The 461,373-nt window shown below is 55.9% G+C and carries 328 protein-coding genes, 3 tRNA genes, 2 pseudogenes and 1 riboswitch (2 of these 334 running past the window's edge); of the genes and pseudogenes, 72 read left to right on the top strand and 261 right to left on the bottom strand.

The annotated features are described in order from the left end of the window. From E0E37_RS08805 to E0E37_RS08750, 13 genes are all read right to left on the bottom strand, one after another. Positions 1 to 1,068, bottom strand: partial view of an L-cysteine desulfidase family protein gene (locus tag E0E37_RS08805; RefSeq protein ID WP_130862662.1) — the 5' portion only. The gene continues 189 nt to the left of window position 1, outside the view; only the first 1,068 of its 1,257 coding nucleotides appear in the window; it begins with the start codon at positions 1,066 to 1,068; its stop codon lies beyond the left edge, outside the window. Positions 1,069 to 1,152: 84 nt separating this feature from the next. Then, entirely contained in the window at positions 1,153 to 2,331 is a 1,179-nt protein-coding gene (locus E0E37_RS08800; protein WP_130862661.1) for a sigma-54 interaction domain-containing protein, read from the bottom strand. A 90-nt stretch (positions 2,332 to 2,421) separates the two neighbouring features. Further along, positions 2,422 to 3,165: a PAS domain-containing protein gene (locus tag E0E37_RS08795; protein ID WP_165445292.1), complete on the bottom strand. Its 744-nt coding sequence runs from the start codon at positions 3,163 to 3,165 to the stop codon at positions 2,422 to 2,424. Between the two features lie 70 nt (positions 3,166 to 3,235). Continuing rightward, complete coding sequence (locus E0E37_RS08790; protein ID WP_130862659.1) at positions 3,236 to 4,264, bottom strand: uroporphyrinogen decarboxylase family protein; 1,029 nt, start codon at positions 4,262 to 4,264, stop codon at positions 3,236 to 3,238. Positions 4,265 to 4,505: 241 nt separating this feature from the next. Then, entirely contained in the window at positions 4,506 to 5,912 is a 1,407-nt protein-coding gene (locus E0E37_RS08785; protein ID WP_130862658.1) for a YfcC family protein, read from the bottom strand. A gap of 353 nt (positions 5,913 to 6,265) precedes the next feature. Then, positions 6,266 to 6,391: a hypothetical protein gene (locus E0E37_RS19000; protein WP_281275519.1), complete on the bottom strand. Its 126-nt coding sequence runs from the start codon at positions 6,389 to 6,391 to the stop codon at positions 6,266 to 6,268. Positions 6,392 to 7,402: 1,011 nt separating this feature from the next. Next, on the bottom strand, positions 7,403 to 7,969 hold the full coding sequence (locus tag E0E37_RS08780) for a zeta toxin family protein (RefSeq protein ID WP_130862657.1): 567 nt from the start codon (positions 7,967 to 7,969) through the stop codon (positions 7,403 to 7,405). Then, positions 7,962 to 8,357, bottom strand: a complete 396-nt coding sequence (locus E0E37_RS08775; RefSeq protein ID WP_130862656.1) for a hypothetical protein — start codon at positions 8,355 to 8,357, stop codon at positions 7,962 to 7,964. Before E0E37_RS08775 ends, E0E37_RS08780 begins: the two co-directional genes overlap by 8 nt. 446 nt (positions 8,358 to 8,803) lie before the next feature. Further along, positions 8,804 to 10,120: an aspartate kinase gene (locus E0E37_RS08770; protein ID WP_130862655.1), complete on the bottom strand. Its 1,317-nt coding sequence runs from the start codon at positions 10,118 to 10,120 to the stop codon at positions 8,804 to 8,806. Positions 10,121 to 10,401: 281 nt separating this feature from the next. After that, the gene (gene metK, locus E0E37_RS08765) at positions 10,402 to 11,589 is read right to left on the bottom strand and encodes a methionine adenosyltransferase (RefSeq protein ID WP_130862654.1); all 1,188 of its coding nucleotides are present in this window, start codon (positions 11,587 to 11,589) and stop codon (positions 10,402 to 10,404) included. A 291-nt stretch (positions 11,590 to 11,880) separates the two neighbouring features. After that, positions 11,881 to 12,001, bottom strand: a riboswitch (SAM riboswitch). Between the two features lie 203 nt (positions 12,002 to 12,204). Continuing rightward, entirely contained in the window at positions 12,205 to 12,885 is a 681-nt protein-coding gene (locus E0E37_RS08760) for an HAD family hydrolase (protein ID WP_130862653.1), read from the bottom strand. A 126-nt stretch (positions 12,886 to 13,011) separates the two neighbouring features. Beyond that, complete coding sequence (locus E0E37_RS08755) at positions 13,012 to 13,809, bottom strand: ZIP family metal transporter (RefSeq protein WP_130862652.1); 798 nt, start codon at positions 13,807 to 13,809, stop codon at positions 13,012 to 13,014. Between the two features lie 94 nt (positions 13,810 to 13,903). Continuing rightward, positions 13,904 to 14,608, bottom strand: a complete 705-nt coding sequence (locus E0E37_RS08750) for a pseudouridine synthase (RefSeq protein ID WP_130862651.1) — start codon at positions 14,606 to 14,608, stop codon at positions 13,904 to 13,906. A gap of 367 nt (positions 14,609 to 14,975) precedes the next feature. Here E0E37_RS08750 and E0E37_RS08745 point away from each other — a divergent pair, with 367 nt between their 5' ends. Further along, positions 14,976 to 15,428: a hypothetical protein gene (locus tag E0E37_RS08745; protein WP_130862650.1), complete on the top strand. Its 453-nt coding sequence runs from the start codon at positions 14,976 to 14,978 to the stop codon at positions 15,426 to 15,428. A 19-nt stretch (positions 15,429 to 15,447) separates the two neighbouring features. Then, entirely contained in the window at positions 15,448 to 16,488 is a 1,041-nt protein-coding gene (locus E0E37_RS08740; RefSeq protein ID WP_130862649.1) for a DUF4349 domain-containing protein, read from the top strand. Positions 16,489 to 16,599: 111 nt separating this feature from the next. Here E0E37_RS08740 and E0E37_RS19165 read toward each other — a convergent pair whose 3' ends face one another. Beyond that, a complete protein-coding gene (locus tag E0E37_RS19165) occupies positions 16,600 to 17,016 on the bottom strand; it encodes a DUF3795 domain-containing protein (RefSeq protein WP_334295420.1) in 417 nt (138 codons plus the stop codon). Between the two features lie 307 nt (positions 17,017 to 17,323). Here E0E37_RS19165 and E0E37_RS08730 point away from each other — a divergent pair, with 307 nt between their 5' ends. The 5 genes from E0E37_RS08730 to E0E37_RS19245 all read left to right on the top strand — a co-directional run bounded on the left by E0E37_RS08730 (position 17,324) and on the right by E0E37_RS19245 (position 21,037). Further along, complete coding sequence (locus tag E0E37_RS08730) at positions 17,324 to 18,484, top strand: biotin--[acetyl-CoA-carboxylase] ligase (protein WP_130862647.1); 1,161 nt, start codon at positions 17,324 to 17,326, stop codon at positions 18,482 to 18,484. Between the two features lie 58 nt (positions 18,485 to 18,542). After that, positions 18,543 to 19,088, top strand: coding sequence for a biotin transporter BioY (locus E0E37_RS08725; RefSeq protein ID WP_130862646.1), 546 nt, complete (start codon positions 18,543 to 18,545; stop codon positions 19,086 to 19,088). 96 nt (positions 19,089 to 19,184) lie between these two features. Further along, positions 19,185 to 19,697 carry a sigma-70 family RNA polymerase sigma factor gene (locus E0E37_RS08720; protein WP_130862645.1) on the top strand — a complete coding sequence of 171 codons (513 nt, stop codon included), beginning with the start codon at positions 19,185 to 19,187 and terminating at the stop codon, positions 19,695 to 19,697. Beyond that, entirely contained in the window at positions 19,690 to 20,661 is a 972-nt protein-coding gene (locus E0E37_RS08715) for a DUF3298 and DUF4163 domain-containing protein (protein WP_165445291.1), read from the top strand. Before E0E37_RS08720 ends, E0E37_RS08715 begins: the two co-directional genes overlap by 8 nt. A gap of 70 nt (positions 20,662 to 20,731) precedes the next feature. Beyond that, entirely contained in the window at positions 20,732 to 21,037 is a 306-nt protein-coding gene (locus E0E37_RS19245) for a pentapeptide repeat-containing protein (RefSeq protein WP_130862863.1), read from the top strand. Positions 21,038 to 21,290: 253 nt separating this feature from the next. On the opposite strand, the gene E0E37_RS08705 is transcribed toward E0E37_RS19245, so the two are convergent. The 6 genes from E0E37_RS08705 to E0E37_RS08680 all read right to left on the bottom strand — a co-directional run bounded on the left by E0E37_RS08705 (position 21,291) and on the right by E0E37_RS08680 (position 28,316). Next, complete coding sequence (locus tag E0E37_RS08705; RefSeq protein WP_246019685.1) at positions 21,291 to 22,403, bottom strand: IS3 family transposase; 1,113 nt, start codon at positions 22,401 to 22,403, stop codon at positions 21,291 to 21,293. Positions 22,404 to 22,414: 11 nt separating this feature from the next. Then, positions 22,415 to 22,816: an HTH domain-containing protein gene (locus tag E0E37_RS08700; protein ID WP_130861771.1), complete on the bottom strand. Its 402-nt coding sequence runs from the start codon at positions 22,814 to 22,816 to the stop codon at positions 22,415 to 22,417. A 674-nt stretch (positions 22,817 to 23,490) separates the two neighbouring features. Then, positions 23,491 to 24,630 (bottom strand): DHHW family protein, encoded by a 1,140-nt coding sequence (locus E0E37_RS08695; RefSeq protein WP_130862642.1) that lies wholly within the window; start codon positions 24,628 to 24,630, stop codon positions 23,491 to 23,493. A 52-nt stretch (positions 24,631 to 24,682) separates the two neighbouring features. Then, positions 24,683 to 26,245 (bottom strand): MBOAT family O-acyltransferase, encoded by a 1,563-nt coding sequence (locus E0E37_RS08690; RefSeq protein ID WP_130862641.1) that lies wholly within the window; start codon positions 26,243 to 26,245, stop codon positions 24,683 to 24,685. Positions 26,246 to 26,553: 308 nt separating this feature from the next. Further along, positions 26,554 to 27,282 carry a hypothetical protein gene (locus tag E0E37_RS08685; RefSeq protein WP_130862640.1) on the bottom strand — a complete coding sequence of 243 codons (729 nt, stop codon included), beginning with the start codon at positions 27,280 to 27,282 and terminating at the stop codon, positions 26,554 to 26,556. Between the two features lie 470 nt (positions 27,283 to 27,752). Next, positions 27,753 to 28,316, bottom strand: coding sequence for a helix-turn-helix domain-containing protein (locus E0E37_RS08680; RefSeq protein WP_246019675.1), 564 nt, complete (start codon positions 28,314 to 28,316; stop codon positions 27,753 to 27,755). Between the two features lie 285 nt (positions 28,317 to 28,601). Between E0E37_RS08680 and E0E37_RS08675 the strand changes: the two genes are divergently transcribed. From E0E37_RS08675 to E0E37_RS08665, 3 genes are all read left to right on the top strand, one after another. Next, on the top strand, positions 28,602 to 29,348 hold the full coding sequence (locus E0E37_RS08675; RefSeq protein WP_130862639.1) for an NfeD family protein: 747 nt from the start codon (positions 28,602 to 28,604) through the stop codon (positions 29,346 to 29,348). Positions 29,349 to 29,493: 145 nt separating this feature from the next. Continuing rightward, the gene (locus E0E37_RS08670; RefSeq protein WP_330548562.1) at positions 29,494 to 31,029 is read left to right on the top strand and encodes a flotillin family protein; all 1,536 of its coding nucleotides are present in this window, start codon (positions 29,494 to 29,496) and stop codon (positions 31,027 to 31,029) included. 466 nt (positions 31,030 to 31,495) lie between these two features. After that, positions 31,496 to 33,010, top strand: a complete 1,515-nt coding sequence (locus tag E0E37_RS08665) for a glutamate synthase-related protein (RefSeq protein WP_130862637.1) — start codon at positions 31,496 to 31,498, stop codon at positions 33,008 to 33,010. Between the two features lie 344 nt (positions 33,011 to 33,354). Here the strand turns inward: E0E37_RS08665 and E0E37_RS08660 are convergent, their stop codons facing one another. Together E0E37_RS08660 and galU are read right to left on the bottom strand one after the other, a co-directional pair. Further along, positions 33,355 to 33,525 (bottom strand): 4Fe-4S binding protein, encoded by a 171-nt coding sequence (locus E0E37_RS08660; RefSeq protein ID WP_130862636.1) that lies wholly within the window; start codon positions 33,523 to 33,525, stop codon positions 33,355 to 33,357. A gap of 96 nt (positions 33,526 to 33,621) precedes the next feature. Beyond that, positions 33,622 to 34,506, bottom strand: a complete 885-nt coding sequence (gene galU / locus E0E37_RS08655) for a UTP--glucose-1-phosphate uridylyltransferase GalU (protein WP_130862635.1) — start codon at positions 34,504 to 34,506, stop codon at positions 33,622 to 33,624. Positions 34,507 to 34,722: 216 nt separating this feature from the next. Between galU and E0E37_RS08650 the strand changes: the two genes are divergently transcribed. Then, complete coding sequence (locus tag E0E37_RS08650; RefSeq protein WP_130862634.1) at positions 34,723 to 35,931, top strand: hypothetical protein; 1,209 nt, start codon at positions 34,723 to 34,725, stop codon at positions 35,929 to 35,931. 5 nt (positions 35,932 to 35,936) lie between these two features. Here E0E37_RS08650 and E0E37_RS08645 read toward each other — a convergent pair whose 3' ends face one another. Further along, a complete protein-coding gene (locus E0E37_RS08645; RefSeq protein ID WP_130862633.1) occupies positions 35,937 to 36,734 on the bottom strand; it encodes a DUF368 domain-containing protein in 798 nt (265 codons plus the stop codon). A 257-nt stretch (positions 36,735 to 36,991) separates the two neighbouring features. Between E0E37_RS08645 and murJ the strand changes: the two genes are divergently transcribed. Further along, positions 36,992 to 38,620, top strand: coding sequence for a murein biosynthesis integral membrane protein MurJ (gene murJ, locus E0E37_RS08640; RefSeq protein ID WP_130862632.1), 1,629 nt, complete (start codon positions 36,992 to 36,994; stop codon positions 38,618 to 38,620). A gap of 58 nt (positions 38,621 to 38,678) precedes the next feature. Then, the gene (locus E0E37_RS08635) at positions 38,679 to 40,235 is read left to right on the top strand and encodes a ClC family H(+)/Cl(-) exchange transporter (protein ID WP_130862631.1); all 1,557 of its coding nucleotides are present in this window, start codon (positions 38,679 to 38,681) and stop codon (positions 40,233 to 40,235) included. Between the two features lie 207 nt (positions 40,236 to 40,442). Here the strand turns inward: E0E37_RS08635 and E0E37_RS08630 are convergent, their stop codons facing one another. From E0E37_RS08630 to E0E37_RS08545, 18 genes are all read right to left on the bottom strand, one after another. After that, positions 40,443 to 41,288, bottom strand: a complete 846-nt coding sequence (locus E0E37_RS08630; protein ID WP_130862630.1) for an N-acetylmuramoyl-L-alanine amidase — start codon at positions 41,286 to 41,288, stop codon at positions 40,443 to 40,445. Between the two features lie 129 nt (positions 41,289 to 41,417). Continuing rightward, positions 41,418 to 42,197 carry an IclR family transcriptional regulator gene (locus E0E37_RS08625; RefSeq protein WP_130862629.1) on the bottom strand — a complete coding sequence of 260 codons (780 nt, stop codon included), beginning with the start codon at positions 42,195 to 42,197 and terminating at the stop codon, positions 41,418 to 41,420. Positions 42,198 to 42,220: 23 nt separating this feature from the next. Beyond that, complete coding sequence (locus tag E0E37_RS08620; protein ID WP_130862628.1) at positions 42,221 to 43,501, bottom strand: tRNA nucleotidyltransferase/poly(A) polymerase family protein; 1,281 nt, start codon at positions 43,499 to 43,501, stop codon at positions 42,221 to 42,223. A 295-nt stretch (positions 43,502 to 43,796) separates the two neighbouring features. After that, the gene (locus tag E0E37_RS08615) at positions 43,797 to 45,551 is read right to left on the bottom strand and encodes a cobalamin-dependent protein (protein WP_130862627.1); all 1,755 of its coding nucleotides are present in this window, start codon (positions 45,549 to 45,551) and stop codon (positions 43,797 to 43,799) included. A gap of 81 nt (positions 45,552 to 45,632) precedes the next feature. After that, the gene (locus E0E37_RS08610) at positions 45,633 to 47,036 is read right to left on the bottom strand and encodes a glutamate mutase L (RefSeq protein WP_130862626.1); all 1,404 of its coding nucleotides are present in this window, start codon (positions 47,034 to 47,036) and stop codon (positions 45,633 to 45,635) included. A gap of 103 nt (positions 47,037 to 47,139) precedes the next feature. After that, positions 47,140 to 47,883, bottom strand: coding sequence for an SDR family NAD(P)-dependent oxidoreductase (locus E0E37_RS08605; protein WP_130862625.1), 744 nt, complete (start codon positions 47,881 to 47,883; stop codon positions 47,140 to 47,142). A 17-nt stretch (positions 47,884 to 47,900) separates the two neighbouring features. Continuing rightward, positions 47,901 to 49,184, bottom strand: a complete 1,284-nt coding sequence (locus E0E37_RS08600; RefSeq protein WP_130862624.1) for a hypothetical protein — start codon at positions 49,182 to 49,184, stop codon at positions 47,901 to 47,903. 195 nt (positions 49,185 to 49,379) lie between these two features. Beyond that, positions 49,380 to 50,828 (bottom strand): Na+/H+ antiporter NhaC family protein, encoded by a 1,449-nt coding sequence (locus E0E37_RS08595; RefSeq protein ID WP_130862623.1) that lies wholly within the window; start codon positions 50,826 to 50,828, stop codon positions 49,380 to 49,382. A 369-nt stretch (positions 50,829 to 51,197) separates the two neighbouring features. Beyond that, on the bottom strand, positions 51,198 to 52,277 hold the full coding sequence (locus E0E37_RS08590; RefSeq protein WP_130862622.1) for an electron transfer flavoprotein subunit alpha/FixB family protein: 1,080 nt from the start codon (positions 52,275 to 52,277) through the stop codon (positions 51,198 to 51,200). A 13-nt stretch (positions 52,278 to 52,290) separates the two neighbouring features. After that, positions 52,291 to 53,082 carry an electron transfer flavoprotein subunit beta gene (gene etfB, locus E0E37_RS08585; RefSeq protein ID WP_130862621.1) on the bottom strand — a complete coding sequence of 264 codons (792 nt, stop codon included), beginning with the start codon at positions 53,080 to 53,082 and terminating at the stop codon, positions 52,291 to 52,293. Positions 53,083 to 53,106: 24 nt separating this feature from the next. Next, positions 53,107 to 54,255: an acyl-CoA dehydrogenase gene (locus tag E0E37_RS08580; protein WP_130862620.1), complete on the bottom strand. Its 1,149-nt coding sequence runs from the start codon at positions 54,253 to 54,255 to the stop codon at positions 53,107 to 53,109. Then, complete coding sequence (locus E0E37_RS08575; protein WP_207302937.1) at positions 54,252 to 55,592, bottom strand: acetyl-CoA hydrolase/transferase family protein; 1,341 nt, start codon at positions 55,590 to 55,592, stop codon at positions 54,252 to 54,254. The genes E0E37_RS08580 and E0E37_RS08575 overlap by 4 nt, the downstream gene beginning before the upstream one ends. Before the next feature lie 137 nt (positions 55,593 to 55,729). After that, positions 55,730 to 56,923, bottom strand: coding sequence for a DUF362 domain-containing protein (locus E0E37_RS08570; protein WP_165445289.1), 1,194 nt, complete (start codon positions 56,921 to 56,923; stop codon positions 55,730 to 55,732). 104 nt (positions 56,924 to 57,027) lie between these two features. After that, entirely contained in the window at positions 57,028 to 57,906 is an 879-nt protein-coding gene (locus tag E0E37_RS08565) for a thiamine pyrophosphate-dependent enzyme (RefSeq protein WP_130862618.1), read from the bottom strand. Between the two features lie 13 nt (positions 57,907 to 57,919). Beyond that, on the bottom strand, positions 57,920 to 59,122 hold the full coding sequence (locus E0E37_RS08560) for a transketolase C-terminal domain-containing protein (protein WP_207302936.1): 1,203 nt from the start codon (positions 59,120 to 59,122) through the stop codon (positions 57,920 to 57,922). 5 nt (positions 59,123 to 59,127) lie between these two features. Continuing rightward, a complete protein-coding gene (locus E0E37_RS08555) occupies positions 59,128 to 59,376 on the bottom strand; it encodes a 4Fe-4S binding protein (RefSeq protein WP_130862616.1) in 249 nt (82 codons plus the stop codon). Positions 59,377 to 59,391: 15 nt separating this feature from the next. After that, complete coding sequence (locus E0E37_RS08550; RefSeq protein WP_130862615.1) at positions 59,392 to 59,934, bottom strand: pyruvate ferredoxin oxidoreductase subunit gamma; 543 nt, start codon at positions 59,932 to 59,934, stop codon at positions 59,392 to 59,394. A gap of 124 nt (positions 59,935 to 60,058) precedes the next feature. Next, a complete protein-coding gene (locus E0E37_RS08545) occupies positions 60,059 to 61,510 on the bottom strand; it encodes a 4-hydroxyphenylacetate 3-hydroxylase family protein (RefSeq protein ID WP_130862614.1) in 1,452 nt (483 codons plus the stop codon). 358 nt (positions 61,511 to 61,868) lie between these two features. Between E0E37_RS08545 and E0E37_RS18695 the strand changes: the two genes are divergently transcribed. Further along, a complete protein-coding gene (locus E0E37_RS18695; protein ID WP_246019674.1) occupies positions 61,869 to 62,285 on the top strand; it encodes an indolepyruvate ferredoxin oxidoreductase subunit alpha in 417 nt (138 codons plus the stop codon). Positions 62,286 to 63,344: 1,059 nt separating this feature from the next. Here the strand turns inward: E0E37_RS18695 and E0E37_RS08535 are convergent. After that, positions 63,345 to 63,998 (bottom strand): YczE/YyaS/YitT family protein, encoded by a 654-nt coding sequence (locus E0E37_RS08535; RefSeq protein ID WP_130862613.1) that lies wholly within the window; start codon positions 63,996 to 63,998, stop codon positions 63,345 to 63,347. 314 nt (positions 63,999 to 64,312) lie between these two features. Here E0E37_RS08535 and E0E37_RS08530 point away from each other — a divergent pair, with 314 nt between their 5' ends. Continuing rightward, a complete protein-coding gene (locus tag E0E37_RS08530) occupies positions 64,313 to 65,731 on the top strand; it encodes an alanyl-tRNA editing protein (protein WP_130862612.1) in 1,419 nt (472 codons plus the stop codon). Between the two features lie 372 nt (positions 65,732 to 66,103). Here the strand turns inward: E0E37_RS08530 and E0E37_RS08525 are convergent, their stop codons facing one another. The 16 genes from E0E37_RS08525 to proC all read right to left on the bottom strand — a co-directional run bounded on the left by E0E37_RS08525 (position 66,104) and on the right by proC (position 83,995). Further along, positions 66,104 to 67,423 carry a TRAP transporter large permease gene (locus E0E37_RS08525; RefSeq protein WP_130862611.1) on the bottom strand — a complete coding sequence of 440 codons (1,320 nt, stop codon included), beginning with the start codon at positions 67,421 to 67,423 and terminating at the stop codon, positions 66,104 to 66,106. Further along, positions 67,423 to 67,938, bottom strand: a complete 516-nt coding sequence (locus E0E37_RS08520) for a TRAP transporter small permease (protein ID WP_130862610.1) — start codon at positions 67,936 to 67,938, stop codon at positions 67,423 to 67,425. The genes E0E37_RS08525 and E0E37_RS08520 overlap by 1 nt, the downstream gene beginning before the upstream one ends. A 94-nt stretch (positions 67,939 to 68,032) precedes the next feature. Next, complete coding sequence (gene dctP, locus E0E37_RS08515) at positions 68,033 to 69,049, bottom strand: TRAP transporter substrate-binding protein (protein ID WP_130862609.1); 1,017 nt, start codon at positions 69,047 to 69,049, stop codon at positions 68,033 to 68,035. A 240-nt stretch (positions 69,050 to 69,289) separates the two neighbouring features. Beyond that, complete coding sequence (locus E0E37_RS08510; RefSeq protein WP_130862608.1) at positions 69,290 to 70,663, bottom strand: sigma-54-dependent transcriptional regulator; 1,374 nt, start codon at positions 70,661 to 70,663, stop codon at positions 69,290 to 69,292. Next, a complete protein-coding gene (locus tag E0E37_RS08505) occupies positions 70,650 to 72,671 on the bottom strand; it encodes an ATP-binding protein (RefSeq protein ID WP_130862607.1) in 2,022 nt (673 codons plus the stop codon). Before E0E37_RS08505 ends, E0E37_RS08510 begins: the two co-directional genes overlap by 14 nt. A 145-nt stretch (positions 72,672 to 72,816) precedes the next feature. After that, positions 72,817 to 73,677 (bottom strand): IclR family transcriptional regulator, encoded by an 861-nt coding sequence (locus tag E0E37_RS08500; protein ID WP_130862606.1) that lies wholly within the window; start codon positions 73,675 to 73,677, stop codon positions 72,817 to 72,819. A 115-nt stretch (positions 73,678 to 73,792) separates the two neighbouring features. Further along, positions 73,793 to 74,902: a pyridoxal phosphate-dependent aminotransferase gene (locus E0E37_RS08495; RefSeq protein ID WP_246019673.1), complete on the bottom strand. Its 1,110-nt coding sequence runs from the start codon at positions 74,900 to 74,902 to the stop codon at positions 73,793 to 73,795. A 61-nt stretch (positions 74,903 to 74,963) separates the two neighbouring features. Beyond that, on the bottom strand, positions 74,964 to 76,424 hold the full coding sequence (locus E0E37_RS08490) for a 4-hydroxyphenylacetate 3-hydroxylase family protein (RefSeq protein ID WP_130862604.1): 1,461 nt from the start codon (positions 76,422 to 76,424) through the stop codon (positions 74,964 to 74,966). A gap of 17 nt (positions 76,425 to 76,441) precedes the next feature. Continuing rightward, the gene (locus E0E37_RS08485; protein WP_130862603.1) at positions 76,442 to 77,332 is read right to left on the bottom strand and encodes a thiamine pyrophosphate-dependent enzyme; all 891 of its coding nucleotides are present in this window, start codon (positions 77,330 to 77,332) and stop codon (positions 76,442 to 76,444) included. Then, on the bottom strand, positions 77,322 to 78,503 hold the full coding sequence (locus tag E0E37_RS08480; RefSeq protein WP_130862602.1) for a transketolase C-terminal domain-containing protein: 1,182 nt from the start codon (positions 78,501 to 78,503) through the stop codon (positions 77,322 to 77,324). The genes E0E37_RS08485 and E0E37_RS08480 overlap by 11 nt, the downstream gene beginning before the upstream one ends. Then, positions 78,503 to 78,805: a 4Fe-4S binding protein gene (locus tag E0E37_RS08475; protein ID WP_130862601.1), complete on the bottom strand. Its 303-nt coding sequence runs from the start codon at positions 78,803 to 78,805 to the stop codon at positions 78,503 to 78,505. Before E0E37_RS08475 ends, E0E37_RS08480 begins: the two co-directional genes overlap by 1 nt. Continuing rightward, a complete protein-coding gene (locus tag E0E37_RS08470) occupies positions 78,805 to 79,353 on the bottom strand; it encodes a 2-oxoacid:acceptor oxidoreductase family protein (protein ID WP_130862600.1) in 549 nt (182 codons plus the stop codon). Before E0E37_RS08470 ends, E0E37_RS08475 begins: the two co-directional genes overlap by 1 nt. A gap of 471 nt (positions 79,354 to 79,824) precedes the next feature. Further along, complete coding sequence (locus E0E37_RS08465; RefSeq protein WP_130862599.1) at positions 79,825 to 81,015, bottom strand: DUF362 domain-containing protein; 1,191 nt, start codon at positions 81,013 to 81,015, stop codon at positions 79,825 to 79,827. Between the two features lie 68 nt (positions 81,016 to 81,083). After that, entirely contained in the window at positions 81,084 to 81,407 is a 324-nt protein-coding gene (gene ppnP / locus E0E37_RS08460; RefSeq protein ID WP_130862598.1) for a pyrimidine/purine nucleoside phosphorylase, read from the bottom strand. Between the two features lie 277 nt (positions 81,408 to 81,684). Beyond that, entirely contained in the window at positions 81,685 to 83,181 is a 1,497-nt protein-coding gene (locus E0E37_RS08455; protein ID WP_130862597.1) for a sodium-dependent transporter, read from the bottom strand. A 13-nt stretch (positions 83,182 to 83,194) separates the two neighbouring features. Next, the gene (proC, locus tag E0E37_RS08450) at positions 83,195 to 83,995 is read right to left on the bottom strand and encodes a pyrroline-5-carboxylate reductase (RefSeq protein WP_165445288.1); all 801 of its coding nucleotides are present in this window, start codon (positions 83,993 to 83,995) and stop codon (positions 83,195 to 83,197) included. 489 nt (positions 83,996 to 84,484) lie between these two features. Here proC and E0E37_RS08445 point away from each other — a divergent pair, with 489 nt between their 5' ends. Beyond that, on the top strand, positions 84,485 to 85,387 hold the full coding sequence (locus E0E37_RS08445; protein ID WP_130862595.1) for a LysR family transcriptional regulator: 903 nt from the start codon (positions 84,485 to 84,487) through the stop codon (positions 85,385 to 85,387). Between the two features lie 456 nt (positions 85,388 to 85,843). Here E0E37_RS08445 and E0E37_RS08440 read toward each other — a convergent pair whose 3' ends face one another. From E0E37_RS08440 to E0E37_RS08390, 11 genes are all read right to left on the bottom strand, one after another. Further along, positions 85,844 to 86,749, bottom strand: a complete 906-nt coding sequence (locus E0E37_RS08440) for a LysR family transcriptional regulator (protein ID WP_130862594.1) — start codon at positions 86,747 to 86,749, stop codon at positions 85,844 to 85,846. Positions 86,750 to 87,841: 1,092 nt separating this feature from the next. Then, positions 87,842 to 88,711, bottom strand: a complete 870-nt coding sequence (locus E0E37_RS08435; RefSeq protein ID WP_165445287.1) for a YitT family protein — start codon at positions 88,709 to 88,711, stop codon at positions 87,842 to 87,844. A gap of 223 nt (positions 88,712 to 88,934) precedes the next feature. Further along, entirely contained in the window at positions 88,935 to 89,591 is a 657-nt protein-coding gene (locus E0E37_RS08430) for a 3-oxoacid CoA-transferase subunit B (RefSeq protein ID WP_130862592.1), read from the bottom strand. Next, positions 89,579 to 90,268 (bottom strand): CoA transferase subunit A, encoded by a 690-nt coding sequence (locus E0E37_RS08425; protein WP_130862591.1) that lies wholly within the window; start codon positions 90,266 to 90,268, stop codon positions 89,579 to 89,581. Before E0E37_RS08425 ends, E0E37_RS08430 begins: the two co-directional genes overlap by 13 nt. 190 nt (positions 90,269 to 90,458) lie before the next feature. After that, a complete protein-coding gene (gene kamE, locus E0E37_RS08420) occupies positions 90,459 to 91,229 on the bottom strand; it encodes a lysine 5,6-aminomutase subunit beta (protein WP_130862590.1) in 771 nt (256 codons plus the stop codon). Continuing rightward, the gene (gene kamD, locus E0E37_RS08415; protein WP_130862589.1) at positions 91,229 to 92,785 is read right to left on the bottom strand and encodes a lysine 5,6-aminomutase subunit alpha; all 1,557 of its coding nucleotides are present in this window, start codon (positions 92,783 to 92,785) and stop codon (positions 91,229 to 91,231) included. Before kamD ends, kamE begins: the two co-directional genes overlap by 1 nt. Before the next feature lie 133 nt (positions 92,786 to 92,918). Further along, positions 92,919 to 94,574: a lysine 5,6-aminomutase reactivase ATPase KamC gene (kamC, locus tag E0E37_RS08410; RefSeq protein WP_130862588.1), complete on the bottom strand. Its 1,656-nt coding sequence runs from the start codon at positions 94,572 to 94,574 to the stop codon at positions 92,919 to 92,921. 13 nt (positions 94,575 to 94,587) lie between these two features. Then, the gene (gene kamB / locus E0E37_RS08405; protein WP_130862587.1) at positions 94,588 to 95,616 is read right to left on the bottom strand and encodes a lysine 5,6-aminomutase reactivase subunit KamB; all 1,029 of its coding nucleotides are present in this window, start codon (positions 95,614 to 95,616) and stop codon (positions 94,588 to 94,590) included. 232 nt (positions 95,617 to 95,848) lie between these two features. After that, positions 95,849 to 97,105 carry a lysine 2,3-aminomutase gene (gene kamA, locus E0E37_RS08400; RefSeq protein ID WP_130862586.1) on the bottom strand — a complete coding sequence of 419 codons (1,257 nt, stop codon included), beginning with the start codon at positions 97,103 to 97,105 and terminating at the stop codon, positions 95,849 to 95,851. 137 nt (positions 97,106 to 97,242) lie between these two features. Then, positions 97,243 to 98,310: an L-erythro-3,5-diaminohexanoate dehydrogenase gene (gene kdd / locus E0E37_RS08395; protein ID WP_130862585.1), complete on the bottom strand. Its 1,068-nt coding sequence runs from the start codon at positions 98,308 to 98,310 to the stop codon at positions 97,243 to 97,245. Positions 98,311 to 98,756: 446 nt separating this feature from the next. After that, the gene (locus E0E37_RS08390) at positions 98,757 to 100,910 is read right to left on the bottom strand and encodes a sigma-54 interaction domain-containing protein (protein ID WP_246019672.1); all 2,154 of its coding nucleotides are present in this window, start codon (positions 100,908 to 100,910) and stop codon (positions 98,757 to 98,759) included. 282 nt (positions 100,911 to 101,192) lie between these two features. Here E0E37_RS08390 and kal point away from each other — a divergent pair, with 282 nt between their 5' ends. Continuing rightward, positions 101,193 to 101,591: a 3-aminobutyryl-CoA ammonia lyase gene (gene kal / locus E0E37_RS08385; protein ID WP_130862584.1), complete on the top strand. Its 399-nt coding sequence runs from the start codon at positions 101,193 to 101,195 to the stop codon at positions 101,589 to 101,591. A gap of 142 nt (positions 101,592 to 101,733) precedes the next feature. Here the strand turns inward: kal and E0E37_RS08380 are convergent, their stop codons facing one another. Continuing rightward, the gene (locus E0E37_RS08380) at positions 101,734 to 103,026 is read right to left on the bottom strand and encodes a GGDEF domain-containing protein (protein WP_130862583.1); all 1,293 of its coding nucleotides are present in this window, start codon (positions 103,024 to 103,026) and stop codon (positions 101,734 to 101,736) included. A 332-nt stretch (positions 103,027 to 103,358) separates the two neighbouring features. Here E0E37_RS08380 and E0E37_RS08375 point away from each other — a divergent pair. Continuing rightward, positions 103,359 to 103,434 (top strand) — tRNA-Ala (locus E0E37_RS08375). Positions 103,435 to 103,916: 482 nt separating this feature from the next. Here the strand turns inward: E0E37_RS08375 and E0E37_RS18995 are convergent. Then, positions 103,917 to 104,048, bottom strand: coding sequence for a hypothetical protein (locus tag E0E37_RS18995; RefSeq protein WP_281275518.1), 132 nt, complete (start codon positions 104,046 to 104,048; stop codon positions 103,917 to 103,919). A gap of 300 nt (positions 104,049 to 104,348) precedes the next feature. Here E0E37_RS18995 and E0E37_RS08370 point away from each other — a divergent pair, with 300 nt between their 5' ends. Then, positions 104,349 to 104,726, top strand: a complete 378-nt coding sequence (locus E0E37_RS08370) for a hypothetical protein (protein WP_130862582.1) — start codon at positions 104,349 to 104,351, stop codon at positions 104,724 to 104,726. A 90-nt stretch (positions 104,727 to 104,816) separates the two neighbouring features. Here the strand turns inward: E0E37_RS08370 and E0E37_RS08365 are convergent, their stop codons facing one another. The 6 genes from E0E37_RS08365 to E0E37_RS08340 all read right to left on the bottom strand — a co-directional run bounded on the left by E0E37_RS08365 (position 104,817) and on the right by E0E37_RS08340 (position 112,416). Then, positions 104,817 to 106,715 carry a RocB protein gene (locus E0E37_RS08365; RefSeq protein WP_130862581.1) on the bottom strand — a complete coding sequence of 633 codons (1,899 nt, stop codon included), beginning with the start codon at positions 106,713 to 106,715 and terminating at the stop codon, positions 104,817 to 104,819. 49 nt (positions 106,716 to 106,764) lie between these two features. Continuing rightward, a complete protein-coding gene (locus E0E37_RS08360; protein ID WP_130862580.1) occupies positions 106,765 to 107,640 on the bottom strand; it encodes a dimethylarginine dimethylaminohydrolase family protein in 876 nt (291 codons plus the stop codon). 363 nt (positions 107,641 to 108,003) lie between these two features. Next, complete coding sequence (locus E0E37_RS08355; RefSeq protein WP_165445286.1) at positions 108,004 to 108,930, bottom strand: 2-hydroxyacid dehydrogenase; 927 nt, start codon at positions 108,928 to 108,930, stop codon at positions 108,004 to 108,006. Between the two features lie 36 nt (positions 108,931 to 108,966). Further along, complete coding sequence (locus tag E0E37_RS08350) at positions 108,967 to 110,376, bottom strand: sodium:solute symporter family protein (protein WP_130862578.1); 1,410 nt, start codon at positions 110,374 to 110,376, stop codon at positions 108,967 to 108,969. A 73-nt stretch (positions 110,377 to 110,449) separates the two neighbouring features. After that, positions 110,450 to 111,613, bottom strand: a complete 1,164-nt coding sequence (locus E0E37_RS08345; RefSeq protein ID WP_130862577.1) for an aminotransferase class I/II-fold pyridoxal phosphate-dependent enzyme — start codon at positions 111,611 to 111,613, stop codon at positions 110,450 to 110,452. 32 nt (positions 111,614 to 111,645) lie between these two features. Beyond that, positions 111,646 to 112,416 carry a dimethylarginine dimethylaminohydrolase family protein gene (locus E0E37_RS08340; RefSeq protein WP_130862576.1) on the bottom strand — a complete coding sequence of 257 codons (771 nt, stop codon included), beginning with the start codon at positions 112,414 to 112,416 and terminating at the stop codon, positions 111,646 to 111,648. Positions 112,417 to 112,708: 292 nt separating this feature from the next. Between E0E37_RS08340 and E0E37_RS08335 the strand changes: the two genes are divergently transcribed. Beyond that, positions 112,709 to 113,365: a GntR family transcriptional regulator gene (locus E0E37_RS08335; RefSeq protein ID WP_130862575.1), complete on the top strand. Its 657-nt coding sequence runs from the start codon at positions 112,709 to 112,711 to the stop codon at positions 113,363 to 113,365. Between the two features lie 134 nt (positions 113,366 to 113,499). Beyond that, entirely contained in the window at positions 113,500 to 114,516 is a 1,017-nt protein-coding gene (locus E0E37_RS08330) for a DUF7309 domain-containing protein (protein ID WP_130862574.1), read from the top strand. A 170-nt stretch (positions 114,517 to 114,686) separates the two neighbouring features. Here E0E37_RS08330 and E0E37_RS08325 read toward each other — a convergent pair whose 3' ends face one another. From E0E37_RS08325 to E0E37_RS08295, 7 genes are all read right to left on the bottom strand, one after another. Next, positions 114,687 to 115,988, bottom strand: a complete 1,302-nt coding sequence (locus E0E37_RS08325; RefSeq protein ID WP_130862573.1) for an FAD-dependent oxidoreductase — start codon at positions 115,986 to 115,988, stop codon at positions 114,687 to 114,689. 64 nt (positions 115,989 to 116,052) lie between these two features. After that, on the bottom strand, positions 116,053 to 116,814 hold the full coding sequence (locus tag E0E37_RS18690; RefSeq protein WP_207302935.1) for a class I SAM-dependent methyltransferase: 762 nt from the start codon (positions 116,812 to 116,814) through the stop codon (positions 116,053 to 116,055). Beyond that, a complete protein-coding gene (locus E0E37_RS08315; protein ID WP_165445285.1) occupies positions 116,815 to 117,687 on the bottom strand; it encodes a Cof-type HAD-IIB family hydrolase in 873 nt (290 codons plus the stop codon). A gap of 860 nt (positions 117,688 to 118,547) precedes the next feature. After that, on the bottom strand, positions 118,548 to 118,970 hold the full coding sequence (trxA, locus tag E0E37_RS19295; protein ID WP_456298049.1) for a thioredoxin: 423 nt from the start codon (positions 118,968 to 118,970) through the stop codon (positions 118,548 to 118,550). A 215-nt stretch (positions 118,971 to 119,185) separates the two neighbouring features. Then, positions 119,186 to 119,860, bottom strand: a complete 675-nt coding sequence (locus E0E37_RS08305; RefSeq protein ID WP_130862570.1) for a Crp/Fnr family transcriptional regulator — start codon at positions 119,858 to 119,860, stop codon at positions 119,186 to 119,188. Positions 119,861 to 120,006: 146 nt separating this feature from the next. Then, entirely contained in the window at positions 120,007 to 120,975 is a 969-nt protein-coding gene (locus tag E0E37_RS08300) for a hypothetical protein (RefSeq protein WP_130862569.1), read from the bottom strand. A 127-nt stretch (positions 120,976 to 121,102) separates the two neighbouring features. Further along, a complete protein-coding gene (locus E0E37_RS08295; protein WP_165445284.1) occupies positions 121,103 to 122,395 on the bottom strand; it encodes a D-alanyl-D-alanine carboxypeptidase family protein in 1,293 nt (430 codons plus the stop codon). Positions 122,396 to 122,694: 299 nt separating this feature from the next. Between E0E37_RS08295 and E0E37_RS18885 the strand changes: the two genes are divergently transcribed. Next, positions 122,695 to 122,865 (top strand): DUF6194 family protein, encoded by a 171-nt coding sequence (locus tag E0E37_RS18885; protein WP_330548566.1) that lies wholly within the window; start codon positions 122,695 to 122,697, stop codon positions 122,863 to 122,865. Between the two features lies 1 nt (position 122,866). Here the strand turns inward: E0E37_RS18885 and E0E37_RS08290 are convergent, their stop codons facing one another. The 3 genes from E0E37_RS08290 to E0E37_RS08280 are packed head-to-tail and all read right to left on the bottom strand — an operon-like array spanning position 122,867 to position 125,230. Continuing rightward, positions 122,867 to 123,763: a DMT family transporter gene (locus E0E37_RS08290; protein WP_130862567.1), complete on the bottom strand. Its 897-nt coding sequence runs from the start codon at positions 123,761 to 123,763 to the stop codon at positions 122,867 to 122,869. After that, positions 123,760 to 124,467 (bottom strand): SMC-Scp complex subunit ScpB, encoded by a 708-nt coding sequence (gene scpB / locus E0E37_RS08285; protein ID WP_130862566.1) that lies wholly within the window; start codon positions 124,465 to 124,467, stop codon positions 123,760 to 123,762. The genes E0E37_RS08290 and scpB overlap by 4 nt, the downstream gene beginning before the upstream one ends. Then, entirely contained in the window at positions 124,457 to 125,230 is a 774-nt protein-coding gene (locus E0E37_RS08280) for a segregation and condensation protein A (protein ID WP_130862565.1), read from the bottom strand. The genes scpB and E0E37_RS08280 overlap by 11 nt, the downstream gene beginning before the upstream one ends. 331 nt (positions 125,231 to 125,561) lie before the next feature. On the opposite strand from E0E37_RS08280, the gene E0E37_RS08275 reads away from it, so the two are divergent. Then, positions 125,562 to 127,103 carry a Na+/H+ antiporter NhaC family protein gene (locus tag E0E37_RS08275; protein WP_130862564.1) on the top strand — a complete coding sequence of 514 codons (1,542 nt, stop codon included), beginning with the start codon at positions 125,562 to 125,564 and terminating at the stop codon, positions 127,101 to 127,103. Between the two features lies 1 nt (position 127,104). On the opposite strand, the gene E0E37_RS08270 is transcribed toward E0E37_RS08275, so the two are convergent. The 9 genes from E0E37_RS08270 to E0E37_RS08230 all read right to left on the bottom strand — a co-directional run bounded on the left by E0E37_RS08270 (position 127,105) and on the right by E0E37_RS08230 (position 138,968). Beyond that, complete coding sequence (locus E0E37_RS08270; RefSeq protein WP_130862563.1) at positions 127,105 to 127,947, bottom strand: ComEC/Rec2 family competence protein; 843 nt, start codon at positions 127,945 to 127,947, stop codon at positions 127,105 to 127,107. 31 nt (positions 127,948 to 127,978) lie between these two features. After that, positions 127,979 to 129,004 carry a glycoside hydrolase family 5 protein gene (locus E0E37_RS08265; RefSeq protein ID WP_130862562.1) on the bottom strand — a complete coding sequence of 342 codons (1,026 nt, stop codon included), beginning with the start codon at positions 129,002 to 129,004 and terminating at the stop codon, positions 127,979 to 127,981. Beyond that, positions 129,001 to 130,212 carry an alginate O-acetyltransferase AlgX-related protein gene (locus E0E37_RS08260; RefSeq protein WP_130862561.1) on the bottom strand — a complete coding sequence of 404 codons (1,212 nt, stop codon included), beginning with the start codon at positions 130,210 to 130,212 and terminating at the stop codon, positions 129,001 to 129,003. Before E0E37_RS08260 ends, E0E37_RS08265 begins: the two co-directional genes overlap by 4 nt. 15 nt (positions 130,213 to 130,227) lie before the next feature. Next, the gene (locus tag E0E37_RS08255; RefSeq protein WP_130862560.1) at positions 130,228 to 131,697 is read right to left on the bottom strand and encodes an MBOAT family O-acyltransferase; all 1,470 of its coding nucleotides are present in this window, start codon (positions 131,695 to 131,697) and stop codon (positions 130,228 to 130,230) included. A gap of 64 nt (positions 131,698 to 131,761) precedes the next feature. Then, positions 131,762 to 134,083 (bottom strand): glycosyltransferase family 2 protein, encoded by a 2,322-nt coding sequence (locus E0E37_RS08250; protein WP_130862559.1) that lies wholly within the window; start codon positions 134,081 to 134,083, stop codon positions 131,762 to 131,764. Between the two features lie 36 nt (positions 134,084 to 134,119). Next, positions 134,120 to 135,736, bottom strand: a complete 1,617-nt coding sequence (locus tag E0E37_RS08245; protein ID WP_246019670.1) for a CotH kinase family protein — start codon at positions 135,734 to 135,736, stop codon at positions 134,120 to 134,122. A gap of 33 nt (positions 135,737 to 135,769) precedes the next feature. Beyond that, positions 135,770 to 136,444, bottom strand: a complete 675-nt coding sequence (locus E0E37_RS08240) for a DUF4956 domain-containing protein (protein ID WP_130862558.1) — start codon at positions 136,442 to 136,444, stop codon at positions 135,770 to 135,772. Further along, positions 136,441 to 137,148: a polyphosphate polymerase domain-containing protein gene (locus tag E0E37_RS08235; protein ID WP_130862557.1), complete on the bottom strand. Its 708-nt coding sequence runs from the start codon at positions 137,146 to 137,148 to the stop codon at positions 136,441 to 136,443. The genes E0E37_RS08240 and E0E37_RS08235 overlap by 4 nt, the downstream gene beginning before the upstream one ends. Positions 137,149 to 137,516: 368 nt before the next feature. After that, entirely contained in the window at positions 137,517 to 138,968 is a 1,452-nt protein-coding gene (locus E0E37_RS08230) for a glutamate synthase-related protein (RefSeq protein WP_130862556.1), read from the bottom strand. Positions 138,969 to 139,251: 283 nt separating this feature from the next. On the opposite strand from E0E37_RS08230, the gene E0E37_RS19085 reads away from it, so the two are divergent. The 4 genes from E0E37_RS19085 to E0E37_RS08210 all read left to right on the top strand — a co-directional run bounded on the left by E0E37_RS19085 (position 139,252) and on the right by E0E37_RS08210 (position 142,093). Further along, positions 139,252 to 140,091, top strand: coding sequence for an SPFH domain-containing protein (locus E0E37_RS19085; RefSeq protein ID WP_130862555.1), 840 nt, complete (start codon positions 139,252 to 139,254; stop codon positions 140,089 to 140,091). A 147-nt stretch (positions 140,092 to 140,238) separates the two neighbouring features. After that, positions 140,239 to 140,763 carry a double zinc ribbon domain-containing protein gene (locus E0E37_RS19080; protein ID WP_130862554.1) on the top strand — a complete coding sequence of 175 codons (525 nt, stop codon included), beginning with the start codon at positions 140,239 to 140,241 and terminating at the stop codon, positions 140,761 to 140,763. A 19-nt stretch (positions 140,764 to 140,782) separates the two neighbouring features. Beyond that, on the top strand, positions 140,783 to 141,484 hold the full coding sequence (locus tag E0E37_RS08215) for a hypothetical protein (protein ID WP_130862553.1): 702 nt from the start codon (positions 140,783 to 140,785) through the stop codon (positions 141,482 to 141,484). A 3-nt stretch (positions 141,485 to 141,487) separates the two neighbouring features. Then, positions 141,488 to 142,093, top strand: a complete 606-nt coding sequence (locus tag E0E37_RS08210) for a 6TM ABC transporter family protein (protein WP_130862552.1) — start codon at positions 141,488 to 141,490, stop codon at positions 142,091 to 142,093. A gap of 138 nt (positions 142,094 to 142,231) precedes the next feature. Here the strand turns inward: E0E37_RS08210 and E0E37_RS08205 are convergent, their stop codons facing one another. The 12 genes from E0E37_RS08205 to E0E37_RS08150 all read right to left on the bottom strand — a co-directional run bounded on the left by E0E37_RS08205 (position 142,232) and on the right by E0E37_RS08150 (position 168,157). Next, on the bottom strand, positions 142,232 to 143,830 hold the full coding sequence (locus E0E37_RS08205; protein ID WP_330548561.1) for a sodium:solute symporter family transporter: 1,599 nt from the start codon (positions 143,828 to 143,830) through the stop codon (positions 142,232 to 142,234). Between the two features lie 648 nt (positions 143,831 to 144,478). Further along, a complete protein-coding gene (locus E0E37_RS08200; RefSeq protein WP_130862550.1) occupies positions 144,479 to 145,015 on the bottom strand; it encodes a cysteine hydrolase family protein in 537 nt (178 codons plus the stop codon). Positions 145,016 to 145,057: 42 nt separating this feature from the next. Further along, positions 145,058 to 146,179: an S-methyl-5-thioribose-1-phosphate isomerase gene (mtnA, locus tag E0E37_RS08195; protein ID WP_130862549.1), complete on the bottom strand. Its 1,122-nt coding sequence runs from the start codon at positions 146,177 to 146,179 to the stop codon at positions 145,058 to 145,060. A 369-nt stretch (positions 146,180 to 146,548) separates the two neighbouring features. Further along, complete coding sequence (locus E0E37_RS08190) at positions 146,549 to 150,565, bottom strand: RCC1 domain-containing protein (protein ID WP_130862548.1); 4,017 nt, start codon at positions 150,563 to 150,565, stop codon at positions 146,549 to 146,551. 67 nt (positions 150,566 to 150,632) lie between these two features. Then, positions 150,633 to 152,759, bottom strand: coding sequence for an S-layer homology domain-containing protein (locus E0E37_RS08185; RefSeq protein ID WP_130862547.1), 2,127 nt, complete (start codon positions 152,757 to 152,759; stop codon positions 150,633 to 150,635). A gap of 102 nt (positions 152,760 to 152,861) precedes the next feature. After that, a complete protein-coding gene (locus E0E37_RS08180) occupies positions 152,862 to 156,071 on the bottom strand; it encodes an S-layer homology domain-containing protein (protein WP_130862546.1) in 3,210 nt (1,069 codons plus the stop codon). Between the two features lie 22 nt (positions 156,072 to 156,093). Beyond that, a complete protein-coding gene (locus E0E37_RS08175; RefSeq protein ID WP_130862545.1) occupies positions 156,094 to 157,593 on the bottom strand; it encodes a hypothetical protein in 1,500 nt (499 codons plus the stop codon). Between the two features lie 18 nt (positions 157,594 to 157,611). Continuing rightward, positions 157,612 to 160,026 carry a putative Ig domain-containing protein gene (locus E0E37_RS08170; protein WP_130862544.1) on the bottom strand — a complete coding sequence of 805 codons (2,415 nt, stop codon included), beginning with the start codon at positions 160,024 to 160,026 and terminating at the stop codon, positions 157,612 to 157,614. 24 nt (positions 160,027 to 160,050) lie between these two features. Then, on the bottom strand, positions 160,051 to 161,148 hold the full coding sequence (locus tag E0E37_RS08165; RefSeq protein ID WP_130862543.1) for an S-layer homology domain-containing protein: 1,098 nt from the start codon (positions 161,146 to 161,148) through the stop codon (positions 160,051 to 160,053). Positions 161,149 to 161,187: 39 nt separating this feature from the next. Continuing rightward, positions 161,188 to 163,005 carry a hypothetical protein gene (locus E0E37_RS08160; RefSeq protein WP_130862542.1) on the bottom strand — a complete coding sequence of 606 codons (1,818 nt, stop codon included), beginning with the start codon at positions 163,003 to 163,005 and terminating at the stop codon, positions 161,188 to 161,190. Next, positions 163,002 to 164,984, bottom strand: a complete 1,983-nt coding sequence (locus E0E37_RS08155; protein ID WP_130862541.1) for a hypothetical protein — start codon at positions 164,982 to 164,984, stop codon at positions 163,002 to 163,004. The genes E0E37_RS08160 and E0E37_RS08155 overlap by 4 nt, the downstream gene beginning before the upstream one ends. Positions 164,985 to 164,986: 2 nt before the next feature. Next, positions 164,987 to 168,157 (bottom strand): hypothetical protein, encoded by a 3,171-nt coding sequence (locus tag E0E37_RS08150; RefSeq protein ID WP_130862540.1) that lies wholly within the window; start codon positions 168,155 to 168,157, stop codon positions 164,987 to 164,989. A gap of 933 nt (positions 168,158 to 169,090) precedes the next feature. Here E0E37_RS08150 and E0E37_RS08145 point away from each other — a divergent pair. Continuing rightward, entirely contained in the window at positions 169,091 to 169,282 is a 192-nt protein-coding gene (locus E0E37_RS08145) for a hypothetical protein (RefSeq protein WP_130862539.1), read from the top strand. 74 nt (positions 169,283 to 169,356) lie between these two features. On the opposite strand, the gene E0E37_RS08140 is transcribed toward E0E37_RS08145, so the two are convergent. The 60 genes from E0E37_RS08140 to E0E37_RS07845 all read right to left on the bottom strand — a co-directional run bounded on the left by E0E37_RS08140 (position 169,357) and on the right by E0E37_RS07845 (position 294,272). Beyond that, positions 169,357 to 169,698 (bottom strand): AAA family ATPase, encoded by a 342-nt coding sequence (locus E0E37_RS08140; protein ID WP_130862538.1) that lies wholly within the window; start codon positions 169,696 to 169,698, stop codon positions 169,357 to 169,359. A gap of 309 nt (positions 169,699 to 170,007) precedes the next feature. Continuing rightward, positions 170,008 to 173,286, bottom strand: coding sequence for an S-layer homology domain-containing protein (locus E0E37_RS08135; protein WP_165445283.1), 3,279 nt, complete (start codon positions 173,284 to 173,286; stop codon positions 170,008 to 170,010). 320 nt (positions 173,287 to 173,606) lie between these two features. Then, a complete protein-coding gene (locus E0E37_RS08130) occupies positions 173,607 to 175,955 on the bottom strand; it encodes a hypothetical protein (RefSeq protein WP_130862536.1) in 2,349 nt (782 codons plus the stop codon). Between the two features lie 12 nt (positions 175,956 to 175,967). Next, positions 175,968 to 181,376 (bottom strand): InlB B-repeat-containing protein, encoded by a 5,409-nt coding sequence (locus E0E37_RS08125; RefSeq protein ID WP_130862535.1) that lies wholly within the window; start codon positions 181,374 to 181,376, stop codon positions 175,968 to 175,970. A gap of 15 nt (positions 181,377 to 181,391) precedes the next feature. Further along, the gene (locus E0E37_RS08120) at positions 181,392 to 182,693 is read right to left on the bottom strand and encodes an S-layer homology domain-containing protein (RefSeq protein ID WP_165445282.1); all 1,302 of its coding nucleotides are present in this window, start codon (positions 182,691 to 182,693) and stop codon (positions 181,392 to 181,394) included. A 319-nt stretch (positions 182,694 to 183,012) separates the two neighbouring features. After that, positions 183,013 to 187,206: a fibronectin type III domain-containing protein gene (locus tag E0E37_RS08115; RefSeq protein WP_130862533.1), complete on the bottom strand. Its 4,194-nt coding sequence runs from the start codon at positions 187,204 to 187,206 to the stop codon at positions 183,013 to 183,015. Positions 187,207 to 187,224: 18 nt separating this feature from the next. Continuing rightward, positions 187,225 to 190,116: a hypothetical protein gene (locus E0E37_RS08110; RefSeq protein WP_130862532.1), complete on the bottom strand. Its 2,892-nt coding sequence runs from the start codon at positions 190,114 to 190,116 to the stop codon at positions 187,225 to 187,227. Positions 190,117 to 190,123: 7 nt separating this feature from the next. Beyond that, positions 190,124 to 191,467, bottom strand: coding sequence for an S-layer homology domain-containing protein (locus tag E0E37_RS08105; RefSeq protein ID WP_130862531.1), 1,344 nt, complete (start codon positions 191,465 to 191,467; stop codon positions 190,124 to 190,126). Positions 191,468 to 191,497: 30 nt separating this feature from the next. Beyond that, positions 191,498 to 194,197: an Ig-like domain-containing protein gene (locus E0E37_RS08100; RefSeq protein WP_130862530.1), complete on the bottom strand. Its 2,700-nt coding sequence runs from the start codon at positions 194,195 to 194,197 to the stop codon at positions 191,498 to 191,500. A 62-nt stretch (positions 194,198 to 194,259) separates the two neighbouring features. Further along, positions 194,260 to 199,980 carry an aryl-sulfate sulfotransferase gene (locus E0E37_RS08095; RefSeq protein WP_130862529.1) on the bottom strand — a complete coding sequence of 1,907 codons (5,721 nt, stop codon included), beginning with the start codon at positions 199,978 to 199,980 and terminating at the stop codon, positions 194,260 to 194,262. Positions 199,981 to 200,789: 809 nt separating this feature from the next. After that, positions 200,790 to 202,100, bottom strand: coding sequence for an RNA-binding domain-containing protein (locus E0E37_RS08090; RefSeq protein ID WP_130862528.1), 1,311 nt, complete (start codon positions 202,098 to 202,100; stop codon positions 200,790 to 200,792). 231 nt (positions 202,101 to 202,331) lie between these two features. Further along, positions 202,332 to 203,255: a sulfite exporter TauE/SafE family protein gene (locus E0E37_RS08085; RefSeq protein WP_130862527.1), complete on the bottom strand. Its 924-nt coding sequence runs from the start codon at positions 203,253 to 203,255 to the stop codon at positions 202,332 to 202,334. Then, positions 203,256 to 204,671, bottom strand: a complete 1,416-nt coding sequence (locus E0E37_RS08080; RefSeq protein ID WP_130862526.1) for a YfcC family protein — start codon at positions 204,669 to 204,671, stop codon at positions 203,256 to 203,258. It lies immediately after the preceding gene. Positions 204,672 to 204,710: 39 nt separating this feature from the next. Then, positions 204,711 to 206,957, bottom strand: a complete 2,247-nt coding sequence (locus E0E37_RS08075; RefSeq protein WP_165445281.1) for a DUF3604 domain-containing protein — start codon at positions 206,955 to 206,957, stop codon at positions 204,711 to 204,713. Between the two features lie 160 nt (positions 206,958 to 207,117). Continuing rightward, positions 207,118 to 208,443, bottom strand: coding sequence for a hypothetical protein (locus tag E0E37_RS08070; protein WP_130862524.1), 1,326 nt, complete (start codon positions 208,441 to 208,443; stop codon positions 207,118 to 207,120). A gap of 126 nt (positions 208,444 to 208,569) precedes the next feature. Continuing rightward, entirely contained in the window at positions 208,570 to 210,402 is a 1,833-nt protein-coding gene (locus E0E37_RS08065) for an S-layer homology domain-containing protein (protein ID WP_130862523.1), read from the bottom strand. A 366-nt stretch (positions 210,403 to 210,768) separates the two neighbouring features. Further along, positions 210,769 to 212,319 carry an acyl CoA:acetate/3-ketoacid CoA transferase gene (locus E0E37_RS08060; protein WP_130862857.1) on the bottom strand — a complete coding sequence of 517 codons (1,551 nt, stop codon included), beginning with the start codon at positions 212,317 to 212,319 and terminating at the stop codon, positions 210,769 to 210,771. Between the two features lie 119 nt (positions 212,320 to 212,438). After that, a complete protein-coding gene (locus E0E37_RS08055; RefSeq protein WP_130862522.1) occupies positions 212,439 to 213,224 on the bottom strand; it encodes an enoyl-CoA hydratase-related protein in 786 nt (261 codons plus the stop codon). 116 nt (positions 213,225 to 213,340) lie between these two features. After that, a complete protein-coding gene (locus tag E0E37_RS08050; RefSeq protein WP_130862521.1) occupies positions 213,341 to 214,495 on the bottom strand; it encodes an iron-containing alcohol dehydrogenase in 1,155 nt (384 codons plus the stop codon). A 30-nt stretch (positions 214,496 to 214,525) separates the two neighbouring features. Continuing rightward, positions 214,526 to 215,653 (bottom strand): phosphonoacetaldehyde reductase, encoded by a 1,128-nt coding sequence (locus E0E37_RS08045; RefSeq protein WP_130862520.1) that lies wholly within the window; start codon positions 215,651 to 215,653, stop codon positions 214,526 to 214,528. 75 nt (positions 215,654 to 215,728) lie between these two features. Then, the gene (locus tag E0E37_RS08040; protein WP_130862519.1) at positions 215,729 to 217,066 is read right to left on the bottom strand and encodes an MFS transporter; all 1,338 of its coding nucleotides are present in this window, start codon (positions 217,064 to 217,066) and stop codon (positions 215,729 to 215,731) included. Positions 217,067 to 217,260: 194 nt separating this feature from the next. Continuing rightward, positions 217,261 to 218,106, bottom strand: coding sequence for an HAD hydrolase-like protein (locus E0E37_RS08035; RefSeq protein ID WP_165445280.1), 846 nt, complete (start codon positions 218,104 to 218,106; stop codon positions 217,261 to 217,263). 260 nt (positions 218,107 to 218,366) lie between these two features. Beyond that, positions 218,367 to 219,116, bottom strand: coding sequence for a DeoR/GlpR family DNA-binding transcription regulator (locus E0E37_RS08030; protein ID WP_165445279.1), 750 nt, complete (start codon positions 219,114 to 219,116; stop codon positions 218,367 to 218,369). Between the two features lie 26 nt (positions 219,117 to 219,142). Next, complete coding sequence (locus E0E37_RS08025) at positions 219,143 to 219,919, bottom strand: DeoR/GlpR family DNA-binding transcription regulator (protein WP_165445278.1); 777 nt, start codon at positions 219,917 to 219,919, stop codon at positions 219,143 to 219,145. A 499-nt stretch (positions 219,920 to 220,418) separates the two neighbouring features. Further along, a complete protein-coding gene (locus E0E37_RS08020) occupies positions 220,419 to 223,673 on the bottom strand; it encodes an S-layer homology domain-containing protein (protein WP_165445277.1) in 3,255 nt (1,084 codons plus the stop codon). A 492-nt stretch (positions 223,674 to 224,165) separates the two neighbouring features. Then, complete coding sequence (locus tag E0E37_RS08015; protein ID WP_246019684.1) at positions 224,166 to 225,632, bottom strand: InlB B-repeat-containing protein; 1,467 nt, start codon at positions 225,630 to 225,632, stop codon at positions 224,166 to 224,168. Positions 225,633 to 225,916: 284 nt separating this feature from the next. After that, positions 225,917 to 226,531, bottom strand: coding sequence for a hypothetical protein (locus E0E37_RS18875; RefSeq protein ID WP_246019669.1), 615 nt, complete (start codon positions 226,529 to 226,531; stop codon positions 225,917 to 225,919). 2 nt (positions 226,532 to 226,533) lie between these two features. Next, on the bottom strand, positions 226,534 to 229,458 hold the full coding sequence (locus tag E0E37_RS08010) for a hypothetical protein (RefSeq protein ID WP_130862513.1): 2,925 nt from the start codon (positions 229,456 to 229,458) through the stop codon (positions 226,534 to 226,536). Between the two features lie 12 nt (positions 229,459 to 229,470). Further along, positions 229,471 to 230,859 (bottom strand): S-layer homology domain-containing protein, encoded by a 1,389-nt coding sequence (locus tag E0E37_RS08005; protein ID WP_130862512.1) that lies wholly within the window; start codon positions 230,857 to 230,859, stop codon positions 229,471 to 229,473. Positions 230,860 to 234,714: 3,855 nt separating this feature from the next. Continuing rightward, positions 234,715 to 243,981 (bottom strand): fibronectin type III domain-containing protein, encoded by a 9,267-nt coding sequence (locus E0E37_RS07995; protein ID WP_130862510.1) that lies wholly within the window; start codon positions 243,979 to 243,981, stop codon positions 234,715 to 234,717. A gap of 1,150 nt (positions 243,982 to 245,131) precedes the next feature. Next, positions 245,132 to 246,838 (bottom strand): AAA family ATPase, encoded by a 1,707-nt coding sequence (locus tag E0E37_RS07990; protein WP_130862509.1) that lies wholly within the window; start codon positions 246,836 to 246,838, stop codon positions 245,132 to 245,134. A 277-nt stretch (positions 246,839 to 247,115) separates the two neighbouring features. Then, the gene (gene ahbB / locus E0E37_RS07985) at positions 247,116 to 247,613 is read right to left on the bottom strand and encodes a siroheme decarboxylase subunit beta (protein WP_130862508.1); all 498 of its coding nucleotides are present in this window, start codon (positions 247,611 to 247,613) and stop codon (positions 247,116 to 247,118) included. A gap of 7 nt (positions 247,614 to 247,620) precedes the next feature. Continuing rightward, positions 247,621 to 248,238, bottom strand: coding sequence for an Lrp/AsnC family transcriptional regulator (locus E0E37_RS07980; RefSeq protein ID WP_130862507.1), 618 nt, complete (start codon positions 248,236 to 248,238; stop codon positions 247,621 to 247,623). Further along, positions 248,235 to 249,542: a radical SAM/SPASM domain-containing protein gene (locus E0E37_RS07975; RefSeq protein ID WP_130862506.1), complete on the bottom strand. Its 1,308-nt coding sequence runs from the start codon at positions 249,540 to 249,542 to the stop codon at positions 248,235 to 248,237. The genes E0E37_RS07980 and E0E37_RS07975 overlap by 4 nt, the downstream gene beginning before the upstream one ends. Then, on the bottom strand, positions 249,536 to 250,627 hold the full coding sequence (nirJ2, locus tag E0E37_RS07970; RefSeq protein WP_130862505.1) for a putative heme d1 biosynthesis radical SAM protein NirJ2: 1,092 nt from the start codon (positions 250,625 to 250,627) through the stop codon (positions 249,536 to 249,538). The genes E0E37_RS07975 and nirJ2 overlap by 7 nt, the downstream gene beginning before the upstream one ends. A gap of 213 nt (positions 250,628 to 250,840) precedes the next feature. Next, positions 250,841 to 254,197, bottom strand: coding sequence for an S-layer homology domain-containing protein (locus E0E37_RS07965; protein WP_130862504.1), 3,357 nt, complete (start codon positions 254,195 to 254,197; stop codon positions 250,841 to 250,843). Between the two features lie 31 nt (positions 254,198 to 254,228). Next, positions 254,229 to 255,833, bottom strand: a complete 1,605-nt coding sequence (locus E0E37_RS07960) for a hypothetical protein (RefSeq protein ID WP_130862503.1) — start codon at positions 255,831 to 255,833, stop codon at positions 254,229 to 254,231. Beyond that, positions 255,830 to 258,277: a cadherin-like beta sandwich domain-containing protein gene (locus E0E37_RS07955; RefSeq protein WP_165445275.1), complete on the bottom strand. Its 2,448-nt coding sequence runs from the start codon at positions 258,275 to 258,277 to the stop codon at positions 255,830 to 255,832. Before E0E37_RS07955 ends, E0E37_RS07960 begins: the two co-directional genes overlap by 4 nt. Positions 258,278 to 258,288: 11 nt before the next feature. Further along, the gene (locus tag E0E37_RS07950; RefSeq protein ID WP_130862501.1) at positions 258,289 to 259,743 is read right to left on the bottom strand and encodes an S-layer homology domain-containing protein; all 1,455 of its coding nucleotides are present in this window, start codon (positions 259,741 to 259,743) and stop codon (positions 258,289 to 258,291) included. Between the two features lie 104 nt (positions 259,744 to 259,847). After that, positions 259,848 to 262,604, bottom strand: coding sequence for a dockerin type I domain-containing protein (locus E0E37_RS07945; RefSeq protein ID WP_130862500.1), 2,757 nt, complete (start codon positions 262,602 to 262,604; stop codon positions 259,848 to 259,850). Between the two features lie 18 nt (positions 262,605 to 262,622). After that, complete coding sequence (locus E0E37_RS07940; RefSeq protein ID WP_130862499.1) at positions 262,623 to 266,225, bottom strand: InlB B-repeat-containing protein; 3,603 nt, start codon at positions 266,223 to 266,225, stop codon at positions 262,623 to 262,625. Between the two features lie 57 nt (positions 266,226 to 266,282). Then, a complete protein-coding gene (locus tag E0E37_RS07935; RefSeq protein WP_165445274.1) occupies positions 266,283 to 269,903 on the bottom strand; it encodes a c-type cytochrome in 3,621 nt (1,206 codons plus the stop codon). 20 nt (positions 269,904 to 269,923) lie between these two features. Continuing rightward, the gene (locus tag E0E37_RS07930; protein ID WP_130862497.1) at positions 269,924 to 270,706 is read right to left on the bottom strand and encodes a cytochrome c biogenesis protein; all 783 of its coding nucleotides are present in this window, start codon (positions 270,704 to 270,706) and stop codon (positions 269,924 to 269,926) included. Continuing rightward, positions 270,693 to 271,364, bottom strand: coding sequence for a cytochrome c biogenesis protein ResB (locus tag E0E37_RS07925; protein ID WP_154940213.1), 672 nt, complete (start codon positions 271,362 to 271,364; stop codon positions 270,693 to 270,695). Before E0E37_RS07925 ends, E0E37_RS07930 begins: the two co-directional genes overlap by 14 nt. Next, on the bottom strand, positions 271,361 to 274,603 hold the full coding sequence (locus E0E37_RS07920) for an HzsA-related protein (RefSeq protein ID WP_130862495.1): 3,243 nt from the start codon (positions 274,601 to 274,603) through the stop codon (positions 271,361 to 271,363). Before E0E37_RS07920 ends, E0E37_RS07925 begins: the two co-directional genes overlap by 4 nt. A 780-nt stretch (positions 274,604 to 275,383) precedes the next feature. Beyond that, positions 275,384 to 277,099: an AAA family ATPase gene (locus E0E37_RS07915; protein WP_130862494.1), complete on the bottom strand. Its 1,716-nt coding sequence runs from the start codon at positions 277,097 to 277,099 to the stop codon at positions 275,384 to 275,386. A 148-nt stretch (positions 277,100 to 277,247) separates the two neighbouring features. Further along, the gene (locus tag E0E37_RS07910; protein ID WP_130862493.1) at positions 277,248 to 278,612 is read right to left on the bottom strand and encodes an MATE family efflux transporter; all 1,365 of its coding nucleotides are present in this window, start codon (positions 278,610 to 278,612) and stop codon (positions 277,248 to 277,250) included. A gap of 882 nt (positions 278,613 to 279,494) precedes the next feature. Next, positions 279,495 to 280,511: a DNA-methyltransferase gene (locus E0E37_RS07905; protein WP_207302934.1), complete on the bottom strand. Its 1,017-nt coding sequence runs from the start codon at positions 280,509 to 280,511 to the stop codon at positions 279,495 to 279,497. A gap of 1 nt (position 280,512) precedes the next feature. Further along, positions 280,513 to 281,256 (bottom strand): PaeR7I family type II restriction endonuclease, encoded by a 744-nt coding sequence (locus E0E37_RS07900; protein ID WP_130862492.1) that lies wholly within the window; start codon positions 281,254 to 281,256, stop codon positions 280,513 to 280,515. A gap of 168 nt (positions 281,257 to 281,424) precedes the next feature. Further along, positions 281,425 to 282,633, bottom strand: a complete 1,209-nt coding sequence (locus E0E37_RS07895) for a tyrosine-type recombinase/integrase (RefSeq protein WP_130862491.1) — start codon at positions 282,631 to 282,633, stop codon at positions 281,425 to 281,427. A gap of 299 nt (positions 282,634 to 282,932) precedes the next feature. Beyond that, on the bottom strand, positions 282,933 to 284,024 hold the full coding sequence (locus E0E37_RS07890; protein WP_165445273.1) for a lytic transglycosylase domain-containing protein: 1,092 nt from the start codon (positions 284,022 to 284,024) through the stop codon (positions 282,933 to 282,935). A 356-nt stretch (positions 284,025 to 284,380) separates the two neighbouring features. Next, a complete protein-coding gene (lpdA, locus tag E0E37_RS07885; protein ID WP_130862489.1) occupies positions 284,381 to 285,799 on the bottom strand; it encodes a dihydrolipoyl dehydrogenase in 1,419 nt (472 codons plus the stop codon). A gap of 41 nt (positions 285,800 to 285,840) precedes the next feature. Further along, complete coding sequence (locus E0E37_RS07880) at positions 285,841 to 287,085, bottom strand: dihydrolipoamide acetyltransferase family protein (protein WP_246019668.1); 1,245 nt, start codon at positions 287,083 to 287,085, stop codon at positions 285,841 to 285,843. A 30-nt stretch (positions 287,086 to 287,115) separates the two neighbouring features. After that, a complete protein-coding gene (locus tag E0E37_RS07875) occupies positions 287,116 to 288,087 on the bottom strand; it encodes an alpha-ketoacid dehydrogenase subunit beta (protein WP_130862488.1) in 972 nt (323 codons plus the stop codon). Positions 288,088 to 288,114: 27 nt separating this feature from the next. Next, entirely contained in the window at positions 288,115 to 289,077 is a 963-nt protein-coding gene (locus tag E0E37_RS07870) for a thiamine pyrophosphate-dependent dehydrogenase E1 component subunit alpha (RefSeq protein ID WP_130862487.1), read from the bottom strand. A 1-nt stretch (position 289,078) separates the two neighbouring features. Beyond that, entirely contained in the window at positions 289,079 to 290,089 is a 1,011-nt protein-coding gene (locus tag E0E37_RS07865) for a TRAP transporter substrate-binding protein (protein ID WP_130862486.1), read from the bottom strand. 41 nt (positions 290,090 to 290,130) lie between these two features. Beyond that, positions 290,131 to 291,426: a TRAP transporter large permease gene (locus E0E37_RS07860; protein ID WP_130862485.1), complete on the bottom strand. Its 1,296-nt coding sequence runs from the start codon at positions 291,424 to 291,426 to the stop codon at positions 290,131 to 290,133. Beyond that, positions 291,423 to 291,917 carry a TRAP transporter small permease gene (locus E0E37_RS07855; protein WP_165445272.1) on the bottom strand — a complete coding sequence of 165 codons (495 nt, stop codon included), beginning with the start codon at positions 291,915 to 291,917 and terminating at the stop codon, positions 291,423 to 291,425. The genes E0E37_RS07860 and E0E37_RS07855 overlap by 4 nt, the downstream gene beginning before the upstream one ends. A gap of 43 nt (positions 291,918 to 291,960) precedes the next feature. Continuing rightward, on the bottom strand, positions 291,961 to 293,304 hold the full coding sequence (locus tag E0E37_RS07850; protein ID WP_130862483.1) for an aminotransferase family protein: 1,344 nt from the start codon (positions 293,302 to 293,304) through the stop codon (positions 291,961 to 291,963). Positions 293,305 to 293,552: 248 nt separating this feature from the next. Continuing rightward, a complete protein-coding gene (locus E0E37_RS07845) occupies positions 293,553 to 294,272 on the bottom strand; it encodes a GntR family transcriptional regulator (protein WP_130862482.1) in 720 nt (239 codons plus the stop codon). Between the two features lie 318 nt (positions 294,273 to 294,590). Between E0E37_RS07845 and E0E37_RS07840 the strand changes: the two genes are divergently transcribed. Both E0E37_RS07840 and E0E37_RS07835 read left to right on the top strand, forming a co-directional pair. Beyond that, entirely contained in the window at positions 294,591 to 295,382 is a 792-nt protein-coding gene (locus E0E37_RS07840) for an aspartate/glutamate racemase family protein (protein WP_130862481.1), read from the top strand. A 51-nt stretch (positions 295,383 to 295,433) separates the two neighbouring features. Further along, the gene (locus E0E37_RS07835; RefSeq protein ID WP_130862480.1) at positions 295,434 to 296,567 is read left to right on the top strand and encodes a YkvI family membrane protein; all 1,134 of its coding nucleotides are present in this window, start codon (positions 295,434 to 295,436) and stop codon (positions 296,565 to 296,567) included. A 125-nt stretch (positions 296,568 to 296,692) separates the two neighbouring features. Here E0E37_RS07835 and E0E37_RS07830 read toward each other — a convergent pair whose 3' ends face one another. Then, the gene (locus tag E0E37_RS07830; RefSeq protein ID WP_130862479.1) at positions 296,693 to 297,490 is read right to left on the bottom strand and encodes an IclR family transcriptional regulator; all 798 of its coding nucleotides are present in this window, start codon (positions 297,488 to 297,490) and stop codon (positions 296,693 to 296,695) included. A gap of 222 nt (positions 297,491 to 297,712) precedes the next feature. Then, positions 297,713 to 298,903 (bottom strand): coenzyme F420-0:L-glutamate ligase, encoded by a 1,191-nt coding sequence (locus E0E37_RS07825; protein ID WP_130862478.1) that lies wholly within the window; start codon positions 298,901 to 298,903, stop codon positions 297,713 to 297,715. Between the two features lie 290 nt (positions 298,904 to 299,193). Here E0E37_RS07825 and E0E37_RS07820 point away from each other — a divergent pair, with 290 nt between their 5' ends. Continuing rightward, positions 299,194 to 300,444 carry a threonine/serine exporter family protein gene (locus E0E37_RS07820; RefSeq protein ID WP_165445271.1) on the top strand — a complete coding sequence of 417 codons (1,251 nt, stop codon included), beginning with the start codon at positions 299,194 to 299,196 and terminating at the stop codon, positions 300,442 to 300,444. A gap of 5 nt (positions 300,445 to 300,449) precedes the next feature. On the opposite strand, the gene E0E37_RS07815 is transcribed toward E0E37_RS07820, so the two are convergent. From E0E37_RS07815 to E0E37_RS07805, 3 genes are all read right to left on the bottom strand, one after another. Further along, a complete protein-coding gene (locus E0E37_RS07815) occupies positions 300,450 to 301,574 on the bottom strand; it encodes a DegT/DnrJ/EryC1/StrS family aminotransferase (protein ID WP_130862476.1) in 1,125 nt (374 codons plus the stop codon). Between the two features lies 1 nt (position 301,575). Beyond that, entirely contained in the window at positions 301,576 to 302,502 is a 927-nt protein-coding gene (locus tag E0E37_RS07810; protein WP_130862475.1) for a dimethylarginine dimethylaminohydrolase family protein, read from the bottom strand. 172 nt (positions 302,503 to 302,674) lie between these two features. After that, positions 302,675 to 304,483 (bottom strand): sigma 54-interacting transcriptional regulator, encoded by a 1,809-nt coding sequence (locus E0E37_RS07805; protein ID WP_130862474.1) that lies wholly within the window; start codon positions 304,481 to 304,483, stop codon positions 302,675 to 302,677. A gap of 159 nt (positions 304,484 to 304,642) precedes the next feature. Here E0E37_RS07805 and E0E37_RS07800 point away from each other — a divergent pair, with 159 nt between their 5' ends. The 5 genes from E0E37_RS07800 (at position 304,643) to E0E37_RS07780 (ending at position 310,126) form a co-directional block, all read left to right on the top strand. After that, complete coding sequence (locus tag E0E37_RS07800; RefSeq protein WP_246019667.1) at positions 304,643 to 305,836, top strand: pyridoxal phosphate-dependent aminotransferase; 1,194 nt, start codon at positions 304,643 to 304,645, stop codon at positions 305,834 to 305,836. 48 nt (positions 305,837 to 305,884) lie between these two features. Continuing rightward, the gene (locus E0E37_RS07795; RefSeq protein WP_246019666.1) at positions 305,885 to 306,844 is read left to right on the top strand and encodes a M14 family metallopeptidase; all 960 of its coding nucleotides are present in this window, start codon (positions 305,885 to 305,887) and stop codon (positions 306,842 to 306,844) included. A gap of 2 nt (positions 306,845 to 306,846) precedes the next feature. Then, positions 306,847 to 307,728, top strand: coding sequence for a 4-hydroxy-tetrahydrodipicolinate synthase (gene dapA / locus E0E37_RS07790; protein ID WP_246019665.1), 882 nt, complete (start codon positions 306,847 to 306,849; stop codon positions 307,726 to 307,728). 101 nt (positions 307,729 to 307,829) lie between these two features. After that, positions 307,830 to 308,888, top strand: coding sequence for a homoserine dehydrogenase (locus tag E0E37_RS07785; protein WP_246019664.1), 1,059 nt, complete (start codon positions 307,830 to 307,832; stop codon positions 308,886 to 308,888). Between the two features lie 86 nt (positions 308,889 to 308,974). Beyond that, the gene (locus E0E37_RS07780; RefSeq protein WP_130862472.1) at positions 308,975 to 310,126 is read left to right on the top strand and encodes a pyridoxal-phosphate-dependent aminotransferase family protein; all 1,152 of its coding nucleotides are present in this window, start codon (positions 308,975 to 308,977) and stop codon (positions 310,124 to 310,126) included. A 508-nt stretch (positions 310,127 to 310,634) separates the two neighbouring features. Here E0E37_RS07780 and E0E37_RS07775 read toward each other — a convergent pair. From E0E37_RS07775 to E0E37_RS07725, 11 genes are all read right to left on the bottom strand, one after another. After that, positions 310,635 to 311,834 (bottom strand): CD0519/CD1768 family membrane protein, encoded by a 1,200-nt coding sequence (locus E0E37_RS07775; protein ID WP_130862471.1) that lies wholly within the window; start codon positions 311,832 to 311,834, stop codon positions 310,635 to 310,637. Further along, complete coding sequence (locus tag E0E37_RS07770) at positions 311,831 to 315,475, bottom strand: M14 family metallopeptidase (RefSeq protein WP_130862470.1); 3,645 nt, start codon at positions 315,473 to 315,475, stop codon at positions 311,831 to 311,833. Before E0E37_RS07770 ends, E0E37_RS07775 begins: the two co-directional genes overlap by 4 nt. Positions 315,476 to 315,664: 189 nt before the next feature. Beyond that, positions 315,665 to 317,425, bottom strand: coding sequence for an N-acyl-D-amino-acid deacylase family protein (locus tag E0E37_RS07765; RefSeq protein WP_130862469.1), 1,761 nt, complete (start codon positions 317,423 to 317,425; stop codon positions 315,665 to 315,667). A 70-nt stretch (positions 317,426 to 317,495) separates the two neighbouring features. Then, the gene (locus tag E0E37_RS07760; RefSeq protein ID WP_130862468.1) at positions 317,496 to 318,536 is read right to left on the bottom strand and encodes an ABC transporter ATP-binding protein; all 1,041 of its coding nucleotides are present in this window, start codon (positions 318,534 to 318,536) and stop codon (positions 317,496 to 317,498) included. Then, positions 318,490 to 319,524 (bottom strand): ABC transporter ATP-binding protein, encoded by a 1,035-nt coding sequence (locus E0E37_RS07755; RefSeq protein WP_130862467.1) that lies wholly within the window; start codon positions 319,522 to 319,524, stop codon positions 318,490 to 318,492. Before E0E37_RS07755 ends, E0E37_RS07760 begins: the two co-directional genes overlap by 47 nt. 17 nt (positions 319,525 to 319,541) lie before the next feature. Next, positions 319,542 to 320,804, bottom strand: coding sequence for an ABC transporter permease (locus tag E0E37_RS07750; RefSeq protein WP_130862466.1), 1,263 nt, complete (start codon positions 320,802 to 320,804; stop codon positions 319,542 to 319,544). 9 nt (positions 320,805 to 320,813) lie between these two features. After that, a complete protein-coding gene (locus E0E37_RS07745) occupies positions 320,814 to 321,731 on the bottom strand; it encodes an ABC transporter permease (protein ID WP_130862465.1) in 918 nt (305 codons plus the stop codon). A 131-nt stretch (positions 321,732 to 321,862) separates the two neighbouring features. Then, positions 321,863 to 323,569, bottom strand: a complete 1,707-nt coding sequence (locus tag E0E37_RS07740; RefSeq protein ID WP_165445270.1) for a peptide ABC transporter substrate-binding protein — start codon at positions 323,567 to 323,569, stop codon at positions 321,863 to 321,865. 73 nt (positions 323,570 to 323,642) lie between these two features. Then, positions 323,643 to 324,620 (bottom strand): dimethylarginine dimethylaminohydrolase family protein, encoded by a 978-nt coding sequence (locus E0E37_RS07735; RefSeq protein WP_207302933.1) that lies wholly within the window; start codon positions 324,618 to 324,620, stop codon positions 323,643 to 323,645. Positions 324,621 to 324,644: 24 nt separating this feature from the next. Further along, positions 324,645 to 325,982 (bottom strand): diaminopimelate decarboxylase, encoded by a 1,338-nt coding sequence (gene lysA / locus E0E37_RS07730; RefSeq protein ID WP_130862463.1) that lies wholly within the window; start codon positions 325,980 to 325,982, stop codon positions 324,645 to 324,647. 104 nt (positions 325,983 to 326,086) lie between these two features. Then, positions 326,087 to 327,007 (bottom strand): dimethylarginine dimethylaminohydrolase family protein, encoded by a 921-nt coding sequence (locus E0E37_RS07725; RefSeq protein WP_130862462.1) that lies wholly within the window; start codon positions 327,005 to 327,007, stop codon positions 326,087 to 326,089. Between the two features lie 588 nt (positions 327,008 to 327,595). On the opposite strand from E0E37_RS07725, the gene E0E37_RS19290 reads away from it, so the two are divergent. Both E0E37_RS19290 and E0E37_RS07720 read left to right on the top strand, forming a co-directional pair. Then, complete coding sequence (locus tag E0E37_RS19290) at positions 327,596 to 327,844, top strand: heavy metal-associated domain-containing protein (protein WP_330548560.1); 249 nt, start codon at positions 327,596 to 327,598, stop codon at positions 327,842 to 327,844. A gap of 52 nt (positions 327,845 to 327,896) precedes the next feature. Then, the gene (locus E0E37_RS07720; protein ID WP_330548559.1) at positions 327,897 to 330,440 is read left to right on the top strand and encodes a heavy metal translocating P-type ATPase; all 2,544 of its coding nucleotides are present in this window, start codon (positions 327,897 to 327,899) and stop codon (positions 330,438 to 330,440) included. Between the two features lie 194 nt (positions 330,441 to 330,634). Here the strand turns inward: E0E37_RS07720 and E0E37_RS07715 are convergent, their stop codons facing one another. Then, complete coding sequence (locus E0E37_RS07715; RefSeq protein ID WP_246019663.1) at positions 330,635 to 331,159, bottom strand: DUF2284 domain-containing protein; 525 nt, start codon at positions 331,157 to 331,159, stop codon at positions 330,635 to 330,637. After that, complete coding sequence (locus E0E37_RS07710) at positions 331,156 to 332,277, bottom strand: apurinic/apyrimidinic endonuclease family protein (RefSeq protein WP_130862461.1); 1,122 nt, start codon at positions 332,275 to 332,277, stop codon at positions 331,156 to 331,158. Before E0E37_RS07710 ends, E0E37_RS07715 begins: the two co-directional genes overlap by 4 nt. Before the next feature lie 354 nt (positions 332,278 to 332,631). Here E0E37_RS07710 and E0E37_RS07705 point away from each other — a divergent pair, with 354 nt between their 5' ends. Further along, positions 332,632 to 334,122 carry a DUF4430 domain-containing protein gene (locus tag E0E37_RS07705; RefSeq protein WP_165445269.1) on the top strand — a complete coding sequence of 497 codons (1,491 nt, stop codon included), beginning with the start codon at positions 332,632 to 332,634 and terminating at the stop codon, positions 334,120 to 334,122. Positions 334,123 to 334,261: 139 nt separating this feature from the next. Beyond that, entirely contained in the window at positions 334,262 to 334,978 is a 717-nt protein-coding gene (locus tag E0E37_RS07700) for a hypothetical protein (protein ID WP_130862459.1), read from the top strand. 140 nt (positions 334,979 to 335,118) lie between these two features. On the opposite strand, the gene E0E37_RS07695 is transcribed toward E0E37_RS07700, so the two are convergent. The 5 genes from E0E37_RS07695 to E0E37_RS07675 all read right to left on the bottom strand — a co-directional run bounded on the left by E0E37_RS07695 (position 335,119) and on the right by E0E37_RS07675 (position 341,798). Then, positions 335,119 to 336,462 (bottom strand): DUF2812 domain-containing protein, encoded by a 1,344-nt coding sequence (locus E0E37_RS07695; RefSeq protein ID WP_130862458.1) that lies wholly within the window; start codon positions 336,460 to 336,462, stop codon positions 335,119 to 335,121. Positions 336,463 to 336,479: 17 nt separating this feature from the next. After that, positions 336,480 to 337,718, bottom strand: a complete 1,239-nt coding sequence (locus tag E0E37_RS07690; protein ID WP_165445268.1) for a DUF2812 domain-containing protein — start codon at positions 337,716 to 337,718, stop codon at positions 336,480 to 336,482. 76 nt (positions 337,719 to 337,794) lie between these two features. Then, positions 337,795 to 338,391, bottom strand: coding sequence for a PadR family transcriptional regulator (locus E0E37_RS07685; protein WP_130862456.1), 597 nt, complete (start codon positions 338,389 to 338,391; stop codon positions 337,795 to 337,797). A 241-nt stretch (positions 338,392 to 338,632) separates the two neighbouring features. Continuing rightward, positions 338,633 to 339,646 (bottom strand): putative ABC transporter permease, encoded by a 1,014-nt coding sequence (locus tag E0E37_RS07680; protein ID WP_246019662.1) that lies wholly within the window; start codon positions 339,644 to 339,646, stop codon positions 338,633 to 338,635. Positions 339,647 to 339,665: 19 nt separating this feature from the next. After that, complete coding sequence (locus E0E37_RS07675) at positions 339,666 to 341,798, bottom strand: DNA topoisomerase 3 (RefSeq protein WP_246019682.1); 2,133 nt, start codon at positions 341,796 to 341,798, stop codon at positions 339,666 to 339,668. 214 nt (positions 341,799 to 342,012) lie between these two features. Here E0E37_RS07675 and ybaK point away from each other — a divergent pair, with 214 nt between their 5' ends. Next, positions 342,013 to 342,510: a Cys-tRNA(Pro) deacylase gene (gene ybaK, locus E0E37_RS07670; protein ID WP_130862454.1), complete on the top strand. Its 498-nt coding sequence runs from the start codon at positions 342,013 to 342,015 to the stop codon at positions 342,508 to 342,510. Here the strand turns inward: ybaK and E0E37_RS07665 are convergent. The 8 genes from E0E37_RS07665 to E0E37_RS07630 form a co-directional block, all read right to left on the bottom strand. Then, entirely contained in the window at positions 342,507 to 344,174 is a 1,668-nt protein-coding gene (locus tag E0E37_RS07665; RefSeq protein ID WP_130862453.1) for a GGDEF domain-containing protein, read from the bottom strand. The two genes, ybaK and E0E37_RS07665, sit on opposite strands and share 4 nt — an antisense overlap. A 51-nt stretch (positions 344,175 to 344,225) precedes the next feature. Beyond that, on the bottom strand, positions 344,226 to 344,627 hold the full coding sequence (locus E0E37_RS07660; RefSeq protein WP_130862452.1) for a metal-dependent transcriptional regulator: 402 nt from the start codon (positions 344,625 to 344,627) through the stop codon (positions 344,226 to 344,228). Then, the gene (gene putP / locus E0E37_RS07655) at positions 344,624 to 346,141 is read right to left on the bottom strand and encodes a sodium/proline symporter PutP (protein WP_130862451.1); all 1,518 of its coding nucleotides are present in this window, start codon (positions 346,139 to 346,141) and stop codon (positions 344,624 to 344,626) included. Before putP ends, E0E37_RS07660 begins: the two co-directional genes overlap by 4 nt. An 87-nt stretch (positions 346,142 to 346,228) precedes the next feature. Continuing rightward, entirely contained in the window at positions 346,229 to 346,417 is a 189-nt protein-coding gene (locus tag E0E37_RS07650; protein ID WP_207302932.1) for a DUF951 domain-containing protein, read from the bottom strand. A 90-nt stretch (positions 346,418 to 346,507) separates the two neighbouring features. Beyond that, on the bottom strand, positions 346,508 to 348,412 hold the full coding sequence (locus E0E37_RS07645; protein WP_130862450.1) for a type I glutamate--ammonia ligase: 1,905 nt from the start codon (positions 348,410 to 348,412) through the stop codon (positions 346,508 to 346,510). A gap of 208 nt (positions 348,413 to 348,620) precedes the next feature. Next, a complete protein-coding gene (locus E0E37_RS07640) occupies positions 348,621 to 351,593 on the bottom strand; it encodes a UPF0182 family membrane protein (protein ID WP_246019661.1) in 2,973 nt (990 codons plus the stop codon). Positions 351,594 to 351,784: 191 nt separating this feature from the next. Further along, complete coding sequence (locus tag E0E37_RS07635; RefSeq protein ID WP_130862449.1) at positions 351,785 to 354,682, bottom strand: zinc ribbon domain-containing protein; 2,898 nt, start codon at positions 354,680 to 354,682, stop codon at positions 351,785 to 351,787. Positions 354,683 to 354,999: 317 nt separating this feature from the next. Then, entirely contained in the window at positions 355,000 to 355,191 is a 192-nt protein-coding gene (locus E0E37_RS07630) for a hypothetical protein (protein ID WP_130862448.1), read from the bottom strand. Positions 355,192 to 355,503: 312 nt separating this feature from the next. Here E0E37_RS07630 and E0E37_RS07625 point away from each other — a divergent pair, with 312 nt between their 5' ends. From E0E37_RS07625 to E0E37_RS07605, 5 genes are all read left to right on the top strand, one after another. Beyond that, positions 355,504 to 356,853, top strand: a complete 1,350-nt coding sequence (locus E0E37_RS07625) for a sigma-54 interaction domain-containing protein (protein ID WP_165445266.1) — start codon at positions 355,504 to 355,506, stop codon at positions 356,851 to 356,853. 76 nt (positions 356,854 to 356,929) lie between these two features. Next, positions 356,930 to 358,315 (top strand): sigma-54 interaction domain-containing protein, encoded by a 1,386-nt coding sequence (locus E0E37_RS07620; RefSeq protein WP_130862446.1) that lies wholly within the window; start codon positions 356,930 to 356,932, stop codon positions 358,313 to 358,315. A 185-nt stretch (positions 358,316 to 358,500) separates the two neighbouring features. Continuing rightward, complete coding sequence (locus E0E37_RS07615) at positions 358,501 to 360,144, top strand: M20/M25/M40 family metallo-hydrolase (RefSeq protein WP_165445265.1); 1,644 nt, start codon at positions 358,501 to 358,503, stop codon at positions 360,142 to 360,144. A 58-nt stretch (positions 360,145 to 360,202) separates the two neighbouring features. Then, positions 360,203 to 361,615 carry an amino acid permease gene (locus tag E0E37_RS07610; protein WP_130862444.1) on the top strand — a complete coding sequence of 471 codons (1,413 nt, stop codon included), beginning with the start codon at positions 360,203 to 360,205 and terminating at the stop codon, positions 361,613 to 361,615. A gap of 710 nt (positions 361,616 to 362,325) precedes the next feature. After that, positions 362,326 to 362,401, top strand: a tRNA-Lys gene (locus E0E37_RS07605). A 405-nt stretch (positions 362,402 to 362,806) separates the two neighbouring features. Here E0E37_RS07605 and E0E37_RS07600 read toward each other — a convergent pair. From E0E37_RS07600 to E0E37_RS07535, 14 genes are all read right to left on the bottom strand, one after another. Continuing rightward, a complete protein-coding gene (locus E0E37_RS07600; RefSeq protein ID WP_130862443.1) occupies positions 362,807 to 363,853 on the bottom strand; it encodes a glycerate kinase family protein in 1,047 nt (348 codons plus the stop codon). A gap of 178 nt (positions 363,854 to 364,031) precedes the next feature. Continuing rightward, positions 364,032 to 364,973, bottom strand: a complete 942-nt coding sequence (locus E0E37_RS07595; protein WP_130862442.1) for a glycine-rich domain-containing protein — start codon at positions 364,971 to 364,973, stop codon at positions 364,032 to 364,034. 165 nt (positions 364,974 to 365,138) lie between these two features. Further along, positions 365,139 to 366,338 carry a hypothetical protein gene (locus E0E37_RS07590; RefSeq protein ID WP_130862441.1) on the bottom strand — a complete coding sequence of 400 codons (1,200 nt, stop codon included), beginning with the start codon at positions 366,336 to 366,338 and terminating at the stop codon, positions 365,139 to 365,141. 154 nt (positions 366,339 to 366,492) lie between these two features. Continuing rightward, complete coding sequence (locus E0E37_RS07585; protein WP_130862440.1) at positions 366,493 to 367,164, bottom strand: hypothetical protein; 672 nt, start codon at positions 367,162 to 367,164, stop codon at positions 366,493 to 366,495. Between the two features lie 10 nt (positions 367,165 to 367,174). Further along, positions 367,175 to 367,492, bottom strand: coding sequence for a hypothetical protein (locus E0E37_RS07580; RefSeq protein WP_130862439.1), 318 nt, complete (start codon positions 367,490 to 367,492; stop codon positions 367,175 to 367,177). 3 nt (positions 367,493 to 367,495) lie between these two features. Then, the gene (locus E0E37_RS07575) at positions 367,496 to 369,265 is read right to left on the bottom strand and encodes a hypothetical protein (RefSeq protein WP_130862438.1); all 1,770 of its coding nucleotides are present in this window, start codon (positions 369,263 to 369,265) and stop codon (positions 367,496 to 367,498) included. A gap of 13 nt (positions 369,266 to 369,278) precedes the next feature. Next, positions 369,279 to 369,650: a hypothetical protein gene (locus E0E37_RS07570; RefSeq protein WP_130862437.1), complete on the bottom strand. Its 372-nt coding sequence runs from the start codon at positions 369,648 to 369,650 to the stop codon at positions 369,279 to 369,281. A gap of 1 nt (position 369,651) precedes the next feature. Next, positions 369,652 to 374,124: a phage tail protein gene (locus E0E37_RS07565; RefSeq protein ID WP_130862436.1), complete on the bottom strand. Its 4,473-nt coding sequence runs from the start codon at positions 374,122 to 374,124 to the stop codon at positions 369,652 to 369,654. After that, the gene (locus E0E37_RS07560) at positions 374,121 to 374,477 is read right to left on the bottom strand and encodes a hypothetical protein (RefSeq protein WP_130862435.1); all 357 of its coding nucleotides are present in this window, start codon (positions 374,475 to 374,477) and stop codon (positions 374,121 to 374,123) included. Before E0E37_RS07560 ends, E0E37_RS07565 begins: the two co-directional genes overlap by 4 nt. Before the next feature lie 11 nt (positions 374,478 to 374,488). Then, positions 374,489 to 374,851 carry a hypothetical protein gene (locus E0E37_RS07555; RefSeq protein ID WP_130862434.1) on the bottom strand — a complete coding sequence of 121 codons (363 nt, stop codon included), beginning with the start codon at positions 374,849 to 374,851 and terminating at the stop codon, positions 374,489 to 374,491. A gap of 28 nt (positions 374,852 to 374,879) precedes the next feature. Next, positions 374,880 to 375,311: a hypothetical protein gene (locus E0E37_RS07550; protein WP_130862433.1), complete on the bottom strand. Its 432-nt coding sequence runs from the start codon at positions 375,309 to 375,311 to the stop codon at positions 374,880 to 374,882. A 372-nt stretch (positions 375,312 to 375,683) separates the two neighbouring features. Beyond that, positions 375,684 to 376,007, bottom strand: coding sequence for a hypothetical protein (locus E0E37_RS07545; RefSeq protein ID WP_130862432.1), 324 nt, complete (start codon positions 376,005 to 376,007; stop codon positions 375,684 to 375,686). Beyond that, positions 375,991 to 376,191, bottom strand: a complete 201-nt coding sequence (locus E0E37_RS07540) for a hypothetical protein (protein WP_130862431.1) — start codon at positions 376,189 to 376,191, stop codon at positions 375,991 to 375,993. The genes E0E37_RS07545 and E0E37_RS07540 overlap by 17 nt, the downstream gene beginning before the upstream one ends. A gap of 33 nt (positions 376,192 to 376,224) precedes the next feature. Then, positions 376,225 to 376,434, bottom strand: coding sequence for a hypothetical protein (locus tag E0E37_RS07535; protein ID WP_130862430.1), 210 nt, complete (start codon positions 376,432 to 376,434; stop codon positions 376,225 to 376,227). 388 nt (positions 376,435 to 376,822) lie between these two features. Here E0E37_RS07535 and E0E37_RS07530 point away from each other — a divergent pair, with 388 nt between their 5' ends. The 6 genes from E0E37_RS07530 (at position 376,823) to E0E37_RS07505 (ending at position 383,085) form a co-directional block, all read left to right on the top strand. After that, entirely contained in the window at positions 376,823 to 377,356 is a 534-nt protein-coding gene (locus E0E37_RS07530) for a helix-turn-helix domain-containing protein (protein WP_130862429.1), read from the top strand. A gap of 30 nt (positions 377,357 to 377,386) precedes the next feature. Next, a complete protein-coding gene (locus E0E37_RS07525; protein ID WP_165445264.1) occupies positions 377,387 to 377,845 on the top strand; it encodes an ImmA/IrrE family metallo-endopeptidase in 459 nt (152 codons plus the stop codon). Between the two features lie 187 nt (positions 377,846 to 378,032). Continuing rightward, positions 378,033 to 378,851, top strand: a complete 819-nt coding sequence (locus tag E0E37_RS07520) for a stalk domain-containing protein (protein WP_130862427.1) — start codon at positions 378,033 to 378,035, stop codon at positions 378,849 to 378,851. Between the two features lie 220 nt (positions 378,852 to 379,071). Continuing rightward, on the top strand, positions 379,072 to 380,178 hold the full coding sequence (locus E0E37_RS07515) for an aldo/keto reductase (RefSeq protein WP_130862426.1): 1,107 nt from the start codon (positions 379,072 to 379,074) through the stop codon (positions 380,176 to 380,178). Positions 380,179 to 380,246: 68 nt separating this feature from the next. Further along, positions 380,247 to 381,527 (top strand): O-acetylhomoserine aminocarboxypropyltransferase/cysteine synthase family protein, encoded by a 1,281-nt coding sequence (locus E0E37_RS07510; protein WP_130862425.1) that lies wholly within the window; start codon positions 380,247 to 380,249, stop codon positions 381,525 to 381,527. A gap of 166 nt (positions 381,528 to 381,693) precedes the next feature. Further along, positions 381,694 to 383,085 carry an MATE family efflux transporter gene (locus E0E37_RS07505; RefSeq protein WP_130862424.1) on the top strand — a complete coding sequence of 464 codons (1,392 nt, stop codon included), beginning with the start codon at positions 381,694 to 381,696 and terminating at the stop codon, positions 383,083 to 383,085. A gap of 25 nt (positions 383,086 to 383,110) precedes the next feature. Here the strand turns inward: E0E37_RS07505 and E0E37_RS07500 are convergent, their stop codons facing one another. The 5 genes from E0E37_RS07500 to E0E37_RS07480 all read right to left on the bottom strand — a co-directional run bounded on the left by E0E37_RS07500 (position 383,111) and on the right by E0E37_RS07480 (position 389,385). Further along, complete coding sequence (locus tag E0E37_RS07500) at positions 383,111 to 384,718, bottom strand: amidohydrolase (protein WP_130862423.1); 1,608 nt, start codon at positions 384,716 to 384,718, stop codon at positions 383,111 to 383,113. Between the two features lie 367 nt (positions 384,719 to 385,085). Beyond that, positions 385,086 to 386,171: a YkvI family membrane protein gene (locus E0E37_RS07495; protein WP_130862422.1), complete on the bottom strand. Its 1,086-nt coding sequence runs from the start codon at positions 386,169 to 386,171 to the stop codon at positions 385,086 to 385,088. Between the two features lie 85 nt (positions 386,172 to 386,256). Beyond that, complete coding sequence (grdF, locus tag E0E37_RS07490) at positions 386,257 to 387,564, bottom strand: sarcosine reductase complex component B subunit beta (RefSeq protein ID WP_130862421.1); 1,308 nt, start codon at positions 387,562 to 387,564, stop codon at positions 386,257 to 386,259. A gap of 60 nt (positions 387,565 to 387,624) precedes the next feature. After that, positions 387,625 to 388,911 (bottom strand): sarcosine reductase complex component B subunit alpha, encoded by a 1,287-nt coding sequence (gene grdG / locus E0E37_RS07485; protein WP_130862420.1) that lies wholly within the window; start codon positions 388,909 to 388,911, stop codon positions 387,625 to 387,627. An 81-nt stretch (positions 388,912 to 388,992) separates the two neighbouring features. Further along, positions 388,993 to 389,385: a GrdX family protein gene (locus E0E37_RS07480; RefSeq protein WP_130862419.1), complete on the bottom strand. Its 393-nt coding sequence runs from the start codon at positions 389,383 to 389,385 to the stop codon at positions 388,993 to 388,995. A 442-nt stretch (positions 389,386 to 389,827) separates the two neighbouring features. On the opposite strand from E0E37_RS07480, the gene E0E37_RS07475 reads away from it, so the two are divergent. Then, a complete protein-coding gene (locus E0E37_RS07475; protein ID WP_165445263.1) occupies positions 389,828 to 390,850 on the top strand; it encodes a sigma-54 interaction domain-containing protein in 1,023 nt (340 codons plus the stop codon). 150 nt (positions 390,851 to 391,000) lie between these two features. Further along, positions 391,001 to 391,077, top strand: a tRNA-Pro gene (locus E0E37_RS07470). A gap of 104 nt (positions 391,078 to 391,181) precedes the next feature. Here the strand turns inward: E0E37_RS07470 and E0E37_RS07465 are convergent. Beyond that, the gene (locus E0E37_RS07465; protein WP_130862417.1) at positions 391,182 to 392,126 is read right to left on the bottom strand and encodes a transposase; all 945 of its coding nucleotides are present in this window, start codon (positions 392,124 to 392,126) and stop codon (positions 391,182 to 391,184) included. 370 nt (positions 392,127 to 392,496) lie between these two features. On the opposite strand from E0E37_RS07465, the gene E0E37_RS18870 reads away from it, so the two are divergent. Then, positions 392,497 to 392,703, top strand: a complete 207-nt coding sequence (locus tag E0E37_RS18870; RefSeq protein WP_246019660.1) for a hypothetical protein — start codon at positions 392,497 to 392,499, stop codon at positions 392,701 to 392,703. On the opposite strand, the pseudogene E0E37_RS07455 reads toward E0E37_RS18870, so the two are convergent. Further along, a pseudogene (locus E0E37_RS07455) lies at positions 392,684 to 392,865 on the bottom strand (transposase); the annotation flags it as partial. The gene E0E37_RS18870 and the pseudogene E0E37_RS07455 overlap by 20 nt on opposite strands. A gap of 216 nt (positions 392,866 to 393,081) precedes the next feature. Here E0E37_RS07455 and E0E37_RS07450 point away from each other — a divergent pair. Further along, entirely contained in the window at positions 393,082 to 394,779 is a 1,698-nt protein-coding gene (locus E0E37_RS07450; RefSeq protein WP_330548558.1) for an FAD-dependent oxidoreductase, read from the top strand. Positions 394,780 to 395,268: 489 nt separating this feature from the next. On the opposite strand, the pseudogene E0E37_RS18865 reads toward E0E37_RS07450, so the two are convergent. The 4 genes and pseudogenes from E0E37_RS18865 to E0E37_RS07430 all read right to left on the bottom strand — a co-directional run. Beyond that, positions 395,269 to 396,138: pseudogene (locus tag E0E37_RS18865) on the bottom strand (exosporium protein); the annotation flags it as partial. Positions 396,139 to 396,301: 163 nt separating this feature from the next. Beyond that, positions 396,302 to 397,768, bottom strand: a complete 1,467-nt coding sequence (locus tag E0E37_RS07440; protein ID WP_330548557.1) for a GntR family transcriptional regulator — start codon at positions 397,766 to 397,768, stop codon at positions 396,302 to 396,304. Between the two features lie 29 nt (positions 397,769 to 397,797). Then, the gene (locus E0E37_RS07435; RefSeq protein ID WP_246019659.1) at positions 397,798 to 400,368 is read right to left on the bottom strand and encodes a hybrid sensor histidine kinase/response regulator; all 2,571 of its coding nucleotides are present in this window, start codon (positions 400,366 to 400,368) and stop codon (positions 397,798 to 397,800) included. A gap of 33 nt (positions 400,369 to 400,401) precedes the next feature. Then, positions 400,402 to 402,345: an extracellular solute-binding protein gene (locus E0E37_RS07430; protein ID WP_130862415.1), complete on the bottom strand. Its 1,944-nt coding sequence runs from the start codon at positions 402,343 to 402,345 to the stop codon at positions 400,402 to 400,404. 342 nt (positions 402,346 to 402,687) lie between these two features. On the opposite strand from E0E37_RS07430, the gene E0E37_RS07425 reads away from it, so the two are divergent. The 3 genes from E0E37_RS07425 (at position 402,688) to E0E37_RS07415 (ending at position 408,423) form a co-directional block, all read left to right on the top strand. After that, positions 402,688 to 404,238 (top strand): sensor domain-containing diguanylate cyclase, encoded by a 1,551-nt coding sequence (locus tag E0E37_RS07425; RefSeq protein WP_130862414.1) that lies wholly within the window; start codon positions 402,688 to 402,690, stop codon positions 404,236 to 404,238. 8 nt (positions 404,239 to 404,246) lie between these two features. Then, a complete protein-coding gene (locus E0E37_RS07420) occupies positions 404,247 to 406,982 on the top strand; it encodes an EAL domain-containing protein (protein WP_130862413.1) in 2,736 nt (911 codons plus the stop codon). A 301-nt stretch (positions 406,983 to 407,283) separates the two neighbouring features. Beyond that, a complete protein-coding gene (locus tag E0E37_RS07415) occupies positions 407,284 to 408,423 on the top strand; it encodes an aldo/keto reductase (protein ID WP_130862412.1) in 1,140 nt (379 codons plus the stop codon). A gap of 93 nt (positions 408,424 to 408,516) precedes the next feature. Here the strand turns inward: E0E37_RS07415 and E0E37_RS07410 are convergent, their stop codons facing one another. The 19 genes from E0E37_RS07410 to E0E37_RS07325 all read right to left on the bottom strand — a co-directional run bounded on the left by E0E37_RS07410 (position 408,517) and on the right by E0E37_RS07325 (position 422,096). After that, complete coding sequence (locus E0E37_RS07410; protein ID WP_130862411.1) at positions 408,517 to 408,927, bottom strand: hypothetical protein; 411 nt, start codon at positions 408,925 to 408,927, stop codon at positions 408,517 to 408,519. Positions 408,928 to 409,063: 136 nt separating this feature from the next. Next, positions 409,064 to 409,381, bottom strand: a complete 318-nt coding sequence (locus E0E37_RS07405) for a hypothetical protein (RefSeq protein WP_130862410.1) — start codon at positions 409,379 to 409,381, stop codon at positions 409,064 to 409,066. After that, a complete protein-coding gene (locus E0E37_RS07400) occupies positions 409,378 to 410,037 on the bottom strand; it encodes a peptidoglycan recognition protein family protein (protein WP_130862409.1) in 660 nt (219 codons plus the stop codon). The genes E0E37_RS07405 and E0E37_RS07400 overlap by 4 nt, the downstream gene beginning before the upstream one ends. A gap of 48 nt (positions 410,038 to 410,085) precedes the next feature. Beyond that, a complete protein-coding gene (locus E0E37_RS07395; RefSeq protein WP_130862408.1) occupies positions 410,086 to 410,556 on the bottom strand; it encodes a hypothetical protein in 471 nt (156 codons plus the stop codon). 11 nt (positions 410,557 to 410,567) lie between these two features. Continuing rightward, on the bottom strand, positions 410,568 to 410,663 hold the full coding sequence (locus E0E37_RS19285) for a phage upper tail fiber protein (RefSeq protein WP_456298048.1): 96 nt from the start codon (positions 410,661 to 410,663) through the stop codon (positions 410,568 to 410,570). A gap of 212 nt (positions 410,664 to 410,875) precedes the next feature. Further along, positions 410,876 to 411,340 carry a hypothetical protein gene (locus E0E37_RS07390; protein WP_130862407.1) on the bottom strand — a complete coding sequence of 155 codons (465 nt, stop codon included), beginning with the start codon at positions 411,338 to 411,340 and terminating at the stop codon, positions 410,876 to 410,878. Next, positions 411,337 to 412,314: a hypothetical protein gene (locus E0E37_RS07385; RefSeq protein ID WP_130862406.1), complete on the bottom strand. Its 978-nt coding sequence runs from the start codon at positions 412,312 to 412,314 to the stop codon at positions 411,337 to 411,339. Before E0E37_RS07385 ends, E0E37_RS07390 begins: the two co-directional genes overlap by 4 nt. Then, positions 412,314 to 412,862 (bottom strand): putative phage tail protein, encoded by a 549-nt coding sequence (locus E0E37_RS07380; RefSeq protein ID WP_130862405.1) that lies wholly within the window; start codon positions 412,860 to 412,862, stop codon positions 412,314 to 412,316. Before E0E37_RS07380 ends, E0E37_RS07385 begins: the two co-directional genes overlap by 1 nt. Continuing rightward, positions 412,855 to 413,910 (bottom strand): baseplate J/gp47 family protein, encoded by a 1,056-nt coding sequence (locus E0E37_RS07375; protein WP_130862404.1) that lies wholly within the window; start codon positions 413,908 to 413,910, stop codon positions 412,855 to 412,857. The genes E0E37_RS07380 and E0E37_RS07375 overlap by 8 nt, the downstream gene beginning before the upstream one ends. Continuing rightward, entirely contained in the window at positions 413,910 to 414,287 is a 378-nt protein-coding gene (locus E0E37_RS07370) for a DUF2634 domain-containing protein (protein WP_330548556.1), read from the bottom strand. Before E0E37_RS07370 ends, E0E37_RS07375 begins: the two co-directional genes overlap by 1 nt. A gap of 29 nt (positions 414,288 to 414,316) precedes the next feature. Next, entirely contained in the window at positions 414,317 to 414,676 is a 360-nt protein-coding gene (locus tag E0E37_RS07365) for a DUF2577 domain-containing protein (RefSeq protein WP_246019658.1), read from the bottom strand. Beyond that, positions 414,660 to 415,628, bottom strand: a complete 969-nt coding sequence (locus E0E37_RS07360) for an XkdQ/YqbQ family protein (RefSeq protein WP_130862402.1) — start codon at positions 415,626 to 415,628, stop codon at positions 414,660 to 414,662. Before E0E37_RS07360 ends, E0E37_RS07365 begins: the two co-directional genes overlap by 17 nt. Beyond that, the gene (locus tag E0E37_RS07355) at positions 415,621 to 416,271 is read right to left on the bottom strand and encodes a LysM peptidoglycan-binding domain-containing protein (protein WP_130862401.1); all 651 of its coding nucleotides are present in this window, start codon (positions 416,269 to 416,271) and stop codon (positions 415,621 to 415,623) included. The genes E0E37_RS07360 and E0E37_RS07355 overlap by 8 nt, the downstream gene beginning before the upstream one ends. Next, positions 416,272 to 418,083 (bottom strand): tape measure protein, encoded by a 1,812-nt coding sequence (locus tag E0E37_RS07350; RefSeq protein ID WP_130862400.1) that lies wholly within the window; start codon positions 418,081 to 418,083, stop codon positions 416,272 to 416,274. A 216-nt stretch (positions 418,084 to 418,299) separates the two neighbouring features. Further along, positions 418,300 to 418,728: a phage tail assembly chaperone gene (locus tag E0E37_RS07345; protein ID WP_130862399.1), complete on the bottom strand. Its 429-nt coding sequence runs from the start codon at positions 418,726 to 418,728 to the stop codon at positions 418,300 to 418,302. 96 nt (positions 418,729 to 418,824) lie between these two features. After that, complete coding sequence (locus tag E0E37_RS07340) at positions 418,825 to 419,292, bottom strand: phage tail tube protein (RefSeq protein WP_130862398.1); 468 nt, start codon at positions 419,290 to 419,292, stop codon at positions 418,825 to 418,827. Positions 419,293 to 419,306: 14 nt separating this feature from the next. Continuing rightward, complete coding sequence (locus E0E37_RS07335) at positions 419,307 to 420,623, bottom strand: phage tail sheath family protein (protein WP_130862397.1); 1,317 nt, start codon at positions 420,621 to 420,623, stop codon at positions 419,307 to 419,309. Positions 420,624 to 420,813: 190 nt separating this feature from the next. Next, on the bottom strand, positions 420,814 to 421,242 hold the full coding sequence (locus tag E0E37_RS07330) for a phage tail terminator family protein (RefSeq protein WP_130862396.1): 429 nt from the start codon (positions 421,240 to 421,242) through the stop codon (positions 420,814 to 420,816). A gap of 416 nt (positions 421,243 to 421,658) precedes the next feature. Then, positions 421,659 to 422,096 (bottom strand): hypothetical protein, encoded by a 438-nt coding sequence (locus E0E37_RS07325; protein ID WP_130862395.1) that lies wholly within the window; start codon positions 422,094 to 422,096, stop codon positions 421,659 to 421,661. Between the two features lie 270 nt (positions 422,097 to 422,366). On the opposite strand from E0E37_RS07325, the gene E0E37_RS07320 reads away from it, so the two are divergent. Both E0E37_RS07320 and E0E37_RS07315 read left to right on the top strand, forming a co-directional pair. After that, a complete protein-coding gene (locus E0E37_RS07320; protein WP_165445262.1) occupies positions 422,367 to 422,741 on the top strand; it encodes a helix-turn-helix domain-containing protein in 375 nt (124 codons plus the stop codon). A 17-nt stretch (positions 422,742 to 422,758) separates the two neighbouring features. Then, complete coding sequence (locus E0E37_RS07315) at positions 422,759 to 423,055, top strand: hypothetical protein (RefSeq protein ID WP_130862393.1); 297 nt, start codon at positions 422,759 to 422,761, stop codon at positions 423,053 to 423,055. Positions 423,056 to 423,076: 21 nt separating this feature from the next. On the opposite strand, the gene E0E37_RS07310 is transcribed toward E0E37_RS07315, so the two are convergent. Further along, on the bottom strand, positions 423,077 to 423,919 hold the full coding sequence (locus tag E0E37_RS07310) for a hypothetical protein (protein ID WP_130862392.1): 843 nt from the start codon (positions 423,917 to 423,919) through the stop codon (positions 423,077 to 423,079). Continuing rightward, a complete protein-coding gene (locus tag E0E37_RS07305) occupies positions 423,909 to 424,154 on the bottom strand; it encodes a helix-turn-helix transcriptional regulator (RefSeq protein ID WP_165445261.1) in 246 nt (81 codons plus the stop codon). The genes E0E37_RS07310 and E0E37_RS07305 overlap by 11 nt, the downstream gene beginning before the upstream one ends. A 514-nt stretch (positions 424,155 to 424,668) precedes the next feature. Between E0E37_RS07305 and E0E37_RS07300 the strand changes: the two genes are divergently transcribed. Continuing rightward, positions 424,669 to 425,913 (top strand): ComEC/Rec2 family competence protein, encoded by a 1,245-nt coding sequence (locus tag E0E37_RS07300; RefSeq protein ID WP_165445260.1) that lies wholly within the window; start codon positions 424,669 to 424,671, stop codon positions 425,911 to 425,913. A gap of 126 nt (positions 425,914 to 426,039) precedes the next feature. Here the strand turns inward: E0E37_RS07300 and E0E37_RS07295 are convergent, their stop codons facing one another. Further along, positions 426,040 to 427,512 (bottom strand): aminopeptidase, encoded by a 1,473-nt coding sequence (locus E0E37_RS07295; protein ID WP_130862389.1) that lies wholly within the window; start codon positions 427,510 to 427,512, stop codon positions 426,040 to 426,042. A 414-nt stretch (positions 427,513 to 427,926) separates the two neighbouring features. Here E0E37_RS07295 and E0E37_RS07290 point away from each other — a divergent pair, with 414 nt between their 5' ends. Beyond that, positions 427,927 to 428,127 carry a DUF3006 domain-containing protein gene (locus E0E37_RS07290; protein ID WP_130862388.1) on the top strand — a complete coding sequence of 67 codons (201 nt, stop codon included), beginning with the start codon at positions 427,927 to 427,929 and terminating at the stop codon, positions 428,125 to 428,127. A 67-nt stretch (positions 428,128 to 428,194) separates the two neighbouring features. Here E0E37_RS07290 and E0E37_RS07285 read toward each other — a convergent pair whose 3' ends face one another. From E0E37_RS07285 to E0E37_RS07270, 4 genes are read right to left on the bottom strand one after another with little or no spacing between them, the layout of a single operon-like run. Beyond that, positions 428,195 to 429,460: a TolC family protein gene (locus E0E37_RS07285; RefSeq protein WP_165445259.1), complete on the bottom strand. Its 1,266-nt coding sequence runs from the start codon at positions 429,458 to 429,460 to the stop codon at positions 428,195 to 428,197. Then, positions 429,457 to 430,701 carry an ABC transporter permease gene (locus tag E0E37_RS07280; protein WP_130862386.1) on the bottom strand — a complete coding sequence of 415 codons (1,245 nt, stop codon included), beginning with the start codon at positions 430,699 to 430,701 and terminating at the stop codon, positions 429,457 to 429,459. The genes E0E37_RS07285 and E0E37_RS07280 overlap by 4 nt, the downstream gene beginning before the upstream one ends. Further along, a complete protein-coding gene (locus E0E37_RS07275; RefSeq protein ID WP_130862385.1) occupies positions 430,698 to 431,873 on the bottom strand; it encodes an ABC transporter permease in 1,176 nt (391 codons plus the stop codon). Before E0E37_RS07275 ends, E0E37_RS07280 begins: the two co-directional genes overlap by 4 nt. Before the next feature lies 1 nt (position 431,874). Continuing rightward, a complete protein-coding gene (locus E0E37_RS07270; protein WP_165445258.1) occupies positions 431,875 to 432,843 on the bottom strand; it encodes an HlyD family secretion protein in 969 nt (322 codons plus the stop codon). A gap of 303 nt (positions 432,844 to 433,146) precedes the next feature. Here E0E37_RS07270 and E0E37_RS07265 point away from each other — a divergent pair, with 303 nt between their 5' ends. Then, positions 433,147 to 433,734: a TetR/AcrR family transcriptional regulator gene (locus tag E0E37_RS07265; RefSeq protein WP_130862383.1), complete on the top strand. Its 588-nt coding sequence runs from the start codon at positions 433,147 to 433,149 to the stop codon at positions 433,732 to 433,734. Between the two features lie 54 nt (positions 433,735 to 433,788). Further along, positions 433,789 to 434,856, top strand: a complete 1,068-nt coding sequence (gene buk / locus E0E37_RS07260) for a butyrate kinase (protein ID WP_246019657.1) — start codon at positions 433,789 to 433,791, stop codon at positions 434,854 to 434,856. Between the two features lie 139 nt (positions 434,857 to 434,995). Here the strand turns inward: buk and E0E37_RS07255 are convergent, their stop codons facing one another. From E0E37_RS07255 to E0E37_RS07240, 4 genes are all read right to left on the bottom strand, one after another. After that, positions 434,996 to 435,922, bottom strand: a complete 927-nt coding sequence (locus E0E37_RS07255; protein WP_130862381.1) for a magnesium transporter CorA family protein — start codon at positions 435,920 to 435,922, stop codon at positions 434,996 to 434,998. A gap of 313 nt (positions 435,923 to 436,235) precedes the next feature. Continuing rightward, on the bottom strand, positions 436,236 to 437,861 hold the full coding sequence (locus tag E0E37_RS07250; RefSeq protein WP_130862380.1) for an amidohydrolase: 1,626 nt from the start codon (positions 437,859 to 437,861) through the stop codon (positions 436,236 to 436,238). A gap of 8 nt (positions 437,862 to 437,869) precedes the next feature. Continuing rightward, positions 437,870 to 439,246, bottom strand: coding sequence for an APC family permease (locus E0E37_RS07245; protein ID WP_130862379.1), 1,377 nt, complete (start codon positions 439,244 to 439,246; stop codon positions 437,870 to 437,872). A 12-nt stretch (positions 439,247 to 439,258) separates the two neighbouring features. Beyond that, positions 439,259 to 440,896: an amidohydrolase gene (locus E0E37_RS07240; RefSeq protein WP_165445257.1), complete on the bottom strand. Its 1,638-nt coding sequence runs from the start codon at positions 440,894 to 440,896 to the stop codon at positions 439,259 to 439,261. Positions 440,897 to 441,373: 477 nt separating this feature from the next. Between E0E37_RS07240 and E0E37_RS07235 the strand changes: the two genes are divergently transcribed. Then, complete coding sequence (locus tag E0E37_RS07235; RefSeq protein WP_130862377.1) at positions 441,374 to 443,266, top strand: glucosyltransferase domain-containing protein; 1,893 nt, start codon at positions 441,374 to 441,376, stop codon at positions 443,264 to 443,266. A 16-nt stretch (positions 443,267 to 443,282) separates the two neighbouring features. On the opposite strand, the gene E0E37_RS07230 is transcribed toward E0E37_RS07235, so the two are convergent. From E0E37_RS07230 to E0E37_RS07220, 3 genes are all read right to left on the bottom strand, one after another. Further along, positions 443,283 to 444,767 carry a sigma-54 interaction domain-containing protein gene (locus E0E37_RS07230; RefSeq protein ID WP_130862376.1) on the bottom strand — a complete coding sequence of 495 codons (1,485 nt, stop codon included), beginning with the start codon at positions 444,765 to 444,767 and terminating at the stop codon, positions 443,283 to 443,285. A gap of 26 nt (positions 444,768 to 444,793) precedes the next feature. Next, positions 444,794 to 446,257 carry a sigma-54 interaction domain-containing protein gene (locus tag E0E37_RS07225; protein ID WP_130862375.1) on the bottom strand — a complete coding sequence of 488 codons (1,464 nt, stop codon included), beginning with the start codon at positions 446,255 to 446,257 and terminating at the stop codon, positions 444,794 to 444,796. A 224-nt stretch (positions 446,258 to 446,481) separates the two neighbouring features. Continuing rightward, positions 446,482 to 447,381: a PhzF family phenazine biosynthesis protein gene (locus E0E37_RS07220; protein ID WP_130862374.1), complete on the bottom strand. Its 900-nt coding sequence runs from the start codon at positions 447,379 to 447,381 to the stop codon at positions 446,482 to 446,484. 307 nt (positions 447,382 to 447,688) lie between these two features. On the opposite strand from E0E37_RS07220, the gene E0E37_RS07215 reads away from it, so the two are divergent. Beyond that, complete coding sequence (locus E0E37_RS07215; protein WP_130862373.1) at positions 447,689 to 448,627, top strand: hypothetical protein; 939 nt, start codon at positions 447,689 to 447,691, stop codon at positions 448,625 to 448,627. A gap of 216 nt (positions 448,628 to 448,843) precedes the next feature. Next, complete coding sequence (locus tag E0E37_RS07210) at positions 448,844 to 450,550, top strand: oleate hydratase (RefSeq protein WP_130862372.1); 1,707 nt, start codon at positions 448,844 to 448,846, stop codon at positions 450,548 to 450,550. Positions 450,551 to 450,718: 168 nt separating this feature from the next. Here the strand turns inward: E0E37_RS07210 and E0E37_RS07205 are convergent, their stop codons facing one another. Together E0E37_RS07205 and E0E37_RS07200 are read right to left on the bottom strand one after the other, a co-directional pair. Beyond that, a complete protein-coding gene (locus E0E37_RS07205) occupies positions 450,719 to 451,081 on the bottom strand; it encodes a helix-turn-helix domain-containing protein (protein ID WP_130862371.1) in 363 nt (120 codons plus the stop codon). Positions 451,082 to 451,385: 304 nt separating this feature from the next. Continuing rightward, positions 451,386 to 451,700 carry a hypothetical protein gene (locus E0E37_RS07200; protein WP_130862370.1) on the bottom strand — a complete coding sequence of 105 codons (315 nt, stop codon included), beginning with the start codon at positions 451,698 to 451,700 and terminating at the stop codon, positions 451,386 to 451,388. Between the two features lie 252 nt (positions 451,701 to 451,952). Between E0E37_RS07200 and E0E37_RS18535 the strand changes: the two genes are divergently transcribed. Further along, positions 451,953 to 452,102: a hypothetical protein gene (locus E0E37_RS18535; RefSeq protein WP_165445256.1), complete on the top strand. Its 150-nt coding sequence runs from the start codon at positions 451,953 to 451,955 to the stop codon at positions 452,100 to 452,102. 19 nt (positions 452,103 to 452,121) lie between these two features. On the opposite strand, the gene E0E37_RS07195 is transcribed toward E0E37_RS18535, so the two are convergent. Both E0E37_RS07195 and E0E37_RS07190 read right to left on the bottom strand, forming a co-directional pair. Continuing rightward, positions 452,122 to 452,757 carry a superoxide dismutase gene (locus tag E0E37_RS07195; protein WP_130862369.1) on the bottom strand — a complete coding sequence of 212 codons (636 nt, stop codon included), beginning with the start codon at positions 452,755 to 452,757 and terminating at the stop codon, positions 452,122 to 452,124. 138 nt (positions 452,758 to 452,895) lie between these two features. Then, complete coding sequence (locus tag E0E37_RS07190) at positions 452,896 to 454,218, bottom strand: D-serine ammonia-lyase (protein WP_130862368.1); 1,323 nt, start codon at positions 454,216 to 454,218, stop codon at positions 452,896 to 452,898. Between the two features lie 362 nt (positions 454,219 to 454,580). On the opposite strand from E0E37_RS07190, the gene E0E37_RS07185 reads away from it, so the two are divergent. The 3 genes from E0E37_RS07185 to E0E37_RS07175 all read left to right on the top strand — a co-directional run. Further along, positions 454,581 to 459,581, top strand: a complete 5,001-nt coding sequence (locus E0E37_RS07185; RefSeq protein WP_130862367.1) for a SpaA isopeptide-forming pilin-related protein — start codon at positions 454,581 to 454,583, stop codon at positions 459,579 to 459,581. Between the two features lie 261 nt (positions 459,582 to 459,842). After that, positions 459,843 to 460,193 carry an Hpt domain-containing protein gene (locus tag E0E37_RS07180; RefSeq protein WP_130862366.1) on the top strand — a complete coding sequence of 117 codons (351 nt, stop codon included), beginning with the start codon at positions 459,843 to 459,845 and terminating at the stop codon, positions 460,191 to 460,193. Between the two features lie 26 nt (positions 460,194 to 460,219). Next, positions 460,220 to 461,373, top strand: partial view of a bifunctional diguanylate cyclase/phosphohydrolase gene (locus tag E0E37_RS07175; RefSeq protein WP_130862365.1) — the 5' portion only. Its footprint extends 892 nt past the window's final position; the window shows 1,154 of its 2,046 coding nt (coding positions 1-1,154); the start codon lies at positions 460,220 to 460,222; its stop codon lies off the right edge, out of view.

Below are 461,373 nucleotides of genomic sequence, written 5' to 3'. Positions count from 1 at the left end.
CGCACAGGAGGGCTTGGCGCCGTCGCACACAATGCCGGACACATTACCCAGAATATTCGTGATAGTGTCTGCAATGACCTCAAAGGGCGCGCCGTACAGGTAGGAGATGGCCGCACCGCAGCCGCAGGCCGCGCTCACCGCTCCGCAGTAGGCCGACAGCTTGCCGATCCCCATCTTCAGATGGATCGACAGCAGATTGGACAGCGTCAGCGCCCGGTACAGTTTTTCGTCGGACACGTCCAGATACTTGGCGTAGACTACTACCGGCACCGATACGGTGATCCCCTGGTTTCCGCTTCCCGAATTGATGACCACCGGCATCTCGCAGCCGCTCATCCGCGCATCGGAACCTGCCGCCGCGTAGGCCTTGGCCAGGATCTTGATATCCTCTCCGTAGTGCTTTACCAAGGATTTTCCCACGTTTGCACCGTACAGATGCTCCATGCCCTCCGTGGCGATGCGCATATTCATGCTGATCTGGCGGTCCAGCACGTCCTTCACATCCTCTATATTGACAGTGTTTGCAAACTCATAGATACTGCGGACGGTAAACTGGTTTTCATTTATTACCTTCTGTATCTCTTCCGCCGCTTTTTTTGTTTCAAAACAAACAACTCCGTTTTTTTCTATTTTCACAATATTTGTATGGGTATCTGCGATCACCACCGTGACCCGGTCCTCACCCGCAGATGCGGTCAATTCGATGTAGAGATTCTCCACGCCTTCCGCCAGCTCCACTCTGCAGATCCCATGAGCCAGCAGTTCTTTTGTCTTCTCAATATCCTCAGGTCTGACGCCGTTCAGCACTTCCAGGTTCTTGTCGGCGTCCCCTGCCAGCGATCCCAGCACGGCGCTGGTCTCGATCCCTTTCATATCACCCGTGGTTGGAACGACTACTCCCTTCACGTTCTTTATAATATTTCCGCTGCATCTCACCGTAATGTGCTGCGGAACCGCGCCCAGCTCCCGCCGCGCCACCGCGCCTGCGTAGGCGATGGCGATCGGCTCGGTACACCCCATGGCCGGGACCAGTTCTCTCTTCAGAGCTTCCACAAATTCGTTGTACATATTCCCTCTCCCTTTCTCAGGCAGTGTTCTGCCCTGATCTTCTCTTGCGTTTTCCGTCTTCTTTTTCCGTTCGCCAACTGTCCCTCAGCTGTTTTTCAGCTTTCGGTACAGCGTGGCGATGCCGATGCCCAAGGCCCGCGCCGCCTCCTCTTTTCCCTCGTAGGTGTCCCCGAAGACGCTGACCGCTCCCTGGATGTAAAATTGTTCGATCTCCCGCAGGGGCCGGATATCCTCCCGGTGCAGGTGATTCTTCGGCTGTGTCACGCGCCGGGGCAGGTCCTCCGGTCTGATATAGGGCCCCTCCGCCATGTTGACACAGTATTCCACCGTGTTCTGAAGTTCCCGGATGTTTCCCGGCCAGTCATAGGTATAAAACAGCCGCTGGGCTTCCCGGTCCAGGCCTCTGATGTTTTTTTCCAGCACGTCGTTGAACTTGTCCAAAAAATACGTGAGCAGGACCGGAATATCCGACCGGCGCTCCCGCAGCGCGGGCAGCGTCACCGGTATGACGTTGAGACGGTAAAACAGATCTTCCCTGAATTCGCCGCTCTCGATCATGCGCTCCAGATCCTTATTCGTGGCCGCGATAATGCGGATATTGATATCGATGTCCCGGCTTCCGCCGATCTTCTGGATCTTCTTCTCCTGGATGGCCCGCAGCAGCTTCACCTGCAGATGAATAGGCATCTCTCCCACCTCGTCGAGAAACAGCGTGCCGTTGTTCGCCAGCTGAAACTTTCCGATGCGGCCGCCCTTAGCTGCTCCCGTAAACGCCCCTTCCTCATAGCCAAACAGTTCGCTTTCCAGCAGATTGTCCGGTATGGCCGCGCAGTTCACCGCCACGAAGGGACCGTCGCACCTGCTGCTGGCGCTGTGAATGGCCCGGGAAAAGATCTCCTTCCCCGTCCCGCTCTCACCCTGTATGAGGATCGTAGAGGAACTCTTGGAAAAGATCTCGGCTTTCTCTTTCAGGTCCCGGATGATCTGGCTGTTTCCGATCACATCGTCGAAGGTCACTCTTGTATAGCTGTTGGACACGCGGTTGATCTCTTCATACAGCTTGGACGTGTTTTTGAAATACACCATCGTCCCCGCGGGCACGCCGTCGATCTCGATGTGATTGACCGTAACGATGACGTTGATCTTTTTCCGTCCTACCAGAAACTGCAGTTCTTTCTCCGCGTCGCCTTCCGTCTTATCCTGCAATAACGCCAGAAACTCCGGACAGTCCCGCAGAGGTTTCAGCGATTCAAGGGGCCGCACCGCCTGCCGTTCCTCCGAGCCCGCCGCCTGCGGTTCGCCCGGCCCTGCCGTCCGTTTCCCGGCGCGGTCTCACCTTCCCCTGCTCAGTTGTCAATGTGTTGGCCATGTCTGTCCACCTGTTAAGAAAGCTGTCTCTGATACACAGCCAGAGGTGCATAAGAGACAGCGCGGATTCTGGGAGCCCGTGCTCCGGCGCCGCGCCGCCGCGGATCCTCCCGAAGCGGTCTGCCCGAACGATCCAGAAGGCTCTCCCTCCCCGCCAAATATTTCCCAAAACTTAGAATTCGTGTGAATGATGCGCCCTTTTCCGTCGATGCCGGCAACTGCCGTATCCAGATGCTCGATCATGCTGGACAACCGTTTCTGAAGCGCCTTCAGCTCCAGATTCTCGTTCTTTTCTTCCAGCTTGCTGATGAGCAGCTCCGACATCCTCCAGATAAAATCGATGAGAAAGCGTCCCTCCTCCGTGACGCCTGCCTGAAATCCTGCGTCGTCGGAATACAGCCCGATGCAGCCGATGACCACATCGTCCTTTATGATAGGAAAGGCGATGATCGAGTTAATGTCACACCATTCCAGATTTTCACAGGTGCTGCAGCCCTCCGCTTCCTCTTTTACGTTGTTGATGGTCAGAACTTCCCGATTCTGCATGGCCGTCCGCAGAATCGCGTCGTTGGTCACCGTGTTCTTCTTCATGTCTGCGTAGGAGTCATATTTGCTGTCTCCCACGATATACATGCGGCTGTCGCAGATCACGACTTCCTTTTTCAGAACGGACCCGATCACCTTGGCCGTCGTCCACACATAATCCCTGATTTCCATTAATTCCGCCACGGCGCACCTCCGTTCGATCCCGCTTTCCTCTATGATACCACAGGGTGCGCCGCGCCGAAACCGCATTTCCTTACAGCTTTCCGTATTTTTCGACGGCCAGTCTGGCTGCCATGTAATTGGCTGCCGGGGTGTCCTCGTAGATCGTGCAGCCCGGTCCCACCATGTAGCCCCGTCTGCCGCCCAGTTCCATGCCCTCCCGGACGTGATCGTACACCTCTCTGTAATCTACCTTATTGAAATACTGTTCCTCGTTGATCCCGCCGATCAGGCATTTATCCGTGACCTTTCTGGCTTCCGCCAGACTGGGACCTGTCCAGCGGTCGTGCCAGTTGGCGCAGGTGGCAGGATAATTCATCAGCCTTTCAAACATGGCCATCTCCTGCTGCTGGGTAAAGCTGTGGATATGCACCACGTTGAACCAGGTCTCGTCCTGATAAGCCGCGATCACTCTGCGGTCGTACGCCTCGCCAAATTCATCGTATGTTGGATCGTCCATAAAGCGGTAATTTGCCAGCTGGCTGGCAAAGAAGAACCCGCTGATACCCAGCGATATGTTTTCCTTCACGAACTCCACGGTGGTCGCTGTAATCGTCTCCAGCGCCCCATGGACCTTATCCGGCTCTTCCCCGATCGCCGACAGCAGCTTTTTCTCACCGATCAGTTTGTAGAGCGTGGTCAGCGGGCTGAATATGGTATGGATCACCGGGGCCACGTCGTCCGCCTCTTTCATCAGATCCAGCATGCGCCCGGCGTAACGCAGCTGATCGCCATAAGTCCCCTTCGTTACATCCAGTGGAACGATCTTTTCCCAGTCCTCATCCTTCTGAATAAATTCCTCCGCTACCCGGGGCCACTGGTCCGGCAGGTAAAATTTTTCGATCTTTACGCCGTAATCCTCCACACCGTAGAGCCCGAAGGGCATCAGTTTTACAAAATCCAGATCCAGGATCTGATAGTGGCGGAACTGCGCGTCCGCCAGCTTTTCCCAGTCCTGATCCACATCCGTAAAATGAGGCCACAGGCTGATCGGAATGCGGTCTATATCCTCAAAACGAACGGCTCCGCGGACCCTCTCCGTTTTCGTCATCTGTTTTTCCATTGCGATAACTCCTTTATTGTTTTCTTATTTCATATCGGTCAGGCGCGTTCCACCCTTCCCACTCCGCCGCCCCGGCAGGCGGCCGTTTCCGTAACAGTCTCGCTGCGATCAGGCCGCGGTCCTGCAGTCCTGCAGACCTGATGCTCAGACAGGCGGCCCCATTCATGACAGTTCCCACCGGGCTGCGGTCTTCCCGCCCCGGCGTGCCGCCTGACGTCCGCATCGAAATGCGGAATGATCCTTAGAACGGACCGTAGTTGATAGCCGTGGCGACCATCAGGAATATAGCGCCGATACCGATCCAGATCAGCATCAGCGGCCAGATGAATTTCACCCATTTTTCATAGGGGATACGCGCAGCCGCCAGATACGTCATCAGGACGGAAGACGTGGGGATGATGGAATTGCTGAAACCGTCGCCGAACTGGAAGGCCAGTACCGCCGTCTGACGCGTTACCCCCACGATGTCAGCCAGCGGGATCATGATCGGCATAACGGTGGCCGCCTGACCCGTGGACGAGGGAATGAAGAAATTGATGACGATCTGGATCGCATACATGCCCAGTGCCGCGATCGCCGTGGGCAGAGCCATTACCGCGTTGCCCAGTCCATGGATGATGGAATCCAGGATCATGCCGTCTTCCATGATGATGAGAATCGCCTTGGCGAAACCGGTGACCAGCGCTCCAAACGCCAGCGATTTTGAACCTTCGACAAACGCTTCAGCCATGCGGCTGGGTCCCATGCGGCCGATGAAGCCGCTGATGATGCCGATCGCCACGAACACGCCCGCCATCTCATCGATATACCAATCCCAGTTGAATACGCCGTACACCATGATCAGGATGCCGCCGCAGAGCACCAGCAGGATCAGCTTGTCCCTGCCCCCTGCGCCTTCCAGCGTCTCCACGCTGAGATCCCTTCTGTCCGTCTCGCAGAGACAGTCTCTCACGATGGACAATTCCGGATTGTTCTTGATCTTCTTGGCGTAACGCATAATGTAACCGACCGTCACAACAAACAAAACGACAAATACGATCAGCCGCAGCTCGATTCCGGAAAAAATCGGCAGCTGGGCGATGGATTGGGCGATGCTGGTGGAGAAGGGATTCATAAATCCGGCGTTAAAGCCCACCGCGGCGCCCAGGGCAATGGTGGCAAGTCCTGTGATGGCATCGTAACCCATGGCGTGGGCCAGTGCCACCCCCAGAGGCGCGAAGATCACGATCTCATCAGAGACGCCGAAGGTCGCGCCGCCCAGCGCAAAAATGAACGCGAAGATCGGAATAAACCACCTGCCCATGAGCTTATTCTTCGCCACGCTGTCGACTCCCCTGTGGATCGCTCCGGTGGCGTACAGGATCTCCATAGATCCTCCGATGATAAATACGAAAAAGATCACGTCCGCCACGCCCTGCATGCCCGCCGTGATCGAGGTCAGCACCTGCATCAGCGATACCGGCTGATTCTCTACATACGTAAAGCTCTGCGGATCTACCAGTTCGCGCTCGGTAACCTCGTCCATATACGTGCCGTACTCCCCGGCGGGGATCACATACGTCATGATCGCCATGAAGATCACAAAGGCCATGATGATGACATACGTATGCGGAACCTTCCACTGTCGCTTTGTCAATTTGTTGTCCATTTCTTTCCTCCTGTTAATAAAGCAGATTAGTCCGATGATATCATATGGAAGCATAAATCATGCCAAGTCAAAAACATTGAGATTTCAACGTTTCATTTTTTTGTTTCCATTCATTTTATCATATTGATAAGCACAGAAAAGGATTTTATATCAATTTGATAGACGTTTTCCCAATGTTTCGGCGAATTTCGACAAACCGCGGCTGTTATTCAGGATTTTAACCGATAAAACTCCTCCTCTTTATCATTTTGATAATCTCGTCCCCTTTGCTTTTTATCAAAATGGCAGGAGATGCAAACAGGACCTTCTGCGGAATAAAGCTCTGCAGAAGGTCCCCTCCACGGTCATAGTGTTTATTTGATCATATCCCAATTGATCGTTGCCCGATCGTCATACAGGCCGTTATACGGACTGTCATACTGATCGTTATACAGATGGTTATACAGATGGTTATTCAGATCGTTATTCGGATCAGTCACATGCAAGGCCTCGCAGGATGGCTCTGTAGGTACTTTGCCGCGGCCGCAGCCGCACAGAGCCCAGGCCCAGGATGACTGCCGCTTTTCCGGAAACAGGCCGGCTGGCGGCATGGGCTGAACTGGCGGGCAGATCGCTTGCGCAGCGTGGACTCAGTCTGGATGTTGGGACGTTCGGCGATGATACGAGCCCGCTGGCGGCTCTCCCGACGGCATGGGCTGAACTGGCGGACGGATCCCTTGCGCCGACATGGACGCGCTGTCCGGTCTCCCGGCGTCGGCGTAGGCGAAAACAGCAAAAAAAATTGGAAATCACCCAAATACACGCGATTATTAGCGATAATCCCACCATATTTACTGCAAAATATGCAAAATCTCAAAAAAAAATTAACTATCGCCTATTTGGAAGCTCTTTTTCGGTGAAACAGAAAAAAATATCTAGTAATTGCTCATTACGCCGTAAATCAACAGCCCTCGGAGACCGACGCTCCTCCGCCAGAGATCCGCAGCCCCGGAGACCGACATCCCTCCGCTGGAGACCATCAGCCGACCACAAGATCACAATCCGCCGGGACCCAACATCCAACCGCAAGCCCCAATCCATCGGAAGCCCACTACTTACCGGGAGAGGGGGGCCAGACCCCACAGCCGCCCCCGGACCGCAGCGAATGGCGGACAAACTCGCTGCAAGTGCAAAACCGCGGAGCCGGAGACCTGCTGCAGAACAGTCTGTGAAAAACGGCGTAAAAAAATCAGCGCCCCTTCCGGCGCTTTCAAGCCGGAAAGGACGCTCTATGCAGTTTGCCGTCACGGATCTATGTATATAAATCAGATCGCTTATTTATGGCGCCGCCCTTAAGCCCCAGCCCCTAAGACCTTGACCTTACAGCCTTGACCTTACAGCCTTGACCTTACAGCCTTGACCTTACAACCATGACCTTACCGCTTTGACCCCATAACAAGTTCACAACCTTCACTGCATTCCCGCTCCCGTCGACCCGGAACCGCCTTCCCCTACTTCTTCACGATCAGGTTCAGCAGATTGAGGATCCGGTCCTCGCTCCAGAAGTCGTTGCCGTACAGAAACAGCTGATCCCGCTTTTTCATGGCGATCCGTTCCGGCCGTTCCGTATTGTCGTAGAGATAGAAGACGTTGGAAAGCCAGAATACTTCCGGTACCAGCTCCATGCAGCGGTGATACCGTTGGACGATTTTTCGCTTTTCCACATTGTGTCCGCCGCTCTCCACTCTTACCGCCACCCGCATGATGTTGACCTGCGGATCGTCCGTCAGCACGTAAACGCAGCGAATGAAATATCCTCTCTTTTTTGCCCGCTCCAGCATCTCGATCTTTCTGTGCGTGGACAGAACCGTTTCAAATGAAAAATCACGCTTTTCGTCTATGGCTGCAAAGCGCAGTCTGTCCGCCTCTTCCGCCGCTTCCAGATCGGTACAGCCCTTCTCCCTTTTAATATCATCGGCGTTGATATAGGGCTGTAATATCCGGGCCTGTATGGTAATGCTGCTCTTGCCTGACCCATTGGGCCCGGCAAAGACGATGATCTCCGGTTTTTTACTCATAGACGCGTCTTCCGTCCGGGTACTCCATATACGCCCTGCGCCGTTCCCGGTCATAGTGGGCGGTGGGGAATCCCGCTCTCACATTTTCCTGTATACGCACTTCTACCGCCCTCTGCAGCATCTCGTCCAGCATATCGTCAGGCACGCCGCAGAAGTCGTCCGCGCAGCTTTTTATCCTCATCCGGAACCCGCCGCCCGGGCGGCCGTATTTCAGGGGATGCACCCTCCCTCTGAACGCCTGCATTTTTTTCTCCGGCAGTCCTCGCCTGCGCACCGCCGCCACGATGCCCCGCGGCCTGCCGTTCTCCGATCCCGGCGGCAGCTCAGAACGCTTTATTGTGTAAATCCTGGGTTCCCGACGGTTCCCGGGTTCTCTCCTGTCTCCCATATGTCCCTTCCTGCCTTTCTTTTTTCCTATGTAAAGTATACCACAAAACCCGTGACTCTAAAACAAATTCCTGTCGGCGCCTTCCCGGCTCCGGGCCGCAGCATCCCCCGAACCGGAACCACAGGATGAAAACAGGATGAAAACAGGACGAAAGCAGGAGGGAAACAGGACGGTAGCAGGACGAAAACAGGGCGAGGGCGAATACAGGGCGAATACAAGACAAAAGCAGGACAAAAGCAGGACAAAAGCAGGACAAGAGCAGGACAAGAGCAGGACAAAAGCAGGACAAGAGCAGCACAGAAAAAGAAAAAGCCGGGCAAACGCCTCCGTCCCTGTCTTCCTGCCTTCCAGCAGAAAGAAACGGACGGCCTTTGTCCGGCTGTTATTCAATTGTTCGTTTCTGTTTTCAGAGCGCCGCTCTGGTCAGCCCTCTCATCCCGAACCGGTCAGTTCTCCTGAAATGCCTCGTAGATCGCCCGGATCGCCTTTTCGAAGTCCTTGTTGTGGACGCCGACGATGATATTCATCTCGCTGGAACCCTGATCGATCATGCGGATATTGACCTCCGCTTCCGCCAGCGCGCCGAACAATCTGGCCGACACGCCGGTGCGGCGGGCCATTCCCCAGCCCACGGTGGCGATCAGCGCGATATCGTCGCTGACCTCGATGCTGTCAGGATTCATTCTGCGCTCGATCTCCTCCAGCAGCTCCGGCAGCCGATCGCCCAGCTCCTTGTTGGAGATGACGATGGACAGCGTATCGATGCCGCTGGGAAGATGTTCGAACTTGATGCCCAGATCCTCGAAGATGCCCAGGGTCCGGCGGACAAACCCCCGCTCGGAGCTCATCATGTTCTTGTAAAGAGCAACGACCGTGAAGCCCTTGCTTCCCGCGATGCCGGTGATGATCCTGCCGTCCTTGGGGCTCGCCTCGGAGACGATGGTGGTTCCCGGGTGCTGCGGATCGTTGGTATTTCTGATATTGATGGGAATATCCACCGTGCGCACCGGATAGATGGCGTCCTCGTGGAGCACGCTGGCGCCCATGTAGGACAGCTCTCTCAGTTCCTGATAGGAGATCGTTTCGATCGGTTCCGGGTTGTTGACGATGCGGGGATCGGCCACCAGAAAGCCCGGCACGTCCGTCCAGTTCTCGTAGACGTCCGCTCTCACGGCCTTGGCCACCAGAGACCCTGTAATATCGGAGCCTCCTCTGGAGAAGGTCTTCACCTTTCCGTCGGGCGTGGTCCCGTAAAAGCCTGGGAGCACAGCGTTTTCATGCTTTTCCAGCTCTTCTCTCAGAGCCTTGTCCGTTTCTTCATCCATGAGTCTGCCCTTCTCGTCGAACCGTACCAGTCCGGCCGTGTCTACAAAATCAAAACCCAGATAGCTGGCCGTCAGCAGCGCGTTCAGATACTCGCCTCGGCTGGCTATGTAGTCCGGGCCCGCTCCCTCATCCAGATTCTTTCTGATCGTGTCAAATTCGCTGTCCAGGTCCACTTTCACGCCCAGATTCAGTTCCATGGCGCGGAATCTGTCGCAGATCACCTGAAACACCTGATCGTAAGGCACATTGTGTTCGATATGGGTCCTGCACAGATAAAGCAGGTCTGTCATCTTATTGTCGCCGTCGAACCGCTTTCCCGGCGCAGATACCACCACGTACCTGCGCGCAGGATCATGGTCGACGATTTTCTTTACCTTTGCCAGCTGAATGGCGTCTGCTACAGAGCTTCCTCCAAACTTTGCTACTTTTAAGCTCATTATTTTCCTCCTGCGAAGCGCTGACGCTTCTCCTTCAATCCACATTTGTCGATAATTCTGATCGGTCTTCCGCCGGCAGACTCCTGCAGACGGAAGACAAGCGCGGGAAACGGCCTGCTCTGCGGCCATTTCCTGTACCGCACAATACATCTTATCCCCAGGGATAAAAATTGGTGCATCCGCGGACGAACTGCCGGCGCGTTTATCCGCGGATTTCCTACATTCCTTCCGCTCTCCCTACGCCAATCTCGCTGAGACCCGGCTGATTTTATTTCCGAAGCCTACAGTCCTGCGTCTTTCTTCAGCAGTTCCGCCTTGTCCGTTCTCTCCCAGGGCAGGTCAAGATCCGTTCTCCCAAAGTGACCGTACGCCGCTACCTGTCTGTAGATCGGCCGTCTCAAGTCCAGATCGCGGATGATAGCCGCCGGCCGCAGGTCGAAATGCTTTTCCACCAGTTCCGCCAGCTTTTCGTCCGATACCTTTCCGGTTCCGTGGCTGTCCACCAGAACGGAAACCGGCTTCGCCACGCCGATGGCATAGGCCAGCTCGATCTCACACTGGTCGGCCAATCCGGCGGCCACGATGTTCTTGGCCGCGTAGCGGGCCGCGTAAGCCGCGGAGCGGTCCACTTTTGTGGGATCCTTCCCCGAGAAGGCGCCGCCGCCGTGTCTGGCGAACCCGCCGTAAGTGTCTACGATGATCTTTCTGCCGGTCAGCCCGGAATCTCCGTGGGGACCGCCCACCACAAAACGTCCGGTGGGATTTACGTAGTACTTTGTATTATCGTCCAGCAGTTCCGCAGGCACGATAGGCTTGATCACCTTTTCGATCATATCTTTGCGGATCTGTTCCTGGGTCGCTTCCGGGTCGTGCTGAGTGGAGACGACCACAGTGTCCACCCGGACCACTTTGTCCCCGTCGTATTCTACGGTGACCTGCGTCTTTCCGTCCGGTCTCAGATAGGGGACCTCGCCGGATTTTCTCACGTCGGACAACCGCTTCGCCATCTTCTGCGCCAGCGATATAGGCATGGGCATCAGCTCCGGCGTATCGTTGCAGGCATAGCCGAACATCAGTCCCTGATCTCCCGCTCCTATGGTGTCGATATTGTCGGAAAGGATACCTTCCTTATATTCCAGCGCTTTATTAACGCCCATGGCAATGTCGCCGGACTGCTCGTCGATAGCCGTCATCACCGCGCAGGTCCTGCCGTCATAGCCGTACTCTCCCTTTGTATATCCGATCTCACAGATCACATCCCGGATCGTCTTGGGAATATCTACGTAACAGTTGGTGCTTATCTCACCCACTACCAGCGCCAGACCGGTGGTAACAGTGGTCTCAGCCGCCACGCGTCCCTGGGGGTCTTTTTCCATGATCGCGTCCAGGATCGCATCAGAGATCTGGTCGCACATCTTATCCGGATGTCCTTCGGTGACGGACTCGGATGTAAATAATCTTCTCGCCATTTTAAATCCTCCTTTACACCAGCGCTCCGCCGGACGGGAGCTCTTTCCCGCGGTCGTTTCCTTCCGCAGGACCTCCCTCCGCCGAAGCGGCAGGCTTCCTCATACTGGTCCGCCTTATCGCGTTATCTGCCGGTCTCCCGGCCTCGTTAAAAAGTCTCTTGAAATTCTTTCAGCTCGCTCACTTTCACGAGGCAAACCGTTTCTCTTCCGTCCGCGCCGTTCTTCGGTACGTTCTTCCGATTAAAAAACCTCTTCTCACGAAAGAAGAGGTTTTTTGGGTTTACACGCAATTCCTCATCTTTCAGGTTTTCACCTGTAGGACTTAGCACCTTTTCTACCTGACGCTCGCGCGCCACGCACCTAGGTTGCCGGGCTTCACAGGGCCTATTCCCTCAGCCGCTCTTGATAAGGCAAAACTATTTTGTTTTCAACGATGCTTATTATATACCACCGCTATGGAAAGGTCAAACGCTTTCCATATAAATAATACAAAAATCACGGCCGACCGCGCAGTCGAATCTGTTCCGTACAAAAAGGACGATTTGTGTATTTTCCAGAAGGACACCTGTTCCCCTTCCGCCGGCATCCGGCGGCAGACGCGTCCTTCCGGCGCTCTCAAAGGATCTCCGGATCCGCCATAAATCCGGGCAATTCCGCCCAGTTCTCGATATACACGTCCGCCAGGGCCAACAATTCTTCCCTCTGATCTTCGGAGGAGGCGTCCCGGATCACAGCCAGGGGGATCCCTTCTCCTTTGACGGTCTGCGCCGCAAACAGCGCGTCTTCAAAGACCCAGGTAGACTCTTTGTCCGTTCCCAGATAATCCAGCGCTGTGAGAAAAATGTCGGGCCGGTCCTTTCCCGTCTCCAGTTCCGTACAGGTAAAGACCTTTTCAAAGTACGCAAGCGCGCCGGTCCGGGACAGAGCCGCTTCCGCCAGATAGCGGTCCGTGGCTGTGGCCACGCACATCCGCACCCCCGCCGTTTTCCACCGTTCAAGCATCTCCAGCACGCCCGGCTTCAGCTGCGCTTCCTCTCTGTAAAAATGTTCGATGCTGGAATTAACCGCTTCCATGATCTCCTCTTCCGTCTGGTCCACGTCGTAATGAGCGGTCAGGTACTCCGCCGCCTGACGCAGGCTCAGCGGACGCAGGGCCTCCAGAAGATCCGGCCTGGGCTTTACGCCCCGGCTGAGAAGGTAATTGGCGCCCATATCATTCCAGATAGACATAGAATCCAGAAGCGTACCGTCCATGTCGAAGATCGCTCCCCTGAGTTCCTGAGAAAAATTTTGCATCTTGCCACATCCCCCTTGTACAATTCTTTCCCGATCATTTCCCGATCATTGCCGCGTCTTTTCCAGTCTTTACTGCGCTTTTGCCCCGCCGTTATCCCGCCTTTGCCCCATCCGAAAAGGGATCGGTCACGCCAGGCCGATGTCCAGCACCATCATGAGGACAAAGCCCAGCATCACGCCCACCGTTCCGCCGTGGGAGTGTTCGCCCAGGTGGGCCTGAGGGATCAGGTCCTCCACCACCACGTAGATCATGGCTCCCGCCGCAAAGGACAGCAGCAGCGGCATGGCGGTCACGATATGTTCTGCCATCAGGGCGCCGATGACGCCTGCGATGGGTTCCACGATGCCCGACAGCGCTCCGTAGACGAAGGACTTCATCTTCGAACAGCCTTCTTTTTTCAGGGGCAGAGAGATCGCCGCTCCCTCGGGAAAATTCTGAAGTCCCATGCCCAGAGCCAGAACCATGGCGGCGGCCAGGGATACATTCTGGTTTTCCATGCCTGCCAGCCCGAAAGACAGGCCCACGGCCAGACCCTCCGGGATATTGTGCAGCGTTACCGCCAGCACCAGAAGCGTGGTGCGGTTCCAGTCTGTCTTCACTCCCTCGCGCTCGTCGCCCTGAACGTGAAGATGAGGCAGCGTTTTGTCCAGAAGAAACAGAAACACGCCCCCCAGCAGAAAACCTCCCGCTGCGGTCAGCAGCTCGCTCTGGCCCTGCTGACGGGCGAAGTCCATTGCCGGCATTAAAAGGGACCACACGGATGCGGCCACCATCACGCCTGCGGCAAAGCCCAGAAACGCGCTCTCTATTTTACTCGATATGACGTCTTTTACGAAAAAGACGACGGCCGCTCCCAGCGCCGTCATAAAAAAGGTGAAACCGGTGCCTGTAAGCGCCAGTCCCACCGGATAAAAGTCTCCCATACTATGAAAATCCTTTCCGGCTTAAAGCTCTTGTTTTCTCATAGTATACCCGCCTGCGGCTATCTCAAAACAGACCGCGGAATTCCGCGGACCGTCAGCAGTTTTTCAGATACTCCACTTCCTTCGGCGTCAGCTTTCGGTACTGCCCTTCCTTCAGACGGCCCAGCTTCAGTTCGCCGATAGCCGTGCGCTGAAGCTCCACCACTTTGTTGCCCACAGCGGCGAACATCTTTCTCACCTGCCGGTTCTTACCCTCGCAGATACTGATCTCCACGATCGCGGAGCGATCCCCCTGCCTGAGCAGTGCGACCTGCGCCGGGGCCGTCACATATCCGCCGATATCCACGCCGGTCCTGAGTTTTTCCACCCTGCCGGGCGACAGAAATCCGCTGACCCGGGCCCGGTACGTCTTATAGACATTGTGCTTTGGATGGGTGAGACGGTAGGCCAGATTTCCGTCGTTGGTCATGATCAGCAGCCCCGATGTATTGCAGTCCAGCCGTCCAACGGGAAACACTCTCTGCTCCACATCGGCCATCAGCTCCATTACCGTGAGCCGTCCCTGCTCATCCTGGGCCGTGGTGATGTACCCCACCGGCTTGTTCAGCACGTAATAGACCGGCCTGGCGGCATTTTCCAGCGCCCGGCCGTTCACTTCGACCACGTCCTCCGGCTTCACATCGTATCCCATCTCCGTCATTACCACGCCGTTGATTTTTACTTTGCCCGCCGCTGTCAGCTCGTCCGCCTTTCTCCTGGAGGCCACGCCCGCCTGTGCGATGTATTTATTCAGTCTCATTTATTATCCTTCTTACTTTCCTTCCCGGGTCAGAGGCTTTCCTGAAATTTTCCCGCCGCCCGACATGATAACTTACGCTTTATTATACCCTGCCTCGCTCCGTTCCACAACTAAAAATGCTGCCGCCCGTCGTTTCCTGCAGGCGCGCCCTTTCAACTCCGCAGAGACGCGCGTTCTGTTGGTCTGACGGTCCGACCGCCAAAAAAAACTGGAACATTTTTGGTGTTTTCCCGTCTAATCTTTATCAGGCCCCGCGCAGCCCGGCCGCCGGTCTTTGCTCAGACCCGGCCGCCGCCGCGGCAGGCCGAAAAACACTTGGCTTTTTCCCGGCTTCTGCAGTGAAAAAGTCTGGCGAGGAGTATTGGATATGAGAAAAAAATTACTGACCGGTCTCTGCATTGCGCTGTGTCTTTTCACAGCTGCCTGCGGGGCCGCTGACCTGCCCTCCGATCAGGACGGATCCGGCGGCGTGCAGGACGACGGAAGCGAAGCGGAACAGAGCGCCTTTCGTCTGGAAATGACGGAGGACGTCTATCCTCTGACTATCGCGGAGATCCCTTACACCATCATCAACGAGACGGGAGAAACGCGGAAGGTAGTGCTGGTGCCGCTTCTGGAGCGGGAAGAAGACGGAGAATGGCGTTCCGTGGACTGCACGGGAATCTTCTGCGGAACTCCCGACTATGTGGATGAAAAGTTGAATTCTGTTCTCTCCACCGATTTTTACCCCGATCTGTCCGCCGGCAATTACCGTCTGACATTTCAGACGGAGGACTGGCCCGACGGCGAATCCATCTCCGATGAATTTGCGCTGAAATAAGCGCGGGAAAGGAATTCTCATGAGAATCTGTCACAGTGGGAAAAAACACCGGGATCACGACGGAAAACTCAACAGAAAACAGCGGTCTCTTTTTCTTCCGATCGCCGTCCTGCTCCTCCTTTGCCTGCTTCTGGCCGGCTGCGGCGCCGGCGGCGCCCCTTCCAGCGATTCCATCGCGGATACGGAAACTCATTACGGCGCCGGAATCAACGGGACGTCCGCCGAGTCGGCGCAAACGGATGAGTCCGGCGTCCCCTCCCGTCCGGAAGGCGCGGACGTAAAACTGATCCTGCGCGCCTCTCTCGTTCTGGAGACCACAGATTTTGAGCAGTCGGCAAAAAGTCTGAACCAGCTTGTAAGCGATTATGACGGCTACTTTGAAAACACAGAGGTGGATCTGGGCGCCTATGGCGCCGGATCCGGCCGCCGGGGTTATTATACTGTGCGGGTGCCCCGGGAACACTTTGATGCTTTTCTCAGTTCGGCGGAGAACGTCTGCCATCTCGTCAGCCGATCAGAATCCGCAGAGGACGTGGGAGCCCAATACCACGATACGGAACTGAGAGTTAAGACGCTGCGCACAAAGGAGGAACGTCTTCTGACGCTCATGGGCCAGGCCACGAAAATGGAAGACATCATCGCTCTGGAGGACTCCCTGACAGACGTGCAGTACGAGATCGAACAGTATACCACCCAGCTGAACCGCTACGACAGTCTGATCGGCTATTCCACCGTGAACATTACGCTGAGTCAGGTGGATCGCCTGAGCTCCGGCTCCGCCGGGCAGGTCTCCTTCTCCCAGAGACTGGGCGCCGCTTTCCGGGACGGATTCCTGAACGCGGGCGACGGTCTGGGCGCCGTTATCGTGCTGCTGGCCTACAACCTGGTGCCGATCCTCATCCTGGCCGCCGTGGTAGTCTCGATCCTCTGGTTTACCAAAAGACGGAAGATAAAGCGTTCACCCATGAGCGGGGGATCGCAGGACAGCGTGGACGTGCACCCCGGCAGGCCCGGCGAAACAGCGGACGGTAACGATCCGGCCGGTCTCCGGAAAAAATGATACGGCATAAGGACTTGGTCCTGGCATACTAATTCCAGAATAAACGCGGGGCGTAAAAAACGCCCCGCGTTGTGGTTGGATCGTCTGAACAGAAATTTAATCAGACCTGATTCACTCTTTAGGCTCATGGTCCTCTGACGGATAAGGATTTCCGCATTCTGTGCAGATTCTGTCATGTAATGAGAAAATTCCTCCGCACATTGGACAGGTATAAATGTTACGTTGATCTCTCATAAAGTGCGCAAGGCCGCGCTCCTTTACGAACAGACTATTGGCGATTAAACTTGCGTTATAACGCTGGACGTAGCTTTTTTCGAGGTTTTTTATCTGCTTACACGGGAATTGGCTGCATTCAAAACAGTACGAGACGCCTTTTTCATGAACGCAATCTTTTATTTTACATTTACGGCAGTGTTCCGGTCTGCCCGTTTCATCATTGGCCAGACACCCCGGACACGGTCTTCTTGTCTTCTTTGTAAAACAGTGTTTATAGCATACCTTGCAGTTCATACCGCATGGGGCAAACATGATCTCTTCGATCATTTCTGTCATTTTCATCCTTCGTTCCTCCTGTTTATCTCTATTATACAGGAAGAAAGATGACAACTGTATGTCATCTCTCTTCAATATTATATTAACACATCGGCATCTTCTGCAATTTCTGTTTTACCAATCCCTAAAAGGCCTCAAACATCTGGTCGTATCATGAAAAAAATTCCGCTGTACGCCGCAGCCTTTTTGATTGTAAACCTTTTTTAAAAATTAATTGACAATCACTTCTTCGTTCCCTATAATAAAACCATTATACCTACAACAATGGGCAGGAGGTTTCGCCATGACAGAAAAAAAAGCAATTACTATGAAAGACCACGTGCTTCGTGTTTTGGAGCAGCATCGGGGCCAGTATATCTCCGGCGCGAAGATCGCGGAGGCACTGTCTGTCACCAGAGCCTCTGTATGGAAAGCCATCGGCGAGCTGCGCAGCGATGGATACGAGATCGCCGCGGCCACCAACCGCGGATATTCTCTGGCGGAAACCAGCGATCTCCTGTCGCCTCAGGGGATCGCCGCCTTCCTGAAATGCAGGGATCCTCTTCCTGAGATCCACACTTACCCGGTCCTGGAATCCACCAATCTGACGGCAAAACAGATGGCCGTGGCGGGAGCGCCCCATCTGACCGTAGTGGCCGCCGCATCTCAGACCGCCGGCCGCGGCCGCATGGGACGCAGCTTTTTCTCACCGGAGGACGCCGGCGTATATTTCAGCGTCGTTCTTCGGCCCGACGCTATGGCGGCAGCAGCCCAGGGCTTTGTGAATCCTGTTCTCATCACCACCGCCGCTTCCGTGGCCGCGGCCAGAGCCATTCAGTCGCTGACCGGAAAGGATGTACAGATCAAGTGGGTAAACGACCTTTATCTCGACGGCAAAAAGATCTGCGGCATTCTCACGGAGGGAGTGAGCGATTTTGAGACGGGATCCATTGAATCCATGGTGGTCGGGATCGGGATCAACTGTTTTACGCCCCAGGGCGGCTTTCCGGGAGATGTGGCGGATAAGGCCGCCGCATTATACTCCTCCGTCCCGGAAAACACCGACTGCGGTCTTGGACGTTTCACAAAGAACCGCCTGATCGCCGCTGTCATAGACGAGCTGGCCGCCGTTCAGCGGGAGCTTCCGGACAGCCGGTTCATTCCGGAATACAGAAGGCGTTCTCTTGTTCTGGGCAGAGAGATCCGCTTCTACCCCGGCGGAATGCCCTCCGACATGCGGGAAGACGGCAGGATGGATCCGGAACAGCCCCGGAAGGACATGACGCAGACAGGCACGACGCACAAGGACAGTGCGCCGCAGCACCGATCCGCAGGCTTTGCGGGCCGCGCCGTTGACATCGACGATCAGGGCGGGCTCATTGTGGAGCTTCCCGATCACAGCCTGCGCACCCTGTCCACCGGCGAAATTTCTGTCCGGCTGGCTGACCAGACTTCAGCAAACTGATCCAATCTTAACTATTCTATATGAATATAGATGCATTATTGTATAAAGGAGTTGTTTCATGCACAACATTAAATTGAACCGAATGATCCAGGCCGCTCTTTTCGCGGCCCTGACCGCCGTATTTTCCCAGATCGCTTTTCCGCTTCCCTTTACGCCGGTGCCCGTCAATCTGGCCACCCTGGCCGTAATGCTTGCGGGCGGAATCCTTGGACTGCGTTTCGGATTGATCAGCCAGATCATCTACGTCTGCCTGGGCCTTGTGGGGCTGCCGGTCTTCGCGCAGTTTACCGGCGGGGCAGGCATCGTCATGGGACCCACCGGCGGCTACATAGCGGGATATCTTTTCACCGCAGCCCTGGCCGGACTGCTTTTTGACCGTCTGTCTTCCCCAAAACCGGGAACCGCAGTCTGCGCCGGAATCTACGCCGTATCGCTTTTGGCCTGCTATCTTCCCGGCACCATGTGGTTCATGGCGGTCACCGGCAGCCAGCTTCTCCCCTCTCTGATGATGTGCGTGGTCCCCTTTCTTCCCGGAGACGCGTTGAAGATCGCCGCCGCGTCGCTTCTGACCAGAAGGCTGCGCCCGGCTCTGCATTCTCTCTGATCAATTGATCTACAAAAAAATTCTCTGACCTCTCAACTTTTTGCAGCGCTTCCCCGTCAAAACTTATGTAAAGGGGGAACAAAGGATTTGTCGACAATGGAAAAACCCAATGAAATGATCTATAACGCGTTCATCGATTGTGTTCAGGAGAATCAGGACCGTTTTTACCGGCTGGCCTACAGCTACGTAAAAAATAAGGAATCCGCCCTGGATATCGTCCAGAACGCCATTTACAACGGCCTTCGGGCCATCCATACCCTCAACGAACCCAGCTATGTAAAGACCTGGTTTTACCGGATCCTTGTCAACGCCTGCATCGACGAGCTGAGAAAGACAAAGCGGCTGGTGCCTACCGATCCCCAGGAGCTTCCCGAGGGAGCCGTTTCGGAATCGGTCAGCCGCGAAGAGCTTCTCGATCTGCAGCGGGCGCTGGAATCTCTGGATCCGGAGTCCAAAACCATCGTTGTCCTCCGCTACTTTGAGGACATGAAATTGAGCGACATAGCCGACGTCATAGGAGCAAATCTCAGCACGGTCAAGACCAGACTTTACCGCGCGCTGGAAAAGTTGAAAGTAGAACTGGAAGGAGATGTTTTCAAGAATGAATAAAATGCAGGAACTGCGCCGTTTATACGAAAATACGGAGATTCCGCCGGAGCTCTCCCATATCGTGAACAGCGCCCTCCATCAAAATGAAAACGGGATCCTGAAAAACGTCAAATCAGAAGTCAGATCAGAGAATGAGAATCAGGGGGAACTGAAAATGAGCGTAATTAAAAATGAAGCAAACGATACTGGCCGCGCCTCTGCCGGAAAAGGACGCAGAAATCTTTACAGGAGCCTGACAGCAGCGGCTGCAGCGCTGGCTGTCATGGTGGGAGCCTTCGGCTATGGAGTATCTACCAACGAAGCCTTCGCGGACTCTGTCAGCGGCATGCCGCTTTTGGGAACGCTGGCCCGCGTATTCATCGGCGAACAGGTGGACGAATCTGACGACATCATCCACGTGGAGATGAAGCTGCCCAAGGTAGAGGGACTCACCGACAAAGCGGTGGAGGAACGCATCAACACCGAGATCCACGACAAAATGACCGCCATCGTGGAAGATGCAAAGCAGAGAGCGGCGGAAAACAAAAAAGCCTGGCTGGAGACCGGCGGCACGGAAGACGAATATATGCTCCGCGAAGTGATCGTTGACTACGAAGTCAAATCCATCTCCAACGATGTTTTGTCCTTCGTTGTTTCCAAGACAGAGACCAGCGGCAGCGCCTATTTCGAAATGTACTACTACAATATCGACCTGAACACAAACAAAGAGCTGACTCTCAAAGACATGCTGGGCGACGATTACATCGCGATCGCCAACAAACAGATCAGCGACGAGATCGCCGTGAGAAGCAAGAACCCCGATAACTTGTATTTCGATGGAAGCGAAGGCGTGGACGGCTTCAAGACCATTGCCGCAGACCAGAACTTCTACGTAAACGACGCCGGAAATCCGGTGGTAGTGTTCAACAAATACGAGATCGCTCCGGGATACATGGGCATTCAGGAATTCGAGATCACCAAATAAGCTCCGCCGGCAGGCGGAAAACCATCCAAGCAAGCATTCTTCAAGAGGGGTTTGCCGCAGAAATTCAGATCTGCGGCGAGCCCCTCCGTTTTTTTCCACAGCTTTTTCAGGCTGCATTTTGAGCGGCTGCATTTTGAGCGGCTGCATTTTGAGCGGCTGCATATTGGTCGGCTGCATCTCGTCAGTCGTATCTCGGTTGGCCGTCCCTCAGTCGCCAGGCGGCCTTATCCCAAAAGGAAAAGATATGTCCCACAGCGCTTTACTGCGGCCGCAACGTCACATTAACTTTCGACTCTTTTGCGGCAGGGCTGTCAGTTGGGAGCGCATCGGCCGGCGCGGGCATCCGCACTCGGCGCGACCATCAGGCGGCGCGTGAACTGGCTGAGGACGGGGACGGGCGGCGCACAGAGGATAGGTGAAAACAGCAAAAAAAAATGAATATCACCGAAATCCCCTCGGAAATCAGCGATATCCCCTCAATATCTGCCGCGAAATAGGTGAATATGAATGGTACCCCATGTCAAGGACAATATCAATTTTTGATTTCCCTATTTTATGGAATCAAGGTTTGGATAAACCTGCATGTTAGACAGTTGCTTTTTGTGTGCCCTGAATCATGGACAGCATGTTCAGGTGCTCTTTCTTTGATCGTTATCCTTTGCATTGTCCTTCGCAGGGAAGCTGGAACTGACGCCTGTTCCTTTTGTGCAAGGCTGTCCGACTGCACAGCCAGGCGTGCTGTTTCCTGGCTCCGCTTCCGCTCCCAATTCGCAAACCGGTTTGTGCGCAGCTGGCACAGCCGGTTTGTTGGGAATGTTTAATGGATACATTCCCGTCGTACAAAATTCATAGAACTCGGTTGGTGAAAGCTTTGCCAGATCCCACTGGTATCGCCGGTTGTTGTAATAATCCATGTATTCGTCCACCACCGCCTTTACGTCCTTCCATTCCTTGCACTCACCCAGTTTTTCCTTGATGTGATCCTTCATATGGCCAAAGAAGCTTTCCTGTGGCGCATTATCCCAGCAATTGCCCTTCCGCGACATCGAACGCCGCAGCTGCTTATCCGTCAGGAGGTTGATAAAGCAGTGGCTGGTATAATGGCACCCTTGATCACTATGAACGATCGTCTCGGCGGTGAGCGCGATGCCATGCCGATCAACAAGCTGTTTTACTGTCTCCAAAACGAAGTCCATTTCCAGCGATTCGCTCACTACGTACGACAGGATCTCTTTCGTAAAGGCATCCAGAATGGTCGACAGGTAAGCAAATGTCCCGTTGTAAGGCAGGTACGTGATATCCGTCAGCAGCACCGTCCTCGGTCCATAGCATTCAAATTCACGCCGGAGTAAGTTCTCCGCAACGTTGTCCGTCTTCAGCGCCCTGGCCATCCGCCGATAGGGATTCGCCTTCCTGATCGGACACGACAGGTTGTACTTGTTCATCAAGCGGCGGATCTTCTTCTGATTCATGACGACGGGTGGATCCTGATGCAGCAGCGCCATATGGATGCCGCGGGCCCCCTTGGTGTAGCCATGCATCTTGTAAGCGCCAAGAATCTGATCGAACGCTCTGCGATCCGCTGCCTCTCGCCGTTCCCGGATCGGAGCCGCTTTTACCCAGGCGTAATAGCCGCTTCTGGATACCCCTGCGATCCGGCACAGTTCTGACACACAAAGCGGGGGCTCTCCGACCGCGATCGTTTGATCGATCACTTCAAATACAAAGGAAGATTCATTCATTAGCAATGCACCTACTTCCTTGTATTCTTGATCGAGGTAATTTTTTTTAAAAACTCAACTTCCTGACGGAGGTACTGTACCTCATGCAGAAGGTCACGGATCGCCGCTTCGGGCGTATCCCCAATTAGGGGCAGTTCTCTCCTGCTCGTGGGACCTTCCCGGAACCCCTCCGGCCGCTTTGCTTCCTTGCGGATCATGGAAGAAATACCGCTGATCCGGCTCTCGCCCAGAATGCTCATCGGAAATCCATGCTCCTCAAGGATCTGCCGGGGCAGCTTCCCCTTTCTATATTCTTGATAAAAGAGTTCCTTGAATTCTTTCGTGAGATAGAGGGTGTTGGGTGTAACGTTGTAGGTATATGGGTTCTCTTGCAGCAGTTTTATCTGCTCTTCTGTGAACGGTATTTTGCTCATGACGACCTCCTGATGTCCCTAGCGTACCATACACAAAAGCGAATGTCTATTTTGCAGGATGCACCAAAACCCTAGCGGGCTGTGTGTCCATAATTGGGGTATCTAAAATCTGGTCGTGTCCACACTTATGGGTACAGTATAATACGCAGAAAAAAATTGATTCTCACCTATTTAACAGCTCTTCATCGGTGAAATCGAGAAAAAAATCTTGATTTCACCGATTTACCCTCAGGGCTTTCCACAAGATAAGCCCGAAGATCCGCCGGTCATTCCTGATCATCCTATTAAAGTCGTCGTTCTTCTTCCCATAATGGTCATTCTGGCCTTTCCTCCATATTTCTCATACGTGATCTTTAACATCTTCCGATAAAAGTGGATGGACCAAGGGAAAGGGAGCGGCACACATATCTCTTCCCGGCATATACTGATGTCAGGAAGGGAGGGGATGATATGCCTTTCATTATTCCTCTGGTTATCGGCTATGTAGTCGGCCAGACCGGCAGGTTTGGCTGTGACTGCGGCAGAAGCTGCTGCTGTCGCTGCTACCCCAGACGCCGCTGCTAGCTGTAAATAGATATAAAATGAAAATAGATTCGGGGCGCCGCAGTGATTGCGGCGCCTCTTTTAATGTTCATGCCAGCCGCGCACCCCTCCCGCTCTCCAAAAAGGAGAGATCAATATTTTCTTATCATATCGCTGCTGCCCGCTACGCCCGTGCTGTAGAGGAACAACACGTCCTGATCGGAAAACTCTACAAAGTTACCGATCCTCTCATAGCCCACAAAACGCAGGTCGATGAGCGTCACCTTCGCGTAACCCTCCGCCAGGAAGGGAGCGATACTGCTTCCGAAGGAATCGCGGAATACGATGAGTTCTCTGTCTGTGGCGGACCGCGGGTTCTCAATGGTGATCAGGGGAGAGTTCCCGGAGAGAAATACCTCGTAGGAATCGATGCTGCCCAATTTTGTTTCATTATATATGACCTGATCCTCCGGGCCGGCCTGAGTATCCATGTTTTCCACCGTCAGGCTGTCGATCACCGGATCTGAGAAATAGTTCAGCGTATCCGGCCGCAGGTTCAGCGCCGCCTGTCCGTAATACGCGCCATAAAACGGAGCGTAGGAATGCACCTGATACCCGGCCTGTTTCCATGCCTCGACACTGTTGCCCACGGACGCTGCGGGAAAGTCCACCTCGAAGAATGCGCCGATCCGCTCCAGAACTTGACCCAGTCCCTCCTGCTTCCAATGCAGATCCGTACGGAAATAATCATCTGCGGTGAGCGCCGGAAACAGATCGATATGGCTGAAAAACTCCGGGATCAGTTCGCTTCCCAGAAGTCCCGTCAGCTCGTAATGATCGTAATTTAAATACCCCGCGTCCTTGGCCGCATAAGCGCTTTTATCCGGTATGACTGCGAAGGCCGTGGTGCAGTCCTTCAGATACATCTCCGCGATCTCGTTCATCTTCCGGGCCAGACCAATTACGCTCTGTTCATTCATCGGATAATCCATCTTATATACCTGATCTCCGATCACGTAGATACCGCTGCTGTCCTTCTTTCGGAACAGTTTGAGATCCGCAGCTGCGGAAAGCCCCCGAAAGGCGTCGCGAAAAGCGAACTGGTCCAGCATCCAGGCCTCCGTCTTCTCCTGGGCCTCACCGGAAAAAAGAAATTCCCGATCAAAGGACGGGCGCTGGATTAGGGCGCGCCGCTCCGAATAGGACAAGGCCTGATCCGGTGTGGCGATGTTGATCAGAAACACCGCCGCCAGCGTGGTACAAAACACAGCAGTTACTATTTTTTCTCGCATTTACTCTCCTCTCTTGCGGATCCAGCTGCCTGAAGGCCGTGGACCATTTCCGCTAAAATCGGAAATACAAAAACGGATTGAAGGAAGAATCAACGATATACGCAGTGCAGAGCAGCAGCAGCGCTGTCAACACGACCGGCTCTCCCACCGCAAGAAGCACCTGTGCCGCCCGGCTTTTTCTCCCGGTTTTCGTCTGCAGTTTGGTATCTTCCTTCCCTTTGAGTTCCATGGTATCTTCCGGACCGCCCACAATCCTGCCGGCCGCAGTACCTTCCGTTCCATCCTCCGATCCCCCACGCGCCAGACGATCCAGCTTTCCGCAGATCAGCGCCAGAGCCGGAGTGGACGCGAAGACGGAGACCGCCAGCAAAACCGCGTAGCTTTTCAGGTAATAGACTCCATAATCGTTCCACAGGGGCAGGACCGCGGCGGGATTACCTGTGAGCGTACTTCCTATACCCAGCATTCCTTTGATCCGCACCGGGATCTGAGCCACATCCACCGAATCAAAGATCACGAAACTGACGACCAGCACCAGCAGCGTATAGATCCGATCTGTCACCGCCCATTTTCCCAGAAAGATCCGGAACACAAATTTTTCCAGACACAACAGCACGGCGAAGTATAGACCCCACAGGATAAAATTCCATCCGGCTCCGTGCCAGAAGCCGGTGAGGAACCAGACGACAAACACGTTGAAGATCCAACGCAGCCGGCCTTTCCTGTTGCCGCCCATAGGGATGTACACATAATCCCGGAACCAGCCGCCCAGCGTCATATGCCACCTCTTCCAGAATTCTGTCACGCTTCTGGCGGTGAAAGGATAACGAAAATTTTCCGGAAAGGTAAATCCCATCATGGCGCCCAGTCCGATGGCCATGTCGCTATAACCCGAAAAGTCGAAATAGATCTGCATCATAAAGCCCAGCGCTCCCAGCCAGTAGAGCAGCACCGACGGTTCGCCGGCAGTCCCTTCCGCCGCTGCCTCAGCCAGCTGACCCAGGGCGTTTGCAAGCAGAACTTTCTTTGAAAGTCCTACGGTAAACCGACGGACGCCCAGCGCGAAGCCGCCAAAGGACGCTTTCCTGTATTCCAGTTCCTCCGCCACGGTGCGGTAGCGCACGATCGGTCCCGCTACCAACTGTGGAAACATGGTGACATAAGCGGCGAAGTCAGACAGGCTTTTCTGCGCCGGCACTTCTCCCCGATACACATCGATGGTGTAGCTCATGGTCTGAAACGTGTAGAAGCTGATCCCCAGAGGCAGCGCCAGTCCCAGCGGTTCCAACCCGCTTCCCGTCAGCGAATTCACAGTATTGATAAAAAAATCCGAGTATTTGAAAAAGCTCAGAAGTCCGATATTGACGGCGATGGAGGATACCAGCGCCGCCCTGGCCGCCGGAGTGCCCGGTCTGCTCCCGATGAACCTGCCGTGCAGGTAGTCAGATACGGAAGACAACAGAAGGATCCATATATATACGGGCTCGCCCGCAAAGTAAAAGATCAGGCTGAACAACAGCAGAACCCCGTTTTTCAGCCGGGCCGGGACGACGAAATACGCCGCCAGAAACACCGGCAGGAAACAGTAAATAAAACTCACACTTGAAAACAGCACGGAATTCTCTCTCTTTCTCTTTCATTTTTTCGGGACAGCGAACGCCGGCCTTCCGGCCGGCGTCATCCTGTCCGGCCGATTCAATGCGTTCCGGCCGGAATCTCTCAATTCTTTCGGCTCGTTGCCTCAGCTCCGGCCGACGCCGTTCTCTCCGGCTGAACTGCTCATTCCTTTCGCAACTTTAGCTCCGGCCGGTCCCATTCTCTCCAACTGGAACTGCGCAGTCCGCGGCGCCATTCTCTCTGAACGCCGCTATTCTCTGCGCTCTGCGCCGCTCTGTCCCGTCGGCGCCGTTGGTTATGGACGGCTTATTTCCCCATGGCCGTGAAGGCATCCATGAAGCTCTGCGCGTCTTCATCCATTACCAGCAGGATATAGTTTCCCACATTTCCCACGAGGATATTCTCGTCTTCCACGCCTACGCACACCCACTTATAACCATTGACGTTTTCTTTGATCTTTTTCTTTATAGCCGCCAGATCGGCGCCGTCCTCTGCCTCCAGAAGAACGACGGAGTGTGCGATGGACGACATCATAGGTTCTGAGGCCAGAGCTTTTTTAAATTTAATGTCGCTGCTGCCCAGATAGTATTCGGCGTTGTCCGCGGTCACCTCTGTCTCGGATGTCTGCACATCGTAGCCTGTCTTGTCGTAAATATTTTTGATGATCTCGCTGAAACTGCCGCTGATCGCCGGCTTTGCGGACGTGTTTCCACTCTGGGAGCCACTGCCCCCGGAAGTATTTCCCTGCGTTCCGCCCGGTTTCGGCGCTCCCTGAGACGGTTTATCTGCGTCGCCGCTCCCGCCGGTCTGCGGTCCGCCGGATCCGCTGTCTGCATCGCCGCCGGCGTCTCCGTCCGGAGCGCCCACGTCCCCGTCAGCGGACTGATCTTCGTCTCCTCCGTTCCCGTCATCTTCTCCCTGCTCCACTCCCGGCTTCTGCCCGTTCTCAGGATCTTTCCCGTCTCCGGACCCGCAGGCCCCCAGACCAAACACCAGTGTAAACGCCAGCAGAGCGGCAAATAATCTCTTTTTCATTTTGTTCTCCTCTTTCCATTTCTCTATGATTTTCATTATTCGCACCAGCGCGTCCACCGCAGCATTTTGTCCACCGCAGTGTCTTATCCGCCGCAGCGCCTTACCACTGCGCGCCACGACCGCCACCGCGTGTCGCCTCCGCAGAACCCTGCGGGACGCCGCAGCGCAGGCGGCCGTATCACCAAGCCTCGCCCGCCTCAGCTTATTCGCCGCGGCGCGTCCGCCTCGCCTTATTCCCTGCGGCGCGTCCGCCGCAGCTTGCCCACACAGGCGTCCAACCGTACGGCGGCGACAAAAAAGGGCCGCGCTTTTCAGTGCGTACCCTTTTTTGACTACCTATCCCGGGATTTTGTTCCCGCGATATCCTCTTTTTACCCAAACAATTTTATCCAGCTCTTATACTTTCCCCTGACAAACAACCCGACCCCTGGGCGCGATCCCATCTGTCGCCCACCTGACAAGCCTTGATCTCAGTGATTTTCCGATCCTGCTCCGCTGTTTTCCCCGATCCGTTTCAGATAGTAGCTGCTCAGCTTTTCCGCCACTTCGTTCAAAAACAGGAGCGCTTCCGTTTTCAATGTATCGTTGGCATAAATCCCCTTTTGCGAATGATCCAAAGCGCTCTCCGTCAAAGCCGCCGCTTCTTTCAGATTCCCCTGTGCGGCCTCCTTCCTGGCGTTTCCCAGACAAGCCCGCGCCAGAATGGCGCAGAACTCGTCGGACAGTTCTTTTGGATAGCCCCGGCACAGCTCGATCGTCCTGGCGTATTCCCCTTTGCTCAGCAGGCCCTTCGCCCGCAGGAGCAGATCCAGCTCATCCTCCGGACTATCCACTACAAGCTGCTTCATCGGCACGTTCAGTACCTCGCAGAGGTACTCCAGCGTGCGGATCGAAGGAGTAGCCGTGCCGCCCTCGATCTGACTGAGCATGTTCCTCGTGATAAAATCGCCCACGACTTCGCTCTGCGTCATCTTTCTGGCCAGCCGCGCTTCCTTTATTCTCTTTCCTAATTCGGCAGCATCCATGACCTTCATCTCCAGCCTTTTTCATTTTTGTTTGAGTAAATCTGATTTACCTTTATTGTAGCAAAGGCTGGCGGCAATTGCAAGAACTTTTTCCTCTCTTTCCACGCACCCGTGCGTCTCCCAAAAATCCTTAAATTTCAAGACATGTCCCTTATAAAAAATAAAAAGTCATATTGACACCACATTTTTATTCGTCTATAATTTAGGTAAATAAAATTTACATTTCAAACATTTTCATCTCACATTCGACAGATTTCGATACAGTGTCATCACAGTACAGAAGGAGGGTTTACAATGATTGAATGGTGGAATAGTCTGGATACTCTTGTCAAGGTTCTGTACTGCGTTGCGGTTCCGTCCACGCTCATCCTGGTCATCCAGACCATTATGTCCATGCTGGGCGGTATGGACAGCGGCGCGGGAGTCGACGTCAGCGACACATCCGGACTGGATCTGAGCGGCATGGACTCGGGAGGCCTGGATGTCTCCGCGGCGTCCGGCGGCTTTGACGCCGGGCAGGTGGACGTCTCCTTTGACGGAGCTCCCGACATGGGAGAGATCGCCGACGCGACGGACATGGGCAATGTGCAGGGAGGCCAGCACTTTACCGACGGCGGCAACCCCGCCGATCTCTCCACGCTGAGACTGTTCACCCTTCAGGGCATCGTGGCCTTCATGACAGTCTTCGGCTGGTCCTCCATCGCCTCGATCACCTCGGGAGCCAATACTACGCTGAGCGTGGTGCTGGGCATCCTCTTCGGGCTGATCGCCATGTTTGCCATCGCCAAACTGGTTCAGGTCTCCCGCAAGCTGACGGAGAGCGGCAACGTGGATATCAAAAACGCCATCGGCGAGACGGGCAAAGTATACATTCCCATCCCGCCCAGAGGCAAAGGCGAAGGCAAGCTGACCGTCTATCTCCAGGGACGTTTTCTGGAATGCGAGGCGGTGACTGACGGCGACAACACCCTGCCCACGGGGGCGGCGGTGCGCATCGTAGATTTCCGAAACGGCGTTCTCGTCGCGGAGGAAGATAACTAATTTTATCCTTAAACCGTTGGCCCGCCCGGTTTCCGGCGTTTCGCCGCACATTGGGCCGGCGGCATAAAAAACAGTATCAAGTGGTATCTGAAAATCAGGAGGAAGAATTATTGGTTTTGGAGTAATTATCTCAGTATGCGTTATCGTGCTGGTCCTGCTGGCAGCGATCATCGCCATTCTCTCGCGGTACCGGAAGTGCCCTTCCGACAAGGTCCTCGTCATCTACGGTAAGGTGGGGGCCAACAAGGACGGTTCCACCAGAAGCGCCCGCTGCATCCACGGCGGAGCCGCTTTCATCATTCCCGTCCTCCAGTCCTATCAGTATCTGGACCTGACGCCCATGTCCATCAACGTGGATCTGAAAAACGCTCTGTCCAAGCAGAATATCCGTGTAGACGTTCCGTCCCGCTTCACCGTGGGCATCTCTGTGGAATCCGGCGTCATGCAGAACGCCGCCGAACGTCTGCTGGGCCTGAAGCTGGCTGAGATCCAGGAGCTGGCCAAGGACATTATCTTCGGACAGCTGCGTCTGGTCATCGCCACCATGGACATCGAGGAGATCAACACGGACAGAGACAAGTTCCTCATCGCCGTCTCCAACAACGTAGAGATCGAACTGAAAAAGATCGGTCTTCGTCTGATCAACGTAAACGTCACCGACATCAACGACGAGTCCGGCTACATCGAAGCGCTGGGTAAGGAAGCGGCCGCCAAGGCTATCAACGATGCGAAAAAGAGCGTGGCAGAGAAGGACAGAGACGGAGAGATCGGTCAGGCCAACGCCCGCAGAGATCAGCGTATCAACGTAGCCGCAGCCAACGCTGCAGCCATCGACGGTGAAAACACCGCGAAGATCAACGTGGCTCAGTCCGAAGCCAACAGAAGAGAAAAAGAAGCGGAAGCCCTGAAGATCGCTACCGCCGCCGAGGCCGTTCAGGCTGCGAAGGCGAAACAGGAAGCCTATATCGCTCAGCAGGAAGCAGAGCAGACCCGTGCTCAGCTGGAAACAGCCACTCAGCAGGCCGACGTCATCGTTACCGCACAGATCAAAAAACAGCAGGCCGAGATCTCCGCTGAGGCGGAAGCTGAAGTCCTGCGCCGTAAAGCCCGCGGTGAAGCCGACGCCATCTTCGCCAAGATGGAAGCGGAAGCCCGCGGCGCCCAGGAGATCCTGGAACGTCAGGCCGCCGGTATCAAGAGTCTCGTAGCAGCGGCAGGCGACAATGCAGACGCCGCCGTCAAGCTGATGATCGCAGACAAACTGGAGGACCTCACCAGGATCCAGGTGGAAGCCATCAAGAATATCAAGATCGACAAGGTCACCGTCTGGGACAGCAACAACGGCGCGGCCGGCGACGGAAAGACCGCCACGGCGAATTTTCTCTCCGGCATGATGAAATCCATCCCGCCTATGAACGAATTGTTCCGTCAGGCTGGTATGGAGCTGCCCGACTTCCTGGGAAAAGACCTGGAAGGAGCCGATGTGGTATCGGCGGATGTACTGTCTGAAAAAGACGCGCCGGCCGCTCCCACAGTGGACAGCGCGGACCTGAAGGGTCCCGCGCCGAAAGCCGCTTCCGCGGCGTCATCCAGCTCCGTCTCCGTGTCCGCCCCGGTGCCCGGCGCCGAGAACACGGAGGAAACAGGCCCCCGCGTAACGCGGCCCAGGCTGAGACGATGATCGTCCGATGATGACCGGCAAAAAAGATCACCGGCAAAAAAGATCACCGGCAGAACAGATCGCAGGCTAATGCATCAAAATCATCAGGCCAGCGAAGCCGATAAAGCCAATAAAGTCAATCAAGACAATAAAGACAGAAACCGGCTGTAAAAGACCCAGAGCATCCATTCAGATGCTCTGGGTCTTTTCTATGACTGATATGACGGCTGGACATTTCTCGTCTCCTTTCCCGCGGCAGCCTGTGCACCGGCCGCTGCGCGTTCCGTTTGATTTAGATAAATGTAGCACAAAGAAAGCGGCGCCGTTGTATCAGCAGATACAAACGGCGCTCTCTTTTGGCATATTATATTTATTTTCCTTTTCCGCGTATCGCCTGATACAGCTTTGCATTTAGAATGCTGATATGGTATATTACAGGTAATTTCACTACTGCTTTCATTTGCACTCTGATAAAGGAGGTAATAAAATGTCCTTTACACCCAGTCTGGGCTCCGCCTTCAACAACACCGTGAACCGCAGTAAACAGATATCGCCGCTCTCCGGTATGTGCTCCTTCTGTACGGAGGAATGTCCCGGCACCTGCGAGATAGCTCTTTCCGCAGTACTCGGCGCTCAGGCCGTCTATCCCACCACCACAGGTTCCAATCAGGTGGCGTCAGAAAAGAACTATCCCATCGATTACTCCATTTTCAACATCAACGGACGGGTCTTCGGGGCCGAAGGCGTTCCCCCGGTCTATGAGCAGGCACAGATATTCAACGTAGATCTGGGCGTCACCTACGGCAAGACCCATCCGGTCAAAATGGCTCTTCCCATCATTCTTCCCGCCCTGATCAAGCTCAATTGGCAGGACTACTTCGGCGGGGCGGCCATGGCAGGAGTCAGCTGCGTGATCGGAGAGGGTTCCCGCAGCAAGGATCCCGACGCTGTCTACCAGGACGGAAAGATCACCGGCTTTCCCTTTTTGAAACAGATTTTAGATTCCTTCCGCAAATACGATCGGGGCTACGGCCAGATCATCCTGCAGTGCAATGTGGAGGACGATCTCTGCGGCCTGCCGGAATACGCCGTGACCGCGCACAATGTAGAGGGCATCGAATTCAAATTCGGCCAGTCTGCCAAAGGCACGCAGCCCGCCCATCTGCTCAGGGGCGGTTATGAGGAAGCTCTCCGAAAACGCTCCGAAGGCGTGCTGGTGCATCCCGATCCCTCCTCCCCTGAGATCCAGGACGCCTGCCGGCGGGATGTGTGCCCCAATTTCTACTCCTACGACAGACTTCCTCTGTGGGATGAAGACTATCTCAGCGGGCGCATCGCCGACCTGCGCAGGGCGGGGCTGAAGAATGTGTATTTCAAGATGGCCGGGTACGACTCCGCCGACGTGGAGCGCGTCATACGCATCGCCGCCTCCGTAAAGGCGGATATGGTCACCTTTGACGGAGCCGGCGGCGGCAGCGGGTACAGCCCCTGCAAAATGATGAACGAATGGGGACAGCCCGCCGTCATGCTGGAAACGACGGTGGTGCGCATCGCGAAAAGATTGAAAAAAGAGGGGCTCCAACTGCCCGCCCTGGTCATTACCGGCGGATTTTCCATGGAAGATCAGGTCTATAAGGCGCTGGCCCTGGGGGACGGAGAGATCGCGGCGGTGGGTCTGTGCCGTTCTTCCATGGCGGCGGCCATGACCGGCAAAAGCATCGGCAGCCGGATCCGGTCAGGTGAGATCCCGCCCATGTTCCGATCCTTCGGCGCTTCCGTTGAAGAGATCTTCGCCGATATCCCCGATCTGCGGTATCTCTACGGAAAAGAAGCCTCGGAGTTCTCCACCGGCGCCATAGGCGTTTACTCTTATTTAAACAGAATTTCATTCGGACTGCAGCATTTTGCGGCTCTGAACAGAAAATTCCGCCTGTCCTGCGTCAACAAGGACGATCTGATCCCGCTGACCGCGGAAGCAAGGGAACTGCTGGCAGGCATATAGTCCGGCCAGACGGACATTCGGAGATCCGGCGGGGACCCGTATGCCGGAACTCCTCCGCCGCGGGCCGGACTGCTGCGGCAGATCGGAAGAACGTCGTGTAGGGAGGGAATGTAGATCTCGGTGGGCGCCGTAGTATTAATAAAAAAAATTGTGCAGCAGGCCAACGCCGTGGACCTGCGCGGCAGACCGTCCAGCAACGGGCCAACGCGCTGCGGCAGACCGCCCGAAGGCGGAACGGCGCTGTCTGAATTGCCCATAAAAAAGAGAACGCCCGGCAAAGTTTATAAATTTTGCCGGGCGTTCTCTTCTATAATTCCGTCTATTCCATGGGGCGGCCTGTTCTCTCATTCCTTCTCGATAGCCCCCATGGGGCACAGAGAGACGCAGCTGCCGCATCCCGTGCATTTCCCGTTAATGAAGGCCGTGCTGCCCTTCATCTCGATGGCCCGGGAGGGACAGATGCGGATACACATTTTACACCCTCTGCACACATCTTCTCTGATTCTTACCACCATCTCCTGTTCTCTCCCCTTTCCCGCGCAGATACGCCTGTTTCACATCTTATTATCACGTCATATTGCTTTATGCCGCAGTTTCATTTTTTGCCGCCGTCAGATACGGCCTTCCTCCGCCATCCTGCGCAGATACGCCCGAAATTCCGGACCTACGTCCTCGCGTTTCAGGGCCAGCTCCACAGTAGCCTGCAAAAATCCCGCCTTGCTTCCGGAATCGTAACGGCTGCCCTCCACCGTCCGGGCCAGCATGCCCTGTTTTGCATGGAGCAGACGGAGCGCGTCCGTCAGCTGCAGCTCGCCTCCCGCTCCCGGACGGATCTCCGACAGCGCCTCAAAGATCTCCGGAGTGATGACATATCTTCCAATGATGGCCAGATCGGAGGGAGCTTCTTCCCTCTTTGGCTTTTCCACCATATCGATGACGCGGTAAAGTCCCTTTTCCAGTTCCTCGCCTTTCACGATCCCGTAGTTTTCCACCTCGGATTCGGGGACGCGCAGAACGCCCAAAACGGTGCAGGCGTACTCTTCGTACACGTCGATCATCTGGCGGATGCAGGGGGTCCGGCAATCCATGATCTCGTCGGGGAGCAGCACGGCCACCGGCTCGCCCTCCGCGAAGACGCGGCCCTTGTTCACCGCATGCCCCAGACCCAGCGGCGACTTCTGACGGATATAATGGATGTCCGCCATGTCCGATATCTTGCTCACCGCCTGCAGGAGTCCGGTCTTTCCTCTTTCCTCCAGATCTTTTTCCAGCTCATAGGATTTGTCAAAGTGGTCTTCTATGGCCGCCTTGTCTCTGCCGATGACGATGAGGATCTCCTCAATGCCGGCGGCCAGCGCCTCCTCCACGATATACTGGATCGCGGGCTTGTCCACGATCGGGATCATTTCTTTGGGAAGCGCCTTCGTCGCCGGCAGGAATCTGGTTCCCAGCCCCGCCGCGGGAATGATCGCTTTCCGCACTTTTTTTACATTCATTCTCTTCTCCCCTGAGGCCGTTCCGCCGCCTGTGAAGCGGTCTTCCGGCCCTTTTTCTACAATTCCTCAATTTGCAAATATAGTTTAACACATTTCCCCTGAAATAGGGTATACTTTATTATGAATAGCTGGCTCCGGTAATAATCCGATCCGGCAAAACAGCCGGCGTCCGGCGGGCCTTCCCGTCTCCCGGCAGTATAAGGAGGAAACGATTCATTGGATCAAAGGACAGAACGCGCAAACCTGAAGCTGATAAAGGGAGGTCATCCCAATCCCTCTCCTGGAGACAGCCGGGAATTCGTGTCCGCATTTGTCACCGACACACGCCTCATGGGGGTGGTCGGTCTTTATATACACTGGAAAATGGCGAATACGATCTACTGTACCGATCTGCATCAGTTTTTTTACTTTGATGCGGAGGAGTTTGGATTGGAGAATTATCAGAGTCTGACCGGCGGCGACAGCGCCGGACTTGCCATTCTTGAAAAATCCGTCATCGGCGGTCTGGGCGGCAAAAAGGTGGAGCTGACGGAAAAGGAAGCCTGCTATCTCGTCCAGAGCTTCGCGGAAGACACGAAGCGGCTCCGCAAGCCGCTGCCGGAAGGCCGTGAGGAGTACGGCTTTCTGTTGGACGAACCGATCTCGCTCACGAGAAAAGAGAGGACCCTGCTGGTCCGGAAGTGCTGTACTCCCATCGAGAGCGACTATCAGCTGGTCCACTATTATCTCATGCGGGCTTTTGGCAAGGACCGCAAAGGCATGTCCATTCTCACATCGCCCAACGCCAGAACGGAGGACATCGGCGAGCTCAGCGAGTTCCGGCCCTGTACCCTCTGCAAAAACACCATTGAAGAATTCATCAATGCGGACGGAGAGATCTCTTACCTCAGCGAATCGCTGGTGGAGACCTCTTCCCAGTACAAACTCATCATGTCGGAGATCACCACGGAGGACGGACTGGTCCTCAGCGCCCGCAGAAAATCCGCCTTTCCCGTCACGGTGGCGGAAGTCAGCATGATGCTGGCACGTCCGGAATTCGTTACGGTCTTCGAGATCCTGGCCGATCCCGACGACTTCGATCTGGACTTTACCATCCACAGCGCCGGTTTCATGATGACTTCACACGAAAACGGCCGTCTTTACATGGAATTCAACCGCAACAACAGCCACGTCAACCAGAGGATATTCCGTCTCAACGACGATATCCACGGTCTTTACTACGTGTCTGATTTCGGACAGCTCATCGTGGCGGCCTATTCCCTTAACGCCATCCGCGAGGTGGAGATCGGGCTGCAAAAAAGCCCCCTGAACGCTCTGATCCTGCCCACGGCAAAATACGAGTTCAAGGAGCCTGTGCTCTACGAGTTTATCCACAGTGATTTTGAAGACTTTGACGATTTTCTGGACTCGCTGCGTGTGGACTGAGTCTCCTAATCCCTGGCCTTCATTCCCAGCCAGTATACCGTCCCAAATCCCGCTGCTGCGGCCAGCAGGCAGGATACCGCGTCTCCGGTCCCCGGGAGACCCGGAAACACGTCGATGAGCGAACCCAGCACAAAACCGATGATCAGCATGTACGTAAACTGGGGGTGCCGGCGCATGGCCCGCTCCAGAATGCCCGCCGTCACAAAGGTGCCCACAAGAGCGCCGATGCCCAGCGGAGCCAGATAAAACAGCTCCATATATCGGATGGCGTGAAGCGTCACATCGTACATTCCCAGCATCAGCAGCACGTAGGAAGCGCTGATCCCCGGAAGCACGATGGCCACGGCGACGATAACGCCGGCCAGGATCAGCATGAAAAAGCTGGACGCCGTCAGTTCCGCGCCGAAGCTGAACAGTTCCTTCGGTATGAACATGATCAGAGCGCAGCAGATGAATCCAATCGCCGCAGCCACTATATTCACGGGCTTTACCCGGTCTATGGTGGCTTTTCTGTAGAGTGGGAAAACGCTGCCCGCGATGGCTCCCAGAAAAAGATACATCATCGTCCGCTCGTAGGCCGTCACCAGATCCAGCAGCAGTCCCGACAGCGCCACGATGCCCACCAGCCCGCCGAAAGCGAACTGCAGCAGCAGTACGCCGTAGCGCTTTACGTCCTTCGTGAAATTGCTGACGCCCCGCAGCAGCCGATCGTATACATTTAAAATGATGGCCATGGTGCCGCCGCTCACGCCGGGCACCAGCATTGCCGCCCCGATTATGATCCCCTTCAGTACATTTTTCATCCCTCTGTTAACCCCTCACTCTTTTCGCCTGCCGCAGGCAGAACAGATCTTTTGTCCTTCCGCCGTAAGCACCTCTTTTATTATAGCGGATCTGCGGAAAATGTAAACCGCCCGCCGCGGCTATCCCGCATAAGAATTTGACGGCGGCTCCCGGGAATGCTAAACTCAGTGGTAGGAACAGCAGCGGAGACAGCGGCGTGGGCTGCGGACTGCTGTTTTGCATTTCAGGGGTCGCAAAGAGGAAACAGGGGAATAGAATGATAACAGAAAAAAAGTTGACGGCGGCGCAGCTGGCCGTCATCATGGGGATCTTGACATTGGGATCAAAGCTGGTGGGGCTCATACGCACCATGCTGATGGCCAATTACTACGGTACGGGATATGTGAAGGCGGCCTTCACGCTTTCGCAGGACATACCGGTCATGCTGTTCGGCGCGCTGTTTTCAGCGGTGGCCACAGCCTATATGCCCATCTATTCAAGAAAATACGAATTGGAAGGAGAACCTGCGGCCAACCGGTTTACCAGCCAGGCTTTAAACCTGCTGTTTCTGGTGTCCGCCGTGTCCTCTCTGGTAGGGATCTTCGGATCAGATTTTCTGGCCCGCCTGATCGGCTACAAATTCTCGGAGGAGACGGTGGCTCTGACCGGATTTTATCTGAAGGTCTCCTTTTCTTTTCTGTTTTTTAATTCGACGGCCACGCTGCTGGAAGCGCTCCTGCAGTATAAGAACGTATTTCTCCCCCAGATACTCATCGGGTACGGGCAGACGCTGTGTATCATCGCGCTGACGGTGATCAGCGCCCATACGTCTCACTACCTGCTGGTATTCGGCGTACTTCTCGGGTGTGCCTTCCGTGCCGGGGGCATTCTGATCCTGGCCTGGCGCCGGGGCTTTCGCTACCTTTGCGGCCATGGACGGCGGAATCATGACCGGCAGGGAAATGGGCGTCGGGATCAGGAACTGCAGAAAGACGCCGTCCACAGTACGACGGGGCAGGCCGCACGGGAGATCATCGCCCTGTCCTTTCCGGTCTTCGTGGGCGGCAGTATCAATCAGATCAACGCTCTGGTGGATAAGCTGCTGGCCGCCGGCCTTTCGCCGGAAGCCGTAAGCGCTCTGGATTACGGCAATGTGTTTATGACCATGCTGTCCACATTGACCGTGATGATCCTGGTCACCATCGTATATCCCCGGATGACGCAGGCCCGGCTGACCCGCGATCACGATCATTTCAGCGCCATCGCGGCCCAGGGGATGAACGTGACCATGCTCATCTCCGTGCCGTTCACGCTGGGAGCCATGCTGTACAGCGATCAGGTCATCCAGGTAGTCTTTGAGCGCGGCAGCTTTGACGGCGCTTCCGTTGCCATGACCTCGCCCGCTCTGTTCTGGTATTCTGCAGGGCTGACCTTTGTGGCGGCCAACGCGCTGCTGGTGAAGATCTATTATGCCCTGGGCGACGTCCGCACTCCGGTGCTCTGCGCCGCCGCAGGCGCCGTGGTCAACATCGGCCTGGACCTTCTGCTGGTGGGGCCCATGGAGCACGGCGGTCTCGCCCTGGCTTCCAGCTACGCCGCGGCTGTCAACTCGCTGCTGCTGTGGTGTTTTCTCCGAAAGAACCACCGTGAAGTCCGCCTTCGCGGTACGGTGGAAAAAGCGTGGGCGATCACGCTGTTCTCGATCATCGCCGTGGGCGCTTCCTGGATGCTCTACCGCTTTCTGGACGCTCACATCTGGATGCCGCGCATGGTCCTGCTGGCTCTCTGCGTACTGGCGGCGGTGCTGATCTACTGGCTTCTTCTCTGCCACAGCAAAATAGAGGAGATCAATCTCATCAGGGGCTTATTCGACCCGCTGAAAAAAAGGGCGCGCAGACGCCCGTAATCTGCAGTTATCCAAAGCAGTTATCCACACAGAAATAGGAGATCGAAGGCGTAAGGCAATGAAAAATAATTATAAAGGGATCATCAATACAGACAGAAAACTCTTTTTCACAGTGGGAAAAAGCCTCTTTGTAGGCGTTCTCGTAGGCGTGGTGGTGGTGGCTTACCGATGGCTTCTGGGCGAAGCCGAGAGCCTGTCCTTTGCCATGTACGGGACCATCCGCGGGGGCGCGGCGCCGGCGGTTTTCTGCCTGTTCGCGGGCCTGGCCGCAGCCGGGGCCTTTATCGGCCTGCTGGTCCGCCGCTGTCCCCTCATCAGCGGAAGCGGCATTCCCCAGGTCAAAGGTATTCTTCTGGGATACTTTCAGAACAGCTGGCTGGCCACTCTCCTGGCCAAGTTCTTCGGCGGCGCGCTCTGCATCGTGGCAGGCCTGTCGCTGGGCCGCGAGGGCCCGTCCATTCAGCTGGGCGCATGCGTGGCCGACGGCTTTGCCCAGCGCTACGGGGCCACCCGCATGGAACGAAAGCTGCTCATGGCCAGCGGAGCCAGCGCCGGGCTGGCAGCCGCTTTCAACGCGCCGCTGGCAGGCGTCGTCTTCACGCTGGAGGAAGTATTCAAGTACTTTTCTCCCGCCATCCTGCTCTCGGCCATGACCGCTTCCGTGGCCGCTGATTTCGTGTCGAAGTACGTCTTCGGCATGGCTCCCATCTTCCAATTTCCCGTGGAAGGGGCTCTTCCGCTGACTGCCTACTGGTGTCTGCTGCCCCTGGGGATCCTGCTGGGGCTTTCCGGAGCGCTGTACAACAGAGTGCTTCTGGGCACCCAGAGCGCTTATAAACGCGTCTCTTTCCTGCCCGACTGGGCCCGGCCCATCGTCCCCTTCGCGTGCGCCGGCGTCCTGGGGCTGTGCTTTCCCATGGTCCTGGGCGGCGGCCACGCCATGCTCTCGCTCTTCACTTTAGACACCGCCGCAGGACTGCTTCTCGCCGCTCTGGCGGTAAAATTCCTGTTTTCCATGGTCAGCTTCGGATCCGGAGCCCCGGGCGGGATCTTCTTCCCCCTGCTGGTCATGGGCGCGGCCGTCGGCGCCTGGTTCGGCCAGCTTGCGGTGACCTATGCAGGGATCGACCCCGTTCTCTTTTACAATTTCGTCATTATTTCCATGGCCGGTTTCTTCGCCGCTATCGTGCGGGCGCCGATCACCGGCATCGTGCTCATCGTGGAGATGACAGGTTCTTTTTCCCACATGCTGTCTCTCACCGTAGTATCGCTGATCGCCTATCTGACGGCGGATCTGGTATCCAGCCAGCCCATCTACGACTCTCTGCTGGCAAGACAGGTCAAGGGAAACCGCCGCCTGCACATCGAGGAAGATACGGACAAGAAGATCACCTTTGAGATCATCGTACAGCTGGGTTCCCCGGCGGCGGGCAAAAAGGTCTCCGAGGTGGCGTGGCCTTCTCAGTGCCTGCTGATCGCGGTAAAGCGCGGGGGCCGGGAATTTATTCCCAAAGGGCGGACCGTGATCCTTCCCGGGGACTATCTCATCTGCCTGTCGCCTTTGTCCATAGAGGCTGAAATACGAAAAAAATTACGGCAGCTCGTAACGCCTTAGCAAACATTATGTAAACCTATGTTTGCCCGTGAAAGAACGTTTTTCAACAAGAGATAAATGCGGAAATTTCGGGATTATTGTCGATTTTCCACATGCGGGATAAAATTGTATACAATTTTATCCCAAGGCCCCTGTGGATAATGTGTAAAGCACAGATCGTTTAAATTTGAACGTATACATGGGTCAATCAAAAAATCAACCCCAAAGTTATCCACAGCTTCCACAGGATAAATCGTAACCCCGCCGCAAAACTGCGTTCGCGGTTCTGTTATCAATGATATCAAGCGCTTTTCGGCGTTCTTTCCCTGAAAATTCCATCATTCCGTCATAAATGAGCGCCGCAATTTTTTTCTGATATTCCTCATCGCACAGGCGTTGTTCCTCCGCCCGATTGGAGAGAAAACCGCACTCCACGATGACCATGGGAACCGTGGGATTCTTAAACAGCATCACATCTTTTTTGCCCAGGGCGATCCGGTCCGTTCCGTCGTCCAGACCAGCCACCAGTTTTTCCTGAATATGTTCCGCCAGCTCCTTGCTCCTGTCCACCACAGTATCATCCTGCGCCGCAGAGGGGTAGAAGGTCTGCGCCCCGTGTACCCCCGGATCCTGTTTGAAGCTGTTGAGGTGGATGCTTACCGCCATGACCGGTTCCGTCTTCTCCACGATGGCTTTCCGCTCTTTCAGATCCTCTGTTTTCAAACTGCGTATACTTCGTTTCCCTTCTATCTCCATCTGGTCCGTACCGTCGTTTTTCACGCCTGTATACAGGCCTTTATCCTCTTCTCTGGTCATGACCACCTTCCAGCCGTCCTGTTCGGCCAGGTCGCGGATCGCCAGAGCGATAGCCAGGTTGATGTCTTTTTCGCTGATCCCCGCCGCGCCTACGGCTCCCCCGTCCATCCCCCCGTGCCCCGGATCGATGACGATGGTATCCGACGGCGAGATCAGAGACGCCCGCGACGACAGCTCTGCCGGCGCCGCAGAGATCAGCAGAACTATGATCAGCGCGGTCAGGACCGTGGCGGCTCCCCACTTTATTTTCAATTGCATTCCGTCCTTTCCGGGGAGGAAACATCCCCTGCATATCCAGGCGCTGCCTTCGCTTTATTATATGAAAAAAGCGGCCCCCGTTAGAACGGAGACCGCTTCAATGAATGCAAAAAATGTGCAGTATGTATGTTACAGTCCCATCTGAAGGATCTCTTCCGTGGACTTTTGCGTGCACGCCATGACCATTGCTCTCGTCTTATCGAAGACGTCGTCCGGCATACGCATCGTTGGAGCGGAGACGCTGACGGAAAAGATCACATTTCCGCCCGGCCCTCTCACCGGGGAAGCCACACAGCGCAGGCCCGCACAGAATTCCTCGTCGTCCACCGCGAACCCCAGCTTTCTGATCTGCTCCATCCTCTGCCAGAAGTCTTCGAAGGTACCGCCAATTTCTGCCGTGTTGTTGTCGTATACCCAGCGGAGCACGGACTTTGACATGTCCGCCAGAAAAACTTTTCCCATACCTGTACTGTAAGCGGGATATCTGGCGTTCAGCTCATAATTGGGCCTCAGAAGGTGCTTGCTCTCCACTCTGTAGATATACGTGACTCTGTCGCAGTCGGCGATGCCCAGATTGATGGTCTCGCCGCATTCTTCATTGAGCTGCTTCATATTATCCATTACGACCTTCATATACTTGTCCATGCAATTCACAGACCGCGCCATCCGGATGACCTTCGGGCCCATGCGGTATTTCTTGTTTTTCTTGTTCTGAAAAATAAATCCTGTAAATTCCAGGCTCTGCATAATGCGGTAAACAGAACTCTGCGGCATGTGGATCAGCTCGGCGATCTCCTTGATCCCCACTTCCTGACAGTCGTCGTCAAAACAGTTCAGGATCTCCACAGCTTTCAGCAGCGTCAGTGTGAATAAATTATTCGTTGTGTTTGTTCCCGTTTCATTTCCCATTTTTCACTTTACATCCGCACGCATCACCCCCTGAAATATGCGTGTTTCAGCTTAAACTCCTTCCATTTGTTTCGCTGAATTTTCTTGGCCTGATCCAGCAAAATCTCTTTCGTATTGAACTTAGGCCATTTGTGCACATAATAAGGCAGCAGGGACAGAATAAGATCCGCCCGTTTTTCATCCTTCACAATACCGGATTCCATCAGATCTTTTTTCTTGATCGCCAGATCCTCGATAAAGACCGCTTCATTGTTCTTGCTGATCTCATGGAGCATGGTGTCGCGGACGAAAACCCCTTTGGTATCAATGTCATAAAGTTTGCACTGAATTTTCGCTATATTCTCAAGAAATTGATAGTTGTCAAAACCCTCGTCGTAGATCAGGCGCTTCAGCTGTTTACTTTTGCGAATAAAGTGAAGATCGGGCAGATGTTTGTGCGCATAAATTTCTTTTTCCCTGAGAGCGCTGTCATAATTCAAATGAGCCATAGCGGCAAAATCCCGCTTTCTCAAAAACCCCAAGTAAAATACGGTGAGCCGACGTTCCAAGATAGGCAGCGTATCGTCGATACGCCTGATGTACATATCCAGACCTTTTTTCTCGTTTTTGCTCATGGTGCGGTAGATCCGCTCCCCCACGATCAGAGGGAACAGTTTGCAGTCTCTGATATAGAGCACTCCCTGTCCGGCGTGGGGCGCTGTCAGTATCCGTCCGAACCAGCGGGCCAGCCACGTTTTGTCAGTCTCCTTCAGCTGTGACGCCACGGACGTGATCCGGGCCTTCAGCTCCCCCTCCAGGCTGAATCCCGTGCGCGCGGCATACTCGATCAGTTCAAAGGCAGCGGAAGGGTCCTCCTTCAAGAGCTCCCCGCTGTCCCGCACTGTGCGGATCCGCTCCGCCCGTGCATCTTCCAGCCCGCCCCAGGGATCGGTCATCTGCTGGCCGTCAAAGGCGAAGGCGTCTGCGGTCACCAATCTGGAATTCAAATGTTCTTCCATCGTTCCTGACAGAAAATAAAAAACCACAGGCGCATCCTTATCCCCCGCTTCCGGTCCAAAACCTTCCAGCCGGAACATTCCAGCTTCGCTTTCGCCGGAAGAGCCGCTGCCGCCCACCTGCTTTCCTTCCGGAAACAGTCTGGCGAGCAGCGCTGCGTCCGCATCCGTGATCACGCTCCACTGCGTCAATTCCGTCTCAGCCGCCAGCTCCCGCAGACCGGCTCCCGCCGCCGCGGCCGTTCGCTTATTCTCCGAAAGCAGCCTGAGAATCTTCTTGATGCCTCTGGGCAATCTGATGTCATCCATATTTTTCATCCTTAATTACATAGTATACTAAATACTTTTTCTTTACGCAAGGGCCAGATCCCCTGCCATTCCATTTTTGCAGACAAAAAGCGAGTAATAATATAATAAATAAATACAATTGCAAACAAATAGTAAAATTACATTCCAAAAATAACAAATGAAATCCGCTTCTGCCGGCGGCTCTCCCGCCGTCTGAGACAACAAAAGCAAGGCATACGTATTCAGCCCTGCTTTTGTTGGCGTCGTCCGGCTGCAGCAACAGCCGGACGACGGCGCGCCTCATCATTCACACAAATCAGAGGCAAGCCTTTATCACATCTATAATCTCTTCTGCTTTGTTATCGGCGTGAATACCCATTTCCTTCAGTTTGTCGCTGACGTCCTCGGCCAGCTCGTCGCCGTCCAGGTCCTCGTTGAGGAGACCGCCCATGATGACGCTGACGCCATCCAGCTTTCTCTTCTCCAGCCCTTCCAGCAGTTCCTTGCCGTAGCTATAGGCGATACCGTTGTAGGTGCTGACCAGCACCACCTTACATTCGGTCTCGATCACAGCGTCCAGCACTTCGGCCGTTCCGATGCTGGTGCCCAGGTCGAAGACCGTAGCGCCCGCTTCGATCAGAATGTCTTTGATGATCTGCTTACCGAATTCGTGAACGTCGGTGGTGCAGATAACGACCTTGACGCCCTCCAGGGATTTCTCCAGGCCGGGGATCTGAACGATGATGGAATGCTCCTGACGCTTCAGATCGCTGACCGAGTTGGTGGGACGTACGGGGATCCTTCCGCGCAGGGCCATCTTATCCGCCTTGCCCACGCCGAAGTTCTCTTCAAGCTGCGCAGGTCCGATGGCTTTGATGGCTCCCATGATCTCGCCGGGATGCTCTGTGTCTACGCCCAGACTGTCCAGTCCGTTCATGACTCTCTCGAAGAAGAGATTTCCGCAGGCTACCAGCAGATCCTTCTCCGCGATGATCTTGTCCCAATCCAGATATTCCGCATAACACGGCGCCTTTTTGATCATCTTGTCTGCGATCATATGGGCCTGGACGATCTCTTCCACCGTGGGGATACGGGCCGCCTCGCTGACCGGAATAGGCACCACAGCGTGACCTGTAGCCAGGCGGTTCTGACCGATGATGTCGCCAGTGATAAACGAAGCCAGGGCTCCGCAGTTTTGTTCAAAGTCAAATCCGTACTCCGTGGTATTTCCATAGATCATGGAACCCGGAATATGGTTGGGGTTCATCTCCCATACAGCCAGGTTGAAGATGATACGCATGATCGGGTGGCTGAACAGATTTCCGAAGCAGTGGCCCAGACCGCCGCCCAGCAGATCCTCGATGTAGTAGCGTTCCACTCTCGCCCAGCCGACCAGGTTGGCAATGTCGTGCAGCTGCCCGCCGTAACCGTCGTCAAGATTGGAGTGGATGATAGCGCCGTCCTCCTTGAACTTTGCCATGACGCCCACAGCCTTGATGATGTCCATGACGCGGTACTCTTCTTCATCGATGCCCGGCCACTCGTAGGTATAGTAGTGGGACGGATTTCCGATGGTGGTAACGCCCGCGCGCAGCGCGTTCATGGCGTTTTCCAGACCGTTGAGCGTACCGATCATCATATCGCCGCAGTGGGGCTGCACCGGCACGATCTGCCCGATCTGTTTCCATTCTTCCTCGTTTTTGAAGATCAGTCCGGTTCCCTGAAGCTGTCCTGCTCTCCACTTCTCAGGCATACCCATGAGATTATCGAGACAGAATCCGAACCGGTCGATATAGCTTCCTCTTTCCTGAAGCTGCGAGTAGACTTCTTCTACACATTTTTTAGTGGTATCCCACGTATTATACCCGATGTGGGTATGTTTCATGATATGACGATGGCCTGAGTTCATCATCTTTTTCTTGTACTCGCCTTCGGTCTTCACACCGTGTTCCTTACAGAACAGAGTCTGACCCAGTTCCACCTGATCCTGCAGTTTCTTGATCTCCGAGCGAATTGTCTGCATGTCGGGGAGGTTCTTGTACTCAAACCTCTTTTTCATTTTGATTTCCATATTTTCCTCCTGTTGAGCCTGGAGCCATACCATCTGCAGCGCGGACCCCAGCGCCTTTCGCCAAGGCCCGCGCCGGATTTATTACACCTGTTTCAAACTGTTTTTCATGATCGCCAGCGCTGCTTCCGGATCGATCTCCTTCAGAATGCCCGCCGCGTAAAATACGTAATCAGTATCAACGAAGAACTCCGCGCTTCTGGGAAGCATGTAGTTCAGCTTTACATCCTGTTCCGTAGTGACCGCTTCCGCCAGGATCCTGCCCGGAGCGCCGCTGTGAATGATCGGGCCGCCCGTGCCGATGACCGTGCGTATCCTGGATAGATTTTTCCCCTTCTGTACCAGAGGGCACACCCTGGATCTCACGTGCTCCAGCTTCCCGGAGTGTCTCCGCACCGCCGTTCTGCAGGCGTAGCAGGCGATCTGCTCATCGACCCGCAGTTCCAGTTCTCTGTGGGCGGGATCGTCTGCAGGCAGGAATTTGATGTTTTCCAGCCTGCGGCCGATGGAACTCCCGAGCTGTTCTTCCGTGATCCCCAGATCCGCCGCCGCCTGGGCGCTTCCGATCTCCTCGATCACCAGTCCTGAGGATTCGCGCATGCCCAGATCTCCCTCCACCGTGCGCTTTGCATAGGGTTCGGGAGAGCCCACGATCTTCGCGCCCTCGTAAGCCCTCGGCTCGCAGTATGTATGGATATCTGTGGTCGCTCCGCCGATGTCGACGATCATGAGATCGCCCAGCCCTGGTTCGCTGCCGCAGCCGCGGGCCAGAAGCTCGCCCGCTTCCAGCACCGCCGCCGGCGTAGGCATTACAATGCGTTCGATGGCGCTTTTCACTTTGTCCAGGCCCTTCATATTGGTGATCCGTTCCAGAAAGATATTGCGGATCAGCGACTCCGCGTGGGCGGAATCCACTTCACCCACTCTGGGGATGATGTTGTTGACGACGAAGCACTCTTTTCTCTTCAGATAGAACCCGATCTTTACGTCCTTCAGGATCTCGCTGTTTCCCGCGTAGATGATAGGGATCCTGTTGTCCATCTTTCCCAGCATATTTACGTTGTGGAGGACAGCGGTGGTATTTCCGCCTTCATAGCCCCCGCAGAGAAGTATGATCTCCGCTCTGGAACTCTCGATCTCCGCCACGTCTTCATCGGTGAGAAAGCCTGAATAGGACTTGAGAATTTTCGCGCCCGCTCCGAAGGCCGCGTTTTTTCCGGCCACGATACTCAGAGTGGGAGTCAGTCCGATGACGATCATCCGCAGCCCTCCAGCGGCGCTGCTGGTAGCCAGCTTGCGCGCCTGCCTGAAGTTTTCTTCCCCTATCTCCCTGCGTATCTTGTCGTACAGCCGGTCCAAAGCGATCTTCGCATCGACACCCACTGTGGATGGTTCCTTCTCCGCCAGCACGATCTTTCTCGCATCCAGATCCACCACCGTGGCCTTTGTGAACGTGCTGCCAAAATCCAACAAAATTGCATTGCCCATTTTGTATAACTCCTTCGCTGAAATTTCCTTTTCATCCTGGAAATCCTACGAACTGATCTCTGCAGCGGGCCGCCCGCCTACAGGCGGGCGGCCCATCGCCGCATTAGTCCATAATGATAGCGCCGTTTACGTCAAGAACTTCGCCGTTGATATAAGATACGTTGTCGTTGCACAGGAAGCAGCAGGCTTCTCCGATCTCAGACAGCTTGCCCAGACGTCTGGACGGAATGATCTTGAGGGCGTCCTTCCAGCGGTCGCCGGCCAGAACGGTCTCGGATTCTACCCAGCCCGGAGCCACGCAGTTGCTGTTGATGTCGTATTCCGCCATCTCCAGTGCGAAGGACTTTACCAGACTGATCACGCCGGCCTTGGCCGCGGAGTAGATCGCCACGCCGGAGGCGGGGCACTTGCCGTCGCAGGAGCTGATGCTCACGATCCTGCCGTAGTTGTTGGGGATCATGGACTTCTTCACAACAGCCTGAGTGGTGAAGAACGTTCCCTTCAGGTTGACATCCACCACCTTGTCGAAGTGAGCCTCGTCCACGTCGACGCACAGCACCGCCGGATAGATTCCCGCATTGTTGACCAGAATGTCGATCTTTCCCCACTTGGCAATAACATCGTCTACCATGGCGTTTACCGCCTTCACATCTGTGATATCCGTGTCGTACACCAGAGTCTTTCTACCCAGCGCCTCAATATCTTTGCAGGTCTTGCAGTCCGCAGTGGCTCCAATACCGTGCACAACGACATCCGCGCCGTTCTCAGCGAACTTCAGTGCGATCGCCTGTCCGATACCCTGTGCGCTGCCCGTGATCAATGCTACTTTTCCGTCAAACATACCCATGACATTACCTCCTTAGGTTAATGGTCGTGCTCAAATAAATTATAATCAGCTATGATGCTGTCTCTGTCCATTCTTCCGAGAGCGTCGGTCAAATTGCCGATCCCCACTCTCTTCAGCGCGGAAAGCACAGCATACGGATTATCGATATCAATGTGGTCGCTCAGGACCTCCAGAGTGGACTCGAAGAACATCTCCCCTCGATCGTAGACCTCCTTGGCCCTCCTGTCAATCTTGTCAAAATCAATGAGTGACACCACGTCGGGGATGTAAGCCTCCAATTCCTTTGCGTACTCCAGCGTTCTGACGACCTCGTCGGTAGTCACGTCGGTGGTCAGGCCCTGATTGGCCATCGTGGCGATGGCGTGGCCCGTCTGATAGACGTACTGACCTGCCATGTCACAGAGCACGGACATGCACAGGTGGGGCGTGTTGCGTTCTATGTCGGCGCTGTTTCTTCCCAGCTTGTTGGTAAATACCATGGAGCCGGTCAGATCGCCCTTGTGGGCCGTCTTCAGCGCGGACAGGAAGATCAGACGTTTCTCCGGCGAGAAAAACATATCGCCGTAAGAGTGAGCGATCTTCGCGCCCATCAGGTCTTCCACCAGATACTTTTCCAGCAGAGCGCAGCCGATGAGCAGTCCCAGATCCGCGGCCTTGTCGCCGTAGCCGTCGTCCAGATTTGAATGGATCAGCGTTCCCGCATCCACGTTCTCGGCCATGACCGCCATGGCCTGCAGCGTGCTTCTGGTCCTGGCGTCCACATCGGAAAACTCGGGATACTCGTAGCCGAAGAACTGTGAAACGTTGCCTATGGTGGTGACGCCGGCTTTCAGCGCGTTCTGCACGATCTCATAGGAAGCCGGGCTTCCGATCATATTGTCTCCCAGATGGGGCTGCATCTTTTCCGACATGCCAAGCATATCCCAGTCTTCCTGACCGGCAAAGTACAGCGCGCCGCCTTTTTTGTTCTTTTCCCGGATATCGGCGGGAAGCGCCATCGCCGGGTCGATGCTGATGCCGAAACGATCCAGACACAGTCCTTTGGCCGACAGTTTTTCATCCAGTTCTCTGATCTGTGTCTTGAACACTTCATTGTTCTCACAGCAGAGATGGAAATGATACATCATCCGGCCTTTCTTGCTCATGGCCTTCTTGTAGCTCTTTTCCGACTGAAACTCACTGGCCGCCACAAAACGAGTCTGTCCAACCTTCAGTTCTCTGCCCGTGCGTCTAGCCTCGTCGATGAAGCTGCAGTCCGCGCCGCGGAGATCCTTGAGTTTTTCTTTTAAGTCCAAAGCCATTCTGCTTCTCCTCTCTTCCGGCGCCCGCGCCGGTCTGCACCGGCGGGGCCCCATTCAGAAATAAACCCGATCTGTCTGTCCTGATTTTCTTCAGTCTGGAGACCTGGCCCGGTCCGCAGAGCGGTCCGTAGCCAGGTCTCGCACAAGTCTATCTGTTCTTTCATGAACCGATCAACGATAGAAAGAATATTTTTACTAAGCCGTCATCACGGAATCCTTCTGATCCTGGCTGTAGTCATAGGTCTTCATACCCCAGCCGGTGATCGCGCAGACGAGAGCCATGATGCAGGTGCCCCAGCCGATGTAGTAGTAGCCGATGTACTGGCCTACAGGCACGCCCAGAGTCTGGGATGTGAATACGCCGGAGGAGCCCCAGGGAACGATCGGGCAGAAGTTTACGCCGCCGTCGGAGATCGTTCTGGAGAGCACGCATCTGTCGAGACCCATTTCCTCGTACTTCTTCTCGTAAGCCTTCACCGGGATGATAGCCGCAATGTACGGGTCGCAGGCGAAGTAGGACATTCCGATACCGGTCACCAGGGTGGTGGCGATCAGTCCCACTCTGTTCTTGATGATGTTTTCCATCTTGTCTACGATCTTGGTCAGCATCTTCGTTCTGTCGAAGCCGCCGGCCATAGCCAGCGAACAGATCATCAGAGCCAGGGTGTACAGCATGGAAGAGACGCCGCCCCGTTGACAGATCTTCGCAACCTCAGCCGGTACGCTCTCCGCGATAGCGGGATCGATGGAATATCCGTTCATCAGCATCTTCAGCACATCTCCGGGATTCATGCCCTGATAAGTGATAGCGATGATCAGTGCGCAGAACATTCCCAGGAACAGCGATACCGTGGTGGGCAGCTTAAGGATGATCGCTGCGATCAGAACCACCAGGGGCAGCAGTACGATGGGGCTGAAATTGTAGATCTGCTCCAGTCCCCCTCTGATGACCTCGATCTGTGCAGCGTCTACTTCGCCGCCTCTGAAGCGCATGCCCAGAACAAAGTAGATGATGATGGATACAATAAGTGCGGGTCCGGTTGTATAAAGCATGTTCTTGCAGTGTTTATAAATGTTAACTCTGGAAACACCGGCCGCATACATGGCAAAGTCGGAGATCGGGGACTGCTTGTCGCCGAAATAAGCTCCGCCGGCCACAGCTCCCGCAGCCATTCCCACAGGAATGCCAAGTCCGATGGAGATTCCGATGAAAGCAACGCCGATGGTGCCGCATGTAGTCCAGGACGAACCCGTTACAGATGACAGGATCGCACACATGATCGTTACGAAAGCCAGGAACCAGGCAGGGTTGATCAATTCCAGCCCTACATAGATTATGTACGGTACGGTACCGGCCGCCATGAACGAAGCGATCAGCGTACCGACAACGATGATGACCACCATAACGCCCATGGATGTGGCGGCCGAATTGGCCATCGCAGTCTCCAGCTCCCCGAGAGGAATGTGAAGAAACGCGGCATAAATCATAATAATAGCACAGGCAAAAATAAGCGGAATGTGGGCATCCAGTCCGAGAACAAGAATGCCTACCATAATGACACTGACGCAAATGATGAACATGATCACGGAGCTGGCAAAGGTACCCTCGCGCTCCGGTGCTCTCACTTTCTTTGCATTTTCCATTTTGATTCTCCTTTTCTTACTTACTCTAACAAAAGGTAATTTACCGTCTTCTCTCCCCCGTTTTCCCCCTAACGACTACCCTCCTTTCACGAAATCACAATGCTAAATTAGCAATTTTAATTATTATAACATGTAGTCAATATAATTTCAATATTGTAGATGCTCCAATTTTAAGATAATTTATATTTTTAGCAATACATTTTTTGTTATCGTTGAAATTTCAACAATTTATTTGCCAATTGTACGGAATATACTGAAAATTCGCAAGAGAAATCAAAATGGCAGATTTCAACATGCGAAATCTGCCATTTTGATTTAGTGTCACATAGGTGTCCTTGTTTTTGGTCTTCGCCGGTCACGCGGGAGGCATTATTCCGCGTCCCAGCGCTCCATAATCTCAGGGATCACTTTATATAAGTCGCCTACGATACCATAGTCGGCAACTTCAAAGATAGGAGCCTCGGGATCCTTGTTGATGGCAACAATGATATCCGAGTTCTGCATGCCTGCCAGGTGCTGGATCGCACCGGAAATTCCGCATGCAAAGTAGATCGTCGGCTTTACGGTAGTACCGGTCTGGCCGACCTGATGAGAGTGGTCGATCCAGCCGCTGTCTACACAGGCTCTGGAAGAACCTACCACGCCGCCCACTTTGTCGGCGAACTCCTTGATCAGCTTAAAGCCGTCCGGACCGCCCAGACCGCGTCCGCCGGAGCAGATGATGTCCGCATCCGTCAGGGAGACCATTTCCTTGGTCTCTCTTACCACACGGATCAGCTCTGTGCGGATATCCGCAGCCGTCAGTTTCACGTTTACGTTCTCGATCTCTCCCACAGCGCCTTCCACGCGTTCTCTCTTGGACATTACGCCCGGTCTCACCGTGGACATCTGCGGTCTGGTCCTGGGGCAGATGATGGTGGCCATCAGATTTCCGCCGAATGCAGGACGGGTCATTTTCAGACCGGTATCCGGATCGTTGGGATCCAGATTATCCGTATTCAGAGTGGTATTCTCTTTTGCATATTCAATGTAGCTTCCCAGTTTTACGTTCAGGTGCGTGCAGTCCGCCGTCAGACCGGTATCCACTCTGGCCGCCACTCTGGGCGCCAGGTCTCTGCCGATGTGAGTCGCTCCGTACAGAACGATCTCCGGTTTGTATTCGTGGATCGCATCGGTGATCACTTTGGTGTAAGCGTCCGTGGTGTAGTTTTCCAGGAGCGGATCCTGAACCAGATACACCTTGTCAGCGCCGTACTCGAAGCACTCCTTGGCCAGATCGTCGATATTATTTCCGATCAGCAGAGCGCACACCTTCGTGTCCGCACCGATCTCTCTGGACAGGTTGTAACCCTCTCCGATCAGTTCCAGCGCAACGTTCATCAGCTTTCCCTGACGCTGCTCCGCAAACACCCATATATCTTTGTAATCTGAAAGATTTTCCGTAGCCATGTTCTTTCCTCCCTTAAATGATGTGTTTCCGCTTCAGGTCATCGACCAGATGCTGCGCCAGTTCGCCGTCCGTATCGCCTTCCAGCATAACGCCCTTGCCCTTCGGCTTCGGCGTGAAGGAACGGAACACGTTGGTCGGCGACGCCTTCAGACCTACGGTAGTCAGATCCACCTCGATATCAGCTGCGTTCCACACCTTGATATCCTTGTCTTTGTTGTAGATCCCGCTGATGGACATGTATCTGGGATCGTTCAGCTCCTTGATCGCCGTCAGCATGCAGGGCGTATGAATGCGGATCTCTTCAAATCCATCTTCCAGGGCCCGTTTTACGACCATGGATTTTCCGCCCTCTTCCAGTTCAAACTCCGTCACGTAAGTGACCTGGGGCAGCCCCAGTTTTTCCGCGATCTGCGGTCCGACCTGAGCCGTATCTCCGTCGATGGCCTGACGTCCGCCCAGCAGGAGATCGAAATCTCCGACCTTTCTGATCGCGGCCGCCAGCGCGTTGGACGTAGCCCATGTATCCGAACCTCCGACAGCTCTGTCGGAGACGAGAATTCCCTCATCGGCGCCCATAGCCAGGCACTCTTCCAGCATTTCCTGCGCCTGCGGCGGTCCCATGCTGACCACAGTTACCGTGGTTCCCGGATTTTTGTCCTTGATCTCAAGGGCCAGCTCCAGAGCATTGGCGTCGTCAGGATTGAGGATGCTGGGCACACCGTCGCGGATCAGAGTTCCCGTCTCCGGATTGATCCTGATCTCATTGGTGTCCGGCACCTGTTTTGCGCATACGATAATTTTCATAAGTCGTTCCTCCCTTTTTACCGTCTATTTTTTTCCGAAAATCGTGCCGGCAATAATGATCTTCTGTACTTCCGATGTTCCCTCGTAGATCTCGGTGATCTTCGCGTCTCTGAAGAACCGCTCGATCGCGTAATCCTGCGTAAAGCCGTATCCGCCGTGGAACTGGAGGCACTTGACGGCAACCTGCATAGCAGTGTCCGCCGCGTAGTATTTCGCCATCGCGGAATTCTTGCCCATGGGCAGATGCTGATCCTTGCGGACCGCCGCTTCTCTGACCAGAAGACGGGCTGCGTGGATCCGCGTATCCATATCGGCCATTTCGAACTGCAGAGCCTGGAACTGAGACAGTTTCTTGCCAAACTGCTTTCTCTGCTTCATATATTCTACCGCCAGGTCAAAAGCTCCCTGAGCGATACCCACCGCCTGAGAGGCAACGCCGATACGTCCGCCTTCCAGCGTGCTCATAGCGACCTTGAAGCCGTCGCCGATCTTTCCGAGCAGTCTGTCCTTGGGAATGGTGCAGTCCTGGAATACCAGCTCGGTGGTGGAAGAAGAATGGATTCCCAGCTTTTCTTCCGACTTTCCGATGGAGAATCCCGGATCGCCCTTCTCTACGATGAATGCGCTGATGCCGCCGCGGGTTCCCTTTTTCTTGTCGTTCATAGCCATGACCACAAACACATCGGCGTAAGCGCCGTTGGTGATGAAGACCTTCGCGCCGTTGAGCACGTAGCAGTCGTCCTTCACATCTACTCTCGTCTGCTGTGCGCCGGCGTCGCTTCCCGCATTGGGCTCCGTGAGACCAAACGCGCCCAGCTTCTTTCCGGACAGCAGGTCCGGCAGATACTTCTGCTTCTGCTCTTCGTTGCCCCAGCCAAAGATCGGCCAGCAGCACAGAGAATTGTGAGCCGCCACGATGGTAGCAGCCGCAGCCCACGCCTTGGACAGTTCCTCGATGACGATGGCATAGGAAACGTAATCCGCGCCCGCGCCGCCGTACTCTTTCGGGAACGCAACGCCCATCAGGCCGTAACGTCCCATCTTTTTAACAAGATCCACCGGGAACTCTCCGGCTTTGTCCATTTCGTCCGCGATGGGAGCAACTTCGTTTTCCACGAAGCTTCTCATCATCTTCTGGACCTGTTCCTGCTCTTTTGTCAGTATAAAGCTCATATCTTGTTACTCCTCCGCCAAATTTTCATTTTTTCTGCAGCAGCGATCAATTCCTCCCGGAAATCAGGATGAGCCAGAGAGATCAGCCCTTCCGCTCTTTCCCAGGTCGAAAGACCCGCTGTATTCAGCTTTCCAAATTCCGTCACCACACAGACCGGGAAGGAACGAGGGTCTGTCACGATCCCACCTTCCTGCATGACGGGCACGATCCTGGACCTGGTCACCCCATCCTTGCCCTCAAATACAGAGGACATACAGACGAAGCATTTTCCGCCCCTGGACTTTCTGCAGCCCTGCACAAAGTCCATCTGGCCTCCTGTGCCGGTGATGTGTCTGTAGCCGGCAGACTCCGAGCAGATCTGCCCGAACAGATCCATCTCGATACAATTGTTGATCCCAACCATTTTGTCGTTCTGCGCCATGACCTCCGGCGAGTTGCAGTAGCTTACCGGCGCGGACAGCAGGCCCCGGTTTTCCCTGACCCACTCGTAAAGCTCCGCGGATCCCACGCAGAACGTCCAGACTCCTTTGCCCCTGTCGATCTGCTTTCTGCGGTTCGTCAGCTTGCCGGCCTTGTAAAGCTCATAGTAGGAATCCACCAGCATTTCCGTGTGCATGCCCAGATCTTTCAGATCCGACTGAGCGATCATGTGTCCTACCGTGTCCGGCAGGCTGCCGATCCCCAGCTGCAGCACGGAGCCGTCTTCGATCTCTTCTATTACATACTCCGCGATCTTCCGGTCCGTCTCGGTGGCATTCGACTGCACAGGCGTCGCCACGGGCATTTCGTTATTTCCTTCTACCACGAAATCTACCTGAGAGATATGTATGCACTCTTCGAATCCATATACGGGCGGAAGGTTTTCATTGACCTCAAGAATTACCGTTTTCGCCTTTTCCAGAATCGCCGCGTTAGACGAGTTCATCAAAGAAAAACCGAAATAACCGTGGCGGTCCATGGGCGTCACCCGGATCATCGCCACATCCACGTCAAGATCATTTCTGTAATATCCCGGCTGGTCTCTGTAGAGCAGCGGGATAAAGAAACAACTGCCCTGGTTGTAGAGCTTCCTGTCAACGCCTCCGAAGTGCCAGCTCTGATAAGTAAAGGTCTCACCCTGCGGATCGGCCTTGACGATCTCCGGCACCTGCAGCGACAGGCAGGCCCGCACCTTGATGTCGCGGAGTTCATCCTTCCGGCCGGCCAGCGCTTTGTCCAGCGCGATGGGAATGGAATGAGCCATGCCGTAATCCACCCAGTCGCCCGGCTTAACGGCCTGCACAGCCTTATCCGCGCTCACCAGCTTCTTCTTGTATTCACCTGCGTAGTCGATCATAAAACGAATACTCCTTTGATGTTACTGATTTTCCGGCATCCGGCGCGGCCCAAGGGGATCGGTCCTTTTCCGTCCCTTCCCCCAGGCCGTCTTTTCCGCTTTTATTTCGCTTTGTCCATCTGCCGCGATCGGCGTCTCTAGTTGTAACGTACTCCGTATTCCAGACGGTCGCCCAGAATTCCCTTTACCACGTCCGCGTTGCCCGGCGGGCAGCCCACGACCCAGCGGAAGTTCATCTCGTCCGCCAGCTTCTTGCAGCAGATGCCGATACAGACGGTGTTCTCCGCGTTTGCGTCCTCAGGCAGCATATCCTTGGTAACAGGACCCACACAGACATTCATGTTCTCCAGATAAGGGAACAGCTCCTGCGCCTTCATATCCATCAGAGCACTGATCACAGTGTTGTGGCAGCCCGTGCAGGCGTCCTTGCTGAAGATCAGATTGAAGGACTCGGGAATACCGGGGATCTCCACCTCGCTGGATCTCTTGAAGCGGCTCTCCACATCTTTGATCTGCGTGCCCACCACCTCGATCTTGTCGAGATCCATCTCGCCAAAACCGCGCTCGCAGGCAGACTTGGTGATCATAACATCCTTGGGCTCATATCCCATGATCTTGCCGGTGACGGCCTCGCAGGCCACCAGATCCTTGGATCCGATGATCAGCTTCATCTCTTTGGTCTCGCCGAAGATGGGGCCCAGGCCCTGCTGTCCATAGGTTCCGTCGATGATCTCCAGAACCGGCTTTAAGTGCAGGCACCAGTCCACAACGCCCTCGATCAGGCCCTGCTTGTGGAAATCCTTTTTCTGGGTGTCCACCAGCAGTCCCTTCAGATTCTTCATGCCCAGGGTGATCTCCGTCTGATCATGAGTCTTCATGACAGGAACGGTGATGATGGCGTCCGCGTCGCGGACCATCTCCCAGGTATTGATCTTATTGAACACCACGCCGTTTTCAACTTCCACGGTGCAGCGGGCGTTGGCCTTGTCCTTCAGGTCGATCACGGGAACTCCCTTGTCTCTCAGATCCTGATATCCGCACTTCTGGATAACAGATTCCGTATCCGCGCCGGCAGCGGCGGATTCGGCGATGACCGGAATGCCGCCCACAGCCTGAACAGCTTCGTAGACCGCCATGCAGACTTCCCATCTGGTAACGCCGCCGGACAATCTGTCGGTAGGCGTGGCCACCAGATTCGGTTTAATGATTACTTTGTAGCCCGGCTTGATGATGTCTTCCAGGCCACCCAGCTGTTCGATCACTTTGTCTACCGCTTCTTTGATGCTCGCATACTCGTGATCTTTCGTTCTCTGAATGGATACTTTCGGCATTTTGCTACCTCCTTGTTTCCGCAGGTCCGGTCTCCCCCGGAGAGAGTTTTTTGGGGGAGACCCTATACTATAATCCATACCCGGCAATATTTGCGTCGGCTATACTACAATCCGTACCTGGCAATATTTGCGTCGGCAATCGCCTGTACCTGCTTCAGCTGCTGTGCATATTCGTCCTTCTTCAGATGTTTAAATCTCTTCTGCACGAACAGCGCATCCTCAACAGGAATTTTTTTGATCTTTTTCACGGCCGTCAATTCCCCGTCCGTGTATTCAATGATCGGGAACAATCCCGCATTTACAGTCAGCCGCGCCATCTCCACTGATTTCTCAGAGGGGAAGCCCCATCCCACGTTGCACGGAGTCAGAATGTGCAGATAAGACGCGCCTTTCACCGCCATGGCCTTCTCCACCTTTTTCTTCAGATCTTTCAGGTCCGAGATCGCGGCCGTAGCCACATAGTGGATCCCGTGCGCTCTGGCTATCTCCGGCATATTCTTCTTATACTTGATGTTGCCGAAGGAAGCCTCGCCGCAGGGACTGGTGGTCGTGGTAGCGGCGAAGGGCGTTCCGCTGCTCCTCTGGACTCCCGTGTTCATATAAGCTTCATTGTCGTAGCAGACGTAAATAACATTATCATTTCTTTCCAGCATTCCAGAAAGGGCTCCAAAGCCGATGTCGTAGGTCGAACCGTCTCCGCCGAAAGCCACCACCTTCGTATCGCGCTCATTGCCGTCCTTGGCCTCAAGAGCCGCAGCAACGCCCGCTCCCACAGCCGCCGCGTTTTCAAACAGAGGCGTGATCCAGGGAACTTCCCAGCTGGAGAAATCGATCAGCGAGGTGAACGTCTCAAGACAGCCTGTAGCGGTTACGACGATCACGTTTTTCCCCGTGGCTTCCAGCACTTTGTTCACAGCGATCGGAACAGTACAGCCGGGACAAGCTTTGTGTCCCGACGCCAGCAAATTTTTCTTTTCTGTCATCGTATCCACCACCTTATTCCACAAACTGTCTGTTCAGGTTGACGTACATGACTTCCTGATCCAGAATATTTTCCTTCGTGACCTTTTCCGCATCAGCGAAAATATCCTTGATCACGGCGCGGTTCACTTCTTTTCCGCCGATGCCGGCTATGTAATCCTTGACGGCCGGCGCATTCTTCTGGTTGCAGAGCGCTTCCTTGACCTCCGCGCCCAGTACCCCGCCGTACCCCAGAGACAGAGCCTTATCAATGACTCCCACCACTCTGGCGCCGGCGCAGGCGGCGGCGATCTGTCTGCCGGGGAAGGGGCGGAAACTTCTGATCTTCAGAAGGCCGACCTTCTTTCCCTCCGCTCTCAGCTCATCCACAGCGCAGCGAATGGTGCCTGTCACAGAGCCCATACCCACCAGGATCACGTCAGCGTCCTCCGTACGGTAGGCGTCGATGAGACCGCCCGCGAAGTGCCCAAAGGTTTCTTTGTATTCCAGTGCAACGTCCTCGATGACCTTTTCCGCGTTCTTATGCGCTTCCATGATCAGATATTTGAACTCCATCAGCTTGTCTTCGTCCGCATAGCAGCCGTAATTCACAGGCTTTTCGTCGAAGGGGTCCATTTTCTGATACGGCTTGATCGGTCCGCCCACAAACTTGTAGACGTCCGCGTCGTCGAAGATCGTCACAGGTTCGTAAGCGTGGGTCAGGATCCATCCGTCCATGCAGACCATGACCGGCAGAAGCACATTGTGGTCCTCCGCGATGCGGAACGCCTGAATGTGCGTGTCGTAGGCCTCCTGAATACTTTCCACATGGAGCTGGATAAAGCCCACGTCTCTCAGCGTCATCGTATCCTGATGGTCAGGCTGGATGCTGATGGGCGGGGATACCGTCCGGTTCACGCCGGTCATGACCAGCGGCAGCCGGGAACCCGCAATATTGTAAAGCACCTCCGTCATGAGCAGCAGCCCCTGAGAAGAGGATGCCGTGTAGGAACGGGCGCCCGTTGCCGAAGCCCCGTATACGAAGGAGGATGCCGAAAACTCGGAATCCACATTGATGTATTTCCCGTTGAGTTCTCCGTTTGCAGCGAAGTCGGAGAGATATTCAACGATGTGAGTCTGCGGACTGATGGGATACGCCGCGATCACATCGGTTTTGCAGCTTCTGATGGCGTTTGCAACTGCCATGGAGCCTTCCATTACTTTTACTGTTTTGCCCATGTCCTCTACACCTCCATTCTGATCGCCCCGGCGGGACATTCATTGGAGCAGATTCCGCAGCCTTTACAGTAGAACATGTCGATCTTGCAGCCTTCTTCGTCCACCGCAATGGCGCAGTCAGGACAATAATCGACACAGATTTTACACTTCACGCACTTTGCCAGATCGACCACGGGCGCGGTCTGTCTCCACACGCCGGTGTTGTTTGCCTTTGATCCCCCGGCAAAGCAGGTGCCGCCAACACTAAGTTTCATCGTGATCCCTCCATTCTACAACTGTACAGCGTTGTACGTATCCAGCGCGGCTTTCAGATTTCCGTCGATCAGTTCGTCTTCAAACCGGCCGCGGATGGTCGCTTCCACCGATTCGATGGAGATCTCGCCCGTGACCTTTGCAAAGGCTCCCAGAAGAGCAGTGTTCATGATGGGCCGTCCCAGCGCCTCCATGGCGATGCGGCTGGCGTCCACAGCGACTACTTTCAGATCGCTTCTGGGGCATTTGAACTCTTTCTCGCTTGTGTTGACGATGACTGTTCCGTTTTCTCTGATTCCGTGAAATACGTCCACCACGTCCATAATGGAGGTATCCTGAATGATCACATAGTCCGGATTCTGTATTTTTTCGCGAACCTTGACGGGCTGGTCGTCGATGCGGGCAAACCCCTGCACCGGCGCTCCCCGGCGCTCTCCGCCGCCGCCCAGATAAGGAAATGCGAGGCAGTATTTTCCTTCCATAAACGCCGCGATGCCAAGCATCTCGGCAAGCACGACAGATCCCTGTCCGCCGCGTCCATGAATTCTGATCTCTTTCATTTCTCGTCTTCCTTTCAATCTCCGTCCGTACCGACGAACTCCGAAGGGCTTGACAAGAGTTCCGATTCCAGGAAGCTCTTACGCGGTCTCCGGAGTTCGTGTACGATATTCCGGCAAAGGCTTCCTATTTCTTTTCTTCGTCCTTGACCTCGATGCCGGCCAGGTGTTTTGCGATGTTCACCTTGGCATTCAGGTCGTAAGAACCCAGGATCGCGATATCTTCCATGATGGGGGAACCGCCGCCGTGAACGCCGGCCACCTGGAACACAACAGTGCTGTACTCTCCAGTCAGCAGATCGGAAGCCAGCATGAAGGCCCTGTAGCAGTCTTCCGGCGAAATCCCTTCCCGTCTCGTCACGTACTTCTGTACGTACTTGGAGATCTCAGGATTCAGGTATTCGGCCGTGCCCGGAATGGTAGCCGGCAGGCCGCCTGTGATATCGCAGAGCATATTGAATTCATGATAGATATTGTGGCCCGCGTGTCTTCTGCCCACGTTGGCGTAGATCACGTTGGGAACCTGCGTCCCGGAAGCCGCCTTGGTGGATTTTACCGCGCTGGCGATACCGGCCGCATAGACCAGCTCAGCCACGCTGATCATCTCAGCCAGCTTTTCCTTCACGTGTCCCTGCTTCTTGATGTTCTGGTAATCCGCGATCAGCGCCGCAGTGCCCATGATCACGTCGCCGATCCCCGGCTTGCATCCGGTATAGGAGTGTCTGTGATAGAGGGCGAAACGCAGCGCCATCTTTCCAGCCATATCCACTTCACCGTTGAGGAAGATCCTCTCGTTGGGAATGAACACATCGTCGAACACAGTCATGCTTTCCAGGTCTCCCGCACTGGTGATCGGAGCGTCCATCTCCGGCTTGCGGGCGGTGGAGAACGCTTCTCTGGCGATGAGGTAGATGCCTTCCGTGTCCGCCGGAATAGCGAAAGCGATGGCGTAATCCTTCTCATCCGGTCCCATCACTCTGGTCGGAACGATGAGCAGCTCATCTGCATAGGGAGCCATGGTGTTATGTACTTTGCATCCGCGGACGACCACGCCGTCCGGTCTTCTCTCCACCACGTGCAGATACTGGTCCGGATCCCACTGCTGGGAAGGTCTTGCCGCTCTGTCTCCCTTGGTATCTGTCTGGGAACCCGCGCACACCAGATCGTTCTCCTGGAAATACTCCAGGAACTTCAAGAAGTTCTGGTAGTAGCTCGTTCCATATTTCTGGTCCACGTCGTAGCTTACGCCGGAGATCGCGTTCATCATGTCGATGCCCATGCACCGCTGTACGCATCCGCCGCAGGCGCCGCAGATCTTTCTCGTCATTTCCTGCTTCTTCAGAAGATCGTCCACGCTCTGATGGATGTGGGTGAAACGGTTGATCTTCTTTCCGCTGATATGAGAAGTCGCCGTCAGCAGATCCTCATACTCCGGATTATCAACCAGGCTGAACGTCATTCTGATCGCCGAGCTGGCTCTGACGACCCGGGGATCGTCACGCCCGATACATTCGCCGTCCAAATAGATATTCGGACGCATTTTTTTAAGTCCTTCCAGATACTGTTCCTGTGTTCTCATTTTCTTACCTCCAGTCACATCTTTGCCATAGCAGAAACGTCCCCGTTTCCGATTCTCAATTCTGATTTAATAATATACCCAATTCTATTTTTCCGCAATATGAAATTCTAACATCCGGACTTTCATCGAAAAAATCTCACTTCATTTTTTACAGGGTTTTTGATATAAATCAAAATTTTTTGAACGATATGACTGCTATTATTCTAATTTTATCGTATTTATTCCAGCTTTTTTGTTATTTATCTTTATTTTATTTGTCACGCCCGCATTGGCATTCCGCCCAATATTGCCCATATTTGATTCCTATATTCGGAATTTATTTAGCAATTTTTATCTGATAAGTGACATTTCAATACAAATGTTTTATACTATTGCCGAACAGCGGATGATCCGCGGGCAATATCAGTCTCACAGAACAAAGGAGGAACGTCCCATGACCGTCTTCATCGACAAGAATAAGTGCATCTCCTGCGGCGCCTGCGCCGTGGTCTGTCCCGCCAGAGCCATAACGCTCCGCGGCGGCTGCGCACACGTCGATCCCACGCTTTGCACCGGGTGCGGAATGTGCGTCTGCAAATGCTACACACGCGCCATTCACAAAGGAGAGCCCGAAGCCGGCGAACCCGGCGAAGCTGGACCGGAGCCTGAAGCTGGCGAACTCAGCGAAGCCGGGCCGGATCTCAAAGCCAGCGAACTCAACGAGGCCGGGCCGGATCTCAAAGCCAGCGAACTCAACGAAGCCGGGCCGGAGTCCAGCGGCGGCCAAGCTGTCTAGACCGGTCAAGCCGGGTTGGAACCCGGAGACGGCCATGTTGTCCAAGCCAGGCTGAGACCGAGCCGGATCCCAGCGGCGGCCAAGCTGTCTAGACCGGTCAAGCCGGGTCGGAACCCGGAGACGGCCATGCTTCCAAGCCAGGCCGAGACCGAGCCGGGGCCCCAAAATGCTGCCCACACCTATTCGCAAGGCAAGAGCGGCCGCTCATTCCACAATGCAGAATTATAAATTCCATTTTTCTTTTCGTTTTGATTGTACCGCCCTTTTCCCCTGTTGTCAATATGAAATCGTTACATTAATAACATTCCTCTTATTCCCTGCGGCCGCTCTATGTTTCCGGCGGATCCCCCCGGCCGTCGCTTTTCCAATTCCGGTCGCCTTCAACTGCCGCCAGTCGTCTCCACATACATCCCCTTCCGCCAAAGGCGAGAACGAATGGGGGAAATCTTCATTTTTTTCTCAGTTTCACCGAAAGAGAGTTCTCAAATGGGTGAAAATCAATTTTTTCTTGAGTTCTCACCCATTTTGCAGCAAAATCAGAAGGATTCCCGCTGTTTATCCCGTGTTTTTCGGTGTTTTTTCATTTTTTTTGCCGTTTTCACCTATCCCGATAGCCGGAAGGCGGAAGATCAACACGACGCCCGGCTCTGCCCTTCTTTCCCCGGCCGCCCCAGGCCAGCCCGGCTCCTCCCTTGCCATGTCCTCGCCCCGTGTTCCATTCCTAGCCATCCGCCTGTCTGTGCCCTTGTCCGGCTCCGCCCTGAGCTCCATACCTAGCCATCCGCCTGTCTCGCCTGACGCTGCCCTTGTCCGGCTCCGCCCCGAGTTCCATTCCGATCCATCCGCCTGTTTCGCCCCCCCCTCGCCCCTGTCCAGCCACCCTCCCCGGCCGCCTGACCCCGCCTCACACCACGACCCTCTGCAAAACTGCTGCGCACAGCAAAACGGAGCGGATCATCCGCTCCGACGATCCGCTCCGTTTTTACTTTGTCTGCATCAAAACTTTCGCTTAACGTTCCCTTTTCTTCACTTTCTATTCTGTGCCGTTCCGTACTCCGTCTATTCCGCCGGCACCCGGGCAGCCGGCAGCATCTCTGCGAATCCGTCGTGCACTACAGCCTCGGCGTCAAATTTCGCCGCGCTGAAGACGATCTGGATACACATACCAAGGCCCACCACTGCCACCACCGTTCCGACGCCGATCTTGGCCCCTAAAAGCCATCCTACCAAAAGCACTACAGCTTCCATCAAGGTACGGACCGCGCCCACCGGGATCCGCTTCAGCCGTTTGCCGATACCGATCATCAGGGCGTCTCTGGGGCCGCAGCTCAGCGCAGCGCTCATATATATGTAGATACCGAAGGCTAGAATAAACTGGGCCGCCACCATCATGAGCAGTCCCATCGCCAGGCTGTGCTGCTGCGGCACCAGGTCCAGCCACGTGTAAAAATCCACCGTCTTTCCGACGATGGCAATATCCAGCAGCGTTCCGATCCCAAGTTTCTCTTTCATCACGATATCAGCGATCAAAACGATGAGTCCTGTCACGACCACCACCGTTCCGTAGGAAACGCCCGAGATATTGGATACGCCAATGCTGAAAGCGTCCCAGGGCGCCAGACCGATATTCGCCCTGATGGACAAATACGTTCCAAAGGCGCAGATCGCCAGGCCCAAAGCCGCTTTCACCGTTCTCAAACCATATTTTTTCAAGGACTATCCTTCTCCCTCTCTGCGCATGCAAAGCGCACAAAACAAGTACGCCCCCGCATTGGCGCGTCTTTCCGCCAGCTGGGGCGACCCCAAACATTTAAATATACAGAATTGAATTGAATCAGATACAGGTATTAATTTGGCGTTTTCAGTATACTAGAGTCGAAAACAAAAGGCAAGAGGACGCGAAAGCCATTTTTATTTACACGGCGTTTTTTTCAGAGTACAATAACAGATAGAGCGCGGCCCGTAAAATAGCTGCAAAAGCCGCAATCTGCGCTGTTTTTTCAGAACGACGAAAGGAATCAAACCATATGAAAACTATAAAACTATACAGGGAAGATGTGGATCTGCGTCAATGCGACAGCACCCTTCTCGCCGCAGTTTACGACCGTGGGGAAATGACCGAACTGGGTGCAAAGAAGCAGGAAAACACATTTCTGGTCGTATTGGACCGCACCGTATTCTTCCCGGAAGGCGGAGGCCAGCCCTGCGACACCGGCTTTGTAGGCGACTATCCCGTTTTCTACGTATTTGAGAAGGACGGCGTCGTCTATCATCAGGTCTCAGCTCCTTCCACGGATATTGCCGCCCTCATGCGCAACGCCGGGCTGGATGATCCCGAAACCGTGCGGCGGCCCGTGCATTGCCAGATCGACTGGAACCGCCGGTTCCTTCACATGCAGATGCACTGCGGAGAACACATTTTGTCCGGTATGTTCTACCAGGAGTTCGGCGGTGTAAACCGCGGCTTCCACATGGGAGACGACTACATGACCATCGACATCAATCTGGAAGAACGGCCGGAGTTCACCGAATTTACCCAGGAAATGATCGACCGTGCGGAACTGCTGGCCAACAAGGCCGTGTGGTCCAATGTCCCGGTCACCGTTCTCCATTTCGACAGGAGGGAAGACGCAGCCGCCATGCCTCTGCGCAAAGCGCTGGCTATCGAGGAGGATATCACCATCGTCTGCGTGGGCAGTCCGGAAAACCCCGCCGACTGCGTGGCCTGCTGCGGCACGCATCCCAAGACCGCCGGCCAGGTGGGTCTCATCAAGATCATCAAGGCGGAAGCTTACAAGGGAATGACCCGCTTCACTGTAAAGGCCGGTCAGACCGCCTTCGCAGATTTTGTACTGAAGCACCGCATCGTCTCTGCTCTGGGCGCACAATACTCGGCTGATCCAACACAGCTGATGGAAAAGATCAAAGTCCAGGAAAACAAAAACGGCGCTGTGCGCAAGGAACTGTACGATCTGAAGAAAACGCTCATCAGTAGGCAGGCGGACGTCATCGAGCAGATCTACAGCCCCGGCGGCGCCCTGGAGCGCGGACGCGCCGGAGCAGGCAGCGCCGGGACAGACAGCATCGGAACCAGCGCCGGCAGCTGCAGCAGTGAGGACAGTGACGGCAGCGTCAGGATCCTGGCCTGCGGAAGATCAGTCCCCGTCGTCACCATGCGCTACGATTATTTCAGCATAGACGATCTCCAGACCCTGGGCCGCCGCACAGCCGACGCCGTCTCCGGGCTCCTCATTCTGGTGGCGGAGCGGGAAAATACCGCGCTGCTCGTCTCCGGAGGACAGCCGGACTGCGGAAAACTGGTCCGTGAGAACGCAGAGATCTATCAGGGCAAGGGCGGCGGCAACGCCACGCTGGCCCGCGCCATTTTTTCCAGGGCGGAAAATCTGGATACCTATCTGGATCTGATCGAAAAGCATCTGCGTTGATCCCCGCCGCCGCCATTTTGGGTCCGCTACTTTTGATCCGCCGATTTCAGACACCATTGCTTTCGGCCTGCCGTCTCCTGCGCGGATCGTTGTCAGCCCGCATCACTTCCAGGCCGGGCTGCATCCGACCCGCGTCATGTTCAAACCGCAGGGCTTTCCGATCGCACTGTTCAGCCCGCATCACTTCCCAGCCGGACCGCTTCCCAGCCGGACCGCTTCCCAGCCGGACCGCTTCCCAGCCGGACCGCTTCCCAGCCGGACCGCTTCCGACCCGCGTCGCGTTCAGTTCGGATGGCTTTCAGATCTCATTAAAAACGGCCCGCACCACTTCCGGTGCGGGCCGTTTTCGATCCGGATCGCTCACAGTCCCCGTCACTTAATAAATACCAGAGACAGCCAGGGAATGTACGTGATGATGGCCAGGGCCAACAGTCCAACGATAAAATAGGGCACGATATATCGGAACATGGATTCCATTTTGATCTTTGCCACGGCGGCGCCTACAAACAAGTTGCATCCGTAGGGCGGAGAACACAGGCCCAGGGCCAGATTTACCGCCATCACCACTCCGAAGTGGAAAGGATCGATCCCCACAGCCTTGATAGTAGGCATCAGCATGGGCGCCATGACGATAATGGCGGGCACAGTGTCCAGGAAGCACCCTACCAGCAGCAGGATCACGTTGATCAGCATGAGTATAAAATACGGATTGTCCGACACTCCCGTCAGGAACTGCGTGATCATCTGCGGGACCTTCTCGAAGGTCATGAATGTGGAAAATACCGTGGAATACCCCAGCAGGAAGGACGTGATGCCGTTTAACACCGCGGTGTCAAGGAATACGTTGAACAGGTCTTTCAGGTTCATATCCCGATAAACGAACAGACTGACGATGATCGAATAGACCACGGACACGCAGGCGGCTTCCGTAGGCGTGAAGATTCCGGAATAGATGCCACCCAGAATGATCACCGGCGACAACAGCGCCCAGAAGCCTTCCTTTACCGCCCGGCCGATCTCCAGAAACCGGCGGCACATCGCTTCCTTTACGGGCACCTGCACGACCTCCCTGTGAGACGACGGTTTGATCCTCAGATCCGTGCCGCTCATGGTGCACATGATGATGTTGCAGATCACGAAGATAACGCCGATCAAAATGCCGGGGATGATCCCCGCCAAGAACAACTGGGAGATAGACACACCCGTGGTGGCTCCATACAGTACAAAGGACAGACTGGGCGGAATGATGGGTCCCACGATCCCGCCGAAACACACGATGGTAGCCGCGTAAGCCGGATCGTAACCCTTTTCTTTCATCTCGGGGATCATCATGCCGCCGATAGCAGAGGTGGTGGCCATTCCCGATCCGGACAGCGCTCCGAAAAACATACAGGCGATAATGGAGACGCATCCGATGGCTCCGTTAACGAAGCTGATGATGGCCGACGCAAAATTTACGATACGCTTTGCGATCCCTCCCGTGGACATGATCAGTCCCGCCAGCATGAAGAAGGGGATCGCCATCACGGTAAATGAAAAAATTCCGCTGTAACAATACTGTGCGTTGATGACCATGTTGAGATCCGTACACAACAGCATCGAGACCATGGTGGCGCCGCCGATGGCGAATCCCACGGGCACGCCGATCATGATCAGAACAAATAGTGCAATAAATAATACCGCGACAGACATCAGTTCGCCCCTCCCTCAATAGCTTCTTTCGGTTCTCCGTGAATCAGCGATCGGATGGTTCCCGCGATCTCCCCGATCAGCCGCAGCAGCATGAACACACAGCCCAGAACCAGGGAAAGGTAACCCCAGGAAGTGCTGATCTTGATCCCCGCATAGGGCACACGCTGCTGCGTCTGCACCAGCATGATCGAATAATAGATGGTAACAGCAAGTATAAGTATCAAAAATACGTCCGCCACGATGAGCACGATCTTCTGCGCTGCGGCCGGAAGCCTGTCCGTCATCATGGTGATCTTGATATGTTCGTTTCTGCGCTGCCCGATACTGATGCCCAGCCAGGAGATCCACACGAACATAAATTTGCCCAGTTCCTCAGACCACGTCAGCGAATCGTTGAAAACGAACCGCATAATGATCTGAAGAAAGATCACCGAGACCATGACAACGAACATGGCCACAAGGCAGATATCCTCCGCCCTGTTGACGATGACAAAAAACTTTCTTTCTTTTTTCATTCTTCATCCCTTTTCTAATAAATGTGAGGGCAATCAGATTGCCCCCACACGCTCACAGTTTCATTGCAATTCTTTTGCGGTCGTTTCCTCCCGATTACTGCGGCACCGTGGCCAGCCACTTGTCCACCATCTCGTCGCCTACTTTGCCGCGCATCATGTCGTAGACCGGTTTTACCGCTTCTTTGAAAGCAGCCACTTCGTCAGCGGTCAATTCCTCAACCGTGGCGTTCTCTTCCGTAAATCTCTTCAGATATTCCTGCTCTTTCGCTCTCTCTTCCTCTCTCTGCTGCTGGCACATCAGCTTCACGCCTTCTTCCAGAACCGTTCTGTCCGCCTCATCAAGGGACTCGATCCACTTGAGGGAGCACACCACGGGGAAGGGGGAGGACGCGTGATTCGTCAGCGTCACATAAGGTGCGATCTCGTGCAGGTTGAAGTCGTTGAACACGCCCAGCGAATGGTCCAGCGCGTCGATCTGTCCCTGAGACAGAGACGTCACTACTTCACCCCAGGCCATGGGAGTGGGGTTCGCACCCATGGCTTCCCAGATGGCGATGTTCATGTCGTTCTGAGCGATCCTGATCTTCTGACCTTTCAGATCAGCTGCGTTATGGTAGTTCTTCGTTCTGCTGATCACCTGTCTCATCCCGTTGTAGTACATGTCGATGCAGTAGAAATCAGAGTCTTTGATGGTCTCGTTGAACAGTTCCAGACCGCCGTTTTCGAAGGTCCCTTCGATCCACTCGTCATACGTAGCGTACAGATAGGGCAGGTCGATGCAGCTGGACGCATCCCCTGCTACGGTAGTGAAAACGGAAGCCAGGTCAAATACCATGTTTACCGTTCCCAGGCCCAGACCGGCCACCAGATCCGGGGAGTCGCCCAGCTGGCCGTCTGAATACACCTCAATGTTGAAACGGCCCGGCGCCTTCTCTTCCAGATACTCTCCAAGCCATTCCGCCCAGACGTGCGTCGATCTCTGCGACGAATCTGTGTGTCCGATCTTAATGGTGATCGGGCCCTCCGCATCGCCGCCGCCCTGATTCCCGCAAGCTGCAAAACTCGTCAGACACAGGGCAATAACCATTACCAGCGCTAAAAATTTTTTCATGTTTCCCTCTCCTCAACAGTAAAAATAAAAACGATTTGCGGGCAGGAACCTGTCCCGCATTACCAATTCGTCTTATAACAAAGCAATTCCCATGCCAAAAGCTGCCTCCATGCTCCGCACGCCGCGCAAACCGCTATTTTTCGACAAAAATAGACAGGGCGGGCCAGGCGGATCCCCTGTCAAAAATAAAAAGTGAGAAATTTTTTTCGCACTCGCCGAAAAAAATTTCTCACTTCCGTCTTATTCGATCTCCTTGTTTTTGATCCCGTACTGATTGATCTTATTCCACAGCTGCCGGGATGTGATCCCCAGCTCCGCGGCGCATCGCGTGACGTTCCATTTGGATATCTCCAGCGCGTTTACAATGTACCGCTTCTCAAATTTCGCCCGTTCTTCTTTCAGGCTGCTGATCCCACCGCTCCTGCCGGCGTCCGCGCCCATGTTAAACGGCATGAAAAGTTCGGACATGGTCACCGTGCCGTTCCGGCTGAGCGCGATCAGTCGCTCGATGATATTCTTCAGCTCCCGCACATTTCCCGGATAATCATAGGAGAGGAGATAATCCATCACTTTTCCGTCGATCTGTACATCCTTTTTCTTTTGATCCGCCTCGATCTTCCGCACGAAGAAATCGATCAGGCCGGGAATATCCTCCCGGCGTTCCCTCAGCGGCGGGATAGTCAGGGTCAGCGTGTTGATCCGGTAGAGCAGATCTTCCCGGAAGGCGCCCTCCATGATTTTCTGCGATATGTTCTTATTCGTAGCCGAAATAAATCGGACGTCCAGGTCGATCTTTTTGTTGCTCCCGATCCTCTCGATGCTCCTGGTCTCCAGTACACGCAGCAGTTTCCCCTGGGTCGTCATGGGCAGATCGCCGATCTCGTCGAGGAAAAGGGTCCCGTCATTGGCCTCCTCGAACTTCCCTACTCTGGACAGGACCGCTCCGGTGAAGGCCCCCTTTTCATGACCGAACAGCTCTGAATCGATGAGTCCCTCGGGAAAGACCTGGCAGTTCACTGGAATAAACGGCTCGTTTTTGCGCTGGCTGATCCTGTGAATATAGTTGGCGATCACTTCCTTGCCCACGCCGGATTCCCCCAGCAGCAGGATGTTGATATTGGTGTCCGCCGTCCTGTTGCACATTTCCAGGATGTTTTGAAAATACGTATTTTTCGTCCCCAGAAAAACCTTCTCCGAATCCTGATTTCTCAGCAGAATGTCGCTCTTTCTCTCCAGACTCCGCATCCTCTCGATCCTGCCGATCTTCAGCAGCAGCTCGTCCAGATCGTTGCTTTTCACAAAATAATCGGATGCGCCCAGCTTCATGGAATCCACCGCGCCCTCGATACTTCCGAAGGCTGTGACCACCAGAATATCCGTACCGCAGTCCATTTCCACGATCTGTCTGATCAATTCGTTGCCCGACATACCAGGCATCCGCAGATCGGTGATGACCAGATCCACCACATTATCCTTCAGGAAGTCCAGCGCTTCCGCGCCGCCCGAACAGGTATCCGTGTGATAGCCGGCATCCTCCAGAATAATGGAGACGACTTTCTGATATTCGATTTCGTCATCCACGATCAGGATCCTGTAGTTTTTATTCTGTGTCAATGCCTCCACCTCTTTCTATGGGAACGATTATATGAAACGTGGTACCCTGACCGTATCTGCTTTCCAGCGAAATATGGCCGCCTATGCCGCTGAGCTCCGAATTGACGATGTAGAGCCCCAGCCCAGTGCCTGTATCCTTGGTGGTGTAGAAGGGATTGAATACGCTGGAGATTTTGTCTTCCGGGATCCCCTGTCCGTTGTCGCTGAAGTCGATGACCAGCTTGTCCCCGCTTACCTCCGCGTTCAGCCGGATCTCTCCGTTTCCTTCCGCCCGCTCCTTCAGGGCGTCCACGCTGTTGTTGATCAGATTGATCAGGACCAGTTCAAGAATATCCTTGTTCAGATACAGCTTCTCCCCGCCGCCGGCGCCCATCTGTATCTTCACAGCGATCCCATTCTTCTCCAGATTTTTCTCCTCAAGCTGCAAGATCCCCTCGATCACAGAAGCCCAGTCCACCAGGGCCGTATTTTCCATGGAAAGCCTGGAAAAGCTCAGCAGATTTTCAATGAGCCTGTTGATCCGGTCCACGGAATCGTCGATGACGGCGAAGGCGTGCCCGTCCAGCTCCGTGCTCTTCTTTTTTCTCAGAATGTAGATATAGCTGCGGATCAATCCCAGTGGATTTCTGATCTCATGGGCGAATCCAGCCGACAGCTCGCCTACGGCGATCATCTTCGACTCCTGCCGCGTAAGGAGCTCGTAGCGGTATCTCTCCGTATAGTCTTCGATGGTCAGGATCTTTTTTCCCAGCGCCACGTCGAAGTCTCTCCAGGCAGCCAGATAATACAGGCCGTTATACTTAAACGCTTCCTTCTGATCGACGTGACTGAGATATTCAGCCAGCGCTTCGATCTCAAATATGTTTCGTCCCAGAACCTCCGGAAAACTGGCGCCGATCAGGCGGCACAGCGTCACATTGCACATCTCAATGCAGTCCTCCCTGTCGGTGACGATGATGCCCATAGTCAGAGAGTCCAGGATATCCCGGATCTCTTTCCGGCTTTCCTTCAGTTCCTTGGTCTTTATATTGACCTGCTCCGCCACCGCTCTGTTCCAGAAGACCAGGAAAAAGATGATGGCCAGCACGATGATCACCATGTTGGCGGCGCTGCCGGAAGCGCTCCTCACCTTCACTTCCGGAATAAAGCTGCCGAACCATTTCGAGTGGATATGAGCGAACTGGTTGGTCTTCTTCAGCTCCAGTATGCCTTTGTTCAATATGTGGTAGAGGGTCTCGTTGTCTTTGTTCACGGCCATGGCCACCTCTTCTTCTGAGACGGACTCCGAAAGGAACCGGAACTGTTTGTCCTTGATAGCCTGATTCAGGTGGTAAGAGATCTGCGCCTCGTCCCCCAATATGGCGTCAACCTCCTTCATGCCGAACATATAAAAGCAGTCCTCCAGGTTTTTTGCCAGGATCAGCTTCACGTTCTTCTGACCGCCGAAATATTCATTTGCGGCGTGATGCGCCGTGGTTCCCGCGATCACAGCGATGGAGATATTGTTTACATCCCCCACGTGCTCAAACTCCGAGTCGCTGCGGACCAGGATCTTGCTCCGCTCCGTATACAAGGCCTGGGTAAAGAGAAAGACGTCCCTGTTGTACCTGGTAATGTTCAGCGGCGCCGCGTCTACCTCCCCCTCCTTCAGCATCCTTGCCAGATTGTAATCATTATAGGGAATACCCACGAAATCGCTCTCCAGCGTCACAGACAGCTGATTGAAATAGTCGATCAGGATCCCCATATTCTGATCGTTTTCAAAGGACACATAGGAAAAGGGGGCGTCCTTAACATCAAATCCATAATAGATCTTTTTCGACTCCAGATACCGGCTCTCCTCCGGGGTCATCCCCACGGAATACCTGATGTAATCAAAGACATTGATCTCAAACTTATTCAGAATATCCACGCTTTTGATCACGCCTGCGCATATTATAAAAAGCAGTACCGACAGGATCAGCTTTTTTCTCATGGCAACCTCGCCCTCGTTTTTTCGAAAGATCACATTTTCATCTTACAGTATACCAAAAGACCATGGCGTGCGGGGGTTTTATTTTTCAACACAAAAAACGCCGTGGGCAATGCCCCCCGGCGTCTGTTTCGTCGTGCCAATCTTCCTGCCTGCTCTTCTGTCCGGTCGTTCAGCCGGGCTAAACCATTTTCTCTCTGGCCAGCCGTTCCACATCGATGTACTCAAACCGCGTTTTGAAATCCAGAGATATCTTGGATGCAGTCTCCTGCATCTGCTCGATCATGATCGTCTTCTTTTCCTCGTCCAAACGGATCTTCGGAATGCTTGTGCTGATCGCCGCCACTACGCGGCCGTCGGCATCCCACAGCGGAGCGGCAATACAAAACAGCCCCAGCTGAAATTCCTCATCCTCCGTGACAAATCCACGCCGCTTGCCTTCCTCCAGCATGGCCTGAAAGCTGTCAGCGTCGTATTTAAAATCGGTCTGCGTCGCCAGGAGCGCTTCTACCTTGCTCCATGGCTGATAGGACAGCAGACAGCGTCCCAGCGCTGTCCTCAGTGCAGGATAAGGCGTTCCAACGCTGAAGTTGGGCCGCAGAATCTGCGGAGAATCCACCTTTGCCAGGTAGATCACGTTTTCACCCTGTAAGATCGCCAGATTCACCGTCTCCTGGGTCCGCTGCACCTGCTCCTCCATGTGAGCTTTGGCTACTTCCACCCAGTCGCGGCTATTGGAATACCTGCTGCTGATGTTAAAAAAAGCAATTCCCAGCTGATATTTCAGCGTATGGGGATTCTGGACCAAATACTGCTTCATCACAAGGGTATTTACGATCCTCTGGACTGTGCTGGCCGGTATGCCCGTATTTTGGCTGATCTCCAGGATTCCGAGCTCATCGGCCTGCGAAAACTGCTCCAAAATACTGAGGGTCTTGAGGATCGACTTGGAAAAGGAGGAATCTCTTTCTCCCGATTGTTCCTTTGCCGTCCTGGTTTTCTTCTCTTCTTTGTTAGCCGTGCCGCTCGCCTCCGTTTCCATTTATGTTCTCCTGCTAAAACTATACCTTAATTTCCGTTTTTTATCAACGTTAAAATACAGCATTTCTCAAAAGGACCCGCGGATGCCGCGGGTCCTCTGAGCAAAGCCGTTTCCACTAATAATTTTTCTTTACATAATCGCCGATCCGGGACACCGCTTCCTTCAGATTCTCATCGGAGTTGGCGAATACGAAACGCATGTAGCCTTCTCCCATGCTGCCGAAAGCAGATCCAGGCACGGTGACTACCTTCGCCTGGCGGACCAGATCCTCCGCGAACTCCTGGGAGCTCTTTCCGAAGGCCTTGATGTTTGCGAAAGCGTAAAAACTTCCCGGGGACTTCTTGACGCTGAAGCCCGGAATGGCGTTCAGACCGTCGATGAGAATATCCCGGCGTCTGGCGTAATCAGCAAGCATCTGATCTACAGCCGTCTGCGGTCCCTTCAGCGCCTCGATGGCGGCCATCTGGGTAAAGGTGGAGACGCAGGATACCAGTCCTTCCTGCAGCTGAGCCATCTTCTTGGTGTACGCTTTGTCCGCCAGGAAGTAGCCGATCCTCCATCCCGTCATCGCATAAGACTTGGAAAAACTGTTCATGACCATGACCCGGCTGGTGAGCTCGGGGATCTGAGCCATGCTGAAATATTTCTGCCCGTCGTACATGATCTTGTCATATACCTCGTCGGAGAAGACATACAGGTTGTGCTTATCCACTACCTTGGCGATCTCCCGAACGTCCGCCTCCGTCAGGACCGACCCCAGCGGGTTGCTGGGCGAATTGAGGATGATCGCCCTGGTCCTGGGCGTGATGGCCGCTTCAATGTCCGACGCCTGGATCTTGTAATCATTGTCCTCATAAACCGGTACAGGCACAGCCTTAGCGCCGGAGATCAGGATCTGACCGAAGTAATTGGGGAAGCACGGGTCGGGTACGAGAACTTCATCCCCAGGGCCGACGATGGCCAGAAGTCCCAGTGTAAGTCCTTCCAGCGCGCCTACCGTGATAATGACGTTGTCCGCCGTATAGCCGCATCCATAGTGGGCGTAGCTGTCCGCCACCGCCTGACGCAGAGCCGGCATGCCGGCGTTAGGCGTGTAGTGCGTAAAGCCTGCGTCGATAGCCTTTTTCGCCGCTTCCTTGATATTTGCCGGCGTGTCGAAGTTCGGTTCGCCTACCGTCAGATTGACGATCTCCTTCGGATCGAACTCCGCTGCGACGTCAAACATTTTCCGTATTCCGGAAGCCGGATAATTCTTGGCAATGTTTGATTCAAAAAGATTTTCCATTTTATTTTACCTCATTTTTGTTCAGATGCACGCCCGCCAGATGAGCGGCAAATTCTTTTTTCTGTTCCAAGTTGGCCAGTTTAGAATACATGACCTTCTGCGCCTGGGGAGAACCTGCGCCGTGCATGCTTTCCACCAGAGCCGTTCCGCCCGTCATATTCTCGATGAGACGGCCGATGCGCATCCGGTCTTCCGTGGGCACGCTGGCAACGCCTCTCAGATACTTATCCACGTACTGTCCGATCTCCGGATGTTTCAGATCAGACTCCGAAGGCATGGTGGCGATGATACCGCCGCCGATGTCCTGAGCCAGGCGGTCGATGTCGTAGATCAGCTTGGTCACGTTGTGCTTTCCGACGTTGGCCAGCAGCGGGTCCACGAAATACGCGCCGGAAGCCGTGGCCGTGCCCTGACAGGAACAGGCCAGCGAGCAGGCGTAAAGGGTCTCCGTGAGATGGATCATCTCATTGAGCTTCTCCTTGATGTGGCCGGCCTTGCCGTAGCCGCTGAAATCAGCCATCAGCGCCGCGGCGCCGATCACCACGTCGGAGACGCCGCCCTTGCAGCCGCCGTAGTTCTGACGGTGATAGCAGGCGAAGCGCTCTACCAGAAGTCCGGAGAACTGATACTCTCCGCACATGAAAACTCTCTCCCAGGGAACGAAAACGTCGTTGAGTATGGTCAGGCTCTCTCCGCCTACGATACCGAACTTGGCGTTGCCCTGATCGATATCTCCTTCCATCTTCCGGTCGTCGTTGGTCTGACGTCCGAAAATGTGCAGCACTCCCGGCGCGTCAACAGGCAGCGCGCAGCATACGGCGTAATCCGCATCATCCTCTTTCATGCCCATGGTAGGCATGATGAGCATTTCATGCGAATTCACCATTCCAGTCATATGCGCCTTGGCGCCGCGGATCACGATTCCCTTATCGTTCTTTTCCACAACGTGGACAAACATGTCAGGATCGGCCTGCTGGCTGGGTCTCAGACTGCGGTCGCCCTTGGGATCCGTCATGGCTCCGGCCACCATCAGGTCGTTTTCCTGCACGTACAGGAGGAACTTCTTAAAGCGTTCATGATAGTCCGTGCCCAGCTTCTGATCCATATCGTAAGTCACAGAATACGTGGTGTTCATCGCGTCGAAGCCCACGCAGCGCTGATAGCAGGTCCCTGTCTGCTGAGAGATCGTTCTCAGCATCTTTACCTTGTTCAGCAAATCTTCCGTGCTCTGGTGGATATGGGTGAAACGGTTGATCTTTTTACCTGTCAGGTGAGACTTGACAGTCATCAGATCCTCATATTTCGGGCTGTTCGCCATGGAATACGTCATGGAAGCGGCATTGACGTGGCCTTTGATAAAAGGATGATCGATCACTTTGTCGCTGTCGATCAGTTCGCCCTTGATATAGACCTTGATCTTGCGCTCTCTGAGACTGTCGATATAATCGCGCGCTGTCTTCATGTTTTATTTCTCCTGTCTTATTTTACCCAATCTCTGCGGATTCTCGCCCATGTGGCGTCTCTCTCTTCTTCGATGTGCTTCAGATCATCGTCGTCGAGATGGGAGAAACGGCCCTGCTTTCTGATGTAATCCTTCAGCGGGGTAAATTCCTTCGGGTTCTTGTTCAGCTTGAATTCACCGTTTTCGTATTCGGCCAGGTACCACAGACCGCAGTCCACGGCTTCCTTACCGATGTCGATCAGGCTGTCCGACGGCGTCTGCCAGCCTGTGGGGCAGGGAGCCATCACATGGATAAAGGACGGTCCGTCGCAGTTCTTCGCCTTTTCCAGCTTCATCAGGAAATCCTCCGGATAGCCTACGTTGGCCGTAGCCGCATAGGGAATTCCGTGAGCTGCAACGATCTCGAAAATTCTCTTTTTCGGGCTGGTGGAACCGTGAATGTTCTTTCCGGCGGGAGAATTAGTGGTCTTCGTTCCATAGGGGGTCAGACCGCTCTTCTGGATACCGGTATTCATATACGCTTCATTATCATAGCAGAGAAAGATCTGCTTGTCATTTCTGTCGATAGACCCGGACAGAGACTGAAGTCCGATGTCGGAGGTACCGCCGTCGCCGGCAAAGCCGACTACGTGGAAGTCTTCCTCACCCAGCGCTCTGGCTCCCGCCAGCACGCCGGACATGACCGCTGCCGTCGCCGCAAAGGGCGGAATAATACCGTTCACGAACAGGGGCATGTGCGGATAGATAAAGGCTACGGTAGACATACAGTTCGGAGGAATGACCGCGATGCTGCGTTTTCCCAGGACCTTCAGCGCCAAACGGATGGCGAGAGCTCCGCCGCAGCCGCCGCATGCCTTGTGTCCGTAAAACAGTTCTTCATTGGGAAGAGTCTTTGCATTAAGCGCCATAGTTGATGTCCCTCCTTAAATTGATAAACTCAAGCGGTTTCTCCGCCTTTCCGGAAAGGAGCGCGTCGAAGATTTCCGCGATATTTTCCTTGGAAATGCTGCGGCCGCCCAGACCGCCTACGTAATTGTAGGTGGGTACGTTCACATTCTGCTGTTTCAGAGCGGAGTTCAGGTCGGAGAATACCGCGCCCTCGAAACCAAAACTGATATCCCGCTCCAGAACGCCTACCGCCTTCGCATTCTTTACGATGGCCGCGATCTTCTCCGTGGGGAAAGGCCGCGCGCAGCGAAGTTTCAGCAGACCGACCTTCTTGCCGGCCGCTCTGTAAGCGTCGCAGACAACACGGGCTGTTCCGGTGACGCTTCCGATGGTTACCAGAATGACCTCGGCGTCATCGCAGCGGTAAGCTTCCACCATACCGCCGTAGGAGCGTCCGAAGAGCTCTCCGAACTCTTTGTCGGCAGAGTCTACGACCTCAGCAGCCTTCAGGGTCGCCAGCTGCTGCTGCCAGCGGAATTCCGTATTGTAAGTCGGTCCGGCGGTGATACAGGTGTTCACCGGATCGTCCAGATTCATCGCGTTGCTGTACCGGGCAAACGGTATGTATTTGTCCACCGTCTCCTGATCCGTCATGATCAGGGGCTCATACGTGTGAGTCAGCACGAAACCGTCCAGGTTTACCATGACAGGCAGCATTACGTCCGCGTTCTCCGCGATCTTGTAGGCCTGGATCGTGGTATCGAAGGCTTCCTGTACATTCTCAACATACAGCTGGATCCAGCCGGACTCCAGCTGAGACAGGGAGTCTCTCTGGTCTCCGTAGATGTTCCAGGGCGCGGCCAGGGAACGGTTGGCGTTCATCATGACGATGGGGAAACGGGAACCGCTGGCGTAGTGCAGGCCCTCTACCATGTACAGAAGCCCCTGGCTTGAGGTAGCCGTAAAAGAACGGGCGCCCATAGCCGCGGAACCGATGACCGCCGACATGGCGCTGTGCTCGGATTCTACATATAAATATTCACTGTTTAGAGAACCGTCTTCCACATAATCGGCAAGACGCTCTACCACGATGGTCTGCGGAGTGATCGGATAAGCTGCGATCACGTGCGGCTTTGCCTGTCTGACAGCCAGCGCTACCGCTTCATCGCCGGATACAAATAATTTCTCCATTACGCTTCTCCCTCCTTCACCATCGTGATGGCTCCGATCTTGCAGGACTTCTGGCAGACGCCGCATCCCTTGCAGTAGTCGTAGTCGATCTCCAAATTCTCTCCAGATTTATCTATGGCGCCGTCGGGACATACCAAAAAGCACCGCAGGCAGTTTACGCATTTCTCCGTATCGATAACAGGACGGAAGGTCCGCATTCCGGAACTTACGTCGATCAGATGACCCGCCCGCGCAGACGGTCCCATGGGCAGATCTTCGATCGTACCCGCCGGCAGCGGCTGTGATAACTTCGGTCGATTCATTACAGTGCCTCCTTTACGGTTTTGTAGGTCTCATCAAGAAGCGCCTTGTTTTTGGCGCGGATTTTCTCAGCCAGCTGTGAATCGATGGCCTTATAAATAGAATCAAGGCTGGTCACATCCGCAACAGCAGTCAGCGCGCCCAGCATGGGTACGTTGGTGATCGGCCGGCCCAGGATCTTCAGCGCCAGTCCCGTGGCATCCACAGTGATGACCTGACATCCCGGACAATCGCTGAAGTCAAACGCTTCCGGACTCTTCGTCGTGTTGATGATGACTTTCGCGCCCGGCTTCAGACCTGCTTTTACCGGAGCGCCGAGAAGCGTCTCATCCAGCACTACGGCGCAGTCGCATTCCACTACGTCGCTTCTGTCATTGATCTTTTCCGAGTCGATCCTTGTAAACGCAAGAACCGGAGCACCTCGCCGTTCCGGACCAAAGGACGGAAATGCCAGCGCGTTTTTACCGTCAAATACGACGGCGTTTCCCAGCAGTCTGGCCGCTGTAAAGGCACCCTGTCCTCCGCGTCCATGCCAACGAATTTCAATCATGTAGTATCGCCTCCTATATTCACACTATAAGCTTAACTATTCTATAATGGAATTATAATTCCGCTATTTGGATTTGTCAATTCCATTTCGGAATAAAGTTGCGTCTTTTCCCCATCTTTTTTTCCGCCGCCGGACCCTTGATTCACCAGACGCTTGCGGTCACCGGCTTTGGGCCCCGGAGGGAGGGGGCAGGGCATTCCATTTTCAGATTTTTCCGCCCTTTCAGCGGTCTCCAGCGGCTTCCCTTCCGGCGGTCTCCAGCGACTTTGGGCGGGCTCCGGCGGTCTCCCTTCCGGCGATCTCCGGCGGTCTTCGGCAATCTGTTGGAACGGCCCAAGACCGACATGACGACCGGGCTGCATTTACCCTGATGGACGGGGGCTGTTGAGCTGCCAAAAGGAAGACCGCGGGACGACAATGTACCGCGGTCTCTCCTTTCCCCTGTATCGGATCAGATGGAGAATCACTTCTCTACGAATATCTCACGCCGTATTCCAATCGACCGCCCAATATTCCCTGCACCGTGTCCGCGTTGCCCGGAGGACATCCTTTTACGCTGCGGAAACCGTATTCCTTCAGATGATTGGTGCACTTGCCGATCAGCACTGTGTTTTCCGGGTCTGCATCTTTGGGCAGATCCTCATACTTTACCGGCCCCACGATCACATTCATATTTTCCAGATACTCGAACAGCTCCTGGGCCTTCATGTCCATCAGCGAGCTGATGACCGTGTTCCTGCAGCCCGTACAGGCCTGTTCGTCGAAGATCAGCCGGAAACTGGAAGGAAGCCCCTCGATCTCGATCTCACTGGAGCGCTTGAAACGACTCTTAACGTCCTCGATCTTTTCTCCCACCACTTCGATCCTGGTCATATCCATCTCACCCAGCCCGCGCCGGCTGGCCGCCCCGGTCAGCATGACCTCCTCCGGCTCATATCCCATGATGAGACCTGTCACCGTCTCGCAGGCTACCAGGTCCCTGGAACCCACGATCAGATTCATCTCCTTGGTCTCGCCAAAGATCGGCCCCAGACCCTGCTGACCAAATGTCCCGTCCACGATCTCCAGCACCGGCTTTACAGTCTGTATCAGATCGCATACCCCTTCGATCAGTCCCTGCGCGTGGAAAGCCTTTTTGTTTTGATCTGTGATCAGGCCCTTGCAGTTCTTCATGCCCAGAGTAATTTCCGTCTGGTCGTGAGTCTTCATCACCGGTACTGTAATGATGGCGTCCGCGTCCCGTACCAGTTCCCAGGAATCAAGCTCCTGAAAAATCACGCCGTTTTCCACTGGAAGCCGGCAGCGGACGCATTCCTTTGCTTTCAGGTCGATGACTGGTATCCCTCTGTCCCGCAGTTCCTGATAACCGCATTTGGCGATGACGGACTCCGTGTCTGCACCGGCTGCCGACGATTCCGCTATGACCGGATACGCCCCCAGCGCCTGTACCGCCTCATAGATCGCCATACAGACTTCCCATCTGGTCACGCCTCCCGACAGTCGGTCCGTAGGCGTGGCCACCAGATTAGGTTTGATGACAACTTTATAGCCCGGTCTGATGATATCCTCTATTCCGCCGATCAGGGAAATCACCCGATCCACCGCTGCCTTTATACTTTCATAGTCGTGTCCGCCCGTCCTCGCAACCGCCACTTTCACCATTTGAAATTTCCTCCCCGCTTTAATTCAAACGCTTTTATTTAACTGCTTAAAACGACTGTTTTTATCCTTCAATTTTTATAGTAATCACACAGATATTCCACCACGTCGAAACAGCGGATCCGGAAGCTGTTGTCTGCGGCGACCTCATAGGTATCGGGGGCCTTCACCCTTCTCCACTCCTGTTCCGCAGGCAGCAGGATCTCCGCCTCGCCCGCGATCAGCTGGATCACTTCCCGGTCGCTCACGTCGAAAGTATAAGTCCCCGGCGTGATAATGCCGATGGTGAATCGTGTTCCATCCTGCTTGTAAAAGCTCCGGCTGGTCACCCTACCGTCGAAATAGATATTGCCTTTTGTCTCGATCGTCAGATCGCTGATTTTCTTCTCTACCATAACAAACTCCTCTCCAAACTGTTCAGACTGCTCCGGCCGCTCTGACTGCCGGAACTGCCGGAACTGCCCGAACTGTCCTGGCTACCTGATTGTTTCAAACTACGTTGAATTCCCTGCTTTTTTCTTCCGCGGCGCCGCCGTTCGGCCTGCGGCAGCGCTTGTTTCAGCTTTTTTCGTTTTTGATCGCCTTGGCAGCGTAAAACCCAAATCCGCCCCAGCAGATCCCCAGACTGATGATCAAAAAAATGATCCAGCTCATAACATCCTCTCCTTCCTCCTACCGCAGCTCATCCGGGAGTTCAGGGTAATCCTCCCCGTCAAAGTACTTGAATTTAATACTGTCCGCCACCTTATTGTTCAGCGCCCAGCAGAGGATAAACAGGATCAGTCCCTGAGTGATGATCGTCCCCGGACTGTTCTGTTCAAAGGGACTCCACCAGTTATCCGGATACCAGCCGATGGCCTGCCAGATCCACCAGACAAAGACCAGCGTGATCACGATGGGTGCGATCCAGACCGTGAGTGTGCTCCAATACCGTTTCTCCTGTATCTCATTTCCCTCGAAGTTCAGCAGTCTTGTTCTGATCTTCTCCGCGCCGTACTTGTGGGCGGCAAAGCCCAGGAAAATGGAACCGAACAGCATCAGACAGGCCCATACCATGTCCTGATTTAGCAGGAACCATTCATTGAGCGCAGAGGGCGTGCCCACGATGAATAGAAAAGCCACCGTGACCGCCGCGCCCTTTTTGCGGGACCAGCCGGCGTCGATGAACATCTGCGTTCCGATCATGCACTGAACGGTGGCTGTGCTGAAAGCTGCGAACGCCAGAGCCAGGAAGAACATAATAGAGATGAAGTATCCTCCCCCGATCTTCTGAAACAGACTGGTCAGAGCCAGGAAGGTCAGCCCGCTGTTGGAGCTCTCGCAGGCAGCCACCGCATCGCTCACGCTCATCATGGCAAAAATGGTCGGGATGACGCCCAGAGTGGACACCAGCGCTATGGACATGTCTCCGAAGGCCTGAATGCGGGTATTGAGAGAAATATCCGATTTTCTGGACGAATAAACGGCAATATTCAGCATGATCATCAGCCCCGGCCCGATGGACCAGGCCGCTTGAGTCAGAGCGTTCAGCCACGTCTGCGCCGCAAACAGATGTTTCGGCTGGATCGTAAACACGTATTTGACGCCTTCCAGCGATCCCGGAAGCATCAGCGCGCGGACTGCGATAATGATCAGCAAAAGCGCCAGCACCGGTACCATAAACGTAGCCACCTTTTCGATCATGGCCTGGGACTTGTAGACACAGATGTAAAGCAGCAGACACAGTACCGCGAAAACGACCCAGGTGGCCAGACTGCCGTTTACCACCGAATCATAGACCTCCGCCATGTCTTTTCCCCAATAACTCTTGGTAATTGACAGTCCCGCGTAACGCACACACCACGCCATGACCGCCATATAGTACGACAGCATCATCAGCGCCGCCATAGAGGAAAAGGTCCCCATCCACGTGTATTTCTTCCCGATGAAATCGCGGAAGGCTCCCGGGGTTCCGTGCCGTGTGGCCCGCCCCATAACGTTCTCCATACATACGATGGGTACCGCCATCAGAAACAGAACGATCACCATCGCCAGCACGAAGGCCCCGCCTCCGTTCACCGCCGCCATTCTCGGAAACCGCCATACATTGCCTGTTCCCACGCTGGCGCCGATCAGTATACAGACAAGACCTAATCTGGATCCATAACCCGATTTTCCTTTTTCACTCATTTCAAGACGCCTCCTATCCTAGAGAATTGGCTTTCCGCACCGCTTCGTCCACCGCTGTCATGACGATGCCGGCGAACCCGTTCTTGCACAGACTCTGCTGCGCTTCGATGGTGACTCCTCCCGGCGATGTCATACTGTCACACAAAACTGCCGGATGAGCTCCGGTGAGCTCCATGGTCGATGCCACCCCCATGAGGTTTCTGATCACGATATTTCTCGCATCCTTTCTGGAAAATCCTGAACGGACGCCGGCATCGATCAGCGCCTCCGCAAACTTGTAGATATAAAACGGTCCGGTACAGCTGTAAGCCGTAAAGGTATCGTACATCTTTTCATCCAGATACATGGACTGCCCTAATGCACCGAGGAACGCGGAGATGAACTCCTTATCTTCCTCTGTAATGTTGCTGTTGACGCAGGCGGCACTGTAGCCGCTATGCACTTTGATCTGCGTATTGGGCATCACCTTCAGAATCTTCCTCTCCGCCCCCAGCTCAGTCTCCAGTTTACCCAGCGTGACTCCCGCGCAGATCGAGAGAATGACCGCCGTTTTATTACCGGATTCCTTCACCTTCTCTGTAGCGCTGTCGATATCCTGAGGGCGTACCGCCAGCACGATCATATCCGCGTCTTTCAGATACGTTCCGACATCCTCCGGCACTATCCCGTAGGTCGCGTTCAGATAACTCAGCCGCTCCGGAATGATATCATCCACAGCGATCTCCTCCGGAGCAAAAACCTTTTGATCCAGAAGTCCTCCGATGATCCCTTCCGCCATATTCCCGCCCCCGACAAAAACGATTCTCCTGTTCATAATGACCTCCATGCCGCCTGGCATCCGCATTTACACATTCCAATCACTGCATCCCATGGACTCTGCGCATACAGCGCTGAACCTCATCACGTCTGCATGTGCGTCGCTACATCTCATCATCGTGTATGTATCTGTGCATCTGATCATTTTTGCATATGCATCTCATCATTTCTTCAATGCGCTTCTCTGCATCGCTGATCTGTCTTACCGGCCGCGCGCGCTTTGCTCTTTTCAATTCAAACTATAATGAATATTCAGTCATTTGTAAAACGACAGATCGTCACCCCCTCATGACTATCTGTCGCATATGAACCTTTGTCATCTCCCTGGCCGCTTTCGTCATATCGGAGCAAATTATGAATTTTATTCTTTTTAACAAGCGGGAATAATGGTAGAATTGGGTCGATATATTCAGATCATCAGTGAAAATACGGCTTATGCCAACTGGCCGAGCCGTCATTTTCTCCGGGCAGTAGAGGAGGGAACAGCATGGACATTAAGAAATACAAGGCATTGCTTCGCGCCGCCGACTGCGGCAGTTTTGCGAAGGCCGCTCAGGAGCTGATGTACACCCAGTCAGGTATCACGCATATGATGAACAATCTGGAAAAAGAATTGGGGTTTCCCATGTTTGTGAGGACCAACAGCGGCGTCATGCTCACCGACGAGGGGAAAAATGTACTTCCCCTCATACGGGAACTGGTCAATCTCAACGAACAGCTCGAACAGGAGTTTGCGCAGATCCACCACATGGACTACGGCAATTTGAAGATCGCCTCCTACAGCAGCGTGGCCATCTGCTGGCTTCCCCGGATCATGAAGCGATTCCGCAGTCAGTACCCTAATGTCCGCGTGGAGATTCTCGAGGAAGGCAACTGCGCCACTATGGAGACCTGGCTTTCCGAAGGCCGCGTGGAGCTGTGCTTTTTTACGCTGGAACCCGAATACACCTTTGACAAAATAGAGATCCTGGACGATCCCATGCTTGCTGTGCTGCCGAAAGACCACCCGCTGACATCCCAGGCTGCGGTGTCCGTACAGCAGCTGGTCAAAGAGCCCTTTCTGATGTCCAATGCATACCAAGACGTACTGCGGCTGCTCAAACGGTCCGACACGCCCCCCAATGTGATCTGCACCTCCAATCTGGATCACACGCTGATCTCCATGATCGAGCAGGGGCTGGGAGTAAGCATCATGTCCGCCCTCATGATGAGCGGCTGGGAATACCGCGTCACCACCCGGCCGCTGTCGCCGGCGGCTACCCGAAAACTGGGATTCGCCGCCCGCTCCCTGAAAAATCTGTCCCCTGCAGCAAAAAAATTTATCAGCTGCACCCGCGAAGTGCTCCGCGAGATCCTTCCGCAGTCATCGCTCTCCCGCGATCTGTTGTGAGCAGGCGAAGGTACTCTCTCATTTGGCGGCCGTATGTTCGCTCCCGGCAGGATGTTCTCTCCCGGTGCGGGTGTTCTCTCCCTGCGCGGGTGCTCTCTCCCGGCGCGGGCGCTCTCTCCCGGTGCGGACGCTCTCCATTCTGGCGGCAAACTCCGCCCCAATAGGCGAAATCAGAACTTTTTTCCCGAGTTCACCTAAAACGAGCAAAATAATAGGCGAAAATCATTATAAATAACGATTTTCGCCTATTATATGTTAATTTCTGTCAATTTCAAGCCTGTTTTTAATGCAATTTAGGTGAAAATCGTTTTTTTTCACCATTTTCACCTACTCAGCGTTTATCTTCGTCTCAGGAGACCCGGCTTTACACAAAATGACCGCCGGATCATGGCTGATATGCGTCTAGTCTTCACCCATCCCCAGTGCAGCCCGGGCCGCAGGGCTGGCGGCACTCCGTCAGCTATCTCCCCAGGCCGTCCGGCTTTCCTGCATGTCCGCAATCACTTCTTTTGTACATGCGATAAACTTCCGGACCGCAGGCGACGCTCGTTCAAGAGAAGGCAGCGCTATGCCCAGCATGCGGGAATATCCCCCTTCCAGCGGCATAGTGCGGATCCTGTAAGAGTTATTGAGCATGAGCAGTTCAGGAAGAATGGACAGTCCCAGTTCACTTTCCACCATAGACATGGTCACGTGATCGTCCATGGGTGAAAACCCAAGCTTCACCTTCACACCGCTCTCTTCCAGCACCTCGTAAATGCCGTAGTCCCGCCCGAACTCCGTCATGAGAAAAGGCTCCTGTTCAAATCTTTTTATCGGAAACAGACCGCCCTCCGGCTCCGGATAACTCTCCGGCATCACCGCCATGAGCCTGTCCTCTCCCAGCCGGACCCAATCCGTCCCCATATCGCTCTGATAGCTGATGAACGCCAGATCCACCTGATTGTTCAGCAGCAGATCCCTGGCCTGCTTCACTCCGTCCTCCCGGCGCAGCTCCACGGTGATGTTGGGATACTGGGTGTAAAATCGCTTGATGATCCGGGGCAGCCAGTGCAGCGATACGCTGGTCAGCGCCGCAATACTGATGTGACCGCTCTCCAGTCCATTCAGTTCATCCACGATCTGCTCCAGCCGCTCTCCCCATTTCAGGATCTCCCGGAGCACAGGCTCCACCTGTTTTCCCTCGGCGGTAAGACGCACTCCCTTCCGCCCCCTCACAAGCAGGGGAAATCCAAACTCTTCCTCCAGACTCTTCATCATATGGCTGACACCGGACTGCGTATAGCCCAGCTGCTCTCCCGCTTTCGTCAGATTGCTCAGATCCGCCGCCCGCAGCAGAACTTCGTACTTTTTCATATCCATCGCGTTCCCTTTCCACCTGTCGTCCGATCCGGTTTTTCTATTTCAGTCCTTCGCTTATTCTCCGACCTTTTTTATGCATTCTTCCCGTCTGCTCTTTATCAACGCTGCGCAGTTCTGTCCCATGATATTCCCACATGCTGCCGGCGAGTACCTTTCCATATTTTAATTCCCTTTCTCCAGTATAAATCAGCAGCGGGGCCGGGGCAACCACCAATGACAGAATAAAAATGAAAGGCGTACGCCCATGATCCCGCACATCGGCAGCCGGCTCTGCGGCTTTACCATTTGATCCCTCACCTTCCTAATCCAACGACAGTCTCGTCAGTTTTCATTATATTTATCATGACGTTTCTTCATTCATCTCATCAAATACTTTCGTTTTACTGATCTCAGTTTCTGGCGTACAATAAAGATGAAAAGAAAAGACCGTTCCGCAATCGGAAGCCAACATCGAGTCTTTCTTTTGATCACAGGAACACTTAAAAAGGAGGAACTATCATGTATACTATTCTGATCGCAGGTCTTTGTATCGTATCAGGTTTTGCAGGAACCGCCATCACTCGCATGGGAACCAGCCGCTGATCCGCAACGCGGCAATCGGTTCGCCATCCGGTCCGCCCGCCAACGCGGCATCCAGTCGCCTGTCGACGCGGCATCCGGTTCGTCACCAACGCGGCATCCGGTTCGCCCGCCAACGCGGCATCCGGTTCGCCCGCCAACGCGGCATCCGGTTCGCCCGCCAACGCGGCGGAATGCTCAGCAGCCGATTTATCTGCTGCCCAACAGAGTGCAGACCGTACCCTGCGAATGCATAGATCACAGTATAACCACAGAAAAGCCCTCCGCCGCTGTCGCGTCCGGAGGGCTTTTCATTATTCTTCAATTCCTTTTTCATTCTCTTCCGCACGGCACCGCCGGTCCCTGCCGCCTTCTTCGATCAGGATCCCCCACGGCGCTTTTCAGCCGCCGGAGCATCCTCCCACCCAGACTCCCACCCAGACGTCCATCCAGACAGCCGCGGAGACCGCCGGTCCCTGCCGCCGCTTCCCGACCAGCATCCCCCACGGCTCTCATAGCCAGCGGAGTGTCCTCTCAGTCCAGACGATTGCCGCGGAAGCCGCCGCCGATGACGGAGATACTCTCCGTGATCGTCACAAACGCCTTTGGCTCGATCCGCAGCACGATGCTGCGCAGCTTCGGCGTCTGATGGGGATTGATAGCACACATAAGCTGCATTTTCTTCTCACCGGAGTAAGCGCCGCGCACCTCCGTGATAGTGACCCCACGGCCGAATTCATCCATGAGCGCATCGGCGATCTCGGCGGACTTCTCGCAGATAATGATAACTGTCCGCTTGTAGTTCACACCTTCCACGATGTAGTTCAGCATACGGCCGCTGATAAAAATGGTGGCGATGGTGGCCACCGCCACGTCGATCCCCAGCACCAGGCCGCCCAGGGAGACCAGAATGCCGTTGATGATCAGCGAAGCGTTGCCGATAGGAAAGGAAGTGTATTTGTAAATCGCCCGGCAGATCACGTCCGTGCCGCCGCCGGAGCCGTTTTCCCGCATCATGATCCCCACGCCTGTACCCGACAGGAATCCGCCTGCGATAATACAGGTCAGCACATTTTCTGTAGGAACGGGGATGGCCTCCGCCAGATGCATTCCGGCTGTCATGGCCAGCATCCCCACGGTGCTGAAGATCATGAATTCCCGATCCACCACAAAGTATCCGAAAATGAGCACCGGAATATTGCACAGAAGCGTCATCAGGGCCACGTTGGTGCCAAACAGCGTATGGCTCAGGATGGAGATCGCCGTGATGCCGCCTCCCAGTATGGATCCCGGCACGTAAAACACCGTAACGCCGGCTCCGCAGATCAATCCTCCCACTACCACGATCAGGACCTTCCGCAGATAATAAATTCCTTTATTTTGTTCCTCATTCAGCTTTTCCATCTCAGATGACTCCCCCGCTTTCCTGTACTGCATATGGGCGGGTCCGGCTCTGCAGCCCGCCTGATATCGACGATTACATGATTGCATAAAACCGCTGGAATGTCAAACAGCACAGCAAAATATTCTCATTCCCGCGCATAATAAAGCGATCCCGCCGCCCGGAAAGGGCGGCGGGATCGCTTTGACCCCCGTCGGGGCGAACCGGCGGGGAAAACATATCTCTCTATTCTTCTTCCATGGGCTTCAGATCCGGGCTGATGATCAGTTCGCAGCCCGTGGCGGCCTTGATCTCGTCCAGCGTGAAGTCCGGGTGCAGCTCTTTCAATACGATGCCTTCCGGCGTCACTTCCATGACTCCCATCTCCGTGATGATCAGATCCACTACGCCCAGCGCCGTGTACGGCAGCGTGCACTCCTTCAGGATCTTGTGCGCTCCCTTCTGCGTGTGCAGCATGGAGATGATCACTTTCTTCGCTCCCACCACCAGGTCCATGGCTCCGCCCATTCCGGCCACCATCTTCCCCGGTACGATCCAGTTCGCCAGATTTCCGTGCTCATCTACTTCCATGGCTCCCAGCACTGTGGCGTCTACGTGTCCGCCTCTCACGATGGCAAAGCTCATGGCTGTGTCGAAAAAGTTCGCTTCCGGCGTGTGCGTTACGTACGCTCCTCCGGAGTTGATCACATCCACGTCCTCTTTTCCCTTTTCCGCGCTTCCCGCAAGTCCCGTAAATCCGTTCTCCGAATGCAGTACGATATGCACTCCCTCCGGAAGATAGTTCGCCACCATGGTCGGCAGGCCGATCCCCAGGTTGGCCACGTCTCCGTCCTTAAATTCTTTCGCCGTTCTCGACGCGATCCTCGCCTTTAAATCTGCCATGGTTTTTCACCTCCTACAATATATGTCGCAAAGATGCCGGACATCGCGTAGGTATCCGGATCTTTCTCTCCTACCTCGTACAGCTGCTCCGTCGCGATGGCCACCGTGTCCGCCGCCATAGCCATCACGTAGTTGAAGTTCTTCGTGGCCTTGGCGCAGGTGTAGTTTCCGAACTTATCGCAGACGGAGGCGCGGATCAGCGCGTAGTCCGCTTTCAGCGGCTTCTCCAGCAGATAGTCTTTTCCGTCGATATTGATAGTCTCCTTGCCCTCGGCAATGATGGTGCCCACTCCGGTGGGGGTGAGTACGCCGCCCAGACCGGCGCCCGCCGCTCTGATCTTCTCCGCCAGAGAGCCCTGGGGGACCAGGGTGCACTTCAGGGAGCCGTCGTTCATTCCCTTGCCGATGAGGGGGTTCATGCCCACGTGGGATGCGATGATATGGTCTACCATGCCGGCGCTCAGAAGCTTGGCGATCCCTCTGTCCGTGGTGCCGGTGGCAGCCGCGGGAAGTCCGCCGTCGTTTCCGATGACTGTCAGATGCTTGACGCCTTTTTTCACGAGCGCGTCGATCAGAATTTCGGGCGAGCCTGTTCCCAGGAACCCGCCAACCATGATGGTCATGCCATCCTGGATGCCGGCTACCGCTTCCTCAGCGGTTCTGATTTTGTTAATCATGTTTGTTTTACCTCCAAAAATTAACAACTAATGGCTATATCGTAACACAGGAACGCCTGTCAGTCCCGTTGTGCCGGACAGACATACGATCCTGCGCGTCCTGCCCATAGAATGGGGACGGGCTTTCAGGCCCGTCCTCTAAATATTACATCTTTTTGCCGCTCTTTTCCACAGAAAAGTAAGCCGCCCTTTAAACGAGTCCTCTTCTCACGATCTCGGTCAGCACGAAAGAGGCCACGTCCTCAGCGTGGGTATTGGGTCCGAAGCCGGCGTCATAGCCCAGCTCCTGAGCCAGCTCGTGGGAGATTCTGGGTCCGCCGCAGACCAGAACGATCTTGTCGCGGATCCCCTCTGCCTCGCAGAGCTCGACCATCTGGGTGAGATTGGGGATGTGAACGTCCTTCTGGGTAACCGTCTGGGAAACCAGAATGGCGTCGGCCTTGGTCTCGATCGCCTTGGCTACCAGTTCCTCGTTGGGGACCTGAGAGCCCATGTTGATGGCGTTGATGCCGTGGTATCTCTCCAGACCGAAGTGGCCGTGGAATCCTTTCATGTTCATGATGGCGTCAATGCCCACGGTATGAGCATCCGTACCGGTGGAAGCTCCCACCATGGTCACAGTCCGCTTGATATTCTCATTGATGTATTTCTCGCACTCCAGACGGTCCATGATCTCCACTTCCACCTTGGTCACTTTGATGGCGGTATAATCTACCGTGTGGGTGCACTTGCCGTAGCATACGAAATAGGTGTAGCCGATGCCCAGGTCCTTAAAATAGACGACGCTGGGTTCGTCAAAGCCCATCTTCTTCATCAGCAGCCGGGCCGCTTCGCAGGCTTCCTCGCCGGCAGGAACAGGCAGGGTAAAGCTCATCTGCACCATTCCGTCGTTCATGGTATCGCCGTAAGGCTTGATTTTCGTCAGATCTAATGTCGTTGTCGCAGTCGTCGTGTTGCTCATTATTTCGCACCTCCCAGCATCATCGGAATAAACGGGTTGAAGTACTGATCGTCCTTCTTGCACACGCCTTCCAGGCCCTTTCCGCCGTTCAGCGGACGTTTCACGGCAGCAAACTTTCCTGCCTCGATGGTGGGGAACAGACCGTCCTTCTCAATTTGCTTCAGCAGCTGCTCCGCGTCGGCCAGAACCTTCTGCGCTCTCTGCTGAATAATACCGTCCTTCTTATACTCTACTTCTTCGCCGATGTCTCTGGCGTTATTGAAGATATATTTTGCGTTCTCGATGGACAGCATTCTGTCGTGCAGATGGGGCGTGTGGATCGCTTCGGTCAGCATGCCCAGCAGCTGCAGGGACTGTCCGGTCCACACGGCGATCAGATTGAACAGCGCGTCCTGGATGTGGCCTCTGAAGATATTTCCAGTCATGAACTTGGTAGGCGGCATGTACTTCAGGGAAGCGTTGGGGAAGATCTCCTTCGCCATCTGCGCCTGAGCCAGCTCGTACAGGAAGCCGTTCTCCGTGTCGGGATCCATCTCAAAAGCGTGTCCCAGACCCATCTGTTCCTCCTTGATGTTGGCCAGAACCGCAAACTGCTCGTTCATCATCTGGGAAGCCAGCACGGTGTGAGCGGATTCGATGGCGTCGTCAGTGGTCAGATAGTTATCCTCGCCGGAGTTGAAGATCACGCCGCAGTAGCCGATGATCACTCTGGAGAAGAACTGGTCTACGATGGTTCTCTGCATATTGATATCTCTGAACAGAATTCCGTACAGCGCGTCGTTCAGCATGACGTCCAGTCTTTCCAGCGCGCCCATAGCTGCGATCTCAGGCATGCACAGTCCGGAGCTGTAGTTGCACAGACGGATATATCTGCCGACTTCCTCGCCGACTTCGTCCAGAGCCTTTCTCATGATCCTGAAGTTTTCCTGGGTGGCATAGGTGCCGCCGAAGCCTTCCGTGGTGGGGCCGTAGGGCACATAATCCAGCAGAGACTGCGCGGTGGTCCGGATCACGGCTATAATGTCCGCTCCCTGGCGGGCGGCGGCCTGAGCCTGGATCACGTCTTCATAAATATTTCCTGTGGCCACGATCACGTAGAGATAGGGTCTTCTTCCCTCGCCGATGGTCGCCAGATATTCCTCTCTCTTGGCTGTCTGCTGACGGATCTTTTTCAGGGATTCCTCCACATAGGGCAGGATCGCCTTCTCGGCTTCCTCTCTGCTGCAGGTGGAGAGCTTCATCAGATCCAGCTCGCCGCGGCCTACGGCCTCCGCGATCTCCTGCGGAGTTTTTCCGGTCTGGACCATAGCGTTTCCGACCCAGTAGGCTACGCCTCTGGGAAGCCCGCCGGCGTCTTTCACCGAGTCCACGATGACATTGGGCAGCGGACGCTCCACGTCATCCACGCCGTCGATCCCCAGCAGTCTCAGGATCGTTCTCTCGGTGGAAACAGTGGTATGCTTGTCGATGAACTCCTGCATGCTCTGCGCGATGTGCGCCGCAGCGGTTCTTGCACTGTCAATCACCTTCGGGTCTAAGTTGAGTTTACTTTTCATCCTTCTCTTCTCCTCCTTGTTCTCTTTTTCCACAGAACTGCCCTGTCCCGCCCCGCCGGACTGCCCGCCCGGCGCACAGTCGCTGCTTCCGGCCGACAGAAACAATCAGAATGTTAACAATCGTGATATTACCTTATATATTTGATCCCAGGAGTTCCCTGGCGTAATCAATGATCTCGTCGTAGATCCCCAGCATTTTGGCGATATTCAGCGCGTCCTTGGGGATCTGCAGCTCATCCTCCACCACACAGAGACGGTAATCCATATATTTTCCTATGATCTCGATCCGCTCTTTTCTGCTGGCATGGACCAGTTCTTTGGACAGCTTTGTGAAATCCACCCCCGCCAGTCCCCGCACCTGCATATTGTGGACCGTATTGCCCACCGCCGCGTGGTCGAAGTGGGTGGTGATCACCGTAATATAAGTACGCTCCGACAGATAGCGGATCAGGCTCCGGGTCAGGGCCAGTCCCTCCGTGGGGTTAGTGCCCGAAGCGATCTCATCCACCAGGATCAGCGAGCGCTCCTTCGCGTTGTCCAGGATCTCCCGCAGTTCTTCCATTTCGCTGCCGAAACTGGACAGCCCCCGCTGTACATTCTGGCTGTCGCCGATGAGCACCTGCATGAAGTTGGACAGCCCCACTGAGGCGGCTCTGCACGGTACGTAAAGTCCATACTGAGCCAGAAGCGCCACCTGGCCGATCATTTTCAGCGAGATGGTCTTGCCTCCCATGTTGGCGCCCGTGATGCAGCTGACGCCGTCCGCCAGATCCACGCTGACCGGACAATAGGTCTTTCCTCTGCCCCGCAACACTTCCTCCACCTGCAGGTTTCTTCCCTCGTCGATGTGGAGTTCGTGCTCCTCCGTGATCTTGGGGCGAACGCAGTCGTTCTTTTCCGCGTAGATCGCCTTGGCGATGGTAAAGTCCAGAGCCCCGATCTTTTCACAGTTGCTTTTCAGTATATCCGCTTCCCGGCCGATCTCCTGCGACAGACGGCTGCGAACCTCCAGCTCTTCATCCTCGATGAGAGTGTTTTTCTCCTCCATCTGCTTTTGGAGAGCGTAGATCTCTTCGTTGGGTCTGACCGTGAAGGTGACGGTCATATAATCTTCCCCGAACTGCTCCAGCTCCGGCAGGCTTTTCGCCAGCGCCATGGTGCGCTCGTCGGCCTTGGCCACCAAAAGTTCGCATTTTGGCGTCATCTGAAATTTGTGCTCCGCCTCCAGCCTCCTGCGTATCTCTTTTTGAGCCCGCCGCACGGCCAATTCCAGATCGCGTTTTTCTCTGCGCAAAGCGCCGAGCTTTTCGGAAAATTGATCGTAGATATAAAAGGTATTGATTCTGTCTTTTCCTGGGTCCATCACATCCAGCAGCGCCGTGGTATCGGCCAGACGAAACTCCGGCGGCATATTGTGGCTGATATCGGAAAGCAGATTCCTCGCCCGCTCCGTCTGGAGCAGAAAAGTCTTGATCTCGTAAAGTTCGATGACGGAAAGAACGTTTTTCAGACTGCGGTCCAGCGTAAAACCGATCTCCTTGATCTCCATAAAGATCTCGGACAGCTCCTCCATCTCCTTCGGGTAGTCCCTCACCATGGAGCGGATCAGATCCATCTTTTCAAATTCTTCCCGCAGCTCCCGCTCCTGTCCGGGATAGAAAGGGCGGATCCCCTTCACCCGTTTTACGCCGAAGGGCGTGATGACATTGATGCTGTGCAGCACATGCTCAAAGCCGGTTTCCGTTCTGCTCTTTGTGTTTGCCAGCATTTTTGGCGCCTGTGTGCTCATCTCCTGTTCTCCTTTAACCCAGCTTTACATCCACCACGGGTATCCGGTCCCCTATGCCGTCCTGCATGGCTCTGAGGAGTTCCTCGTGGTCGAAGGAATAGCCCTCCGGCGAAAAAGGATTCACCGTAACGGCCGCCACTTCGATCTTTTCCATTACACATACGTGAAATCCCCGCTTTTTCAGCTGCTGCCAGGGAAGCGCGCCGATAAAGATCCGCGTGGGATCCTTGAGCACGATCTGTACCCGGGCCAGCTTGGCAGGGTGGATATCCGCGATGACGCTCTGGGTCAGCGCCCCCGGTATATAGACGTGAGTGGTCTCGTCGTCGATCACTTCATCCAGAAAACGGCTGGCTCCCAGACCTGTTTTCAGATCGAGATGCTGCGTCTGGCCGCCTTTCTTCACCAGCGTAATGCGGTTTTCGCCCGCGATCTCCGACGCGATCATCTCCCGCACGGGTCCCGCTTCCAGGCGGTCCATGCTGTAGAGATTTACAATGTGCACGGTCTCCTCCACCACTTTCCTGATCGTCCGCGAGAGCACCGCCCCCGTGGCCAGTATAATAGCGTCGGAAGTCTCCGGCGCGGCGATGGATTTCCGATCGATGGCTCCGTCGATGAGGATCAGATCCACTCCCAGAGAGGCGATCTCCTCACAGAGTTTCCTGTGATCAGCCGTGTTCACCGGTCCGGCGATCTGCACGTAGCCGCTGTCCGCCACACGGCAGATCAGCAGCTCTCCCAGAGCAGTGCCGAACCTGGTCTTTTTTATGATTTCAAGTCCCGTTTCCGCCAGCTCGTAGAGCTGAACGGGGACAGTGACGATTGTTCCCGTATCCAGATAGACCTTGGGCTTGTCGGTGTTGGTTACCAGATCGCAGGTCTCCCCGTCTCTTCCTGTGGATGTAACGCCCAGAAACATCCCCTCGTCCATCGCTTCCTCGATCAGGTAGTTCAGGGCGGTAGTCTTTCCCGCGTTCTTTGCCATTCCCACAATGGAGAGGGTCTTATATTGATCTTTCAGCTGATAAAGCAATCCCATAATACAAGCTCCGGTTCCCGGGTCCGCCGCCGGGCCGTTCGCCCTCTGCTTCCCCGTGATATATATAAATAAATTCCGTCCTGCGCGCCCTTGCAGTCTGCGCTTCGGACCGCCGCCGGTCCGCGCCGGCAGTCAGAATTTCAAGTCCCATATATACAGATAGCTTGGGGCAGATCACTCTGCCCCAAGACTTCTCATTCAGATAATATGTGTGTGTGGTTTAAAGCCGGTCTTATTTGTTTCTCTTGTGGCGGAGCAGATCCTGCGGTTCCATGGCCAGTCTCTGACCTCTGAGCAGGCCTTCCACGCCCTCGTACTCATAGTGCTTCTTGCCCGTGCAGTAGTCGCAGGTGCATTCCAGCTTGGGCAGCTGCGGCTCGGTGTAAGTGGTGATCACGCCTTCGTAATTTCTCAGAACCACCTTTTCCGGAGACTGGGAAATGACGTACTGCGGCATGACCGGAGTCTTTCCGCCGCCTCCCGGAGCGTCCACGACGAAGGTGGGCACAGCGTAGCCGGAGGTGTGTCCGCGGAGACCTTCGATGATCTCGATACCTGCGGATACCGGAGTTCTGAAGTGCTCGATGCCCAGGGACAGGTCGCACTGATAGATGTAGTACGGTCTCACTCTGTTTCTGACCAGAGCCTGGACCAGCTCTCTCATGATGTGCGGGCAGTCGTTTACGCCTCTCAGCAGTACGGACTGGTTTCCTAAGGGAATTCCGGCGTCAGCCAGCTTGGCGCAGGCCGCGGCGGCTTCCTGAGTCAGCTCCTTCTTGTGATTGAAGTGCGTGTTCAGCCAGATGGGGTGGTACTTCTTGATCATGTTCACCAGGTCGTCGGTGATACGCATGGGCAGAACAACCGGTGTTCTGGAACCCATTCTGACGATCTCCACGTGAGGGATCTCTCTCAGTTTTCTGATGATGTATTCCAGCACATCGTCCTCAACCAGCAGGCAGTCGCCGCCGGAGAGCAGTACGTCTCTTACCTGAGGCGTCTTTCTGATGTACTCGATGCACTTGTCGATGTCTTCCATGGATCTGGCTCCGTCGGTCTCTCCTGCCAGTCTTCTTCTGGTGCAGTGTCTGCAGTACATGGAGCACTGATCGGTGATCAGGAACAGAACTCTGTCCGGATATCTGTGGGTCAGTCCCGGAGCCGGGGAATCCTCGTCCTCGTGGAGCGGATCCAGCATATCTGCTTCGCTTCTGTGGTTCTCCGCGATCACCGGCACCGCCTGCATTCTGACGGGACATCTGGGATCTTCAGGATCCATCAGGGAAGCATAATACGGGGTGATCCCCATACGGAAATTCTTTGTTACTTCGTTGATATCTTTTTCTTCCTGCTCCGTGAGCTTGATCACTTTCTTCAGATCTTCAACATTGTCGATTCTGTTCGCAACCTGCCAGTGCCAATCATTCCACTGCTCGTCGGTTACGTCCTTCCAGAGTTCAATGTCTCTGAAGTGTCTTCTCTCAGCCATTTTTTCTTCTCCTTTATCACATAACATACATTTTATCATATTGAGGGGCGAACCGCCGGCCGCGTTCCGCGGATGCTTCCGCCCCCTTTTTACATTCTGTCAGGCAGATCCTGCGGTCTGCCCATACGGAATCCCGATTAAGCGAACAGGTCGGTGAATACCTTTCTCAGCAGTTCGCTCTCTCTCAGTTCCTGCAGAGCGATGGCGGCGTGGCCCTTGCAGTAGCCGTTTCCGATGATCATGTTCACGTCCTTGCCAACGCCCTCGGCGCCCAGAGCAGCCTTCGTGAAGTTGGTAGCCATGGAGAAGAAGTATACGGTACCGTCGTCCTTGGTAGCCAGGATGGAAGCCATCTCGGTGTTCTCAATGCTTACGCAGTTGATGACAACATCAGCCAGCTTTCCGTCGGTGGACTCCATGATCTTGTTGTAGACCTCTACAGCGTTGGTAGCGTCGGCTACGATGACCTCGTCCGCAAAGCCCAGATCCTCAGCTCTCTTTGCGCTCTTGGGGGAACCTGCGATGCAGATGACCTTACCGTTGACGCCGGCTCTCTTCTTGGCCTCGTACAGGCAGAGCATACCGGACTTTCCGCCGCCGCCGATGACGACTACAGTGTCTCCGGACTGAACCAGCTTCGCGGTCTGCGCGGGAGCACCGGCAACGTCCAGAACGGACAGCGCCAGATTTTCCGGCATATCGTCGGGCAGGATCGCGTAGATGCCGCTCTGGAAGAGGATCGCGTGGCCCTTGATGTCTACCTGGTCGATAGCGGGTCTCATATCGATGATCTCATCGATCACCAGCGGAGTCAGGGACAGGGAAACCAGAGTAGCCAGCTTGTCGCCCACCTTCAGGTCGCCCACATAGTTGTCGCCGATCTTCTCTACAGTACCGATCAGCATACCGCCGGAACCGGTCCAGGGATTCTTGTGCTTTCCGGCTTTGGCGACGATTCCCAGCATGGTGTCCTTGATGCTCTGGATGTCTGCCGCTGACAGATCATCGGTAGGCTTCTTTCCGTCGCAGGCTCTTCTCACGATCTCCGTAAAGGAAGCGGAGTCAACGTTCAGAGTCTGAACATTGATCAGAACTTCGTTATCGTAAATTTCCATCGTGTTGTCGATCACATCTGCCGGCTGGGGCAGTACGCCTTTCGGGGAAATAACTCTGTGTGTACCATAGGGGCATCCTTTTTTCTGCATGTTGTTCTCCTCCTTAGATAAATGTAATAAAAAATTTTATTTTCTCGTTATGTTCGGCGCGGTCTGCAGTATCCCCGCATGCGCCGTTATGCTGTGCGCGGCCGTGTGATTGCCGGCACGCTTATTATAGGAGCAAATTGCGTGCCAACCGTGACGGTACGGTGAAAATTTTCGTTTGTTTTCTAAAAAATAAGTAAAATATGCGGAAAAACCGCTGTCACGGCTGTGAAATTCTTCACATTCTTTTTCGCCCGATGAAACTGCTGTGGATTTGCTCCGTTATTGAGGGAAGTTTTTGGCCAAATCGAACCGAAATGTGTTCAATTATTAAAAAATGGCGAACCAATATCGGTTCGCCATTTTTATCGCCTTACTTTTCATTCAGGGCCGCTGTCTATTTTCCTTTTCCTTCCTTTTTTTCGGCCGGACTTTCTCTTTTTCCGGTCTCACCGCAGTTCGCTTTGTACAGAAATAGTTTCGGCCTCCTCTTCCTGGCCGATACCGTATTTCTTCTTCTTTCTGACCAGCTGCGTCTGGCTGATCCCTATGGCCCTGGCCGCTTTGCGCGTGGATCCGTATTTTTCGCAGGCCCGGCGGATGATCCCGCTTTCAAAATTGGCCACCATGGCCTCCAGGTTCAGATCCCCTTCGTCAGGGACAGGCTCTGCCGCGAAGGATTCCGCGCAAGCCGTTCCCGGCTCTTCCAAAGGCTCTAACAGATCCGTGTGCAGCTCCCGCATCACGTCAAACAGCGTAATGCTGTCCCCCTTGGATGTGATGAGCAGTCTTTGAATGGTATTTTCCAGCTCCCTGATATTTCCCGGCCACCGGCAGGTCTGCAGATGGGCGAGGGCGTCGGCGGCGATGGTCTTGTCCGTGCCGTACTTGTTGTTGTATTTTCTCAGGAAGTGCTGTACCAGCGCAGGGATCTCCGCTGTTCTTTCGCTGAGACCCGGAACGCGGATGGGAAATACGTTGAGCCTGTAATACAGGTCTCTGCGAAACAGCTTCCGGTCCATTTCCTGTTCCAGATCCCGGTTGGTGGCGGACAGGATCCTCACGTTGCACTTCACCGGCTTCGTCCCGCCTACCCGGTAAAACTCCCCATCCTGAATGACCCGCAGCAGCTTTGCCTGCATGTCCAGCGGCAGCTCTCCCACCTCGTCAAGAAAGATGGTGCCGTTGTCTGCCAGCTCGAAATATCCTTTTTTCCCCGAGGCGTTGGCCCCTGTAAACGCGCCCTTCTCGTAGCCGAAAAACTCTGATTCGATGAGCTTTTCCGAGATGGAGGCGCAGTTGATCTTTACAAAGGGCTGCATAGCCCGCGTACTGTTTTTCTGGATGATGGAGGACACCTTTTCCTTGCCCACGCCCGTGTCCCCGGTGATCAGAACATTACAGTCGTACTTGGCCACGCTGAGCATCTCCTCCAGCACTTTGCTCATGGCCTTGCTCTCGCAGATGAAATCCTCCACCAGGCTGGCCTGATGCGCTTCTTCCCTCACGTTCTTCCTGTTCTTCCGCAGAGAATACCCGATGTTGGTGTCGATCTTGTAGCCCTCCAGATCAGCCTTTTCCAGGTAGGGCGCCACCTCCCTCAGGATCTTGATATCGAAGTCGGCGTATTCCCGCTCATAGCCGTCCGCGCATTTGATCTCGATCTGCCTGGAAATAGCCTCGGTAATATAAAGCGCAATATTATAATTGTTGATGAGATTTGCGAAATAGACAGTACCGCCCTCTCTGGTGGAGAGAATATTGATCGTCTCCGCCCCCGGAATATCCGCGCAGTTGATGCTCACGTCAAACAGGCCCACATCCAGCTTTTCCAGACACTCTACCGGTTTCAGGATATTCACGTAATGAATGGAGTCAAAGGTCTTCTCCATCAGGTCCGACAGCGCCTTCCCGCGGATGCCGATGTCCGTGTTGTTGTCAAACAGACACACGATCTCCGCCAGCGGTCCCGCGGACTTTCGGATGGCATAGCCAAAAAACAGATTGGTCAACAGGCTGTTTCCCACTACCAGACACCGCTTTTTCCCTGCCGCGCTCTTGTAGGCCGAGTACAGCGTTCCGGATTCATCAAAGGTGTAAAGCAGAAGATTGATAGGAATATCCTCCGGTTTTTTTACGATGGGAAACTCGTCAAACAGGATGGCGTAGCCCTCCGCATCCACCTGGGTGAAGGTCATGTTCACATTGCTGATACTGCTGATATACAGAGGAATGGCTGCCAGCGACGCGTTGCAGATCACCTCGTCCCCCACCGACAGCCCAAAGCGGTTTTTGTAGGCGGGACCGATCTCCTCGATCCTGCCGAACACCACGCCCCCCGTGTCCGTCACCGGATTGTGCAGTTTTCCCCGTTTACTGATGATATCCATGATCCGATCCTTGATTTTTTCGGCGTTATTGTTGGTTTCGACGCAGATCTGCCGGAAACTGGTGCTCTCAATATGGATCTTGCTGACGGCGATCCTCACTTCGTTGGGATAGATCTCCCTGGTATTGTCCACCCTCCATGCGGAGGTCGGTAATACGTGATTGGGTTCAAGCACCCTTTTTATTCCATAAGAGTCAAGCATTTTACCCTCCATTTCTCCTGTCCCCTCCGAAAACCGAGTCAAAATCGGTTCGCTTTTTCGGTTAATACAAGGATAAACCATTGGCACGGAAATTGCAACATAATATTGACATACACATAAAATCTAATTTTTCGAATTTGCCGTCATGACCAGCCGCGGTGGTCCGCGGAAGAGACCACCCATCGGTTCCAGAATCGTCCGGCGGTCTGTGTGGAAGACACGCCGGCCCTGATCCCATCTGTGATCAAAGGGCTGGGGACGGCAGTCGCAGATCAGTGAAAAGGAGAATATAAAATGGAGAAGAAAATTACCTCGACAATCAGACTGAGAATGTCCCATAAAGATGCTCACTACGGCGGCAGCCTGGTGGACGGAGCCCATATGGTCCACCTGTTCGGCGACGTGGCCACAGAGCTTCTGATCATCGCCGACGGCGACGAAGGTCTGTTCCTGAGATATGACGAGGTCGAGTTCCTGGCTCCTACCTATGCGGGAGACTACATCGAAGCCTACGGCGAGATCACCAAGATGGGCAACACTTCCAGAACCATGGAATTTGTCGCCAAGAAGGTAGTCGCTGCCAGACCGGACATCAGCCCCTCCGCAGCAGATTTCCTGGAAGAGCCCATCGTCGTGTGCAGAGCCAAGGGCGTATGCGTCACCCCGAAGGACAGCCAGAGAAAGAACAAATAATTAAGCCATTTTGATTCCATACCATATAAAGGGGCGGCGCAGGCCGCCCCGAAACAACAGCCCAGTCAAATCACGCTTATAAGAAACATATACATACACTCATACTGAAAATGCCTGCCGGCGGAAAGCCTGGCAGGCATTTTCAGTATGAGGTCCGCCCTTCGCCCATCGCAGCGTCCGCCGGCGTTCTGCCCGCCGCTTTGTTGTCCGCCCCTCCGGCCGCCACCCCTCTGCTCGCCGCTTTGCTGTCCGCCCCTCCGGCCGTGCTGCCCGCCGTTCCAGCCGCCGCCCGTGCCGCGGCGACGGCGCATCGCGAATCCAGGATCCTGAGAGAACGCCCGCGTCCGGACACCCTGAGAAGCCGTACACAGTTTCTCCCATCTCCTTTCGCCGCGTAGAGCGCCTCATCCGCTTTCACGATCATGTCATCCACACAAATGTCCTGTTTCCCCGTCCCTTCCGGCATGCAGACAGAGACCCCCACGCTGATGGTCAAATACGGGCTCACATCCGGACAGGCCCCCTCGATCATTTTCGCCTCCACCGATGCGCGCATGCGTTCCGCGATCCACCGCGCCTCCTGATCGGAGGGCACGGACGCTACCGCCAGAAACTCCTCGCCGCCGTACCTGCACAAGATGTCGCTCTTTCTGGCAAGGCACTCCCCCAGGCATTCCGCCGCAGCGATCAGCGCTTCATCCCCCCTTCGGTGACCGAATCTGTCGTTGAACTGCTTAAACCCGTCGATGTCTACCATGAAAAATGCGAAAGGCCTGCCGTGGCGCAGACACATCTCCACCATGCGGTAGACCTGATCCCTGCACCCTCTGCGATTATATATCTTCGTCATAAAATCTCTGCAGGACCGTTCCTTCAGGTCGTCGATCACCCCGATGTAGAATTGGTGGGTGCGGCACGAAAACAGACATCCGATCCCACAGACGACCAGGATCTGCAGGTGGTAGACCGGTTGCGCGTGCATTCCGATGGAAATGATCAGATTCTCCGCCAGATAGACCCCGAACAGGGCTGCCGTCTGCGGCGCGGGAAACACCGGCACGATCATCAGCGCGCAGCAGAGCAGAAAACAGTTGGACGGCATACCGCCGGCCCTGACATCCTCCACAAAGTAAGGCATCATTCCCAGCGAGATGATCGCCCAAAAACACAGATAGATCCAGTCCGACCGCCGGCTGCACGCGATCCGCTTCTTTTTATAGGCGCGGCAGTACGCCAGAAATAGAAAACACCCAGGTACCAGAACAGCAAAACCCACCCATAAACGCGCGCTTTTATAAAAATCAGGATCCAGCAAGTTTATACCCTGAAAAAGCAAAACGGCCAGCGCCGCCATCCATCCTCTCGATAAATTCAGTTCTGACAGGTAATAATCGATCCCCCGATCCAAAATGTCATCCGTACTGTTTCTGTCCACGGACCCTTTCCCTCCTCTCCGAAGCCGTTCATGTGCAGCCGTCTGAACGGCTTCGGATCCATGCCGGTCACACAGCGACAAAATCCTCCGGACTCCGACTTCGTTTCTGTTACCAATTCTATCACATATCCGCTGCGCGCCCGATACGAAATACCCGTGAATTATCGACGAAAGACCACAGATTTCGCAGGATCCATCGGGATGGAAAACCGCCCTTCCGCGGGACCTCCCAGCACACAGACCGGACCCATCTCAGCCGGACAGATTTTTTTACAAAAAAATATTGACATATTGGCTGGATCTGCTTATAATATAAACGTTGACATATCCATGGGGGCATGGCGCAGCTGGGAGCGCGTCTGACTGGCAGTCAGAAGGTCAGGAGTTCGATCCTCCTTGTCTCCACCAAATTAAGGACATCTGAAAAGATGTCCTTTTTATTTACTTCGAAAAAATGGTCCGAGAGAGAAAGAAAGACCGGCCAAACTCACCTCATACACTTCGAAACGCGCAGCCTGGAAGGACCCGGTGCATCCCACCGGCAGCAGATCACTCGGCGGCCCGTCATCCTCTTTCGTGTGCTGGCGGTCCACCCACGGACGATATCCTTTCGGGCTTGTCGAGCCCCCGGCGGACGACGGTCCTCATTCGCGGGCTGGCGGTTCCCCTGCGGCGGCCGCTGCTCTGTCGTCAGTCCCTGCAGGTGAATGGGCGAGATCCGGATTTTTTTCTCGGTTTCACCGAAAGAGAACTGCCAAATAGGCGATCCCCCATCTTTTATTGAGTTTTCACCTATTTCCCAGCAAATATTGAATAATAATCGCTGTTTTTCACCTGTTTGTATGTGATCTGCGAATTTTTTTACCGTTTTCACCTATCCCAGAGTTCGATCATCCCATGATCAAAGAACTCCCCGCCGTCCACCATTCCGGAGTCCGGATCGCAGGCGGCCGGGCCGCCATGGAGGGCATGCCGCAGACCTCCGTCTCCGCATCCAACACTTCTGTGTGTCTCCAATCCACGTACTTCAATCGCCAGCCGTATACTAATTGTTCTTGCCGCCGTAATTCTTCTCTTGATGATAGGGTTACGCCACAGTATACTTTACTTAAACAGGAGACTCTCACATGAATACCAAGCCCATTAAACTTTCACCTAAAAAAGGGGCCACAGTCATGCGACCAGCTATTCCGTCAACATAGGTAGCGCCGAGACCAAAAGCTGCGGTTTCGTTGCTTCTGATGGCCCGCTGGTTCCACTCGAAAAAGTGATTGATACGTAGAATCGACATATTATCCTACAGGTTTCCAGGGAGGAATAGCATGTTCATGTTTAATGGATTTTTGCGAGGGCCCTTGGCATTTTTTATCTTTATCACAATTAGTATCGGCACGGTTCTCGGTCTCGTCCGCGCGTTCCGCGTTTCAGTTCAGCAGCGGAAAATGGAACGTACCGTCGCCGATTTTATTGTTTCAAATGGGCTGGAGAACTGCGAACCAGGCTTCTATGACCGAAAAGAAAAGTTACTGGCAGTTCAACTTGGCATCAGTGTAAATGCTGCATACGCAATGCTTTCTATCATTAGAAACAAACAGCTTCACAACGTGTCCGCCGCTGCCGCGGCCAAATCATTCCGAACAATAATGCTTTCTTCCGGTCTGAATCAAATGCAGATCCGACGTCGAACGGAGCATTTATAATAGCTGTTGTTGCCCCCGCACAAAACGCATCCCAAAAGAAAATGCCATGGACTGTCCCCGCTGCGGGGCGGCCATGGCGTTTTCTTCATTTTACCCCAGGATCTTTTCGATAGCGTACTCGATGATCTGCGGCGTTCTCTCGTACAGGTCTTCTTTCAGCACCCGCTCTGTCAGCTTATGAAAATCCTTGCCCCAGGGGCCGATATTGATACAGGGCATGGATATTTTCTCGATCTCCGCCACGGGGATGTCGTAGAGATTCCCGAAAAACGGCATGGAATCTTTCAATGCCTTTGTGATCTCCTGACTGTCGGAAATGCTGGTATAGCTCAGATCCGAGATCCCTGTGTAGAAATATTCTTTCACGTATTCCTGCCCAAACTGCTCTTTCGTGAAGTCCCCCAGTATCTCTCCGATGCTGCGGATCGTATCGGGCAGCCGATCCAGGAACAGGTTCGACACGTTGGGGTAATAAGGCGGGATCAGTCCAAAGACCACCCGCGGCGACAGATCGTCTATATAATTGTAGACAAAATCCACCAGCTCAAAATTGCAGCCCAGCAGCGTCATCTCGTCGCTGTTCAGCAGTTCCGCCAGCTCCGCCATCTTCTTTTCATACGCGCTGCGGAATTCCTCGCCGTGAACGGCATAGGCTTCGCCGTAAAGCTCGGCAAAGTCCACCACCTTCGTCTCCCAGGGCAGCCTTCTTTCCTCCTGACCCGTGGCCTTCAGAAAACGGCTGTAATTGGCGTTCATCTCCGCGATGATCTCGTCGAAAGCCTCCTGGCAGATGGACCGCACCTTGTTCAGCAGGGTTCCAGGGGTCTGCTTTAACGTCAGAATGCTGAAGCAGCCGGTGACAGAAAGCGGCATGGACACGTCGTATTTGATCTTCCTGTCTCTGTAGAACAGCCAGGTCGGCGGCGGCGCCGCCTCGCAGCCCACCACGTCCGACAGGTCCATGTTCAGCTCCGTCTTCCTCACGATGCCGCTCATCAGATTGAGCGGATTGAAGCCTTCAAATACCTTTCCCACGTGGGCCAGGGACCCACGCACATAGAGAAACGGCATCAGTTTACCCACCGAGCCCAGCGAAAACACACCCTTATCCGGGTCTTTTCTCTGATGCGGCTCTGAATTGACCATGATCTTGTAATCCAGTCCGTATTTATCTTTCAGCTCCGCCAAAAGCAGGATCGCGGTGCGCATGCCCGCCGACAGATTCTCTTCGTCCGGCACCGCCAGCACGATGAGGTTCCCGCGGAAGACCCATCCGGCCATGGCCCCGGTACTGCCCCTTATACACATATACATGTGGATATGTGTAAGGAAAACCTTCTGCTGCTGGTGCGTCTGCGCTCTATTAATATCACTGGAAAGCTGTTGAAAAATGCGTTGGCCACCGTGGGACCCATCAACAGCCCCGCCGCCAGCTTCGCCGGCAGCCACACCGCCGGCTCCAGCTTCCGGCCGGCCGGCGACGGTCTCCTGCCCGCGGACCAGCTCTCCATAACGGGAGAGCAGCGCCATCTGGATCGCTCCGCCGCCCTTCATGTCACAGACGCCCCTGCCGTACAGATAGGTCCCCGCGTCCAGATCTTCGGCGGCTTCCTCCGAAAAGGAATCCCGAAGCTTGTGCAGCTCCCGCTCCAGATCATCAGGGGAGAAAGCCAGGGGTTTCAGCAGCTTGAAATCCTCCACCGTCACCACGTCGTTGTGATGGACGAACACCATAGTCTCCGGCCCCTCGCCCCTCACCATGGCAAAGGCGGCGGCGCGCCCGAACGGATCGTCCCGAATGGGACAGGTCCCGAAATACTCCGGGTGCTCCTTCCAGTAGGCCTTCTCCGCGAAGTAGTTCAGAAAAAACGCCTCCGCTTCCTTTTCCTTTTCCGAATGCGTAAAGCTCTCCGCTTTTATGTATCCGTAGAGGATCTCTTTGATCTCCTCCCCGATCTGATTCAGAATAAATTCCCTTCTGCTCTCCATTTCCACTCTCCAGATATTTTCTTTGATATCGATCATTTACCCCGGCCGATCACAATCTCGTCAGCGGGCAGGTCAGGCAGGTGGGGCCGCCTGTTCCTCTGTAGGACATTTCTTTCCCTTCATATGTAAATACGGTGACGCCCGCATCTTCCAGCTTCTTCTGAATATCCGGACAGCCTGCGATCAACACGCATTTCCCCGGTTCAAGGGCCAGGAGATTGGAACCCAGATAGTCGTACTCCTCATCATTGCATTCGATGAGCTGGATGCCCCGCTCCAGCAGATATTCCCGGAAAAACACCGGCATATATTTGGAATAGACCACCGCTTTGTCGGTATCTACAAAGCTGATAATGCTCATCAGATGGAGACAGCAGTCCTCCCCGTCTCCGTGAGGCATGGGAACGATGATATATTCGTCTACCACATCCTTGGTCAGCTCTTTAAACTGACGGATCCCCTCGTCGTTGGTGCGGTATCCCCGTCCGATGGCCACTGTCTTCTCATCGATCCAGAGTACGTCGCCGCCCTCCATTTTGCCCGGAGCCTCGATGAAGCCAAGCGTGGGGATGCCGATGCCTTCCAGAAATTCTCTCGTGGCCTGATATTCCTTTCCTCTGAGGACCTTACCCATGGGGAAGTAGATCGCGCCCTTTCTGGTGATCTTCAGCGGATCGTGCGTGTAAATAGAATCCAGTCCCGTGCGGTCGTCCTGGGGCAGATAATAGACGTTCTCCACATTATCCTTTATGATCTTTTCAAATACCGCGTACTCTTCCAGCACCTTCTCATAATCCGGGCAGCCGAAATACTTGAATTCCTCCCAGGTCTTATCCAGATTTTCCTGGCTGATGAAAGCCTGCTTCGGATGCTTGATCAGGATCGACTCGATTTTTCCTACCATGGACTGACAACCATACTTCATATTTTTACCTCCTAAACTCATCTTCACTGTTTGACTTCTGTTACTTTTCTGCAGAGCGCCCCAGAGGCGGCTCTGTCATGTCGAAAACTGTATACTGTATACTGTGCACTGTGTGTATATTATCGCATACCTTTCATGCTTTTGCAACCCATTCCTGCTATTTTTCTGAAAATTTCAGTATTAAAAAGTCCTGCTCTTACAAAAAGCTATCGACGGAATCCCATCCGCCCTTCGAGCACCGTCAAATGATCGGCTTTTTTGCAGCATGAGGAAGGATCAGTAGGCGATTTTTCCAGCAGGATCAGAAAACGCCGCGCTGTGGATCCAGCGCGGCGTTTTCCTGTCTTCAACCTATCGAGCTTGTCACAGCGCGTCGGCGATGGACTGCACCATCATTTTAATGGAATTGTCGTTCGCCTCCTGCGTGTAGTATGCCATGTGCGGCGTGGCGATCACATTGTCCAGACGGGCCAGTTCATAGTCGGAATCCGCCGGCGGCTCGTTCTCATAGACGTCTATGGCAGCCCCGCCCATGCGCCCTTCCTTCAGCGCTTCAAAGAGATCACGGTTATTGACCAGCTCCGCTCTCGCCACGTTGACGAACAGGGCGTGGGGCTTCATCAGTCCAAACAGCCTGCCGTCGATCAATTTTTCATTTTCTTTCGTCACCTTCATGTGTACGGTGACGATATCCGAGCTGCGGAACAGCTCTTCCAGTCCCACATAGGTCACGCCCCAGTCCTTTTTCAGGCTTTCATTTTCATAGATATCGTTGGCGATGACCTTTGCGCCCATGTTAACAAACTTTTCCGCCACAAGTCTGCCAATGCTGCCGGTGCCCAGCACGCCCACCGTGGAGCCGCTGATCTCCATTCCCATCAGACCGTCGATGGACCAGCCTCCGGTCTTCAGCACATTGCCGGCCTGCGGGATCTTCTTGGCCATGGCCAGCGCCATGGAAAGGGCAAATTCCGCCACCGCGTTGCTCCCATAGCCCTCGATGTTGAGTACCTTGATGCCCTTCGACCGGGCGTAATCCACATCTACGAAGTTCCACACGCCCGTACCGATGAACTGTAAGATCTTCAGATTCGGCAGCCGGTCCAGCATCTCGTTGGTAAACTGCATCAGCCCGAATGCGATCACATCCGCGTCGAAAGCCCGTCTCTCCACTTCATCTGCATCCTGGGGGATGCCGGCGTACATCTCCACCGCGCCCAGGGAGCGCAGCGGATCCAGCAGTTCCGGACGGTCGATAAAGACCTCCGCGTCGATCAAACAAAATTTCATATCTACCTCCATATACCTGCAGAACAGCCGGACCCATCAGGCCGCCGCTTTTTTGTCCCGGAAGATCAGCGATCCGACGATCAGGAATCCCACCGATGCAAACAGTCCGATAAAGAGCGGGTCGCCCAGGAACACGTCGTAGCCCTTGGTCAGGAACAAATACGCCGGTACCACAGTGCCCAGGATAATGCTGCCTACAACGCCCGTTTTGGACGCCTTATCCTTGAAATAGAGCGCCGCGATCAGCGCCGGAACCAGAGCGGAACCGATGATGGAGAACACCATGGAGAGATAGCCCAGCAGACTCTGAATGAACAGCGCCACGATGACTCCCAGAGCTCCCAGTACGATGGTCATGATGGGCAGCGCCTTCTTGATCTTGTCTTCGGAGACGTTAGGGTTGATCACCGATCCGATATCGTACATAATGTGGGTCGTCGCCAGAATGAGGAAGGAATCGAAGGACGACATGATGGCCGCCACGATACCTGCGATCGTAATGCCCTTGAGCACCGGAGGATAGTACTGCAGTACGAACAGCGGCAGAGCTGCATCCGAATTTTCCAGTCCCGGCATGAGCACGAAGATCGAGCCGCCGATGAACAGGATCGCAACGGCGAAATAGATCGCAAAGCCTCCGGACACGATAAATGAAAACTTGGCCGTTCCGTCATCCTTTGCCGAAAGCACTCTCTGCGGCATGGTGGGATCCCCGGGCACCGCCAGGAAATACGACAGAGCGATACCCACCATCCCTGCGCTGATACCGCCTGCCAGCGGATCGGTAAAGGACATGCCGCCGGCGGTGTACGCGCTGGTGATTACGTCCACGCCGCCCGCCATGTTCACACCGATGATAGGTCCGATCAGGAATACGCCGATCACCATGATCCCCAGCTGGGCAACGTCCGTCCAGACCACAGCGAAAAATCCGCCCATTGCCGTGTAGGCGATGGAGATACAGGCCGCCAGCGCCGTGGCCACCGGTATCGACAAACTGGTTCCGAATATGTAGATGATGATGGTGCGCAGTCCTGCGATATTGATCGCCACCAGCGAGACGGCGTAAGCCACCACCACCAGGGCGCTGGCGAGACGGGCCTCTCTGCCGAAGGCGGTGGAGACTGTCTCCGCCAGACTTCTGGCGCCGGTAGCCCGGATCTTCTTGCACAGGAAGCCCAGGGCGACCAGCCCCAGGGCAAACCCGCCGTAGATCCATACCATGGTTCCGGCGATCCCGTTTGCATACACATTGCCCACAGCTCCCATGGTCATTCCGGAACCGACCATGGTCGCCATGATAGTACCCACCAGAGCAAATTTATTGAACCGTTTCCCGCCCAGGATGAAGTCGTCCATGGTGTGGATCTTACCCTTGGCGATATAACCGATAACGAGCATGGCGATCATGTAAATTGCTATAATTATATAATCGACAAATGACATAATATCCTCCTTTCTGCTGGGGGAAGGCGAAAATTCCGGTGACTATGCCGGCTGCGCCGGCCGTTCACAACCTTTACTGAAAGATGTCCATTTTTTCAAGACGGTCAAAAGCCTTTGCCAACACGTCGATCCCCACGGTGCACGCGATGCGGATAAAGCCCTCGCCGGCCTTTCCAAAACCGCTGCCCGGCAGCACCAGCACGTGAGCGTCGTCCAGGATCTTTTCCCAGATCTCCATGGAGTCCAGACCGGTGGCGCTGATGTCCGCAAACAGGTAGAACGTTCCCTCGGGGTCGTTGCTTGTGATATTCTTCATTTTGCTGATCCTGTCGTGGACGTAAAGCACCCGCTTTTTATACTCTTCACAGAGCCCCGCCTGGATCTCCTTCCTTCTGCGGATGGCGAAGATGCCCAGGCGCTGCGACATGGAGCTGATGGTAAAGTTGACGGATTCGTTTACGTTGCGGATGCAGTCGATCAGGTCCCTGTGGGCGATAATGTGTCCCAGACGAAGTCCGGTCATGGAATAATCCTTCGAGTAACTGTAGATCGTTATTACACGATCCGGCTTTTCCTCATAGGAGCAGATCGCCTTTTTATAGTCTGTGTAATTCAGCGCTCCGTAAATATCGTCGGCGATCACCAGAAAATCGTATTTCTCCGCCAGCTCCAGTATGGCCTTGATGTTCTCCTCGCTGTAGACCTTGCCGCTGGGGTTGTTGGGAGAATTGATGATGATCGCTTTGGTGCGGTAACTGATATGTTTCTCCAGTTCTTCTACATCAATGTCAAAATTGTCTTCCTTGCGGGTGTTGTACACCACAAGTTTTCCCTTGGGCAATTCGATCTGGGGCTGATAATACAGGTAATAGGGGGCGATGGCGATCACCTCGTCGCCCTCGTCCAGCAGCGTCTCCATCACAAGATACATGGCGTGGGTACCGCCCGCCGTGATGATGATCTCGTCCATATCGAAATGAAATCCATAATCTTCTTCATACTGCCTGATGGTCTCCCTGCGCAAGTCTTCGTCCCCCAGAAACGCCGTGTAATGCGTGTGTTTCCCGGACATTACGTCCTCGTACATCAGGCGGATGCATTCCTCGTCGGCAGGATAATCCGGGTCGCCGATGCTCAGATCGATCACGTCGTCATACCGTTTTACCATCTCATTTGTCTTGCTGAGCGGCGGCACCTGAAAGTTCCAGTGTTTCTTTGCGATATATTTATTTTTCATGTTCAAAGTCCTCCTTTGCTTTCCCGCTGCGGTTAAAATCTCAGCGAAAGACAGCTCAGTCCTCCGTCCAGCTTCCTGTATTCCGATGTATCCACCAGGATCACTTCATATCCGGCGTCCCGCACAGCCTTTTCCACCGCCGGGTAACCCTCCGGCACGATCACCTTGTCATTGACCCAGATGCAGTTCGCCGCGTAGGCTTCCTCCTCCGGGATCTCGATCCTATTGTATTTTTCAAATTCCGGCTTATCCGTGAATTCCCCGGAGACAAGCATATTGTTGTTCTCGATGTAATTCACTCCCGTTTTCAGATGCAGCACCTTTTCCAGCGGCACTTCCGATCCGCTGAGTCCATATTTCTCAAGGATCGCGATAAACTGGCGTATTCCCTCTTCATTCGTCCTGGCTGAACGTCCCACATAAAAATGGTCTCCCACCATCATGACGTCCCCGCCCTCCAGCGTACCCGGGTCCACGATGTATTCGATCTGATCGTCGCTGAAAAACTCTTTGATCGCCGGAATGATCAGTTCCGCTTCCCTGTTTCGCGACATGGCCCCCGGGTTTGTGATGATCGCGCATTTCCTCGTGATGACCGCCGGGTCTTCTACAAAGCAGGAATCCGGAAAACGTTCGCAGGCTGGAAGAACGGTGACCGCCACTCCGCACTGTTTCAGCGCCTCGATATAAGCGTCATGCTGCTTCAGAGCCAGCTCGTAATCCGGTCTGCCCAGTTCCGGCGCCGATGTGATGCCTTCGACCATCGCTCTGCACGGTCTTCTCACAATTACATTTTTAAACATCCTTCAATCTCCTCCTTTGTCCTGCCTGTTCAGACAACCATTTTAAGGCAACCATTTTTTGCATAATGTGTACAGTGCTCAGTGTTCTATATACGATATACAATGTACTGTATTCATATGCTAGCACTCTTCCGTCAGAATTGCAAGTCTATTTTCACTTTTATAAATATTAAAATAATTTTTCCTTATTCTGGATCAGGGCTTCTCCGTCAATTTCCGATGGCATTATTCAGCCTTTTGTGATATATATTAAATAACATGCCGGCGACAGCCGCCGGAACAGGAGGAATTCATGGAACGATACTTATCTCTGAAAGATCATGTATACAAATACATCTCCGGAAAAATCAACGACGGTACTCTCTCTGCCGGAGACAAAATAAGCGAACCTCAGGTCAGCGAGGAGCTCCACGTGAGCCGCACGCCTGTCCGTGAGGCTCTGATGCAGCTGGCCTCCGACGGTTATCTGGAAAGTCTGCCCCGCAAGGGCTTCCGCGTCCAGTCCCTTGACACGGGCAGAGCGCAGCAGCTCTATGAGGTCATCGGCACACTGGACGGACGCGCCGCCTGCATGTGCATGGACCTGCTCACCGAAGCGGAGCTGACGAAGATGCAGTTTCTGGCCGACTCAATGGAAAACGCCATCAAGGCCGGTCTGAGCAATAAATATTACGAACTGCAGGTAGAGTTTCACAACGTATATCTGGATCTCTGTCCCAATACCGTCATTACGGACATGCTGGGAAAACTGAAAAACAACTTTATCCGGAAATACTATCTCTTCGACGACCCGGAGGATGAATTAGAGACGCTGCGCGAGACAAATCAGCAGCACCGCGAGATCATCCGGCTGTTCCGCGAAAAAGACGCGGACCAGCTGGAGCATTATATCCGCGACGTCCACTGGGACAGCAGCAAGGCCAAATTCGACTCGCTGCCCAGGGCATGATCCCGCAGCGGAAAACGAATAAAGAGCCTTACCCGCTCCGAGGGCCCGCTCAAACATAAACTTTTTTGTTATTTCGCCAATATCGCTTCGCGGTATTTCCTGCATAACAATGGAAACAATGAGGTATTTAATAGATGAGAAAAGAAGCATCCCCCGAACAGTGGGGAGAACTGTACGCGTCCGCTCTGGAACTGCTTTCGCTGGAACCGTGGGGATATTTCTGGGATATGGATCTGGTGGCCGTTCGTCCGGATCCCGACGGGGAACCGGCATTCTGCAGCATCATGGGCAGGATCGGCAGCTGCTACGGCATCGGCGTCTATCCCGGGGAAGATGGGCTCTGCGATCTGCAGATGATCGCTGATCTCAGCAGCGGACCGCTGTCCGCGGAATACATGATGCACGAGCAGTCCAGTCTCTGCTGTTATCTGGGCGACCGGGAGGAAGTCCCGCCCCCGCAGTATAAGATCATTCGCTCCCTGGGGCTGAAATTCCGCGGGCGCGGGAAATGGGTCTATTTTCAGTCCTTCAAACGCCGGTACTCGCCCTGCACTCCTGACGAAGCCGAGGTACTGCTTCTGACCGGTGTTTTTCGCGGTCTGATCGCCGCTGTCAAAGCTGTGGCAGCGGGCCAGATCGCCGCCGGTTTTTCCGAAGGCCGCATCCTCTGGCAGGAATTCGACAGAAAAACCGGCTGGAATCTCCATGAAGGGGAGCTCCCCGACGTACAGAAGCGCTATCCCGTGGCATCTATCCGGGACGATCTACTGAAGCAGCGTCTGAAAAAACAGCCCTGCAACGGCTCCGAGCTCCTTCTCGATTTCTGTTATATGAATGTTTCCATCGAAGACCCGTCCTTTGACCGGCCGGCCAACCCCCTGCTGTTTCTCGCCATCGACTCCCGGTCCGGCATGGTGGTCGATACCAGACTGCTGACGCCCGACTCCGACGAGACAGACGAGGCATTGGACTTTTTTATCTCCTACGTCATGGAATTCGGCCGCATGAAGAGCATACGGGCACGCAACCCCTGGATCTTCGGCGCCCTGGACGAGATCTGCAGCCACTGCTCCATTCCCCTTCTCATGGACCCGCTGACAGCGGTGGATAAGTTTCTGAAAGACTTCCAACGGCAGATGATAGGTCGGTAGGATCGTTATTTTTCCTAAAAAAAGCGCGCAGGACTGGTGCCGATAGACGCCTGTCTTACGCGCTTTTTATATGCTTTATCCCGACGGACCGCCGCACGAAGGTTCCCGATCGCCGCCTTCCCCCTGCACGGTTATTTATTGCCGGCGCCGCTGCCCGTCCATTGCAGTTTCTACAGGATCTTCTCGTTGTAGATCCCGGCCAGATCGTACTTCTTCGCCCGCTTTCGGATCACCTGGGGATCCGTGCTGTAGAGTCCTTTCTCCTTCATGCGCTCGAAGTATTCGGCTCCGGCAAAGGTGTAGCGTGTCATGAGACCGTCCTTCGTCTTGATCTGCTGGTTAGCGAAAGAGATCAGATCCCCTACGGCCAGCTGAGGAGGCAGCTCCAGCGGACGCATGCCCGCCAGGAACCGGGCCGCGTTGTAGCCCGCCAGAGTCCCCGTGCTGATGGCCTCCGTGTGACCTACAAACAGACCGGACTTCTCGCCGCCGCACAGCAGGTTTTCCACGCCCAGCACTTTCATGTTATTGTCGCGCTCAGCCACGGACAGATAGCGGATGGAATTGCCCTTTCCGCCTGCATAGGGGTCCACATAGCGGGCGTTTTCAAATCCGGGCACGCGGCGCAGCTTTTCGATGGGGAAAAACGGCGTCATGATCTTCGCATAACCAGTGTCCAGCAGCACGATATTGTCTGCGAACTCTTCAAGAGCATACTGTTGGCATACCTTCAAATCCAGCTTTTCTTTCACCACCTGCTCCGGCGGCAGCGGGATCACCGCCACCCCCTTCTCATTCAGATCCTTCTGGATCTCATCAGACAGCGAGGATTTCTCCAATTTTCCGGAGCCGCTGAAGGCGCCGAAGGCTCCGTCCTTCCTCTGACCCATCACGTCGTTCAGTCCTGCCTTCTGGGTGATGCTCACCCTGGGGCCGAAAGCGGGACAGCGCAGAATACACATACAGCAGCCGTTTCCGTAAGCCAGACAATTGCCCATGGGCCCGGTGCTCCCGGTACATTCCACAAATACGTCCCCTTCGATCTCTGTACCGTCGGCCAGCACCACGGCCTTCAGGATCTTTTTCCCCGAAGCCGCGGCCGTCTCGTCCATGACCACGTCCACCGCTCTGGCGATGGTCCTGATCTCAATGCCCTGCTCCAGCAGGAACCGCCTCACATGAGGCTCTACCTTGACCACGTCGTACAGGCTGGCGTGGGCGTGTCCCGGGAAATCCACATTCACATGGCGCGACAGTTTATCCGTGATCGCGAACAGTTCGCTGGCTCCCAGAGCTATATTCTCCTCCGCCGCCGTGAATCTGCCGTTGTTGCGCATGATGCCGCCCACGTTTCCCAGACCCAGGATCAGGTCCGTCTTTTCTACCATGGTTACACGGGCGCCCGCCTTTTTCGCAGCGAGAGCCGCCGCGCAGCCGGACCAGCCGCTTCCAATTACTACTACTTTATACATATGTAAAAATCACCGCCTCTTCCATTACTCATACATTCAGAGTATGTAAGAAGCGGTGATTTGGTTACCGGTGAATACCGCGCTTCACCACGGCCAAAACCTCCGGCGCGCCCTCGCCCTGATTCGTCAGGCGGGCGTGCAGGGTGTGATATTCTTCTGCAGGCAGCTCCCCGGCCAGCCGGAGGACCGCCTCGCGCTCTGCCTTTCCCGCCGGATGCCCGCCGTAGATCGTCACGATCAGGGCTCCGCCCGGCCGCAGCAGCGAAAGGGCCGACCTCATGGCCTCACAGGTGCTGTCCGCCCGGGTGGTGATCTTTTTATCCCCTCCGGGAAGATAGCCTAGATTAAAGACCACCGCCGCCGCCTGACCGCAGACGTACTCCGCCATCCGCCGGTGATCCGCGCAGATGAGCAGCGTTTCCCCGCAGGCCGCCGCTTCGTTTCCCGGCCTTTCACCCGGCGCGCCGTCCAGACGCGGAGCCTCACCCTGGACCCCGAACGCTTCGGTCGTTTCACCCGGCGCGCCGTCCATCAGGCCCGGAACGCCTTCTGCCCTCCACGCCACAGGACAGCCGGCCTCCCGCAGCCGGACTTCCGCTCTCTCCAGAGCTTCCCTCTGAATGTCGAATCCGTAGACCCGGCCGCCCCTGGCAAGGCGCGCCAGCGCCACCGTGTCCCATCCGTTTCCCACTGTGGCGTCCACCACGGTATCCCCGGGCCGCACATACTGCGCCATGAGCAGCGCCGCCAGCTCTGTAGGCCGCGCTATGGGATTTTTCCTCGCCTTCCCTTCCTGCGACGGCGCTCCATTCCCCCAGGCGCTCATCTAACGCTCCTTCAGCGCGAAGGTCTCGATGGCGTAGGCCACGCCGTCCTCCCCGTTGCTCTTCGTAATAAAATCCGCGGCTTTTCTGACCGGCTCCGCCCCGTTTTCCATAGCCACGGAAAAACCGGCGAAGTTCAGCATGGCCAGATCGTTCACACTGTCCCCGCAGGCCATGATCTGCTCTCTTTCCACCCCTAAGATACCTGCCAGATGAGCCAGCGCGTCCGCCTTGCTGGTGGTGGCCCCCCCCAGTTCAAGATTGTAGGGCATGGAACTTGTGACCGTGATGTCCCCCAACTGCTCCAGCTCGTTCCAGACCTGCCGCCGTTTCTCCATATCTTTAAAGATCAAGTTGATATTTTCCAACCGGGTCTCATTGCTGCGTATCAGCTCCAGAACGCTGTCCACAGGCTCTCTTGTACTCAGCGTATACCGCTTCGACTTCTCTGTGACGATCCCAAACTCTTCCAGATTGGAGAGACACCGGCGCTCCGCATAAACGCCGTGATCAAAAAATACCTCCGTCATGATCGACGGGTCTTCCATGATGTGCATTATTTTTTCCACGCTCTCCCTCTCAAGCAGATTGGAATACAGCGTGGTCATATCCGCCAGCCGCAGCAGATTGGCTCCGTTTGAAGTGATTGCGTATTCGATGCCCGGCACCTCCACCACATCCCGGGGCAGGGCGCTGTACACCCGTCCCGTGGCGATCACCACGTGCACGCCCTTTTCCATAGCCCTCTCAAGCGTTCGCCTGCTTTTCTCAGAGAGCACTCCCTGTTCGTTCAGCAGCGTTCCGTCCATATCCAAAGCGATCAGCTTAATATCCGTTTCCTCTCCGCGAGGTTTTTTTCTTTCCGCCCTCTTCATCCTACGTTTTCCTTTCACCATTTGCCGCAAAAACCGCGCGCCGGCTCTCTGCGCCGGCGTTCTCCCTTTAATGTACCACAGCGCGGGCGGTTCGTCAAAACCTGCATATCCCATGCTCCCCAATCTTTTGTTTACTTACCCACAACAAATTGACGTATCAAGGTGAAACGGATATTCTCTGGCGCCTGCTTCCAGCAACCCGGCGGCGGATCCTGACGGTGGACTCCGGCGGCGGACCCTGACGACGAATAGGCGAAAGGCAGATTTTTTTCACGATCTCACATAAAAAGAGCTGCTAAATAGGCGAAAATCAATTTTTTATAGACTTTTCACCCTTTTAGCAGCAAATATTGCTGTATTTTCACCGATTCTCCCGTCATTTTCGGTGATATCTGATTTTTTTTGCCGTTCTCGCCTATTCCGCGGCTTAACGCTCCCGCGGGCTGATATTCTTCGCCCACTTTTTCGGCCGTCGACCGATCCCGCGGCACCATCCCGGCGGACGGCCGCCCGCCCACCGGCCGCCGCCGGGCCGCCCCGCCGCCAAATGACACAGCGGCCGTACAGCCCAACAGTCCAACGGAACGGAAGGCCGGTCTGACGCCGGCCCCATCCAGGCGCCCGCAGCGCCCTGCCTTTCCCACTCAGGACATAAGCAAGCGGATCGCCATATGCCCTTTTGGGATATGGCCAAAAAATCAAGACAAAAAACAGCGGGGCTTTACCGCAGATTTTTCTGCGGCAGCCCCGTTTTATAATGCACAGATAAGGTAGGGTCAGCGCCGTCGCCCGTTCGTTTTGCTTCATCCGCTCAGCCGGCGCGCAGGTACAGCTTCATACCAGAATCACATTGTGTAAAATCAGCTGTGCATCAGTTTCCGGATCGCCTCCTTAGGCTTTGCGCCCAGCGATGTCTCCACCACCTGGCCGTCCTTGAACAGAAGCAGCGTGGGGATCGACATGACGCGGAACTTTCTCGCCAGCTCCTTCTGATCCTCCACATTGACCTTTCCGATCTTCACGTCTTTCTCCTCGTCGGCCAGTTCGTCTACCAGCGGAAGCACCATTTTACAGGGCCCGCACCACGGTGCGAAAAAGTCCACCAGCACCGGTTTATCCGAACGCAGAACCTCCTGTTCAAAATTTTCCTTCGTCAGTTTTAATGCAGCCATGATATTTCTCCTTTCGCATACAATGCTATTCTTACTATTCAAATTCAAACTTTCTTGTTTTGATAGTCTTATTATATGCGATAGAAAAAAACATTTCTGTGAGTTGATCACACAGCGGAAAGGGACCCGCTGCGGACGCCCTGCGCCAAAGCCCCCGCAGCGATCCACGGCGGCCAGCCTGCGCCAAAGCCCCCGCAGCGATCCACAACGGCCAGCTCAGCACACCTCCCACACACGGCACGCCAAGGCCCTCTAAGCGGCCAGCCCACAGCGCACCTCCCACAGAGAGCACGCCAAAGACCCCGCGCCTGAGACCGGGGCCCCGGCTAGCGCAGGCTGTCGCCCGCGGTCTCCTCCAGCCGTTCCCGATCCGTCAGCCGGACGCTGCCCCGGGACAGCTCCACCATGCCTTCTTTCTGAAAATATTTCAGCATCCTCGTGATCACTTCTCTGGCGCTGCCCAGATGCCGGGCGATGATCTCGTGGGTCAGCGTCAGCTTGTCTGCGCCCACTGCGTCCGATTCCTCCAGCAGAAAGGCCGCCAGCCTGGAATCCAGCCGCTTGTTCAGGATCTGATCCATGAGCCACATCACATCGGAAAATTTAGAAGCCATCAGTTCGTTTGTGTAGTTGGACACGGCCAGAGATTCGCTCATCAGCTTGCGGTAAAGATCCGCAGGTATGTTCAAAACGGTGGAATCCTGTTCCGCCTCCACCGTCACATCGAACTGAATGCTGTGCAGCATGCAGGACGCGGACAGAAGGCACATATCCCTCTGCAGCAGTCGATACAGCGTGATCTCCCGTCCTTCTTCTGACACCGTGTAGACCCGAAGCTGCCCCTCCGCCACCAGCATCAGCCCCACGCAGTCGCTTTTCCCGCTGTGGAGCACCGTTCCCTTTTTCACATTCTTTACTGTCGCTCTCTCTGAAAGCTGCCGGCGCTGTTCCGCCTCCAGCTGTTCCCAGAAAGGAAAAAATGCTTCATATTGTTCCAACATCGCCGTTCGCCCTCTTCCTTTCGATCTGATCGGTCTGTCTGCCCCAATTCCATGCCCCAGCCGGCACAGCAGGCTCTGGACCGGCGGCCCGGATCCATTCCCCGCCGCCGGCGTTTTTCACTACAAAGAATATACCACAATCTGGCTCATTTCAACTGGCACTTGCACATTTTAATGGTCTCGCCCCCTGCGTTCACTACGCTGCAGGCGCCGCAGACCCCTTCCCCGCAGCAGATGCGGAAGTTGTTGCTGAACGCCCGCTTCGCTTCGGGCAGGATCCGCTCCGTCAGTTTACCGATCTGCTCCACATAATAATCGGAAGCCAGCACCGCTACGCTGTCGTATTTCTCTTCCGCCATTACCCGCTCCAGCGTCTGCCGGTCTTCTTCGCTTCCCAGACTCATATAACGGATCCGGTGGATCTCCACGCCGCTTCCCGCCGTTTCCGAACCGCTCTCGCTCAGGTAATCGCTGACCAGCTCCGTACTGATCTTCTCCGTGTCCACCACCAGATCTACCCTGTTGCGGTTTCCCAGCGATTCGGCTGTCAGGATCGCCGGGGCCAGACCGATCCCCTTGGCCACCAGCAGCACGCTGGCATTTTTCAGATTTCTGGGCCGCACGGCCTCCAGCCCCTGGATGCCGTTGCGGTATACGCCTCTCAGCACAAAGGCCTCATTTTCTTCGAGCAGCGTCTTGGTCTTCGTGGAGATGACCTTGACCGCCACGTGGATCTGTCCTCGCTCCACATCCGCGTGCATGACAGATATGGGAATATCGTAGAACCGCGTGTCTTTTCTCCCTCTCATAAATACGTAGGACCCGGGACTGCCCGCCTTGATGGCGAACCCTTTTCCCACATCCAATACAAATACCGCCAGATCGTCCAGGTAAAACTTTCGGCGGACGATACCGGCGGTGAATTCTTTTCTCGGATTATTTACTCTGCCGTTTCCCTGCATGAATTCGTTATATATGCAAACGCCCTTCCAGTTGCAGTCGCAGGAATCCTTTCCCTGCAGCCGGCTGCAAGTCAGGCAGTCTCCGGTCAGCGCCAGGTAGCAGGGACAATTCTCCGTCCCCGCGTCAATACAATCGTATGTACTGTAGTTCATGTGCTCCTCCCTCTCAGCCAAAATCGGCCAGGTCTGTTCTTATTTTGTTTCCCCGTCTTCGGAGGGCTTCTCTTTCGCCGGGTACAATATCAAAATATTGCGCTGACCGCCTTTTGGTGACAGTTCGTCACTGCTTCGGTATATCTTCCAGATAATAAAGCGGTACGGAGTAGCAGTAAGTTCCTTCTATGGATACGTGCAGCAATCCCGCCTCCTGCCAGCGGGTGATGGGCGCGGCGCTCTTCTGCGCCAGTTCATAGGCGATCTGAACGTTGGCCTCTTTTCCTTTGAGAATGGGACAGTATACGTCCTCCCTCGTCCCGACAAAAACCTTTCCCTTGTCGCCGCCTGTCACGTCAAATTCCTTCAGCGGCGTATTTTTTTCCGCGATCCTGTACTGCTGGTAATTACTGTAGGCGTAATCCATCAGCGCGTAAGAGTCCTCAAACCAGTTGGGATCGTTCATGACTACGCAGATCAGTTCCATGCCGTCCCGCTCCGATGAGGCCACCAGCGTGCGGCCGGCTGTCTTCGTAAACCCGATCTTGATCCCCGTGCCGCCCTCGTATTGGTACACCACCTTATTTTTATTGTAAAACATATTGAATTTGCCTTCGCCCCGGTCCGCCTGATAGGACTTGGCTTTGGCTACCTCCCGAAAAGTGGGGTTATGCATAGCCTGACGCGCCATGAGCGCCATATCGTAGGCCGTGGTATAGTGGTTTTCATCCTGCAGGCCGTTGGGATTCATAAAATGGGTGTTCTTAGCCCCGATCTCCTGGGCGCGGCGGTTCATCATGTTAACAAATTCTTCCGTGCTCCCGGCGATCTCCTCCGCGATAGCCACCGCCGAGTCGTTTCCGGAACGCAGCATCAGTCCGTAGACCAGATCCCTCATGGGAAGTTTTTCTCCCTGCGCCAGGTAGATGGACGAGCCTTCCACCCCCACGGCTTCCGGCGGGATCTTCACTTCTTTATCCATATTTCCCTGCTCGACGGCGATGAGCGCAGTCATGATCTTTGTGGTGCTGGCGGGATAGATCTTCTCATCCTTATCCTTCTCATAGAGCACCCGCCCCGTATTGATGTCCATCACCACTGCGGTCTTGGCCGAAACGGAAGGCACCGGCAGCGGGCTGGACAGATCGGCGCTGGTCCACGTCTCCAGCGACGAGCCGTCTCCGACGTCCGGTTCTTCGCATGGGTCCTCCCCAACACGGGTCTCCTGCCGCACCCCGTCATCCGCCCTGTTTTCTTCCGCTAGAGAATCGGAATTCGCCTGAAGCAGTCCCATCTCCGGCCCGATCCCTGCCACTCTGCAAAGTCCGAACGCCCCCACTGCGATAAAAACAGCCACAGCCGCCGTCCGCAGCCACAAACGGCTTCCGATCCCATAATTTTTCCCGTTCATTCTGTTCATAAGCCAACCACCCTCGTCTGATCCTGCCCATGCCCGCATCTGTTATGGGGCCTGCGCATGGAATTAATAAACTTCCTCCCAAAAACATATTGTATAAGCTCCCGGAAAATTCTCGAATCGCTAAATTTAAATGCAGGGGCGGTGAATACAGGGCCAGTCCGCTCACTTTCGGCCATTTTCACAGAAAGACAGATTATAGCAGCACATTGACATACACTCCAAAATGCAGCACTATAAAATTGAAATATAATTTTAGTTTGACGGAAGGAAACTTATATGACGCCAGATGAAATCTTGAAATACTGTCTCGAAAATTTAATCAGATCCTTCCCCACCCTGTATACGCATGGATGGGGTGGATCTGTTCATTAAACCCGTCAGAAAAGACTTTTGAAGAATTAAAACCGCTTATTCAAGAAGCCTTTGAATATGCAAAAGAAAAATATAAGAAACGCAGGGATCGAGTCTGAATTACACATCCTCCTCCGGCAGGCCCTGGGCGTCCTTTTCCAGCGTCAGTATGATGACCGCCGCGATGACCATGACGCAGCCCGCGAGGCTTTTAAAAGTCAGTCGCTCGTTGAGGAAGATCAATCCCATAATCACGGACACGATGGGCTCGAACATTCCCAAAATGGAGGTCACAGTAGGACCCACGTTTTTCACCGCCATGGGGATCAGGGAATTGGCCAGCACGGATACGAACATGGCCATCAGAAAGGTGAAAAACCATCCCTTCGGCGTCAGGCTGTAGACCAGTTCGCCCGTGGCGGTGCCAAAGAGGAACAGGAACACCGCGGCCACGCCGCAGGCGTAAAAGGAGATGAGAAAAGAATTGAGACGGTTCATACCGCACTTATCCATGATGAGCATATAGGCTGCGTAGGCCACCCCGGACCCCAGCGCCAGCCCCACGCCCACCAGATTCAGCGTCATATCCCCCGCCAGGATCGTCCACAGTCCCGTCACTGCCAGCGCCAGCGCGGCCACCTTGCCCCGGCTGATCCTGTCGTGAAACAGCAGCACGCTGCCCACCGCCACCAGTACAGGATAGATATTGTGCAGACAGGTGGTAAGGCCCACGGAGATATAATTGTAGGAACCGTAGAGCATGAGTCCCGTGGCGAAAGCCCCCAGAAACCCCAGCAGGATCAGTGTAAAAAATTCCTTTCTGGTGACCCGGATGCTCACTCCTTTGGCTTTTAACAGCGCCAACAGCACAGGAAAGGAAAACAGGCTCCGAAAAAACGTCAGCGTGATCGTATTGCTGCCTTCCATATATGTAATTTTGCCGAATATAGGGGTAAACCCATAGATCACGGCCGCCGCGATGGCGCAGATAATTCCCAGACTTTTGCTTTTCTTCATACCGGCTGATCCGCCTCTATCTCTTCCCGCTCCGGCGCTTCTTCCGGCTTTGCCAAAGCCGGATCTTCAGCCCCATTCCCAGCCGGATCCTCCGACGCAGACCCGGACGCCTGAGTCAGATCGATGGCGATCTGCTGAAAATCCAGACTGTCCTCCGCATCCCCCTCGTCTTCCGCCAGAATGGCGCTTCCGATATCGTCGATGTCCGGCAGTTCTTTCAGGCTGGAAAAGCCGAAGCCCTCTAAAAACAGCTTTGTCGTTCCATATAAAATAGGTCTGCCGATGGCGTTGCTGCGGCCTTTTTCCTCGATCAGGCCTTTTCTGGTCAGACCTTCGATCACCCGGTCGCATTTGATCCCCCGGATCGCTTCGATCTCCCCTTTTGTGACCGGCTGCTTGTACGCGATGATCGCCAGCACTTCCAATGCGGACTGGGACAGTCTCTTTTCCTTCACCGGCGTGCAGAGACGCTCTATATAAACGCTGTTCTCCGGCCGGGTGCAGAACTGAAAACTCTTGCTGATCTCGCGTATGACGATCCCGCGCCCGCCGGACTCGTATTCTTCCTGCAGCTCCCTGAAGCAGTCGTAGACCTCCCGCCAGTCCATGTTGAACATCTCGGCCGCCACCTTCACATCCAGAGGCGATCCCCAAACGAACATCATGGACTCCAACGCGGATTTTATAGATTTCTTACTGGTCATAAGGTTCCCCCGTCATCTGCGCCACGCTTTCCTCCCCATTGTTCAGCGTCAGCAAAATATCTCCGTACAGCACGTCCTGTCTGGCTGAGATCGTATGCTGCTTCAGCAGCTCCAGCATAGACATGAACGTGAGCACCACATTGAATTTCGTCTGTTCCGCAGCCACCAGCTCGCTGAACCGCACCCGCCTTGACCTCCGGAAAAACTCACGGATCTGGCTGATCCTGGTCTCCACGGACATGCGCTGCCGTTCCACGCGCTCATAAGTCTTTCGGATCTCCTCCATCTTTCTCTTCTTGATGAGAAACATGTCGAAGGCTTTCATAAACTGGGCCAGATCCAGGTCGAGATACTCGTCCGGCTCCCTCGTCCAGGGGGTCAGATCCTCCTGGGGCTTGACGAAGATCCGGCTCTGCAGTTCCTCCTGGGCGGCCAGCATCTCCGCCGCGGCTTTGAACCGCTTGTATTCCAGGATCCGTTCCACCAGCTCTGTCCTGGGATCGTCCTCGATCTCCTGTCCATCCTCCGTCTTCTGACGGGGCAGCAGCATTTTCGATTTGATCTCGATCAGCGCCGCGGCCAGTACCATGAACTCTCCGGCCACCGTCACATCCTGCCGTTTCATATTTTCAATATACGAAAGGTATTGTTTTGTGATCTCCGACACCTGAATATCATAAATACTCATCTGCGCATGCTCGATGAGATACACCAGCAGATCGAAGGGTCCCTCGAAAATGTCGAGCTTTACTTTATAAGACATATATCGTTTCCCTTTATTTTATCTTCCGTTTACCGGTCGTTTTCCGCAGGTTTTCACTGCGCCTTTGTTATTCTATCACATCCATTTTTGCAAGGCAAACGAATCCCTCTGGTGCCCGGAAAATCCTGCGGCAGAAAGTTGCATATTTGTATTGTGTTTTTCCCTCGATTTGGTATAATTATTCCCGCTGCTCATGGCGTTCGTTCACCGAAAAAGGCCGCAGGCAGCAGGCCGGACAAAGACCGGGCACAGAATGGGCACAGGCTGATCACACGCAGCCTGCGACTCTGGAAATAAACCGCCCAAGGGCGGATATGAGAGGAGCTTGATAATGTTTAAAGAACTGAAGCGGGAAGCGGAGAAATTTAACGGAAGGCGCTCACTTTCGGCAGTCCTTCTGGTCGTTCTCGCCGCCGTCATACTATCGTATTTTCTGCCCCGTGATCCCGCTGATTTTGGAATGGCCTCGCTGATCCCGGCCGCTTTCCTGATCGCATACATCTTTGCCACCCAACGCATACTGGAAGCCTTGACGCTGGCCTCTGTCACCGGTTTTATCATGGTGTCCCGGCCGGACGTCCTGTCCCCCGGAGGAAACGGGGACTGGCTGATCGACGGATGGCAGTGGTTTCACAATATTCTGACCGCCTTCAGCGACGCCGCGCTCTCGGTGATGATGAGCGAAGACATCGCCTGGCTCATCATCGTCTGTGGTCTCATGGGCAGCATCATCGCCCTGATCGAAAAGGCTGGCGGTTCCTTTGCCTTCGGAGAATGGATCGCAGCCAGGGCCAGGACCAGAAAGTCCGCCCTGATCTGCACCTGGATCCTGGGCATCGTTGTATTCATAGATGATTATCTGAATTCCCTCACAGTGGGCTCCTGCATGGCTCCGCTCACGGACCGCCATAAAGTGCCCCGGGAATTTCTGGCTTATGTGGTGGATTCCACGGCGGCTCCCCTCTGCGTGATCATACCCATCTCCACCTGGGCTGTGTTCTGTTCCCGCATCCTGGAGACCAATGGATGGGCGCCTGCCGGACAGGGACTGCTCTACTTTGTAAAGACCGTGCCCTACAATTTCTACGGCTGGATCGCCGCCGCAGTGGTTCCACTTGTGATCTTGGGCGTTATCCCCACCTTCGGCCCCATGAAAAAAGCGGAGGCCCGCGTGCGGGACGGGGGACCGCTGGCCCCGGAGGGTTCCGAAAAGATCGACATCCGGGCGGGCGCGGATATGGGCGGCATTCCGGCGGATCCGAAAATGCGCAATCTCTTTGCGCCTATCATCGTTCTCGTCATGTCCACTATCTTCTTCAATGTGGACATGCAGCTGGGCGTACTGTTCACTCTGGGCTTCATGTTCATCTTTTTTCTGGCCCAGGACCTGATGACGGCGGAGGACTTTGCCGACGTCATGCTGCAGGGTCTGAAGAACATGATGATGCCGCTGATGCTCATGATCCTGGCTTTTCTCTTCGCCGAGGTCAACGAACAGATCCACTTTACTTATTACGTGATCACCACGGCCACGCAGTATATGACGCCTGCCCTCATGCCCGTCACCGTCTTTATCGTGCTGGCCGTCACCGAATTTATCACAGGCACCAACTGGGGCATGTACATCATCGCCCTGCCCATCGTCATCCCCCTGGCAGTGACGCTGGACGCCAATGTGACGCTGACTGTGTCCGCCGTACTTTCCGCAGGCGTTTTCGGCAGCCACATCTGTTTCTACTCGGACGCCACAGTCATCACCTCGTCGGCCACCGGCTGCAACAACTTCGACCACGCCTACACCCAGGCGCCCTTCGGGCTGTTCTGTGCGGGATTGTCAGCCCTGCTGTTTCTCGCCGCGGGATTTGTGCTGTAGATCAGTTGATCTCGCGCAGTTTCTCCCCGTCGCTCTCAAAACTGCAGTCCCGATCGGGGACCGTGTAGAAGATCTGCGCGTTTTCTTCCCGCAGGGCCCCTGCGATACCCGGATCCGCCGTCTCCGCTGTGACGACGGCGATCTCCGGCTTCAGCTGCCGTATCGCCTCTTCTCCCTTTTCTGACCGGCGTCCATGGTGAGGCACCTTGTAAAGATCCACCGGCTCAAGCTCGTAATTTTCCATCTCTTCCAACCGAACTTTCTGAGCGTCCCCGGCAAACAGCATGCGAACGCTCCCGTGCTCCGCCAGCGTGATCAGAGAGTAATTATTATCTTTATTATAGTTGATCCTGTCCGGCGGAAAGATGCGCAGGTCCAGATCGCCGAAAACAAACTCTCTGCTGCGCGACAGCGTCATCACCGGCGCGCCGCTCTGTTCCATCTGATCTTCCAGCGCCTGTAATCTGTCATTATCCTTCATATAATAGGGCATCACGATCATCTCAACGGACATGGACTCAAGCAGCAGCGGCGCCGATCCGATGTGGTCCTTGTCCGGGTGCGTCAATATCAGACAGTCGATCTTCGATACCTGTTTCCTTTCCAGAAATTCCAATATCCGCGGGCCGTCTGCCTCTTCGCCGGTGTCGATGACCACGCATTGTCCCCGGCTGAGAAGCACCGCGCAGTCCGCGTCACCGGCAGTGCCCACAAACCAGATTCCGGCGGGCTCCACCGACCCTTTCCCTTCCAATATGAACAGAAGCCCGATCAGCGCCGCGGTCAGCGCCAGCAGCCCCGCCGCCCGCAGAAATACCAGCATCGCCTGTTTCCATTTTTCCATCCGCAGCCTACCCCCATTCCGCAGTCTCTCTTCATTGGAAATGATCGAACACCAATTCCCCAAATCCGGTCAGATCCTCCCGGGTCCATCCGCTCAGTTTCCCGCAGTCCGCGCGCAGGACGCTGTGGATCTCATCTTTGCCGCTCAGAGCCCAGGCCGCCCAGCTTACCTCCCGATCCGCCATCAATTCGAGAAAGGGCAGCGCGTTTTCCACATAGATCTCTGTCTGCCGCAGGCCGTTTTCTTCCGCTTCTTCCGCAGAGGGATCAGCGTCCCCCAGCGTTACGCCCCATTCCGTGACAAAGATGGGCAGACCCTGATCCAGAAGGGCTTCCAGCTGCCCTGGATCGCACGGTTTCTTCTGCGCTACGTCGATGTAACGGTGCATGGTGTACATGATGTTTTCGTAGGGCAGAGGATCCGCCAGCGGCCCCCGGAAATCCGTACAGTAATTGGGCACCCCTGTGAGGATCACAGCTTCCGGAGCGTTGGCCCTGATCACCGGGATCACACGCCGGGCATACCGCACGATATCCTCCCACTGGGTATCCCCGTTGGGTTCGTTGCAGATCTCATATAAAATCCCCGGACAATTCCCATAGTGAGCGCTGACCCCGTCAAAAAAGGCCGCAGCCTCATCTGCCAGCTCATTGGGGTCCCCGTCCTTTAAAATATGCCAGTCCACGATCACATACATATCCTCTGCCAGAGCGCTTTCGATCCCCATATATAAATAATCCAGACTGCGCTGCGGATCTTCGATATAGGCTCCCGGGGGCTCCGTATACACAGCGATCCTCATCAGATTGGCTCCCTCTTCCCGCAGCGTTTTCATCGCCCCTCCGTTAAGATAGCGGGGGAACCAGCTGATCCCATGACTGCTCATCCCCCGCAAAACTGCCGGCTCCCCATGTTCATCCGTCAGCCGGGCATCCTGCACCCGCAGCCGCCCATGGGCCTCCACGCCGTTTCCTGTCCTCTGAGGCGACCCGCAGCAGCAAAGAACGCCTGCCGCCGTCAGCGCAGCCATCGCCATCAACAAGATTTTCTTTCTCATAAGTCCTCCTGACCGGCGGTCTGAAAAAACGGAAAGCTGCTGTCGGAAAGATTCTGCGGATACAGCATGATGATCACATAGTCAAGATCGTTTTCCTCCAGATATGCTCTGAGGTCATCCGGCGTGTACTCGATGTTCCAGAGCATATCTACCCTGGCGCAGTCCTGCGCCAGAAAGGCTCCCACAGGCGTAGCGAAAGAATCCCGCAGCAGAAGGATCTTCTTATCATTGGGCGCCTGGCGATTGATCAGACGGCTGTAGACTGTCAGCTCGTTCAGATAAAAGGCCCCGGCGTTCAGATGATAGGGGTCCATCCCAAGGATATCCTCCTTCAAAAATGCTTCCCGAAAGGCGCCTGACCGCATTGGCGCATCGTTAGAGATCCAGAGATAGCTTCCCTCCGCTTTCGGCACCACGGCCGTATAATCCTCCATGCCCCCGGCATACGCCAGACCGGTTTCCCTGCCCTGAGATCCCAGCATAGCGTCCGGATAAGTCACAACGTCATAATGATCCAGATCCCGATCTACTCCATCAGGGTCCAGTCCCGCCCCAAACACCTCGTTCATCCAGGAGACCAGCGCCCGATACCCCTCAAAAGCGGCCAGAGGCGTCCAGTGGTGATCCGTCTTAAACCACATCTCATCATAATCCAGACCGGAACGCTCCATGCTTTCGCGCAGGTCCAGATAAGGCACGCCGTAGTAACGGAGCCAGCGCAGCATGTCGTCGGCTTCTGCGGTAAAGTCGTCATAAGGGATCCCCGCATACCGTTGTTCCGCGCGGACGGTCTTAGACGGTTCCAGCACAAAGCCCAGCGGGACCCCTCTTTCTTTCAGAAAATCAGACAGTCTCCGCACCCGGACGGCCAGTTCCTTCTGATCGTCCCCAAACCCATTCCAGAAATTCCCCGAATAGAGATATCCCGCTTTGTCGATCACATTGACGAACGCATTTTCTTCGTGCTTATTCAGCAGCTTCTGTATCCGGCCGTACCCTTCCAGCATCTGATACCGTCCCAGTACATTTTCTTCCAACACGGCGTTCAGCTCCGCTATGCCCTTTGAAATTTCCGCCGGATCCAGCGCCGCAGCTTCCGCTTTCAGCAGTTCCTGCGCCTGCAGAAAATTTGCGCCGGAAAATGCCAGCAGTGCCAGAACAAACAATAAAGCAAAAATCCGGTTCCCCACTTTTTTGATTCTCTCCACAGCTGCCTCCCGCCGCTAAAAATTAAAATAGATAAACGGATTGTATCCGCCTTTGACCAGGTAGATCACGCACACGAAAAACAACCCCAGCATGCAGACGGGATAAAGGGCCGCAGATCCGACGGCGGCCGCCTTCCCGCATATGGCCGGCTTCCCGCTGAACTTCGCGGCCAGTCTCCGCTCCAGCCATTTTCCCACCGGCAGACAGAAGATGATCCCCGCCGCCCAGAATACGGCGTATTCCTTTAAGAACATCCACACGTAACTGTTATACAGGCCGTTTTGATGAAGGCCGAACAGATTCCCCATGAACTCCCTGTATTGATAAAAGTTTTCGCTGCGAAACAGCACCCAGCCCAAATTAATAATAACAAGCGCAATGACGTGCTTCCACACTCCGGGCAGCTGCATGGTCTCATAGCGAAACAGCCGCTCTAAAAGAATAAATGTAAATTGGAACAGCCCCCAGAAAATAAAGGTCCAGGCAGCTCCGTGCCAGACGCCGGTGAGCAGCCATACGATCAGCAGATTACGCACCATCGCGTCGGCATTCTCCACCCTGGATCCTCCCAGCGGAATATAGACATATTCGCGGAACCATGAGGACAGCGAGATATGCCAGCGGCGCCAGAATTCGCTGATCGACTTTGAGATATACGGATAATTAAAATTTTCATCGAAGGTAAATCCAAACATTTTTCCCAGGCCCAGCGCCATATCCGAGTATCCGGAAAAGTCGTAGAAAATCTGCAGCGTGTAGGCAAAAGATCCCAGCCAGGCGAGAAGCACCGGCACCTTCATCTGCTGATGGCCCGCCATGGTCATGGCATAAATATTGTCCGCCACAATGGCAAAGGTATTGGCTAAAAGCAGTTTCTTGCCCAGACCCCGGACAAAACGCGCCGCTCCTTCCTCAAACTTTTCCCATGTATGCCGTCGATGGAGAAGCTGTTTTTCCACGCTTCGGTAACGAACGATAGGTCCTGCCACCAGCTGCGGAAAAAGTGAAATGTAGAGCGCCACATAAAAGGGATTCTTCTGCGCCGGCGCGTCTCCCCGGTAGACGTCGATCACATAGCTGAGCGCCTGAAAGGTAAAAAAGGAAATGCCGATCGGCAGCAGAATATCGACGGCAGGCAGTACGGTCTTCCATCCCACGGCGGCGTTAAACCCGTTGATCGTCCTCACGGCAAAACTCAAGTACTTAAACAGGAAAAGTACTCCCAGATTGGCCGCGCAGTCCACGATCAGAAAAAAACGCTTATATCTCTCCCAACGCCGCAGCATGAGAGCCAGCAGCCAGTTTACCAGGCAGGATCCGACTAAAAGGACCACGTATCTCGGTTCGCCCCATGCATAAAACAGCAGGCTGAACAGGAGCAGCAGCGCGTTGCGCAGTCCCATGCCCAAAAATCCTGCAGTGTAATAGAGAATCAGGATCGCCGGCAGAAAATAAAACAAAAATACTACGCTCGAAAAAACCAAAGCTCTCTCTCCTCTGCAATCGCCCGGGCTGCAGCCTTACTTCCCCAGCCCTTCACGGTTCCGATCACGACGGTCTCCCATCCTTCCCGGCCTCTTCTGCTCTTTGCGCCGCGGCATTCTCTGCCGCCGCAAACAGTTTCTCATAAGCGTCCTCAAACAACAGTTCCTCCCAGTTTACCACGGCAAACAGACCAGCTTTGGGGTTTCCGTCCGCCGGACGCACACACCGCATCCGCGCGGAGCAGCCGGGAATGAGCAGCTCCAGTTCCCTTTGACCTTCGCCGGCGCCGGTCAGAAGAATGTATTTATAATTGCAGTTCACCGCCCGGACAGGCGTTCCGCTGCCGGTCTCCAAGTCGAGATCCAGATCCACCCGGGGCAGCTTGCGGTTGGAGGTCCTGCCGCTCTGCGCCCGCCTGTGGATATTGATAAACACGTCTTCAAAGACGCTGACCGACCTATGGATCTGATCTGCCAGGCTGTGATGATGATCGTAAAGCATCTGGTAATACTCATCCTTGTTTTTTCCCTCAAGCTCCACGATCTCCAGACCGTACTGCCATCCCCCGTCCCGTTTCGCGACCTGTACGGTCCGGGCCTTGAATCTCGTCTCATAACGCTCTGATTTCAGATGGATCCCCACCGTATCATTGCCGTCAGGCAGATAGATCGCTTTCTGCGTCATCAGGGACAGACCCGTCTCCGACAGGTCTGCCGTCTCGCCGTAATAGGACGTGCCGCGGTAATGCACCTCCACCGGAACGCTGATCCGAAATCTGTCGTTTGCCCTCAGATTTCTGCGCCCCACCATGAAGAAAACGGCCATCACCAGATTCAGTCCATTGACCGCCAGCCAGTAAATAATGATCGCAGCGCCGAAGTTATTGTTCAGCACGGCGGACCTTACCGATATAAGCAGCGCGGCAGCGTCCAGCAGCAGCAGGATCATATGGGGAGCCGCCAGGGGCAGATCCGATTTTTTTCCCACCGTCCGCGTCTTATTGGTCACGTCGAATTTTTTCTGCTGGATGAACAGCGTCTCCATCAAAATAGGAAGGATCATATACGGGAAGATGGTAGTGTCTACGATATTGCTCCATCTCTGCGTGCGAAGCCTGCCCGATGTGACTTTCAGGGCGTGGTTGTACAGAAGGTAGGACGGCAGCCATATCAGAACCAGCTCAGGCAGGCCGCAGATCACCACCGGAATACCAAACAGTACGAACAGGATCGGACAGACGATGTATACAAAGCGCCGCGCGAAGGTCCACCAGTACAGCAGACAGGAAATGTAGCTGAGTTTTGTGTTGAGTTTCAAATTCGGGTTGCGCAGAATGCGGACCCGCCGCAGCGATGAGATACATCCCCGTCCCCAGCGCCGGCGCTGCCTGATCAGACTGTCCACGTCGGTGGGCGCCAGCCCGTGGGCCAGAGGCTGATCGAAGGCGTAACAGGTATATCCCTTCGCCTGGATCAGAATGCCCGTCTCAAAATCCTCTGTGATCGTTCCCGTAGCTATTCCGCCCACATCCTCAAGAGCCTGCCGGGATATGAGGGTATTGGAGCCCGCGTAGATGCTGGCGTTGGCGCTGTTGCGCCCCACGTTGATCTCCCGGAAAAAGAAATCCTGTTCGTTGGGGATGCGCTGTTCGCTGAAAAAATTGAACTGAAACAGATCAGGATTGTAAAAACTCTGGGGAGTCTGGATAAAGCCGATCCTGTAATCTTCATCCCGCTCTTCCTCCGTTCTCTCCCTCCACGATCCGTCCTCCAGCTGTTTCATCCGCGGCAGAAAAGTATAGGGAACGGTCTCCATCAAAAAATCGTGGGTCGGTATCATATCCGCATCGAAGGTGACGATCCACGGAGAACCGGTCATCTGAATGGCATTGTTCAGATTGCCCGCCTTCGCGTCCCGATTCTCCTCCAGCGTACAATATCCCACGCCCATTTCAGCGGCCAGTTTTGCCATCTCCGGCCGGTTTCCGTCGTCACAGATATAGATATGGACTCTGCCCTTATCGGGATAATCCATGTGCTTACATCCGTTGACCGTTTTGTAGAGAAGCTCCGTCTCCTCATTGTGGGTGGCGATCAGAATATCGATGTGAGGGAACCAGGAAAGCGGCACTTCCGGCTTCTCCGGCATGTTTTTTTTCCGCAGGCGAAAAAAGTGTTCGCTTCCCTCCAGCATGGAGATCGTCTCAGAGGCGACCAGCAGCATTCCGCAGACAGTGGCAAACCATCCGTAGATCTGGTGTTCCGGTATGGTAAAAAAGATTCGCCAGACTACGTAGACCGTCATGCTGAGCACGGCGATATAGATCCACGCCAGTTCCCTGCCGCTCTTGCTGTTCTTGGTATTGCTCTTCGCTTTTCGGGCCACGAAACGTTCACCTCTCTTGCCATAGGGCGTACCCTGTCAGTACCTGCGGCTGCGCTGCACCAGGACCACCGCTATAAAAAAGGCCAGCAGACACAGGATGGCCGGCGTTTCAAAGGACGATCCCTTTTCCTCATATCTTCTCACATAAGGCAGATTCTGATCCATAAAGCGGGCGTGCAGGATCAGAAAATCCTCGACGCGCTTTACTTCTTTTTCAAAGCTGTCCGAATCCCTCCATATCGACAGACCGGTCTCCTCCTCTGTCAACACGGGAAACTGCCCGGCGTACTCCGCCCTCCACCGCTGTGTATCGCGGCTGACGGCGTTTCCCAGATAGTCCACCGTATCTCCGACGATCTTCTCGATATTTTCATCGGAAAGCAGACCCGCCCGCAGCTGTCCGAAGCGGGTCGTCAGCATTTTTACAAAGACCGGGTCCTTCACCATCTGTTCATACCAGGGGCGGGAGCCCAGTACGATGTAATCATAGCGCGTCAGCTCGTTGGTCACATTGTCGGCGCATCCGTCAAAATCCCAGACCGGTCCCATGGTGATCCTTCCCGCAGTGTCTTTGTAAAAGTAAGTGGAGTGCACCCCCGCGTCATAACTGGCCATGAATTCATTGATCAGAAAATAATCGCAGAACGATTCCATGTCAATGTACTGCCGGTATCGGACGAAAGTCCCCGCATCTTCCGAATATAAGATCCGTTCAAACTCGTCGATCTCCCCTTCGATCTTCGCCAGGGACTCCGCTGTGACCGCCTTTTCATTGGGATAGATCAATTCGATCACGGCGTCGTTTTCCAGTCTCAGATCCCAATCCTTTCGCTTTTCCCGCCGGCGGGAGAGCCAGGTGTCGAGGGTGACCGCGCTCTTATCGTATCGGTCCCTTCTTGCCAGGTAGGGGACCGCCGCAGCCGACGGATCGTATTTATCAATATCTACCCGGCCTTCCCCGCGGCTTACCGGCTCCAAAAACATGTACAGTCCCTGATAGCGGTACCGCTCCCCTTCCTTCATCAGCACCTCGCAAAAGCGCACATCCGGCGTGGAGGCCTGCAGCGTCCCCATAAAATTCATGCCCAGATAGGTCCGCAGATGCGAACGGTCGCTTTGGGTACCGTTTAAGACCCAGTCGTCAGATGGCTCCATGCCCAGGATCGGGATCCTGTTCTTTTCCCCGTCCTCCGTCAGCAGTTTGATCCGGTATTGAAGCTTGGCAAGCATGGCGGAATGATTCCCCCGCACTTTCAATTTCCCCTGGGACTGCTGCGCAGGAGCGTCCGTCGGATGATTCACATGGTTCTCATTGTCGATGACGGAGAGAGTCATGGGCGTGTATACGTCCACACCCTCCGGATATTTCATGGAATCGGTGGACGAATCGTAATACTTGTAGTTTACGATCTCCCTGCCGCCGGTGTCGATCACCACTACGGGAAGATGGCTTGCAAAGGATCCGTCAACCAGGAAATCCCCGGGCAGTTCCGTCGGACCCGTCGAGGGATCGGCGTCTTTCTCTGCCTCATGCTGCCACACCCTGCTGTGGACCTCCTCCTGGCTGTACTGCCACATCCCCAGCCCCGCGCACATGAAGACGGCCAGCGCGATAACGCCGCATACGGCCAAAACTGGTCTTCCCGCTCTCACAGATACCTCCTTTTTATCCCCATCCCGCTCTGACTACGCGGTGATCTCGTCGTTCTGCGCAACCAGATTCACGTCGTACACCTCCTCCAGGGCCAGCAATTTCCCGGTGAAGTCGGCGCCATTCTTCTTTTTTATCTGCTTTTCTGTCAGTTCATAGATATATTCCACATTCCCGCGGGCGGCGTTTTTCGCACACAGGCGCGCCTTTCCCTCAAAGGCGGTCTCCAGACTCTGTTCCACCTGAGCGGAGGCCGACGTCCCGCAGTGGATCACCAGCAGGAACCGATTGTTGGGCATTGTGTTTCCGATGATCAGCATCAAAATGAAAAGGATCGTGCTGCCGAGAATAGCGATCATAAAATCGGAGACCCCGCAGCAGACGCCCGCCGCCACGCACCAGAAAATGTACGCCGTATCTCTGGCATCCTTCACAGCCGTGCGAAAACGCACGATGGATAACGCGCCCACCATCCCCAGCGATAAAGCGATATTGTTGCCGATCACGCACATGACCATAGTGGTGACCATGGTCAGCATCCACAGAGAAACATTGAATCTGGAACTGTAAACAGCGCTGGAATGGGAAAACCGGTACGACAAAAAGATGATGAAACCCACTCCCAGCGCGGCCAGAAAATTCACGATGATCTCCTGTACGGACAAGCTTCCCGCATGGTTGGTGATATAATAAAGCAGATCCTGATTCATAACAAATTTCCTCCTAGTCCGTATCTCCGCGCGGCGCAGTATTTGCTGCATGCCTGTTCCGTAAGCTGAAAGGCCGAAACAGTCTCCTTCACATAGCTGGGGAGAAATTGATTGTACTTTATTTCCAACGTGGCCCCGCCGATGGGGCCCACCGGATAGAGAGGGGGATCGGGCGAAAAAAGATCAAAGCTTCCCTCATGGGCGCGCAGCTCGCTGTCCAGCGTGACCCGCGTGTCATTCATGGCCGCCACAAAAGCCGCCCGGCGGTACTGCACCACACATCGCGGGTTATACGCCTGGGAAACCATATACGCATAGATCTCCATCGCCAGCGGAGAATCGTAATTCATAAGGCAGCGGAGACGCCCCTCCGTCAGCTCCATCGCGTCCACTTTTTCTAAAATCAGGCTGCGCTTCCTCTGCTGTGAACCTCTTTTCTGTTTCCACTCCAGCTTCACCGGTCCTTCTCCTCCATAGGTCCGCAGACGGATCTTTCCCCGGCACTCCACTCCGTCTTTTTTCTCATAATAATCTTTGTTAAAAAAGGAATCGAAGTACAGAGAACGCACCAGATATCCCCCGTCCGAAACGCAGTGTCCGTCCAGTTTCAGCACACCCATGAGACGGCGGTGCAGACCATAATATACCGCCCCGGATACGGGGTACTTTTTTTCCGTGCGCAGAACATCCAGGAATTCCGCCATGCTGTGCCTCCCTTTTTCCTGCCATACCATCCGCTTTCCCAGGCTGCAGTGCGGCCGTGGGCTTCGCCTGCCTCACGGCCTCTGCACAACAAAACGCGTCTGCATGCAAATAAGAAGAAATATGCATCCCACTGGTAAAACGGCTCTAAGTGCGATGCATACTGAAATTCAAAACAGAAATAACAAAATAAGGCTGTCCTGCATCAGGCCGGCCCCTCCCTTGCGCCAAGTCGGATATTTCAATCGTTCATCCGACGATCCAACATCAGAATCATAGCATAATCAACCGAATTTCTCAATGCAGATTTCACTTTTCCCTTAAATTAGAAAGCGTTCCGCCCGTGAAGATCTCAGGCGGAACGCTTTTTTTATGCGTGTGGGATATTGGTGTGCGCCGCGATCTCGCTGCTCACCGTGCACAGGTCCTCCACAGACAGCTGGTGTACGTCTTCCCTGCCCGTGATACGCGCGAAGATCCGCAGTTCTTCCAGAGACACATTGAGGAAATTGGCTACCCGCGCGGCGGCCGCTTCGGAGTCCAGACGCTTTCTCAGCTCCTCATCCTGGGTGGCGATGCCTACCGGGCATTTTCCTGTGCCACAGATGCGGTACCGCTGGCAGGCGGCCGCCATCAGCGCCGAGGAGGCGATGGCTACGGCGTCGGCTCCCATGGCCAGCGCCTTGGCAAAGTCTGAAGAGACCCGCAGCCCGCCGGTGATCACCAGATCCATGGGGATCCCGTTCTCGTCCAGATATTTTCTCGCCCTGTAAAGCGCGTAGATCGTCGGTACCGAACTGGCGTCCCGCAGGAATTTCGGGCTGGAGCCCGTCGCTCCGCCCCGTCCGTCGATGGTGACGAAATCCGCTCCGGCAAAGGCGATGATCTCCAGATCCTTCTCAATGTGGCCAGCGGCGATCTTCACGCCCACCGGCCTTCCCTCCGACTCTTCTCTCAGCTTATCCACCAGCGCCTTCAGATCCTCCTTCGTGCGGATCCCCGGGAAGGTAGACGGACTCTGCACATCCTGACCCAGGGGCTTATTGCGGATCTTTGCGATCTCCTCCGTCACCTTTTCTCCGGGCAGATGGCCGCCCATTCCGGGCTTGGTCCCCTGACCGATCTTGATCTCGATGGCGTCTGATCGTTTCAGATTCTCCGGCGTCACGCTGTACAGATTGGGAACGTACTCAAAGATGTAGCGGTAGGACGCTTCCATCTCCTCCGGAAGGATACCGCCCTCCCCGCTGCACATAGCCGTGCGGTTCATCGCCGCTCCTTTTGCCAGCGCCACCTTCGTCTCCGCCGACAGCGCGCCGAAGGACATGTGGGAGATGTACACAGGGCTGTCCAGCACCATGGGCTTCTTCGCCCTCTTTCCGATCACCGTCTGCGTGTTCACCGGCGCGCCGTCCTCTAACGGCAGACGCCACAGCTGCCCGCCCAGGATCAGAATATCGTCCCAGGAGGTGACGGGCATCTCCGTGCTCATAGCCCCGTGGAGCATCCGCCCTCCCACCGCCATCTCGTGGATATCGTCCATGTGCCTGTCGGCGGGCCCCTGCTTTTTTACATACTCTTTCAAGTAGGACAACGGGCTGTCTCCCGTCTCCGAAGCGCCGGCGCCGCCGGCGTCCTTTCCGGCGTCTGCAGCGCTCTCTCCGGCCCCCGGTCCGTCGCCTGCGTCTCCCACCGGTTCAAATCCTTCCCCGGGAAATGTGCAGACCGGACATTTCCAGTCATCCGGAAGATCCTTCCACGCCGTTCCCTCCGCCGCCTCATCGTACACGAATCCACATACAGGACATTTATACTGTGCCATCTTCAACCTCCATCGTCTCTTTGTCTCTTGTGCCGGCCCACCGCTTTGCAGCGGCGGCGGCCTGCGTCTTCTGTCTCCATTATACGCCTGTTTTTCAGAAAATTCCGCACATAATTATCGAAGGGTTTCTTTTTCTCTCCGACAAAAAACAGGAATCATTACTAATTTACCCGTTCCTCTTTTTCTCAATCACTGATTTCCGTTGCAATATCCTGCCGAATCACGTAATATGATTGTATAGTTAAATGAAGCATTCATATGGAATGGCAGAGAGGTTACTATCATGGCAATTATTGATGTTGTAAAATTTGACGGACCTTCCAACGTTTACGCCTGGAAGTATCCCAGCCAGGAGCTGGGCACCTGGACGCAGCTCATCGTGAACGAAGCGCAGGAGGCTGTTCTCTTTAAAGGCGGCACGGCGCTGGACGTCTTTGGAAGCGGCCGGCACACGCTGGAGACCGCAAACATTCCGTTGCTGTGCAATCTGATGAACCTCCCCTTCGGCGGCAGATCTCCCTTTACCGCAGAGGTGTGGTTCATCAATAAGGCGGCGTCTCTGGACATCAAGTGGGGAACGGCCACGCCCATCCAGATCCAGGACCCGAAATACGGCGTATTCATCCCCGTCCGCTCCTACGGCCAGTTCGGAATACGCATCGAAGATTCCAGGAAGTTTCTCGTCAGTCTGGTGGGCACCATGCCCTCCTTCGACAAGCAAAATCTTCTGAAATATTTCCGCGGACTCTACATAACGAAAGTGAAGGACACCGTATCCTCCTACGTCATCCGCAAGCAGATCAGTCTGCTGGAGATCAACGCTTATCTGGACGAGATCTCCCAATTCATGAAAGAGCGCATTGAACCCACCCTGCAGGAATACGGGATCCGGCTGCTCAATTTCTATGTGAACGACATCAATGTGCCGGAGGACGATTCCGCCGTCATCACGTTAAAAGACGCTCTGGCCAAACGGGCGGAGATGAATATCATCGGTTACAATTATCAGCAGGAGCGCTCCTTCGATACGCTGGAAGGCGCGGCCAACAACCCCGGCACCGCCGCGAGCATCATGGGCGCCGGCCTGGGCCTGGGGCTGGGCGTAGGCATGGGCGGAGCCTGAAAAAAAACCCTGTCAGCTGTTTTTCTGATTTCCAATTTTTCTAGACCGGCGGCCCCTGCAGAACCTGCGGCGGCCGCCGCCCCGGGGGAAGCCCCGTATTCCCTGTCTTTTATACCCATCTGGTGTGTATAAGAGACAGGCGTAGGCATGGGCGGAGCCGTCGGCGGCTCCATGAGCGGCATCGCGCAGGAACTGAATCCCGCCGCTTCCCCGGCGGGTACCTGTCCCCGATGCCACGCCTCTCTGATACCCGGCAAGCGCTTCTGCGCGGACTGCGGATACGATACGGCAGCGCCGGAGCCCCCCGCGGCGGAACCCCAGTCTCAGGCTTCCGCCGAGCCTTCCGCAGAAGCGGGCGAGCCGGAGCCGGCGATCAAATGCAGCCAATGCGGCACGGTTCTGACTAAAACCACCAAATTCTGCCCGGAATGCGGCAGTAAATACAATCCCTGTCCTCAGTGCGGCGCCGACATGCCGGAAGGCGCGGACAGCTGTCCCGAATGCGGGCGCAGACTTCCCGCTCCCTGCCCAGGCTGCGGGGCCGTGATCGAATGGGCAAACAGCAAATACTGCCCCGAATGCGGTACGGAACTGATCCGGAAGTGCCCGAACTGCCGCTCGGTAGTGTTCGGTTCGCCGAATTATTGTCCGCTCTGCGGTCAAAAGCTCTGATTCAGAAAGGACGATGGGAATGAAAAACAGAAGTAATATGGTAACGCTCTGTGCAGGCGTCATCACCATGGCCGTCACAGCGCTTATTTTTATCCTGAATTTTGGCCTGCGCGCCGAGATCTCAAAGACCGGCCTGGGGTTTATGCTCCTGGCCGAGGCGGTGTTCTTCGGAGGCCTGCTCCTTACCGGATGGCTGGCCCGCAGAGGCTGCGGCATCATGCTGCGTTCCGGGGGATACAGCCTGCTGACCCTCTACGCAGCCGCCTCGATCCTCCTGTCGGTCCTGTTCCTCAACTCCTTCCGGGGCTTTGCTATGCTGCTGACGAGTCTCCAGATCGTACTGCTGGCCGCAGCCGTCATCCTCTATCTCATCATCTGGCACTTTTCCAGACGCACAGGGGAGAAGACCCGGCGCATACAGCAGGCCGGAAAACAGTTACGCGAGCTCGTCTCCCGGTCGGAACTCCTGGCAGATGAATTTGCCGGCGAAAAGCAGGCGGCCGGTCTCCGCGAGATCGCGGAAGCCCTCCGCTGCAGCGATCCCGGGGAGGCCACGGACATCGACCGAATGATCGGCGAAGAACTGGAACGGCTGGATAAACTGCTGCACAGCGGGGACGAATCGTCCTCATCCGGAGCCGACGAGACCATCGTGCATATCCTCTCGCTGATCCGGCAGCGGGGCGCCCAACTGAAAAACAGCAGATCAGGAGGGATCTAGTCCATGCAATATCAAACAAAAAAAGTGCGGCAGGACCGCTTCATCGCCCTTCTGTTCACCATACTGGACTGTGTCCTGCTTTTGGCTACGGTTTTTATGCTCTTTGCGGCCATCTCCGTACCCATGGGCTCCCTGATCGTGATCTTCTTTTTGTTTGTCCTGCTGGAGATCTTTTTTTTCAACAGAGGGCGCAGAAAATATGGAATGCTGAAGCGCGCTCCCTTCTATTACAATAAGATCATGGAGTTCCCGCTCTACACGATGGACCAGGTGGCCCGGGTCATGCGGGTCTCCTCCGAAGCGGCCCGAACAGAGGTATCGACTCTCATCGAAGCAGGATATATCACTGACGTTCGCTTCGATCATTCAGAAAACCGCGTGGTCCTTCCTGGCTGGGAGTCCCCATCCTCCGACGGGGAAGAAGAGTACGAAGACGAAGAGTACGAGGACTGCGGCGAGGACGACGACGGCTGTGAGTATCAGGAGGAAGAGACGCCGGCAGCCCCGGCCTATATCAGAGTGATCTGCAAAAACTGCGGCGCATCAAATTCCCTTCTGGAGGGAAGCCGCGGCGAATGCGAATACTGCGGTTCGCCTCTGAATGCATAGCCTCGGGCTCACCTTCACAAGGTGAACTTTTTTGAAACATACGGAAATATCTGCGGACGATATTTCCTATGTTATAAAAAAAGACGCTCCCCCGCGGAATGTTGATTTTCCGCAGGCTGGAGCGTCTCTTTTATTCTCTTATTGGTCTTCATCCTCATTGAGCACCATTCTGTGAGCGGCCATCACCTTTTCATCGTAGCAGGCAAAGGATTCTTCCACAAAATTCCTCGGCAGTTTCGGCGTTACCAAGCTGATCAGCGGAACGATCAGCAGGGACAGGATCATGGACAGCGCTCCCGCACTGGTAGGCGTTGTGAATGTGAGAAACAGATTCGACACATTGATTCCGATGCCGCAGATCAGTCCGGCCCAGACCCCCGCGGCAGTGGTCTTTTTCCAGAAGAGACCGAAGATAAAGGGGCCCAGGAAGCAGCCCGCCAGCGTCCCCCAGGAAAGCGACATCAGGGACGTGATCAGGCTGTTGGGTCTCAGCGCGATGATCACGGAGATCAGTACGAAGAGACCGCACAGCAGACGGATGGTCCGCACCTGCTCCTTCCCGTTCATCTTCTGCTTGAACAGCGGCTTCAGAAAGTCCAGCGTAAAGGTGGAACTGGAAGCGATGACCAGAGACGACAGCGTGGACATGGAGGCGGACAGCACCAGGATCACCACCACGCCGATGAGAAGATCGGACAGATTGCCCTGGATCATCGTCGGAACGATATCGTCAAAAGCCACCGTTCCGTCCGCCGCAGGCTGAACGAAAAGCCGTCCGAAGGAGCCGTGAAAATAGGATCCTCCGGCTACGATCAGCGCGAAGACCGTAGAGATCACGGTGCCTGTCTTGATGGCTTTTTCATTTTTTATGGTGTAAAACTTGTGCACCATCTGGGGCAGTCCCCAGGTCCCCAGACTGGTAAGGATCACCACGCTGAGAAGTCCCACCGGATCAGGCCCGAAGAAAGAGGCATAGGCCCCCTGAAAGGCCGGATCCGCCGTATTTTCGATCTGCGACATACCGATCATGGCGGACAGCAGTCCGCCCTGGCTGGAAAGCGTGGTCATGACCACGGCAGCGATGCCGATCAGCATGATGACGCCCTGGATCAGGTCGTTCAGCGCAGCCGCCATGTACCCCCCTGCCATGACGTAGATCGCGGTCAGCACGGCCATCCCGATCATGCAGAAGCGGAAATCCACCCCGAAGGCCATGGAAAACAGGCCGGAAAGCCCTTTGTAGACCGATGCGGAATAGGGCACTAAAAAGATAAAGATAATAACGGAGACCACGATCTTAAGGGGCGGACACTGATACCGTTTGGCGAAGAAATCCGGCATGGTGGCCGATTCAAAATGCTTCGTCATGATCCTGGTCCGCCGTCCCAGCATCACCCAGGCCAGCAGGCTTCCGATCAGCGCGTTTCCCAGTCCGATCCAGGTGGCCGACACACCATAAGCCCAGCCGAACTGACCCGCATATCCCACAAAAATAACGGCGGAGAAGTAGGATGTCCCGTACGCGAAAGCCGTGACCCAGGGGCCCACATTCCTTCCGCCCAACACGAAATCTCCCACATTGGCCGTATGCCTGCGGCAGTACAGCCCCACTCCCACCGTTACCGCAAAAAACAAAATGAGCAGTGCAATTTTGATGACCATGATTCCTACCTCCTGCCCTTTCGGGCCGGCCGCGCCGGCTTCCGCCGCCCGCGGCCTCTCCTGCTTTCCTTCCATACTGCTTCCGGCGCTCTTTTTTCCTGTCGCCGGCTTCCGATCCCCGCCGTTCCCGTTCCTTCTTCCTGTCTTTTTCCTACTGAACTTCTTCATCGGGAACACTGCGGTATCTATCATCAGACGGCGAGCCGGTCCTCTGCCCCCTGCACTCAGGGAAACGACTCCGGACAACAAAAAACTCCCGTCTTCTGAACATCGATCCAGAGGACGGGAGAAATTTCCCGCGGTACCACCTCAGTTTGCCAAAACCTCGCGGCTTCGGCCTCGTCAAGTACGGCTGCAGCTGCAGCTTATACTCCATCGCTGTAACGGGCGCTCCCGGCTCCAGCCTACTTGTTTGTCCCTCCGGCGCTTTTCGCGCGCCGTTCTGCGCAGATCTCCGCGGCGGACTCCCGTTTGGCGGGCGGCTCTCAGAATGTATTCCGTTTCATGTATTCACCGCGCCTCTCACCATCCGGCAGCTCTCTGTGGCTATCCATTCACGTACTTCTTTCCGGTCTTTGCCTTTTCCATATTGGTTGCTATGGGGTTAATTTTAGCATTGAAAAAAAACGCTGTCAACTGTTTTTCTGATTTCCAAATTTTCTGAACCCGCGGTCCCTGCAGAACCTGCGGCTGCCGCCGCCCCGCGGGAAGCCCCGTATTCCTTTATTCTCCGATCACATTGATCTGGCACGCCTTCATGGCCTGCAGCGCGTTTCTGTGGCTCTCGGGAGTCACCCCTGCGCAGCAGGAAGCGTCCACCGTTATCTTCACCTCCGGCAGAAATGCCTTAATGAGCAGCGCATTGGAGATCACGCAGATATCGGTGCACAGACCCACCAGCTCCACTTCGTCGATCTCGTTTACGTTTTTGTGGATGCTGGCCAGGGACTCCGCCAGTTCTTTCGATCCAAATGTAGTTTTCTCATAGACGTTTGTCTGATTCAGTCCTTTCACCGCGCAGGCGATCTGCCAGCCCTGGGTCCCCTTGATGCAGTGTTCCACCGGGAGATTTCTTCCCTCCTGGGTGTTCAGATAGTCTTCGCCGTGGGTGTCGGCGGTGTAGACCACCGTTCCGCCTGAGAGCTGATACCCGCCCACTTTATTCGCCACACGCTCCACGATGGCCCGGGCCTCCGGCGTTCCCAGAGAACCGTCTATGAAATCATTCTGCATGTCCACTACCACCAGTATTCTGTTCATTTTCTATCCTCCGCTATTTTATTAAAAAAACTTTTCGCTATTCTATCTTCCATGACCGCCCTGTTCAAACAGCTTCGGCAGGCTTTCTCCATACGGCGGGTAGGCAATGCCTTTCTCCGTCACCACGGCGGTGATGTACTTGGCGTCTGTCACATCAAAGGCAGGATTGTAGGTGTTGATCCCAGCAGGCGCCATAGGCCTTTCATACCACATTTCGGAGATCTCCTCACCCCTGCGGAGCTCGATGGTAATGTCGTCCCCTGTGGGCGTGGCCAGATCGATGGTGGAGGAAGGCACAAACATATAAAAGGGTATGCCGTATTCCTTCGCCAGGATCGCCACCCCTGAGGTCCCGATCTTATTTGCGCCGTCGCCGTTGGCCGCCATGCGGTCGCAGCCCACCACCACCGCGTCGATCCAGCCGTTTTTCATAACGATGGAGGCCATATTGTCGCAGATCAGCGTCACCTGGATGCCGGCCCGGGAAAGCTCCCAGGCGGTCAGCCTGGCGCCCTGCAGCAGAGGTCTGGTCTCGTCGGCAAAGACCTGAAAATCGTAGCCTTTTTCATGCCCTACATAGAGGGGGGACAGTGCCGTTCCATACTTTGCCGTAGCCAGAGTTCCCGCGTTGCAGTGGGTCAGGATGCCCATGCCCGGCCGAAGCAGCGTCAGCCCGTGCTCGCCCATGGCTCTGCAGGCGGCCTCGTCCTCCCTGCGGATCGCTTCCGCCTCAGCGCGCATGGTCTCCTTCATTCTCTCCACCGCCGCTGCGCCGCTCTTTCCCCTTTCATCCGCCGCCCTGTTCCGTTCCCCGTCCGGTCCGTCCTTTTCCGCCGTCAGACGCCGGTCCAGCCGTTCAAGCGCCCAGGACAGATTCACCGCCGTGGGCCTGGACGAATTGAGATACTCCTTCACCAGGAGAAATTCCGCGTAAAACCCTTCCGGATCGGTCTCGGCGCTGCCCCGCAGCGAAACGTACGCTCCGTAAGCCGCCGCCACGCCGATAGCCGGCGCGCCTCTGACTCTCAGTCTGTAGATCGCATCCCAGACATCCTCTTTCGTGGTCAGCTCCACGTATTCCGCACGTCCCGGAAGCTGTGTCTGATCCAGGATCAAAAGTCTGTCTTCCGTAAATTTTACCGGCTCCGCCAACGCTGTCAACATTTCCTTATCCTCCGCCCGCAATTCTCCCCTGTTCTCCGCCGTATCGCCCTGACGGATCACAGAAATATTCCATTTCATCATACCATGGGCGGCGGCGTTCGTCCAGCGCAGGCACGCGGGATCTGCTCCTCCATCTGCAGGCGGCACAAAAACAGCCCGCATGGCCGGATCCGTCTGCGATCGATGCAGACGGCCGCCCTGCGGGCTGTCGTTTCTTCGCGGCTTGTGGATGCCTGCGAAGCGCAGGAGACGGCCGGTCTTCCGGCCGCTCCTCTCCCCCCGGGTGTGGGCCGGGGGGGCCTTCTTCCGCAGTCCCGGTGTGGGCCGGACCGCAGATTCGTATCTATTTATATGTTAGATACTGACTTATTATTGGGCCGGCGTGATCCAGTCGGCGTATTTGCCCGTGGGCCAGCCGTAGTGGATCAGCAGCAGATTCAGATCGTCCGTACCGATGGCCGAATATTCCTCCCCATCGGCGAAATTGAACAGATCGAAGCCCGGCAGCTCCGGATTGATCTGGCCTACCCAGTTCTTCACATAGATATCCAGATCCCGGTAATCAATGATGTTGTCCATATTCACATCGCCCGGATACAGCTTCAGCGGCGCATTCTGCGATGCGATAAGAAATTCCTCCGCCGCCGGTATGGTCAGCCCCTGGTATCCCGTCTTCTTGTTGGGCGCCACAGACCGGGTCAGGTATCTGGTCTGGCTCAGGGTCAGCGTATAATTGCCCGGCTTGATATATTCCGTAAACTCAAATCTGCCGTTTTCGTCGGTATATACCGTCTGCGATCCGCCGATGCCGTCGATGTCCACCCGGATCCCCTTATTGGCGCCCAGCTCCGTCTTTCCGGCCAGCGAAACGTAACCGTAGACTTTGGAAGGTTCCGCCGAATAGGCCACCGGGATCTTGCTGGTCTCAACAGGACCTGAGGAATCTCCCCACTTCCGCACCACCGATACGGCGATCTCTCCGCCGGCGCTGTCCAGCAGACCGGCCGTGGCAAACTTGAAGTACGGCGTCTGGGCTTCAGTCAGCGGACCCACTTTCATGTAAGGCTCCGTGTCGTCGTAGCTCGAATAAAAATAGATCGTATCGCCTACCGCAAGGCCGTCCTTGATCTCCACCGTGTCGTCCTTGCTCCCCAGCAGGTTTTTCACCACGATATTGTTGATGTTCAGCGGGGAATCCAGGTTGATCACGCTCACCTTGACGGAGGCGCTCACTCCGGAGATCTGGTCGGTTACAGTGATCGTCTCGTAGACAGGCGTGGGCGACACCGGCGTCGCCACCTGATTGGATGAGATCACTCCCGTACCGTTGAAGTTGATATAGCCTGCCGTAGTGGTAGGCGTATAGGTCCAGACCAGATCGGTGGAGTAGACATCCTGAGGCGCGATCTCCAGCAGGTCCTCCAGATCCTTCTCCATATTGAAGGGCAGCCGGACGATCTCCTGTTTGAACTTCATCTCGCTGGCCTTGAACTGCACCTTGATGCGGATGGAGTCGCTGACCGACGGATCGTACAGGGACGCCACCTTCAGGATGACATAATCGTCGCCGTAGGTCGTCTTCAGCGGCTGGATGGTCACCGACGCATTGGTATCATCTGTGGCCGGCGTGCTGGTCACGATCCGCACCGGACAGGTCGCCAGCGTGGTGTCTAGGGGATTGCCGCCCTTGTCCAGCAAACTCCAGGTCACAAGCTTGTTCTGAGCTGCATCCCCCTGCACTACAGGAAATTCCACTGTAAACGTCCGATTTTCCTTCGGTTCCTCTTCTGAATCGTTTCCCAGTTTATTCTGGTAGATCTTTTCCTCTATGGCCGGTACGCCCGCCGCCGTGTTTTCACTGTATTTTTTCTCCTTGATATGGATAAACTCCGGCGGATCAAAGGATTTGACGTAAACGTCCAGATCGCTGGTCAGCGTCGTATTGATCCGCGCCGCAGCATGGAACCGGATCCACCCCACCTTCGTCTGCGAGAAATTGTCGGGCAGCTTGAATTTCAGGTATGTATCCTTCTGTTCCACGATGGTGATGTAGTCGGTCAGGGTGATCGAGTTGTCGTCATTGGGACCCATCAGCGTCACGGTCCAGTCCGCCTGCGGAAAGGAGGCGTCCTCCGGATTGGCCTTTACCTTCACGGTGTAGATCTCGTCCGTGTTTTTATTATTGATGGCCCTGCTGCCCTGCCCGGCGCCCTCGATGTCGCTGGCTACGTCCACCGGGCTGCCGTCCGCCCGCACAATATCCAGGCTGATGGCGTTGAGATTCTTTACCGTGGTGGCGATCTTCGGAAATGCTCCTGTGTCGAAGGCATAGGATATTACCTCTGCCACGGAATAGGGATTGTTGATGCTCCAGTAAGCGCCGTAGTCAAACTCCTGCTTCGACGCCACGTCAAAGCCCGGATCTCCCTTTGACGGCGCGTTGCTCCTGGTGGCGATATCAAAGGCCGCCAGCGTGTTTGCCGGCGTGGAGCCCACTGCCATGAAAGCCACGCTGAACATTTTCTGCGCGCCCTCGATCTGCGCCTTGTAAGCCGGGCTGTAGCCCAGCACGCTGACCCAGCCGTCCTTGTTGTTTACCTTTGGATAGGTGCCCTCTACGCCGGAGCCCAGCGCGCCGTTGAGCCAGTTTTCACTGGTAAAGAGCTGCTGGATGCCGCTGGTGCTGCCCAGTCCCGCCGTCACCGTAGATTCCGGATAGCGTTCGCCGTTCAGATCCACCGCTTTGACATAGGTGGGATTGAAGCGGATGGGGACAAGGAAGGTATGCAGTTTTCCGAAATCTTCAAAGTATACGTTCAGTTTGAAGATCTGGCCTGCCGGCACCGCGTCGTCTCCGATCATACCGTCCGGCAGATCCACCGGCGACTGCCCCTCCACCGTCTTCCGCACCTGATTGGGATGCTCCGCTGTGGGATTCGCCGTATAGGTCACTTTCTTTGACTGATTTCCGTAAATGCGGTTGACTTCCAGTTCAACGTACATGCCATTTTTGGTAAAGGGCTTGGAGGGCGGCATGTCGGGAACAGTCTCCGTGGTCTCTCCGGGCTTTGGGCTCACCGTGGTGCCGTTGCCCGCCGTGCCGCTGCTGTTGCTGCCTGTAAAATAGGAGTCGCCCTTCAGCGTATAGATCGTGACGGAATTGGTGGTGGGCGTCAGTCCCACGATGGTGTCTTTCTGAGAGACTTCCGCAAAGATCTGCGTGGGCTTATATATTTTTGATTGCGCCGATTCCGATGTGGAGATCATATTATTCGTATTTGTTCCCGTGGCGTAGATCGTATTGTCGTCGCACAGGATCAGTGCGTTCCACGACGTCAGGTACGCCCGTACCGCCTTCTTGCCGTAAAGGCTGGCGTCAAAGAATTTCTCCGGCACGGAGACCGCTGAATGTGCATATTCATGGCCGCAGGTCTCCTGAGCATCATTTCTTTTCATAAAACGCTGTTCATGGTCGCAGCCCCAGCCCCAGACGTTTCCGTCCACATCCACAGCCACAAAAGCCACGTCCTCCGCGTGAGCGGCTGCTGTGAATTTTACGCCGCCCAGCGCCTCAGAGACATTATAGAGAGTCCCGTAGGCTGTACTATAGCCTCTGGACGCCCCGTTGCCTAATCCGTGATACGAATTCGATCCTGCCATGAAGAGCGTTCCGTCAGTGCAGATGATCATGGTGGCATAAGCAGCCATATTCACGATCTCTTTGATCTGCCGCGGATTTCCGTCGGCTCCGTTTCCCAGCGCCGCGCGGTAATCGTCGATCTTGATGGGTTTCAGCTCAGCCCCCGCCTCGTCTGTCAGGCAGTAATAGCCCGTATTGCCCGAGGCGTTCAAATAAGAGTACCAGTCTCCGTTTTCATCTTTTGCAAAAAAGGCTCGTCCGCCTACATTGGAGAGATACACGATCTTCTTGCCCGCCGGCGACTCATAGAGCTTCGTCACGGTATTGGTCAGCCGGTAGATCGTTCCGTACTCGGTCAGGGCCAGATTCAGCGCTCCCCAGTTGGCGCTGACCTGCACCACATCGCCGTCGAATTTGTCCGCCGGCACCTGAACCGGATAAGGTACAGGAAATGAACTGGAAGTATTGCCCTCCGGCGTTTCATAGGAGCTGATGCCCAACTGATTGGCATTGCCCCAGACAAACAATTTTCCATCTACGATCTTGGCCATTCCGGACCAACCGGTATTGGTCATCCTCGTACTCTCGATCTGATCCCACGTGGCCGCAGTAGCGTTGCCGGCGGCGTAAGCCTCCGGCGTGGTCCCCTGGGCCAGCGGAATGCCGCTCACCAGCATCGCCGCCGCCAGCAGGCATGTCAGGATGCGTCTCCCCGCCCTGCCGCCGGTCCTTCTCTTCTTCGGCATATTCCTTTCCTCCTTTTTCTGTGTGTTTCTATCCTTTCAACTTTCGTCCTCGTCTCATCCCATGGCTCTACAGCAGCTGCTGCTCCGCCATCCCCTGCACCGCGCCCAGTATGCGCGCCGCCTCCGCCCGCGTGGCGCTTCCATCCGGGCTGAATCGCCCGCCTCCCGTCCCGCTGATGATCCCCGCCCTTGCCAGCGCGTAGACCGCATCCTTGGCGTAGCCTGCGATCTCCCGGTCGTCGGCGAACACCGCCACCGTCTCCGTCTGCGGCAGGCGGATCCCCGCCTTCTCGCAGGCCCGGCTCACCATCAGCGCCAGATCCTGACGGCTGATCCTCTCTTCCCCGCCGAACCGCTCCGGCCCGGTTCCGCTGACGATCCCTTTTCTGTATGCGCTCCCGATATAGGCGTAAAAGGGATTGCTCCTCTGAATGTCCGCAAAGGGCATGCTTCCTCCCCCCTCGTACAGACTCAGCGCGGCCACCGCCATCTTGGCAAACTGCTCCCGGCTCACCGCCTCCTCCGGACGGAACCGTCCTTCTCCCATCCCGCTGACGATCCCCAGCTGCGCCAGACGGCCGATGTCCGCTTGGGCCCAGGGCACGCTGTCCAGATCGTGAAACCGCTGCTCCGCCCGTTCTTCCACGGTGATCGTACCGCCTGCAGGCGCCTGCACGAGCAGCGCCTCATGCTCCCTGTCCCAGCGGCTCACCGCCAGGGGCGCAGGCGTTCCCGTATAGCCGAAGGCCCGGTCGGTCATGGCCACGGGCGCCGTCCCGCTGTCCGGCTCCTCTGCCTTCCAGGGCAGGATCAGCCGCAGGGCCGGGCTGCCCAAGCCCCCCGCCTCCGCTCCGTCGATCTGCAGCGACACGGCGAGAGCCCTGCTGCTTCCGCCGGTCTCCTTCGCCGGCTTTACGCTGACCCGCAGCCAGGAGCCGGTCTTCAGTTTCCCCCGGACCGCCTCTCTGTCCAGCCCCACATAGCCGTAGGGCGTCTCCAGATAGACCATCCCCCCGCCGGCCTGGGCCGTCAGGGGCGCCCCGGGCAGATTCACCGCGTATTCCTCCTTGTCGATGCGCTGCTCCGGCATCTTTACCAGCAGCGTCTCCGTTTTCCCTTGGCCGTAAAGAACGCTCTCGGCCACCTCATATTCGTCTGTCTCCCAAATGACTCCGTCGGCCCCTCTGCGGATCTGCGCCGTGCAGGTCTCCGCCTCCCCGTAGGGCCAGCAGTCCGGACGCTGCGTCTGGATCAGCACCGCTTCCTTCGCCGGTTCCTCCGGCTGCGGATCGGTCCCTGGCTGCGGCGTCCCGCCTCCCCCGGAGGGAGTCTCCCCCGGGTTCAGCGTGGCCGGCGGCACCACCGGCCGATTCTCCATCTCCGATCCGTCGGTCACCCGAAAGGCCGGAAAGGGCACCTTCTCCGTACAGGTCTCCGACTCCACCCGGTCCATCTGGTCGATATTCCCATCCGTCTTATCCACATAGGATACCTGCATCCCCCTGGGCGAGCCCGGATCGTATTCCTCCGCGCTGCTTCCGTCCGCCGCCGTGGCGAAGTGCAGTCCCGGATCTCCCGGCGCCAGCGCCTTGAAATACACTTCCAGAAACATCTGCTCTTCCGTCCCCGCGGTGGGCGCGTTCGTGTAGTACAGGAACTTCGCAAACCCCGTCTCGTTGTTGATATACGGGTACCCGGAAGCGCCCGTCCCGTCCCCACGGGCAAAGACCGGCTTCCCGTTCCAGTACAGCGCCTCATACGCGTCGTTGAGGCTGTTGTCATAACACGCCTCTCCCGGCCGGAAGCCCGCTCCTCTGACCAGATCGCTCTCCGTCTTTCGTCCCGTGCTCACCGGCTCTCCGGTGTTCTCATCCACCACGGCCGCCACGGCCGGGTCCCAGGACAGCGGGATCGACACCGCCGCCGGATCCATCCCTTTGATCCAAAACTGCACTCGGAATCGCTCCCCCGCAGTCACCCGGCTCACCTCTCCCCCGTAGCTCACGACTCGGACGGCAAACCCTTCCTCTCCGTCAGACCAGCCGGCTCCCGCCCTGCTGTCCGCTCCCGCAGCCGGCCCCGCCGCTGTCAGAAGCATCGTGGACAGGAGCAGAAGGCTGACGCATCGTCTCACTCCGTTATGCATCCTGTTCTCTCGTTTCTTTTCTCTTCCGTTCCTGTTGTCTCTTCTCATCTCATTTTCTCTTTCCGCAGGCCGCGGGCGGGACGGTCCAACGCCGCCCCGTCCGCTTCCGCGGCTGCTGCTATGATGGTTTCGTTCCTTCTTTCGCGCCCCTTATCTCAGCACGTCTCCGATATCCGCGTTCACCGCGCTGATGATCTGCTCATAGGCCCAGTGCGCCTTCGTCACATCGCTGGGTGCGATGGCTCCGCTTCCCTTTATGTTCAGCGCCTGATTCAGCATCGTCACCACTTCCGCTCTGGTGATCTGGTTCTCCGGCCGGAAGGTGTTGTCCGCATAGCCGGCGGTGATCCCTTTCTCCTTCAGCGCGCTGATGTAGCCTTCCGCCCAGTGGCCTCCGGCGTCGGTGAAGCTGCTGCTCCCCTGGCCGCTGATGCCCATGAAGTTGGCCAGGCAGGCTGCGAATTCCGCTCTGGTGATCCGGTTGTCCGGACGGAAGCTTCCGTCCTTGTACCCGGAGAAGATGTTGTTCGACGCCGCGTAGTTCACAAAGTCCCTGTACCAGTCGCTTCCCACGTCGGTGAAGTCTCCGGTGTAGCTCTTCTCACTGTCAAAGCCCTTGGACAGCTTGGCCAGCACCGTGGCCACCTCCGCTCTGGTCATGTTGTTGTCCGGGCGGAAGGTCCCGTCCGCATAGCCCTCGATGTAGCCGCTTCCCTTCTGGTACAGAGCGGTCAGCGTCACTTTGCCCGTTACCTTATACTGGCTCAGGTCGATGACGGTCTTGCCGTCCGCGCTCCAGCCCAGGAAGACGTAGCCCTTGTCCGCCTTCACTTCCGGCGCATTCTTGATCTTCCCGTCTTTCTCCACGGAGAGACTGGCCTTGCCCTCCAGCGTTCCGTGGGCTCCGGCCTTGAATTCGACGGTGTAGCTCTGGGTGACGGCAGAACCGCCGCCTCCGCCTCCGCCGCCGTGGCCGCCGCTGCTTCCGCTGTTTCCGGCTTTGGGCGTGGCTTTGGCTTCATTGGAGAACGGACCGTCGCCGATGGCGTTGGTGGCAAAGAGGGACACCTTATATTCCAGATCGTTGGTGGCCGGATCCAGCGTGTAGGACGTGGCGGTCTTCACCGCGGTCTTCGTCACCGTCACCTCGCCCTGGATCTCGTGGATGGCCGCGCTGGTGGTCACCAGATGCTCAATGCCGCCCTCGCTCACATAGAATGCGCCGCCGGAGGCATACCCCCCGATCGCGTCGATGCCGCCTGTGGTCGTAATGGACTGGCTGCCGTATTCATATTTGACCGCCGGTTCGGTGGACACCACGCCCTGGTATTTGAAAAGCAGGGTGTAGCCGGTGATCTCCGATCCGTTGTCATTGGGTCTGGTCCAGTTGGCGGTCAGCTTCTTATCTCCCGCGGTCAGCGTCAGAGCCGGCGCGTCCGGTTCCGCCTGAACGGTGAAGACGGCGCTGCTGCTCACCGCCTGATAGTTGGCGTCGCCTGCGAAGCTGGCCGTGATGTTCACCGCGCCCTTGCTCACCGCAGTGATGTTGCCGTCTGTATCGATGGTCGCCTTACCTGTGTCGGCGCTGGTATAGGTCAACGTTACGGAGGAATCCGTGCTGCAGCTCAGCTCTGCGATGGCCGCCGCCGTGCCGCCGTAGCCTACAGCTGCAGGCGACAGGGTCAGCGTCAGCGCAGGCACGGCCTTGTCCACGGTCACCGGGATCTGAACGGTGGTTCCCGCATAGACGACCCCGTTGTTTTCACCTGCCGGAGCCGGTGTGAACACCGCGGTCTGATTCGCCGCGGTCACCGCGCCCAGCGTGGTCTCCGGAGCGCTCCAGCTCCACTGGCCCTTCACGGGCGCTCCGCCGTTTACGGCGGTCACCGCCGGAACCGGGCTGATGAGGATATCTCCCAGACGGACTCCGCCGGGCGCATAGGTCTTGCCGCCCAGGGTGGAGACCGCGCCCACGGTCACGGCTTCGCCTTCATTGACGTTGACGGTAAAGCTGATCTCCGGCGAAGCGTTGTATTTTCCGGTGACAGCGGATGCGCTGACGTAGACGGTCACCGCTCCTGTGGTAGTGGCGTCCTTCAGCGTCTTGCCGTCTGGATCCAGGACGGCCCCCGTACTGTCCGCGCTGTCGTCGATGCGGAAGGTCAGATCCGCACCTGCCGCTTTGCCGGTCACACAGGTGGTCAGATCCAGCGTGCTTCCGATGGATACCTGTCCCGCGGTTCCTGTCAGCGTCTGCGCCCCGGGAGTGATGGTCAGAGTAATACCTCCCACCGTGGCCCCTTTATAAAAGTCAGTTTCCAGAGAGTGGGCGACTACCGCATATTTGCCCGCTGTCAACGGCAGCGGACCGTCAAAAGATTCCGTCCCCACTGCCAGCGCCGCCGTTGTGGCATAGGTATAAGTGATGGAGTCGGCGCTGGTGGTGGCCGTACCCGGGGCGACGCCCTGGCCTTGTCCGTTGTATGTCACTTCCTGATCCTTGACGCTGCTGTCTACAGCCAGGTTCGGATCTGCTTTTGCAGCGGTCAGCACCGCGGCTTTCGCCGTGGCCGTGGAAGGCGATTTCCCTGTCTCCGTGTAGGAGACCACACACTGATAGGATCCGAAAGAACCCGCAGTTACAGTATCGATGGTGAGCGCTGCGGCCGTCATTGCAGACAGCGTCGTGAAGGTAGTCTTTCCCTTTTCCTGGAACATCCACTGATACTCCAGCGTATAGTCCGGCTGTTCCGGAGCCAGAGGCGTTACGCCGCCCACTGTGGTCACGTCCCCTACCGTGAAGGTGACGCTGCTGTTCAGCGCCGCTTCCGTAGTCGCCGGCGTGACGTCGCCGGCCGTGATCTCTGCGGAAGATTCCAGCAGAAGTACATCCCAGCCGGGCTGGACCACATTGTCAACTACCTCGAACGTGATCAGATACCCCTGTTCGATGATCGCGTGTTGATCTACGTCTAATTTACGCGGATCGACGATTCCCACCTGATATAAGCCGTCGGAAAATTTTCCGCCCACCGGGGCGATTACCGAAGTGGTAAAATCCGGCGTGCTGCATGTTTCCGAGAACGATCCAAAATTATAATCTTCATCGTATATGAACACTCTTACAGTCGGTTTCGACCTGACGGCCGTTCCCGTTATCACCAACACATAATCTTCAACAGGATCAGTTGCGTTATTATGCACCTGTATGTCCGATATCTCTACGATCCCGCTCGCTGCTCTCGCTCTTGTGCCGATGATATAGTCTGCAGGGGCGGCAAAGACCGCTCCTGCATTCATCGTCACCAGGAGAATCAGGACCAGAAGAAAGCTTACGGGCCTCTTCCATAGTTTCTTCATACTATCTCCTTTCTTCCTCAAACTAATTTACCTGCATTTCAGAAGCTCCGATGTTCTCCGGATCACTCAGCGTCAATCCGCCGTTGCTGAACAGTGTCAGCGTTACAGCCTGATTGGCATAAGTCTGATAGGCCAGTTTAGGCATGACCAGCTCGTACGTTTCCAGATCAGAGTCTCCCAGATTTATATTTAATCTCGTTTCGCCCAAACCCCGGGGACGAAGCGAGAGCGTCAGATAGATCCCATCCGCGCTGCGTCTTGACGTGTTGGCGCGTTTTACAGTGATCGTCGATTTTACATATGACATACCGGAAGCTTTAAACGGAGAGTGCTCGATCAGATAGATGTTGTCATCGTCATAATCCATCCAGCCAATTCCGCCGTCCGCGTACTTTATTTCGTTGTAAGCAGCCCTGAGCACCTTATTCTCGGACGCTCCGGTCAGCGGCACCAGCGTCCCTCCCGAGCCTGTGATCGTCTGACCATCCTCCTCGTCTCTCGACACATCCGGCGTGGACGTCTGATCAAAATCCACCCATCCCGCATAGGAATAGCCTGCCTTATTGATGGTGCTCACGCTCTTATCTGCATTTTCAAGCTTTTCTCCGTAAGGTACGATGGGAGCTGCGCCCAGGGCTGTCAATTCAGCTTCGCTCTTTCCTTCGTATGTCGCTCTGTTTTCATCGGTATTAGGGTCGATCAGACTTCCCGTATTCTTTGCCACGACCCGGGTCCCCAACAGAGTCCCGTCCCAATCGTAAAATGTATAAGATACGAAATCATCCGGATCTGCTGTCCCCGTACCTGCAGATATGGCGGCATCGCTGGTCTTCACCTCATTCTCCGGCGTGGGTATAGTCTGCCCCCCGGCCGGCGGCGCGTCGTCCACCGTCACATCTCCGCTGTCGCTGATGGTAAGCGGTCTTAAATAATAAAATTTATACGCTCCTGTGGCCGGGTTCTCCGCCTGATAGATCATCTGGCCTTTTACCGGCGAATAAAACGCCACCTCGTCGTCGGTCACGTACTTGATACTTTCCTTCGCCGTGTCAAAGCTGGCTCCGGGCTGATATCTGAAGCGCACGGTCACCAGCTGCTGGTCCTGCTCAAACTGCTGGGCCACCGCCGCCTCCGCTCCCATGTACAGATAACCTTTGCCGTTGCTGGTAAACGCCATCGCCGGTTTTCCGGATACGATCTCCGGCGATACGCTTTCCACTGCCTTTGCTGCGGCCCATCCATCTTTTGCCGTGTCTACGTTATTCAGCTCGATGGCAGCCGTTGTCGACCAGCGCACTAACTCCAACTGCGCCGCGTTGTATTCCAAAACCGTTCCCACTGCTTTGAACGAGCTGTCCGTACCGCCTTTGATCTTGACCGCCACTTCCATCGTCTCGCCCTTTATGTCGTTGACAGTGATGAAAACACCGGGGTTGTCCAGTGCGTCTGCAAAGCAAAACACAGGGCTCATTCCCAAAATCATCAACACTGCAAGCAGCGCCGCTATCGCTTTTCTATGCATCACATTTTCCTCCTTTTACTAAATTCCAGAGTTGGAATACGGTATTGCCAGACCGTCTTTCCCGTAATTCTCTGCAGACATCAAGATAGCCAGATCATTGAATTTGACGAAACCGTCCCCGTCGATGTCCAGCATGGCGGAGACCGCGTCGCTCACTGCTTTTCCGAAATACCTGCTTTGAAGCATGATCGCCCGGTCCTCCAGCCGCACGGAATTATCCCCGTTGAAATCCCCGCAGTACATCTTCATAGCGTCTGTCACCGCCACCGTAAGGTCCGTATCTTCCACTTTAATGTCGGTGATCATCAGGCTCGTATAACCCGGCTTTTCCAGCAGCAGGTCGTAGGTCTTGCCGGGATTGACTCTCTCGATGAGAATCGTCTGCTCTGCTTTGCCGATCCCACTGCTGGTTGTGCTGAGAGCGGACAGCGTCGCCGTCCCGTCCCGGCTGGTCAGCGTGGCCCGGATCGGCACGCCCGGATTATAGGTGCTCATGCTCAGGTCAACGCTCTTGCCGCCCACAAGAAAAGCAGGGCTGGTCACGATTCCCGCAAAGTCTCCTTTTCCTTCCGCCTGTACGTAGATGTACCGGCCGCTGTAGGCGGGACCCGGCGTGAATGAAGCTCCCGTTGCCGACGGGATCGCGTCCATGTTTTCATCAAGCCACTGATATGCTGCCGTCGCACCTGCCGGAGAGACGACAGCCGTCAGACTCGTGTTGACCAGTCCCGTGCCGGAAACAACAACGGCGGCTACACTGGTCTTATCCGTTTTGATCCCGGAATACGTAAGCGGAGAAGCGTTTAAGAGTTCGCTCTCCGGCAGCATGGTATACACAAAATACGATGTGTTTCGGCTGAGATTTTCATATTTTGCGTCCTCCACCGCTGCAAAAGTGGTCCAGTCCAACAGATCTGCCGTCAGTGCTCCGGCGGTGCTGATGGCATAGCTCTGTGCTTCCGACCAGTTCTCAATGATGACGACTGAATCTGTCGCATCTAACTGCAGCGCCTCCGGCGTAGCCTGATCGCCTTTTGTCAGTCCTTCTATCGTCATCAGCGCTGCGCGCGTTGCTCCGGCTTCATCGACTACCTGCAGGGTCGCCGTAAAGCTGCCGCTGGTCACTACCTGCGCCTTGCCGGAAATGCTGCCCGCTGTGGTCAGCTCCAGGCCGTCGGGAAGTTCTCCTGAAACCCTGCTGTAGATCTTCGTTCCTACGCCTCCCGATACATGCTGCGTCACATCGTAATCGGTCTGTACTCCAGCCTGCATATCGGAGATCGTGAAATCGTCGAACGCATAGCAGTCCAACACCTCTACGGGTTCGTCCACCTCGCCGGGCAGATAGAATTCATTACCTGCATAGCGGATCTGATAGCTTCCTGGAGAGACAGAGCAGGTCCCGTCAGCGTCCACCAGGATCCCCGTCCAGGTGGTGTAGTTTTCACCATCGTAGATCTCATACGCCGCATCTGTGGTCAGACCGGTAAGTCTGCCCTGCCCTCCCTTTGTCTGGGCCGCCTCTGCACCCACGCCCATAACGGCCGGCTGAGTGGCTTTTTCCACCGAAAACGATACCGGAACAGTCAGCGCTGGATCTGTCGCGATGCTGTCCGAACGGAACAGCAGTTCCGCGCTGTATGCTCCGGGCGTCAGGCCCATGACCTGAGTGACAGTATAATCCACGGTCCTTCCGCTGTTCAGCACCGTTACATTTTCCTCCGGCGAAACAGCGATCCCTTCTCCGGAGACAGTGACGCTGATATTATTCAGCGCTTCCCAGCCGGAATTCTGCAATGTGACCGTTGCAGAATCTTCCTCCGCCGCTCCGTAAACGTAGTCCTGAAGCTGCAGTGCCGAGGGCGAAGAAGAAAGCTCATATTCTTCCCGCGGGTCTTCCCAGGGCGGAACGTCATCCTCCCCCCCGATCATTCCATCCTTTACCTCGACTACCACTTTGCATGCGCTTGCGGCGATCAATTCTTCATCCGACCCCGATATCGCCCGATGCTCAAAGACATACAGCGTAAGGTAACCGTCCTTCGCTTTCATGCCCCCGCTCCCATCGCTTTCAATCATGTCGGGCGGCAGCTCCGACACCAGCCCGCTGAAGATCATATCTGTGGTGTCTTCTTTTGTTACATTTGCAGTCTGAAGCCCCCCGGCGCTGTATAAATATAAGTCGACGGTATATTTACTTCTCCCCTTATCTACAAGTGTGCCTTCCACTGCGAGGTTCACCGATCCGGATCCATCATCGACCAGTGAAATATTCGTAATCTGGTCGATGCCGGATGAATCCGGCCGAACCTGAATACCGGTCAATTGGGCATCCGCTCCTTCTTCTGCCGCAGCCACATACCCTGCGTTCAGAGTCAGGCATAACGATAAGGCCAATACGAAACTCACCGCTTTTTTGACATTGGCTCTCATATCAACTTATCTCCTTCCTTTCTTTTACTCAGATTGATTTAGCAACTTCATCACAATCGTCGCCACTTCCGCTCTTGTCGCCCCCTCTTTTGGTAAATAGCGGTATCCGTCCGCAGCTTCATCCGCCACGCCGTTGACGATACCCGCCTGATACATTGTCCTTACTGCCTCCTTTGCATAATCTGATACTGCAGAATCATCTCTAAACGGTTTATAATTGCGTTTGATCGCTAAATCCAATTTTATGTTTTCGGCCGTCCCCTTTAAAATAAAGGCCATCTGTTCCCGGGTGATATCATCGTCCGGAGAAAAATGCCCGGCATCCGTTCCGCTGACAATGCCGGCATTGCACAGAGACATGACCGCCGCATAATACCAGTCGCCTGTTTTCACATCGATAAATTTTCCTTTTTCTGCGCCCGCATTGATCGCAAAAGCCTGATGGATTATCTGAGAAAACTCCGCACGGGTGACCCTGCTGTCCGGACGAAAGGTTCCGTCCTGATACCCTGTCACGATACCTTTTTCCAGCAGCGCCCGTATCTCCTGCTCCGCCCAATGCCCCTTCATATCGGAACATTCGGGTCCGACTGTCACCCCTCCTGATGTGATGACCGTCTGGGGCGGATCGGATCCTTCCTCGTGGTTCCCGGCCGTTTCGGTCTTGTCCTTCCAGCCAGGCTGTACCACATTGTCTTTAATTTCAAAATAGATCCGGTAACCTTTCTCCACCGTCTCGCTGACCTTGACAGAATGATACGTGTCGATAAAGGCCGCCATATAATAACCGTCCTTAAAGCTCAGCCCGATCCCCGGATAGCACAGCAGTTCGGAAGTTCTGTTTCCCACCGTAGGCATCGTACAGGTGGTCTCCTCCCCGCTGGTACCGATCAGCACCATATGCACTACAGTGTCCGTGTCTTCCGTGGTGCCTTCCGCTGCAAGGCAAAGTCCATCCAATCCGTCCCCAATTATCGTAAGCTGCGAAATCTCTCTGATCCCCGTATCGGTTCCCGGCACCACTCCAATAAAAGGAGTCTCCGCAACGGCGCAGACTACGCCTGTAAAAAACACCACCGCACTGATCAGTGAGCACAGCACAACTCTTCCAGTTTGTCTCATCTGCTTTCTTTTCCTTTCCTCACCGTAACTGTTTCTTTCTCACCTGGCCGCCCGCATTTCGGCAGCCGCTATATTATCCGGCCAGCTCAGTACATCGCCGGCGTGATTCTGCAGTACGCAGGTCACCGCATTGCGCGGATTGTAGGTTTCACCTGCATTCTTCGGAAGCACCAACTCAAACGTTTCCGCATCCGTATTTCCCAATTCAATTTGTATTCTGCTCTCCCCTAACTGGTAAGGCCGCAGAGACATCATAAGCGTGATCCCGCATTCGCTCCTTCTCACATCCGGCGGTCTGGAAACAGTTATCCATGTCCGGATGCTTGACTCACCCAATGGTTCAAATTCCGAATGAGTAATGGCGTAATAGATCCGTTCGTTCCCTGGCCCTTCGCCGCTCGCCTCGTCATAAGCGGCCCGCAACACACGGTTCTCCGTCAGTCCCTCCAGCGCCGCCAGTTCCTGTCCATTTCCTTCTATGGTCTGTCCGGCCGCCGCGCCGATCCCCACGTCCGGCGTGGACGTCCCGCTGTGATCCACCCAGCCCGCGTAGCGGTACCCCGCCTTGTTGATGGCCGTCACCGCCGCCCCGTCTGGGTCCTGTCCTCCCGTCAGCACGTTCCCCTCCGGCGCCAGCGGCGCTACACCCATGGCCGCGAGCTCCCCGTCCGTGTACTTCGCCGTCCCGTCTTCATTCACATATTCCTTGCGGTTCTCCGGCAGGTTCGGGTCGATCAGACTCCCCTCCCCCTTGGCCACGATCCGCGTCCCCAGCAGCGTGTCGTCCCAGTCGTAGAATGTCACACTCACGTAATCCTTCGTCTCCGTGGGCCGGACGTCCACGGTCTTTCCCTCCTGTACGTATGTAAAGACATTGATGGCCCCCGCCGCCAGTTTCTCTCCCGCCGGCACCCCCGTATCTTCTCGCACCGAACCGCTTTCCGTCCGCAAAAGCGCTTTATGGGAATAGATCCGCGTCTCTCCCGTCTCCGGATCCTCGCTCTGATACAGCGCGCTTCCCCTGACCGGCGAAGCGTAAGCTACCTTCATGTCCGCCCGCGTCTCCACAAAATTCAAAGCGCTGGCCACGTAGTCCTTCGAGGGGATCACCCCTTTCGCATAGGCAAACCGCACCGTGGCCGCCGCCGCATCCTTCTCCGTGGGCACCGCCCTGATCTGCTCCGCTCCCAGATACAGATAGCCTTTATCCCCGCTGCGATAGGACAGGGCGGGCTTTGCCGATACCCAGCCCGGCGCCTTCGTCTCCAGCACCGCAGCCCGTCTCCAGGCCAGCGCCGCCTCCTCGATGGATCCCGCAGGAGCCGCCGCCGTGCTTCCCGGCTCCTCCCGTTCCGCCGTCTCCCGGATCTCAGACAGATCGGGCACGAGGATGGGCGTCTGCTCCTTATCCCAGGCGATGGGGCGCAGTTTGGAATAGTCGTATTCCAGCAGAATGCCCGCGGTCTTAAAATGGCTCCCGGCGGAGATCTGCAGGGAGATCTCCAGACTGCCGGGTCCGTGCTTTGTCTCCGGCAGGTTCACCGCCGTCAGATGCAGCGCGGCGGATTCGTCGGGCAGCGTCTCTGCCTGCCGCTGCAGGCGCGGCAGGCTGCTGACCGGCTCTTCGTTTCCCGCTTCGTTTGCTCCGTTTCCCGCTTCGTTTCCCGCTCCGCCTGTCCCCGGGATCCGCACGGCCGGACACGCTTCGTCGCTGTTCATCACAGAGGAAGCCCAGTCCGCCCCAAAGCAGCCTTCCCACGGAACCAGAAGCAGCAGCGCGGCAGCAGCCGCGACTACAAGCGCTTTTCCCAGAGCCCCGTTCTTTCCATACCGGGTCGGATTTCCCATCTCCATCACTGCACGGGCACCTTCTTTCCAAAATTCTCACTCAGCATCAAGATCATCAGATCGGACAGACCGATCCTTCCGTCCCCGTCCAGATCCAGCAGCGCCGCCTGCTCCGCCCCTTCTCCCGCAGCGGTATCCACTTCTTTTCCAAAACAGCTGGCCAGCAGGAGCATCTGCCGGTCTTTCAGGTCAATGCTCCCGTCTCCGTTCACATCGCCGCAGGGCAGCCTTATCTCCCAGAGGGTATCCTCCGTCAGCCGAAGTTCCCTCTGCCGAAAAGGCAGATGACCCGGCTTGCGTATTTCCAGGGAATATGGCTGGTCCATGGCGATCCCGGCGAAGGTGATCATCTGCACGGTTGGTCCGATCCCTCCCGAAGTGGCGCTGGCCGTCCACTCTTCCGAAGTGGCGCTGGCCGTCCACTCTTCCGAAGCGGCGCCGGCCGTCCGTTCTTCTGAAGTAGCGCCGGCCGTTCGCTCTTCTGATCCGTCTGTCTGCTCTGTCATCGGCAGAAGCATTGCTTCCGCCGCCCGTCCCGGATCCATGCTCTCAACACGCACCGTCAGGGTCAGCGTGGTTCCTGAAGCTTTTGTGGTCACCTGCACCGGCCCCGCCGCAGGCGACGGGTAATACCCCGGGCGCTCCGCCCGTCTGGCATACAGTCCATAATCTGTCTCAGCCTCCAGACCGGAAAATCCGCCGCCTGTGGTCCATCTCAGATCCGCAAATCCGCCGCCTGTGGTCAGCGCGTATTCCAGTCCTTCCATGGGCGCAGCCACCGCGATCCTGCGATCCGTCACCTGCAGCGCCGCCCCGGAGGGGATCTCTTCTCCCTCCGGCGCCGGCTGTCTTCCTTTGTCCACCGGTCCCGCCGCCGTCACCGCGGTTCCCACGTACTCGCCCTTTCCCGCCGCCATCCCCAGCAGCATTCGGCTCACGTCTTCCGGTCCCGGCGTGTAGACCGGCTCCTCCGCCCCTTCGATCAAAACAAACGCCGGCTCATTCCCATCCTGCCCGCTGACCCCATCCCCCTGGCTTCGGTACCAGCGGTAAACGCAGTCTGCTTCCGCCGGCGCCGCCGTCAACGTCAGCCGTTCTCCGACGGCCGGTTCTCCCGTCATCTCTACGCCTTCCACAGCCGGCAGCAGCGTCAGTTCCCGATACGGGTCCTCCGCTGTTCCGCTGCCGGCATTGAACCGCGTCCGTTCCCGATCCAGCCGCAGCGCCGGCCGCACAGATCGGTATGCGCCTGCCAGAGCATAATATGCGTCCGCCGTCAGCGACGGCTGTATTTTATTGCTGTAGATATACCGGACCTGATTGCTGTAGCCCTTGCGGGCCGTCTTCAGCCAAAATCCCGTGTCTTCCTGCTCCGTATACCAAAACTCATCTTCCTGCTCTCCGCGCCAGGTCTCAAACTCCTCCTCGGAGAGCAGGCTGACCTTTTCCCCGTCGCTGCCGTCTGCAGTGCAGGGCAGCAGAGCGTTCCATTCTGTCTCGTTAGCGGACAATGCTTCATAAAATTGACGGGCACCCGCCACCGCCGCTCCGTGCAGTTCCGTATTCCCAGCCTTTGTGGCCCCGTTTAAGGCGATATAAAGATCCGATTCTGTCCACAAGCTGTACCCATCCAGCTGGGAATCCTCGTCTGGATGACCGCCGTCCCCGCTCTCGTCCGGATGGTCGAACTGCTGTGGCGTCTGCGACAGTCCCAGCGGATCGCTGTAGAACAGCAGCACGTTTCCCGCCTCCGGATCCTTCGGCAGTCCTGCGCTTTCTGCCGTCTCCGGAAGAACAGCCAGCACCGTAAAATCGTAACCTGTCCCGGCATCATCCTGCCGAAGGCCATCGGGCCCCGGCATTCCCAACAGCACATGATCTCCCGGACGAAGGGCCGCGCCGCGTCCTTCTTGCGCATATCCGGCCCCTGTCCCCGTCTGACACAGCAGCGCCACGGTCAGCAGAAAGGCCCAGGCTTTTCTTGTCATCCCTATTCCTCCAACTCTATCTGAACCGTGCTTTTCCCATAATTCTCCGCCGCCATCATGATCTGCAGATCCCGTCCTTTGATCCAGCCGTCTCCGTCCAGATCCAGCCGCCCGGCTTCCTCCCGGTCTTCCGCCGGCAAGTCTGTGATCCGCTTCCCATAAAATCCGGATCGCAGGAGCAGCTGCCGGTCGAGAAACCCGATCTTTCCATCCCCGTCTACATCCCCGTAGGGCAGGCAGAGATCCCGCACACGGCTGTCCGGATGCAGGCTCAGATCCAGCGGGCTTTCTCCCACCTTCAGGCCGCGCACTTCCACCGCAGCATGTCCTTCCTTCTCCAGTCTCAGGGTATAGACCCCCGGCATTACATTCTCCAGCAGAAATGGGTCCGTCGATCGTATGGGATCCGTCGTCTTTTCTGATCCAGATGAATCCTCTCTGCCGGACGCTGTTCCTGCCCGGTGCGCCGCAATACCGCCGGACGTGGCCGAATAGACTGTTGTGCCGTCCTGCAGAAGTCTCACCCGCACCGGTTCCTCCGGCCTGTGGCTCCGCACGATCCCAGCCACTGTGGTTCCGGAAGGCACAGGGATCTCCTCCATCGAGTACACTGCCCAGCTCTCCTTCAGGTTCTTTCCCGCCTCTGCATAGGGCCCGGAGATCACCAGCCGGCCCCCGTTGGGATTCGCTTCGTCATACACCTTGTCCGACGAGGTGGCGCATCGGAACCCCGCGTTGGAGTTCAGCGCGTCCGTCACTCCCACAAAGTTCACCGTGAGGAAATGGTAACCGCCTTCCCGCTCCAGACGGTTTACCGGCGACGTCAGCGAATGGGACCAGATCTTCACCAGTCCGTCCCCCATCCCCTCCGGTCTCCTCACGTTGTTGTCCACATAGGGGTAAGTGGTCGCTTCCTGCTCCGCCCCTTCCGTCCCCGTGTCTCCCCTGTTTCCAGTAAACAGCAGACCTCCGTTCCACACATTAGAATTCCCCGATACGCCGTACTGGATCTTCAGCTCGGCATCCTGTCGTCTCCGTTCCCATTCCGCTCTGTCCGCAATGCCCAGCATGGCCATCATTCCTGGGATCTCTTCCTCCTGCGCGTAATAGATCATCAGATCCGTGGACGTCAGCTCGCTGATATCGTCCCCCACTGTAAACGGCGTTCTCCCATTGAAAAAATCACTCTCGCTCTGATAACCATCCCGCTCGACAGGATGGAAATACCGGTCCGCCGCCCGCACGGCGTTCGTATCAAAATGCAGCGGGATGGTATAGCCCATCAGATCATTGATGTTGTTGAAACAGATCTTCAACTGGAACTGCTCTCCCTGCTTCACCTCCCCCAGCGCTTCCGGCACTTTTCGTGGGTCGCTTCCCTCCGCCACGCCCGCCGGCAGGCTGGTCCGATAGATACGGTACTCCACCATGCGCTGCGCCTCCGGCGGATAGGAAAACACCGAGGCCCGGCTCGCCGCTCCGCCCCGGGTGCTGGTCACATAGACCTTTCCTCCCTCCGCCTTAAGCTGATTTCCCAGCGGTATGATCACCCCGCCTTCCGGATCCGCCGTCTTCTCTCCCAAAAGTTTCGTCAGCCCGCTGTCCCCGTACACCCGGATCAGATCACCGTATTTCACGCTTCCCGTCTCCTGGGAAGGACTCAGTACCAGACAATCCTCCAGATAGGCATCCAGGCCCGTGTAGAGACTGGCGGAATTGGTGTAGTTATACACGCGGATGCTGTTTTCAGGGAGAGTCAGCGTCGTCGCCTTCGCCTCAAAGCTCTCCGGCAGCGCGGGCACGTCCGCCGCACCCAGTTCCACCGGATTTGACTCTGTGAAATCCCCAGACATCGCACTGGCAGATACCGGCGTCCGCAGAAGGTCTGCATCCTCCAACGCCACGGCCAGTCCTTCCGGGTGCGCCGTGGCATAATACTCCTTTGCCGCCTCATAATTTTCCGGACTTCCGTCCGGATTCAGTCCAGTGCTTTCTCCGGAGCGGAGATAATCCTCCACTGTAGCGAAATGGATCACGTCGTTGTTTTCCAGTTCGTCTGTCCCGTCCTGCAGCGCTCGAAATACCAGACGCAGCACTGAAACTCCGGTCTCCCACTTTGTCTTTTCTCCAAACGGACCGTAGCTGTTTTTCATCAGTTCCAACTTGACCAGTCCTGTATCTGTGTTGATATATGGGTATTCTCCCGGACTTCCCGCCGAGGGGTTTGGGTAATCGTCTGTCTTTGAGACGGACACAGATTCATAGTCCGTATCTTTTCCCGGCAGCACGCCGCACTGCCGCGCCACTTTGTACGTCCCCACTTTGGTGAATCCGAAGGGCTCGCCCGGCGCGTTCACCCTGGCTTCGGTGTTGATCTTATCCTTGTTGGCTCCGCTGGCGTACAGGGGGACCAGTTCCAGATAGTCCGGATTATACCGGATCGGAATGGTAACTCCTCCTACCGTATGAAATCCCTTGAGCTTGACCGTTACCTGATAGTAGTTTCCCGCCGTCAGACCCGACGCCTGCATCCGGGGCCCCGCAAAGCTGGACTCGTTGCATGTGCGGTTGGTGTTGCTGATCCTTCCGATCTCCAGCTCTCCGGAAAGCGTCATGGCCTTCGTATAAGCCACCGCCGTGGGCGCGGATTCTGCCATGTCTGGCCGGGTCATGGTCGCATAGACCGTTCCCCCGCTGGGGGACAGTCCCTCCAGCGGAATCTCCACAGTAAACCCGTGGGTGGTGTCCTCCACCTCGTATTCTCCCAGCAGAATGCGGCTGTCTTCCCGGGCGCTGTCATAGACCCGAATAGTCAGACCTGTCCCAAGGGTACTCAGACCGGTCACATAAGCCATAGGGCACAGAGGATCGTCCGGGTCGCGCAGATTGTTGTAAATGATCATCTGTCCCGCGTCCAGGGATGGCGTGACTCCCTCTGACGTCTCTGAAACGTCGATTACTTCCGGCTCGGTCTCCGCCTGCAGACCGGAAGCAGCTGCCCCTTCATCTTTTTCGGCCGGTATCTCTCCCGATGAACTTTGTTCCTGTTCCAGCTGTACATACTGCGGCGCCCGGCCGCTCCGGGATGCGGCGTCTTCCCCTCCGTACACGGAGGGAAACGCACCGCACCACAGCACCAGAACGGCCAGCAGTACCGCCAGTCTCTTCCTCACGAATCCCTCACCTCTTCCGAAATAGGAAGACCCTGACGGGTCCTCTTTCCTCGCGTTTACTCCATTCGTTTACTTCATAAACGGTCCGATGAATACGTCTTTTTTTCATTAAATTTCGTGAAATATCATATTTCACGAATTAAGCCTTGAAAGCACTGCAATCACTGGGTTTTCATATATCTGACGGCGCTTTTTGACGGCGAATTTTTGAAGCCTGAAAACAGAGCCGACGGTAAAGACCGCCCTACAGCCCAGGTATTTCAACCTCTTTCGGGATGGATATTATTTCAAGTTTGACGGCTTATTTGACGGCGAATCGATCAAGGTTAGAGCCCTTTCCTTAGGAAAAGGTACAAATATAGGAAAACCGAACAAAAAGCAGTACTTAAATCACCAATATTCGACAAAGATGGTGATTAACTATTTACAAATTGACGTAAAATGTCTATACTAAAAGGGCAAAAGACGAAAAAAAGCGTTCGTGAAATATGATATTTCACGAACGCTTTTGGTATTTTTGACCCACAGTTGGGATGATCTAACCTGATTCATTCCGGCATGGTCCCAACGAAGGAAGTCCTGTGATATTTTCTGAATAAGAACAAGACCCACAAATATAATATGGATCAGAAATAATAAAAACTTTCTTTCAGGAACCGTCAATCGCACAGGCGATTGGCGGTATTATATTATGTGGACCGCATCATCCGTTGAACGAAAACACGAAAGGACCTGTTTTTTCTTTTTGCCTTCTCTCAACATCTAAAAAAGAAAAAAAACAGAGGACGCAGCAGGAAGCTGAACAGTTTTCCTTGTCGATCTATGTCGCTTTTTTCTTTTTGAAAGCAATTCTATGTTTAAAACGAAAAATATTTTCCATATTTTTAATATTAGATATGTATTATCCATTTTATTTTCGTTTTTGGAGCTTTTATGAGGACAAAAAGAAAAAATCAAGAAAACGACCGCACCTTTTTCCTTGTCTGGCCGACTTTCAGTTTTCAGGAGTTGTTCTACCAAGCATTAGAAGGTTTCTCGGCCTTGATCCCCGTGTTTTTTGGTACAGGAGTCACGAGACTTCATAATTTACCCCCTCAGGGGGGAGGCGGCGATGCAGGCAGCTAAGGAAAGTGTAAAGAAGGGCTGAAAGGTTCCTCTTTTTATAACATAGGAAATATTAGCGACCGATATTTCCTATGTTATAAAAAATCCCGCGATGCATTTGCATCCGGGATTTTGATCTGTCTAATCTTGTTTTGTTCTCTGCCCTCCCCCGCGATGTGCAGACCGGAAAAGATCTCTCTCTGCTTTTCCGCAGCACTCTCATCCTTCGGTATTTCGAAGAAGCTCCGCAGTATCGTCATGTTCAGCGTCTTGCCAAAACGGCGGGGGCGGGTAAAAAGATTGACCTTTCCTCCCAGATCTAAAAGCTCCCTGATCAGCTCGGTCTTATCGATATAGTAATATGCATTCGTGATCAAGTCTTCAAAGCAGTCCACGCCGATGGGCAGCGGCCTGCCTTTGCTCCTGTTCTCCGCCATGCTTGGTCCTCTCTTTCAGCGCGGCAATCCCCCTCCTGCGTCAAGCAGTTCAAATCGCACTAGTTTGTGGTCATCCATGATACGATCATACTCGTTCCTCCCTGACTGAAAAAAGGCGGGGAAACGCCAGCTGGCATTTCCCCGTCCCCATTCAGCATTTCATTCCTCGCTGGCGGCTGCGGTCCGCCGAATTTTCCTTCCGGTCAGCTTCCGCAGCCGCGCCCCATAGACAAACTGTTTTATCGCCCGCCCGGCCAAACAGCCGTGAGCCTATCATTCAATTGTCTATTTTCAATTAACATTTATTTGTTATTTCTCCGCCGCGGCCTTGATGTTTCTGTAGGCCCAATGGCTCTCCGCCACATCGCTGAAGCTTATCTGGCCGGACGCCGGATCCAGACCGATGATGGCGTTGATGATGGTCACGGCCTCCGCTCTGGTGATGGGGTTGTTGGGACGGAAAGTGCCGTCCAGATATCCTGTGGCATATCCCTTCTCCGCTGCCGACTTCACGTACTCCGCATACCAGTCTGCATCGCTCATGTCCTTAAAGCTCTTTCCGCTGTTTACCACGCGGTCGATCTTCATGGCCATGGTCACAAACTCCGCTCTCGTGATATTGCTGTTAGGCTTGAAGGTCCCGTCCTTGTACCCCGCGATCACTCCCAGGGAGGCCACGAAACCGATGTCATCCGCGTACCACTCGCTTCTCGCCACATCGCCGAAGGGCGTGTTGGTGTAGGACTTGCCTTTTTCCTTCTCGTAATTGATGGTCTTGGCTACGATGGCCGCCACTTCCGCTCTGGTAATGGCGTTGTCCGGACGGAAGGTCCCGTCCGTGTAACCGGACACGTAACCGCCGCTGATCTCTCCCTTTGAAACCTGCAGGAACCGCAGATCCTCGGGCACGGAATCCGGAATGACGATCTTGTCGTCCTTCTCGTAGACCGCGATAAGCTTCATGGCTTCGGTCACCTTGATGTCCTTCAGGTCGATGACGGTCTTGCCGTCTTTGCTCCAGCCCGCGAAGACCCAGCCCTCGTCCGCCGTCACTTTAACGCCCTTGGGAGAATTGCCGTTTGCCACGGATTCGGTAGTCTTTTCGACCTTTCCGTGATCGCCCGGGTCGTAGGTCACGGTGTAGGTGCTGACGGAACCGCCGCCTCCACCGCCGCCGCTGGGACGATCCGTGCTGGCTACCGCCGGCTTCGCCGTAATTGTTCTCGGATCACTGGTTCCCGCCGCGTTCACCGCTGTCGCCGTGATGGTGTAGGTGGTCCCATTGATCAGGTTCGGGATGGTAAACCTTCCTGTGGCGTTATTGGCTGTGTACACAGCTCCCGTCGTCGTCTTTGCCGTCGTTACCGACGATCCTGTGCTCACGCCGCCGTATGTCGTACCCGTTGCCGGATCGGTATAGATCAGCATGCCTCCTGCACTGCTCACCCGATCCAGCAGCAACGCGCTGGTGCTGGTCACCGTCTGCACCGCCCCGCCTGATGTGAACTTGATCGCATAGGTGGTTGTGGTCGTGGTTCCGCCTGTGTAGCGGATGCCCGACAGCGTGATGTTGTACTGAGTAATGTCGCTTCCATTCTTGTTTGCCGTCACCGTCACATCCAGCTTCCCGTCTCCGGATGCTGCGATGGCTGTCACGATGGGCTTATCGTACACCGTCACGGTCAGAGAGGTCTGAGCCGACGGATTGTGGTTCGTGTCTCCTGCGTAGGAAACCCTGATCTCCGCCGTTCCCACCGCCTTGGCGGTGACTGCTCCCGTGGTCGCATTCACTTCCACGATGCTATCGTTGGTGCTGACATAGATCGGATCGCCGAAACCGGAACCACTTGTGGTCACCGTATCCGTATCACCGTTCTTGATGGACAGCGCCGTTCCCGACAGCACCGGCGCCGCCTGATCCGCCTTGTTGACCGTAATGGCGATCTTCGTCGTCTGCGGCACATAGCCGTCCTGATTATAGGTAACGTCGTACAGAGTCGTTCCGCTGTCAGAGACGTTTGGTGTAACATTTGGCGTATTGAAGGTCCACTTACCACCGGTCAGCACAGCCCCGCCATTATCGTCATCCGTTACCTTTCCACCGGTCAGCCCCAGCGCTCCCAGCGTCATTCCGTAGGTGTAGGTCCCCGCTTTCGGCGCTTCCACCAATGTGGTGGGATTGCCGGGGATCACCTGAATGGTAAAGGTCAGCGGTGTGGCTGCGTTGTATTTCCCCGTCACCGCCGCCGCGCTGGCCGTCATCTCCACAGATCCCGCAGTGGTAAAGGTCAGGCCCAGTCCGCCGTTGGTCAGCGTGGCGCCCGCGGTATTGGTTCCTGTGATCGCATAGGTCACATCTGCGCCGCCGGCATTTTCCTTATCGTTGACCACGGCGCCAGCCAGACTCTTGACTCCGGTGTAGACCGCGGTATAGCCGAAGGACGCCTGCGTCGTCAGCACCTGTTCGCCCGGCTGAACCGTGATGACTCCGCTGGTCACGGTCAGAGGTTCGTAGTTTTCATTTGGATCGGTATTGGTTACGCCGATCTGGAAGCTGCCCGTCTTCAGGATCGTGACTTTCCCGTCCGTACCTACGGTAGCTACGGTGGAATCCGTGCTGGCGTAGCTCTTTGTTCCGCTCACAGAGAAACTGCTCTGAATGTTGGGTGCCGCCGCACCGTAGGTCACGCTCGTCGCCGCACTGGGCGTAACGGTTCCGGTCTGCGTTCCCTTTGCGATAGCTCCGAATGTCACGGTGGCTGTTTTCGTATTTTCATCTCCTACACTGCCGGTTCGTCCGTCGTCGGTCACACGGATCTCAACCGCGGTGTCGGTCGCTTTGTACGCCTCAGGCGTGCCGGAGATCGTACCGTCCGCTGCCATCGTGATCCCTCTCGGGAATTCTCCGCTCACCTTCTCAAAGGTAAGCGCTCCTTTAGTACCGGTCACCGTGGCGCTCAGGTACACTGGATCCATGATCGCACCCACGGTCAGACCGTTTACAGTTGCTCCGGCGAAGGCCAGATCCTTGGTAACGGTGATGTTCACCGGGATCGTCAGACTGCCCAGCGTGGTGTAAGCCGTCTGGGAAATTGTGATGGAACCCGTGGTGCTTTCCGTCAGACCTGCATTCGGAGTCACAGCCAGCGTCATGGCCGCATTGGAAGCCAGACTATTCGCTATGCCGCTCACTGTAAAGCTGCCTGTAGGCGTCACGGTGATGCCTGTCAGCTCCTGTATTCCAGAGTTCGTGATCACCAGACTGCCCGTTACACTATTGGTATTTCCATACGGTGTGGAAATGGCCACCGGGCTGGTGCTGTAGGTCCAGTCGTAGTCCTTCAGAACTCCGTTAGGGCCCAGTGTAAAGGAGGTAAAGCCTGCTTTTGTTGCATTGCTCTTCTTGGTTTCAATAAAAGCTATAACTGCATATTCCTTGGTTCCCGTAACAGGCAGTGAAAAATTTCCTCCCAAATGCGTAATTTCTACAAGGGAATTGTTATTTACCTTCGATGATCCATAGGCATATTCCTCTGCTGTCAGCGTATCCTTAACCAGACCTAACAGCTCATCCGCATCAAAGTTCATAAAAAACCCTGTATTACTGGTTACAGCACCAACAGTCTCTCCCATTGTTTCCCAGGATTCTTTATCTACAATGACATACATGGCATACTCACCATCTGTGTGGTCTGCACTTTTTATGTTCGCCATTACGACTGGATGGCCGTCCCTCCATTCCGTCACAGATAGCTCATTGAACGCTGTATCTGTATTGTCAGTCGGTTCGTTCACAGCTGCAAACACCACCGATGGCAACAAGGATAACAGCATCATAACTGTCAGCAACAAGCTGACCGCGCGTTTTTCCATATCCTTTCCTCCACTTCCTTTTGGTATATCTATTATTAAGGGAGCAGTGCCCCATTATTGTTGATCGCATAGGCGATCTGGTCAGCACTTAACTCCTGACTTCCATTCGCCGCATATGCCGCTTTCACATTGTTATACGCCGTCCTGATATTGGTGCTGATTGCAGCCGGAACCTTATTATTATTTGCAGTACCAGTCTGCATGGCGATAGCTTCCTTAATTTCTGCTACCGTCAGGTTACGGTTCCCCTTTCCAAGCATATATAATGTAATTTTGTTCTTGGCCATATTTCGAAGCTGGCCGGCGTTTGTGACACCTGCAAGATCTGAGGCTTTTCCATACTGGTAGTAATACTGGTCGATTTCACTATCGTACATGCCCAGATCATAAAAGTCCGGATTTGCAACATTATTTGACCAGTCCGCGCTTATAGCATTCGGAAGAACTTCGTTATGTTCCCTTGCCTTATCGTTGAAATAATTCAATGTCGCCTCAGGTAAGAAAACCGATTTTTGAATCGTCTGCGATGAAGACTTAGAATCTGCAAGTGTGTAGCTGGCAATCTTATCGCCATTACTTAAACGCTGTCCGGCGTCTACAACCGTTACGGTAAAATTGCTGGCATTTCGCGGTGCGATCAGCTCTGCCGACTCCTGATCCGATCCATTTAAAGCAACATACGCATACATATTCATGTCTGTGCCGCCCACGTTCATCGTATAGGCAGCGCGCACGACTGGCTCATACAGACGAGTCACCCCATATCCTGCCCCATTCAGACGATTCACTGTCATCTTTATGGAATAGTTGCCACCCTCCCGGGTAACAGTTCCATTTGATAAGTTAACTATCGCAGCGCCATAACGGTTATATGAGAAATCGGAAATTACATAAAAACTTTTCTGGGCTTCTGTTACTCCTTCGCCGCGATAATTGCACCACGCATTCTCCACATACCCCGCTTTCAGCACGATGTTTCCCCAGCTTCCGCCATTGGGACCGGCTTCATACTTCCATCGAGCCGCGTTAAAGCTTCCTTTCGGATAACTTCCGTCCGCCTCCGGCGTTTCGCCCAGTGTCTCATAGGCGGTAAACGCCTCTGTCAACGGCTCCGATCCTTCTTTGCCATCCGCCCGTACCCAGCCCGCGAAATTGTAGCCCTTCTTGTAGGTCAGTGGGAACGCGGCGTTGTCCACATAGCTTTCGTTGGTCAGATCCGCCGGGAACTCTGTGGGCTTGTCCCCTCCGCTGGCCACAGCGTACTGACTCTGGCTGAAGGCTATCAGTGCCTCTTTGATCTCCTCCTCTCCCGCTGTTTTTGAGATGATGCTGCTTCCCAGCATGGTCTCGTCCCAGTCGTAGAAGCTGAGGACGGCAACGTCTCCCGTTCCGCCCCCCGCCGCCTGCTGGGTCTCGCCCTCCACGATGGAAGCGCTAAAGTTCACTGCCAGCGTTCGGCCGCTCAACGTCGGATCTTCCTCCGCGTTTCCGCTTCCGTCATCCCTCAGGGCACCGTTGTAGTAGAAGGCCTTTCCGGTGTGGTACAATCCCACATGCTTGACCCGGGATGTGTAGGCAACCTTCTTGCCCTCGGATAGACCGCTGCCTTCGGCTCCCGCCAAAGCCAGGCCCACATCTGCGAAGGACGCCGCCGGGGTAATGGCCCCGCCCGTCCCCACAGAATCTCCTGTGTACTGGAACTTCACCGTCACGATCTGCCGCGCCGTGGGCAGGGAGTAGGGATATTCCGTGTTGGCCTGCAGCAGCAGATAGCCTTTTCCCGCTGCACCCACTCCCGTTCCACCCCCCGGCTCATAGACCTGGGCCGTTCCGCTGTTGATCCAGGTAGGCGTGTAGACCGCCAGGGACTTCCAATCCTCCTGTCCCGCCACGACGGCGGTGGAGGAGGTCGTGATGGCTTCGCCCGACGCATTGGTGGTCTGACTCTCCACGGTCTGCCAGCCCGGCTGCCAGTCTATGGGCGTCAGCCTGCTCCTGTCGTACTCCAGCACTAGACCCACGGACTGAAACAGGGGCTGATCCGGGCCTCCGACCTGAATGCCCACCTCCAGTGTGTCCGTGTTCTTCACGTTCACGCCGACAACGGTGATGGCCGGGCCGGATGCCGTGTCCCCGGCGCTCCCGTCTCCGTCGCTCCCACCTTCGGCTCCGACCGTCTCATCCGCGTATACCCTTTCCCATATGGAATCTGCATCGGCTGGGGCAGCCGCTCTTCGCTCTCCCGCTCCGCTCTCTCCATCTGCCGGCCCGCCAAACGCACCGCCCCAGTTCACCGGAGAGAGCGCCAGCAGCAGGACCAGCCCCAGAAGCAGGGCTTTCCTGCCCAGTCTCCTCTTCCGCAGGTTCGTCTCGTTCTTCTTCACCCTCATCTCCTATCAATCCCCCTCTCCGGTACCGGCCGGTATCTCGATCCGCCGGCCGCCCTTTCCATAGTTGTACGGGCTCATCAATAGGTTCAGATCCGCCAGCGTCACCGCCCCGTCTCCATTCAGATCGCAGCGGACCAACAGATCCGTCGCACCTTCCGATCCTCCCGCGACTTTCTTTCCATAATGCAGTGGACTCATGAGCACGTTCTTATCCTCCAGCGTGATCCGTCCGTCTCCGGTAATGTCTCCCACGGTCAGACGGATCACTCCGTTCGCCGCCAGCTCGACCGCCGCGTCTGTGCTCCCCGCTGCCTGACCGGCAAAGCGTTCCTTCAGAAGCTCGTTGACGTTCAGCGCTCCTCCGCTGGCCCCCTCCGCCGTCGCATACAGCTTCTCCAGCACATAATCACCGTGCACTGCCTTGCGTATGGTCATCCGGTAAGGGCTCCCCGCGTTGACCGGCAGAGAGGCGGTAAACTCGTAGGTCCTCATCCCGTACTGGTACGCGCCTTCTCTTATGGCCGACAGCGTGACCTCCGCCAGAATGGGACGTCCCACTCCGTCGAATTCCACCTGAGGCATCCACGCCTCCCCCACGCTGGGCTGCCAGGCGAAAAAGGTCCCCTTCACCGTCACGTTCTCTGTCAGCTCCAGCACCTGCGCTGTCATCTGCAGCTCCAGCAGCATGCTGTCGTAGACCAGCGCCCTGGACTCTGCCTGGGGGTTCAGGCGCACATCCGGCCCGCTGGTTTCAAAGAGCAGCCGGACGGCTTCCACAGCCTGGGTTTCCAGCCCGGGAAAGTCCTCCGTCTCCTTCACCGCAAAGGTGAAGTGGATACGGTCACAATTCGCATCCGTCGGGTCAAACACGGCCTGTTCCAATCCATATCGCGTATTTGCGATAGGCACACACGCCTGGGTGATATCCGTCTTTCCCCGCAGCGCCACCGCCTGGCCGCTGGCATTCAGGGGCTGGATGGCCCCTTTGCTGACCGTCAGCGTCAGCTCCGCCGCCTCCGTGCGCAGATGCTGCAGATAGACGGACAGGCGGACCTGCCCCGCTGCGTTTTGCACAGAGCCGTCCTCCCCCCTATCCTTCGGCGCCGTTTCTGTGTCCGTCCCCTCTTCCGGCGCAAACACGGCCTGGATCAGGGGGTCTGTCTCCGGGCTGCTGCGGTCGATGGTGATGGTATACGTCACTGTTTCCGCGGCTGCCGGCTCTCCGTTGCTGACCACAATGCGCAGCTCATCTCCGTCCTGCACATCCTTCACCGGCAGCGGCGTCAGCGGCCTCGCCTCTTTGTCCTGATCGAAGTCGCCGCTGCTGGACTCATCCGTAAGCACCACCGGCTCTTCCACCGCCGTCCCGCCTCTCCAGTGGGTCAGCTCCGCCCTCTGCGTTCCCGCCAGCGCCTTCTTTACGCCGTAGAAATACAGATTTCGCGGGTCCGTGGACAACAGGGACAGGGTGTAATCGAACACGCCGCTCTCAAAGCCCAGCCCCTTGCTCTCCCTCTGGATCAGTCCTCTTCCCTGGCCTTCCGCAAACAGGTCTACGCCGCTTTGCGGACGCGTCTCCGGTTCCTTTATCGCCAGGTAGGCGCAGATCGGCTCCCTGTCTGTGAGCAGCGAAAGGTAGGACAGATACAGCGCCTGGCCGCTGATGGCGTCGGCGTCCCGAAACTCCGCCCGCACGCGGATCCCTCCCGCCACCCGCATGGTCAGCGTCGTCCGGAGAAGCGCGCCGTCCTCCTTCCAGCTGTGGTAGGAGTCCTCACTCAAAAGCTCCTCCAGCAGACGGTCTGATGGCTGCTCTTCCAGACTGCGGGGCGTCTCATCGGCTGCGGAATCGATCACCCACCGGGAAAAGGCCTTTCCCTCCGCCGGCGCCGCGGTCAATGTCACTTCCGTTCCCTCCGTCAGCGTCAGGCCGCCGCCCTCTCCCTGCGAGATTTCTTCGTTCTTCGGCCGGATATACACCGTCCCGGAGGCATTCCACAAAACCGCTTCATTCTTTTCAACGTCTACTGTCAGCCCGCTTCCCTCCTCTGTGGGAAACAGGTCTCCCAGGTCCACCGGTTTCGCCGAGCGGAAGACCGCTCTCACGCTTCGGTCTGCGTTCATCACCAGCTCCGCTGCGGCGGCTGTCCCCGTCACGTCCCCCTCCCAATGGTCGAAGGCGTATCCCTCCGCGGCTTCTGCCCGCAGCGTGACCCGGCTTCCCGTCAGGATCGCTCCCGTATCCTCCGGCAGGCCCTGACCGCCCACGTTCACCGTCACCTTCCCCACTTCCAGGGGCGTACTTCCCTCCGGTCCCGCACACTCCACCGTCAGCGCGTACCGATCCATGGCATCAAACACTGGCCGGATCCGTTTGTCTCCATTCATCACCACCGTCAGGGGATTGGCTCCTCCCGATGCGTCTCCGCTCCAGCCGGCAAAGGTGTACCCGTAAGCCGGCACGGCTGTGACCGCTGCGCTCTGTCCCTGCGCATACCGGTAACGGTCCCCCTCTGCTGCGGCGCTGCCCCCTTCCGCTTCCTCTATGGTCAGGGTATACCGGGGCTTCTGGACGCCTGTAAAGCGCAGGGTCCCCGTTCCCTCCGGCACAAAGCTTCCCGGACTCTCCACGTACACCGCTCCGCCCGCCGGGATCGCTCCCGCCGGCCGGCTTTCCCATATCTGCGGCTCTGCCTCATCGAAATCACCGTCTCCGGAAAAGCCATACCGCCCCTCCGTCTCCTTCAGCAGCAGCGCCAGATAGAAGTTCTCCGTCACCTGGGCAAGGCTCAGGCCCTGAAACGCCCCAAAGCCCTGCAGCAGTTCCGTCACCGCCGCGTCCTCCGCCCGCCGGTCTGCTCCTCCTCCGTAATCCACGCCGTAAAACGCCCGGGCAAATCCCTCCTGCTCCGCCTGTGTCCTCACGTACTGGAAAAACAGGTAGGACAGCGCGTAGTTGTCCACCCTGGGGCTCGTCCAGTCCGTCAGCGACAGGCCGGCCTTGATCAGGGAGGAGTGGTTATATGTGGCAATGCGGCTGTCCAGCCGGCCGAAGAGCTCGTGCTCCATGGTCAGGGACAGGCCCTCGTTGATCCAGGCTCCCGCCGCCCGTCCGGCATAGGCTTCGGCCGACTCATAGGCGGAGGCGAAAGCCAGGTGCTGGGTCTCATGGGCCATGGTGGACTTGGCCCGCTCCAGCATGGGCTTCGTTTGATCCGTCCCCATCTGGGGCCAGGTATCCAGATGCAGCACATCCCCGCAGTTTCCCATGGGATAGGCAGTCGTACCCAGAAGCCTGTAAAACTCGTTGGGGTTCACAAGACCGCCCGTATAGGTGCCGCCGCCTTCGGTGTAGCTGTCCCAGATATCGTACAGCAGAATGGTCAGGCCGCCGTTTCCGTCGGTGTCCGTCACATTGTGATAGTGCTCTGCCAGATGGGCGTAACTGGCTGCAAAGCTGTCGGCCAGTTCAGCGAGGTCGCTGTCGGAAAGGGCCATGGGCTGTCGGTCCGCCTCGTCGCAGAGCCAGACGTACAGCTTCTGCCCGCCCGCCTGCCGGATCTCTTTCAGGGTAAAGGTCCCCGCCGCCCAACCTGCTGCCGAGGTCTGCCCCGCGCGGCTGTCCCGCATCTGAAAGGACCGCTGGTCTCCCAGCTGCGGTTCCTCCGCAGCCAGGAGAACCGGCCCAGCCGGGGTCCCTGTCAGCAGCGGCTCCGTATATTCCACCCGGGTCAGCCCGGACTCCATCTCTTCTTCCAGGGTTCCTTCGAGAGCTGCGCCATCCGGACCCTGGCCCTCCGTGTTCTGATCGCTCCCATTCTGATCGCTCCCATTCTGATCTTCCGGCCCGCTTCCGCTGTTCTTTTGCGTCTCAGCAGGCGTCTCCTCCCGGGACAGTTCCTCCTCCGTAAAGGTTCCCGTCAGCTTCGACGCCGTTCCGTCCGACGGATTGACGGCCAGCAGGATATCGCCCCGATACGGGCGGTGGAAATTCAGGCCACAGCCCGATCCCAGGACCTCGTCCGCCTTTTCAAACACCGGCTTCAGCGTGGACAGCGTCAGATCCTCCGTCAGCCGCAGGCTCCACTCCTCCTGATCCAGAAACGAACCGGGAGGTACGGGTCCTGCCGCCGCTTCAGCGGACGGATCCGTCGTCGGGACGGTCTCTGCTTTCGCCCAGGCGCTGTCTCCCGTCAGCGCTTCCTCCAGCATCCCCTGTTCTTCCCCCGACAGCTCCCAGTGGGAAAAGACATAGCCGGCCGCAGGCGCCGCCGTCACCGTCACCCGCTCCCCGTATCGGTAGCTCTCCTTGTCCGGCGAGAACTGCACGCGTCCCCCTTCTGCCCACCGGACCGGCTTCTCCAGATTCCGATCCAGCCCTTCTGTCCGCACCAGTCCCGGATAGGACAGCTTCACAAAGCTGCTCCCCTTCCGGCTCAGTTCCGCGAAGAATCCATTTCGCACCGAAGCGCTGTTCCCCGTCAGCCCCAGCGTTTCCTCCGTCAGCGCCGCCTGCTCCGTCATCCGAAAATACAGCGTCAGCAGGCTTCCTCCTTCGGGCATGGTGTAAGACAGGCCTTTTTCCCCGATGGAATACTGCAGCAGGACTCTGCCCGCTGCGTTGTCTCCCTCCGCCACGGTGGCGTCCATCACTCCGCCTTTTTTATACAGAAAGCCCCTTTCGTCTCCATAGGCCAGACTCGTTCCAAAGGTGGTGCTCCCTGCAGGATTGGGCGCATTCGTGGACCCGCTGGCCAGCTGCAGCTGCTTCGGGTCAAAGGACAGCGCCAGACCCAGCGAGGTGAACTCCGTTCCCGCCGGGATCTCTAGAGACAGCGCCAGCTGCGGGCTTCCCCCCACCTGACGGATCTGCCCCGACAGCGTAATGTCCCGGTCGTTTCGGTAGACCGTTACCATGTAGGTGACGGCCGGGCCGCTCTGCGGCTGCACCACGATGGGCACCACCCGCTTCTCCCCCGGCTGCAGAGCGATCTCCTGAGACGGCTGCCCATAGCCCGCCGCCACTCCGTCTATGGTGAGCGCCGGACCGTAGAGGGGCGACGTCTCCACCGGCACCGCCGACAGACGCACGGCTCCCTCCTCCTTCGGCAGGATCAGCTGATAGGCTCTCACATCCTGGGAAAACCCTCTGTTCCAGTACCCCGCCGAGGCGGAAAGGGACTTCAGCCCGCCGTCAAACACGCTTCGCGTCTCCGGCAGCAGCTCCTGTCCCCAGGCGCCGCCAAGGCTGGACAGAAGCAGCAACACGGCAAGAAAGAGAGACAGCGCCGCGCGCCTTCTCCCTCTTTTCCTTTCTCCGCGCCGTCCTCCGCCCTCCCTCCGGGATACGGACCATGCGGCTGCCTGTTGTGTTTTTCGTCTGTCTCTCTTCCCTGTCCGTCTGTTCTGTTCCATCGATTCCGTTTCCTTTTACTGTTCCAGCAGATTCACGATCATCTGCGCCATCTCCGCCCGGTTCACCGCAGCCCCGGGCCGAAAGCTCCCGTCTGCATAGCCGCTCACCAGTCCTGCCTTTGCCGCCGCGCCGATGCAGCCTGCAGACCAGTCCGCCATGGCGGCCCGGTCTGTAAAGGCGGCGCTGCTCTCCGGCGTCAGGCCCCGGACCTTCGCCAGGATCGTCGTCAGTTCCTCCCGGGTGATCCCCTGATCCGGGGAGAAACGCCCGGCTCCCGTACCGGACACATAGCCCGCCTCATAGCAGGCGTTCACCGCCGCCGAGGCCCAGTGGCCCCGGCAGTCGGAAAAGGTCTCCCCGGCGCCGGCTGGCAGTCCCATGGCCTTTTGCAGAGCCGCCGCGAATTCGCCCCGGGTCAGGCCGGCTTCCGGACGGAAGGTTCCGTCGGCATAGCCGGAGAGGATCTGCCGCTTCACCAGCTTTTCGATGCTGGTTTTCGCCCAGTGGCCCTCCAGGTCGGAAAACGCCGCCTTCCCGGCCGGCGTTTCCTCCTCTGCCGGGCCGGTGGTTCCCGGCTCCGATGGACCGCCGAATCCGCCGGTCCCCGATCCGTTGGGCTTGTCGCCGGGGGTTCCGGCGCCGCTTCCCCCCTCATTGCCGCCGGATCCGCTTCCGCTGCCGGACCCGTCTCCCGATCCCGAACCGCCCGACGCCACCTTCGACAGATCGATGGCCACCAGTTCCCTTCCGCTCAGCTCCGCTTCTTCTCCGCCTTCCTTCGCCGCGATTACCGCTCCCTCCGGCACCGACGGGCTGCTTCCCACGCGCAGGCAGTCTTCCCCCAGGGTCACGCCGCTTTGGATCTGAAAGCTCATCACCAGCAGATCCTGCTTCGACAGTCTCACGTAGCCCTCCGCATCCGATCCTCTCCCCGCCGATTCCGGCGCCACGGACAGCACGTATTCCACCTGTCCCTTTTCGCTGTCCAGACTGGCGTTGCTCACAAGCCAGCCGCCCGGGTTGTCCTCCGCGTCGTAGAGCGTTTCAATATACCTTGTCATATGTCTCACACTGCTTGCCGCCGTGTTATTTTCATAGTTGGATGGGGCCAGCTGCCCCTTGTCGTAGGCCACCAAAAACTGCATGGCGTTCATGGTCACTCCGTCTCCGCTGACCGTCACCAGCAGCTGCTGTCCCTTTCGCTCCGCCTCCAGCCGGATCGCCCCCCCGTAGGATCCCGCTGCGGACGCCCGGATGCTGCCCAGGCTCCCCGCCACGACCAGACACAGCAGCAGCGCCAGTATTCTTCGTCTCATGTCCTTCTCCCTTTCTGCCGTCTGCCCGGCTTTGCCTGTTTCTCTCTGTTCCACTTTGTTTTGCTGTCCAGATGCGTCGGTCTCTGTCCTCCTGCCGAAACGCATACACTCCCGACAGGATCGATCCCGACCGCTCTCGTTTCCTTCTTCTCCCGGTCTTTACGGAACTGCGGGAACGTCTCCTTTCCTCAGGAGACGTTCCGCCTTTCCGTTTGCGGCCTGCCGCGGACAGCCAGCGGTCTCCCGCGGATGCCCTCCGTTCGGCCTGCCGTTTGCTTTTCTTACCGTTTCTCTGTCATTTGACCCTTCAACGGTCCTCTTACTTCGTCTTCATGATGGTGATGCCCCGCAGCACCTTGCCCAGATCCAGCGCATTCACCACCCCGTCGTCGTTCAGGTCCGCGTACGTTTTCACCGCTCCATCGTCTCCCAGCACGTAGCCGCCGATGTCCGTCAGGTCTCCGGCCACTACCGTTCCGCCCAGCGCGTTCACCAGCGCCGTACGGTCCGCCGCGTCGATGACTCCGTCGTCGTTCACATCTCCCGCGATCAGCGTCATCGCGTTCAGATCCACTCCTTCCGTCGCCACCGTCAGCTTATTCGTCGTCTGCGCCAGGAAGCCCGGCGATCTGATCTCCAGCATGTATTCGCCCTGACCCGCCCGGTACAGCAGCTTTCCATGCTCCTCCAAAAACAGCTTCGCGTCGTTGAGCTGCTCGTTGGCTCCGTTCAGCACGTCCACCACGTTAAAGTACACTCTCTCGTTGTTCGGACGCGCCGTCACATAGCCCACGATCACGTACTTGTCCGCCAGCTTCAGCACCACCAGCCGGTCCTGTTCCTCCACCGGCGTCGCCGCCGCTCCGTTCACTTCCTCCACGTAGTTCATCGTATCGCTGAAGAACTTCTCGCTCATGGCGTTGTTTCCAGCCGCCTTGTTGATCTCCATGGTCTGCAGCAGCTGCGCGTCCGTGTCGTTGTTCGTGTTCGACGCGTCTGTCTTCACCAGGAACAGCTTGAACAGGATCGCCTGATCGTCCGTGGTGATCACCGGCGTTCCGTCCGCCGAGGCAAAGGTCACCTGCAGCGTCTTTCCTCCGTTGCTCACCTTCAGGCTCTCGATCTTCACCGTGGGACTCAGGTTCTTGCAGATGTCTGCTGCCGTGGCGTATTCCCCGTCTGCAAGCACCATCCCGCTCTCTCTTCCAAATCCCTCAAATCCCGATATGGTCGCCGTGTCCACGCTCACATCGTTGTTCAGATCGATGGTGAACACGCCGGACAGGAAGGCCGCGTTGGCCGCCTTCACGTTCAGCATGGAGATCTTCGTCCCCACCGCCGCGTCCAGCTCCAGCAGCATCTGCGGATTCTTCTCCACGATTCGTATGGTGATGTTGTAGGTCGTCGTCTTCGCCGCGTCCTTCTGATCCGTCACCACGATGGGGATGACGGTCCCGTCGGCTACGATGGCGCCGAAGGTGGTTCCCGTGCGGTCCACATCGTCCACCGCTCCCACCGCCGCGGTCGTGGCGATGGCCTGGCCGCTGATGGTCACGTCGTACTTCGACGAGTTGAAGAAGGGCTGCAGCTCGATCCGATCCTCGTCCTTCGTCAGATACAGCGTATAGTTGGGCACCAGGCTGTTGAAGGCGTCGTAATCCTCCGCTTCTGTGTTCTCCTGGATCAGTCTGCGCCCCTCCGGCAGATTCACCAGCAGCTGCTGCAGGGCCGGCGCCGTGGTGGCGATGCCGGCCGTCTCCGCAAACACCGGCGTAAACTCCGAGGTCTCCGTCACCTTGATGGTCAGCGGATTCTGGGTGTATTCCCCGTTGGTGTCCTCAAAGGAATAGGTCTCGGTAAGCAGCGGGCTCTCCGGCGCAGGGTCGATCCCCTTCACTCTCTCCCACTTCACGAATCTGTAGCCCGGCTTCGGCACCGCGTACAGCTTCACATCGAAGTTCTCCCGCACCTCGGAAGGATCGATCTCCGTTCCGTCCGCCAGCGCCAGCTTCACGGTCCCTACCGCCGGTCCCGTCACCGAACCGTCCTCCGTCTTCGCCGGGTGCAGGGTGATGGGTTTCGGGTCTCCCGCCACCGGACTTCCCGTACCCGTCAGGGTCACCGGATCCAGCAGGCTGGCAAAGCTCACTTCCACTTCGATCCTATAGGCGGTCCCGTTGGTCAGGTTCTTCACCGTCGCGGAGGTGGCCGTTCCCATGTCCTTCTTGTCGTATCCGGTGACCACGTTTCCGGACGCGTCCTTCACCGTCAGCTTGTAGCCGCTCACCGGCACACCGTTGGTCTTGGGCGCGGTCCAGTTCACCAGCAGCTGTTCAAAACCTGCCGTGGTCTTCACGCTTCCCTCTCCCGTCACCTGGGCGGTGAAGGGCGTCGGCGTGATGGTCACCGTCAGCTCCCGGCTGGTCTTCGTCATCTTGTAGTCCGTATTCATGTCCTCGCCCTCTGGCGTGACCGTTCCTTTGGACGCTTCCACCGTGAAGGTATAGGTCCCCGGCGTTCCCGCCGGATTGGCGTAGGTTCCGCCGATAGCCGCCGTCAGGGAACCCGTTACCGTCGTCGTGACGCCCTCGGGCAGTTCCAGACCCGCAAGGATCCGTTCCACCTCTGCCTTCAGCAGCGCCGCCGTATTCTTGTCCGCCATGTTCACCGCCGGATAGGCCGCTGCCTCGATGGCCGTCACAGCTGTGTTCACCGCCGCCTGATTCTGCGCCTTCTTCGAGGCCGCCTGAGCCACGATGGTTCCGTTCACCGTCACCGTATCGCTGGCGGCGCCGCTGCTCAGCGTGATCACCGCGCTGTACGTCCCGTCCTCGCCGTTCACATTGCCTCCCGGCCTGCCCGGTACGGCCGCCTTGGTAATGTTCGGCGTTCCCACCGTCACGGTCACGCCGTTGGTCACGATGGTTCCCAGTTTTGTCTCCAGCAGCCTTTTGATCTCCGCCGGGGTGGTGTTGTCCGCCGCTTCAGCCGTCCCCGGTTTGGTGACGATCTCATCCACATTGAAGGTCCCCGCCGCCGCGCTCTGCACTGCTGCCTTGGCCTCCGCCACCAGCTGAGCCGCGCTCTTTCCTGTGGTGGGGAAGGACGCGTCGAAGGTCAGCTTCCTGTTGTTCTCCGCGAAAGCCGCATTCCTGACTGCCGTCGAGCCGTTCACGGTGATCGCCGTCAGCGCCGCGTTGTCGAACAGATAGCCCTCCTTCGCCGCCAGCGTCACCGTGGCGGTGTAGTCTGCGGTTCCCTTAAAGGGATTGTCCGCGGGCGTCCAGGCGATGCTGCCCGTGTACTGTTCCGTGGCCGCGATGGACGCCTGAGGGGTGTTTCCCGTCACCGGCGCCTCGATGGGCACGGTGACTGCGCTGATGGACTGCAGGACCGATACCTTGGCCGTCGATGCAGACGTGGCAGTTGCGGTCGTCTCTTCTCCGCCCTCTGTCTTCGTGTTCTTCGCCACCACATAATAGTAAGTATCGGTGGAAGGAGTAACAGAAAAGGTCGTTCCCGCCTGGAAGTCCGTCACCAGCGTGCCTCCGGACGTGCTGTCCGAAGCGTTGGAATACAGCGCATAGCTCAGGGTCCCGCCGTCTGCAGGCGCGTCTGCTCCCGCTGTGATGGTTGCAGTCCCGCCGCTGACGATCTGGGTCGGATTCGCCGACACTGTTACGTTGGTCGGAGCTGCCGCCGGGGTCGGGAAACCCGTATAGTAGATGTCATGTGTGACGATTCCATCACACCCCATGTATGCGCCGCTGACCGCTGGATTGGCCGCCAGATCCGCATTTGGATGAATGACTTCCTGTGTCACGTCACTCAAAGAATGATCGCCCTGCACCTGGAAATACACGGTCACGATTCCATAGCCTAATGAGTAATCTTCTTTGTCTGTAAAGTTTGCTCCCGGAACGGTATCTTTGCTGACAGCTCCCCAATACCTCTGCCCCTCGATCTGATCAAACTGCGTCTGCCATGTGCAGGAAATATTTGAACCGATATCGAGGTTAAGCCACCCCGCATCAACATCAATATGTGTCGCAGGATAAATCAGAAATCCATCATTTCCAATAACCTCCACCATTTTTTTCTGGGACGACATTGTACCATTTCGATAATGCTTGTATCCGACAGCTACACCCAAGTCAGATGCAAACATATTGGCAATCTCGGCACTGGTTCCCGGCACCAGTGCCATCTCGCTCTCTTCCCCCATCGCTACCGCCTTTGTGGTATATGGCGCTACGATATTGGTATCCCATTCCAGATTACACACCATGGTATTGGCTCTGAAATCATATGCATAATATGTAATAGAAAATACTTTATTTGCTTCATCCACCACTTCACGTTCAACAACTATTCCCTTAAATCCCTCCAAGCTGTCCTTAATCCAGGAACTATTAATGTCTGCGGGATTTGCCGCCCATGTCACCGATCCGGTGCCGCATAACTGCAGCACCAGACAAATGGACATCAGAATAGAAAAGAATCTTTTTTTCATAACATTTCCTTTCCTGCCCTAAAACTCATATAGATTTCGTCCCTTTCCATAATTTCCTGTAAGCAAACCATAATCTACAATATTTACTGTAATATCATCTGTTAAATCATAATCTTCGTATGTTTGACCATACTGTCCTGTCAAGAAACCGTAGTCAGTAATATTGATCAGATTGTCCCCGTCCAGATCTCCCGCAAGCATCACCATATTCTGTCCCAGCGCTATGTCCGCTTCTGCAACGGCCACCCCGTTCATCGTGGCTGTCGTATGATTCTTCTTGTAGGTGACGATCTTGTACGAGCCAGCGGCCACGCCGTTCAGCGTAAATGTGTAACCCTGTGCGTCAAGGCTGTCAGCCTTCAGCGTCAGACTGACGTTGCTCAGACTAGCGTTCTGTCCCGCACCGGTATCGTACACGCTCACGGATACCGTAGCCTTACTTTCCCCGGTCTTTGTTACCGCAAAGGTCGCATACTTCTGATTGCTCGTCCCATCGACGCCTTCCGTCACACCCAGCGTGTAATCGCCGATGACAGTCCCGTCAGCCGCCGCGTCTATGGTCAGTCCGGCTGCCGCGGTCAGGGCCTGGATCTGCGCCACTTTTCCGGCTCCGAAGCTCATAGTACCGCTCACCGCCACGCCGGCCGCCTTCGCCGTCACCTCAAAGGTCACGTCAAAGCTCTCCGTCACGCTGTTGTCCGCGGTCACGGTCACTGTGGCCCTGTGCGTCCCCACAGCCAGACCGGTCTTCGGTGCGGCTGTAAAGGTTGCGGATGCGCCCTGGGCGATCTCATTGGCCGACAGGGTCCCCAGCGTGAAGCTGTTTGCTCCGACTCCGCTCAGCGCCGCCTTCAGGCCGGTCACCGTTCCCGTTCCGCTGTTTCTGATCGTGATCGTGGCAGACTCAGCCGCCGTGTAGTCTTCTGTGGCCGTTCCCAGACTCAGAGCTACCGCTCCGCTGGTCAGGACCGTTCCGCCGCTCTCCATATGGATGGCATAGGTATCCGTCGTGACAGCCAGCGCCGGGCTCACGGCTCCCGCCTGATGAGTCCCCGTCTCCGCCACCCGCGTATAGAACTCATACCGGGTCCCAGCCGCCAGACCGCTGAACACGCCATCGGTCTGCCACTGACCGTCCGTTCCCTTCCGGTACTCCTGTCCGGACACGGTAGTCAGAGTCACTGTGGCGCCCGTCTTCGATGCCAGGGCAGGCGCTGCAGGCGCCGCCGGTCCAGCGGCTTTTTCCACCACTGTGGTCGCCGCGGTCAGCTCGCCGGTGTATGCTCCCGTGCCTGTGGCCTTCAGCGTGATCACCTTGCCGACGTCCGCCGCAGTCAGAGTGTAGGTCGCCCCTGTGGCCACAGCCCCCGCGGCGCCCGCTCTGTACCAGGCCAGATCACAGGTCGCACCGGCCGGCGCGATTCCGCTCACATTGGCTGTCAGCGTCTCGCCAAATCTGGCGGCCCCGTCGATGGTGACATTTCCCGTGAGAGCGATTTGCGCAGCCGCCTGGATCGTGACCGGCAGGCTGGGCGCGCTGATATTTTCACCCGGGTAAAGCATTCCGTCCCCATCCTCAATATTCGCGTCGTTCATGTTCAGATACGTTGCCCCTTCCGGCGCGGCGGTCTTGACGCGGAGCGTGAAGCTGCCCAGTGTGACAGGTCCGCTGTAGGTCTGCGGAGTATCCTGAAGGTCATGGTGGAGCCAGATGATCCTTTGGCCGCGCTGGTTGACCAGCGTATCGGGCAGCAACGCGGATACTGTCACAAATTCAAACACATCCGTGGCATACGCCGTCTCACCCTGGATGAATCTGGGTGAAAAAGCTGCGCCCACATCCACGGTCAGATAAAAGGTCGCTTCTTCTCCCGGAGCGTATCCGGGCTTTTCCGCTTCAGATCTGGCAGGAGTCATGGTAAAGACCGCGCTGCCAGCCTGTTTCACCATCAGGTTCACAGTATCCGACGTTACAGCGGTGGCCTCCAGGCCCCCGGAGTAGACTGCGTGATTTTTCTGAGTGATGGCCGTAGCGCCCAGCGCCGCGCCCTCCCGAACCTTCAGCGTAACCTCGCAGAGACTCAGACTTGCCGACGCCGCGGCTCCGCCGTTATACACCGTCGTGATCCGCCGCTGGCCGCCCTCGGCAGCCGAAGACAACAGTACTCCCACAGCCGGCTGGCTGCTGACCAGATCAAATACATTCGGGTCGTAAAGAATATCGTTTGTCGCCATGTCGGCTTCCACCGTGACCGCGTCTGAGGTCACAAAAGACTGGATCGTCAGGGTATCTCCCGGCGTGTAAATACCTTCTGCAGCTCCGCCCTTCACAGCCAGTCCGAAATGGTAAGCGGCCCGGCTGTCCTTGATGGCAAAGCTCAGGCTGTCGCTCTGAACGCTGGCCGGGATCAGGCCGTCGGTCAGCTCAACGCCTTCCACCTGCTGTGCGACATCCGTACTGCCCGTGACCGCGCTGTTCTTTACCCGCAGCGTCACAGCGCCCAGCGTCAGACTTCCCGTCTGAACAGGCGCGTTATTGTTCCAGTAGACTAACTTCAGCTTCTGTATCTGATCCCCGGAAGCCGGCAGATAGTCCTCGTTTATGACCACACCCGCCGCCGCGGCTGTAGTGCCCGTTACCTCAAAAATACGATCGTCCACAGTGATTGTGTTATCGTATCCACGAACGCCATAGGGCTGTCCGTCCGCCGCCGCTATGGACACCTCCAGTTGGATGATATCACCCGGCGCGTAGTTTTCCTTTGCCGGAGACGTCTGTGTCAGACGCGACTGAAGCACGCGGTTCGACACGCTCTCGTCCGCATAGACGGAAACCGGTATTCCGGAGAATACGGCGGTCACAAGCATCATCAGCGACAATATATACGCTGTGATTCTTCTTCGTTCCATAGTGCGATCACCTCCCTTCCACTTCACTCTGCAATAATTTCATCAGCACGGAGGCGATCTGCGCCCGTGTGGAAAACTCTGCCGGCGACAGCGTCGTCCGGCTCGTTCCGCTTATGACCCCCGTACAATATAGCTCCATCAGCGCTTCCCTCGCATAATCCGCCGCAGCCGCTTCGTCGTCGAAAACCGCAAACTCACGGATCACCGGAGGCGTCATATTCCGATCCCGCATGATACGATACAGTATGACCGCCATATCCTGTCTGCTCAGGGCGTCCTCCGCTCCAAACCGCCCGGATCCTGTTCCGGACACCACTCCGGCTTCCGCCAGAGCGGTGACCGCGCCGCAGTACCAGTCGTTCTCCCCCACGTCGCTGAAAGCAGTGCCGGAGCCTTTCTGCTCATATCCAAAAGCATTGGCCGCCATCTGGCAGAATTCCGCTCTGGTCACTCTCTTTTCCGGTTCAAATTGTTTCTGCGCGTTCCCCACCACGATTCCTCTGTCCACCAGATAGCGGATAGAATCCGCGGCCCAATGGGTCTGCGGCACGTCGGTGAGTTCTTCAAAACGCACCCGCGGTTTTGACCCGTCGGAAGGTGGCGCTTGTCCTGCGGCGTCTGTACCTGCGGAGGAACTCCCCTCCGTGGTTCCCGTACCGGATCCCGACTGGCCGCTCCCGGACGTGCCGCTTCCAGAACCGGAACCGCCGCTTCCTGAGCCGCTGCCCGTACCCGATCCCGATCCGCCGATGCTTTCAGAGACAGCGAAGGCCAGACTCAGTACGCTGCCCACCTCGGCAGGACCTTTTTTCAGGTCTGAACCGATGTTCAGGACCTTTGCAAAATCCACTGTTTCCACCTGATCCGGCGCGTCCTGGCCTACGGTCAGAAGAAAACTTCCAACGATCACCTCGCCGCCCGGCACCACATCCGCGTTGCCCAATCCTCCAGCCAGTCCCAGATTGGTACATAAGACCCGGATCTGCTTCGTCCCTGCCGCCCCATTGATGGAAGTGCAGGTCCAGCCGCCCTTCCAGTTTTCGCCGTCAGGCCGCTTCAGTCCCGCGTTCTTCAGCTCGGAGACCGTAAACAGCTGGTTATTATAGCGAATATCCAGCTGCACACCGTAAAAACGATAGGCATCCGCAAGGCCGTCCGAACGGCTCATGACAACTTCGACCTCTATCTCATCTCCGCTTTTTAAACCGGAAACCGAGTCCTTCGTCCTCATATCGAACCGAAGGGTGGGGTCTCCCTCGGCTGCAAAAGCGGCCGAGGGCATTGCTATTCCAGTCAAACTCAGCAGCAGAGCCAGCAGCCAGGCAAGTCTGATCCTCATTCCTGTCTTCATTCCGACTCCTTTCCGAAGTCTCTCCGTACACTATTCCGCTTTGCTGAATTCTGTTCCAAATACATAATTCTGAATGATGCTCATCAGATCCGCCAGATCCAGCTCGAAGTTGGCGTCCACATCCATGGCCATCATCCGTTCAAACTGGCCGTTGGGCACAGTCTGACCCAGAAGAACGGTCTTGTCAAAATAATACAGATCCTTAAATCCCACCGCATCTCTGTTGTCTCTTCCATCTCCGATGATCCCGTAACGGATCGTTTTCACGGTCCCTGTCTTCTCGGACACGCCTGCAGTCACATCCTCCACGGTCACACCGGCAGGCACATAGCCCAGAAAAGCGTCCAGTACTCTGGAATAATACAGCTCACAGTTATTTGTGCCGTCGCTGTACTGCAATGTGGAACCGGAGCTGACCGGTCTTTTGGTCTTAATAATGGTATTGACTGTCCCGTACCCGGTGGCGGGGCTCATCATTCCGAAGATGCCCGGCGCTCCGGAGGGCGCAGCTGTCACAACTGAATCCTTCATAGCGCTCGCCGGCTTTCCAAATGCCGTCAGATAGGGATAGCTGCCCGCCTCCGCCGTCCAGTAGGCGGGATCCAGCGTAAACAGATCTCCCGCTGTCAGCTCAGCATCTGATTTCTTCGTGGCTCTGCCCGTGTAGCTGACCTCCGTGGCGTAGGTGTCCAGCACATAACTGTCCCCTGCGTAGTTTGTGTTCGTTCCGCAGAAACCGATCTTCTCTGCATCCACACCGCCTGCCTTAGTCAGAGTGCCGACAAACAGGCAGTCATTTATGGCTCCGATCCCGTTGCCGCCGTTATTCCCCAGTACGGTTACATTCGCCGCTTTTCCCGTATTATAGGTTACCGCCGTGTCGGAATAGACGGACTGAAACCGGGCTGATCCCGCCAGGGAGCCGGCCACCGCCCCTATATCTGTAATGGTTGCCTTCCCTAACACAATATCTACGGTTCCGTCCGTTATTGCTACGTTTTTCAACGTGCCGCCGACGGCGCCGCACAGACTGCCCAGCCAGGCAGTTCCCTCCGCGTTCGCGCTGGGCATTTCCACCGACACACTGAAATCATCCAGCTGCATATTTGAGACGCTTCCGCCCTGGGCTACATAGCCGAAGAGACCGGCCACCACAGCCCTCCCATCTCTGTTGATAGCCCCGATCCTCTGCCGAAGACCGCTCACCTTGAATCCGCCGCCGTCCAGGTTCCCCGTAAAGTTGCTCAGCGTGCCTCCTGCTATCCCGATGGGGATAAAGTTTCCGAGGGATGACAGATCGATGTCGTTCTTTAAAACAAAGCTCGACGTCAGGTGTTCCCTGATGTGATTGAACTGAGCCGCGTTAGTGATCTCATAGGGCGACGCGGACGTCCCGGCTCCCACCGTAAAGGCTCCCTCTCCATCGTGGCCGCAGACGCTGGCCGTTCCAGACTGATTCGTGATGGTGACCGTAAAGGTGCCTGAGACGCCGGACCTGTCCTGCGCCGCAGCCGTGACTACAACGGAGCCATCCGCCGAAGCGGTCAGCAGTCCTGCCTCGCTGATCGCCGCCTTGGATTCGTCGTCCACGCTCCATGTCACATTTTTATTTGCTGCGTTTTCCGGAACCACCTCCGCGCTCATCTGAAGCGTACCGCCTTTCGTATCGATGACCGCCGCGGGCGCAGTAACTGTGATACCTGTCACTATGATCGTCGCAGGATCCGGCTTTCCAAATGTCGTCAGATAGGGATAGCTGCCCACCTCCGCCGTCCAGTAGGCTGCGTCCAGGGTAAACAGGTCCCCAGCTGTCAGTTCAGCCGCTGTCTTTTTCGTGGCTCTGCCCGTGAAGCTGACCTCCGTGGCGTAGGTGTCCAGCACATAGCTGTCCCCTGCGTAGTTTGTGGTCGTCCCGCAGAAACCGATCTTCTCTGCATCCAAACCGCCTGCCTTGGTCAGAGTGCCGACGAACAGGCAGTCATTTATGGCTCCGATCCCGCTGCCCGCGTTATTCCCCAGTACGGTTATATTCGCCGCTTTTCCCGTATTATAGGTCACCGCCGTGTTAGAATAGATGGATTGGAATTGAGCCGTTTTCGTCAGAGATCCTACCACCGCTCCCACATCTATCGTGCTTGTCGTCCCTGTCACCACGTCCACATTTCCATCCGTCACCCGGACATTTTTCAATGTGCCGCCGACGGCGCCGCACAGGCTTCCTATCCAGACAACTCCGCCGATATTCACGCCGGCCATTTCCACCGACACTCTGAAATCATCCAGCTGCATGTTTGAGACGCTTCCGCCCTGGGCCACGTAACCGAAGAGTCCGGCTACAACATATTTCCCGTCTCTGTTGGCAGCCGTAACCGTCTGTCGGAAACCGCTCACCTTGAACCCGCCGCCGTCCAGGGTTCCCGTAAAGTTGCTCAGCGTACCCCCCGCAATGCCGATGGGTTCAAAATTGCTGATGGATGACAGGTCGATGTCGTTCTTCAGAACGAAACTCGACGTCAGGTGTTCCCTGATGTGATCGAACTGAGCCGCGTTTGTGATCTCATAGGGCGACTCAGCCGTCCCGTCTCCCACCGTAAAGGCTCCCTCCGCCGCGTCCCCGCAGCCCTCTCCTGCCGCCATGGATATCACGCCCGAAGATGTGATCACCATGCAGGCTATGAGCAGACAGGCCAGCCATCTGCCGCGTCTTCGCGCCAACTTGTTATTTAACACGTCTTCTCCTCCTTTTATCCTCTCGTATGAAAAATGTTATCTATCAACCGTATCTTCCCGCTCTATTGCCCGCGGTACAGATAGGCGTTGATCAGTGAAGTGAAATCGCTGAGGTCGATCACCAGATCCCCGGTGACGTCCATGGCCATCACGCGCTCCGGATCCAGATACGGAACCCCGCCGTCGGCCAGCCGGGCCGACATGTAAAACAGATCGGAGGGCGTGATCAGGCTCCGGTACACGCCGTTGACGCTCTGCATCCAGTCGTCGGCCACCACTCCGGCCCGGATCCGCCCTACGGTTCCCGCCGTGGATTTGACACGGGAGTCCACATCCATAGCCGCCAGATCCTTCCCCGGCACGATCAGCACGTAGCCCCCGTGGACTGGCGAGTACGCCAGATCAGTCTGCATTCCTGTGGCGGGATCCTCATAGACGTATTTCTTTCCAGGCTCCAGACCGCCTTTTGCAACCAACAGCACCGACGCCCAGGATGTGTTCGCCGACGCCGCGAATCTTCCCGCCAGGCTGTCCTCATCCGCCTGAGTGCTGACATTCACCGTGGGCGGCGCCGGATCGATGACCGGGACCTCCCCCGTGACGTACTGCATATTGGCGGAGGCTACCTCTCCCGTCTCTCCCAGGATCCAGACGCCGTCGTTTCTCTCGATCAGAAGCTGGATCTGCGTCGCCTTGTCATCTTTCATGATTTCAAATTTATAGTAGCCCGGTACGTTGATCCCCCCCATGTTCAGGGGTGCCACCGTACCCACCTCGTATATTCTTCGGCCTTCCGTTCCCATGTCCAAAACGGCGTAGACCGCCCTGGGCTTTGCGTTTTCGGAAGCAGTATCTGTCATGACGTGGGGCAGTGTGAACTTGCCGATCAGCCGGTTTCCCTCGTCCTGAAGCAGACTCCAGACGATGGGAATCGCACCGCGGCCCGCTGTGTCAAGAACGCCTGCCGGGATCGCCGCCTGAGGCGTGTTGGCGTACATACCGCGGTTTTCCAGCGGACTGTAGGCTGCATAATCTTCGCTGGAAAATGGAACCTGGCTCAGGTCCACGCGCTCCGCCCGGTACGCGGAGGAAACTTTCCCCGGACCGCCTTCAAATCTGGCGCTCCAGATGATCTCTCCGTCTTTATATTCCACCGTCTCCGCCGATATGGTGCCGCCCAGCATGGCCGCCACCACGTCGCAGGCATCTCCAGCTGCGTTTCTCGTGATCCCTCCGAAATTGATCAGATAATGCTCGTCCGTCACCTCCTGACCCGGCGCCAGGAACGTACCCAGGTAATCCACATCACCGATAAAGGGAGTATAGTGGCTGCTTCCCAGTTCTCTGCCGTACTCCCACTGAATGCGGAAGGTCCTGTTCTCCTCGTTCACCCGCAGGCGCAGAGCTCTGGAAAACAGTCCCGTGGCCGCCAGCATCTCCGTCTTGGAGCCGTACAGATGATTGTCGTAGAGGATCAGATCCCCGTTGTCCAGCATTTCCACCGCGTGAGGCCCGTAGATATAGGGACACTCGGAGCCCCCTGCCGCAGCAGTCAGATCCGCAGTTAATGCCGCTGGGGACGCAGCGTCCGGCGCGTCGGTCAGGGTACCCTGGGCAGCTGTGCCGACATTCCCCGTATCCGTGGTAAGACTTCCAGTCATTCCCGCTTTCAGCAGACCGGTAACAGCAGTCGATTCGCCCTCCTGCTGGCTTTTCTCCGGCGTTTCCTGCGGCTCTCCCTCCTGGCCAGGAGCGGCAGGCGCGTTCACAGCGCCGCTTCCTTCGGCGTCGTCTGTCGTGCCGCCCTCCGTGTCCTCAGCGCCGTCTGCTGCGTTTCCGCCATCCGGCGTTCCGTTTTCCGCCGCGCCGCCGCTCTCCGGCATCTGGGTATTCTCTGTCCCGATCCCGCCATCCGTGACAGTGTCGCCGCCGGTCTCAATGCCGCTCTCCGTGGTCGCGGTCTCCTCCAGCTGTTCCTGCGGTTCTAAAATCTGCAGATCCTCCAGGAGCTGGGCGTCCGCGGCCCCCTCCGGCTTCAGTACCAATGCCTTCAGATCCAGTGTGCTCTGCGGCAGCCAGGAGGGATCTGTGTAGATCCATTCCAGCGCTTCCCGATCGGGGTTCTCACCTGCCGCCTTTTCCGCGTTGATCTTGATCAGACAGGATTGATGACGAGCCGTCACGTAGATCGCGTCGTCGGAGGGATCCGCCGGGTCTCCCTCATCGTAATCCAGCGAATTCTGGTGGAACCAGTCGGAGTACGGGTGATTCCCCGCCGCCGACTGAATGCTGGGATGAGCTCTGTGCGGCGCGTTGGGATCGTCCGTCCCTCCCTGTTCCGTATCATAGGAAGCGTCATATTCCGGGATCCCCAGTATCTTTCGGAAATCCCAGGTCCGAAGCGCCTGTCCCGTCTCCCTGTCCACCTCCACCATATAGTCCTCGATGGACGTGCTGTTTCTTCTCGAAAGAGCAAAGATTAAATTTCCGTTTTTCCGTTCAAATACCTCGTGATGCGGCATGCCGTCCAGAAAATACTCAGCATACACACGGCCTGCCAGGTCGATCTCCAGCACAGTTTCCGCATCCGTCACGAAAATTTCTGTGGACGGTCTGTCGCTGGGTACGAGGAAATGCCCGTTGTGCAGGGGCTTGGTCTCCACCGGGGCCGCCGCCGCGCACTCGTAGACCCAGCGGACCTCCCCGTTCACGTCGATGGCGAAGGGCACTGTCTGGGCCCCTGCCGGCGTCATAAAGGTCAGCCCGGGCAGCGCTTCGTTCCTCTGGACTGCAGAAGCCGTCACCGCTCCCGCTCTGATATGATCCTGATTGATCTCTCCAACCTTCACCCGGACCACCGCGGTCTGACCGCCGGCTTCCAAAACGACCGTGTTGTTGTAATTCTCATACAGACCGATCAGCGGGATCACGTGATCCGTGGTTTTTCCGCCAGATATCTCATATGTCACATCCGCTGGCACCTCGTCGCCGCCGGCAGGCTTGCCCTTTACCGTCACGCGTACGTTGCAGGCTCTCGCCGTGTGGAAGGCCGCCATGCCCGACAGCGGCGCTTTTCCAAATGGATTGACCAGCACCACCGGATTGGTCAGCGTGTTGTCAGGATCCTTGGCCTTGGCGATCAGTTCCTCTACAACCTCCCGCTGTCCCACGTCGTCGCTCTGCGACACCTGGATAGAACCGCCTTTTTCCAGATAATAACGGCTGGCCCAGTAAGCCTCTGTTCCGCTCTCTTCCACCCGGATCCCCAGGTTGTATCTGCCCTGAGGCAGACCGCCCAGTGAAAGCGGAACGGCGGTTTTTACCGTATTGTCGAAGACGTCTGCGGTGCTGGCGCTGATCAGCGGCCAACAGTATTGATTTTTTCCGTCGTCGGCGATCAGCTGAACGCTTTTCTTTGCCGTCGCGCTGCTGTAGGACGCGCTGCCCTTCAGCATGAGCTGCTGACCGTGGACCGCGATCTGTTCGATCGCCGCGACGGCTTCAGCGGCCGGCTTGGCGGTCAACTGGTATTTTACGAAGGGCGTCTCCTCTCCCAGTCTCATAAAAGCCTTTCCCCTCAGGGTTCCCAGCGGTATATAACCTCTGGTCATGTCTCCGCAGTTTACCTGAAAGCTCCTGAAAATCAGCCCAGAAGCTACCGCGCTGAACACGGTCTCTCCGGTGGGAGAATACTGGGTGTAAACCTTTGATGCTCCGGTAGCTGTGTAATTCCCCGTCTCCGTCAGAAGCTCCGCTCCTCCGTAATAGGAGCTGTACGCCTGCTTCGCAGAGTAGATCTGCCGCGCTGTCTTACTTGCCAGATCGATGCGGTAATGCACCACGCGGCTGTAGCTCCCCTGTCCCGGTCCGGTCAGCTGATTGTCGAACAGCAGAATATCTTCGGTGCCGCTGTCGCCGTCCTGATCCGGAAGCATGGTGATCTCGTGCTGGTGATAGAAATACGCCGCGGGCTGGCCATTCCTGTCTGCCGTGGCCGTGTCCAGCGTGATCATCTTTCCCGCCAGTTTTGGATTATTCGCCTCGTGATACTCCTTCTTCGGCGAAAAAGCCCATATCACGTTGTCGTTGTCCAGATCATACTTCATGACCAGATCCTGATTCCTCAGGGAAAGCAGATAGACCCCCGGTTCATCGGGCAGCATAGTGATCGTGTTCAAATGAGACCAGTCCCCTGACGCTGTCTTCGTGACGATGGCAGACATTCTCAGCTTTTTGATGCTTGCTCCCGTGTTCTTATCCACCACCCGGATGGCGTTGCTGGCGATATCATTGTTGATCCCGTACAGGATCTGTGATCCGTCCGCGCTCTCTGCCAGATCGTGATGGGCGTCCGGATATCCGTCCGAATCTCCTTTGTATAAATACTGGGCGATGATCTTGCCGCTCCAGTTCATCTCGTAGACTATGGAGGGATTTCCCACTCTGCCGTTGCAGCGGTCCGTAAAATAGATGGTTCCCCGGTCCGTCAGCAGATTGGCTCCCGACTCGCCTCCCACTCCCATGCTCTGATACCAGCGCGGTTTTCCCGTAGCGTCGATGACGGTCATGTGCTCAGTCCATAACAGAGTAAAACCCGGTTCCATGGGCAGCTCGCTCTGAGCCGTCACTGTCACCGTCTCGTATCCGGATACTCCGCTGGTGTCCGTCTGTCCATTGGAGATATCTCCGCTTGCCGCCGTCTGATTTCCGGCGGCGTCCAGGGCCCGCAGCGCGATGGTGTTCTGACAGCCCGCATAGAGCATATAAATCGGGATCTGATGGGTCGTCCCGCTGGTCTCCACCTGATACACTGTGTCGGCGTCGCCGTCCTGTCCGCGGATGGTCACCTCCACAGCGGACGCCTCCTGGGCTGTCTGGAACATGGCGATTCCCGTCAGCGGCGTGATATCGTAAGGGTCACGGACAAATAAAGGATTTTCAATGGTATACGTACCGCTCTTGTAGGTAGCAAGCAGGTCCAGCTCCGCCTGAAACTGTTGATCCACCAGATACCCTCCCAGCGGCACCGCAGTCATCTGGTCCTCGTTGACCTCCGCCGGAACGCCGGTCACAGGACCCGCCGTCAGCGAGATCGTCCCGCTTTCCATCCCTGCCTTCCAGCCTGCGTCGATGACCGCCGCGTCCACATCTGTTACCTCGAACACCACGTCTCCCGTCTTGCTTCCGGCCAGTACCTCCGTATTAGGGAATGCCGTGTAGTTGTGGTTGGTCAGAAAGCCGTCCGACAGAAGTCGTTCATAAGCCGTTCCATTCACCGTCAGCACCATCTGATCCGCGGCAAAGCTCGCCCCGCCGGCCACGGTTTTGGTCAGCGCCAGATCGATGATGACGTAATTGGGCCGGAGAGCGGAGGGCGTGTTTTCGTGGGGCACGATGACCACATTTCCACCGTAATCCGTGGTCTGCTGCTCCGTATACAACCGTTTCGCCGTCTCCATGCCGTTGACGCCCAGATACCAGTCCGCCTGGGCAGCGTAAGTCCGCAGATCCGCGCCGTCCACCGACTGAAAGAGGCTGACCTCATCGCTCAGCAGGCCCTCTGTCTCTGCGTTCCCGCCCGATCCACTCTCCGCCAGATAAGCCTGTCCCAGATCCCCAAGACCCTCCAGACTTCCAGAATCGCTTTCCGCTCCCCAGGCGAAGGCTCCGCCGGCCGGTCCGGCCATCCCGCAGGCCACCGCCAGGCTCAGGGCCAGTGCCAACACCCGCCGTCCCGCCGGACTGCGTCCCCTTTTTCCCGCTGCCTTACCTCTGTTGCTCATACTTCTCTCTCACCTTCCTCACACTTACCGCGGTCGGGGGCAATACCATATCGCCGCTCAGCCGCCCGCTAACTCCTTCTTATCTAAATGCGGCGCGAATATGCCGCCTCTGTCTGCATCGTTTCTTCCATTCCCTTCACATCCGGCGGAGAGACAGAATACCGGCGGCTGTGGGGACCGCCGGCTCGCCTCTTCTGAACGCTCACAGATGTGGGTCCGTGAGCGTCCCTTATCTCAGCGGCCGGCGTGAGCCGGCCGTCGGATGAGCTGATAAAAGAGCGAAAATACTTGTCTTGATTCGTGATATATGTTATTTCACGAATTTCGCCCTCCAGGCATTGCAATCACAGGGATTCAATTTTTTTGACGGCTTATTCTGACGGCTTATAAATAACGTGTCCAAGACAACATACGAAACGCCCCGCCCTTGCATCCCTTAAATTTCAACGGTGGCAGGCCCTCATGAAACCAGAGTTTTGACGGCGAATTTGACGGCTTATTATTTTTATGTGCAGCAGAAATAGGGATAAATTGGTAACGCCCCTGATCTTCGATCACAAATTCGTATGAAAAAAATCCCTTTTTGTCGATATTGTGATCAAAAATGACAATAATCCTTTACAAAAAGATGAAATTTGTCTATACTAAGGATGTAAAAAGAGAAAAAAAGCGTTCGTGAAATAACATATTTCACGAACGCTTTTTGTTTCTTTCTCTGTGTTAATTCCTGTTCGATCAATTCCTGAAAGACGATCAAAAAAGCCCGCTGTTATCTTTGTGATTACAGCGAGCTTTCCTGCATTTCAATTCTATCGTTTGACTCTCCAGCGCCCCTTCTTCGTAGAGCCGAGATGTTCCAGCATTCCAAGACCTTTCAGTTCCGCCACTCTCCTGCTGACCGTCCGTTCAGATACGTGCAATGCAGCTGCCAAAGCTTTTAACGTGAGCAGATCATCTTTTTCCAGCAGACGCAGGATTTCTTCTGCCATTTCTTCTGCCATTTCTTCTGCCATTTCTTCTGCCAACTTCTTTTTCCGCTGCGGCGCGTGAGCGAAAGGTAATCTTACCTTTATGAAATGATCAGTTATTAGAAACACCGAAGAATCGTACGCTTTTAAAATTCGTCCCATTCCGGAACCCAGCTGCTCCACCAGATGAACATCCTTAAACACGCGCATCAGCTCCCGGTTTCTCGGGATCGAATAACAGTTAAAAAAGTCTTCCCTGCTCAGCCCTGCCACCAGACCTCCATAAGACGTTATTTCCATTCGATCTGAGAATATCTCTACGACCGGCGGAACCAGCTTTGTGTAGTCATTGTGCACCATGGCGTTGATCACCGTCTCCCGCAGGGCCACCTCATCCACCAGCTTCTGTTCAAATCTGGCTCCCGCCGTGATCTTCGCAAATGTTGTGTTTTCTATCCTGAGCTTATCCAGCACGCTGAATGCCGCTTTCAGCAGGGAGCAATATCCGTACTCTTCATTTTCGATCAGATCCACCTTATCCGTCCCACTGTATTTGGCAACTTTGATGGACACGCCGTTGCTGTCGGCCAGCAGATATGCCAGAAGATTATATTTTCCTTCTTCGTTGAGCAGCTCCAGATTCCTTTTAAATTGATCGTTCAGTTCAAATCCGTTCTCTTCATAATAGATCTTCAGCTGCTTAAACGTCAGATCCTGTCTCGGCGACGTCAGCGTTCCCAATGTGCTGGCCACCCTCCTGCCGTACATCAGTGAGATCATGTCCTCATTCATCGGTTCCGTCGCGCCGCCGGTTCTGATAAAGCATCCGCTTGGCGACATTCCACGGCTCTTAATATAATAAGGCTTTGCCGGTCCGCTGGAAATTGTTATCTTCACTGTCTCCACATCCTGAATCGTCTCAATATCCACATCAAACAATCCCAGGGTCGCAGGCAGAATTCCATCCCGGATCCGATTGATGGCCTGCAATTGAACACTGTCGATATCCACACAGGGTACTGGTTCACCCGTATTGTCTACGCCAATGTAAAAAATGCCTCCCTCTTTACTGTTCAGAAAGCCAACCACCGTTTTCTCAAACTTATCGTTGATGATCGATTTGTATTCAACTCTGGCATTTTCGACCTTCATCCCAATCTCCATTCCACTTCGGCAATATTCAACGGTTCGTCTATCGAGCTGTTTTTATTATAACCTGATCGTTCAAGATCCACAACTGAAAGAAGCTTGTTTCCGGCGGCGTTCATGGCGGTTTGGCCGATCCTCAGATATCATGTTTCACGATAGGTTTTTGGATTTTAATATAAAAGGAAGGATGCGCGAGCACCCTCCCTTGCCTTTGATCTTTGAAACCGCCGGAATTCAAAGGACCTGTCTGAGCGTTCCCGTCAGAGTGGCGCAGACCATGACCAGAATCACCCCGAGCAGAAAGAGGTATGTCTTCCTCACCGCCCCTTCGCTGATTCTCCCGGAACATGCTTTTCCGATCATGCCCCCCATGATCCCCGCAGCCATAAACATCGCCAGCGCCTTTTTATCTTCCACGTGAACGCCCTGTACCAGAGCAGACGCAGCCAGATTGGCGGCCTGGGCGAAAAAGATCAGATACAGTGAGGTACGGGCGGCGGCCTTCATATCCAGAGCAAACAGTCTCCGGAGCACGATCACGTTCACCGGTCCCCCGCCGATCCCCAGAAAGGAGGAAAAGAGACCCAGGACCAGTCCGATCCCAGTCTCAGCGCCGCGGCCGCCAAGCGCCGCAGCCTTTCCGTCCCCGTTCGATCTCAGGATCTTGTGAAGGGTCGTGTTTCTCTCTTTAATCGCAGCCCACAGAATGAACAGCACAGTCAGCAGCAGGAGCGCTGACTGCAGTACGCTGCAGAGTTCCCCTCCCAGGCGGCTCACAGTCAGGGAAAACAGCCGGTTTCCGGCAGCGCCCCCCGCCACGGAACCGGCCGAGAGCAGAAGGACCGCGGCCATATCCACGCTTCCGCCCGTTCTATTGACTGGGGCTGCAGGGCTGGCCGCACCTTCTGCATCAGCTGCATTTCCCGCTCCCTGCGTTCCCCCTCCGACCACGCTCCAGGCTGCATTCCACAGGAGGGCGGCCATTGACACGGACGTCATGGACAGCACGGTGATCCCGGAGATCAGGTTCGTCTGCTCAACGCTGAACAATCCCATGAAATCGAGGAAGGGCTTGATGAGAATGCCGCCGCCCAGCCCCGCGATCCCTCCCAGCGCCGTGGCGCACAGCGTGAACGAAAACAGCAGAATACCGGTCATTTAGAAAGGTCCCAGGTTGATCAGCTGCGCCCCGGTCACCGCCGCAAAACCGATAAGCGTCCAGGCGATCAGCATGGGCACCACCCACTTCAGCCATTTGATATACGGGACCTTGGCCAGTGCGATACACGTCATCAGCGGACCACAGGCCGGCGTGAGCAGATTAGTGACGCCGTCGCCATAGTGGAAGGCCGTGACCGCTACCTGACGGTTGATCCCCAGTACATCTGCAATGGGAGTCATGATAGGCATCGTGGTGGCCGCCTGGGCGCTGCCCGATGGAATGATGAGATTCAGCAGCCACTGGAACACGTACATACCGTTGGCCGCGATCACCTTAGGCGTGCCCGAGAGCAGTTCAGCAGCATAATACACGATTGTGTCAATGATCTGACCTTCCTGAAGCACTACCAGGATCCCTCTGGCCATACCGATGACCAGCGCTCCCGCCAGTACGCTTCTGGCGCCGGACAGAAACTGCTCTGCAATATCAGACACCTGAAACCGGGCGATCAGGCCTACGGCCACGCCGAAAGCAAGAAACAGCGCCGCGATCTCGTCCAGATACCAGCCGTATTTCATCACGCCGAAAATGATCAAAGCGAAGACGGCCAGCAAAGCGACGCCCAAGATCTTATGCGTCCGGGTGAATTTTGAGTTTTCCAGCTGCCGCAGATCTACAGTGTCCCAATCCTGATTCACACCATACATCAGACTTTTCGTGGGATCAGCTTTTATCTTGACCGCGTACCGCCAGAGGATGACCGACGTGGCCGCTATGGTGATCACGCACCAGATGCTCCTGTACCACAGGCCGGAATAAAGGGGCAGCTCCGCAAAACTCTGGGCGATCCCCACATTGAAAGGATTCATCATACCATTGATATGGCCGGCCCGAATGCCGCAGTAGGCCAGCCCCGCCGCTACCAGCTCGTCGTATCCAAGTGATTTTGACAGCGCCAGAAGGATCGGAATGAAGATCACCACCTCCTCCGCCATGCCCATGGTGGCTGCAAAAAAGGACAGAACGGTGACCACGATGGGGAAAAGGATCTTTTCCTTTCCGGCAAATTTCCGAAGCGTCACGTTCACAAAGGCCTCGGTAAAGCCGGTCCTGTTGAGCACTTCAAAAGCTCCTGCCACGATGAACACGAAGAATATGATCGAACCGGCCTCCTGCATGCCTCTCGGAATGGAAAGCAGGGTATCCATAACGCCTACCGGCGTATTCTCCACAAACTGAAAACTCTGAGGGTCGATCACGGTTTTATTTGTGACGGCGTCCACCACCCGCTCATAGGTCCCCGCCGGAACCACGTAAGTGACTACCGCGCTGACAACGATCAGAATCGCGATCAAAACATAGGCGTTCAGTATATTTTCCCACACGTTCTTTTTCTGATTTAAAGTAGTCATATTTTCTCTGCTGTGCACACAGCAGCTCCCACCTTTCTTTTATGCATGACAATGAATGAATACCGGTGAGCTCCAGGCCCGATTCCCATCTTTCTGAAAGACTTTTGCATAATAGATGTTCAGACCTTCCTTTTTTTCCTGATCCACGAACTTGACGTCCATATCGTACAGAGACGTGTCTTCCCAGTCGACGGCAGGCTCCTCCTCTGTGAACCGGATCCGCCTGTTTACATCTCCCACCTCTATGGTGACACCTTCTCCCGCCAAATCCCCCAGCCTCACCACAGCAGTTCGCTGGGCGCTGGAGAAAATGATCTCGCAGTCCTCTTCCATCCCGGCCGCAGGTATGATATCCAGGATCATGCCGTCCTCATCCCCCGAAGTCTTCGACCGGAAGTTGACGATCTGTGCGCTTCGCGACTGGATCCCCTCGAAAGGGTTGTCAATGGAATAGTCCTCCGCGGCGGCCACAAGACCTCCTCTTACATATACGGTCCCCGTCCACACCACGGATTTATTCCGAAACTTTGTGCGGACGCCGCTCCACACGATCTTGATCCTTCTGCGGCCTTCGGTCTCCCTGAGGAATGGATCGCGTTTCCTGCTGCAGATCAGCTCCAGCCCCCGATAGATCTCGATCCGGTCGATAGGGGCGGTGCCGTTTACACAGACCCGGATCTCCGGCGGCGCAGTCAGCTGTCCCTCGCTTCCCATGGAATAACCGCCTACGCTGAAATCCAGCAAAATACGTGCCGCAGTGGCGGCGTAACAGGATCTGGTCCGAAACGCTTTCCACAGTCCTTCTCTGGTCAGCTCCTCCGCGCAGACCGCCGTCAGCCCGGATCTCACATCGAAAGTAGCGCCGATCCCGCTCTCGTTTACGCCCATGGGGTAGGAGAGCCCCACCCGCGAGGTGTGATCGTCGCTGGCGGCGATGAAGCCCACCTTCATGTTTCTGCGGACCGCCTCCTCCAGAAACCACTCAAACACACCGTGATGGGAGTGGATCTCGATCAGGCTGGTCAATTCCTCATTGAAAAAATCAAAATTTGCGAAGCGCCCGCCCACATGGGGTATGGCCATCACGTCGTCTCTGCCCGCAAATTCCCGCCAGAGTTCGCTGACCGGATTGCGGTCTGTATCTGACTTGAACCGACTGTCGGACAGAAATCGCCCCGGCTCTCTGCACAGCCAGCCCGACGAGCGAAAGATCTGTTCCCCGTCATTTCTGAAATAAATATTGTGATCGCCGCCGTTTGCCGTGATCCCCGACCACTCGTACCCGAGAAATACCACAAAACTTCCGTCTTCATGGTAGTCTTTCACTGCGGCGCTCACTTCTTTCCAGTTTTCTTCGGAAACTTCAAAGTCGTTTCCCTGCCATCCCGTAAAATCCAGAGCACCCACTTCCTTTGCAAAAGTCAGTGAGTCGTCCATGGAGCCGATTCCCGATCCCATGAGATTTTGCGCGTGCATATCGCCCCAAAACAACTTCTTTTCTCCCCGGCTGATGGTCCTGCACGGGTTGCTGATCGTCTTCAACCCGTAATATGGAAGTTCCGCCCGTAAACGGCAGACTCCGCTTCCCGTCATCTTTCCCCGCACCCGCCTGACGCCTCTGTCCGAAGCGCGGAAGGCGATCCGGATCTCCTCGGTCTCGATGGGAGAATCGGACTCAGGCAGAAGAAGCACCTCCCCGACAAAGTCCGCGCAGCGGTTGCCGTAGCTGTCCAGGACGCGAAGTTTTATGTCGAACTCTTCCTTTTCATAGACTGTGGAAGGAAGAATGACGTGAAAGTCGGCACAGACGCCATTTCCCACGGACAGACGGCAGGGTGGATGGACCTCTTCAAACCGGCCGCTTCCCACAGAGTCCACAGCTGCAAAGATCGTGTGGTTCTCCTCAGCCACCGTCTGAGTCAGTATGCCGGGGGATCCCTTGCTTCTGTCTCCGAGGATCACTTCCACCCTGTCCCCTTCTCTGAGACATCCGTCCTGCACAGTAACGGCCACCGCCGTCTCATAGGGCCTGATGCCCTCCCTCTGTCTCAGGATGACCCTGGCGTCTCCGGTGGTCCAAACCGTACTGTATCCCATAGCGGTCTCATCCACCGTGTTGATCGCCTGCCAGTCCGTTACCCCGTGGCGGATAAACCAGACGCTCCCACCGTCGTCGATCCCGCATCTGCCCACGGTAAATATCATATGGACCGTGCCCGGCAGTCCCACTGTCAGCCTTTCCCCCTCTGTGTGGCACTGCAGCTTCCCCAAATTTTCACTGGCCATTCTATGCCCCTCCTGTTCTATGAAGCACTCTCCGCTGATAAGGATATCCCACTTTTCAAGAATTCTTGTTTTTACCTTACCGGATACAACTTGCGAATAACAGGCGAAAAAGGCGTAAAAAAGCCGCCTGCTCTTCGCAGGCGGCTCGCTTTTCCGACCGTCAATTCTCATCGAGATCCAATTTCAGTTTAATGATCCGGCTCGGCCGGCCGAAGTTATCCTTGATCCGGCGGCCCTCCTCAGCGATATATCCCTGGGCATCCAGCTTGTCCACGATCCGGTACATACTCTTTTCACTGACTCCGTACAGGTTAGCCAATTCCGCCACGGTGAAGGAATCTCCCCTGTGACGATTTTCGATCTCCATCAGCCGGCGTACGGTGTTGATACTCAGCGACGTCTTTTCCGCGATCTTGATATACATATCGTCGGTGCGGTTCTCCGGCGCGCCTTTGCGATATTCCAAAGGCCCCTGGACACTGAGGTGATCGTAGATCACAAAGGCACAGGATCTATCGCAGGTCTTCGCTCTGGAAAGCCCGACCCGGGCGTTGCTTCTGGCTTCTCTGGCCGTGTTTCCAAATCCGATTCCCATGAACAGCTTCAGATTGGAAAACCTGTGGGCGTCGGCCAGAAGGCGGATCTCCCGAAAGACTCCGGTCTCCTTTTCCAGCGCCGACTTGTTGGTCACGATCAGGTAGCGGGTGAGATTCATCTCTTCCACAGCGCCCTGCATCTTCTGTGCAAACAGATATACCTTTTCCATGATCTGCATGTTTTCAAGGGCGGTGGCGTAGTCATCCTCAAAGATCACGGACTGCTCGCTGTTTCTGATCTCGATATCGATCATGGCGATATCGCGGATCCCCTTCTGCTTCAGGCGATACTCGTACTTCAGCCTCTCATATTCCAGGCGGATGTTTTCCGCCGTGGAGCTGACCAGAATGGTTCGGACCCCTCTCCGCCTCAGTTCCTCGCAGACGGGCGTCATACAGGTGACGCACAGCTGACTGCCGTGACACTTTACATTTTCCCAGTGAAACTCCGTGATCCTGCCGATCACGCTTTCATCCAGTATTTCTGTTTTAAAGTAGTCCCTCACAGCCGGTTTTCGCCGGTCGCTCCTCAACTCGCTCAATATTTCCTCGATCTCTTCCCTGCGGTATCCGTCGATCGAGATATCGGAGAAGGGATATCCTGCCAGACTGGCCTCCAGCAGAGCCTTGTACAGCGACGATACGTCGTTTCTGATATAGCCCGTCACTTTTTCAAATACGATGCTGCTGGCAAAGGATGTGTAATCGTAGATACCACAGAAAATAACGATGTCCGCGGCGGCCTGAAAGCGCTTGAACTCTTCCAGATCCGATTCCATATTCGTGCTGGGAAGCATCCATTTTTTCAGCTCCGGAAAATCCTCCTGCTCCGAGATCACCTTTTCCACGACGCTGACCTTCACCGGATGTCCCACGATCCCCACCCTCATCGCACGTCCTCCTCCCTTTCTCCGTCCACGCCTGTCGCAACGGACTCTCTTTCTTCATGTTCAGCTTCGGCGCCGGATCCGTCGTTCCAGTGCTTAGGCCATCTGGCCGGCCGCACAGCGCCGCTTCTACAACTCCAGCCCCTTGACCAGCATGACCGCCGCTTCGCCCCTGGCCACATGTCCGTGGGGACGGAACGTTCCGTCCTCATATCCGTTCACGATGCCGGCCGCCTTCATGGCGTAAACGGCGTTCCGGGCCCAGCCGCTGACGTTCCCATCGTCGGGGAAGACGGCGGCCGCCGTGTTTCCCTCTGCACCGGCCGCCTTGGGATCGGTCCCTTCCGCGGATCCACCCACATTCAAATAGGTCAGGTACTTCTGCAGGATGATGCAGACCTGCTCCCGCTCAATGGGATCGTTAGGAGAAAACGAAGCCGCTCCGGTACCGCTCACCAAGCCGATCTGCTCCGCCCAGCCCACATAGGCAGTGTACCACTGTCCCGCCGTCACATCGGAAAAGCGCTGCGCCGCGTAGGCGCCGTTGCCCGACAGAGCTGCCTGGGAAAGCCTGCCCCGGTTTTCCGCATCCTTGCCCAGAGCCGTCACAAACATGGCCCTGGTCATGTCCGCGTCCGGGCCGAAGGTCGTCTTCGATGTTCCGGAATACAGGTGGGCGCTCATTACCTTATCAATATATCCAGCCGCCCAATGGCCCTTCACATCCGTGAAGCTGTCCGCCGTCTCGGCGGCGTTTGAGAAAGGAATGTAAGTCTCCGCCGGCTTTTCCAGAAAGACGACCATATTGGACAGGTTCCTTCCCGCCGGCTTCACAAAGCCGCCTGCCGCCGTGTAGAGCGCGCTGGAGGCTCCGCCGTCCAGGCTCATGGCGTCCACCGCTCCAGCCCCCGCCAGATACGATGCAATCTGATCAAAGGACGCTGTACAGGTACCCAACAGCAGCCTGCCGTCGCCCATGACAGCGGCGAAGCTCTTCTGATTCACAGCCGCAGGAGCCTGCTTTGGATCTGTCACCTTGTCTTTTCCCGTGGCGCTGACGCCGTCCTTCAGGATCATGGGTCCCACGCTCACCGCGTCGACCACCTGATCCCACTGTCCCTGATCCGCCGTCGCGGCCGGCGTCCTCTTCACCGCGAAGTCCACCTGATCCCCCACAGCCGGAAACTGATCCCACTGCTGCGCGTTCGTCACCGCCGTGGCGTTAAAAACCACCACGTCCGCCCCTTTGGGCACGGAAAAGGTACCGCCGTCGGTGATAGTCGTTACCTTCCCGCCCGCCACATAGACCAGCTTGGAGGTGACCGGACAGGTGACGGGCAGCGTCATTTCATCCGTAAACTGCATGACCGCCGACGCGTCGGCATAGTAATTGTTCAGTCCCCACGGCGTGACCTCAAAGCTCCGCTGTCCCTGGGGCCAGTGGATGGAGACGACAGGCCCGCTGAAGGTCAGCCTGGGCGATAGAGAGACCCAGTCGATCAACGCTTTGCCGCCGCTGGTAAAGCCCAGCGTGGCCGCCTGGTTGGTCCCCCCTCCGTTGATCAGTTTTCCGTCCCTGAGCATCGTTCCGTAGATCCGCGGGCAATTGTTCGGATAAGAGATCCCTGAAGCTGCCTTATAATAGGCGTTGAAATACGCCCCGTTGATGGCTGCCGCCACCTTCGCTCCTGACGCCTGCGCTGCAGCGTCCAGCATACTCTTGGCCGGTGTGTCGGACACCACGCTGTCGTTTGCCAGCGCAATATCCGCCGTCACCGCCGCCGGATCCACATAGACCAGCTGTGCCGTCTTGCCTCCGATCTGCGCCTTGGCCGACGAGACCGCGGTCTGACCGTAAACACCTTCGGGGCCTCCGGGAAATCCGCCGGACACGGCCGCACACATCAGCGCAGCCGCCATCAATACACACACTTTCCTTTTCTTCGTTTTCCTTCTCTGCATTTTTTCTCCACCTTCTGCTTCTTTTACTGTATCCTGCCGGCTAAACCAACCTGACGAAGTAAATGACCCGCCGGCTTTTCCTGCCGCATACTCTTGTTCTCATCATATCACGGCCGTTATTTTTCGTCCAGTTTCCGCCGCATCCGCCAGGCCGGCTTTCCGAAGCAGCCGCATGCAGCGGTCCCCGCCGGCGCTTCTCCGCCCCGAACGCCGACGCGCAGGATCCTGCCATGGCGAAATACAACATAAAAACATTGAAAAAATCCCGACGAACACTTCTGTTCGCCGGGATTTATCATGCCCGCTTCCGGCCCGTTCCCCGATCCCGATCAGATCGAACATTTTGATCAGCAGGCGGTGTTTTTCTCAGCCCAGATCCATAGGATCCTCGCGGAAGATCCGGTCCGCCATGAGGACCGGCGTCCCTTCCATCTTGGGTACAAAATCCATGTGGGCAAGGATATCGTTTTCCAGGTCTATCCCCGGTGCGATCTCCGTCAGATACATTCCGTCCGCCCGCAGTTCAAATACCGCCCGTTCCGTGATATACAGCACAGGCTGGCCAGTCTTCACCGCGTAGCTTCCGCTGAAGGTGATCTGCTCCACAGTCTTAACAAACTTCTTCTGACGGCCCTCCTGAACCACCGTGAGCCGGCCGTCTTCTATGGTCTCCTTCAGGCCCCCCGCCGTGAAGGTCCCACAGAAGAACACTTTCTTCGCATTCTGGGTGATGTTGATAAAGCCTCCTGCTCCCGCGATCCGCGGACCGAACTTGCTCACATTGATGTTCCCGCTCTCGTCCGCCTCCGCCAGACCCAGAAAGGCCAGATCCACGCCTCCTCCGTCGTAAAAATCGAACTGGATGGCCTGGTCCATGATCGCCTCCGGATTGACGCTGGCTCCAAACTGGCTTCCTCCCATGGGCACGCCGCCTATAGGGCCCGCCTCGACAGTGAGTACCATCTCGTCTCCGATCCCCTCCTCGTTGGCCACCTTAGCGATGTACTCCGGCGCTCCGATCCCCAGATTCACCACGGCATCCTCCCTCAGCTCCAGCGCTGCACGCCTGGCTATGATCTTCTTTGCCGAAAGGGGCTCTTCTGCAATATCGCTCAGTGGCTTGCGCAGTTCCCCCGTCAGCGACGGATCGAACGCATGCCCAAAGCACTGCTCATGGTCCGCCGGCTCCGCGACCACCACCCCGTCCACGTAGATCCGCGGGATCTTGACAAGCCGCGGGTCCAGCGTCCCCGCGCTGACGATCCGCTCCACCTGCACGATCACCTTGCCGCCGCAGTTGTGGCAGGCCTGGGCAATGGCCGTGGCGTCCAAACTCCCGATCTCCCTCTCCACCGACACATTGCCCAGCTCGTCGGCATAACTGCCCCGGATGAACGCCATATCCACCGGAATATTCTTGTACAGCAGCCGTTCCTGCCCGGCGATCTCAATGACCTCCACCAGATCCTCCGTGGTGATCTCGTTCAGTTTTCCGCCGCTGATCCTGGGATCCACAAAGGTCTGCAGACCTACGTGGGTTATGGTCCCCGGCCTCTTCCCCGCGATATCCCGAAACATCTGCGAGATGGTCCCCTGCGGTAGATTGTAGCCCTCTATCTCGTTGTTGATCACCATGGTCCCCAGATTGGGAACCATGTTCCAATGCCCGCCGATCACCCGTTTCACCATGCCCCTGTGGGCGAAATGGTCCGCTCCGCTGCCGTCACGGTTTCCCTGGGCCGCCGCGTAGAACAACGTCAGTCCTTCCGGCTTTCCCGTTTCAAGAAACCGCTGTTCCAGCGCCTTCGACAACGCCTCCGGACAGCTGCTTCCCACGAAGCCCCCTGTCACCACCGTCTGCCCGTCCCTCACCAGTTCCGCCGCTTCCGCCGCCGTCATCACTCTGACCTTTTTCATTAAAGTCACCGTTCCTTCCTCATCGTCCTCCGCCCGCTGCTTTTCTGCTTTTCTGATCTTCTGGCAGAAGATATCATCCCGACGGAAGCCATCCTCACACCAGTGCGCCGATCTGTTCCCTAGAAGAAATCGTGAAAAACAGCGGCCCTCTTTTCCAGAAACGCCGTCATCCCTTCCTTCTGATCGTCTGTGGCAAAGCACAGGGCAAACAGATCCGCCTCGTATTTGAACGCCGATTCCGTGTCCATGTTCATGCCGTCGTTGACCGCCGCCTTCGCCAGACTCACCCCGAACATACCCTTGCTCATGATCTTTTTGGCCATGGCCTCGCACTCCGCCATCAGCGTGTCCGCCGGCGCCACCTTGTTGGCCAGACCGATCCGGTAGGCCTCCGCCGCGTCGATGGGTTCCGCCGTAAAGATCAGCTGTTTGGCCACTCCTCGGCCCACGATCCGGGGCAGTCTCTGAGTCCCTCCGAAGCTGGGCAGGATCCCCAGATTGACCTCCGGCTGGCCGAACTTCGCCTTCTCCGAAGCCACCCGCAGGTCGCAGGCCATGGCCAGCTCGCATCCGCCGCCCAGAGCAAAGCCGTTCACCGCGGCGATCACCACCTGAGGCAGATGTTCGATGGCCGAAAAGACGGTCTGAGCCTTTCTGGAAAACTGCCGGGCCTCCGCCGGGCTCTGGTCTCTCATCTGGGCGATATCCGCTCCCGCCACAAAGGCCTTCTCTCCGCTGCCCGTGATGATCACCGCTTTCACATCCCTGCGGCCGCCAAGCTCCGCGGTCACTGTACCCAGCTCGTCCAGAGTGGCTCCGTTCAGCGCGTTCAGCGCCTTCGGCCTGTTGATGGTGATGTATCCGACGCCGTCCTTTACCTCAAATAAAAGATTCTCATACTGCATGGTCTGTCTCCTTTCACGCATTTGAAAGAAAGATCCGCGCTGCCGACGACTGCGCGGATCTGTTCCTTCGGTTTTACCGGAAGATGCTGCCGCTGATGACCAGCTATTGTTTCTTCCTACTTCCACAACGCCTCATAAATTGCAATGATATTTTCCTTCGTGGGCTGACGCCTGGTGTTGGCCGGGCTGCCGCTGGCGATGGCGTCGTCGGCCATCTTCGAGATATTTTGGAAAAAGTCTTCCTTGTCCACGCCGAATTCCGCCAGGGTCTGCACGTTTAAGCTGGCGCACAGATCACATACCGCGGAGATAAAGACCTGGGCTCCCTGCTGCACCGTCATGCCGTCCTCGTACAGTCCCGTCTCTCTGGCCAGTTCACAGAAGCGTTCCTCCGCTCCGGACACGGCAAACTTCAGGCACTCCGGCAGCAGCATGGCGTTGGACAGGCCGTGGGGCACGTGATACAGCGCTCCGATGGGACGGCTCATTCCGTGGACGATGGTCACCGATGAGTTATTGAAACTGATGCCCGCCTCCAGCGCAGCCAGCGCCATCTGCTCCCTTGCCTCCATATCGTCCCCTTTATCGTAAGCCCGCTTCAGGTTCCGAAAGATCCGTTTGACCGCGGAGACAGCGAAAGAGTCCGCCAGGGGAAAGGCCTTCAGCGACGTGAACGCCTCCACCGCGTGACACAGGGCGTCGATGCCTGTGGCCGCCGTCACGGACTGCGGCGCCGTGGCCGTAAACACCGGATCGATGACGGCCAGAGACGGCAGCAGCGACGGCCCTTTCAACAGCATTTTCACATTGTTTTTCGTATCGGTAATGATCGTAAACTGCGTGGCCTCCGATCCGGTCCCCGCCGTGGTGGGAATAGCCGCCGTGGGCGGCAGCTTCTGGTCGATGATCCCTCCCATATATTCGGCGATGTTCTTTCCTCCGCTGACCACGGCGCCGATGGCCTTCATGGAGTCGATGGGGCTTCCCCCTCCCAGTCCGATCAAAAAGTCGCATCCATCGGCTTTATACTGCACCGCTCCCTTTTCGATCATCTCGTCCGTGGGTTCTCCGCTGACGCCCGTGTAGACCGCATAGGCGACGCCCGCCTGTTCCAGCACGTCGGTCACCCGCTTCAGATTTCCCAGCTTTTCCATCATCTCGTCCGTGACGATGAGTGCCTTTTTCCCGAAGGTCTTTAAATAGAGTCCGCTCATCTCCAGCGCGCCCTCCCCGGAAAGGATCCTTCCCGGTACAGAAAACAGATTTGCCATTTCTATCCCTTCTTTCTGCCGCGGCGGTGATCAGTAGACGGAAAGCAGGATCTCTTTTACCTGCTCCGGCTTGATGTCCACCGGGTTGTTGTCCATTCTTCCCTTTGTAAAGGTCCCCTCAACAATACCGTCGATTCCTTCCTTGGGAATCCCGAAATAACTCAGGCGCAGCTCCACGATACCCTCGCAGGTTGCATCCAGCCAATTTCTCATGCCGCCGTGCTTCTCGAAGACCTCAAACAGCATGTCGGCCAGAGCCGTCTTTTCTCTGTTGATCTTGGAGACCGCGTCCAAAGAGAGCGCACAGGCCAGACCGTGCTCCAGACCGTACTGCATGGTGATGGGATAGCTGATGGAATGACAGGCCGTGGTACGGGTCTTCGCAAAGGCCATACCTGCCAGCAGAGCCGCCCGGGACATCGCCGTGCGCAGCTCAAGATTCTTGGGATCAGCCAGCACCTGGGGCAGATAGGTCATGATCATGTCGATGGCTCTCAGGGCAATGTCCTTGACCAGATAGTTGGTCGGCTTTGCCCAGAAGGATTCCACCGCGTGAGACAGCGCATCCAGCCCCGTGGAGAGCGTCAGTCTCAGAGGCAGAGACAGAGTCAGCTCAGGGATGACCACCGCTTTCTTCGCGTAGTTCTCTTTCGTATCGATGGAGAACTTGGATACCTTATCCACGTCCCAGATCGTGGCGAACTGTGTGACCTCAGAGCCTGTTCCCGCCGCGGAGGGAACCGCGATGATATCGATGAAGGGATGGGGCGCCGTGTAGCTCTTTTCCTTCAGCGCCCTGGTGATGAGCGGAATGGTGATCTCCTCATCCTTAAACAGATGATGGAAGGCGCTGACGGCCTTGGCAAGGTCGATGGTGCTTCCGCCGCCGATGGCAATGATCTGAACGGGGTCCAGCTCCTTCACAGCCATCAGAGCGTTGTATACATCCTGTTGAGTGGGATTACCGGGGCACTTATCGACCCAGGCCAGATGACCGGCCGCCACGCCGGCCTTGATCTCGTCAGTGATCCCCCAGATATCTGTAGTGAAAACATCGCACACGATCAGCGTCTTCTTGTCGCCGCCGGTATTGATCAGATCATGCAGTCCCTGCATATTGGAAAATTCAATTTCTACTGAGCAAAACGGATTATACATCTCAATTCCTCCTATTTCATTTTTTAACTCTATGACAGCCAGGGCCCTGCGCCCCGGCCTGTACGAACAGCAACGTTACTCCGCCATGCCCCGCACCTTCATGTTCTTTGCCATGAACGCCAGGATCACCAGGATGATATACAGTACGCCGATCGTAATAAATACCGCGTTCCAGCTGTAGCTGCTCACGTAACCGAACAGAATGGACTGCACCGCCGCACCCATGTAGGCCGCCCAATCCAGAAGTCCCGTAGCCGTTCCCGCGAAGGCTCTCGTCCCGATGTCTCCCGCGAAGGCCCACACGATTCCGTTGACCGATGCGAAAAATCCTACGACCAGCAGCATGAAAGACGCCATCCCTATACTGGTGATCATGGGGAACACGAACAGGGAGACCGCGGAAACCACGCCGCAGAGCACGAGCAGCGGCTCTCTCTTTCCTTTGAAAATCTTGTCTGTCAGATAGGGCATCAGGAAAAATGCGGACGCCTGACCCACGGGCAGGAGGATCGCCGCAAAGATCCCGGTTTTGATCGGCATGCCCATCACCTCGTCGAAGTAGGTGGGTATCCAGGTCAGCATACCGTAACGGCCAATGCCCGCGATAGCTATGATAAACAGGAATACACACATTTTCGGTTCTTTCAGAAGACAGATGAAGGGGTAGATCGCGCCTTTTTCCTTCAGCGCCTCCATGCGGGCCTCCTCCAGTCTGGCCAGCTCTGCATCCGGTTCCTGGAAATCGGGAAGTCCCACATGTCTGGGAGAATCTTTGACCATTGTAACGAATACAAACAGGATGACGATCATGGGAACCAGCGGCCAAGTAAAGGCGGCGCGCCATCCCGTGTTCGGCGAAATCTGATAGGCCGCCAGCACACAGAAATAGGTGGCGACCTGGGCGATCCCGGAAAAGCCGGTGACTACGCCGCTGGCGTATCCCCTCTTATCCTTGGGCCACCATTTGTTTGTGAGCGCAATGCCAGGAGACCAGGCCATGGACTGGGCGAATCCGTTGATTCCCCAGAGGATCGCGATCACCACCAGCGATGTCTGAAAGCTGATGATCAAATTCAGTAATGCAGAGAGAATGACGCCCCACATGATGAACCGTTTATTCCCCACCATCTCGCCCAGACGTCCGGAGAACAGATGCCCGAAGCCGTAGCACCAGAACAGCGCCGAAGTGACCATTCCCATGTCCGCCTTGGTAACGCCAAAATCCTCGATCATCAGAGGAATCGCCAGAGACATGTTCTGTCTTCCATTGTAGAAAAACATATACATGACTGAAAAACCGATCAGCATGCGCACCGCGTATTTCTGAAACGTGGCAAGCTGCTGCTCGTTATATCCGTAGTTTTTTATCCGCTCCTCAGGTTCAGGATACGTCATTCGATTAGGTTCACTCACTTTCTTGCCTCCTTACTTTGACAAAAGGGAAGCCGGATAAAATCCAGCTCCCCTCTTATCCAGAAAAGTAATTTCAGGTTTTTAAGTCGAATCGTTCACTATCTAATCTGAAGATCTGTATTTTGTTGTCAGGAGAGTATGTATGGGCATGGCATACTTGGGCAGGTACGCCGTAGAGTCAATGAGCCGGTGCGCTAGATAGTCTCGACGATTCCCTGTCCCGGACGTTCGCCCCTTCTGAGTCTCGGTTCGATCTGGCCAAAGATGATGTCCTCTACATAGGATACATCCGGTACCAGGAAGTCGGGCTTCGCAGCCGCCAACTGATCGTAGTTGTTGGAGCCGGAGGCGTAGAGACCGATGGTCCAGCAGCCGGCGTTGTTTCCGCAGAGCATACCGGGGGCCGTGTCGTCAATTTTTACTACTGACTCGATGGGAATTACTTTTCCGGTCAGCTTCTGTGCGCTCAGCATGCAGTCGTAAACCATGAAAGGATACGGTCTGCCCGGAACCTTTTCCGCGTTTGTCACAACATCGAAGCGGAGTCCGTATTTCTTTTCCAGCAGCGCGTTCAGATTCTTGGAATCCTCTTCATAGTATCCGGTGTCGCATCCTACGAGGATCTCAGCCTTCCGCAGAGCATCGATGCATTCCACCGCGCCGTCGATGGGCTTTGCCAGGTCTTCGTCAACAATGTACTTGCTCATCAGCGGTCTGAAAGTAGCCAGCACGGCGTCGAAGTCTTCCTGATTCCACTTTCTTCCGTATTTTGCCTGCCACTGCTCGGAAACCTCCGGCAGATCCAGCAGCATTTTCAGATGAGTCGGCTTAAAGTTTCCCATGGGCTTTCTGATAGACGCCCAGTCACATTCGATGCCAAAAGCCTGCAGCGCCTCATAGAACGGAACAACCGGAGCCTTGCAGCCTCTTCCGTCGTCCAGCGCCCATCTATGACTCAGATCTCCTGGGCCATCGCAGAAAGTTCCCGCCGTGTCAAGTACCGCCAATTCAATTTTCCCAGTGTAACGTCTGTTGTACATGTTGCTCCTCCTTTGATTACTCTTGGTTGCATAATATTGCATTTCTTGATCATATTAAAGCATATCATTTGCAACAAGTCAATTACTTTTTGCAATCTTTGTTAAATATTTTGCAATATTTTTCGCAAATTATCGGGATTATTTTTAAATTTATCGCATATATTATGCCATATTGAGTATATTCAAAATCTTCAGCCCAACATATTGTTAAAAAAAACGCGGGCGCCGCGCCCGCGTTTAACCGTTTTATACCTATCTCTTCATGGCTGTGGAATGACGATATCTACATCACAGTTCCTGAACTTGTGATATACCTCATGCGAGAGACCAGAATCGCTGATGATTGCGTCCACCTCATCCAGACCGCAGGTGTTCACATACGCCACCTGATCGAACTTGCTGTGATCCGCGACGATGATCCTTTTCTTGGCGGACTGTATCATAGCACGCTGTACGGATACCTGATTGATCCGGAAATCCGTGATTCCCTTTTCAACCGAAATAGCGTGTACGCCCAGAAAGGCAACGTCGATGTTGTAGCTCAGTATGTCCTCTTCACACGTGTCTCCAAATACGGCCTCCTCATTGCAGTCCACTACCCCGCCGGGAACGATGATCGTAAAACGTCCCGCCTCGGCAAGCTCGTTCACAGCTGCAAGATTGTTTGTGATCACAGTAAGCCTGCGATAATTCGCCGCAAGAAACCTGGCCACCTCCAGACACGTTGTTCCGCTGGTCAGTCCCACGGTCTGGCCGTCGGCCACAAACTGATCCGTCAGCGCCGCGATCTCCTTCTTCTCCTCCCGGTGGGTGATCCCTCTGATCCCCACCTTCTGCGTGGTGATATCGGCGTTGTGAAACACCGCACCGCCCCGCACTCTCCGAAGCAGGCCCTCCGCCTCCAACTGCTCAAAATCCCTGCGCACGGTGTCCACGGAAACGCCGTTCAGTTCTGCAATATCCTGCAGCTTCGCCGTCTTTTTCTCCCGCAAATATTCAACTATTCTCAAAAACCTTTCATCCTGCATCAAGACGTTCACCCATTGTTCTCGGGAGTAAAAATTTCTACTCCCTGATTTTTATATCGACAGACCTGCTCCTCCGATAAACCGCTGTCGGAGAAAATGTAATCCAACTCGTCTAGACCGCACACGTTTCTGTACGCCACGCGGTCAAATTTGCTGTGGTCGGCCACCACTGCTATTTTTCTGGAACTTTTCATAAATGCTTTTATGATGCCGATCTCCTTGGTCCGAAAATCAGTGATACCCTTCTGATCGGAGATGGCGTTGACCGCCAGCAGCAGCAAGTCAAAATTGTAGGATAGGATCTCCTCCTCGCACTTCTTTCCGTAGAGCGCGTATTCCTCCGGATTCAACATGCCTCCGGGCACGATCAGCGTGAAATTTCGGCCGGTCTTCAGGATATCCAGTATTCTTAGATTGTTCGTGATCACAGTGAGACGCTGATAATTGGACACCAGAAATCTCGCCGTCTCAATATTGGTCGTTCCGCTGTTCAATGCGATAGCCTGCCCGTCCACCACAACTCTGGACAGCAACTTTACCAGCTCCTGCTTCTCGCTTCGATTCTCGATCCCCCGCATATCGAAGCTCTGCTTGGACAAGTCGTCGCTGCGCGACGCGGCGCCTCCTCTGACGACGGTGAGCATTCCGTTTTGCTCCAGTCTGGCCAGATCTCTTCGGATCGTTCCCACCGACGCACCCGTCAGCTCAGCCAGCTCTGCGAAGCTGGCGACGGTCGTTTGCTTCAGGTATTCTACAATTTTTAAGAATCTGTCTTCTTGTAACATTTCCTTATTTTTCACCATCCCTTAGGCTTCACGATTCTATCCGCAGGCTGTCCGCTATAGTTTATCATAGCCATCCGCTCCATTCAACCTTCACGAATCACAAAGTCCGATCTCCTCAGCCGCTTCCGTCAGAATTTCCTATTCGTTCGTTCATTTCTATCTTACTATATCCCATTTTTATTTCAAATAAAAGCAAAAGTTTATAAAACGTCGCAAAATAGGTGCATGGAAAATAAGCTGGCTGGTGACGAAAACCGTTTATCTGGACCAGTTTACGCAGACACAGTTTCAGATATCACTTTGGCTGCACAAAGAAAACGGCCCCGGCCCGGCGATGTTTTCTCGCCGGCCAGGGCCGTTCTCGTTTTTCGTTGCTGCCTTTATGGCCGTGCCGCTGCAGCTGATCAGTCACCGCTTCCGGAATCAAGCGGACTTTCGTTTTGATCAGCTCCCGCAGCTACGCTTCTAGAATCGCCTATTTACGATTATCGTTTCGACCTTACTTTCCAGCCGCGGCCTTGATGTTGTTGTAGGCCCAGTGGCTTTCCGGCACGTCCGTAAAGCTCATCTGTCCCGCTCTCGGTTCCAGACCGATGATCGAGTTGATGATGGTCACGGCCTCCGCTCTGGTGATGGGGTTGTTGGGACGGAAAGTGCCGTCCAGATATCCTGTGGCATACCCCTTCTCCGCCGCCGACTTCACGTACTCCGCATACCAGTCTGCATCGCTCATGTCCTTAAAGCTCTTGCTGCTGTTCACCACGCGGTCGATCTTCATGGCCATGGTCACAAACTCCGCTCTCGTGATATTGCTGTTAGGCTTGAAGGTCCCGTCCTTGTACCCTGCGATCACTCCCAGAGAGGCCACGAAACCGATGTCGTCCGCATACCACTCGCTTCTCGCCACGTCGCTGAAGGGCGTGTTGGTGTAAGACTTGTCCTCTTCCTTCTTGTAGTTGACTGTCTTTGCCATGATGGCCGCCACTTCCGCTCTGGTAATGGCGTTGTCCGGCCGGAAGGTCCCATCCTGATAGCCATTCACGTAACCGCCGCTGATCTCTTCCTTTGAAACCTGCAGGAACCGCAGATCCTCGGGTACGGAATCCGGAATGACGATCTTGTCGTCCTTCTCGTAGACCGCGATGAGCTTCATGGCTCCGGTCACCTTGATATCCTTCAGGTCGATGACGGTCTTGCCGTCTTTGCTCCAGCCCGCGAAGACCCAGCCCTCGTCCGCCGTCACTTTAACGCCCTTGGGCGATTTGTCTTTCTCTACCTGCTCGGTCTTTTCCGCGATGGTTCCGTGATCGCCCGCATCGTAGGTCACGGTGTACTTTGTCGTCACAACGGAGCCGCCGCCTCCGCCACCGCCGCCGGGACGGTTGCCAGAGGTGGTCGCTTCCGGCTTGGCCTTCGCTGTGACAGCCGCTGTGGTTCCAATTGCGTTCTGCGCATAGACCTGCAACGTGTATTCCTCACCGTTGGTCAAGCCGCTGAAGACCTTGCTCGTGGCTGTTGTGCTTCCACTGTCTTTTTCTTTGATTCCGCCTCCGCTGGTATATGGATCTGCCGTCCTGCTCAGCACCTTGTATGCTGTGCCGGTGGTCACTCCCGTTCCAAGAGGATTGTACCAGTCGATTCCCGCCGGCGAAGCGAAAATGTAGTCCGCCACCGCAGAATCGGTCACCACGGCCGCGCCCGTCGCTCCGCCGCTGCTCGTCTCATAGACATACCTTGTCCGGGCGATCGTCGTTCCCGGATCGTTAAAGGTCAGCTTGTAATGATAGGTGACGGGATCGCCGTTTGCTCTGGCGCTCCACGTTCCCGTAGCGCTGCCGTTGCCCGGGGCCAGCGATGCGGTCATGCTGTCCGGCGCCTCCGGCGTTACATGCTTTCCTGCCGCCGTCACGGTTCCAGTGTAATCGCTGCTGGGGAGAGCCGTGGCGATGGCCGTGATCGTCGTTCCCAGATCCGGCTGCTGGATCGCGTAGGTGCTGGTGTTTGCTCCCGCGATCACGGTTCCGTTTCTCAGCCACTGATAGCTCAGATCCGCGTAGGTCACCCTTCCGCTGTTGAGTCCGCTGATGTCCAGACCCAGCGCGCTTCCCGAGATCGCCGATCCGCTGATAGTCAGCGTTCCGCTCAGTGCCACCCGGCCCGGTACCTGCGTGCCGGATACCAGAGCGGCGTCCGTCTTGTAATTGGACCCGGACTTCGCCTTCACACTGACGCTGATATTCTGGTCCAGATCAGCCGCTGTCACGGTGTAGGTCTCTCCCGTAGCTCCGGAGATGGTGCTCCCGTTTCTCAGCCACTGAATGTCCAGATCTCTGGCGATATCCAGATTCACCGCCGTCATGCTGCCCATGGTGATGGTGTAGACGTCGTTTACCTGAGCCGCTCCGTCGCTGTTTGCGTCGTAGGTCATCGTGAATTCAGGATTTCCTGCAATGGCCAGCTTCTCGATGGCGCCGTTAATGGTCACTCCGCCGGTGGTCAGCGTGTAGTTCCCAGCCTTTGCTCCTGTGAGGGTCACGGCGCTTATCGCCGCCGCGGAGCTGCTGTGCACATCCGCTGTGCGGAAGGTTCCCGTCAGCGTTCCGATGGAGACGTCGTCGCCGTCCATCTTGCCACTGAGTGTATAGCCTGTTTCCAGAGCCCCCAGAGTCAGAGTGTTGTTCCCGTCGTAGACCTTCTTCGCACTGGCGTTTACGGTCAGGGCCTTGGGCGACACGTTGACGGTGTAGCTTGCGCTGCCGCCTGCATACATGCCTACTGCCGGGGCGCTGGCTGTGATCGTCGCGGTTCCCACGCCTACAATTTTGATGGTTCCGCTGCTGTTGACCGAGACAACATCAGCATTACTCGATCCATAGGTGATCGTCTGCGTCTGACCGATGGCCTGCGGCGAGATCGTCGCCTGATAGGCGGACGTTCCATCTCCATACACCGCGTTCACCGGATCGGTCAATCCCGCGAAGGTGATGGTCTGCGCCGTCAGATCTTTGGTCGCCAAAGCAGCGGATTCCGCCGATTCATTGGACTCGTCATAATTCACCGAGTAATTCGTTCCGCCATTCGCGCCGTCAGGCACGAACTTCAGCTTCACTTTGTAGTTGTGATTCTGGGTCAGACCGGAAATGCTCCAGCCAGTGAGATCGGTCCAGCTGCTATACGCTCCGACGGATGTAGTACCGACCACGCCCTGATCCTGGATCTGATACTGGACCTTTGCTCCGGTGGGAACCGCCTGCTCATTCAGCTTCAGGATATTCTGTGTGGTACCGCTGGCCGCCAGTGTGGCCGCTGCCGGGGCAGCAAACTTGGCCTTCGCGGGCGTCACCGAAGCTGTGGAATCCACCCAGACAGAATCGCCCTTGGCTGCGCCATCCAGCGCGATGGCGCTGACGCTTGCGGTGTATGACTTGTCCGCGTCAATGGTTCCCGTCTCAAGGGGTACGCTGAACGTAAGACCGCCGGAGGTGGGCACTTCCACCGTCTTCTTTTTGACGCCGCCCTGATAGATGTCGACCACATAATGGTCGATCATGCTCGTCACTGCGGCTCCGGTGGCTGTGATCGTTCCGGTGAAGCCGCCGTAGGTGGTGTTTGCGGCCGCTACCGCGGTCAGTGCAAGGCTCTGCGGCGGATCCATGGGATCCTTGACCAGATTGCCGTTGGCATCAAGAGAAAAACCAAAGCCCCAGTAATTGGCTAATTGCCCAGCTCCGCTGCCAGCACTCTTTGACCACATTAAGATAAAATAGTTTTCTGCTTTTTTTGGTAATGCTGGTACTACATCCACAAATTTTATGTTTGTTCCGGATGCAGCTACATTGCTCTCTTTTCCCGGATATATTGTAGTAATTTCTGTACAGTTCTCAAAGCCAAAGGCCTCTCCTCCTGTATAATTGTCATTTCCATGATATGCCAAAAAACTGTCAAAATCGCCGACGTCAGCTATGGCAGCGTCAAGCTCTGATTGAAGCAAGATGATGTAGTGAATATCTTTTACTGGCGAATGCATGCTGCCGGTGTTTACGTAGATCTCGGGTTTCACAGTTGTTCCCATATCAACTGTTCCCGTTATTTCTACTCCCGTCAGATAGTTACCATTATTCGTTGCACCTGTATCGTTGTCTTGTGCATAAACCATTGCCGGCAACGAGGCAATCAGCAGTAACAAAACCAGTAGGAATGCGATCCCCCGCTTTTCTTTCTTATGCATATATCTCTTCCTTTCCTTCTATGTCTCCAGTGCGGATTTTACCGCCGCCACACTATCGAATGGTCCTCCGTTTGCAGCCATTGCCTGATCCAATTTTAGATACAGCGCCTGCATTTTGACAAAACCTCCGTTGGCTGCGGTAGGATTGGCCGTCGGCACGTCAGCATTCACAAAATGCCAGTCCAAGACTTCCCGAAGTTGAAGTTGGGATAATACCGTTCCCTCTTTCATCCCATAGACTGCTAACAAAATCTTGTTTCTGTCTGCGGCTGCTGTACTTCCCCAGGGCAATCCCAACTCCGTATTGATGACGTAATTTGCAATACCGACTGTCCACTCTGTACTTGTTTTATCAGTTTTGATTCTTTCATTTTGTTCAGCCGCACGTTTTGAAACAGAGCCCAATGCTCCAAGAACGACATAGCTGTTTTCCACGGTGCCGCCTGCCGATGGCACATTATCATTGAATGGTTTTGGATTCGTTGCATCACCAGCTGTGAAAATATCGGATCCGTCAAGTTCCACAGCTGCAAACACGACGTTTGAAGCCGCTTTTGGTATTACAAATTCTGCCTGTGCAATATCCGTATTTTTGAGATTAGACTGCATGTATACTTGTGCTCCTTGTATCGTATAAATGCCCCTCAATGCAGGATTTTTTAAACGTTTCACTCCGAATTCATTATTTTCTCTTTTGACGGTTAACGTCACACTGATATTACCGGTATTTGCATTTAATGAATTTCCATATACGTTCCCTTCATAGTTGGTAATGGTATAGTAAGCAGCCGTACCTGTTTCGGCGAGAAGCTCGCTCTCCACATACCCGGCCTTCAACACAATATTCCCCCAGCCCTTCGCCGGGGCGGCGCTGTAATCCCATCGATCGGCCGCAAAGTCGGCGGCCGTTTCGTAGGCCGTAAAGGCGTCCGCCAGGGATTCGGTTCCCTCTCCGCCGTCCACCTGCACCCAGCCCTTGAAGTTGTAGCCCTTCTTATAGGTAAGGGGATGGGCTTCGTTGTCCACCCAGGTATCCGCCCTGCTGTCCAGATCAATGGCGCCGTAGCTGCTGTACTTGGTCTTCAGGAAGGTATCCAGAACGTCCTGCACCTCCGATGGGGAGGCTTCTTTTGCAAAGACCGCCGTTCCCAGAAGGGTCTCATCCCAATCGTAAAACGAAAGCGATGCAAACTCGCTGGGGTCCGCCGCTCCTCCCTCCTTCAGCATCACCGCGCCGAAGGCCACGTTGCCCTCGGGCATGGTAAAGCTGCTTTCCGGCTGGTAAATGTTCCCCTCCGTGTCGCTGCTGGGATGCCAGCCTTTGAAGACGTAGCCGCTCCGGTACAGCTGGATGGCAGGCAGGGTCACGGTGTCCCCCGCCTTCAGACCCGTCAGCGGAGAAAACGCCTGCCGCAGTCCCGCTTCGTCAAACGTCTTCCCTTCCAGCGCGCTTCCGGTGATCCCGGCTCCGCTGGTAGCTCCCATCAGATTATAGATCAGCGTATAGCCGTTGCTCCCCCCGACTCCTCCCCCGTACAGGCTGGGCCCGCGGGTGGGCGATGCGATCTGATCCGTGTTCACTGTCAGCGGCGCATAGTTCTCCATACCGGCTCCATCCGCCTTCCAGTCGGACCGGTAATACGTCCCGTCCACATTCAACGTGGCCGGTCCGGCCAGCATAGTCAGCTTGTCCTGAAACTCCGCAGGCTCCGCCAGACGCAGCTTTCCGGTCAGGTCCGCCGCGCCTCCCGTGACGGAAAAACGCAGGGTCACCAGCTCCTTCCCCGTCTCCAGAGAGACGCCGTTTTGGCCCTGAGCGCCGAAGTACACACAAGCCTCGGCCGCCCCTGCCGTTCCGCCCGGTCCAGTCTCCGCCGCTCCGCCAGTCTCGATCCCTGTCGCTCCGCCAGTGACAGCCGATCCGCTGACGCTCTTCTGAAACACCAGGGAAGGCTTTCCCGCCACCCTGCCCGGCGCCATGGTCCGCCCCGCCGCCGGCCCATGGTCCGCCCCGCCGCCGGCGTCTCGCCCAGGACGGCCGGCGTCTTCGCCTCGTCCCAGTCGATCAGCGTCAGGCAGTGGGTATCGTAGGTCAGCGCCGCCGCCACGGACTGGACCGTTCCCGTCACAGTACCGTCCACCTGCAGACTCACCTCCGCCGTGTCCGTCCCCTCTACCAGATTCACCTTAAGGGAGATGGCCCCGCTGGACGGCGCGCTGGCTGCATAGGCTGCCTGTGGAAGCAGCCACCGTTCCGGGCCTGCCTGTCCTGCGTCTCCCAATCCTTCGCCTGCAGCTCCCAGTCCTGCGCCTGCCGCGCCCAGCGCCGTGTTGGCCATCAGCATCGCCGCCGTCAGCAGGGCGATCCGTATTCGCTTTCCCATTCTCACCGGCTCTCCCCTCCCTCTCTGACGGCGCTCCACTCCAGCGTCCTGTCTCTTCCTCCATAGTTGTCCTGACTGGTCAGCAGATCCAGATCGAAGATCGTCTCCCCGCCGTCCCCGTCCAGGTCGTAACGGACCTTCTCCCCCGTCGCCCTTTCGCCCCTTCCCAAATGGAAAGCCAGGGCGTCCGCGTCGAAGGCGCTGACCCAGCCGTCTCCGTCCAGGTCCCCTGCGTACAGCCGCAGCGGCCTGGCCGCTCCGTCCTCCGTCAGCACGATCCCGCTCACCGTGCAGGCTGTGTGTCTGTCTTTTGTCACTCCCATGGTGTACTCTGTCCCTTCCGCCAGCACGGCTATAAACGTAAACCTCTTTAACCCAAATCCCGTCTGGTCCGGCGCCGGGACGACCATCGCAGAAAGGGGCGCCGCGCGGCCGGCTTTCTCCGCCGCGCCCGCCCCGGTTCCCATTTCGTACAGCGTCACCTCCGGCAGTTTCGATCCGTCATAAGCGAAAATCGTCCCGGTCAGTCTCACGCCGCCTGTCAGCGCCGTGGTTCCAAAGAGTCCGCCAAACCGGGCGTCGCCGATGACATTGTCTTTGGCCTCGCCTACGCCCAGAATATCGGCCATGCTTCCCTCAAAGAGCCGCAGCGTCACCGGCCGCTTCTGGGTGGACAGGACAGGCGCGCCTCCTTCGTTTTCCGTCGTTTCGGCTCCCTTTGTGTCCAGCGCCACCCGCAGCTCCTTTGCGCTGCTCAGGCCCGGGCCGGTCACCGTCCCGGCAGCCTCCGGCTCCGTCAGCCTGACGTCTGAGACAACGATCCCGGAACCGCTGAGCGACCTTTGAATGTCGCTCCAAACCTCCGCTTCATTCAGGGAAGCGGCCTTCTCCGGCGTCAGCAGCAGGGAGAACGTGGCGCTTCTCATCTCCGCGTCTGTTATGACAGCCGTCACGGCCCCGCCGGAGGAAAAGACAGTAACAGCCGGCCTCTTTTCCACCCGGTGAAGGGTGAGTGTGTAGACGGTCGTCTTTCCCTCCGCGTTCCCCAGGGTAAGGGTGACGGTTCCCGTCTTGTCTTCGTCCCGCAGAGTCAGCTTCATCCGCTGCCCTTCCCGATCTTCCCACCAGCTCAGATCCTTCTGGTCCTGCGGCTCCCCGTCTCCCCCTGTCTGACTGCTCACCAGCGGCAGCTCCCGGGGGCTACCGTCCTCCGCCGATACGCCGGACGCCGTGATGCCGGTCACCGCTCCGCTGCTCTGCAGGACCAGTTCCGCTTCCTCTCCCGGAAACAGATAGACTTCGTACGCGAAAACGCCCGGTTCCCTGCTTCCGTCGGCGTGGATCTCCCCCGGCTGAAAGCCGAAGTGCCGCGCCCCGTTCCCGTCGGTGTAGACCAGAAACCGCTGATCCAGGCCTGCCGGCCCCGGCAGACTCTCCCGCTCCAGCTCCAGCACGCCCAAAACCGGTCGTGTCGTTTCTTCCGCTGACGCGGTCTCATAGACTGCCGTATACGACATGCCCTTCTGTGCCTGTACTGTCAGCGGATTCGCCGTCAATTTCGCGGGATCCCCCGCCAGATCGGCCGGGTCTCCCGCCGAAAAACGGGCCGCCCGCAGCCCCGGCATACTGTGCAGCGTCCAGCAGACAAATTGTTTGCCCGCCTTCGCCTCCGCGGTAAGGATCAGCGTCGTTCCTTCCTCTATGTCTTCCACACTTCCGTCCACCGTGGTCAGGGTGATCACGCCTTCCTCCGTCTCCAGCACGCCTTTTCCGTCCCGGATCTCCGCTCCCGCGCCCAACAGACCGGCAAGCGTGATCGCAGATCCGGTGACAGAGGGGTCCGGTTCCGGAACGTCCGGAGGGTCTGGAGGGGTTGGCGGATCTGGAACATCCGGCTCTGCCGGCAGTCCCTTCACGGAAGCCAGACCCGCGCACTGAAGCACCCTGCCGCTTCCGTCCATTGCGGAAAAGCCCTTCACCGGCGCGTTCTCACTCTCCAAGATCCAGAGACTGTCTGCCGTCAGCTCCCCCCGTATCTGAAACCACACGGTCAGCAGCGCTCCGGTCTCAGACGCCGTATAGCTCCGCTTCCCTACGATATTGTTCTTCGCTCCATAGGAGACGCGCAGCAGGCCGTTCTCGTTGCTCAGCTGCGGCGAGGTGGCGGAAAAATATCCCTTTGCAGGATTCTCATATAAAAAGCCGTCCACCGCAGTCACACACTCGGACAGTTTCTCCGTCGCCGCGCCCTCCGGGGCGGACAGGGACAGGAGCCGCGGATCGAAGCTCAGGGCGAAACTCAGCGTCTTCAGCTGCATGCCCGCCGGCGCGTACAGCGTGACCGGCAGCAGCCGGACGCCCTCCCCGGTCTCCCGCTCTTCTTCCAGCTGCCATGCGAATCCTTCCGCCGGGCGGTACACTTCTATGGTGTAGTCCCTTACAACGCCGCCCGTGTGGGAGGTGGAACGCACCGTCACGCTGCGGCTCTGCCCCGTCTCCACCGGGATGGCCCGGGAGGGCTGTCCGATGCTCAGGGTACACCAGTGCTCCGCCTCCAGCCAGATTTCCATGGTGGGCGGCGACTCCCGCTCCACCGGCCAGGCGGTCAGACAGAACTCCGTCTCCTGGGGGGCCAGCGTCATCTGGTAGTCCGTGATGGTGGAGGAGAAGTTCTGATGGATGTATCCCACGTCTGTAACCAGACGCTCCAGCTCCGGCGTCAGCGCTGAGGAATACAGTCCGGCTCCCGCCTTCGGCTCAACGGCCTGCTCTCCATCGAAAACCCTCTCCGTCAGGCTGCTGCCCGCATCCGACGCGGCGTTTTCCGCCGGCCCGGATCCAAAGGCGCAGACCACGTCGGGCGCTCCCGGAAAGCAGAGCAGCAGGCTCACAAGGAGATAGGCCCATCGGTTCCTTTTCTCTCTCAAACGCATTCCTCCTCACTTCTGTTCCAAAAGCGCCAGCCCGTGGCTGACCACCGCGGCCATTTCCCCTCTCACCATCAGACCCTCCGGACGAAGGGTGCCGTCCTCGTAGCCGTGAAACAGACCCGCCGCCACCGCGCTCTTCATCGCCGCCTGCGCCCAGTCTGCGATCTGATCCGCGTCACGGACCTTCCATTCCGTCTCCGAGACGGGCAGCGCCAGGGCGTCGGAGAGCAGCTTGGCCACTTCCTGCCGGCTGATGGGACGGTCCGGTGCAAATTGTCCCGCTCCTACTCCGCTCACTTTTCCCTCCGCGTAAAGGGCGTTGATGTAGGGCTCCGCCCAGTTTCCCCTCACATCGGCGAAGGTACTGTCCCCCGATTTGGGACTCCGGTTTGTCATTTTGCACAGCACGGCGCAGAATTCCCCCCGGCTCAGCTGCTGTTCCGGCTGAAATCCGCCTCCCGGATAGCCGGACACCAGACCCCGGTTCACCAGATCCCGCACATAGCGCTCCGCCCAGTGACCCTGCATATCCGAAAGCGCATCTGCCGTAACGCTCCCGTTACTCTGACCATTTTGCGTCGTCTCTCCGTTCGGGGATCCCTGTCCCTGCTGATTCGGCTGCCCAGGCTGCTGCCCCGTACCCGGCTGGCTCTCTCCGCCGGTCCCGCCGCCAAACCCGCCTGTGTTCGTCCCGCTTCCGGAACCGCTGCCGGTCGTCCCGCTGCTCCCGTCACTTCCTGTTCCGCCGGATTCCTCCGGCTCCGCCGTTTCCGACAGAGGGACGCCCAGCGCCGTAAAGTCCCGCTCTGCCGCTCCTCTTCCCGTCTCCATCACCGGTCTGGTGGGATCCTTTGGATCTTTCACCGACAGGATCAGGTGATCCTCCGTATTTTCTGTGGTCGTCAGCTTTATCGTATCTGCCGTAAACGCGGCAGTTGTCTTCAACGTAAAATGCAGGGATACCAGGTCCATTCCCCCGGCTCCCGCCTCTATGTAGCCATCCGCATCTGCTCCGCCCTCCCGGTTCTTTGACTCCGGGTCCACATACGCCGTGAGCTCCACCACGCCTTTGTCCCGGTCAAACGCCCCGTATTCGCACAGCAGCCATCCCGACTCTCCGTCGGACTCCGGCGCCAGGTATTTCGTCATATTCAGTCCATCCTCCGCCGGCTCTCCATCCCAGACGGAAAGCGGCGTCAGCTTTTCCGGATCGTAAGCAACCGCCAGCTGCAGCACATTAAAGCTCACATCCCTCACTCCAATGGTCAGCACGATCTCCTGACCGATCCCTCTGTCCGCCGTCAGCGTCACGCGGGTCTTTTCCTGGGCCCCCGCGCTCACCGTAGACAACAGCAGCAATAGGATCCCCATCCATAAAGCGATTCCAGTCCGTTTCATGTCTCCTCCCAGTCTGTCTCTTTTCCCTGTCGTCCTGAAACGACACTGCGTCTTCTGTTGGGATGGCCGGAAGCCCCCGTCTCCGGGGACCTCCGGCCTACACCCTTTCTGTTTGATTCTTCTTTTCCGTCCTGTCTGCGTTATTTGATATTTGCCAGCAGATAACCGAGATCCGCTCCCGTCACTTTGCCGTCGCCGTCGATGTCGCCCAGCGCTCCCGCCGTCACGGTGGTGTACAGCAGATTGAGCAGCGCGGCGCGGTCCTCTACGGTCACCTGTCCGTCTCCGGTCAGGTCGCCCGCCGTCAGCGCCAGCGCGCCGATGATGGCGTTGTCTGGACCGATGGCCGTCTTCAGCGTCACGTAGTTGGGCAGCACGATCTCCAGATCATACGTTCCGTTGGATACCTGCGCCGTAAACCGTCTCGTGCCCTCCAGGGACGCCGTCTTCATCAGGTCGCTTCCGCTCTTGATGTGGATGGCCGCCTGGCTGGCCTGTACGTCTGCCTTCATCAGGCTGTTCAGATAGCCCACGATGGTCATCATATCCGGCATGCGGATCTGGATCAGACCGGCGTCGGCGGCCGTGGTGGTCTCCGCAAAGGCCAGGAATCTCTGATCCGTCAGCGTGCTCTTGCTGAAATCGCTGTCGATGGTCAGCTTGGACCAGTCGTCTGCCGCCACCGAGTTTCCGCTGCTGGTCAGGAACTCCAGCCGGATCACCGGGGTCTTCGCGGTGCAGTCGCTGTAGCTGCTGTCTGCCGTGGCCATGACCACTTCCAGCTCGTTGGTCGTCACGTCGTAGGAGGCATACGCCACTTCAAACGCTCCGCCGCTTACGGTCATTGCGGCAATGGTCGCCGTCACATCGCCGTCCGACAGCTCCGCCGCATTGGCGGAAAAGCCTGTAAACACGCTGTTGTCCAGTTTCAGCTTGAAGGCGAATTCATTGGCGATGGTATTTTCCAGATTCACGTTCAGTCTGTACACACCGGAGCCTTTGTCCTCCGCTTCCATGAGGATCAGCGGCAGGGCAGAGACGCTGGCCGCCTTCACCGTGTAGGCAGTGGTCTTGCCCCCGGCGGTCACCTCGATGGTCACCGTTCCGTCCGTGACAGGCACGGTGGTGGAATAGCTGTGGGTCACTATGCCGCCGGAGGTTGTGGATACCGCGGTCACTTCCGTTCCGTTCACCTTCACCACACTGTCAAAGACGTCCTCTTCTTTCGTCTCGATGGCCATGCTCAGATCAAATCCCGTGGCTTCAGGCAGGAGATACAGCAGATAATCCGTCACATCCGACCGGAAGCCGTCCTTATTGTGGTCGGCGCCCAGCAGGATGCTCTTTCCGTCCGTTGTGCTTACTGTCATCTGGTCCAGCTTCGGGTCGCCTGCGGCTACGCTGCCCTGCTCCGCGAACACAGCGGTATACTGGCTCAGCACATCCGCCGTTCCTTCGATGGTCGGGGCCGAAAGGTCTATCCCGTTTTCATCCAGGGCGAACAGGCTGAACCCGGTGGCCGTCTTCACCCATCCGCTGAACTTGTAGCCCGACGCCGGAGCGGCCGTCATCTGGTACACGATATCCGCGTCTGCGACGGCGTTCAGGTCAAACACACCTCCCGCTTTCTTCTTCAGCGTGACCTTGCCCATGACAGGCGTTCCCGCCTCCGTGCTCTTGTACGTAAATTCATAGGATGTCTGTCCTGTGACGATGGAGGGATCTTCCTTTGTCATGCCGGATTCCGCTCCCGGCTCCGCCGGCTTCGGCGGTTCCACGGGCTGGACCGGCGCTACGTACGCCTTCACCGTCACCTTGACCGCGCTGCTGACGGTCTTGCCCGCCTCGGTGAAGGTAACGTAATACTCGCCTGCGGCCACGCCATTCAGGTTCAGCGTTCCGCTGCTGTAGCTTCCAGTGACTCCGGACGCCGGCGCAGAGGCCTGCGCATCCGTGTAGACGTTTACGGTCACCGCCGCGCCGTAGGAGCTGCTGTTGCCCACCGGGAAGGTGGCTGCGGAATCCGTTCCGCTGGTCAGCGTGTACGTATCGCTGGTGAAGGTCGGAGCTGTCGTGACGCCTGGCGCCACGTACGGGGTGGCCTGGATCGTCAACGTGATTTCTGCGGTGGTGGCACTGGCGGCTCCCTTGCTCAGATTCACGGTGGCCGTGTAGCTGCCGTTTGTTCCCGCCGGCTGCCCCGCGGTGCCCGCCACGGCCGCATTGTAGGTCCCGTCGTTGACTGTAGCGGTCACGCCGTTGAGGCTCAGGGCGCTGACCTTCGTCTGCAGCGCCGCCTTGGCCGCTGCAGCGTCGGCGGTCTCCGCCTGGCTGGCGGTGTAGGTCCCGCCCTCGACAGCGCTCTTCGCCGCCGCTACCAGCGCCGCGTCCGGATCAGCTGCTGTGGTATACGTTTTGGTAAATGTGATGGCTGTCGCGTTGTCCGTCANGCTGCCGTTTGTTCCCGCCGGCTGCCCCGCGGTGCCCGCCACGGCCGCATTGTAGGTCCCGTCGTTGACTGTAGCGGTCACGCCGTTGAGGCTCAGGGCGCTGACCTTCGTCTGCAGCGCCGCCTTGGCCGCTGCAGCGTCGGCGGTCTCCGCCTGGCTGGCGGTGTAGGTCCCGCCCTCGACAGCGCTCTTCGCCGCCGCTACCAGCGCCGCGTCCGGATCAGCTGCTGTGGTATACGTTTTGGTAAATGTGATGGCTGTCGCGTTGTCCGTCACAACGCCCGCGTCCGCGCCGCCCAGGGTCACGGCAGTGGTTCCCTCCGCATAGAGGTAACCGTCCGGGATGGCCACCGTGTAGGTGGCCTTGTATTCTGTCCCATAACCCTGGAAGGTGGTCTCATTGTAAGCGGTCCCGCCTTTTTCCCAGGCGATGGAAGCCGCCGCTTCTGTCGGAACGGTACCGCCCTCGGCCACACCGAAGGTGACAGCCGTGCTGGTCGGTACGATTCCGCCTGCGGCCGGGGCCGCGATGTCGGAAACGGTGATCGCACTAAGCGTCGTGGAAGTTTCTTTCCCGGCTGCTCCTAATATGGGTTCCACATAGAGATTCATTGTGCCCTTGCTCTGTTCTTTAAAGGCGCCTCCCTCCGCTACAGAATCCAGCTGGACAAAGGTTCCCAGCGGCAGAAACGATACCAAAGGATCATCATTTGTAATGGCCGTATACCGCATTTTATACAGCAGTATGCCATTTTTCTTCTGTTCCTCTGACAACGTCCAGTTGGTCAGCCCCGCCTGCTCGATGCCGGCTCCAATTCCAAAGTTATATCCTATCACCCACATGTTGGGATTGCTCAGATCTACCTTGTCAGACGCTCTGGGCGCCCGGAAGTCTGCAACCTCCGTCCCATACCAGGCAGTGTTGTCAAAGGTGGTGCTGTAGTTGGGTTCATAAATAGATGTGGCAACGATCGTGCTGCTCTTTTCCGCCAAGCCTGCAAACATATTTACGTTGTCCGGTTTTTGCTGGGTCGCCCCAGTGGGCAAGGTGGGCTGTATGACCGTCGAATCATATTGCAAAAATGCCTGGCCTGTTCCGATCGTGGAAATATCGTGTACTTTTACAATCATCCAGAAGGTATCTCCCGCGCTGATTTTCCCGTCCCCATCCTTATCGTCGATCAGTTCGTAAGTCGCCCGCACCGTCGGCGTTTCCGAATAGTCCGCCGGCTCGCATGCGCTGATCGCAAAGGCGGTAAAGGGACACAGACCAGCAACCAAGCTGGCGCTGATCGCTAAGCCAGCGATGCGTTTCAGCATAAGCTTCATTTTTTTCATGCTATTTTCCTTTCACTTTTTGGGAGCTGGCAGTACAAATGCTGCGTCCGCCAGCTCCTGTTGCTTTTTATAGCGGTTGCCACTCCTCATAAGACGTCAGATCTTTTCCTAACCATTTCATGAAGATCGCGAAATCCTTCATATCGACATTATCACTGTTATCAAAATCTGCCATCCTTGTGTATCCACTGTCTCCATTTTCGGTTCCGACATATTTCATGAATTGCGCGAAGGACTGCATGTCGATGACTGTCTTTCCCTCCACAAAAATGCCGCCGTAAATACCGATCATGTTTTCCGCGGTTGAAAGGACGAGATTCTCGCCTGCCACTACAATGTCAATATTTCTCGTCAGACAATTTTCATGCTCGATGGAAAGTGTGTATGCCCCCGCCGTCACATTTTCAAAGGAAAAGAGTCCCAGATCTGAAGTCGTTACAGAGGCCATTTCGCTCTCACCAGATATCAGTTTGACTGTGATTCCTCTCACTGCATCCACGGCCAGATCGGTGGCGCCGATCCATCCAACATAGCCGCTTACCGTGACCCCCGTCGCCGCCTCGCTCACCGAGATGGCAAACTCCGCGGTCTTCGTCACGCCGCCCGCCGTGTAGGACACGGTGATCACCGTTCCATTGTCGGCCAGGCTCAGCGCTCCTTCCGGCGCGTTGTCGGACAGGGTGTATCCCGTTACCGCCGCGCTGCTTCCGTCATCGAAGGTCGCCGTGATCACCATGGCGCTCAGATCCAGCGTCTCTCCCACGGTATAGGCCGTCCGGGGCATGGCTGTGATCTCAATGCCGGTCAGGGCCGCCGCCTTGGGCGTTCCCGTGATGGCCGCCGTCTCGCTGCTTCCCGTCTCGTTGTAGGCTGCAACGCTCACGGTGTAGGGCGTTCCGTTGGTCAGTCCCGTGAGGACGGCCGTTGTCCCGCTCACCGCGATGTGCTCCGACGCCACGTCGCTGGTCCCGTCGGTGGCCGTCACCGTGTAGCCCGTGGCTCCCGCCGATCCGACCCAGCTGACGGAGAGCTGTCCGTCCGTGGCCGCCGCTTTCAGCAGCGTCGGTCTCATCGGCGCCGCCGCCGTCACATTGGTCACGTTTCGGGTGATGTCGGAGAAGGGTCCCTCTCCGATCTCATTGCATACCGCCGCTTTCACGGTATAGCGGCCTCCCTCGGTGAAATAGTTGCTGTTGACCGGCAGGCCGGTCACTTCCGGTCCGAAGTACTGATTCAGTACCTCCTGACCGGCGCTGTCCGTCACGATCACATGGAAGCCCGTCACATTTCCCTCTTTCAGGGTCGGCTTGCTCCAGATGAACGCGTTGGCCGCGCTGTCCAGACTCACGTCCGCATAAGCGTCCGTAGGCGCGTTCCAGGTCTTTGCCTGAGCCGCCCCAGACTGGCTGCTCACGCCCCACTCGTTAACGGTGGAGATGGTAAAGCTGTGATCCGCATTATCGGTCAGGCCCCTCGCCGTATAGCGGTAGGTTCCCTCCGTCTCCGTGACCGCCGTCTCCGCTGAAACGTCAAGCGGGGTCTGCGAGCCGTCCACATAGAGATGGAAAGTCCCGATGGTTCCGCTGCCGTTGTCTGCCGTCCAGGTCAGGGTCACGCTGCTTCGCGTTCCCTCCGGTCTCTCCGGATCGGCTCCCACCACGGTCTCCGTGATCTCCGGCGCATCCGCCTGGTGGATGATCACCAGACTGCCCGCAGGCACGGTTACGGTGGTCAGGTACGAGGGATCCTGTTTCTTCGCTGTCAGCTGCAGGGTCTTCCCGTTCATGGCCAGGCTCACCGCCGTGGCTCCGCTGGTCACATAGACGTCTCCCGTCTCCGGATTCAGCACCTTCACGTTGTCGATGATGTCCGCGAATTCCGCGTCGCCGAAGGACACCGTTCCCTTCACTCCGTTCAGGCGGGTGTAACGCACCTCCATACCTGACAGATCAAAGATCCCGCTTCCATTTGCTCCGTCCAGCACATAGGTCAGCTTTGGCGCGGTGACGATCTCCAGCTTCGTGATCTCATTCTTCATGATGGACAGGGTGCCCAGCACCACTTCCTTGTCCCCCGGCGTGCCGTAGTCTGCTCCCTCGGCGCCGTGGCCTGCGTTATCTCTGTAAGTGTTGCGCAGCACCAGGGCCGCCTTGTTGTCCGCGTCGGTCAGAACAGGCAGGATATCGTAGCCTCCCTCTGCTCCGTTCCGCGCCGTGACCGTCAGGGGCACATCCGTGCCGTCCGTCCTGCGGATCACCAGCTGATACGCTTCCTGTGCGTAGGCGTCTCTCGTGCCTGACAGCACGGCCAGCAGCCAGCTGTGGTCCACGGTGAAGGCCGTTCCGCCAACCTCGTCCGGATTCTGTCCCTCCATAATAAAGTTGTAGCCCGCCGTCACTCTGGCTCCCGTCAGGTCCACCTGGCTGTCCGCGTAGGCCGCCACATTGGTGATGCCCCGTTTGGCTTCCAGACTGGTCAGCGCCATCTCCGTCACTTTCAGAGTGCCGAAGGAGGCGGTTCCCGCCGCGGCCGTTTCCTGACCGCCGGCGCCCACGTCCCACTTCTCGAAGACAGCGCCGATGGCCGCTCCATTCTGGTTCTTCAGCGTGCCGCCCTGAGCCGGCGTGATCACAAGACCCGACGATGCGCCCGCGGCCATGGCCTGCTCATAAGGCTGGGCGGTCAGTGCCGACCCATCGTTGAAGGCCAGATCGAAGGCGGTGCCGTCGTAGTTCATGGCCTGGTTCTCATTGTAAGTGTCCTTCAGGACGGATCCGCTGTTCACCCGTATGGTGTCGATCCGTTTGGGCACCACGTTCAGGACCCCCAGCTCCCGGCTGAAGTCCCCGTTGGTCACGGAACGGACGATCAGCTTCCACTGATTGTGCTCCGCCGCCTTCGCCGTCAGCGCCATGCGGCCCTCCGGGCTCATGTGTTCCTCCGGGATCAGCTTCACGTCCTCCTGTCCCTCCTTCACCAGCCAGGCGTATACGCTGTAGTCTGCCAGCTGGCTCAGATTCAGGGTCTGGGGCGTGGACATGCCCGCATAGTTGAAGTTCATGATAATGTTGCTCAGATCGATGGTCTGGCCTTCCACAAAGTTGAAGTTGTTGTCCGCAAGTCCGGTGTTCACCGCCAGGGTGTTGATGGCGCTTACAGAGAATCGGTCGATGCCGGAATCTGTGGTCACCTCCGCTCCCTGTCCGTTGAGGTAGATCACCTGCAGCGGCTGGCCGTTCATGGCGTTGGTCATCAGCACACTGCCCGCCTGCTCCAGGCTCACCCGCTCCGCTCCGATCTGCACCTCAAAGCCCATGCGGATCATCTCTTCCAGGGTGAACCGCTTCTGGGTCACGTTGTCCTCATACAGGGTGTTCACTTCCATCCCCGTCAGGTTCAGACGCTGGCCCTCCACGTAGATCAGCTTCACATCGTCCATGACCACGTCCAGAATCTGCGTGATCTCTCCCTCGGTCACCAGGATCACGCCCGTCTGCACGGTTCTGCTGCTGGTCTCTCCTGCCGCGTTTCGGTAGGTGACCGTCACTGTCACCGGCGTCCCGTCGTCCTCCGCCGCGATCTTATCCTTGTCGAACGCCACGGAGAGTCCCTGCGGAAGCTGACTGTAGGCCGCCTCCTCGCTCTTTCCGTTGCTGTAGGTCAGCCGCAGCACCAGAGCCGCCGGGTTAAAGGTGGCTCCCGTCATATACTGCAGCCGGGGCTGGGTCACGATCTCCACGCCGGAAAGCGCTCTGGCGCTGACCGTCAGCAGCAGCGGGTCTGCCTCTGTGCTGGCGCTTCCTACCCGCAGCACGACGCTGTTCTGGCCGTATACCGCCTCCGTGACAGCCGAAGCGGTACTGTTGATCACCGCGCCGTTGTATTCTACCTGCACGCCGTTTCCGTAGAGAGCGCTGTAGTTGATGGTACCGCTGGCGCTGTCGTCGTTGTAGTACAGTTTCACGGCAAGGCCGTCCAGATTCAGGGCCTGACCCTCAATATAGGACAGGTTCTCCGCCGCCGGCTGCCGAACGATCTCAATGCTCTGCACGATCCGGTCCTCGATGGACAACGGTTTGGCTCCCGTCACCTCGTAGCGAATAGCCGCCCGCTCGTAGACCACGTGGAGCACGCCGTTCTGGGAGGTCAGCTTGTTCAGCGTCGCCCCGTTTTCGATCTCCGTGCCGTTAGGCAGGGCCACATAGGCTCTCAGATAAGGGCTGCTCTCCAGCTCCGCAAAGCTCACCGTGTCGGACGCCGCTCCCGCGTTGTACTGCAGCCGCAGGGTCAGACCCGACAGGTCCAGCCTCTGGCCGTCCACGTAGCTCATCTTCGGCTCTGTACCGATAGTGATCCCCGTCACCACCTTGGCTTCCCCTTCCACCGCCAGGCCCTTTGCGCCATATGCAGTGGCGGAGTCCGCCGTCACGTAGGTGGCCGCCGCCTGGAAGGAATAGGTCTTCCCTCCGGCAAGCCAGCTGGCGTCGCTGAGCAGATACCGGTAGGTGGTCGCCGTGCTCTCGATGGTTTTCACCGCCGGGGTATCTCCCAGGTTTCCGTCTTCCATCACCTCATAGGCGTACAGCGCGTAGCCGTTGATCACGGCTCCGTTGGCCTCCGCCGCCTTCCAGGCGAAGTCCAGGTAATAGCCCTCCGCCTCGCTGTAACCCGGAGTCAGGCTCAGATTTCCCGGTGCCAGCGGAATACTTCTCGTGGCCGCTTCGATGTAGGCCACTTCGCTGGTCACGCCCTCCGGATTGGTGGCCGTGATCTCCACCCGGTAAATGGTGTTGGCCGTCAGGTTGGCGATGCTGTAGGAGGCGGAATACACATTGGAATCTGAATCCACCTTCACAAAGGCGCCGCTGCCGCTGTCAAAGCGATACCAGGTCACCGTGTAGTAGTCGATGTAGGTGCTTCCCGTCTCCAGCGGTTCGCCCCAGGTCAGGGGAATGGAGTTGTTGGAGGCGGTGCCCACCTGGATGTTGCGCACAGCAGAGGGCTGTCCGTAAGGGACAACTGAGCTGCTCCTGGCAAACCGGGTGCTTTCGCCCACGGGATTGACCACGGTAATGTGGATGTAGTAGGTCGTTCCGTATTGGATCTCGCTGCCCGTGGCCTCCTTGCTCAGCACGATCTGCGGGCTGCTCCCCGCCGCCGGCTGCTCCACGAACAGGGGCGTTACGCCCTCGTGGTTGTTGGCCTGGGTGGTCAGATACACGTAGTAGCCCAGCACTCCGCCGTCGATCTCACTGTCGTCCAGGCGGTCCCAGGAAGCCGTGATGCCCCGCTCGCTGTTGGCGGCGGCTGTCAGGCCCACTACCACTGCGGTGGAACGCACCCAGGTCTTTTCCGTCACCGTCTGCAGCGCGGTGGTTCCCGGGTCCACGGCCTGGCCGCTTCCGTCCACCACGTTGGCCAGCAGATAGGCTGCGTGGTTGGCAGACACCTGCTGGTACTCGTTGATCGGCATCACATAGAAGGTATATTCCGATCCGTCGGTCTGCAGCGGCAGCACCGGGTTGGCGCTGTTCAGTTCAAAGCTGTACTGCGTGGTTCCCGGTCTCACAGGCACCGTGCCCACGCACACGTTTCCCGCCCGGCTTGGTACGTAGATCTCGTAGGCGCTGATGCTTCCGTTTCCAGCCGCCGCCGAACGATCCGGACCCGGGGCTTCCCAGGTCAGCGTGATCCGGTGACCGTCGTCGTATCCCGCCTGGGCGGTCAGCTTCTGTACCTTGCCCGCCGGTCCGATGACGTTCAGCTTTCCAAAGTTCGCGCTCTTCGTATCTGTATTCGCCGTCCCCGCGGGGATGGCCGGATTGGTATAACGGTAGTTCACCGACACCGGCTGATCGTGGGACGCTGCCGTCACCGTCTCCCCGTTGGCGGGGGCAAAGGTGATGCGGTCCTTGTACGCTTCATAGCTTCCGGATCCGCTGGTGTAGTCCACGGTGATCACCCGGGACGGCGCGTTCAGGAAGGTCAGCTTGACCCGGTACGTCCTGTCGTCAAAGGCGCTTCCCTGGATGTAGTCGATGGCAGCATCAGCCGTGACTTCGCTCTCCACGCCGTTTTTCACCTGATACAGCCGGATGGAGTTCACCGCGTTGATGGAGATGGAGATCCGGCTTCCCACTCCCTGTACGGCGGCCTGGCCGTTGGAATCCGTATAGGCCAGTACCAGTTCGTCGTCCAGATCGGTCCAGTCCAGCACATCCCCGTGTACTTTGGTTTTCTGGAATGTAGTCTTGTCTCGCAGATACAGCTCCACGCCGTACTCCGCCAGACGGCTGTAGGGCAGGGTGGTGGTGGTGTCTCCCTGCAGCTGCAGCGTGACCTCCGCCCCGGACAGATCCAGAGTCTGGCCGTCCACATAAGACAGCTTCGGATCGGTGACCATGTACAGCAGCAGGATCCCTGCCGTGGTGATCTTCAGCGTGCCAAAGTCTTTTTCGACGATCTGGTCCTCGCTGCCCTCGTCTCCATTGTTGAAGGTGTAGCGCAGGATCAGGTGCTGACCGTCCCAGGCGCCCAGCACCGCGTCGCCCTCGGCCACGGGGGTTTCCGTTCCCGCCTCGTCCCGGATCAGCCAGGCAAAACCTGAGCCCTCTGCCATCATATCCGCGTAGGTGTACACCGCGTTCTTATCTGAATTGTTGAAATTGGTCCGCGCCGCGATCTCATTGATGTGCAGCTTCTGGTCCGTATAGTAGGTCATGGTGGGCGTCAGGCTCTCGTCCGCCGTAAAGCCGCCCTCCGACGTCACTCTTCCGTACTGGATCTCTCCCAGCGTCACCCCCGTCACCGTAAAGGCGGTTGGCAGAGTGTAGCTGACGCCGGCCAGTGCGGAGAGGACCAGGTTCTTTCCATTGTGTTTGGCCTGATCCACCGTCCAGGTGGAAGGATCCGCCGGGTCCACTGGATGGCCGCCCAGCGTAATGGTGATCCCGTACAGGTTCAGCTGGGCAAAGGAAAGATCCATGGTCGCCGAGCCCGAGCTGTTCAGATAGGCCAGATTGACCCGGAAAGTTTCATCCTCCGTGAAGGCCAGCCGTTCGTCCTGCACGTAGCTGGTCTTCATCACATAGGTGCCGATGCTGACCGAGACGACCCGGCAGATCTCCACAGTGACCTCCTGTGTCACCGTGCTGGATCCGTCGCTGAGAGAAAACACCAGCTTCCGGCTTTCCGAGCTGCCGCTGGAGGAACTGCGCCGCAGACGAAGCATGCTTCCCGGCGTCACCGGGACCGCCTCCCCGTCCCCTTCTTTCAGGGTCAGGGTCAATCCGTTGGCCGCAAGGGCTCCTACTGTGACGTGATCCACTTCGTTAAAGACGATAGAAAACTCATTGAGGTCCAGCGCTTCTCCGTCCATGTACACTTGCTTTGTGGGAACGGCAAGCTCCATGTAATTTGCCACCTGGCTGCCTGCGCTTTCCAGCGTCCCCGTAAAGGAGTCGGTTCCGCGGATCTGCAGGCGCACATACTTTCCGGCCTCCTGCCTGGTGATCGTATAACTGTCGCTTTGTGCTCCTTCGATATCTGCCCAGTTACTGTTGTCCTCGGACCTCTGCCACTGGTAGCTGACTGTGGCTTCCGCGGGTTCTACTGTAGATGTCAGCGTTTCTCCCACCTTTGCCGTTCCGCTGACCGTAACCTGGGTCACATACAGCATTTCTTTGGGGACCGGATAGCCAGATCCGTCAGAGATCCAGCTGCACAGCTCTTCCTCTGCAACGCCTGTCAGCTCCGCTGCAGCAGCTCTGTTTGCGTTCAATTCGTCTGCAAAGGCCGCGGATTTCATTTCCGCTTCTATCTTTGCACTCACCGGTCCGACGGGCATGGTTGTAGACGGTGCCACTCCGCCGCTCAGCGAGCCTTCCAGATAGTAGATTCCTCCGGACTGCACAGCGATTCCCCGCGTAGAGAGCAGATAGGGCGCTGATCCGGCAAACCAGCAGTTAGCAACGATACTCGTGCTTCCTATGTTCACCTGCTCCACCAAGCCGGTCACCCGGTTGCTTCCGCTGGCGGTCACCGTGCTCCAGCAGTTGATCAGTTTCCCGTTATTCATGGCGCTGATCGGCGCTATGATTCCTCCTCTGAGATTCCCTCCTTCAAAGCCCAGATTCATAATCGTTCCGGTCACCATTCCAAAGATGCCGACCTGCCCGGTCGTCTCGATGGTCACATTTTGGATGGCATGACCAGCTCCGTCATAAACGCCTCTAAAGTACTGGCCTGTCGACAATCCTGCATGCTTAATTCCAGTGAAATCCAGATTGGTTGTCTGCCGAAAATACTTCCCGGTATAACCCTCTCCGGTTTTTATTCTATAAACAAAGAGCATGAAATCGTCCACCGCTTCGATCAGATAAGGACTCTGCTTCGTGCCGCTTCCGTTTCCAAATACTCTGGTCGTGATCGGATAAGTAACAACTGCCTCCGAGACTTCCAGATCTTCAGCGGCTGCCGTTCTGGCCCACACATAGTAGGTTGTGTCAGGCGTCAGTTCGGCAAATCTGCCCGCTGTGTTGTAGCCGTCCGCCGGCGCTGTTTCCTTGTCAGTGCTGACTGCGTACTCGACTCCAGCAGTGGCTGCAACTTCAATGCTTGTTGTAGTTTTCGTCTTTATAGCCGCTGGCGCCGGCGCACTCTGACTGTTCTTCGTAATAATTTCCGTCTCCGCGCTGGTCACAGATCCCTGGAAATTTCCGCTGCCTGTGGCCGTCACCTTGATCTTTTGGCCCAAGTCAGCGATGGTCAGCTTGTAGTCTGCAGCTGTCGCTCCGCTGATCGCTTCGTCCCCTCTAAACCACTGGTACGTCGCTGTGGCTTCTGCAGGCTCGATCACAGCAGTCAGGGTTTCGTCCACCTTGGGCGTTCCGCTGATCCTCACTCCTGTCAGTGCATTGGCTTGAGTATCCCCAAGCTCGTTTGCGGCAGGGATAGCGTTGTTCAGAATATCCTCTTCTTGCCCTGCTCCTGAAAGGTCCGGAGCAGGCTGCTTCCCGGGTCCTGCCGGGTTTTCCTCCTCCGGTTCAAAACCTTCGCCGCCAGAGCCGGAATCGTCGCCGGCATTCTGATCTATGTGGGAGTCCGAACCGTCTCCGGCGCTCAGGTCCGAATCCGAAGGCGCTCCGCCGTCCTGTGGATCCGCCGCCGGGTCTTCTCCCGGCTGGGCTATAGTTGTTATCGTGTCTCCCACAGCGGCTTCTCCGCCCTCTGCCGCCCAAACAGGCAGAGACATTGTGGCGATCATACACACTGTGAGAAGCAAGCTGATGATTTTTCTATAATTTTGCTTTCGTTTCTTTTTCTTGTGCTTCATGCTTTCCTTCCTTTCTTCTTATTTTCAGTCGTCCTTAAAGCGCTTTTTGCCCCCCTTTTTGCTTCGCCCCCACCAAAGCCCGTTTATGGCTGTCGGCAGAGCCATTCCAAGTATTCCTTTGCTGTTTTATGTAAAGCACTTAAGTGCGTGCATACCTCCCCCTGCTCTCTTACTCAAACGAGCTTGAGCGGACATCCTGCCATGCGCCCGCCGGCGGCTGTGGGGGCCGCCGGCCAGGCTCACATGAACGCGCGACGATGTGGGACCGTGCGCTTTCTTATCTCAGCAGCCGGTGTGGGCCGGCCGTTGGATGAACCGTTAACAGGACACAAAAATAGCCGTCTAAAGTCGTGATATATATTATTTAACGATTTATCCCCTTCAGCCGTTGAAATTTCAACGTTTATATTTTTTTGACGGCTTATTCTGACGGCTTATTTTTTTATTCTTTTATATTACAAATGGAACAGCTCGGCTGAGACCCCCTTAGATTTCAACGATTATCAGCCCTGCAGAACAATTGTTCTGACGGCGATACTGACGGCGCATAAAAATCAGGTTGGGCAAAGTTAGAAAAAAAACAGACAAAAATAATCAATTCGGTCACAAAATCCTTCCCATAAAATGTAAAAATGGTGGTTTTGTGATAAAATAATGTGAATTCTCTTTACAAAAAGACGAAAAATGTCTATACTGAGGGTGTTAAAGGACAAAAAAATCGTTCGTGAAATAATATATTTCACGAACGATTTTTTCTATTTTTATACAGAGCTAATCTATTCTGGTTTATTCCAAACATGATCCGAACGGCGGAAGTTCTGCAATATTTCTCATAATCGCTGTCATTCAGAAAGCGGGAAATGCAAATGATCTCTGCTAGATCCAGTGTAAAACATTACAATTGGGTATCATGTCGGGTATGAGAGATATGCGCTAAGGCTCTCCGTTGACAACCTCATTAGGTATAGGATACGGACTTTTGAAAAAGAAAGTAAAAAAGTAATAACACTTAGTATCAGAAAAAGCCACTAAACAGAAAACGGCGGCATAGTCCTTAAATGGGGCTATACCGCCTAATTTTACGCTCTGCTTCTCAAATTCCTTAAAAGGAATGCATTCCCTTTTTTGCAATACCCTTTCAATCTGCTTTTCACAGCGAAAGCCTCACCCTGCAAAGCTTCCTCCAAAACGCGATTCCATACGTGACCACTTCGTCATACCCGTCCTCGATCAGTTCTTCTGCGTATTTCTGATCCCGTACCTGCTCCAGCGCTCTGATGCACCCCGTCTCCAGCTCCGCCTTTTTTCCCACGGTTTTCAGCTCGATCAGAATCGCCTTTGTATAATCGTTCTTTCCGATGAGCAGATCGTAACGGCCATTTCCGCTTTCCCTGTTGGATTTCAGATTGTACCCTGTCCCGCTTCCGGAAATCCCTGTATAAAGTCCCGTCAGCAGCCCATGGTAAAACGCCTCTTTGCTGTCCATAAAGCTGATGCTCTGAAACAGGAAACGATTGATCTCGGCCTCCATGGCCTCTCCGTCTCCTTCCAGCGTAGCCCGATACAGCCCGCTCAGGTCTGTCTGCTTCACCTTGGCGTCAAACCATCCCAAAATCGTTCGGCTGTATATGCTCTGTACCTCGATGTTGGGAATCCGCATGGTCATATATATCGTATTTCCGCCTGCCAGCCGCTCCGACACCTTCCGCAGATATCCCGTGAAGAACAGGAAATTCCACAGGTTATCCTGACTTTGATCGATCTCCCCATAGGTAATATCCTCGTGAATGGGCTTTTCAATGGTCCCCCCTGCAATCAGCGTCTCAAGCTCCTCCCGCACCGCGTTGTCCGCCTTCTCCACCAGCGTCTTCACAATGTCGTTGCCGCTGGTGTTCGCCCAGTAGGGCCGCGGCAGCATCGCGTCGCTGGACAGCACCCCGGACAAATAATTCAGCACGCTCCAGGGATTATAGACTTCCTGATTCCCAAACAGATAACCGTCGTACCAGCTTCGCACCGTCTCCAGATGCTTCTCTTTCCCGTAGTACGCCAGCAGCTCCTCTACCTCCTCCGGCGTAAAGCCGAAATGCTCCGCATATTCTGAGCTTGTGATGGATATGATTTTGGGGTTGTTCAGCCCCGTGAAAATGCTCTCCTTGGAGATGCGCAGACAACCTGTCATCACCGCAAAGGCCAGGGACTCGTTGGTCTTCAGCGCCGACTCGAACAGCGAGCGCAGGAACCCGATCATTTTGTCATAGTATCCTTTGAAATGCGCCTTCTCCAGCGGCACGTCGTACTCGTCGATCAGTATGATCGCCTTTTTCCCGTGCGCCTGCTCCAGGCATCGGGACAACAGCCGCAGCGCCTGACGATAATCCTGGGATTCCCGGTCTCCCCCCGCGATCCGCAGCGCCTGCTCGCGATCCTCCTCCTCCAGCTCCGCCGTACAAAAGGCGGACCGATGGCGCCGGAACTCGATCTCGATTTCATTGCACAGCGCGGCAAAAGCCTCCTCCCAGTTATCTCCCGCCGCCGACTTCAGCGTCAGGAATATCACCGGGTACTGTCCCATTTCCGCCTTATATGGTTCTCCCGCCTTCAGGATCGCAAGGCCCTCGAACATCCCCCTCTGCTTCTCCGCCGCGGCCTCGTCCGACGGCAGCTGAAAGTACTCCCGCAGCATGGTCATGTTCAGCGTCTTGCCGAACCGCCGGGGGCGGGTGAATAAATTCACTTCTCCCTTTAGATCCAGAAGCTCTTTGATCAGCAGTGTTTTATCCACATAATAGTAGCCGCCTGCGCGCATCTTTTCAAAACTGTCCACCCCGATGGGGATCGGTCTGAATTCGCCCATTTCTTTCTCGCTCCTTCCCCGCATCTCTCCCAATCTATCTTTTTTCGTTTGGCGTTCCCGTCAGCCGCCAGAGAAACCGCGGCGCTGCTTTCTTTGCTTTTCTTATTATACCATGACTGGCCGCAGGCCATTAGGGTATTATCCGCACATGGCGTCCGCCACACGTAAAATCCATATCATAACCTCTTTCGGTTATTATACCCTGACAGGACCGAAATCACAACTGAAACAGGCGCGCCGGGGATGGGTGAAGAGATTGACTTTTCCATGCCACTTTTCACAACCGAAAGAACTCTTCCTCCACTTTCGAAGGAAAATAGCGCATGCCCGTCTTTTTCAGCTCCGCTACTGTCCGTAGCTCCTCGTATTTGACCGGCCGCACCACCTCGATCAATTCCCCCAGCAGCTCCCCGTACTCTTCCTCGCTCCTGGCGTGGACCATGGAATACAGATTGTAGTCAAATCCGGGCTGACGGTTTCTGTCGTAGCAATGGGTCACCTGTGGCTGTCTCGCCAGCGCCCGACCCGCCTCATCCACCCGCCCCTCCGGTACGTCCCAGACGATCATCGAATTGATGGTGTATCCTACATTATTGTGACGAAGGGCCGCGGCAATGCGCTTGAGACACCCTTTCTCCGCAAGCGCTTTCATCCCTGCAAGCAGCTCCTCCTCTGTCATGGACAGTTCTTTCGCCAGAGCGCGGTACGGCTCCGGCTCCAGCGGCAGCTCCTTCTGCAGGGCCCCCACGATCCGAATTTCTTTCTCGCTGAGCAACTTCCCCTCACCTCCTTCCCTGCCCGTCAGCCCGGTGCTCCAGGTCAAACGCCACCTGTATTTTGTAGCGGCTTCTGGTGTAGAACCGCAGCACCTGCTCCACCCAGGGGCACCCTTCGATTTCGTCCAGGATCCGCTCCCGCTCCCGAATATCCCGGGCGATCAGGGTGAACCACATATTGTACGTGTGCTCGCGCACATAGTTGTGGGTAACGCCGGCATAACCGTTGACAAAGGCCGCCGCCTGCTTCAGATCCTCCGGCCGGACCCTCGCGGCGCAGAGCGCCGACACATATCCCAGCCTGCCTGAGTCAAAAAAGCCGGACAGTCTCCGGATGACGCCGGCCTCCTTCAGCGCGGCGATCCGCTCCAGTACCTCCCCCTCCGTAATTTCCACGGATCCCGCAAACCCCTCCCTGCCCGCAGCCGGCAGAATCCCCTGGGACGGTTCTGTTGATGGCTCTGTGGATGATTCAGCAGATAACTCTTCCAAAGATTCAGCGGATAACTCTGCGGAGAGCTCCCTGGCAATTTCCAGATAGGGTCTCGATACAAAGGGCAGGCCCCGCTGCAGGATCGTCAGAAGCCGTCTGTCCGTGTCATCCAGCTGATACGCCGCCCTCATCTCTCCACCTCTGCCGGCCGCTGTTCCGCTCGCTGCTTTGCCGGCCTTTCCTCAGCCTGCGCTGCCGGCCTTTCTTCCGCTCGCTGCCCTGCCGACCCTTGGCCAAACCCCTCCGATCCCGGCTCCGCCCCCGTCAGCCCGCACTCCTCGTCCGTCAGATAGCAGGCCGGATCATAGCCCCAGAAGTCTCCCGTCACCGCCTCCCCGCGCGCCCGGAAATTCCCGTTGCAGAGATCCAGCCAGGCGCAGCTTTGACACCTTCCTCCAAGCAGTTTCTTCCGATCCTTCAGCCCCCACAGCAGCGGATCTGCAGGTTCCGTCCAGATCTCCCGAAAGCTCCTCTCCCTCACGTTGCCCAGCGTGTGATGCTGGGTGAACTGATCCGGATGCACCCTTCCCTCGCTGTCCACATTTCCAAAGGCGATGCCGGACCGGTTTCCCCCGTTGATCCGCAGCAGCCGCAGCATCCACTCCGCCCTCTCCGGATCCTTCTCCCTGTATTTCAGATACAGATAGACTCCGTCCGCGTGATTGTCCACCATCAGGACCTCCTTTTTCAGCCCTTTCCTGTGAAACGCCTCCACCCGGTCGATGATCTGATCCATCACCCGCCTGGTCTCTTCATGACTCAGGTCTTCCTGTACCATGGCGCTTCCCCTGCCTGAATAGACCAGATGGTAGAAGCAGACGCGGTCGATCCCTTCCTCCTCCATGAGATCCAGGATCGCCCCCGCCTCCCCCAGGTTGTGCCTGTTGATGGTGAAACGCAGTCCCACCCGCTGACCGGCGGCCCGGCAGTTTCGGATTCCCGCCAGCGCCCTGTCAAAAGCTCCCGGCACGCCCCGAAAGGCGTCGTTGGTCTCTCTCAGACCGTCCAGACTGATTCCCACATAGCCCACGCCCACTTCCCTGATCTTCTCCGCCAGCTCCGGCGTGATCAGCGTGCCGTTGGTGGACAGAGTAGGCCGGATCCCCCGCTTTCTGGCGTGAGCGGCCAGGACGAGAATGTCTTCCCGGGCCAGGGGCTCCCCTCCGGAAAACAGGAGCACCGGCGTCTGAAACTCCCCCAGCTGATCGATAAAGTCCATCGCTTCCTCCGTGGTCAGCTCATGGGAATAGGTCCGATTCTCCGAGCTGGAATAGCAGTGCGCACACCTCAGATTACAGGTCCTGGTGCAGTTCCACACCACCACCGGCCCCCGGCCCTCGCTGACGCCGTTTCTCTGATCCCGGGCCCCCTCTGTATAGCGCAGCTCATCTCCGAAATACGGATCTCCCGTCAGCATTTTCGTCAAACTCAGCATTCCGTCCTCCCTGATTTCCTGCAGCCTTCGCCGCCCTCAACATCAACGCGTACAGATGCGGTCGCCTTCGCACCAGACGGCTCCGCGGCCGGGGCCAAGCGTCCCCGCCCATACGCGCAGTAGCTGTCCTCCGCCAGAATGTCTCCCCCGTGGTAATACCCTGCCCGGGCCCGGCAGCCCCCGCAGCTGTCCCCATAGGCGCAGACGCCGCAGGCTCCTCCGTACTCCCTGCTCCGAAGCGTCTCAAACAGCCCGCTCTCTCTCCAGATCTCGTCGAAGGGACGGTCCCTCACGTCCCCCGCCTCCTCCGTCATGTACGCGCAGGGCCGCACCTTTCCCACCGGGCTGACGATACAGTAGGACAGCCCCGCCAGACAACCCCGCCGAAATCGCGTCTTCACCCCAAGCTCCTCCGCCACCCGAATGAACTGCGGCGCGCAGGTGGGCTTCACCTCGATGGGCAGACCCGCCGCCTTTTCCATGATCCCCCGAAGCGTGGACTCATATTCCTCCACCTCCAGCGCTGTCCGCTCCAGAAACACGCCCCGACCCACAGGGATGAGAAAGAACAGATAGTGGGCCGACGCTCCCGCGGAGACGGCGTAGTCCATCAAGCCCAGGATCTCTTCCCGGTTCCAGTCCATGACCGTGGTGTGAAGCTGAAAGGGCAGTCCCGCCTCCCGGCAGTTGGCGATCCCTTCTTGGGTCAGCCGGAAGGCGTCTGCGTGGCCGCGAAAGCGATTGTGCTTTTCCTCCGACAGGCTGTCCAGGCTGACGCCCATGGCGGCGGCCCCCGCCTCCTTCAGCCGTGTCACCGTCTCTTTTGTCAGCAGCGTGCCGTTGGTGCCGAAGACAGGACGCAGCCCGCATTTCGCCGCGTGTTCCACCAATTCGAAAATATCCGGGCGCATCAGCGGTTCTCCGCCGCTGAAGATGAGAATGCGGGCCCCGGCCCTGGCGATCTGGCCGATGAGGGCCATGCCCTCCTCTGTGCTCAGCTCCCCGCTCCGCCGGTCCCCGGCGTCCTGATAACAGTGACTGCAGTTCAAATTGCACTGGTTTGTGGTCATCCATGATACGATCATACTCGTTCCTCCCTGACTGAAAAAAGGCGGGGAAACGCCAGCTGGCATTTCCCCGTCCCCATTCAGCATTTCATTCCTCGTTGGCGGCTGTGGTCCGCCGAATTTTCCCTCCGGTCAGCTTCCACAGCCGCGCCCCATAGACAAACTGTTTTATCGCCCGACCGGCCAAACAGCCGTGAGCCGATCATTCAATCGTCTATTTGCAATTAACATTTATTTGTTAGACGCAGTCCGGATCTGATCTGCCGCCCAGTGGCTCTCCGCCACGTCGGTGAACAAGAGCTCTCCCTGGCCCGGCTCCAGTCCCAGCAGCGCGTTGATGATGGTCACCGCTTCCGCTCTGGTAATGGGGTTGTTGGGACGGAAGGTGCCGTCCGTATAACCGCCTACAAAGCCGCCGGCTGCCGCCGACTTCACATACTCCGCGTACCAGTCGCTTCCGCTCACGTCGCTGAAGGTGCTGGACGCCTTTTCGTCCAGACCGTTGATCTTCATCACCATGGTCACAAACTCCGCTCTCGTGATGTTGCTGCCCGGCCGGTACGTTCCGTCCTTGTAGCCTGCTGTGATTCCCAGCGACGCCAGGAAGCCCAGGTCGTCCGCATACCAGTCGCTCTGATTCACGTCTCCGAAGGGCGTGTTGGCGTAGGACTTGCCGTCCTCCTTCCTGTAGTTGATCACCTGCGACAGGATCGCCGCCACTTCCGCTCTGGAAATCGGATTGTCGGGACGGAATTCCTTTCCGGACGCAGTCTCATAGCCGGAGATATATCCGCCGCTGATCTCGTTCTGGCTCTTCTGCAGGAACCGCAGATCGGAGGGCATTTCCTCCGGGATCACAACCTTGTCCGACTTCTCGTATACCGCGATGAGCTTTAAGCTGCCGGTCACTTTAATATCCTTCAGGTCGATGACGGTCTTGCCGTCCTTGCTCCAGCCCACGAAGGCCCAGCCTTCGTCCGCCGTCACTTTAACGCCCTTAGGCGATTTGTCTTTCTCCACCTGCTCGGTCTTTTCCGCGATGGTTCCGTGATCTCCCGCATCGTAGGTCACGGTGTACTTCGTCGTCTCAACGCTTCCGCCTCCGCCGCCTCCGCCGCCGTGGCCGGAACCGCCGCTGGGCTTACTTGGCACCGCCGGCGTCGCCTTCTGTGTAAATACGGGAGAGGTTCCCGCCATATTCGCAGCCGTAGCCTCAATGGTGTATTCCACTCCGTTTTGCAGGTTCGGGAAGCTCATGTTCGCCAATGCGCCGCTGGTGGCGTACACCGCGCTGCTGGTTGGCGTCACCGTCCTCTCCTCCTGACGGTCCACCTGATACGCGGCTCCGCCCGTGGTGAAGATCGCCGTTCCGCTGGCGTCCGTGACAATGCCGCTGGTGGTGGTCAGCACCGCCGTCCCTGTGGTGATGCCGCCGCCCGTGGAATAATGAATCGTGTACTCCTTGTACGGCGTGCCCTTTTCGATTCCGGACACCGTCACATGGTACAGTGTGATCTCCCCATTGTTGGCATTGGCTGTGATGGTCACATCCAGCTTTCCATCGCCTGCAGCCGTGATCTTTGTGATCGCCGGAACCGTGCACACGTGAAGCACTGCCGCCTCGGACCAATCTGAAGCCTTGTAGTTTGCGGTTTCCATGTGACGCGCCTGCACCCTGGCGTCGCCCACAGCCGTTCCTGTGACTATACCCGTAGAGGTCGTGATCTGCCCGAAGGCTTCACTTCCGGGCGCAAGACGGAATTCGAGCCCCCCGTCGTTGACCGCTCCGTTGGTGGTGGTGGGCGCCACAGATACCGCCCCCAGCTTGATCGTGTCCGGTGTGACGGCGATCAGCGGCTTATCCTGCGCCGCTTTCTCCACGGTCACCCTCACGTCAGCCGTGACCGGCGCATAAATCACACCGCCGTTGTCGCCCGGCGTGAAGACCGCGGTCTTCGTCACCGTGCCCGCTGTCAGCGCATCGTTTTTCTGGCCTGCCAGCCAGTCCCAGGTTCCCGCCACCACCGTGACGTGGTCGCTGGCCGTGACCTTCGCGCCTGCGGCATTCAGCGTGACGCCGCCCAGCGTCAGTCCCGGAGCATAGGTCACAGCCTGCGCGGCTGGCGCCGTCTGCACCTCCGTCGCCTCGCCCTCGATGACCTCGACGGTAAAGGACACGGCGTCGGACTGCAGATAGTTGTCCGTCTCAGCCGCGTAAGCGTCGATGACGATGGAGCCCTTGGTGGCTGTTCCCATGATGTCTAAGGTACTTCCACTGATGGAGCCGCTGATCCCGGCTGTGGTAGACGCGATGCTGAAGTGCAGCGCCGCATTCTCCTGTCTGCCGCTGATAAACTGCTCCAGATCCAATGTGGCCGGCGCGGCGTTGAAGGACAGCTTCATCCCTGCGGCGTTTGCCGTGGTGATCGTCTGCTCCGCCTTGCCCACGGTCAGCAGCACGCCCGCAGAGGAGGTACTGTTATAATCGTCGTTTCCGGCGCTGATGGCCGTGATGGTCGTGGCTCCCGCCTTTAATATCGTCACCGTTCCGCCGTTGACGGCAGCTACGCTGGGGTCTGCGCTGACGTAGCTGATGGCGTTTCCCGTCACGGTTCCGCCTGTATAGGACAGCTTGGGCAGGTCCACTCCCACCGCCCCGTAGGTGGTGGGGTTGGGGGCGATCTGCAGCGTGAGGGCCGCCTGATCCGCCTTGTTGACGGTCAGAACTCCCACCGCCCCTTCCGTGGAAATCCCCTTATATCCCGGCTCCTGATAGGTGACCCGGCACTTATACTCTCCGGCGTCGGCCGCTTTTGCCGAACCGATGGCGTACTGCGTGCTTGTGCTTCCTGTCAGTTCTTTGAATTCGGTCGTGCCGTTCTTTTTGAACAGCCACTGATAGCTCAGCGCATCCGGCGTGGTGGCCGTGATGCTGGTTCCTCCGGACACCAGCGTGCTCTCGCCCACCTCGAAGGCGACCGCCTCGCCCACAGTTTTCGTGACCGACGCCGGGCTGGTGGCAGCCACGGCAAAAGCCGGAGAGGGATCCGCCAGCAGGTTGTCATAGTCGCAGGTCACGGTTTTTGTGGCCGCGTCAAAGTAGAAATAGATCTGGAAAAACTTTTTTCCGTCATTTTCAAAATCGTTGTCGCTCGTGCTGGGAGTCACTCCATTACCAGTAAATCCCATCCATGCCACATAACCTCCCGTCACAAAGAATTCTTTGCCTCCGGGATTGGACCAGGTATTGTAGGTCGTCTCTCCATTGGGGATGGGGTCTCCCGAACACTCCGACCCTCCCAATATGTTTTCTCCGGCCGCGTCCCAGACCATTACGGTGACGACCTCGCTGTCGTCGCCTTCACACCCGTCGGCTAACACACCGTCAAATACGAAGGACCCGTTGTTGGCGTCCGGCTCTCTGTAGGTAATTTGGGTCACGCTTTTGATTCCAGTCGGATACAACGGATCCGATTCCGGCTTATACCCTGTCTCAGGCGTCGATCCATAGACCGCTGTGATTCCTCCCAGCTGCGCGAGGATCAGCGCCAGACAGAGTACAAAGCTGACTGCTCTTTTCTTCTGCATCGTTTCATTCCTTCCTCTTTTTCTATTTCGTTTACTGCACCGCGATTGCCTTGATATACGCGGTGTTCGTCCTAGCCTCCACGCCGGCGCTGGAGCCGCCAAATATCTGATATGCCACCGCTCGGTCTGTGTTGAACGTGGCGGCTGCGTTTAACGGAAGGGTGAGCTCGAAGGTCTCGATGTCCTTCACCCCCGGCACGACCCGGAGCGTGGAGCTCTGAAAACCCAGATACTGCAGACCGATCTGCAGATACGTCTCCCCGTCGTTGGCTCGTCTGGTCGAGCCGGAACGCTTCACGGTAAAGGTGGTCACATAACCGGCGCTGGTTCTGACAAAGGGGCTATAATACACCTGATACCGCTTGGCCGCCGTATTATTCTGGGCTCCGGTGGCGCTCACGCCTATTTTAGAAGCATCCTCGTTATAGGCCGCCTTTACCGTCTGGCTTGCGCTGACCGAGGCCAGATCTACAAGCCCCGTCTGCTTTGCCACGTTGTTCGTATTGTCCGTCAGCCTGCTGTCCGGCGTGGATCTCCCGGTGGCATAATCCACCCACCCCGCATACAGATATCCCTCTTTATTGACAGCGCTGATGGGTTCTCCGTTCTGGTCGGTCACCGGACTGACCAGCAGATTTCCCTCCGGAGCCACCGGCGCGAAGCCGTTTTCCTCCAGCACGGAATCCAGCAGGTGGCCGTTCTCGCCGATCTGCTCCGGCGCCGCCGACGCCAGCAGCGTCTCGTAGTCCTTCTTATCCGGAATTCCGTTGCCGTCGTTGTCCGTCTCCTCGCTGTTGGGGTCCTTCAGGCTGGCCCCTTTCGCCACGATCCGGGTCCCAAGCAGCGTGTCGTCCCAGTCGTAGAAGGTCAGGGACGCAAAGGCGCTGCTGTCTGCCGGACCGCCGCTTCCTCCGCCCCCGTACAGGCTGGGCCCTCTGGTGGGCGACGCGATCTCACCGGCCTCCACCGTCAGACGCGCATAGTTCTCCATACCGGCTCCATCCGCAGTCCAGTCCGAGCGATAATACCTTCCGCTCACATTCATGGCTGCCGGCGCCGCCGCCATGGGAAACTGCGGTTGAAACTCCGTCAGCTCTGCCAGACTCAGCGCGTCGGTGAAGTCAGCCGCCTCCCCTGCCGGTCCCTGGATCCGAAACCGGATCGTCGCCAGCTCTTTCCCCGCTGTCAGGTCATTGCCGTTGTGTCCCTGCGCTGCAACATACACATACGCTGCGGACTTTTCTGTTTCTTCCGCTCCCCCTTCTCCCGCGGCGGCTCGAAAAGCCAGGGAAGGCTTCCCCGCCACATTGCCCGGGGCCATGGTCTGGCCGGATACGGGCGCCGCAGGTTCTGTACTCAGCGCCACCGGCGTCTTTGACGCATCCCAGCCGATCAGCGTCAGCCGTTCTGTGTCGTATCGCAGAACCGCCGCCACGGACAAGATGCGGCCTGACCCGGCGCCGTCGGCCTGCAGGCTTACCTCCAGCGTATCGTCATCGGTCACCTGATTCACCTTTACCGTGACCTTCGGCGCGATTGCCTCCGCGCCCCCCTGCCCGCTGCCGGCAAACGCCGGGACCGACAGGTTCAAAACCAGTGACAGGATCAGAAGTATCATCCTTGTTGTGCGCCTCATTCAATTTCACCTCCCTTCCGAAGGGACTCCCAGGCGACAGCCCGGTTTCGTCCTCCATAATTCTCTTTTCCGGTCAGCACATCCAGATCAAACAGCGTGACCGCCCCGTCTCCGTCCAGATCGTACTGCGCTGCCTGTTCTTTCTCCCCGCCGCCCCGGCCGGAATGCAAGGTCAGCAGATCCGCGTCGAAGAGACTGATCCATCCGTCGCCGTCAAAATCTCCTGCATACAGCGGAATGGGATTCATTCCTTCATTCCCGGCCAGCATGATTCCGCTCACCGTGCAGCTGGTATGCATGGTCTTTTGAATGCGCATGGTATACGGAACTCCCGCCTTCAGTGACACGGTATACTGAAACTCCTTCAAGCCGTAGCCCGTCTGTCCGTTCAGCAAAACCACTTCCGCCGGAATACCGGCCGCCTCCAGAGTCGTCTCCGGCCAGTCTGAGGACGCCGCCAGTTCCGCTTCATACAGCGTTACCTCCGGCAGGCTCCCGCTATGATACGCCAGAATCGTCCCGCTCAGCGTTGCAGTGCCCGCCAGCGCTGTGGTGCGAAACAGAGCGCCGAGCCGGGCGTCGCCGATGGAGTTCCCCTCGTCGCCGCCCACGCCCCAGACGTCTCTCATGTCCCCTTCAAACAGCGCAATGGTCATTGGATGGTCCAGCGTGGATACGGGATCGGACGAATCTCCCGTGTCAAGCAGTATCCGAAGCTCCTTCGCCCCCTCCGGCGCTCTGCCCGGATCGGATTGCAAGCCCTGCGGATCGCTCAGCGTCACCTTTGCCACGGAGAGCGCAGCGCCGCTCAGGGAGCGTTCCAGCTGTGTACGAACCGCCTCTTCTGTAAGCTCCAGGGATTTTTCCGGAGTCAGGATCAGCGCGAAACTGACCGTCCGAAACGCAGACTGTTCCACGGTTGCCGTCACCCTTCCGCCTGAAGCGGAAAGGACGGACCGGGGCCGCTCCGCCGCCCGATGAAGGGAGACGGTATAGACGCTCCCATTCCCCGCCGCATCGGTCAGAAGCAGCCGCACGGTTCGATCCGTCTCCCCGTCCTGCAGGCGCAGAGTCAAATTTCTTCCCGGAACATCCGCCCACCAATTGACCCCGTACGGACCTGTTCCGCTTCCGCTGGGATCTCTGATCAGCGCGATCTGCCCCCCTCCTGCCGCTTCTGTTTCCGCCGTCCCGTCATCCGCCCATAAACCGGCGGCTGTGACTGCGGTCACGTCGTTCAGACTGCGCAGGATCAGTCCCGCTTCGTCCCCCGGCAGCAAATACAGATCATAATCAAAGACGTCCTCCTGAAATCCGAACCTCTGGACCCCCTCCGAATCCACAAATACGAGAGGCCTGACCTCCAGATTTTGTCCCGCCGCATCGGGCGTTCCCGGCAGGCTCTCCCGGTCCACCTCCATCACTCCCAGCGCCGGGCCGGTGAGCGCTGCGCCAGAGTCGTCAGGATCGGCGGGCGCAGTCTCCTGCGGGAGACCCTCCACGGATACCATGTCCGCGCAGACCAGTTCCCGTCCGCTTCCGTCCACCACGGCGATTCCCTGGCTGATCCTCTCATCCTCCCTGAAAACAAAGAGACTGTCCGCCTTCAGCTCCCCCTTTATCCGAAAATACACAGTCAGCAGCCTTCCGCTCTCCTCCGTCGAGCGGAAACACTCCAGCCTGCTTTTCGTGTCTTTTCCATACTGGATGCGCAGCACGCCCGCCACGTTGTCCGCCTGGAAATCCAGCTCCTTAAAAAAACCGGTTTTATCGAATGGATTGTATGCAAACCCATCCGCTGTTTCCACACACTGATAAATATCCTCCGTGACAGCGCCGCCGGCTTCAGCCAGCTCCAGTATGTTCGGATCAAAACCCAGCGCAAAATCCAGCACCCTGAGCTCCGTGCCCGGCGGGGCGTACAGGCTCACCGGCAGCACCTGCGCGCCTTCCTGCGTCTGACAGACTTCTCCCGGCTTCCATACCAGTGAAAGTCCCGTTCGATACACCGATATGGTATAGCTCTGTTTCTTTTCCCCCTCGCAGGCCCTGGACCGAACCGTCACCTGCCGGCTTTGCCCTGTCTCCACCTCGACCGGCGGAGACGGCTCCCCGTCCGACAGGATCCATCCGTCCGTTTCGTTTCCGTCAAGCAGTACCTCTATCGTGGGCGGCCACTCCTTTTCCGCAGGAACGGCTGTGAGGGAAAAGCGATCTTCCCCGGGCCCCAGCGTCATATCATAAATATACGACGTGGAAGAGAACGGCTGGTGAATATGCCCTGCGCTGACTGTGATCGCCTCCAATTCAGGCGTCAGCGCTGAGAAAGGCTCCAGTTCCCCCTCATCCGCCGCGCCAAAGGCCGGAGAGGTTCCGACTCCCAGGCAGACTGCCAGCAGCAGGGGCAGAAGCCTTCGTCCTTTTCTGTTCAAACTGTCCTGCACTCTTCCGCCTCCTATTTGCTTTCCCGTTCCATCTTCTCCAGGCCCAGCGTCACCGCAGCGGCCATCTCGCCCCGGGTTATAAGGCCTTCTGGCCGCAGAGTGCCGTCCTCATAGCCGCTGAACAGGCCTGCGGCCACCGTGCGCTTCAGACTGTCCAGCGCCCAGGTCTCAATGCGCTGCACGTCTGTAAAGGACAGCGTCCGCTCCGTCTCCGGCAGCTCAAGCGCGCCGGAGAGCAGCACCGCCGCCTCCTGACGGCTGATCGCCCGCTCCGGCTCAAAGCGCCCGCCGCCCACGCCGCTCACCTTTCCAGCGTCGGCCAGGGCGTTGATATACGGCGCCGCCCAGGCTTCCTGCAGATCTGAAAATCGATTTTCTCCTGCGGCGGGAGAGATCCCCGCCATTTTACACAGCACAACACAGAATTCACTCCGGTTCAGCTGCGCTTCCGGCCGGAAGGTCCCGTCGGGATAACCGGAGGCCAGCCCCCTGGATACCAGCGCCTGCACATAGCCTTCGGCCCAGTGGCCCCTCATGTCAGACAGCGCTTCAGCCGCCGGTCCCGTCTGCCATGGGCCGCTGCCGTTCTCCGTCTGCTCCGATCCCTGTCCCGGCTCCTGTCCCGGTTCTGTCGGCGCCGTTCCCTGGGACTGGTTTTCTCCACCAGATCCCCCAGTGGCTCCTCCGTTCTCCGTCTGCCCCGATCCCTGTCCCGGCTCCTTCCCCGGTTCTGGCGGCGCTGTTCCCTGGGACTGGTTTTCTCCACCAGATCCCCCAGTGGCTCCGCCGTCTCCGGCGTTTCCATCTCCAGCTTCGTCGTTGTCCTCCTCCGGTTCCTCCGTCTCACTCAGCGCGATTCCCAGGGCTGTAAAATCCCGCTCCGCCACACTCTTTCCTCGTCTGATCGTGGGATTGCCCACATTCTGGGGATTTTTCGCAGACAATATCACATAACGGTCGTTGCTGGAGGTGGCCGCCAGCTCTATCGTATCTGCCGTAAAAACGGCAGTTTCATCCAACGTAAAATGCAGGGATACCAGTTCCAGTCCCTGTGTCCCTGCCGCCATAAATCCATCGGCATCCGCGTCCCTTCCTCTCGACGCCGGATCCACGTACAAGGTCAGCTCCACGATTCCCGCTTCCTCATCAAACTCTCCAAACTCGCACTGCATCCATCCCGATCCCCTGTAGTACAACGGGGCCAGGTAGTCCGTCATGCTCTCCGGGTCCTGCGCCTCTCCTTCGCCCTCTGCCAGGCGCGGCGTCAGCTTATCCGGGTCAAATCCCACCGCAAGCTGCAGCGCGTTGAACTCTGTGTTCCGCACGCCCACGGTCAGCACGATTTCCCGCTCTCCTCCCATGGCGGCTGTCAGTGTCACAGGCGCCTTCTCCGCGGCAGCCGCGGCCGCCGGCGCCAGCATCATCAGTGCAATCCCGATCCAAAGGACTGTCCGAATCCGTTTCATAATACCTCCCGCTGTGTGCCTCTGTCTTCGCAATTGGGCAGGCCGCGTTCCACAAAAGGCGAAACGCAGCCTGCCATCCTACATTCCAATACGCGACGGAAACCTTATCTTCCGATGTTTGCCAGCAGATACCCCAGATCTCCTCCGGTAATCCGCCCGTCTCCGTCAATATCTCCTACCTCGCCTGCCTGAACAGACGTGTACAGCAGTTCGATCAGTCTCGCGCGGTCCTGCGCGTCTACGTGACCGTCCTGGTTCAGGTCGCCCGCCGTCATGGCGATGGCCCCAACGACGCTGTTTTCCGGTCCTATAGCCACCTCGCACCGGATGTAGTTGGGCAGCACGATCTCCAACGTATACTCTCCATTGGTCACCTTTCCTGCAAACCATCGCTCCGCATCCGGCTTCAGCTCCGTCACCGATTCCGCGCCGCTTTTTACGTGAATGGCCGCCACGTTGGCCTGTACATCCGCTTTCATCAGGGAGTTCAGATATCCGGCAATGGTCATCATGTCCGGAACCGTGATCCGGATCAATCCCTGGTCGAAGGCGGCGCTGGTCTCTTCAAAGGCAGTGAACCGCTGATCCGTCAGCATGCTCTTTGAGAAATCCGCGTCGATGATCAGCTTCGCCCAGTCGGCCGCGGGGACGCTGGTCCCTCCGCTCGTTCTGAACTCCAGCGTTCCGATGGTCGTTCCTGCGGTGCAGTCCACGTATCCGCCGTCCCTTGCGGCCATGACCACAGACAGTGTATTCAACGAGGAATCGTACGACGCCTTCACCACCTCAAAGGCGCTTCCCTCAGCCAGCTGTCCATTCAGCGCCGCCGATACATCTCCGTTCGTCAGCTCTGCAGCGCCAACCGTAAATCCCATAAATACGCTGGGATCCAGCGTCAGACTGAAGGAAAACTCATTGGCGATGGTATTTTGCAGGCTGACGTCCATTCCATAGACCCCGGAATTCTTATCCGTGATATCCATGGCGATCGTGGGCGCCACGGCGATCTTGTCCACAGTAATGGTATATTCGGTGGTCTTCGCGCCAGACGTCACCGCAATGGTCACCGTTCCGTTCACAGTTTCAAGGGTCTTTGCGTATGCCCGTCTTACCATGCCGTCCTTACGAGTCTCCGTGGGCGCGATCGTCTGACCGTTCACCTTGACCACACTGTTGAAGGCCCCATTGTCCTCCTCCTTCGTGGCGATCACCATATTCAGATCGAATCCGGTGGCTTCCGGCATCAGGTACAGCAGATAATCCGTCACATCGGAGGCAAAGCCGTCCGTTTTGTGATCCGTACGCAGCAGGATGCTCTTTCCATCCGCTGTGCTTACCGTCATCTGGTCCAGCCTGGGGTCGTCTGCCGTCACCACGCTCTGCTCCGCAAAGACGGGGGTATACTGGCTCAGCACGCCGGCTGTTCCCTCGATGGTGGCCGACGAAGTGTCGATTCCATTTTCATCCAGCGCAAAGAGACTGAAATTTGCCGTTGTCTTTTTCCAGCCGGTGAACTTATATCCGGACTGAGGCGCCGCCGTCATCTGATAGACCGTCGCCGCATCCGCCGGAGCGTTCAGGTCGAACGCGCCTCCCGCTTTCTTTTTCAGGGTCACCTTGCCCATGACAGGCGTTCCCGTTCCTGTACTCTTATACGTAAATTCGTAGGCGCTCTGTCCCGTGGTGACAGAAGGCTCCTCTTTGACCATGCCGGAATCCGGATCGGCCGGCTTCGGCGGCGCAACAGGCTCTGCGCCGGGTGCAGCCGCTGTGGTGTAAGTCTTCGTAAAGGAGATCTTGTTTCCGTTTACCGTCACGGGGCCGGCATCCTGTCCGCCCAGCGTCACCGCGGTGCTCCCCTGCGCATACGCGCAGCCCTCGGGAATATCCACGGTGAAAGTGGCCGTATAGGCCGTGCTGTAATCCTGGAATGTGGACTCGTTGTAAGCGGCCCCGCCCTTTGTCCAGGCGATGGACGCGGCTGCCGGATCGGGGGCCGTTCCGCTTCCCACGCCGAAGGTGACGGTCGTGCTGACAGGTACGTTTCCGCCTACCGCCGGTGCGGCGATGTCGGCGACGCCGATGGTCGTCAGATCGGTGGTACTTGATGCCGCATCTCCCGGGAAATCTTTAAAATATACACGATTTGCCGAAACATCGTCCCCCTGGTAAACCGCAATTCCCGTTACACGGCCATTTTCCGGTATAACATCCAGCTGAAAATCATTATGAGAAACCGTTTCCAGATCCGCCGGATTGATTACTTTACAGTGCAGAGAATAAAGCTGATAGCCGACTCCCTGCCGGGTCATGGCCAGCGTATACTCATTATCGACCCACCCGAAATATTCACACAGGTCCGCTATATTTGTGCTGCCCCCACAGGATATTGTCGCTTTTCCTGTTGTCTTATCAAACTTTTTGGTCGGAAAGGTCATAACGCCCAGATCCGGACTTGTGATATCTACAGCACTTCCCAGCTCGCCGGCGTCCTTGAGCGCGCCTTCGATGGCCTGTGACATCATGGCGCTGACACTAACAGTCGCTCCCGTCGTTTTGTTTGCAAGAACGAGCTTGTCGGTGTTATAAATAAAATCCCATCCAAGCAGCAGGCCCCGGCGATTGTAAGAATATACGTTGAGTTTAAACCGGCCGGAAGCCGCGTCGACCTCTTCATACTCCACCACCGCGCCTGCAAACAGCGATTGATCTAATGTATCGGAAATTGCGTCCGCCGGCGATGTGGCGCTTATATAGGTCTGTCCGTCTGTCTGCGTCGCCGCCCACGCTACCATTCCGGTGCTGCATAATTGCAGCACCAGAAAAGTCGCCGTCAAAATCGTTATAATACGTTTTTTCATCGACTTTGATCCTTTCTTTTACTTCCCATATCTCGTCATTAACAAATTATAGTCCGAATCATTGATACGGGAATCCCCTGTCAAATCATATGACTCGCTTTCTTTTCCATACATGGTCATCAACAGGTTGTAATCACTGTCATTGATATATGTGTCGCCGTTGATATCGCCGGCATAGGTTACCGCAATCTCTTTTATCGCCACATCCTGATCAGTAACAGTAACAATTTGCACGGCCGGCGTATGGTTTTTCTTTGCCGCTACAATCTTGTATGTACCGGGCGCCATGTTCATGAGCTCATAGTTGACCTGCTTTGAGGTAATGCTCTCAGCGCTGATTTTAACAATGATTTGACTCATATCGAGCGTTTGTCCCGCGGTTGTGTCATAGATTTTGATTGACAATGCGTCCTTTGTTTCCCCATTTTTACGGATAGAAACAGAAACGTATTTTTGATTATTTTCTTCTCCGCTCGCCGCACTGATACGATGTCCCTCTTTCGTCACTTCGGCGTCGCCCACTTTGTGGGAAATACCGCTCACAAGATCCGAAATCTGAGGCACTGCTCCTCCGTTAAAACTGAACGCCCCGCTCACCGTCACGCCGGCCGCCTTCGCCGTCACCTCAAAGGTCACGTCAAAGCTCTCCGTCACGCCGTTGTCCGCGGTCACGGTCACCGTGGCCCTGTGAGTCCCCACAGCCAAACTGGGCTTCGGCTCGACTGTAAAGGTTGCGGATGCTCCCTGAGCGATCTCATTGGCCGACAGTGTTCCCAGCGTGAAGCTGTTCGCTCCGGCTCCGCTCAGCGCCGCCTTCAGACCGGTCACCTTCCCGGTTCCGCTGTTGCTGACCGTGATCGTGGCAGACTCTGCCGACGTGTAGCCTTCTGCAGCCGTTCCCAGACTCAGAGCTACCGCTCCGCTGGTCAGGGTCACTCCGCTGCTTTCCAGACCGATGCCATAACCGTCGACGAAGACGGCAGAGACCGTCACATTCTGCGCGGGCATAGCGAATGCATGACCCGCGGCGCCGATGGCCACAGCGCTTCCGTCCTCCGCCGTAACTTCCAGGGTTTTCAGCTCTGCTCCTTCATTGGGAACTGCAGTGACCTGCACAAAGCCGTTTTGGATCGTGCTCTCCGTGTTCAGCGTCACCGTGCCCGCTCCCTGTGCGTCCACCGATATGGAATATCTATCCATAGCCGGCGGCTCCTCCACCGAATAAGCGCTGAAGCGCACGTCGTCCAGCTGCACATACCCATAGGATGCTGTTGCGGCGTCCACAAGTTCAAAATAGACTTCCATACCGTCCTGATATTTATCCGCGGGGATGGTCAGCAACTCGTCATGAAAGATATTGGCAGTGGCGCGGCTTCCGCCGGCGGGCTTTGAAGTACCGCGGGCGTTCTGCCTGGCCAGCTCTGTGCCCGTCGCCGCGTCCACGATCCGGAAGTAGTTGGCCGTTCCGCCGCTGAGCTTAAAGGCCACCGTATCTGACGCCAGACTGACCTTGGGCGACCGAAGCGTCCCTTTAAATGCCTCATTGTATTTATCTGCTGCAGCTGCCGTATTCTGATTCGCGATCAGTTCCTGCAGTGTGGACAAGTAATACGTGCCGTCCTTGTTGATGTTGTAGATCTCTTGGATCTCCGCACTTGATTTCCTTTCATTCCGGCAGTAATCCCATGTGGAAATGAAAGGATAGGCGCTGACGTCCCCGTCCACCAGGGTAAAGGGCAGCGGCGTTCCGTCCTCAAAACTCCACTTATAGCTCACGACGCCCTGATCTTCCTTCATCGGGATGGTCTGGGCCGTCCCGGCGGCGGCTGTAAAGGTCCCGCTGGCCAGCAAGTACCCGGTCTTCTGCGCCTGATAGGCCGTCACGCCGTCCGCCAGAGCGAAGAGGACCTTTCCCTGGGCGTTGGCCGTTGCGGAAACGCCGTTGATGGTGACCACGGCCCCCGGAAGCGCGGTGATCTCTGTGAGATAGCGGTCCATTCTCTCATAGCTGACTGTGTTCTGCGACGCGAAAGCGTATGCCGTTCCGCTGTCGATGAGGTAGCCGCCGTTGTGCCAGATCGACGTGTCTGTTCCCTCATAGCTGTAAACCCTCAGCGAATCCCGGCAGAACAGCCGGTCGTAATCGGCCTTCGTCATGTCGAAGGCGACGGACATGATCTCCACCGGCGCCGCGGAGGCGTCCACAGGAGGACGCCCCGGTTCCTCTCCTGACATCCAGCCGAGGATCATATAATTGCTCCCCGAGGGCATCGTCACGCCGGAGCCGGTCGCACCGTTCCAATACGCCGTGCCGCCCTGCTTCACCTTCATGATCGCGGAGTCGTACTGAATTCCAAAGGTTCCCGCCACCGCGCTGATCCCATTCAGCTTCACTGACGCAGTATAGGTTCCTTCCGTCTCAGAGCCCTCGTTCAGCGCAAAGGCTCCGCCCAGAATGTAATTTCCTTCGGCAGGCTCGTAGACTGTGAGCTGGAACGTCGGCTTCAGGCTCGTCCCCCCCACCGTTCCCGTCACATTGTAGGTACCCGCCCGATCCAGAGAGTAGGTCGCGGCGTCCCACGTGACGTCCACATTCCCCTTTACATCGTCAGAATATGTGACCGCCACCTTTTCCGGCAGGGGATTGCCCGCCTCGCCGATGGTGTAGCGGACCGCCGGTATGGCGTCGAACTCTTTGATATCCGTGGAAAAGACCGCGGTTATCGTCACGTCCTGACCTGGCATGTTAAAGGCCAGCGTCTTCGTTCCCATATCGACAATGGAATTATCCGCCGCCGTCACCGTAAGGCTCAGCAGCTCCGCTCCCTCATTGGGCGTTACCGCGATCTGTACCGCGCCGTTCTTCACAGTGCTCTCTGTGTTCACGGAGAGCGTGCCGTTTCCCGTCGAATTGGCGGAAACCGCATATTTGGTCACACCCGTGACCTCCGCCACGGAATAGGCGCGAAACTTCACGTCGTCCAGCTGAACGAAGCCATAGGACGAAGTGGTATTGTCTACCAGTTCAAAATAGACCTCCATCCCGTCCGTATAAGACGCAGCCGGAATATTCAGCGTATAGTCCCGGAAGATGAAACCTGTCGTCTGAGAGCCGCCGGCGGGCTTGAACGCTCCCGGTGCGTTCTGCGTAGCAAGCACCGTGCCGTCCGATGCGTTTACGATCCGAAAGTAATTTCCGGATCCTCCGGACAACTTAATCGAAACCGTGTCCGAGGCCAGGCTGACCACCGGAGAGCGCAGTGTTCCCTTAAAGCTCTCCGAGCATTTCGGATAATCATAGTTTTGACCTTTCAGCGGTTCGTTCAGCGTACTGATATAGTACGTACCGTCCTTATTACTCGCATATGCCTTCTTTACCGTCTCACTTTTGTCGTATTGGTTTCGGCAATAATCCCACATGGCAATAAAGGGCTGACTGCCGATATCCCCGTCCACCAGTGTAAAGGGCAGCGGCGTGCCGTCCTCAAAGCTCCATTTGTAATCCTGCGCCGCGCCGGATGAGACGCCGGCGCCGACATCCGCGAATACCGGCATGCCGAAGCTTCCAACCGCCATGGCGGCGCTGAGCAGCAGCGCCAATAGCTTTTTCTTCCGCTTCATAACTTCCTCCTTTTCAAACTCACACTCAATAACGTCTCTCCCTTTGAGGGAGCCCTTCTATTTCTCCAGCGCGGCAACACCCCCTTCAAGCTCCGCAAAGGTCGTATCTATGGCGGACTTGCCGTAATTCTGCCGCACATACTGCAGATCCAGCGCCGTGAACAGACCGTCTCCATCGATGTCAGGCTGATCGGCTGCACGGAAGAGACCGGCGAAGGCGCCGGACATGGCGGCGATATCGTTGAAATCGATGGTGCTCGTACCCGGCCTGATCTTTCCCGGGATCAATACCAGCCCTTCTAGGATGGTCAGATCTCCCCGCAGCGGAATCTCCCTGACGGTGCAGCTCAGATGACCGGGCTTCGTGAGCCGGAGCGTATAGCTTCCCTCCGCAGCCGTCAGTGTGAATTCCTTCTGTTTCTGCGCCCGCAGATCCGCGGAGGCCACCACGCTTCCCGTCTCGTCAAGAAGCTCCGCCCTGGCCCCGTACTCGCCGGCTGCTGTGAACCTCCCGCTCAGCGTGTACGTCTCGCCCCGGGCGAGAACCGCGCCGCACTCCGCAGATCCAGCTTCGATCTGCGCCGCGCCGATCTCAAGAGCCACCGAAGTTTCCCGGCCGCCGTTTTTCACTGTGAATGTGTAGTTTCCCGCACCGACTGCAAATTCTGCCCTTCCGTCGCTTCCTGTAACAGCCAGCGCCGTCTCCGGATCGTCCTGGCCATAAATATCACAGGCCCCCAGCGGGTCTCCCATTTCATCCTTGACCGTCATCCGCACCAGCGCCTGATTTTTTTCCAATACAGGATGCAGCCGGCTCTTCAGGACGTTTTCTGTCTGGGCGCAGACGGCCTCTACTGTGATCACCTTGCCCTGTTCATACGGGCGTATTTTACAGGTATCCGTATTGCTCAGCACTGTGGAACCGGTCAGCCAGCGATAGGTATACGGCTCGTCCGTCCCGGTCACGGCTGCTGTCAGCGTCTCGCCCACTCTCGGCACGCCTTCAACCTGCAGCCTGACAGTCTGAGCCGTCCGGCTCACCGTCTCGCTGACCGAAGAGGTCAGCACCGTCTCGCCGCCCCGGGCCGCTTCCACCTTCACCACCATGCCCTCGTCGGCTGCGGTAAGTGTATAGAAGCTTTGGCGCGCGCCCCCAATGGGACTCATATTCTCCGCCCCCGCTCCTCTGTACCACTGATAGCTCAGATCGCTGCGAACTCCCTTGGGCGCCATGGCCATCGTTTCTCCGACCACCGCTGAGCCGCTCAAAGCAAGCTCTCCCGGAATCAACACCTGCGTCTCCACCGTGACCGCGTCCATCCCCTCCGCGCTGACTACCGCCATATCGCTGTAAGCGCCCGGACCAACCGCGCCGCCGGTCAGCGAGATCGTCAGGTCCGCCGTCTCGCCGGGGGCCAGCTCGCTCTTCGCCAGCTCTGCTCGGAAGGAAACGGCGTCCTTCATGCGGACTTTCAGCCCGGAAATGACGGCGTCCGACTCATTTTGGACAATTGCGGTCATCGCCGGCGGCGATGCCGTCCCGTCGTTTATGACGCCGAAGTCCAGCAGCGCGGGACTTGCCGTCAGCATTGTAATTTCATCGGAGAGAGACATCACATAATTGCACAGATCCTCCAGCTGAGATTCCGACAGATCGTTGACATTTCCATGGATTCCTTTCCCCTGGTCGTAACCCGGGTTAAAGGTAGTCAACACATCGTTCACCGTGGCCGCCCTGCCGTCGCACAGATAGGGCGCCGTCCGCCAGGCCTCCACCAACGGGGGCACCAACAGCCCCCGCGTCTCATTTCCGGTCTGCGTATAGTTGTAGATCAGCTTATCCTGCCCCTTGAGCTCTCCGGCGTGGCAGCCGGCGCAGCCGGCCTGTCCATCGAAAAGCGCTCTGCCGCGCTGGGCCGACTCGCTGAGCCGTCCATTCACCAGATACGGGCTGCTCTCAGGCTCAAGGGACTGGAGATACGCGTCGATCTTCAGAAGCCCTTCCTCCGGATAGTTGGCGTTGAACATGATATACTTCAGTCCGGCCCGCACAGCTACCTTGGCGTTGGCCCGGATCCCCGTGGCCATCACCCTTCCCCTTTTAAATGTATAGAGCATGCTTCTGGCCTGCTTGGGCGTGCCGATACCGTCGTTCAGATTGTCCCAGTTCAGACCGTCCACTCTGGCGTCTGGGTGACAGGAGGCGCAGCTCTGCCACTGCTGATAGCCGATGGTAGCGTCGTTCCACAGCCGTTCGCCGGTTCTCACGTCATCCTCCGCCGCCGTGTCGAAGCTCACCGTTCGCTTTGACCCTCCATCCGCGCTTACCGCGGAGAGACTTCCGGAAAAATAATTAGCCGTGTACACCGTCCGTCCGTCTTCCGAAACCGCCAGTCCTCTGGGCCCGTCCTGTCCCAGGCTCACCCGCGTCTTCATCTCCGTCAGAAAGGTCAGGTCGTTGGCGATATCATCTTTATTCTGCAGATAGCCCTGATATTTCAGCGCCGCATTCCTGCCGTTCCAATAGCTTCCGTCCGTCACCGCGTCGATCTTGGCCCGCATCCTGGTCCGGTCGATGATCATCAGCTCCCGGGTCCCAGAGATGGCCACAAACAGCTTTGTGTCCGTGGCCGCCACACCCCAGGGATTTCCGGCTCCCAGGTCCAGATCGTCCAGCATCATCACTGCCGTTATCGCCATATCTGACACGCGGAGCTCCGTCACCGCGTTGTTGTAGATCCAGCCCCGGTCCGCCTGGGTGGTGGCTACGTTGTACCGCCCGACGGCGTGACTCAAATACACGTATTTTCCGTCGGGAGAAACCGCCATATCCTTCACATTCGTGGAACCGTTCATCAGCCGGATCGTCGTCCGCGCCGATTCCGCCGCGATATCCGGCGCGCTCAGATCAATGCAGACCACATCGGAGGCCACACTGTCCTGCTGCGCGCTTCCCGTGATCAGATGGCTGGCCAGAAACAGCTTGTCTCCCGTCCGCACCATGGACATGGGTTCTCTTGTGACAGGCAGCACCGCTGTGGTGGCTCCTGTATGCAGATCCACCACCTGCAGCGTGCCGTCAAACCGATTGGCCGCATAAAGCGTACCGCCGTCCGCGGAGAGCTCCAGAGCGCTGGGCGTATGACCCGCCTCCAGCGTTCGGACAACGGCGTCCGCCGCCGTGTCGATCTCATAAATTTTTCCGTTGGCCCCGCCGGCTCCTACATAAAGTCTCCCGCCGTCCGCGGAGAGCCGCAGAGCGGTCGGCCGCTCCGCCAGCTGGATCACCGCCTTCTGCGTGTCGTCGCCGGCGTTCAATACCCGAACGCATCCTGCCGTATAGTCCGCCACATAGATCTTGTTTGAGGAAACAGCCACCTCCAGCGGCGAACTGTACCCGGACTCGTCTCTCGCGCCCTCTGTCCCTTTCGCCCCGTCGGACGCAGGCATGATGGACCAGGCCCGAAGCAGCGCCTTTTCCGCTCCTTCGCCGCCCACTGTTTCCGGAACGATCTCCTCCTGCGGCGTGGTCACCGTCATCTGACTCAAATTTTCCCGCTCATACTCTTCCAGTCTGCTTTCGCCGTAAGCCGCCGGCGCGGCGGCGGACGCAAGAAGCAGCCCCGTCAGAAGCAGAACAGACGGACGTTTTCCCCATCCCTTGATTTTTCTCAGCACTCGTCGGCTCCTTTCTTTCCTCACGCGTACAAGTGGAAGGATTCCTCCACTCCGGGCAGCAGGTTGACACATAAAAAGGTGACGATCAGACTGGCGAATCCCAGAACTGACCAAATATTCGCCGCACGGCGGCCGCCCGGAACCCGCCGAAAATGAAAATAGCACAGATAACAGAGCGCCGTGATCAGCGACCAGATTTCCTTCACATCCCACTGCCAGAAATTCCCCCAGACCTGATCTGCCCAAAGGGCTCCGAAACAAAGCCCTGCGGTCATGAAAGGAAATGCCGTCCTCAAAATGCGATACGCCGCGTGCTCATACCGCAGCCTCTGCTCCCCTTCCCGTCTCACTGCAGAGACCGCTGTCAGCGCAAAGGCCACGGCAGCCAGCGAGTAGGACAGCATGTAGCTGAGCACGTGGGGCACAAACCAGGCCGACTGCAGCGCCGGGACGAGAGCCCACTTCAGCTCTTTGTCCATAAACAGCGTTCCGATCAGCGGCAGCGCCGCCGGAAAACAGAAATAAGGCCACAGCCAGCGATCCGCCTGTCTCTTCCGCGTCAGGAACAGGCAGATGGGCACAAAGCACAGCGACAGCACGGACAACACCTGATACATGCTGGCAAAGGGCGCATATCCGTTCAGTACAATATTCTTGATAAAAATGCCCAGGTTAAAGCACCAGCCAAGGGCCGCCGCAGCAGCGCCCTTATCCGGTCTCCCGAGAAAAAGAGCCCCTGCGGCCAGATAACAGACCGCCGCCCCCAAACTCAGCGCCGCAGCCAGAAGCTCAAGCTTTTCCATTGCGCCCTCCGTTTCCTTTCGCCCCGAACGCGCCCTGAAAACAGAGGCCCGCCGTTCCGATCACGATCATCCACAGCCCTGCGGCGAAGAGACGGTTTCCAGGATCCTTCTTCGCGTACAGGAACAGATACGACTGATTTTCGTGGTCATAATCCATCAGGTAAAATTTCCAGCCCCGATGAGCCACCGGCGCATTCACCTTCATGGGGCGGACGTCGTCTGTCTCGCCGTCGATCACCCGCAGCTCCGCCGTATACTGGCTCACCGCCTCCCCCTTCCGCTCCAGCGCAAAGCTTTGAGCGGAGATGTCAAAGCCGAAGGACAGGAGCTCCCCCGAGGACATCTGTACCTCGCCGTAGGTCGTATTCGAATCAATCGGGATCTGAAAGGTTGCTTCCCGGCCGATGGCCCATCCCAGAAGGGCGCCCACGATCACCAGAATCAGCCCGCCGTGAGAGAGATAAAACCACAGACCTTTTCCCCCCCTCTGTACAAGACAGAGGACCAGCACCCCGGAAAACAGCGCGCTTGGGATCAAAAAGATCCATTTCGTGTAAAAGGCTCCCCCGAACAACCCGTCATTCAACAGCGAACCGACCAGCAGGGCCGCAGCCAGCAGGCCCATGGAAACAGCGGCCGCCTTCATCGAGTTTCTCACTGATTCCACCCCGGCCACGCCGTCAGCGGATCCTGGATCTCGTGATCCCAGTCGTAGAGCTTGCGGCCTTCATCGATGGCCTTTCGGTTTTCCGCCTCGATCTGGTCTCGGATGGCGACTTTCTCATTCCGCCAGGCGTCCTCTTTCCGCGGCGTGTAGCCCGGCATGTCCACGTCGGGATTGTCCTTCAGACGCTGCTGGCCCGTCCTGATCACATCGAGCGCCTGATTGTATTCGGCGGAGCCCACCGCCCAGCGGGACAGGATGGGACTCTTCTCCGGATTGTCAAAATAGATGGGCATGGCTCTGCTCTCGCTCCACCCGAAGTTCCACTGCAGGCCGCCCGGTATCTTGCTCAGCTCCGAGGAGCTCAGCGGAGAGCGTCCGCCCGGTCCGTTGGGATAATTCGTACTGTAATCGCCGTAATATGTGGCGTTCAGATCCACCCACTCCGCAATCTTCCGCTTTTCCGCCGCGGTCAGCGGCTCTTTGCCCACGCTCTTCAGATAACTCTCGTGCTGAGAGCTGAACACAGCCTTTACCAGAGGGCTGGAATAGGAGCCCCAGCTCATGGCCGGAGTGAAGACCGTGGAGCCTGCGCCGATAACGCCCAGATAGTTTCCAAACCGCGCCGAGGTTCCCCTGGCTCTCCAGAGATCCACGTAGGACGCGTTGAAAATAACACCCTTGTCCGGCGCCAGCGTCAGGTTTCCGTCCTTCCTGTCATACCCGTGACAGTCCAGGCATTTTGCCGTGAAGATGGGCTGTACGTCTGTCAGGTAATTCATGTTTTTCGTCTCTTCATAGGGCGTCCCGCCGTAGACAGTCCCGCCCCTGGTCTGCTCATACAGAGTCGGCTTGTCCGGCACGTTGACGCCGTCCGCGGAAAAGCTCCGCCGCAGCGCCTCCGGCGTCTTCACCGGGTTGTTTAAATCGGGTGTGATCCTCCTGTCCTCGTGGCAGCCCACGCAGCCCGTCTTCTCTCCGGACTGGACCAGCGTGCCGCTGCGCATGGACTGGATCATCTTCCCGTCCTTATCCAGCAGCTGAAAATATACAAACTTGTCCTGCGGCACCTCGAAATAGGCCGAGCCGTCGGAATAAACGGGCACCTCCCCCAGCACCCGCTTCACCTCGAAGCTGTGCCAGTTGACTCCGGGATTTTCCTGTCCCTCGGCCGCCCACTGGTTCGAAATCGCCACATAACGCTTGGGCACGGACTCCACGATGCGCAGTGTCTTGACCGTGCCTTTTTCAACGCCCTGCATGTGCTCTCCCTCGTACACATTCTGCACGAAAAAGGTCCCCGCTTCGTCCTTATAATTTCTCCGTTCCGACAGCACGATGGGCTTCGTCCTGCTCGCAAGCACTGTGGCGTCATAGGCCCCCCGGGACGTGTCGTCCACATACAGCTTCGACTCTTTTCCACTGCTGTCCACCAGATAAAGCCCCATCTTCTCGCTGCCAGACTGGACCTGCCTGCTGACTATGATATGATCCTCGTCCAGGGGCCGCGGGTCCTCATATTTGATACTCAGACCGGAATACGCGTCGATGCTCAGGCCCTGATTCTGATCCCGCACGCTGTTGATCGCGCTGGCCGGCCAGGTGCGGATCACCGGGTCCTTTCCATCCACGCCCCTGCTCCGGTCGATGACCGCCAGCGCTCCCCAGGGCCTGTCGTGGCAGGAACTGAGGATGGCCGCCACCTTCTGACTTCCCGGGATGGCTTTGGCGTCGATCACCGCGCCGGCGGGGGAATTGTTGCCGTAATACGTCACCTGCTGGGTTCCGTCCTCCCCCACCGTCCACAGCCCCTGGGCGCTGCCGAAATTCATGTCGTTGTATTCCCAGCGGTCGTAGATAATGCGTCCGTCGTTCAGAACATCGGTGGGCCGCTCAAAAAGCGTGCTGTTGGTGATCTTGACGATGTTGGCCCCATCGGCCTCCATGCGGTAGAGATTGGCCGCTATATGGCGGTTGCACATGACGTACTTCGGGTCCCGAGTGGAAGAAAACACGATGTTTCCGCTGGGCATATAGAGCGGGTCCATATCGTCCGCGTTCTTCATGGCGGTCAGCTGCCTGGAATCCACGATAGCCGTCTTGCTGTCATTCAGCGTGTATTCCCAGATATTGTAGCTGCTGTCTGCGCTGTCCCTCACCGAGAGCAGCACGCGATTTCCATCATAGGATACGTCAGGGTCGCGGTACGCCCCCGTTGCGGTCTCCATCAGCGTGGTCACCTCTCCGGTGGCCATATCCAGCACCTTCAGGGCGCTGCCCGGCCGAAAATTCGCCTTCCCATCGTACTCTCCGTCCGCGGCGGGGAACATGGTGTGCGTGTTGTGATGGCTGCCCGCGTACTGCTGCCGGGTCACGAAGAGGATCTTCATTCCCTGCAGTCCCAGAGCCTTCGTGCTGATCGCCTGCTTCAGATTGTCGGCGTCCTTCGTGAAGACCGGGATTCGCGGGTCGTCCAGCGCCACCGTGCCGGAGCACAGTTCCCGCAGACGGCTTTGAAGCTCTGAAATCTGCAGATACACCGCCTCGGCCTCCGATGGATCGCTCCAGCTGTCGCTGCTCTCGGCCACCGTGGTCCGCAGCGCCTCCAGGCTGGCCTGATCCCATCCGGTGACCGCCTTCGCGATATTGTCCGTCAGATATTCGCAGACGTAGCCCTGGGCCTGAAAATCATCGAAGATGATATGTCCCCATCCCCCGGTGGAGGAATCTACGATCTTCAGGTAATACACATTCCCCGGCGTTATGGCCCCCGACAGGTCCCAGGTCACATCTGTGAATAGATATTGATTCGTCGGACTCGTCGCCTTCCTGACAACTGTGCCGCTTTCATCGCACAGCGCCACGTAAAGCTTGGAAGAATCCGTTCCTCCTCCCACCTTGAAGGTGACTTCCGTCCCTGTGAGAACAAACAGCGGCGATCTGAACTCCGCCGTATAGCCGTCGCTGTAGCCGCCTGATCCGTCCTCGATGGACGTCAGATAATAGGTCCCTTCTTTATTGATATTTCTCTGCGGGGAGTTGAACTCCGTCGTCCGGCTACCAATCGGCCCCGGCGTGTTTCCCGTTACCATGGTAAAGGGCGCAAGCGTCCCGCTTTCAAAATTAAATACGAGCTTCTCCGCTGCATAGGCTGTTCCGACAGGGATCATCGCTGTCATCATGCAGAGAATCAGCGCCGCGCAGAGCATCCGCTTCCATTCTGTTTTGTTCATTACCTCTCCTCCTGCAGTACTGTCTTCCATTTCTATATCGAACACTGCATCTGTCCAGCGGTGCAAAATCCGGCGATGTGGGGGCGCCGGATTTTTCTCTTTCTTTCCGGGAGGTGTGGGCCCACCGGGAGAGCCGCTGTCTTCAGCCGTGATGGCTGTCTTTGCGCCCGCGAAAGTCGTGATATAGGTTATTTCACGACTTTACCCCCTTAGGCATTGAAATTCCAACGTTTAATTTTTTTTGACGGCTTATTCTGACGGCGCATTTTTGACCGGTTTTTTGAAGAAAAAAAACGCAGGATCCATAAAAGCCTGATGTTTCAATGTCTCTGGTTCTAATGGAGGACAGGGATTTGACGGCGCATTTGACGGCTTATTCATTTTTTGTATATAAATATATTAAGAATTATGGAAGATACTAGGTTTGTTAGTCACAGATTCTTATCAATTATTTGAGTTTTTGTTGGTTTTGTGATCAAATTCGACAATAATCCTTTACAAAAAGACGAAAAATGTCTATACTAAGAGTGTAAAAAGACAAAAAAAGCGTTCGTGAAATAACCTATTTCACGAACGCTTTTTGCTGTTTTGACCTACAGGCGAGACAAAGTTTTTACTGCCTTCTATATTCATCTAGCACGATTGCAAGAAAACGGCCCCGAGCACGGCGTAAGTTCCTTCGCCGGCCGGAGCCGCCTTTCGTCCTATTTCAGGGCTTCTTTTCCTCGCTCATGGCGTGGACCATAGAATACAGATTATAGCCAAAACTGGCCGTCCGTATCATGCCCCGTATACTTTCACCACACAGTCCTTCCGATAAAATGCAATTCCGTAGGCGATCACTTGCGCATATCCCCTCAGCGCCAAATCCCTGCAGTAGTTTTTCTCCCGTATCTGTGTCACCGCCTCGTCACAGCGCGCCTCCAGCTTGAGCGGATCCTCCGTCCACTTCAATTCTAAGATAATCGCAGTCTCCCGTATACTCTCCGGCAACAGCACCAAATCCGGTCTCCCGTCGCCCCATTCTCGATTGGATTCCATCGTATAACCGGCCAGGTTGCTGTAAAGCCCCATTATAACACCGTGATAGAATGCTTCCCGGCTATCCATATAACTGATGCTCCTTCTCAGCAGACCTCCGATCTCCCCCTCCATCGTTCCCGCATCTCCGCTCAGCGTTGCGGCGTACAATTTTTTCACGCCGCTCTGCTCCAGCAGCTCACTTTCAAACCAGTTCTGGATGTGGTCCTTATATATCGTTCTCACTTCCCGGTTTGGAACCCGCAGCGTCGCATAGACGGTGTCTTCCTCATCTCTTCGCTCCGACTCCTTTGTCAGATATCCCGTAAAGTACAGAAAGTTCCATAGATTGTTGATGTCCTTATCCACCTCGTCATACGTAATATCTTCGTGTACCGGCTTCTCGACCGCCCCGCCCGCCATCAGCTCCTCGATCTCCGCCCTGACTCCCGCGTCCGCTTTCTCAATCAGCGTCCTCACGATGGTGTTGCCGCTGGTGTTCGCCCAGTAGGCCTTCGGCCTGATATCCTCTTTGATGGTCATCTGCTTCAAATGGTTCACCACGCTCCACGGATTGTACACCTCCGTGTCCCCGAACAGATAGCCGTCGTACCACTCCTTCACCTCCGGAAAATATGCTTCTTTTCCATAAAAGCGCAGCGCTTCCTCTACCTCCTTCGGCGTAAAGCCAAAGTGTTCCGCGTATCCATAGCTCGCCACCGAAAAAATCTCCAGATTGTTCAGCCCCGTAAAGATACTTTCCTTCGTAATCCGCAGGCACCCGGTCAGCGCCGCAAAGGCCAGCGATTCATTGGACTTCAGCGCCGACTCGAACAGCGAGCGAATAAAGTCCGCCATCTCTTTGTAATACCCTTCCGCATAAGCCGACTCCAGCGGCACGTCATATTCATCGATCAGAATGATCGTCTTGCTCCCGTAAGCCGACTCCAGACAGGCAGACAGAAACTGCAGGGACTGCAGATAATCTTCCTCCCGCCGTTCCTTCTGCATGATCCGCCGATACTGCTCCCTGCTCGCTTCGTCCAGTTCCGACGACAGCACCACTCCTGAATGACGGCCAAACTCTTTCTCAATTTCATTGTAAAGGGACGCCCTGGCCAACTCCCAGCTGTTTTGCTTTCCTGATTTCAACGTCAGGAAGATAACCGGATACCGGCCCATCTGCGCGGTGTACGTCTCTCCTGCCCTCGCGATGTTCAGACCGGAAAAGAGCTCTCTCTGCTTTTCCGCCGCACTCTCATCCTTCGGTATTTCGAAGAAGCTCCGCAGCATCGTCATGTTCAGCGTCTTGCCAAAACGCCGGGGGCGGGTGAAGAGATTGACCTTTCCTCCCAGATCTAAAAGGTCTTTTATCAGCCCGGTTTTATCCACATAATAATACCCGTTGGTAATCAAATCCTCAAAGCTGTCCACGCCGATGGGCAGCGGCCTGACCTTGCTCCTGTTCTCCGCCATGTTTCGTCCTCTCTTTCCGGAGGCGCAGCAGCGCCTGATCTCCCCGTTCTGTTCTTATTATACCCTTGCGCCCCGGTTTTCACAACCGCAAGAAAACGACCCCGGACACGGCGTAAATTCCTTTTCCGGCCGGAGCCGACACCTGTTCCTACAGATATTGGTACTGTTTCCTGTAATGCCAGACAAAGCAGGCAGACAGGATGAGCGTCAGAAGCTCTGCCGCAGGGACCGCCAGCCAAACGCCCGCAACCTGCAGAAACAGCGGCAGCGTCAGAAGAGCGGCAGTGAGAAAACCGAAGGTCCGCAGGAAGGAAAGGGTCGCCGAGACCGTTCCGTTGGAGAGCGCGGTAAACAACGCCGAGGCGAAAATGTTATATCCGCAGAACAGAAAGCTGAACGGAAAGATCTGAAAACCATATCGGGCGATCTCATAGACGCGGCTTCCCTCTGGCGCAAAAATACCCGTAAGCTCCGGCCCGAATATCATTGAGACCACGAACACTGCGATCGAAACAACGCCGATAAAGCCGAAGCATATTCTGCATATGCGTTTGAGACCGCGGTAATTTCCGCTTCCCCAGCTGTAGCTGATGACGGGCGCCACTCCCATGGAAAACCCGATATACAGAGTAGACAGAAGAAACTGCGAGTAGATCATAATGGTGATCGCCGCGACGCCGTTTTCACCCAGAAGGCGCATCATGGTGAGGTTGAACAGAAAAGTAGTGACGGCTGCTGATAACTGTCCCACCATCTCAGAGGAACCGTTGAAGCAGATTTTTCCCAGTTCTCCGGCGCCGCCGCAGGGTCGGCAGAAGCGCAGCCTGTTATTTTTAGCGAACAGGAAAAACAGGATGCCGGCGGCAGTGGGTATGAGATAACTCAGACTCGTAGCCAGTGCGGCGCCCCGGATCCCCATCCCGAACCGGGCGATCAAAAGAAAATCGAACAGCGCATTGGCCATTCCTCCCATAAGAGTCAGCCACATGCCCAGCCCCGGTCTCCCCGCTGTGACCAGAAGGGACTGAAACAGCACCTGCAGGATACAGGCCGGCGCGAAGATCAGCAGTACGGACAGATAATCCCGGCAATAAGGAAACAGAACGTCGCCGCATCCCAACATCCGAACCAGCGGTTCCAGAAACAACGATCCCGCGACGCAGATCGCCAGACCCAGCGACAGCCCGGCCAGCAGGATAAGCGTCAGAGTCTCTCCGGCGTCCCTGTCCTTCTCCTCCCCCAGTTTCCGCGCAATAGCCGCGCTGCCGCCGGAAGCCAGCATGGAACCCAATCCCACCATCAGATTGATCACGGGTACGACGATATTGACCGCCGACAGCGCATCCGTTCCCACAAAACGCGCCACAAAAACAGTGTCAACAACAGTGTACAGCCCCATAAAAACCATCATAACAATGGTAGGAAATGCAAACTTCAACAGCGACGGCGCGCTGAAATCCTGCGCCAGCGGATGGACCGGCGCCTGCCGGTCCCGCTTCTCGCTTATACTCATGTGAATCCCCCCTTTATCCTCATTCAAAGTAAACAGCAGGTCTCCTGCATGATTGATTATAACGGCTGCGCATACTCTGGTTTTCATCATTCTTGCTCATTTACCTGCCTGCGGGGCCGGCTTTTGGGTAGATACGAGGATCGCCTGGACACATGAGCGGACTTTTTTTCTTTTTTCATGCTTTTAGCACCTGAAAAAGAAAAAAACGGGCGGCGCAACCGACATTTAAACTGTTTCTCCTGTCGATTTATGTCGCTTTTTTCTTTTTCAATATGATTTTGCGTTAAAAACGAAAAATATTTTCTATATTTACTATGTAAAGTATATATTATCCATTTTCTTTTCGTTTTTGAGCCTCTTTTGCCGGCAAAAAGAAAAAATCGGGAAACGATCCGCATACCTTCCTTTTCAGGCCGCCCCAGACCACTGTCTCAACCATATTTCAGTGTTCAGAAGATCTCTGCCCGCGGATCAGAACGGTTCCCGGCATGGGGGTATAGGAGCTGCGTGTTCAGCTACCGATTTGCTTTTCATAATAAAATAGTTTCCTTCGGAAACATATTCGCCCTGCGGGCTCACTTTCACAAGGTGAACTTTTTAAAACATCCGGAAATACAGCGGACGATATTCCCATGCTATAAAAAACAGGCAGGCGCCTGTTATCAGCGCCTGCCTGCATGATTTTCCCAATCTCAATATAAATTCACCGGATAATGTATGCGGGACCGGACTACTGCTTCCTTACCGCAGACCATATCTAAAATAGGCGTCCGAAAATAAGGGCCCGCTCCCGTCGTCACAAACGCTTTTCATCAATTGTCTCCTTTTCCGCCCTTCTTCCGGTCCTCGCGCCGCCCTTTCGTCTTTTCTTCATCCCAGCCTTTATCCCTGACCTTCAGCTCTTCCGGCCTTTCCAGCCTTTCCGGCCTTTCCGGTCTTTCCGGCCTTTCCGGCCTTTCCGACCTTTCCAATCCCACCGGCCTCTCCGGCCCCGCCGGCCTTTTCAGCCCTGCTCGATCTTTCCGGCTCTTCCGGCCCTTCCAGCCTCGCCAGCCCTACCGGCCCCGCCGGCTTTTCTGGCCTTTCCTCCCGCACAGTGACGCCCTCTGTCTTTGCATACTGTCTGTGCATGCGGCTGAGGATCATGGAACAGTACTTCTCCTCCACCTCCACGCCGATGCTGTTTCTGCCGCAGGCCGCGGCCTCGATCATAGTCGTGCCGCTGCCGCAGAACGGATCCACCACCGTGTCTCCCACGAAGGAAAACATGCGGATCAGCCGGCCGGCCAGCTCCTGCGGAAAGGGGGCGGGATGGCTGCGGGTGGACGCGCCGGAGAGGTTCCATATCTGCCGGAACCACTTATCGTAGTCTTCTTTTCCGATGCGGCTCTCCTCCCGCTGTTTTTCCGTAGGCCTGCGATAGCCTCCGGGCTTTCTCTGCATGAGGATGTATTCCATATCATTTTTTATGATCGCGTTTGGCTCATAGGGCCTTCCCAGAAACGAAGTCCCTCTATTGGCTTCAAAGTTCGCGTTGGAGACCTTGTGCCACAGTATGGGATTCAGATTATCGAATCCGATCTTCCGGCAGCACACTGCGATGTCAGAATGCAAGGGAAAAACCACGTGCCTCCCGTATTTTCGCCGCGACTGACAGACGTCCCCCACAACGCAGACCATCCTGCCCCCGGGCACCAGAATGCGGTAGCATTCCTTCCAGACCTTTTCCAGCTCCATGAGAAAAGCCTCATAATCCTCGATGATGCCCAGCTGACCGCTCCCTTTTTCATATTCCTTCAGATTCCAATAAGGCGGCGATGTGAGGACCAGATGCACGCTGCCGTCGGCGATATAATCCATCCGCCGCGAATCCCCATGGTATAAAATGTGCTCCGTCACGTCAACTCTCCTGTCTGCCGCCGCGGGCGAGAACCGCCCTCAGCAGCGATAAAACAAAGGACCGTACCGAAAGCTCCGGGACCGGGCAGCTGTGATTCCCCGGTTCTCCGTCCCTGCGGCTGGTCACAAAGCAGGCGGCGCTGTACTGTCGTTCCAGCACCAGTTTTCTGCAGAATATCTCGTATCTCTTCATATAAGAGGAATGTTCAAATTCCGGCATCACCTCGAAGTGAGGCGAACGGGCGGACACCGGCGCCGTGGATTTCGGACAGTCCTCCAGCACCATCATATAGCCCAGCCACGGCGCTTCCTGAAGGCCGTAAACGCCTTCCCGGTAAGCCGTCCAGACGTCCAGAGCGCTGCCCATGGCCTCCTCCGTCCGGTTGTTGAAATTATTTCCAAAAGAAGGCCCCACCTGACTTTTGAATTCCACCGCCGCCGCGAGACGGCCCTCTTCCATCACCAGCAGGTCCCACTTCTTACTCGGCCTGTAAAATCCGGGGATCTCCAGACCGGCTTCACAGAAAATGCTTTTTTCCGGCACTCCGTTCAGGAGAAGCGTATGGCGGATCAGGTCCACAAAGCCGTCCAGCTGCTTTCCTCCGGTGACGGCGCCCCGGTTGCCCTGATCCCTGCTCTGTCCCGCCAGCTGCCTGGATATCTGCCCGTCCCTGGTGCTCCAGAAAAAACGAACCGCATCCTCTGTTCTCGCTTCAAAATCCTCCGGAAAAATGATCTCGTTCATCTATGTACTCCATCCCGCTCAATGCGTCCGGCGAACTGCGGCGGGGCTCTCCCTGCCGCCGGCCCGCCGGGCACAATCATTTTACTGCTTCATATAAACACTATGGCTATTATACCTTGCCGCCGGATTTTCCACAAGAAAAACAAGACCGCGCCTGTCCGGCTGCCGTCAGATATGGAACTTAACGTTTTTATTGATCTCCGGAAAATCAAGACGGTTGAGACAGCTCTGTTTGTGTTCCGCGAAAGAATGGGCGTACACGTTCAGCGTGATGGTGCTGCTGCTGTGTCCCAGACATTCGCTGAGACTTTTGATGTCCATGTTGTGTTCGATGCAGCGGGTGGCGAAGGTGTGGCGCAGGGCATGGAAATTGGCTTCCTCCACTCCGGACTTTTTCAGCACCCACTTCAGCCGCTTCTGATATACTCTCGGTTCAATATGCTTTCCGTCACAGGAAAACACGGGCTCGTCCTTTTCCCTTCTCTCCGGCGGCAGGCTGTTATAATACTGCTTCATCAGTCCGCAGAGTTCCTTCTTGATGGGAAAGCTCCGTCGGGAATTGCGGCTTTTGGGCGGGCCCATGATGATCTTCGTCTTCACGCCGCTTCCCTCCGGCGCCGTTCCCCTCTGCAGCGTACGGCGGATATGCAGCCGCGAACTATCCAGATCCAGATCGCGCCACTGCAGACCCGACAGTTCTCCGATGCGCAGCCCCGTATACAGAGCAAAAAAAATACCCATACACGTCTCCCCGTACACCGGGTGCGGGAAGTTCCGAAGCAGCACTTCCTCAATGCACGCCTGCTCCCGCCTGGAAAAGACCCGGATCTCTCTGTCGCTGTTTTCCACCGCCCGCTTCATCTTTTTCCTGGGTATCTCAGCGATATAGCGCTCGTCCAGCGCGTAATCCAGCATGCTGTAGATCAGAAACATCAGCGTATTGACCATGCTGGCGGACAGTCCTCCGTCTCCGTCCAATCTGCCTCTCTCCAGTTTTTCCGCCCGAAAGCGGTCCAGTACCTGCGGGGACAGCAGGCACATCCGACAGCAGCCCAGCTCCGGAAGAATGTGCTTCTCCACGTGTCTCCGATACTGGTCCAGTGTGGACTGGTGAAGGGACGGATCCGTCGCCTTCCAGTTCAGCCACTCCGCAAAGCAGTCCGCCATCGTCAGACTTCGCTGCTTCAGCTTTTCCTGCCGCAGCCTGGTTTCCGACTCCTTCTCCACCCGGCGCTTTTCCTGCCGGACCTGCGCGTAAGTTGCCGCGTATACATAACCGTACTGCGCCTTTCCGCTCATCGCGTCGTAGCCTGTGATATAGCGTCCTTCCCACCGGCCGTCGGAACGCTGATAAATGTTTTCACCTCTTCTTGCCATTTCTTTTGCTCCTTTCCTGCAGCTGTTGTGCCTTGTTTGTAATACCCCATCATACGCTACGGCGCGGATACAGACAACGTTTCCCAGACACAAAAACGCCCCTTAAACAATATATTTAACGAACGCAGGAAATTTTATACACTGCCCTTATGGGCGTCGACTCTCACGTTTGCTACGGACGCGAAAAAGCCGGGGGTTTCTTCCCCGGCTTTTTCATAATTAATTTCTATTCTATATGCTTTTTTCACGTGGTCCTTAGACGGCCCGGCAGCCTTTTCTCCAACTGCCTGCGGAAACGGCTAATAGCCTTTTCCGTATCCGTTTTCAGACATATACTCTTTCATATCTGACTGGGCGGAGCTGATACGGCCCGCGTACCGCGTGGTATAATTGCCTCGGTTTACGGCCCCTGCTCCCTGATTATAAGCCGACAGCGCTTTCGTCACGTTGCCGTCGTACATGTCCAGCCGTTCCTTGATATATTTGGCTCCCAGCTGGATATTCGTGTGCGGATCCAGCAGCTGCGACGCGCTGACTCCGTACCCTTTGGCAGTGGAGGGCAGGATCTGCATGATCCCCAGCGATCCGCTGCTGCCTCTGGCGCTTGCGTTGAAGGTGCTCTCCTTCTGCGCCATGGCGATCAGAAGAGTGTGATCCACGCCGTAGATCCTGGCTTCATGCTGAAAGATCGCCACCAGATCCTGGGCCTGAGCTACGCTGTAGCTGCTGTTGCACTTTCTGATATAGTTGACCAGTCCCCGGATGTACCGGGACTGCGGTTCGTTGAAGTATTCCCTGGCTTCTTTGCCGGGATCGGTGCTGATATACAGCCCGCTGTAATCATCGTAATACAGACTCCAGCCGAACAGATGATGTTGTGTGATGACTTTGATAGGGAAATATACGGTCGTCCCTTCCACTAACAGCGGCAGTTCACCTAAGCTGAGCTTTGTCGCCTGCAGCTCCGGAAGCGTGATCTCTTCCTCTGGCTGCACAACATCTGCTTCTGTTTCCACGTCGGCCTCTGCGCCTGCCACATCGGTATCCTCTGCAGCCGCGTCAGCTTTCGCTTGCGTTTCCACCCCTCCTTCGGTGGTTACTGCAACCTTCTGGTTCGTCGGCTCGTAAGCGATGACCGTTATGTCAGATGCAATTTCACAATTGACATCCTGTAGGTTGCTTTGAAGTTTCCCGTCGCTCGCGCCTTTCTGCGCGGGTTCGGTTTTCACTAATTTCAGTGTGCGGCTTTCCCAATCCATGTCGGCCTGAATGCCCAGCGCCCTGCTCAGGCTGCCGTTGACAGGCACATATGTCGCACCTTTATAGGTGAACAGCGGATTGTTCAGTTCGTAATTGAAAATTTGCGTTCCGTCGATGTAGATATTCTTCATGAAGAATTGACCTCTGACGGCTTCGCCAGCATAGATAGAAATTGATGAGAAAAGTAAGATTGTCAATGAAAGCCACACAGATAAAAGCCTCTTTGCCATATCTATTCTCCCTCTCTTTCCCGTGTCCCGAATTCGGGGCACTCGTATATTATACCTGTAAAGTCGCTTCTTGTATAGCCCTTTTTTGCTTCAGAAAGCCCCGCCAAGCGACACAAACCTTCATTTTTCAACGTTTATGTCAATCGCTTTTGTACGATTTTCACGCTGAGTTTTGCCTATATTATTCCATAAAATGAATAATGATCCCTGTATCATATTGGCGCAAATGGAAACGGCGGCATGCAGCCGCCGTCTCGTCAGTTTCCTTTTTTATTGGGTATGTGGATCGCCCGTCCCTCCACTGCCAGCGCCGCCTCCCGCACCGCCTCGCTGACGGTGGGATGGCCGTGGATCGTGGATATGATCTCTTCTGCGGTAGCTTCCAGCCCGATGGCCAGGGCCCCCTCCGCGATCAGGTCCGTGGCCCGGCAGCCCAGAATGTGCACGCCCAGGATCTCGCCGTGCTGTTTCCCAGCAATGATCTTAACGACGCCCTCCTGGCCGCCCATGATCAGCGCTTTTCCATTAGCGGACAGCGGGAATGTTCCCACGGTATACCCGATCCCTGCTTCCCTGGCCTTTTCCTCTGTGAGACCGACTCCAGCGAACTCAGGACTTCCGTATACGCAGGAGGGAATGGATCGGGGGTCGAAGGCTTTTTTGCCGGCGCGGCCCACAGCGTTTTCCGCCGCCGTCTCGCCCTGGGCCGAAGCGGCGTGGGCCAGCATGACCCTGCCCGTACAGTCGCCGATGGCGTATACGCCTTCTGCATTCGTCTCCATATACTCATTGACGGAGATCTTTCCCTTATCCTCCGCCACGCCGGCTGCGGCCAGGTTCAGCGACCCTGTGTCAGGTTTTCTGCCCACGGCTACCAGCACCTTATCCGCCTCAAAATACTTGATCTCCCCGCCGCAGTTCGCCTTGATCCTGGCTCCGGCGGGCGTCTGTTCGACAGACTCTACTCTGGCGCCCGTGAGTATTTCTACGCCGGTCTTTTCCATCCTGGCCCGCAGTATGGCGGTCAGCTGGCCGTCCATCGAAGGCAGGATCTCCGGCAGCGCTTCAAGGATCGTCACCTTCGCGCCAAACTGGCTGAACGCCGTGGCGATCTCCACGCCGATCACTCCGCCGCCGATCACCGCCAATCTCTCCGGCACGGCCGGCAGCGACAGCGCAGCGGTGGAATCAATACAGTGCTCATTGCCGGCGATGCCCGGCACCGGCGGGATCGCCGGTACAGAGCCCGCCGCTATAATGATGCGGGGCGCGGTCAGATTTTCAGATGCGCCGTCCTCCTTTTTCACCGTCAGCTCCCGAGGCCCTGTAAATTTGGCCTCCCCGCTGACGACTCTGATCCGGTTCGCCCGGCAGAGCCCTTCCACTCCCCTGACCAGCTGCGCGCGGACCGCTTCTTTTCGCTTCTGGATCGCATCCCAGTCATATTCCAATCCGTAGGCTTTCAACCCGATCTTTCTTGCTTCTTTCATTTCCGCGAACATTTCCGCGGAATGGAGAATCACTTTAGTAGGTATACAGCCTACGTTCAGACAGGTTCCGCCCAGGCTCTTCTTTTCGATCAGCGTTACGTCTGCTCCCAGCTGAGCGGCCCTGATAGCGGCTGTGTATCCTCCCGGCCCGCCGCCGATCACGACGATCTGTTCCCCTTTTTCCATCCAGTATCACCTCTTCCGCCGGCGGGGCGCTTCCCGCCGTCCTAAATCAACATCAGTTCCGGATTTTCCACGTATTCCTTCAGATCCTGCAGGATCCGCCCTACCTCAAGCCCGTCAAACACCCGATGGTCAAAGGTAAAAAAGATATTCATCATATCCCTGGCGCAGATCTCCCCGTTGCGTATCACCGGCTTTTTGCAGGAACGACCGAAGCCCGCTATGGCTACCTGAGGGGGATTGACCACCGGCGTTCCCGCGTCGATGGGATACATCCCTACGTTTGTGATCGTGAAGGTGCCGCCGCTCTGTTCTCCGTGGACCAGACTTCCGGTCCTGGCCCGCCCCGCCAGTTCCCGGATCGCCCCGCTGAGCTGAGCCAGCGTCATCTTATCCGCGCCCTTTACCACCGGTACCATGAGCCCCGCTTCAGCGCCCACCGCCACAGACAGATTGACATCTGAATAAGAAGATATCTCGGAACCGTCAAAAGTGGCGTTGGCCAGCGGATGCTTTTTCAGCATCTGCACTGTGGCTTTCGCCAGGAGATCGTTCACCGTGATCCTGCAGCCCGAGAACTCTGCCTTTTCCCGCAGCTTCCTGTGAAGCGCCAGCAGATCGGTGACGTCCACCTCCACCGAAGCGGAAGCCTGAGCGATGTTCTGCAGACTGTCCTGCATATTGCGGGCGATGGTCCTGCGGATACCGGACAGCGGTATCCTCTTTACCTCGCCCGGCTCCGCCTGCTCCAGGGAACCGTCGCAGCCGGGAACTCCCGCAGCGCCGGCGGCCGCCGCGAATCTTCTCACATCTTCTGCCACCACCCGGCCCGCCGGCCCGCTTCCCCGTACCGCTGAAAGGTCGATATTCTCCTCTCTCGCCAGCTTCCGGGCCAGACCCGTGGCTCTCACCCGGCCGCCCTTTTCCGCAGGCGGCTCCGGACTCTGGGGAGAGACCTGCGCTTTGGGCTCATTGCCGGTTTTCTGTTTCGGCCCATCCCCGGCTTCTTCTTTGGGCGCATCCCCGGCCGCCGTGAAGGCCCCATACTCTTCCTGACTCTCAAAAATATAGCCGATGATCCCGCCTACCGCCACCACGCTGCCCGACTGCGCCGCAATGTGCAGGATCCCGTCTGCCTTTGCTTCCACGTCCATGGTAGTCTTCTCGTTTTCGATCTCCAAAACGGGATCATCCTTTTTTACAAAAGTCCCTTCCTCCGCTTTCCACTGGCCCACCGTCCCCTCGATCATGGTCAGCCCGGCCTTGGGCATAATCAATTCAACACTCATATTCTTCCTCCATAACGCCGCCGTACCGGATCACGCAAACATGGCTCTTACCGCCGCCGCAATGTCCTCCGCGTCCGGTATGGCAAACCGCTCCAGCGCGATATTGTACGGTATCGGCACATCCAGGGCCGCCACCCGCACCACCGGACCGTCCAATTCGTCGTACTGCTCCTCCTGGATCAAAGCCGCCAGCTCCGCGCCGATCCCCGCAGTCTTGTTGCTCTCCTCCGCCACGAGAACGCGGTGAGTCTTGCGGATGGACTCAAAAACAGTATCCTTATCGAAGGGCGCCAGCGTCCTGGGATCGATGACCTCCGCGTCGATCCCTTCTTCCTTCAGCTTTTCCGCCGCCTCCAGCGCCCGTCTGACCATGAGACCGACGGCTATGATCGTCACATCCGTCCCCCGGCGCTTGACGTCCGCCACGCCGAAGGGGATCGTATATTCCTCATCGGGGATCTCTTCCTTCACCTGATAGAGCTGCTTGTGCTCGAAAAACAGCACGGGATTGTCGGAACGGATCGCTTCCTTCAGCAGGCCCTTGGCGTCGTACGCGGTGGAAGGACTGGCGATGATCAGTCCCGGCGCGTGCATGAACAGACTCTCCACGCAGTTGGAATGCTCCGCCCCCGCTCCGAAGGACGAGCCCATGGCGCTCCGTATGACCAGCGGCAGCTTGTATTCCGGTCCGTGCATATAACGCCATTTGCCGCAGCAGTGAAAAAGTTCGCTGAAGGCCACCATTGTGAAATCTGAGTACATCAGCTCCGCACAGGGTCTCAGCCCCGTGACCGCCGCCCCGATGGCGCTGCCCACGATAGCCGTCTCGGAGATGGGCGTGTTGCGCACGCGCTGTTTTCCGAATTCCTCGACCATGCCTCTCGTGAGACCAAATATATTTCCGAATTCGGCCACGTCCTCGCCGAAAAGGACCACCGCCTCGTCCCGGCGCATTTCCTCTTTCATGGCGTCGCCGATCGCCTGTCCGTAGGTCACCAGCATACAGAATCCTCCCTTCCGTTCCCGCAGTTACGCATATAAATAATCATAGATGGTCTCCGGCGCCGGTTCCGGGCTGTTCTCCGCAAAGATCACCGCCGCGTCCAGCTTCGCTTCAAATTCCGCGCGCATCTCTTCTATCTCGGTCTCCGTAATCATTTTCTTTTCCAGGAGCCAGGTCTCCATCTTTTGCACACAGTCCTTTTTGATCCACCGGTCGGCCTCCGTCTGATCCCGATAGCGGGCCTGATCTCCCTCAAAATGGCCCCTCCACCGGTAAGCCTTGCACTCCAGGATCGCAGGTCCGCCGCCCTGCCTGATCTCCCGGGTCAGCTCTTCCGCAGCCTCATAGACCGCAAATACGTCGGTCCCGTCGGCCACGCGGCCGGGTATGCCGTAGGCGGGGGCTCTGTCCGCCGCCGTATTTTTTACCGGAACGCCCTCGCTCACAGGGGTGGATATGGCGAACTGATTGTTTTCACAGACAAACAGCACCGGCAGCTTCCAGGCTGCGGCCAGATTGATGGCCTCGTGTACGGGACCTCTGCTGGTGGTCCCGTCGCCGAAGTATACGTAGACGATATTGTCGCCGCCCCGGTTCTGAATGGTGAGCCCAGCCCCTGCCGCCACTGCGATATCGCAGCCCAGCGTGCCTGAAAATCCCAGCATTCCCCTGCTCAGTTCGGAAATGTGGTTGATGCCGCCGCGGCCGCCGGAATTGCCCGCCGTCTTGCCCAGGATTTCCGCGAACATCGTTTCCAGCGATACGCCGAGCAGGCTGGAAGCGCCGATATCCCGATGGGACATTTTGAAGTAGTCCCCTTCCTTCTTCGTCGCCAGAGTCCCGGCAAACGCCGCCTCCTCCCCGATGCCGCTGTGAATGTGGCCCGGGATCTTGCCGGCCGCGTAGAGATCGATCAGCCTCTTTTCAAAGAGACGCAGCATCAGCAGATCCCTGTACAGCTTCCGGGAAAGTTCTTTTGTGTATGCCATTTCAGTTCTCCTTTCTCGCTGCGTCCACCCAATCCAGAACATCCTGGCACTGGGTGCAGTTATCGTACAGCACCTGACATTTTTCTTTAAAACTGGTGAGATCCGGGTAGATAAAGGTCACGCCCTCCGCCTTTAACTCCGCGGTGATCGTCTCCTCCAGCTCGCCGCAGTATTCCCTGCTCTCCTTCATGACTTGATTGCCCGCCTCCAAAATGATGTCTTTGGCTTCGCGGGGCAGTCCCTGCCAGTAGATCTCGTCGAAATACAGCGCCCCTTCATAGTGGGTGTGATCCGTCATGATGACATAAGGCGCCACCTCCGTAAATCCTGCCTCTTTGGACAGCGCAATATCGTTTTCCTGTCCGTCAACCACGCCGGTCTGAATGGAAGTGTAGACCTCGTAAAAGTTGATGGGAATGGGCGCCGCGCCCAGGGTCTCCCAGATCTTCACATAGCTGTCTGTAGCCGGTACCCTGATCTTGACATTGCGGAAACCCTCCAGCGTCTCCACCGGATACTTCATCGTGGCTTCCCGGTTGAGACCGTCGATGATGCCCGCCACCCGGATGCCGGATTTTTCCGCCAGCCAGTCGGTCACTTCTGTAAAATAGGTGTCCCAGAACCGATACTGGTGTTCCTTGCTGTCGTACAGATACGGAAGTCCAAAGACGTCGAAGGCATTGCTGATGGGGCCCGCCATGGCGTCGCCGTCCAGATAGACCTGGATGTTGCCCATTTCCAGCGCTTCAAAGGCCTCTGTGCCTCCTCCCGCCTGTCCGTTGTAAAAGATCTTGCCCGTGATCTTTCCGTCGCTTTTTTCCGTGATCAGTTCCAGCCACTCCGCGACGAACTTGCTCATATAGTAATCCTCCGACTCGCCCACGCTGATGGTGAGATTGATGGGATCGGTGATCTCCTCGCCGCCCTGGACGCCGCCCCCGCCGGAGCAGCCTGCGCACAGTAACGAGAGGATCAGTAAAACGCTGATAGCCAGACTTGCTTTTCTCTTCATTTTTTCGTCTCCTTTTCCACGTTGTCAGAAGTCTTGTTCCGCTACACCTGCAGCAGTTCGGGCAGCCAGGTGGACAGTCCCGGGATCGCCGTGATCAGGATCAGCGCCGCGTATCCCGCGATCAGAAACGGTACGCTTCCCCGCAGTTCCTCCTCGAAGGTGATCCCCGCGATCTTTGCGGCGATGTACTGATTTTCACCGACGGGCGGCGTGGTGAGTCCCAGCGCCAGATTGGCCACCATGATGATCCCGAAATGGACCGGATCGATCCCCAGAGTCAGCACCGTGGGCATTAAAATAGGCGTAACGATCAGGATCGCGCATATGGTCTCGATAAACATTCCCATAAAGAGCAGGATCACATTGGCCATCAGCAGAAATACCAGCTGGTTGACCGAGATAGCCGTGATGGATGAGCCCAGCAGATCGGAGGCTCCCGTCATCACCAGCAGCCAGCTGAACGCTCCCGAGGCGGTGACGATGATCATGCAGAAGGCAGTGTTCGTGACCGCTCCCCCGATGATCTCGTGAATGTTCTCCCTGTTGATCTCCTTGTAGAAAAAGGTGCAGATCAGAAAGCCGTATGTACAGGCTACCGCCCCCGCCTCAGAAGGTGTGAACACGCCTGTGTAGATCCCTCCGAGAATGATCACAGGCATGATCAGCGCGGGGATCGCTTCCAGAAAGCTGTAAAACAGAGCCTTCCCCGTGATCACCTCTCTGGTCACCTGGATCTTTTTCTTTCTGAAGGTGATGAATACCGCCACCATGAGACAGAAAGCCAGGAAGCAGCCGGGCACGATCCCCGCTATGAAAAGTTTCCCTACGGACGTCCCCGTGGAGACTCCGTAAATGATCAGCGGAATGCTGGGCGGGATCAGCACGCCCAGCGACGCCGCCACCGACTGCAGCCCTGCCACCCAGCCCGCCGGATAACCTTTTACCTTCATTTCCGGGATCAGCGTGCTTCCGATGGCCGCGCAGGTAGCCACCGCCGAGCCGGTAAGGGCTCCGAAGAACGCCGACGCCACGATCAGTACGTGGCCCAGGCCGCCGCTGATCCAGCCGACCAGGCAGTCCGCCATGCGGACGATCCGCCTGGACAGACCGCCAACCTCCATGATCTTTCCCGCGAACATGAAAAGCGGAACCGCCATCATCGTGAACGAGTCGATGGAGGACAGAGACTTCTGCGCCAGAGAGGGCATGGCGACGCCTGCGGCAGTGAACATGATCCCCGCCGTCGGCAGGCCGATGGCCACCACCAGAGGGCAGTTGAAATACAGCAGCAAAAGCATTGCGCCGAACAACAGGATACAGATGATTGGCGTGCTCATTCTTTTTCGCCCCCTTTGCCTTCTTGATCCGTGTGACGGATGACTCCGATCTGTTTCACCGCGTATATGACCGCCAGCACGCTTCCTGTCAGCATGGCCAGAATCGTGAAGGTCGCCGGCATTCCCGTGATCGGATAGACCTGCCCCCTGTTGTGGACCATGGCAAAATAGTATACGGCGGACACAAACAGGACTGTGAAATACGCGATCGTCATCACCATATTAAAATAATGGATTTTTTTCTGTGTGCCCGGCCTGAATTTCTTCGTGAAGAAATCTACGCTGATCAGACCTCCGTCCCGGAAGGCGTAGCCAAGGCCCACAAACACGATCCAGATCAGCAGCCAACGCGCTACCTCCTCGCCCCATTGGATGGGTCGGCCGGCCATTCGCGTACAGACCTGGATCATGACCACCACTACCATCAAAATGAGTAAAAACGCAGCGATCCAATAGTCGAGCCCTCTTTTTTTCTTCTTCCTGGAATCCATCGCATGCACCTCCTTCTCCGTCATTGCTTTCAAGCCCTGTTTGTCAGTGCACTCCCAGTTCTTCCGACACCTGGGCGATCACTTCCTTCAGAATGGCGATGCCCCGATCCATTTCTTCCTCTGTGACCACGAAGGGCGGCGATACCATGAGCGCGTCTCCTTTTACTCCGTCTTCCGTGCCAACTGTGGCCGCCAGCAGCATCAGGCCCTTCTCGAAGCAGCGCCGCTGGATCTGATTTGCCACCTCATACTGTGGATCAAAGGACTCCCTGGTCTCCTTGTCTTTTACCAGACTCATACCTGTCATCAGTCCGATGCCCCGGACCTGGCCCACGATAGGCAGCTCTTCCAGCGTCTTCAGTTTTTTCAGGAACACGCCGCCCTTGATCGCCGCCTGATTGATCAGATCGTTGTCCGTCAGGTATTTGATCACGGCGCTGGCTGCCGCGCAGGAGACCGGATGACCGGCGTATGTATAGCTGTGGATCAGGCTGCCGCTTCCCTTTTCGATGGCGTCCACGATCTGTTTCCTGATGATCACGCCTCCGATGGGCAGATAGCCGCTGCCCATGCCCTTCGCCGTCACGATCAGATCCGGGACCACTCCGTAATGGTCGATGGCGAAATTCCTGCCCGTTCTCCCGAAACCGGTGATCACCTCGTCGTCGATCAGCAGGATGTTGTACCTGTCGCAGATATCCCGGATAATGCTGAAGTATTCCTTGGGCGCGATGACCGTGCCGCCTGCGGCTCCCACTACGGTCTCGCACATGAAGGCGGCCACCGTGTCGGCTCCCTCCGCTTTGATCGTCCGTTCCAGTTCGTGAGCGCACCGGCAGCCGCAGGCCGGATACTCAAGCTTCAGCGGACAGTGATAACAGTTGCACTGCGGGATCTTGGGCATCTTCAGCAAATAGGGATCATATGGAGTCCTCCAGCTGGTCCGGCCGCCTACGGAAAGCGTTGCCAGCGTGTTTCCGTGGAATCCCGCCCATCTGGAAATGATCTTGTATTTTGTGGGATTGCCGCATTCCAGATGATACTGCCGCGCTATCTTGATGGCAGATTCGGAAGCCTCCGAGCCGCCGCTGCAGAAAAAGACGCGGTCCATGCCCTCCGGAGCCAGATCGATGATCTGCTTCGATACGCGCAGCAGAGGTTCGCTGGCAAACATGCCCCGATAGACGAATGAAAATTGATCCATCTGCGCCGCGACTGCGTCCCTGACCTCCTTCACACCGTGACCGATTCCGACTACGGATACTCCGGAGGAAAAATCCAGATATTCTTTCCCTTCCGTGTCCGTGATTGTGACACCCTCCGCTCTGGCCGCGATCGGCGGCTGCACTGCTAATGTCGGAAAAATCGTGTTGATCTCTTTACTCATTTTTTCTCCTCCTTTTAAACAGAAAAAATTGATGGCAAGATTCCATACGGCCTTATTTTTTGTTCTACATTATAGTACTATATCCTGCAATGTAGTTTATAGGTGCAGTATATTATAAATTTTCAGACATGTCAATCTATTTTGGACACTTTTTACTCCCATTTCTATTGTTTTATGCACAAAAAAACACGCTGCTCAGTTTGTACTATCTGAACAGCGTGAATTCCCTTTATTCACATTTTATTTTTTTATTTACGGTTCTGAGCCCTCATCAGCTCGTCTACAATATCGGCCACCGAAACGCCGCCCACCGAGTGATCAAAATGATCGCGTCTTAAATAGTAATAGGCTTTCTCATAATTTTTTTCCCGCATATTGATCGCCAACTGCTCCATCCCATCGATAATCGTCGGAACGTAATCCTCATGCTCCGTTACCCGCTGATATAACAGCAGACAGATGCGGATGACCTCATCGCATACAGTGTTGTACATTTGTTCGATTCTGTCGTTTTCAAATACACTGATCAGCGCGAAATGAAATTCTGCATCGGCGCAGAGATATTCATAATAATTGTCCCTAGCCGCCTTCATCTTCAGCAGTTTCTCTTCAGTTACAAATGAAAACTTCCATGTCAGATCATCCTCAAATATCTTCTGCAGCGCCCTTGTCTCCAGAATCTCTCTCAGCTGATATATATCCTTGATGATCTTCTTGTCAATGTCTTTTACCCGAAGTTTTCTGCGAAAATCAGAGAGCAGCCAACCCTCGCAGCTCAGCTTTTGTATGGCGATCCTTATAGGCATTCTGCTTACTGAATATTCCTCCGAAAGCTTGGCCTCGGTCAAGAAAGAGCCCGGGGGATAGGACAAGTCCAAAATCTTGTTTTTTATTTTCTTGTAGACCTGAGTTGACAGCGACTCTTCAGTGGAAGACGTGTCATACTGAGGGACCGCATATTTTTCCATAAAAACCAACCTACTTTGACCAAATTTATTCAGGCATTTCCTAACAGACAGTGACTGCAAAAGACAGGCTGTGCCGGCGCCGCGAATCTATTTTTAAGTATATAACAATCTTCGGACTCCCGTCAAGAATTTGTAAAAAGACGCCACCCAAAATATCTGTCAATTCTAAATTATTATTTATATCCATTGACTTTTTTGAAAAACGATGATATTTTGTTTTTGGATCCAAAAATAAAAATATATAATATTACAATACAAATTGCGTATTTTTATTTAAGGATCCACTTATAATCTGCAGACTAGAAAGGAGCACACAAAATGAAAATGGAAGAAAACAGGCAATACGGTATCTTAAACGAACAGACAAACAACTTGCCTATCTGTCAGAAAATAGGCCAGGTAACCGCTGCTGCACCAATCGGGATCCTCTGTCTGGAAGACATTTGGATTCCTGTAGTCCCGGGAAATGTAATGAATGGGTTCACTTACAATTTCCCCGTACAGTACGAGTTCGTAAAGGGTCTTGACAACAAGTCCATCTTCGCAGGAAAAGAAGAAGTTTACGAGGGTATCCTGACTGCATGCAAGGAACTGAAAAAGCATGGAGTCAGAGCCATCACAGGCGCTTGTGGGTTTTTTGGGCATTATCACTCCCGACTGGCCGCCGAGCTTGATATTCCTGTAGCCTTGTCCAGTCTGGTTCAGCTGCCCTGGATCGCTTCTATGCTGCAGCCCCACGAAAAAATCGGCGTACTGACCGCCCACGAAGAATCCCTGACCCCTTCGATTCTGAAAAATTGCAACGTGCCCGATGACGTAGCAGCTCGTCTGGTTATACGCGGTATGGGCAAGGAGCCGGAATTCAGCACGATCATCGACGACACAGGAATGTTTAACAATGAGGGTGTAAAAAAAGAGATGGCCGGCAAGGCTTTGGAGATGGTTCAGGAGCATCCTGAAATCGGAGCGTTTTTGCTGGAATGCACAGAAATGCCGCCATATGCGCATTTGATCCAGGCCGCGACTCAGAGGCCGGTATATGATTTTATAACTCTGATCAACTGGATGTTCAGCGGAGTCTGCCGGGCACCCTTCAGCGGCTGGATGTAAGGACCGGACACGCTTCATGCTTTGAAGGATTGAAAAGGAGATGACATAAAGATGAAGGAAAACAGCAATTTCAGCTGGAAGACAGTCATTATGCTCGGCGGAGCATACGCGTCCTATAATATCGGTTCCGGGTTTGCTTCGGGGCAGGAGGTTCTGCAATTCTTTGGTTCCTGGGGCGGTATGTGGCCTTTTATCACGCCGCTGATTCCACTTCTCATCATTACCATATACGGCGCAAGCGGTTATAGCCTGGCACTCCATCAGAACTTTGAGAATCCCAGCGACGCGTACGAGTATTACTGCGGCAAGTACATCGCCAAGTTCATGGATATTTTCAGCATGATCATGATCGCAGGCATTGGACTAGTTATGTTCGCCGGATGTGGAGCAACCATACATCAATACCTGGGACTTCCCGTGTATGTGGGAGCTGTGGGTCTGGGCTTGATATCGGTTTTAGTCGTTTGGCTGGGACTTGAAAAAGTCACGCAGGTTCTGGGCGTCACAGGAATTCTGATCATCGCTTTCATTCTGGTGGTCAGTATCTATACGTTAGCTACCGCAGACGTCGGCTTAATGGAAGCCCAGCAAAATATTCCGCAATACGTGTCGGATGGACGCATTTTGCAGGCCGGTCTCTTCGGTGTCAACCATCCGATTATCGCCGCACTGTTTTACGCGGGGATGACACTGCTCACATCCTTCCCCTTCATGGTCGCTCTGGGAAAAAGCATCAAAAACCGCAAAGAGGCCGTGGCCAGTGGGTTAGCTTCTGGAATCCTGTTCACTCTCGGCGTTTATCTGGTTGTATTTTCTGTGCTGCAAAATATTGATTATATCGTTGAAACAGGTGCCCAGGTGCCTATGCTTGCCGTTATCGCAAAAAACCTGCCATTCCTTTCCGTTATTTTTACTCTGGTCATCGTCTGCGGTATTTTTACCACGATTACGGGTTATCTTTGGCTGGTGGGAAGAAGATTTGCACAGGATGGAACGATGAAACAGAAAATTATCGTTGCTGCAACCGCTATTATCGGCATTTTCGCCGGTTCCGTCGTCCCCTTCGGCACGTTGATCAATATTCTGTATCCTTTCGCCGGATGTGTGGGAGTTCTGCTCTTCATCATTATCATCTTTAATGAAGTAAGGCGCAGGATGAATCCAACAGAAAAAACAGACGCGTAAACCTTCAACTGCTTGACAGCAAGCATTTTCCATTTAAAAGGCCGCACTGTTCTGATTACAACATCAGCTCAGTGCGGCCTTTCTCCTTTAGGTCGCTGTTTTATGCTTCAATTATCCACGTTCTTTCAATCGAGGAACACATTCTTCCTGATCTCCTCATGGGTTTCCACCAACATTCTCCCATATTGCTGGCAGATCTCCTCCGGCATGCGATTCATGGGCGCGGCGATGCCGATCCCGGCCTTGGGCCTGTTCTTGGAATCAAATATGGCCACGGCGACTCCGATCACTCCCTCTTCCGTCTCCTCCAGATTCAGTCCGTAGCCGCGTTTTCTTACAGCCTCCAGCTCCTTCTCCAGCATGCCTCTGTCCGTTATGCTGTGAGGGCTCACCGCTTCCAGCGCCATCTGGTCCAGTATGGCGTTCTTCTCTCTCTCCGGCAAAAATGCCAGGATCGCCTTCCCCACCGCGCTACAGTGGCAGAGGATCTTGCTGCCCACTTTTGTGACATATTTTACGCTGTGACTGCTCTCCGTCATGGCGATGACGGTGGTGGTATAACGCCCGTCCACCCCGTCGTCCCATATGTGAAGCGTCACGGTTTCCTTTGTGGCCTCCGCCAGTTTTTTTACATAGGGCGCCAGGACCTCCTTCACCGATATGCGGGCATATCTGGAGTAAGTATTGAGGCGGAACAGTTCCACCCCCAGACGATACCTTCCCGTATCGGGGTTTTGTTCCAGAAACTGTATGTTTTTCAATGTGGAGACGATCCCGTTCGTCGTGCTCTTGTGCAGTCCCACCGCGTTGCTGATCTCCGTAATCCCCAGCTCCTCACTGTTTTTGAAACAGCTCAGGATCGCATGCATTCTCTCGATCGACTGTATATTCTTAGTCGTGTTGCGCGTCTCTTTTTCCTTCATAGAAGATCTCCCCCTGCTCTGTCGGATCACATTCACTATTTGAAACCAGTATGCCTGATATATCGTGTTTTTTCAAACATTTTTTAGCAAAAGTTTCTTGCGCCGGCGGATTATCACTTTTTTGTGATGCAGTTTGCGACATACGCGGCGCGGCGCGTATCGTCTCCCGACCAATAAAAGACCCGCGGCCTACTGTCCATAAGCCGCGGGCAAACGATCGCGTTATTTTGTATAGTTGTCAAAATAGCCCTGAATGTAGACGATGGGCGTTCCCTTGTCTCCGCTGCCGGAGGTCAGGTCGCACAGCGAACCGATGAGATCGGTCAGCCGTCTGGGCGTGGTGCCCTGGGCCGCCATGGAACTGCCCAGATTGTCATCCTTCTTGCGGATGTAGTCTGAGATCGCCTCTTTGAGCTCGTCGCCGGACAGGTCGGCAAAATCGTTATCTGCCAGATACTTCAGCTTGACTTCGTTGGGCGTGCCTTCCAGCCCAGATGTATAGCCGGGGGAAACCACTGGATCCGCAAGTTCCCAGATCTTTCCCACCGGATCTTTGAACGCGCCGTCCCCGTATACCATCACTTCAATGGTCTTTCCCGTTGCCACGTGCAGCTTTTTCTGAACGGCGTTCACAAATTCTGCGCAGTTGTTGGGGAACAGCTTGATGGTATCCTCTGTGGACTTGTTGGAGCCGAGGATCCCGTACTTTTCATTGTAGCCCCCGCCGTTCACGCTGGAGGTCAGCAGGTCGTCCATGCCCAGCACGATCTCGCCTCCGGCCGCTTTCAGCAGACGCTTGGAACGAACTCTCGTGTGGATGTCGCAGGTCAGCACCCGCTTTGTATAGTCGAGGATCACTCTGGGGTCGTTGGCAAAGATGATCTCCGCCTCCGCGCCTTCTTCCTCGATCAGCTCTTTGTAATAATTCACGTAATCCATGCCGGTAAACGTATGTCTGGACTTGCCGAACAATTCCTCGAACTGCGCCTGGGTCAGCACATCCTTATAGGGATCGATACCCTTTTCATCCAGTCTGTCCACCTCGATCAGGTGATTTCCCACCTCGTCGCTGGGATAGCTGAGCATGAGCACGATCTTCTTCGCCCCCCGCGCAATGCCCCGCAGGCAGATGGCAAACCGGTTTCTGCTGAGGATCGGAAAGATGACGCCGATCGTTTCACCGCCCAGCTTCGCTCTCACGTCCTCCGCAAGCTGATCCGTCGTCGCATAATTTCCCTGAGCTCTGGCCACCACCGCTTCTGTCACAGCCACCACGTCTTTATCGCGCAGTGCGAAATTTTCTTCCTTCGAGGCCTTCAATACAGCGTCGACCACGATCGACTCCAGGTCGTCTCCTTCTCTGATGATGGGCGCTCTCAGACCGCGCACCACCGTCCCTACCATTCTTTCCATTGTATACCTCACATTTCCTGATCTTTTACCGCGCAGCCGCTTCCCGCACGGGACGGCCCACAGCCGTAGGACCCGCCATGTCAGATGATGGTCTCCCGGCGCAGGCCTACAAAATCACATGAAGATTATATCTACTTTTCACGGCATGGTCAATGACTTTTGCACATACCAGTGGTATAATAATCCCGCTAAAGCGGCGCCGCATTGGAATAAACAAGCCCCCCGCGGCTTAACAATAGTAAGAAGAAAACAGGATGCCTCCTGACGGCATCAACAGGAGTAATGGGAAAATGATCAATCAAAAACAAAAAAAAGTGCTGATCATGGCTCTCCACGCAGGGGAGATCATGATGAAGAGCGGCGCTGAGATCTACCGGGTGGAGGACACGGTATCGCGGATCTGCAGGGCCTGCGACATCCCCTATGTAGAGGTCTTCGCCACTCCCACCGGTATCTTTCTCTCTCTGGACGCTGGGCATGCGGACAGTGATATGCATACCTTTATCAAGCGCATCAAGAACACCCGCATCGATCTGGAGAAGATCTCCAAGATCAACCAGTTCTCCAGAGAATTCACCACCACGGACCTCTCCGTGGACGAGGGCCTGCAGATCCTGAAACGGATCGATCACGACAAGGAATTCAGCTTCTGGTGGCGGGTGCTGGGCGCGGCTCTGATCACCTCGTTTTTTACGATCATGCTGGGCGGAAGCGCGGCGGATTTCGCCGGTTCCATGCTGATCGGCGTGCTGGCGTACTTTTCCACGCTGCTGTTTGAGCGGCTCCAGCTGAATTCTTTTGTGAGCGTTTTTTGTTCCTGCGTGCTGGTGGCCCTGCTCACCCTCTCCTCGATCCAGCTGGGGCTGGGCGGCCACCGGGATTTCATCATCATCGGATCGATCATGATGTTCCTTCCGGGGGTGGCCATCACCAACGCGGTGCGGGATTTCCTCTCCGGCGACTCCCTCTCCGGCCTGGCCCGAGCGTCGGAGGCCATCATGACGGCTGTTTCCATCGCCGCCGGCGTGGGCGTGGTCCTGCGGTTCTCCGGATCGTCTCTGTCCGGGAGCGGCGGATCCGTCCACCTGGCGCTGCAGTTTGTATGGGCTTTTCTGGCCACCGGCGGATTCTGCTTCATTTTCAACGTCCCCAGGCGGCATATCCCCATGGCCGGGCTGGTAGGAGCGGCTGGCTGGCTCGTCTTTCAGTACATGGGGGCTACGGGATATTCCAGCATCATGGCCTGCTTTATCGGTTCCTGCACAGTGGCCCTGGCCAGCGATATCTGCTCCCGGGTCTTCAAAGAGGCGGCCACGCTGTTCATCATCCCGGGGATCCTTCCTCTGGTGCCCGGAGCCGGCATGTATTACGCCATGCAGGCTTTTCTGGACAGCAATCTCAAGGAAGCCGCCCGCATCGGCTGGGAGACCAGTCTCATGGCCGGCAGCATCGCCGTGGCCCTTCTGATCGTCTCTTCTCTGATCCGCGTGATCTCCCTGTCCTGCCGGGAGCTGCGGCGGTCCCTGCGGAAGAGGGACTAGCGACCTTATGGACGCCGCCCCAGCAGTTCTTTTACAGCGGCGGCCGTCCGCCGCATGTCCTCCGGCCCGTAGCGCTGATCGCACTGAAGCATTAAATTGTGATTAGACAGGTACCGGGCTGCTTCCCCGGGCTGATACCTGTCTGTTGGCAGGATCCACTGGATCTCCGGAACAATGTCCCGGGCCGTCAGTTCCCCGTACAGCCGGTCTCTGTCCTCGCACAGGATCACCAGGCCGAAGGGCGTCAGATCGCTGTCGTCTGGACGCGGTCCCAGAAGACGCAGCCCTCTGCAGTCCTCCAGTTCTTCATAGAGACAGGCGTAATTTTCACGGCGGCGTCTGATCAGCTCTTCCTTGTCGCTGTTGAAAAACACTCGCCGGGACGCCTCAGTCATGCCTCGGATCTCCAGATCGATATAGCGGCTGGCGTTGGCCTCTCTCTCAAATTTCAGATAAGTCTCCCGATCGCAGCCGGGATTTTTATCAAAATATTCCCGGACCACAGAGATCAGCAGCTCCCGGTACGCCGCTTCGTTGTACGGATCCCCCAGCGAAATTTCTTTGGCTGGAAAGGTGTCCCGCAGGGCGGCCAGCCCGCCGTCCGTCATGGGAAACCACTTCCGGGTGCTGGCGGCGATGAGATCTCCGTAGCCCATCCGCCCCTGAGCTCTGGAAAACAGGGCCTGGGTCAGGTCCTCGAAGATCAGGATCCCCCGTTCCCGGGCCAGGCCCGAAAGCGCGGCGGCCACGGCCTCCGGCTGAGGAACGGCAAAATAGTGGATCACATAGATCATGCCCACATCCGGCGTCAGCTTCCTCTGCAGATCCTCCATGTCGATCTCCAGCTTTTCGTCGACGCGGTAAAAATCACAGGAAAGGCCGTACTCTTCTTTTACACAGTCAATCGCGGTGAGGACGGAAACGCACAGATAGTCGGGCAGGAGGATCTTTTTCCCCCACATTCTCTCCCCCGCCTGTCTCAATGCGTAGATCGTGGCCGTCCGCCCGTTGTTCACATACGCTCTGCGGGCGTACCGTCCCTCCCCGTCGCAGCGGAGCAGGAACTCTTCCTCTTTCACTTCTTCGCAGATTAGCGCTGCGTCCACGCTGTAAAATCCCCCTGTCAGCATCCTATTCCACCTGATACACAGGGATATCGTCCCGCTTCAAAAACGCCGTCAGACAGTGGACCGCTCCGCCGCCTTTTTTGATCTCGTCCAGTTCGATCTCGATCACCTGGACGCCCGCCTTTTCCAGCAGCTCCACCGTGCGGGGCGCGCCTGTGGGCATCACGATCTTTCCCGGCTCCAGCGCCACGGAATTTGCGGCAAAATTGATCTTTTCTTCAAAGGCCGGGATCTCCACAAAGCGAAAGCCCCTCTTTTCCAGTTCCTCATAGATGATATCCGGCGTAATATACGGATAGGTGACGGCCACGTCCCGGTCCACGATGGACAGGAAACCGTCCAGATGATTCTGATTTCTGGCAATGCTGAGACTGATGAAGTTTTTAACTCCCATATCGCGGAATGTGGATACGGCCTGTTCGTATCCGGCCCTGTTGCACCGCGTGCCCGTCCCGATTATCACCGTTTCCTCGTCCACCCATGTCACGCAGGCCCCGTCGAAAACGCCTTCGCCGTGGATGGTTTTTACGATAGGGACCCCGATCCTGGCCGCCGCCTGCGCCGCGTATTTCACTTCCTTCGCCCGGATCTCGATCCCCGGCCGCGCTGCGATCACGCCTTCCGGCGTTCCCAGGATCAGATCGTGACAGAACATGGCGTTGGGAGTGTCCTCGCTCATCTCCTCCACATAATACACCTCCACGCCGTGATCGCGGTAGATCTGCGCCAGCGTATCGTGCTCCCACCTGGCCTTTTCCACGTCGATGAAGTCTCTCATAAAGACAGCCGCCGGGTCCTTGATATTCTCCAGTTCTTTTCCCGGTCTCCGCATAAGCACGGCCCTGAGCGTTCCGATCTCTGAAGTGACTCTCCAGCGATCCCCCCATACTTTTTCCATGTTTTCCGTAAATGTGTACCCTTTTCTCGTCATGTCGTCTCCTCTCCTGTCCTGGCAGATAGTAATAGATGGCTGTCAAATGATTCAACGCAAAAAACGTGCCATCCTTTTCCCCGCTACCTATGCCGTTTTTCTCTTCTGAACAAATCACAGAGAAAAAAAATGTGATAATTTTTATCACATTCAATAAAAATTATCACATTTATCACTTGTTCAGGATGCGGTACAGAGTGGCGATACCGATTCCAAGACTTTTTGCAGCAACTTTTTTTCCTTTCGTATCCCAGCCGTATTTGTCCAGAGCCTTGATCACCGTATCTACGTCGGTCTTCCTTCTGCTCTCCTTCAGCGGGAAGGGATCGTCTTCCCTCAAATGCTCCGCTGCGGCGGACGGAGCGCCCGTTTCCCCCTCGTCCAGAAACTCCCGCGGATCGCTTGCTTTCAGTATCCGTTCCGGCAGGCTGGCGGCTGTCAGCTTCTTCCCCGTCTCTATATTTACAGCGCATTCAATGGCGTTTTCCAGCTCCCGGAGATTGCCCGGCCAGCTGTAGGAATTCAGCAGAGCCTGGGTGTCCTCAGCCAGGGAACTTACGTTTTTCCCCAGCCTTGTGGCGTATTTTCGCAGGAAGTATTCGCTCACTACCATGATATCCTCCCTGCGCTTGCGCAGAGGGGGCAGGAAAATGGGAATGACGTTTAATCGATAGTACAGATCCTCTCTGAACTCGTTGTTTTCCAGCATTTCCTCCAGATTCCGATTGGTGGCGGCAATGATGCGGATATCTACGGCGATGATCTTGTTTCCGCCCACCCGCTCGATGGTGCGCTCCTGCAGCATACGCAGGAACTTGGACTGCAGAAACAGCGGAATGTCGCCCACCTCGTCCAGAAACAGCGTGCCGCCGATGGCCAGCTCGCATTTTCCGATCTTTCCGCCCCTCTTCGCTCCCGTAAAAGCCCCGTCCTCATAACCGAAGAGCTCGCTTTCCAGCAGGGGTTCCGGTATTGCCGCACAGTTTACGGCGATAAAAGGCCCATCCCTTCTGGGGCTGGCATTGTGGATGGCCCGGGCAAACATCTCTTTCCCCGTGCCGCTTTCGCCCCGGATCAGCACCGTAGAATTGCTTCCCGCCACCTTTCGCGCCAGAAATTTCACATTTTCGATCTCCTGGGAATCGCCGATGATATCCTCGAATCCTACCTTATAGTCGGCCTCGTGAAGGAGCTTTCTGGCGATCGAACTGGCCTCCTTCATGCTCTTGAAGATCAGCACGGTGCCGTAGAGTCCTTTCTCTCCCTCGATCGCCTGGGCTGTGATCAGAACGGGCAGCTTCGTCTTGCCCACATCGATCTTATCCTCCACGTCCACGATGCTCCGCTCTTTTTTGATCCGCTCCAAGATCCGCCCGGAAAGCAGCCTTTCGATGTGCACGCCCATATATTGTTCCCGTTTGAGACCGAAAAAAGTACTGGCGGAATCGTTGATCTGATAGATGATCCCCTTTTCGTTTACGGCTACCACGCCGTCGTGGACGGAATTTATGATGGCCAGAGTCTCCTTCAGATTGATATCCAGAATTCTGGCGTATTCCTCCGCTTCGATCTTGCTGGAGATCATCTCTGAAAGCTTTTCTGTAAAACGCAGGAAAAATTCGTTGTCGAAAATAGCGCTGCGTTTCTGCTCTTCAGTGAAGGCGATGATCCCCACGCCTCCTACGATCTCGCCGTCCACCTTCAGGGGCGTGTAGATAGCGGCTTTTTCCTGACAATTGTCTTTATTGCTGCATTCGTTGCACACGGGCTCCTTCCCCGGGTGGTCGATGATGATGGTCTTGTCGTTTTCCATCACATTCTTAAACACATTGGGATTCACAGCGGGTTTTCCGATCTCCCCTTTGTAATGATCTGTGCCTGCAATTCGAAGGAAACTCTTGTCGACAATGGTGATGACTACGTTGAACAAACCCGATATTATCTCGCAGGTATCCTGCAGGAAAAATGACTGTTTTATCATGATGCCTCTCCCCTTTCTTCCCGATCTGCGGTCCGCATCTTTAGGTTAGTCTAGCCGGGGCCGTTTGTCAATGTATCCCCGCCTGAAAATTGGCACAGTTTTTGCAGCTTTAAACTGGCATCCGATCAAAAATATTTTCTTTTCGGGAAGGAGTACCGTATGACTATCAAAATGAAACAGAGTACCAAAATGGACAACATCCCTTTTTCCGGCATTCGGAAGGTCTTCGAAGCCGCCGGCGAGCTGGAGAAGCAGGGAAAGGACATCATCAACCTGGGAATCGGGCGTCCCAATTTCGACACGCCGGCCCATATTAAAGAAGCGGCCAAGAAAGCGCTGGACGACGGCATGGTCTTCTATACCTCCAATTACGGCACGGAAGAACTGCGTCAGGCCGTGGCAGAAAAGCTGAAGCGGGATAACGGACTGGACTACCAGATGTCCGACGTCATCGTGGCCGTGGGCGCCAATCAAGCCGTATCCATCGCCATGACCGCCCTTCTGGATCCCGGCGACGAAGTCCTGGTTCCGAACCCCTCCTGGCTGCACTACTTTTACTGCGCGGATCTGGTGGGCGCCCGGACCGTATCCTATCCGCTGCTGGAGGAAAATGAATTCAATGTTGTCCCGGAGGATATCGAACGTCTGATCACTCCGAAAACCAAAATGATCATCGTCAATTCCCCCAACAATCCCACGGGTTCCCTGCTGAGCCGGGAGAGTCTCCAGGCCATCGCCGACATCGCCGTAAAGCACGATCTCATCGTGCTGTCCGACGAGATCTACGAAAAGCTGATCTATGACGACGGCGTTCACTACAGCATCGCTTCCCTGGATGGGATGAAAGACCGGACCATCCTGATCCACGGCGTTTCCAAGTCCTACTCCATGACCGGCTGGAGGATCGGTTTCGCCATATCCTCCAACAAGGAATTTATCAGCGCCATGATCCGCGTTCTGCAGTACACGGTTACCTGCGCCAATTCCTTCGCCCAGTACGGCGCGGAAGCAGCCATGAGGGGACCCCAGGACTGCGTGGAAGATATGCGGGTAGAATTTGATCGCAGAAGAAAATTGGTTTATGCTAGAATCAATCAGATAGAAGGGCTCAGCTGTATCGCCCCCAAAGGAGCGTTCTACTGCTTTGTCAATGTAAAACGACTGGGTCTCAGCGACGAGGAAGCGTCGGCCTATTACCTGAACCAGGCCGGAGTGGCCATGATCCCCGGCTCCGCCTTCGGCGAATACGGCGCGGGTTATCTCCGCGTAGCTTTCTCCAACTCCTACGAAAACATTGAAAAGGCCATGGACCGCATCGCTGAAGCTACCAGGGCTCTGTTCAACAAAAAATAAGGAGAGATTTTTATGATTAAACTGTTTGGCGAAGAGATTAAACCAGGAATGAAATTTTTTAAAGACCTGCCCGTCTCTGACGCAAAGGGCAACTCCACCGTACTTCCCTACTATGTGATCAGCGGCGAAAAAGACGGACCTGTGCTCTGCGTCACCTCGGGCGTACACGGCACCGAATATCCCGGCGTCGCGGCAAACCTGAAACTCTATCAGGACATCGACCCGAAGGATCTCGCCGGGACAGTGATCGGCTGCACCATGTGCAACTATGAAGCCTTTGCACACAAAACGAGTTTCGTCAATCCGCTGGACAAGAAAAATTTAAACGATGTGTTCCCCGGAAATCCCGACGGAAGCATCACTGAAGTGATCGCCACCGTTCTGCTGCATCAGTTGGTCAGCTGCGCCGATTACCACATCGACATGCACAGCGGCGACAGCATCGAATATCTGCATCCCTATGTGTTCTATCACAGAAATTCAGACCGTCGGACGGAGATCGACGAAAAGGCTCACGCCATGGCCAGAGCCTACGCCCTCGACTACATAGCCGTTACCGAATCAGACGGCCCCGGAGCCAGCGATATCGGCAACTTCTACGCCAGCGTCTCCGAACTGGGGATCCCCTGCATCCAGCCGGAGATCGGCGGGATCGGCCTGGTGGATGAAAAGACCCGGTCGCTGCACTATCAGGGCGTCAGGAATGTGCTGGATCTGCTGGGCATGCTGAGATCCGACGCCGTCACCACAAACAGCGGTCAGGTAGAACTGGATAGCTTTTACCGTCTGCGTTCGGGATGCAACGGCGTATACAACCGCTTTGTGGACCCGGGAGACCGGTTTGTAAAAGGACAGAAACTTGCCAACATCACAGATTATCACGGCGTAAAAGAGCTGGAAGCCTTTTACGCGGAGGCCGACGGCGTGGTCCTCTGGACCATGGCGGGTCTCGCCACAAGGAAAAACGACACATTACTGGCGCTGGGCGTCATCAACGGGAGGTCCTGAGCATGTTCAACGGTATCTACACTCCTATCGTCACTCCCTTTGACGAGAAAGAGGAGATCGACTATGGGAAACTGAAACACAACCTGGACAAATGGAGCCGTACCGGTCTGGACGGCATCGTCGTTCTGGGTTCAAACGGAGAATTCGTCTATCTGTCGGAAGCGGAAAAACTTCAGGTGATCGAGTTCACTGTGAAAAACTTTACAAAAGATAAAAAGATCATCGCCGGAGCGTCCTGCGAATCCACTCGGGAGACTATCTCTCTGGCGAAAAAAGCGGCTGCTCTGGGGGTGGACGCCGTGCTGCTCCTCCCCCCCAACTATTATAAGGGCGGCATGAAAGAGGAGATCCTCTACCGTCATTTCACCGACGTGGCCGACGAATGCCCCGTCCCGGTCATGCTTTACAACATGCCCGGAAACACGGGGATCAATCTGACCTCCGGTCTCATCGCGCGTCTGGCCAGACATCCCAATATTGTTGGGATCAAAGATACCGGCGGGAACGTGGTGCAGATCGCAGAGACGGTCCGCGACACTCCGGAGGACTTCGCCGTCTTTGCCGGAAACACCGGTTACTTGCTGCCGGCGCTGGCCGTAGGCGCCCGGGGAGCCACCCTGGCCCTGGCCAACATCCTTCCCGATGAATGCTGCCGTCTGGTTTCCCTGGCAAAGGAGGGCCGCTTCGACAAGGCGAAGGCCCTGCAGCTCAAACTCCTGAAGATCAACGCTCTTGTCACCGCCACTTACGGCGTGGCGGGACTGAAGGCTGCGCTGGATCTTCTGGGCTATCAGGGCGGGCTTCCCAGAAGACCTCTGCGGCCGGCCGGCGACGAGGTGAAAGCCGTCATCCGGGAGGAACTGGTCCACATCGGCGCGCTGTAGAAAACGCATACTCCGCGGCATGGACCCTGCGGCAGAAGATCTGCGACAAAAGATCTGCGGCGGGAAGTGTGCAGCGGAAGGAAAGAGGATACGAAAAGACTATGAAGCAAGCAGAAAAGACAACCATGAGACTGGCCGTGATCGGCTTCGGCGGAGTGGGCAAAGCCCTCATTCGCCTTCTGGAAGACAAAAAAGAAACGTTGGCCGGAGACGGTCTGGAGATCCGCGTGAATTATATCCTCGAATACTACGGGGGAATCTATAACAGCGGTGGAATCGATCTGCCGGAACTGATCGATTTCATGGCAAAGGAAAAGGATATCACAAAGTTTCCCGGCGGCGGTCCGCAGGTCACTCTGGAAACCGCTCTGGCCGCCGGAGATGTGGATCTGGCCGTGATCATGACGCCAACCAATAAGGAGACCGGCGAACCGGGTCTCTCCTTCATCCGCTCCCTGCTGGCAGCGGGGGTCCACACCGTGACCTCCGACAAAGGGCCTGTTCTGGTCGCTTACAACGAGCTGGCGGCTCTGGCAAGGGAACACGGGGTACAGCTGGGCATCGGCTGCACTACCGGCGGCGCTCTTCCCTCTGTGAACGGCGGCATGATGGACATGGCCGGCGCCGACATCCTGTCCATCGAAGGCGTTTTAAACGGTACCACTAATTTCATTCTGAAGGATATGGAAGAAAACGGCGTCAGCTATGAAGAGGCCCTCAAGAAGGCGCAGGAATGCGGGATCGCGGAGACCGACCCAACCCTGGACGTGGAGGGCTGGGACACCGCTACAAAGCTGCTGATCCTGACCAACGTTCACATGGGGCTTTCCAAAACGCTGAAGGACGTTTCAGTGGAGGGCATCACGCGTCTCACAAAGGAAGAGGTGGCGGCTGCGGCGGCGGAAGGCAAAAAATACAAGCTGGTAGGCAAGACGGAAAAGTCGGAGGACGGTTCCCTGTCTATGACGGTACGCCTGGAAAAACTGGGGCCGGATCATCTGCTGTACGGTGTGGAGGGCAAGAACAAGGCGGTCCGGTATACCTGCGACAGTCTGGGCGATCTGGTCCTCATCGGCGGCGCTTCCGGCGTGACTCCCGCCGCAGCGTCCATACTCAGAGATATTGTAAATATTCACAGGGGCTACCGGTTCGTCCGGTAGCGGCCTGCGGCCGGGCGCAGACAGCGCCGCGGCCGGTTCCCGAACCTGAAAATCAGCGAGATCAAGAAAGGAAAAGGTGATAAAAAATGATCAACAGAAAAATCGTCATGATACCGGGACCCAGTCCTACAGTCAGAAGCATACAGGACCAGATGGGCAGAGATACCTGCGCTTTCGGCGACCCGGATTTCGTGAAGGACTATAAGAGCGTGATCGAAGATCTGAAAGCCATCATGGACTGCTCCGGTCAGGCTTTTGTCATCGCAGGCACCGGCAGCCTGGCCATGGAAATGGCCATCGCCAACAACACAAAGGCAGGCGACAACGTGCTGGTCATCTCCCACGGCTTCTTCGGCGACCGCTTCCTGGATGTCACCAGAAGGAAGAACCTGAATGTGGACGTCATTCAAAGCGAGTGGGGAAAGATCGTTCCTGTTGAAGAGATCGAAAAAAAGCTCTCTGAAAAGAAGTACGCAGCCATGACCGTGTCTCACGTGGATACGGCCACAGGAGTGCTGGCTCCCATCGAAGAGATCGGAGAAATGATGCACAAAAAATTTCCGGATACGATCTATATCGTGGACGGCGTAGCCGCCACGGCCGGAGCCAGATGCTACGTGGATCCCATGCACATCGACGTGCTGCTCACCGCCTCCCAGAAGGCCTTCGGCGTAGCCCCCGGTCTGGCTCTGGTCTTCGCCGGAAAGAGATCTCTGGAGCGCAGAGCCTCCCTGGGCGAGACCATTCCCGAGTACTATGTGGACTACGCAAAATGGATCCCCATCATGGAAGATCCTTCGAAATATTTCGCCACCCCGGCGGTAAACCTGATCTGGGCCATGAAAGAAGCGGTGCGCATCATCAGGGAAGAGGGCCTGGAAAACCGTTATGCGCGGCATGAAAAACAGGCTGCCGCCATGCGTCTGGCCCTGGAGAGCCTGGGCTTCCGCATTCTGGCGGAAAAAGGCCATCAGGCGCCCACTCTTTCCAACGTGCTCTACATGGACGGCGTAGACGACGCCGCCTTCCGCAGCATCGTTCAGGAAGAGGGCATCATCGTGGCCGGCGGTCTGGCCGCCTACGCGGGCAAGATGTTCCGCATCGGCCACATGGGCAACGCAGACATGCACGATCTGGTCAGTTCCCTGGCCGCTGTCGAGCGTACGCTGTATCGCCTGGGACAGCCCGTGGAGTTCGGAAGATCCGTGGGCGTCTTCATGACCGAAATGATGAAATAACCAGCTAGGTCCTCCGCCCGTGAGGGACGGACAGACCATGGGCCGAACAAGGAATAAACATCTCCTTATAAACAGACACTTGTGACAGAGACCCGCCCCAGGATGAACCTGGGGCGGGTCTCGTTGCAGCGTATTTGCTGTATATTTGCAGCGCAATACATTTTCTAATATTTGACATCAATTAAATTTTATGATAATCTTTTCCTGAAGAACAGTCGTATTATAGGGTGGTTTGGCCTTCATTCTACATAGAATGGGGGTGATGGATATGAAACATTTCGACTTTAAAGACCTTATGGCCTTTGGAATGTTCGTATTGGCATTGCTGACATTCATTTTTTTGAACTGTCATTAGGCTGACATAGAAAAACCACCCGCTTTAAACTTTGACCAGTTAGGGTGGCATTTCTATGTTTCCTTTATCGGTCAACCCACCTTGTGGGCGACTGTTCTTTTTTCTATTTAAAGGATAACATTTTTATTTTGTTATTTCAAGTGCTATTTGGCGTCAGCACACCAGGCCGAAGATCAGGTTGGCGGTCACTCCCGCGCAGATACCGCCGATGGTATGGCAGAGGATGGCGTGGCCCGTAAGGCTGCGGAAATGAAGACTGTCCATCATGGCCACGTGGGTGCTGAGATAACCGCTCCAGCACATGCACATGGCTGTGAACACCGCCACATCGCCCGCGTCCGCAAGCCCCTGCCTTATCATTTTCGGGATCAGCCCGATGGCCGCCCCAGCCGCGCCCAACGCTGTGATCGGCACCGCAGCCGCCTCAGGGGAGGAGAACCCGAAAAGCGGTTCGATGACAAAACTCAGCTTCTGAGCCAGCCAGGGCAGGAAGGCGACTCCTTCAAAGGCGGCTCCAGTATAGCCGCCCGTTTCACCGGGTCCGTTGGTCAGCATCATTACCACAGAGCAGATGATCAGCACGCCGGGGACGATGGCAAGCCCCATGTCCACGCCGTTTCTGCCGCCGGAGAGCATGGCCTCGATAAAACGCGTGCCAACGCCGCCCTGCCGCACCAGGCGCAGATTTTCATCCGCCGCAGCCCCTCCGTACATACCTGCTTCCCCGGGCAGCGGCGCGTCTCCGTAGAGTCTTTTCGTTTTGAGCAGCATCAGCCTGGCGCTGACGATGCTTCCCGCCACCGCCCCCAGGTTTCCCACCAGAGCCGCTTTGATAAAGCTCTCTCCACCGGGCCCCCGCAGGCCGATGACAAAAGAAGTGATGATCAGCCCCATGCCGAAGGCGGTGCCGATGTTCGTCAGGGCAGGAAGCTGATACATCTTAAAATACCGGCGAAAATTCCGATCCTCAGCCAGGGTCAGGATCGCCGGGTTGTCTGACAGATACGTGGCCATCACACCCACGGCGCTGGCCCCCGGCAGGCCGTAAAGAGGTCCCATCAGCGGGGACAGCAGTCTGTTGAGCAGCGCCACCACACCAAACTCGGACAACAGGCCCGATACGGCTCCGGCCAGCACCGCGATGGCCATAATATAAAACACCGTATCCATCAACAGCGAATAAGCTGTGTTCATCAGCGTATTTACCATATTGACGGCGCCCATAATATGGCACATCATTCCCAGCAAAACGGCGGCCGCCAGGAGAAACAGGAAGGCCTCCGGGCCCACCACCCGCTTGTATCCGGTCTCTCCGCCTGGAACTGCTATCTCTTCTCCCGTCACGGGCTTCATAGCTCCACTCCCCCTTCAGAATAAAGGGGATGTCTGCGAAATCTCGTGTAGGTGCGGACCCCGTTTTCACTGCTCACGGACCGGTCTACGATCAGACTGCACTCCCGCATCACCTCAAAGACTGCCAGATCGGAAATGTGGTGCGCCCGGGCGTTGAGAGCCATGTAGTCTCCCACCGCCGTCTCATCCGCCACCTCCGTGGTCCAGTCGATGGCTGTGATCTCAGGATTGCGCACCCCGTAGTTAGCCTCCCTGGGTCTTTCATCCGTATCGATCCAGTAAAAGACCACATCGTTGAAACGCTCCAGCTTAAAGAGTTCCGGGAACCACTTTTCCGCATATTTGCAGAATCGGTCGGCAAATTCCTGATTCAGCCGATGGATCTCTTCGTCTCCGTTGATCCCGTCAGAAACCTTCTTCCTGATCTCGCTTCCGATCCGCACCATGTGCTCCATATGCCCCTGAAACCATACGTAGCCGTAGTACAGGGCCCTGGGCACCCAAAAGCTCTTGTACCAGGGCGAAATGTAGCCGGAAAAAGGCTGGCAGAGCTCGTGGCCCTCGAAACCGTGATTATCCGTGATCACGTCGAAAAGATAGCGGTCCCACAGCTTTCCAAGCATCCGCGCCTCGCCGTATATACTGTGGGGATTATTGAAATCCTTGCGGAATTCAAAGCCCGCGCTGTTGTATCTGGCGGGATGGCAGAGCCATTTGGGATGCCTGCGCTGCACGCCGCAGTGAAGCATACCGCCGTCGATATTGATAAACGGTACCAGGACCGCGTTGATCTTATCCAGTTCCGGGCTCAGATCCGTGAGCAGCCGGTCCAGCAGCATAAACGTGGAATTGAGACTGGAGGATTCATTCCCGTGATGCCGGGCCGTAAAGGCCGAGGAGATGCGTTCGCAGACCAGCTTGCTCTCCGAACAGCACACGCCTTTGCCCCTGCGCACGCACTCCACCGCAAAGATTTTTCTGCCCTTGTAGGTAGTCTCCACCGGGATGATCCGCAGTCCTTCCCTGCCGTCGTAGAACTGCAGGAGCTCCAGATACTGGCGGTAATCCACCACCTCGTTTGCGATCAGCCGTTCCTTTTCCTCCGGACTCAGGCGGGACGGGACCGGCTCGTGCCGCGGAATTTTGATCAGCACCTTTTCCGCACCGTTTCTCACCTCGATGAAAACAGGGCTGTCAGCGTAAAGATCCACCACGCCTGTCTCTATCATCTCGGCCAGGACTGCCGCCCGCTCCAAAACGCCGCCCCGGGCCGCCGCTTCCGCGGCTTCCTCTCCGGCGTCTCCGGTTTTTCCCGCTTTTCCGCCCTCTTCGGACTCTGCCGATACCCGGAGCGCAATATGCAGCGCAGCGTTTCCGCCCTTCCCGCCGTCCTCTAGGAATATCTCCTCCGGCAGGAGCTTCACATCCAGCGGCGGAATGGGCAGAATGCCCTCGCCCCGGTCGATCCCTTCCCTTGCGCGGAGCTCCGCCCCCCGGGCAAAGTCGTCGTACAGGATCATTTCAAATTGGGTATCTTCGCCCTTGCAGATCTCGGGTTCGGGCATGATCAGGCCCACGTTGTCCAGTTCTCTGCCGCATTCCCGTTCTCCGAAGGTCTTAAACCAGTCCAGCAGATAGAAATAAAGATCTTCCTGCATGGCTTCAGCAGTGGAGATCCGCTCCTGCCGGAAGCCCAGATCGAGATCCATCTCGCTCATGGATATATTCAGCTGCAGCCGGTTGAACAGCGGCTGGGCCTCCGCCAGCCCGGCGACGCCATAGCGATTGGTAAGATAGCCTTCCAGCCGGGGGATCACTTCATTTTCCAGTATTCCCCATACTTTTTCCGTATCGGTGACGACGCGGGAGTCCAACACGGTTTTTCCGTTGATCTCCCCCCGTATCCAGCCTGTGGTCACATGGGTGGTGCCGATCTGGGGATACTTTTCGATATAGTGCTTCCCAACATATTTCACGTCGAAATCATCTTCGTACAGAATCTCTCCCGCTTCTCCCAACGCCTGCAGACGGTAGGTACAGGGCAGGTCGTCCTCTCTCAGAAATACCACGGCGTCCCTTGCGATACCCAGCTTTTCCGCTATGAGCTCATCCACCGGGAACAGCTCCTGAAGCCATCTGGTGGGAATGTCGAAAAATTTCTGGGGATCGTCCACATGGGTACCGTAATTGGGCGTAGATTCGTCTTCAAAGGTGTCGTCGCCCCGCTCATTTAATAAATAGGGAAACTGGATCTTCACCGACGTCACCGGGCATGTCTTTGCCAGGGCGCAGAGCTCCGGCAGCACCCGCTCCTCGATCCAGCAGTACCCTCCCTTGAAGGAGCGCAGGATCTCCGCACTGCACGTCCCCGCCCCTTTTCCAGCCAGTTCTTCCCGGATCTCCGCCTCCAGCTTCCTTCTGACGTCGGCGTCCTCGCTGAGAAGACCGGATACGGTCACCCGATCTCCGGGCTGCACCCGGGGCAGCAATTCTGTGCGAAACAGCTCCATGAAATCCCGACCCTCCCAGGAGCGTTTGTACGTACAGCGCATGATCTCTTTCTCGTCGTTAAAGTTTTTGAGCACGGTGGGACCTATCCTGTCGTTCAGAAACAGCTCCAGCTTTTCTCTGTCCACCAGCCCGCCGGCGTATTCTCTCGTAACCAGCACGCGCCTTCCGTTCTTCGCGGTCTTGCAGCCCGCCCCGACGCCTTCCGTCCCGACGGCTGCCGTCCCACAGACGACATTTATCCCGCCTGCGGCGGTCCCCGCCTCCGTCACTGCGAAAGCCGCCTGCCCCAGCTCATTTCTGCAGGACAGAGTGCGCTCCAGATCTGCGATCAGCGGAGAGGCGAAGGGATCCTGATCCGCAGACGCCCAGCGGTGCGTCAGATCAGTCAGCCCTGCGGAGCTGCCAGAAAAAAGGTATCCGTCTTCCACGGCCCTGACAGACGCCTTACCCTCTGTCAGGCGGACGCGCACATTTCGATATTTCCTTCCCGGAACAGGGATCCCATAGGGATACACCGTTTCATAATTTTCCAGCGCCAGCCGGAGAGCCGCGGTCATCAGCGGCTCCGCCAGGACTGTAAGGTCCTCTGCATCCGTCGTTTCCACGATCACGCGGACGTCCAGATTCTGCCTCAGATGCTTTTTTGCCCTGTCGTAAGAAGCCCGGCATCCCCAGCATTCCGTGCCCGTCCCACTGTCATCACCCTTCCCCCTTTGTCCGTTCCCGGCTGTCTCAGGATAAACAGAGATCTGTTTCCCCTCTGCCCGGCACGTCAGCTCCGTCACCTGCAGATCCGCACAGGCGATGCGTATCCGCTCCACACAGCGGCTCCCGGCGGCCTCCGCCAGCTGCCGGATGGTCCGTCCCCTGCCGTCCCAGGGGTAGCAGGTGACGAGATACTCGGCGCCTCGTTTTAGATCCGCCCCGGAAGACGCGCAGAGACAGACGCCTCCCTCTTCCAGCCGCAGCTCGCAGAAGCCTTCCTTCACCTCCCTGCACAGTCTGGCGGTCAGAGCGTCTTCCGCCTGATCTCCCGTTACAGGCAGCTCCATGCCCGCGGCCTCTACCCCCAGCCGGGCCGCTATATCTACGTACAGACGGAGGATCTCCCCCGTCGTCTCTTCATTCACGCAAAAAATTCTTTTGATTGTTACCGGAATTCCCTCTCTCACCCGGACAAGACCCTGTCCGGAAAAGATGTCCGACAAGCATTGAAGCATTGCTTTTCCCTCCAGCACTGCCGCGGGTCTTCTGTCAGACGCGTCCTCTCCCGATCTGACGCGGCTTCCGCAGCTTCTGACCACCCGTCGGCTTTCCTACTACTCGGTTTTCCTGTTCTTTCTGAGGACTCTTCCCGCTCTGCGCTGGGTATGTACGCCATCCTCTACCACCGGTTCTCCGTTTACGATCACATATTCGATCCCCTTCGGATAGGTCATGGGATGAATATGATCTTCCCTGGGATCCAGAGCGTCCATGTCGATCACATTGATATCCGCCCAGTATCCCTCTTTGATCAATCCGCGGTTTTCAATGCCGTACCACGCCGCCACATTTCCGGTGATCTTCTTGATCTTTTCCTCCCGGCTTCCCACCGCGCCAAACTTCTTCAGGAACAGTGGAAATCCGCAGTATCCTGTGGGGTTGGGAAGTATTTCCGGGATCTCTTTGCCCACGCCGAAGGTGCTTGCATTATCGAAAATATACCCGTCCAGACAGACCATGCACTTTTCATGGGACAGGAATTCCTCCACGGCGGCATAGCTGATCACATCTTCCTTAACGTTGATGTAAGGATCCTGTCTCAACAGTTCAAAGACGGTGTCCATACAGCTCAATCCTTTCTGATCCGCCAGCTGCCGTATGGTGTGACCTGCCAGCCCCGGGATCCTGCTCTGGGTGACCGTGATCCGATCTCCCCAGTTTCCTGTGGCCGCAGGAGCGAACACACGGCTGCGCCTGCTGAGGATCAATTTCCTCACATCCTCCACGTACTCCTTATACTTCAGATTCTCGATGAACTGCTCCGGTCCGCCGGACTGCTTCACCAGCGGGGCGAAATACATGATCAGGTAAGGCACGCATTTGAAGCCATAGGTGGTATTGGGCGCGATGTTGAACACCAGATCCGCGCCGTTTGCGTTATATTCATCCACGATCTTCATGGTCTCGTCAGCCAGCGTCCTCTCGATCCGGTCGGTCCCCCAGGGATAAATTTCATATACGGAGGACAGATGGGATATCTCCGCGCGGACGCCGTTTCTTCTGGCCGTTTCGCAGGCGTGGAGCAGGCCGTCCTTCTTGCTGAACCGATGGAAGGGATCGGCGTGCATGTGACTTGTTCTCCAGTGGGTGCTGTAAAATCCGTCGTGCTTTTTCACCACGTCCAGGATCGCGTCGATCTCCTCGTCATAGGCGAACTTGCTGGGCGCGTAGTCCAGCCCTGTGGAAAATCCCCAGGCGCCTGCCTCCATGGCCTCCTCGGCGATGAGACGCATCTTCTGCAGCTCTTCCGCAGAAGGCCGTCTCTGGTCCGATATGGTGTCCATGGCCACTACACGCATTTCAGAATGGCCCACAAGGGGGATGAAGTTGATGGACATTCCCAGTTCCTCAAGCATGGACAGGTATTCCTCAAAGGTTTCCCAGTTAAACCGGATATCATAAGCCTTTTCCAGAAACTCCCTGGTCTTTTGAGCGTCCTGAAGCAGGTCGGCCTCATACAGGTGACCGTCCACCTGATGCCAATTGTCATACTCCCAGAAATTCCGAAAATACAGCCGCGGATTCAGCGGAGCCACCGAATCGCCGCACAGTCCTCCGATGAAAGTGGTGATCCCCTGCATCAGATGGCTTTCCGCTCCCGGAAACATCATGATCGTTCCGTCGCCGTGAGAATGAACGTCAAAGAATCCCGGGGTCACGCATCTGCCTTCCGCATCGATCACCCGGCGGCATTCCTCGCCGTCCAGTTTTCCGATCTTTACGATCTTTCCGTCCCTGACCGCCACATCGGCCACATAAGCCGCGCCGCCGCTTCCGTCCAGGATCTCGCCGTTTTTTATGATAATATCGTACATTTTTATACCTCCGCCGTATTATTCTCTCATCAGATCAGCGCCCTCTCATTCTGCCTTCAGGCGTTCCGACCTATTGATCTACCAAATGGCAGGCCACGTAGTGACCGCCTCCCGTATCCTTCAGCTCCGGAAGCTCCTCCCGGCACCTCTCCGTGGCGAACCGGCATCGGGTCCTGAACTTACACCCTGAATGCGGGTTTAAGGGACTGGGAACGTCTCCCTCCAGCGCGATCCGCCGGGCCTGCTCCGCGGCCGCAGGGTCCGGAACGGGAATGGCGGACAGCAGTGCCTGCGTATACGGGTGAAGAGGGCTCCGGTACAGCTCATTGCTCTCCGTCACCTCCACCAGATTTCCCAGATACATGACCCCCACCCGGTTCGATATGTGTTTTACCATGGAAAGATCATGGGCGATAAACAGATAGGTAAGCTGTCTTTCCTGCTGAAAATCGTCCAGCATGTTGATCACCTGGGCCTGGATCGATACATCCAGCGCGGAGATGGGCTCGTCGCACACGATGAATTCAGGGTCCACGGCCAGAGCTCTGGCGATCCCGATCCGCTGACGCTGTCCCCCTGAAAACTCGTGGGGATAGCGGCTGGCGTGATCCTTTCCCAGCCCCACGGCGTCCAGCAGCGCGTAGATCCGTTCCTGCCGCTCCTTCCCCGTGGATATTTTATGGATATCCAGCGGCTCCCCTATAATGTCGGCCACTGTCATTCTGGCGTTCAAGGATGCGTAAGGGTCCTGAAAGATCATCTGTATTTTTTTGCGGTAAGGCATCAGCTGCTTTTTGTCAAAGCCGGCGATGTCCGTCCCGCGGTATAGGATCTGTCCTTCCGTAGGCTGGTACAGCCGCATGACGGTCCTTCCCAGGGTGGATTTGCCGCAGCCGGACTCGCCTACGAGCCCCAGCGTTTCGCCCCGTCTGATGTGAAAAGAAACATCGTCCACGGCTTTGATGTAATCCACCCGCTTTTTGATCAGGCCTGAAGACTTGGTGAAATATTTCTTCAGCCCCTTCACTTCCAATAAGATATCGTTCTTACCGTCTTCTATTTTCTTACTGTCTTCCAGCTTCACTTCTGACCCCCCCTTGCTGAGCTTCATAATCTGCATTTCCGGGCGCTTCCGGATGGAGCAGCCAGCACATGGTGCGATGGCCTTCATCCACCTCAAAATAGGGCGGCTGCTTCGTCCTGCATATGACCATGGCATACTTGCAGCGCGCGTAGAACGGACATCCCGAGGGTGGGTTCAAAAGATCCGGCGGGGTTCCCGTAATGGGGATCAGCCGCTGTTTTTCGTTGTTGATCTTCGGGATCGATTTAAGCAGTCCCATGGTATAGGGGTGTCTCGGCCGGTAAAAGATGTCCTCCTTGCTCCCCTCTTCCATGATCAGGCCGCCGTACATGACGATGATGCGGGAGCACACGTCGGCCACAACGCCGAGATCGTGGGTGATCAGTATGGTGGACATATCCAGCTTCTGATTCAGGGATTTCATCAGCTCCAGTATCTGCGCCTGTATGGTCACGTCCAGCGCCGTGGTGGGTTCGTCTGCGATGAGCAGATCCGGCTGGCAGGACAGGGCGATGGCGATCATCGCTCTCTGGCGCATTCCTCCTGAAAATTCATGAGGAAAGTTGTTTGCTCTTTTGGCAGGGTCAGGAATCCCGACCATTTTCAATATATCAACCGCTTTCTTTCCGGCCTCTTCCTTCGACATCTTCTGATGCTTTCTGAGGGACTCCACGATCTGATTTCCCACTGTGAATACCGGATTCAGAGACGTCATGGGATCCTGAAAGATCATGGCGATCTCATTTCCCCTTATGCTCCGCATCTCTTTTTCGGTTATTTTCAATATTTCCTGATCTTTGAAGACGATACTGCCGCCCGTCACTTTGCCCGGGTGCTGCAGCAGTCTCATGATGGACAGGGAGGTGACGCTTTTGCCGCTTCCCGACTCTCCCACGATCCCGATGGCTTCCCCTTTCCGAACGGAAAAGCTGACGCCCCTGATGGCTTTTACTTCCCCCAGATGGGTGAAAAAGGAGGTCCTGAGATCTTCGACCTTTAACAATGTTTCGTTCATCTTATCTCTCCTCCCTGTTATTTTCTCTGTTTCGGATCAAGGGCGTCGCGCAGGCCGTCGCCCAGCAGATTGAAAGCCAGCATAGTCACTGAGATGGCAATGGCCGGGAAAAATAATTGATAGGGATAGGTAAACAATCCTCCCAGCGCGTCGTTGCACAGACTTCCCCAGGAAGCCATGGGCGCCGATATTCCCAATCCCACGAAGCTCAGAAACGCTTCCGTAAAAATAGCGTTGGGGATCTGCATGGTGATCGCTACCATGATGGGTCCCATCATGTTGGGCACCAGATGCCTGCCCAGGATCCTCGGCAGGGAAGCGCCTAGGGACAAAGCGGCCAGGACAAATTCCTGTTCTTTCATGGCCAGTACCTGACCTCTGACGATCCGCGCCATGCCCACCCAATAAGTGATACTCAGGGCCAGAATGATGGTTCCAAGTCCCGCTTCCAATACCACCATAAACAGGATGACGTACAGCGTTGTCGGTATGGAATCTATGGTGTCGCAGATACGCATCATAACGTTGTCCACTCTGCCGCCAAAATACCCGGAAATACCCCCGTAGAACACACCGATCACAAAGTTGACCAGAGCTGCGGCAAATCCCACTAAAAGAGATATTCTGGCGCCGTGGATCACGCGGATAAACAGATCTCTTCCCAGATAATCCGTTCCCATGATATAAGTCTTGTTTCTCACCTGCTTTTCAGGCTCCACCACTCTTCCGTCCACCGACACTTCACACTTTTTCGTGCTTTCCAGCTCGTGCAGCGCTTCTCCCAGATTGATGGACGGGTCGTTCTGCGCCCGCCTCTCCAGATCCGCATACTTGCTCTTGGCTTTGAAATACAGGCTGTAATCCACCGTGATCTGACTGCCGTCCAGCTCGTACAGACACGTGCGATTATTCACATCTTCTTTCAAGACCGTACATTTCTTCAAAAGCGTCCCGTCGGCGTCCACCTGGATCGCTTTGTATTCCTTGGTCACATAGATATATTTATCGTCGCCCACATTATAGATGTCCAGCACCGGCGGAATATTGGAAAAATCCAGGACCTGCTCCGAATATCCGATATGCCAGACAAAGGGCACGAAAACCGCGGAGAGAATGATCAGTATAATGCCCACCAGGGACGCCACCGCTACTTTGTTCTTTCTCAGACGCCGCCAGGCGTCCTGCATATAGGTAAGGCTGGGTCTTGCGACCTTTTCCGCATCCTTTTCCTCTTCATCGAGCGCCTTCCACATATCGGAGTCTATTTTGTTATGATCCATAGCTACCTCCTAGTCATACTTGATTCGCGGATCGATCAGCACATAAATGATGTCCACGATCAGTACCAGGACTACAAGAAAAACGGCGAAAAATACGGTGATTCCCATGATAAGGGTGTAATCTCTGTTCAGAATGCTCGACGTGAACAACTGTCCGATGCCGGGTATTCCAAAGACCTTCTCTATCACAAAGGACCCCGTGAGGATCGTGGCGATCATCGGGCCGATATACGTGATGACCGGTATCAGCGCGTTTCTCAGCACATGCTTTCCCACCACAGTGAACTCGGAAAGTCCCTTCGCCCTGGCCGTTCTGATGTAATCCTGCTGCAGGACCTCCAGAACAGACGTCCTGGTCAATCTGGCCAGAAAAGCCAGATTGAAGGCGGATATGCACAGGATCGGGCCGATATAGTGTTTCCACGTGCCCACTCCAAAGGACGGGACCCACCCCAGCTGTTTACTGAACACATACAGGAACACCGAGGCCAGCACGAAGCTGGGTATGGTGGCCCCCAGTGTGGACAGGATCATAACGCCTCTGTCCGTCAGGCGATTTTGCCGCAAGGCGGCAGCCACCCCCATCGCCACTCCTCCGACAATAATGAAGAGGGACGCCCAGGCGCCGATCTTCAGTGAGTACGGGAAACCGCTCAATATGATCTCCTTCGTCGTCAGCCCCACTTTTTTGAAGGAGACGCCGAAATCCCCCGTCATATAATTGGTCATATATGTGATATACTGTTCGAAGACCGGTTTATCCAGGCCGTACTTGGCGTATACCGCCTGCTTGATCTCCGGCGACAAAACCTTGTCTTCCGTGAACGGGTCTCCCGGTATATTCATCATCAATACGAATGTGAGAGTCATGATAAACCAAATGGTGACAATAGCCGATACAACTCTCTTAAAAATGTATCTCCCCATCGCTTCTTCCTTTCCCGCAAGTCTCTGCCGCTGCGAGAGCGCGCGGTCTTTGCCGCGCCCGCTGTTGCCAACTGAGAGCACGGCTAAAGAGACAGGCGTCTCTTTAGCCGTACTGCAACGTGCTGTTTATGCTATTCCACCATACGGCCTTCCTTGAAGCACCAGAATCCTACCGGGGTAAGTCCTACGCCCTCTACCCTGTTCTGATTGACCAGGATCACATCCGTGTAATAGTAGACCGGAGCTGTTACAAAATTATCCATGATGACCTTCTCGGCCTTCCTGAGCCACTCGTCCCGCTCCGTTCCCGTGGTCTGCTGGGCCATGTTCACAGCGTCGTCGAATTCCTTGTTTTCCGGATTCAGCGTGTGATCGTGAGGCGCCACGATGGGCTGCTCATTCCATCTCCACTGGACCTTATTGTTCCCCGAATAGGACAGGCAGGTGTCGAACATGGACATGGGATCGTAGTAATCAGCCCACCAGCCGCCCTTGGAGACGTCGTAGTTTCCCTTGATGGTATTCTCGTTAAACACGGACCGGTCCTCGTTTCTGAGGGTCACGTCGATATTCAGGTTTTCTTTCCACATGGCCTGCAGCGCTTCCGCTATCTTCTTGCTGGCCTCGTCCGTATCGTAGAGATATTCGATCTTGGGGAAACCTTTCCCGTCGGGATAGCCGGCTGCCGCCAGAGCGGCCTTCGCTTCCTCGACCTGCGCCCCAGAGGGGTCGATCCCATATTCTTCTACCAGGTTTCCATTCTCATCCATCTGGCGGAAAGACGTGCCGTCGGAGAAGACGAAGGCGCTGGCAATATAACCGGTGGCGGGGATCTCTCCGCCCTTGGTCACCTGTTCCACGATCTTTGTCCGGTCGATGGCAAGAGTCAGGGCTTTCCGCACATTGAGATCGTTTGTGGGCGCTTTATCCACGTTGAAGTTGATCGAGAAAGTGCCGATGGAGGGCAGGATCTGCAGATTGGGGTCCTCCGCTTTCAGTCTCGTGATCTCGTCCAGGGGCGGACTCTGCATCACGTCGATCTCTCCCGCCTCATAGCCGTTCAACGCCGTGGAGGCGTCGCCCAGCATAAGTCCCTTGATTCTATTGATATGAACGTTTTCCGCATTCCAAAAGTATTCATTCTTTTCTAAGACAATGTGAGAACCGGTCTGATATTCTGCAAGCCTGAAGGGCCCGTTGGATATACTCGTCTCCGGGTTTTTGTCCCATCCGTCGCCGTATTCCTCCACGATGTCCTGTCTGCACGGAAAATAAGAATAAAACGTGGTCAGGTTTACGAAGTAGGGCACCGGGTTTTTCAGTTCGACTTCCAGGGTGCGGTCGTCAAGAGCTCTGACGCCCATCTCGTCGGCGGTTCCCTCTCCCATCAGGTATTCCATGGCTCCTTTGATGTAGTTTGTCATCATAAAGGAGGTGGTGGCGCCTGTCTCCGGCGCGCACAACCGCTTCCACGAATACTCAAAGTCTTTTGCGGTCAGAGGTTCGCCGTCGGACCATTTAAGACCTTCTCTCAGATGGAAGGTGTAGATCAGCCCGTCTTCCGACACGTCGTAGCTCTCCGCCATGGACGGCTCGATGCCGCCGATCTTTTCCGCGTACAGCCCCTCATATGTATTCTGGATAATGTGGCTTCCATCGCTGGAAAAGTTTCTCTGCGGATCCAGCGAACGGGGCTCGGAGCGCATTCTCCAGATCACCGTATCGCTTTCCGCATTGGATTGACCGCCGCCGGAATCCGCGGGTTCTCCCCCGCAGCCTGCAAACATTGACAGTGACATGATGATTACCATCAGTAAAGCGAATCTTCTTTTCAACATTTTGCTTCCTCCTCGTCTCATGCTTATATCCATTCCGCCTCGCCGGGACCGCCCGGGAGTTTTAAAACCGGCCTCAGCAGTCGTTCCGCTTCAGCGCCGCCGTCATGCAGTGCACGCACCCTCCGCCCTTCTGGAGCTCGGTCAGATCCAGGGTGTGGACCTTGATCCCCGCTTTTTCCATGAGCTCCGTAGTGCGCGGCGACGTGATGCTCATCACTACTTCTCCCGGGTTCAGAGCCACAAAATTTGTGCCGGAACCGAATTCCACCTCGGTGAGGGACGGGGCTTCAATGATCCTGTATCCCTTCCGCTTCAGCTTATCCACCACTTCATAGGGCGTCTGCGGGGCGTGTATCACAACGGTGTCGTCGCTGGCTATATTGAGAAGTCCGTCGATGTGGGCGTGCCCATACGGGATCTGCATATCGATGATCTCCTCGACTCCCATCCTTCTCAGTTCTGTCTCTACCTGCTGGAAGCCCTCGCGGTTCGTCCGGGAACTGGTGGACAAAATGACGGTTTTTCTGTCTACCCACATGGCGTTGGCCCCTTCAAAATACCCGTTGCCGCTGATCGTCTTGATGATCGGTACGCCTAATCGGATCAGCGCCTCCGCCGCATACCGCTCTTCCCCCCTTCTGGCGGCAATGGCCGGCCTGGTGAGGATCGCTCCTTCCGGCGTCATAAACACATGATCCCTGCAGAATAATGCGTTGGGACGGTCGTTCCTCTGATCTTCCACATAGTAGACCCGGACGCCCCGCTCCCTGTAGAAATCCGCCAGCGCGTCGTGCTGCTTTCTGCATTTCTCCGGATCTACAGGCTCTCTGAATCTCACGGCCCTGTAGTCGAAATTCTCGATCTCCGCTCCCGGCCTGCGCAGCAGAACAGCCTTCAGGCTGCCCACTTCGGAGGCGCATCCCCAGTCTCCCCAGTACAGGGGCAGATCCTCAATAAAGCTTCTTTCTTCCGGAAACCACCGTTCTCCCTCCAGGGTATCCACATCTACCGTTTTGTCCTCCATGCGTATTCTTGTTCTCTCTTCCAGCATTTCCACTTCCCTCCTACTTCTTAGCTATACCATTTCATTCCTTATAAGATCCTCATAGGAATCCCTCCGGCGAATCACCTTTACGCCGCCCTCCTCCGTGATCATGAGGACCGCAGGCAGCAACCTTCCGTTATACTGGTTCATGAGAGTCGTCACGTAAGCTCCCGTGTCCAGGAAGGCGATCAGGTCTCCTTCTTCAAGCTCCGGCAGCATCCTGTCCCGTGCGGGGATATCTCCCTCGTAGCACAGCGGACCCACCAGATCATACAGCATATCCCCCGCCTCTCCCAGCTTGTTGGCGCAGACCGCCCGGTACGTATACCAGCCCTGTGTGGCCCGCAGCAGCAGATCCCCTCCCGCGTCCAGAGCCGCCAGGCGTTTTTCCTCTTTCTGCTTGATCCTTCCCACCCGGCACAGGGTGACCGCCGTGTTTCCCACCAGCGATCCTCCCGGCTCGATCATGAGGACCGGCGGCTTCAGACCGTGTTCGCAAATCTTCTTTTTTATCACGCCCGTCACAAGCTCGGCGAAATCCTCCGCCCGATCCACCTGGTCCAGATATTCAAAGGGAATGGCGAAGCCGCCCCCCATATTCACGCAGGATAGCTCCAGTCCCAGCTCCCGTTTCAGAGTCCCGCAGAAATCCATGACCTTTTCCACAGCCTGCCGGTAAAATTCCCGATTTTCTATCTGGGATCCGATGTGACAGTGGATCCCTTCTACCGCGAGACAGGACGCGTCCCGCGCCCGGCGAAACGCCCGCAGCGCGTCTCCATTATCCATATCGACGCCGAATTTGCTCTTCTTCAATCCCGTCAGAAACTCCGCAATGCTGTCCGCTGTTACGTCGGGATTGACGCGGATGCAGATCCTGGCCTTTTTCCCCTCTGACTCCGCTGCGGACGCCACTCTTTCAAGCTCCGAGAGGGAATCCACATTGATCATGGCTCCCTTTCTTATCCCCATGAGGATCTCCGCGTCGGACTTGTTGTTCCCGTTCATCACGATATGTTCCGGGTCCGTCCCCGCCTTCTCCGCCTTGTAAAATTCTCCCCCTGAGACCACGTCGGCGTAAGCCCCTTCCCCCTTCAGCACGCTGATCACGCCCAGCAAATGGTTGGATTTACAGGCGAAGCAGATCTGTATCTTCGGGTAGCATTTTTCAAAAGCGGATCGCATCCTGCGGTAGTTCTCCTTCAGACGGCTTTCGCTGAACGCCATCAGGGGCGTGCCGTACTCTTCCGCCAGCTCTCTGGCGTTGTGACCGCAAAACAACAATTCTCCTTCTGCGCTCTTTTCCAGATAGCCCTCCGCGCAGCGCAGTTCCTTTCGGTTGATCATTTCTTCATACATTCTGTCCATGGTTTCAGGCTCCTCGATCCGTCGGCGTCATTAACGAATAATATCAACTGTTATGTTCCGGGCTTTCTCTGCCCGATGGCGTTTTCCGGATAACGTTTGCCCGGCTACCTGTAGAGCGGTACGCTGTCCCGTTTCAGGAACGCCGTCATGCAGTGGATGGCTCCGTTCCCTTTCAGGACCTCGCTCACATCCAGCTGGATGCATTCTACTCCCGCTTTTTCCAGCGCGTTTACCGTCTTCGGACAGCCCGTGGGCATTACGATGCGGCCGGGTTCAAGGGCCACGAAGTTCTGACAGAATCTGCGGAATTCCTCGTAATCCGGAATATCCACGATCCGGACTTCCCGTTCCTCAAGGGCGTTGCAGATCGTATCGGGGGCTGCCAGCTTCAGTACCAGCGCCACCTTCAGGTCCGCGAAGGCCATGAAGCTGTCCAGATGGGCCAGACCTCTGGGTATCTCCACCTTGATCAGATCCTCCACGCCCATGTTGCGGAGCTCCTCTTCCACCTGCGCCGCGGCTGAGGCGTTGCAGCGCTTGCCGTAGCCCATGAGACAGGTCCTTCTGTCCATCCACAGACAGCAGGCCCCGTCGAACACGCCGTTCCCGTTTACCGTTTTGATGATGGGCACGCCGATCTTCATCAGCTGCTTCGCCGCATAAACTTCTTCCCCGATGCGGCATCCGGCGGCCGGTCTGGCCACGATGGCGCCTTCCGGCGTCATGAGAACCAGATCCCGTGCATAGACAGCGTTGGGAAGCGCCGGGTCCATATCCTCGATATAGTACACCTCCACGCCGTTGTTCCTGTAGATCTCAGCCAGCGCGTCGTGCTGCTCCCGAACCCTGCCCGGGTCCCAGATCTCCTTCATGGCCATCGCCTCCGGATCGGTGATCCCCTCGATCTCCTTTCCCGGACGCCGCATCAGCACCGCTCTCAGCCTGCCCACTTCAGAATCCACACCCCAGTCGCCGTAAAGCTTTTTCATCATGGATCTGAATCCTGTCTCTGGTAGATTGCTCATTTTTCATCCTCCCTAACGATTGATCCGCTTAGCATCTGTACACCTCTTTCACCTCCGGTGAATCCGGTGAGATCAGATACTCATATAATTTGCAAAACACGTGCCAATTTTCAAACAATTACAAATCATTTTGTTTTTCTTCTTTTTGCTGCGAAATTCAAGGATCTGGCGCGCCTCACCGCCTTTTCACCCCCTCTCTCCCTTGAAAATTCGTATACAATTTGAAAACTATTATCATGAATGATAAAATTTATCACGAATGATAACGATCTTATTTGATCTGAGACACGCACATGTGCCGCCGGTCTGACACACACTTATTTTACAGCATAAAACCTCTCGTGATATTGCCTGACGCCGTTAATTTTGTAAGATTCAGAAACTTAAGGGCCGCAGCCGAAAGTCAATTTCTGGCGTTTATCCGCAGCCGGCCAGGGGTATCATATAATCTGATACGCATAAACTGAATCTGATCCTTTCTTTTCCGGAGGCGGTCAGGTACATACGCAGCGCATGATGGGCGCCGCTTCCTAAGTTATAATAATTTTTGATATGGGAAAGATATATCCAGGTGTATGGGAGGAATAAATGAAAGAAAAATTCGATGTGACCGGTATGACCTGTTCCGCCTGTTCCGCTCATGTGGAAAAAGCGGTCGGTCGTCTTTCCGGTGTGGAAAAGGCGGAAGTCAATCTGCTGACCAACAGCATGTGGGTCAGTTACGACGACGCTCTGCTCAATGAACAGGTTATCATAAAAGCGGTGGAGGACGCCGGCTACGGCGCCCGCGTCACCGCTCCCAAAGGTAAACCCAAAGCCTTTCTCGTACACAACTAAAGGTGTGAATAAGGGACAGGCGGGAAGCGCTCCCGGCGCGGCGGGAAACGTAATGGAAGAACAGCTCTCCTCCATGAAGAACCGCCTGTGGATCTCCTTTGCATTTCTGATCCCGCTCATGTACGTTTCCATGGGGCACATGATGGGGCTTCCCCTGCCCGGCTTTCTCACGGGCATGGAAAACGCCGTCTCTTACGGGCTGACTCAGTTTCTGCTCTGTCTTCCCATCGTCTATGTGAATCAGAAATACTATCAGGTAGGCTTTAAAACCCTTTTCCGCGGCTCTCCCAACATGGACAGTCTCATCGCCATCGGTTCTGCCGCCGCCCTGATCTACGGCATATTCGCGATCTACCGCATGGGCTACGGTCTGGGCGTCATGGACATGGCCCTGGTGGAAAAGTATCACATGGACCTGTATTTTGAATCAGCCGCCACCATACTGGCTCTCATCACGCTGGGCAAATACCTTGAGACCAGATCCAAAGGCAGGACCAGCGAGGCTCTGAGCCGTCTGATGGATCTGGCTCCCAAGACTGCTCTGGTGGAACGGCCTTCCTCCGGCACGGGAGCGGCCGGAGAGGAGGGCGGCGCTGAAGACGGATCCGCCGAAGGCCCCGGGAGTCTCACCGTTGAGATACCCGTAGAGGACGTGCGCCTGGGAGACATCGTGGTGGTAAAACCGGGAAGCAGCATTCCCGTGGACGGAGTGATCGTGGACGGATCCTCCAGCGTAGACGAGTCCGCCATCACAGGGGAAAGCATCCCTGTGGAAAAGAAGGCCGGCGATCAGGTCGTGGCCGCCACCATCAACAAGGCTGGATTTTTCCGATTCCGGGCCACCAAAGTGGGCGACGATACCACTCTGGCGCAGATCATCCAGCTCATGGAGGAGGCCAGCGCCAGCAAAGCGCCCATCGCCAAGCTGGCCGACAAGATCGCCGGCGTGTTCGTTCCCACCGTGATCGCCATCGCTGTGCTGGCCACGGTGATCTGGCTGCTGATCGGTGCTGAGTTCGAATTTGCTCTCTCCATCGGCATCGCTGTTCTGGTCATCTCCTGTCCCTGCGCTCTGGGTCTGGCCACCCCTGTAGCCATCATGGTGGGCACGGGAAAAGGAGCGGAAAACGGGATCCTCATCAAATCGGGAGAGGCTCTGGAGACCGCTCACAGTATCGATACCATCGTCCTGGACAAAACGGGGACCATCACTGAGGGCAAGCCCCGGGTCACAGACATACTGCCTATCGTAAATGGGCAATTACAGACGGCCTCCCCATCCTTCATCTCAACGACTGCTTCCGGCGACGGAGGCGGTCCGGAGACCGCGCCGCTGTCGGAAGATCAGCTCGCACTGCTGGCCCTGGCTGCCAGTATCGAAAAACAGAGCGAACATCCGCTGGCGGACGCTATCATCACCGCGGCGGAAGAACGGCAGGCTGCGCTGTCTCCTGCGGACGAATTCAGCGCCGTCTTTGGCCGGGGAGCCAAAGCCAGAGTAGACGGCTCTCTCTGTCTCGCCGGAAACGCGGCTCTCATGACGGAATCGGGAGTCAGCATCCAGGCGTATCAGGCTGACGTAGACAGACTGGCCGGCGAGGGCAAAACCCCGCTGCTCTTCGCCAGAGACGGAAAACTCACCGGCGTTATCGCCGTGGCGGACGTTATCAAGCCCACCAGCCGGGAAGCCGTGGCTTCCATGGAAGCTATGGGCATCGACGTGATCATGCTCACCGGCGACAATGAGAGGACCGCCCGGGCCATTCAGCAGCAGCTGGGTATTTCCCGGGTGATCGCCGAAGTCCTGCCTCAGGACAAGGAACGGGAAGTTTCCGATCTGCAGCGGAACGGCCGCAAGGTGGCCATGGTCGGCGACGGCATCAACGATGCGCCTGCTCTGGCCCGGGCCGATGTGGGGATCGCCATCGGGGCCGGTACGGACGTGGCCATCGAATCCGCCGACATCGTCCTCATGAAAAGCGATCTGAAAGACGCTGTCACCGCAGTTCGGCTGAGCAAAGCCGTGATCCGCAATATCAAGGAAAACCTGTTCTGGGCCTTCTTCTACAACAGCGTGGGTATCCCTCTGGCCGCAGGCCTGTTCTACAATCTTCTGGACTGGAAGCTGTCGCCTATGTTTGCAGCGGCCGCCATGAGCCTGTCCAGCGTCTGCGTGGTGACTAACGCCCTCAGGCTGAAGCTGTTTAAAGCAGAAGGCGCCGATCAGGCCGGTGAAAGGCGGGGATCAGCCCGTGGGGACGCGGAAGCGGTGGGAGCAGCTGACAGAGAGTTGGCGGGACCTGCGGTCCCTGACCATGATAGAGACGTTAAACAATTTGTTCCCAAAGACGCAGATCACAGAGAAACAGAAAAAACAGGAGGTACAAAAACAATGAAAATGAAAATCGACGGCATGTCCTGCGGACACTGCAGCGGCAGAGTGGAAAAGGCGCTCAACGGCATTCCCGGAGTCAGCGCCAAAGTAGATCTGGAAGCTGCCACAGCCGACATCTCCCTTTCCCAGAACGTGGAGGAAGCCGTGCTGCGCAAGGCGGTGGAAGATGCCGGGTACGACGTTGTATCCATCGAAGGCTGATCGAAAACCGGATCGAAGCGCGCGCATAGACGCGAATAGAAAAGACGCAGCTGAGCTTGAACCGTTGCCGTTCAACTCAGACTGCGTCTTTTCTTGTCTTCGATTTACTGTTTGGGGCATTTTCTTTTTTGACCTTTGACACAGACCGCAGCACCGTACTCTCCAGGTCCTGGGCCGCGCCCCGGGACTCGCCGCTATTCCACCAGCAGCAGGCCGTAGAAATTTTTCGGTTCATCCTTATCGCTGAGGGTACTGATCTCATAGCCGTTGGCCCGGGCCGTGGCGTAAACGTCGATGCCGCAGGCCTCCATGGCCGGGACGGCCTTTTCCGGAAAGCGGCAGGCTCCGCCGTTTTCTTCGAGCGCGCAGACAGCGCACAGCCGGCAGGGTCCGCTCCCCAGCGCCGCCGCCTTGTAATAGCCGTCCAGAAACATCTGTCTGGCCACCTTCTGCGCCACCTCCGTCAGATTTCCCATCCTCTTGAAGTGGAAGAGGATCGCCGTCTCATAAGAATCGATGATCTCCCTGGTCTTGTGGTGGGCCGGCGCATAAGGCGGACAGCACCAGCTCTTTCCGTAACTTCCGCACCCATATTGGCATTTAAACACCGTCCACGGCGCGGTCACCACCGAAGCCGGATGGATCAGCTTGGCGTCGTCCGCTCCCAGCACGGAAAGCAGCGTGAAATACCGCTGCATCTGTTCTCTTTTGTCTTTCATCTTTCATCCCTCTTTTCCGTGTCCGTACCGCACGGCAGCTGTGCCCCGGCTCGTTTTTCTGCCTGCCGGCTCCCGGGCTTCAGTTCTGTCCCCGGATCATCCTGCCGCAGCAGCCTGCTCTGTCTCCCCAGCACAGTCTCCCGTTCCTCCCGGTCTGCGGCTGCAAGCTCGTGTACCACATAGTCCGGCGCGATCCGCTCGATCAGGCCTTTCACATCAGGCGAAGAAAAGGGACTGTGGGTATCGATCCTGCCCAGAAGCTGATAGACCTGGGAGAAGCGGTCGTAATAATCGTCCTCCAGGCGCAGACCGTTTTTGCGCACGTCCTCCAGGGCCCCTTCCGCAAATGCGCCTGTGACGGACTGATGCATGTGCACGCCCCGGATAAACCGGGTCAGCGGCTGCTCCTGTTCCCCCGGCCCGGCCGCGGCGCAGAGCGCCTCATGTCCGTCCAGCATGCGATGAATATAAGCGATGGCGTCTTCCTCTGAGCGAAGGCCACTGTCTGCGCACATCAAATGCCCCAGATCCAGCATGATCCCTTTTTTCGGATAATGCACGCTGTCCAGCAGGCGCTTAGTGACCGCAGGCTCCGTCATGGTCAGACCCGGCCACCAGAGATTTTCCATCAGGAAATCAAAGGAGTAGTCCTTCCCGTCCAGCAGCCGGTTGATGATCTCCGCCGCCGCATCCACTACCTCCTCGTGTGTGTGGGTGTGCTCATGAGTAAAAACGCCTTTTATCGTGACGTCCGACACGTGGAAGACCACGTACTTTACTCCCACGCGGCAGGCGTATTCCAGATCCTCAGAAAACTGTTTCAGCAAAACGCCGGGGTCCGATCCCCCGTAAAAACCTTCCCAGGTCATACGATCTCCGAATTCATCCAGGAGCCCCGCTTCATTTCCCTTCCAGAAATCCAGCCAGACAGGATAAAAGATCATGTGCACACCCAGGATCATATCCGGGCTGATAAAGTCTTCCATGTCCCTGTCGCACCGTATGATCTCCAGCCCCGAGCAGCCGTATTTTTCATAAGATGCTTTCAGATCTTCCCGGTCTTCATACTCTGCCAGCGCCTGCTTGTAAGCCGGCATATTGATAATGCACTCCACCATCCACCTCCTGTCGTCAAGAACATTGTACCATAAACACTAAGCTCTCCCTTCGCCTTCGGCTCGGCAGTCGCTAAGTGTTCTGGGCACCTGTCTTACCGCCGCTCTGGCTTCGCCTTTGGCTCGCAAATCGCGGGGTATGAACATTGTACCATAAACACTGAGCTCTGTCTTTGACTTCGGCCGGGCAAATTTCCTTACTTTTTCTTGGGAAATCGTGATATACTATATCTATATAAGCAATTTTACCCGCGAGGGATAAAGTCCCGGTCCACGAGTCCGCAGGCCCTTTGATATACAGGGGAATCGGCCTGTAGGAACCGACCTGGGAAAATAAACAGTTAAAGGAGAATGGGAATGGGAAAAAAGAAAAACAAAACGCGTCTGACCGCTGTGGCGCTGTCCGCCGCGCTGCTGCTCAGCGCGCTGACCGGTTGTATGAGAGAATTGACCGAGGAACAGTCCACCGCTCTGGTGGCTCTGCAAAATGCGGTCACCTATTATGAATCCACTGGAACCCTGTCCGACTGGGCAGATCTGGTAGCTCTGGCCGCCGCCAATCGGACGGACGGCATCGGCGTGAACTGGAACGCGCTCTCGCTTCCGGAGACGCCGGAAGCGCCCATACCTGCAGATCCGCAGGTCTCCGACGGCGCTCTCACTCCAGCCGGTATCGTGGACAGTCAATCCGGAGGGGATCAGGGCTCCCCGGAGACCGCGCCGGACGGCGCAGACGCGTCTCAACAGCCTGTCTGGACGCCCGTGGACGTATCCCTCTATCCGGGGGCGGTGATTTCAGACATCCTCAAGGGCGACAACTACGCCGCTGCGGCGGCTTCGCTGGCTTCGGCCCAGAATCCGGCCAGCGGCGCATTCACGGAAACGAATATCAGTCAGCACATCTGGGCAATGATCACGCTGAACGCCGCCCTTGGACGGGACGGATACAACTACGACAGCGCGGCGGCCTACCTTCTCACCTATCAGCGGGAGGACGGCGGTTTCGGCTACGCTGTGGATTCCACCGCCAGCGATGTAGAACTGACTGCGTCTGCTTCCATCGCGCTGGCTCCCTATTATGAAAAGAACCGCAAGACCGGGGAGATGAAAGCGCTTACCGGTTATTATAAAAATGCTCTGGCCGAAGACGGCGGTTATGCAGGAGCCGGCGGCGAAACCGCCGCGTCCATCGCTTCCGCCATTTCCGGCCTGATCGCGCTGAAGCAGCCTCTGCCTGCGGCGGAGGACGGAAGCACCCCTCTTGACGCTCTTCTGAACTATCAGAACGAGGACGGCAGCTTCCGCGCGCTGAAAGAAGGCGAGCACACGGCAGACTCCCTTTCCACACGGCAGGCCACACTGGCCCTGTGCGACGTGATCAACGACGCCAACGCATATCTGATGCTGGCGGATGACGCGGAGAGCTATCGGATCCAAAATATCTCGGGGCCTGCCATCACGCTGAATATCGACTACCCCAACGGCTCCGACATAGCAGACGTATCCGCGCCCTTCACCGTTGAGGAAGGCGGCACTGCACTGGACGCGCTGGTGCTCTACGGCAAAATCAAAGAGATCCCCGTCGTATTCACGAAGGGCGACGCCGGTTACGTACAGAGCATCAACAATATTTCTGAAAAAGAATACGGGGACAGCAGCGGATGGACGTTTACGGTTAACGGCGTATCGCCTATGCAGGGCGCCGCGCTCACAGTGCTGTCGGAGGGCGACGTTCTCACCTGGACCTACATCACCAACGCCGGATCAGTTATGGAGCAAAACGGCGGAGACAGCGCCGGTGATGGAACCGGCGGCGCCGACAGCGGAACGCCGCAGGCCGCCAATTAAACTATCATGCAATAACCATCCCCTCTACACACAATCAACAAAATTAGAGGTTATACTGGGTTCGTAGTCAGATATGAGAAATATTACAAGGTAAGGCGATAATATCTTTAAAAGCAAAACAGATAAAACAGAGGACGCCATGAACAGAAAAAACAGAGCGGGACAAAGCAAGGGTACTCTGGCTCTGATTATGGTGACCGCAGCCTGCTGTGCAGCGCTGCTCAGCGGATGCGCCGACGGCGACGCTTTTGCGGCTACTCCGGTCAAACTGCACATCGACGGAACGGACGTGTCTGTTCCCTACGTGGCGATCATCAACAGCCGGAAAGTCTCCCTTGACGAATACCGATATTACTTTTTAAATGCAAAATACACCATGGACGGCGGCGACGAATCCTACTGGGACGACGACGCCAACGGTACAAAACTGCGGCAGCTGAAGGCTCAGGCGCTTCAGGCGCTGGAGGAGACCTTTGCAGTGGAGTCTCTGGCCGACGAGCTGAATCTCTGTCTCACCGAGGAAGAGCAGTCCCAGATCGACAAGGATGTGAAAAATCAGATTGCCGCGCTGGGCGGCCTGGCGGAGTATGGGCAGGCGCTCTATGAGAATTATCTCACCGACGAGCTGTATCGTTACCTGTGGAAGACCAACTTCTACTGTGAAAAGCTGTGGGCCTATTACTTTACCTCTGAGGGTCCGTATTTTGAACCAAACGCAGACGGCGCTCTGACAGACGACGAACTGGATGAGCACTACAGAATTAAATTTAAGGCGGTGATCGCGGAGGCCGTCGACAACCTTTCGGTTGAGCTGGCCCCGGAATACGATCTGATCACCGTTGACTCCCTGACGTAGGGCTTTCGCCCACAGGCGCGGCAGCGCGTCGGGGAATAGATTTCTCAATTTGCTTTCCTTCTTTTAAAATCAGATACACACACCCGAGAAACCCCGGATCTATCTTGACCCGGGGTTTCTCATATCTATCTTTTTGTCCTTCATCCGCCGGAGGTATCGCTGACGGAGAAGAACCACACCTCGCTGCCGCACCGCACCGCGATGATGGTGCCTCCCTCCATAATGCTCCACGACTCATCCCAGCCGTCCTCCGGCATGCGGTGGCCGCCCAGCTCCACCCCGGCTGTGCGGATCTTTTCCGTCTCTTCCTCAGTCAGAGACACTGGGCCGCCGAACCGCTCCAGACGGCCGGCGACAGCGCAGGTGACGGCGGCTGCGTAGTTTTCATTTCTCGCTTTAAAATACCAGTTATACGAAACTTCCACGTCATTTCTGTATATTTCCGAACAGTAATAGCCGGACGCCCGCAGAGGCTCTCCATCCGCCCGGCCGTACGCCGCCAGCCACAGGCCAAAGATCCCCCAGACGGCCAGAAGCGTCCAGCCGATGACAGCCCGGCGGCGGCAGACCGGCGGGTCGCACCAGCACACGCCCTCCATCTTCTGATCCGCGGGAGAACCTTCGCTGCGCATCTGCTGCCGGCGGTATCGCCCAAACAGCAGGGAAATGATCAGCAATCCCGTCAGCAGAGGCGCCGTCGGCACGGATAAACTTCCCTTCTCCACCAGAGCCAGCCGGCAATACGACCAGAACCAGGTCCCTGCCAGAAGCAGCGACAGGACCCTGAGAGCCTGACGGAACAGCCTTACCGGTGCAGCGAGATCTCCCCGGCGGCGGCAGGGCCTGAAATAATTGCGCAGGCCGTGCAGCAGGTACCAGATCCCCAGTCCCGCGGTCAGAGGGAGCAGCGCCAGAATATTGATCTGTTCCGTCCAGGTCGCCGTATAGATCCAATCCGATCGCATCCTGTAGACCGCAAACATGCTCCAGACCAGACACAGCAGCAGCCAGATAAGCGCGCCCCCTACCAGTTCTTCCTTCCGCGCAGCCTTTCTGAAATTCTGCGCTTCGATCTCTTCATCCGACTGTACCGGCGCCGCTCTGGAACTCATTCCGCCCATCTCCTCCAAAGCGGCGCCGGCTGTCCCTGTTCCCACTCCGGAAATAGAGTCTTTTGCACCGCTGCCGGTCCGCTGCGCGTCTCGGCGGCGTCTGAATATCTTATGTTTTTCAAACTGCCAGACGATCTCCCAGCCGTCGGCTGCACAGAGTTCCAGATAAGGCTGGATCTCTCTGTATTTCTCCGGTTCAAAGTAGTCTTGGCAGTATTCCGCCCCCAGCCCCTCCGTCTTCTCGTATTCGGCCAGCAGCCCGCAGCAGCACAAGCGGCGGAAGCGCAGCCCTCTGCGCTCCATGGTCTCCATATAGCCGGCGATCTCAGCAAAGGACAGCGCCGGCCAGATCCGCCAGGTAAACTTCCCCATACTCTCCCATCCCCCTATCACTGATACCGGTATGAGACCCAGATCTCATTTCCTCTGCGCACGATCCAGGGGCCGGCTCCCACAGTGTCTCCTTCAGACTCTGAACTGCACCGATAGATCGTCAGTTCACCGCCCTCCGGTATCTGGTACGGCCCCACCGGCGACAGTTCTTCTATGGGATCGACGCTGTCCGAAGACGTCCGGACCCAGCGGATATCCACCTGGCCCCGCGGCAGATAATCCAGATAATAGTCCATGATACTGTCTGCCTGCCGCGTTCCGTATGCCTCATAGTAAGCAGGCTCCACCCAGTGGACGCTTTCCTGCTTATACAGCGTACGGCAGTAAATGTTGCCGCGGATGGAGAGAAGCGTTCCGCTGTCCGGCCTGTAAAAGATCAGCGTACATGTGACGGCTGCAAGGGCGGCAGCCAGCAGCGGTCTGGTCCAGGGCTTACTGTAGGGAATTCCCTTCATCCCGATCTTCTGCGCCTCCCTTCCAAGGCCCAGGCTCGCCCTCCTGAACGAACTGCCGATGATCAGACCGACGAGAGCGCCGCACGCCCCCGCCGGCAATCCGTCCTCCAGACACATGACCAGGATATCCAGCCACAGGAGCAGCAGCGCCGTTTGTCCCAGAACGCCAAGGACCGCAGACCTGCCTCGAAAGGTGGGATTGACCCCCGCCTGTACGCCGCCAAACCACCCGAAATAATTGCGCAGAGCAAAATATAGATTCCAGACCACGCTGCACAGATACAGCACGGCCACTCCTATGCCGGACAGCTGCAGCAGCAGCGGCTGCACGGGAAATTCCGCCGCAAACTTCGGCGCCACCAAAAATCCGAACACCAGAATGAACACCGGCAGCAGGAGAACGTTCTGCAGTTCTGCCTTCCGGCTGGCTCTCTTTACCTTCTCCCGATAGATTTCCTCATCGGTGTGGAGCGGCGGCGGCTCCACGCCCTCTTTCTCCCGAAATATCTTGTTCCGCTCAAACTGCCAGACGATCTCCCAGCCTGCCGCATCGCAGAATTCCAGATACTGCTGTATCTCTTTTTCCTGATCCTGCGTGACCGGGTCGAAATAATCCCATCCGTACCGCGTCTCACCGGGCTCCCGGCGCTCGTACTCTCCGATCAGCCCGAAGCACCGCAGCCTGCAAAGGCGCAGCCCCTTTCTCTCCATCCATTCCAGATAGGAAGCGATGTCGATGCCGGAGAGAAGCGGCCAGATCCGAAACGTTCTGTTCTTCATATCGAAACCCCTTTTTCTTTCATCGGCGCGGCCCGTTCCCGGCGGCGCCGTTTCTCCGTTTATTTTCATCGACCGTTTACGTGGCGAAGATCCCCTTCCGGTTCCGGAAGCCGCCGCGAAAGCCCTGGCGTTCTCCGTTCCCGTCTTTTTCCTCTTCTCTCCCCTTCTCTTCCTTCCCGCTGTTCTCCCGTTCCTTCTTTTCCTCCTCGCCGCCTGCTCCCTCTTTTCCGTCCTCGCCTTTTCGTTCCTCCCGCTGCGATGGAGCGCCGGCCGTCTTTTCCCGCGTCTTCTCCTCGGCCGCGGCCTGCGTCTCGGCCGCCTCCGCCAGAACGGGTTCATAAGTGATGGGCAGCAACGTTCCCGCGCTGTCAAAAAAGCGCTTCCCGTCCTCTACCATGCGGTTCAGACGGCAAAATTCTTCCGTCAGCAGTTCCGCGCCCTTCGGCGTGATCTGATAGATCTTCTTTCTGTCCTTCTCCATGATCTGCGCGATGATCCCCTCGCCCTCGAATCGTGACAGCAGCGCATAAAGCGTTCCCGCTCCTACCTGGACCCGGTTCTCAGTCATCTCCGTGATGCTCTGCATGATCCCATAACCGTGCTGCGGCCGGATCAGGGCCAGAAGCAGATAATACATCGGCTCTGTCAGCGTCTTCAACTGTTCCCTCGCCATTTTTCCTCTCCCTTTCGCACCCACTACAGTCCGACAGTCGATATATCGAATGTCGCTATATCTATTATCAATAGATTACTCCTGACCGCAGAGTTTGTCAACCTGTAAATCATATATCCGGTTGTGATGCGCCGGACTCTCCGCCGGTCTGGGTACGGATCGCCCGCCAGATTCACGCCGCAAAAAAGGCTGCCGCTTTCCGCGGCAGCCTTTCCCACTTTCCCTTTCAGACGCCTGCCGGCTATTTGAGCCCACAGCGCTTTTTGATCTCTTCCAAAGCCTCCGAATGTTTGCCGGATTTCATTCCCGGGAACGCTTTCACGATCCGCCGATGGATAAATCTGCTTCGCCCGGCCATTTCCTCGTATTTATCCCGCAGCTCCTCGATCTGTGCTTTCAGCTCAAGCTGCTTCTGTTCCCGTTCCGCTTCCGCCGTCAGACGGCGCTCCGCAAACCCCCGCTGGCGTTCTTCCATCTCCGCGCGCAGCCTCTCCTGCAGATCTTCCGCTTTTCCCTGAAGCTCTTCCCCGGCCTCCAGCAGCGCTTCCCGCTTTTTCAGCAGTTCCGCTTTTACATCCTCGCTTTTTTCCTTCAGTTCTTCGGTCTTCGCCGCCAGCTCCGTCACGTTCTCAGATATGCTCTCCCCCAGTCGGTCGGAGGTCTCCCTCAGCATGGCCGCGATCTCATCCATCTGCTCCATGCGCTTATTCAGCTTGAGAATGGAGGCCGCCGTCACGCCGGCGTCCGCTGCGAAGGCGGACAGGACCACCGCCAGAACGATCCATCCCGCCGTCTCAGGCACCAGTTTTACCGCCCCGGCTACAGTGGGGTGAAAGATGTCCATGATGAACATGCACGCCAGCCCCCACAGAACAGAGAACTTCAGGCAGATATACCCTCCCAGGTTAAAAGGCATATCCGAATAATCCCACCATTTATCGTGAAAGACCTTTTCCAGAACAAAACCCGTGGTCCATTCCAGCGCGGATGTGAGCAGCACAGAGCCTGCAAACAGGACGGGCCCGTTATCCGAAAGGGGCGTCAGGGCTCCTATGACCAGCACGACGCCGAAACCGTAGATCGGGCAGACAGGTCCGTTCAGAAATCCCCGGTTGACAAACGCGCCTGTGCACAGAGCCGCATACGCCACCTCCGCGCACCATCCCAAAAAAGAATAGATAACAAAAAACCACAAAAAATCATATTGATCATAAAGATCGAACGCAGACATGCCCTTCACCCCTTTTCTATCCACGTCGCCGCCCCGGCGGCCCTTACCCCCGGCGCCGCTCCGGAAATTCCAGCCTGAAATTCACGTATTGACCCGTGTCTACCATCCTCACGTATGCTTCATACGTTCCCCCTGTCCGTTCGGAATACAGGTTGACGCAGCGGATACGCCCTCTCTGCAGCAGCGCTTTTACCATGGGCTTGGTCAGGGGCTTCTTCTTGGAGACAAAGAATTTTTCGTCTTTCCAGATAACAAAATCGCAAACGCCGCGGTCCGCCTCGCAGTAATAGTTGGTACGTCCCTCAAAGATCCGACGGCCGCAGCGGGGGCAGATCCCGATGATCTCCTTCCCGTTCTCCGCAAAGTTTTCCTTATAGCTGTCCACCAGCTCCGTCACAAAGGCCCGGATCCCTTCCATGAATTCATCCCGGCTGGCCTGGCCCCGGTAGATCTGCTCCAGCTTCTGCTCCCACTCGGCGGTGAGCACGGCGCTCTTGACCTTTTCCGGTACGATGTCTACGATGCGGTAGGCCTTTTCCGTGGGCAGCAGATTCTTCCCTTTTCTCTGGATAAAACCCGTCTTGATGATCCGTTCGATGATGCCAGCCCGCGTGGCCGGCGTCCCCAGCCCGGCTCCCGCCACTTCCTTTTTCAGGTCCTCGTCCTCCAGCGTCTTCATGGCGTTTTCCATGGCGGAGAGCAGCGTGTCTTCCGTGTAGGGCTTCGGCGGCTTGGTCTCTTTTTTTTCGGAAGAAAGATCCGGCTGGTGCAGGACGTCTCCCTCCGCCAGCGCGGGAAGCAGCGTGTCTTCCTTTTCTTCCTTCGCGCCCCTGCCCTTGCCTTTGCCCTTCCCTTCCTTCTTCTGAGGTTTGACCAGCAACGGGGCCAGCTGAGCCGCCACTTCCTTAAATCCGGCCTCCGTCACCATGCGGCCCGTGGTCTTAAACTCTTCCCCCTCGATCTCCACCGTCAATTCCGTCTTCACGTACTCGTGGGGAATATAGGCCGCGGTCAGCAGCTTGTAGGCGATCATCCTGAGAATATTGGCTTCGTTCACCGGCAGGCGGTCGGACGCCTTCAGCGACTCCACCGTCGGGATGATAGCGTGGTGATCCGTCACCTTTTTATCGTTGATCAGCCGGTCTGTTCCGGCCCGCTCCGGATCGTAGGTCTCTTTCGTTTTCGGATCCAGCCAGGGGGCCGTCAGAAGACTGCGGATCAGCTGTTCCGTGCTCCCCTTCATATCCGCCGTCAGATAGCGGCTGTCTGTTCGCGGATACGTGACCAGCTTCTTCTCATAGAGATTCTGCGTGGCGTCCAGTGTCTGCTGGGCGGACAGCCCCAGCATCTTGTTGGCTTCCCTCTGCAGCGTGGTCAGATCGTAGAGCGCCGGCGGATTTTCTTTCATCTTCGTCTTCTGGATCTGTGCGGCGATCCCGTCTCTGCCGCGGCATTTTTCCAAAAGCGCCGCGCTCTCCGCCTCCGACTCCACCCGTCTGGTGACAGAAAAATCAACTCCGTCGTGGGTACAGGCCGCCGTCAGCACATAGTAGGGCTTTGCGTCAAAGTTGTCGATGGCCCGCTGGCGCTCTACGATGAGATTGATCGTGGGGGTCTGTACCCGGCCCACATTCTGCGGCTGATCCGACATGCAGGAAAAGAGACGGGAAAAGTTGATGCCCACCAGCCAGTCCGCCTGCATACGCGATACGGCGGCGTCATAAAGCCTGTCATAATCGCTTCCCGCCCTGAGGTTTGCAAATCCGTCTTTGATCGCCTTATTTTCCATAGAGCTGATCCAGAGCCTGCGAAAAGGCTTTTCACATCCTGCCTGCATATAGACCAGACGGAAGATCAGTTCGCCCTCCCGCCCCGCGTCTGTGGCGCACACCAGTTCGTCTACCTCCTGACGGTCCATCAGGGATTTTACGATATCAAACTGCCCCTTCGTGGATCCCGTCACCTCGTATTTCCACTGATCGGGAAGTATGGGCAGATCGTGTATCCTCCATTTTTCATACCTGGGATCGTAGGCCTCGGGCATGACGGATTCCACCAGATGACCCACGCACCAGGTAACGCAGCAGCCTTTCCCCGTATAAAATCCGTTCCCTTTCCTGTCGGCGCCAAGGACCTTCGCAAGCTCCGCCGCCACGCTGGGCTTCTCCGCAATCACCAACTTCAAGATCGTCTGTCCTCCTTATCCTCTCGCTTCCCGCGCTTTTCTTTTTCCCTTACCGGCTTTCGCCTCTTGCCATCCCGTGATCCTTCCGGCTATAATGATAGCGGAGCGACTCACACAATCATCAGCACTGACGGAGCGCCCCGCTCTCCGGCCATTCTGCCGGGGCCGGCGGCGGCCGTCTGCGGAAAGGACCGGAGAAAAAACGATGTCAAAATCCAATGATAAAACGATCAAAACAAACGCCCTGCGCATTCTGGACGCAAAAAAAATTCCTCATGAGGCGCACACCTATGAGGCGCCCGGCGGTTTCCTGGACGGCGTTTCCGTCGCGAAAGCCACCGGGATGGACGTCCATCGCGTGTTCAAGACCCTGGTCACCCAGGGGGCCAGCAGAGAATACTATGTCTGCGTGATCCCGGTGGCCGAGGAACTGGATCTGAAAAAAGCGGCCAAACACTTCGGAGAGAAAAAGATCGAGATGATCCACGCTAAGGATATTACCAAGGTGACCGGATATATCAAGGGCGGCTGTTCCCCTGTGGGGATGAAAAAGCCGTATCCCACGGCCATTCACCAGAGCGCCGCAGACTTTGAAAACATCGTAGTCAGCGGCGGAAAGGTCGGTCTCCAGATGGATCTGCCGCTGTCCGCTCTCTGCGAACTCACCGGCGCCGTCCTTGCAGATCTCACCGTGAAGGCTTAAAAAGCCTTCCGGCTCTCCGCCTTCTCCTGATACATGCGCATATCCGCTGTGCGGAACAGTTCCCGCGTATTGGCTGCGGCCGCCTTGCTCAGCTCCTGATATGCGTATCCCGCAGAAAAGTCGATGGAGCATTTCTCCTTCAGCCGGCCGATCAGCTCCGCAGCCTTCTTTTCTTCCCTGTCTTCTCTGTCGTATATCAGTACGGCAAACTCGTCCCCTCCGATACGGTAGATCTGACCGACACCCTCGAAAACAACCCGCAAGCTTTCCGCAAATCTGACGATCATATCATCTCCCGCCATATGACCCTGCGTATCGTTTGTCTGCTTCAGGTTATTCAGATCAAAGAGCAGCAGAGACACGCAGCGGTGATCTCCCGCACCTTTCCGCAGTTCTTCCATGTCCCGGTCGAAAGCCGCCCGATTCAGGAGCATCGTCATCGTATCGGCGTAAGCCAGCAGCTTGTAGGTGGCTGCTTTGACGCTGTCCCCCAGCAGCGCGGCGCCTTTTCGGACGGTACCCAGACTGAGCGTGAGTATGAACAGAAACAATCCCCAGCGGAAAAACCGCGCGTAATCACCGGGCCGGTCCCCATAGAACCCGGCCAGACTCAACACCGCGCCGGCGCACAGAATGCACAGCGCCGGAAGGACCTCGCTGCTGAAGCCCTCTCTCCCGCAGAGGACGCTGCGCGCACAGACAAAGATGATCCAGCTCATGCCCAGGAACATCAGGATATGCGTCGAAGGCAGCGTCTCCACCAGATCTTTGATCCCCGCCATGTTCAACGCGGTATTCACCGCGAAATTCACGAGAAACAGCAGGCAGAGCATATTGGGCACCGGCGTGCTGCGGCGGCTGGCCGATCTCAGGTAGAGCAGGATCGGCACGGGAAGCAGCATGAATGTGTGAAAGGACAGCGAATAGATCGCCGCTACGTTGGAAATGATCAGCTGCAGGATCCTGCTGTCCGTGAGTACCCAGACCGATGACAGAATGGCGAAAACGCCCAGATAAAAAAACTGTCCCCGTCCCAGGTCCAGCTTCTTCAGACGAAGGACCCCGCAGAGGATCAGCAGCAGGACCCCCAGCAGGGCGGTAAAGCAGACGAACGACAGAACGCCTGCATTTTTTCGCAGCAGCGAGAGCACCACCGCCCCCTCCTGCCCCAGCACAACTTCCTGAAGGGAGTTAGGGATCTGGGAAAACGCAGTAGTCAAATGGATCGTCACTGTCTGCCCGCCGGCGTCGGAGGGCAGGGAAACAAAATTCCACATCGAGCCGATGGACTTGCCAAAGCGCTGTCCGCTGTCCGTTCCCGCTTCGTATATCTCCTGACCGGACAGAAAGACCCGAATCGCCTGCTGCCTGGTCTCCACGCACAGGATATCCCCCGACCGCAGATCCTGAGGCAGCCGGCGGGCGTACACCTCCGTGCTTCCGCCCGAACCTCCAACCGGCGTTTTTCCCCCGTGCAGCTCGCCCGGCCCGCTCCTGTTCCAGCCTTCGGAAAGATCCGTCACCTGACGCTCCGGCAGCAGGGGATTGCCTGGTTCCACATTCTGCATCACATAAAACGTCAGAAAAACCACGGCGAGAACCATGATGAGAAACAGCAGCGAGATCGCGTGGTCCCAGTCTTTTTTCTCCCGATTCCAATTCAACGGTCCCCTCTCCCTTCGTTTCAGTCTTTCCCGCTCAGGCCGGCCGGGAGATCACTGCTGATCAGATCCCAGCGCTTCCATGGCGTCCGCCGTTTCCAGCCACAGCTTCATCTGCTCAAAGGTCTCGTCGCTGATCACATGTTCGATCCTGCACGCGTCTTTCTCCGCCGTCTCCTCGCTCACTTCCAGCGCTTCCATGAAGAAACGTTTGATCTGGCAATGCTTTTCGTACACGCTCCACGCCTTCTCCCGCCCCTCGTCTGTCAGCTTCAGATTTCCATCCTTCTCCATGACCAGATACCCGGCTTCTCTGAGAATGCTCATGGCCCGGCTGACGCTGGCCTTTGTAAAATCCAGATGATTCGCCACGTCGATCGAACGCACGGATCCCTTTTCCTTCTCCAGGATCAGGATCGTCTCCAGATAATTTTCACCAGACTCCTGCAGTTTCATAACTCTCCTCCTGTCACTTCCTGCTGTCCCGCCGCTGTCCCGTTATTCTTCACGCGGTCAAACTCCTCCGTGATCTCCCGCGGCACGCTGGTGAGCAGGCTCACACAGACGATGACAGCGGAGGAGATAAGAAATCCGGGAATGATCTCATAAATATTGAAAACGCCGCCGAAACCGGCCTGCTTCATATAATACCAGAACAGATCCGCTACGCCGCCGCTGATCATGCCCCAGACCGCCCCCTGCCGGGTCATCCGCCGCCAAAACAGAGCGAACAGGATCAGCGGTCCGAAAGCGGAACCAAAACCGCCCCAGGCGCAGGATACCAGGCCAAAGACAGAACTGTCGGGGTCTATAGCCAGCAGGATGGCCACCGCTGTGGTCAGCGCCACGGTCAGCCTGCTGATCCACACCAGAGAGGATTCCGACGTATCTTTTTTCATCAGCGTGGCGTACAGGTCCTTGGACACGCTGGACGCCGCCACCAGAAGCTGAGAGCTGGCCGTACTCATGATGGCGGCCAGAATAGCTGTCAGCAGGATACCCCCTACCACATTGCTGAACATAGCGTTGATCATTTCCATGTAGATCGTTTCGCCGTCGGCCAGGTCCGGCATAAACGCCTTGCCGATCACGCCGATCAGCACCGCCGTGCTCAGCGTGATGACCACCCAGATCATGGCGATGACCCGTGATTTCTTCACTTCTTCCGGCGATGAGATAGCCATGAATCTCGCCAGAATATGGGGCTGTCCAAAATACCCCAGACCCCATCCAAGAGCGGACGCCAGCAGCATGGAGTCGATGGCTCCATCCTTTACGGGAAACAGCGCGAAGGTCTCCGAAGTCAGCCCGCTCAGGCGCGCTCCTACCTCCGCCAGGCCTCCCATCTCCCCCACCGCCATGACAGGCACGGCGATGAGAGCGAAGAACATCATCGTGCCCATGATCGTATCCGTCCAGCACACGGCGGTAAAGCCGCCCAGCGCCGTGTAAGACAGCACGATCAGCGCGCCGATGACCATTCCCGCCTTGTAATCGATCCCGAATACCGTCGAGAACAGCTTTCCGCCTGCGGCAAACTGGGAGGACGTATAAATAAGAAAGAAAATCACAGTAAAGACTGCCGATACTGTGCGCAGCACGTGCCTGGAATCCCGGAAGCGGTTTTCAAAAAAATCCGGCAGCGTGAGCGAGTTCTGTGAGACCTCCGTGTACTGTCTCAGCCGTTTGGCCACAAAAAGCCAGTTGAGATACGTACCCAGCATCAGTCCGATGGCTGTCCAGATCGCCTCCGATGTGCCGCGGAAGACCACGTAGGCCGCTCCCGGCAGGCCGATCAGTAGCCAGCCGCTCATATCCGAGGCCTGGGCGGACATAGCCGTGACCCAGCTGTTCAGTTTTCTGCCGCCCAGAAAATAATCGGAGAGGTCGTTGGTGCTGTTGTAGAACTTCAGCCCGATGAGCACCATTCCGATCAGAAAGACGGCGAAGATGATCGCTTTTGTAATCATAAATTATCTGTTCCTTTTCTATCCCCTGCTCCTGCCTTTCGATCAAGGCAGCACGTCGCTGCATCCTGGATCAAAGCGCGGTCCCGCCTATTCCTTCGGCGATATTTTTCTGATCCGCTTTTCCAGATCAGTACGTTTCATCCAGATCTGCGCCCCGCAATTGGCGCACTCGATTCGAAAATCCATTCCCGCTCTTCTCACCGTGAATGAATTTCCTCCGCAGGCGTGAGGTTTCTTCAGCTGCAGGCTGTCGCCCACTTCTATTTTCATCGGCATATCAGTCTCCGTCCTCCCGTGGGCGCGCCGCTCATCCGGCCCGCCCCCCGTTTTTGCCGAACGGACCTGCCCGGCGGCAGGTCCTACAGCTTAGAACAAATTCTTTTTGTACTGAGAATACATCAGACCCAGCTCTGCGATCTTCTGCTGAGCCAGAAGCTGCAGCTCCGATGCTTTCTCGAACTCTTCCTCGTCCAGCGCGTCTTTCACTCGGCTGAGCAGCGATTTTTCATTGATGGTATCCTGTGCCAGCTCCCGGCGCATTTTGGAGATCTTGCTCCACATCAGATCATCCAGGTCCGCGCATTCCTCCGGATTGTGGCGCTTTCTGCAATCCCTGACAAAATTCATCGTCTCCGGTATGATGCGGTTGTGCAGCTCTGTGGCCCACTGAGCGATGATCGCGTGTTTATAGGACTCCAGCGACAGGCGGTCCATGACGCCTTCCCGCATGAGCACTTCCAGTTTCTCCGGATACAGGTCGAAGGCCCTGATGTTTTCCCACACCGTGGCCGGAGCCCTGCCAAACAGCCGGTCCCGTTCCTCCTGTGTGAACTCTTCAAACACATCCCGCTCCGTGCGGTATTCTCTGTCCTTTTCCAGATAGAAATCTCTCTGCCCTTCTCTCTTGGAAATGGACGCCTCCAGCTCTTCCGGCGTCTTTCCGTTTTCCAAAGCGGCCTTGATGCCGTCAAGCATACACATGAATCCGGAGGCGATGACCAGATAGGTATTGCTCTTGGGATTGGGGGAACGCAGTTCAAAACGCGTGGACAGCGGATTGTTGATATCTCTCACCAGACCCACCAGTACCGTTCTGTTTCTGGACGGCATCTGTGCGGAATGGCCCAGAGATGTGACGATACACACCGGCGCCTCAAATCCGGGCTTCAGACGGTTCAGCGCGTCGTTGGTGGAGGTCACAAAAGGATTCATGATCTCATAATTCTTCAGGATGCCCATAAGGGCCCCAAAACCGATGGGACTGAGAAAATCCTTTTCCCTGTCCAGCGGTGCAAAGAGACTGACCACTCTGCCGTTTTTCAGACGGGCGGCCACGCCCATGTGGGTGTGCTCTCCGCTGCCCGCCACGCCGCGGATCGGCTTCGCCATAAAGGTAACGTCCAGCCCGTGCGCACGGAATACATCTTTCACCACGTATTTGACCTGGTTTTCGTTGTCGGCCGCCTGGATGGCGTCGCTGTATTTCCAGTCGATCTCAAGCTGTTCCATAATGTGATCGTAGTTTCCCGAGCTGCCCAGCTTGGCCTTGACTCCGCCCACTTCCTTATGGCCCATCTCTACTTCGAATCCGTACTGATCCAGCATGATCAGGGATTTCTCCAGCGCCGTGCGCACCGGACCGATGGTCCGCTTCCAGTACTGCTCCTTCAGAACCTGAGAGGTGGACAGCTGTTCGCTGTCGCCCTTGTCCTCCGGCGTCTTTACCCAGAATTCCAGCTCCGTGGCGGAAGTCAGAAGGATCTCGTCGATCTCATCCACGGAATCCACAGGCAGATACCTGAACACATAAGGATGTTCGCGCATGAGCTTCATGAGCCCCGCCTTGAAGGCCTTCACCGCATCCCGCAGGATGACCCGTGAACCCACTTCAGCCGTATCGTTGTGCACCAGAAAAGAAGGGATCCGCAGCGTGCCCAGAGGAAGCCCCGTCTCCTCGTCACGGTTGTTCAGATTGTAGTCCACATACCAATTTACATCCATATCGGGTATGATGTCCACCTTGGCGTTATTCAGCTGTGCGATCCTGGGAAGCACTACGCTGGACCCGTCGGTCTGGACGCCCTGCGTCAGAAACTTTTCCATATCCGCCATAAACATCTTTACCGGGATCTTTTCATCCGTATCGTGTCCGCCGATATCAATGCCCACCAGCGAAACGAATTTCACCTCCGGGTGCTTTCCGAGTATTTTGTACACCTCGGAGACCGTATGTAACTCCTTTGGTATGTTGAACAACATCTTTTCTAACATAAATCCGCTCCTTTTCTCATTCCTGTTCTGCGGTGGCGCCGCCGGAAAGATCCGGCGGACAGGCCCCGCCTCAAATTTGAAACGGGGACAGGCCTCTCCCAGGCTTCCCTGCTGCTGCCGCCCCCGTTGCATATTTTATTCCTTATCCCGCCGAATGCGGCGAGTCAGATCCTTATCCAGTGCCGAAATGTCCAGCACAAACTCTGCGCTACTGCGCTTCGCCGGCGTCCTGGCCGTTTCCGGCGTCCGCTCCGCCTGCATCCAATGCGTTTCCGCCCTGATCCGCCGCTTCGCCGGAACCTGCGGGCTGCATCAGCGTCAGATACTTCTGGAGCTCGTTGAGATATTCCCCGTAGCCGGACCAGTCGCCCTTCTGCTGAGCCTCCACCGCATTCTCGAAGGCTTCGTTGGCCAGCTGCGCCATCTGCTCCATGGTCATTACATCTGACGACTGTCCTCCGCCTTCCGTACCGCTGCTGTTTTCCCCGTCCGCCGCCGGCGTACTGGAGGACAGCGGATCGCCCGCGCCTGCGCCGAACAGTTTATTCAGCGCCTGAGCCAGGGTGGACTCGTAGGCGATCTTGTCGCCGTAAGCCACGATCACCCGCTTCACTTCCGGCAGACTGCCGTTGGCCGCTTCCAGATAGACCGGCTCGACATAGACCAGCGACTGTTCCACCGGGATGACGAACATATCGCCCCTGCTGTAATTGGAACCGGAATTGTTCCACAGCGAGAACTCCTTGGAGATGTTCGTATCCTGATTGATCTGCGCCTCCACCTGCTGCGGTCCGTAAATGATCCGGTCCTTCGGCAGACGGAACAGCACCAGCTCCCCGTAGTGACCGTTGTCGTTTCTGGCCACCAGCAGTCCTGTCATGTTGTTCTTGTTATTGGGCGTGTAAGGAATGGAATTGATGAATTCCACGTCCTGCTCGCCGGGCAGCTTGGTGATATAGTACTGAGGCGTCATGACCTTGGACTCCTGTCCGTAGGTCTGCATGGCGATGGCCCACAGGTCTTCCTTCTGATAAAATACACGGACATCGTTCATGTGATACTTCTTGTAAACGTTGGCCTGTATATTGAACAGATAGTTGGGGTATCTCACGTGAGCGCGCAGCGCCTCCGGCATGGCGTCGAAATTCTTGAACAGCTGCGGATAGATCTTCGCCAGTGTCATAGCCACCGGGTCGTCGTCATCCACCAGATAGAAATCCACGTCGCCGTTATAGGCGTCCACCACGACCTTTACCGAGTTGCGGATATAATTATCGTAGCTCTGTTCCGTATTGTAAGGCTCCGAATACGGGAAATAGGGGCTGGTGGTATACGCGTCCAGCATCCAGTACAGTTTCCCGTCCACGGTCACGATATACGGTTCATCGTAACTCAGGAAGGGCGCGATCTTCTTCACGCGCTCCGACACGTTGCGGTTGATGATGATCCTGGAATTGCTGTCGATGTTGGAGGACACCAGCAGCTTCAGGCTCTGTTCCCGGATAGCGAAGACCATGCGGTTGAACAGGTTCATGTTGATCCCCGCAGTTCCCTCATAGGTATTATATGCATTGCTCTCGCCGCTGGGATAGTCAAATTCCTGTTCATCCGTATTTACGACGATATAATTGTTCGTTTTCTCTCCAAAGTAGATCTCCGGACGCTCGATCTGAATTTCTTCCACGTCGGACACAGGCGGAATACTGTCGATGAGCATATCCGGCTGACCGCTGGCGGTCACCTTATCCACCCGGGAAAGGGTGATGCCGTAGCCGTGGGTGTATTTCAAATGTTTGGTCAGCCACTGATCGCCGATCTTCGATTCGTCGATCTCACGGGCGGACAGGAATGTCTGCGTGTATTCGCCGTTGATCATATAGCGGTCCACATCCACGTCGTGGAACGTGTAATAGGACCGGATGCTCTGCGTCTGGTTATAGAACTGAGCCGCCGGCTCAAAATCGTTGATCCTGATATTGGAAAATGTTCCCATGTTGTTCAGGATATCGTCCTTCGTCAGCGTATTCTGCGCCGGGAAATCCTTGATGGAAATATCCTGAAGATCATAGGCCATCTGCGTATAAGTGATGTTGTTCATCAGATATTCGCTCTCTTTGTTGATCTCGTCGGGGGAGACCACCACGTTCTGGACCACTGCGGCGATCCCTGTGCCGCCGATGGACAGCACGATCATGATCACCGGTACCACCAGCGCCGTCTTCACCTTTTTCTTTTTGACGCCGACCACAAAGAAAACGGCCGCCAGCAGCGCCAGACCCATGAGCACCCGGTAAATGAGCAGCGTCACGTTGATATCCGTATAGCCTGCTCCGTAGAGCAGACCGGTGCTGGAATACAGCAGTCCGAACTGCTTAATGTAAAAGTTCGCCGCGACCATCAGGAAAAAGACCACGCCCATCACGCTGATCTGCGTGGATGCGATGGACAGGAGCTGACCAAAATTGCTGCGGTCAAACTGCTTGGTCTGTCTGCCCGGACGGCGGCCGCCAAAGCCTCCCGCCGCATTCTCAAACATCTCGCCGAAGGGACCAAACTGGCTGAAGTTTCCGCCGAATCGGGGCCCTCCGTCCTGCTCCGTTTCGTATTCGGGCTCCGAAGCAGGTTCAAAGATCTGCGGATGCCGGAACGACATCAAAAGCATATAGTATAAAACCGTGATCAGGAAGAACGCCCCCACAATGGTCAGGCCGATCTGGTTGAGCTGGGACAGGAACTCCAGCTTGAACATGTAAAAGCCCACGTCGTTGTTGAAGATAGGATCGGCCACACCGAAATCCGTGGCGTTGGAAAACTGCAGGATCTGAAACCACAGCTTCGTCACCGTGGAAAGCGTGGCCAGCACGCCGAATCCCGCGCTCAGCACCAGAGTGAAACGACGTACCACTTTTTCACTGGCCCCGGGAGCGTCCGCCACCTCCACCTTCTTGTAGTACCCCTTTTTCAGCGCGTTCAGGTACAGATACGTCAGTCCGGTGATCACCACCAGCGTGGGTATTCCCAGTTTCAGCTGTGTAAAGAGCTGTTTGAAGAATACGCTGACGTAGCCCATTTCCCTGAACCACAGATAGTCGCTTATGAAGCCGATGATCGCTCCGAAGAACATGAAGATCAGGAGCAGCACCACAACAACTGCGACAATTCCAAATTGTTTTTTCTTCAATCTTATTCCCTCATTTCAAAAGTTAAGATCTTCTTCCCACCGCCGCGTGGGGCCGCGTTTTGCATAAAGCTCCGCAGGACCGGGCCTGCTCCGCAGCTGGCAGAGCCGCCGGACCCTTTGGGCCTCTCCTATTCCATTCGGTCTTTTTCGGCGACGGCATTAAGGTTCCCCAACGCTGCGGGGAAGCCGGCCTAGACCTCGTACCTGGTATAATTAACGATTTTCATCTCGTCGCCCACGGGTTCCAGTTGATAGATCCAATGATAAGTCACGATTTTAGTCTGACCGCTTTGCGTCTTTTTTATCTGCTCTTTCGTCCAGACGTAAAACCCGTTTTCACCCTGGCGGATCTCGCCGATCTGCAGCAGCTCAAAGCTCTGCGTCTCTTTCCCCACCCTCGAATAGGTGGACGCGTAGCGATACGCCTGACTGCCCTCCTTCAGAAGGCTGAGCGCATCCTTCGTACCGCTGTTCACATAATCCTGCCACTGAGAATCAAAAGCGATGATCGTCCCCACCACCGCCTGGTCGTAATACAGCGTCTCTCCAGAAGGAAGAGTCTTCCAAATATTATTTTCCAGCGGCTTTGAGTTTTCAATGTCTTTTGTTTTGTATCTTTGGCCCGACAAATATTTGAGTTCGTCGGATGCCGAGATCTCTTTTATATTCTTGTTTTTGGAGCTCTGCGAGGCGATCAGCGCCGTCTTGTCGCTCATGGGCGCAGGGTCCGGTTTCTCCCCATCTGCCGTTCCGTCCAAGTCCGCGCTGCCGTTCTCTTCTCCCGCCCCCGCCGTTCCTTCGGCGGAGCCGTCCCCGTCTGCATCACCGCCTGGCACGGGATCATCATCGCCAGACAGTCCTTTAAAAAAATCCGACACGCCCTCCACCGCTCCGCTGAAGATCTGAACGATGCGCACTTCAACACTGCGGACAGCGTCCGCAGCCGCGCTCTCCGGGGCAAAATACTTGATGCCCAGGGCCGCGATCTCTATGACTAGGATGACCGCAATTATGGTCAGAATGATCTTCCCCCCGCGGCCTCCCTTTTTCTCTTCCTCTTTCTGTTCTTCCGACTCGGGTACCACCGCAAACAGGCTGTTCAGCGTATTCTCATGCCAGGGTTCCTCCATGGCCGCCGGTCTCGCAGCCGGTTCCGGACCCTTTTGATCCGCCTTTATGCCAGCCTGCCCCCCGTCCTCTGACTTCCGGTCCGGCGCGGAAGCCGGGTCCGGCGCCGGAACATAAGCGGGCGCCATATCCGGTGCGGCCGCCGGGTCGGGAGCAGATGCCTGGCCAAAACCGGCGGGCGGTCTTGCCTGCGCTCCCGCCTGAGCGGCGGCGCGCACTTCCTTCGCCTCCACCACCCGCGTCCGCATGGTCAGCTCCGCAGGAGGCTCGTATCTGCGGGTATCCGACGATGTAGTCCCCGCGCTTTCCTTTATATAAGCGGTGACCGGTCTGCCGCCGGGCGCGGGCTCCGAAGCCACGGCCGTGCGGTACACTTCGCTGCCTGCAGGCCCGGAGATCACGCTGACCGTCTCCCCCGGCGCGCTTCCGCCGGCCTTCACCGCCACGGTGACCTGGATCTCCGCGTTGGCTCCCGGCAGAGTCTGTCTCGTGAGGGTCTCCGGCTGAGGCTGCGGATAGGGTTCCGCCGCATGGCGTAACAGATCCGCCGCCTGACGCTCCTGCTCCTCTTTTTCCCGTCTGGCCGCCTCCGCCTCCGCTCGTTTTAACGCTTCCTTCTCTTCGGCCAGCTGCTGGATCATCCTGTCGCGGGCTGCCGCCATCTCCGCCAGTTCCCTGGCCAGGGCGCCGGAGGGAGCCGCCTTGCTTTCCGCAGGGGCAGCTGTTTCAGTCGTTTCATCCGTATCTGACGAAGATCCCGCAGCCGTCGTCCCCTCTGATTCAGCCGGGGCGGCTTCTTCCGCCGTTTCTCTCTGAACCTCATGGGTACTGGGCTCAGTCCGAAATTCATTCTCCAAAGCTGCGGCTGCAGCCGCAGCCGCGATCTCATCAGCTCCCAGCGCCGTGGTATATCTCCTGACGATCTCGTCCACGCTTTTTTTCTGCAGCTCGATGGACGGGATCCCGCTCTCCTCCGTGAAAGGAGGCGCCGGTTCTTCTGCTTCCGCCGGCGTTTCCGGTTCTCTCTGCTTCCCTTCCGTCTCCGTGGGGATTTCCGTATGGCTGGCCGGTTCCGCCGCCCGCTCTCCCGCTTCTCCCCGGGACTCTTGCGGCGGCGCCGTCTCCGCGTCCCTGCGCTCCGCCGCTCTGCGCGCTTCCTTCTGGATCTCCGTCAGATCTACCGGCATCGTTCTGCGCCGGAAAAGGTCCTCCACCGGCACCGCTTCCTCTGCCGGGGTAGTCCCCTCCAGGATCATCCGCTCAAATTCGCTCTGCGCCTCCGAGACGTCCGGTCTCAGGTAAACATCTTCTTCCTCCCGCTCAAAACTGAGGTCCGGCTCCACATAAGGCTCGCCCTGCTCCCGCCTCTTCAGTTTGTCGTACTCTCTGTCCAGAAGCTGCTGAAACTCCTCGTTTTTCTTTGTAAAGGTAAAAAATTTCTCGATCTCTCTGACGCTCTCTTTTCTGGCCGCCTCTGCCTCCGCCTTCTTCCCCGCGCTCTGTTCGCCGCCGGAAACGCCTGTCCCCTCCGCGGCGCTTTGCCTGATATCCCGGGCCGGCTCCTGAGCGTTCCCCGCTTCCGGCTTCCGCGTCTGTTCCGTTTCCCCTTCCGCCCCATCTCCCGATTCCTTCACCGGCTGCGTCTCACGCTCCGCCTCCCGCTGCTTTTCGGCTTCAGCCTCAGCCTGCCGTCTCCGCTCATCCTCCAGCGTCCAGTAAAGATTCAGATCCTCTGTCTTTTTAGGCTTCGGAAAATCATATACGTTCCAGGTAAACTCCATATGACGGACCGGTTTGTCCCCGGCTGCTGTCTCGTCAGCCGCTTTCCCGGATTCCGCCGCGTCTTCTCTGCCGCCGGCCGGAACTGCATTCTCATCGGAGCGTCCGTTTACCTCAGCTCCACAGATCCTGCAGTTTAGATCCGTTTCATTTATGGGATTGCCGCATTTACTACAATACATGTTGGTCCTCCACTTGAACTCCACCCAATTATTAGAAAGTATTCACAGAAAAATGTTTTATAATTACATATGCAAATCGGATTTACATCGAATCGATATCGAAAAATAATTACACCATAATACGTTATATTATAATACACGCCCCCTGCAATATCAATGTTTTTTCCTGTACCGCCACAGGCTCCCGGAAAATTCTTCTTTACGCATTCCCGATCTTTTTCAAGGGACTCTTAACAAATGCAAAAACGCAAAAGGAGAGCGGCTCGAACCGCTCTCCCTCTGCATTCAGTACTATCGCGGCTAAAAATCCGCGGCGCTTAGTGGCACTGATTGGACTGATTGTTTTTGTTGGTCTGATTTGCCTGGTTGTTCTTGTTGGTCTGGTTGGACTGATTGTTCTTGTTGGTCTGGTTGCTCTGATTGGACTGATTGCTCTGGTTGTTCTTGTTGGTCTGATTGGTCTGGTTGGACTGATTGTTTTTGTTGGTCTGGTTGCTTTCGTTTCTCATTTTATTGTACCTCCGTTTTTACCGGCCGGCCTGTTTTCACCGGCCGACACCCAAAATGAACTTCTTTGTTCAACGTTTATTCTGCTCATTTGCGCCGGTTCTATTAGCGGAAAATCGAGGAATCTTAAAGAATCGTCATCGGCCGTCTCAGACATTCTGACCGGAGACATTTCTCTGCCGGATCACCAAATGCATGATCAAATCTATCATTTTCGCGGACGTGGGGAATCTTCCCGTGATATACTATCCGCAGAGACTTTTTCAGAAACGGACGAACATCTGCATCTCCTGCAGACTACAAAGGTGGAGCCAATGCTTAACAGCGGAAATTTTAAAGATTTCATTATTGTCGATCAAACGGAAAAAATCATTTATTCAGATATAGGAAATCCACAGTATTTCAAAGCAGGGCTGGAAGATCTGACCGGCCTGTTCCTGCACGATCTCTACACTGATATGGACAAGGGCTACCCCCTGCTGACCGCGCTCAGGGAAGGAACGGCGTCGGATTTTTTTCAGTGTGAGCTGACCACGGTCAGAGGGATCCGCCTCACCAAGACAGGATGCGCCTATCCCATCTATAAAGGAGGCAAGGCCGTGGCGGCCCTCGAATTCGCCGATTTCTTTTACGATAAAAATCACATCGGCGAGATCGAAGCCCATGCGGATCACCTCTTTTATCGATCCAATCATACGAAGTATATATTGGACGATATCATTACCGGCGATGAATCCATGGCCGCGCTGAAAAAGCAGATCGAAAAGTTTGCACTTACGGACTCCACCGTTCTGATCTACGGCGAAACCGGCACCGGCAAGGAACTGGCGGCTCAGTCCCTTCACAACAGCAGCCGCAGGTATCACAAAAAATTTATCTCCCAAAACTGCGGCGCTATCCCGCCCGGTCTTCTGGAATCCCTGCTGTTCGGGACGACGAAAGGCAGCTTTACCGGCGCGGAGGACAAGGCGGGGCTGTTTGAACTGGCTGAGGGCGGCACGCTCTTTCTCGATGAGATCAATTCCCTTGATCCCCAGCTGCAGATCAAGCTCCTTCAGGCTGTGGAAAGCAAAAAGATCCGCAGGATCGGTTCGAGCCGGGAGATCTCCGTTAACGTAAGGATCGTGGCGGCCACCAATGAAGATCCGCGGCAGCTCATGGCGGACGGCCGAATGATGCCCGATCTCTATTACCGCCTGGCTGTCATCTATATCCAGCTGCCCCGTCTGGCCCGGCGAAAGGGCGACGTGGCGCTTCTTGCCGATCACTTTGTCCGGTATTTTAACAGCAAGATGAATTGCAATATCCAGCCGCCGGATCCGGAGATCCTGCGGATCTTCGAACGCTACGACTGGCCGGGAAACGTTCGGGAGCTGCGCAACGTCATTGAGGGTGCCTTCGCCTTTTCTGAAAACAACAGGATCTCCCGCAGTGAAATCCCGCTCTACATCATCGAGGCCGCGGAATCCGCAGACCGCGGTCCGGCGGCGGATCCCGGCGGCGGGGCATACCCCACAGATCTGCAGGCGCAGACGGCTTTTGCGGAAAAAGCCATCCTGGCCAGGCAGTATGAGGAGTGCGGACGCAGTCTGAAAGCAGCCGCGGAAAAACTGGGCATCTCCAAACAGCTTTTGCGCTATAAGCTGAATAAATACGGCCTTTAGTCAAGAAACAGCAGGCCCCGCTGCCCAGGGCCGGAAAACCCTGCAGTCCGGCTGATCCAACTGAGAAGGAGAGGAAATGTCCAACGTGAAAAATAAAATGGATATCGATTCGTCATTCAGAGACATTATACTGGTGGACGAGACCGGCGCGATCAGATATTTTAATATCGGTGACCTTGACTTTTTTGACCTGAAACCGGAGGATCTTCTGGGGAAAAGGATCCCTCAGCTCTATGACAATCTCAGCGACGAGACCAGCACACTGATGCGGGCCGTCCGCTTCGGGGAAGAATACCTGGGATGCGTGCAGGAACTGATCACAAAGGGCGGCAAACGCGTCCGCCAAAAAAGCGATACCCTCTGCGTGAAGGACGGCGAACGAGTGGTAGGCGCCATCGAATTTGCCTTTTATAACGAGGGGAAAGATATCCTTTCCATCCATGCTCCCGCCGCTCCGCTGCGCGACCTGTCCCAGATCTCTCTTGACGACATCATCGGCGAATCTCCACGTATAACAGAGGTCAAGAAGAAGGCTGCGAAGGTGATCGATCTGCAGTCCCCGATCCTCATCACCGGACCCACAGGGACCGGAAAGGAAATGCTGGCCAGAGCCATCCACAATTCCAGCAAGAGGAGACAGAAAGCGTTTGTTTACATCAACTGCGGCGCTCTTCCCGAAAACCTCCTGGAAAGCATTCTCTTCGGAACCAAAAAAGGCAGCTTCACCGACGCGATGGAAAAAGAGGGTCTGTTCCAGCTGGCCGACAAAGGTACGCTTTTTCTCGACGAGATCAATTCCATGCCTCTGGGACTTCAGGGAAAGCTGCTGAAGGCCATTGAGGATAAATGCATCCGTCCCATCGGCGGCGAAGAAGAGATCTATCTGGACGTCAGGATCATCGCTTCCTCCAATCTGGGCGTCTCCCAGCTTTTAAGCGGCAGCTCTCTGCGAAAAGATCTGTATTTTCGGCTTTCAGTCATCCAGTTCGAGCTGCCTGCTCTGAAAGACAGGGACGAAGACGTGCTGCTGATCGCCGACTACTACATCGCCCACTTCAACCGCATCCTGGGCAGACGGCTCTCCGGCGTCTGCGGAGAGCTGCGCGATCTCTTTCTGCGGCACTCCTGGCCGGGGAACGTGCGCGAGCTTCGAAACACGCTGGAAAGCGCCTGCTACGGTGCGGACGGCAGCTCCATCACCGTCGGAGACGTTCAGGAACGACTTCTGACAGCCGCCGGGGAGAATCAGCGTACTGAATTCATGCAGGAATCACAGCTCATATGGGAACAGTACACCGGCAGCGGTCTTTCCCTGAAGGCATACCTCACACAGCTGGAACGGCGGCGGATCCAGGAAGCCCTCGCCCAGACCGGGGGCGATACAGGACAGACTGCGCGGCTTCTGGGCATATCTCCCCAGCTGCTTCGCCAGAAAAAACAGAATTTAAATTTGGAAAAATAAATTTTACGGGAAAGAATATTTTTTTACAAAAGGCCTCTTCTTCCGGTCCTTTTGTACTGCAGAGACCAAAAACACACCGATTCTTTGTGTTTTTGGTCTCTTTTTCTTTGCTTTTCTAATTGGCACGATAATTGCGATACATGAATGACGATTGCAATCAAATCTTTATGAATAAGGAGTCTGCCATGATAAAGAAAGAAAACATCTACAGAAACTTGCTGACATTGGTGGAAATACCCAGCGTCTCAGGTACAGATCAGGAGATCCGTGCCGCTTACCGGCTCAGGGAGCTGTTGAGCGAGATCCCTTACTTTGCGGAGAACCCAGATCACATAAAGCTGATCCCCCTGGAAAACGATCCGCTGGAACGCTGCATCGTCACCGCCTTCATGGAGCTTGCTCCGGACTGCCCCGACACCGTGATCCTCACCGGGCACTACGATGTGGTAGATACGGAGGAATACGGCCATCTGAAGGAATACGCCTGCGACGTTGAAAAGATCACGAAGGTGATCGATCAAATGCCCTTGGACGAGGACAGCAAAAAAGATTTTGAGAGCGGCGAATGGCTGTTTGGCCGCGGCACCGCCGACATGAAGTACGGCCACGCCCTCTGCATCGAGTTGATGCGCCACTTTGACGAGGAAAAGGGAGCCGGTCTGAAGGGAAATCTTCTCTACGCGGCAGTCTGCGGCGAGGAGACGAATTCAGAGGGAATGCTCTGCGCCGTGCCCTTCTTCAACCGCTTTGCAGCGGAAAAGAATCTGCGCTATACGGCGCTGCTGCTCACGGAATGCTTCATGATGGAGGATCAGGCCAAAGACCAAAACCGGTACGTTCACTACGGCGCTTCCGGGAAGATCATGCCCATGTACTTCTTCGTAGGCGAGTCCACCCACGCCGGCGAACCGTTTCTGGGTATCGACCCCAATCTGCTGGCCCAGGAGGTCTATCGGCTCCTCCACTTCAACTCCGGCTTCTGCCAGCAGAATATGGGAGAGACCACTCCGCCGCCCGTATGTCTGAAGATGCAGGACCTCAAGACCACCTATTCCGTGTCCACGCCCCTTTATACGGCGGCCTACTACAATATCGTCACCATTAAGCTTGATCCGGAAAAGGCCATGGATATGCTGACGGAGATCGGAGACCGCGCCTTCAGAAACGCGCTGTCTTTCATGCAGCAGAAACAGGATGAATTTGAAAAGGTCTGCGGCGAAAAACCCGTTACATACCCCATACAGCCCTGCGTCATGACCTTCCGCCAGCTCTGGGACAAAGTGGGCGCCGACTACGACGGAGATCTGGAACTGGACATGAAAGAGTATGCACAGAGCCTGGCCGCACAGCAGATGGAGATGCAGGACGTCTGCATCAATATCGTCAAACGGCTTTACGAGTTCTACAGAGATAAAAGACCCATGATCATCGTGTCCATCATTCCTCCTTACTATCCCGACGTGTATCTGGATCCGGAGGCGCCGGACGCGTCTAAGCTGCTGGCCTGCGTCCGCGAGATCATGGACTATGCGGGAAGCGAATATTCGGAATCGCTGAAACTGAAAAATTACTACATGGGCATCTCAGATATGTGCTACACCGGTCTGTCCCCGGAGATGAACTTCGACAAGCTCTTTGAAAATCTGGCCGGCGTCAACTCCGTCTACCAATTTCCGCAGGATGAACTGAAAAAGTTCCGGGTCCCCGGCGTGGTCCTGGGCGGGTACGGCAAGGACTTTCACAAACATACCGAACGGCTGCACAAAACGTATAACTTCGATATCCTGCCCGACCTCTACGACAAGCTGATCCGGAAACTCTTATCCTGATCATCCGTGATCTCTCAGAAAACAAAACCTGCGTTTTTTCACAAGGGAGGACATAAAAATGAGTGAAAAGAAAAAAACATCCATCGAAAGGGTCATGGAGACAGGAAGCGGTCTCCAGCGGACTATGAAAACGAAAGACGCGATCATGGTCGGTGTGGGCGGCACCCTGGGCACCGGTCTCTTCCTCAGTTCCGGCGACGTACTCTCCGGCGCCGGCCCCGGAGGCGCCATCGTCGCCTACCTCATCGGCGGCTTTATCATCTGGCTGATGACCGCCTGCCTGGGCGAGCTCTGCTCCGCCATGCCCATCGCAGGCAGCATTCAGGCCTACGCCACCGAGTTCATCAACCCCGCCATGGGTTTTACCATCGGATGGGTCAACTGGATCGGAGCCGCGCTCACCATCACGGCACAGATCGTCGCATCCGCTATCATCATGACTAATCTGATCCCATCTACTTCAGCCACGCTCTGGATCGTCGTCTTCGCCGTACTGCTGCTGGGCGCCAATCTCATCAGCGTACAGAAATACGGCAATATCTCCTTCTGGTGTTCCAGCCTGAAGCTGGTGCTGGTAGCCGCCTTCATCATCGTAGGTCTGGCCATGATCCTGGGCCTGGGCGGCGGAGAGGCCGTCGGTCTGAGCAACTACACCTCTCACGGCGGACTGTTCCCCGTAGGGCTGGCAGGCGTGGGCTCTGTCATGCTCAGCGCATTTTATGCCTTCGGCGGTACGGAAATGATCGCAGCCACCGCCGGCGAGATCGAGAAGGAAAAAGACATACCCAAAGCCGTCAACTGGACAGTTTTCCTGCTCATCGGCGTCTACATCGCCTGCACCTGCGTGCTCATCGCCCTGCTGCCATGGGATCAGGCGGATCTGAAGGGAAGTCCCTTCGCTTACGTCTTCCAGTTTGCCGGTCTCAACGGGGCGGCCGTCGTCATCAACATCATCGTTCTGACGTCTGCACTGACCTCCGGCAACTATTTCGTGTACGCCTGTACCAGATACCTGTGGTCCCTGTCCAAATTCGGTCAGGCCCCGAAATTCTGTTCCAAGACCAGCAAAAACGGCGTGCCCGTCTACGCGCTGACCATCAGCATGATCTTCGCCCTCTTCGGTATCATCTCAGAATTCGTTGCCGAAGACACAGTCTACCTGTTCCTGATCTATCTGATCGGCGGCGGGAACATCTTCATGTATACGGTCATCTGCCTGTGCCAGTTCAACTTTCGCAAGAGATTTGTGGCGGAAGGCGGAGACGTAAGGGATCTTAAATACAGGGTCTCCTACCCTCTCATACCAGTCCTCGGTATGCTGGCCTACATCGGCATACTCGTCATAACGCTGCTGGATCCCGGCGAAGCCAAGGCCATCTACATCTGCGCACCGTGCTATTTCGCCATTTACGTCGGCTTCCTCATCTACACGAAAAAGAAAAATATCAAGGCTGTCAATATTGACATGTAGATTCAGCCCAGTTCGTTTCGTACGGATAGGCGATATAGAAGTATAGAATAGAAAACGATGTGCAGATGCCCAGAAGCACAGATGCACAGATACGCGCATCTGTCATATTCTAGATATCCAAAGCTTCGCTCCCGGCGGCCTGATTCGGTCAATGGGTGAAATCAGCATCGTTTAATCAAATTTGTCTAAAAAGAGCGGTAAAATAGGCGAAAAACATTTCTTTTCTGAGTTTTCACCTATTTTACCGCTGATCACGAGCGATTATCGCTGATTTCCACGTGTATTTATGTGATTTTGCATTTTTTCTGCCGTTTTCACCTATTCTGATATAGGAAAAACGATAAAGTACCCGTCAGTGTGGACGAGATCGGTTTTTTATTACCCCGCTTTATGGACACAGATACAATGGCGGTTTTCGTGTACCCTCCAAAATGGACATTCACTTTTGGGTATTGCGCTCCAGAAACATCAGGAGGTCGTCATGATCAAAATACCGTTTACAGAAGAGATGATGAAACTGCTGAGAGCGGACCCGGCGCAGCTGCAACGTTACAGCCCGCGCTCCATCTATCTCATCAGAAAAAACTCTTCTGTGGACCGTCTCTCCCTCCCACCGTGCTTCTTCGGTTTTTTAAATATATTAAAAAAATCTGTTGACATTGTACAAGCTAGGTGCTAGAATAGATTTTGCGTTCGACAGAAAAAAATATGCACCAATAGCTCAGCTGGTAGAGCACCTGACTCTTAATCAGGGTGTCCAGGGTTCGAGCCCCTGTTGGTGTACCAAGAAAAAAAGACAACCTTAAGGTTGTCTTTTTGCTATGCCCTTTAAAGAGATTTGAACCCGGAAGGGCGAGAGTGTTTTGAGTAACGGTGGACTTTCGAATAACGAGCGGTCCGAGCCGACCGATTGGGAAGAGTACGGACGGCGGCTGCAGCGTAGCGTACAGACGCTTATGGCAGCCATGTTCACCTTCTAATTCCTCCGTAATACCAACATATATGTACAGATTCGTAATCCAATTTCGATTCAACCTTTTTCAGGCAGCACGGCCGGGATTCTATGTGCACATATGTTATAATTAGAATGCTTCGGCGAGAAAAAATGTCCATGTATTTCAGAATGAACCCGTGGGTTCTTGAACAATTCCGCCACCGTAAACTCGAAGCGACTGCAACCGACCATATGTTTTAATCAGTCGGACCCTTCCGCGACAGCCCCAGCTGTACAAGTCTGGCCACGCCTTCGGCCGATGCTGCGATCAGCTCTTCTGCACGCTCCATAGACTCTTCTATAGTCATGGGCTTATCGGCGATTCCTACAAGAGCTGATACCCCGATCTCATATAGCTTTTCGGCTCCCGGCCCAATAGCCCCCGCGATAACGATTACAGGCACCCCCTTGCGGCCGGCTCTGGCCGCCACACCGGAAATGACCTTTCCGCCAGCGCTTTGAAAATCCACGCGGCCCTCGCCAGTAACTACAAAATCAGAGCGTTCCAATTGATCGCCAAATCGGCACAGGTCGAGAATAATGTCGATCCCGGATCGCAATTCTGCTTTAAACAGTGCAGCTAGAGCCACCGCAGCGCCGCCGGCAGCACCCATACCCGGCACATCCAGGACAGACATTCCCATGTTACTTTCCAACAATTCTGCATAATGCAAAAGTCCCCTGTCCAGTCTCTGTACGTCGGCGGGCTGCGCACCCTTCTGCGGACCAAATACAGCCGAAGCCCCATTGGGCCCGCAGAGGGGGTTATTGACATCGCAGGCCGCGATCAGCTCCACTTCGGAGTAGATTTCATCAACCTGTGTGAAATCCGCAGCAGCGATCCGCTCTAGTTCCCCTCCGCCATTTCCAACCTCCACTCCGCCTGCATCGGTCAGCTTTACGCCAAGCGCCTGCAGAATTCCAGCGCCGCCGTCGTTGGTCGCGCTGCCGCCCAATCCCACGATCACTTTACGGCACCCCAGCTTTATAACAGCGTCGATTAATTCTCCGGTACCCCGGGTAGTGGACCGCAGGACGTCCTGCGCACCGCCACCTGACAGTGTAAGCCCGCTGGCCTCGGCCAGCTCAACCACTCCAATCATTCCGGGTAATATGGCAAAACGGGCCCTTACCGGCGTTCCCATAGGTCCGGTGACGACCGCGGCTGTCAATGTCTTTGAGTAAGCCCCTGAAATTACTGTGTTTTCACTTCCGACAGACACAGTGATCACCAACTGATACATCTATATGTTCGCCAAAAATGTACTTACCAGCATTAATTCTAAACCCAGCAGCGCAGACAGCAAGAGCTTCAGCGCCATCCGCCGGTCGATCTCGATTACGAATTCTTTATATGGGTGAAATTTTACCCCCCGATCATTTTTTACATTTTATATTCACCTTATCCGTTGCGTTACCCTTCTATAATTGTAAATCTACGGGGCCGTGACGGATTATGCACAGCCCGTCTCCTCCAAAGCCACCATTACCCTTGATTGAATAATTTCCGTATGCCCCCCCGCCGCCACCACCTGCAGAAGGCCCAACGGCATTCTGACCATCCGTCGTCACACTCCCTTGTATACCATCTCCCCCGTTTCCACCTCTTCCGATTAAATTGCTTCCCCCGCCACCGCCACCGCCACTGTATCTTTCTATCTGGTTCTTTCCTCCTAACGATGTTTCTGTATTTTCTATATGTGAGAAAGCTTGAACAATTGTCGTTTCAATTCTATCCGCTAGCTCTCCTGGTTTTCCTGCGGTTCCCCCGCCACCGTTTCCACCTGCACCGCCAGCAGAAGTCACAGCGTCTCCACCGCCAGATCCACCACCAACTGACAACAACGGGGCTCCTTTCCCTCCGGGTACACTCGTCACCTTTCCAAATATACTTGAGCCTCCGTCTCTGCCTGCACTATGCCCGACTCCGCCTGCACCCCCAACTCCAATGATTATGTCAATTTCTTCTCCTTTTTTCGCCCAATATACAAAATTTTTTATAGCACCTGCACTCCCACCTCCGCCTCCGAGGGCTTTATCAAGCGCAGAAGCTCCGCCTCCTCCTGCACCTGCAATCGTAATCCAAAGAGGCCCCGTTATTGGGGATATCCACAACTGGCTTGATGTGAGTCTTTCCATTTGATTACATACAGTTAATCTAAATAAAGCATTATTAACCGTCGCTGCATCTCCGAATAATCCGTATTGGGACGCTACCTCATCACTCAACAAATTCTCCTTGTTCAAGGGCGTTCCTTCTTCTGTCACAATCCCCGGCGCGGCCACAAGATCAAACGTGTTCGGCTGCCCACTGACTTGCATCAGAGTAAATCGGTGGGGATATTCTACAATTCGATCCTTCACAGGCGGATCACCGCCTTCCCGTACTTCACCGTATCTGCCAGCAGCCGCAGCGCCGCCTTACGGTCAATCTCAATACAAGGGCGGCTTATAGGGGTACAATTTACCCCCCCCCCCCATACATTTTTTGGTATTTTTAACTGTCTGATTCATTCTGATTTCCTCCTTTTAAACGTACGTGATCGCAATGGCGCCCTGTCCGCCACCGGATAGACCGGTTGTGCCGCTGTAGCCACCTCCGCCGCCGTAGCCGCCACCTCCGCCGCCACAACCATCACCAGATGAGCCGAAGCCACCTCCGCCCCCATTCTGTCCCCAGTTACCGCTGCTCTTTCCAAATCCACCGCTGTTTGCCGATTCGCCGAGTTCCAAAGTTCCGGTTCCGCCAGCATTCGCGCTATTGTACCCGAATCCTCCTTTTCCTCCACCAAACCCGCCAATTCCTACGCCCCTCCCGGTGCCGCTTGTTCCATTTGTAGATTTCACAATAAATGCCCCACTCTGCTGTGCACCGGCTCCCGCTTTTGCCGTCACACCCTCAAAAGAGACATCTCCTCCAGCGGCCCCGGCGGTTTTTCCTGCCGGTCCAATATATCCATGCAGTACCTGGCCCCCATTCACTGCAAATACTGCCTTCCGATATTCTCCACAATTGCCGCCAGCCGCGCCGCCACCAATCAGCTGGGCAACAACACAGGTAACGCCGTTCGGAACTGTCCACGAAAAATTTCCTGCGGTCACAAACGATACGCGGTTTTTATTAAACGCGGAAAGATATTCGGCATTTGTCCGGACGAAATCGACACAGCCATTAAAAAGGCAGATTGATGATATAGCGTCTGGATTTCGCATCGCCGACACAAACTGATCAACGTTTGACAAATATTTATTTTTTACAAGGTCAAAGGCATAATGTGATGGCGCAAGCAGGGTTGAAAGCTTTGGGCTTAACAAAATTTCATTCCCCGCATAATCAAGACAATTTTCAAAAGTATTGCATTTGCAAAGTTTGGTGAATGGGTGCTCTTCTCGCATCTCTCCTTTATACCAAGCGTACATCGCAAGCTGTCTCCCTACCCCCAGAATTCGATCCTCGTTATTTTTTCCCAAGGCGGCATCCAGTTCCGCGCCGCAAAATGTCATGAACGAGGGCATGCTTGACCGGCACAGCGCGACGCTAATAAGCGCATCGTCTGAATCCAAACCAAGAAGGTTTGCCGTCTCATCCGACAACAAATTCCCCTTATTCAGCGCCGTCCCGGCCTCTGTCACCGTTCCCGGTACCGGTATCAGATCGTAGACCCCATTCTGCCCGCTGACCGGCATCAGTTGATACCGGTGCGGGTATTGTACTACTCTATCTTTCAATTCTTATCCCTCCTAAAATGCGAAGTCCTGCCATACGCCGCAGCGCCAGTAGCTCCCCCGGCCGGCCGGTCTCTCGATCACAGCCGCCGCGGTCAGACAGGCCGCCTTGGCGGCGGCTGCCCTGTCTCTGGAAGCTCAGCCGCCGCAATGCCGGTCACAGGCCCGCCGCCTGTCCGCAGGCCGCAGCGCCGCAGTACAGAAAGCTCTCGGCCATTCGATCGATCATGTCCCTCATCTCGTACAGGATCCGTTCAACGTCATTGATCTCCTGCCAGCCCGGACTTGACAGAGCTGCCGGCAGCTGTGCCGACTGCCCATGGTAGATATCGATCAGATGTTGTACGTTGGTACGGATCCGCTCCATCGCGCTGATCATTGGCAGGTCGGTCATGCACCAGTCCATCTTATGCTCCAGGCCGGCCAGGCCGTAACCGTAGGCATGCAGCGTCTGCGACAGCCACCGCGTGTCGGTCTCGATTCGGTTGAGGTCATCGTAATTTAGACAGCCCAGCAGCCCGGACAGCCATTGGGTCTGTTCCTCCGACGTCAGGCTGCCCAGACCGCCTGCCGCGATCTTATCATTTAGGTACCGGGCCCGATCTGCATCTGCCTGCGTGCGCCCCCATACCGGCTCGATCCATTCATCTTCTGCATACGCTGTCTCTTGGTACAGTCTGCGGCTCCCGTACCCGGCAGCCGCAGCGATCTCTGGACTGCCGTCTCCGCCGCAAGACCCCTCCGTCTCCGCTTTATACCTGACCAGAGCAGGGGCGGCAGACTCCAGATCATACCCATTGCCGCTGTCCATTACTTTGATATCGTTCATATCTGCCTCCTTACACGCCGGCGGCCGTAATGCTGATCAGCCCGGGTCTCTCGCTATCCACCGGACCTGGACTGCCTGCAGTGCTGCTGATTCGTCTCAGAGCACGCCATATTCCCCCGCTCTGCACACTGTCCCACGCGTTGCTCTGCACACGGTTCCACGCGTTGCTCTTCGCCTTGCTCTGCGCATCGACCTGCACGCAAATCTGCGCATGAGCCCGGGCATCGTCCAGCGCCTTGATCTTGTGTTGATCTGCATATCGCCCTGTCCCTTGGCCCGCGTATCGATCTGCGCGTGGATCTGCGCTCTTATCTGTGTTACCGCCCATATACTAACCCCCGATCAAGTATTCTCCCGAGCCTGAAATAGCGCCGTCAAATGCAATATTGTGTTTCATGATCGTCACTGCCACTTCATTCTCATAGTTTGTCTGAAAGAGAATATCGTCTCCTGCGTCCAACTCCGGATAACCACGGTTATCCGCCGTGTACTGATTCCTGCGGCCCAATTCTCCTGTTACCCAGGCTGCATATGCTTCCGCGTCTGCCTGTGTGCTGAGGAGTTCGTTTACCATCTCCACATCATCCCCCACGCTGTTGCACACTTTTACATGTTTTACCGCAGTGGACTTTACTGACTTACCGGTAATCGTCACAGTTCCCGATCCGGTGAGTGTGAGGACCGATTTCGCAGCGTAGAATCTGGAGCCGTGGAGCGTAAGGCCTTCGCTTACGACTGCGGCATGATCTGTTAATAAGGAATGTGTAAATTCTATCTCCGTGCTGTCCGCGTCCTCTACGACGGCATTTTGCACTGCATTTACAGTCGATGGCTCCACCGATACATTTTGATATTCTGTCGTAAACTTCCGCAGGATCGGATATTTTTCCGTTTTGGGCCCGTCGGACAGCATTTTCGAGAAGTTCATCGTGAATTCCGACGCATCCGCCCCATGGCGGATCATTTCTATCTTTCCGTCTCTGCGCGTCCTCATCATGCAGCGCCCCGCATTGGCGATGAGCTGCAGGCACTCGTTGACCGCTTTTTTCGGCAGCGGTACGGTGGTCACGACCCCTTTCAACGACTCGTCCAGCACGATACTGTCCGGATAGCCTGCAAACTCCATCACATCCAGAGCGAGATCATAAAGGCTGCGCCCTGTTTCCGCATATGCTCCCTGATCGTAGGTCATGGTGAGGTGCCCCGGCAGGGCGGTCGTCTTGATGGTGATCTCTGTGACCACACCGGTCCTTCCGATGGAAACATCCCCAGTGGACAGGGTTTTGCCGCAGGGCACCCATTCCACCGATCCGTCATCCAGTTCATATCCGAACTGGTATTCTACTGGCTGTCTGGATTCCAGATACTGCCACACTCCTGACGGATTTTCCGGATCATAGATACGATCCGTATCGAAACGGGTAAACTCAAAGTCCTGTACGGGCAATTTACTGGACAGAGGATCCACCTCGATCTTCTGCTTGCACGATACAATATTCTCGGCCGTAAGATTTTCGATGATGCCGTAGGTCAGCATGGTCAGACGCGCTCTGAGAAAAGGCCTGCACGATTTCAGGAAACGCAGTTCGATCCGATCCATACTCGGGATCCGCTTCTCCATCTTATAATACGGTCCCCCCGGTTCTTCCAGGGAACGAAAGACTTCCACATCGCCGCTGTACGCCAAAACCTCAAGCTGCGTGGGGTACTCGTTCTTGCTCTCGTCAAAAGAGAATGTCAGACCCGCCAACTGAAAGTAATCGGAAAATGTGACGATGATGGTCGGAGGTTCGCTCCACATTCCTCCCGCATCGCTGATCTCATCTCCGGCGTATCCCTGATAGGCAGGCTCGCTGTCCGGACAGACGGGATCCTTTTTATCAAGTACCCAACGATTCAGTTCAAAGGTCTCGTATGTTTTGGGCAGCCGCTCTCCGTCGTCCACCTGGTTTACCTGGCTGTACGGGAGGGCGCCGTTATCTGTCAAAGTGCTGGCCGCTGGAGCATCCGGCTCCGTCAGTCCAAACACGATCCTTACGTGAGCGGGGTTTCGCGTCTGCTTCTCCATCTGTCTCCGGTACGCTTCTGATACGTGATACATTCGCCCGCCTCCCTCAGTAGCCCATGTCGATGGGATTGCACTGACAGTTGATATAGTCCAGCACTCTTCCCGTGGCCGGATCGATCCGGAAGGGTTCTGCGCCCGCGTCGCCCCAATAGACTTTCCGGGTGACGAAAGACTGGGAAAGGGCGTCCCAGAACGTCATGGTCCCCTCGAACTTCTCGATCTCCTGAAGCACCTCCGACCACTGGGATGCGCTGAGGTACGGCCAGGACAGACTTTCATATTTAAATTGTCTGCGGTTTATTTTCTGCGCAACAACCTGACCCAGGGCATTTCTGCCGCTGTCTACCAGCTGTGTTCGCTGCTCCTGCACCCCCCGGGCGGGGGTGGGCATTACTTTGCCGTTGATTTTAAATAACATTTCACGCCCTCCTTATTACCTGGCAAACGCGCCCAGGGCAAAATCGTAACCCCTGCGCTTCTCGATTTTTTTTCTGATTATCGTAGATCACTTCGCCGTCCAGTTCGATCACTGTCCGGTTTTCTCCCTGGTTCCGGCCCATGGCCTTCCCCACAGCGTCGGCCACTCCCGCGGCTACCGCCGCCACGATCTGGTCGTTGTTTACGACCGCCGTCCTGTTTCCGATGGTCCCCACCAGCTCCGGTCCGGCTTCTCCCGCGATGAACATCTCGCCCGGCGTGGGAAAGCCGCCGGAAGCATATTTCTTTTTCTTATCGCTGGAATAGTTGTTGACGATGTTGATACGGATACGGTCCGTGGAGGCGATGATCCGGCTGGCCGCCGTGCCGATGGTCCCGGTGATGTTCGCCATCTCCGCGCGCCAATTTCCCACAAACAGATTGAAAATGGCTTTCCAGTCGTCCATGACGGCTGTCACGGCCGCCAGGATCTGTTCCAGCTCCGTCTGCTGCATCAGCTGCGACTGTTCGAATCGGGTAGTATCCGCCATATTGCCCAGCAGCATTGTTTCGCTGATCGATGAAAGTGTATCGTTTGAGACGTCCGTCTTCGTTCCCATATTCTGCAGGGCCAGAGACATCTCGTCATCCAGGGCGTAGGGCAGGCCTTCTCCCTGGATCTTCGCGCGGCGGGCCGCTTCATATTCCTGCGCTGCGTCGATCGCGCCGGCCTCAAACGCCCGATTCCGCATCTCTGTATAGTCCACATCCAGCCGGTAGCTCACATCTTCAAATACGCTCTGAGCCGATGTGACGGTCCTGTTCAGCTGATCTGCTTTGGCCCCCACATCCTGAAGCATGGATGATATGGAATCGTTGAGGGCATAATCCAGACCTTCTCCCTGGATCTTTGCCCGGCGTATCGTATCGTATTTTTTCGCCCCCTCGGTGTCCCCCTCTTTCAGAGCGTCGTTGCGCAGCGCTGTGTAATCCACGTCTACCTGATAGCTCACGCCGTCGAATACTTTCTGTATGGACTGAACGATATTTTCAGCTTCCGACACGATCCCGCCTGTTCCCTCGCGCAGTCCTTCAGCTATACCGCCGGCCAGATTTGATCCGACCTCATCGCGCATCACCGTCGAAGGAGAATGAATTCCAAGGGCGTCTTTAAATCCCTTTACAAAGCTTTCTTTCCAGCCGGCGATCTTTGTTTTGATCTCCTTTAGTCCGTCAAAGATCCCGTCTAAGAGCCACGTACCGATCTTTAATACTTTTCCTCGTATCTCGGTCAACCCGTCCAGTATCTTTTGCGGCAGTTCTTTAAACCAATCGACCACCGCGGTCACGACCTTTGGTATTTCCTCGCCGAACCATGTGATCGCGTTCTGGGCGAACAGCACGACCTTATCTTTGAAGCCGCAGATGGCGTCGTAAGCTTTGCCGGCTAATTCCGCAAATCCGGCGACAGCTCCTGTGACGATCCGGCTCACTTCCACTCCGATGGCCGTCAGTGTTTCGATCCCCCAGACGATGAGATCGTCTCTGATGGCAGATATAGCCCCGTAGGCTTTGCCCGGCAGTTCTGAAAAAAAAGTCACCGCCGCCGTGACGGCCGTCAATACCGCCAGCCCCATTACGGAGGCAGTCTCCACACCCCAGGCAACGATCCTCTCCCAGATACCGCAGAGCTTTTCATAGATCAATCCGGGAAGCGAAGCGAAAAAGGCCGCCGCGCTTTCTATGACCATGGGGACCTGCGTCATCACTGTCTCAAGCAGCTGGCCGGCCCACAGTACGATGGTGCCCAGCGCGAATCCCAGCGCGTAAGCGATCTTATCGGGCAGTTCGCCGAACCAGCTAACTACGCTTTCCAGGATCTCAGGCAGCGTCACAAAGATAAATTCTCTGATACTTTCAAAGGCAGAAAATACTGCCGTTTTTATTTCTTCCATTTTCTCCGCGATCCAGGTCCGTATTACGGTCCAGGCCGTGGAGATCACCGATCCAACTGCGTCCATCGCGCTGCCGATCATGTTCCCCAGGCCGGCGAGACCTCCTGCAATGCTGTCCGCAATGCCTCCGGCGAATGTTGCAATAGCAGCCCCGGCGCCTGACGCCATATCGGACATCCCATCCCAGAATTGCTGCCACTTCGACTTGATATCACCGGATTCCCAGTCGATACATTTTGCAGCGCTTCCCATGCCCTCCTGCGTCGCTTTTAAAATATCGGCATACTGCAGTTCCGCGTCTTTCACCGTGGAACTTCTGGTCTCTTCTGCTGCGTCCATGATCTCCCGGTATTGATCGCCGGTGATCTGACCCACGTCCAGCATCCGCTGCGCTTCCAGCTGCACCTTGGCATACTGCGTTTCCGCGGCGTCCACAGCAGCCTCTTTTGACGCCATGGCGTTTTTGATGATCTCCCCCGCCTGCTGGGCGGAAACGGCCACAGCGTTATTTTTTAGTGTGTTCATTACCTTGGTGTATTCCACCTCTGATTCCGCCATCTGCTTTACGCCGGTGTCCAGCATGTTCGCTCTGATCGCCTGTATTCTGGAAGACTCTTCCTCTGTCAGAGCCCGCTGCTCTGCGTTAGCCGTACCGATGATACTGTTGATCTCTGCCTCCTGCGCCTTTACCTGAGCGCCCAGCTCGTCATAATACCGCTGATTGCTCCGGATAAGAGCCCCATAGCTTTCTTCGCTCATAGCTGCTTTCAATGGAGCCAGCGTAGAAAGAGCCTCGTTTTTGTCGGAATCCAGTTCGTTTACGATGGCGTCGGTGACCCGGGCCAACTGTGTTCTGACCGTCTGCACATCCGCGTCTGTCACTACGGCGTTCGTCCAATCCAGCTGCACAAACGTATCGTCCAGCTGCCTCATCTGATCCAGAAAAGGGTCCAGCTTTGTCTGGGCGATCTCACTGATCCCATCCGCTAATGGGTCGATCTCCTGAACGCAGTCTGAAGCTGCTCCGCCTATGAACTGGAAAGCCAGCACAAGCATCCCTGCAGCGGCGAGAATTCCTCCGAAAACTGGAAAACCGCAGGCCACGGCGATCAGACCGATGGCCCCCGTCACAAAAGCCGCAAAACTGGTCCAATACTCTCCTGTCAGCGGCGGCAAATGGAAGACGGCGGTAAACCCGGCTGCGATCCAGTCGGCGAATCCCTTCATCGCGTCCCAAACTGCCTTTACGCTCTTTCGGAACGTCTCACTGTTTGCATAGGCAAAAACAAACAGCCCCGCGGCTATAGCCAGACCTGCCGCCACCTGCTTCAGATCCCCTGCCATTCCCGCATCAAGAGTGGGGAATGCCTGTTTGGCCTTCACCGGCATCGACAGCGAACCCACAGCCTGCAGTATGGTAGCCAGATTAGCCAGTGCGGCCAGCAGCGCCAGCGGAATTTCCCAAATGGAAAACTCCTTTCCAACGGCTTCAGCCAGCCCGTTTATCTCGGCCAGAATATTCTTCAGTACGTTCAGCACTTTATCGCAGCATGACACGTCGATCGCCGGGCACATGTTCAGATCAGGCAGCTTGATCTCAGTGGAGGTGTTTTTCCACACCTGCATCAGCGCGGTCAGATCCGCCAAAACGGCCGTGAGCGCGGGAGAGAACTCCCAGGCAGAAAACTCGACGTTCAGCGTTCCCGCCTGTGCGATCATTTGTTTCAGAGAATTTTCGATCTCCGTTATGACCTTTTCGCTGTTTATATTCTTGAATTCCAGATTGATCGTTGTATCCGGAATCCTGGTATTCTTCGTCAGATCCTTTAATCCCTGCAGCAGAGAAACCAGATCCGCCAAAGCCGACAGCAGCGCCAGGGGTATCTCCCACAGAGAAAAACTGTCGCCAAGCCGCACCGACAACTTGAGAGCGGTCTCAAGAGACTTGTTCAGTTCGGCGGTCCATTGATTGTCGGTATCATTTTTAAACTCCAGATGGATCTCCACATCCGGCAGAACGATCTGGTCCGCCGGCTTTCCTGTAATACCTGGATCCACCGCTCCGCTTCCTGCTCTCTTCCGCAAAATATGGAGCTCGTCAAATCCCTCGATCAGATCGCCCAAATTTTTCCCCGCACGTTTCGCGCTGTCTTCGACGGACTTCATAGCGGCCGCCGCTGATCTCAGATTTTTGCCGTCGATCGACGCCAGTCCTCCCCTGTCCCTGCTCAGAGACCGCGCCGCCTCCGCAAGTTGGCGCAGGCCGGCGCCCGCCGCTGTCAGGTTTGCGGCCGCCAGCTTTTGCAGGTCCTTTGCAAGCGATGCCGGTCCGCCGGCTTTCTCCTTTACTCCGGACAACACTCCACTCAGTTCATTCAGAGCGCGGGACAGCGAAGACAAGGAAGATGCAGTGGGCCTCACCGCATCTCTAAGTTTCGCTATACTTGCTGTGAGCTTGTCAACTTCTTTTGACTCTTTCGCCATCCCGGCAAACGATCTGCCGATTACAGCTTCACTCATTCTCCCTCACCTCGTTTTTCTTTCGGAAACCGCTTCAGCAGCGCCTCATAAGATCGCTTGATCCGGTCTTCCGCCCTTATTTTTTCTTCCTCTTCCCTTTGAACGATAAACGGCTTCTCCGGATACCTGGGCGGTCTCGCTTTCGCCGCAAACGGATTGAACAGATGAAACACGCTCTGCATGGCCTGTCTGGCATACTGACCGATATTCCACGCTTGTATATCCTGTGCCATCTGGCGGTCCTTCACTTTTTCGTTAAAGACCGCCAGATGCATTTCAAACGCGTAGACCGGACCGTGCCAGAACAGATCCCACGGCATTCCGATCCGCACTGCTGTCCGGCACTGGTCCATCAGGCAGTCTGTTACTGTCCTTTCACTGCTGTTTCCGGCGTCTCGAACGAGATCAGCTTCTTCATCTTCTTCCCGCTGCCGGACGGTGTAAAAAGCGCCTTATAGCACCGGGTAAACTCTTCCAGCACGTCGCTGAACGCGTCCAGCCCGTAACCCTCATCCAGTGCCGTGTCGATCAGCTCCATCACCCGCTTGCGGGAAAGCTCGTTATGCTTCTTCATTCCCGCGTGAAGCACCGCCGCAGTCAATTCGATGGTCCCTGCGCCTTCGCGCAGGGAACCGGACATATCCACAGCTTTGACCGCGTCCCGATCGAACTCGATCTTATAACTTCTGCCGTTCATATCCATCGTCAAAATCTTAGCTTCAAACATACTGTGTCCTCCCTGTTTTCCCTGGAACTTATGCGATCGTCTCCCATGCGGGCTCTGTCTCCGGCGTTACATATCCTGTGGTCGTCAAAACGGCGTTGGTTCCCGCGCCGCCAAAGCCCAGAGGAGACGCCTTGCCCTTGAATACCATGCGCTCGCTGATCGGATCGGGTACTTCGATCGCCACCCAGCAGGAGCCCTCGGCGACGAAGGCCTTCCACGCTGTTCTGAATTCCGGCGTATCGTTGGCGGTAAAGGCCAGCGCGCCGCCCACATCGGACAGACCCGGTATATAGGTCTTAGTCTTCAGGTTATCCAGCGTGGTGGTCTCGATCGCCTCCGGCTCGCTGTTCATCTCCGGGATCTCGGTGATCCCCGGAATGTCGGTCCACGCAGTGGGCTTTGCGCCGTCCGCGCCTTCTTTTCCATACCTTAACTTAATTCCCGCAGTAATCTGTGCCATCTCTTTTCCTCCTTTTACTTCTTGTAAACCTTCTCTGCCTTTATCTCTGCTGAATTGCAGAGTCTCGGTACTGTGATTTTTTTCTGTGCCGTCTTCAGCGATCTGCCGCCTGCAAGCGGCTCATGGCCCCACCGCTGACGGACCTGTTATCCGTCAGGCTTTCCGGCGGCCTGGGAAACCTATCCACAAACCGCCGAAAAATCCGAACCGGCAAGAAGAACACAGTATGTGGTGGCTATCTGCCAACTACAATACATTATATTGATTATGATGGTTCTCTCAATCGTTCCTAAAAAATTGTTTTTATTTTTTCGGGGGCCTCATTCTGATTCCTCCATGCCGGACCGAACGCCGCGTACCCCGAGGCCGGTTTTACGTATCGTAGGGACGGTGGTCTCCCGCCTCCATCCGCCGGATAATATAATAATCGATCTCCTCTTTTGTCTCCGGGCATTCCCCCGGCCTCCCGTAACGGCGCTCGACTTCCTGGGGCGTCAGATAGTAAGTCGTCATCCCTTCCCGAAGCCGCTCCTGGGCTGCTCTGCGGCGGAATTCCTCTCTGATCGCCCGGATCCGGTAAGCCAGGGTCCCATGCCTCAGCCCAAAATGCTCCTCGATCTGATAGTTTCGCAGCCCTCTGCGGACCAGCGTCTCAAGCTCCGCGGCAGACCCTTTGCCGTCAGACACCATCGCCACCGCTCTCTGTCCCTCCGTTTGCCGCCCTGGATATGACCGCCAGCAGGGACGGCCTTACCGAAGCGTCCTCTCTCAACGCGGTCAGGCCCCCCGCCTCCAATGTGTATCCCTCCGCCGCAAAGCTGTTCAGCCGGCCTTCCAGCGCAGTCAGCGTGCGCTCGCAGAGAATCTTATATTCTTTCAACCTTTGTTCACCTCATTTCTCCCTCTAAAATCCTTATCCCCCTCCGTTATCATCGGCGTCTTCGCCCGGTACTTCTATGCGGATGAATTTCATTCCCCGCTGCGTCCCAGGCGTATCGTGAGCGATCGCCGACAAGATATTGATCCTTCCATACCCTGTCATTTCAGCCAGCTCCCCGGCTGATCCCGCAACGGCCAGGGGCAGTTCATACCGGTCCGCGGTCACCGCCAAATACAGCTTCACCTTACATGCTCCTACAATCCCTCGCCTCCCCTCTCCTATCCCCGGCTGCGGCCAGGCCGTCCTTCGCTGCTTTTTGCTCCTCCGTCAATGTTCGTACACCACCGCATCAGCTTACTAAATACGTAAGTTTTAATACAAAAAAATTTGATCCAACCAGAAGCGTTTCGCGCCTGTTTTTGAACTCCAGGCCAGTGTCAGGCGGTCTCAGGCTGCCGCTGCCCGCTTCTTTTCTTACGTATTTCGTAAGTACATCTTACACCCACCGTCCATGCATGTCAAGCAGGTTTCTTGCATATCAAGAAAGTTTTTATGGGTCTCAATAAAATGTATCTTGCATTCCGCGAAAATCCGTACTATGATAATAGTATAGAAGAAATGGAGAATCAACATGGGCAGAGAGATCTGGAACGAACGCATCCGCAGCCGCCGCAAAGAATGCGGTCTCACGCTGCTGGAGGTGGCCAATAAGATCGGTGTAAAAGAGGCGACCGTTCAGCGCTATGAGAGCGGAAACATCAAGAATATAAAGCGCGACACCCTTGTCCGCCTGGCGGAAGTGCTGAATACGACTCCGGCTGCTCTGATGGGCTGGGACAGCGAAAACGAGAGCGAGAAATCCCCATCCGGAGCCGAAGCAGTATTTGAGAATCAGCTGGCTCTTCACGGCTACCGGCTTGTATCCAAGGGATCTGGGGGCAGTGTCACACTGAGAAGCAGTCTGGGGGATGTGGAAGTGACGCAGGCAGCCCTGGACGCGCTGCGCCACGATACGGAATCTTACTTTGTCTACAATCTGGAAAAACTGATCCGCCGGTCCAGAGCGGAAAACGCCGGGCCTCACCTGGTGCCCATCGCCGCTCACAATGACAACGATTCTCCTGAGCAGCAGGCGCTGATGCAGGAAGATCTGGAAGAGCTGTAGATCGGACGCTTATTGAAGGAGTGGATTCTTTTGACCAAATATGAAGAATTGCTGCTTGACGCAGAAAAAAACCGGATCTCCGTTGTGGAGAAACAATTTAAATCGGACGCGAAGGGACTTTGCAAAGGAGACAAGATCGGGATCCGCCGCGACCTTCCCACCAATGAAAAGGCCTGTGTGCTGGCCGAAGAACTGGGACATTACCACACTACTGTGGGCGAGATCCTGGATCAGTCCAGGATAGAGAATGCAAAACAGGAGCAGCGCGCCCGGGCCTGGGCCTACGACAAGCTGATCCCGCCGGATGTTCTGAGGGACGAGTGGGATCAGACCCGGGGCAACCTGTACGAGATGGCGGAACGGCTCGACGTGCCTGTAGAGTTCCTCCGGGAATGCATGGAGCACTATTCGGCCAAATTGGGTCCCGGCTATCTGGACCGCTCCCAGTTCGAAGGATTCCTGAATGCGCTGAAAAATACCGCGCTGTGAACATAGGGTCCCCTGTCTCTTTGTTCCCGGCTCCGGTCCGTGTTCTCCACCAGCCTTTCGGCGCAGAGCGGGATCAGAGCGGGATCGGAGCGAGAGGACGTCCGTCATGTGACTGTGAACCCTCTAAGGGTTTACATACATTTATCACATCTTTATCGCGTCATGGTTTTACAAAAGGAGAAAAGCTATGAAGAAGGAAAAGTTAAAAGGATTCATCTCAGGGGTGGTCGTCACCACAATGGTGTTCGCCCTGTCGATCTCCGCATTCGCAGCGTCGGGATCCAAAACGATCCAGGTGGCGTACGACAACATCAAGATCTATGTGAACGAAAAGCTCACGCCTATGGTCACCGACAGCCAGACTGTTGAACCGTTTACCTATCAGGGCCGGACATACGTGCCGCTGAACGCGGTGGCCACGGCTCTCGGCCAGAAGGTCAGCTGGGACGGCAATACCAATTCGATCTATATCGGAACACAGCCCGACGCGTCAAAGACAACGCCCTCAACGCCTGCGACTCCCACAAAACCGGTGAACGCAGCCTTCAGCAGAAGCAATCCGGCTCCCATCGGCAGTCCTCAGGCGATCTCAGTGAAGAGCTATACGGAGCAGTATACCGCTACGATCAAGGTGAACAGCGTTCTGCGCGGATACGAAGCCTGGGTCAAGATCAGATCGGCAAACCAGTTTAACGACGCTCCCCCGGAAGGATATGAGTATATTCTGGTGAACGCAACCGTTACGGCGGACGCGGTAGCCGACGACGGCTCCCTGGACGTGAACAAATACGATTTCGCGGCCTACTCATCCAGCAACGCCGAGTATGCCACTCAGGCCACCGTGGTCCCCGAGCCCGCTCTGGACGGAAAGATCTTCACCGGCGGTTCTCAGACCGGAAATCTGGCCGTTCTCGTAAAGAAAGATGATCCCGCTCCCAAGCTGGCCTACGGCATCAGCTACGACGGTACCGGCGGAGTGTGGTTCAAGCTCAGCGAAGATAAATAATAGATATCAGATGATCAGATAAACGCCTGGGAGCCGGTTCTCCCGGGCGTTTTGCATTCTCTTTGCCGATCCGGGCTCAGGCTGGGGCGCCGGCCCCGGCCTATGCAGATCCGCTCCCGCAGAGCACGCAATAAAACAGTGGAATTTTGCCTACCTTTGATATATAATTAGTCGTAAAATTACCTGCCTTGTGTTTTGCATGAAAAAGGAGGAAAGTTTCATGAAGAAATTAGGTTTTGGCGGAATGCGCCTTCCGCTTCTGCGCTCCGACGATGCAGGAAGCATCGATCAGGAACAGGTAAACCGCATGGCCGACGCGTTTCTCAACGCGGGATTTACATATTTTGATACGGCGTTTATGTATCACGAGGAGTTGTCGGAGGGCGCTTTCAAAAAAGCCCTGATCGACCGTTATCCCCGCGAAACATTTCTGCTGGCAGATAAAATGCCCACCTCTATGATAAAGGGCCCTCAGGAATACGCTCCTACCTTCTCCACCCAGCTGGAACGGTGCGGCGTTGAATATTTCGATTATTATCTGCTGCACAACCTGAACCGCCACACCTACCAGAATACTCTGGACTTCGGGGGATTTGAGTATGTGCTGCGCTTGAAAGCGGAGGGAAAGATACGCCACGTGGGCTTCTCCTTCCACGACACGGCGGATATGCTGGACGAGATCCTGACGCGATACCCTGAGATGGAGTTCGTACAGCTGCAGCTGAATTACGTGGACTGGCGCAGCCCCATCGTCCAGGCACAGCAGTGTTATGAGACGGCCCGCAAACACGGAAAGCCGGTCATCGTCATGGAGCCGGTCAAGGGCGGCGGACTGGCAGCCCCTCCTGAGGAAGCGGAAAAATTGCTGAAAAGCGTTTCTCCGGATGCATCCTGCGCTTCCTGGGCGCTGCGCTACGCGGCATCCCTGGACGGAGTCATGATGGTTCTGAGCGGTATGAGCAACATGGCGCAGATAGAAGAGAATATCGCGCTCATGAAGGATTTCCATCCTCTCTCACAGGATGAGAGGGACGTTCTGGAAAAGGCCGCGGAGCTCATTATCGGCTCTGTCACCGTACCCTGCACCAACTGCCGTTACTGCACCGATACATGTCCAAAAAATCTGGACATACCGGGATATTTCGCCATCTACAACACCTATGAGCAGTTCCGGACGCTGGACCACCACAAATTTCAGTACGGCAGGCAGATCGTAGGCCGCGGAAAGGCATCGGAGTGCATCGGCTGCAAGCAGTGCGAATCCCGCTGCCCGCAGCACATCGAGATCACAGATTGGCTGTCAAAAGTGGCGGAGACCTTTGAATAGCTTAACTTCGAAAGACCTCAGTGCAGATCACACTGAGGCGCAGCAACTTAGACAAGGGGGATATATCAATGGACCGAAATTATCAAATAGAAACAAAATGCATACACTCCGGCTGGACGCCGAAAAAGGGTGAACCGCGGATGCTGCCCATCTACCAGAGCACTACATTTAAGTACGACTCATCTGAGGAGATGGGAAGACTCTTTGATCTGGAAGAAAGCGGTTATTTCTACACCCGCCTTCAGAACCCTACCAACGACGCGGTGGCCGCGAAGATCGCCGATCTGGAAGGCGGCGTTGCAGCCATTCTCACCTCATCCGGACAGGCGGCAAATTTTTATGCGGCCGTAAACATCTGCGAGGCCGGCGATCACATCGTGGCGTCCACAGCGATCTACGGCGGCACTTTCAATCTCTACGGAGTGACGCTGAAGAAACTGGGCATCGACTGCACCTTCGTGGACCCCGACGCTCCCGCTGAAGAACTGGAGAAGGCTTTTCGCCCCAACACAAAACTGGTCTTTGCCGAGACTATATCCAACCCCTCCCTCGTGGTGCTGGATATCGAAAAATTCGCCGGCCTGGCCCACTCTCATCAGGTTCCCCTGATCGTGGACAATACTTTCGCCACCCCGGTCAACTGCCGGCCCTTCGAGTGGGGCGCCGATATCGTGACCCACTCCACCACCAAATATATGGACGGGCACGCCGCGCAGGTGGGCGGCGCCGTGGTCGACAGCGGCAATTTTGACTGGACGAAAGCCGGCAAGTTCCCCGGTCTGACCACTCCAGACGAATCTTACCACGGCATTATCTACACGGAAAAATTCGGCAAGATGGCCTACATCATGAAGATGACCAGCCAGCTCATGCGGGATCTGGGTTCGATCCCCTCCCCCCAGAACTGCTTCCTGCTCAACCTAGGTCTGGAAACGCTGCCCCTGCGCATGGAGCGCCACTGCAGCAACGCGCAGAAAGTTGCGGAATACCTGGCGTCTCACGAAAAGATCGAGTATGTCAACTATGCGGGACTGCCCGGAGACAAATATCACGCTGTGGCGCAGAAATACCTGCCCAGGGGCACCTGCGGCGTCATCTCCTTTGAGGTAAAGGGCGGCAGACAGGCGGCCGTGACCTTCATCGACAGCCTGAAGCTGGCCTCTATCGTCACTCATGTGGCAGATGCCAAGACCTGCGTGCTCCATCCCGCCAGCCACACCCACCGTCAGCTCAGCGATCAGCAGCTGGCAGACGCGGGGATCTCCACCGGTCTGATCCGCTTCTCGGTGGGGATCGAAAATCCCGACGACATTATATCGGATCTGGAGCAGGCCCTGTCGGCCCTCTGATCCTTTGCAAAAACAGCCCCTTCTCCGGGGCTGTTTTTTTTACTCCCATAGAAAACTTGTTTCACCATTATAACAGGTATTCTTATGGGAGTTTTTTTCTGAACGATCTTCAGCCCAATACAGAAATCTGTCATGTGGAAAAGCCCGGCCGCCGTATATATGAAGTATGAAAAACAAAAATGAATTGTTTGAGCGGATGCCTGTTCCGCAGGCCGTCCTGTATCTGGGACTTCCAACAATGGCCGGTATGGCCCTCACCGTGCTCTACGGCATGGCGGATATGATATTTGTAGGCATGGCCGGCGACGCGGAGCAGCTGGCCGTCATCGCGCTGCTGTCTCCGGTCACCACGGTAGCCATGTCCGTAGGCGCCGTCTTCGGCATCGGCGGATCTTCCTGTCTGTCCCGGCAGCTGGGGGCGAAACAGCGCCGGGAGGCGGCGCGGACAGGTTCCTTCTGTTTCTACAGCGCTCTTTTTCTGGGACTGCTCAGCACCGCTGCAGGCCTGGTGCTGCTCCCGGCCGTACTGCAGATCCTCGGTGCCGGCGGCAGCATGGCTCCCCTGGCTGTGCGCTGCGGCCGTCTTCTTCTGATCGGGACCACTCCCGCTGTCCTCAGCTTTACGCTGAACCAGCTCATCCGTGCAGCCGGGAACGCGGGCGAGGCCATGAACGGCATGGTGGTCGGAGCCCTGGTCAATGTGGCCGCCGATCCGTTCTTCATCCTGTTTCTCGATATGGGCGCCGAGGGTTCGGCCGCCGCCGCCCTGCTCACCGATCTGGTCTCGCTGATCTACTATATCAGGGTGATCCGGCGGACGGAGACCATTTCACTGTCCCTGTCCGATTTCCGGGCTTCCCGCAGCACCGTTAAAAGTATATTTGCAATAGGCATTCCAAGCGCCGTGACGCACTTCCTCGTCAGCATATCCGGCGTCTTCTTCAACCGCCTCTGCATGCGCCACGGCGAGCACGTGGTGGCGGCCTTCAGCGTGGCCCGCCGGGTCATGATGATGCCGAATATGATCTCTCTGGGCCTGGCCAAGGGAGCGCAGCCGCTGATCGGCTACAACTACGCCGCAGGAAACCTGCGGCGTATGAGACGGGCGGTATTCTTTTCCTGTGTGTTCGGCACGGTGATCTGCAGTTTCTTCTCCGTTTTCGTGTTTCTGCGCAGCGGCGGATTGATCCAGCTGTTTACCAACGATCCCGATGTAGTCTGGCTGGGCATGGTCGTGCTGAAGGCCATCCTTTTCGCCATGCCCATCGCCGCTTTCGACACAGTGCTTCTGGCAGCCTTTCAGGCCATGGGTGAAGCCTCCACCATCTTTTTTCTGTCCGTGGGAAAGCAGGCGCTGCTGTATCTTCCCCTCATGTTTCTGGCCGACCGCTTCCTCGGTCTCTCCGGGCTGATCCTGCTGGAGCCGCTGAAAGAGTATCTCTCCGCCATTCTCTCCTTCCTCTTTTACTTCTTCCTCATGAGACGCTGCGGACAGGGACACACACACCTGTCCTCTTCCTCCAAAAGGCATCGAAGCCTGTCTGCCGCGTCCAGATAAAATAAAAGTGAATTATCTGCCTTTCTTATTTTTCTCTGACGTATACCGCTTCGCCGCCCATATACGTAGCGTCCACTTTGACCTGGTCGATCTCCTCCGATGGGATCTCCAGCACATCGCGGTCCAAAACGATAAAGTCCGCGTGAAGACCTTCCGCCAGCCGGCCTACGTCCGCCACTCCCAGGATCTTCTGGGACTCTCTGGTGTACAGTTCAACGGCGGTCTGGATATCCACTCTCTGGTCGGCTCCTGTGTCAGTTCCATCGTAGGCCACTCTGGTCACCGCTCCCTTCATGCCGATGAAAGGATCGGAAGGGTCCGCCCAGGAAGTGGCCGGAGCGTCGGAAGAGAAGGCCGTCAGCACGCCTTTTTCCAGCATGGTCTTCGTCGGGTACGTGGTCTTTGTTCTCTCCGGTCCCAGATTTGTCAGGTAGCTCTCGATCTCGCAATAGAGGAAGATGGGCTGAACGGTCATGGCGATCCCCGATCGGGCACAGCGGTCCATGGCCTGTTCGGAGGCCATAGCGGAATGCTCGATCCGAACGCAGGGCCGCCCGTCTTTCATCCAGTTTTCCTCCTGATAGAAAGCGTTCACCGCCCGATCGATGGCCCTCGCCCCCATGGCGTGATATTTCAGCTGAACGCCGTTCTCTCTGGCAAAGGCGCCGGCTCCCATCACATCCTCCTCCGTGGCCACCGGAAACCCGCAGGCGTCGGTGTTCAGATAGGGCTGATCGCACCAGGCAGTCTGACCGGATACGCTTCCGTCGCCGATCAGCTTGACTCCGCCCACAAAGATCTGCTTTGTATTGTCCCTGCGCTCCAGGGGGATGGGCTTGGGATCATCTTTCATCTGATCCCAGAAATAATAGATGGCTACGCGCTGCTTCATTCCCATCTCCGCCGCCTTGGCGTAGATCTCGTAGCAGTCTACCGGCTTTGAATCGCCTCCGGCTTCCGATACTGCCGTGATGCCGTGGGACAGCAGCAGATCGCTGAGCTTCGCCAGTTTGGCCGCCATTTCATCCGGCGTATCCTTCGGGATGATATCCATCAGCATAAAGCGCGCTTTCTCGCGCAGGATCCCCGTCAGCTCGCCCTTCTCATCGTGATCGATCCGGCCGCCTACAGGGTCCGGCGTATCCTTTGTAATACCCATCAATTCCAGCGCCCGGCTGTTGACGCATGCTATGTGGAAGCACGTACGGACCAGCGCCACCGGATTATTGGGGGCGGCTTCGTCCAGTTCAGATCTCAGCGGCGCTCTCTTTTCTCTGTATTTCCCTTCATCGTAGCCCCATCCCAGGATCCACTCTCCCGGTTTGGCCGCTGCAGCCTTTTCACGGACCTGCTCCATAATTTCAGCGATCGAATAGACATTGGGCGGCAGACAGGCGATCTGCTCCATGGTCCCGGCCAGGTGGCAGGGGTGCATGTGATTATCCACGATACCGGGAAGGACGCGCTTTGCGCCAAGATCCACGCGCTTCACCCCTTCACCGGGAAGATCTTTTTCCTCTCCGATCCACGCGATCCGTCCGTCTTTTACCGCCATAGCGTCCGCATAAGGCCGTTTTTCGTCTGACGTAAAAATTTTTCCATTTGTAAAGATACAGTCATACTGTTTGCTCATGCAACTACTCCTTTTCCTTCCGCTTCCGTTTTCCGGCGCTTCCGAGCCTGCCGGATCTGCGCCGCGTTCATTGACCAATAATATAAGCAATATCCGTGCCAGGTGCGGATCCAGCCTTTTTTTCCTCATGTACGCCTGGATTTTCAACGATCTGATCCCCATGCCGCCTTCTGACGCGCTCTGTCTCAGACTCCCGTATGTCAACTTTATTTTACAGCCGACAAAATTGTTTACCCGATCCGTTCTGTGCTTTTTCTGAACACGGCCCTGCCCCAGGCTCAGCCAAAAAAGAAAGAACCGCGGGTCATACTGCCCCGCGGTTCTTTCCGTGATTTCATGATACTCAGATAAGGAGTTTGTCTGTAAATTATGCAGCCGCCCGTCTGCGCACCATCCGTATGATGATGAACAGCAGCAGCAGAATTCCCACATAGCCGTTGATCACATAGATAATATTGACCAGACGGTTGAATGGCAGCGCCAGACCGACGAAGCAGCCTGCCGCCGCCAGGATCAGCGTCAGCGCTTTGAAGCGCGGACTTCCCTCCTGGGTAAAACGCGAGGCGGCCTGCCACAGCAGAGGAACCGCCGTCGTGTAAATTCCGGCTATGATAATGATCGAAAAAATGGCGGCGATCCCCGGATGGATCTTGATGGCCAGGATCAGCGCCGGGATCTGGGTCCCCGCCACATCCGGCAGATAAGCCAGCAGCCCGAACATCAGCGTCACACAACCGGCGGCAAAACCCGCCGCGCCCAGGCTGGATCCCAAAAGCGCCTCTTTTGCGCTGTTGGCGCCTTTTCCCATGGCGGCCAGAAATGCGGCCAGCCACAACATGCAGAAGCCCACATAGGAGCTGGCGGATGTGAACCAATTAGTCCCCGCCTGCATTACATCGATCTGGCCGGCTTCCAGCGCGGCCACGTTGTCCGGGATCGCGCCGGCATTGGAGATCAGGGAATAAAGTCCCAGCCCCACGGCGATCAGGACGATGATCGGGCCGATCTTGCCGATAATATCCACGATCCGGCCCAGACCCATGGTGACAGTAAAGCCCGCCAGACACATCATGGCGATCCCGCCCACGGCCGTGGGCAGACCGTAATGCTGATTCAGCGTGGCCCCCGCCCCGCCGATCATGACCACATAGGACATGAAAACGAAGGCGATCGTAAAATAATCATAGAAAGCACCGATATACTTTCCACAGTAATAGACGAAAATGTCGCTGCCCTTCTCAAACTGTTCCCGATAACCTGTAACGATAAAATCTCCGCCCACATACAGAAACAAAATCAGCATGACCACAGCCGTCAGCACACCCTCGTATCCGTAAGACGCGAAATACTGCAGGATCTCCTGGCCGGTGGCGAAGCCGGAACCGATGAGAAAGGCGATAAAAGCGCCGGCGAACTTGAACACATTCCCCCATTTTACAACTTGTTTTTCCATGCATACACCTGGGGCCGGGATCCGGCCCCTCTTCCTTTCCTATCTGCAATGGAACAGCAACGGACTTGTACTCTTGGGCGGTGTTTTATTCAAATACGGTCTGGCCGTCTACTTCTGTCTGCAGAGCGTCCAGCGCTTTTTTCACCAGCTTCATACGTACCTTGTAGCTTCCCTCGTCACCCAGCGTGGGATCGCCCAAAGGATAGGGGATACCTACGGCCGGCACGATCCTGTTCGCGCCTATGGTCAGGGAGATGGGCACTACCGTACACACGTGGACCACCGGAATGCCCGCGCGTTCAATTTCTTTTACCATCGTTGCACCGCAACGCGTACAGGTTCCTCAGGTGGAGGTCAGGATGACTGCATCCACTCCATCTGCGACCAGCTTCTTGCTGAACTGCTCGCCGAATCCTTTGGCGTTTCCGATGGATGTTCCCGTTCCTGTGGTGGCGATGAAATAATTGTTCAGTTCGCCGATCTCGCCCTCTTTCTCCAGCTGGCGCAACGCGTCCAGCGGTACGACGAGATTGGGATTATTCAGTACAAAGGCCCGGTCGTATCCGCCGTGGATCGTCATGAACTCCTCCGGGCTCATGGTATCCTTGCCCTCGATGCTGTACACGCCGTATTTCGTGGCGCTGGAGGACTCAATGCGGTCCGGATTGCCAACCGGAACGATTCCGCCGGAGGTGACTACCGCCACCTTGGCGTGCTTCATATCTTTTACCGCCGGATTGGGCGCTACCCTGTCAAAGACAGGCATGGGATACTCGGTCTCAAAAGGCTCTTTCGCCATCTTGCGCACTAACATCTCTACGCCCCGGGCGGATCCTCTCTCCTCTGCGAAATAATTGACCCGGATCCCTCTCTCGATGTATCCTTCTTCCGCAGGTCCCAGGATCTCCTCTCCGCTCATCATCTTCTTCAGCAGAGCCGCCATCTTGGGCATGGATTTTCTCATATCCGCCGCGGAATCTTTTGTCAAAATAATATGCACATCTTTCTTATACATATCGGCACCGGGGTTTTCCGTGAACATGCCGGTGACCACGGGAATCCCCAGCTCCTGCTCCACTGCCTTCGCGATACTGCCGCAGGCCACTCCGTAGCGGCCGGCGTTGAAGGCAGGTCCGGCCACAAAGCCCGCCGGATCATATTCTTTGATCATGGCCAGCAGCGTTTCCGTCGCCTCGTCCATGTGCTCTCCAAAATAGCTGTCGCCGCAGATGACGGTGGCCGCCACTTCATACTCGTCTCCCAGAGCCGTCTGTAGGGCCAGTCCAGGCCCTACGACGCCCTCTCTCACCTCGGGTGGAATATCGGCTTTCTCCTCGCCGCCGATTCCCGCAAAGAAGTTATTTATGTAATGCACTATCCTCTTCTTTTCCATTCCGAACCCTCCTGTCCGATCTATTTCAGCTGATCTCATTCAGTTCATATTCCCTGATCGTTAATAGCCTCTGGCCGCCAGCCTGTTATATCCGTTAGCGATGGTGGAAGCGATGATGATCTGGAGCTCCGCCTCAATGCTGCCGTCGGGCCGCAGGCTTCCCTCATATCCGCCGATCATGGTCTCCACGTAGTCCAGCGTGCCGATGATCTTCTCCATGGGCGGGAATTCGATGATGAGATTTCCCTGTCCGCAGGATACCAGCGCGTCCGCCTCGTTGACTGCGTCCGCCAGGGACTGGGACTTTCCGTCTCTGCCCGGGAACTCGTCAGTGATGAGCACCACGTCGATACCCTTCTGGCTCACCTTTTTGCAGTTCATCATCAGATCCGTGTCCGGATTGCCGTATCCCTCTTCAGTGATCAGCACGCCGTCCAGTCCCATGAACTCCGCCAGCTTGGCCACCATATCGGAAGAACGCTCTTTGTCGGCGAGAAATACATTCTCGTTGGTCAGGATGACGCCGATGAAATTCAGATCCTTGCCGTGGCGCTTGTAGAGATCCTCGATCACCGGATTGTTCAGGTGATGGAAGGTCGTCACCTTATCGCAGGGCGCAACGCAGTTTCCGCTGATGATCGCTCCGTCCATGATCTCCGTGGGATACATGAAGGTCGGTATGAACTGCTTAGCGTCTACGCCGTAATAATACGTATCGTGCAGCAGTCCCTGGGACTGCAGCATGTGGATATAACCTACCTTGGGCAGATCGGGATACTGAGCGATCTGCTCCTGCAGCGGCTTCGTCTCATAAACCACTACTTCGTCGGGCTCCACGTTTCTGCCGGCCTCGCCCACATAAGACGCTACCTTCAGTCCCGCCATTCTGCCCGCCGCCTCATAATCATGAGTCTCCAGGCCTTCCTGGGGCTCGATGACTACGCACACGTTGTTGGTCGCTGAAAAAGGCGTGTACGCCGCAGCCGGACCGGACATGTCGATAATTCCCTCCTGGAAACCGACGATCTTTCCGCAGGTCACAACAGCCGCGCCCACAAGGGCGTGCGTCCTGCCGCTGCCAACTTCCTTGACCTTGCTGATCATGCCCGGGAAAATACCTCCGCCTCCCGAAACCTTGACGCGGGGCTCCAGAACATCCTTTACCGGCGCGATCCGAACCGACTCGCCGGGTCTGGCCAGTTCCACCTGGGCCCCGATCAGACGCTCATCCTCAAGTACCAGCTTTTCGATCTCTTCTTTATTTACGTACAGCACGCCTTTCTCGACTTTTGTCTCCGGTCCGAACTGTACATCGTGGATTTTGATCCTGCCTAACTCCAGTTTCAAATGTAACACCTCCTGCAATCTGCCCTGAGTGACCATACCTGCCCGCCGCTTTCCCGCTCCCGGGTCCGCCGCGCTGCGGCCTTACACGTAGTTGCGCTGCTCGTACACGGTGAGAAAGGAAAGATCCACCGTCTTGAAATCCTCTCTGGTCCTCTCGTTCCAGCGAGGCGTTCCGCGATTTCTCATAAACTTTCTGGCAGCGTCGATGCTGTTTTCGATGAGCTCCACACTCCTGAAATTTTCTTCACGAGCGCTTTGCTTCTCCAGAAGCACCGACCGGTAAGGAGTCTGATTCGGCTTCACACTGCCGCACAGCGGGTGGGTCAGCAGCCGATATCCACGGTGGACGTAATCTCTGGTCCGAAGCAAAACATCCAGATACGTACCATCCGCCAGATAAATGACCTCAACCTCTTTTCGGCAGTCCATGCAAAACTTTTTCGCTTTGTCATTATTTGTGATCAGCAGCGCCATCACACACTCCTCCTCTCTCCCGTGTTACGCTCGGCCTTCCACGCCGGCTTCACCGTCGTCTGCTCCGTGTAACACCTTCTGTCCATAGATATAAGCAATCGCCATGCCACAACCTATCGTTTTCATCCATAAGCCGGTTGTTTTTTTCTTTAGCAGGAAAAGATCGTTTAAACTTTAACGTTTTCAGAGTTTGTATTTTTTCTGATTACAGTGATTTTTTTCATGATCACCGACGCACACGGGTGAAATTTGCAGATATTTCCGACATCCGCCATGTCATTTACTTCATATGCAGGCAGTTTTCTTCACGCTTTTTTGTGAAAAATCACTCATTTTACTTGACGGAACCTATTCTCCGTTATACACTTTCCTAAAAAGAACTGCAGACAGACCGATTAGCGGACCGATAAGCAGACCGCGGTCGGACAGGAGGATTACAGCAATGCGCCATCCCATGGAAGACAATACAGCTTCTTATAAGGGTACTGCAAAGAACCCTTATTTTCTCTCAACCAAAAACGAGTCCTTCCGGAGGACGCTTCGTTTCTGTGAGAAAGCGGCGGCCTCCAACGTAAACATCCTTCTCACCGGTGAATCAGGCACAGGCAAGGAAGTGCTGGCCCGCTATATCCACAACTGCAGCAGCCGCAGGGAGGGCAACTTTATCGCCGTCAACTGCTCTGCCTTCTCCGATTCACTTTTGGAATCGGAGCTTTTTGGTCACGAACAGGGCGCTTTTACCGGCGCCACCGGTACAAAAAAAGGAAAGTTTGAATACTCAGAGGGAGGAACGTTTTTTCTGGATGAAGTGGGCGACATGAGCCAGACCACGCAGCTGAAGCTGCTGCGCGTGTTGGAGACCAAGACGATGGAGCGCATCGGTTCCAACGATCCCATCGAGATCGACTTCCGCCTGATCTCCGCCACCCATCAGGATCTGAAGGACATGGTCCAGCACGGTCTTTTCCGCGAGGATTTCCTGTACCGCATATCTACCGTAGTCATACAGGTGCCTTCGCTCCGCCAGCGCAAAGAGGACCTGGAGGATCTGACCGATTTCTTTCTGAGAAAATCCGAGGCGGAAAATCACATTCAGATCCACACCATCGAACCCAGCGTAAAAGAATTTCTGCTGAACTACGATTACTTCGGAAACATCCGCGAACTGAAAAATATTATCGACCGTATGGTGGTCCTGTCCGAAAACGGCGTCATTACCAGAGACGGTCTTCCGGTCCTGTACTCCTTCGGCAAGAACGCTCCCGAGGACGCGCCTGCCGGCCCGCGGAGCGCAGACTTTGACGAGATCATTCCCTTTCAGGAATTCAAGCACCGCTCAGAGAAAGAATATCTTGAGTGGGTCCTCAAACAGACCGGAGGCAACGTGGCCGAGGCCTCCCGCCGCCTGCAGCTGAGCACCCGCCAGCTTTTCAGCAAGATCAAAATGCTTGAAATAAAGAAATGACCGGGAGCGGTCGCCAAGTGATCGTTCCTTCCATCTGAAAAAAATCCACATTAAATTGAAATATTACTTGTATTTTTGAAGTGATTTGTGTATAATCATTAATTGACACGTGCCATTGATTCGCATTGAAAATGTGTCTGATTCCAACGACGAGGTGTGGCTCAGCTTGGTAGAGCGTTGCGTTCGGGACGCAAAGGCCGCAGGTTCGAATCCTGTCACCTCGACCATAGACTGTCCGAAAAGACAGGAAAAAACACTGTAAATCCAAGATTTACAGTGTTTTTTTACGTTGGAATGAGGAAAAAGGGCAAAAAAACAGAAAAATGAGGGGTTAAATCCCCCTCATTGCCTCCACAAGGGCCGGAACCCCCTTCATATTGATGGCTCTCTTCATATTGTACGCAAGAAAACTAAGCCCCGCTTCCGCCGAGGTTTTTTGGATCCCCTTGCAAAGAAAGTAGTAGGCCCCGTGGGACCACTTTACCGTGCCGAAGGGATGCTCCGACACGCACAGTCGGAGCTTCTGTTTGGGTATGTCGTCCGCCACCCGCAGCAATACGGTCAGACCTGGCCGGTTTTTGCGGTAAAACGAATTGTGGGGGATAAAGCCCGGCGGCTGAGTGATCACGGGTTTCCCTTCTCCGTACATGCGTGCGGCTACATATTCGGTTCCTGGACCAAAGCGCACCACCTTGTGCTTGCGCGATGGGGTGCAGCGATTCGTACATTGTCGGCAGGCCGGTCTGCAGGCGTATTCGATCCCGCCGTGCTTTTCACAGGTCTTTCGCAGCGTCTGGCCCATGGGGCAGGTCACCGTCGTTTTGTCCAGTCCGCGATGGAAGCAGCCGATGGCCCGCTCTGCTCGGACCTCCACGCTCAGGTGAGATCCCTCGTAGCATTGGGGCAGGACGCCGGCGTGCAGGCAGGCCCGGATGTCTTCGGGCCTGGTGGAACGACGCCGCTCTTCCGTGATCGCCTGGGGCTCATAGGGCAGAACCAACAGCCGCTCAGACTGGTCGTAGCGGAATCCCACATAGGGCAATACGCCCTGCTGGATGCAGGCGAGTATTTCTTCCTGACTGTCATACCCCTTGTCCGCCACCACCGAAAGGACCTCTGTCTTCAGATCCTGCTTGACCTTCTGGGAGAAGGCGGAAAGCACCTGCTGGTCGTTGGCATGGTTGGTCACCTCGAAGGCCGCGACCAGATGTGTCTTCGCGTCCACTGCCGTCTGCACATTGTAACAGCAGTGAAAGCCGTTTTTGCTGTTCATCATGCGGGCCTGGGGATCTGAGAAGCATGGTGATCAACGCTGGCGACCGTTTTGATACGCGGAAAGATGGGACGTCTCCTGGATTTTTTCTTTTTGCCACGCCAAATGACGCAAAAACGAAAAAAGAATGATCGAAATATACTTATTACGAAATATATGGAAGTTATTTTTTCTTGTTTAGTGCAAAAGTGCGTTCAAAAAGAAAAAAGCGACATAAATCGACAAGGCAGATAATAGAACTGTCTTCTACGTCCTCTGTTTTTTTCTTTTTTGAGGTTGAATACAAAGCAAAAAGAAAAAATGGATTCTCTCGTGTTTTCGATCAACTGCTGATCTGCATTTTTTTATATCGGAAGTTGTGAATGGAGCGTTTATGAATAATAAGAATCAATTTGTTACGATATGGATGTTTGCAGGGATGCTGCTTGGACTGGCCATCGCCTGTGTTATTGGAATTTCTCAAGGTAAATTGGGAATGATGGACGTTGCGTTGATCTGCAGGGCGTTGGGAGATTCCAACCGTCTGCAGATCGTACAAATGCTGTCTGACGGCGAGAAATGCGCCTGCATTCGATCATGAGCCTGCGGCTGGAACGGATCTGGTTGAGGTAGCCATACAGGTACAATTTGAGAAGCACGGCAGGATCATAGGCCGGCCGGTGTCTGCGGGGACCGCATGGGTGAAGCCCAGTTTGTTCAGGTCCAGCCCGTCAACGAATGCGTCGATGAGGCGGACCGGATTGCCGGGATCGATGTGAGCCTCCTAGGAGACAAACAGCCTGATCTGGCGGCGGGATGCTTGCCTGCACGAAATGAGGGTTCATTTGGAGTTGTCTCCCCCGCAGTGATCCGTGAGCGTCTCCTATTTTTTCAGAACGCTTACGCACGGTGATCATATCACAGTCTTTTGTAAGAAAAAAGTGTATACTGTACTCATCAACGACGAGGAGGTAAGCACATGAGTATGAAAGTTGTTATCATCGGCGGCGTAGCGGGCGGCGCCACCGCGGCCGCTCGGATCCGCAGACTGGATGAGCAGGCGGAGATCGTGGTATTTGAACGGTCCGGATATATTTCGTACGCCAACTGCGGCCTGCCCTATTATATCAGCGGCGCCATTGACGATCCTGAGGAACTGACCCTGCAGACCCCGGAGAGCTTCTTCTCCCGCTTTCGGGTGGATATGCGGGTGCTCCATGAGGTCACCGCCATCCACCCGGAAAAAAAGACGGTCTCTGTGAAAAAACTGGCCACCGGGGAGGAGTTTGAGGAGGGCTACGACAAGCTTATTCTGTCTCCCGGAGCCCATCCGACCCAGCCCAGGCTCCCCGGAGCAGGACTGGACAAGCTGTTTACCCTGCGGACGGTGGAGGACACTTTCCGCATCAAGAACTATGTGGACGCCTGCCGCCCCAGGTCTGCCGTACTGGCAGGCGGCGGCTTCATCAGCCTGGAGGTGGCGGAGAACCTGCGGGAACTGGGTATGGAGGTCACCATCGTTCAGAGGCCCAGGCAGCTTATGAACCCCTTTGACCCTGACATGGCTTCTTTCATCCACGCCGAAATGCGGAAGCATGGCATCAGGCTGGCTCTCGGTCACACCGTGGAGGGCTTTGCAGAAAAAGACGGCGGCGTTGATGTTCTGCTGAAAGATTCCCTTCCCCTCCACGCCGACATGGTGGTGCTTGCCATCGGCGTGACCCCGGAGAGCGCGCTTGCAAAAGACGCCGGGCTGGAGCTGGGCGTCAAGGGCAGCATCGTGGTGAATGACCGGATGGAGACCTCCATTCCCGACATTTACGCCGTAGGCGACGCGGTACAGGTGAAACACTTTGTCACCGGTGAAGCGGCGGTCATCTCTCTGGCGGGTCCCGCCAACAAGCAGGGCCGGATCGCCGCCGACAACATCTGCGGAGGGGACAGCCGTTACCGGGGCAGCCAGGGCAGTTCCGTCATCAAAGTATTCGACATGACTGCCGCCTCCACCGGTCTCAACGAGACCAACGCCAGAAAGTCGGGCATCGACTGCGACAAGGTGATTCTCTCCCCCATGAGCCACGCAGGTTACTATCCCGGCGGCAGACTGATGACCATGAAGGTGGTCTTCGAGAAGGAGACCTTCCGTCTGCTGGGAGCCCAGATCGTGGGCTACGAGGGCGTGGACAAGCGCATAGACGTGCTGGCCACCGCAATCAGGGCGGGACTGAACGCCACCGAATTAAAAGATCTGGACCTGGCTTACGCGCCCCCCTATTCCTCCGCCAAGGACCCGGTAAACATGGCTGGCTTCATGATCGAGAACCTGAAAAACGGCCTTGTGAAGCAGTGGTATCTGGAGGACGCAGAAGGCCTGCCCCGGGACGGCAGCGTGACGCTGCTGGACACCCGTACCCCGGCCGAATACGCCAGCGGTCATATGGACGGTTTTTCCAATATCCCGGTGGACGAACTGCGGGAGCGGCTGGGGGAGGTCCCCGCCGGCAGACCCGTTTTCCTCATCTGCCAGAGCGGTCTGCGCAGCTATATCGCCGCCCGCATCCTTATCAGCCACGGTTTTGACTGCTATAACTTCGCCGGGGGGTTCCGGTTCTACGAGACCGTCAAAAATGAACGCTGTCTCATCGAGCAGGCGGCCCCCTGCGGCATGGATCAATAAAGTAAAAACACGCCATATCCGACTTAGACGGCCGGGTATGGCGTGTTTTCCCAAGAACCTCCACTTCGATCCTTACGCTGCGGACGTTCGGTTCAGTTTCAGGACCGTTATGGTTCCGGTCCCGTCGCTGGTGCTCGACGGACTGTTATATGTCAGTGAAAAACGTGTCTCCGCCGGAACCTCGATGATCAGCGAATTGGATCCGTAGGCGCTGCTTGAATCCGATCCGGTTTTAAAGTAAATTCCGTATTCAATGTGCGACGCGCCGCTATAAAAGGGCGTGACCTGCATAAAACCGGCGGTCCTCAATATGGCTGAAATATGGTAGGAGATCAGATAATATCCCGGCGCAAGCGTTATATGCGTGGGATCGGACAATACGATCTGCCCGGTGGGATCATCTACGGAAGTCCCAAAGGGGATCAGCGCGGCATCCTTAAAAGGAATGGCAAAGGTCGCAAAAAAGGCGAACACATCTTCGGGCGCCATACCGGCAGGCCCCGTAGCCCCCGTAGCCCCCGTAGCTCCGGTCGCCCCCGCGGCGCCGGCGGCCCCTGTATTTCCCCGCGGGCCGGTGGGACCGGTGATCCCGTTAGCTCCCGTGGGGCCCACAGCTCCGGTGGGACCCGTTAAGCCGTTGGCTCCCGTGGGTCCGGTATTTCCCATGGGTCCAGTCGCTCCAGTGATCCCGTTGGCCCCCGTAGCCCCTGCGGGACCGGTGGGACCCGTAGCTCCGTTGGCTCCTGTGGGGCCAAGACCTCCAGTGGGTCCGGTAGCCCCATTGGCCCCCGTCGGGCCCGTATTTCCCATGGGTCCGGTTGCTCCTGTTGCCCCGTTGGCGCCGGTCACACCCCTGGCGCCGGTGGGGCCCGCAGCTCCCGTGGCGCCCATTGCTCCGTTGGCTCCCGTAGCTCCAGTGGGACCCGTCGGACCGGTGGACCCGTTGGCCCCTGTCGGGCCAAGACCTCCAGTGGGACCGGTGATCCCATCGGCTCCCGTCGGGCCCGTATTTCCCATGGGTCCGGTAGCGCCGGTAACGCCGTTTTCACCTGTAGCGCCCCTTGGGCCGGTGGGACCGGTGATCCCGTTGGCCCCCGTCGGGCCGGCGGCTCCGGTAGGCCCTGTGATTCCATTGGCCCCTGTGGGACCGGTATTTCCCATGGGTCCTGTGGAGCCCGTGGCTCCGTTGGCCCCTGTCGCTCCCCTTGGACCCGTCGGACCGGTGATCCCGTTGGCTCCGGTGGGGCCTGTAGCACCCGCTGGACCGGTGGGCCCCGTTGGTCCCGCAGGGCCGGCGGGACCCGTTGGACAGGTCCCCGATATGAGAGATGAGCATGCGCTCAAATATTGTTTATCCATATATACACACCTGATTTCTTCCCCCTATCCTCTTATTTGTGAGGCGAGCGAAGACAGGACAGAGGGATCATAGGGAGAAGATCTCCCCTATACAGTATATGGCCGCCTTTCATCCGGGGTTCCTCTGCATCTCTGACTCTCATATCTTATGAACATGCAGGCTCTATTTCCACAGTGCGCTTCCGTCGTAGGTCGCCATCGCAGCCTCATAGTAACCCAGCCGCTTGCATTCCTTGACCACCGAGCTGTAGATACTCTCGAATAACCGGGCGGTCTTTTCAGAAAAGGCCTCGTAGTTGCCTGCGGAAAGCAGCTCTATGGCTCTCACTCCCTGTTCATGGATGTGGCAGTTGACCGCCGTTTTCTTCGTATCAAGCAGGGCTGGAATACTGCGGCCGATCCGTAAATTTCTTTTCAGCAGCGTGTAAATGGCATGTAACGCGTCCATCCCCATATGCTCGATTATGACATCCAGAAGCAGGGCGGGCGTACGCCCATACAGATACTCTTCATTCCAGAGGCGATCGATCTTATTTTTTACCGCCCGGATCTCTTCCTGCCCAATATGCGGCGCTGCGCAGGCGGCTGTTCCCTCTATCGTTAAGGCCAGCAATTCCAGACTGTCCAGATACCGGCGCACTTGATTGGCGATCAAATGGGCGGGGATCTCGATCTTCTTCAATTCCTTCAGGTCCACCTCTACAAAAATGCCGTTGCCGCGGACTGTTTTGACAACTCCCCATTCCTGCATTATCTGGATCGCTTTTATCGTCGTATCCACACAGACGCCGTATATCTCCTGCAGTTCCTTGTGCGCAGGCAGTTTGTCTCCCCGTTGATACCGACCTACTGCAATCAGGCCCAGCAGATCCATATACACCGACGCATATCTGACTTCGGCGCCCGTTAAAAGTTTCTCCAGCTGTTTTCTTCCAAGAATCACCGCCGAATCGGCGGGGACATGGAACGCGGGACTGTTTCCATATGTAAATCCATATAGCCCGGACATATCGTCAAAGGCTGCGCTTTCCGGGGCGCCGCCGCTTTCAATGATCTTCATAAATCCCTGAAGCTGCGCGAAATATCTCCCTCGGCTCTCTACGTCGTCCTTCAGCGGTTTTAAATCTTTCAGTCCCAGGCTGTCCACCGCCCGCAGACTCAGATCGTTCTCATTCCTTGCCACAAAGAATCTCCAGAACTGTTTGGACAATCTCCAGAACTCGCCGGCATTACTGATATCCATATTGTCTAAAATTTTCTTTGGGATCAGCAGGTCCTTTTTCCTGCAAAGAGAGATCCCGTTTTTAATGATGGGATAACACAATAGAACTCCCGTTTTAAGTACGTCGTCCGTGATCTCGGCGTCTATTTTCTCCAGCGCAAGCACGGTCGTCCGATGGACCGCATTGCGGCCGGGGCTTACCACCGGGCGCTTTCCCTGACGCGTTTCAATAAAGCCAGCTTCCTCCAGCAATTTTAATGCATGCCGGATCGTCTTTTCCGAAGTTCCAAATTCCTGGCACAGCTTGATACGGGAAGGAAGGCTGGAACCCTCCGGCAGCAGCCCGCATTCAATTTTATTCTTGAGAATTTGAAAAACTCTCTCATACATCATGATATCGTAGCCCAAAACGACCTCCTCCTTTTGTCACGCTCTTTCTATCCTTTGGCCGCCTGTTTCGACAATGCCTCTTTATATGTATCATACACGTCATTCATGACAAAAGGCTTCGCAATATGCGCATTCATACCGCTTTCCAGACATTTTTTTATATCTTCGCGGAATGAATTGGCAGTCATGGCAATAATGACTACATTTCCAGCATCAGAGCGGGGAAGAGCGCGAATAGCCTGCGTCGCCCTGTAACCGTCCATGACCGGCATCTGTACGTCCATTAAAACCAGGTCGTAAAATCCTTCTGCAGATGCGGAAAACTTCGCCACTGCTTCCTGGCCGTCCCTGGCTGCGTCCACCAGCGCTCCCGCGTCTTCCAGCAGACTGAACGCAATATCCAGATTGATCTCGTTATCTTCTACCAGCAGTACCCGCGTCCCATTGAGCACTGTGGAGATCTGGGCTTCCGGCCTGACCCGCTTTCCATCCTTTATCCTCTGCATTAAATGCACGATATCGGTGTGAAACACCGGACGGCAAAGAGTGGCCTTGGCGCCGCATAATGCCGCCGTCTCGTCCAGCTCGTCCTGATCGTATCCCGTGACAATGATTTTCAGCTCCCTGTTTTCGGATCCTTTTCTGAGGTCTTCAACCATGCGTTTTATATCACTGCAAAAATTCCACTGTACAAAGCACATTTCAAAGGGCGTTCCGTCTTCTGCCGCCGTCTGCAGCAGGTCCAGTGCGCGTTCTGCGGTCTCTGCGAAGGAAACGGCGAAACCCTCCTGCGTCAGCAGCCCGGCGAAGTATGGTTCTGAACCCTCATCCCGGCTCACGATCAGTGCCCTCTGACCATTCCCGCACGTTTTATCGTCCGCACGCTCGTCCTGCGCCCTGCCAAAAGGCAGCTCGACCCGGAATATGCTTCCCACCCCGACCTGGCTCGTCACGGTTATGCTTCCGCCCATCATCGTCACGAAGCTCCTGGTAATAGGCAGCCCAAGTCCGGTACCCCCGTACTGGCGGGCGATCCCGCTGGTTTCCTGGGTAAACGCTTCAAAAATCCGGTCGATATTCTCCGGAGCAATTCCCCGGCCGGTGTCCCGGACCTCGAAGCTGAGCCAGACCGCCTCCTCTTCCCGCCGTATCGTTTCAACGCTCAGGCTGATCTGCCCCTGCCGGGGCGTGAACTTCACGGCGTTGGAAAGCAAATTTGTCAATATCTGATTCAGGCGCAGCGCATCGCCGATCAGGTACTCCTCTATCTTCCCCTGAAGGAAGATCTGATAGTCGATCTGCTTGCTTTTGGACTGCATATAGAACACGGTGGTCAGCGACCGCAGGAGGAGACCCAGATCGAAGCGTTCCGGATGCAGCTCGATCTTGCCGCTCTCAATTTTGGACATATCCAATATGTCGTTTATGATGGAGAGCAGATGTGTGGATGACAGCGTAATTTTATCCAGACAATTGCGTATCCTGTCCGCCTCTCCTATATGCCCTTTTCCGATCTCCACCATGCCCATGATGCCGTTGAGCGGCGTGCGGATCTCGTGAGACATTTGAGACAGAAAGTCACTTTTCGCCCGATTTGCCGTTTCCGCCCGTTCCTTCTCCATCAGCAGCAGCTTGCTGGCGCGCTTTTCACTGCGCCTTAACAGCAAAAAGAACGTCAGCACTGTGATCAGAATGATCAAAAAGATCCCCACGCCTAAAACGACCATAAACCGGCTCAGATATAAAATCTGATCGTTCACCGTTTCATATGCCATACTGGTGATCAGATACCAGTCTGTTCCTTCGATCGGAACATAATAGAGATACTGATGATGTGTGCCCACGGTCAGCAGCGTCATTCCACTTTCCCCCGCTTCGATGGCGGTGTGAAGGGACCCCAGATCATAGCCCTGGTCAAAGCTCGCTTTCTGTTCATAGATCGTAAACAGATTCGAGCCGTTTAACACATCCTCTGAAAAGGCGCTTTTAATTACGAAGTCGCCGTTTCGGGTCACGATATTCGTAGAAGAATTTGTTTCTTTCTCGCTGTCCAGTCCCAGTTTTGCCCCGATATCAGAAGTGTGGATCCCCACTATGACGGCGACCAGCCGATCGTCTCCAAATTGTGCGGGAGCCATGGACGTTCCCAACAGGATCGTATCTCTTTCCCAGATGGTCTCGTTGACAGAGATCAATTCGTCGACGCCGGCCAGCAGCTTATCCAGGCCTGAGATCTTTGACATGGCAGGAACGGTGCCGTAAGGGGAATAAGCGATCCCCCTATTGCTGATCACCGCAATGTGGGCCAGCCCGTTATCCGCCTGGGCCTTGGCAAGGAAACGCCTCAGCCGATCTTCGTTTTTCAGGTCCTCTGCCGTGATGGAACTGACGATGGTGCGCATTTGAGAGAATTGATTATCCAGATTGCTTTTGAAATGACTGCTGATCTGCGCCGCCATTTCCTGCAGGTACACCTCGCTGATGTTCGTCACTGTCCGTTCCGACTCACTTTGATACACGCTGACTGCAAACACACAGAGGATAGCGACCATCAGCAGCAGGCCGCAGCCAAAAATAAGTGTTTTTCGATCCTTCGTTTTTTTATTGCAGGTATCCAACGATATACCATCCTTTCCGCGCGGCAGGCATGTCTATTTGTCCTGAGCCAGATCGCAGATCCTTCCTTCCAGCTCCACATCCACCACAGCATCTCTATGCCGTTCAAAATAGAGGTCCAGAGCGTCCCGGTAAAGCAGGCCGGTCTCTCTCACCAGCTTCACATTCCCCTTGGGAGTTTCATCGTCATAGCAATTGAGCATCGTATATCCGTCCCCGTTGCCCTCTGCATAGCTGCTGGCTCCAGCCATGTAGTCGGTCACGGCGACCCGATAGGCGGCCTCCGGGTCCAGATCCGTTCCGTCCGGCAATGTCACGCTCATCAGCCTGCTCCCAGCCGGCTTCCTGCTGTCAAAGGTATAGCTCAGCCCCGAGACCTGCAAAAACCGTCCGCCGGGGAATTCGTCGGTGCAGGCGCTCACCCCGTTCTCCAGCATATCCCACACTGTCTGTCCATCCATTTTCAACACGATGATCTTGTTGTCAAAAGGGCATACTACGGCCAGGTCTCCGCTATAGACCACTCCCTGATAAAAGCTGGCGCGGATCCCTCCGCCGTTGACCACCGCAATGGGCGCGCCGGAAGCCTCTGCAACGCAGTCCGCGATGAAATTTCCGATCTCGGTCTCCTCACGCCGCGTATTGAAATTCTCTGTCAGCAGGTCCCGGCCCATGGATCCAATGACGGTGAAATCATATTCCGAATCGTACGTACCCTCGTAATAGGATCTGTCCATCGCTTCCATCGCTTCTTTCACCGTGTTTTTTCCAGCCATCACATTTCTGACCCAGCCCCCCAGCTGTTCCACTGTTTTGCTGGGAAGCATCACATTGTAGATATAGCCGGATTCCACGTATTCCTCTACGCCCTTTGGGATCCACTTTTCATCCTGCTGATAATCGAGAAGGCAGGAGGCGCCGGCCCCCAGGTCCTGGATCAAAGCTCTCTGGCCCTCTGGCGTGGAGAGCAGTTCCAATATGCGCTTGCAGGCGTCCTGCTTTTCTTCACTGACAGCCCGGTTGATCCCTATGAGCGCCGAAGGCGCAAACAGGAACCAGGGTTCCCGCCCTTCCTCACTGAGGAGGGGAAGCATTCGGTAAGAATACGGCTCTGCGGCGCCCGCCTGGACCGCCTTCTGATTTTCTGCAACACACTCATAGTACAACACGGAGTCTCCAAATGCGGCGGCAAGGGTTCCGCCGCCCAATCTCTTTTGGCAGAGAATAGAATTCCGTTGATGCGCAATGGCGGCTGGGTCCATCAGGCCGGCGGAGACCAGCGCGTCGGTCAGCGCGAAACTCTCCTCCCACACACCGGTGAAGGTGGATCTCTTGTCCCGAAGATCAGCCAGCCACTGTACGCCCTCCACAGTCCCCAGGAAATCAGGCACCATACAACCTACATAAAACATACCGATCGATGTATTATAGTCGCTGTCTATTGAGAAATTGATATGGTCTTCTCCCACCCCAAGCTCTTTTTCTTTCAGCGCGGAAAGCGCAGCCACCAGTTCCCCGTTGGCTGCAGGCAGCGGCAGACCCGCCCGCTCAAACAGCGTTTCGTTCACTATGTATCCGCTGTATACGCCGGGAAACGGGATCAAATAAGTTTTTCCTTCGATCTTCAAAGCGTTCATGATCGTTCCGTCATAAGCGGAACTTGCCTTTGTGTCGCTGATGTCCAGCAGATATTGTTTCACCAGATTGGAATCTGGCTGGGCAGCGATCACCAGTTCCGGACCGACTCCCTTTTCCAGGCGTCGGAGCTGTTCGCTGGAATAGGGCGATATCTCCATCTGCAGGTCGATGTCGTCATAGGTGGATTCCACCAGTTCCTTCACCTGCTGAAAGTTCTTGTTATATAGTATTTTGATCACGGTTTTTTCTTCAGACGTCTGGTGTCCACAGCCTGAAAGCGTACTCAGCAGCATAGCCGCGCACAATGTCCCCGCGGCCAATTTTTTCATTCTGCGACTCATATCGTTTCCTCCTGTTTCACGTCAATTGAAGACGCAGCCGCAAATATCCTGGATCCTCATCCAGATTATTATACGACAAGCCTTCTTTTTTTACAACTAAAACAGTGGTTTTATATCGTATCTCTCAGATCATGAACAGAAATCTTACGGTCTCCAGAACGTCCCTGGAAATAATAACATCCGGCATAATTCATTGATTTATCCGGGCGGCGATGCTATAATAAAGCAAATATATACTGTATAGGTACCAAGTTTTAATATGATCCTGGCGGGGCGGCACGCTTTTCAAATTGCGGCCGGTCGTGACCAGATACCATCTGAAAGGAGCGCATGGAGATACATATGAGAGGGAATAAGAAGAAAAAGGGCGGTAAGTGGGAGATATCTTTTTCTTCGATCATAAGGTATAACGCGGTGTTCTGCGCGTTGGTCCTGCTGTTTGTCATGCTGGGCGGAACGATCCATTCCGTCGGGCGGATGAAGTCGGACGCAGCAGCGTCTCTGGCCGGAAGTCAGTCGCAGATCTCTCAGCGTGTCACCGGCGCTATCAATCTCCTTGAATCTCTGGCCAGCCTTCCGGAATATTACGACCCGGACGTCCCTCCCATCGACAAAGTAAAAAAGCTGGATCGACTCAGCCCCTATTTCGGCTTTATGATGATCTGTTATGTAGACTCAGATATCATCGTGTACACAGACGGGGCGGAACCGGCCAGTCTGGCCAGCAGGGACTACATGCAGCAGCTGTTTTCCACCGGTCAAACCCAGGTGACGGACAGCTTCGCGGCCGGCGCGGACGGCACGACCCTGAATTATACCGTGGCGGCCCCGCTGATCGATGAGCAGGGTTCCATTACCGGCTGCCTGTTCTGCGCCATTTATTTTGACGAAGTCGTTCAAATTCTGGAAAACTCCGCCGGCATCATCGACGCCGACGCAACGCTGATCGGCTCCAGAGGTCAGGTCATGTCATCCACCGCCCAGCTGTCTTACGGCGACTCTGTAATGGACGCCCTGCGGGACGACAGACTTTTCGGCATTACCGTGGATAAATTGGAAGAGTCCCTCCTCGCCGCTCATACCGGCTCTTACTGGAGCATCAGAAACGGAGAGCTCTGCTACACGGCGTATCAGCGCGTGGAGAATACAAATTGGGATATTTTGTGCACGGTGGGCTTCAACACTGTCTTTTACCGTTCTGTTCCCTCCATGCTGATGGTGGCCTTCCTGACGGTCCTTGCCTCTATTGGGCTGCTGTTGATCCTGCGGCGCTACATAGGAAAGCAGATGGTGGTCGTAGATACGCTGGTGCAGTCTATCGGTGAATTGGAAAAGAGAATCTACCAGGACAGCCGTCCTGACGACGTGGACTTCAACGAAGTTCTGCGCCTGACCAGCGACGGTCTTTCCGACAGCCTGACCGGCGTAGTCACGCGCTCTGTGTTTTTCAATCAGGCCGCCGCACAACTTGCAAAAGCGGACCCTGATGCGGTCAAAGCCCTGTTTTTCGTGGATATGGATAATCTGAAATACATTAACGATACCTGCGGTCATGACGGGGGAGATATTGCGCTGAAAAGCGTCGGGTATATCCTGCGGGAGTATGAAAAGAAATATGACGGCGTGGTAGGCCGGTACGGCGGGGATGAATTCCTGATGCTGCTGACCGGTCTGGACGATATGGATGAACTGAACGCCGTGCTGGAGGGGCTGGTGCTCCGGCTCCAGACAGAAGTTCAATCCGGCAGCCGGAGCATACCGGTGCAGTGCAGCATCGGCGTTTCCATATACCAGCCGGGATCGGAACTGGAGCAGATGATCTCCGATGCAGATGAAGCCCTGTACTATGTAAAGCAAAATGGAAAAGGATACTATTACATTCACCGGAATTGAGGAATAAAATGAAACAATACAGCAGACGGCAGATGCTCTTATCCGCCGGCGTACTATTTCTGATCCTCGCCCTTGTCACAGGCGCCGGGGCGCAGCTGCGCAACGAAATGGTAAAAGTACGCCAGAGCGCGGCTGAAAACATTCTGTTTTATTATACTGAAAAAATCACGCTGCAGCTTCACGGAACGATGAACGAAGCGGACACCATGGCGCAGATAGCCCTCGTTATGGACGGTACGGAAACAGATTGGTTCAGCCGCGCGGCCGAACCCCTGCTGGCGCGGGACGAGGTCCGTTATGTGTGCCTGTTTGAAGGCGACACTCTGGTGAGCGCTCTTCCGGAAGCCGGTTACGGTGAATTGGCGGGGCGGGATCTGCAGGATTTCTCTTATGCCTTTACGCTGGCCAAGGTGGTCAAGGACCTCATTGTGGAAGGACCGGTCAGGCCGGATTTCGACCCGGCGCAGCAGGACGTGTTCCTGTTTCTGCAGCCTGTGGTGGACGGGGAAGCGTACCTAGGCGAGGTAGCCGTTGCAATGGATCGGGATTACGTTCTGGAACAGCTTGGATTAAAAGATCTATCCGCCCAGGGATATGAGTACGAGCTCTGGCGGGTGGAGCCCCAGGCCGGCGCCAAAGAGGTGATCGCAAGCACCGACCGTTCCGTGGATTTTTCTCAGGCTAAAAAAACAGCCTTCTATCTGCCCACCCAATGGAACCTGAGCATTCAGCCCATGGACGGCTGGTTCAGTCCCGCTCAGAAAGCAGGGGTAGCGCTGGCCTGCACGCTGCTGACGATCCTCCTTCTGGCCCTTGCCCATCTGACCCGCCGCCTTTTCCTCCGGGAACGGGAAAGGAAACTGCAGTACTCGACAGATATGGCTACCGGTCTCTATAACCAAAAAGGATTTACCGACGAGCTGGATCGCTGGCTTTCCGCGTACAAAGGTCCCGTCATGTTGTTCTACTTTTCACTGGCGGGTTTTGATCAGGCGGCGCGTCTGATCGGTCCCACACAGGAGACGGCTTTTTTAAAGAGCGTTCCCGGCCGATTAAACGAGTATATCCGCATGCCCTATATAGCCGGCCGATTAGGATCCGGAAACTTTATCATCGCCATCCGCGAGGATATGAACGAAAGACAGCAGGCGGATTTTGCAAAGGGCCTGACTCTGGAACTCATGCTGAAGGTCCGCATCAATAATGAAAAAAGCTTTCTCATGGCCCGTTATGAATGTGCCCATTGCAAGCCCGATGGCCGGGCTGAAGAAGAGATCGCCGCTCTGCTGCATGCTTATTACGTCCGCGTTGCGCAGGAATCCCCGGCGCGGATGCTGACCGAAAAATGCAATCAGCTCATTGAAGGCAATAACAGCGTCATATTTGACGAATATACGGACGCTGAAATGACGGAGCTGTCCAAGACCTTCAACCGTTACCGCAAACGTGTCGAACAGCTGGTCTACCGCGATCCGGTGTTTAAAGTGGGAAATCGCCCCAAATATTTTCTGGATACCGACGTGCTGATCTCCTACGACGCCAAGCGGCGGTTCAATCTATTCTGCGTCGATATCTGCGCCTTCAGTCAGTACAATGAACTGTTCAGCACAGACGTGGGAGACGCTATTCTCCACGAGGTGCTCAGACGTCTGTCCAGACCCTTCGGCACATACCTGTACCGCATCAACGGCGACGTGTTTCTGGGCATATCGCTGTCTGAAGAAAAACTGGACTCCTTCGCCCAGCGCCTGTACCAAATGTTCATCGAACCGATCACAGTGGGGAATGCCACCCTTCCTCTGCAGGTCCGCCTGGCGGCCTGCCAATATCCGACCCACGGAGCTTCCCCCGGGGCTCTGCTTGACCATCTGCAGTCCGCCATACGCTTTTCCAAGGAATCCGGTCAAAACGTCGTCCTTTACAACGATACTCTGGATGAGCTTCTGCGCACGGAATCCGACATTCTTCGCTGCCTGAACGACGCCATCCAACAGCAGACCTTAGAGGTGTGGTACCAGCCCATGGTCCACCTGGAAACGGGACGCTACTCTGTGGCGGAAGCCCTTGTCCGTCTGCCAGACGGAAAATGCGGCTACTATTCAGCGGCGCAGGTCATCTCACTGGCTGAGCGCAACGGTCTGGTGGAAGAATTAGGCGACTACGTATTGAATTCCGCCTGTTCCTTTATGCGGACCCACGGCGACTCTCTGGGGTTGAAGCGGATCAGCGTCAATCTCTCGGTACAGCAGCTGCTGGTGGGAAACAGCGCGGAACATCTGCTGGATCTGATCCGCACAGCCGGAGTGGATCCCCGACGGATCACTCTGGAGATTACCGAGAGCGTTCTGATCCAGTCCATCGATCACACAGCGGAAACGCTGAAGCAGCTGCGGAAGGCCGGTATCAATATCGCACTGGACGATTTCGGCGTTGGATACAGCAGCCTGAACTATCTGTCCAATCTGCCGGTGGACATCATCAAGATCGACCGCTCTCTCACAAAGCAAATACAGGATAACCAGAAACAGCACGCTCTGCTGAAGTCCATCGTGGAAATGGCTCTGATCAACGACCTGACCGTGGTCGCGGAGGGGGTCGAGACGGAAGCGGAGCAGAAGCTCATCGAATCGGCAGGCGTACAGTATATTCAGGGGTATTACTATGCCCGGCCCATACCGGAAAAAGATCTGATCCCGTTTCTGAATGACGTGCCCACATGTCATGAGGGGGCGCAGCGCCTATAATGCAGCGCTCCGCCGCGTCTGGCGTTTGACGCGGATCCAGACGGGAGGGCAGCAGAAAGAGTATCTGTAAAATATCCTGAAAAACGGTCCAATTGAGCTCATAAATGTTATAATAGAGAATCATATGAGACCGGGACCCGGCGCGGTTACCACAAGGATGAACCGATCTTCCCCTGCGCCGCGGGTCCGAAGCCGCTCAAGCAGCCGTACTGTTTCACGGCGGTTTGGGCGCCGCCCGCAAAGAATGCAGCAGCTAGAAACGCTGCAGCTGGAATTGCCGCGGGCAGAAAGGACATTTAAAATGGAATACCGAGAGATAGGAAAGACGGGCTGCCGGGGCAGCGTCATCGGAATGGGCTGTGAGAATCTGGACGGCGCGCCTTATGAACAAGTGAGCGACGCCATTTCCGCAGCGCTTGAACAGGGCGTCAATATGTTCGACGTGTTTATGCCCGGACAGGAGATACGCGAAAACATCGCCAAAGCCATGGGCAGCCGGCGCAAAGATGTGATGATCCAGGGCCACGTGGGTTCCACCGACGTTCGTGAGCAGTATGACATCAGCCGCGACCTGCCCACTGTAAAACAGTATTTTGAGAATCTGCTGCGCCTGTTTGGATACATCGACTTCGGCATGATGTTCTTCATCGACTCCCAGCAGGATTATAAAGACGTCTTTGAGACCGGCTTTGCCGATTATGTACTGCGGCTGAAGGAGAACGGCGACATCCGCCACATCGGTTTCAGCTCCCATAACCCGGTCACCGCCGCCCGCGTTGTGGAGACAGGTCTGCCGGAGATGATGATGTTCAGCGTTAATCCGGCCTTCGACCTCTATCCCGCTGAGACCAACGTTCTGGATGAGCTTCACAGCACGCTGGATCCCACCGCCTTCCGCGGGATCGATCCCAGGCGCACCGCCCTCTACCAGCTCTGCCAGCAGCGGGGATTGGGGATCACCGTTATGAAGACTCTGGGAGCGGGAAAACTTATCTCGCCGGAGCACACGCCCTTTGCACAGCCCATGACTGTGACCCAGTGCATCCATTACGCCCTCACCCGGCCTGCAGTGGCCAGCGTCATGCTTGGCTGCAGAACCGGCGCGGAGGTCCGGGACGCTGTGCGCTATCTCGACGCCACCGACGAAGAACGGGATTATTCTCAGGTTCTGAGCACGCTCAGAAACGACTTCCGCGGAAACTGCGTTTATTGCAGCCATTGTCAGCCCTGCCCTTCGGGCATCGACATTGCAGCCGTAAACAAATACCTGGACATCGCCCGGCTGGATCAGGAAAACATTCCCCCTTCCATCCGTTCCCACTACGCCTCCCTTACTCACAAAGGCGGCGAGTGCATTGAGTGCGGCAACTGTGAAGCCCGCTGTCCCTTCGGCGTCGCCATACGTCAGAACATGGCCGAAGCCGCGCGCATCTTCGAGTAAACGAGATTTGAAAATACGCCTGCCGGGGCCGTCCGGTCCTCCGGCAGATCCCATGCAGCGCCACCGGCTCAGTTCCGGCGGCGCTGCATTTTATCATGCCCTTTCCTGCTTGCCATCCCCCAAGGAAGACTTTTCTTCCTTTCTCACGCTCAGGATCTCCTTCAGCTTGGCATACGCATCCTTCATATAGACCAGCGTGGGATAGATGAAGAGCAGTAAGATCGCCGCGGACGAGAAACATTCCGCGTACTCATCGGGAACGGCCACGCCGCAGCGCGCCAAAAAATATGGATAAGTGGTGATCAGCGCGGAGAAAAGGCTCAGGCCGCACGTCAATACCCCCGCCTGCCCAACGCCCCGCCTGACCTTCGCAGGGTCGAACCCTTCCCGCCGCAATCCTACGTTCCTCCAGATCCCAAAAATCGTGTTTACCAGCCAAAACCCTATAAAAAATGCGGCCGCGGCCGCCGTTGTTTCCAGATTATTTAATATCTCTTCACGCATCCTATCTCCTTCCCCTCTCGTCCTCCTGCCGTTCCTTTTACTCGCCCGAACCGCCGCAGACGCCTGACCGCCTGTGAAAGACACCCGTCTGTAGAAGCTGGCGGCGCCGTTTCCAGCCGTCTGGCACGATCCGCACTTAATCCCCCGATTTTTTCAGATCCGCCGTAGGCAGATCGTAGACCCGTTCCAGACGGCTGTCCATATCGCCGTTCCACCCATTCGCCTTGTACTCGTCGTACAGGATCTTTACGTCCCTGCGTTCCTCCGGCGTGGCGAAACCCTTTGTCAGCAGTCTCTCCAGCTTTTCCGACAACGCGTTGTAGGTCAGCACCGACACCGTCCGCATGATGGACTCGTTCTTATCCTTCTTCGCAAAATGACGGCTGACGAAGAACTGTATCAGAAAAACAAAAGCCTGAGAGCTGAGGATCAGCGCGACCACATCGCCGCTCATAACGCTCCGCCTTTCTGAATGGCCGCCGCCAGCTTTGTCAGCAGCGCTTCGTGATAGCGATAGGCTTTCAGGAACTGGATCGTCTGATCCTCAAAGCCGCACGCCTCCTGTATGATCTTCTCTGCTTCCGCCTCTGTCATATCCTTCTCCTTCCCGTCCAGATATCCCTGGACCTTTCCGCAGAACGCCGGCCAATTGCAGGGCCGCCCGGCCCGGATCATCTGCGGACAATCTTTCCCGCTCCAGTCGTGATGCTGATACAGGTGTCCTTCCGCGTTTCTGATCCCGTGACGGGCCAGAATATCCGCCGCCAGCACCGCGGCGTTTTCCGTGGCCTTCCGCAGATCCCCATCTGCGTTCATGCAGATCTCGATGGCCACAGTCTGCATATTTCCCGGCTCGCCGCCGTCCCCCGCGTGCCAGGCCGCCTCCGACTCCGGTATGGATCTCGTGGCTCTGTGTTCGTCCACGCAATAATGCCAGCTAGCGGCGGTATCCTTGCCCCCTCCCTGCAGATATCGCGCGTGTGCAAGAGCGTCTGCTCCCCTGCCGGCGTTTCCTGTGTTGTGGATCGTCACGCCGCGAAAGCCGGTCAGCTTCCGCCCTGACCGGCACTTGTGCCCCGCCGGCGCAAGCATTTCGATTACTTTGATCATAGTACCTCCCTCCTTAAAAAATTGGCGGCCCAAAGGCCGCCATAACGCCTACAGCAACGTGGCCAGCTTGTCAAGTGTCATAAGCTCCATGTCGCCAGACACCAGAGCGTTTCTGTATGTGCTGTATTTACTCACACTTATTTCAAAGCGATATTGTCCGGAGATCTCTTGTATTCCGGACAGCCGCATATGCTGGTTGCTCGAAAAAATGTACAGTCCATTAAACTGGCTCTGCTTCTCAAAATAGCTCCCGAACGTTACGCCATTATACCTGACGTTTCCCTGATAGGTCCCTGTGGCCTGATTGATCGTATAAATGTCGTAAATAGTTCCATTCCCGTTTATTTTATGGCCATTGTCTCCATACAGCGAATCATTTCCGTCATACCGTTCAACATATCCGTAAGATGCGATTGCTTCATAACGTTTCCACAATCTTATATCCGGGTACAATTGATCTGTTCCCCTGTATACGCGGCTTGCCTTTGCTGTCTCTTCTCCCTTGTAAAAATTTGTCATACCGTCACCGCCTAAAAGATCAAGTAGTAGGTATTCGGATTTTTGAGCGGGAGCGCATTATATTCAGCTTGTGTTAATGCGACCGCGGAATACCCCGTTCCGGTCAGAATTTTTCCATTTTTGGGGAAAGGATATCCACTTCTGCCGCAGGATCCGTGAGTTTGGGAAGCGATTTTCCGCTCTGCTGATGCAAAAATACAGCGGCCATTAAGCGCACCCCCTTTCGGGAGTGTTCAAGTTCTCTTTATAAGGGTGAGAAATTACCCCCCCCCCCCCGATGGAAATTTGTGTAATTTATTATTCATTTGATATCCCTCCTTTAATCAGAAAAAACGCACCACTGAGCATAAACAAGATTGCGTGACAAATCTACATTGACACCCGTCACGCTGATGTAGATGTAACCGTTCTGTACGGATATTGAGTCAAACGTCACGCAGTTTCCACCAACGCCATATTGTGAGCGCCGAAAGTTCAAGCCGTCTGAACTTGTAGCTTCCATTACCGCCGTATACGTTGAGGTAAGCCCGGGACCGCTGACCTGTACTCGCACCGTTTTTATCGGCACCGGTATTACATCCAGCGGAATCATGACAATCCCGAAGTTATCATTACTGCCCGTTTGCTTCGTGCCTTTTGCATGATACGATATTTCCGCAGTGCCCGAAATAATTTTACCGTCCTCACCAATCGCTTCACGCCCGGCGCGAATATCAGACGGTCCTGCGGGGTTTACTAACTTCGGCAGTGTTTTTCCAGATCTCCCGCATAAAAATACGCTCATCGTATCACCTCAATTTTAATTGGAATCTCCGTCTCAGGCGCATCACTAAAGCATGTAAAGGTTATCTGATTATCGGCGGTTACATCCGCCTTGCTTATCAAATTCCAGGCTTCCTGTTGGGCCTGCGCTGTGGCAAGCGTCGTAGAGTAGTCCGGCGTAAGATGGACCTGTTTGTCAGACGTGCGCAGACCGGTCACGGTTAGCGTCTGGGTGTAAGGGGCTGCTGCTCCGATCCATGTCGTGCCTATTGTTGCGGTATAAGATGCAGTGTCAGTGCTGCCTTGTGTCCACCACTCCGACTCAGCGACCGCATGGCCGATATTGTCGTCCTGCAGGCTTTTGTAAATAGCCCCGTCCTGCATGACGAGAGCGTTTACCGGGTACGTGGCCGCATCCTGGTAATTGCTCAAAGTCCGGTTGAACAGGGTATTCACAAAGGAGGGCGTAGTCACGTCACGGTTTGTGATGTAGCCGGGTTTATCCGGGGAATTGATCAGCTTTACAACGCCGTAGTTATGATCGGTCGCGGCGTTGTGTGTTCCGACAATGCTCCACGCCCTGCCGTTTCCACGCTTTGACAACAGTACCACAGCGCCTTTCGACATGGGGTATGTTTCAGGACCGACCCACTGAGATATCTCGTTTCCGGTGCTTACAGGAAGCGCATCGCCGCCGTTGACGGATAGTTTCATCGCCGGATCTGTATTGCTGTTTGCAAACTTTACCGCGATGATCGGATATTTCTCATCTGTGTAGCCGGGAATTGTTATTTCCTTTTCTGCAGCGTCTCCGGCTGTCTCGCACAGGGCCAGGGGGATATGTGTGAAATCGTCGACGGCTTTTCCCTCCAGCGCTGTTTCCTGCTCCTTCAGGATCCCGTCGATCAGGTCGGCGTTCTCATTGAAGACGCCGACGTCGTAGAAGTCTTCTGTCCCGGGCTTATGAAGCCCGAAGTTTGTTGTCTGTTCTGCCATTATGAAAGCACCTCGTTTCTCAGTTGGCTGTGTGTGAACGATGCAAGCTGCCCGTGGGTAGAGGCGGCCAGCGTGGAATGCTGGTTGTAGAGCAGCGACAAGTCGATGAGAATATTCAGCGGTACGACCCGTTCCAGAAGCTCGGCCACGTCCGCGTAGTTGGATTTGGCGATCAGATTGATCTTTACAGTCAGCTGAAAGTTCTCCAGATCCACGTGGACGGAGTAGCCGTCCGGGCCGCAGAGGGAGGCAAGCTGCCTTCTGAGCATGCGGATCGTATAGGGCAGCTGCTCGTTGAGCCGGGTCAGAATACGAAATTTTCGGGAGTCCAGCGTGTCGGTCCCCTTAGGGGCGATGCCCAGTATGTGTTCCCACCGGGCCACGCCGTTTTCCGTGGCCTGCAGGACGAACTGATCCGCCCTGACGTTTTCCGCCTCCCTCTGAAATTCTCTCAGTTCCGGATCTTCGGCCTCCCCTATAGCCCGCAGTTCGTAGACCTGACGCAGCACCGGCGGAAGGTAGTCGGTCAATCGAATGATTCTATCCAAGCAGCCCACCCCGTTTCGGAATGCAGTCCGGATCCAGCACCAGATTTTCCTCCGCTCCATTGATCGTTGTTCCGGTGATATCCAGCACCCCGGGGATATTCAGAAGCCTGGTCTCGATCTGGCTGATGCGCACTACCAGCGCCGCGCTGTCCTGCCACGAGGCGGCCAGTTCGGCAAAGTAGCTGTCTACAGCTTTTTCCGCGTACTCCCGAACGTCCTCCCAGCTCCAGCCTTCCTGATAGGTGACGGCTGCCGCTACGGATATTTCCGTTTCTCCCACGCCTTCTACTGTAACGCAGTGAAACATGGGCGCCAGTCCCAGGCCGTCCCCCTGGTCCTCCTGGGGGTCGATGGCCTCCTGCACCTGGGCCGTCAGCTCCGGACTGGGTCCGGTAAACTCGGAGTTGATGATGACCGCTCTTACGGTGCCGCCCCCGTTCCACGCCCGGTACAGCTTAACGCCGCCCACGCCGGGAAGGTCGTTTATCTTCGCCCTGTAATCCGCCCGGTTGCCGCCGAATGCCTGGGAGTCCAGGCTGTCAAAGTACCGCTGCCGCAGGCTTTCCGTCGACTCCTCATCCTCGCCGGGAATGAGCAGTTCTGTCAACTCTGCCCTTGTCAGCCCGTCGATATAGTCCACGGGTATCATGGATCCGGAGAGCGTATTTCCGATCCTGCCCGCCGTCTCGCAGCGCATCCGGCAAACGCCCTGATCCATCCTGCTTTCAGCGATGAAGTTCAGATCATCCAGTGAAAAGCGGCTGCCTTGAGGGATATCCATATTGAACTCCCCCTTCCAGACGGCGCATGTGGCCTCATCCGGCCGGACGCCCCGCTCCGCCGCCCGGCGGATCAGATTTTCTCTGCCCGCCGTGTCGGCAAAAGTCTCGTCAAGGAGAGCGTCCAGCTCTGAAAACGCCCGGGCCAGCTCCGCCGCCGCAGGAGCCAGCGCGTCGTAGATGATGGATCCCTCCCGTTTGTCCACGTCAGCCGGCGCACGGCTGAGCATGCGTTTTAAAATAAATTCATAGGTCAGATGTTCGTACATTATAATGTGACCGTCCTTTCCGCCTTGACATCACCGTAGATGGTATGCACCGTAAAAGTGACGTATATTTTCTTCTTGTTCGTGGCGAATGAAAAATCGTCCACGCCTGTAATGCGGTCATCCTGATCCAGCGCCTCCCGAATGCGCGTTTCCAGCTCCGGGATCACGTAGTGCGTGGGTCTTCCATAAAGATCGGAAAGCTCCAGCCCGTAGTTCCAGCTGTAGATCAGGTATTCGTAACGCTCTGTATTTAAAATCAGGTAGATCGCCTGTTTGACCGACTCCACTCCGTCGGCAAAGCCGCGGAAGCGGCCTTTTTCTACGGCAAGCCGGTAGGTCTTCCCCGGTTCGCGGTCTTTGATGTAAAAATTTTTCAATGATTCATCTGCTGCCGGCAGCATCTCTGTCACCCCCTGTCCAAAACAATATATTTCTGCCCTCCCTGCACCCGCAGCAAAAGAACATGTTCGCCTGTCTTCAGGCCGTTTTTAATGGAAAATACCTTTCGGCCGGTGTAGGGATGCGTATGGGCCCCCTCTCCGCCCGGTCCGGTCACGTGACTGACCTCCATCTCCGCGTCGTAGTCTTTCACCGCGGAGGTCAGGATCAGAAAGTCCTCTGTCAGCACCAGCTTCTGATCCACCTGTATGCGCAGAGGACCCACTCCGGCCACCGTGCCGAATAAAATGCCGCAGGGGTCGGCCGCGTCGCCGGCCTCCGTTGCAGCGCACTTGATGATCTCCACCAGACTAGCTATTGAAATCACTCCCTCTCAGCGTCAGATCCATAAAATGCTTCTCCCCTGAGATCGTGTGTTTTACCTTTTCCACGATCATGTAAGTCTGCGCGATCATATCCCCCAGATCCAGCGAGACGGGAACGCCGGAACCTCCCCGCACGCGTATATCTCCCAGAGCCTTTTTTATGGACAGGGAGCGGGACTTCTTATCGTAAAGGGACAGCAGCGCTTGGGCTCTGGCTTTTCCGTTGACGCTGTTGTTCAGCTTTTCGTACATCTGAAGCACGCCCCATCTGTTCATGTGTTCCGAATCCTGGGCGATGTAGATCTCACGCTTTTTCGTATCTTTATTTTCATAGGAAAGCTTGATCTTGTTATACGTGTTGGAATCAATGGAGGTGGAGTAGTCGAAATCCTGGACCGTGCCGCCGCAGATAAGTACCGGAAGACGCATGGAGTCAATATTCTTCAGCGTCAGCCGGTCAAAATCGCTGTACAGCACATACATCTTTCCACTGTTCTGCAGCGTGAAGTCCAGCGCGTTCTGCACAATGTCGAACAGCGTCTTATTGTCCTCCGCCCGGGCGGGTATCCTGCAGCCCGTATCCTCCAGTTCCCCGGTCTTCAGCCGGAAATCCTCGGCGATCATTGCGATCAGCTGGCCTGCTGTCTTGTTTTCGTACACATAGGTATCTTTATTCTTGAAATACCGCAGCTGATCGTAGGCTGTCACCTGGATCTCTTCCGGCTTTGATCCGGATCTTTTTTTGGAAAACACATACCCGTAAAACACGTCTTTTTCTCCTACTTTCAGTCTCACGTTGTTTCCTTCCTGAAAGTCCAGCCCGCCGCCCTTCAGCACCGTAAACTCCAGCCTGCCCGGCGAGCCTTTCCGTTCAGTCTCCCATGTGACGTCCCCTGCGCATACCGGGGCGTACAGTGTCCCGCCGTTCTGGATGCACAGCTCAATATTATTCAAATCGGATCACCTGCCCCGGATGGATGAGCCCGGGATCTGATATCCCGTTTGATCTGGCTACGCTGTAACATTTTGAACCGTCTCCCAGCTGTTTTTTGCAGATGGCCCACAGGCTGTCCCCGGCTTTAACGGTATATGTTCTGGCCGGCGCTTTGGCCGGACGCTGCTTCACTTCCGTCACGGCGGCGCCGTCCGCATCACTGGCGCCGACTTCCAGGATCTTTGTGCTGAATTCTACGTACTCTTTCAGCTCAAAGGAAACGTTCAGATCGAATCCGGAGTCGCTGCTCTCCGATACGGTGTAGGATTCCAGCGACACCGGCATACTCTGCTTGAAGCTGCCTCTTCCGTCAGGAAAAGTCCGCATCACCTGAAAGGAAAAGGGTCTGTCCAGCTTTTTCAGCGATTCAAACCAGCTCAGATAGATGTCCTGTTCCAGAAATCCATCTTCGTAATAGGCGAATGGATATTCTCTGGCCGGGATCAGCGCGTCAAACTGAAAGGCGGACAGTCCCGGCAGCTTCAGCAGATTGACCTGCTGTCCGCTCAGCAGATCGATCGTCTCGTTGCGGTTCCTGATGCTCAGCTGAAGACGCGGCGGCGTGACGGGAAGCGCCAGCCCGCCCAGATAAAAGATATACATCTATACATGCACCCCCTCTGCTGTGACGGCAAGCTGCTGTTCCAGCCGCTCTGTCAAGCGGTTGATCACGCCGTCGATATCGGCGCTTTCCTTTATGTCTCCAAAGCTGTTGGCCATATCCACCTTGATCTCCGCTGTGGTGAAGCGGTTCACCGCTTCCTGCTCAGCCACGTCCAGAAGATATTTGAGATCCTCCTCCGAAGCCGTCAGATTGTCCGCCATCATCGACGTATTGTCCGCGGTCCTGCCGATCCCGGCAGCGATCTGCGCTGGGGCCTGCCCCATGGGCGAACTCTCATCGTGGAGAGTCCACTGCTGCCTGGATACCTGGGCATTTCTCCTGGCCTCGTCCAGCTTCAGCGCCCGTTCCTGCCGTTGCACGGCAAACTCCCCTTCATATTCCGATGTGAGATCCACATGCTCGAAATTGGCTTCGATGTTCACGCCCGGTATTCTGTTCAGAAGTCCGATCAGAGTGTTGACCAGATCGACAGCCCCGTTCACCAGCCCTTGAATGCACTGAAGACCCATTAATTTCAGCGTTCCCAAGAGATCCAGAATTCCGTTCACCACCGTGATCCACGCCACCTGAAGTCCTCCCACCGATTGGACCCATTTGACGATGGCCGCCACGATCAGACCGATCAGGAGCAGGATCAATCCCATGGGCGAGGCCGATTGAGCCGCGTTCAGCGCCATCTGGGCATACGCCGCGTCTCCGGTGGCCATGGCAAGAAGCGCGTAGCCCACAGCCTGAATAGCCATCACGGTCTGGTTCAGCAGCGCCCCGGCCGTGAGCAGACTCTGCCATAGCGCCGCCATCTGGACCGACAGCGCATAGACGCCGATGGCCGCCGCCGCGCCGAGCACCACCGGCTCCAGGGCCGTCCAGTTATCCGCCAGAAAGCTGATGGCGGAGAGGATGGGCTCCACCGCCAGCAGGAAACCATTTTGCAGCCGAGTCCAGACCTGCGACCAGGTGGCCGGCAGCTGGGCAAAGCGCTCCTCCACGCCGTCGGCAGCCATAAACACAGCGTTTTTGATCACATCGGCGGTGATGACGCTCTGATCGGCCAGCGACTGCATTTCATCTATGCCCACGCCAACGTAATCGGCGATCGCCTGCGCCAGCAGCGGCGACTCTGTCAGCATATCGGCGTACTGCCCGCCGTCAATTCCGCCGCTCTGCATGCCCTGCGTCAGCTGCGCCATCCCTGCTGCTGCTTCGTCCGGCGCGGCTCCGGACAGCGCCGCCATCTTCTGGTAGGTCTCCGCAAAGGCCACCAGCTCATCTGTATTCATAAACGTTCCGCCGGCGGCAAGCCCCAATTGAGCCACGGAATCCGCCATACTCTGATAAGCGATCCCAGACCGCTGGGCGGCCTCGTAGATCTGTCCCTGAATTCGGGCGGCCCCCTGGCCCGCCCCCGCGATCAGCGCCAGCTGCGCCCGGCTTCTCGTCATGGCGTCCGACAGTTCCGCCAGCTTTTTCAGATCCAGCGCCGAAGAGATCTTCTCCATGGCCGCCTCGGCCGCTTCAGCCGCCGCCCCTGTGGATCTTACGCTCTCCGTCAGGCGGTCCTGGCTTTCCGCCGCGATGTTGATCTGATTCGACGTCTGCGACAGATCGGCGTTAATGTTGATCACCGTAGTCTGAAACTGCTGCCATTGACTGATGCTGAGCGAGTTTTGCACCGAAGCCTCCAGCGTGCGGAAATTCTGCATCGTGCGTTCCACCGCCTGGTCGACGCCGCGCAGTGCGGTTACCGCGTCTCCGCCGGATCTTAAATTTAATTCTCTCTCTTCTCCCACACTTCCCGTTCCTTTCCGCGCCCCAGCGCTGTCTTTGTTTCTGCTTCATCTATCTCTTTCTCCTGCTCTTGACGGCCTCTTTTTCCGCCTCCACCCGCAGATCGATGGAGGCGTAAAGGAAGGCCCGCTCCTCCCGCGGCAGCTCCATCAGCTCTCCGGGAAGGATGTGCAGCTTTTGAAGGGCGAAATGCGCGGCTCCCGCCTCATAATCGCCCTTTATGAGTTTTTTGCATCTTCCACCAATCTGTCCATACCGATGTCAAATCCGTTGACCTCCTGCACCTTGGCGATATAATTCATATATTCGCCGGGGATCAGCATGACCTGCAGCAGTTCCTCCGCGCTGGAAACGCCGTAATCGTCCTGCAGCTCTTTATCATCGAGATTGGGAAAAACGGTACAGGCCGCCGCCAGCCGGCAGCCGTAAGCGTCGTAATCCGTCTCGGGCACAAAGAGCCCCTTTTTTCCCGGCACCGGAGCCTGATATGTACAGGATTTCTTTATGGAATTGTTCTCTTTGGGCGTAATGCACCGAAGCTCCCATTCCACCGGCGTTCCATTCTCCGCGAACCGCTGCGAGACCACATATTTTACATTTTCCTTCTTCGCTGCATTCTGGCTTAAAAATGCGTTCAGTCTGCTCATTTTTCTCTCCTTATCCTGCTTTCTCCAATATTGTCTGCGGGCGGGGCGTCCTGACCGCAGGCAGGCCCCGCCCGCCTTTTTATCCTCTAAGGACGCTTAGAGCATGCCGTTGAGCACCTTGAACTTGTTGGGCATCTCAAAGTCGTCGAAGGTCCCTGACAGTTCCTCCTCCAGCACATCTTCGCCGGCCGTAAACTTAGCCAGAATGCTTTCCGAGGACAGGCAGTCCTTCAGCACCACTGTCTGCGGTCCCACAAGAGTGGCGGGGTCTTCGTTGGTGACCTGAATATCAAAGTACTCCGCAACGCCTGTGTCCTTGTACTCCTTTGCCAGCTCTCTCAGGACCGACTGGTTGTAATATGCCGTTCCGGACCACTCTCCGGTCATCGTGGTGGGCTTGTGCCCCACCATGGTCCTTCCCAGGATCGGGACCTCCTGGACATTCACAGTCAGCTTCGCCTCAAATTCCTTGAGCTGCATGAAGTTATAACGATTTCCCTTAATAGTAATGTAGCATTCCGCTTTGTGCGCGCTTACAGCGTCGCGGGATAACATCCGACTCATTTTTTCTCCTCCTTTTAGGCAACCACCGTTGTCATATACAGCTGGGTCATGGCGTTTACCGGTCTGACGGTGTTTTCCACCACCACGGACTTCTTGGTGGCCCCGGCCCTGACCGTCACATCCTCCGCCTTGAAGTTCTCGATGGCGCGGATGTTCAGCATCTCCTGCCGAAGTTTCACGATGTCGTTCCAGAAAGAGATCCTGCCCCCGTCGTCGTTGGGCACCACGCCCAGGTATCTGGTATTGAACAGCAGCGCGTCGTCGTTTCCGATCTGATCCAGTACGCGCATAGTCTGATTGTCCGCGAAATCCGCGCCCATCTCATCGGTGAAAGAAACAAAGGTATTGATGTCCTCAAGTACGCGCACATCGTCGCCTACCCTGTGAAACATCAGCTTTCCGCCTTTCAGTCCTGCCTCCAGTTCACTCTGCCGGTACCCAGTCTCAATGGCAAACTCACCGTCGTATTTTGCATTGGTCAGAGACTTGTTTACCGCGCACCCCGCCTCTGCTCCGGTGACCCAGTAGACTGCCGAGGACGCCGGCCAGCCCGCGTCGCTGGCGCTGTTTTCCACGGAAATGACTCCTTCAAAATCCGCCGCAGACCGGTAGAGTACGGTCTGGAACTTGACTCCCGCTTCGTTTCTCATGCGTTTCGTAAACTGCTGAAACAGCGCGCAGACGGCCTTGTCTTCCGAGAGGCACCCCAGCGTATTAAAGCTGTAGCTTTCGATCTTGTCCAGAAACAGCTGATAATCATCCCCTGTCACCGCCGGTTTGTTGGAACCGCCCGTCAGCGCCGTTCCGGCCGTGGCTGCCAGCGCGGCGCCCTTTTTCCAGACTACGAAGTCGTTGTCAGCCAGATCCGCAGCTGTCCGGACTGTCTGCGCATCCACTTCTTTTGTGTCGAGATAGGTCTTAACGCTGTAGGACGCCCCTTCCGGTTCCTCCCCTTCCACCGCCGTGATCACGATCCTGACGTCATTTCCCCGCAGACCGCTGTAACGGGCCTCCGCGAAGTCGTTAGCCGCCTTCGCGCCGCTGTTCAGCCTGTAGAGATACGCCTTCCGCAGACCGCTGCGAAACAGGTCCCGCAGCCCTTTCAGCTTTTCATCCGTGTAGGCGTAGCCCAGCAGTTTCTGAGAATCTTTTTCCAGATCCGAAGCCGTTACGGCGAACACCTGACCGTCCGCGCCCCAGTCAAGCTCCAGCGCCATCGCCGCATAGCCTCTGTCTGACAGAGCCGCTGTGGCTCTTGCCGCCGACACGAAATTGATATACGCGCCGGGCAGCGTCTTGTTCTGTGTAATAAAAGTACCTCCACCTAACATGTTTTCACCCTTTCTTCTGTTCGTTTTCTCTCTAAGGTTTGATCCAGTGTCGCATGCGCAGTACCGCAGTCCGCCGCGCTCCCTGCCCGATCCTGCCTTCCAGCCAGATCGCAGGCCCTGAAGCAGACTGCGGCTGCCTGAAGCCCCAGCGGGCCGGCCGGGCGGTCTGCGGACCGCGCAAAGCTATGATTTACCGCGCGACGCCGGTTTCCATGGCTAAGCTCTCCATGGCTTCCTGCGGCGCGGGCTCATCCTGTAGATATAAATCGTAGCGCACGTAAAAATGCTGCACGCCCTCCCCTTTCTCACAGCTCATCTCAGAAGCCGCCAGCGCCATGCCCTCAACATCCAGCGTTTCCAGCGCGGCGTACAGCTTATCCGCCGCCGCATCCGCCTCACGGTGAAACGTGTCCCCGCTCTCCGGGATGAAACGGACATCGAAAAACTGGCTGTTGACTGATTTCCTTCCTCTCCGCCCGCTCTGAGACGACTTCAGCAGAGACACAAAAAAACAGGGGCCGGCGGCTCCCTGCTGCGGCTGTTCCGTAAATACGGCGCAGCTCTCCCCAAAAGCATCCCGCAGTCTGGCGGAGATGCTTTCAATGATCGTATCTGTCATACCTCTTCCTTCCAAATAAACCGGCGCCTGCCGGGCGCCGCGCCGATCCCTCAGCCGGGCTTTCTCACTTCTATATCCCCGGGAAATACGGCCGCGGCCCCGCCGCCGGCGCTTCCAATGCTGTAAAAGCACCTGCGTCAGTTCCGCCTTCTCGCTGCAGCTGTCCGCGGAATGGCAGATAAAAAAGACCGGCGTCTCCGCCGATCTTCCTTTGCTTTCGGCAACCGAGAACGTTCGACGCGTTCCGGCGTCCTCGTCTCTTTTACCTGATACCACTATACCACTGAAATACCCCTTTGTCTTCTCAGGTATTTATCATTTTCGCTCTGGCCCGTCGAAATGGGGCCAACCCCCGTTGATTCCTGAACAGCCGGCCGGCCGCGGCTTTCCCCGCCCGGATTCCGGCTGCACTGACTTCAGCCGAAGAGCAGTTTCTTAAAACGCTTCAGCGCCGCGTCTTTTTTGCGATAGATGGTGGCGGGCTCCCGCTCAAAGGATTCGCATAGCAGGTCCACCGCGTCCTGTTTCTTCATTCCCCGTTTAAAGAAAACATCCAGCACCTCCCGCTCGTCATCATTGAGGTGGCTCCAGGCCATATCGTAGATCTTTCGTTCTCTGTCCAGATCCTCGATCCGGCTCCTGACCGCTTCTCTGCGCATGGCCAGATTAGCTACCATATCAGAGATCTTATTATCGTGTACCCTGTCGTTTTCGCAGGAAACTCCCCTCAGTCCCCCCGCCTCTTCCATCTCCTCAAACTGCTCCCAGAGGGAAGCCAGGGCGGCCAGATTATCCTCCCTGCTGCGTATCATCTCCTCGGCTATCTGGTTGTAATTGATATATCTCTCAAACATCTCGACTCCTCCTTTTGCCCAATGACCGGCAAGTCTGTCTGTGCGGCCTGATCGAGACCACTGGCAGCAGCCGCCGCGTTCTTTCTGGTATCTCCGATCCCATTTGCGGCACTCCGGGGCCAGAAAAGTTCCGCAAACGGGATTCTATATTCTTATTTTAATCCCGTCTGCGGGTATTGTCAATATGTTAATCCCGTCTGCGGAACTTTTTTCTTTTCTTTTCGTTCCGTTTATGGTATGCTTACGGCAGAGAGGAAAGGAGTGACCCCTATGACCGCGCAAAGAATCAAAGATATCATGAAACAAAAAAAAATGGGCAACAAAGCCCTGGCCGAATCCTCCGGCGTCCCCCTGGGGACGCTGAACAAAATTCTGTATGGCGAGACGACTAACCCTTCGCTGGACACCATGAGAGCGATCGCCTCTGTTCTGGAGTGTTCGCTGGACGAATTTATCGACGATCTCTCCGACGGCGCCGGAACGGCCGGCGAGCGGGACGACCTGACAGAGTATCTGGATGAACTTCACAAACGTCCCGAATTGAAAACGCTGTTTTCCGTAGCCAAAAATGCTTCCAGGGAGGATGTGGAGAAGGCCGTAAAAATTATCGAAATGTTTTCAAATAACAATTCCGACGATATATAGCCGGAATGAGTGGTACAATGCAGAAAACGATGAAAACAGGCGGCATCGGGCATTGCCTGAGATTCCGCATTGTACGGGGATGGAGCATTATGGACGCAGTGATCATTAGAAAAGTCGATTTTCTGCCGCTCAGCATCAAAGGTATGACAGTATTGGACACAAACGGCGACTACAACATTTATCTCAACGCAAAACTCGCCCACGACGAGCAGGTGAGGGCTTTCCGCCACGAGCTGGAGCATATCCGTCAGGGACATTTTTATTCGGCCTCCGAGGTGGCCTCGCTGGAACGGAGCGCCGATCAGGGGACGTGATCGGCGCTCTATTCTGCGTTCTCACTGCGCCTGACTTCCCAGAAGTCGTACTTTATCCAAAAGGTCAATGCCGCACTGACATACCTCATAAAGCTGATCCAGCTTCGATTTTAACTGTACGATCTTGCGCTGCGCTTCTTCCAGCTCCGCACGATCGTTGAAATCCAATCCGTTTCGGTCCACAATACTGCGAATGCACTCTTCCATCTGCCCGAACCGCATCTGCAGAGAGTTTTCCGGCGATCCCGACGCCCCCGTCTCCGGAGCCTCACTGGTTTTTTCCGCCGGGCTCCAGTACGCCTTATAATAGAACAGCCGGCTCTCTTTGTTAAACACGATGGAATCGATTTCGTCCACTGCCCGAAGTTCCAGTTCACCCTGTTTCTGCCTGTCCAGCAGCTCATTGACCAGCGAGACAAAATTCCCGGTCTCCTCCTCCCTGATGGAAAAGGTCTTGTCCTCGTTCTCCCGAAAACCCTTTTCTTTCAGGGATTTCCGCAGTTCACGATACAGCGCGCTGTAGTTTGCTCCGCGCCGGCCGCCGTATTCGCTCACCTGCAGGGCTCCTTCAAAATACTGCAGATAGCAGATGCGCTCCGTTCCATCCGCCAGAGAGGCCCGCTCCGAAAAAAGATGAACATTTTTAAGCCCGTCCTTCGCCTGGGTCAGAGAACACTTCCCGCGGATCTCTTTAAGCTGGACCGACACATGGCGGGGAATACTCACCGAATTGGTGACGATGCGGGTGGAATCCTGGCTGTCGTCCGGCAGCGGCGTGGTTCCTCTGTAGACCACGGGGTTTTCAGGGTCCAGTCCTTCTCTGGAGACAGCTCCCCGGTGGGCGAACACGATCTTACCGTTCATATTCTTCCTCCTTATCTGCCAAAGCCCGATCGTCTTCCGCTTCGTCTGACTCAAACAGGTCTTCGATGGACACGTCAAATATACCTGAAAGTTTCAGAAGCAATTCCCACATATCGTTCATGAGGCCGCCGTTCTGATAGCGCTGCAAAGTCCTGACGCTTATACCCAGCATGTCTGACAGCTGGACCTCCGTCAAACCTTTTTGGGTCCGGTATTTCCTTATTTTATTTTTCAAGTTTTCCCTCCTCATCACCGGCTATCATTCGTATAAGTCCCATATTGCAGTGCATAGAAATATGCCTTTCCTCTGTCAGGAACAAAATCCATCCCGTATGTCTGCAAGTTCCGGCCATCTTTGGCCTGCGGAAGACCTTGGGGCGCAAAAGCACCGACGTTTTAATAACTCTTCTGCGGCTATTATACCGCATAGGCCTGTTCAGCAAAAGCGCCAATATTGTCATTGCCCCTCCAAAGGCCCTTTTAGAGCATGTCAAAGCGCCTGAATGCCATGATCTTTTCCCGTCAAACCACGTGCAAGCCCCACGCTGACACAGCGCTTTGACCTCTAAAAACTTCCGCAGAAATCAGTTGTTTTACTTTTTCCCTCCGGTCTTTCTGTGATATAGTAAAGGGCGGTGCCTTCCGTTTGCAGGGACACAACGCAGCCGGCGCAAATAAAGTCTGCGCCGTTCCGACATCTGCGCCCTGCCCGACGAAGGCAAGAACGAATGAAACAGGGGGACGATCGCATGATGAAAAACACAAAGGGAAAACAACGCATAAAGAGGAAACATCAGATCCGAGATCACAGCCTGTGTCTCTGGCTCGCACTGCTGTTGTTTGTGGCGGGCAGCGCCGCGGGCTGTTCCTCAGGCCCGCCTGACGCCGCGGAGGTATCCGCCCCGGCCGGCGCCGTGGATGGAGACGGGTCTCCATCCGGTTCCGGACCTGCGGTCTTGGATGCGGACGAAACGCTGACAGTCAGCTATATCGACGTGGGCCAGGGCGACTCCGCTTTTGTGCGCCTGCCCGACGGCAAGACCCTGCTCATCGACGGCGGCGAGGCGGAATACGGACAGACTGTCATCGACTGCCTGGAAGCCGCCGGGGCGGAACGGATCGACTATCTGGTTGCCACCCACCCTCACAGCGACCACATCGGGGGACTGCCGGCGGTGATCGGCCGCTTTGAGATCGGCGCTGTGTTCATGCCCAAAGCGCAGAGCAATACGAAGATATTTGAGAAGCTTCTCGTCTCCATACAGGACCGCGGCGTGAAGATCAACACGGCAAGATCCGGCGTCAGGCTGTTTCCCGACGCATCCTTCAGCGGCGGCATGCTCCGTGCGGAATTTGTCGCCCCCTGCGGGGATTCCTATTCCGACCTCAATAACTACTCTGCCGTACTGCGGCTTGCCTACGGCGATACGGCTTTTCTCTTCACGGGCGACGCCGAAAGTATCTCTGAAAAAGAAATGCTTTCCGCTCACAGCAGTGAGGAGCTGCGGTCCAATGTGCTCAAAGTTGGCCACCACGGCAGCGGATATTCCAGCACCGAGACTTTTCTCAAAGCCGTCTCTCCCCAGTATGCAGTCATCTCCTGCGGTGCGGGAAACAAGTACGGCCATCCGGAAAGCTCCGCCCTGGACCGCCTGAGCGACACAGGTGCGGCCGTACTGCGGACGGACCAGCTGGGTACCATCCTGATGTCCAGCGACGGCAAAACGGTGACTGTGGATAAGAAATCCGCTCCGCAGCAGGAAAACGCTCCTCCGGCTTCGGCGGAAGGAGCCGATCCCTCCCATGGCGGCGCAGACGTTCCCCCTTCATCCGGCGCTTCAGCCCACAGTGATATGACCGTTTACGTGACGGGATCCGGCGGCAAGTATCATCGGGACGGCTGTCAGTACCTGAGCAAGAGCAAGATCGCCATCTCTTTGGATGAGGCCAGGGCCGGTTATGAGCCATGCTCGAAGTGCGACCCTCCCCGGTAAACGCCCAGCCTGATGAACTGTTTTCCAAAAGGATATGACTATCCATTATCCTGCTATTGGGAAGATCCGGACATTAAAATCGGGACCGCAGCGGCAGCGCCGCCCCGGTCCCGATTTCTTTTGCCTTTATTTATGCGCCGATTCTTTCCAGAACGCGCCGTAAGCCCGGTAAGCCATGTAAATATCAAACTTGCCGGCCACCTCATAGGGGGCGTGCATGGACAGCACAGGAACGCCGCAGTCCAGAACCTCCATCCCCTTGTTCGCCAGAATATAGGCGATGGTCCCGCCGCCGCCTTCGTCCACCTTGCCCATTTCAGCCGACTGGCAGCAGACGCTGTTTCTGTTGAATACGCCCCGCACAAACCCCAGAAACTCCGCGTTCGCATCCGATGCTCCCGATTTTCCCCGAGCGCCGGTGTACTTATTGATGCAGATCCCCGCCCCAATATAGGCGGAATTTTTCTTCTCCATGACCGCCGGGTAGTTTGGGTCAAAGGCCGCCGTCACGTCTGCCGACAGGCAGGCGGACCTGACCAGAAGCCTCTGCAGCGCATAAGGATTTACAATACCGCTCTTCTCCAGCAGATCCATGAGGAACAGCTCAAAGACCTGGGACTCCATTCCCGTATTGCCCATGCTGCCCACTTCCTCTTTATCGGAGAGAATGCAGACGGCGGTCTTTTCCGGCTGCGCCAGCTCCAGCAGCGCTCTCACGCCGGGATACGCGCACACCTTATCATCCTGCCCGTAACCTGCCACCATGCTCTCGTCAAAGCCCAGCGATCTGGCTTTGAATGCAGGCACCACTTCGATCTCAGCGCTGGCAAAGTCCTCCTCGCAGATTCCGTATTTCTTTTTCAGCAGCTTCATAACGCCGTCCTTAACGCCGCCTTTCCCGCCTTCTCCCGGACAGCTCCCGGCATCCTCTTTACAGTCTTCTCCGTCTTCCCTGCCGGTCTCCTTCTTGTCTGCAGACGCGGGGAGAGATCCCACCAGCACGTTCAGATCTTCTCCGGCAATGCCTGAGGCAAGCGTTTTCTTTCCCTGCTGCGCTCCCAGATGGGGCAGCAGATCCGTGATGGTAAAGATCGGGTCGTCTTCCCCTTCGCCGATATTGACCGTCACCGTCTCCCCCGTGTCTTTCACGATCACGCCGTGAAGAGCCAGAGGAATGGCCGTCCACTGATATTTTTTGATCCCCCCGTAATAATGAGTCTTGAAAAGGGCCAATTCCCCATCCTCGTACAGCGGGATCTGCTTCAGATCCAGACGGGGCGAGTCGATGTGCGCGCCTACGATCCGGGCGCCCTCTGTCAGCGGCTCCGTGCCCATGACTGCCAGAAACATACTCTTACCCCTGTTTACCGAATAGACCTTGTCTCCCGGCGCCAGCGCGCTCACCGTATCCAGGTTCCGGAACCCGGCCTTCTCCGCCATCTCCCGGACGGCGTTTACCGCCTCGCGCTCCGTCTTCGCCCTGTTCAGGAAATCCATATATTCCCCTGCAAAGGACTGCACCTCCGCCTGTTCCTGATCCGACAGAGCGCTCCAACCCCCGTGTTTCTTCTCGTTCATGGTCTTTTCTTCGATCCCCATATTTATCGCATTCTCCTTTCGCACGATCCCGTCTCATGACCGGCCCCAGGCCGTCATGGCATCATCCGCCCACGGCCTCCGCCGTCCACAGAATCTATAATAGCCGCTCTGCGGCTATTATACCATAAACACTAAGCTCTGTCTTCGCCTTCGGCTTGCCAATCGCTAAGTGTTCTGGGCACCTGTCATACCGCCGCTCTGCCTTCGCCTTCGGCTTGTCGATCGCGGGGTATGAACATTGTACCACAAAACACCCATTTAAAAATGGGAGCGTCCGACTTTCTTGACAGCTGTGTCCCCTGCGGCTATGATAAAGTCGTAAAGTATGCGCCCAGGCCGCTTTCAGCCGGCCTGCCATGGGCCTGCGGTCTCGTGGGCTGAAGGTGAGAAGAAGTCACAGAAAAAGGAGCTTATATGAATTATACCATCGATCGTTTTGAAGGAGATTTTGCAGTGATCGAATTGGAAGACGGCGCCCACGCGGACATGCCCCGGGCCCTCATACCCCCTGAAGCAAAGGAGGGGGACGCGCTGACGATCACTGTGAACGTATCGCTCACAGAAGAGCGGCGAAAAAGGATCGGCAGGCTGATGGACGATCTCTTTGCAGATTAGTTCTGCCCCATATGCCGTCGATCCTTCCCCCTAACGCAGGATGCCCAGGGGGAAGGATCGGTCTCCCTTACAGCGGCAGCCGCGTGGTCCCCACGCTTACCGCGTAATTATAATCGTAAACTGCCAGGTCGTAATTCGTGACGGCAGCCGCCACGCCTAAACTGGCTCTGTAAGCCGTTACCTGCATGGCCTGGACCTCAGACAGCGTCCCCATTCCCGCTTCGTAGGACAGTCTGGTCAGGCGATAGCCTTCTTCGGCGTATTCCCTGGTGGCCCGCGCCGACTGCACCGCCGCCTTCAGATCGTCCAGCTCCGACGACCGGTTGCGGATATCGATCTCGATCTGACTGGGGGCGTCCTTTGCCGTCTTCTCCGCATTCATATAGGTCACTTTCTGATTCAGATATGTGGACGAATTGGATGGATATTGATAGGTCAGGCTGTCCAGCAGGATCCCGTGCACATCCCTGGCAAAATTGGCGCCGCTGATCTCGTTGCGGTTTTCCTGAGCGGATCTTACCGCCTCATCTACTGTAATGGCCGGACCGCTGACTTCAGTCAGCTCATCGGTAAATACCACTTCCTGTTTGACCGGATAGCCCAGCAGATAGTTGAATCCCATTTTCGCGTTCTCCAACTTTGTCTCTGCCGCCGCCAGATCGCTCTTGGCCGTCTCCAGGGAGGCCTGCGCCGATAGCACGTCTTTCTTTGCCACCATTCCCACATTGAACTGGGCCTGGGTGTCCTTCAGAATATCCTGCTGCGCTTTCAGATTATCCTGGGCGATCTTCAGATTATCCCTGGCTAAAAGCACGCCGTAGTACACCTGCACGGTATTGTATTCGATCTGATTCATCTCCGCCTGATAGTTGCTGTCCACATGCTCTTTGGCAAAATCCCGGCGCAGCTCCGTGATCTTGCGGTTGACCTGAGTGGCCCCGCCCGACTGGGCTTCCGCGCTGCCGCTCCAGTACGCCGCGTTCAGCTTTGCCACCATGGCCGCCGCTTCCGGCTGCGGCAGCTGTGAATACATTTTTGCTGCGGAGGACAGCGCGTCAAGACCGTCCAATGTTTTCTTTATTGTATTTACCGTTTCCGAATATCCCTCCGCTATGGCTTTGTCTGACTGCCGGTTGATCTCTGCGGTCTCCGCAGCGGTCCCCGTGGTCTGCATGATCTGCACCGCTTCCTTCAATGAAAGCCGAATCGGGGCGCCTGCCGCATCGGCGGTGGAGTCCGCCTGCGTGTTTGCTCCCGAGTCGGCAAAAGCAAAGGGAGTGGATGTCAATATTATGAAAGCCGCCAGCGCGGCGCTGAATGCTCTTTTCTTCATTTTGTACCTACCTTTCCAAAACGCCCTGTACCCGTCAGGCCTGTTTCTTCGCCGGCATCTTCCTGGGCATGGCCTGCGTTTCTGCGCAGAAACATGATCTTTCTGCGGTAAAACAGCAGCGAGACCGGCAGCCAGACAGCCGCGAAGATCAGCACGCCTCTGAGATACGGCGCGATCTGATCCATGCCCGCGCCTTTCATACATACGTCCCTGAGGGGATTGATAAAGTAATACAGGGGCCAGATCGCTTTGACCACCGGCGCAAAGCCAGGCGCCATCATAAATTCCGGCCACACATAACCCGAGGTGAGAAACGTGGGCAGGGACAGGAACATGCTGAACTGTACGCAGTGCGTCTCCTCGTCAAAGAACGCCGTCATGAGCAGCGCCATGGCCGTCACCGACAGCAGAAATCCGGCGGCCATTGCCAGAAGCTCCGGCAGCGCTCCCCGCAGCGGATAGCCAAAGAATCTGTGTCCCGCCATCAGGCAGCACAGGAAGGCCATGATGCTCAGGGCCGCGGTGCGCAGGATCGCCCCGCCTACGCCTGAGACCGCGTGGCTGCCCTGACCGGCCTGCGCTCCGGACCCATCCCGGTCAGGATACGCCGCCAGCCTGCGTTTTTGCTCCATCAGTTTAGAGATCAGACTGCTCAGATACGTCTGCTGGATCAGGATCCCCAGAATACCCGCAAAGATATAACGGAAATATCCCAGCTGCGGATCATAGAGCATGCGGTCCGTAAAGGACAGCGTGGTCAGATACTGTTCGGCGGTGTAGGGCACCACGTTCCCGCCCTCCAGAATATTCGCCTGAATGCCGATATTCAGCGTCGTCACTACGGTGCTGGCATAGGCGTACAGATTATTTCCGATCACCAGATTCGAACCGTCTATGAGCACCAGAAGGCCCGGTGATCCTTTGGCCTGCACATCCTTTCCAAAGTCCTGGGGGATCACGATGCCGCCCTTGACCTTGCCTGACAGGATCAGATCCCTCAGCTGGGATTCTGTGTCGACTCTGTCAGTCACCGCCATACCACTGCTGTGGTCAAAACTATCCACCACCAGATCGGAATTAGCGGAATGGTCCATATCCAGCACGGCAATGGGGACCTCTTCCACGTAAACGTTGCTGTAAACATAGCCGAACAGGAACGTAAACAGGATCGGCAGCGCAAGCACCACCAGTACATCCTTTATACGTATGAGAAAATCACGCATGGAACTGTCCATCGTCATCCCGCTTCACCCCCTGTCTGAGGGCGGAGATCCGCCGGCGTCCCTCTGCGTTTCGTCAGCTTCCGGGCGGCCAGAACCGCTGTGAGGACCAGAAGCAGCACGCCTGTGATCTTCAGCAGAGCGGCAAAGTCGGGAATAAAGTACGAAAATCCGATCTTGGCTAGGCACAGCCTGCGGATGCCGTCGCCGTAATATGACAGGGGAAAGATCTTTCCCAGCGCCTGCAGAGGTTCCGGCATGGCCATGAGGGGAAATGTATACCCGCCCAGTATACTGGTGGGAAGCACAAGCACGCAGGTCAGCTGCGTGGCAAATACCTTATCCGGAATGATCTGCCCCATAACATATCCAAAGGCCGTGGTGGACAGTGCAAAGAGATAGGTAAATACCAGCCCCGCCGCCGGACTGCCGTTGTAGGGCATGTCAAAGAAGGCATACTGGATGCTTAAGCACAGGATAAGGCTGACAGCGCCCAGAAATCCCCAGACCAGAATCTTCAGCACTGACGTTCCCAGATCCTGCAGGATGCTGTCTCCGAAATACGGCCTCATCTCCATGGACTTGACCAGTCCCATAATGGCGAAGCCAACCTGCATCAGCGCGGCCAGCATGCCCGGCAGCAGGAAATTCCGGTAGTTCTTCGCTGGATTGAACAGCGTCCGATAAGTGGCGTCGATGGGCATGATCTGATTCATGGCCTGGGACTCCACTTCGCTGAGCTTTCCTTCGTATATATTTTTCATATAGCCTGCTTTCACGGTGATCAGGATCTCCGACATGGCCGCCTTTGCAGAGCTGGCCACAGTCATCTGCGTGCCGTCGTACAGCACCTCGATCTTGGGAGCATGACCGGAAAGCATATCTGCGGAGAGGCCTTGGGGAATGATGACAGCCGTCATGGCCGTCCCGCGGGCCAGCATTTCTTCCGCTTCCGCGTCCGTGCGCGCGTAAGCCGACACGGTGAATACTTCACTGTCGTCGATGTATTCCACCAGCGTGCGGCTGAAATCCGAATTATCATAGTCGGCTACGACCGTGGGGATCAGCTGGATTTTGTTGTAGCCCATTTCGTAGCCGAAGGCAAAGCCCGCAATGGTGGGGATGACGAAAAAAATGAGAAAAGTCATCAAGAGCTTCGCGTACCCCTGCCTGAAACGATGCAGCGCTTCCATGCTACTCCTGCCCGTCTATCGGTCCGAAATCCACCACCACGGTCATACCGGCGTAAGTATCTACGTCCAGATCATCCAGCTCGACCTTGACCGCATAGGAAAGCACGTCAAACTCGCCGTTGTTGTTAGTCGCCCTCTTAGTGGCGAAATCCGGCTGCTGACTGATTTTTATTACGGTGCCCGTAAACTCCCGGTCGGCGTAGGCCGGCATCGTCACTTTTACCGAAGCCCCCTCCTTCACCAGGGAAAGCTCCGTTTCCTTCACATTGACCTCCACGTAAGGCCGGTCATTTCCCCGCAGCGCAGCCAGGGGCATACCTGTGGAGACCAGCTCGCCCACCTCTACATTGACAGCGGTGATGGTCCCGTCCTTAGGCGCCTTGATCCGGCAGTCCTCCAGATAGGAATTGACCTCGGCCACAGCGCCCTGAGCCTGAGTCACCAGCGCCTGAGCCGCCGCTTTGTCCTCGCTTCTCGCGCCCTCTACCGCCATATTGTAAGTTTCCTTGGCAGCCGTATACTGGGCGTAGGTCTGATCGTAAGTATTACCGGACACCGCGCCCTGATCATAGAGCTCCTTTACCCGGTTGTAAGTCTTCTCCGCGTAGTCGTAGGCAGCCTTGGCCTGCGCCACCTCCTGGGAGCGGGCTCCGTTCTGCGCCATGGCAGCCTGAGCCTGGGCCGCCTGAAGCGCGCCCTCCGCCTGGATCTTTTTCGCTTCGATGTCCGTGCTCTTGATGGTCATAATGACGTCTCCGGCCTTGACCTGATCGCCTTCCTCCACCAACACCTGCTCAATGTTGCCGGCGATCTTGGTGTTCAGATTCACTTCCTCCAATTTAAGCGAACCCTGTACCAGCAGATTGCTCTCCTCTTCTCCCGTGGCCTGGGACACCAGTCCGAAAATCAGGCACACTACAACAAGAGCCGCCACCACGATGGCGGACGTCGCCTTTGTCGACACCTTCATGTTCATCCACTCCTTTGCTGTTTATTTTACATTCCCTTTGCTTTTTGACCCCGCCGGCAGTCCCTCTGCGCCGGCTGTTCTGCAGTCCTCTTCTATTTTCAGATATATGATATTCGCGGGAGGGCCGAAAGGAAATAGATACCTGACGTCATGTGTCTGGTTTTTTGACACGAAGCTGAAAATGTCTAATTTTTTTCACCGGAACGTTCAGTCGCGCCAGGCTTTGTGATATACTTTTATAAACCGTCAACGCGGAATTTCCGCGGCTGGGATGGGGACATTACTGGAAAGGAATCGTATTTTATGGCCCAATCGATCACCTCAGAGATCACGAAGACGCGCATGTGCGACGCGCTGAAAAAGAAGATGGCTCAGAAGCCTCTGAATAAGATCACCGTGAAAGAAATTGCGGCGGACTGCGGTCTGAACCGTCAGACGTTTTACTATCATTTTCAGGATATCTACGATATGGTGGAATGGATGTTTGAGCAGGAGGCCATCGAGATGCTGCGGGAGACGGTGAGCATCCACACCTGGCAGGAAGCCTGCCTGCGGCTGTTCCGCTATATAGAAAAAAATCAGGACGTCTGCCTGTGCGCGCTGAACTCCATGGCAGGCTCGCATCTGCAGAACTTTCTGTACCATAGTCTGGAAGGTCTGGTCCGCGACGTGGTAAATCAGGCGGCGGAAAATCTTGACACGGCGGAGAAGTACCGGAGTTTTCTCACTCACTACTACACGATCACCTTCACGGGCATATTGGTGGGATGGCTGAGGGGCGACATGCCGGGAACGCCGGATGAGATCATCGAGATGCTTTCCATCGCCATATCGGACAATATACGCGGCGCCACGGAACGCTTTGCAGAACAGGGCGAAGTCCGGCCGTAGGCGGCGGTGATCAGCGTCAGTGCCGCCGGATGCGGCGGAGGAATGGAGATCGTTATGCATAATAAAATGTTTATACTGAATCTGGGTTCCACCTCTACCAAGGTGGCGGTCTATGAGGGACTGACTGAGACGGCAAGAGAATCCCTCCACCATTCGCAGGAGGATCTGTCGCTTTTTTCCGCGGTTCCCGACCAGAAGGAATTCCGCAAAGAAGCTGTCCGCAGCTTTCTCAGCCGCGGCGGCTTTGACCTGGCCTCCTTTGACTGCATCGTCGCCCGGGGCGGCTGCAGCAGGCCCATCGAAGGCGGTATCTATGAGATCTCGCCTGAAATGCTGGCAGACATTTCTTCCGGCCGGTACGGCGTTCACATCTCCAATGTGGGCTGCGCCATCGCTTACGAACTGGGCCAGGAATACGGCATCCCCGTCGTCACCGCGGACACGGTCAAGACCGATGAGCTGGAGCCCCTGGCCCGCTACACGGGACTGGCCCAGCTGACGCGCGTCAGCACCTTTCACGCCCTGAATCACAAAGCCATCGCCAGAAAACACGCTTTGGCCGTGGGCAAACGCTATGAGGACATGGACCTCATCGTCGCTCACATGGGCGGGGGCATTTCCGTGGGCGCCCACCGTCACGGCCGCGTGGTGGAGACCAACAACGCTCTGGACGGCGACGGTCCCTTCTCCCCGGAACGGGCAGGCGCTCTCCCCGTTGGCAGTCTGGTCCGTCTCTGCTTCAGCGGTGAATACACGGAATCGGAGCTGCTAAAGATGATCTCCGGCAAAGGCGGTCTCATGTCCTATCTGGGCACCAACAGCGGTCTGGAAGTGGAGGAACGCATCGCTGCCGGGGACGAGCCTGCCCGGGAGGTATACGAGGCTATGGCCTACCAGACAGCCAAGGCCATCGGCGCCGCGTCCTGCGTACTGAAGGGAACGGCGGAGGCCATACTGCTCACCGGAAGCCTGGCCTATTCCGAGCTTCTCACCGCCTGGATCAAAGAACGGGTCTCCTTTCTGGCTCCGGTCTACCTCTATCCCGGAGAAAACGAAATGCTTTCACTGGCGGAAAACGGCATGCGCTATCTCTCAGGGAGGGAAAAGCCGAAAACCTACTAGGCCGGCGCCCTCTGAACGCCAGGCGCTGCCTTTCCCCGTCCGGCTGACAGATCGACCTGAGGAGACCCGACGCCAGATCCTGCAGACTTGGCCGGAGGGCCGCAGAACTGAGGGAAAGCAGCCGGCCGGTCAAAACCGGCTAGAACCATTTATTCTTTCTGAAGTACAGAAAACTTCCTATCGCTATGAGAGCAGAAAAGATGATCACAGCGGGATAGGCATAAGGCCACTGAAACTCCGGCATCCGCAGATTCATTCCATACCACCCTGCGATCAGCGTCAAAGGCAGAAAAATAGCGGTGATGACGGTGAACAGCTTCATGATCTCATTTTGGCGAATATCGATCTGGGCCTGGTATGCTTCTCTCACCTGCGAAGCATAATCCCGGAGATTCAGCACGCCGTCCAGCAGCCGATCCGTACGGCCCGTCAACATGCGAAACAACCGCACAGCGCCGCCGGACAACAGTTCGTTCTCATTTTCCTCCAGCGCCTCCGCAATATCCAAAAGCTGCTCATAATAACGCTTCAGCACCAGCAGCCGGCGCCGCAGACCGATGATCCGCGCGATATAATCTTTGTCCGGCTCGGCGCTCAGCGCTTCTTCCATGTCAAAAAGCTCCTGCTCGATCTCATCCATACGCTCTGAATCTCCCTCTGTCAGACGGTCAAAAAAACGGTGCAGGATCCGTTCCAGACTGAGTCCGCGAATCCCCCGCTCTCCGATTTCCTCTGTCAGCCGCAGCAGCATGCTCTTTCCCCTCTCGTCCTCGCAGAGAAAGGCCAGCAGATTATTTCTGAAATAGATACGGACCAGTGACTTCGCTCCTTCCAGTCCTGTCCAGTCCGGCACGGAGAGGACAATATAGTCATATCCCTCGTGGCTCTCAAATTTACACACCTGCGACGAGGAGAGGCCGGACAGAAAATAATCCGGCAGCAGAAGATACTCTTTCTCCGCCGGCGCTTCCTCACTGCCGAGCACAGCAAGGCACGGACGAAAATCCACCCCGCGCTTTTCCTCCTTCTGTTCTTCCAGACCATCGCCTTCTACGAAGTATATCATTCCGATCTCCCCCTTTTATCTCTGAATACGGTTTTTATCCTGTTTTCCTTTATTGTCTGCACTCAGCGGCCATCCCCGAACAAATGAACGCAGATCGAGCCGCATTGTTTATTATACCGTCTTCCCCCGTCTTATGGGTAAAGTTTTTTACGCCGCAGCTCGTCCTGCCCCGGATATCCAGTCCTCCCTCTCAGGAAAAAACAAAGATCGCCGCTGGGAAAAGCCCGGCGGAGGACAGCGGCAAAAAACTGAAAAAGGAGCGCCGCAATATTTATTTTGCAGCGCTCCTTCAATTACCGATCGATCTTTTCTCTTATCTGTCGTTTCCCCTCTCGTAACGGATCTTTCCGTCCACGATGGTCATAGCCGTCTTCACATCCTTGATCTCATCGGCGGGTATCTCATAGAGATCCCGTTCCAGCACGGTGAAATCGGCCAGAAAGCCCGGCGCGATCTTTCCCTTGATGTTTTCCTCATAAGACGCATAGGCCGGCATTTCCGTGTAAGCGGCGACGGCCTCCTCCAGCGTCAGCCCCTGCTCCTTGTACCAGCCTTCTTCCGGCTGGCCTTCCAGATCTTTTCGGGTCACCGCGGAATAAATGTTGGGCATGGGATCAAAGCTTTCCACCGGGCAGTCGGTCCCAAAGGGGATCCGCACGCCGCTTTTCAGCAGATCTTTCCAGTTATAACTGTACTTGATCCTCTCGCTTCCCACTCTGCTCTCCGCCATATGGAGATCGTACTCGATGAAGATCGGCTGAATGTATGCGATGATATCCAGCTCCCTGATCTTCTCCATCAGCTGGGGATTGAGGATCTGCGCGTGTACGATACCGTGTCTCAGCTTCGTCTCCGGATATTTTTTCACTGCTCTCTCGATCGCTTCCACCGCCTGCTCCGCCGCCGCGTCTCCGATACAGTGGATGGCCGCGGCCATTCCGGCCTTATGCGCTTTTTCCACCAGCTCAAAGAGCTCTGCGGGATCGTCATAGATGCCGAATCCGCAGGTCGATGGATCGTCGGAATACGGTTCTGAGAGCCAGGCCGTCCTCGCGCCCAGAGAACCGTCGCAGAACAGCTTAATGGGTCCCAGTCGGAAGAACTCGTTGCCCTGTCCGCTGCGGTAGCCGTGATCTACAAAGAGCTTGTATCTGGCCCTGCTGGGCAGCGCGCACTGTTCGTATACCCGCAGGGGCAGTTTGCCGTCCGCAGTCAGCTCCGTGTAGGCCCGGATCACATCGTCCAGATTGTTGCCCGGAATACTCTCGAAGTCGTCGGTCTGCACTGAAGTAAGTCCCACCTTCAGCGCTTCCTCACAGGTGTCCAGCAGCATTTTCTTAATATCCTCTACCGTCGGGTTGGGGATGGATTCGTAGACCCTGTACATCATTTCCTTCAGCACGCCGGTGGGCTCGCCGTTTTCGTCCACTACGAACTCGCCTTCTTTAGGCTGATCCATTCCTTTGTGGATCCCGATCAGCTCAAGACCTTTGGAGTTGACCACGGAAATATGTCCGCAGACCCGCACGAACAGCACGGGACGGTCCGTGGAGATCCGGTCCAGATCCTCCTTCGTGGGAAAGCGTTTTTCCGCCCAATTATCGTCGTTCCAGGTGTTGGCTTCCAGCCACTTTCCGGGAGGCAGCTGCTTCTCTTCCAGAAACTTTTTAGCAAGCTCCACAGCCTCCTCCAGCGACTTTGTGCCGCCCAGATCCAGGCTCTGAGAGAAGTACCCCACATTCAGGAAGTGCATGTGGCTGTCGTTGAGTCCGGGCAGCACCAGCTTGCCGCCCAGATCCACGACCTTTGTTTTCTCCTCTTTCAGCGCGAGTATTTCATCGCTGGCGCCGACCCGCGCCACGCGGCCGTTTTCCACGGCGACCGCCTGGGCAAAGCCTTCCGGCGTCTTGATCTTTCCGTTAACTAATATCAGTTCCATAAATTCTCCTAGTCAAAATCTTTAATCGGGTGCTTCTTGAAGTACCACTGGAAGATAAAGTATGCCGGCAGACCGGACAGCGGGATCAGCAGACCGATTACAGTCTTGGGGTCGGAGATAAAGTTTGCAGCCAGCATGATGATGGCAAAGATGATCACCAGCGCAGGCATTACCGGATATCCCGTAACCTTGTACGGTCTCTCGATATTGGGATACTTTTTCCTCAGTACGAATACGGCGGAAACGCTCAGCGTGTAGTAGATCCATGTAGCCAGAACCGCGATGTTGACCAGCTCCTGGAAGTCCGCGAAGAAGCAGATGATGCTGGCGTAGATCATGGTGATGATCTGGGAGTTGATCGGCGTGCCGGTCTTCTTGTTCAGCTTGCCGAAGATGGGGAAGAATCTCTTATCCTTCGCCATGGCGTAGTATTCTCTCGGATAAGCCAGGATGGCGCTGTTGGCCGATCCCAGGATGGAGAGGATGATCCCCACGGTCAGGAAAATAGCTGCGCCTTTGCCGAACATCACTTCCACCGCATCGAAGGTAGCGTTGTCCGCGCTGGCGATCTGAGCCGCCGGCAGGATCTTCATGATGACCAGATTGAATACAGCGTACAGCAAAGTGATGCCGCCCAGAGAGATAGCGACCGCTTTCGGGATATTCTTCTGGGGCTCTTTGATCTCCTCTGCAACCATGCAGACGGAGGTCCAGCCGTCGAAGGCCCACAGTGCGGCTACTACGGCCATGGAGATCGCTCCGATGAAATTGCCTCCCGCGAATGCGAAGCTGACGCCGTCGCCGGTGCCGCCGCTGTAGAACAGGCCCGCGCCGATGATGAAGGCGATCACAGCCAGTTTCAGTACCAGCAGGATCGTGGAGACCGTGCTTCCCTCATTTACGCCCATCATGTTGACCAGGGACAGGACCACTACCACGGCTACGGCCACCAGAGAAACGCCGATGCCTTCAATGCCCAGAAGCGGACACAGATAGCTGGCAACGCCCAGACCCAGAGCGGCGATGGAGCCGTTCTGGCAGATCCAGAAATCTGTCCAGCCCATGGTAAAGCTCAGACACGGTCCATAGGCCGCTGTCAGATAGATATAAGAACCGCCGGATTTCGGCATGGCCGTTCCCATTTCCGCGTAGCACAGGCCGGCGCAGAGAGAGAACAGACCGGCGATCACCCACGCCACCAGAGCCCAGCCCGTGGAGAGCTGGATGTAGTCCAGTACAAACGCTCCTACGTAGAAAATACCGGAACCGATCATCAGTCCGGCCATCAGACCGATAGCCTTAAAGAGTCCCATGTCCCGCTTCATACCGCCGCTGGGCGCGACCAGATCCTCTATTTTGAAATGTTCATTATTGTTTCCCATCATTAAACTCCTTCCTTATTCTGCAGCAGACGCGCGGTCAAAAACAACTTTTCCGTCAAGAATGGTCTTTTCTACCTTTACATCCTTGATCTTTTTCTTGTCAATGGCAAAGATATCCTCCGAGAGCACCGCCATGTCGGCGTATTTGCCCACCTCCAGAGAACCCTTTACATCTTCTTCAAAGGAAGCGTAAGCAGAACCCGTCGTGTAAGCTCTTACGGCCTGTTCCACAGTGAGACACTGCTCCGGATACCAGCCTTCTTCCGGCAGATCGCTCCAGTCTCTGCGGTTGACAGCTCCGTCGATTCCGTACATGGGGTTGAAATCCTCTACCGGGCTGTCGCAGCCCGCCGCAATATGTACGCCGTTGTCCAGGAACCGTTTCCAGTTATAGGACAGAGACGCTCTGTGATCCCCCACGCGGTCTGCGGCGATCTCGATATCCGATTTCACAAACACCAGCTCCAGACCGCCTACTACGCCAAGTCTGGCGTATTCCTCGATCAATCCCTCCGTGGTGATCTGGCAGTGGTCGATGCCAAAGCGCAGATCCTTGCCTCTGTTCTCTGTTACGATCGGTTCGAACGCTTTCAGCGCCATATAGATGCCCCGGTCTCCCATGCCGTCCATGACTACGTTCAGGCCGTGATCATAGGCCATCCGCGTCATCTCGTTCAGCTCCTTCTGCGGGAAAATATTTTCTCCCAGAGTGGAGGGATCGTCGTGGTAGGGCTCAAGCAGCGCGGAGCATCTGGTTCCCAGAGAACCGTCCGCCATCAGCTTGAAGGCTCCAATGCGGAAGAAGGGGCTGCCGTCTCCGGTCTTCAGACCCATCTTGAAAAATTCTTCCATAAGTTTCTTTTCGGGCAGATAGAGCATCTTATAGATGCGCAACGGCAGCTCGCCGTCTCTGTCCAGCTCAAAGTAAGCCTGCAGGATCTCCTGGAAGCTCCCTGCTCTGGTCAGCTCAAAATCGTCTGTTTCGACAGAGGTGATACCCGCCGTCAAATAGTCGTTGCACGCCTTTACAATGGCTTTCTTGATCTTTTCCACGCCCAGCTTGGGGATCCTGCTGTAGATCTCCTGAGTGGCTTCTCCGATGAACACGCCTGTGGGGACGCCGTTCTCGTCCACTTCCACGCTGCCAACTTCCCGCTTGGGCGGATTGTCGTAAAGTCCCAGCTCTTTCAGCGTCTTCGTGTTGACCACGCAGATAAAGCTGCAGGATCTTCCCAGGGCGATCATGTGATCTTCCGATATTTTGTCAAGATCGTGGCGGTTGGGCAGACGTCCCTCCGGGTAGTCCGTTTCATTCCATCCTCTGCCTTCCACCCATTCCCCTGCGGGAATATCGTTTTCAGCGATATGTTTTTTCACCGTTTCGATCAACTCGTCCATGCTGCCGCAGTCATCCAGATACGCCATGGATTTGCTGTGTCCATAGCTCAGCAGATGCATGTGGCTGTCGTTAAATCCGGGCACCACAGTTTTTCCGCCAAGATCGATGATCTCCGCTTCCGGCCCTGCCGCAGCGCGGATCTCTTCACTGGTTCCCGTCGCCGTGATACGGCCGTCCTTCATGGCGATCGCTTCCACTACTGTACCGGCGTCGTCCATCGTATGGCATTTCCCGTTCACAATCGCTAATTCCATAGATAGAGTCCCTCCTTTCATTTTCCCGGAAAGGGCCGATGTGTGCCGGACCTTTCTCCTGGACTCTTTGAAATAGATGTGATAATATCATTACAGTTTCTTAGTATTCGCAAATACCATGCCATCATAAATTTTGCGGCAATTCTGTAAAAATCCCATAATTATTTTTGATTTCTTTCCCCTTTTTTAAGAAAATTAAGACTTACTCCGTCGCCTTTTATCCATCGTCAAATTTTCAACGTTTTTTGAGCTAACTGCCGTCAGGAACCTGACGTTTTTATGAATTCTTGACAGATATCCAACAGCTTTATTCCCCCTGTCCTCACAGAAAAATACTTTTTTCCTGCTTTCAGCCCAGAAACCAGAATGTAAAAACGTCATTATGAGAAAAAATAAGAGCAGCCGCCGTGGTATACTGACCCATGCAGAAAAGCCATCCCACAGCGGGAAAAAATAGAGAAAGGGGGCCCACGGGTAATGGATACGCATAACGATGGATCAAGAGAGAATCTATGGAAACTTACGCCGGAGGACGTGCTGCGGCAGATCTCCGCTGGAATTACGCCGCGGGGAAAGCTGGCGTTCATCTCCGGGCTGATCTTCGCCGCCCTGACGCATCTCTACTATTTTACTGGACGATTTACAAACGAGGACGACCTGCACAGGATCCTGCCGCCGGTCTGGAATCTGGCCCAGGGAAGATGGGCGGACGGTTTTAAATTTTCATCCGCCTGGCCGCTTCCCGGCGTGCTGTTTTTCTTCACGATCATTTTCCTGGCGCTGACAGTCTGCCTCACCGTATCGGTGCTGAACATCGAAAAGCCGTCGTCCGTCATGCTTACGGCGCTGGCGGTGGTATCCTTTCCCTCTCTGGCCTATTCCTTCGGCTATATCTACGGCGTGGAGCAGTATGTCCTCGCCCTGTTTTTTTCCGCCCTGGCGGTCTGGGTCACAAAGGGGTACCGTTGGGGATTCCTTGCCGGCATTCCGGCTCTGGCCTACTCCATGGGCCAATATCAGTCCTACCTGGCCTACGCCATGGGGCTCTGCGCCTGTTCTCTGGCCCTGCTTCTGCTGGACCGTCAAAGGCGGCCAGCAGACTGCGCGGCCGTCCTGGGCAGGTACGCGGTGATGGGAGCCGGCGGCGTGGCCGGCTACATGGCTGTATTGAACCTCTGCCTGCGGCTGACGGGAACGGAATTGAGCGCGTATAAGGGGATCGACTCCATGGGGGAGATCAAAAGAGAAGAGATCCTGCCGTTGTTTCAGAAAACATACGAACGGGTTTTCGGTTTCCTGACAGGCAGGGATTTCTTTGGAGCAGACCGCGCCGTCGTAGTATTTTACTGGATCTGTGTACTGGCTGCAGCCATACTGCTCATCCGTCTGATCCTGCGGGATCCCTCGCCTTCAGGAATGATCAGAGGCCTTCTCGCCGCGGCGCTGCTCGCCCTGCTGCCTTTCTGCGTGGATGTGGTGGATTTTGCCGCCCCGCAGGCAGACGCCTCCGCCCTGAACGCCTACGCCTTGGTTCTGATCTTTACGGCGCCTACGGCTCTGTGGGAGCTTGACTGCCGCTGCAGCCGGAGAGAAGACGAAAAAAAGAAAGAGAAGCTGTCCCGCGTCTCCGTTCTCCTCAGCTGGGTCCTGCTGCTCTCCACGCTGGCCGTTTCCTGGAGCTTTGTGGTGCACACCAATCTGTATTATTCGAAGATCTCTCTGTATTACGAGTATACGACCGCCTTTTACAACCGGGTGCTGGAGCGGATCGAGTCGCTGCCCGGCTACGAGACAGATATGCCTGTGGCCATTCTCTCAGACCGGACGGTGGTCCCCTACGGAGACGATACGTCCCTCTATTCCGACCGGATCATTGACGATCAGGGTCTCTGGGGGAAGTTTACAGGACTGAATCATGGGATGGGAGCAGAATCCACAGTTACACAGAAAGGGATCGCCATCATGAAGAATTCCCTGGGCGTGCCCCTGACCGGAGCCACCATGGGGCAGATCAACGAGATCAAAGAAACGAAAGAATATAAACAAATGGGCGTCTGGCCGGAAAGTGATTCCGTGAAGCTCATCGACGGCATAGCAGTGGTGAATTTCCTCATCGAACAGGAAAGCTCTCTGACAGCCCAAGACGGCGTACTGCGGATGGACGTGAAGATCGACGCGGACCGGTTTCCCGACGCACAGTACACCTGGTATGTATACAAAAACCACGAATTGACGGCAGTCCGCCCCGCCGGCCCCCAAAGCCGGTTTGAATATCACCCGGAAGGATCGGGCATATATTATGGAAAATACGTGGTCGATACGGGCGCCCACAAGTGGACCTGCGAGACAGCGCCGGTGACGGTACCCTGAGCCCCGTGTACTGCATTCATTCTTTCCGGATCACCTGATTCCTGTCTACGCCCAGAATTTCCATGCGGTAAACAAGCGTGGGCCTGGGTATGCCCAAAAAATCAGCGGCCCGCGCACAGTTTCCCTTATACCGTTTCAGCGCTTCCTCGATGCAGCGCTTCTCCGTATCTCTCAGAAATGCGTTCATCGACTCGTAACCCTGTTCCTGAAACGTTTTCGCCAGGCAGCCGGACAGATCCGCCAGAGTGGGCGTCTTCTCTTTCTGATAGCCGGACAGGCTCCGTTCCGCCGCCTCCGGCGTGTAGACCGCCTCGAACATGTAGGACGGCAGTCCTCTCACATCCAGCGTCTCATCCTTCGAAAAGCCTACCATGGCTTCTACCAGATGCTTCAGTTCCCGCACGTTTCCCGGCCAATCATAGCTTTCGCACAGCTTTTGCAGGGAAGGGCTCACTTCCCTGATCCTGCGGTTGTACACCCGGCTGAAATAACCGATGTAATGATTCAAATAAAACGGTATGTCTTCTTTCCGTTCCCGCAGCGCGGGAAGTGTGATCATGCTGCTGGTAAAGCGATAAAAGAGGTCGTCCCGAAGGAGTTTCTCCTTGATCGCCTTCATGGGTTCCACGTTCATTGCGGCGATGATCTTTACGCTGACCTGCTTCTCCCTCTGACACCCCACCGGCCGAAAGGTCCCGTCCTGCAGCACCCGCAGCAGCTGCCCCTGCACCTGATACGGCATGGAGGACAGCTCGTCGAGAAACAGAACGCCGCCGTCGGCCTGCTCGAACAGTCCTCTGCTGTTTTCCGCTCCGGTGTAAGCCCCTTTTACGGTGCCGAACAGAATGGACTCCATCAGTCCATCGGGCACAGCCGCGCAGTTCTGGATGATGACCTTATTTCTTGGCACGCCGCTGTCGTGGATCATGGCCTGGGCAAACAATTCCTTTCCCGTTCCCGTCTCCCCGTAGATCAGCGTGGGGTTGGGCAGGCGGGCCAGGATCTTTGCCTTCTCAATGTTGTTTCTCATCTCCTCGCTTACGGTGAGAATACTGTCGAAGGTAATATCCTCCACCGCCCGGCGGAGCTTCTCCACATCCTCGTCGAAACGGGCCGTCACTTCATCCAGCTCATTCTCCACGTCATTTACAGTGGACACGTCCTTCGCCAGCTCGATAACGGCGCAGATCTCTCCGTTGCGGATCACGGGCAGCGTCACATTGTGAGTGCAGAAGCTCTTTCCCCAGTAATCCGTAAACCGCTGAAATTTACGTACCACCACCTCGCCTGTGGACATGCACTCCAGAACCGTGCTGTCCTTGCGGTTGATCGTGGGGTACGCCTCAAAAAAGGATTTGGCCATGTAAGTCCGCTTGGAGTCCTTTGCCTCCAGCTTGATCCTGGGGTCGTAGCGGCTGTTATATACAATGGAAAAGTCGCGGTTGACGATCACGATATAATCCACGCTGTTCAGCTTCAGTTCATCAACGCCAAAAACCATCCTTTACCTCCGTCAGTCAGTGCTGTCTATTCCTCGATGTTCATACTTTCCATTCGGTAGATCAGTGTGGGCCGCGGCAGGCCCAACAGGGCGGCCGCTCTGGTTTTGTTTCCCCCCGTGCGCCGCAGCGCTTCCAGGATGCACTGCTTTTCCGTCTCTCTCAAAAAGCCGTTGATGTCCGGGTTTTCCTGAGAGCGGAAGCAGTCCACCGCGCAGGAGACCAGGTCTTCCTGATTCATGGGACGCCCGGGGAGTGCAGAGGTCCTATCCCCTGCCGATTCCTCCGCCATGCGCATGCTCTCTCGCATATACGGCGGCAGGTCCTTCATCGTCAGGACCTCTCTCCCTGAAAAACTCACCATGGATTCCACCAGATGCTTCAGCTCCCGCACATTTCCGGGCCAATCGTAGCGCTGGAGAAAATCCTGCAGCTCCCCGCTCAGTCCCTGTACGTTCCTGTTGTACACGCGGTTATACTGTTTGATGTAGTGCTCGGTATAAAACGGAATATCTTCCCGCCTTTCCTTCAGAGACGGCAATGTGATCATACTGCTGGTAAAACGGTAGAACAGATCGCTGCGCAGCTTTTTTTCCTCGATCGCCCGTATGGGATCCACATTCATAGCCCCGATGATCTTCACCGCCGCCTGCTTCTCAGCCCCGCTTCCCACAGGACGATACGTTCCATCCTGCAGTACGCGCAGCAACTGGCCCTGAACGTGATACGGCATGGAACTGAGCTCATCCAGAAACAGAACTCCTCCGTCCGCCTGCTCAAACAATCCCTTCTGGGTCTCGGCGCCCGTGTAGGCGCCTTTCACCGTACCGAACAGGATGGATTCCATCAGGCCTTCCGGAACAGCCGCGCAGTTTTGGATGACCACCTTCTGCTTCGGCAGACCGCTGTCGTGGATCATGGCCTGAGCAAACAATTCCTTCCCCGTTCCCGTCTGTCCGTAGATCAGGGTGGGATTGGGCAGCCTGGCCAGGATCCTGGCCTTGCGGATCGTATTTTTCATTTCCTCGCTGACGGTGAGGATGCTGTCGAAGGTGATCACTTCCATCTCCCGGCGCAGCACCTCCACATCCAGGTCGAAGGCGCGGGTGGCCCGCTCCAGATCCTCCTCCGCGGAGGACAGAGAAGTCACATCCTTTGACAGCTCCACCACACCGCAGATCTCCCCGTCATGCACGATGGGAATGGTGATATTGTGAGCGCAGTAGCTTCCTCCCCAGCAGTCGGTAAAATTCTGAAACTTGCGGACCGTCATCCTGCCTGTGCCCATGGTTTCCACCACGGAGCTCTTTTCCCGGTCCACCTCCGGATACATCTCAAAAAAGGATTTGACTTCAAAGCCCTTTTCGGGCTCCGGCACCTGATCCAAACGTAACTTCTCAACGTATCTCCCATTGTAGAGCACGGAAAAATCCTTGTCGATAATGACGATATAATCCACGCTGCTCAGTTTCAGATCGTCCACAGAAAACATGCATGACCTCCGTTTTTACACTGGATCCCCGCTGCTTCGCGCCTCACAGCCCGCCGGCGAGATCTCTTTATATAAAAGCCTCCTTCGGAGCCTTATTCGCCCTGGGAGCTCGCCTTCATAATGCAGGTTCACTTCACAGGGAAAACATGATCCGCCCTGGGGCCACTTTCACAGGGCAACCTTTTTGAACCATTCGGAACTACCAACGGACGATATTTCCTGTGTTATAAAAATATTTCGCCCCTGGCCAGGACCTTTGCGCTGCCGCCCACCTGGATCCTCACAGCGCCGCCGTTGACGGACAGCCGGCTGGTTATGCGGGAAGGACGGTCCATGGCTTCGCCCTGAACAAAAACATTCTCAGCGTCTTCAGCGATGAGACCGTACTTATACAAATAATAAGTAAGCGCGCCGTTTGACGTGCCGGTGGCGGCCTCCTCGTCGATATCGTAGAGCGGCGCAAAATTCCTGCAGTGGACCGCTCCGTCCTCCGCGTTTACGGTAAACGCGTGAACGCCCGTCACCTGATAGCGCTCCGACAGCGCCGATAAAGCCGGAAAGTCCGGTTTGATGGCTGACAGCGCCGCCTGATCCGCCACCGGCATCATAATATCCGGAAGTCCTGTGGACACCAGCTCCGGCAGCAGGATCTCCCCCGGCTTCTTTTCCCCGGCGACGATCCCCTGGCCCGCAGCGGAGATCCCCATGATCCGGTACAGCTCCTCCACGTCATCGGCGTTTTTCATAGATCCCAGAGACTCCGGCTTTCCCATCTCCATGAGAACCGAACCGCTGCCCACCTCGATCTGCAGGCGTCCAGCCAGCGTATCGTTAATATACGTTGAACCGGGCGTTACAATGCCCGCGTCTGCCAGCGCACAGAACGAACCCACCGTGGCGTGGCCGCAGAGGTCCACCTCCGCTGCCGGTGTAAAATAACGGATATTAAACTCCCGTTCTCCCGTTCGGCGGATAAACGCCGTCTCCGAATACCGCAGCTCCGCCGCCGTCTTCCGCATCGTCTCATCCTCCGGAAAACCGGCTCCCTCACTTAGTATGACCACTCCCGCCGGATTTCCACCAAACAGGGTCTCGGTAAATGCATCTACAATATAAAATTTCATATGCCTGTCCGCCTCCATTTCACAATAATCGATCCGCCGGCCGCTCTCCGCTCCCTTCCCGCATGTCCATGTGTTTTCAAACGCGGCGAATTCTCCTTTTAAATTATACCGTCTGTTCCCTGCGCCTGTCGAAGGTTTTCTATTATTCTTTTCGTTTATTTTTCGAAAACCCTTGACTTATCGTGTTAAATTATGGTAAAATTGGATCAAAAGAGACCGCAACAAGGCGATCTCTTTTTTTATACCTTTTTCTATATATTTATTCCCATATTATTAAAATTAAGGGAATACGAGAGGAGGAATGAAAATGGATCAGGAATTTAAGGAGATGTTCATTGAGCTCAAGGCCGATCTGCTGACCGGTATGGATGCCATCTGCGGCAGGCTGGAGGAGATCGGGCAGCGGCTGGAGCACCTGGAACAGCGCATGGTGCAACTGGATGAGCGCATGGTTCGTCTGGAAGAGCGCATAGAGCACCTGGAACAGCGCGTGGACTGTCTGGAAGGACGAGTGGACGCCCTGGAGACAGGTCTGGCGGCTTTCAAGAAGGAAACGGAAAAGAATTTCCGGCGTATGGAGACCAGATTTGCCAAGATCGACAAGCGCTTTGACCAGATCGGCGAGCGTTTTGAACGGGTGGACGACAATCTGGACATTCTCAACCGGAAGACCACAGAGATCATCGACATGCTCAATTATCGTTTTCGGCTGGCCGACGATAAAGTTGAGCTGCTCAAAGGCAACACGCCGCCGGGCTACAACAGGAAGGTGCCCATTGTTCATACGGACGACGAAGAACCCGGCACAGTGCAGGAATTTCCGGCCCCCTACATGATCCACAACATCGATGTCAGAAGTACGCTCCCTGTAGACGGTACGGACTCTGAAACATACCTGCTGGCCCGATTCGCCGCCGCCGAATCGGTATTTCGACAGTCGAAGACCATGTTGATCTTTGAAGTGCAGCGAATGGAACGCATGATGCGGCTGCCGACTGCCGGTTCCCCCTCTGCATTGGTGGAAGGCCGCGAACTGCACGACGCGCTGAATACCATGGTCTTTCGGCTGATCGATTTTGTCTGCATCCCTCCCGACATGGACAGGCTGAAAGCTTTTATGAGGGAAAACGGCATGGAAGCCCTGCAGAAAATGTGGGACGAAAAACAACTGGAGTATAAGGAGACTGAAGGGCAGGCTTATGCGCTGATCCAAAAGGCGGACGAGTTTATGGCCAAATACTGCTGATCCCCTCCTCTGCAAAGCATTTCGTACGGTTCCCACAGCCGCGCGCCGTACGCCGTTGGCGGCCCGATCGAATCCTGTCAGTTTCCGTCTCTCCGGCACGCAGACTCCAAAACTGAATAAAACAGTCGACGGATCCTCTCTGCTGTGATACAATTTTATCAGCAGATCGTCTGCGGGAACACAGAGTCAGGCGAAAAAGAAGAGAGAGGAAGACGTATGGATAAGAAGAAAAAAATCGGCGCCGCGCTGGCGGCGGGTACGGCAGCGGCGGGCGCGGCGTATCTGTTGAATCGGGCGGCCCAAACCAGGAAGGCCGCAGTTTTGCAGGCCAATGAAGAAGAGATCCGCTCGCGGGATTACGGCGACACCAAAGCTTATATGGTGGGCGGCGGCCTGGCCACGCTGGCCGCAGCAGCTTATCTCATCAGAGACGCCAATTTTAACGGAGAAAATATTATCGTATACGAAGGCATGCCCGTGCTCGGCGGCAGCAACGACGGCTCCGGGACTCCGCAGGACGGCTTCGTCTGCCGGGGAGGACGCATGCTCAACGAGGAGACGTATGAAAACTTCTGGGAGCTGTTTTCCTCCATCCCCTCACTGGAACGGCCCAACTGCAGCGTAACGGAGGAGATCCTGGATTTCGACCATGCCCATCCCACCTGTGCCAAGGCCCGCGTAGTGGATCGCAACGGTCGGAAACTGGATGTCTATCACATGAAATTCAATAACGAGGACCGTCTTGCCCTGCTGAAGCTTCTGGCTACGCCGGAGGAAAAGCTGGACAATCTGAAGATCACCGACTGGTTCGGCCCCCATTTCTTCGAAACGCATTTCTGGTATATGTGGCAGACGACCTTTGCCTTCCAGAAATGGAGCAGTCTCTTTGAGCTGCGGCGCTACATGAACCGTATGATCCTGGAGTTTTCCCGGATCCAGACACTGGAGGGCGTTACGCGTACCCGCTTCAATCAGTATGAAAGCGTGATCCTGCCCCTGAAGACCTGGCTGGAAAAGAAAGGCGTGACGTTCCATACAAATACCACAGTCACTGACATGTTCTTCGACGAGGGAAACGGGATCACGGTCAACACCCTGGTCCTCTCCGACGGCACTGAGATCAGGCTCCGCTCCAGCGACGTGTGCATTATGACCAATGCCTGCATGACGGACAGCGCCACGCTGGGAGACTGGAATACTCCGGCCCCCGCGCCCGAACAGCGTCCTATTTCCGGTGAACTGTGGGCAAAGATCGCAGCCAAAAAACCTGGTCTGGGGAACCCGGAGCCCTTCTTCGGAGACGCGGAGCTCAGCAACTGGCAGAGCTTCACAGTCACCTGCCGCGGAGACAAACTGCTCAAGATGATCGAAGAATTTTCCGGAAACATCCCAGGCAGCGGCGCCCTGATGACGCTGAAGGATTCCAATTGGCTCATGAGCACCGTGGTGGCCGCTCAGCCTCACTTCAAGACTCAGGATGCAGATACCACCATATTCTGGGGTTATGCTCTCTATACCGACCGCCCCGGCGACTACGTAAAAAAGCCCATGCGCGATTGCACAGGCGAGGAAATTCTCTATGAGTGGATCTGTCAGATGCACTGGGAGGACCGCTGGGACGAGATCCGCGAGGATGTGATAAACGTAATCCCCTGCTTCATGCCTTATGTGGATGCACAATTTATGCCGAGAGCTATGAAAGACCGTCCGCAGGTAGTGCCCGAGGGAAGCACCAATTTCGCCATGGTGAGTCAGTTTGTTGAGATCCCCGAAGATATGGTCTTTACAGAGGAATATTCCGTGCGGGCCGCTCGGATTGCGGTCTACACCCTGTTCGGCATCACGAAGGAGATCTGTCCGGTCACGCCTTACCGCAAGGACCCGAAGGTCTTGCTGAAGGCCCTTCACACCATGTATCGTTAAATGCCGATCTGAAAAGATCCAGATCTTCCGTATGAAAAAGGACGGCGCACCAAGGCTGACACCCAATAAGGAAGTATGATCGGACAGCTTTTGATCGGAATGTAATGCACATCAAAAGACGGACTGCCGGCGGCAAGCTGACAGCCCGTCTTTTGCATTGATCCATCATCATCTCAAGACAAAGATGATCACGAATAATATTACTATGCTGATACCGCCAAATATAGCGAGTCCGTTAAAAATAGTGCTGACTACTGATTTCGCATTTTTAATATCGTCATAAATTTCCGTAATGTGCTCGTCCGCTAAATTTTTATCTCTTACTTCCTGTACATTGATTCCCTTAACAAGTTCATCAAGCGTTAGACCAAAGTAGTCGCTCAACAGCACTAACCTCTGAAAATCGGGATAACTTTGAGCCAACTCCCATTTTGAAACTGTTTGACGAGAAACGCCCAGCCTTTCCCCCAGTTCATCCTGCGACAACCCTTTCGACTTTCTTAGTTCTAATAACCTTTCATTAAAATTCATTGCACCGCCTCCTTATGTATTTGCTCCATGTTTATCACTTCAACACCAAAATAATAGCAAATGCAAGGATAGAAAGGCAACCAACTGCTGTTGGCAATTTGTCAATCAGCCTTTACACCTGCCAAGGGATAGCATAAAACATCTTCAACTGTATCGGTGTGGTTGAACTGCCGAATACCAGCGAAACGCAAAACGGCATAGCCAAAATTGACTATGCCGCTTGCTTCGATATTACTTCTCCCATTGAACCAATGGGCGCTGTCTGATATCCCCTGTCTTTCGAGCATCAACAGCCCTGAGGCGTTCACTTCTGCTTCGTATTGGGTCCCAGTCCGACTATTTTAGAATTGTGTCCCAGATTTTGATTTTTGATCGTAGATGGGATCGTCCCTTTGTCCGCTTCGCTTATCCCTGCTATGGCTGCCTTCCCCATAGCAGCCAGCTGATTTTGACTCGCGGTGCGGCCGCCGAACATCATGCCGCCTCCGGCAGAAGCTCCGCCGGTCGCCGTGCCCGCTCCGTGTGGACTTCCTCCGTTCATCAGAGCTTCCTCTGCTCTCAACAGGCCGCCGGCCATGATCTCTCCGATCTGTCTCGATGTTAGATCTCCCATATCCATACGTTTCCCTCCGTTTCTACAAGCCGCCGAGCTTCTCCAGCCGCTGGGCTAAGCCCCGCCGGATCTCACTCTTTGCGCACTGCATGCCGCTTGCTTTTCGCTGAAAAATTAGCCCCGCAGATAGTTTGCGCAGCGACGCTGCGGAATACTCTGTCACATATTGGGCTGCATGCTGGATATACTAACTGTAAAGCTGTTTCCTTTGGAAAAGTATTTTCTGCAAAGAAACAAATCAGGAAAGGAGGCGACGCCATGCCGAGCTACTACTTTGATAAAATCGAACTTCGCGATTATTATCTGTCGCTGCCCAAGACCATCCAGGACCGTCTGAACGAGTCGGGAGTAGAGATCTCCACACTGGGCGAACTGAAACAGGTCGTAGAGCATTTTAAGCATAGCTGAAGCAGCAAGATTTCTGTTCTTACGCTTGGAAGCAGCGGCTGAGCTCATCGTAGGTCTTCCCTGCTTTCTTCCAGTCAGCAACCTCAAACCAGGCTTCAAGGTATTGATCTCTGGCCGCCTTGTATTGAAGAAAATAAGCGTGTTCCCATATATCGGCGCAGATGATCGGATGCAGTCCCACGCCGAAGGGTGTGTCCTGATTGGCCGTATTGATGATTTTCAGACCGCCGCGGGGATCCATGCAAAGCCAGGTCCATCCCGATCCGAAAACCTCCATTCCTTTTTCTTTAAACGCTTTCCTGAACTCATTAAAACTGCCGAAAGTGCCGTCGATGGCCGACTTCAGGCCGCCTTTGGGCAAGTCGTTGGGCGCAGGATCCATGGTGTTGAAATAAAACTGGTGGTTGAACGCGCCGCCGGCCTGATCGTGCACTGTCTCTGAGATCGGCGCAGGCAGCCATGCACTGCCAAGTATGAGCTCTTCCAGAGAGTAACAATAATAGTCCGGGTATTTTTCAAGGGCCGTATTCAGTTTATCCACGTAGCGTTTGTATAATACATCGTGATGCACCCGCAGCGTTTCCGCGTCGATATAGGGCGCCAGCCCGTCATAAGGATAGGGCAGCGGTTGTGTCTCAAAAGGTCTGCAATTCATAAAAAGCCTCCTGCATAAAGTTTTTATACCTTATGCGGGAGGCTTCCTTTTTATTCGGCTGGATGGCTGCTTATCACTTTCTGCCGCTTCAGAGGCCGCATCATCTTCGGCATAGCCGCGGCGGAAAGCCGGCGGCACTTACAGCAGCGACTTACCTTTTCGGTAATATCCCTGCATCTCGGTCTCCGGAACCATGCTTCCCCCTGTGGCCCATACCACGTGGACTGCCTGCTCCATCTTATCTGCAAGGCCCAGGGCCGTCAGATATTCCGACGCCTTTGCCGCCTGGACGGGCCCGGGAAATCCCGCGCAGGCGGATGGTTCGATATAACGATTTTCCGTATCCGCCAGTATTGCCAACAGGCGGTAAAGCTCCTCGTCTTCCACTGTGAACACGCCGTCCAGCTCCGTCTCCATGATCTTGCCCACCAGTCTGGACGCTCTCCCCACCGCCAGGCCGTCCGCAGCAGTTTTCCCATCCAGGCCCACATCGCTGCAGGCGATGCCGTCGTGCAGGCCAGTCATCATACCCAGGGCCATACAGGGCGCATGGGTGGGCTCTGCGAAAAAGCAGTGAACGTTCCCGCCGTATACCTGTTTCAGTCCGAAGGCCACGCCTCCCGGGCCGCCGCCCACGCCGCAGGGCAGATAGACAAACATGGGATGGTCTGCGTCCACAGTCACCCCCATATCTGTCAGCTGCTTTTCCAGCCGCCTGCCTGCAGTGGCATAACCCAGAAACAGATCGGGGGACCCTTCATCGTCCACAAAATGACACATGGGATCTTTCGCGGCCTCTCTGCGGCCCTCTGCCACAGCCTTCTGGTAGTCGTCCGGATACTCCACCACCACGGCCCCCTTTTCCCGCAGCATATCTTTCTTCCACTGGCGGGCGTCGGCGGACATGTGGATAGTGACGCGAAACCCCAGTTTCGCGCTGATGATCCCGATGGAAAGCCCCAGATTTCCCGTGGACCCCACCGCCACGCTGTAATGGGAAAACAGCTCCCGGAAGCGGTCTTCCGCCAGGATCGCATAATCGTCTTCCTTCGTCAGCATACCCTTCTCAAAGGCGATCTCCTCGGCAAACTTCAAAACCTCATGAATTCCTCCCCTGGCCTTGATCGAACCGGACACTGGAAGCTCGCTGTCGCATTTTAAAAACAGCCGGCCCGGGATCTCCGCACCGTATTTTTTTTCCAGCGCCTCCCGCATATGCGGGATCTCCGCCACCGGTGACTCGATGATGCCGCCGGATCTTTTTGTCTCCGGAAAGGCAGTGCGGATATACGCTGCAAATCTCTGCAGCCGCGCCTCCACCTGGGCCACGTCGCTTTCATCGAACGGATGATCCGCCCTTTTTCCGCTGTTCGGATTCAGCCAGAAAATCTCCTCCGCCTTCATCAGCGGATCAAGCAAGGGTAACTTTTCTTTCATCTCTTCCAGATGCAATTCTGTCATATGTCCCTCCTCTTTGTACACTCTTATTCCTATCTTACCACATCGCCTTCCGTTGGCAAGGACGCACTTGCTTTTCTTTGGGAATTTTCCCCGGCTTTCCCTTTTATCAAAGGGATATTGGGCCTTGTTTCACTCAGAAAACAGAAAAAATGCGCACAATCTTCTGCTTTGCGCCGGAATTCCATAATTTGTGACCGGCTTCTAACTCCGCGGTGAAATAATGAAGCTGCAATGAATGAAAGTATTTTACCTTCAGCTGACAGGAGCCCGCACGCGGAAACTTGCGTGCTGCTGCCAACTGAAGGCGAATTGGCTGTTTGTTTCCAAACATGCATACAGACACATAAAGGAGTGTAGATCAAATGAAGAATACCTGGCTGCGGTTAAAGAAGAAAGCCGCGTTGTTATTAGCCCTTTTGATGATGATCGGCAACGCCGGTTACCTGCCGGTCCACGCGGCCGGTCGGGAGTCCTCGCTGACTTGGGATGGCGGAGACCTCAGTTTTAACCTCTCCGCAGCCATCGCAGGCGGGCCGGATGAGAGCGACTGGTTCTTAAAAGTAACGAAAGCGGCGGGGCTGAGCTATGACAGCCTGACAGACTTTACAGCGCTTGACGACGCGCTGTCCGGTTATGAGGTCTGCGACGTTCTCGTCCGGGACGGCGAAACTGTTTATATCGCCGCATATAGAGAAAATAAGACGAAAAGCAGCAGTGAAGAGGATGCCTATGACGTGATCATCGTCGGCCTGAACAGGGGAAGCGCAGTTGAAGTCTCTGTCCGCGCCCTGTACGAAAATGAAGACATCCCTTCCTCCCGTATTGAACATGTCACTTCTCAGGTTTTGATGGATACGCTGCCGGAGACTGAACAGCCGGCACCGGTTGTGGAGGATCTGCAGTCCTCCACAACAACGGACAGTGCGGTGGGAGACACAGTGACCACCAGCGGTTCCATGCATACGACCTCTGAGGCGGTGGGCCCGGGAGATACAGAGACCGGCGGGCCGGACGACAACGGCAGCAACGGCGTCGGTTCCGACAACAATAACAGTGGTTCCAGCGACACCGGCGTAGGCTCCGACAGCAATGACAACGGGTCCAGTGACACCGGCGTAGGCTCCGACAGCAATGACAACGGGTCCAGCGACGGCGGCGTCGGCTCCGACAGCAATGACAATGGGTCCAGCGACGGCGGCGTAGGCTCTGACAGCAATGACAATGGGTCCAGTGACACCGGCGTAGGCTCTGACAGCAATGACAATGGGTCCAGCGACGGCGGCGTCGGTTCTGGCGGCAACGACAGCGGGTTCAATGACACCGGCGTAGGCTCCGACAGCAATGACAATGGGTCCAGCGACGGCGGCGTCGGTTCTGACAGCAAGGGCAACGGGTCCAGCGACACCGGCGTCAGCTCTGACAGCAACGGCAGCAGCGACGGTGCAGAAAAAGGCGGCGAAAGCACAAATCTGGGCCTGTCTCAGCGTTTCCGCACCCTTGTGGGCGATCTCACCACCGATGTGCCTACGAACACAGTCAGATCGAAAGTCGGCCTGTTTTCTCTGGGCGAGAACGAAATGAGCAGTATTGCCTTTACCGCCGCAGTGGATGCATACACGCCCAAGGAGATCGAGATCGCAAAAGAAAAAGTTGATCTGTTCGGCGAGGGACAGCCGCCTCAGACAGGCCAGCCTCTCGAAATCCCAGATCAGGGGATCGACCCGCAGCAGGTTTTCGGGCTGAAATATACATGTCAGCTGAACGCTGATCTCTCCCTGGCAGATATCGCCGGCCGCTCTATCGCGCTGGATCTGGAAAGCCTGGCGAAGGTATTCGATCTCAGCGACAGCGGCGCTTCATACACTTTGTCCATCCGGCCCGGGGGATTTGAAGACTCCGTTGTGATAGGCAAGGCGGTACTGGACACTGTAAAGAAAGAAGTGACCTTTGATTTTCTGGACGCAGAGACGCTGCAGCAGAATGTGTCCGCGGTCAAAGCTGAAGCAAAGATCAGCGAGATAACAGACATATCGGCTTCCTTCTGGATGAGTTTCCACTTCGATAAATCTGTAAAACACGATACGACCCAGACTCATATTGTTTTGGGAAATGAAGGGATCAAGCTGGACTGGAGCAACATTGACAACGACTCATTCGACTGCAGTATCTCTAAGAAAGCAGGCGATTACGACGGCAACGCGCAGACGCTCAGCTGGACGGTCACTCTGGAACCTCAAAAAAGCGCGTCTCTGGACGGTGCCCTCTTCACCGATACGCTGGGAGAGCATCTGACTTTCGATCCTGCTGTGGAAGGCGCATTTGTCATCAAGCAGGGCAATCAATCCGTTTCGATGACAAATGGCGGGCAGACGACCCCCATTCAGGTCTCCGGAAGCAGTATATCCTTTGAAATTCCCGCTTCGCTGAAAGACGACGGCATTGATCTGACGAAAGCCATCACAATAACCATAAAGACCGCAGTGGACGACGAGCTTTTTCGATCGTCTATGGGAGAAACAAAAGCGATCGTTTCCAATTCGGCTTCCATCGAAAAAGACGGCGGATCCGGATTTCCCAGGCGCACCGCAGAAGCCGACAAGACGTTTGAAGCCGGCTGGTTCTCCAAAGCAGGAGATTATAAACTGACCGGCGCCCACGCCCGCGAGATCGGATGGACGATCAAGATCAGCGCTCCGGTGCGGCTGCACAACGCAAAGGTCTACGATCTGCTGGCGCCTGAGCTGGGCGTGATCGACGTGACTTCGGGCTCCGGCTGGTCGCTGAGCGGCGCCTCCTGGAACGGCAGCGATCTGACCACAGATCCCAGCTCCCCTTCAGGCAACTGGTACGAGGTGGTCTCTGTGACAAAGGGAAGCGTCAGTCTCCCCGATTTCAACGACTATCCCGAAGGCGTGCAGAGGGAGATCTCCTCCCTGTCTGACGGCGACGAGCGTTATCTGGCGATCTTTCACCTGAAGGAGGTTCCCGCAGGTAATCAAAAAATCGAATTCTACACTCCGCTGTCTCTGAACGGTGCAGGCGGCGATCATAAGACTACAAATACCGCTTACATCACAGTGGAAGACATGGGCTCCGTCGGCCCCGGTCAGGGCGGTCCGGGAGGGCCGGGCGGAGAGATCGGCGGCAAAGACGTCACGGTCCAGGTCACATACAGTCAGGCTGCCATTGAAAAGAAGGGATCATACAATCGGAAAAATCACCATCTGACCTGGCAGATCGACGCCAACAATAACAAGAGCGTCCTTACCGGCGGCGTCACGATCACCGACGATCTTACGTCAGTATTGACCAAGTCCGGCTGGGAGGCCGAGTTTGATCCTGCCACCGCCGGGGCTCTGACCTGGTGGTCCGACAGCAGTCCCACGCCCCAGGCGGTGGAACGCGCCGCTCAGGCGCCCGCCGCCCCCGACGCCTTCCCAGCAGAGCCGCAGTACACTTACGACGACGAGGGCGACAAGAAAGTCCTGACGATCTACGTGAAGGAAATGAACGGTGAGACCTATCATTTCAAGATCGACACCGAGATCACCGGCAAAAAGGTGTATGAATGTTCCTACGAGGCGAATAATATAAAGGGGACTGTCAAGGAGTCAAATTCCGCAGATTTTACCAACAAGGCTACGCTGTCGTACAATGGCAGAGAGGTGAGCGACTCCGCGCAGGTCAAGGCTGTGAGCAAATTTCTGGCCAAGGAAGCCTACTCCAGCGGGGCTAACGGCGTGGGAGTCCCCTATGACCCTGCGGACAACACTTTCTGGTGGAAGCTGCAGATCAACGCCGACGGTCGGCACATGTCCGGAAACGCCGACGGCACCGGCGGCCCCGTGGTCATCGACGAGCTGCCGGAGGGCTTTTCCTACCTGGGATACGAGCTCTACCAGGGAGGAGCTGCCACCAGCAATTCCCATTACATGACATTGGGGAGCAGGCTTGAGACGTCGGACGCGCCAGCGAACCCAGCCAAACTCAGCGTAGTGGATTCCGGCAACCAGGTCTCCTTTACCTTCCGGGAGCCTATTGACAGCGGCCGCATCCTCTATGTAAAGACGAAGATCGACCCTACCCAGCTGTCGGAAGATAAGACCTTTGAAAACCGTTGTTCCCTGTCTTTCAACGAAAATGGGAGACCTGTGGAGACGGAGGCCAGCGTCAAGACGAAGATCAGTATTGCAGGCGTCTCTAAGGTGGGAAAGCAGACTTTCGTGAACGGCAAAGCAGTCTACGAGGTAGACTGGACTATGGACGTGAACCGGGACGGACTGGCAAACGGCTTTGACGCCCCGGAGATCACCGACGTACTGCCCGAGGGCTGTACCCTGCAGACCACCGGCGATTCTTTCAATGTGGAAATTTACAAGCTGAAGGTCAGCGCAAAAAATAAAAACAACGACAAAGTCAGAAATATCGTGGCGGGGGATGCGGTGATCGCCAGCGGCGATCTGACCGCAGAACTGAAAGATCACTGGAACTACCATCCTTCCACCCGAACGTTTACCTTCCGGCTGCCGGAAGAAAAAAACGCGCCGAAACAATACTCCGCCTACCGTGTGATCCTGCACGCCGACATCGACGCATCCAAAGCAGGCACGACTATGGCCAATACCGTAAACTATGCTGGCATCAGGGCGGAAGAGACCGTAACCAGCGAGAACGTTAAGATTTATTTCTTCGGAGCGGACGCGGGCGCGCAGTGGAATCCTTCTCCCGCCGGCAAGGACAATAAAGAGCTGACTGTCTGCAAAGTTTCTTCCGTTAAGGACGCCAGCGGTGCGGCGATCACTCTGGAGGGAGCGCAGTTCAACCTCGTATTTGAGCTGGGCGGCAAAGAGATCGTCTGGAAGGTCTCCACAGGCTCCGACGGGACTGCTTTCGTCCGGGGCATTCCGGCGGACGCTCAGAATATCAGGCTGGAAGAGATCAAGGCTCCGGACGGCTATCAGCTGCCCGCAGATCCGATGACTCCTGTTGTATACGGCAATGGGATCCTCTCGGTGACGATCACCATAGAGAATACCCCGAAACCGGTCCCTGGACCCGATCCTTCCCGCCCGGATCACGGACGCGATCCCAGGCCGGATGAGCCCACGGATGAGCCCACTGTGGATCTTCCCGACGAGGAGATTCCGGCAGGCGAGATCCCCGGTGGAAACTCCGGCGAGATCCCTGCAGTCGGAGACGATCCCGCAGACGGATCCATCCTGATCCCTGACGAAGAACTTCCGGCAGGCGGCATCCCCACAGGTCAACTCCCCAAAACAGGCGGGCTGGACGCCGCATTGTTTTATGGGGCGGGTGTGGCGATGGCTGGACTGGGCATACTGCTGAGAAGAAAACAGAAATAACAGAATCAGAAAATTCCCGGACACGGAATAAAATCCACGTCATTGGGTCTGCGGAGGAGACTGCTGAACAACAGGCTCACCTGCAGACCCTTGTCATATAATACCACCCCGGTGATCGCCCTGTTTCACGTCGTTCGGCTTGCTGTTTTTATGCAAAAGCGCTACAATAAGTGTTGCAAAGCTCCCCGCAGCGTCAGACCACAGGGCGATCTCATGGTCCGGCGCAGCTGCGGACCTTTTATCATGAATGGAGGATCATATATGTCTATCGAAGAAATTTACCAACGGCTTGGAGGCGATTACGACGATGTGCTGCGGCGTATGGGAAAAGCCGAACGCGTCATCCGTTTTCTTTCGATCTTTCCCAACGATCCCAGCTTTCTCCGGCTCAGCGAGGCGCTGAAAAGCGGCGATGTGGAGGAAGCCTTTCGGTCCGCTCATTCTCTCAAAGGAATCTGCATGAATCTGGGACTCACCAGACTGCGTGACTCCTCCGGCGCGCTGACTGAGACGCTGCGGGGCGGGCAGATCACGGAGGATTCCCTCTCTCTATTCAGGCAGGTGCAAGAGGATTATACAACAACCGTGGATTACATCCGGCAGCTCCCCTAAATGCAATCGCGAAAAGAGGAAAAAGAATGAAAAGGCAAGGCCTTATTTTAATAGTAGATGATACGGAAATGAATCGATCCATGCTGGCGGATATGCTGTCGGAGGATTATATGATCGTGGAGGCGGCCGACGGCGAAGAAGCGCTGGCGATTCTCTGCGGCAGACACGACGAGATCTCCCTGGTCCTGCTGGATATCGTCATGCCTAAGATGGACGGTTTTGAAGTTCTGGCCCACATGAACAAGAAGGGCTGGATCGGGCGGATCCCCGTCATCACCATCTCGGCAGAAACCGCTTCCACCTACATCGACCACGCTTACGACCTGGGGGCCACCGACTATATCAGCCGGCCTTTCGACGAAAAAACAGTTCAGCGGCGCGTGCGCAATACCATTATGCTGTACTCCAAACAAAAGGCCCTTGAGGGTATGGTGGCAGAGCAGATCGTGGAAAAAGAGCGCAACAATTTTCTCATGGTGGAGATCCTGTCCAACATCGTCGAATTCCGAAACGGAGAAAGCGGCCTTCATGTGCTGCACATCCGAACGCTGACTGAGATTTTTCTGCGCAAACTTCAGGAGATCTCGCCTTTCTACACTCTTTCCCCTACCCGTATGGCCCTCATCATCAACGCCTCCGCCCTCCACGACGTGGGCAAGATCTCGATCCCTGAAGAAATTCTCAATAAACCTGGCAAGCTGACGCAGGAAGAGTTTGAAGTGATGAAGACCCACAGCGCTCTGGGCGCTCAGATCATGGAGGACGCCCTCCAGCGCCACAGGGAAGATCTGATCCAGATCGCCTACAATATCTGCCGGTGGCATCACGAGCGCTGGGACGGCCGGGGCTATCCCGACGGCCTGAAAGGCGACGATATTCCCATCGAGGCTCAGGTGGTTGCTCTGGCGGACGTATACGACGCGCTCACCAGCGTCCGGGTCTATAAGAATGCCTATTCCCACGAAACAGCCATGCATATGATCCTGAACGGAGAGTGCGGCGCGTTTAATCCCCTGCTTTTGGAGTGTCTGCGGCAGGTGGGCCCCACTCTGGCGGAAGAGCTTACCCTGCGTTCTCTGAGCGGAGTCAGCGAAGAAAATATCCGTGAACTGTCCAGTCAGGCTCTGGCCGGATCCAATATATCCAACCGTACGCTGACCCTTTTTGAGCAGGAACGGAT

The organism is Bacilliculturomica massiliensis, from assembly GCF_900605495.1.
GTDB classification, from domain to species: domain Bacteria; phylum Bacillota; class Clostridia; order Peptostreptococcales; family Anaerovoracaceae; genus Bacilliculturomica; species Bacilliculturomica massiliensis.
Note: the sequence above shows the minus strand (reverse complement) of the source record. Positions and strands in the feature narration are given on the sequence as shown.

Excerpts from the sequence above, each read along its gene's own strand:
- E0E37_RS08230 (WP_130862556.1), bottom strand. The coding sequence starts at position 138,968 with ATGGCACAGTATAAATGTCCTGTATGTGGATTCGTGTACGATGAGGCG.
- E0E37_RS07760 (WP_130862468.1), bottom strand. The coding sequence starts at position 318,536 with ATGAAGCTCAGCAAGGGGGGGTCAGAAGTGAAGCTGGAAGACAGTAAG.
- E0E37_RS07860 (WP_130862485.1), bottom strand. The coding sequence starts at position 291,426 with ATGAGCACGCCAATCATCTGTATCCTGTTGTTCGGCGCAATGCTTTTG.
- E0E37_RS08785 (WP_130862658.1), bottom strand. The coding sequence starts at position 5,912 with ATGGACAACAAATTGACAAAGCGACAGTGGAAGGTTCCGCATACGTAT.
- E0E37_RS08315 (WP_165445285.1), bottom strand. The coding sequence starts at position 117,687 with ATGAAGAGGGCGGAAAGAAAAAAACCTCGCGGAGAGGAAACGGATATT.
- E0E37_RS08005 (WP_130862512.1), bottom strand. The coding sequence starts at position 230,859 with ATGAAACGGACTGGAATCGCTTTATGGATGGGGATCCTATTGCTGCTG.
- E0E37_RS07475 (WP_165445263.1), top strand. The coding sequence starts at position 389,828 with ATGCGCCATCCCATGGAAGACAATACAGCTTCTTATAAGGGTACTGCA.
- E0E37_RS19165 (WP_334295420.1), bottom strand. The coding sequence starts at position 17,016 with ATGTTTGCCCCATGCGGTATGAACTGCAAGGTATGCTATAAACACTGT.
- kamD (WP_130862589.1), bottom strand. The coding sequence starts at position 92,785 with ATGAAAAGTAAACTCAACTTAGACCCGAAGGTGATTGACAGTGCAAGA.
- dctP (WP_130862609.1), bottom strand. The coding sequence starts at position 69,049 with ATGAAAAAATTTTTAGCGCTGGTAATGGTTATTGCCCTGTGTCTGACG.
- E0E37_RS07810 (WP_130862475.1), bottom strand. The coding sequence starts at position 302,502 with ATGACGAGAAAAGGGTACACATTTACGGAAAACATGGAAAAAGTATGG.
- putP (WP_130862451.1), bottom strand. The coding sequence starts at position 346,141 with ATGATTACAAAAGCGATCATCTTCGCCGTCTTTCTGATCGGAATGGTG.
- E0E37_RS08610 (WP_130862626.1), bottom strand. The coding sequence starts at position 47,036 with ATGGGCAATGCAATTTTGTTGGATTTTGGCAGCACGTTCACAAAGGCC.
- E0E37_RS07995 (WP_130862510.1), bottom strand. The coding sequence starts at position 243,981 with ATGAAGCACAAGAAAAAGAAACGAAAGCAAAATTATAGAAAAATCATC.
- E0E37_RS08360 (WP_130862580.1), bottom strand. The coding sequence starts at position 107,640 with ATGAAGTATGGTTGTCAGTCCATGGTAGGAAAAATCGAGTCGATCCTG.
- E0E37_RS08425 (WP_130862591.1), bottom strand. The coding sequence starts at position 90,268 with ATGATTAACAAAATCAGAACCGCTGAGGAAGCGGTAGCCGGCATCCAG.
- E0E37_RS08085 (WP_130862527.1), bottom strand. The coding sequence starts at position 203,255 with ATGACCGGTATTCTGCTGTTTTCGTTCACGCTGTGCGCCACGGCGCTG.
- E0E37_RS07580 (WP_130862439.1), bottom strand. The coding sequence starts at position 367,492 with ATGGGCGGTAACACAGATAAGAGCGCAGATCCACGCGCAGATCGATAC.
- kamB (WP_130862587.1), bottom strand. The coding sequence starts at position 95,616 with ATGGGATTGCTTTATCAGCTGAAAGATCAATATAAGACCCTCTCCATT.
- E0E37_RS08790 (WP_130862659.1), bottom strand. The coding sequence starts at position 4,264 with ATGGAAAAACAGATGACGAAAACGGAGAGGGTCCGCGGAGCCGTTCGT.
- E0E37_RS07800 (WP_246019667.1), top strand. The coding sequence starts at position 304,643 with ATGACTATCAAAATGAAACAGAGTACCAAAATGGACAACATCCCTTTT.
- E0E37_RS07200 (WP_130862370.1), bottom strand. The coding sequence starts at position 451,700 with ATGGATATGGGAGATCTAACATCGAGACAGATCGGAGAGATCATGGCC.
- E0E37_RS07320 (WP_165445262.1), top strand. The coding sequence starts at position 422,367 with ATGACCGCGCAAAGAATCAAAGATATCATGAAACAAAAAAAAATGGGC.
- E0E37_RS07450 (WP_330548558.1), top strand. The coding sequence starts at position 393,082 with ATGAGTATGAAAGTTGTTATCATCGGCGGCGTAGCGGGCGGCGCCACC.
- E0E37_RS08775 (WP_130862656.1), bottom strand. The coding sequence starts at position 8,357 with ATGGGAGACAGGAGAGAACCCGGGAACCGTCGGGAACCCAGGATTTAC.
- E0E37_RS18690 (WP_207302935.1), bottom strand. The coding sequence starts at position 116,814 with ATGAGCGCCTGGGGGAATGGAGCGCCGTCGCAGGAAGGGAAGGCGAGG.
- E0E37_RS08075 (WP_165445281.1), bottom strand. The coding sequence starts at position 206,957 with ATGGCCAGTGAAAATTTGGGGAAGCTGCAGTGCCACACAGAGGGGGAA.
- E0E37_RS08155 (WP_130862541.1), bottom strand. The coding sequence starts at position 164,984 with ATGACAAGAAAAGCCTGGGCCTTTCTGCTGACCGTGGCGCTGCTGTGT.
- E0E37_RS07550 (WP_130862433.1), bottom strand. The coding sequence starts at position 375,311 with ATGGCACAGATTACTGCGGGAATTAAGTTAAGGTATGGAAAAGAAGGC.
- E0E37_RS08605 (WP_130862625.1), bottom strand. The coding sequence starts at position 47,883 with ATGGGTATGTTTGACGGAAAAGTAGCATTGATCACGGGCAGCGCACAG.
- E0E37_RS07415 (WP_130862412.1), top strand. The coding sequence starts at position 407,284 with ATGGAATACCGAGAGATAGGAAAGACGGGCTGCCGGGGCAGCGTCATC.
- E0E37_RS08185 (WP_130862547.1), bottom strand. The coding sequence starts at position 152,759 with ATGAGAAGAGACAACAGGAACGGAAGAGAAAAGAAACGAGAGAACAGG.
- E0E37_RS08490 (WP_130862604.1), bottom strand. The coding sequence starts at position 76,424 with ATGAAGACAGCGCGCGATTATATCGACAGTCTCAGAGAGCGCAAGATC.
- E0E37_RS08560 (WP_207302936.1), bottom strand. The coding sequence starts at position 59,122 with ATGGGCAAAACAGTAAAAGTAATGGAAGGCTCCATGGCAGTTGCAAAC.
- E0E37_RS08700 (WP_130861771.1), bottom strand. The coding sequence starts at position 22,816 with ATGAGCAAAATACCGTTCACAGAAGAGCAGATAAAACTGCTGCAAGAG.
- E0E37_RS07295 (WP_130862389.1), bottom strand. The coding sequence starts at position 427,512 with ATGGGGATCGAAGAAAAGACCATGAACGAGAAGAAACACGGGGGTTGG.
- E0E37_RS08570 (WP_165445289.1), bottom strand. The coding sequence starts at position 56,923 with ATGCCGAAAGTATCCATTCAGAGAACGAAAGATCACGAGTATGCGAGC.
- E0E37_RS08170 (WP_130862544.1), bottom strand. The coding sequence starts at position 160,026 with ATGAGAGCCAATGTCAAAAAAGCGGTGAGTTTCGTATTGGCCTTATCG.
- E0E37_RS07215 (WP_130862373.1), top strand. The coding sequence starts at position 447,689 with ATGGATCAGGAATTTAAGGAGATGTTCATTGAGCTCAAGGCCGATCTG.
- E0E37_RS08545 (WP_130862614.1), bottom strand. The coding sequence starts at position 61,510 with ATGAGAACACAGGAACAGTATCTGGAAGGACTTAAAAAAATGCGTCCG.
- E0E37_RS08145 (WP_130862539.1), top strand. The coding sequence starts at position 169,091 with ATGAGGACAAAAAGAAAAAATCAAGAAAACGACCGCACCTTTTTCCTT.
- E0E37_RS08485 (WP_130862603.1), bottom strand. The coding sequence starts at position 77,332 with ATGGCGCTTAATGCAAAGACTCTTCCCAATGAAGAACTGTTTTACGGA.
- E0E37_RS08135 (WP_165445283.1), bottom strand. The coding sequence starts at position 173,286 with ATGAACTTTGATGCGGATGAGCTGTTAGGTCTGGTTAAGGATACGCTG.
- E0E37_RS07480 (WP_130862419.1), bottom strand. The coding sequence starts at position 389,385 with ATGGCGCTGCTGATCACAAATAATGACAAAGCGAAAAAGTTTTGCATG.
- E0E37_RS07180 (WP_130862366.1), top strand. The coding sequence starts at position 459,843 with ATGTCTATCGAAGAAATTTACCAACGGCTTGGAGGCGATTACGACGAT.
- E0E37_RS08070 (WP_130862524.1), bottom strand. The coding sequence starts at position 208,443 with ATGAGGGTGGGGATCGTGGGACATCCGGTGAAGGTCAGCGTCGTGGAA.
- E0E37_RS07650 (WP_207302932.1), bottom strand. The coding sequence starts at position 346,417 with ATGCCGATGAAAATAGAAGTGGGCGACAGCCTGCAGCTGAAGAAACCT.
- E0E37_RS07520 (WP_130862427.1), top strand. The coding sequence starts at position 378,033 with ATGAAGAAGGAAAAGTTAAAAGGATTCATCTCAGGGGTGGTCGTCACC.
- E0E37_RS08335 (WP_130862575.1), top strand. The coding sequence starts at position 112,709 with ATGGAACGATACTTATCTCTGAAAGATCATGTATACAAATACATCTCC.
- E0E37_RS08325 (WP_130862573.1), bottom strand. The coding sequence starts at position 115,988 with ATGTATAAAGTAGTAGTAATTGGAAGCGGCTGGTCCGGCTGCGCGGCG.
- E0E37_RS07825 (WP_130862478.1), bottom strand. The coding sequence starts at position 298,903 with ATGGAAAGAATGGTAGGGACGGTGGTGCGCGGTCTGAGAGCGCCCATC.
- E0E37_RS07340 (WP_130862398.1), bottom strand. The coding sequence starts at position 419,292 with ATGAGTCGGATGTTATCCCGCGACGCTGTAAGCGCGCACAAAGCGGAA.
- E0E37_RS08715 (WP_165445291.1), top strand. The coding sequence starts at position 19,690 with ATGAATAAAATGCAGGAACTGCGCCGTTTATACGAAAATACGGAGATT.
- E0E37_RS07635 (WP_130862449.1), bottom strand. The coding sequence starts at position 354,682 with ATGTATTGTAGTAAATGCGGCAATCCCATAAATGAAACGGATCTAAAC.
- E0E37_RS07375 (WP_130862404.1), bottom strand. The coding sequence starts at position 413,910 with ATGTACGAACATCTGACCTATGAATTTATTTTAAAACGCATGCTCAGC.
- E0E37_RS19080 (WP_130862554.1), top strand. The coding sequence starts at position 140,239 with ATGGGCGGAGCCGTCGGCGGCTCCATGAGCGGCATCGCGCAGGAACTG.
- E0E37_RS08575 (WP_207302937.1), bottom strand. The coding sequence starts at position 55,592 with ATGATCGACTACGCAGGTGAATACAAGAAGAAGCTGGTGAGCGCGGAT.
- E0E37_RS08175 (WP_130862545.1), bottom strand. The coding sequence starts at position 157,593 with ATGCATAGAAAAGCGATAGCGGCGCTGCTTGCAGTGTTGATGATTTTG.
- E0E37_RS07645 (WP_130862450.1), bottom strand. The coding sequence starts at position 348,412 with ATGTTAGAAAAGATGTTGTTCAACATACCAAAGGAGTTACATACGGTC.
- E0E37_RS07745 (WP_130862465.1), bottom strand. The coding sequence starts at position 321,731 with ATGGGGAGATACATTTTTAAGAGAGTTGTATCGGCTATTGTCACCATT.
- E0E37_RS08390 (WP_246019672.1), bottom strand. The coding sequence starts at position 100,910 with ATGGAGGGTAAAATGCTTGACTCTTATGGAATAAAAAGGGTGCTTGAA.
- E0E37_RS07795 (WP_246019666.1), top strand. The coding sequence starts at position 305,885 with ATGAAATTTTTTAAAGACCTGCCCGTCTCTGACGCAAAGGGCAACTCC.
- E0E37_RS08720 (WP_130862645.1), top strand. The coding sequence starts at position 19,185 with ATGGAAAAACCCAATGAAATGATCTATAACGCGTTCATCGATTGTGTT.
- E0E37_RS07425 (WP_130862414.1), top strand. The coding sequence starts at position 402,688 with ATGAGAGGGAATAAGAAGAAAAAGGGCGGTAAGTGGGAGATATCTTTT.
- E0E37_RS07240 (WP_165445257.1), bottom strand. The coding sequence starts at position 440,896 with ATGGAATTAGCGATTGTGAACGGGAAATGCCATACGATGGACGACGCC.
- E0E37_RS08725 (WP_130862646.1), top strand. The coding sequence starts at position 18,543 with ATGCACAACATTAAATTGAACCGAATGATCCAGGCCGCTCTTTTCGCG.
- murJ (WP_130862632.1), top strand. The coding sequence starts at position 36,992 with ATGATAACAGAAAAAAAGTTGACGGCGGCGCAGCTGGCCGTCATCATG.
- E0E37_RS07265 (WP_130862383.1), top strand. The coding sequence starts at position 433,147 with ATGGCCCAATCGATCACCTCAGAGATCACGAAGACGCGCATGTGCGAC.
- etfB (WP_130862621.1), bottom strand. The coding sequence starts at position 53,082 with ATGAAAATTATCGTATGCGCAAAACAGGTGCCGGACACCAATGAGATC.
- E0E37_RS08530 (WP_130862612.1), top strand. The coding sequence starts at position 64,313 with ATGAAAACTATAAAACTATACAGGGAAGATGTGGATCTGCGTCAATGC.
- dapA (WP_246019665.1), top strand. The coding sequence starts at position 306,847 with ATGTTCAACGGTATCTACACTCCTATCGTCACTCCCTTTGACGAGAAA.
- E0E37_RS08780 (WP_130862657.1), bottom strand. The coding sequence starts at position 7,969 with ATGAGTAAAAAACCGGAGATCATCGTCTTTGCCGGGCCCAATGGGTCA.
- E0E37_RS08455 (WP_130862597.1), bottom strand. The coding sequence starts at position 83,181 with ATGAGTGAAAAAGGAAAATCGGGTTATGGATCCAGATTAGGTCTTGTC.
- E0E37_RS07840 (WP_130862481.1), top strand. The coding sequence starts at position 294,591 with ATGAAAATGGAAGAAAACAGGCAATACGGTATCTTAAACGAACAGACA.
- E0E37_RS07870 (WP_130862487.1), bottom strand. The coding sequence starts at position 289,077 with ATGGCATACACAAAAGAACTTTCCCGGAAGCTGTACAGGGATCTGCTG.
- E0E37_RS07195 (WP_130862369.1), bottom strand. The coding sequence starts at position 452,757 with ATGAATTGCAGACCTTTTGAGACACAACCGCTGCCCTATCCTTATGAC.
- E0E37_RS07725 (WP_130862462.1), bottom strand. The coding sequence starts at position 327,007 with ATGAGCAATCTACCAGAGACAGGATTCAGATCCATGATGAAAAAGCTT.
- E0E37_RS07710 (WP_130862461.1), bottom strand. The coding sequence starts at position 332,277 with ATGGTGGAGTGCATTATCAATATGCCGGCTTACAAGCAGGCGCTGGCA.
- E0E37_RS08680 (WP_246019675.1), bottom strand. The coding sequence starts at position 28,316 with ATGAAGGTCATGGATGCTGCCGAATTAGGAAAGAGAATAAAGGAAGCG.
- E0E37_RS08705 (WP_246019685.1), bottom strand. The coding sequence starts at position 22,403 with ATGAATGAATCTTCCTTTGTATTTGAAGTGATCGATCAAACGATCGCG.
- E0E37_RS08435 (WP_165445287.1), bottom strand. The coding sequence starts at position 88,711 with ATGGAAAAGCTGAATGAGGAACAAAATAAAGGAATTTATTATCTGCGG.
- E0E37_RS07275 (WP_130862385.1), bottom strand. The coding sequence starts at position 431,873 with ATGGAAGCGCTGCATCGTTTCAGGCAGGGGTACGCGAAGCTCTTGATG.
- E0E37_RS07765 (WP_130862469.1), bottom strand. The coding sequence starts at position 317,425 with ATGTACGATATTATCATAAAAAACGGCGAGATCCTGGACGGAAGCGGC.
- E0E37_RS07515 (WP_130862426.1), top strand. The coding sequence starts at position 379,072 with ATGAAGAAATTAGGTTTTGGCGGAATGCGCCTTCCGCTTCTGCGCTCC.
- E0E37_RS08675 (WP_130862639.1), top strand. The coding sequence starts at position 28,602 with ATGATTGAATGGTGGAATAGTCTGGATACTCTTGTCAAGGTTCTGTAC.
- E0E37_RS08120 (WP_165445282.1), bottom strand. The coding sequence starts at position 182,693 with ATGAGACGAAGAATACTGGCGCTGCTGCTGTGTCTGGTCGTGGCGGGG.
- E0E37_RS07560 (WP_130862435.1), bottom strand. The coding sequence starts at position 374,477 with ATGGACCAGTGCCGGACAGCAGTGCGGATCGGAATGCCGTGGGATCTG.
- E0E37_RS07965 (WP_130862504.1), bottom strand. The coding sequence starts at position 254,197 with ATGCAGAAGAAAAGAGCAGTCAGCTTTGTACTCTGTCTGGCGCTGATC.
- kal (WP_130862584.1), top strand. The coding sequence starts at position 101,193 with ATGGAGAAGAAAATTACCTCGACAATCAGACTGAGAATGTCCCATAAA.
- E0E37_RS07610 (WP_130862444.1), top strand. The coding sequence starts at position 360,203 with ATGAGTGAAAAGAAAAAAACATCCATCGAAAGGGTCATGGAGACAGGA.
- E0E37_RS07220 (WP_130862374.1), bottom strand. The coding sequence starts at position 447,381 with ATGAAATTTTATATTGTAGATGCATTTACCGAGACCCTGTTTGGTGGA.
- E0E37_RS07865 (WP_130862486.1), bottom strand. The coding sequence starts at position 290,089 with ATGAAGAGAAAAGCAAGTCTGGCTATCAGCGTTTTACTGATCCTCTCG.
- E0E37_RS08480 (WP_130862602.1), bottom strand. The coding sequence starts at position 78,503 with ATGGAGAAATTATTTGTATCCGGCGATGAAGCGGTAGCGCTGGCTGTC.
- E0E37_RS07390 (WP_130862407.1), bottom strand. The coding sequence starts at position 411,340 with ATGAGCGTATTTTTATGCGGGAGATCTGGAAAAACACTGCCGAAGTTA.
- E0E37_RS08300 (WP_130862569.1), bottom strand. The coding sequence starts at position 120,975 with ATGAACTACAGTACATACGATTGTATTGACGCGGGGACGGAGAATTGT.
- E0E37_RS07740 (WP_165445270.1), bottom strand. The coding sequence starts at position 323,569 with ATGTTGAAAAGAAGATTCGCTTTACTGATGGTAATCATCATGTCACTG.
- E0E37_RS07625 (WP_165445266.1), top strand. The coding sequence starts at position 355,504 with ATGCTTAACAGCGGAAATTTTAAAGATTTCATTATTGTCGATCAAACG.
- E0E37_RS08355 (WP_165445286.1), bottom strand. The coding sequence starts at position 108,930 with ATGAAATTTTGTTTGATCGACGCGGAGGTCTTTATCGACCGTCCGGAA.
- E0E37_RS07960 (WP_130862503.1), bottom strand. The coding sequence starts at position 255,833 with ATGAGGCGCACAACAAGGATGATACTTCTGATCCTGTCACTGGTTTTG.
- E0E37_RS07210 (WP_130862372.1), top strand. The coding sequence starts at position 448,844 with ATGGATAAGAAGAAAAAAATCGGCGCCGCGCTGGCGGCGGGTACGGCA.
- E0E37_RS07585 (WP_130862440.1), bottom strand. The coding sequence starts at position 367,164 with ATGAACGATATCAAAGTAATGGACAGCGGCAATGGGTATGATCTGGAG.
- E0E37_RS08205 (WP_330548561.1), bottom strand. The coding sequence starts at position 143,830 with ATGGAAGGAAAGCAGGAGAGGCCGCGGGCGGCGGAAGCCGGCGCGGCC.
- E0E37_RS18875 (WP_246019669.1), bottom strand. The coding sequence starts at position 226,531 with ATGGGAAAGCGAATACGGATCGCCCTGCTGACGGCGGCGATGCTGATG.
- E0E37_RS08165 (WP_130862543.1), bottom strand. The coding sequence starts at position 161,148 with ATGAGACAAACTGGAAGAGTTGTGCTGTGCTCACTGATCAGTGCGGTG.
- E0E37_RS08550 (WP_130862615.1), bottom strand. The coding sequence starts at position 59,934 with ATGAAAGAGATCAGAATTCATGGACGCGGCGGACAGGGATCTGTCGTG.
- E0E37_RS08240 (WP_130862558.1), bottom strand. The coding sequence starts at position 136,444 with ATGAATCAGGATCTGCTTTATTATATCACCAACCATGCGGGAAGCTTG.
- E0E37_RS08210 (WP_130862552.1), top strand. The coding sequence starts at position 141,488 with ATGCAATATCAAACAAAAAAAGTGCGGCAGGACCGCTTCATCGCCCTT.
- E0E37_RS08365 (WP_130862581.1), bottom strand. The coding sequence starts at position 106,715 with ATGGAGAGCAGAAGGGAATTTATTCTGAATCAGATCGGGGAGGAGATC.
- E0E37_RS07190 (WP_130862368.1), bottom strand. The coding sequence starts at position 454,218 with ATGACAGAATTGCATCTGGAAGAGATGAAAGAAAAGTTACCCTTGCTT.
- E0E37_RS08770 (WP_130862655.1), bottom strand. The coding sequence starts at position 10,120 with ATGAGCTTAAAAGTAGCAAAGTTTGGAGGAAGCTCTGTAGCAGACGCC.
- E0E37_RS07410 (WP_130862411.1), bottom strand. The coding sequence starts at position 408,927 with ATGCGTGAAGAGATATTAAATAATCTGGAAACAACGGCGGCCGCGGCC.
- E0E37_RS07555 (WP_130862434.1), bottom strand. The coding sequence starts at position 374,851 with ATGTTTGAAGCTAAGATTTTGACGATGGATATGAACGGCAGAAGTTAT.
- E0E37_RS07950 (WP_130862501.1), bottom strand. The coding sequence starts at position 259,743 with ATGAAACGGATTCGGACAGTCCTTTGGATCGGGATTGCACTGATGATG.
- E0E37_RS07400 (WP_130862409.1), bottom strand. The coding sequence starts at position 410,037 with ATGATCAAAGTAATCGAAATGCTTGCGCCGGCGGGGCACAAGTGCCGG.
- E0E37_RS08045 (WP_130862520.1), bottom strand. The coding sequence starts at position 215,653 with ATGTATAATCCGTTTTGCTCAGTAGAAATTGAATTTTCCAATATGCAG.
- E0E37_RS07530 (WP_130862429.1), top strand. The coding sequence starts at position 376,823 with ATGGGCAGAGAGATCTGGAACGAACGCATCCGCAGCCGCCGCAAAGAA.
- E0E37_RS07315 (WP_130862393.1), top strand. The coding sequence starts at position 422,759 with ATGCAGAAAACGATGAAAACAGGCGGCATCGGGCATTGCCTGAGATTC.
- E0E37_RS07845 (WP_130862482.1), bottom strand. The coding sequence starts at position 294,272 with ATGGAAAAATATGCGGTCCCTCAGTATGACACGTCTTCCACTGAAGAG.
- E0E37_RS08345 (WP_130862577.1), bottom strand. The coding sequence starts at position 111,613 with ATGAAAAATAAATATATCGCAAAGAAACACTGGAACTTTCAGGTGCCG.
- E0E37_RS07850 (WP_130862483.1), bottom strand. The coding sequence starts at position 293,304 with ATGAGTAAAGAGATCAACACGATTTTTCCGACATTAGCAGTGCAGCCG.
- E0E37_RS07230 (WP_130862376.1), bottom strand. The coding sequence starts at position 444,767 with ATGGTTTTTGGCGTTGATGAACTGAAGCTGAACAGCGTGGATTATATC.
- E0E37_RS08280 (WP_130862565.1), bottom strand. The coding sequence starts at position 125,230 with ATGTCTTATAAAGTAAAGCTCGACATTTTCGAGGGACCCTTCGATCTG.
- E0E37_RS07755 (WP_130862467.1), bottom strand. The coding sequence starts at position 319,524 with ATGAACGAAACATTGTTAAAGGTCGAAGATCTCAGGACCTCCTTTTTC.
- E0E37_RS08500 (WP_130862606.1), bottom strand. The coding sequence starts at position 73,677 with ATGGAAACGGAGGCGAGCGGCACGGCTAACAAAGAAGAGAAGAAAACC.
- E0E37_RS07185 (WP_130862367.1), top strand. The coding sequence starts at position 454,581 with ATGAAGAATACCTGGCTGCGGTTAAAGAAGAAAGCCGCGTTGTTATTA.
- E0E37_RS08615 (WP_130862627.1), bottom strand. The coding sequence starts at position 45,551 with ATGGAAATCAAAATGAAAAAGAGGTTTGAGTACAAGAACCTCCCCGAC.
- E0E37_RS07780 (WP_130862472.1), top strand. The coding sequence starts at position 308,975 with ATGATCAACAGAAAAATCGTCATGATACCGGGACCCAGTCCTACAGTC.
- lysA (WP_130862463.1), bottom strand. The coding sequence starts at position 325,982 with ATGGACAGAATGTATGAAGAAATGATCAACCGAAAGGAACTGCGCTGC.
- E0E37_RS07600 (WP_130862443.1), bottom strand. The coding sequence starts at position 363,853 with ATGTATCAGTTGGTGATCACTGTGTCTGTCGGAAGTGAAAACACAGTA.
- E0E37_RS08290 (WP_130862567.1), bottom strand. The coding sequence starts at position 123,763 with ATGAAGAAAAGCAAAAGTCTGGGAATTATCTGCGCCATCGCGGCGGCC.
- kdd (WP_130862585.1), bottom strand. The coding sequence starts at position 98,310 with ATGCAGAAAAAAGGATGCCCCTATGGTACACACAGAGTTATTTCCCCG.
- E0E37_RS08470 (WP_130862600.1), bottom strand. The coding sequence starts at position 79,353 with ATGATTGAAATTCGTTGGCATGGACGCGGAGGACAGGGTGCCTTTACA.
- E0E37_RS08440 (WP_130862594.1), bottom strand. The coding sequence starts at position 86,749 with ATGGATATGAAAAAGTACGAAGTTCTGCTGCGGGCGGCGGATCTGAGC.
- E0E37_RS08745 (WP_130862650.1), top strand. The coding sequence starts at position 14,976 with ATGAGAAAAAAATTACTGACCGGTCTCTGCATTGCGCTGTGTCTTTTC.
- E0E37_RS08305 (WP_130862570.1), bottom strand. The coding sequence starts at position 119,860 with ATGTTGGAACAATATGAAGCATTTTTTCCTTTCTGGGAACAGCTGGAG.
- ybaK (WP_130862454.1), top strand. The coding sequence starts at position 342,013 with ATGTCAAAATCCAATGATAAAACGATCAAAACAAACGCCCTGCGCATT.
- E0E37_RS07820 (WP_165445271.1), top strand. The coding sequence starts at position 299,194 with ATGATCAATCAAAAACAAAAAAAAGTGCTGATCATGGCTCTCCACGCA.
- E0E37_RS07715 (WP_246019663.1), bottom strand. The coding sequence starts at position 331,159 with ATGAAAGACAAAAGAGAACAGATGCAGCGGTATTTCACGCTGCTTTCC.
- E0E37_RS08190 (WP_130862548.1), bottom strand. The coding sequence starts at position 150,565 with ATGCCGAAGAAGAGAAGGACCGGCGGCAGGGCGGGGAGACGCATCCTG.
- E0E37_RS07575 (WP_130862438.1), bottom strand. The coding sequence starts at position 369,265 with ATGTATCACGTATCAGAAGCGTACCGGAGACAGATGGAGAAGCAGACG.
- E0E37_RS07975 (WP_130862506.1), bottom strand. The coding sequence starts at position 249,542 with ATGCTGAGTTTGACGAAAATGCTGACGGGAGATCCGTATTTCGGAGAT.
- E0E37_RS07235 (WP_130862377.1), top strand. The coding sequence starts at position 441,374 with ATGGATACGCATAACGATGGATCAAGAGAGAATCTATGGAAACTTACG.
- E0E37_RS07830 (WP_130862479.1), bottom strand. The coding sequence starts at position 297,490 with ATGAAGGAAAAAGAGACGCGCAACACGACTAAGAATATACAGTCGATC.
- E0E37_RS08270 (WP_130862563.1), bottom strand. The coding sequence starts at position 127,947 with ATGGAAAAATGGAAACAGGCGATGCTGGTATTTCTGCGGGCGGCGGGG.
- E0E37_RS18870 (WP_246019660.1), top strand. The coding sequence starts at position 392,497 with ATGAATAATAAGAATCAATTTGTTACGATATGGATGTTTGCAGGGATG.
- E0E37_RS08330 (WP_130862574.1), top strand. The coding sequence starts at position 113,500 with ATGAGAAAAGAAGCATCCCCCGAACAGTGGGGAGAACTGTACGCGTCC.
- E0E37_RS07270 (WP_165445258.1), bottom strand. The coding sequence starts at position 432,843 with ATGAAGGTGTCGACAAAGGCGACGTCCGCCATCGTGGTGGCGGCTCTT.
- E0E37_RS07930 (WP_130862497.1), bottom strand. The coding sequence starts at position 270,706 with ATGGAAAAGCTTGAGCTTCTGGCTGCGGCGCTGAGTTTGGGGGCGGCG.
- E0E37_RS07335 (WP_130862397.1), bottom strand. The coding sequence starts at position 420,623 with ATGTTAGGTGGAGGTACTTTTATTACACAGAACAAGACGCTGCCCGGC.
- kamC (WP_130862588.1), bottom strand. The coding sequence starts at position 94,574 with ATGAGCACACAGGCGCCAAAAATGCTGGCAAACACAAAGAGCAGAACG.
- E0E37_RS08755 (WP_130862652.1), bottom strand. The coding sequence starts at position 13,809 with ATGGGAGACTTTTATCCGGTGGGACTGGCGCTTACAGGCACCGGTTTC.
- E0E37_RS08080 (WP_130862526.1), bottom strand. The coding sequence starts at position 204,671 with ATGACTACTTTAAATCAGAAAAAGAACGTGTGGGAAAATATACTGAAC.
- galU (WP_130862635.1), bottom strand. The coding sequence starts at position 34,506 with ATGAATGTAAAAAAAGTGCGGAAAGCGATCATTCCCGCGGCGGGGCTG.
- E0E37_RS08665 (WP_130862637.1), top strand. The coding sequence starts at position 31,496 with ATGTCCTTTACACCCAGTCTGGGCTCCGCCTTCAACAACACCGTGAAC.
- nirJ2 (WP_130862505.1), bottom strand. The coding sequence starts at position 250,627 with ATGATCGTATCATGGATGACCACAAACCAGTGCAATTTGAACTGCAGT.
- E0E37_RS08090 (WP_130862528.1), bottom strand. The coding sequence starts at position 202,100 with ATGAAGGTCGAAAATGCCAGAGTTGAATACAAATCGATCATCAACGAT.
- E0E37_RS07775 (WP_130862471.1), bottom strand. The coding sequence starts at position 311,834 with ATGAAGCCCGTGACGGGAGAAGAGATAGCAGTTCCAGGCGGAGAGACC.
- E0E37_RS08275 (WP_130862564.1), top strand. The coding sequence starts at position 125,562 with ATGTTTAAAGAACTGAAGCGGGAAGCGGAGAAATTTAACGGAAGGCGC.
- mtnA (WP_130862549.1), bottom strand. The coding sequence starts at position 146,179 with ATGTTGACAGCGTTGGCGGAGCCGGTAAAATTTACGGAAGACAGACTT.
- E0E37_RS07395 (WP_130862408.1), bottom strand. The coding sequence starts at position 410,556 with ATGACAAATTTTTACAAGGGAGAAGAGACAGCAAAGGCAAGCCGCGTA.
- E0E37_RS07420 (WP_130862413.1), top strand. The coding sequence starts at position 404,247 with ATGAAACAATACAGCAGACGGCAGATGCTCTTATCCGCCGGCGTACTA.
- E0E37_RS07345 (WP_130862399.1), bottom strand. The coding sequence starts at position 418,728 with ATGAGCAGACTGAACGCATTTTTAAGCCAGAATGCAGCGAAGAAGGAA.
- E0E37_RS07245 (WP_130862379.1), bottom strand. The coding sequence starts at position 439,246 with ATGATGGGAAACAATAATGAACATTTCAAAATAGAGGATCTGGTCGCG.
- E0E37_RS07890 (WP_165445273.1), bottom strand. The coding sequence starts at position 284,024 with ATGAAGAATATCTACATCGACGGAACGCAAATTTTCAATTACGAACTG.
- E0E37_RS08065 (WP_130862523.1), bottom strand. The coding sequence starts at position 210,402 with ATGCAGAGAAGGAAAACGAAGAAAAGGAAAGTGTGTGTATTGATGGCG.
- E0E37_RS08035 (WP_165445280.1), bottom strand. The coding sequence starts at position 218,106 with ATGTACAACAGACGTTACACTGGGAAAATTGAATTGGCGGTACTTGAC.
- E0E37_RS19290 (WP_330548560.1), top strand. The coding sequence starts at position 327,596 with ATGAAAGAAAAATTCGATGTGACCGGTATGACCTGTTCCGCCTGTTCC.
- E0E37_RS07495 (WP_130862422.1), bottom strand. The coding sequence starts at position 386,171 with ATGGAAAAACAAGTTGTAAAATGGGGGAATGTGTTCAAGTTCGCCGGC.
- E0E37_RS08370 (WP_130862582.1), top strand. The coding sequence starts at position 104,349 with ATGTTCATGTTTAATGGATTTTTGCGAGGGCCCTTGGCATTTTTTATC.
- E0E37_RS07505 (WP_130862424.1), top strand. The coding sequence starts at position 381,694 with ATGAAAAACAAAAATGAATTGTTTGAGCGGATGCCTGTTCCGCAGGCC.
- E0E37_RS08465 (WP_130862599.1), bottom strand. The coding sequence starts at position 81,015 with ATGGTGAAAGTGGCGGTTGCGAGGACGGGCGGACACGACTATGAAAGT.
- E0E37_RS08590 (WP_130862622.1), bottom strand. The coding sequence starts at position 52,277 with ATGGCTACGGAAAATCTTTCAGATTACAAAGATATATGGGTGTTTGCG.
- E0E37_RS07630 (WP_130862448.1), bottom strand. The coding sequence starts at position 355,191 with ATGAGAAACGAAAGCAACCAGACCAACAAAAACAATCAGTCCAACCAG.
- E0E37_RS07290 (WP_130862388.1), top strand. The coding sequence starts at position 427,927 with ATGAATTATACCATCGATCGTTTTGAAGGAGATTTTGCAGTGATCGAA.
- E0E37_RS07565 (WP_130862436.1), bottom strand. The coding sequence starts at position 374,124 with ATGAGTGAAGCTGTAATCGGCAGATCGTTTGCCGGGATGGCGAAAGAG.
- E0E37_RS08600 (WP_130862624.1), bottom strand. The coding sequence starts at position 49,184 with ATGGCTTTGGACTTAAAAGAAAAACTCAAGGATCTCCGCGGCGCGGAC.
- E0E37_RS07720 (WP_330548559.1), top strand. The coding sequence starts at position 327,897 with ATGGAAGAACAGCTCTCCTCCATGAAGAACCGCCTGTGGATCTCCTTT.
- E0E37_RS07250 (WP_130862380.1), bottom strand. The coding sequence starts at position 437,861 with ATGGAACTGATATTAGTTAACGGAAAGATCAAGACGCCGGAAGGCTTT.
- E0E37_RS07430 (WP_130862415.1), bottom strand. The coding sequence starts at position 402,345 with ATGAGTCGCAGAATGAAAAAATTGGCCGCGGGGACATTGTGCGCGGCT.
- buk (WP_246019657.1), top strand. The coding sequence starts at position 433,789 with ATGCATAATAAAATGTTTATACTGAATCTGGGTTCCACCTCTACCAAG.
- E0E37_RS08095 (WP_130862529.1), bottom strand. The coding sequence starts at position 199,980 with ATGAGCAACAGAGGTAAGGCAGCGGGAAAAAGGGGACGCAGTCCGGCG.
- E0E37_RS08215 (WP_130862553.1), top strand. The coding sequence starts at position 140,783 with ATGAAAAACAGAAGTAATATGGTAACGCTCTGTGCAGGCGTCATCACC.
- E0E37_RS08740 (WP_130862649.1), top strand. The coding sequence starts at position 15,448 with ATGAGAATCTGTCACAGTGGGAAAAAACACCGGGATCACGACGGAAAA.
- ppnP (WP_130862598.1), bottom strand. The coding sequence starts at position 81,407 with ATGGTAGAGAAGAAAATCAGCGATCTGACGATCGAGACAAAAGGCAAT.
- E0E37_RS08525 (WP_130862611.1), bottom strand. The coding sequence starts at position 67,423 with ATGTCTGTCGCGGTATTATTTATTGCACTATTTGTTCTGATCATGATC.
- E0E37_RS07255 (WP_130862381.1), bottom strand. The coding sequence starts at position 435,922 with ATGATATACTTCGTAGAAGGCGATGGTCTGGAAGAACAGAAGGAGGAA.
- E0E37_RS08180 (WP_130862546.1), bottom strand. The coding sequence starts at position 156,071 with ATGAAGAAACTATGGAAGAGGCCCGTAAGCTTTCTTCTGGTCCTGATT.
- scpB (WP_130862566.1), bottom strand. The coding sequence starts at position 124,467 with ATGACCAGTAAGAAATCTATAAAATCCGCGTTGGAGTCCATGATGTTC.
- E0E37_RS07310 (WP_130862392.1), bottom strand. The coding sequence starts at position 423,919 with ATGAACGGTAAGATCGTGTTCGCCCACCGGGGAGCTGTCTCCAGAGAA.
- E0E37_RS18535 (WP_165445256.1), top strand. The coding sequence starts at position 451,953 with ATGCCGAGCTACTACTTTGATAAAATCGAACTTCGCGATTATTATCTG.
- E0E37_RS08050 (WP_130862521.1), bottom strand. The coding sequence starts at position 214,495 with ATGGCAAATCTGTTTTCTGTACCGGGAAGGATCCTTTCCGGGGAGGGC.
- E0E37_RS08695 (WP_130862642.1), bottom strand. The coding sequence starts at position 24,630 with ATGCGAGAAAAAATAGTAACTGCTGTGTTTTGTACCACGCTGGCGGCG.
- E0E37_RS07835 (WP_130862480.1), top strand. The coding sequence starts at position 295,434 with ATGAAGGAAAACAGCAATTTCAGCTGGAAGACAGTCATTATGCTCGGC.
- E0E37_RS07330 (WP_130862396.1), bottom strand. The coding sequence starts at position 421,242 with ATGACAGATACGATCATTGAAAGCATCTCCGCCAGACTGCGGGATGCT.
- E0E37_RS07980 (WP_130862507.1), bottom strand. The coding sequence starts at position 248,238 with ATGAGGGCGGCGTATCAGCTGGATGACACGGACAGACGGCTTCTGACG.
- E0E37_RS07705 (WP_165445269.1), top strand. The coding sequence starts at position 332,632 with ATGGGAAAAAAGAAAAACAAAACGCGTCTGACCGCTGTGGCGCTGTCC.
- E0E37_RS08565 (WP_130862618.1), bottom strand. The coding sequence starts at position 57,906 with ATGACAGAAAAGAAAAATTTGCTGGCGTCGGGACACAAAGCTTGTCCC.
- E0E37_RS07690 (WP_165445268.1), bottom strand. The coding sequence starts at position 337,718 with ATGAAGAACAGAACGTTTCGGATCTGGCCGCTTCTCTCCGGCATCGAC.
- E0E37_RS07300 (WP_165445260.1), top strand. The coding sequence starts at position 424,669 with ATGATGAAAAACACAAAGGGAAAACAACGCATAAAGAGGAAACATCAG.
- E0E37_RS08350 (WP_130862578.1), bottom strand. The coding sequence starts at position 110,376 with ATGTCATTTGTCGATTATATAATTATAGCAATTTACATGATCGCCATG.
- E0E37_RS08730 (WP_130862647.1), top strand. The coding sequence starts at position 17,324 with ATGACAGAAAAAAAAGCAATTACTATGAAAGACCACGTGCTTCGTGTT.
- E0E37_RS08340 (WP_130862576.1), bottom strand. The coding sequence starts at position 112,416 with ATGTTTAAAAATGTAATTGTGAGAAGACCGTGCAGAGCGATGGTCGAA.
- E0E37_RS07910 (WP_130862493.1), bottom strand. The coding sequence starts at position 278,612 with ATGAGTATAAGCGAGAAGCGGGACCGGCAGGCGCCGGTCCATCCGCTG.
- E0E37_RS08140 (WP_130862538.1), bottom strand. The coding sequence starts at position 169,698 with ATGGCGGAGAACAGGAGCAAAGGCAGGCCGCTGCCCATCGGCGTGGAC.
- E0E37_RS08645 (WP_130862633.1), bottom strand. The coding sequence starts at position 36,734 with ATGAAAAATGTACTGAAGGGGATCATAATCGGGGCGGCAATGCTGGTG.
- E0E37_RS07325 (WP_130862395.1), bottom strand. The coding sequence starts at position 422,096 with ATGTTTGAGAGATATATCAATTACAACCAGATAGCCGAGGAGATGATA.
- E0E37_RS08495 (WP_246019673.1), bottom strand. The coding sequence starts at position 74,902 with ATGTTTGACGTCGCAGCGGAGTTCGATCCGAAGGAGATCGTCAATCTG.
- E0E37_RS07920 (WP_130862495.1), bottom strand. The coding sequence starts at position 274,603 with ATGAACAAAACAGAATGGAAGCGGATGCTCTGCGCGGCGCTGATTCTC.
- lpdA (WP_130862489.1), bottom strand. The coding sequence starts at position 285,799 with ATGGAAAAAGGGGAACAGATCGTCGTGATCGGCGGCGGGCCGGGAGGA.
- E0E37_RS08520 (WP_130862610.1), bottom strand. The coding sequence starts at position 67,938 with ATGAAAAAAGAAAGAAAGTTTTTTGTCATCGTCAACAGGGCGGAGGAT.
- E0E37_RS07990 (WP_130862509.1), bottom strand. The coding sequence starts at position 246,838 with ATGGGCGAATTCAGACCGATCCCCATCGGGGTGGACAGTTTTGAAAAG.
- E0E37_RS07225 (WP_130862375.1), bottom strand. The coding sequence starts at position 446,257 with ATGTTTTCTGTGGACGATCTGAAACTGAGCAGCGTGGATTATATCGTC.
- E0E37_RS08430 (WP_130862592.1), bottom strand. The coding sequence starts at position 89,591 with ATGGCAGATTTAAAGGCGAGGATCGCGTCGAGAACGGCGAAAGAATTT.
- E0E37_RS08625 (WP_130862629.1), bottom strand. The coding sequence starts at position 42,197 with ATGGGAAATGAAACGGGAACAAACACAACGAATAATTTATTCACACTG.
- E0E37_RS07750 (WP_130862466.1), bottom strand. The coding sequence starts at position 320,804 with ATGGATCATAACAAAATAGACTCCGATATGTGGAAGGCGCTCGATGAA.
- E0E37_RS08235 (WP_130862557.1), bottom strand. The coding sequence starts at position 137,148 with ATGGCGGAATTCCTGGATGTTCTGCGCACGGAAAAAAAGTACCCCGTA.
- E0E37_RS08265 (WP_130862562.1), bottom strand. The coding sequence starts at position 129,004 with ATGAGAAAGAAAATCTTGTTGATGGCGATGGCTGCGCTGACGGCGGCA.
- E0E37_RS07855 (WP_165445272.1), bottom strand. The coding sequence starts at position 291,917 with ATGGATTCCAGGAAGAAGAAAAAAAGAGGGCTCGACTATTGGATCGCT.
- E0E37_RS07205 (WP_130862371.1), bottom strand. The coding sequence starts at position 451,081 with ATGAATTTTAATGAAAGGTTATTAGAACTAAGAAAGTCGAAAGGGTTG.
- E0E37_RS07735 (WP_207302933.1), bottom strand. The coding sequence starts at position 324,620 with ATGCTGGAAGAGAGAACAAGAATACGCATGGAGGACAAAACGGTAGAT.
- E0E37_RS07285 (WP_165445259.1), bottom strand. The coding sequence starts at position 429,460 with ATGAAGAAAAGAGCATTCAGCGCCGCGCTGGCGGCTTTCATAATATTG.
- E0E37_RS08555 (WP_130862616.1), bottom strand. The coding sequence starts at position 59,376 with ATGAAACTTAGTGTTGGCGGCACCTGCTTTGCCGGGGGATCAAAGGCA.
- E0E37_RS07385 (WP_130862406.1), bottom strand. The coding sequence starts at position 412,314 with ATGGCAGAACAGACAACAAACTTCGGGCTTCATAAGCCCGGGACAGAA.
- metK (WP_130862654.1), bottom strand. The coding sequence starts at position 11,589 with ATGGCGAGAAGATTATTTACATCCGAGTCCGTCACCGAAGGACATCCG.
- E0E37_RS07500 (WP_130862423.1), bottom strand. The coding sequence starts at position 384,718 with ATGAGCAAACAGTATGACTGTATCTTTACAAATGGAAAAATTTTTACG.
- E0E37_RS07355 (WP_130862401.1), bottom strand. The coding sequence starts at position 416,271 with ATGTATATCTTTTATCTGGGCGGGCTGGCGCTTCCCGTCACGCCGCCG.
- E0E37_RS08110 (WP_130862532.1), bottom strand. The coding sequence starts at position 190,116 with ATGGAACGAAGAAGAATCACAGCGTATATATTGTCGCTGATGATGCTT.
- E0E37_RS07880 (WP_246019668.1), bottom strand. The coding sequence starts at position 287,085 with ATGAGTGTTGAATTGATTATGCCCAAGGCCGGGCTGACCATGATCGAG.
- E0E37_RS07785 (WP_246019664.1), top strand. The coding sequence starts at position 307,830 with ATGAAGCAAGCAGAAAAGACAACCATGAGACTGGCCGTGATCGGCTTC.
- E0E37_RS08055 (WP_130862522.1), bottom strand. The coding sequence starts at position 213,224 with ATGCAGTATGAGAATCTTTTATTTGAGGTAAAGGACGGCGTCGGATAC.
- E0E37_RS07685 (WP_130862456.1), bottom strand. The coding sequence starts at position 338,391 with ATGGCGAGGGAACAGTTGAAGACGCTGACAGAGCCGATGTATTATCTG.
- E0E37_RS08475 (WP_130862601.1), bottom strand. The coding sequence starts at position 78,805 with ATGAATCGACCGAAGTTATCACAGCCGCTGCCGGCGGGTACGATCGAA.
- E0E37_RS08105 (WP_130862531.1), bottom strand. The coding sequence starts at position 191,467 with ATGAAGACAGGAATGAGGATCAGACTTGCCTGGCTGCTGGCTCTGCTG.
- E0E37_RS08060 (WP_130862857.1), bottom strand. The coding sequence starts at position 212,319 with ATGAAAAAGGTCAGAGTGATGACGGCGGCGGAAGCGGCGGAACTGGTG.
- E0E37_RS08595 (WP_130862623.1), bottom strand. The coding sequence starts at position 50,828 with ATGGAAAATGCAAAGAAAGTGAGAGCACCGGAGCGCGAGGGTACCTTT.
- E0E37_RS07570 (WP_130862437.1), bottom strand. The coding sequence starts at position 369,650 with ATGTTATTTAAAATCAACGGCAAAGTAATGCCCACCCCCGCCCGGGGG.
- E0E37_RS08630 (WP_130862630.1), bottom strand. The coding sequence starts at position 41,288 with ATGCAATTGAAAATAAAGTGGGGAGCCGCCACGGTCCTGACCGCGCTG.
- E0E37_RS07945 (WP_130862500.1), bottom strand. The coding sequence starts at position 262,604 with ATGAAAAAACGTATTATAACGATTTTGACGGCGACTTTTCTGGTGCTG.
- E0E37_RS07695 (WP_130862458.1), bottom strand. The coding sequence starts at position 336,462 with ATGGGGAAGTTTACCTGGCGGATCTGGCCGGCGCTGTCCTTTGCTGAG.
- kamE (WP_130862590.1), bottom strand. The coding sequence starts at position 91,229 with ATGAGCAACACGACGACTGCGACAACGACATTAGATCTGACGAAAATC.
- E0E37_RS07700 (WP_130862459.1), top strand. The coding sequence starts at position 334,262 with ATGAACAGAAAAAACAGAGCGGGACAAAGCAAGGGTACTCTGGCTCTG.
- E0E37_RS08580 (WP_130862620.1), bottom strand. The coding sequence starts at position 54,255 with ATGAGCTTTATACTGACAAAAGAGCAGGAACAGGTCCAGAAGATGATG.
- E0E37_RS08025 (WP_165445278.1), bottom strand. The coding sequence starts at position 219,919 with ATGTTACAAGAAGACAGATTCTTAAAAATTGTAGAATACCTGAAGCAA.
- E0E37_RS07660 (WP_130862452.1), bottom strand. The coding sequence starts at position 344,627 with ATGAAACTGCAGGAGTCTGGTGAAAATTATCTGGAGACGATCCTGATC.
- E0E37_RS07900 (WP_130862492.1), bottom strand. The coding sequence starts at position 281,256 with ATGAACGAGATCATTTTTCCGGAGGATTTTGAAGCGAGAACAGAGGAT.
- E0E37_RS08760 (WP_130862653.1), bottom strand. The coding sequence starts at position 12,885 with ATGCAAAATTTTTCTCAGGAACTCAGGGGAGCGATCTTCGACATGGAC.
- E0E37_RS07465 (WP_130862417.1), bottom strand. The coding sequence starts at position 392,126 with ATGATGAACAGCAAAAACGGCTTTCACTGCTGTTACAATGTGCAGACG.
- E0E37_RS08115 (WP_130862533.1), bottom strand. The coding sequence starts at position 187,206 with ATGAAAAAAAGATTCTTTTCTATTCTGATGTCCATTTGTCTGGTGCTG.
- E0E37_RS07815 (WP_130862476.1), bottom strand. The coding sequence starts at position 301,574 with ATGCTGACAGGGGGATTTTACAGCGTGGACGCAGCGCTAATCTGCGAA.
- E0E37_RS08015 (WP_246019684.1), bottom strand. The coding sequence starts at position 225,632 with ATGGGAGCTACCAGCGGAGCCGGGATCACCGGAAGCGCGCTGGAAGGG.
- E0E37_RS08750 (WP_130862651.1), bottom strand. The coding sequence starts at position 14,608 with ATGAGACTGAATAAATACATCGCACAGGCGGGCGTGGCCTCCAGGAGA.
- proC (WP_165445288.1), bottom strand. The coding sequence starts at position 83,995 with ATGAACAGGAGAATCGTTTTTGTCGGGGGCGGGAATATGGCGGAAGGG.
- E0E37_RS18695 (WP_246019674.1), top strand. The coding sequence starts at position 61,869 with ATGTTTTATACTATTGCCGAACAGCGGATGATCCGCGGGCAATATCAG.
- E0E37_RS08125 (WP_130862535.1), bottom strand. The coding sequence starts at position 181,376 with ATGGAACAGAACAGACGGACAGGGAAGAGAGACAGACGAAAAACACAA.
- E0E37_RS07280 (WP_130862386.1), bottom strand. The coding sequence starts at position 430,701 with ATGACGATGGACAGTTCCATGCGTGATTTTCTCATACGTATAAAGGAT.
- E0E37_RS08200 (WP_130862550.1), bottom strand. The coding sequence starts at position 145,015 with ATGAACAGAATACTGGTGGTAGTGGACATGCAGAATGATTTCATAGAC.
- E0E37_RS07875 (WP_130862488.1), bottom strand. The coding sequence starts at position 288,087 with ATGCTGGTGACCTACGGACAGGCGATCGGCGACGCCATGAAAGAGGAA.
- E0E37_RS07510 (WP_130862425.1), top strand. The coding sequence starts at position 380,247 with ATGGACCGAAATTATCAAATAGAAACAAAATGCATACACTCCGGCTGG.
- E0E37_RS07940 (WP_130862499.1), bottom strand. The coding sequence starts at position 266,225 with ATGAAGCGGAAGAAAAAGCTATTGGCGCTGCTGCTCAGCGCCGCCATG.
- E0E37_RS08020 (WP_165445277.1), bottom strand. The coding sequence starts at position 223,673 with ATGTGGTCAAAGAGTGCTGGCAGCGGAGCTGGGCAATTAGCCAATTAC.
- E0E37_RS08635 (WP_130862631.1), top strand. The coding sequence starts at position 38,679 with ATGAAAAATAATTATAAAGGGATCATCAATACAGACAGAAAACTCTTT.
- E0E37_RS07805 (WP_130862474.1), bottom strand. The coding sequence starts at position 304,483 with ATGATAAAACAGTCATTTTTCCTGCAGGATACCTGCGAGATAATATCG.
- E0E37_RS08660 (WP_130862636.1), bottom strand. The coding sequence starts at position 33,525 with ATGGTGGTAAGAATCAGAGAAGATGTGTGCAGAGGGTGTAAAATGTGT.
- E0E37_RS08620 (WP_130862628.1), bottom strand. The coding sequence starts at position 43,501 with ATGGATGACATCAGATTGCCCAGAGGCATCAAGAAGATTCTCAGGCTG.
- E0E37_RS08685 (WP_130862640.1), bottom strand. The coding sequence starts at position 27,282 with ATGAAAAAGAGATTATTTGCCGCTCTGCTGGCGTTTACACTGGTGTTT.
- E0E37_RS08295 (WP_165445284.1), bottom strand. The coding sequence starts at position 122,395 with ATGAACAGAATGAACGGGAAAAATTATGGGATCGGAAGCCGTTTGTGG.
- E0E37_RS07620 (WP_130862446.1), top strand. The coding sequence starts at position 356,930 with ATGTCCAACGTGAAAAATAAAATGGATATCGATTCGTCATTCAGAGAC.
- E0E37_RS07405 (WP_130862410.1), bottom strand. The coding sequence starts at position 409,381 with ATGAGCGGCGATGTGGTCGCGCTGATCCTCAGCTCTCAGGCTTTTGTT.
- kamA (WP_130862586.1), bottom strand. The coding sequence starts at position 97,105 with ATGGCTGAGAGAAGACACTTCAGAGACATTGAACTCTGGAAGGACGTA.
- E0E37_RS07895 (WP_130862491.1), bottom strand. The coding sequence starts at position 282,633 with ATGGCAAGAAGAGGTGAAAACATTTATCAGCGTTCCGACGGCCGGTGG.
- E0E37_RS07615 (WP_165445265.1), top strand. The coding sequence starts at position 358,501 with ATGATAAAGAAAGAAAACATCTACAGAAACTTGCTGACATTGGTGGAA.
- E0E37_RS19085 (WP_130862555.1), top strand. The coding sequence starts at position 139,252 with ATGGCAATTATTGATGTTGTAAAATTTGACGGACCTTCCAACGTTTAC.
- E0E37_RS08445 (WP_130862595.1), top strand. The coding sequence starts at position 84,485 with ATGGACATTAAGAAATACAAGGCATTGCTTCGCGCCGCCGACTGCGGC.
- E0E37_RS07915 (WP_130862494.1), bottom strand. The coding sequence starts at position 277,099 with ATGGCGGAGAACAGGAGCAAGGTCAGGCCGCTGCCCATCGGCGTGGAC.